Source organism: Erwinia sp. AC075, assembly GCF_979253995.1.
In genome coordinates, this window is record NZ_CEEDEU010000001.1 from 3,652,809 (window position 1) to 4,114,181 (window position 461,373).

At 55.8% G+C, this 461,373-nt stretch carries 403 protein-coding genes, 2 tRNA genes, 3 rRNA genes, 8 pseudogenes and 1 riboswitch (2 of these 417 running past the window's edge); of the genes and pseudogenes, 231 read left to right on the top strand and 185 right to left on the bottom strand.

Annotation, left to right across the window (positions count from 1 at the left end; genetic code table 11):
- A protein-coding gene (gene cpxA / locus AC0IXH_RS17175) for an envelope stress sensor histidine kinase CpxA (RefSeq protein WP_013200128.1) crosses the window boundary here: on the top strand, positions 1-164 show its final stretch. Its footprint begins 1,213 nt before the window's first position; only the last 164 of its 1,377 coding nucleotides appear in the window; its start codon lies off the left edge, out of view; its stop codon occupies positions 162-164.
- 43 nt (positions 165-207) lie between these two features.
- Positions 208-681, top strand: coding sequence for a tRNA (uridine(34)/cytosine(34)/5-carboxymethylaminomethyluridine(34)-2'-O)-methyltransferase TrmL (trmL, locus tag AC0IXH_RS17180; protein WP_013200127.1), 474 nt, complete (start codon positions 208-210; stop codon positions 679-681).
- Between the two features lie 3 nt (positions 682-684).
- On the opposite strand, the gene cysE is transcribed toward trmL, so the two are convergent.
- From cysE to AC0IXH_RS17200, 4 genes are all read right to left on the bottom strand, one after another.
- The gene (cysE, locus tag AC0IXH_RS17185; RefSeq protein ID WP_013200126.1) at positions 685-1,506 is read right to left on the bottom strand and encodes a serine O-acetyltransferase; all 822 of its coding nucleotides are present in this window, start codon (positions 1,504-1,506) and stop codon (positions 685-687) included.
- A 68-nt stretch (positions 1,507-1,574) separates the two neighbouring features.
- The gene (gpsA, locus tag AC0IXH_RS17190; RefSeq protein WP_013200125.1) at positions 1,575-2,594 is read right to left on the bottom strand and encodes an NAD(P)H-dependent glycerol-3-phosphate dehydrogenase; all 1,020 of its coding nucleotides are present in this window, start codon (positions 2,592-2,594) and stop codon (positions 1,575-1,577) included.
- On the bottom strand, positions 2,594-3,058 hold the full coding sequence (gene secB, locus AC0IXH_RS17195) for a protein-export chaperone SecB (RefSeq protein ID WP_013200124.1): 465 nt from the start codon (positions 3,056-3,058) through the stop codon (positions 2,594-2,596). Before secB ends, gpsA begins: the two co-directional genes overlap by 1 nt.
- A 140-nt stretch (positions 3,059-3,198) precedes the next feature.
- Positions 3,199-3,630 carry a rhodanese-like domain-containing protein gene (locus AC0IXH_RS17200; RefSeq protein ID WP_013200123.1) on the bottom strand — a complete coding sequence of 144 codons (432 nt, stop codon included), beginning with the start codon at positions 3,628-3,630 and terminating at the stop codon, positions 3,199-3,201.
- 327 nt (positions 3,631-3,957) lie between these two features.
- Here AC0IXH_RS17200 and envC point away from each other — a divergent pair, with 327 nt between their 5' ends.
- Genes envC through AC0IXH_RS17220 form a run of 4 tightly spaced genes read left to right on the top strand, consistent with a single transcriptional unit; the run spans position 3,958 to position 8,386 of the window.
- A complete protein-coding gene (gene envC / locus AC0IXH_RS17205; RefSeq protein WP_471720751.1) occupies positions 3,958-5,265 on the top strand; it encodes a murein hydrolase activator EnvC in 1,308 nt (435 codons plus the stop codon).
- A gap of 3 nt (positions 5,266-5,268) precedes the next feature.
- Positions 5,269-6,195 (top strand): divergent polysaccharide deacetylase family protein, encoded by a 927-nt coding sequence (locus AC0IXH_RS17210; protein WP_346596242.1) that lies wholly within the window; start codon positions 5,269-5,271, stop codon positions 6,193-6,195.
- Positions 6,196-6,249: 54 nt separating this feature from the next.
- Complete coding sequence (locus AC0IXH_RS17215) at positions 6,250-7,485, top strand: glycosyltransferase (protein ID WP_471720752.1); 1,236 nt, start codon at positions 6,250-6,252, stop codon at positions 7,483-7,485.
- A complete protein-coding gene (locus AC0IXH_RS17220) occupies positions 7,478-8,386 on the top strand; it encodes a hypothetical protein (RefSeq protein WP_134823151.1) in 909 nt (302 codons plus the stop codon). The genes AC0IXH_RS17215 and AC0IXH_RS17220 overlap by 8 nt, the downstream gene beginning before the upstream one ends.
- 42 nt (positions 8,387-8,428) lie before the next feature.
- Here AC0IXH_RS17220 and tdh read toward each other — a convergent pair whose 3' ends face one another.
- Complete coding sequence (tdh, locus tag AC0IXH_RS17225) at positions 8,429-9,454, bottom strand: L-threonine 3-dehydrogenase (protein ID WP_346568390.1); 1,026 nt, start codon at positions 9,452-9,454, stop codon at positions 8,429-8,431.
- On the bottom strand, positions 9,454-10,656 hold the full coding sequence (locus AC0IXH_RS17230) for a glycine C-acetyltransferase (RefSeq protein WP_471720753.1): 1,203 nt from the start codon (positions 10,654-10,656) through the stop codon (positions 9,454-9,456). The genes tdh and AC0IXH_RS17230 overlap by 1 nt, the downstream gene beginning before the upstream one ends.
- Positions 10,657-10,887: 231 nt before the next feature.
- On the opposite strand from AC0IXH_RS17230, the gene rfaD reads away from it, so the two are divergent.
- Genes rfaD through AC0IXH_RS17250 form a run of 4 tightly spaced genes read left to right on the top strand, consistent with a single transcriptional unit; the run spans position 10,888 to position 14,795 of the window.
- Entirely contained in the window at positions 10,888-11,820 is a 933-nt protein-coding gene (rfaD, locus tag AC0IXH_RS17235; RefSeq protein ID WP_013200116.1) for an ADP-glyceromanno-heptose 6-epimerase, read from the top strand.
- A 16-nt stretch (positions 11,821-11,836) separates the two neighbouring features.
- Positions 11,837-12,898, top strand: coding sequence for an ADP-heptose--LPS heptosyltransferase RfaF (rfaF, locus tag AC0IXH_RS17240; protein ID WP_471720754.1), 1,062 nt, complete (start codon positions 11,837-11,839; stop codon positions 12,896-12,898).
- Positions 12,886-13,875, top strand: coding sequence for a lipopolysaccharide heptosyltransferase RfaC (gene rfaC / locus AC0IXH_RS17245; RefSeq protein ID WP_471720755.1), 990 nt, complete (start codon positions 12,886-12,888; stop codon positions 13,873-13,875). Before rfaF ends, rfaC begins: the two co-directional genes overlap by 13 nt.
- On the top strand, positions 13,872-14,795 hold the full coding sequence (locus AC0IXH_RS17250; RefSeq protein WP_471720756.1) for a glycosyltransferase family 2 protein: 924 nt from the start codon (positions 13,872-13,874) through the stop codon (positions 14,793-14,795). Before rfaC ends, AC0IXH_RS17250 begins: the two co-directional genes overlap by 4 nt.
- 17 nt (positions 14,796-14,812) lie before the next feature.
- Here the strand turns inward: AC0IXH_RS17250 and AC0IXH_RS17255 are convergent, their stop codons facing one another.
- Both AC0IXH_RS17255 and AC0IXH_RS17260 read right to left on the bottom strand, forming a co-directional pair.
- Entirely contained in the window at positions 14,813-16,060 is a 1,248-nt protein-coding gene (locus AC0IXH_RS17255) for an O-antigen ligase family protein (protein WP_471720757.1), read from the bottom strand.
- A 36-nt stretch (positions 16,061-16,096) separates the two neighbouring features.
- A complete protein-coding gene (locus tag AC0IXH_RS17260) occupies positions 16,097-17,056 on the bottom strand; it encodes a polysaccharide deacetylase family protein (RefSeq protein ID WP_471720758.1) in 960 nt (319 codons plus the stop codon).
- Positions 17,057-17,368: 312 nt separating this feature from the next.
- Here AC0IXH_RS17260 and AC0IXH_RS17265 point away from each other — a divergent pair, with 312 nt between their 5' ends.
- The 8 genes from AC0IXH_RS17265 (at position 17,369) to coaD (ending at position 25,755) form a co-directional block, all read left to right on the top strand.
- On the top strand, positions 17,369-18,475 hold the full coding sequence (locus AC0IXH_RS17265) for a glycosyltransferase (RefSeq protein WP_471720759.1): 1,107 nt from the start codon (positions 17,369-17,371) through the stop codon (positions 18,473-18,475).
- 248 nt (positions 18,476-18,723) lie between these two features.
- Positions 18,724-19,827: a glycosyltransferase family 9 protein gene (locus AC0IXH_RS17270; protein ID WP_013200109.1), complete on the top strand. Its 1,104-nt coding sequence runs from the start codon at positions 18,724-18,726 to the stop codon at positions 19,825-19,827.
- A 5-nt stretch (positions 19,828-19,832) separates the two neighbouring features.
- Entirely contained in the window at positions 19,833-20,831 is a 999-nt protein-coding gene (locus tag AC0IXH_RS17275; protein ID WP_013200108.1) for a glycosyltransferase, read from the top strand.
- A 76-nt stretch (positions 20,832-20,907) separates the two neighbouring features.
- Positions 20,908-21,990, top strand: coding sequence for a putative lipopolysaccharide heptosyltransferase III (rfaQ, locus tag AC0IXH_RS17280; RefSeq protein WP_041692172.1), 1,083 nt, complete (start codon positions 20,908-20,910; stop codon positions 21,988-21,990).
- A complete protein-coding gene (locus AC0IXH_RS17285; RefSeq protein WP_013200106.1) occupies positions 21,983-23,116 on the top strand; it encodes a glycosyltransferase family 4 protein in 1,134 nt (377 codons plus the stop codon). Before rfaQ ends, AC0IXH_RS17285 begins: the two co-directional genes overlap by 8 nt.
- Positions 23,117-23,218: 102 nt before the next feature.
- A complete protein-coding gene (gene waaA, locus AC0IXH_RS17290; protein WP_041691839.1) occupies positions 23,219-24,493 on the top strand; it encodes a lipid IV(A) 3-deoxy-D-manno-octulosonic acid transferase in 1,275 nt (424 codons plus the stop codon).
- Positions 24,494-25,282, top strand: a complete 789-nt coding sequence (locus AC0IXH_RS17295; protein ID WP_013200104.1) for a glycosyltransferase family 2 protein — start codon at positions 24,494-24,496, stop codon at positions 25,280-25,282.
- Positions 25,279-25,755: a pantetheine-phosphate adenylyltransferase gene (gene coaD / locus AC0IXH_RS17300; protein ID WP_013200103.1), complete on the top strand. Its 477-nt coding sequence runs from the start codon at positions 25,279-25,281 to the stop codon at positions 25,753-25,755. Before AC0IXH_RS17295 ends, coaD begins: the two co-directional genes overlap by 4 nt.
- A 3-nt stretch (positions 25,756-25,758) precedes the next feature.
- Here the strand turns inward: coaD and mutM are convergent, their stop codons facing one another.
- From mutM to radC, 4 genes are all read right to left on the bottom strand, one after another.
- The gene (gene mutM, locus AC0IXH_RS17305) at positions 25,759-26,568 is read right to left on the bottom strand and encodes a bifunctional DNA-formamidopyrimidine glycosylase/DNA-(apurinic or apyrimidinic site) lyase (protein ID WP_013200102.1); all 810 of its coding nucleotides are present in this window, start codon (positions 26,566-26,568) and stop codon (positions 25,759-25,761) included.
- Positions 26,569-26,653: 85 nt separating this feature from the next.
- Positions 26,654-26,821: a 50S ribosomal protein L33 gene (gene rpmG / locus AC0IXH_RS17310; RefSeq protein WP_001051798.1), complete on the bottom strand. Its 168-nt coding sequence runs from the start codon at positions 26,819-26,821 to the stop codon at positions 26,654-26,656.
- Positions 26,822-26,838: 17 nt separating this feature from the next.
- The gene (gene rpmB, locus AC0IXH_RS17315; protein ID WP_013200101.1) at positions 26,839-27,075 is read right to left on the bottom strand and encodes a 50S ribosomal protein L28; all 237 of its coding nucleotides are present in this window, start codon (positions 27,073-27,075) and stop codon (positions 26,839-26,841) included.
- A 282-nt stretch (positions 27,076-27,357) separates the two neighbouring features.
- Positions 27,358-28,026 (bottom strand): RadC family protein, encoded by a 669-nt coding sequence (gene radC, locus AC0IXH_RS17320; RefSeq protein WP_471720760.1) that lies wholly within the window; start codon positions 28,024-28,026, stop codon positions 27,358-27,360.
- A gap of 198 nt (positions 28,027-28,224) precedes the next feature.
- On the opposite strand from radC, the gene coaBC reads away from it, so the two are divergent.
- From coaBC to slmA, 3 genes are all read left to right on the top strand, one after another.
- Entirely contained in the window at positions 28,225-29,439 is a 1,215-nt protein-coding gene (gene coaBC, locus AC0IXH_RS17325) for a bifunctional phosphopantothenoylcysteine decarboxylase/phosphopantothenate--cysteine ligase CoaBC (protein WP_013200099.1), read from the top strand.
- Entirely contained in the window at positions 29,417-29,875 is a 459-nt protein-coding gene (gene dut, locus AC0IXH_RS17330) for a dUTP diphosphatase (protein ID WP_041691838.1), read from the top strand. The genes coaBC and dut overlap by 23 nt, the downstream gene beginning before the upstream one ends.
- Before the next feature lie 120 nt (positions 29,876-29,995).
- Complete coding sequence (slmA, locus tag AC0IXH_RS17335; protein ID WP_471720761.1) at positions 29,996-30,592, top strand: nucleoid occlusion factor SlmA; 597 nt, start codon at positions 29,996-29,998, stop codon at positions 30,590-30,592.
- A gap of 38 nt (positions 30,593-30,630) precedes the next feature.
- Here slmA and pyrE read toward each other — a convergent pair whose 3' ends face one another.
- Together pyrE and rph are read right to left on the bottom strand one after the other, a co-directional pair.
- On the bottom strand, positions 30,631-31,272 hold the full coding sequence (gene pyrE, locus AC0IXH_RS17340) for an orotate phosphoribosyltransferase (RefSeq protein ID WP_013200096.1): 642 nt from the start codon (positions 31,270-31,272) through the stop codon (positions 30,631-30,633).
- A 54-nt stretch (positions 31,273-31,326) separates the two neighbouring features.
- Positions 31,327-32,043 (bottom strand): ribonuclease PH, encoded by a 717-nt coding sequence (gene rph / locus AC0IXH_RS17345; protein ID WP_013200095.1) that lies wholly within the window; start codon positions 32,041-32,043, stop codon positions 31,327-31,329.
- Positions 32,044-32,255: 212 nt separating this feature from the next.
- Between rph and AC0IXH_RS17350 the strand changes: the two genes are divergently transcribed.
- The gene (locus AC0IXH_RS17350; protein WP_013200094.1) at positions 32,256-33,440 is read left to right on the top strand and encodes a NupC/NupG family nucleoside CNT transporter; all 1,185 of its coding nucleotides are present in this window, start codon (positions 32,256-32,258) and stop codon (positions 33,438-33,440) included.
- 35 nt (positions 33,441-33,475) lie between these two features.
- Here AC0IXH_RS17350 and AC0IXH_RS17355 read toward each other — a convergent pair whose 3' ends face one another.
- Positions 33,476-33,901, bottom strand: a complete 426-nt coding sequence (locus AC0IXH_RS17355; protein WP_013200093.1) for a DUF3574 domain-containing protein — start codon at positions 33,899-33,901, stop codon at positions 33,476-33,478.
- Positions 33,902-34,059: 158 nt separating this feature from the next.
- On the opposite strand from AC0IXH_RS17355, the gene AC0IXH_RS17360 reads away from it, so the two are divergent.
- Complete coding sequence (locus tag AC0IXH_RS17360; protein ID WP_013200092.1) at positions 34,060-34,923, top strand: YicC/YloC family endoribonuclease; 864 nt, start codon at positions 34,060-34,062, stop codon at positions 34,921-34,923.
- Positions 34,924-34,990: 67 nt separating this feature from the next.
- On the opposite strand, the gene AC0IXH_RS17365 is transcribed toward AC0IXH_RS17360, so the two are convergent.
- Together AC0IXH_RS17365 and AC0IXH_RS17370 are read right to left on the bottom strand one after the other, a co-directional pair.
- A complete protein-coding gene (locus AC0IXH_RS17365; RefSeq protein ID WP_471720762.1) occupies positions 34,991-37,042 on the bottom strand; it encodes a glycoside hydrolase family 31 protein in 2,052 nt (683 codons plus the stop codon).
- 12 nt (positions 37,043-37,054) lie between these two features.
- Positions 37,055-38,401, bottom strand: a complete 1,347-nt coding sequence (locus tag AC0IXH_RS17370; protein WP_106382020.1) for a glycoside-pentoside-hexuronide (GPH):cation symporter — start codon at positions 38,399-38,401, stop codon at positions 37,055-37,057.
- Positions 38,402-38,684: 283 nt separating this feature from the next.
- Here AC0IXH_RS17370 and AC0IXH_RS17375 point away from each other — a divergent pair, with 283 nt between their 5' ends.
- On the top strand, positions 38,685-39,023 hold the full coding sequence (locus AC0IXH_RS17375) for a zinc ribbon domain-containing protein YjdM (RefSeq protein ID WP_013200089.1): 339 nt from the start codon (positions 38,685-38,687) through the stop codon (positions 39,021-39,023).
- A gap of 84 nt (positions 39,024-39,107) precedes the next feature.
- Here AC0IXH_RS17375 and AC0IXH_RS17380 read toward each other — a convergent pair whose 3' ends face one another.
- Positions 39,108-39,788, bottom strand: coding sequence for a DJ-1/PfpI family protein (locus tag AC0IXH_RS17380; RefSeq protein WP_134823139.1), 681 nt, complete (start codon positions 39,786-39,788; stop codon positions 39,108-39,110).
- Between the two features lie 134 nt (positions 39,789-39,922).
- Here AC0IXH_RS17380 and AC0IXH_RS17385 point away from each other — a divergent pair, with 134 nt between their 5' ends.
- The gene (locus AC0IXH_RS17385; protein ID WP_013200087.1) at positions 39,923-40,540 is read left to right on the top strand and encodes a trimeric intracellular cation channel family protein; all 618 of its coding nucleotides are present in this window, start codon (positions 39,923-39,925) and stop codon (positions 40,538-40,540) included.
- On the opposite strand, the gene ligB is transcribed toward AC0IXH_RS17385, so the two are convergent.
- Positions 40,515-42,206, bottom strand: coding sequence for an NAD-dependent DNA ligase LigB (gene ligB, locus AC0IXH_RS17390; RefSeq protein WP_471720763.1), 1,692 nt, complete (start codon positions 42,204-42,206; stop codon positions 40,515-40,517). The genes AC0IXH_RS17385 and ligB overlap by 26 nt on opposite strands.
- 250 nt (positions 42,207-42,456) lie before the next feature.
- Between ligB and gmk the strand changes: the two genes are divergently transcribed.
- Genes gmk through recG form a run of 5 tightly spaced genes read left to right on the top strand, consistent with a single transcriptional unit; the run spans position 42,457 to position 48,334 of the window.
- Entirely contained in the window at positions 42,457-43,080 is a 624-nt protein-coding gene (gmk, locus tag AC0IXH_RS17395) for a guanylate kinase (protein ID WP_013200085.1), read from the top strand.
- 53 nt (positions 43,081-43,133) lie between these two features.
- On the top strand, positions 43,134-43,409 hold the full coding sequence (rpoZ, locus tag AC0IXH_RS17400) for a DNA-directed RNA polymerase subunit omega (protein ID WP_004154766.1): 276 nt from the start codon (positions 43,134-43,136) through the stop codon (positions 43,407-43,409).
- Between the two features lie 21 nt (positions 43,410-43,430).
- Entirely contained in the window at positions 43,431-45,554 is a 2,124-nt protein-coding gene (gene spoT, locus AC0IXH_RS17405; RefSeq protein WP_013200084.1) for a bifunctional GTP diphosphokinase/guanosine-3',5'-bis pyrophosphate 3'-pyrophosphohydrolase, read from the top strand.
- 3 nt (positions 45,555-45,557) lie between these two features.
- Positions 45,558-46,256, top strand: a complete 699-nt coding sequence (gene trmH / locus AC0IXH_RS17410) for a tRNA (guanosine(18)-2'-O)-methyltransferase TrmH (RefSeq protein WP_455865018.1) — start codon at positions 45,558-45,560, stop codon at positions 46,254-46,256.
- A complete protein-coding gene (recG, locus tag AC0IXH_RS17415; RefSeq protein WP_013200082.1) occupies positions 46,253-48,334 on the top strand; it encodes an ATP-dependent DNA helicase RecG in 2,082 nt (693 codons plus the stop codon). The genes trmH and recG overlap by 4 nt, the downstream gene beginning before the upstream one ends.
- A gap of 6 nt (positions 48,335-48,340) precedes the next feature.
- Here the strand turns inward: recG and AC0IXH_RS17420 are convergent, their stop codons facing one another.
- Positions 48,341-49,003: an SDR family oxidoreductase gene (locus AC0IXH_RS17420; RefSeq protein ID WP_471720764.1), complete on the bottom strand. Its 663-nt coding sequence runs from the start codon at positions 49,001-49,003 to the stop codon at positions 48,341-48,343.
- A gap of 160 nt (positions 49,004-49,163) precedes the next feature.
- Here AC0IXH_RS17420 and AC0IXH_RS17425 point away from each other — a divergent pair, with 160 nt between their 5' ends.
- The 3 genes from AC0IXH_RS17425 to rluF all read left to right on the top strand — a co-directional run bounded on the left by AC0IXH_RS17425 (position 49,164) and on the right by rluF (position 53,280).
- Entirely contained in the window at positions 49,164-50,552 is a 1,389-nt protein-coding gene (locus tag AC0IXH_RS17425) for a nucleobase:cation symporter-2 family protein (protein WP_346568364.1), read from the top strand.
- A gap of 128 nt (positions 50,553-50,680) precedes the next feature.
- A complete protein-coding gene (locus AC0IXH_RS17430) occupies positions 50,681-52,363 on the top strand; it encodes an AsmA family protein (RefSeq protein WP_346568362.1) in 1,683 nt (560 codons plus the stop codon).
- A gap of 38 nt (positions 52,364-52,401) precedes the next feature.
- The gene (gene rluF, locus AC0IXH_RS17435) at positions 52,402-53,280 is read left to right on the top strand and encodes a 23S rRNA pseudouridine(2604) synthase RluF (RefSeq protein ID WP_013200078.1); all 879 of its coding nucleotides are present in this window, start codon (positions 52,402-52,404) and stop codon (positions 53,278-53,280) included.
- 16 nt (positions 53,281-53,296) lie between these two features.
- Here the strand turns inward: rluF and fabY are convergent, their stop codons facing one another.
- From fabY to typA, 5 genes are all read right to left on the bottom strand, one after another.
- Positions 53,297-54,235, bottom strand: coding sequence for a fatty acid biosynthesis protein FabY (fabY, locus tag AC0IXH_RS17440; RefSeq protein ID WP_041691835.1), 939 nt, complete (start codon positions 54,233-54,235; stop codon positions 53,297-53,299).
- A gap of 56 nt (positions 54,236-54,291) precedes the next feature.
- On the bottom strand, positions 54,292-54,729 hold the full coding sequence (gene dtd, locus AC0IXH_RS17445) for a D-aminoacyl-tRNA deacylase (protein ID WP_053145240.1): 438 nt from the start codon (positions 54,727-54,729) through the stop codon (positions 54,292-54,294).
- Positions 54,726-55,598 carry a virulence factor BrkB family protein gene (locus AC0IXH_RS17450; protein ID WP_013200075.1) on the bottom strand — a complete coding sequence of 291 codons (873 nt, stop codon included), beginning with the start codon at positions 55,596-55,598 and terminating at the stop codon, positions 54,726-54,728. The genes dtd and AC0IXH_RS17450 overlap by 4 nt, the downstream gene beginning before the upstream one ends.
- Positions 55,599-56,195: a glucose-1-phosphatase gene (gene yihX / locus AC0IXH_RS17455; RefSeq protein ID WP_013200074.1), complete on the bottom strand. Its 597-nt coding sequence runs from the start codon at positions 56,193-56,195 to the stop codon at positions 55,599-55,601. It lies immediately after the preceding gene.
- A gap of 134 nt (positions 56,196-56,329) precedes the next feature.
- On the bottom strand, positions 56,330-58,153 hold the full coding sequence (gene typA / locus AC0IXH_RS17460; protein WP_013200073.1) for a ribosome-dependent GTPase TypA: 1,824 nt from the start codon (positions 58,151-58,153) through the stop codon (positions 56,330-56,332).
- Positions 58,154-58,586: 433 nt separating this feature from the next.
- On the opposite strand from typA, the gene glnA reads away from it, so the two are divergent.
- The 3 genes from glnA to glnG all read left to right on the top strand — a co-directional run bounded on the left by glnA (position 58,587) and on the right by glnG (position 62,603).
- Positions 58,587-59,996 carry a glutamate--ammonia ligase gene (gene glnA, locus AC0IXH_RS17465; RefSeq protein ID WP_013200072.1) on the top strand — a complete coding sequence of 470 codons (1,410 nt, stop codon included), beginning with the start codon at positions 58,587-58,589 and terminating at the stop codon, positions 59,994-59,996.
- Positions 59,997-60,136: 140 nt separating this feature from the next.
- On the top strand, positions 60,137-61,186 hold the full coding sequence (gene glnL, locus AC0IXH_RS17470) for a nitrogen regulation protein NR(II) (RefSeq protein WP_053145234.1): 1,050 nt from the start codon (positions 60,137-60,139) through the stop codon (positions 61,184-61,186).
- A gap of 7 nt (positions 61,187-61,193) precedes the next feature.
- Positions 61,194-62,603 carry a nitrogen regulation protein NR(I) gene (gene glnG / locus AC0IXH_RS17475; RefSeq protein WP_013200070.1) on the top strand — a complete coding sequence of 470 codons (1,410 nt, stop codon included), beginning with the start codon at positions 61,194-61,196 and terminating at the stop codon, positions 62,601-62,603.
- A 72-nt stretch (positions 62,604-62,675) separates the two neighbouring features.
- Here glnG and hemN read toward each other — a convergent pair whose 3' ends face one another.
- Together hemN and yihI are read right to left on the bottom strand one after the other, a co-directional pair.
- A complete protein-coding gene (gene hemN, locus AC0IXH_RS17480; RefSeq protein ID WP_134824838.1) occupies positions 62,676-64,034 on the bottom strand; it encodes an oxygen-independent coproporphyrinogen III oxidase in 1,359 nt (452 codons plus the stop codon).
- Positions 64,035-64,298: 264 nt separating this feature from the next.
- Positions 64,299-64,832 carry a Der GTPase-activating protein YihI gene (gene yihI / locus AC0IXH_RS17485; protein ID WP_013200068.1) on the bottom strand — a complete coding sequence of 178 codons (534 nt, stop codon included), beginning with the start codon at positions 64,830-64,832 and terminating at the stop codon, positions 64,299-64,301.
- Between the two features lie 557 nt (positions 64,833-65,389).
- On the opposite strand from yihI, the gene yihA reads away from it, so the two are divergent.
- Positions 65,390-66,034: a ribosome biogenesis GTP-binding protein YihA/YsxC gene (yihA, locus tag AC0IXH_RS17490; RefSeq protein WP_471720765.1), complete on the top strand. Its 645-nt coding sequence runs from the start codon at positions 65,390-65,392 to the stop codon at positions 66,032-66,034.
- Between the two features lie 73 nt (positions 66,035-66,107).
- Here yihA and spfP read toward each other — a convergent pair whose 3' ends face one another.
- From spfP to AC0IXH_RS17515, 5 genes are all read right to left on the bottom strand, one after another.
- A complete protein-coding gene (gene spfP / locus AC0IXH_RS17495) occupies positions 66,108-66,155 on the bottom strand; it encodes a small protein SpfP (RefSeq protein ID WP_441316268.1) in 48 nt (15 codons plus the stop codon).
- A 295-nt stretch (positions 66,156-66,450) separates the two neighbouring features.
- Positions 66,451-69,237, bottom strand: coding sequence for a DNA polymerase I (gene polA, locus AC0IXH_RS17500; RefSeq protein ID WP_471720766.1), 2,787 nt, complete (start codon positions 69,235-69,237; stop codon positions 66,451-66,453).
- Positions 69,238-69,658: 421 nt separating this feature from the next.
- The gene (gene dsbA, locus AC0IXH_RS17505) at positions 69,659-70,288 is read right to left on the bottom strand and encodes a thiol:disulfide interchange protein DsbA (protein WP_013200065.1); all 630 of its coding nucleotides are present in this window, start codon (positions 70,286-70,288) and stop codon (positions 69,659-69,661) included.
- A gap of 53 nt (positions 70,289-70,341) precedes the next feature.
- Entirely contained in the window at positions 70,342-71,328 is a 987-nt protein-coding gene (locus tag AC0IXH_RS17510; protein WP_106382008.1) for a serine/threonine protein kinase, read from the bottom strand.
- 74 nt (positions 71,329-71,402) lie between these two features.
- Positions 71,403-71,672 carry a YihD family protein gene (locus AC0IXH_RS17515; RefSeq protein ID WP_013200063.1) on the bottom strand — a complete coding sequence of 90 codons (270 nt, stop codon included), beginning with the start codon at positions 71,670-71,672 and terminating at the stop codon, positions 71,403-71,405.
- Between the two features lie 90 nt (positions 71,673-71,762).
- Here AC0IXH_RS17515 and mobA point away from each other — a divergent pair, with 90 nt between their 5' ends.
- Positions 71,763-72,350 carry a molybdenum cofactor guanylyltransferase MobA gene (gene mobA, locus AC0IXH_RS17520; RefSeq protein WP_471720767.1) on the top strand — a complete coding sequence of 196 codons (588 nt, stop codon included), beginning with the start codon at positions 71,763-71,765 and terminating at the stop codon, positions 72,348-72,350.
- 192 nt (positions 72,351-72,542) lie between these two features.
- Here mobA and rrf read toward each other — a convergent pair.
- The 4 genes from rrf to AC0IXH_RS17540 all read right to left on the bottom strand — a co-directional run bounded on the left by rrf (position 72,543) and on the right by AC0IXH_RS17540 (position 77,591).
- A 5S ribosomal RNA gene (gene rrf, locus AC0IXH_RS17525) occupies positions 72,543-72,658 on the bottom strand.
- Positions 72,659-72,765: 107 nt separating this feature from the next.
- A 23S ribosomal RNA gene (locus AC0IXH_RS17530) occupies positions 72,766-75,673 on the bottom strand.
- Positions 75,674-75,901: 228 nt separating this feature from the next.
- Positions 75,902-75,977 (bottom strand) — tRNA-Glu (locus tag AC0IXH_RS17535).
- A gap of 73 nt (positions 75,978-76,050) precedes the next feature.
- Positions 76,051-77,591 (bottom strand): 16S ribosomal RNA (locus tag AC0IXH_RS17540).
- The 16S, 23S and 5S rRNA genes sit together here with 1 tRNA gene alongside, the layout of an rRNA operon.
- A gap of 547 nt (positions 77,592-78,138) precedes the next feature.
- On the opposite strand from AC0IXH_RS17540, the gene mdtD reads away from it, so the two are divergent.
- Positions 78,139-79,542, top strand: coding sequence for a multidrug transporter subunit MdtD (mdtD, locus tag AC0IXH_RS17545; protein WP_013200061.1), 1,404 nt, complete (start codon positions 78,139-78,141; stop codon positions 79,540-79,542).
- Here mdtD and rbsR read toward each other — a convergent pair.
- From rbsR to budA, 8 genes are all read right to left on the bottom strand, one after another.
- Complete coding sequence (gene rbsR / locus AC0IXH_RS17550) at positions 79,539-80,540, bottom strand: ribose operon transcriptional repressor RbsR (protein WP_013200060.1); 1,002 nt, start codon at positions 80,538-80,540, stop codon at positions 79,539-79,541. The genes mdtD and rbsR overlap by 4 nt on opposite strands.
- A gap of 3 nt (positions 80,541-80,543) precedes the next feature.
- Positions 80,544-81,473: a ribokinase gene (gene rbsK / locus AC0IXH_RS17555; protein WP_013200059.1), complete on the bottom strand. Its 930-nt coding sequence runs from the start codon at positions 81,471-81,473 to the stop codon at positions 80,544-80,546.
- 57 nt (positions 81,474-81,530) lie between these two features.
- Positions 81,531-82,409, bottom strand: a complete 879-nt coding sequence (rbsB, locus tag AC0IXH_RS17560) for a ribose ABC transporter substrate-binding protein RbsB (protein ID WP_053141027.1) — start codon at positions 82,407-82,409, stop codon at positions 81,531-81,533.
- A gap of 22 nt (positions 82,410-82,431) precedes the next feature.
- The gene (rbsC, locus tag AC0IXH_RS17565; protein ID WP_013200057.1) at positions 82,432-83,400 is read right to left on the bottom strand and encodes a ribose ABC transporter permease; all 969 of its coding nucleotides are present in this window, start codon (positions 83,398-83,400) and stop codon (positions 82,432-82,434) included.
- Complete coding sequence (gene rbsA, locus AC0IXH_RS17570; protein WP_471721158.1) at positions 83,397-84,908, bottom strand: ribose ABC transporter ATP-binding protein RbsA; 1,512 nt, start codon at positions 84,906-84,908, stop codon at positions 83,397-83,399. The genes rbsC and rbsA overlap by 4 nt, the downstream gene beginning before the upstream one ends.
- A 7-nt stretch (positions 84,909-84,915) precedes the next feature.
- Positions 84,916-85,335, bottom strand: a complete 420-nt coding sequence (gene rbsD, locus AC0IXH_RS17575; RefSeq protein WP_013200055.1) for a D-ribose pyranase — start codon at positions 85,333-85,335, stop codon at positions 84,916-84,918.
- A gap of 152 nt (positions 85,336-85,487) precedes the next feature.
- Positions 85,488-87,167, bottom strand: coding sequence for an acetolactate synthase AlsS (gene alsS, locus AC0IXH_RS17580; protein ID WP_134823128.1), 1,680 nt, complete (start codon positions 87,165-87,167; stop codon positions 85,488-85,490).
- An 18-nt stretch (positions 87,168-87,185) separates the two neighbouring features.
- Complete coding sequence (gene budA / locus AC0IXH_RS17585; RefSeq protein WP_013200053.1) at positions 87,186-87,968, bottom strand: acetolactate decarboxylase; 783 nt, start codon at positions 87,966-87,968, stop codon at positions 87,186-87,188.
- 103 nt (positions 87,969-88,071) lie between these two features.
- On the opposite strand from budA, the gene AC0IXH_RS17590 reads away from it, so the two are divergent.
- The 3 genes from AC0IXH_RS17590 (at position 88,072) to AC0IXH_RS17600 (ending at position 91,981) form a co-directional block, all read left to right on the top strand.
- Positions 88,072-88,968 (top strand): LysR family transcriptional regulator, encoded by an 897-nt coding sequence (locus AC0IXH_RS17590; RefSeq protein WP_134823127.1) that lies wholly within the window; start codon positions 88,072-88,074, stop codon positions 88,966-88,968.
- Between the two features lie 199 nt (positions 88,969-89,167).
- Positions 89,168-90,541, top strand: a complete 1,374-nt coding sequence (locus tag AC0IXH_RS17595) for a nucleobase:cation symporter-2 family protein (protein WP_471720768.1) — start codon at positions 89,168-89,170, stop codon at positions 90,539-90,541.
- Positions 90,542-90,628: 87 nt separating this feature from the next.
- Positions 90,629-91,981, top strand: a complete 1,353-nt coding sequence (locus tag AC0IXH_RS17600) for an 8-oxoguanine deaminase (RefSeq protein ID WP_013200050.1) — start codon at positions 90,629-90,631, stop codon at positions 91,979-91,981.
- A 42-nt stretch (positions 91,982-92,023) separates the two neighbouring features.
- Here the strand turns inward: AC0IXH_RS17600 and AC0IXH_RS17605 are convergent, their stop codons facing one another.
- Complete coding sequence (locus tag AC0IXH_RS17605; protein ID WP_346568258.1) at positions 92,024-92,419, bottom strand: YgiW/YdeI family stress tolerance OB fold protein; 396 nt, start codon at positions 92,417-92,419, stop codon at positions 92,024-92,026.
- A gap of 220 nt (positions 92,420-92,639) precedes the next feature.
- Between AC0IXH_RS17605 and qseB the strand changes: the two genes are divergently transcribed.
- Both qseB and qseC read left to right on the top strand, forming a co-directional pair.
- Positions 92,640-93,302, top strand: a complete 663-nt coding sequence (qseB, locus tag AC0IXH_RS17610) for a quorum sensing response regulator transcription factor QseB (protein WP_013200048.1) — start codon at positions 92,640-92,642, stop codon at positions 93,300-93,302.
- Positions 93,299-94,645 carry a quorum sensing histidine kinase QseC gene (qseC, locus tag AC0IXH_RS17615; RefSeq protein ID WP_134823124.1) on the top strand — a complete coding sequence of 449 codons (1,347 nt, stop codon included), beginning with the start codon at positions 93,299-93,301 and terminating at the stop codon, positions 94,643-94,645. Before qseB ends, qseC begins: the two co-directional genes overlap by 4 nt.
- A gap of 59 nt (positions 94,646-94,704) precedes the next feature.
- Here the strand turns inward: qseC and kup are convergent, their stop codons facing one another.
- A complete protein-coding gene (gene kup, locus AC0IXH_RS17620) occupies positions 94,705-96,573 on the bottom strand; it encodes a low affinity potassium transporter Kup (protein ID WP_013200046.1) in 1,869 nt (622 codons plus the stop codon).
- 257 nt (positions 96,574-96,830) lie between these two features.
- Here kup and ravA point away from each other — a divergent pair, with 257 nt between their 5' ends.
- The 18 genes from ravA (at position 96,831) to glmS (ending at position 117,668) form a co-directional block, all read left to right on the top strand.
- A complete protein-coding gene (ravA, locus tag AC0IXH_RS17625; protein WP_013200045.1) occupies positions 96,831-98,327 on the top strand; it encodes an ATPase RavA in 1,497 nt (498 codons plus the stop codon).
- Positions 98,324-99,784 carry an ATPase RavA stimulator ViaA gene (viaA, locus tag AC0IXH_RS17630; protein ID WP_105760549.1) on the top strand — a complete coding sequence of 487 codons (1,461 nt, stop codon included), beginning with the start codon at positions 98,324-98,326 and terminating at the stop codon, positions 99,782-99,784. The genes ravA and viaA overlap by 4 nt, the downstream gene beginning before the upstream one ends.
- A gap of 83 nt (positions 99,785-99,867) precedes the next feature.
- Complete coding sequence (gene ovoA, locus AC0IXH_RS17635; protein WP_471720769.1) at positions 99,868-102,012, top strand: 5-histidylcysteine sulfoxide synthase; 2,145 nt, start codon at positions 99,868-99,870, stop codon at positions 102,010-102,012.
- A gap of 118 nt (positions 102,013-102,130) precedes the next feature.
- Positions 102,131-102,592 (top strand): transcriptional regulator AsnC, encoded by a 462-nt coding sequence (gene asnC / locus AC0IXH_RS17640; protein WP_471720770.1) that lies wholly within the window; start codon positions 102,131-102,133, stop codon positions 102,590-102,592.
- Positions 102,593-102,804: 212 nt separating this feature from the next.
- Positions 102,805-103,248, top strand: a complete 444-nt coding sequence (mioC, locus tag AC0IXH_RS17645; protein ID WP_013200041.1) for an FMN-binding protein MioC — start codon at positions 102,805-102,807, stop codon at positions 103,246-103,248.
- Positions 103,249-103,709: 461 nt separating this feature from the next.
- Entirely contained in the window at positions 103,710-105,599 is a 1,890-nt protein-coding gene (gene mnmG, locus AC0IXH_RS17650) for a tRNA uridine-5-carboxymethylaminomethyl(34) synthesis enzyme MnmG (protein WP_134823120.1), read from the top strand.
- Positions 105,600-105,707: 108 nt separating this feature from the next.
- A complete protein-coding gene (gene rsmG / locus AC0IXH_RS17655) occupies positions 105,708-106,328 on the top strand; it encodes a 16S rRNA (guanine(527)-N(7))-methyltransferase RsmG (RefSeq protein WP_013204594.1) in 621 nt (206 codons plus the stop codon).
- Between the two features lie 842 nt (positions 106,329-107,170).
- Positions 107,171-107,551, top strand: a complete 381-nt coding sequence (gene atpI, locus AC0IXH_RS17660) for a F0F1 ATP synthase subunit I (RefSeq protein ID WP_013204593.1) — start codon at positions 107,171-107,173, stop codon at positions 107,549-107,551.
- Between the two features lie 8 nt (positions 107,552-107,559).
- Positions 107,560-108,375: a F0F1 ATP synthase subunit A gene (gene atpB, locus AC0IXH_RS17665; RefSeq protein WP_013204592.1), complete on the top strand. Its 816-nt coding sequence runs from the start codon at positions 107,560-107,562 to the stop codon at positions 108,373-108,375.
- Between the two features lie 50 nt (positions 108,376-108,425).
- Positions 108,426-108,665 (top strand): F0F1 ATP synthase subunit C, encoded by a 240-nt coding sequence (gene atpE / locus AC0IXH_RS17670; RefSeq protein WP_003849523.1) that lies wholly within the window; start codon positions 108,426-108,428, stop codon positions 108,663-108,665.
- Between the two features lie 103 nt (positions 108,666-108,768).
- Entirely contained in the window at positions 108,769-109,239 is a 471-nt protein-coding gene (gene atpF, locus AC0IXH_RS17675) for a F0F1 ATP synthase subunit B (protein ID WP_013204591.1), read from the top strand.
- Between the two features lie 14 nt (positions 109,240-109,253).
- Entirely contained in the window at positions 109,254-109,787 is a 534-nt protein-coding gene (gene atpH, locus AC0IXH_RS17680) for a F0F1 ATP synthase subunit delta (RefSeq protein WP_013204590.1), read from the top strand.
- Between the two features lie 14 nt (positions 109,788-109,801).
- Positions 109,802-111,343 carry a F0F1 ATP synthase subunit alpha gene (atpA, locus tag AC0IXH_RS17685; protein ID WP_013204589.1) on the top strand — a complete coding sequence of 514 codons (1,542 nt, stop codon included), beginning with the start codon at positions 109,802-109,804 and terminating at the stop codon, positions 111,341-111,343.
- A gap of 54 nt (positions 111,344-111,397) precedes the next feature.
- A complete protein-coding gene (gene atpG / locus AC0IXH_RS17690) occupies positions 111,398-112,267 on the top strand; it encodes a F0F1 ATP synthase subunit gamma (protein ID WP_105760544.1) in 870 nt (289 codons plus the stop codon).
- 61 nt (positions 112,268-112,328) lie between these two features.
- Positions 112,329-113,711, top strand: a complete 1,383-nt coding sequence (gene atpD, locus AC0IXH_RS17695) for a F0F1 ATP synthase subunit beta (protein WP_013204587.1) — start codon at positions 112,329-112,331, stop codon at positions 113,709-113,711.
- Between the two features lie 24 nt (positions 113,712-113,735).
- Positions 113,736-114,155, top strand: coding sequence for a F0F1 ATP synthase subunit epsilon (locus AC0IXH_RS17700; RefSeq protein ID WP_013204586.1), 420 nt, complete (start codon positions 113,736-113,738; stop codon positions 114,153-114,155).
- 124 nt (positions 114,156-114,279) lie between these two features.
- Positions 114,280-115,650 (top strand): bifunctional UDP-N-acetylglucosamine diphosphorylase/glucosamine-1-phosphate N-acetyltransferase GlmU, encoded by a 1,371-nt coding sequence (gene glmU / locus AC0IXH_RS17705; RefSeq protein WP_471720771.1) that lies wholly within the window; start codon positions 114,280-114,282, stop codon positions 115,648-115,650.
- Positions 115,651-115,835: 185 nt separating this feature from the next.
- Positions 115,836-117,668, top strand: coding sequence for a glutamine--fructose-6-phosphate transaminase (isomerizing) (glmS, locus tag AC0IXH_RS17710; protein WP_471720772.1), 1,833 nt, complete (start codon positions 115,836-115,838; stop codon positions 117,666-117,668).
- 93 nt (positions 117,669-117,761) lie between these two features.
- On the opposite strand, the gene uxaC is transcribed toward glmS, so the two are convergent.
- The gene (uxaC, locus tag AC0IXH_RS17715; RefSeq protein WP_134823118.1) at positions 117,762-119,171 is read right to left on the bottom strand and encodes a glucuronate isomerase; all 1,410 of its coding nucleotides are present in this window, start codon (positions 119,169-119,171) and stop codon (positions 117,762-117,764) included.
- A gap of 317 nt (positions 119,172-119,488) precedes the next feature.
- Here uxaC and AC0IXH_RS17720 point away from each other — a divergent pair, with 317 nt between their 5' ends.
- The 9 genes from AC0IXH_RS17720 (at position 119,489) to AC0IXH_RS17760 (ending at position 130,070) form a co-directional block, all read left to right on the top strand.
- The gene (locus AC0IXH_RS17720; RefSeq protein WP_206404592.1) at positions 119,489-120,796 is read left to right on the top strand and encodes an MFS transporter; all 1,308 of its coding nucleotides are present in this window, start codon (positions 119,489-119,491) and stop codon (positions 120,794-120,796) included.
- A 31-nt stretch (positions 120,797-120,827) separates the two neighbouring features.
- Positions 120,828-123,194: a glycoside hydrolase family 31 protein gene (locus tag AC0IXH_RS17725; RefSeq protein ID WP_471720773.1), complete on the top strand. Its 2,367-nt coding sequence runs from the start codon at positions 120,828-120,830 to the stop codon at positions 123,192-123,194.
- A 96-nt stretch (positions 123,195-123,290) separates the two neighbouring features.
- Entirely contained in the window at positions 123,291-124,034 is a 744-nt protein-coding gene (locus AC0IXH_RS17730) for an FCD domain-containing protein (protein WP_346600355.1), read from the top strand.
- Between the two features lie 141 nt (positions 124,035-124,175).
- Entirely contained in the window at positions 124,176-125,216 is a 1,041-nt protein-coding gene (gene pstS / locus AC0IXH_RS17735; RefSeq protein WP_013204579.1) for a phosphate ABC transporter substrate-binding protein PstS, read from the top strand.
- Positions 125,217-125,301: 85 nt separating this feature from the next.
- On the top strand, positions 125,302-126,264 hold the full coding sequence (gene pstC / locus AC0IXH_RS17740; RefSeq protein ID WP_346568277.1) for a phosphate ABC transporter permease PstC: 963 nt from the start codon (positions 125,302-125,304) through the stop codon (positions 126,262-126,264).
- Positions 126,261-127,148, top strand: coding sequence for a phosphate ABC transporter permease PstA (pstA, locus tag AC0IXH_RS17745; protein ID WP_013204577.1), 888 nt, complete (start codon positions 126,261-126,263; stop codon positions 127,146-127,148). The genes pstC and pstA overlap by 4 nt, the downstream gene beginning before the upstream one ends.
- 44 nt (positions 127,149-127,192) lie before the next feature.
- Positions 127,193-127,963 (top strand): phosphate ABC transporter ATP-binding protein PstB, encoded by a 771-nt coding sequence (gene pstB, locus AC0IXH_RS17750; protein WP_013204576.1) that lies wholly within the window; start codon positions 127,193-127,195, stop codon positions 127,961-127,963.
- Positions 127,964-127,980: 17 nt separating this feature from the next.
- Positions 127,981-128,718: a phosphate signaling complex protein PhoU gene (gene phoU / locus AC0IXH_RS17755; protein WP_013204575.1), complete on the top strand. Its 738-nt coding sequence runs from the start codon at positions 127,981-127,983 to the stop codon at positions 128,716-128,718.
- 116 nt (positions 128,719-128,834) lie between these two features.
- Entirely contained in the window at positions 128,835-130,070 is a 1,236-nt protein-coding gene (locus tag AC0IXH_RS17760) for an MFS transporter (protein WP_013204574.1), read from the top strand.
- Positions 130,071-130,107: 37 nt separating this feature from the next.
- Here AC0IXH_RS17760 and yieH read toward each other — a convergent pair whose 3' ends face one another.
- Positions 130,108-130,770 carry a 6-phosphogluconate phosphatase gene (gene yieH / locus AC0IXH_RS17765; RefSeq protein ID WP_013204573.1) on the bottom strand — a complete coding sequence of 221 codons (663 nt, stop codon included), beginning with the start codon at positions 130,768-130,770 and terminating at the stop codon, positions 130,108-130,110.
- A 210-nt stretch (positions 130,771-130,980) separates the two neighbouring features.
- Between yieH and AC0IXH_RS17770 the strand changes: the two genes are divergently transcribed.
- A complete protein-coding gene (locus tag AC0IXH_RS17770) occupies positions 130,981-132,294 on the top strand; it encodes an NCS2 family permease (protein ID WP_013204572.1) in 1,314 nt (437 codons plus the stop codon).
- 71 nt (positions 132,295-132,365) lie between these two features.
- Here AC0IXH_RS17770 and AC0IXH_RS17775 read toward each other — a convergent pair whose 3' ends face one another.
- From AC0IXH_RS17775 to rpmH, 6 genes are all read right to left on the bottom strand, one after another.
- Positions 132,366-133,106 carry a 4'-phosphopantetheinyl transferase family protein gene (locus tag AC0IXH_RS17775; RefSeq protein WP_346595984.1) on the bottom strand — a complete coding sequence of 247 codons (741 nt, stop codon included), beginning with the start codon at positions 133,104-133,106 and terminating at the stop codon, positions 132,366-132,368.
- A 182-nt stretch (positions 133,107-133,288) separates the two neighbouring features.
- Positions 133,289-134,653 (bottom strand): tRNA uridine-5-carboxymethylaminomethyl(34) synthesis GTPase MnmE, encoded by a 1,365-nt coding sequence (gene mnmE, locus AC0IXH_RS17780; protein WP_013204570.1) that lies wholly within the window; start codon positions 134,651-134,653, stop codon positions 133,289-133,291.
- A 132-nt stretch (positions 134,654-134,785) separates the two neighbouring features.
- A complete protein-coding gene (yidC, locus tag AC0IXH_RS17785) occupies positions 134,786-136,432 on the bottom strand; it encodes a membrane protein insertase YidC (protein ID WP_134823112.1) in 1,647 nt (548 codons plus the stop codon).
- A 2-nt stretch (positions 136,433-136,434) separates the two neighbouring features.
- Entirely contained in the window at positions 136,435-136,692 is a 258-nt protein-coding gene (gene yidD / locus AC0IXH_RS17790) for a membrane protein insertion efficiency factor YidD (protein ID WP_071822134.1), read from the bottom strand.
- The gene (gene rnpA / locus AC0IXH_RS17795) at positions 136,656-137,015 is read right to left on the bottom strand and encodes a ribonuclease P protein component (RefSeq protein WP_034889333.1); all 360 of its coding nucleotides are present in this window, start codon (positions 137,013-137,015) and stop codon (positions 136,656-136,658) included. Before rnpA ends, yidD begins: the two co-directional genes overlap by 37 nt.
- Before the next feature lie 17 nt (positions 137,016-137,032).
- Entirely contained in the window at positions 137,033-137,173 is a 141-nt protein-coding gene (gene rpmH, locus AC0IXH_RS17800; RefSeq protein ID WP_013204567.1) for a 50S ribosomal protein L34, read from the bottom strand.
- A gap of 602 nt (positions 137,174-137,775) precedes the next feature.
- Here rpmH and dnaA point away from each other — a divergent pair.
- The 4 genes from dnaA to gyrB all read left to right on the top strand — a co-directional run bounded on the left by dnaA (position 137,776) and on the right by gyrB (position 143,972).
- Entirely contained in the window at positions 137,776-139,167 is a 1,392-nt protein-coding gene (dnaA, locus tag AC0IXH_RS17805) for a chromosomal replication initiator protein DnaA (RefSeq protein WP_013204566.1), read from the top strand.
- A gap of 4 nt (positions 139,168-139,171) precedes the next feature.
- On the top strand, positions 139,172-140,272 hold the full coding sequence (dnaN, locus tag AC0IXH_RS17810) for a DNA polymerase III subunit beta (protein ID WP_013204565.1): 1,101 nt from the start codon (positions 139,172-139,174) through the stop codon (positions 140,270-140,272).
- Between the two features lie 188 nt (positions 140,273-140,460).
- Entirely contained in the window at positions 140,461-141,546 is a 1,086-nt protein-coding gene (gene recF / locus AC0IXH_RS17815; protein WP_013204564.1) for a DNA replication/repair protein RecF, read from the top strand.
- A 17-nt stretch (positions 141,547-141,563) separates the two neighbouring features.
- A complete protein-coding gene (gene gyrB / locus AC0IXH_RS17820) occupies positions 141,564-143,972 on the top strand; it encodes a DNA topoisomerase (ATP-hydrolyzing) subunit B (RefSeq protein WP_013204563.1) in 2,409 nt (802 codons plus the stop codon).
- A 69-nt stretch (positions 143,973-144,041) separates the two neighbouring features.
- Here gyrB and AC0IXH_RS17825 read toward each other — a convergent pair whose 3' ends face one another.
- On the bottom strand, positions 144,042-144,650 hold the full coding sequence (locus AC0IXH_RS17825) for a helix-turn-helix domain-containing protein (protein WP_013204562.1): 609 nt from the start codon (positions 144,648-144,650) through the stop codon (positions 144,042-144,044).
- A gap of 184 nt (positions 144,651-144,834) precedes the next feature.
- Here AC0IXH_RS17825 and yidA point away from each other — a divergent pair, with 184 nt between their 5' ends.
- The 8 genes from yidA (at position 144,835) to AC0IXH_RS17865 (ending at position 153,003) form a co-directional block, all read left to right on the top strand.
- Complete coding sequence (yidA, locus tag AC0IXH_RS17830; RefSeq protein WP_013204561.1) at positions 144,835-145,644, top strand: sugar-phosphatase; 810 nt, start codon at positions 144,835-144,837, stop codon at positions 145,642-145,644.
- Positions 145,645-145,821: 177 nt separating this feature from the next.
- Positions 145,822-146,517: a FadR/GntR family transcriptional regulator gene (locus AC0IXH_RS17835; RefSeq protein WP_053141078.1), complete on the top strand. Its 696-nt coding sequence runs from the start codon at positions 145,822-145,824 to the stop codon at positions 146,515-146,517.
- The gene (locus AC0IXH_RS17840; protein ID WP_471720774.1) at positions 146,514-147,395 is read left to right on the top strand and encodes a 2-dehydro-3-deoxygalactonokinase; all 882 of its coding nucleotides are present in this window, start codon (positions 146,514-146,516) and stop codon (positions 147,393-147,395) included. Before AC0IXH_RS17835 ends, AC0IXH_RS17840 begins: the two co-directional genes overlap by 4 nt.
- Positions 147,379-147,996: a 2-dehydro-3-deoxy-6-phosphogalactonate aldolase gene (locus AC0IXH_RS17845; protein WP_471720775.1), complete on the top strand. Its 618-nt coding sequence runs from the start codon at positions 147,379-147,381 to the stop codon at positions 147,994-147,996. Before AC0IXH_RS17840 ends, AC0IXH_RS17845 begins: the two co-directional genes overlap by 17 nt.
- Positions 147,993-149,141: a galactonate dehydratase gene (dgoD, locus tag AC0IXH_RS17850; RefSeq protein WP_471720776.1), complete on the top strand. Its 1,149-nt coding sequence runs from the start codon at positions 147,993-147,995 to the stop codon at positions 149,139-149,141. The genes AC0IXH_RS17845 and dgoD overlap by 4 nt, the downstream gene beginning before the upstream one ends.
- A gap of 294 nt (positions 149,142-149,435) precedes the next feature.
- Positions 149,436-150,749 carry an MFS transporter gene (locus tag AC0IXH_RS17855; protein WP_013204556.1) on the top strand — a complete coding sequence of 438 codons (1,314 nt, stop codon included), beginning with the start codon at positions 149,436-149,438 and terminating at the stop codon, positions 150,747-150,749.
- 1 nt (position 150,750) lies between these two features.
- Positions 150,751-151,692, top strand: a complete 942-nt coding sequence (locus AC0IXH_RS17860; RefSeq protein ID WP_471720777.1) for a 2-hydroxyacid dehydrogenase — start codon at positions 150,751-150,753, stop codon at positions 151,690-151,692.
- Between the two features lie 42 nt (positions 151,693-151,734).
- Positions 151,735-153,003 (top strand): DUF3748 domain-containing protein, encoded by a 1,269-nt coding sequence (locus AC0IXH_RS17865; protein ID WP_041692467.1) that lies wholly within the window; start codon positions 151,735-151,737, stop codon positions 153,001-153,003.
- A 14-nt stretch (positions 153,004-153,017) separates the two neighbouring features.
- Here AC0IXH_RS17865 and AC0IXH_RS17870 read toward each other — a convergent pair whose 3' ends face one another.
- Together AC0IXH_RS17870 and AC0IXH_RS17875 are read right to left on the bottom strand one after the other, a co-directional pair.
- The gene (locus tag AC0IXH_RS17870; protein ID WP_053141587.1) at positions 153,018-153,386 is read right to left on the bottom strand and encodes a YceK/YidQ family lipoprotein; all 369 of its coding nucleotides are present in this window, start codon (positions 153,384-153,386) and stop codon (positions 153,018-153,020) included.
- Positions 153,387-153,639: 253 nt separating this feature from the next.
- Positions 153,640-154,890 carry a valine--pyruvate transaminase gene (locus AC0IXH_RS17875; protein ID WP_105760536.1) on the bottom strand — a complete coding sequence of 417 codons (1,251 nt, stop codon included), beginning with the start codon at positions 154,888-154,890 and terminating at the stop codon, positions 153,640-153,642.
- Here AC0IXH_RS17875 and AC0IXH_RS17880 point away from each other — a divergent pair.
- The 4 genes from AC0IXH_RS17880 (at position 154,852) to kduD (AC0IXH_RS17895) (ending at position 157,984) form a co-directional block, all read left to right on the top strand.
- Positions 154,852-155,049 carry a hypothetical protein gene (locus AC0IXH_RS17880; protein ID WP_162096470.1) on the top strand — a complete coding sequence of 66 codons (198 nt, stop codon included), beginning with the start codon at positions 154,852-154,854 and terminating at the stop codon, positions 155,047-155,049. The two genes, AC0IXH_RS17875 and AC0IXH_RS17880, sit on opposite strands and share 39 nt — an antisense overlap.
- Before the next feature lie 281 nt (positions 155,050-155,330).
- A complete protein-coding gene (kdgT, locus tag AC0IXH_RS17885) occupies positions 155,331-156,293 on the top strand; it encodes a 2-keto-3-deoxygluconate transporter (protein WP_471720778.1) in 963 nt (320 codons plus the stop codon).
- A 9-nt stretch (positions 156,294-156,302) separates the two neighbouring features.
- A complete protein-coding gene (gene kduI, locus AC0IXH_RS17890) occupies positions 156,303-157,139 on the top strand; it encodes a 5-dehydro-4-deoxy-D-glucuronate isomerase (RefSeq protein WP_471720779.1) in 837 nt (278 codons plus the stop codon).
- 83 nt (positions 157,140-157,222) lie between these two features.
- Positions 157,223-157,984 (top strand): 2-dehydro-3-deoxy-D-gluconate 5-dehydrogenase KduD, encoded by a 762-nt coding sequence (gene kduD, locus AC0IXH_RS17895; protein WP_346600372.1) that lies wholly within the window; start codon positions 157,223-157,225, stop codon positions 157,982-157,984.
- Positions 157,985-158,048: 64 nt separating this feature from the next.
- Here the strand turns inward: kduD (AC0IXH_RS17895) and ghrB are convergent, their stop codons facing one another.
- The 7 genes from ghrB to AC0IXH_RS17930 all read right to left on the bottom strand — a co-directional run bounded on the left by ghrB (position 158,049) and on the right by AC0IXH_RS17930 (position 164,910).
- Positions 158,049-159,023, bottom strand: coding sequence for a glyoxylate/hydroxypyruvate reductase GhrB (gene ghrB / locus AC0IXH_RS17900; RefSeq protein ID WP_151036178.1), 975 nt, complete (start codon positions 159,021-159,023; stop codon positions 158,049-158,051).
- A gap of 51 nt (positions 159,024-159,074) precedes the next feature.
- A complete protein-coding gene (locus AC0IXH_RS17905; RefSeq protein WP_053141095.1) occupies positions 159,075-160,361 on the bottom strand; it encodes an MFS transporter in 1,287 nt (428 codons plus the stop codon).
- A 92-nt stretch (positions 160,362-160,453) separates the two neighbouring features.
- Positions 160,454-161,407 (bottom strand): sugar kinase, encoded by a 954-nt coding sequence (locus tag AC0IXH_RS17910; protein ID WP_013204548.1) that lies wholly within the window; start codon positions 161,405-161,407, stop codon positions 160,454-160,456.
- A gap of 3 nt (positions 161,408-161,410) precedes the next feature.
- Complete coding sequence (locus AC0IXH_RS17915) at positions 161,411-162,160, bottom strand: sugar phosphate isomerase/epimerase family protein (RefSeq protein WP_013204547.1); 750 nt, start codon at positions 162,158-162,160, stop codon at positions 161,411-161,413.
- Positions 162,161-162,308: 148 nt separating this feature from the next.
- Positions 162,309-163,343 carry a LacI family DNA-binding transcriptional regulator gene (locus AC0IXH_RS17920; protein ID WP_013204546.1) on the bottom strand — a complete coding sequence of 345 codons (1,035 nt, stop codon included), beginning with the start codon at positions 163,341-163,343 and terminating at the stop codon, positions 162,309-162,311.
- 230 nt (positions 163,344-163,573) lie between these two features.
- Positions 163,574-164,236 carry an OmpA family lipoprotein gene (locus tag AC0IXH_RS17925; protein WP_013204545.1) on the bottom strand — a complete coding sequence of 221 codons (663 nt, stop codon included), beginning with the start codon at positions 164,234-164,236 and terminating at the stop codon, positions 163,574-163,576.
- Between the two features lie 110 nt (positions 164,237-164,346).
- On the bottom strand, positions 164,347-164,910 hold the full coding sequence (locus AC0IXH_RS17930; protein ID WP_346568294.1) for a DNA-3-methyladenine glycosylase I: 564 nt from the start codon (positions 164,908-164,910) through the stop codon (positions 164,347-164,349).
- A 204-nt stretch (positions 164,911-165,114) separates the two neighbouring features.
- Between AC0IXH_RS17930 and AC0IXH_RS17935 the strand changes: the two genes are divergently transcribed.
- Positions 165,115-167,058, top strand: coding sequence for an autotransporter outer membrane beta-barrel domain-containing protein (locus tag AC0IXH_RS17935; RefSeq protein WP_471721159.1), 1,944 nt, complete (start codon positions 165,115-165,117; stop codon positions 167,056-167,058).
- 10 nt (positions 167,059-167,068) lie between these two features.
- On the opposite strand, the gene AC0IXH_RS17940 is transcribed toward AC0IXH_RS17935, so the two are convergent.
- The 8 genes from AC0IXH_RS17940 to fdnG all read right to left on the bottom strand — a co-directional run bounded on the left by AC0IXH_RS17940 (position 167,069) and on the right by fdnG (position 177,340).
- Positions 167,069-167,734, bottom strand: a complete 666-nt coding sequence (locus tag AC0IXH_RS17940; RefSeq protein WP_013204542.1) for a DUF1345 domain-containing protein — start codon at positions 167,732-167,734, stop codon at positions 167,069-167,071.
- The gene (gene selB, locus AC0IXH_RS17945; RefSeq protein WP_471720780.1) at positions 167,734-169,569 is read right to left on the bottom strand and encodes a selenocysteine-specific translation elongation factor; all 1,836 of its coding nucleotides are present in this window, start codon (positions 169,567-169,569) and stop codon (positions 167,734-167,736) included. The genes AC0IXH_RS17940 and selB overlap by 1 nt, the downstream gene beginning before the upstream one ends.
- Positions 169,566-170,945 carry an L-seryl-tRNA(Sec) selenium transferase gene (gene selA / locus AC0IXH_RS17950; RefSeq protein ID WP_471720781.1) on the bottom strand — a complete coding sequence of 460 codons (1,380 nt, stop codon included), beginning with the start codon at positions 170,943-170,945 and terminating at the stop codon, positions 169,566-169,568. Before selA ends, selB begins: the two co-directional genes overlap by 4 nt.
- A gap of 17 nt (positions 170,946-170,962) precedes the next feature.
- Entirely contained in the window at positions 170,963-171,574 is a 612-nt protein-coding gene (locus AC0IXH_RS17955) for a glutathione S-transferase (protein ID WP_013204539.1), read from the bottom strand.
- 84 nt (positions 171,575-171,658) lie between these two features.
- Entirely contained in the window at positions 171,659-172,582 is a 924-nt protein-coding gene (fdhE, locus tag AC0IXH_RS17960) for a formate dehydrogenase accessory protein FdhE (RefSeq protein WP_013204538.1), read from the bottom strand.
- Positions 172,583-172,747: 165 nt separating this feature from the next.
- Positions 172,748-173,371, bottom strand: a complete 624-nt coding sequence (gene fdoI, locus AC0IXH_RS17965; RefSeq protein ID WP_105760527.1) for a formate dehydrogenase cytochrome b556 subunit — start codon at positions 173,369-173,371, stop codon at positions 172,748-172,750.
- Positions 173,368-174,264: a formate dehydrogenase subunit beta gene (gene fdxH, locus AC0IXH_RS17970; protein WP_013204536.1), complete on the bottom strand. Its 897-nt coding sequence runs from the start codon at positions 174,262-174,264 to the stop codon at positions 173,368-173,370. The genes fdoI and fdxH overlap by 4 nt, the downstream gene beginning before the upstream one ends.
- A gap of 28 nt (positions 174,265-174,292) precedes the next feature.
- A complete protein-coding gene (gene fdnG / locus AC0IXH_RS17975; RefSeq protein WP_471720782.1) occupies positions 174,293-177,340 on the bottom strand; it encodes a formate dehydrogenase-N subunit alpha in 3,048 nt (1,015 codons plus the stop codon).
- A 151-nt stretch (positions 177,341-177,491) separates the two neighbouring features.
- Between fdnG and fdhD the strand changes: the two genes are divergently transcribed.
- Entirely contained in the window at positions 177,492-178,310 is an 819-nt protein-coding gene (fdhD, locus tag AC0IXH_RS17980) for a formate dehydrogenase accessory sulfurtransferase FdhD (protein ID WP_346596001.1), read from the top strand.
- Between the two features lie 8 nt (positions 178,311-178,318).
- Here the strand turns inward: fdhD and AC0IXH_RS17985 are convergent, their stop codons facing one another.
- Positions 178,319-179,095, bottom strand: coding sequence for a DeoR/GlpR family DNA-binding transcription regulator (locus AC0IXH_RS17985; protein ID WP_013204532.1), 777 nt, complete (start codon positions 179,093-179,095; stop codon positions 178,319-178,321).
- A gap of 174 nt (positions 179,096-179,269) precedes the next feature.
- Between AC0IXH_RS17985 and AC0IXH_RS17990 the strand changes: the two genes are divergently transcribed.
- The 6 genes from AC0IXH_RS17990 (at position 179,270) to AC0IXH_RS18015 (ending at position 187,563) form a co-directional block, all read left to right on the top strand.
- Positions 179,270-180,610, top strand: a complete 1,341-nt coding sequence (locus AC0IXH_RS17990; RefSeq protein WP_471720783.1) for an aspartate aminotransferase family protein — start codon at positions 179,270-179,272, stop codon at positions 180,608-180,610.
- Between the two features lie 196 nt (positions 180,611-180,806).
- Entirely contained in the window at positions 180,807-181,424 is a 618-nt protein-coding gene (gene sodA / locus AC0IXH_RS17995) for a superoxide dismutase [Mn] (RefSeq protein WP_041692466.1), read from the top strand.
- A 266-nt stretch (positions 181,425-181,690) separates the two neighbouring features.
- Complete coding sequence (locus AC0IXH_RS18000) at positions 181,691-183,649, top strand: methyl-accepting chemotaxis protein (RefSeq protein ID WP_346568306.1); 1,959 nt, start codon at positions 181,691-181,693, stop codon at positions 183,647-183,649.
- Between the two features lie 312 nt (positions 183,650-183,961).
- Entirely contained in the window at positions 183,962-185,467 is a 1,506-nt protein-coding gene (locus tag AC0IXH_RS18005) for a sugar ABC transporter ATP-binding protein (RefSeq protein ID WP_471720784.1), read from the top strand.
- The gene (locus AC0IXH_RS18010; protein WP_471720785.1) at positions 185,464-186,462 is read left to right on the top strand and encodes an ABC transporter permease; all 999 of its coding nucleotides are present in this window, start codon (positions 185,464-185,466) and stop codon (positions 186,460-186,462) included. The genes AC0IXH_RS18005 and AC0IXH_RS18010 overlap by 4 nt, the downstream gene beginning before the upstream one ends.
- Before the next feature lie 33 nt (positions 186,463-186,495).
- Positions 186,496-187,563: a sugar ABC transporter substrate-binding protein gene (locus AC0IXH_RS18015; protein WP_013204526.1), complete on the top strand. Its 1,068-nt coding sequence runs from the start codon at positions 186,496-186,498 to the stop codon at positions 187,561-187,563.
- A gap of 60 nt (positions 187,564-187,623) precedes the next feature.
- Here AC0IXH_RS18015 and AC0IXH_RS18020 read toward each other — a convergent pair whose 3' ends face one another.
- The 13 genes from AC0IXH_RS18020 to AC0IXH_RS18080 form a co-directional block, all read right to left on the bottom strand.
- Entirely contained in the window at positions 187,624-187,986 is a 363-nt protein-coding gene (locus AC0IXH_RS18020) for a YibL family ribosome-associated protein (protein WP_013204525.1), read from the bottom strand.
- 71 nt (positions 187,987-188,057) lie between these two features.
- Entirely contained in the window at positions 188,058-188,603 is a 546-nt protein-coding gene (mtlR, locus tag AC0IXH_RS18025; RefSeq protein ID WP_041692167.1) for a mannitol operon repressor MtlR, read from the bottom strand.
- A 65-nt stretch (positions 188,604-188,668) separates the two neighbouring features.
- A complete protein-coding gene (gene mtlD, locus AC0IXH_RS18030; protein WP_013204523.1) occupies positions 188,669-189,817 on the bottom strand; it encodes a mannitol-1-phosphate 5-dehydrogenase in 1,149 nt (382 codons plus the stop codon).
- 101 nt (positions 189,818-189,918) lie between these two features.
- Complete coding sequence (locus tag AC0IXH_RS18035; RefSeq protein WP_134823094.1) at positions 189,919-191,850, bottom strand: PTS mannitol transporter subunit IICBA; 1,932 nt, start codon at positions 191,848-191,850, stop codon at positions 189,919-189,921.
- Positions 191,851-192,282: 432 nt separating this feature from the next.
- Positions 192,283-192,708 (bottom strand): hypothetical protein, encoded by a 426-nt coding sequence (locus tag AC0IXH_RS18040; RefSeq protein ID WP_471720786.1) that lies wholly within the window; start codon positions 192,706-192,708, stop codon positions 192,283-192,285.
- 288 nt (positions 192,709-192,996) lie between these two features.
- The gene (locus tag AC0IXH_RS18045; RefSeq protein WP_053141138.1) at positions 192,997-193,713 is read right to left on the bottom strand and encodes a DUF3053 domain-containing protein; all 717 of its coding nucleotides are present in this window, start codon (positions 193,711-193,713) and stop codon (positions 192,997-192,999) included.
- A 140-nt stretch (positions 193,714-193,853) separates the two neighbouring features.
- The gene (locus AC0IXH_RS18050) at positions 193,854-195,455 is read right to left on the bottom strand and encodes a gamma-glutamyltransferase family protein (RefSeq protein ID WP_471720787.1); all 1,602 of its coding nucleotides are present in this window, start codon (positions 195,453-195,455) and stop codon (positions 193,854-193,856) included.
- Between the two features lie 16 nt (positions 195,456-195,471).
- Complete coding sequence (locus AC0IXH_RS18055) at positions 195,472-196,347, bottom strand: ABC transporter permease (protein WP_053141141.1); 876 nt, start codon at positions 196,345-196,347, stop codon at positions 195,472-195,474.
- A 2-nt stretch (positions 196,348-196,349) separates the two neighbouring features.
- Positions 196,350-197,291 (bottom strand): ABC transporter permease, encoded by a 942-nt coding sequence (locus tag AC0IXH_RS18060; RefSeq protein ID WP_013204517.1) that lies wholly within the window; start codon positions 197,289-197,291, stop codon positions 196,350-196,352.
- Positions 197,292-197,305: 14 nt separating this feature from the next.
- Positions 197,306-198,820, bottom strand: coding sequence for an ABC transporter substrate-binding protein (locus tag AC0IXH_RS18065; RefSeq protein WP_471720788.1), 1,515 nt, complete (start codon positions 198,818-198,820; stop codon positions 197,306-197,308).
- Complete coding sequence (locus AC0IXH_RS18070; RefSeq protein ID WP_471720789.1) at positions 198,817-199,905, bottom strand: ABC transporter ATP-binding protein; 1,089 nt, start codon at positions 199,903-199,905, stop codon at positions 198,817-198,819. Before AC0IXH_RS18070 ends, AC0IXH_RS18065 begins: the two co-directional genes overlap by 4 nt.
- On the bottom strand, positions 199,902-200,906 hold the full coding sequence (locus AC0IXH_RS18075) for an ABC transporter ATP-binding protein (protein WP_471720790.1): 1,005 nt from the start codon (positions 200,904-200,906) through the stop codon (positions 199,902-199,904). Before AC0IXH_RS18075 ends, AC0IXH_RS18070 begins: the two co-directional genes overlap by 4 nt.
- Positions 200,903-201,622 (bottom strand): FadR/GntR family transcriptional regulator, encoded by a 720-nt coding sequence (locus AC0IXH_RS18080; protein WP_013204513.1) that lies wholly within the window; start codon positions 201,620-201,622, stop codon positions 200,903-200,905. Before AC0IXH_RS18080 ends, AC0IXH_RS18075 begins: the two co-directional genes overlap by 4 nt.
- Positions 201,623-202,134: 512 nt before the next feature.
- Here AC0IXH_RS18080 and AC0IXH_RS18085 point away from each other — a divergent pair.
- Positions 202,135-202,428: an HTH-type transcriptional regulator gene (locus tag AC0IXH_RS18085; RefSeq protein WP_013204512.1), complete on the top strand. Its 294-nt coding sequence runs from the start codon at positions 202,135-202,137 to the stop codon at positions 202,426-202,428.
- 48 nt (positions 202,429-202,476) lie between these two features.
- On the opposite strand, the gene AC0IXH_RS18090 is transcribed toward AC0IXH_RS18085, so the two are convergent.
- Positions 202,477-202,992, bottom strand: a complete 516-nt coding sequence (locus AC0IXH_RS18090; RefSeq protein WP_346568323.1) for a hypothetical protein — start codon at positions 202,990-202,992, stop codon at positions 202,477-202,479.
- Complete coding sequence (locus AC0IXH_RS18095) at positions 202,989-203,243, bottom strand: hypothetical protein (RefSeq protein WP_041692165.1); 255 nt, start codon at positions 203,241-203,243, stop codon at positions 202,989-202,991. Before AC0IXH_RS18095 ends, AC0IXH_RS18090 begins: the two co-directional genes overlap by 4 nt.
- A gap of 232 nt (positions 203,244-203,475) precedes the next feature.
- Between AC0IXH_RS18095 and AC0IXH_RS18100 the strand changes: the two genes are divergently transcribed.
- Complete coding sequence (locus AC0IXH_RS18100) at positions 203,476-204,528, top strand: NAD(P)-dependent alcohol dehydrogenase (protein WP_053141160.1); 1,053 nt, start codon at positions 203,476-203,478, stop codon at positions 204,526-204,528.
- A 102-nt stretch (positions 204,529-204,630) separates the two neighbouring features.
- Here AC0IXH_RS18100 and glyS read toward each other — a convergent pair whose 3' ends face one another.
- Together glyS and glyQ are read right to left on the bottom strand one after the other, a co-directional pair.
- Positions 204,631-206,700, bottom strand: coding sequence for a glycine--tRNA ligase subunit beta (glyS, locus tag AC0IXH_RS18105; RefSeq protein WP_053141161.1), 2,070 nt, complete (start codon positions 206,698-206,700; stop codon positions 204,631-204,633).
- Between the two features lie 9 nt (positions 206,701-206,709).
- On the bottom strand, positions 206,710-207,624 hold the full coding sequence (glyQ, locus tag AC0IXH_RS18110) for a glycine--tRNA ligase subunit alpha (RefSeq protein WP_013204507.1): 915 nt from the start codon (positions 207,622-207,624) through the stop codon (positions 206,710-206,712).
- A gap of 393 nt (positions 207,625-208,017) precedes the next feature.
- Here glyQ and AC0IXH_RS18115 point away from each other — a divergent pair, with 393 nt between their 5' ends.
- From AC0IXH_RS18115 to AC0IXH_RS18180, 14 genes are all read left to right on the top strand, one after another.
- Positions 208,018-208,410 (top strand): Rid family detoxifying hydrolase, encoded by a 393-nt coding sequence (locus AC0IXH_RS18115; protein ID WP_471720791.1) that lies wholly within the window; start codon positions 208,018-208,020, stop codon positions 208,408-208,410.
- 16 nt (positions 208,411-208,426) lie between these two features.
- Positions 208,427-209,404, top strand: coding sequence for an NAD(P)-dependent oxidoreductase (locus tag AC0IXH_RS18120; protein WP_471720792.1), 978 nt, complete (start codon positions 208,427-208,429; stop codon positions 209,402-209,404).
- A gap of 91 nt (positions 209,405-209,495) precedes the next feature.
- Positions 209,496-210,380 (top strand): transporter substrate-binding domain-containing protein, encoded by an 885-nt coding sequence (locus AC0IXH_RS18125; protein ID WP_013204503.1) that lies wholly within the window; start codon positions 209,496-209,498, stop codon positions 210,378-210,380.
- An 87-nt stretch (positions 210,381-210,467) separates the two neighbouring features.
- Positions 210,468-211,991 carry an amino acid ABC transporter permease/ATP-binding protein gene (locus tag AC0IXH_RS18130; RefSeq protein ID WP_471720793.1) on the top strand — a complete coding sequence of 508 codons (1,524 nt, stop codon included), beginning with the start codon at positions 210,468-210,470 and terminating at the stop codon, positions 211,989-211,991.
- On the top strand, positions 211,984-213,048 hold the full coding sequence (locus AC0IXH_RS18135; protein ID WP_471720794.1) for an alpha-hydroxy acid oxidase: 1,065 nt from the start codon (positions 211,984-211,986) through the stop codon (positions 213,046-213,048). The genes AC0IXH_RS18130 and AC0IXH_RS18135 overlap by 8 nt, the downstream gene beginning before the upstream one ends.
- Positions 213,048-213,986, top strand: a complete 939-nt coding sequence (locus AC0IXH_RS18140; protein WP_471720795.1) for an ABC transporter substrate-binding protein — start codon at positions 213,048-213,050, stop codon at positions 213,984-213,986. The genes AC0IXH_RS18135 and AC0IXH_RS18140 overlap by 1 nt, the downstream gene beginning before the upstream one ends.
- 13 nt (positions 213,987-213,999) lie before the next feature.
- A complete protein-coding gene (locus AC0IXH_RS18145; RefSeq protein ID WP_346568336.1) occupies positions 214,000-215,376 on the top strand; it encodes a dihydroorotase in 1,377 nt (458 codons plus the stop codon).
- Positions 215,377-215,390: 14 nt separating this feature from the next.
- Complete coding sequence (locus tag AC0IXH_RS18150; RefSeq protein WP_206404556.1) at positions 215,391-216,164, top strand: GntR family transcriptional regulator; 774 nt, start codon at positions 215,391-215,393, stop codon at positions 216,162-216,164.
- Between the two features lie 43 nt (positions 216,165-216,207).
- Positions 216,208-217,323: a mandelate racemase/muconate lactonizing enzyme family protein gene (locus AC0IXH_RS18155; RefSeq protein ID WP_134823073.1), complete on the top strand. Its 1,116-nt coding sequence runs from the start codon at positions 216,208-216,210 to the stop codon at positions 217,321-217,323.
- Between the two features lie 409 nt (positions 217,324-217,732).
- Positions 217,733-218,578, top strand: a complete 846-nt coding sequence (locus AC0IXH_RS18160; RefSeq protein WP_471720796.1) for a DUF3289 family protein — start codon at positions 217,733-217,735, stop codon at positions 218,576-218,578.
- Positions 218,575-219,036: a DUF943 family protein gene (locus tag AC0IXH_RS18165; RefSeq protein WP_346568340.1), complete on the top strand. Its 462-nt coding sequence runs from the start codon at positions 218,575-218,577 to the stop codon at positions 219,034-219,036. Before AC0IXH_RS18160 ends, AC0IXH_RS18165 begins: the two co-directional genes overlap by 4 nt.
- A 3-nt stretch (positions 219,037-219,039) precedes the next feature.
- On the top strand, positions 219,040-219,180 hold the full coding sequence (locus AC0IXH_RS18170) for a DUF3289 family protein (protein ID WP_428980709.1): 141 nt from the start codon (positions 219,040-219,042) through the stop codon (positions 219,178-219,180).
- On the top strand, positions 219,177-219,629 hold the full coding sequence (locus AC0IXH_RS18175) for a DUF943 family protein (protein WP_471720797.1): 453 nt from the start codon (positions 219,177-219,179) through the stop codon (positions 219,627-219,629). The genes AC0IXH_RS18170 and AC0IXH_RS18175 overlap by 4 nt, the downstream gene beginning before the upstream one ends.
- Positions 219,630-219,649: 20 nt before the next feature.
- The gene (locus tag AC0IXH_RS18180) at positions 219,650-220,105 is read left to right on the top strand and encodes an Hcp family type VI secretion system effector (RefSeq protein WP_471720798.1); all 456 of its coding nucleotides are present in this window, start codon (positions 219,650-219,652) and stop codon (positions 220,103-220,105) included.
- Positions 220,106-220,316: 211 nt separating this feature from the next.
- Here AC0IXH_RS18180 and AC0IXH_RS18185 read toward each other — a convergent pair whose 3' ends face one another.
- Complete coding sequence (locus tag AC0IXH_RS18185) at positions 220,317-221,111, bottom strand: AraC family transcriptional regulator (RefSeq protein ID WP_013204492.1); 795 nt, start codon at positions 221,109-221,111, stop codon at positions 220,317-220,319.
- 87 nt (positions 221,112-221,198) lie between these two features.
- Between AC0IXH_RS18185 and AC0IXH_RS18190 the strand changes: the two genes are divergently transcribed.
- Positions 221,199-222,377: an MFS transporter gene (locus AC0IXH_RS18190; RefSeq protein ID WP_471721160.1), complete on the top strand. Its 1,179-nt coding sequence runs from the start codon at positions 221,199-221,201 to the stop codon at positions 222,375-222,377.
- 105 nt (positions 222,378-222,482) lie between these two features.
- Here AC0IXH_RS18190 and AC0IXH_RS18195 read toward each other — a convergent pair whose 3' ends face one another.
- Positions 222,483-223,400 (bottom strand): LysR family transcriptional regulator, encoded by a 918-nt coding sequence (locus tag AC0IXH_RS18195; RefSeq protein WP_471720799.1) that lies wholly within the window; start codon positions 223,398-223,400, stop codon positions 222,483-222,485.
- 130 nt (positions 223,401-223,530) lie between these two features.
- Between AC0IXH_RS18195 and AC0IXH_RS18200 the strand changes: the two genes are divergently transcribed.
- The 3 genes and pseudogenes from AC0IXH_RS18200 to AC0IXH_RS18210 all read left to right on the top strand — a co-directional run bounded on the left by AC0IXH_RS18200 (position 223,531) and on the right by AC0IXH_RS18210 (position 226,332).
- Positions 223,531-224,928: an amidohydrolase family protein gene (locus tag AC0IXH_RS18200; protein WP_471720800.1), complete on the top strand. Its 1,398-nt coding sequence runs from the start codon at positions 223,531-223,533 to the stop codon at positions 224,926-224,928.
- A gap of 20 nt (positions 224,929-224,948) precedes the next feature.
- Positions 224,949-225,416, top strand: coding sequence for a DMT family transporter (locus tag AC0IXH_RS18205; RefSeq protein ID WP_241199832.1), 468 nt, complete (start codon positions 224,949-224,951; stop codon positions 225,414-225,416).
- A gap of 57 nt (positions 225,417-225,473) precedes the next feature.
- Positions 225,474-226,332 (top strand): annotated as a pseudogene (locus AC0IXH_RS18210) (SMP-30/gluconolactonase/LRE family protein).
- A 296-nt stretch (positions 226,333-226,628) separates the two neighbouring features.
- Here the strand turns inward: AC0IXH_RS18210 and AC0IXH_RS18215 are convergent.
- The 3 genes from AC0IXH_RS18215 to AC0IXH_RS18225 are packed head-to-tail and all read right to left on the bottom strand — an operon-like array spanning position 226,629 to position 230,307.
- Positions 226,629-227,888 carry a glycerate kinase type-2 family protein gene (locus AC0IXH_RS18215; RefSeq protein WP_346596033.1) on the bottom strand — a complete coding sequence of 420 codons (1,260 nt, stop codon included), beginning with the start codon at positions 227,886-227,888 and terminating at the stop codon, positions 226,629-226,631.
- A 2-nt stretch (positions 227,889-227,890) separates the two neighbouring features.
- Positions 227,891-228,979, bottom strand: coding sequence for a tartrate dehydrogenase (locus AC0IXH_RS18220; protein ID WP_013204485.1), 1,089 nt, complete (start codon positions 228,977-228,979; stop codon positions 227,891-227,893).
- A 14-nt stretch (positions 228,980-228,993) separates the two neighbouring features.
- Positions 228,994-230,307, bottom strand: coding sequence for an MFS transporter (locus tag AC0IXH_RS18225; RefSeq protein WP_346596034.1), 1,314 nt, complete (start codon positions 230,305-230,307; stop codon positions 228,994-228,996).
- Positions 230,308-230,435: 128 nt separating this feature from the next.
- Between AC0IXH_RS18225 and AC0IXH_RS18230 the strand changes: the two genes are divergently transcribed.
- Complete coding sequence (locus AC0IXH_RS18230) at positions 230,436-231,344, top strand: LysR family transcriptional regulator (protein ID WP_206404544.1); 909 nt, start codon at positions 230,436-230,438, stop codon at positions 231,342-231,344.
- A 418-nt stretch (positions 231,345-231,762) separates the two neighbouring features.
- Positions 231,763-232,353 carry a LuxR family transcriptional regulator gene (locus AC0IXH_RS18235; RefSeq protein WP_471720801.1) on the top strand — a complete coding sequence of 197 codons (591 nt, stop codon included), beginning with the start codon at positions 231,763-231,765 and terminating at the stop codon, positions 232,351-232,353.
- A gap of 41 nt (positions 232,354-232,394) precedes the next feature.
- On the opposite strand, the gene AC0IXH_RS18240 is transcribed toward AC0IXH_RS18235, so the two are convergent.
- The 4 genes from AC0IXH_RS18240 to AC0IXH_RS18255 all read right to left on the bottom strand — a co-directional run bounded on the left by AC0IXH_RS18240 (position 232,395) and on the right by AC0IXH_RS18255 (position 237,855).
- Positions 232,395-233,552, bottom strand: a complete 1,158-nt coding sequence (locus AC0IXH_RS18240; RefSeq protein ID WP_471720802.1) for a CfaE/CblD family pilus tip adhesin — start codon at positions 233,550-233,552, stop codon at positions 232,395-232,397.
- Between the two features lie 12 nt (positions 233,553-233,564).
- Complete coding sequence (locus tag AC0IXH_RS18245; RefSeq protein ID WP_471720803.1) at positions 233,565-236,300, bottom strand: TcfC E-set like domain-containing protein; 2,736 nt, start codon at positions 236,298-236,300, stop codon at positions 233,565-233,567.
- A 76-nt stretch (positions 236,301-236,376) separates the two neighbouring features.
- On the bottom strand, positions 236,377-236,880 hold the full coding sequence (locus AC0IXH_RS18250) for a CS1 type fimbrial major subunit (protein ID WP_013204479.1): 504 nt from the start codon (positions 236,878-236,880) through the stop codon (positions 236,377-236,379).
- Between the two features lie 177 nt (positions 236,881-237,057).
- Positions 237,058-237,855, bottom strand: coding sequence for a fimbrial protein (locus AC0IXH_RS18255; protein ID WP_013204478.1), 798 nt, complete (start codon positions 237,853-237,855; stop codon positions 237,058-237,060).
- A gap of 498 nt (positions 237,856-238,353) precedes the next feature.
- Here AC0IXH_RS18255 and AC0IXH_RS18260 point away from each other — a divergent pair, with 498 nt between their 5' ends.
- Positions 238,354-239,202 (top strand): hypothetical protein, encoded by an 849-nt coding sequence (locus tag AC0IXH_RS18260; protein ID WP_471720804.1) that lies wholly within the window; start codon positions 238,354-238,356, stop codon positions 239,200-239,202.
- Between the two features lie 294 nt (positions 239,203-239,496).
- The gene (locus tag AC0IXH_RS18265) at positions 239,497-240,492 is read left to right on the top strand and encodes an acyltransferase (protein WP_053141597.1); all 996 of its coding nucleotides are present in this window, start codon (positions 239,497-239,499) and stop codon (positions 240,490-240,492) included.
- Here AC0IXH_RS18265 and malT read toward each other — a convergent pair.
- The gene (malT, locus tag AC0IXH_RS18270; RefSeq protein ID WP_471720805.1) at positions 240,489-243,212 is read right to left on the bottom strand and encodes an HTH-type transcriptional regulator MalT; all 2,724 of its coding nucleotides are present in this window, start codon (positions 243,210-243,212) and stop codon (positions 240,489-240,491) included. The genes AC0IXH_RS18265 and malT overlap by 4 nt on opposite strands.
- Before the next feature lie 363 nt (positions 243,213-243,575).
- Here malT and malP point away from each other — a divergent pair, with 363 nt between their 5' ends.
- Both malP and malQ read left to right on the top strand, forming a co-directional pair.
- A complete protein-coding gene (gene malP / locus AC0IXH_RS18275) occupies positions 243,576-245,978 on the top strand; it encodes a maltodextrin phosphorylase (RefSeq protein WP_471721161.1) in 2,403 nt (800 codons plus the stop codon).
- 9 nt (positions 245,979-245,987) lie between these two features.
- Positions 245,988-248,069, top strand: a complete 2,082-nt coding sequence (gene malQ / locus AC0IXH_RS18280; protein WP_338572584.1) for a 4-alpha-glucanotransferase — start codon at positions 245,988-245,990, stop codon at positions 248,067-248,069.
- A gap of 86 nt (positions 248,070-248,155) precedes the next feature.
- Here malQ and malG read toward each other — a convergent pair whose 3' ends face one another.
- Genes malG through malE form a run of 3 tightly spaced genes read right to left on the bottom strand, consistent with a single transcriptional unit; the run spans position 248,156 to position 251,881 of the window.
- The gene (gene malG, locus AC0IXH_RS18285) at positions 248,156-249,046 is read right to left on the bottom strand and encodes a maltose ABC transporter permease MalG (RefSeq protein ID WP_471720806.1); all 891 of its coding nucleotides are present in this window, start codon (positions 249,044-249,046) and stop codon (positions 248,156-248,158) included.
- Positions 249,047-249,055: 9 nt separating this feature from the next.
- A complete protein-coding gene (gene malF / locus AC0IXH_RS18290; protein ID WP_471720807.1) occupies positions 249,056-250,621 on the bottom strand; it encodes a maltose ABC transporter permease MalF in 1,566 nt (521 codons plus the stop codon).
- Positions 250,622-250,681: 60 nt separating this feature from the next.
- On the bottom strand, positions 250,682-251,881 hold the full coding sequence (gene malE / locus AC0IXH_RS18295) for a maltose/maltodextrin ABC transporter substrate-binding protein MalE (RefSeq protein WP_471720808.1): 1,200 nt from the start codon (positions 251,879-251,881) through the stop codon (positions 250,682-250,684).
- A 355-nt stretch (positions 251,882-252,236) separates the two neighbouring features.
- Here malE and malK point away from each other — a divergent pair, with 355 nt between their 5' ends.
- From malK to malM, 3 genes are all read left to right on the top strand, one after another.
- Positions 252,237-253,346, top strand: coding sequence for a maltose/maltodextrin ABC transporter ATP-binding protein MalK (gene malK / locus AC0IXH_RS18300; RefSeq protein ID WP_346596044.1), 1,110 nt, complete (start codon positions 252,237-252,239; stop codon positions 253,344-253,346).
- A gap of 26 nt (positions 253,347-253,372) precedes the next feature.
- Complete coding sequence (locus tag AC0IXH_RS18305; RefSeq protein WP_173363020.1) at positions 253,373-254,671, top strand: maltoporin; 1,299 nt, start codon at positions 253,373-253,375, stop codon at positions 254,669-254,671.
- Between the two features lie 303 nt (positions 254,672-254,974).
- Positions 254,975-255,874: a maltose operon protein MalM gene (gene malM / locus AC0IXH_RS18310; RefSeq protein WP_041692462.1), complete on the top strand. Its 900-nt coding sequence runs from the start codon at positions 254,975-254,977 to the stop codon at positions 255,872-255,874.
- A 77-nt stretch (positions 255,875-255,951) separates the two neighbouring features.
- Here the strand turns inward: malM and AC0IXH_RS18315 are convergent, their stop codons facing one another.
- Together AC0IXH_RS18315 and AC0IXH_RS18320 are read right to left on the bottom strand one after the other, a co-directional pair.
- On the bottom strand, positions 255,952-256,875 hold the full coding sequence (locus tag AC0IXH_RS18315) for a GlxA family transcriptional regulator (protein ID WP_471720809.1): 924 nt from the start codon (positions 256,873-256,875) through the stop codon (positions 255,952-255,954).
- A 1-nt stretch (position 256,876) separates the two neighbouring features.
- Entirely contained in the window at positions 256,877-257,419 is a 543-nt protein-coding gene (locus AC0IXH_RS18320; protein ID WP_053141212.1) for an isochorismatase family protein, read from the bottom strand.
- Positions 257,420-257,597: 178 nt separating this feature from the next.
- Here AC0IXH_RS18320 and AC0IXH_RS18325 point away from each other — a divergent pair, with 178 nt between their 5' ends.
- The 5 genes from AC0IXH_RS18325 to AC0IXH_RS18345 all read left to right on the top strand — a co-directional run bounded on the left by AC0IXH_RS18325 (position 257,598) and on the right by AC0IXH_RS18345 (position 260,476).
- Positions 257,598-257,921 (top strand): antibiotic biosynthesis monooxygenase family protein, encoded by a 324-nt coding sequence (locus tag AC0IXH_RS18325; protein WP_013204463.1) that lies wholly within the window; start codon positions 257,598-257,600, stop codon positions 257,919-257,921.
- On the top strand, positions 257,914-258,306 hold the full coding sequence (locus tag AC0IXH_RS18330) for an amino acid-binding protein (protein ID WP_471721162.1): 393 nt from the start codon (positions 257,914-257,916) through the stop codon (positions 258,304-258,306). The genes AC0IXH_RS18325 and AC0IXH_RS18330 overlap by 8 nt, the downstream gene beginning before the upstream one ends.
- Complete coding sequence (locus AC0IXH_RS18335; protein WP_471720810.1) at positions 258,285-259,016, top strand: ArsR/SmtB family transcription factor; 732 nt, start codon at positions 258,285-258,287, stop codon at positions 259,014-259,016. Before AC0IXH_RS18330 ends, AC0IXH_RS18335 begins: the two co-directional genes overlap by 22 nt.
- Before the next feature lie 111 nt (positions 259,017-259,127).
- Positions 259,128-259,222: transfer RNA gene (locus AC0IXH_RS18340), tRNA-Sec, on the top strand.
- 306 nt (positions 259,223-259,528) lie between these two features.
- A complete protein-coding gene (locus AC0IXH_RS18345) occupies positions 259,529-260,476 on the top strand; it encodes an apurinic/apyrimidinic endonuclease family protein (RefSeq protein WP_346568804.1) in 948 nt (315 codons plus the stop codon).
- 185 nt (positions 260,477-260,661) lie between these two features.
- Here the strand turns inward: AC0IXH_RS18345 and AC0IXH_RS18350 are convergent, their stop codons facing one another.
- The 3 genes from AC0IXH_RS18350 to AC0IXH_RS18360 all read right to left on the bottom strand — a co-directional run bounded on the left by AC0IXH_RS18350 (position 260,662) and on the right by AC0IXH_RS18360 (position 264,027).
- Positions 260,662-261,354 carry a DUF421 domain-containing protein gene (locus AC0IXH_RS18350; protein WP_013204447.1) on the bottom strand — a complete coding sequence of 231 codons (693 nt, stop codon included), beginning with the start codon at positions 261,352-261,354 and terminating at the stop codon, positions 260,662-260,664.
- 1,004 nt (positions 261,355-262,358) lie between these two features.
- Positions 262,359-262,883: a phenolic acid decarboxylase gene (locus AC0IXH_RS18355; protein ID WP_471720811.1), complete on the bottom strand. Its 525-nt coding sequence runs from the start codon at positions 262,881-262,883 to the stop codon at positions 262,359-262,361.
- Between the two features lie 265 nt (positions 262,884-263,148).
- Positions 263,149-264,027 (bottom strand): LysR family transcriptional regulator, encoded by an 879-nt coding sequence (locus tag AC0IXH_RS18360; RefSeq protein ID WP_471720812.1) that lies wholly within the window; start codon positions 264,025-264,027, stop codon positions 263,149-263,151.
- 107 nt (positions 264,028-264,134) lie between these two features.
- On the opposite strand from AC0IXH_RS18360, the gene AC0IXH_RS18365 reads away from it, so the two are divergent.
- The 3 genes from AC0IXH_RS18365 to AC0IXH_RS18375 all read left to right on the top strand — a co-directional run bounded on the left by AC0IXH_RS18365 (position 264,135) and on the right by AC0IXH_RS18375 (position 266,465).
- Positions 264,135-265,109, top strand: coding sequence for a quinone oxidoreductase family protein (locus AC0IXH_RS18365; RefSeq protein ID WP_471720813.1), 975 nt, complete (start codon positions 264,135-264,137; stop codon positions 265,107-265,109).
- 370 nt (positions 265,110-265,479) lie between these two features.
- Positions 265,480-265,692 carry a transcription antiterminator/RNA stability regulator CspE gene (gene cspE, locus AC0IXH_RS18370; protein WP_013204444.1) on the top strand — a complete coding sequence of 71 codons (213 nt, stop codon included), beginning with the start codon at positions 265,480-265,482 and terminating at the stop codon, positions 265,690-265,692.
- Positions 265,693-265,973: 281 nt separating this feature from the next.
- A complete protein-coding gene (locus AC0IXH_RS18375) occupies positions 265,974-266,465 on the top strand; it encodes an Hsp20 family protein (protein ID WP_265909145.1) in 492 nt (163 codons plus the stop codon).
- 189 nt (positions 266,466-266,654) lie between these two features.
- Here the strand turns inward: AC0IXH_RS18375 and AC0IXH_RS18380 are convergent, their stop codons facing one another.
- Together AC0IXH_RS18380 and AC0IXH_RS18385 are read right to left on the bottom strand one after the other, a co-directional pair.
- Positions 266,655-267,419 (bottom strand): hypothetical protein, encoded by a 765-nt coding sequence (locus AC0IXH_RS18380; RefSeq protein WP_471720814.1) that lies wholly within the window; start codon positions 267,417-267,419, stop codon positions 266,655-266,657.
- 1 nt (position 267,420) lies between these two features.
- Positions 267,421-267,618, bottom strand: coding sequence for a hypothetical protein (locus AC0IXH_RS18385; protein ID WP_471721163.1), 198 nt, complete (start codon positions 267,616-267,618; stop codon positions 267,421-267,423).
- A 602-nt stretch (positions 267,619-268,220) separates the two neighbouring features.
- On the opposite strand from AC0IXH_RS18385, the gene AC0IXH_RS18390 reads away from it, so the two are divergent.
- A complete protein-coding gene (locus AC0IXH_RS18390) occupies positions 268,221-268,682 on the top strand; it encodes an Hcp family type VI secretion system effector (RefSeq protein ID WP_471720815.1) in 462 nt (153 codons plus the stop codon).
- Positions 268,683-268,698: 16 nt separating this feature from the next.
- The gene (locus tag AC0IXH_RS18395; protein WP_471720816.1) at positions 268,699-269,550 is read left to right on the top strand and encodes a DUF4225 domain-containing protein; all 852 of its coding nucleotides are present in this window, start codon (positions 268,699-268,701) and stop codon (positions 269,548-269,550) included.
- Here AC0IXH_RS18395 and AC0IXH_RS18400 read toward each other — a convergent pair.
- The gene (locus tag AC0IXH_RS18400; protein WP_471720817.1) at positions 269,547-269,924 is read right to left on the bottom strand and encodes a hypothetical protein; all 378 of its coding nucleotides are present in this window, start codon (positions 269,922-269,924) and stop codon (positions 269,547-269,549) included. The genes AC0IXH_RS18395 and AC0IXH_RS18400 overlap by 4 nt on opposite strands.
- A gap of 220 nt (positions 269,925-270,144) precedes the next feature.
- Between AC0IXH_RS18400 and AC0IXH_RS18405 the strand changes: the two are divergent.
- From AC0IXH_RS18405 to AC0IXH_RS18430, 6 genes and pseudogenes are all read left to right on the top strand, one after another.
- Positions 270,145-270,263 (top strand): annotated as a pseudogene (locus AC0IXH_RS18405) (AsnC family transcriptional regulator); the annotation flags it as partial.
- Between the two features lie 256 nt (positions 270,264-270,519).
- Positions 270,520-271,542: a LacI family DNA-binding transcriptional regulator gene (locus AC0IXH_RS18410; RefSeq protein ID WP_346600291.1), complete on the top strand. Its 1,023-nt coding sequence runs from the start codon at positions 270,520-270,522 to the stop codon at positions 271,540-271,542.
- A gap of 363 nt (positions 271,543-271,905) precedes the next feature.
- Positions 271,906-272,634 carry a gluconate 2-dehydrogenase subunit 3 family protein gene (locus AC0IXH_RS18415; RefSeq protein ID WP_471720818.1) on the top strand — a complete coding sequence of 243 codons (729 nt, stop codon included), beginning with the start codon at positions 271,906-271,908 and terminating at the stop codon, positions 272,632-272,634.
- A 16-nt stretch (positions 272,635-272,650) separates the two neighbouring features.
- Positions 272,651-274,420 carry a GMC family oxidoreductase gene (locus AC0IXH_RS18420; protein ID WP_471720819.1) on the top strand — a complete coding sequence of 590 codons (1,770 nt, stop codon included), beginning with the start codon at positions 272,651-272,653 and terminating at the stop codon, positions 274,418-274,420.
- Positions 274,421-274,422: 2 nt separating this feature from the next.
- Positions 274,423-275,763 carry a c-type cytochrome gene (locus tag AC0IXH_RS18425; RefSeq protein WP_471720820.1) on the top strand — a complete coding sequence of 447 codons (1,341 nt, stop codon included), beginning with the start codon at positions 274,423-274,425 and terminating at the stop codon, positions 275,761-275,763.
- Between the two features lie 589 nt (positions 275,764-276,352).
- Positions 276,353-278,176: a methyl-accepting chemotaxis protein gene (locus AC0IXH_RS18430; RefSeq protein ID WP_471720821.1), complete on the top strand. Its 1,824-nt coding sequence runs from the start codon at positions 276,353-276,355 to the stop codon at positions 278,174-278,176.
- An 84-nt stretch (positions 278,177-278,260) separates the two neighbouring features.
- On the opposite strand, the gene AC0IXH_RS18435 is transcribed toward AC0IXH_RS18430, so the two are convergent.
- The 3 genes from AC0IXH_RS18435 to AC0IXH_RS18445 are packed head-to-tail and all read right to left on the bottom strand — an operon-like array spanning position 278,261 to position 282,099.
- A complete protein-coding gene (locus tag AC0IXH_RS18435; protein ID WP_346568794.1) occupies positions 278,261-279,571 on the bottom strand; it encodes a c-type cytochrome in 1,311 nt (436 codons plus the stop codon).
- Position 279,572: 1 nt separating this feature from the next.
- Complete coding sequence (locus AC0IXH_RS18440) at positions 279,573-281,345, bottom strand: GMC family oxidoreductase (protein WP_013204439.1); 1,773 nt, start codon at positions 281,343-281,345, stop codon at positions 279,573-279,575.
- 37 nt (positions 281,346-281,382) lie between these two features.
- Positions 281,383-282,099, bottom strand: coding sequence for a gluconate 2-dehydrogenase subunit 3 family protein (locus AC0IXH_RS18445; RefSeq protein WP_134823032.1), 717 nt, complete (start codon positions 282,097-282,099; stop codon positions 281,383-281,385).
- Between the two features lie 387 nt (positions 282,100-282,486).
- Between AC0IXH_RS18445 and AC0IXH_RS18450 the strand changes: the two genes are divergently transcribed.
- The 3 genes from AC0IXH_RS18450 (at position 282,487) to AC0IXH_RS18460 (ending at position 285,410) form a co-directional block, all read left to right on the top strand.
- Positions 282,487-283,506, top strand: coding sequence for a LacI family DNA-binding transcriptional regulator (locus AC0IXH_RS18450; protein WP_151036270.1), 1,020 nt, complete (start codon positions 282,487-282,489; stop codon positions 283,504-283,506).
- Between the two features lie 247 nt (positions 283,507-283,753).
- Positions 283,754-284,761: a hypothetical protein gene (locus tag AC0IXH_RS18455; protein WP_338572641.1), complete on the top strand. Its 1,008-nt coding sequence runs from the start codon at positions 283,754-283,756 to the stop codon at positions 284,759-284,761.
- Between the two features lie 274 nt (positions 284,762-285,035).
- Positions 285,036-285,410, top strand: coding sequence for a VOC family protein (locus tag AC0IXH_RS18460; protein WP_338572643.1), 375 nt, complete (start codon positions 285,036-285,038; stop codon positions 285,408-285,410).
- A 167-nt stretch (positions 285,411-285,577) separates the two neighbouring features.
- Here AC0IXH_RS18460 and AC0IXH_RS18465 read toward each other — a convergent pair whose 3' ends face one another.
- A complete protein-coding gene (locus AC0IXH_RS18465) occupies positions 285,578-285,718 on the bottom strand; it encodes a hypothetical protein (RefSeq protein ID WP_338572645.1) in 141 nt (46 codons plus the stop codon).
- 178 nt (positions 285,719-285,896) lie between these two features.
- Positions 285,897-286,493: a hypothetical protein gene (locus AC0IXH_RS18470; RefSeq protein WP_338572648.1), complete on the bottom strand. Its 597-nt coding sequence runs from the start codon at positions 286,491-286,493 to the stop codon at positions 285,897-285,899.
- Positions 286,494-287,048: 555 nt separating this feature from the next.
- Here AC0IXH_RS18470 and AC0IXH_RS18475 point away from each other — a divergent pair.
- Positions 287,049-287,525: a peptidase M14 gene (locus AC0IXH_RS18475; RefSeq protein WP_338572651.1), complete on the top strand. Its 477-nt coding sequence runs from the start codon at positions 287,049-287,051 to the stop codon at positions 287,523-287,525.
- 544 nt (positions 287,526-288,069) lie between these two features.
- Here AC0IXH_RS18475 and umuC read toward each other — a convergent pair.
- A pseudogene (gene umuC / locus AC0IXH_RS18480) lies at positions 288,070-289,113 on the bottom strand (translesion error-prone DNA polymerase V subunit UmuC); the annotation flags it as partial.
- Between the two features lie 243 nt (positions 289,114-289,356).
- Between umuC and AC0IXH_RS18485 the strand changes: the two are divergent.
- The 8 genes from AC0IXH_RS18485 to crcB all read left to right on the top strand — a co-directional run bounded on the left by AC0IXH_RS18485 (position 289,357) and on the right by crcB (position 296,226).
- On the top strand, positions 289,357-290,355 hold the full coding sequence (locus AC0IXH_RS18485; protein WP_013199815.1) for a YncE family protein: 999 nt from the start codon (positions 289,357-289,359) through the stop codon (positions 290,353-290,355).
- A 150-nt stretch (positions 290,356-290,505) separates the two neighbouring features.
- Complete coding sequence (locus AC0IXH_RS18490) at positions 290,506-291,666, top strand: TDT family transporter (protein ID WP_010260819.1); 1,161 nt, start codon at positions 290,506-290,508, stop codon at positions 291,664-291,666.
- Positions 291,663-292,262, top strand: coding sequence for a uracil-DNA glycosylase (locus tag AC0IXH_RS18495; protein WP_010260817.1), 600 nt, complete (start codon positions 291,663-291,665; stop codon positions 292,260-292,262). Before AC0IXH_RS18490 ends, AC0IXH_RS18495 begins: the two co-directional genes overlap by 4 nt.
- A gap of 49 nt (positions 292,263-292,311) precedes the next feature.
- A riboswitch (Fluoride riboswitch) is annotated at positions 292,312-292,381 on the top strand.
- Between the two features lie 78 nt (positions 292,382-292,459).
- Positions 292,460-293,368 (top strand): DHHA2 domain-containing protein, encoded by a 909-nt coding sequence (locus AC0IXH_RS18500; protein WP_010260815.1) that lies wholly within the window; start codon positions 292,460-292,462, stop codon positions 293,366-293,368.
- A complete protein-coding gene (locus tag AC0IXH_RS18505; protein WP_010260813.1) occupies positions 293,365-293,790 on the top strand; it encodes a universal stress protein in 426 nt (141 codons plus the stop codon). Before AC0IXH_RS18500 ends, AC0IXH_RS18505 begins: the two co-directional genes overlap by 4 nt.
- 15 nt (positions 293,791-293,805) lie before the next feature.
- Positions 293,806-295,095 (top strand): phosphopyruvate hydratase, encoded by a 1,290-nt coding sequence (eno, locus tag AC0IXH_RS18510; protein WP_010260810.1) that lies wholly within the window; start codon positions 293,806-293,808, stop codon positions 295,093-295,095.
- 43 nt (positions 295,096-295,138) lie between these two features.
- The gene (locus AC0IXH_RS18515) at positions 295,139-295,840 is read left to right on the top strand and encodes a 2,3-bisphosphoglycerate-dependent phosphoglycerate mutase (RefSeq protein WP_013199814.1); all 702 of its coding nucleotides are present in this window, start codon (positions 295,139-295,141) and stop codon (positions 295,838-295,840) included.
- 11 nt (positions 295,841-295,851) lie between these two features.
- Complete coding sequence (gene crcB / locus AC0IXH_RS18520) at positions 295,852-296,226, top strand: fluoride efflux transporter CrcB (RefSeq protein ID WP_010260804.1); 375 nt, start codon at positions 295,852-295,854, stop codon at positions 296,224-296,226.
- Between the two features lie 133 nt (positions 296,227-296,359).
- Here crcB and AC0IXH_RS18525 read toward each other — a convergent pair whose 3' ends face one another.
- The 5 genes and pseudogenes from AC0IXH_RS18525 to umuD (AC0IXH_RS18545) all read right to left on the bottom strand — a co-directional run bounded on the left by AC0IXH_RS18525 (position 296,360) and on the right by umuD (AC0IXH_RS18545) (position 300,748).
- A complete protein-coding gene (locus tag AC0IXH_RS18525; RefSeq protein ID WP_010260801.1) occupies positions 296,360-296,761 on the bottom strand; it encodes a VOC family protein in 402 nt (133 codons plus the stop codon).
- Positions 296,762-296,886: 125 nt separating this feature from the next.
- The gene (locus AC0IXH_RS18530; RefSeq protein WP_013199813.1) at positions 296,887-299,004 is read right to left on the bottom strand and encodes a tyrosine-type recombinase/integrase; all 2,118 of its coding nucleotides are present in this window, start codon (positions 299,002-299,004) and stop codon (positions 296,887-296,889) included.
- Between the two features lies 1 nt (position 299,005).
- Positions 299,006-299,989 carry a tyrosine-type recombinase/integrase gene (locus AC0IXH_RS18535; RefSeq protein WP_471720822.1) on the bottom strand — a complete coding sequence of 328 codons (984 nt, stop codon included), beginning with the start codon at positions 299,987-299,989 and terminating at the stop codon, positions 299,006-299,008.
- Between the two features lie 73 nt (positions 299,990-300,062).
- Positions 300,063-300,290, bottom strand: a pseudogene (locus tag AC0IXH_RS18540) (Y-family DNA polymerase); the annotation flags it as partial.
- An 8-nt stretch (positions 300,291-300,298) separates the two neighbouring features.
- On the bottom strand, positions 300,299-300,748 hold the full coding sequence (gene umuD, locus AC0IXH_RS18545; protein ID WP_471720823.1) for a translesion error-prone DNA polymerase V autoproteolytic subunit: 450 nt from the start codon (positions 300,746-300,748) through the stop codon (positions 300,299-300,301).
- A 347-nt stretch (positions 300,749-301,095) separates the two neighbouring features.
- Between umuD (AC0IXH_RS18545) and AC0IXH_RS18550 the strand changes: the two genes are divergently transcribed.
- Positions 301,096-301,431 (top strand): ArsR/SmtB family transcription factor, encoded by a 336-nt coding sequence (locus AC0IXH_RS18550; RefSeq protein ID WP_471720824.1) that lies wholly within the window; start codon positions 301,096-301,098, stop codon positions 301,429-301,431.
- On the top strand, positions 301,428-302,150 hold the full coding sequence (gene arsH / locus AC0IXH_RS18555; protein WP_471720825.1) for an arsenical resistance protein ArsH: 723 nt from the start codon (positions 301,428-301,430) through the stop codon (positions 302,148-302,150). Before AC0IXH_RS18550 ends, arsH begins: the two co-directional genes overlap by 4 nt.
- A gap of 56 nt (positions 302,151-302,206) precedes the next feature.
- Here arsH and arsC read toward each other — a convergent pair whose 3' ends face one another.
- From arsC to AC0IXH_RS18570, 3 genes are all read right to left on the bottom strand, one after another.
- Positions 302,207-302,635 carry a glutaredoxin-dependent arsenate reductase gene (gene arsC, locus AC0IXH_RS18560; RefSeq protein WP_471720826.1) on the bottom strand — a complete coding sequence of 143 codons (429 nt, stop codon included), beginning with the start codon at positions 302,633-302,635 and terminating at the stop codon, positions 302,207-302,209.
- A 49-nt stretch (positions 302,636-302,684) separates the two neighbouring features.
- Positions 302,685-303,968, bottom strand: coding sequence for an arsenic transporter (locus tag AC0IXH_RS18565; RefSeq protein WP_471720827.1), 1,284 nt, complete (start codon positions 303,966-303,968; stop codon positions 302,685-302,687).
- Between the two features lie 86 nt (positions 303,969-304,054).
- Positions 304,055-304,408 (bottom strand): metalloregulator ArsR/SmtB family transcription factor, encoded by a 354-nt coding sequence (locus tag AC0IXH_RS18570; RefSeq protein WP_313188859.1) that lies wholly within the window; start codon positions 304,406-304,408, stop codon positions 304,055-304,057.
- Positions 304,409-304,889: 481 nt separating this feature from the next.
- Here AC0IXH_RS18570 and AC0IXH_RS18575 point away from each other — a divergent pair, with 481 nt between their 5' ends.
- The 3 genes from AC0IXH_RS18575 to AC0IXH_RS18585 all read left to right on the top strand — a co-directional run bounded on the left by AC0IXH_RS18575 (position 304,890) and on the right by AC0IXH_RS18585 (position 308,626).
- Positions 304,890-306,368: a SulP family inorganic anion transporter gene (locus AC0IXH_RS18575; RefSeq protein ID WP_471721164.1), complete on the top strand. Its 1,479-nt coding sequence runs from the start codon at positions 304,890-304,892 to the stop codon at positions 306,366-306,368.
- An 18-nt stretch (positions 306,369-306,386) separates the two neighbouring features.
- Complete coding sequence (locus tag AC0IXH_RS18580; RefSeq protein WP_471721165.1) at positions 306,387-307,214, top strand: universal stress protein; 828 nt, start codon at positions 306,387-306,389, stop codon at positions 307,212-307,214.
- A 206-nt stretch (positions 307,215-307,420) separates the two neighbouring features.
- Complete coding sequence (locus AC0IXH_RS18585) at positions 307,421-308,626, top strand: MFS transporter (RefSeq protein WP_471720828.1); 1,206 nt, start codon at positions 307,421-307,423, stop codon at positions 308,624-308,626.
- 69 nt (positions 308,627-308,695) lie between these two features.
- Here AC0IXH_RS18585 and AC0IXH_RS18590 read toward each other — a convergent pair whose 3' ends face one another.
- The 10 genes and pseudogenes from AC0IXH_RS18590 to AC0IXH_RS18635 form a co-directional block, all read right to left on the bottom strand.
- Entirely contained in the window at positions 308,696-309,799 is a 1,104-nt protein-coding gene (locus AC0IXH_RS18590; protein ID WP_471720829.1) for a tyrosine-type recombinase/integrase, read from the bottom strand.
- A 315-nt stretch (positions 309,800-310,114) separates the two neighbouring features.
- The gene (locus tag AC0IXH_RS18595; RefSeq protein ID WP_471720830.1) at positions 310,115-310,783 is read right to left on the bottom strand and encodes a hypothetical protein; all 669 of its coding nucleotides are present in this window, start codon (positions 310,781-310,783) and stop codon (positions 310,115-310,117) included.
- A complete protein-coding gene (locus AC0IXH_RS18600; RefSeq protein ID WP_471721166.1) occupies positions 310,783-311,760 on the bottom strand; it encodes a tyrosine-type recombinase/integrase in 978 nt (325 codons plus the stop codon). Before AC0IXH_RS18600 ends, AC0IXH_RS18595 begins: the two co-directional genes overlap by 1 nt.
- An 85-nt stretch (positions 311,761-311,845) precedes the next feature.
- Positions 311,846-311,977 (bottom strand): annotated as a pseudogene (locus tag AC0IXH_RS18605) (DNA polymerase V subunit UmuC); the annotation flags it as partial.
- A 280-nt stretch (positions 311,978-312,257) separates the two neighbouring features.
- Positions 312,258-313,790 (bottom strand): ATP-dependent nuclease, encoded by a 1,533-nt coding sequence (locus tag AC0IXH_RS18610; protein WP_338572660.1) that lies wholly within the window; start codon positions 313,788-313,790, stop codon positions 312,258-312,260.
- A gap of 492 nt (positions 313,791-314,282) precedes the next feature.
- Positions 314,283-314,384, bottom strand: a pseudogene (locus tag AC0IXH_RS18615) (Y-family DNA polymerase); the annotation flags it as partial.
- Positions 314,385-314,392: 8 nt separating this feature from the next.
- Positions 314,393-314,841, bottom strand: a pseudogene (umuD, locus tag AC0IXH_RS18620) (translesion error-prone DNA polymerase V autoproteolytic subunit).
- 1,037 nt (positions 314,842-315,878) lie between these two features.
- Entirely contained in the window at positions 315,879-317,429 is a 1,551-nt protein-coding gene (locus AC0IXH_RS18625; RefSeq protein WP_338572666.1) for a methyl-accepting chemotaxis protein, read from the bottom strand.
- Positions 317,430-318,018: 589 nt separating this feature from the next.
- On the bottom strand, positions 318,019-318,330 hold the full coding sequence (locus tag AC0IXH_RS18630) for a hypothetical protein (RefSeq protein WP_338572668.1): 312 nt from the start codon (positions 318,328-318,330) through the stop codon (positions 318,019-318,021).
- A 13-nt stretch (positions 318,331-318,343) separates the two neighbouring features.
- Positions 318,344-318,832 carry a DinB family protein gene (locus tag AC0IXH_RS18635; protein WP_151036274.1) on the bottom strand — a complete coding sequence of 163 codons (489 nt, stop codon included), beginning with the start codon at positions 318,830-318,832 and terminating at the stop codon, positions 318,344-318,346.
- A gap of 247 nt (positions 318,833-319,079) precedes the next feature.
- Between AC0IXH_RS18635 and AC0IXH_RS18640 the strand changes: the two genes are divergently transcribed.
- Positions 319,080-319,718 carry a glutathione S-transferase family protein gene (locus AC0IXH_RS18640; protein WP_346596081.1) on the top strand — a complete coding sequence of 213 codons (639 nt, stop codon included), beginning with the start codon at positions 319,080-319,082 and terminating at the stop codon, positions 319,716-319,718.
- Between the two features lie 139 nt (positions 319,719-319,857).
- Here the strand turns inward: AC0IXH_RS18640 and AC0IXH_RS18645 are convergent, their stop codons facing one another.
- From AC0IXH_RS18645 to AC0IXH_RS18660, 4 genes are all read right to left on the bottom strand, one after another.
- Positions 319,858-320,040: a hypothetical protein gene (locus AC0IXH_RS18645; protein WP_471720831.1), complete on the bottom strand. Its 183-nt coding sequence runs from the start codon at positions 320,038-320,040 to the stop codon at positions 319,858-319,860.
- The gene (locus tag AC0IXH_RS18650) at positions 320,037-320,645 is read right to left on the bottom strand and encodes a TetR/AcrR family transcriptional regulator (protein WP_338572678.1); all 609 of its coding nucleotides are present in this window, start codon (positions 320,643-320,645) and stop codon (positions 320,037-320,039) included. Before AC0IXH_RS18650 ends, AC0IXH_RS18645 begins: the two co-directional genes overlap by 4 nt.
- Positions 320,646-320,974: 329 nt before the next feature.
- Positions 320,975-321,280, bottom strand: a complete 306-nt coding sequence (locus AC0IXH_RS18655; RefSeq protein ID WP_134823023.1) for a hypothetical protein — start codon at positions 321,278-321,280, stop codon at positions 320,975-320,977.
- Positions 321,281-321,517 carry a YgdI/YgdR family lipoprotein gene (locus tag AC0IXH_RS18660; RefSeq protein WP_338572682.1) on the bottom strand — a complete coding sequence of 79 codons (237 nt, stop codon included), beginning with the start codon at positions 321,515-321,517 and terminating at the stop codon, positions 321,281-321,283.
- Between the two features lie 435 nt (positions 321,518-321,952).
- Here AC0IXH_RS18660 and AC0IXH_RS18665 point away from each other — a divergent pair, with 435 nt between their 5' ends.
- Complete coding sequence (locus AC0IXH_RS18665; protein WP_134823022.1) at positions 321,953-322,348, top strand: VOC family protein; 396 nt, start codon at positions 321,953-321,955, stop codon at positions 322,346-322,348.
- A 103-nt stretch (positions 322,349-322,451) separates the two neighbouring features.
- Here the strand turns inward: AC0IXH_RS18665 and AC0IXH_RS18670 are convergent, their stop codons facing one another.
- Positions 322,452-323,531, bottom strand: a complete 1,080-nt coding sequence (locus AC0IXH_RS18670) for a type I restriction endonuclease (protein ID WP_134824824.1) — start codon at positions 323,529-323,531, stop codon at positions 322,452-322,454.
- A gap of 671 nt (positions 323,532-324,202) precedes the next feature.
- Here AC0IXH_RS18670 and AC0IXH_RS18675 point away from each other — a divergent pair.
- The 4 genes from AC0IXH_RS18675 (at position 324,203) to AC0IXH_RS18690 (ending at position 326,658) form a co-directional block, all read left to right on the top strand.
- Positions 324,203-325,024, top strand: coding sequence for an RNase A-like domain-containing protein (locus tag AC0IXH_RS18675; protein ID WP_471720832.1), 822 nt, complete (start codon positions 324,203-324,205; stop codon positions 325,022-325,024).
- Positions 325,025-325,032: 8 nt separating this feature from the next.
- Entirely contained in the window at positions 325,033-325,329 is a 297-nt protein-coding gene (locus AC0IXH_RS18680) for a contact-dependent growth inhibition system immunity protein (protein WP_013204426.1), read from the top strand.
- Positions 325,330-325,422: 93 nt separating this feature from the next.
- A complete protein-coding gene (locus AC0IXH_RS18685) occupies positions 325,423-325,830 on the top strand; it encodes a YdcA family protein (RefSeq protein ID WP_134823019.1) in 408 nt (135 codons plus the stop codon).
- 297 nt (positions 325,831-326,127) lie between these two features.
- A complete protein-coding gene (locus AC0IXH_RS18690; RefSeq protein ID WP_471720833.1) occupies positions 326,128-326,658 on the top strand; it encodes a hypothetical protein in 531 nt (176 codons plus the stop codon).
- Positions 326,659-326,725: 67 nt separating this feature from the next.
- Here the strand turns inward: AC0IXH_RS18690 and AC0IXH_RS18695 are convergent, their stop codons facing one another.
- On the bottom strand, positions 326,726-328,111 hold the full coding sequence (locus tag AC0IXH_RS18695; protein WP_471720834.1) for a Fic family protein: 1,386 nt from the start codon (positions 328,109-328,111) through the stop codon (positions 326,726-326,728).
- Positions 328,112-328,427: 316 nt separating this feature from the next.
- Here AC0IXH_RS18695 and AC0IXH_RS18700 point away from each other — a divergent pair, with 316 nt between their 5' ends.
- Positions 328,428-328,949, top strand: coding sequence for an RcnB family protein (locus AC0IXH_RS18700; RefSeq protein ID WP_013204422.1), 522 nt, complete (start codon positions 328,428-328,430; stop codon positions 328,947-328,949).
- Between the two features lie 93 nt (positions 328,950-329,042).
- Here AC0IXH_RS18700 and AC0IXH_RS18705 read toward each other — a convergent pair whose 3' ends face one another.
- The 3 genes from AC0IXH_RS18705 to AC0IXH_RS18715 all read right to left on the bottom strand — a co-directional run bounded on the left by AC0IXH_RS18705 (position 329,043) and on the right by AC0IXH_RS18715 (position 330,594).
- Positions 329,043-329,519: a nucleoside deaminase gene (locus AC0IXH_RS18705; protein WP_225309796.1), complete on the bottom strand. Its 477-nt coding sequence runs from the start codon at positions 329,517-329,519 to the stop codon at positions 329,043-329,045.
- 95 nt (positions 329,520-329,614) lie between these two features.
- Complete coding sequence (locus AC0IXH_RS18710) at positions 329,615-329,995, bottom strand: hypothetical protein (protein ID WP_013204420.1); 381 nt, start codon at positions 329,993-329,995, stop codon at positions 329,615-329,617.
- Positions 329,992-330,594 carry an HD domain-containing protein gene (locus tag AC0IXH_RS18715; RefSeq protein ID WP_134823016.1) on the bottom strand — a complete coding sequence of 201 codons (603 nt, stop codon included), beginning with the start codon at positions 330,592-330,594 and terminating at the stop codon, positions 329,992-329,994. Before AC0IXH_RS18715 ends, AC0IXH_RS18710 begins: the two co-directional genes overlap by 4 nt.
- A 64-nt stretch (positions 330,595-330,658) precedes the next feature.
- Here AC0IXH_RS18715 and AC0IXH_RS18720 point away from each other — a divergent pair, with 64 nt between their 5' ends.
- From AC0IXH_RS18720 to AC0IXH_RS18805, 18 genes are all read left to right on the top strand, one after another.
- Positions 330,659-331,117, top strand: coding sequence for a MarR family winged helix-turn-helix transcriptional regulator (locus tag AC0IXH_RS18720; RefSeq protein WP_013204418.1), 459 nt, complete (start codon positions 330,659-330,661; stop codon positions 331,115-331,117).
- A gap of 92 nt (positions 331,118-331,209) precedes the next feature.
- Positions 331,210-331,638: an organic hydroperoxide resistance protein gene (locus tag AC0IXH_RS18725; protein ID WP_013204417.1), complete on the top strand. Its 429-nt coding sequence runs from the start codon at positions 331,210-331,212 to the stop codon at positions 331,636-331,638.
- A 168-nt stretch (positions 331,639-331,806) separates the two neighbouring features.
- Positions 331,807-332,418: a hypothetical protein gene (locus AC0IXH_RS18730; protein WP_013204416.1), complete on the top strand. Its 612-nt coding sequence runs from the start codon at positions 331,807-331,809 to the stop codon at positions 332,416-332,418.
- Between the two features lie 12 nt (positions 332,419-332,430).
- Complete coding sequence (locus tag AC0IXH_RS18735; RefSeq protein WP_471720835.1) at positions 332,431-333,051, top strand: cytochrome b/b6 domain-containing protein; 621 nt, start codon at positions 332,431-332,433, stop codon at positions 333,049-333,051.
- Entirely contained in the window at positions 333,044-333,799 is a 756-nt protein-coding gene (locus AC0IXH_RS18740; RefSeq protein ID WP_013204414.1) for a molybdopterin-dependent oxidoreductase, read from the top strand. The genes AC0IXH_RS18735 and AC0IXH_RS18740 overlap by 8 nt, the downstream gene beginning before the upstream one ends.
- Positions 333,800-334,172: 373 nt before the next feature.
- Complete coding sequence (gene eptB / locus AC0IXH_RS18745) at positions 334,173-335,873, top strand: kdo(2)-lipid A phosphoethanolamine 7''-transferase (RefSeq protein WP_346596091.1); 1,701 nt, start codon at positions 334,173-334,175, stop codon at positions 335,871-335,873.
- A gap of 670 nt (positions 335,874-336,543) precedes the next feature.
- On the top strand, positions 336,544-338,148 hold the full coding sequence (gene dppA / locus AC0IXH_RS18750) for a dipeptide ABC transporter periplasmic-binding protein DppA (RefSeq protein ID WP_471720836.1): 1,605 nt from the start codon (positions 336,544-336,546) through the stop codon (positions 338,146-338,148).
- 276 nt (positions 338,149-338,424) lie between these two features.
- On the top strand, positions 338,425-339,444 hold the full coding sequence (gene dppB / locus AC0IXH_RS18755; RefSeq protein WP_013204410.1) for a dipeptide ABC transporter permease DppB: 1,020 nt from the start codon (positions 338,425-338,427) through the stop codon (positions 339,442-339,444).
- 12 nt (positions 339,445-339,456) lie between these two features.
- On the top strand, positions 339,457-340,359 hold the full coding sequence (dppC, locus tag AC0IXH_RS18760; protein ID WP_013204409.1) for a dipeptide ABC transporter permease DppC: 903 nt from the start codon (positions 339,457-339,459) through the stop codon (positions 340,357-340,359).
- A 9-nt stretch (positions 340,360-340,368) separates the two neighbouring features.
- A complete protein-coding gene (gene dppD / locus AC0IXH_RS18765; protein WP_013204408.1) occupies positions 340,369-341,355 on the top strand; it encodes a dipeptide ABC transporter ATP-binding protein in 987 nt (328 codons plus the stop codon).
- Positions 341,345-342,349, top strand: a complete 1,005-nt coding sequence (gene dppF, locus AC0IXH_RS18770; protein ID WP_013204407.1) for a dipeptide ABC transporter ATP-binding subunit DppF — start codon at positions 341,345-341,347, stop codon at positions 342,347-342,349. Before dppD ends, dppF begins: the two co-directional genes overlap by 11 nt.
- Before the next feature lie 520 nt (positions 342,350-342,869).
- Entirely contained in the window at positions 342,870-343,616 is a 747-nt protein-coding gene (gene bcsO, locus AC0IXH_RS18775; protein ID WP_471720837.1) for a cellulose biosynthesis protein BcsO, read from the top strand.
- Complete coding sequence (gene bcsQ / locus AC0IXH_RS18780; protein ID WP_471720838.1) at positions 343,607-344,404, top strand: cellulose biosynthesis protein BcsQ; 798 nt, start codon at positions 343,607-343,609, stop codon at positions 344,402-344,404. Before bcsO ends, bcsQ (AC0IXH_RS18780) begins: the two co-directional genes overlap by 10 nt.
- Positions 344,405-344,496: 92 nt before the next feature.
- Positions 344,497-346,596, top strand: a complete 2,100-nt coding sequence (gene bcsA / locus AC0IXH_RS18785) for a UDP-forming cellulose synthase catalytic subunit (protein WP_346568207.1) — start codon at positions 344,497-344,499, stop codon at positions 346,594-346,596.
- Positions 346,593-349,229 carry a cellulose biosynthesis cyclic di-GMP-binding regulatory protein BcsB gene (gene bcsB, locus AC0IXH_RS18790; protein WP_471720839.1) on the top strand — a complete coding sequence of 879 codons (2,637 nt, stop codon included), beginning with the start codon at positions 346,593-346,595 and terminating at the stop codon, positions 349,227-349,229. The genes bcsA (AC0IXH_RS18785) and bcsB (AC0IXH_RS18790) overlap by 4 nt, the downstream gene beginning before the upstream one ends.
- 8 nt (positions 349,230-349,237) lie before the next feature.
- Positions 349,238-353,047: a cellulose biosynthesis protein BcsC gene (locus tag AC0IXH_RS18795; RefSeq protein WP_471721167.1), complete on the top strand. Its 3,810-nt coding sequence runs from the start codon at positions 349,238-349,240 to the stop codon at positions 353,045-353,047.
- 2 nt (positions 353,048-353,049) lie between these two features.
- Complete coding sequence (gene bcsD, locus AC0IXH_RS18800) at positions 353,050-353,517, top strand: cellulose biosynthesis protein BcsD (protein WP_013204401.1); 468 nt, start codon at positions 353,050-353,052, stop codon at positions 353,515-353,517.
- A gap of 8 nt (positions 353,518-353,525) precedes the next feature.
- A complete protein-coding gene (locus tag AC0IXH_RS18805) occupies positions 353,526-354,527 on the top strand; it encodes a glycosyl hydrolase family 8 (protein ID WP_428980708.1) in 1,002 nt (333 codons plus the stop codon).
- 66 nt (positions 354,528-354,593) lie between these two features.
- Here the strand turns inward: AC0IXH_RS18805 and bcsG are convergent, their stop codons facing one another.
- Genes bcsG through bcsE form a run of 3 tightly spaced genes read right to left on the bottom strand, consistent with a single transcriptional unit; the run spans position 354,594 to position 357,960 of the window.
- The gene (bcsG, locus tag AC0IXH_RS18810) at positions 354,594-356,231 is read right to left on the bottom strand and encodes a cellulose biosynthesis protein BcsG (protein ID WP_013204399.1); all 1,638 of its coding nucleotides are present in this window, start codon (positions 356,229-356,231) and stop codon (positions 354,594-354,596) included.
- The gene (bcsF, locus tag AC0IXH_RS18815; RefSeq protein WP_013204398.1) at positions 356,228-356,416 is read right to left on the bottom strand and encodes a cellulose biosynthesis protein BcsF; all 189 of its coding nucleotides are present in this window, start codon (positions 356,414-356,416) and stop codon (positions 356,228-356,230) included. Before bcsF ends, bcsG begins: the two co-directional genes overlap by 4 nt.
- Positions 356,413-357,960, bottom strand: a complete 1,548-nt coding sequence (bcsE, locus tag AC0IXH_RS18820; protein WP_134823007.1) for a cellulose biosynthesis protein BcsE — start codon at positions 357,958-357,960, stop codon at positions 356,413-356,415. The genes bcsF and bcsE overlap by 4 nt, the downstream gene beginning before the upstream one ends.
- Positions 357,961-358,147: 187 nt before the next feature.
- Here bcsE and bcsR point away from each other — a divergent pair, with 187 nt between their 5' ends.
- The 8 genes from bcsR (at position 358,148) to AC0IXH_RS18860 (ending at position 372,761) form a co-directional block, all read left to right on the top strand.
- Entirely contained in the window at positions 358,148-358,342 is a 195-nt protein-coding gene (gene bcsR / locus AC0IXH_RS18825; RefSeq protein ID WP_105760451.1) for a cellulose biosynthesis protein BcsR, read from the top strand.
- Positions 358,342-359,073 carry a cellulose biosynthesis protein BcsQ gene (gene bcsQ / locus AC0IXH_RS18830; RefSeq protein WP_134823006.1) on the top strand — a complete coding sequence of 244 codons (732 nt, stop codon included), beginning with the start codon at positions 358,342-358,344 and terminating at the stop codon, positions 359,071-359,073. The genes bcsR and bcsQ (AC0IXH_RS18830) overlap by 1 nt, the downstream gene beginning before the upstream one ends.
- Positions 359,074-359,119: 46 nt before the next feature.
- A complete protein-coding gene (gene bcsA, locus AC0IXH_RS18835; protein ID WP_471720840.1) occupies positions 359,120-361,714 on the top strand; it encodes a UDP-forming cellulose synthase catalytic subunit in 2,595 nt (864 codons plus the stop codon).
- Between the two features lie 20 nt (positions 361,715-361,734).
- Positions 361,735-364,035, top strand: coding sequence for a cellulose biosynthesis cyclic di-GMP-binding regulatory protein BcsB (gene bcsB, locus AC0IXH_RS18840; protein ID WP_471720841.1), 2,301 nt, complete (start codon positions 361,735-361,737; stop codon positions 364,033-364,035).
- A complete protein-coding gene (gene bcsC, locus AC0IXH_RS18845; protein WP_471720842.1) occupies positions 364,032-367,340 on the top strand; it encodes a cellulose synthase complex outer membrane protein BcsC in 3,309 nt (1,102 codons plus the stop codon). Before bcsB (AC0IXH_RS18840) ends, bcsC begins: the two co-directional genes overlap by 4 nt.
- 166 nt (positions 367,341-367,506) lie before the next feature.
- The gene (gene hmsP, locus AC0IXH_RS18850; protein ID WP_041692158.1) at positions 367,507-369,510 is read left to right on the top strand and encodes a biofilm formation regulator HmsP; all 2,004 of its coding nucleotides are present in this window, start codon (positions 367,507-367,509) and stop codon (positions 369,508-369,510) included.
- 223 nt (positions 369,511-369,733) lie between these two features.
- On the top strand, positions 369,734-371,020 hold the full coding sequence (locus AC0IXH_RS18855) for a dicarboxylate/amino acid:cation symporter (protein WP_013204390.1): 1,287 nt from the start codon (positions 369,734-369,736) through the stop codon (positions 371,018-371,020).
- Positions 371,021-371,267: 247 nt separating this feature from the next.
- Entirely contained in the window at positions 371,268-372,761 is a 1,494-nt protein-coding gene (locus AC0IXH_RS18860; RefSeq protein ID WP_013204389.1) for a M16 family metallopeptidase, read from the top strand.
- 51 nt (positions 372,762-372,812) lie between these two features.
- On the opposite strand, the gene AC0IXH_RS18865 is transcribed toward AC0IXH_RS18860, so the two are convergent.
- Positions 372,813-373,688 carry an alpha/beta hydrolase gene (locus AC0IXH_RS18865; protein WP_013204388.1) on the bottom strand — a complete coding sequence of 292 codons (876 nt, stop codon included), beginning with the start codon at positions 373,686-373,688 and terminating at the stop codon, positions 372,813-372,815.
- Between the two features lie 456 nt (positions 373,689-374,144).
- Positions 374,145-375,077, bottom strand: a complete 933-nt coding sequence (gene kdgK, locus AC0IXH_RS18870) for a 2-dehydro-3-deoxygluconokinase (RefSeq protein WP_471720843.1) — start codon at positions 375,075-375,077, stop codon at positions 374,145-374,147.
- 277 nt (positions 375,078-375,354) lie between these two features.
- On the opposite strand from kdgK, the gene pdeH reads away from it, so the two are divergent.
- Positions 375,355-376,128: a cyclic-guanylate-specific phosphodiesterase gene (gene pdeH / locus AC0IXH_RS18875; RefSeq protein WP_151036302.1), complete on the top strand. Its 774-nt coding sequence runs from the start codon at positions 375,355-375,357 to the stop codon at positions 376,126-376,128.
- Positions 376,129-376,189: 61 nt separating this feature from the next.
- Positions 376,190-378,256 (top strand): AsmA family protein, encoded by a 2,067-nt coding sequence (locus AC0IXH_RS18880; RefSeq protein ID WP_471720844.1) that lies wholly within the window; start codon positions 376,190-376,192, stop codon positions 378,254-378,256.
- Positions 378,257-378,351: 95 nt separating this feature from the next.
- Here AC0IXH_RS18880 and AC0IXH_RS18885 read toward each other — a convergent pair whose 3' ends face one another.
- Together AC0IXH_RS18885 and AC0IXH_RS18890 are read right to left on the bottom strand one after the other, a co-directional pair.
- Positions 378,352-379,680 carry an MFS transporter gene (locus AC0IXH_RS18885; protein ID WP_013204384.1) on the bottom strand — a complete coding sequence of 443 codons (1,329 nt, stop codon included), beginning with the start codon at positions 379,678-379,680 and terminating at the stop codon, positions 378,352-378,354.
- Between the two features lie 337 nt (positions 379,681-380,017).
- A complete protein-coding gene (locus AC0IXH_RS18890; protein WP_471720845.1) occupies positions 380,018-381,466 on the bottom strand; it encodes an alpha/beta hydrolase in 1,449 nt (482 codons plus the stop codon).
- 683 nt (positions 381,467-382,149) lie between these two features.
- On the opposite strand from AC0IXH_RS18890, the gene mgtA reads away from it, so the two are divergent.
- Positions 382,150-384,834, top strand: coding sequence for a magnesium-translocating P-type ATPase (gene mgtA, locus AC0IXH_RS18895; RefSeq protein ID WP_471720846.1), 2,685 nt, complete (start codon positions 382,150-382,152; stop codon positions 384,832-384,834).
- A 140-nt stretch (positions 384,835-384,974) separates the two neighbouring features.
- On the opposite strand, the gene AC0IXH_RS18900 is transcribed toward mgtA, so the two are convergent.
- Positions 384,975-385,226, bottom strand: a complete 252-nt coding sequence (locus AC0IXH_RS18900; protein ID WP_013204380.1) for a DUF1158 family protein — start codon at positions 385,224-385,226, stop codon at positions 384,975-384,977.
- Between the two features lie 591 nt (positions 385,227-385,817).
- Between AC0IXH_RS18900 and mntP the strand changes: the two genes are divergently transcribed.
- From mntP to AC0IXH_RS18920, 4 genes are all read left to right on the top strand, one after another.
- Positions 385,818-386,387, top strand: coding sequence for a manganese efflux pump MntP (mntP, locus tag AC0IXH_RS18905; protein WP_013204378.1), 570 nt, complete (start codon positions 385,818-385,820; stop codon positions 386,385-386,387).
- Positions 386,388-386,572: 185 nt separating this feature from the next.
- Positions 386,573-386,650 (top strand): stress response protein AzuC, encoded by a 78-nt coding sequence (azuC, locus tag AC0IXH_RS18910; RefSeq protein WP_134824821.1) that lies wholly within the window; start codon positions 386,573-386,575, stop codon positions 386,648-386,650.
- 341 nt (positions 386,651-386,991) lie between these two features.
- Positions 386,992-387,939, top strand: coding sequence for a curved DNA-binding protein (gene cbpA / locus AC0IXH_RS18915; RefSeq protein WP_013204376.1), 948 nt, complete (start codon positions 386,992-386,994; stop codon positions 387,937-387,939).
- Positions 387,936-388,235, top strand: a complete 300-nt coding sequence (locus tag AC0IXH_RS18920) for a chaperone modulator CbpM (protein ID WP_013204375.1) — start codon at positions 387,936-387,938, stop codon at positions 388,233-388,235. The genes cbpA and AC0IXH_RS18920 overlap by 4 nt, the downstream gene beginning before the upstream one ends.
- 52 nt (positions 388,236-388,287) lie before the next feature.
- Here AC0IXH_RS18920 and AC0IXH_RS18925 read toward each other — a convergent pair whose 3' ends face one another.
- The 6 genes from AC0IXH_RS18925 to AC0IXH_RS18950 all read right to left on the bottom strand — a co-directional run bounded on the left by AC0IXH_RS18925 (position 388,288) and on the right by AC0IXH_RS18950 (position 393,983).
- Positions 388,288-388,632, bottom strand: coding sequence for a hypothetical protein (locus AC0IXH_RS18925; protein ID WP_041692155.1), 345 nt, complete (start codon positions 388,630-388,632; stop codon positions 388,288-388,290).
- Between the two features lie 364 nt (positions 388,633-388,996).
- Complete coding sequence (locus AC0IXH_RS18930) at positions 388,997-389,458, bottom strand: SgcJ/EcaC family oxidoreductase (RefSeq protein WP_471720847.1); 462 nt, start codon at positions 389,456-389,458, stop codon at positions 388,997-388,999.
- Between the two features lie 299 nt (positions 389,459-389,757).
- The gene (locus AC0IXH_RS18935; protein ID WP_013204372.1) at positions 389,758-390,399 is read right to left on the bottom strand and encodes an RpiB/LacA/LacB family sugar-phosphate isomerase; all 642 of its coding nucleotides are present in this window, start codon (positions 390,397-390,399) and stop codon (positions 389,758-389,760) included.
- 46 nt (positions 390,400-390,445) lie between these two features.
- On the bottom strand, positions 390,446-391,207 hold the full coding sequence (gene kduD / locus AC0IXH_RS18940; protein ID WP_013204371.1) for a 2-dehydro-3-deoxy-D-gluconate 5-dehydrogenase KduD: 762 nt from the start codon (positions 391,205-391,207) through the stop codon (positions 390,446-390,448).
- A 17-nt stretch (positions 391,208-391,224) separates the two neighbouring features.
- Complete coding sequence (gene bglB, locus AC0IXH_RS18945) at positions 391,225-392,364, bottom strand: beta-galactosidase BglB (RefSeq protein WP_346568187.1); 1,140 nt, start codon at positions 392,362-392,364, stop codon at positions 391,225-391,227.
- A gap of 20 nt (positions 392,365-392,384) precedes the next feature.
- Positions 392,385-393,983, bottom strand: a complete 1,599-nt coding sequence (locus AC0IXH_RS18950; protein WP_373421605.1) for an MFS transporter — start codon at positions 393,981-393,983, stop codon at positions 392,385-392,387.
- 346 nt (positions 393,984-394,329) lie between these two features.
- On the opposite strand from AC0IXH_RS18950, the gene AC0IXH_RS18955 reads away from it, so the two are divergent.
- Entirely contained in the window at positions 394,330-395,319 is a 990-nt protein-coding gene (locus tag AC0IXH_RS18955) for an alpha/beta fold hydrolase (protein WP_231853725.1), read from the top strand.
- Here the strand turns inward: AC0IXH_RS18955 and AC0IXH_RS18960 are convergent.
- Positions 395,316-395,567: a hypothetical protein gene (locus AC0IXH_RS18960; protein WP_041692455.1), complete on the bottom strand. Its 252-nt coding sequence runs from the start codon at positions 395,565-395,567 to the stop codon at positions 395,316-395,318. The two genes, AC0IXH_RS18955 and AC0IXH_RS18960, sit on opposite strands and share 4 nt — an antisense overlap.
- 215 nt (positions 395,568-395,782) lie before the next feature.
- Here AC0IXH_RS18960 and AC0IXH_RS18965 point away from each other — a divergent pair, with 215 nt between their 5' ends.
- Positions 395,783-396,406 carry a pyridoxamine 5'-phosphate oxidase family protein gene (locus tag AC0IXH_RS18965; protein WP_041692154.1) on the top strand — a complete coding sequence of 208 codons (624 nt, stop codon included), beginning with the start codon at positions 395,783-395,785 and terminating at the stop codon, positions 396,404-396,406.
- 41 nt (positions 396,407-396,447) lie between these two features.
- Here the strand turns inward: AC0IXH_RS18965 and AC0IXH_RS18970 are convergent, their stop codons facing one another.
- Positions 396,448-397,464, bottom strand: a complete 1,017-nt coding sequence (locus tag AC0IXH_RS18970; RefSeq protein ID WP_471721168.1) for an ABC transporter substrate-binding protein — start codon at positions 397,462-397,464, stop codon at positions 396,448-396,450.
- Between the two features lie 16 nt (positions 397,465-397,480).
- Positions 397,481-399,595 carry a TonB-dependent receptor gene (locus tag AC0IXH_RS18975; protein WP_471720848.1) on the bottom strand — a complete coding sequence of 705 codons (2,115 nt, stop codon included), beginning with the start codon at positions 399,593-399,595 and terminating at the stop codon, positions 397,481-397,483.
- Between the two features lie 222 nt (positions 399,596-399,817).
- On the opposite strand from AC0IXH_RS18975, the gene dgcN reads away from it, so the two are divergent.
- From dgcN to AC0IXH_RS19015, 8 genes are all read left to right on the top strand, one after another.
- Positions 399,818-400,825: an N-acetyltransferase DgcN gene (dgcN, locus tag AC0IXH_RS18980; protein ID WP_013204363.1), complete on the top strand. Its 1,008-nt coding sequence runs from the start codon at positions 399,818-399,820 to the stop codon at positions 400,823-400,825.
- A 2-nt stretch (positions 400,826-400,827) separates the two neighbouring features.
- Positions 400,828-401,793, top strand: coding sequence for an N-acetyl-D-Glu racemase DgcA (gene dgcA, locus AC0IXH_RS18985; protein ID WP_134822990.1), 966 nt, complete (start codon positions 400,828-400,830; stop codon positions 401,791-401,793).
- 22 nt (positions 401,794-401,815) lie between these two features.
- Entirely contained in the window at positions 401,816-403,687 is a 1,872-nt protein-coding gene (locus tag AC0IXH_RS18990) for an ABC transporter ATP-binding protein (protein WP_346596114.1), read from the top strand.
- A gap of 33 nt (positions 403,688-403,720) precedes the next feature.
- Positions 403,721-405,262, top strand: coding sequence for a glutathione ABC transporter substrate-binding protein (locus AC0IXH_RS18995; RefSeq protein WP_346568178.1), 1,542 nt, complete (start codon positions 403,721-403,723; stop codon positions 405,260-405,262).
- 69 nt (positions 405,263-405,331) lie between these two features.
- Positions 405,332-406,264 (top strand): ABC transporter permease, encoded by a 933-nt coding sequence (locus AC0IXH_RS19000; RefSeq protein WP_013204359.1) that lies wholly within the window; start codon positions 405,332-405,334, stop codon positions 406,262-406,264.
- Positions 406,261-407,160, top strand: coding sequence for an ABC transporter permease subunit (locus AC0IXH_RS19005; protein WP_013204358.1), 900 nt, complete (start codon positions 406,261-406,263; stop codon positions 407,158-407,160). The genes AC0IXH_RS19000 and AC0IXH_RS19005 overlap by 4 nt, the downstream gene beginning before the upstream one ends.
- Positions 407,161-407,164: 4 nt before the next feature.
- Positions 407,165-408,220: a DmpA family aminopeptidase gene (locus AC0IXH_RS19010; RefSeq protein WP_471720849.1), complete on the top strand. Its 1,056-nt coding sequence runs from the start codon at positions 407,165-407,167 to the stop codon at positions 408,218-408,220.
- Between the two features lie 67 nt (positions 408,221-408,287).
- Positions 408,288-409,109 (top strand): M55 family metallopeptidase, encoded by an 822-nt coding sequence (locus tag AC0IXH_RS19015; protein ID WP_013204356.1) that lies wholly within the window; start codon positions 408,288-408,290, stop codon positions 409,107-409,109.
- Positions 409,110-409,331: 222 nt separating this feature from the next.
- On the opposite strand, the gene AC0IXH_RS19020 is transcribed toward AC0IXH_RS19015, so the two are convergent.
- The 6 genes from AC0IXH_RS19020 to AC0IXH_RS19045 are packed head-to-tail and all read right to left on the bottom strand — an operon-like array spanning position 409,332 to position 415,903.
- Positions 409,332-410,831 (bottom strand): serine hydrolase domain-containing protein, encoded by a 1,500-nt coding sequence (locus AC0IXH_RS19020; protein WP_471720850.1) that lies wholly within the window; start codon positions 410,829-410,831, stop codon positions 409,332-409,334.
- Positions 410,828-411,568: an ABC transporter ATP-binding protein gene (locus AC0IXH_RS19025; protein WP_013204354.1), complete on the bottom strand. Its 741-nt coding sequence runs from the start codon at positions 411,566-411,568 to the stop codon at positions 410,828-410,830. Before AC0IXH_RS19025 ends, AC0IXH_RS19020 begins: the two co-directional genes overlap by 4 nt.
- A gap of 2 nt (positions 411,569-411,570) precedes the next feature.
- Positions 411,571-412,401, bottom strand: a complete 831-nt coding sequence (locus AC0IXH_RS19030; RefSeq protein WP_013204353.1) for an ABC transporter ATP-binding protein — start codon at positions 412,399-412,401, stop codon at positions 411,571-411,573.
- On the bottom strand, positions 412,402-413,301 hold the full coding sequence (locus AC0IXH_RS19035) for an ABC transporter permease (RefSeq protein ID WP_013204352.1): 900 nt from the start codon (positions 413,299-413,301) through the stop codon (positions 412,402-412,404).
- Positions 413,298-414,308 (bottom strand): ABC transporter permease, encoded by a 1,011-nt coding sequence (locus tag AC0IXH_RS19040; RefSeq protein ID WP_471720851.1) that lies wholly within the window; start codon positions 414,306-414,308, stop codon positions 413,298-413,300. Before AC0IXH_RS19040 ends, AC0IXH_RS19035 begins: the two co-directional genes overlap by 4 nt.
- Positions 414,308-415,903, bottom strand: coding sequence for an ABC transporter substrate-binding protein (locus AC0IXH_RS19045; RefSeq protein ID WP_013204350.1), 1,596 nt, complete (start codon positions 415,901-415,903; stop codon positions 414,308-414,310). The genes AC0IXH_RS19040 and AC0IXH_RS19045 overlap by 1 nt, the downstream gene beginning before the upstream one ends.
- A 197-nt stretch (positions 415,904-416,100) precedes the next feature.
- On the opposite strand from AC0IXH_RS19045, the gene AC0IXH_RS19050 reads away from it, so the two are divergent.
- The 3 genes from AC0IXH_RS19050 (at position 416,101) to AC0IXH_RS19060 (ending at position 418,667) form a co-directional block, all read left to right on the top strand.
- A complete protein-coding gene (locus AC0IXH_RS19050) occupies positions 416,101-417,192 on the top strand; it encodes a dipeptidase (RefSeq protein WP_471720852.1) in 1,092 nt (363 codons plus the stop codon).
- 2 nt (positions 417,193-417,194) lie between these two features.
- Complete coding sequence (locus AC0IXH_RS19055; protein WP_151036329.1) at positions 417,195-418,106, top strand: LysR family transcriptional regulator; 912 nt, start codon at positions 417,195-417,197, stop codon at positions 418,104-418,106.
- Positions 418,107-418,271: 165 nt separating this feature from the next.
- A complete protein-coding gene (locus AC0IXH_RS19060; protein ID WP_105760420.1) occupies positions 418,272-418,667 on the top strand; it encodes a polyketide cyclase in 396 nt (131 codons plus the stop codon).
- A gap of 49 nt (positions 418,668-418,716) precedes the next feature.
- Here AC0IXH_RS19060 and AC0IXH_RS19065 read toward each other — a convergent pair whose 3' ends face one another.
- Positions 418,717-419,739: a zinc-binding alcohol dehydrogenase family protein gene (locus tag AC0IXH_RS19065; protein WP_151036330.1), complete on the bottom strand. Its 1,023-nt coding sequence runs from the start codon at positions 419,737-419,739 to the stop codon at positions 418,717-418,719.
- Between the two features lie 136 nt (positions 419,740-419,875).
- Here AC0IXH_RS19065 and AC0IXH_RS19070 point away from each other — a divergent pair, with 136 nt between their 5' ends.
- The 9 genes and pseudogenes from AC0IXH_RS19070 to kdpD all read left to right on the top strand — a co-directional run bounded on the left by AC0IXH_RS19070 (position 419,876) and on the right by kdpD (position 430,300).
- Complete coding sequence (locus tag AC0IXH_RS19070; protein ID WP_013204345.1) at positions 419,876-420,781, top strand: GntR family transcriptional regulator; 906 nt, start codon at positions 419,876-419,878, stop codon at positions 420,779-420,781.
- 375 nt (positions 420,782-421,156) lie between these two features.
- Entirely contained in the window at positions 421,157-422,386 is a 1,230-nt protein-coding gene (locus tag AC0IXH_RS19075) for an MFS transporter (protein ID WP_225309871.1), read from the top strand.
- Positions 422,387-422,655: 269 nt separating this feature from the next.
- Positions 422,656-422,769, top strand: a pseudogene (locus AC0IXH_RS19080) (type II toxin-antitoxin system RelE/ParE family toxin); the annotation flags it as partial.
- 1 nt (position 422,770) lies between these two features.
- Positions 422,771-423,055, top strand: coding sequence for a NadS family protein (nadS, locus tag AC0IXH_RS19085; protein ID WP_013204343.1), 285 nt, complete (start codon positions 422,771-422,773; stop codon positions 423,053-423,055).
- Positions 423,056-423,177: 122 nt separating this feature from the next.
- Entirely contained in the window at positions 423,178-423,267 is a 90-nt protein-coding gene (gene kdpF, locus AC0IXH_RS19090) for a K(+)-transporting ATPase subunit F (RefSeq protein ID WP_082267203.1), read from the top strand.
- Positions 423,267-424,952 carry a potassium-transporting ATPase subunit KdpA gene (gene kdpA, locus AC0IXH_RS19095; RefSeq protein ID WP_013204342.1) on the top strand — a complete coding sequence of 562 codons (1,686 nt, stop codon included), beginning with the start codon at positions 423,267-423,269 and terminating at the stop codon, positions 424,950-424,952. Before kdpF ends, kdpA begins: the two co-directional genes overlap by 1 nt.
- An 18-nt stretch (positions 424,953-424,970) precedes the next feature.
- Positions 424,971-427,019 carry a potassium-transporting ATPase subunit KdpB gene (kdpB, locus tag AC0IXH_RS19100; protein ID WP_013204341.1) on the top strand — a complete coding sequence of 683 codons (2,049 nt, stop codon included), beginning with the start codon at positions 424,971-424,973 and terminating at the stop codon, positions 427,017-427,019.
- A gap of 12 nt (positions 427,020-427,031) precedes the next feature.
- A complete protein-coding gene (gene kdpC, locus AC0IXH_RS19105) occupies positions 427,032-427,601 on the top strand; it encodes a potassium-transporting ATPase subunit KdpC (protein WP_013204340.1) in 570 nt (189 codons plus the stop codon).
- 29 nt (positions 427,602-427,630) lie between these two features.
- Positions 427,631-430,300, top strand: coding sequence for a two-component system sensor histidine kinase KdpD (gene kdpD, locus AC0IXH_RS19110; RefSeq protein WP_134822975.1), 2,670 nt, complete (start codon positions 427,631-427,633; stop codon positions 430,298-430,300).
- Between the two features lie 61 nt (positions 430,301-430,361).
- Here kdpD and AC0IXH_RS19115 read toward each other — a convergent pair whose 3' ends face one another.
- The 8 genes from AC0IXH_RS19115 to AC0IXH_RS19150 all read right to left on the bottom strand — a co-directional run bounded on the left by AC0IXH_RS19115 (position 430,362) and on the right by AC0IXH_RS19150 (position 437,879).
- Positions 430,362-430,583: a YdgH/BhsA/McbA-like domain containing protein gene (locus tag AC0IXH_RS19115; protein WP_013204338.1), complete on the bottom strand. Its 222-nt coding sequence runs from the start codon at positions 430,581-430,583 to the stop codon at positions 430,362-430,364.
- A gap of 258 nt (positions 430,584-430,841) precedes the next feature.
- A complete protein-coding gene (locus AC0IXH_RS19120; protein WP_471720853.1) occupies positions 430,842-431,444 on the bottom strand; it encodes an alpha/beta hydrolase in 603 nt (200 codons plus the stop codon).
- A gap of 145 nt (positions 431,445-431,589) precedes the next feature.
- A complete protein-coding gene (locus tag AC0IXH_RS19125; RefSeq protein WP_471720854.1) occupies positions 431,590-432,672 on the bottom strand; it encodes an ABC transporter ATP-binding protein in 1,083 nt (360 codons plus the stop codon).
- 32 nt (positions 432,673-432,704) lie between these two features.
- The gene (locus AC0IXH_RS19130) at positions 432,705-433,544 is read right to left on the bottom strand and encodes a carbohydrate ABC transporter permease (RefSeq protein WP_471720855.1); all 840 of its coding nucleotides are present in this window, start codon (positions 433,542-433,544) and stop codon (positions 432,705-432,707) included.
- Complete coding sequence (locus AC0IXH_RS19135) at positions 433,534-434,442, bottom strand: carbohydrate ABC transporter permease (RefSeq protein WP_134822972.1); 909 nt, start codon at positions 434,440-434,442, stop codon at positions 433,534-433,536. Before AC0IXH_RS19135 ends, AC0IXH_RS19130 begins: the two co-directional genes overlap by 11 nt.
- A gap of 9 nt (positions 434,443-434,451) precedes the next feature.
- Complete coding sequence (locus AC0IXH_RS19140) at positions 434,452-435,702, bottom strand: extracellular solute-binding protein (RefSeq protein ID WP_134822971.1); 1,251 nt, start codon at positions 435,700-435,702, stop codon at positions 434,452-434,454.
- Positions 435,703-435,927: 225 nt separating this feature from the next.
- Complete coding sequence (locus AC0IXH_RS19145) at positions 435,928-436,857, bottom strand: ROK family protein (protein WP_471720856.1); 930 nt, start codon at positions 436,855-436,857, stop codon at positions 435,928-435,930.
- A complete protein-coding gene (locus AC0IXH_RS19150; RefSeq protein WP_471720857.1) occupies positions 436,854-437,879 on the bottom strand; it encodes an SIS domain-containing protein in 1,026 nt (341 codons plus the stop codon). The genes AC0IXH_RS19145 and AC0IXH_RS19150 overlap by 4 nt, the downstream gene beginning before the upstream one ends.
- Before the next feature lie 192 nt (positions 437,880-438,071).
- Between AC0IXH_RS19150 and AC0IXH_RS19155 the strand changes: the two genes are divergently transcribed.
- Both AC0IXH_RS19155 and AC0IXH_RS19160 read left to right on the top strand, forming a co-directional pair.
- Positions 438,072-438,839: a DeoR/GlpR family DNA-binding transcription regulator gene (locus AC0IXH_RS19155; protein ID WP_013204330.1), complete on the top strand. Its 768-nt coding sequence runs from the start codon at positions 438,072-438,074 to the stop codon at positions 438,837-438,839.
- 75 nt (positions 438,840-438,914) lie between these two features.
- Positions 438,915-440,747 carry an ABC transporter ATP-binding protein gene (locus AC0IXH_RS19160; protein WP_346568153.1) on the top strand — a complete coding sequence of 611 codons (1,833 nt, stop codon included), beginning with the start codon at positions 438,915-438,917 and terminating at the stop codon, positions 440,745-440,747.
- A 41-nt stretch (positions 440,748-440,788) separates the two neighbouring features.
- Here the strand turns inward: AC0IXH_RS19160 and AC0IXH_RS19165 are convergent, their stop codons facing one another.
- The 4 genes from AC0IXH_RS19165 to AC0IXH_RS19180 all read right to left on the bottom strand — a co-directional run bounded on the left by AC0IXH_RS19165 (position 440,789) and on the right by AC0IXH_RS19180 (position 446,824).
- Complete coding sequence (locus AC0IXH_RS19165) at positions 440,789-442,696, bottom strand: hypothetical protein (protein WP_346600202.1); 1,908 nt, start codon at positions 442,694-442,696, stop codon at positions 440,789-440,791.
- A gap of 353 nt (positions 442,697-443,049) precedes the next feature.
- Positions 443,050-444,183: a GNAT family N-acetyltransferase gene (locus AC0IXH_RS19170; RefSeq protein WP_471720858.1), complete on the bottom strand. Its 1,134-nt coding sequence runs from the start codon at positions 444,181-444,183 to the stop codon at positions 443,050-443,052.
- A gap of 148 nt (positions 444,184-444,331) precedes the next feature.
- A complete protein-coding gene (locus AC0IXH_RS19175) occupies positions 444,332-445,696 on the bottom strand; it encodes an MFS transporter (RefSeq protein ID WP_013204326.1) in 1,365 nt (454 codons plus the stop codon).
- Between the two features lie 228 nt (positions 445,697-445,924).
- Entirely contained in the window at positions 445,925-446,824 is a 900-nt protein-coding gene (locus AC0IXH_RS19180; protein WP_013204325.1) for a LysR family transcriptional regulator, read from the bottom strand.
- Between the two features lie 215 nt (positions 446,825-447,039).
- On the opposite strand from AC0IXH_RS19180, the gene AC0IXH_RS19185 reads away from it, so the two are divergent.
- The 5 genes from AC0IXH_RS19185 to AC0IXH_RS19205 all read left to right on the top strand — a co-directional run bounded on the left by AC0IXH_RS19185 (position 447,040) and on the right by AC0IXH_RS19205 (position 451,727).
- Entirely contained in the window at positions 447,040-447,372 is a 333-nt protein-coding gene (locus AC0IXH_RS19185) for a helix-turn-helix domain-containing protein (RefSeq protein ID WP_013204324.1), read from the top strand.
- 54 nt (positions 447,373-447,426) lie between these two features.
- Complete coding sequence (locus AC0IXH_RS19190) at positions 447,427-447,681, top strand: hypothetical protein (RefSeq protein ID WP_053141398.1); 255 nt, start codon at positions 447,427-447,429, stop codon at positions 447,679-447,681.
- Positions 447,682-447,797: 116 nt separating this feature from the next.
- A complete protein-coding gene (locus tag AC0IXH_RS19195; protein ID WP_041692152.1) occupies positions 447,798-448,304 on the top strand; it encodes a TIGR00645 family protein in 507 nt (168 codons plus the stop codon).
- A gap of 270 nt (positions 448,305-448,574) precedes the next feature.
- Complete coding sequence (locus AC0IXH_RS19200; RefSeq protein WP_013204320.1) at positions 448,575-449,471, top strand: alpha/beta hydrolase; 897 nt, start codon at positions 448,575-448,577, stop codon at positions 449,469-449,471.
- A 282-nt stretch (positions 449,472-449,753) separates the two neighbouring features.
- On the top strand, positions 449,754-451,727 hold the full coding sequence (locus tag AC0IXH_RS19205) for a methyl-accepting chemotaxis protein (protein ID WP_013204318.1): 1,974 nt from the start codon (positions 449,754-449,756) through the stop codon (positions 451,725-451,727).
- A gap of 66 nt (positions 451,728-451,793) precedes the next feature.
- Here the strand turns inward: AC0IXH_RS19205 and gorA are convergent, their stop codons facing one another.
- A complete protein-coding gene (gene gorA, locus AC0IXH_RS19210) occupies positions 451,794-453,146 on the bottom strand; it encodes a glutathione-disulfide reductase (RefSeq protein WP_013204317.1) in 1,353 nt (450 codons plus the stop codon).
- A 176-nt stretch (positions 453,147-453,322) separates the two neighbouring features.
- Between gorA and rnz the strand changes: the two genes are divergently transcribed.
- Positions 453,323-454,237: a ribonuclease Z gene (rnz, locus tag AC0IXH_RS19215; protein ID WP_471720859.1), complete on the top strand. Its 915-nt coding sequence runs from the start codon at positions 453,323-453,325 to the stop codon at positions 454,235-454,237.
- A gap of 63 nt (positions 454,238-454,300) precedes the next feature.
- On the opposite strand, the gene AC0IXH_RS19220 is transcribed toward rnz, so the two are convergent.
- Positions 454,301-455,143 carry a 23S rRNA (adenine(2030)-N(6))-methyltransferase RlmJ gene (locus AC0IXH_RS19220; protein ID WP_013204315.1) on the bottom strand — a complete coding sequence of 281 codons (843 nt, stop codon included), beginning with the start codon at positions 455,141-455,143 and terminating at the stop codon, positions 454,301-454,303.
- Between the two features lie 95 nt (positions 455,144-455,238).
- Entirely contained in the window at positions 455,239-456,063 is an 825-nt protein-coding gene (locus AC0IXH_RS19225; protein ID WP_471720860.1) for a lysostaphin resistance A-like protein, read from the bottom strand.
- 236 nt (positions 456,064-456,299) lie between these two features.
- Between AC0IXH_RS19225 and prlC the strand changes: the two genes are divergently transcribed.
- Positions 456,300-458,339 carry an oligopeptidase A gene (prlC, locus tag AC0IXH_RS19230; RefSeq protein WP_471720861.1) on the top strand — a complete coding sequence of 680 codons (2,040 nt, stop codon included), beginning with the start codon at positions 456,300-456,302 and terminating at the stop codon, positions 458,337-458,339.
- A gap of 7 nt (positions 458,340-458,346) precedes the next feature.
- Positions 458,347-459,102 carry a 16S rRNA (guanine(1516)-N(2))-methyltransferase RsmJ gene (gene rsmJ / locus AC0IXH_RS19235; RefSeq protein ID WP_013204312.1) on the top strand — a complete coding sequence of 252 codons (756 nt, stop codon included), beginning with the start codon at positions 458,347-458,349 and terminating at the stop codon, positions 459,100-459,102.
- Between the two features lie 66 nt (positions 459,103-459,168).
- On the opposite strand, the gene uspA is transcribed toward rsmJ, so the two are convergent.
- Positions 459,169-459,606: a universal stress protein UspA gene (gene uspA / locus AC0IXH_RS19240; RefSeq protein ID WP_013204311.1), complete on the bottom strand. Its 438-nt coding sequence runs from the start codon at positions 459,604-459,606 to the stop codon at positions 459,169-459,171.
- A gap of 446 nt (positions 459,607-460,052) precedes the next feature.
- Between uspA and uspB the strand changes: the two genes are divergently transcribed.
- The gene (gene uspB, locus AC0IXH_RS19245; protein WP_013204310.1) at positions 460,053-460,388 is read left to right on the top strand and encodes a universal stress protein UspB; all 336 of its coding nucleotides are present in this window, start codon (positions 460,053-460,055) and stop codon (positions 460,386-460,388) included.
- Between the two features lie 69 nt (positions 460,389-460,457).
- Here the strand turns inward: uspB and pitA are convergent, their stop codons facing one another.
- Positions 460,458-461,373, bottom strand: the 3' portion of a protein-coding gene (gene pitA / locus AC0IXH_RS19250; RefSeq protein ID WP_013204309.1) for an inorganic phosphate transporter PitA. It continues 587 nt past the right edge of the window; only the last 916 of its 1,503 coding nucleotides appear in the window; the start codon falls outside the window, past its right edge; its stop codon occupies positions 460,458-460,460.

A 461,373-nucleotide genomic window follows, 5' to 3' on the forward strand; every position in this document is an offset into this window, starting at 1 on the left:
GCACTGATGAAGCGCGCGACCGTGAATCCGGTGGAACCGGGCTGGGTCTGGCGATTGTCGATACCGCCATCCAGCAACACCGGGGTTGGGTCAAAGCGGATGACAGCCCGCTGGGCGGTCTGCGTCTGACAATCTGGTTGCCGCTCTATTCCAGCAAAGCCTGATTGTTTGCTATGCTTCGGCCCTCGCTAATGAGGGCCGTTGTCGATGCTGAATATCGTTTTATTTGAACCTGAAATCCCACCCAATACCGGGAATATCATCCGTCTTTGCGCCAATACCGGCTTTCAACTGCATCTGATTGAGCCGCTGGGCTTTGCCTGGGATGATAAGCGCCTGCGCCGTGCCGGGCTCGATTACCATGAGTTCACCGCCATCAAACACCACGCTGACTATGCCGCGTTTCTGTCTGCAGAAGCGCCACAGCGGCTGTTTGCGCTCACCACAAAAGGCACGCCCGCGCATAGCGCAGTGAGTTATCAGCCGGGTGATTACCTGTTGTTTGGACCGGAAACGCGGGGATTGCCAGCCGACATTCTCAATGCGCTGCCGGCACAGCAGAAGATCCGAATCCCGATGCAGCCGGACAGCCGCAGCATGAATTTGTCTAATGCCGTCTCAGTGGTGGTATACGAGGCGTGGCGCCAGCTAGATTACGCTGGCGCAGTGGTGAAGGCGTAAACGTCAGATCCCGTCGCCGAATTCGAAGCCCGGCACGGTTCCATTGAAGTGCTGATCCATTTCCATCGAAGGCTTGTCGCTGCTCGGCTTGCCAACGATGCGGGCAGGAACGCCAGCTGCGGTGGTATGTGGCGGAACCGGTTGCAGCACTACCGAACCGGCACCAATTTTCGCCCCGCGTCCCACTTCGATATTGCCGAGGATTTTCGCTCCTGCCCCGATCATCACCCCTTCGCGAATTTTCGGATGGCGATCGCCGCTGGTTTTGCCGGTACCGCCCAGCGTAACGGATTGCAGGATCGAGACATCGTCTTCAACCACCGCCGTTTCGCCAATGACAATGCCGGTGGCGTGATCGAGCATGATGCCGCGACCAATTTTGGCCGCCGGATGAATATCCACCGCAAACGAGACCGACACTTCGTTCTGCAGATACACCGCCAGCGCGCGTCGTCCTTCATTCCACAGCCAGTGACCAATACGATAGGCCTGTAAGGCGTGGAAGCCTTTCAGGTACAGCAAGGGCGTGGAGTATTTATCGATTGCCGGGTCACGCTGACGGACGGCCTGGATATCACAGGCTGCCGACTGGATCATCGACGGGTCCTGATTATAGGCTTCCTGCACGATTTCACGTATGGCGATGGCAGGCATGATCGGATTGGCCAGCTTGTTGGCGAGCATATAGCTCAGCGCACTGCCCAGATCGTCGTGCTTCAGCAGCGTTGCGTGGTAAAAACTGGCCAGCATCGGTTCGCAGTCAGCCAGGGCCCGGGCTTCCGCTTTGATATAATCCCAGACCAGTTCAGGTTCTACACACGGCATTGCTCTCTCCACATCAAAAAATAGCGCCCGGCGACTGCCTGCGCGCTATATCAGTTTGCATCCCTTTCTCAACTGGCGCTGTTTTCGTCTTTCCTTGTGCGCCCAAGTAAGCTCAATGCTGCCTCTCGCGCATTTTTTTCGCAATACAGAACCTGATAAATTTGCTCGGTTATTGGCATCTCTACGCCGCAGCGCGCAGCCAGAGCCTTAACCTCTTTAGTATTTCGGAAACCTTCCACTACCTGACCAATGGTCGTTTGCGCCGCTTCCACGTCAATTCCCTGCCCCAGCATCATGCCAAAGCGCCGATTGCGTGACTGATTATCGGTACAGGTCAGCACCAGGTCGCCTAATCCCGCCATGCCCATAAAGGTGGTGGGATCGGCACCGAGAGCGGTGCCCAGCCGGGTCATTTCAGCGAGGCCACGGGTAATTAATGCGGTACGTGCATTGGCACCAAAGCCAATTCCATCGGAGATGCCCGCGCCAATAGCGATCACATTTTTCACCGCGCCGCCGAGCTGGACGCCAACAAAGTCCGGATTGTTATACACACGGAAGCTTTTACCGCAATGCAGCAGCGTCTGCAGGTCATCAGCAAATTCGCTATCCGTTGCCGCCAGGGCAATCGCCGTCGGCAGACCCGCCGCCAGTTCTTTGGCAAAGGTCGGGCCCGAGATCACTGCCAGCGGAATATCCGGACCGAGGATCTCACGCGCGACATCCTGCAGCAGACGTCCGGTCTCTTTTTCCAGGCCTTTCGTGGCCCAGACAATGCGGGAGTCAGCGCGCAGATGCGGTTTGATTTGCTGTAAAACATCGCCGAACACATGGCTGGGAACCACCACCAGCAGATCGCGACTGGCAGCAATCGCACTGGCCAAATCGGTTTCAAGGCTCAACGAATCAGGGAAAGGTACATCGGGCAGGAAAGCCGCATTACAACGGTCAGCCTGAAGCTGAGCCTGATGGTGTGGGTTGTGTCCCCACAGCACCACGTTGTGCCCATTACGAGCCAGCGTGATGGCTAAAGCGGTGCCGTAAGATCCGGCACCGAGGACGCTCATTGAAGCGTTAGCGTGAGGCATTATGCATCCTGTTGAGGAGCGGCGCCTTCGTTTGACTGCTGAAGATAGTTCATGAACAGCGCGTCAAAGTTCACTGGCGCCAGGTTAAGCTGCGGGAAGGTACCGCGTGAAACCAGGCTGGTGATGCATTCGCGAGCATAAGGGAACAGGATGTTCGGCGAGTATGCACCGAGGCAATGCGCCATCTGGTTACCGTCGATACCGGAGATAGAGAAAATACCTGCCTGCTGAACTTCACACAGGAACGCAGTATCTTCGCCCACGGTTGCCGTTACGGTCACACGCAGTACGACTTCATACACGTCTTCTGCCAGCTGGCTGGAAGCCGTATCCAAATCCAGTTTCACTTCTGGTTCCCACTCTTTCTGGAAAACCTGAGGCGCGTTAGGCGCTTCAAAAGAGATATCCTTGGTGTAAATACGCTGGATCTGGAAAGCCATCTCGGTGTTGTTTTGCTCTGACATGTTACGTAATCCTATTGGTTAATAATCCGTTATTTCGCCACTCGCCCGTCTTATTTAAGTAGCGGGTCGAGGCCAGAAAAGCCATCTAGCGCGAACTGGTCTTCACAGCCAACAAAGTGCTGCGCATCACTACATCAGTCTTACTTTCCACGTACCAGCGGCAGGTTTTCACCACTCCAACCGGAGACGCCATCTTTCAGTATGGAGACGTTTTCAAAACCGGCCGCGTTCAGCTGAGCAGCGGGTTCTGCAGCGGATGTGCCGTTGGCACACACCACGATAATCGGTTGCGCTTTGTGCTTCTCTAATTCGCCAAAGCTACCTTTTTTGATGTCAGCGGCCAGCACGTTGATGGCATTGGAGATATGGCCCTTACGGTAGTCATCACGCCCACGCACGTCGACCACCACGGCTTCTTCTTTATTAATTAAACGGGTTGCTTCACCGCGGCTAATCGTTTTTATCTTGGAGAACATACCCTTAACGGTAGTCACGATCACCAAAACCAACAGGACAACCCACGCCAGACTAAGAATGGTGTGGCTGCCTGCGAACTGCATAATATCTTGCATGAGGGGTAACAACTCCCGAAAGGGTTAATAAGCTAAAACAAGGCTTCTGAGTATACCTGCCAGTATTGTCATGTACAGTCATGAAGCCGTCAGAGTTGCGTTTTCTGAGGCAGATTCCCAAAAAAAATTGCCTTAAGTGTAAATGCCCGTGTCAGTGCGAGTTCGCTGCAATCCTGAGCGGTTATTTGTTGTGCAAATCTGCCTGACACTTCCCCGCAGGATCGCCTGCCCAGCGACCGGTTTCAGGCAACGCTGTCACTGGTGGAAATGCAAAAGCCGGGACAGATGGCTGGTAAGCTGCTGTTCATCGTGGAATAATCTGGTCCTATGAGGGAAAAAGCGCCAGTTTCATCTTTACGAGCACAGGGTAACGGATCTGCCACAGGCGTTCTGTTGCGATCTCATGTGTTCAGCCTGTCTGCCAGCGTACTTTGCGCCGGTCTTTTGCTGTCGTCTTTTGCCAGCCACGCGGCCGACGATAACAAGTCGCAGCTCTCCAGCCTGCAGCAGGATATTGCAGCGAAAGAGAAGAGCGTTTTGCAGCAAAAGCAGCAACGCGGCAAGCTGTTGGCGCAGCTGACCAGCCAGGAAAAGATCATTGCTCAGGCCAGCCGCCAACTGCGTGAAACCCAAATCACCCTCACCGGGCTGAATAAGGACATTTCATCGCTGACCGCCTCGATCAGCAAGCTGGAGGCGCAACAAGCCAGTCAGGAAAAGCTGCTTGCCGAGCAGCTCGATGCGGCTTTCCGTCAGGGACAACACAGCGGCGTCCAGCTGATCCTCAGCGGCGAAGAGAGCCAGCGCAGCGAGCGCATCCTTTCCTACTTTGGCTATCTTAACGATGCCCGCCAAAAATCAATTGGTGACCTGAAAAAGACCCGCAGCGACCTCTCTGCGCAGAAAGCGTCTTTGGTGGATAAACAGGCGCAGCAGAAATCCTTACTCGACCAGCAGCAGTCGCAACAGCAGAAGCTGGAAGGTGCGCGCGTTGCCCGTAAGAAAACGCTGACCACGCTGGAGTCGTCTCTCGAAAAAGATCAGGCGCAGTTGGTCGATATGCGGGAAAACGAAAGCCGCCTGCGCGACAAAATTGCCAAAGCTGAACGGGAAGCCAAAGCCCGGGCAGAGAAAGAAGCGCGCGAGGCGGAAAAAGTCCGTCAGCGTCAGGCTCAGGCGAAGAGCAAAGGCACCACCTACAAACCGACCGAAGGTGAGCGTTCATTAATGGCGCGCACCGGCGGATTAGGCCGTCCTTCTGGCCAGGCCGTATGGCCGGCGCGCGGCACGATTGAACATCGCTTCGGCGAACAGCTGCAGGGTGAGCTACGCTGGAAAGGCCTGGTGATTGACGCACCTGAAGGCACCGAAGTGAAAGCCATTGCCGATGGCCGCGTTCTGATGGCCGACTGGCTACAGGGCTACGGTCTGGTGGTGGTGGTAGAACACGGCAAAGGGGATATGAGCCTTTACGGCTACAACCAAAGTGCGCTGGTGAGCGTGGGAACTCAGGTTAAGGCAGGACAGCCAATCGCACTGGTCGGGACCAGTGGCGGCCGGGGCACGCCTTCACTCTATTTCGAAATCCGACGCCAGGGACAGGCCGTCAATCCACTTCCGTGGTTAGGAAAATAACTTTTGTCACACCTCCGCAAAATGAGTGGCGTGCTGGCAGGCCTGTTAATGGCCTGTACGGCACACGCCGGAAAACTCTCTATCGTCATTGATGATTTTGGTTATCGTCCGAAGGAAGAGAATCAGGTTTTGCAGATGCCGAAGAACATCTCTGTCGCGGTTCTGCCTAACGCCACCCACGCCCGTGAAATGGCGACCAAAGCCCACCAGCTGGGTCACGAAGTGCTGATCCATCTGCCGATGGCGCCCCTGAGCAAACAACCGCTGGAAAAAGACACCCTGCGCCCGAACATGTCCAGTGCGGAGATCGCGCGCATTATTCGTGAAGCGGTGGCCGATGTGCCTTTTGCGGTCGGCCTGAATAACCATATGGGCAGCGCGATGACCTCCAGTCTGCCTGGGATGCAGAAGGTGATGCAGGTACTGGATCACTATAATTTCTACTTCCTCGACAGCATGACCATCGGTAACAGCCAGTCAACGCGCGCCGCCGCCGGAACCAGCGTCAACGTGCTGAAGCGCCGCGTGTTCCTCGACGATACGCAGAACGAAGCGGATATCCGCAAGCAGTTCACGCGTGCGGTGCGCCTGGCCCAGCGCGATGGCTCAGCCATTGCCATCGGCCATCCGCATCCCACCACCGTCAGGGTATTGCAGGAAATGCTGCCAACGCTTCCGGCAGACGTGACGCTGGTTCGTCCAAGCCAGTTGCTGAATGAGCCCCAATCCACCGGCCGCCAGCCGTTGCCACCGGCTGAAAAACCGCGTAATCCGTTCCACGGCGTGAAAAGCTGTCCGGTGAAGATTGCACCGGTTCCGGCAACCCGTGCACTGAGCGTGGTGGCTGAAAGTATTGGCAACAGCGCGGGCATGCGTTATATCGATACGCACTTTAGCGGGTTGAAGCTCGATATCGGGACCCAACCTTAATTTTTCTGCAGCGTCCCTGACTGAAGGGACGCAGGCCCAGAGAGTCGCGGACACATGGAAGATCAGCGTAAAAAAATTCTGTTGCTGGATACCGGAAATGAATGGGGTGGCGGCACCAACAGCATGCTTGAGCTGTTGAAGCGTATCGACCGCAGTCAGTTCGATATCCGCTGCTGCTTCTACCATAATTACCGCCGTGGTAAAGGTGACACCATTGCTGACGTGCTGGAAGCGCTCGGCATCCCGGTGATGTTTATTCCGCAACGCAAGCAACCTCGCTGGGCGAAAGTCTGCAAAGAACTGCTGCGATCGCTGGTATTTTTCAACCGTTCTTTACGGCTGAAAACGACCCGTTGGGTGGATATGCTTTGGCGCATCAAGCCCAATGCGAAACGTATTGCCGAGGCGATTTCCCGCCAGAATATTGATTTGCTCTACATGAATAATCAGCCGGGATCGAACGCTGAAGGCTATCTTGCGGCCGAAGGTTTACCGATTACCCTGGTGCAGCATTGCCGCATTGAACCGGTCCTGAACCGCGAATTGGTCGGGATGGTGAATCAGCGCGCGGATGCAATCATCGCTGTATCAAACGGCGTCCGCGAAGTGCTGATCGCCCATGGCGTCGTGGCTGAAAAATGCTTCACCGTATTCAATGCTATCGACATCTGGCAACCGCTGCCCTCCCGCGATGCGATGCGGCAACAGCTGCTGGCGCTGGATAACCGCACCTTTGTGTTTGGCAGCATCGGATCGTTAATCCCCCGCAAATCCAATCACCATATTCTGCAGGCGCTGGAAAAGTTTACCGCGTCCTTCCCCCAGGCCGACTGGCGGATGGTGATCCTCGGCGAAGGCCCGGAAGAAGCGGCGTTAAAACGTCAGGCGGTTCAGGCCGGTATTGCGGATCGGGTGATTTTTACCGGTTTCCGCCCCAATGCCCTGGAATATCTGGCCGCGCTGGACGTGTTTATTCTGGCGTCCAAAAGTGAAGGGTTGCCGCGCGTGGTGCTGGAGGCCATGTTGCTCAATACCGCGGTGATTGGCTCGAAAGTCACCGGCACCGCCGAACTTATCTCGCCGGATAAAACGGGCTTGTTGTTCGATTACGGCGATACCGATACCCTGTTTGAGCAGATGAAGACGCTGTATCTTGATGCGGAAAAACGCACGACATTATTGCAACAGGCCAACGCCAACGTGAAAGCGCACTATGCTATTGAGCATTACGTCGCAGGCGTGGAATCTATTTTGAAAAATGCGTCACATGGAAACTCTTCGCATGTTTGAATTCCTGAACCCTCAGTTCCGCCACATTCGTTCGCGCCATAACCTCTCTTATCAGCAGAAAGAGGTGCAAGGCGCAACACCGGTCACTTCCATTGTCATTCCCTGTACGGGCGCTGACTTTGTCGAAGAGGCGACCTTAAGCGCGTTATTTGCATCGCGTTTTGCGCCTGATGCAGAAGAGATTGTCATCGTCTCCGATCAGCCTGCCGCACAGTTTGGCGAGCTGCCGGCGAAAACCCGGGTGGTGACGCTGGACGTGCCGTTGCGGGAAGAGAACTACCGCTATAAACAAATTTACCGCAGTCGTTTGATTAAGCTTCAGGCGCCTTTGCAGGCAAAAACCGACGGCATTTTGATGATCGATTCCGATCTCAATCTGCTGAAAATGCCCGATATCAACATGCATGACGGGCATATCTATTCCAGCTTCCGCCAGGGCAAGATGATCGCCAAACTGGCCAATGCGCCTGAGCAAAACCGACCGGCTTATTACCGCAATAGCGTCAGACCTTATATTGTTGACCATGTGAATGGCGCTTTTCTTGCCGCGACACGGCAGACGTGGAAACGCATTTGCCCACTGTGGTTAACGCTTTTCCAGGATACCTGGGAATTAATGGATGATTCGCAGCCACCCACCGATCAGCTCCCACTGGCTGCATTGTTGGATATGCTGGATCTGAAGACGGTAAACCTGGGTGACTGGATGAACTGGCCGGTCTCGAAGAAGATTGGTGGCAGCACGGCAGCGATCCCGAAAGAGGTGGTTGGTGCGCATGGCGGCTTCCCGCTTTCGGAATGGCAAAAGTATTTGCAGTCATCCGATACGCCATTGACCTTTAAAGGTCAGGATTACACCCGTAAGGTGCGCTATCTGACGGATGCCGAAAAGCTCAAGTAACATTGTAAATTGGGTCGGCCCATTGCCGACCCAACAGATTGATTACCAGTCCAGAATCACCTTGCCTGAAAGGCCCGAGCGCATTTGATCAAACCCCGCCTGAAAATCATCAATCCCAAAGTGATGGGTAATGATCGGCGTGATATCCAGCCCGGACTGGATTAATGCCGCCATTTTGTACCAGGTCTCGAACATTTCCCGGCCATAAATCCCTTTGATAAACAGTCCCTTGAAAATCACCTGATTCCAGTCAATCGACATCTCTGAAGGGGGAATGCCGAGTAATGCAATGCGGCCACCGTTATTCATCACGCTTAACAGCGTTCTGAACGCTGCCGGTGCGCCGGACATCTCCAGTCCTACGTCAAATCCTTCGGTCATGCCCAGTTCCTGCATCACGTCCACCAGCTTTTGCTGGCTGACGTTCACCGCGCGGGTCACCCCCATCTTGCGGGCCAGATCGAGGCGATAGTCATTCACGTCGGTGATCACCACATGCCTGGCGCCGACATGACGGCAGATTGCTGCCGCCATAATGCCAATCGGGCCGGCACCTGAAATCAGCACATCTTCGCCGACCAAATCGAATGACAGCGCCGTATGCACCGCATTACCAAAAGGGTCGAAAATCGCTGCCAGCTCATCAGAAATGTTGTCGGGAATACGAAAGGCATTAAACGCGGGGATCGCCAGGTATTCCGCAAAGCAGCCCTGCCGGTTAACGCCAACGCCGACCGTATTGCGGCAAAGATGGGTTTTCCCCGCCCGGCAGTTTCGGCAGTGGCCACAGGTAATATGCCCTTCCCCGGAAACCCGATCGCCCAGCGAGAAGCCCTTCACTTCCTGACCGATCCCGACCACTTCACCAACATATTCATGCCCGGTGATCATCGGCACGGGAATGGTTTTCTGTGACCATTCATCCCAGTTATAGATATGCACATCCGTGCCGCAAATGGCGGTTTTACGAATTTTGATCAGCAGGTCATTGTGACCCGGCTCGGGGACAGGCGCATCGTGAACCATCCAGATCCCTTCTTCCGCGCGCAGCTTCGCTAATGCTTTCATCACGCCTCCTTAATCACGCCAAGCTTTTTGCCAATCCGGCTGAAAGCATCCACCGCATGGACTAGCTGCTCATGGCTGTGTCCCGCCGAGATTTGCGTGCGGATCCTTGCCTGCCCTTTCGGCACCACGGGATAGAAGAAGCCGGTAACGTAGATGCCTTCCTGCTGCAACAGCCGGGCAAATTCCTGCGCCACTTTCGCTTCGCCCAGCATCACCGGAATAATGGCGTGATCGGCGCCGGCCAGGGTAAACCCGGCTTTGGTCATTTCGGCACGGAAAAATTTTGCGTTATCCCACAGACGCTGGCGTAAACCATCTCCTTCGGTCAGCATATCCAGCACACGTATTGAGGCGGCAACAATGGCCGGCGTCAGCGAATTCGAGAACAGATAAGGACGGGATCGCTGGCGAAGCCATTCGATCACCTCTTTTTTAGCCGCCGTGTAGCCACCCGAAGCGCCACCCAGCGCTTTGCCCAGCGTACCGGTGATGATATCGACCCGGCCCATCACCTCGCAGTATTCGTGCGTGCCCCGACCGCCTGCGCCCACAAAGCCAACGGCATGAGAATCATCGACCATCACCAGCGCGCCATAGCGATCCGCCACATCACAGATGCCCTTAAGGTTGGCGATCACGCCATCCATGGAGAAAACGCCGTCGGTGGCGATCATGATATGGCGCGCGCCGGCCGCTTTGGCTTCTTCCAGCCGCGCTTCCAGTTCCGTCATATCGTTGTTGGCATAGCGGTAACGTTTGGCTTTGCATAACCGTACGCCATCAATAATCGACGCGTGATTCAGCGCGTCAGAAATAATCGCATCTTCCGGCCCAAGCAGCGTTTCGAACAAACCGCCGTTAGCATCAAAGCAGGAGGAATAGAGAATGGCATCTTCCATGCCCAAAAATTCCGCCAACTGCTTTTCCAGCTGTTTATGGCTGTCCTGCGTGCCGCAAATAAAGCGTACCGACGCCATGCCAAATCCGTGGCTGTCCATGCCTTCTTTCGCTGCCGCTATCAGGGCGGGATGATTAGCCAAACCCAGGTAATTATTTGCGCAGAAGTTAACGACTTTCCCGCCGCCTTCCAGTTCGATATTGGCCTGTTGCGCGGAGGTAATCAGGCGTTCGGACTTAAACAGCCCTTCCGCCTCGACTTCCCGTAATTGTTGCGTAAGTTGCTGATAAAATGGCGATGACATTTTCATACTCCGAAACAGGCTTAGTAGCGGAATATCTTACTGAAGGGCAAGGAATGGGACGAGGATACAGATCGTGTAGTGTGATTTTCGCAGCATAATTAACGTCAGCTCCCAACAATTACATTCCGTTACGGAGTCATCTGGCTGTCTGACGCCGCATCAGATGTTATGATAAGAGGCATTAGCGTGTGAAACCTCCCGTTTCACCCCCCTGTTTAAAGGTTAATGCTCATGATTATCGTCACCGGCGGCGCAGGACTTATCGGTAGCAACATTATTAAAGCGCTGAATGACAAAGGCCATACCGATATCCTGGTGGTCGACAACCTGAAAGACGGCACCAAATTCGTCAATCTGGTGGATTTGAATATTGCCGATTACATGGATAAAGAAGACTTTCTGATCAGCATTCTGGCCGATGAAGATTTCGGCGATGTTGAAGCGATCTTCCATGAAGGCGCCTGCTCATCCACCACCGAGTGGGACGGCAAGTACATGATGGACAACAACTATCAGTACTCCAAAGAGCTGCTGCACTACTGCCTCGAGCACGAAATCCCGTTTCTGTATGCCTCTTCCGCAGCCACTTACGGCGGCCGCAACGATAACTTTATCGAAGAGCGCCAGTATGAAGAGCCGCTGAACGTCTACGGCTATTCCAAAATGCTGTTCGATCACTATGTCCGTCAGATCCTGCCGGAAGCGGGTTCGCAGGTCTGTGGTTTCCGCTACTTCAATGTGTATGGTCCGCGTGAAGGCCATAAAGGCAGCATGGCCAGCGTGGCTTTCCACCTGAACACCCAGTTAAACAACGGCGAAAATCCCAAGCTGTTTGAAGGCAGCGACACCTTTAAGCGTGATTTTATCTACGTGGAAGATGTGGCGTCGGTGAACCTGTGGTTCTGGGAAAATAACGTTTCCGGCATCTTCAACTGCGGTACCGGTCGTGCCGAGTCGTTCCAGGAAGTGGCCGATGCGGCGCTGAATTTCCATCAGAAAGGGGAAATCGAATACATTCCTTTCCCGGAAAAACTGAAGGGACGCTACCAGGCCTACACCCAGGCGGATCAAACCAACCTGCTGGCAGCGGGCTATGATAAGCCGTTCAAAACCGTCGCTGAAGGCGTCGCTGAATATATGGCATGGCTGAACCGCAAGGCGTAACGGGACAATTCCGGCAATGAATATTCTGGTAATCGGCCCTTCATGGGTTGGCGATATGATGATGTCGCAAAGTCTCTATCGCACGTTGAAGGCGGCTGAACCCGACGCGATAATTGATGTGATGGCACCCGCGTGGTGCCGTCCACTGTTATCGCGTATGCCAGAGGTCAACGAAGCGCTGGCGATGCCGCTGGGCCATGGTGCGCTGGCATTAGGCGAGCGTCGTCGTCTGGGCAAAGCCTTGCGCAGCAAAGGTTACGATCGGGCTTACGTGTTGCCCAACTCGTTTAAGTCCGCGTTAGTTCCCTTCTTTGCCGATATCAAAACCCGCACCGGCTGGCGCGGTGAAATGCGCTACGGGCTGCTGAACGACGTGCGGGTGCTGGATAAAGCCGCGTGGCCTTTAATGGTTGAGCGCTATGTGGCGCTGGCCTACGACAAATCGCGCTACAGCCATGCGGCCCAGCTGCCGCAGCCGCTGCTGTGGCCGAAGCTGCAGGTCAATGAAGCTGAAAAGCTGACGACCGCCGCGGCGTTCGGCTTATCGGCAGATCGTCCCGCGATCGGTTTTTGCCCTGGCGCAGAATTTGGTCCGGCAAAACGCTGGCCGCATTACCACTACGCTGAGCTGGCGCAGAGCCTGATCAACCGTGGCTATCAAATCATCCTGTTTGGTTCGGCCAAAGATAAAGTGACGGGCGAACAGATCCTGCAAAGCCTGCAGGAAGATTCGCGTGCACATTGCCGCAATCTGGCAGGCGAAACCCAGCTGGAACAGGCGGTGATTTTGCTGGCGCATTGCCGTGCGGTGGTGAGCAACGATTCCGGTCTGATGCACATTGCCGCCGCGCTGGATCGTCCGCTGATCGCACTCTACGGCCCAAGCAGCCCTGACTTTACGCCGCCATTGTCCGACAAAGCGCGCGTCATCCGCCTGATCACCGGCTACCACAAGGTACGCAAAGGGGATGCGGAAGAAGGCTATCATCAGAGCCTGATCGATATTCAGCCTGAGCGGGTGATCGCCGAGCTGACGGCCTTGTTAGCGGATGACGAGGAAAAAACATGCACGTCCTGATTGTTAAAACCTCCTCCATGGGCGACGTGTTGCACACGCTTCCGGCGCTGACGGATGCCATGCAGGCTATTCCCGGCATTCGCTTTGACTGGGTGGTGGAAGAAGGCTTTGCACAGATCCCCGCCTGGCATCCTGCCGTGGATAAAGTGATCCCGGTGGCCATCCGCCGCTGGCGTAAACACTGGTTTGGCAGTGAAGTCCGCGAAGAGCGCTTCCTGTTTAAACGCGAAGTGCAGTCGCGCCAGTATGATGTGGTGATCGATGCGCAGGGACTGATCAAAAGCGCTGCGCTGGTCACGCGCATTGCAAAAGGCGTGAAGCATGGTCAGGACAGCCGCAGTGCGCGAGAACCTTTCGCCAGCTGGTGGTATGACGAGCGCCATGAAATCAGTAAAAAACAACACGCCGTGCAGCGAACCCGCGAGCTTTTCGCCAAAAGTCTTGCTTACCCGATGCCGGATAGCGAAGGGGATTACGCCATCGCGCCGCATTTCCTCAGCGAGCCGCCATCTGATGCCGGACAGTACCTGGTGTTTCTCCATGCCACCACGCGTGATGCCAAACACTGGCCAGAAAGCCATTGGCGCGAGCTGATTGGTTTACTCGCCGACAGCGGCCTGAGGATTAAATTGCCGTGGGGCGCAGACCACGAACACCAGCGCGCCATCAGGCTGGCCGAAGGGTTAAGCTATGTCGACGTACTGCCTAAGCTGACGCTTGAGCAGGTTGCCCGCACGCTGGCAGGCGCCAGAGCAGTTGTCTCCGTCGATACCGGTTTAAGCCATCTTACCGCCGCGCTGGATCGCCCGAATATCACGCTTTATGGCCCGACCGACCCGGGATTGATAGGCGGTTACGGCAAGAACCAGTGCGTGCTGCGCCCCGAACAGGGCAATAATATGGCCTCGATTACCGCTGAGAATGTCATGTCGCTGCTATTGCCCGCTATCGCCTTACCGGTGCCGTTAAGCCAATGACCAACGCCTGCCCGCTCAGCATCCTGATTGCCGCCCATAACAGTGAAGCCTATCTTGCTGCAACGCTCGACAGCATTGTGGCTTCATTGGGTGAGGCACTCGATCAAGCTGAAATCATCATCGTTAATGATGGTTCCACGGACGGCACGCAGGCCATTATCGATCGCTATGCACGGCAATTACCCCGTCTTCGCAGCGTCCTTTCGGCCCACCGAAACGTCGGTAAAGTTCGTAATCAGGCGGTGAGTCTGGCGACGGGCGATTACCTGCTGATGGTCGACAGTGACGACCAACTCCTGCCTGATGCTTTGCGGGATCGGCTGGTCACGTTGCAAGAGCACGCGCCGGACATTTTCCTGAGTAAGATTATTGAGGTGCGTGGTGAGATTGCCAATCAGCCCGTCTGGCAGGCAAAGGCACCTGAAATACTGACTCAGCATCAGTCTGTTGAACGGTTTCTGATCCATCGCGACTATCAGGCACATTTCATTGGCCAGTTTTTTGCCCGTCATCTGCTCCAGCAGCACGCTTTTCCAGACTTCATTTGTTATGAGGACAGCTGGTTATTTCCACTGTTACTGACACTGAGCCAGAAGACGCTTTATTCAGACAGCGGATTCTATCTCTATCGCAAACACGCCAACAGCCTGTCTTCGGCGATAGATGAGCGGAAAATCGACTGTCTGATTGCGGCAACGCAGCATATGGATGAGGTTTTACCCGCTAACTTTGCCTCGCTAATCACCTGCCACTGGCTGGATATCGCCAACCGCTATCCAGACGCGCTGCGGAGCAGCGGTCAGGACAGGATCGTCAACGCGCGTATTGGTCGGGTCAGCCTGAGCCGTTTCCTGTTGGATAGAAAAATCAGACTCAGCTACAAAAGAAAAATGCTGAAGGTGCGTAAACGGGGTCTGTGAAGACCCCGGTGAAGACGTTAACGGGCCAGGCTGCTCTGCTGATGCCTTCTCAATGCATTGAACATCTCGCTGACGATCAGCATCAACGCAACGCAAATCGTTAACTCACGGCTGATGAACACCACGTCACTCAGGCCGCTAATCACTACCCCAAACATCACCGCCAGCATCAACGCATTCCTGCTTCGCAGAGCGTAGGCAATCAGCACGACATAAAACAGCAGCATCACCAACGCGCCCTGAATTCCCTGTAGCGTCGCGCTATCCAGCAATTCGTTGTGCAAATGCACTTTCTCATACATCAGCGAGATGGTGTCTGTATGGCGGGTTTTCACGTAGTTTTCGAAGCACGCCGTACGATCTTCTGTTTTCATGCCCAGAGGATGCGCCATAAAACAGACTGACCCCACTCGCCACATTGCCAGACGCGTGGTTAACGACCCAAACTGATTCCCGTCCGACTGGATATAGGTATTGTACTCTTGCAGAGTCGAGTCCAGCTTCGGCTCAATCATCGGCTTATAGCTCACCCCAACCAAGATCACCAAGGCAATCATCACCGAGAATAATGACTTCAGGCCGAAGTGACGGAATTGCAGTACACCAACCAGCAGGATGATCAGGGGATAAGCAGCCATCATATTGCGGGTACCGGTTTGTACCAGGATAAAATAGGACAGGCAAAAGATCGCCAGACAGAACAGGATGTTTTCAGGGGTATGCTTTTCGGTCGCCAGCATAAACAGCACCATCGTTGAAAGCATCGCATAGCCATACGCGGATATGGTGGCGCGGTCTAATGAAAAAGCGACCCGGTGAATATCACTAAAGTATTGATATAAACCGAACAGGGTCGCGGCAAAAAACGCCACCAGTAAGCCGGTGCGGATTAACCAAAGACTTCTTTTCGGGTAGTTCTTCATCTGAGAAAACAGCCAATAACCGATAAAGCACGCCAACAGCAGGCGTTTTCCCGCATTAAAGTAGTCGTTAAACTCGCTGTAATCCGCGCTGCCCAGATACTCCCAGTAGAACCAGATGACCTTACTCAAGCCAAGCACGGCCAATAGCCCAATGAACCATAGCCGCGATTTATCATACTCTTTCAGGTTAAACAAAATCCCCGCGAGTGAAAAATAGAAGCTCCAGTAAAACAGCACCTTGGCGCCCTTAACATCAATAAAGGTCACCATAATGGTTAGCAGCGTACAAGCCAGGGCCAGCAAGTAAAAAACAGCACGGAAGTCCGTATCTTTGAAGCTCATTTTCATTTTCTCTCTCACCGAGTCCTGTTTATCACATCAACGAGCTTTAGTGGCCGCATATTCCGTTAACGTCATCCCGACGGTCCGGCTATGTAACCAGTTAAACAACTGCTCCAGATCCTCATAAAGGCGATCGATATCCGCTTCATTTTTAAAGGTCGGGCTGCCATCAGGCATAAATTCGGACGAGTGCAGCATAAACTCAACGTAATCCGACCCCGCAGCCAGCGTTTTTTCAGCCACGCCAATCATCTGCTGCACGTTACCGCCCGTCGGACGCAGCCAGTGAACCGACGGACTGCGCTGCTTGCCGCGTAAACGGTCATAGCCTTGTTTCAGGCTGTTCATCAATCCTGAATGCTTGTATTGAATGCTCATTGGCACCTCCAGCAACGGCGAGGTGCCTTCACGGGAAATGTCTTCTGCATCCAGATAATAGGCATTGCGCGGGAAATGCGTGTAGTTGGTGCCGCCGGAGCCTTGCGGCGCACCCGGAGAAAACTGCCAGTTCACGCCAGGCGTGACGGAGCAGTCCACCTTATAGCCAAACTCAACCAGCAGCCGGGCATATTGCTGATTGAACGCCCAACGCCCGGCCCGATGGCTGAGCATTTTTGTCTGAAAGGTCTCTTCCAGTAGCTCAGTCATGAAGGCGATTTTTCGGCGCATTTCATCAACTGGATATTCGATCAGATAGGGCTGAAATTTCCAGTCATCGTCAGTCAGTGAGTACGCTGGCGGACTGTTCCAGGCATGTAAATGCATCCCCACTTCACCGGTTCCGCGGGCGATCACATCACGGGCGAATGCCTGGTAAACCGGGTCGATGGCCATTTCATAGTTGGTCAGCCAGGTCGGTTTGAAACCGTATTTTTCGCAAAGTTGCTGGAAACGAGCGAGATATCCCGCGTTTTTGGTGGTAACAATACCCGAGCGATTGCGCCACAGGTTGTCACCTTCCGTATCAATAGTGATGAGAAATGCGGGTGTGGTCATGCCGTTTCCATACTCCTGGTTAGTCTGCGGGTATGTTACGCAGCGGACAATAGAGACGCAAAGAGATTCGCGAGGCAATATTGTCAGTGGATTATGCTGTGGCACTCTTCCTGTTAATTTTCTAAGATAACTACAGCTAATAAAAAAGAGTACATTGGGAAGCCCCTGATGTTCGGCTTGTTTTCCCGATTATAATCTACACAGCTCTGGCAGAAGGATCCGCCTGAATCAAAAAAAAGATGAGCGGCATTTATGCGGCAAAAGAGGCTACGGTGCCTTCTCCGCAGTATTTTTCTGGCTAAGGGTAAAAAATTGTCCAAGCGCATTTTGATGATCATTGATGGCTTACCCGGAGGGGGAGCTGAGAAAGTCGTGCTGACTCTTGCAAAAGGGATGATGGAGCGTGGACATCGGGTGTCGTTATTCTCACTGCGTTCGGTGTGTGAGTACGCCATCCCGCCCGGTCTGGATTTCCGGGTGATCAAAGATAGCTGCAAAAAACCGTGGCGCAAACTGACCGAACTGAGCCGCCGTGCTGCACAGCTGGATAAAGAAATCCATGCGGCGGAGACAAGCGACACGCCGTTCGATTTGGTGATTTCTCATCTGCATAAGACGGATCGCATCGTCCGCCGCTGCCCGCACCTTGAGCCTGAAAAGACCTGGTTCTGCCTGCATGGGGTGTTTTCTGCCTCATACCTTGCCCGCCGTAAAGGCTTCTCTCTGTGGCTTAAAAAGGCCAAAATCCGCCGCATTTATCAGGGCCGAAACATCATTGGCGTCTCGCAATACGTCGTGGACGACCTGAAGCGCTCGTTTGAAATCCAGCCCAAACGTGAGCAGGTGATATTTAATCCCTTTGAGTTTGAGGCCATTGAAGCCCTTTCGCTGAAACCCTGCTCGATGGAAGGTAAGGACTATCTGGTCCATGTAGGCCGTTTTCATCCGACCAAACGCCATGACCGGCTGTTACGCGCATACGCCAAAAGTGGCCTTGAAGCGCCGCTGGTGTTAATTGGCCAGGGAAGTAGCGAGGCTACCCGCGCGATTAAAGATTTGGCTATTGACTTAGGCATCAGCAAGCGTGTCATTTTTAAGGGATTTATCAGCAATCCCTATCCCTACATCCGTCATGCGAAGCTGTTGGTCGTTAGCTCGGACAGCGAAGGGTTTGGCAACGTATTAGTCGAAGCATTAATTTGCCATACGCCGGTGGTCAGCACCCGCTGCCCGGGTGGCCCCGTCAGCATCCTGACCGGCGAATTATCGCGGGGGTTGGCAGAAATGAATGACGATTCGCTGGCGGCGACAATGCGGGATATTTATCTTCATCCACCCATAATGCTTAAGCCTGATGTCGATGCTTACAGTATTGAGGCTGTTTGCAGACAGTACCTTGATTTAATTAATCGTAATTAACAAAGTCCTGCTGCACTGTCATTCGTTTCAGCGTTAAAATCAGCCCACAACATCAGGGCGAAGACAACCTGAAGCCACTTTTTGTTTACTCATCATTGAAGGTTTTGGCCCATGATAACGCTCATTAACAGGAACGGATATCTGAGCTCAGTGAAAAGCTTGACCTCATCAATACGGCTGACAATGGGACGTACGCTTACCCAGATCCTCTTCCGTGGAACTTTCAGCTCGCTCAGGGAGAACAGAGCGTGAATTATGTATTGTTATTTTTGCTGCTCTTACCGCTTAAGCTATGGAAAAAGCTGGGTAAGAACACAAGCAACCGTAATCTGATCATTCAGACGGCAAAGATAGGGGACTTCATCAACATCACCCCGTTGATGCAGCATCTTAAGCATAGCGACGCCCTGCTCAGCACCTCAGTCGCGCCGCTTGCCCGTAATGATGCCACTCTGGACGAGATTTTTTACGTTGAAGAGCATAAATCCAGCACGATGGCCAAACTGAAGCTGGCCATCAGGTTGATGAACCGCTATCGCAACGTCTATCTGCTGCATCCTAACAACGCCAATCTGTTCTATGCCGCCTGCTGTAATGCGGAGAATAAACAGTTTCTGTCGATGTATCGCCGTCGCTGGTATCAGGGGATTTTTTATCTCACCGCCAGCGGCACGGTGGAGCATGAGAAAAACACGCTGACGCTGGAAAACTACCTGAAACTGGCCGACCGCTCGCTGACCAAAGAGAGCTATCCCAAGCATGCGACGCTGCCGTTAGTGCAACCCGTCAATACGCCGGAAGAGCTGTTCAGGACGGACAAAATTAAAATCGGCATCAGCATCTCGGCCGGAAATCAGGCGAAAACCATTCCCCCGGTTATCTGGAAAAGCCTGTTCGATCGTCTGAGCGACCTGCCCTGCCTGTTCTATGTATTTGGTTCACCGAATGAACTTCCTCGCTTAAATGAGCTCAATAAGGTGGTTGGTGAACGCGACAACCTGGTCAACATGATTGGCAAGGTCTCGCTGGAGGGATTGCCCTATGCGATCGAGCAGATGGATATCTACGTGGCATCGGACTCCGGCAATGTTTATATTGCTGACGCGCAGAATGTGCCGGTGGTGCTGATTTATGGTCCCTGCTGCGTAGAAGAACAACGGCCATTAGGCGATGTTCTGCTGATCGGGCCGAACCATATTGCGCCGACCTCCTTTGTTTTTCAGGCGCTCTACAAATTCAATCATCCTGCCGAACAACTGTTTGAACTGGATAAGCGTAAGCTGGATGATATCCATGATTTTGTGAGTGCCCGCAAGCCTCAATTGACTCACGAAGAGAAGATTTTACCCTGAGTATGATGCCGCATTCCGATCCCGCCGCGCCTGAACTGAGCGTGGTTATCCCGATGTACAATGCCGGGAAAAGCTTTGAGGCTTTCATGGCTTCATTACTGGCTCAAACGTTGCAATCCCTTGAAGTCATTATTGTTAATGATGGTTCAACTGACGAGTCAGCCGCGATGGCGCATCAGTATGCCGCTGAGTATCCGCACGTTCAGGTTATCGATCAGCAAAATGGTGGCGTATCACGCGCCCGCAACGCCGGGATGGCAATAGCGACAGGCCGCTACGTGACCTTCCCCGATGCTGACGACACCCTTGCACCTGATATGTATGAAAAACTGATCGCCATGGCCAACGCCGACGATCTGGATATCGCCCAGTGCAATGCAGAACGCGTTTTTTGGGGCGGGGATAAAGCCAAACCGCTGATCCCTAAAGACCGTTTACAATCCACCGGCGTTCTTAGCGGCGCTGAATGGCTCGGCAAGGCCCTGGCGACCAATCGCTATCTGCATGTTGTCTGGCTGGGCGTTTACCGCCGTGCATTGATTGACCTACTTAACCTACAGTTTGAGCCCGGCCTGCATCATCAGGATATCCCGTGGACCACTGAACTGATGCTGAATGCCCGTCGGGTGCGGTATACCGACGAGGTGATGTACCGTTATTACGTACACGATCAGTCAATCAGTAATCAGAAGCGCACGGGAATGCGTAATGTGGAATATCAGCGCCACTATCTTAAAATCGCGCGGATGCTGGATGAGATTAACCAGCGCTATAAAAACACCGTAAAGCTGTCTGCGCCGTTGTATCGGCAGGTCACGAAAGAAGCCCTGACCGTGTGCCACTCTATTCGCCGCGAACCCGATGCGGCCGCCCGACAGGCGATGATAGCGGACCTGATCGCCAGTAAAACTCCGGGCAGAATGCTGCGAAATGCGCGTGGCGTGCAGCAGTGGTACCAGTTGCTGCTGTGGCTGAGCCGAATTTATCGCTGGCGGAAAGGCTAATGATGAAACCCGTCGACATTTTTACTGGCAGGCCCCTCCTTGCAGTGGGTCAACTCAACATTGAGATCTCATGAGCATGGCTACTCCGCAAATCAGCCCGTTGTTTACGCCAAAAACCATTCTGCTGATCAAACTCCGCCATCATGGCGATATGCTGCTGACCACCCCGGTGATCCACGCCCTGCGCCAGCAATATCCCGATGCCAGTATTGACGTGCTTTTGTATAAAGAGACGCGCCCGATGCTGCAGGCGCATCCGGACATTCGACAGATCCACTTTATCGATCGTAACTGGAAAAAAGAGGGTGCCTGGCAGCACATCCGGCATGAGGTGGCGTTAGTCTCCGCCGTTCGCCAGTGTCATTACGACCTGGTGGTCAACCTCGCGGACCAGTGGCGCAGCGCCATTATTACCGCCTTCTCGGGTGCGAAAGTCAGGATTGGTTTTGATTACCATAAGCGTCGCAATGCCATCTGGCGCCTGGCGCATACCCATCGGGCCACCACTGAACAGCATGCAAATCTGCATACGGTTGAACAAAACCTGATGGCGTTAACGCCGCTGAATATCCCTTTCCACGGCTTCCCGGCCGCAATGCACTACAGTGAGAGCGACTGGGAAACCACCCGCACTCAGCTGAACCAGCTTCAGCCAACCCGTAAACCTTATATTGTGATTCAGCCCACGTCCCGCTGGCTGTTCAAGTGCTGGGAAGACGATAAAATGGCTGGGCTGATTGACCGCCTTGCCTCAGACCAAATGGATATTGTGCTGACCGCCGCGCCAGATAAGAAAGAACTGGCGATGATCGACAATATTCTCTCGCTATGCCAGAACCGTCAGGCCATCTCTCTGGCCGGTAAACTGACTCTGCCGCAGTTAGCCGCGCTGATTGATCATGCCAACCTGTTTATCGGCGTCGATTCCGCCCCGATGCATATGGCTGCCGCGCTGGATACGCCCTGTATTGCGCTGTTTGGCCCAACCAAGCTGAAGCAATGGCGGCCGTGGGGCGACAACAATAAGGTGATCTGGGCAGGTGACTATGCGCCGCTGCCCTCACCGGACAGCATCGATACCAAAACGGAAACGCGTTATCTCAGCGCTATCCCACTTGAAGACGTGGTGAAAGCCGCAAGGAATTATCTGGATGAGTAAGGTCAGACTGGCCATCGTGCGCCAGAAATATCGCCCCGATGGCGGCGCCGAGCGGTTTATCTCACGTGCGCTGGAAGCGCTGGATGACGATAGCCTGGAATTAAACATCATTACCCGCAGCTGGCAGGGAGAACCCAAGCCAGAGTGGCACCTGCATATCTGCAACCCGAAAAAGTGGGGCCGGATCTCCCGCGAACGTGGCTTTGCCGTGGCCGCACGGGCCTGCTGGCAGCAGGAGAAGTTTGATATCGTGCAAAGTCACGAGCGCATCGCGGGCTGCGATATTTTCCGCGCCGGCGACGGCGTGCACCGTGTGTGGCTGGAACAGCGCGCTCGGGTCGTGTCTCCGATGCAGCGATTGCTGACGCAGGTAAGCCGTTATCACCGCTATGTGATGACCGCAGAAGAAGAGATGTTCCGCTCCCCTGCGCTTAAAAAGATCATCTGCAATTCACTGATGGTGAAAAACGACATCATGCGCTGCTTCCAGGTGCCGGAAGAGAAGTTTGCGGTGATTTATAATGCCATCGACTCCAAGCGCTTTATGCCCGCAACCGCCGAGCAACGTCAGCAGTCTCGTGAACAGCTTAACCTGCCGGATAATGCGAAAGTGTTTATCTATGTCGGTTCAGGCTTTGAACGCAAAGGTCTTAAGGCCAGTATCAGCGCGCTGGCAGCGACCGATGCGCACCTGTTGGTGGTCGGGCAGGACAAGCAGCAATCACGTTACGAAAACCTCGCGCGCAGCCTGGGATGCGAAAAACGCATTCATTTCCTGGGCGTGCAGAACAATGTCATCCCCTTCTATCACGCCGCTGACAGCTTGATTCTGCCCACGCTGTACGATCCCTTCCCTAACGTCATTCTGGAAGCGATGGCCTGCGGATTACCGGTCATCACCAGTTTTACCTGTGGCGGTGCGGAATTCATCATCGATGGTAAACAAGGGTTTGTCTGTGATGCGTTGGACGTGCCGGCGTTGACGGCGGCGGCCGTTGCCATCCCACAACGCACGCTGGACAGCCGGATGGGCGATCTTGCCAGGGAAAGGGTCCTGCCCTGCTCTCCGCAACAGCTTGCCACGCAGCTTCATGCGCTATATCAACAAGTGTTGCAGCAGCCCTGATAAGAAGTGTGAGCGGAGACGACTTATCTGCTAACATGCCGTATTATTCCTCTTTTCTGGCATACTCTGGCGCGAGTCTCTCCACTCTGAATAAACACTGTGATGACAACACTTTATACCGTTCTGCTTTACCTCATTCAGCCCCTGATTTGGCTCCGGCTCTGGCTCCGCGGCCGGAAGGCTCCCGCCTACCGCAAACGTTGGGCAGAACGCTATGGCTATTGCGCCGGCAAAGTGAAGCCAGACGGTATTTTGCTGCACTCCGTTTCTGTCGGTGAGACGCTGGCTGCGGTCCCGCTGGTGCGGGCGTTGCGCCATCGCTATCCCTCGATGCCAATCACCGTCACCACCATGACGCCAACCGGCTCTGAACGCGCAGCCTCAGCGTTTGGCAAAGATGTGCACCATGTTTATCTGCCCTACGATCTCCCCGGCTCGATGAACCGCTTCCTCGATAATGTGAACCCGCGTCTGGTGATCATTATGGAAACCGAGCTGTGGCCGAACATGATCGCGCTGCTGCATAAACGAAAGATCCCGCTGGTGATCGCTAATGCCCGCCTGTCTGAACGCTCTGCAAAGGGCTACAAAAAACTCGGCAAATTTATGCAACGGCTGCTGCAACGCATTACGCTGATTGCCGCGCAGAATCAGGAAGATGGCGAACGCTTTATCAGCCTTGGCTTAAAACGCTCGCAGCTGACGGTGACCGGCAGCCTGAAGTTTGATATCTCCGTCACGCCAGAACTGGCCGCCAGAGCGATTACCCTGCGTCGCCAGTGGGCACCTCGCCGTCCGGTGTGGATTGCCACCAGTACGCATGATGGCGAAGAGAGCATTATTCTGGATGCGCACCGTAAGCTGCTGACGCGTTTCCCCAATTTATTGTTAATTCTGGTTCCCCGTCATCCGGAGCGTTTTTCTACCGCCCGCGAACTGACGCAGAAAGCCGGACTCAGCTACACCCTTCGCAGCAGTGGCGAGATCCCGTCAGGAAGCACGCAGGTGGTGATTGGCGATACGATGGGTGAACTGATGCTGCTTTACGGCATTGCCGATGTGGCCTTTGTTGGCGGCAGCCTGGTCGATCGTGGCGGCCACAATCCGCTGGAAGCGGCCGCACATGCTATCCCGGTGTTGATGGGACCTTATACCCTTAATTTCAAAGATATCTGCGCCAAGCTGCAGCAGGCTGACGGCCTGATTACCGTCACCGATGCGGACTCGCTGGATAAAGAAATTGGTACGCTGCTGACCGACGAAGATTATCGCCTTTACTATGGCCGTCATGCCGTCGAAGTGCTGCATCAGAACCAGGGTGCGCTGCAGCGTCTGCTACAGTTACTCGAACCCCATCTGCCACAGCGGAATCACTAAATGTCTTCACGCCAGGCTCTTTCAGTCGTGCTGATCGCCAAAAACGCGGCTGACCTGCTGCCAGAATGTCTGGAGTCCGTGAGCTGGGCCGATGAGATCGTCCTGCTCGACTCAGGTAGCAGTGATGGCACACCCCAGGTTGCTGCCCGACACGGCGCAAAAGTCTTTCACTCCACGGAATGGCACGGCTATGGCCGTCAGCGTCAGCTGGCGCAGAGTTATGCCAACCATCCGATGATTTTGATGATCGACAGCGATGAGCGCGTGACGCAACAGCTGCGCGCTTCGATAGAGGCCGTGCTAACAAGCCCCGCCTCAGCTGACGCGGTGTACAGTCTGGGTCGCCGTAACCTGTTTTTAGGCCGCTTTATGCGCCACAGCGGCTGGTATCCGGACCGGGTCACCCGCCTCTATCCTTCCCGCTATCAATACAACGATCACCAGGTGCATGAGTCGCTCGACACCCAGGGCGTTGCCGTGACTGCGCTGAAAGGCGATCTTCTGCATCTGACCTGTCGTGACTTTTCTGCCTTCCAGTGGAAACAGTTCGCCTACGCGGAGGCCTGGGCAAAACAGCGCTATCATCAGGGCAAGCGCTGCGGCATTGTTTCCATCTTTACGCACACCATCGGCGCCTTCTTCAAAACGCTGGTTTTGCGTGCAGGTTTTCTGGATGGCAAACAGGGCTGGCTGCTGGCGGTCGTCAATGCGCAGTACACCTTCAATAAATACGCGGCGCTTTGGGCGCTGAATAACTCTTCTCACGCTTCCGGCAAGGGCGGTCTATGAGCACCAAAGCGATTTATCCTGGCACCTTTGATCCGATGACCAATGGCCATCTGGATATCGTGACGCGAGCCGCGTTGATGTTTGACCGTATCGTACTGGCTATCGCGGCCAGTCCCAGCAAGAAACCGATGTTCACGCTGGAAGAGCGCGTAAGCCTGGCGCAGCAGGTGGTAGCCCATTTGCCGAACGTGGAGGTGGTGGGATTCAGTGATTTGATGGCGAACTTTGCCCGCGATCAGCAAGCCAATGTGCTGGTAAGAGGCCTGAGGGCCGTCTCTGACTTTGAATATGAGATGCAGCTGGCCCACATGAACCGCCATCTGTTGCCGGAGCTGGAGAGCGTGTTTTTGATGCCTTCAGAGCAGTACTCGTTTATCTCTTCTTCGCTGGTGAAAGAAGTGGCGCGTCACAAAGGTGATGTGAGCGCCTTTCTACCGCAGCCCGTTTTTGACGCGCTGCAGGCTAAACTCTAAGCCTTATTTCTGACAGGTCGGACAATAAAAGGTACTGCGCTGGGCGTGCTTCGCGCTCTTAATCGGCGTGGCACAGACCCGACAGGGTTCGCCTGCCCGACCATACACCTGCAACTCCTGCGCGAAATAACCCGGCTTACCGTCCGTCTGCAGAAAATCACGCAGCGTTGTTCCCCCTTGCTCAATTGAACGTAGCAGTACCGCTTTGATGGTTTTCACCAGCAAAGCCGCTTCGTCCTGAGTCAGGGTCATGGCCGGACGATCGGGATGGATCCCGGCAACAAACAGGGATTCGCTGGCGTAAATATTCCCCACTCCCACCACCAGTTTGTTATCCATCAGCCAGGGTTTAACCGGCGTCCGCTTGTTTCTCGACTTATCAAACAGATACTCCGCCGAGAAGGCATCATGCAGGGGTTCCGGGCCAAGGTGGGCCAGCACATTGCTCGCGGCTAAATCCGTGCACCACAGCCAGGCACCAAAGCGGCGAGGATCGGTATAACGCAGGACCTTACCGTTGCTCATCACCAGATCGACATGGTCATGTTTGGCAGGGGGAAGCTCTTCGGGCAGAACGCGCAGGCTACCGGACATACCCAGGTGAATGATGATCCAGCCGTGCGGCAGCTCAATCAGCAGATACTTGGCACGGCGTTGCACGCTGAGCACCGGTTGATCGCTGAGGCTTTGAATTTCGAGGGAAACCGGCCAACGCAGGCGGTCATTGCGGACAATAGCATGAAGAATAGTGGCGCCCACCAGATGCGGTTCAATGCCGCGGCGGCTGGTTTCGACTTCAGGTAACTCCGGCATGTACTTGCCTCCCGTTAAGGTCCGTTATCCTCTTTTAAAAACAAAAAACCCGGCCGAAGCCGGGTTTTTCATCCACTGAAATCAATTACTTGATTTTAGCTTCTTTATAGATCACGTGCTGGCGGACAACTGGATCGAATTTCTTCAATTCCAATTTTTCCGGCTTAGTACGCTTGTTCTTCGTGGTGGTATAGAAGTGACCTGTCCCAGCAGAAGAAACCAGCTTGATCTTCTCACGAATACCTTTAGCCATGATTCAGTTCCTTTACCTTAGTACTTCTCACCGCGGGTACGCAGATCGGCCAGGACCGTCTCAATACCCTTTTTATCAATTACGCGCATGCCTTTGGCAGTGACGCGCAGTGTAACGAAGCGCTTTTCGCTCTCAACCCAAAAACGGTGAGAGTGCAGGTTCGGCAGGAAACGGCGTTTCGTCGCGTTCATTGCGTGGGAGCGGTTGTTACCCGATACCGGACGCTTGCCAGTTACTTGGCAGACTCGTGACATGTCTATTCTCCAAAAATCAAATCAGCTCGAGCTTTAAAAATAAGGTTTTGGCCGCCTCGTCAGGCTCTAAGACCCTCCAGGCGAGTTCAATGTGAACCCGCTGAGTAGGCCTATTTGCCAAACCCGAGATTCTCAAAGGTGGCGTAGTATACGCCCTGCGCCGCCGCTGCTCAAGTCCCGAACAGATAAAGATCCCTCTGGATCGTGCAAAATAGCTTCATTTGAACACTTAACCGTTCTTAACTCGGGGCAAAAAATGAGCTTTTAGCCGAACCGGGTGGGCTAGATCCACCCGCGTTCGGCAAAAGAGACCGACTCGCCATGCCCAATGACAATATGGTCCAATACGTGAATATTCATTAACTGGCAGGCCGCGACAATTCGCCGCGTGACCTGATGGTCAGCCCTACTGGGGCGGGCAATCCCGGAGGGATGATTATGCGCCAGAATCAGCGCAGCCGCATTTTTCGCCAGCGCTTCTTTGACGATTTCCCGTGGATGAACTTCGACGCTATTTAAGGTTCCGGCAAACATTTCGCACGCGTGAATCATCCGGTGCTGGTTATCAAGAAACGCCACCATAAAAATTTCTCGCTCACGGTGCGCAAGTTGACTGATAAAAAAGGTAAGCATATCGGCCGTCCCACCCGCCAGCTGGCGCTCCTGAACCGGAATACTGGAAAAGAAACGGCGGGCTAACTCGGCTATCGCATTGATCTGGGTATATTTTGCGTCGCCTATCCCTTTAACCCGATCAAATGCCGTCCGGTCTGCCGTCATCAAATGGTATAACGAGCCAAATTTCCCTATCAGCTGCTGCGCCAGCGCCATCACGTGCACACCGCCCGATCCCGTGCGTAAAAACAGCGCAAGTAATTCGGTATCGTTCAGTGCCTCAACGCCTTTCACCAGTAATTTTTCTCTCGGCGGTAACTCCGTCCACTGTTTCATCTTGCGTATCCCTTCTTCCTCAGCCCGAAAAAGCATGGCATTATATACAGTACTTTTCCACCCTTCCGGTCTGACTCTGCGAATTGTCTCGCAAAGGCTACAGAGTGCTAACAGGCAGCGCCGGATGAGTATGGTAAAATAGCGGCATTGTGGCGGCAGTGAGCCGCGCCAGTCTGACTCTACAGGGCGGATAGCAAGATGACGGGATTAACCGGTAAACACATTGTTCTGGGCGTAAGCGGCGGTATCGCGGCCTATAAAGCACCCGAACTGGTCAGGCGCCTGCGCGATCGCGGGGCTGAAGTGCGCGTGGTGATGACGGAAGCGGCAAAAGCCTTTATCACACCGCTTAGCCTGCAGGCTGTTTCTGGCTATCCGGTGTCTGATGACCTGCTCGATCCGGCAGCGGAAGCGGCGATGGGGCATATCGAGTTGGGGAAATGGGCCGATTTGGTGATCCTGGCACCCGCGACCGCGGACCTTATTGCGCGGGTGACGGCAGGGATGGCAAATGACCTCGTGACCACCATCTGCCTCGCCACACCGGCACCGATTGCCGTGGTGCCGGCAATGAATCAGCAGATGTACCGGGCACCGGCCACCGAGCATAATTTGCAGGTGCTGGCACAGCGGGGTGTGCTGATTTGGGGGCCGGACAGCGGCAGCCAGGCCTGTGGTGATGTCGGTCCAGGCCGGATGTTAGATCCGCTGGCGATTGTGGATGAAGCGGTGAACTGGTCTTCACCCGTCAACGATCTGAAACATCTCAACATTATGATCACCGCCGGTCCCACCCGTGAATCGCTGGATCCAGTTCGGTTCATTACTAACCACAGCTCAGGTAAGATGGGCTTCGCGATTGCCGCCGCGGCGGCAAAACGGGGTGCAAACGTCACCTTGATCAGTGGTCCTGTGGCATTAAACACGCCGCAATGGGTTAAACGCACCGACGTGTTGACCGCGTTAGAGATGCAACATGCGGTGATGGCAAGCGCCGCTAAACAACATATTTTTATTGGCACGGCAGCCGTTGCAGACTATCGTGCCGCTGAAGTTGCACCAGATAAAATCAAAAAACAGGGTGATGAAGTCACCCTCAAAATGGTAAAAAACCCCGACATCGTTGCAGGGGTCGCGCACATGCAGGAAGGCCGCCCTTACGTCGTAGGGTTTGCGGCAGAAACCCAGAATGTGGAAGAATACGCGCAACAAAAACGGGTCCGTAAAAACCTGGATTTAATCTGCGCCAACGATGTTTCGAAAGCCGGGCAGGGTTTCAACAGTGATACCAATGCTCTGCACCTTTTTTGGCAGGAGGGAGAAAAAGTCTTACCGCTCAGCGATAAGTCACTCCTTGGCCAACAGTTACTAGACGAGATAGTCAGCCGTTATGATGAAAAAAATCGACGTTAAGATTTTAGATGCGCGTGTGGGTAAAGACTTCCCATTACCTACCTACGCCACCTCTGGATCGGCAGGTCTTGACCTGCGCGCCTGCCTGGATGAAGCCATTTTACTGGCACCAGGCGCCACCACGCTGGTGCCTACCGGTCTGGCTATTCACATTGGCGACCCGCAACTGGCAGCAGTCATTCTTCCCCGCTCTGGCCTTGGCCATAAACATGGCGTGGTGTTGGGTAATCTGGTCGGTCTGATCGATTCGGATTACCAGGGCCAGCTGATGGTTTCCGTCTGGAACCGCAGTCAGGAAGCCTTCAACATTGAACCCGGCGAGCGTATCGCGCAGATGGTCTTCGTGCCGGTCGTTCAGGCTGAATTCAATCTGGTAGAAGACTTTGATACCAGCGATCGCGGAGAAGGTGGCTTTGGTCACTCTGGTCGCCAGTAAGCGTCTGCCTGCAGATCGTTAGCCAGTCACTTATCCTTATTTTCGCCGTGAGCGCTTTGCTCACGGACGTTGCGTGGGCTACTGCCCTATTAAAGTGATATTTCAGGGGTTTTTCAGGTCATGGCAGAGAAAAAGAGTGCGAAAAGGAATCGTCGCGAAGAAATATTGCAGGCTCTGGCACAAATGCTGGAATCAAGCGATGGCAGTCAGCGGATCACCACGGCCAAACTGGCCGCCAACGTTGGGGTTTCGGAAGCGGCGCTGTATCGCCATTTTCCCAGCAAAACCCGGATGTTTGACAGCCTGATCGAGTTTATTGAAGACAGCCTGATTACGCGCATCAATCTGATTTTGAAAGACGAAAAAGAGACGCTGCCGCGTCTGCGTCTGATTATCCAGTTAATTCTGGGTTTTGGTGAGCGTAATCCGGGTTTAACGCGCATTCTGACCGGCCATGCACTGATGTTTGAACAGGACCGTCTGCAGGGACGAATCAATCAGCTGTTCGAGCGCATTGAAGTGCAGCTGCGTCAGGTGCTTCGCGAGCAGAAATTGCGGGAAGGCGAGGGTTTAGTGACCGATGAAACGCTGCTGGCCAGTCAACTGCTGGCGTTCTGTGAAGGCTTGCTTTCACGCTTTGTCCGTTCCGGCTTCCGCTACCGTCCAACGGTAGACTTTGATACCCGCTGGCCATTGCTGGCGTCTCAGCTGGTGTAAACAGACTGCGGGTCAGAGGGATCTGACCCGCGACACTCTTAGATACCGTACTCTTTACGGTAAGCTCGAACCGCCACCAGATGGTCTGCCATCTCCGGCTTCTCTTCCAGATAAGCAATCAGCTCTTCCAGCGTAATAATCGAAATCACCTTACAGCCGTAATCCCGCTCAACTTCCTGAATGGCTGACTCCTTACCACGCCCGCGTTCCTGACGATCCAGCGAAATCAGCACGCCAGCCAGCGTGGCATGACTTGCTGAAATGATCTCCATTGATTCGCGGATGGCGGTACCGGCCGTGATCACATCGTCCACCAGCATAATGCGCCCCTGCAACGGACTGCCCACCAGCGTGCCACCCTCACCGTGCGTCTTGGCTTCTTTACGGTTGAAGCAATAAGGCACATCGCGATCGTGATGGTCGGCCAGCGCGACGGCGGTGGTGGTCGCAATTGGGATCCCTTTGTACGCCGGACCAAAAACCAGGTCGAAATCAATACCGGAATCTACCAGCGCCTGGGCATAGAAACGCCCAAGTAACGCCAGATCGCGGCCCGTATTGAACAGGCCAGCATTGAAGAAATAAGGGCTGGTGCGCCCTGATTTCAGCGTGAACTCACCAAACTTCAGCACCTGCTTGTTGATGGCGAATTCGATAAATTGGCGCTGCCAGGCTTTCATGTCTTGGTCCTCTACTTGTCATAAAAAAGGCGACTCACGGGTCGCCTCATAAAATCAGTCTTTCAGCGCTGCTTTCTGCGCCAGAATCAGGGAATCAATTCCCCCTCTTGCCAGAGCAAGCAGCTGGAGCAGCTCATCGTGGCTGAAGGGCTCGCCTTCTGCGGTGCCCTGCACTTCAATCATGCGGCCATCTTCCGTCATCACCACATTCATGTCGGTTTCAGCGGCGGAGTCTTCGACATATTCCAGGTCGCACAGCGCTTCGCCGTTAACGATACCGACGGAAATGGCGGCCACCATCCCTTTCATTGGATTGGTTTTCAGCTTGCCAATAGAGACCAGATGATTCAGGGCATCGGCCAGCGCCACGCAGGCACCGGTGATGGAGGCGGTACGGGTTCCGCCATCCGCCTGCAGCACGTCACAGTCCAGGGTGATGGTGAATTCACCCAGCGCCTTCAAATCCAGCGCCGCACGCAAAGAGCGGGCGATCAGACGTTGAATTTCCAGCGTGCGGCCACCCTGCTTACCTTTCGCGGCTTCGCGGGCATTACGGCTGTGGGTCGCGCGCGGCAGCATGCCGTACTCAGCGGTTACCCAGCCTTGTCCCTGACCTTTCAGAAAACGCGGTACGCCTTCTTCGATGGTGGCGGTACACAGCACTTTGGTATCACCGAATTCAACCAGAACTGAACCTTCAGCATGTTTGGTGTAATGACGGGTCAGTGTGACAGGGCGCACTTGTTGTGCGCTACGGCCTGCAGGACGCATGGTTTCTCTCCGGCTAGCAAATCAGTATTGGCTGCGCATTATACGGATTTCACCGCCGAATGCCTACGTTCGCCTGATGCAGACGGCGTTTCTTATGCCTGAGATGACTTTCTTACGTCTAAAATTGCAGCGCAGCGCAACGCAGAGTGAAAAGCGCGGCAAGTTGTGGCTAAATGCTGCCTTCTCTCATTAGTCTGCCGGACATCATTGAAATGCCTGACGTACTTCATTTTCTTCTGGCCCTTGTGGTCATCTTTTGCCTGGCGTTGCTGTTCAGTAACGACCGTAAAAAAATCCGCCCTCGGGTGATCCTTCAGCTGGTCGTGATTGAAGCCGCGCTGGCCTGGTTCTTCCTGCACGCGTCCAGTGGCCTGACGCTGGTCACCGCGGTGTCCGGATTCTTTGAAACCCTGCTGAAATTTGCCGGGCAAGGATCGGAGTTCGTCTTTGGTGGCATGGCAAGTCAGGGTCTGGCCTTCATCTTCCTGGGTGTGCTCTGCCCGATCATCTTTATCTCGGCACTGATCGGGATTTTGCAGCACCTGCGTATTTTGCCGCTGCTGATCCGTCTGGTCGGCACGGTTCTGTCGAAAGTGAACGGGATGGGCAAACTGGAGTCGTTTAACGCGGTCAGTACCCTGATCCTCGGCCAGTCTGAGAACTTTATCGCCTATAAAGGCATTCTGGCTGATATCTCCCCTCGCCGCCTGTATTCAATGGCGGCGGCGGCGATGTCGACGGTGTCGCTGTCGATTGTTGGCGCCTATATGTCGATGATTGAACCGCGCTACGTGGTGGCGGCCTTGCTGCTTAACATGTTCAGCACCTTTATTATCCTGTCGATCATCAATCCGACGGTACCTGGCGACGAGCCGGAAATCAAACTGGAAAAGCTGCACGAAGATCAGAGCTTCTTTGAAATGCTGGGGGAATACATTCTTGCCGGCTTTAAGGTGGCGATGATTATTATGGCGATGCTGATTGGCTTTATTGCGCTGATTGCTGCGGTCAACGCCATCTTCTCCAGCCTGTTTGGCATCAGCTTCCAGGAAATTCTCGGCTACATCTTCTGGCCATTTGCCTGGCTAATAGGCATTCCGGCCCCGGATGCGCTGCGAGCAGCCAGTATCATGGCGACCAAACTGGTGGCAAATGAGTTTGTGGCAATGATAGAGCTGAAGAAAATCGCGGCGGAGCTTTCACCTCGCGGGCTTGGCATCCTCTCCGTCTTCCTGGTTTCGTTCGCCAACTTTGCTTCCATTGGCATTGTCGCGGGCGCGATCAAAGGCCTGAACGAACAGCAGGGCAACGTGGTTTCCCGCTTTGGTCTGAAGCTGGTCTACGGGTCGACGCTGGTCAGCCTGCTGTCAGCCGCCTTTGCCGGTTTGGTGTTGTAATCTGACAACCAGCCCGGCGTGATGCCGGGCTGAACTTAAAAGCCGACACAGACCGGGCTATCCACCCGCATCACCGACTCCTGCTGGAAGCGCTGCTTGTAACGCGTGCGCAGCGCTTCAATATTCTGCTGATCCTGCTTGCCTGGCGCATGGATCAGCATCAACGCCTTACTGCCCTCTCGTGCCACCTTGCCGTCTTCTCCCAGCCACTGACCTTTGGCATCAAATACCGTCAGGCCATCTTTGAAGCGTGGCGTCACCTCGCTGTCGACAAACGATTGCCATTCAGCGTGAGTGATATCCGCGCCATGAGGCCGGCTCAGACCAAAATAAAGCGTGGTTTGCTGCATGGCATCGCCCACCTGGCAGCTGGCGGGGGTCACGGTAGTTTGCTGGCTGGAAGCCATGCAGCCGCTGAGGGTAAAGGCGACAGCCACAGCAATAACGGAAGAGGTTTTCATGAAGTTCCTGATGCAGATTACGGGTAACTGCATCATAAGCTGGCCCGGGTAAAAAACCAGTGACGATCGCTGATTTCATTGAGTTTAGCCGAATGCCTGTTAAGGCCTGGCTTGCGCCGCTATAATCCGTTTATCTTTCTCAGAAAACGGGTACGCACATGATCCGCAGTATGACCGCCTACGCGCGGCGTGAAACCAAAGGCGAATGGGGCAGCGCAGCCTGGGAACTTCGTTCCGTTAACCAGCGCTATTTAGAAACCTACATCCGCCTGCCGGAGCAGTTCCGTGGCCTGGAGCCGGTGATCCGTGAGCGCATCCGTAACCGCCTGACGCGCGGTAAAATCGAATGCAACCTGCGTTTTGACGCCGATCCAAGCGCGCAGAGCGCGTTGGTGCTGAATGAAAAGCTGGCTGTTCAGCTGGTTCAGGCCGCTAACTGGGTCAAAATGCAGAGCGATGAAGGGGAAATCAACCCGGTTGATATTCTGCGCTGGCCTGGCGTGATGTCTGCCGAAGAGCAGGATTTGGATGCTATTTCCGCCGAGCTGTTAACGTCGCTGGATACCGCGCTGGAAGACTTTATCACCTCCCGTGAGACAGAAGGCACGGCGCTGAAGGCGATGATTGAACAACGCCTTGAAGGCGTGACGACGGAAATCGGCAAGGTGCGGACGCAGATGCCAGACGTGTTGAAATGGCAGCGCGAGCGGCTGGTCAGCAAGCTGGAAGATGCGCAGGTGCAGCTGGACAGCAACCGTGTTGAGCAGGAACTGATCATGCTGGCACAGCGTGTTGACGTGGCTGAAGAGCTGGATCGTCTGGAAGCGCACGTTAAAGAGACCTACAACATCCTGAAGAAGAAGGAAGCCGTTGGCCGTCGTCTCGACTTTATGATGCAGGAGTTCAACCGCGAGTCGAACACCCTGGCCTCTAAATCGATCAATGCCGAGATCACCACCTCCGCCATCGAGCTGAAAGTGCTGATTGAGCAGATGCGCGAGCAGATCCAAAACATCGAATAACCGCGTCCATGCGTACAAAGCCCACTGTTCAGTGGGCTTTCACCTGACTTCACGATAATTCCAACACTTAACGCGTCACATACTCCCCCAGCTCTTGCTGAACCTGCGAGCCATCACGCACCAGCACGGGAATTGCGTCGAGCGGCGCGGCAACGCCTATCCATTGACCGCCTTCATGCTGCTCCCCGTTTAACTCACGCCAGGTCGTCCCCGCAGGCAGCCAGACACGGCGTTCGCGCTGTCCCTGGTGAAGAATGGGTGCCACCAGGATATCGGGCCCAAACATGTACTGATCTTCCACCTGCCAGCTTTCACTCTGTTCAGGGAATGCGTAGAACATGGCACGCATCACCGGATCGCCCTGCTCATGAGCCACATCCATCATGCGGTTGATGTAAGGACGCAGCTTTTCACGAACCAGCAGCCAGTGGCGCATGATCTGATAGTTATCCTCACCGTAGCTCCAGACCTCATTCGGCGACCCGCTATTACATTGGGCAATACCGTCTCGCCAGGCCTCAGGAGGTTGGATCTGTGGTTCCCGGTAGCCATGCAGACGGAAAACCGGGCAGAAAACGCCCCACTGGAACCACCGGATCAGCAACTCCTGGAAGGCAGGATCGTTAACGTTACCGCCCTGAAATCCGCCGATATCGGTGGTCCACCAGGGAATACCTGCCATCCCCATGTTCAGGCCGGCGGCAATCTGGTTGCGGAGTGAATGGAAAGAGGAATGGATATCGCCAGACCATGCCAGTACGCCATAGCGCTGGCTACCTGCCCAGGCACAACGAACCAGATTGACGATGTCGGTTTCTCCCTGCTCTTTCAGCCCATCATAGAAACCGGCAGCAAACTTCTGCGGATAGATATTACCGACCTCAAGCACCGGACCGAGATGATAGCGATAGTTATCAAAATCATAGGCGCGGTATTCCGGCTCGGCTTCATCCAGCCAGAACAGCTTGATACCCAGGTCATAGTAATTCTGTTTTACCTTCTCCCAGACAAACCGCCGTGCCTCAGGATGTGTTGCATCGAAGAAGGTGGTGTTGCCCATAAAATCCAGATTGACCGACACGCCGCGATCGGTATTCACCAGATAGCCTTTGGACTTCATCTCTTTATAATTTTCGGTACGGCTGTCGACGGTTGGCCACACTGATACCATCGTTTCGATGCCCAGCGATTTCAACTCGGCGACCATCGCCTTCGGATCTGGCCAGTCTTTGGGATCGAAGCACCAGGTACCCTGATTCGGCCAGTGGAAGAAGTCGATAACGATTACAGACAATGGCAGGTGACGACGATGATACTCACGCGCCACCTCCAACACTTCCTGTTGGGTTCGGTAACGTAATTTGCATTGCCAAAAACCGGTGGCGAATTCCGGCATTTTTGGCGCAGTGCCTGTTACGGCGCCATATTGACGGACGATTTCCGCAGGCGTCTCACCGGCAGTGATCCAGTAATCCATCTGCTCAGTCACTTTGGCCTGCCACTCGGTCCCATTTTTCGCGAAGGTCGCCTCACCAATAGCCGGATTATTCCACAGCAGCCCATAACCCAGGCTGGAGAGCATAAAGGGCACGCTGGCCTGGGAATTACGCTGCGCCAACTCTAACGTGCAGCCTTTCAGGTCTAACCAGGGTTGCTGATACTGGCCCATGCCATAGATTTTCTCTTCCGGCCGGGCTTCAAAGCGGACGGTCAGCTGATATTTTCCACCGGGAATAGGACGGAACTCACGGGCATCCAGCTTCAGCGCGCTGATGTACTTATCCTGATTCTTTTCGCTGGCGCCAATGCCCACCGTGGTGCGCTGGCGCCAGAACTCTTCCAGCAGTAATTCACCGTGCTGGTTATAAAAAGCCAGCTGGCCTTTGATGTTCAGCACCGCTTTTAAATTGCCGTGGGTGATGCTCAGGGTTTCCGGCCCTTCCGTGATCGACACGGGTGTCTCTTGCGGGTCTGGTAACAGTGCCCAGCATTCATCTTTGATCGGCGGTAAGCAGGTGGCGCGAACGCGCAGGCTGTTCTTCCCCCAGGGTTCAACAACCAGCGTTTGTCGATCGAAATGCCACAGAATACGGCGCTGCTCTGCGATTAACTCGCTCATAGAAACTCCTGATTAGTAACGATCGCTTTGTAACGATCTTTTCGAGGTATTAACGTCAGCCATCGTGGCATCGCTCAGCGTGTACCAACGCAGCGTCAGCGCGCTGAGAATTGAAAGCACGCCGGGAACCAGGCTGAACAACGCGATAATGGCGGACATGGCGACCGGGTTTTGCATCTCAGCATGGGGAATGTAGCCGCTCAGGCCCAGCGTCCAGCCGACGATCGCTCCGCTCACCGCCATGCCCATTTTCAAGATGGAAAGCAGCGTGGAGAAGATGGTGCCGTCCATACGTTTTCCCTGAGTGTATTCACCGTAATCGACCACATCAGACATCATCACCCACATCAGGGTGGTGGTGATTTGGTAGAAGGTGGAAACCAGTACCACCATCACCACCAGCAGACTGATGGAGGCGGGCAGGAAGAAGATCGCGATACTTAGTAGGCCTGCGGCCCAGGCAGCCAGCCTGAATACCTGCACCTTACTGCGGCCGGTGGTCAGGGGTTTACACAGCGCACTGCCCGCGCTTTTGCCGACGATGTGTGCCCCCAGCAGCCACATAAAATAGCTGGGATTGCCCAGGTGATAGGTCACGTAATACATCATGGCGCCGAGCCTGATAACGCCAAAAGCAATGTTGAAAAACACCAGACCCGCCACAACACGCCACTGGTCGTTACGCAGTAAGTCGCGCAGGTCGCTGATAAAGTTTTCGTGGCTGGCCGGTGCCTGGATACGCTCCCTGGTATTTCTGAAACAGATCAGGAACATAAAGACGGTTGCGCCAGCCATGATGGCCATCGCCCCCCGATAACCGGCCAGTTTATCTTCGCCGCCAATATACTGGGCGAGCGGCATCATCAGGAAAGTGGACATCGCGCCGCCGAGGGTCGCGAGGAAAAAACGGTAGGATTGCAGCGAAATGCGCTCTTCATTATCCGACGTGATGATCGCGCCCATCGAGCAATAAGGAATGTTGATGGCGGTGTACATCAGCATCATCGCTGCGTAAGTCACGCTGGCAAAAATCATTTTTCCGCTCAACGAGAGGGATTCCGGCACGGCGTAGATCAACAGACAACTGGCACCAAACGGCACAGCCAGCCACAGCAACCAGGGGCGAAATTTACCCCAGCGCGTTTTGGTGCGGTCCGCAATGAGGCCCATCAGGGGATCGATGATGGCATCAGCCGCGCGCGCAAGCAGGAACATCGTTCCGACGAAGACGGCGGGCAATCCCACCACATCGGTATAATAAAAGGTCAGGAAAATGATCACATTTTCGAGACCAATATGGCTGGCCATATCGCCGAGGCCGTAGCTAATTTTTTCTTTTACCGATAACGTCTCTTTCATAGATGGCACGCCTGTTGTTAAGGGTTGCAGATCGTGGCCTGGAAGCCTTAAGGGAAACTGACGTTTAGTTATAGAGTTGAGGCGAGGAAGGCTCAATTGCGGGATCTCGTTCCATTTTTATGATTTCTTATTTCTGTGATACCGGTAACTCCTTTATGTCAAAGCGGTACGGAAGGTTGCGCAATGACGACTTCCGGACCTGCATCGGCGTTTTTTGTAGGCTTACGCCAGCCGCCAGGCTAAAATGCCCCCTTATTTTCTATGGATTATTTTGAGGCTTATTATGCAAACCCTTCCTCCCTGCCCGAAGTGTCACTCTGAATATACCTGGCAGGATGGCGCGCTCTTCAATTGCCCTGAGTGCGGTCACGTCTGGTCCGAAGGGGCTGAAGCCGCGTCTGATGACGCGCTGATTGTGAAAGATGCTAACGGCAACCTGTTAGCCGATGGCGACAGCGTCACGGTGATCAAAGATTTAAAAGTGAAGGGCAGCTCAACCCCGCTAAAAATCGGCACCCGAGTTAAAAGCATTCGTCTGGTGGAAGGCGACCACAATATTGACTGCAAAATTGATGGTTTTGGCCCGATGAAGTTGAAATCAGAGTTTGTGAAGAAGAACTAATCCTGAAAGATGCCGGAATCTTAGCGTGAAAGTTGCCTGCCCGGCGCCGATGCGTCGGTCCGGACAGGGACGTCGGGGCGATCGTCAGTTGAGCTCGCGGGCCGCTTTTTCGAGGATCGGCATTTTTTCCTCCACCACTTTTTGCATCCGCGCCATCACTCTCTCCCTGACAGCGGGAGGCGCCGTTTCAGGTCGTCCGGCATTAAAAGGCGGCTGCGGTGCGTACTCCAGACCAAGCTGAATTGACTGCGCCATCTCTTCTCCGGCAATTTCGGCAATCACCACCAGCGCAAAATCAATTCCTGCGGTCACGCCACCGCCGGTAATGATGTGCCCATCCTTCACCACGCGCTCGTTATCCGGGATCGCGCCAAACAGCGCCAGCGAATCACGCCATGCCCAGTGACAGGCGGCTCTTTTCCCCTTCAGCAAGCCAGCGGCTGCGAGGATCATTGAACCCGTACAGACTGACGTCACGTAACTGGCATTCAACCCTAAGCGTCGAATGGCAGCGAGAAAGTCGGCATTCTCGATCGCGTTAGTGCAGTTGCCGCCCGGCACACAGAGCAGATCGCATTCGGTAATTTCATCCAGGGCAGCAAGGCCGGAAAAGCTGAAGCTTCCCACATCGACAGGCTCAGCGCCAAGTGATGCCACCACAACTTTTGCATCCGGCAGGTGGGAAAAAAACTGATAAGGACCGGTGAAATCTAACTGCGTAATTCCCTGATACAACGGCATAACGATGGTAAATGGCTTATTCATTGCACTCTCCCATTTATATCCTGATGACAATTCGGATTAGCTAATCTAATTTAGCTGAATTCGCCTTAAAAAAATTCAATCGTCAATCTGCTGCAGATCCTGCAGGCTTGCCGGCGATCACTCTGGAGCTGGCTATGTTACTTACTGTTCTCTACATCATCGGTATCACCGCTGAAGCCATGACCGGCGCGCTGGCAGCCGGGCGACGCAAAATGGATATGTTCGGCGTCATCATTATCGCCTCGGTCACCGCCATTGGCGGCGGGTCGGTGCGGGATATGCTGCTAGGCCATTATCCACTTGGCTGGGTGCAGCATCCGGTCTATATCATCATTGTGGCCGCAGCGGCCGTCGTCACCACCCAATTAGCCCATCTGATGCCGCACCTGCGCAAAGTGTTCCTGGTGCTGGATGCGCTTGGCCTGGTGGTGTTCTCCATCATCGGCACAAAAGTCGCGCTGGATATGGGCCATGCGCCGATCATTGCGGCAATCTGCGCGGTCATTACCGGCGTGTTTGGCGGCGTGCTGCGCGATATGTTCTGCAACCGCATCCCGCTGGTGTTCCAGAAAGAACTGTATGCCGGCATCGCTTTCGCCTCTGGCTGGATCTATATCCTGCTGTTGAAGACCCCGCTTTCCCACGAAGTGGTGATCACCGCGACCCTGCTCTTCGGCTTTATTGCCCGTCTGCTGGCACTGCGATTTAAGCTTGGCCTGCCCATTTTCAATTACCCTCATGCTGAACACTGATCGATTGCTGAAGATGTGTTGAGAGAAAAGCGATCAGCGCCTGCACATCGGGATGCTGAAGGAAGGTCACGATTTGACCCGCACGCCTTTCGCCTATCTCTGGCAGGCGCTGCCAGTCGGCAACTTTCCGCGAGAGCAGGCTCTGCCAGTTGTCATCATCCAGCGCATCTAACGCCTTGTTGGGAACCGGCACGCCTAACGCCCTGACCCAGCGTTTAAAAGGTTGCTGATGGGTCTGGTTGAACTGGTGATAGAGCTGATTCGCCCTTGCCGGGGTAATACCGGCGATCTGGCTTAACTGTTCTGCCGTTAACGTCAGCCAGGAGAAAAGGTGAGTGAGCTGGCCGGACTGCATAATCCGCTGCCAGGTGCTTTCGCTGGCACCAGATAGAGTTAAGGCGGCCCTGCCACTCAGCCAGACAAGCCGGGCCAGAAGCTGCTGACGACAAACAGGCGTCAGGCTAAAACAGCTCAGGGGATGGAATAAGGTCGCATCAGGCAGCTCAGGAAGCGTGCGATCGGCCACCCGCCAGACCACCTCATCCAGCCGTGGAATGCCTTGCCCCGCCAGGCTGACCGCAACCTGATCGCCGGCGACAATGTCCGCCTCCCGCCAGCGGTTGAACGAACCGACATTGACCCGACTGACCTGCTTATCATCCAGCTTTACCGGGACAAGATTCAGCACCGTACTTATTTTCCCGGTGCGCCCAATCGGAAAATCCACCGAACGGACTTCCGTGGTCACCGTGGCGGGAGGATATTTCCAGGCCACCGACCAGGCGTTCTCGCCTGGCTGCCAGTAAGCGCCTTTAACAGGTTGGCTATGGACCACCACGCCGTCGGTGACAAAGGGTAACGGTTGAGCAAACCAACGTTCACGCCAGCCAGCGACTTCTTCCGCAGAGCGAACCGGTTTACTCCACTCGCCCATCATTGGAAAGCCCGCTTCGCTGAGCCTTTCGATCCTTTCCCGCAAGGTTGCCGGTCCGTCGGGCCACGCCCAGATAAAAATACCCAGCCTGTTCAGCGTATCTGAGGGGGCATTGCGCCGCATGGCCCCCGCCACCGTGGCACGGGCATTCAGGCCGCCCAGTAACGTCTGTTGATGATCGGTCATCTTCAGGTAAAGCTCGCCCTGCAAAACGAGGCTGTCAGACCCCAGCGCGATCTGTTGGGGAATATCGGGGATAAAGCGGGCTTTTTCCGTCCAGTCTTCTCCCTGCAATCCATTTCCGCGACTGATCACCTGAGCCAGTTTTCCCCGTTTGTAATGCAGGGTAACGGCCACACCGTCTACCTTGGGTTGCACCCAGAGCGCGTCTTTTCCCGCCATCCACCGTGAAAGCGCCTGCTGGTCAGCCACCTTTTTCACCCCGACGTGAGCCACCGGATGCAGGACTTTGCCGTTACGGGCCAGCGCCGGCTGGCGAAGATCGCTGCCGGGAGCAAAGCAGTGCTGCCACGCCTGATACTTGAGTGCCAGCGCATCGTAACGATCGTCCGGCACTTTCTGTTCGCCCGCACGGTAATAGGCGTCATCCCACGCACTGAGCTGATTTTCCAGCGCCTTCATTTCCTGCTCTGCTCTGGCCGGCGTCCAGGCAGGACAAGCGGCCTGCGCGATGCCCGCGAACAAGGCCAGTACCAGCCATAGTTTGTTCATCCCTGTCTCCTTTTAGGGTGCTGTGGGGATTAAATGCAAAAATGGACCGGTTGGCGAGAGGCAAAGAAACGACCTGGAATGCCGCTCGAAAATTGATTTGCCTAGCATGAAAAGCTGCATCCATACCGCGACCTGCTTTCCATATTCTGAGAAAATGCACCGCCATGGCGCTGAAACGCTGCATGAAGGGCATCAGCCGTGTATACTGTGCAGGAAGTAGACTCCGCTTTATTGGCATATCAAGATAATCATGGCTCAAGGCACACTTTTTATTGTTTCTGCTCCCAGTGGGGCGGGAAAATCCAGCTTGATTCACGCGTTGCTGAAAACGCAGCCGCTGTACGATACTCAGGTTTCCATTTCCCACACGACGCGGGGAGTGCGTCCCGGTGAGAATCACGGCGAACACTACTTTTTCGTCAGTCATGACGAATTCCGCGGCATGATTAAGGAAGAAGCCTTCCTTGAGCACGCGGAAGTGTTTGGCAACTATTACGGCACCTCGCGTAAAGCGATCGAGCAGGTATTAGCGACCGGCGTGGATGTGTTCCTGGATATCGACTGGCAAGGCGCGCAGCAAATCCGCCAGAAAATGCCCCAGGCACGCAGCATTTTTGTTTTGCCGCCATCGAAAGATGAACTGGATCGTCGCCTGCGTGGCCGCGGACAGGACAGCGAAGAGGTTATCACCAAGCGCATGGCTCAGGCCGTGGCAGAGATGAGCCACTTCGCGGAGTATGATTACCTTATTGTGAACGATGATTTCGACCTGGCACTGTCCGATCTGAAAACCATCATTCGCGCTGAGCGTCTGCGTATGGGCCGTCAAAAATCCCGTCATGACGCATTAATCAGCAAACTATTGGCAGACTGAGGACAACTCAGTATGATGCCCAGTCATTTCGTCACCCGTGGAGTATCACACTTATGGCACGCGTAACCGTTCAGGACGCAGTAGAGAAAATTGGTAACCGTTTTGACCTGGTTCTGGTCGCGGCTCGTCGCGCACGTCAGATGCAGGTTGGCGGTAAAGATCCGTTGGTTCCGGAAGAAAACGACAAGTCTACCGTGATCGCGCTGCGCGAAATCGAAGAAGGTCTGATCACCAACCAGATTCTGGATGTGCGTGATCGCCAGGAACAGCATGAGCAGGAAGCCGCTGAATTGCAGGCCGTAACCGCTATCGCTGAAGGTCGTCGTTAATCACCAGCCTGCAGGTCGCCCTTGTATCTGTTCGAAAGTCTCAATCAACTGATTGAAAAATACTTGCCTGAGGATCAGATTAAACGCCTCAAGCAAGCTTACCTTGTCGCACGTGATGCTCACGAGGGACAGACGCGCTCCAGTGGTGAGCCTTATATCACCCACCCGGTAGCCGTGGCCTGCATTCTTGCTGAAATGAAGCTCGACCATGAAACGCTCATGGCCGCGCTTTTGCACGACGTTATCGAAGACACGCCCGCAACGTATCAGGATATGGAACAGCTGTTTGGTCAGACTGTTGCTGAACTGGTCGAGGGGGTTTCTAAACTCGATAAGCTAAAATTCCGCGATAAAAAAGAAGCGCAGGCGGAAAACTTCCGCAAAATGATCATGGCGATGGTGCAGGATATCCGCGTCATTTTGATCAAACTCGCTGACCGCACCCACAATATGCGTACCCTCGGGGCCCTGCGCCCGGATAAAAAACGACGCATTGCGTTAGAGACGCTGGAAATTTACAGCCCTCTGGCTCACCGTCTGGGTATTCATCACCTGAAAACTGAGCTCGAAGAGCTGGGTTTCGAAGCACTTTACCCAAACCGCTACCGCGTCATTAAAGAAGTGGTTAAAGCGGCCCGCGGCAACCGTAAAGAGATGATCCAGAAAATCCTCTCTGAAATTGACGGTCGTCTGCAGGAAGCCGGGATCCCCTGTCGCGTCAGTGGTCGGGAAAAACACCTCTATTCGATTTACTGCAAAATGCATCTGAAAGAGCAGCGCTTCCATTCCATTATGGATATCTATGCTTTCCGAGTGATTGTCAGTGATTTCGATACCTGTTACCGCGTTCTGGGGCAGATGCACAGCCTCTACAAACCGCGCCCAGGTCGGGTGAAAGACTACATCGCGATCCCCAAGGCCAACGGCTATCAGTCGCTGCATACCTCGATGATTGGTCCGCACGGCGTGCCGGTCGAAGTCCAGATCCGTACCGAAGATATGGATCAGATGGCAGAAATGGGTGTCGCCGCGCACTGGGCTTATAAAGAGCAAGGTGAAAGCAGCACCACCGCACAAATCCGCGCCCAGCGCTGGCTGCAAAGCCTGCTGGAGCTGCAGCAGAGTGCCGGTAGCTCGTTTGAATTTATCGAAAGCGTGAAATCCGATCTGTTCCCGGATGAGATTTACGTTTTTACCCCGGAAGGCCGCATTGTCGAACTTCCTGCGGGCGCAACGCCGGTCGACTTTGCTTACGCCGTGCATACCGATATCGGTCATGCCTGCGTTGGCGCACGTGTCGATCGTCAGCCGTATCCGCTTTCCCAGCCGCTGACCAGCGGGCAAACCGTCGAAATCATCACCGCACCTGGCGCGCGTCCAAACGCCGCCTGGCTGAACTTTGTGGTGAGTTCGAAAGCCCGGGCGAAAATCCGTCAGCTGCTGAAAAACCTCAAGCGCGAAGACTCCGTCAGCCTTGGCCGTCGTCTGTTGAACCATGCGTTAGGGGGCAGCCGTAAACTGGCCGAAATCCCGCCTGAAAATGTTCAGCATGAGCTGGAAAGAATGAAGTTGCCGACCATGGATGACCTGCTGGCTGAAATTGGCCTCGGCAATGCGATGAGCGTGGTGGTGGCGAAGAATCTGCAGCAGGGCGAACACGCTGCGCCTGCACCACAGCAAACAACGACCTCTTCTTCGCGCAATAAGCTGCCGATCAAAGGCGCAGATGGCGTTCTGATCACCTTCGCTAAGTGCTGCCGCCCGATTCCAGGCGATCCGATTGTGGCGCACGTCAGCCCTGGCAAAGGCCTGGTGGTGCACCATGAGTCGTGCCGTAACATTCGCGGCTGGCAGAAAGAGCCAGAGAAGTACATGGCCGTAGAATGGGATAAAGTCACCGAGCATGAGTTCGTGGCGGAGATCAAAGTGGACATGTTCAACCATCAGGGCGCGCTGGCGAATCTGACCGCGGCAATCAATACGGCTGAGTCCAATATCCAGAGTCTGAATACGGAAGAAAAAGATGGCCGGGTTTACAGCGCCTTTATCCGTCTGACGGCACGCGATCGCGTCCACCTGGCGAATATTATGCGTAAAATCCGCGTAATGCCGGACGTGATTAAAGTTCATCGCAACCGAAACTAACGCATGAATGCTCAACGCTATGCCCGCATCCTTGAGATGCTGGCCGCCCGCCAGCACGACCTGACCGTTTGTATGGAGCAGGTTCATAAGCCCCATAACGTCGCCGCGGTGATCCGTACCGCGGATGCGGTTGGCGTGCACGAAGTCCATGCGGTCTGGCCCGGTAGCCGGATGCGCACCATGGTCTCGTCTGCTGCGGGCAGCAACAGCTGGGTCCAGGTGAAAACGCACAGCAATATTGCTGATGCCGTCGGCCAGCTCAAAGGCCAGGGGATGCAAATTCTTGCCACCCATCTTTCTGATAAAGCCGTCGATTTCCGTGAGATTGATTACACCCGCCCTACCTGCATTCTGATGGGGCAGGAAAAAACCGGCATCACCCAGCAAGCCCTCGACCTTGCTGACCAGGACATCATTATCCCGATGATCGGGATGGTGCAGTCGCTGAACGTCTCTGTGGCCTCGGCCTTAATTCTCTATGAAGCCCAGCGCCAGCGGCAAAACGCCGGCATGTATCAGCGACAGGAAAGCACGCTGGAATACAGCGAGCAGCAGCGTTTACTGTTCGAAGGCGGTTACCCTGTGCTGGCGCGCGTCGCGAAGCACAAAGGTCTGCCTTACCCGGAAATTAGCGACGTCGGTGAAGTGATCGCCGATGCCGAATGGTGGGACAGCATGCAAGCTTCGGTACGCAGAAAATGACCGGCCGCCTGCTCGATGCCGTCCCGCTGAATTCGTTGTCTGGCGTTGGCGCAAGTCAGGCAGGCAAACTGGCGAAGCTGGGGCTGGTAACCGTGCAGGATTTATTGCTGCATCTGCCGCTGCGTTATGAAGACCGCACCCAGCTGTACGCGATTAACGATCTCCTTCCCAATATTTATGCCACGGTAGAAGGCGAGGTGCTGCAAAGCGACATCTCCTTCGGCCGTAAGCGCATGCTGACCTGTCAGATCAGTGACGGCAGCGGCATCCTCACCCTGCGCTTCTTCAACTTCAACGCCGGCATGAAAAACAGCCTCTCTCCAGGCAAACGCGTCACCGCGTATGGCGAAGTGAAACGTGGCCAGCGCGGCGCGGAGATTATTCATCCCGAATATCGCATCCAGGGTGACCATAGCGGGGTTGAGCTGCAGGAGACGCTGACACCGGTTTACTCCACCACCGAAGGCATCCGCCAGGCGACGCTACGCAATCTGACGGACCAGGCATTGGCTCTGCTGGATACCTGCGCCATTGCCGAACTGCTGCCGCCCGAGTTAAGCCAGGGCATGATCAGCCTGAAAGACGCACTGCGCACCCTGCACCGTCCGCCGCCGGATATGGCGCTCGCCGATCTGGAGAGCGGTAAGCATCCCGCTCAGCGGCGGCTGATTATGGAAGAACTGCTGGCGCACAATCTCAGCATGCTTGCGGTTCGCGCCGGTGCCCAGCGCTACCATGCCTTATCAATGCCTGCACGCCATGACCTGAGTAACAAATTACTGGCCGCGCTGCCCTTCAGCCCGACGGGTGCCCAGGCACGCGTGGTGCGTGAAATTGAGCAGGATCTGGTTCACGACTATCCGATGATGCGTCTGGTTCAGGGCGATGTGGGATCGGGCAAAACGCTGGTCGCCGCACTCACCGCGCTAAACGTCATCGCTTACGGTAAGCAGGTTGCCCTGATGGCGCCGACCGAACTGCTGGCTGAACAGCACGCCAACAACTTCCGTCAGTGGTTTGAACCGCTGGGGATTGAAGTGGGCTGGCTGGCAGGAAAACAAAAAGGCAAAGCCCGACTGGCGCAGCAGGAAGCCATCGCCAGCGGTCAGGTGTCGATGATCGTCGGCACCCATGCCATTTTCCAGGAACAGGTGCAGTTTAACGGGCTGGCACTGGTGATTATTGATGAGCAGCATCGCTTTGGCGTCCATCAGCGCCTCGCTTTGTGGGAGAAGGGCGAAGAGCAGGGTTTCCATCCGCATCAGCTGATCATGACCGCCACGCCCATTCCGCGAACGCTGGCGATGACTGCCTATGCTGACCTCGATACCTCAACGATTGATGAACTGCCACCGGGCAGAACGCCGGTCACCACGGTTGCCATCCCCGATACCCGCAGGCCGGACATTATCGCCAGGGTGAAAAGCGCCTGCAGCGATGAAGGACGTCAGGCGTACTGGGTATGTACCCTGATTGAAGAGTCTGAACAGCTTGAGGCTCAGGCCGCAGAAGCCACCTGGGAAGAACTGAAGCTGGCGCTGCCAGAATTGAACGTTGGACTGGTGCATGGGCGCATGAAGCCGTCGGAAAAGCAGGCGGTGATGCAGGCCTTTAAGCTGGGTGAGATCCACCTGCTGATCGCCACCACGGTGATTGAAGTGGGTGTGGATGTGCCGAACGCCAGCCTGATGATCATTGAGAATCCCGAGCGGCTGGGCCTGGCACAGCTCCACCAGCTGCGCGGCCGCGTGGGTCGTGGATCGGTCGCATCGCACTGCGTATTGCTGTACAAAGCGCCGCTGAGCAAAACGGCGCAAAAGCGCCTGCAGGTTTTACGCGACAGCAATGACGGCTTTGTGATTGCCCAGTGCGATTTGGAAATTCGTGGGCCAGGCGAAATGCTCGGCACCCGGCAGACAGGTAACGCCGAATTCAAAGTGGCGGACCTGCTGCGGGATGCCGCAATGATCCCCGAAGTTCAGCGCGTCGCCCGCCACATCCACCAGCATTATCCGACTCAGGCGCAGTCGCTGATTGAGCGTTGGCTGCCGGAAACGCAGCGCTATACCAACGCCTGAATCCCGCTATCGGCCGCTGTAAGCCGCCATTTCTGCCACGGCATCATTAACCGCCTGCTCGCCGGCCGTCAGCTCGATGATCACCCGGTTGACCTCAGGATGATCGATCAGGCTGTGCAGCACGGCGGCAACGTCCGCTCTTGGCACCGTGCCATAAGGGATCGCCAGACCCAGCCGCACTTTTCCACTGCCAGAGCCATTCACCAGCGTACCCGGACGCAGAATAACCCAATCCAGCGCGGTGGCGGCCAGCATCACATCGGCCTGCTTCTTCACCTGCATATAGTGTTCAAAGGTAGGCGAGATGGTTTTCGCCCGGCCGGCCTCCGGGAACGCGGAGACCAGCAGAAAGCGTTTGATCCCTGCCAGCCTGGCCGCTTCGGCGGCAAACTTGCACCCGCGCCCATCAATCCCGTCCGTCTGTTCGATACCGGCACCGGCAGCGCCGGCAGAGAACACCACCGCATCACAGCCTTTCATCACCTCGGCCAGCTTTTCCCCGCTGGTGTTCATCAAATCCACATTTACCGGCTTAACCCCATCGGCGACCAGGTCATCCACCTGGCTTTCGCTGCGGTAAACACCGGTCACCTGATGCCCGGCTTTGACCAGACTCTTTCTTAAACGGCTTCCGACGCCACCCGTTGCACCAATAATAAATACCTGCATGTGTTCCTCTCTCAGTGGACGTAGTTACCCTTAGTCTAGCGAACAGCGCGCCGTTTCGCTGGGTGAAGGCTGAACAACCCAACTATAACGCCCGGCAAACGTTTGCTTTTGCCCACCAGACGATTAAAATCGCCACTTTCTTCGTCAGAGAAGCCAGAGAATGTCCGCCAATATCCCCGATGCAGCAGCCAGCCGTAACCCAATACCTGCGGTGAAAAGTGAATTAATCTACCGTCTGGAAGATCGCCCTCCTCTGCCGCAAACCCTGTTTGCAGCCTGTCAGCATCTGCTGGCGATGTTTGTGGCGGTGATCACCCCCGCATTATTGATTTGCCAGGCGTTGGGCCTGCCGGCGCAGGATACGCAGCACATTATCAGCATGTCGCTGTTTGCGTCGGGCGTGGCTTCCGTACTGCAAATTAAAACCTGGGGCCCGGTTGGTTCGGGTTTGCTGTCGATTCAGGGAACCAGCTTTAACTTCGTCACGCCATTGATTATGGGCGGAATGACGCTGAAGAATGGCGGTGCCGATGTGCCCACCATGATGGCCGCGCTGTTCGGCACGCTGATGCTGGCCTCCTGCACGGAAATGATCCTTTCCCGCTTCCTGCATCTTGCCCGCCGGGTAATTACCCCGCTGGTGTCAGGCATTGTGGTAATGATTATCGGCCTGTCACTGATCCAGGTTGGCCTGACGTCGATTGGCGGTGGCTTTGCGGCGATGAACGATCACACCTTTGGTGCGCCTAAGAATCTGATGCTGGCGGGTGCGGTGCTGCTGGTGATTATTCTGCTTAACCGTCAGCGGAATCCTTATCTGCGCGTGGCGTCTCTGGTGATTGCGATGGCCGTCGGCTATCTGCTGGCCTGGGCGCTCGGCATGCTGCCTGAAAACAGCGTGCCGGTCAGCCAGCCGCTGATCGCGGTGCCGACGCCGTTCTATTACGGTCTGGGCATTGACTGGAACCTGCTGATCCCGCTGATGCTGGTATTTATGGTGACCTCGCTGGAAACCATCGGTGATATCACGGCAACGTCAGATGTCTCCGAGCAGCCGGTCAGCGGGCCGCTGTATATGAAGCGCCTGAAAGGCGGCGTGCTGGCTAACGGGCTGAACTCTTTCGTCTCGGCGCTGTTTAATACCTTCCCTAATTCCTGCTTCGGCCAGAACAACGGCGTGATCCAGCTGACCGGCGTGGCCAGCCGCTACGTTGGCTTTGTCGTGGCGTTAATGTTGATTGTGCTGGGTCTGTTCCCGGCGGTGAGTGGCTTTGTGCAGCATATTCCGGAACCGGTACTGGGCGGCGCGACGCTGGTGATGTTCGGTACGATTGCCGCTTCCGGGGTGCGCATTGTTTCCCGCGAGCCGCTAAACCGCCGGGCGATCATGATTATGGCGCTGTCACTGGCAGTTGGCCTGGGCGTTTCTCAGCAGCCGCTGATCCTGCAATTTGCTCCTGACTGGTTGAAAACGTTACTTTCTTCCGGAATTGCCGCTGGCGGCATCACTGCCATCATTCTGAATCTGCTCTTTCCGCAGGAAAAATAATCCCGTCTTGTGTCATCCTGTGGTGATTCGCAGAGGGTCCTGGTGCCCTCTGCGTCTTCTGAGAGTTGAGCTTCGATGATAAATCAGGCATAACAACCTTTTACCCGATGTTCACAGGGACAGATGCCATGAAAGTAATCGGAAAAATTCTGCTGACGATTCTGCTGATCCTGCTGCTGGCAGTGGTTGCGCTGTATGTTGTGGTGCAGACCCAGTGGGGTGCCCGCTGGATTAGCCGTACCATTAGCTCACATACCGACTATCAGCTGGCGATGAGCAAGCTGGAGCATAACTTTTCCGATCCTGACCATCTGATCCTGAACGATGTCTCCTTTGGCCACAAAACGCAGCCGGCGATGGTAACCGCTAAACGCGTCGATCTTGGCCTGAGCGTTATCCAGTTTACCCAGCCGCTGCATTTCGCCAGCATCTGGCTGGAAAAAGGCTCGCTGACGCTTTCCGGCAAGGGAAAACCGCTGCCGCTGCAGGCTGACAGGCTGCAACTGAACCAGATGGCGGTGAACAGCCCGGACAGCAGCCTGCCCGTCACGGCAACCCGAGTCGATGGCGGCGTTCTCCCCTGGAAACCGCAGGCCGGCGATTTCATCGGCAACGATGCCAGCTTCCAGATAAGTGCCGGTTCAGTGGAGATTAACGGCATTCCCGCCAGCAATGTGCTGATTCAGGGCAGCATCAAGAATAGGCAGCTGATCATCAGCAATATTGGCGCGGATGCTGCGCTGGGCTCGATCACCGCCAGCGCGCAACGTGATGCTCAGGGAAACTGGGACGTGGCGAATTTGCGCCTCAACAGCATCCGCCTGCAGTCTGATAACACCCTCAGCGGCTTCCTCGATCCGCTGTTAGCGCTGCCGTCAGTGCATTTTGACCGCATTGATATGACCGATGCCCGCCTGCAGGGAACGGACTGGGCAGTGACCGACCTGGATATGGCGCTGAAGAATATCACCCTGAAAAACGGTGACTGGGAAAGCGATGACGGTTCGCTATCGATGAACGCCAGTACTTTTGTGAATGGCAGCCTGGAACTCAACGATCCGATTGTGAACCTGGCCTTCTCGCCACAGGGCGTCGCCTTGACGCAGTTCAGTTCGCGTTGGGTTAACGGTCTGGTCCGCACCGAAGGCAACTGGAACCGCAGTGACAAGAAACTCACGCTGAATGAGCTGGCGATCGCCGGTCTGGAATACACGCTGCCGCAGAACTGGCGCGAACACTGGATGGCGCGTCTGCCGGACTGGCTGGATAGCGTTGAAGTGACCAAATTTGCCGCCAACCGCAATCTGATTATTGATATTAATCCGGCCTTCCCGTTCCAGACCACCTCGCTGGATGGCAATGGCAGCAACCTGTTGATGGCGAAGGATCATCAGTGGGGGATCTGGTCAGGCAGCCTGAGCCTGAACGCGGCTGAAGCCACCTTTAACCGGGTGGATCTGCGCCATCCGTCAATCGCACTGACCGCGGACGACAGCAAAATCAACGTTACCGAGATGAGCGCGTTCACTAAAAACGGCATGGTCGAGAGCCTGGCGACCCTTTCCCAGCAGCCGCAACGTGCCCTTTCGCTGACCCTGAACGGTCGTCAGGTGCCGGTTAATCTGTTGCACGACTGGGGCTGGCCAACGGTTCCGCTGGAAGGCGATGGCGATCTGCAGTTGAAAGCGCAGGCCAGTCTGGCGGCTGATGCGCCGTTAAAACCGACGGTAAACGGCAGCCTCTCCGCCAGCGCAGGTGACAAAAGCGTGCAGCAAACCCTGCACGCGGGTCAGGTCACTGGCGCGCAGTAACGCAGGTAAGGTATAGTCCGTTTTTTTACGGAGGAACCATGCTGACCAACTCATCCATTCGTCTTAACAAATACATCGGCGAGAGCGGTATCTGTTCTCGTCGTGATGCCGATCGCTATATCGAACAGGGAAATGTTTTTATCAACGGCAAGCGTGCAGCCGTGGGCGATCAGGTCTATGCAGGGGATGTAGTAAAGGTTAACGGTCAGCTGATTGAGCCTCGTAACGAAGACGATCTGGTGCTTATCGCGCTGAACAAGCCCGTCGGCATCATCAGTACCACCGAAGAAGGTGAGCGCGACAATATCGTTAACTTCGTTAACCACAGCAAACGCGTCTTCCCGATTGGCCGTCTGGATAAAGAGTCCCAGGGACTGATCTTCCTGACCAACCACGGCGATCTGGTGAACAAAATCCTGCGTGCCGGCAACGATCACGAGAAAGAGTACGTGGTGACGGTCAACAAACTGGTCACTGACGAGTTTATTGCCGGGCTGGGTGCCGGCGTGCCGATGCTGGGCACGGTGACCAAAAAATGCAAGGTGAAGAAAGAGGCGCCGTTCGTGTTCCGCATCACGCTGGTGCAGGGACTTAACCGCCAGATCCGCCGCATGTGTAAGCACTTTGGTTATGAAGTAACCAAGCTTGAACGCACGCGCATTATGAACGTCAGCCTGAAAGGCCTGCCAATCGGCGAATGGCGTGAATTCACGGATGATGAGCTGATTGAGTTATTTAAGCTGATCGAGCATTCCTCGTCGGAAGAAAACCCGGAGAAGAAAGCCAAGCCGAAGGCTAAACCTGCTGCGGTGAAAAAGCCGACCATCGCCGGACCGAAAACGGCAGAAAAGCCGACTGCTAACGGCGCTGCCCGTAAGCGTTTCGTTCAGCCTGGGCGCAAAAAGAAAGGGCGCTAACTCAGCGCCCCTTCCGTTACCCGCCGGAACCGCCCTGCTCAAGAGGGCCGTCAGCATCGGCGGGTAGCACGATGTAAACCCCTTCAAACACCGCCCCGCACTCTTCATTACCAAACAGCTCCACTTCCAGCTGCACGCGCGCTTTACGTCCGCGCGCCAGCCGATCCAGATCGCCACTCAGCGAGCCTAAATCGGCAACGGCACCCGGTTTCCCGGTAATCGGATGACTGTAACGGATGTGCGCATCGGCAAGAATAATCGTGCCGCCAAGCCGACGTTCGCGCAGCAGCAGCCAGATTAATCCCCAGCCGGTCAGCGTCGCCAGCGAGAACAGGCTACCCGCGAACAGGGTATGGTGCGGGTTCTGGTTGCCGGTTTCCGGCATGGTGGTAATAAACTTCTGCCCGGTGAACTGCAAGATGCGCACGCCCATCTTTTCACTCAGCGGGATGTGATCGTACCAGGCCTGCTGCAGCTGCCCACACCAGTCGGCACGGTGCAAAATATCGTCGAGCGACATCACCGGTTTGATCATCAGGAAGTGGCGCACCGGCGTGGTTTGCGGCGCGGTAATTTCGCCCTGATTGATGTAGCCCAGCTTGGCAAAGAATTCGACGGCATCTTCACGGGCGCTACAGACCACTCGCTTGGCCCCTTCCTGGCGCGCCACAGACTCCAGCGTCATCGCCACCAGCGTACCCAGCCCTTTGCCCTGCACGGAAGGATGCACCGCCAGGAAGCGGATAGCGGCCTCATTTTCTGCATTGATGTACAGGCGGCCAACCGCAACCGGTTCTCCGCGCTCGTCCACTACCATCTGATGATGCGCTAACGCATCCCAGGCATCCCGCTCTGAGCCCATCGGCTGATGGAGCGGCTTACGTAACATTTCCCAGCGGAACTGATAGTAGGTATCCAGCTCTTCTGCTGTTTCAGGAACCCGAAGGTGATACATAAAGTGGTTCTCTCTCTCTGAGCCCGCAACGCCTCCCTGCCGTTCAGCCAGCTGCCTCAAACCTGCAGCCAGAACGTCACCGGTCCGTCATTGACCAGTGCAACTTGCATATTGGCAGCAAAACGCCCCGTTTCCGTGACCATCCCCTTTTCCCGGCAGCAGCCGATAAAGGATTCATACAGCCGCTCCGCATCAGCGGGATCGGCACCGCCGGAGAAGCTGGGACGCATCCCCTTTTGCGTGTCGGCAGCCAGGGTGAACTGTGAGACCACCAGCAGGCTACCTCCCGCCTGCTGGACATTGAGGTTCATTTTGTCGTTTTCGTCGCCGAAGATCCGATACCCCAGCACCCGATCGCATAACCGTTGGGCTTTCTGCTGGTCGTCGCCTTTTTCCACGCCTAAAAGGATCAGCAATCCCGGGCCGATTTCACCGGTGGTTTCTCCTGCCACCGTCACACTGGCGCTCAACGCGCGTTGAATTAAGGCAATCATAATTCCTCATCTTCTTTTTTTTGTTCTTCTTGTTTTATCAGGCGATAGTCGCCAAGGGTGGCACTGATTTCGGCCCCCAATAAGACGATACACCAGGTCCAGTAAACCCACAGGAACAGGATGGGGATCACCGCCAGCACACCGTAAATTAACTGGTACGAAGGGAACATCGTAACATACAGCGCAAAGCCTTTTTTCCCGAGCTCAAACAGCAGCCCGGCCACCAGCGCACCAATCAACGCATCCTTTCCCGCCACCTGGCGGGTCGGCACGATGCTGTACAGCAGCCAGAATGACAGCCAGGAGAGCAGTAACGGGAAAATCCTGAGCCCATAGTCAATCAGCCAGCTGACGCCCGTCACGGACGCCCAGCGCAGCGACAGCAGATACGAGCTGATGGCCAGACTGGCACCCGCTAACAGCGGCCCCAGCGTCAGGATCATCCAGTACACCGCAAACGAGTACACAATCGGGCGTTTGCGCTTGCTGCGCCAGATGGTATTCAGCGCGGTATCGATCGAGTACATCAACAGCAATGCCGTCACCACCAGCCCGCAGGCGCCGACCGCAGTCATTTTGTTGACGTTGGCGACAAACTGCTCCAGATAGCTCTGGATCACCGTACCGGAAGACGGCACAAAGTTATTAAAAATAAATGCCTTCAGCTGAACACTGACATTGGCAAAGGACGGAAAGGCAGCAAACAGGGCGAAGACCACCGCCACCAGCGGTACCAGTGACAGCAGCGACACATACGCCAGGTTACCCGCCAGCGTCGTCATCGCATCTTCATCAATGCGTTCCCACAGTAATTTTAGCCAACCCCAAAAAGCCCGCAGCCGGTGGCGGTAATGATTAATACGGCTCATTCAGAAGCGATCGCTAAAGAACATCGGCACCACGCTGGCATCCGTGACGTGCACGCTGTGAATACCCAATGCCTGGGCAGCTTCAATGTTGGCAAGATTATCGTCGAAGAAAATCGCCTCCTGTGCGGATGCATCTTCGGCATTCAGCAGTTGCTGATAGATTTCAGGCTCAGGCTTGCGCAGCCCCATTTCCTGGGACAAATAGAGTTTATCTGCCGCGCTCTGCACTTCCGGGTATTGCGTCGGCCAGAAGGTACAATGCAGCTTGTTGGTATTAGAGAGGATAACAACGCGATCGCCCTGCTCACGCAGCTTGTGCATGATGGCAATCACTTCCGGACGCACGCCGACAAAAACCGCCTGCCAGCCCGCCGCAAACTGTTCGAAGCTTAACGCGACATCCAGCTGTTCGCACATTTTCTCTGCGAATTCTTCATCACTGATTTCACCTCGTTCGTGCTGTTCGAAAGACGCATCCATCTGGAAACGGCTTTGCAATGTAGACAGCGGTACGCGCCCCAGATCGCTCCAGACGCCAAGAACCCGGTTGAAATCAATATCAACAATGACGTTACCTAAATCAAAGATATACAGCATGGTCATCTCCTTTTGTGCCGGTGAGATATTCACTCTAGCGGTAAATCGGGAGACTGAACAGGAGAGGGGGAAAATCAGGGAGAAGAATCAAGGCCGGAGAGCTCCGGCCTTGAGAGTGCAGTGCTTAAAGAGGATTAAGACTCTTTAGGACCACGGCTTGCGCGTTTACGGTCGTTTTCCGTCAGGTGACGTTTACGAATACGTACGGACGTTGGCGTAACTTCAACCAGTTCGTCATCATCGATGAATTCCAGAGCCTGCTCCAGAGACATCTTGATTGCCGGAACCAGCGTGGTTGCTTCATCAGTACCCGAAGCACGCATGTTGGTCAGTTTCTTACCGGTCAGGCAGTTCACGGTCAGGTCGTTTGAACGTGAGTGAATACCGATAACCTGGCCTTCATACACTTCAGCACCGTGGCCGAGGAACAGCTTACCGCGATCCTGCAGGCTGAACAGGGCGAATGCTACCGCTTTACCCTGGCCGTTAGAGATCAGCACGCCGTTCTGGCGCTGGCCGATTTCACCCTGACGAACATCATCGTAGTGGCTGAAGGTGGAGTACAGCAGACCGGTACCAGACGTCATGGTCATGAATTCGGTACGGAAACCGATCAGTCCACGCGCCGGGATCAGGTAATCCAGACGAATACGGCCTTTGCCATCAGGGATCATGTCTTTAACATCACCCTTACGCTCGCCCATTGCCTGCATCACAGAACCCTGGTGCTGTTCTTCGATATCCAGCGTCACGTTCTCGAACGGCTCTTGCATGCGGCCATCGATTTTACGGTTGATAACTTTAGGACGTGAAACGGCGATTTCGAAGCCTTCACGACGCATGTTTTCAATCAGAACGGACAGGTGAAGCTCACCACGACCTGACACGCGGAAGGCGTCAGAATCTTCGGTTTCTTCAACACGCAGCGCAACGTTGTGCACCAGTTCTTTGTTCAGACGGTCAAGGATCTGACGTGAAGTCACATACTTACCTTCTTTACCGCAGAACGGAGAGGTGTTTACGTTGAAGTACATGGTTACGGTTGGTTCATCAACGCTCAGTGCTGGCAGCGCTTCAACAGCCTGTGGATCACAGATGGTGTCGGAGATGTTCAGCTCGCCCAGACCGGTGATAGCGATGATATCGCCCGCTTCAGCTTCAACCGCTTCGATGCGCTCCAGACCCATGTGGGTCAGGACTTTACCGACTTTACCGTTACGGGTTTTGCCTTCGCTATCTACGATAGTAACCTGCTGGTTTGGCTTAACTTTACCGCGTTTGATGCGGCCGATGCCGATAACACCAACGTAGTTGTTGTAGTCCAGCTGGGAAATCTGCATCTGGAATGGCGCTTCTGCCTCAACCTGCGGAGGAGAAACGTGATCCACGATAGCCTGATACAGCGGAGTCATATCCTCAGCCATATCGTTGTGATCCAGACCAGCGATACCGTTCAGCGCTGATGCATAGATTACCGGGAAGTCGAGCTGCTCGTCAGTCGCATCGAGGTTTACGAACAGGTCAAATACCTGGTCAACAACCCAATCCGGACGCGCACCAGGACGGTCAACTTTGTTGATAACAACGATCGGCTTCAGACCATTAGCAAACGCTTTTTTGGTCACGAAGCGGGTTTGCGGCATTGGGCCATCCATTGCATCCACAACCAGCAGCACCGAGTCAACCATTGACATCACACGCTCAACCTCACCGCCGAAGTCGGCGTGTCCTGGGGTATCCACGATGTTGATGCGGTAGTCATTCCAATTAATGGCGGTGTTTTTTGCGAGGATGGTAATCCCACGCTCTTTCTCCAAATCGTTGGAGTCCATTACGCGTTCGGTGGCTTCAGTACGGGCGTCAAAGGTCCCGGATTGCTGCAGCAACTTATCGACCAGGGTAGTTTTACCATGGTCAACGTGGGCAATAATGGCGATGTTACGCAAATTTTCGATCACAGCTTTGCCTCAGGCATTAGAAATAGCGCGCTATTGTACACGGATTAATCGAAGGACTGAACAGGATCACAAATTTCAATTAAAGATAACTGTCAGGATTGCTTTTTACACCTTAAACAGTGCAAGAATCGCACTCCATCGAAAAAATGCACCAGAATAGTGCTCACTCAGCACTCAATAGCACCAAAATGGTGCGCGACTTCCATCATGGTGCAGGTCCCGTATCACGAGAGGGCGCATCATAGCGCTTTTTCAGGTAAATAATAAAGTTGGCATAGATTTCGCTTTATACACTCAAGCGAAGAATGCAGTTTTTCACAACGGTTGATAGCGTGTGAGAGATCTTTATTATCGGATGACAATGCGAGATAAGCAAAGTCCACCTTGAGATCGCTAACCACGACGACAATGACAAAATCCAGGAGAGTTAAGTATGTCCGCTGAACACGTTCTGTCGATGATGAACGAGCACGAAGTCAAATTCGTTGACCTGCGTTTTACCGATACCAAAGGTAAAGAACAGCACGTCACCATTCCTGCTCATCAGGTTAACGCTGACTTCTTCGAAGAAGGCAAAATGTTTGACGGCTCCTCTATTGGTGGCTGGAAAGGCATTAACGAATCAGACATGGTTCTGATGCCAGATGCGACCACCGCTGTGCTGGATCCATTCTTCGAAGATCCTACGCTGATCATCCGTTGTGACATTCTCGAGCCAGGCACCATGCAGGGCTACGATCGTGACCCACGCTCCATCGCAAAGCGCGCTGAAGATTTCCTGCGCTCTTCTGGCATTGCAGACACCGTTCTGTTTGGACCAGAGCCAGAGTTCTTCCTGTTCGATGACATCCGTTTCGGCAGCAGCACCTCCGGTTCCCATGTTGCTATCGACGATATCGAAGCTTACTGGAACAGCGGTAAAGCTTACGAAGGCGGCAACAAAGGTCACCGTCCAGGTCTGAAAGGCGGTTACTTCCCGGTTCCACCTGTCGACTCCTCACAGGACATCCGTTCTGCGATGTGTCTGACCATGGAGCAGATGGGCCTGGTTGTTGAAGCTCACCACCACGAAGTGGCAACCGCGGGTCAGAACGAAGTGGCAACCCGCTTCAACACCATGACCAAAAAAGCTGACGAAATTCAGATCTACAAATACGTTGTTCACAACGTGGCGCACGCCTACGGCAAAACAGCGACCTTTATGCCGAAACCTATGTTCGGTGATAACGGTTCTGGTATGCACTGCCATATGTCACTGTCTAAAGACGGTAACAACCTGTTCGCCGGCGACAAATACGGCGGCCTGTCTGAAATGGCCCTGTTCTACATCGGTGGTGTTATCAAGCACGCTAAAGCGATCAACGCCCTGGCGAACCCAACCACAAACTCTTACAAGCGTCTGGTCCCAGGCTACGAAGCGCCAGTAATGCTGGCTTACTCTGCCCGTAACCGTTCTGCTTCTATCCGTATCCCAGTGGTTGCCAGCCCGAAAGCACGTCGTATCGAAGCGCGCTTCCCTGATCCAGCGGCTAACCCGTACCTGTGCTTCGCTGCACTGCTGATGGCTGGCCTGGACGGCATCATCAACAAGATCCACCCTGGCGATGCGATGGACAAAAACCTATACGACCTGCCGCCGGAAGAAGAAGCTGAGATCCCTAAAGTGGCAGGTTCACTGGACGAAGCGCTGGCAGCACTGAACGAAGACCGCGAGTTCCTGACCCGTGGTGGCGTGTTCACTGACGACGCTATCGAAGCTTACATCGAACTGCGTAAAGCCGAGATGGACCGCGTTCGTATGACGCCACACCCTGTTGAGTTCGAGCTGTACTACAGCGTTTAACAGGTAAGACAGTATTTGTTGCCGTGGAAAATTCCAGCCCATCTCCGGATGGGCTTTTTTCACCACGAATTCATCGTCCGGGAAGACGAATTTCGGGTTTAAGGACTATAATGCACTAAAATGGTGCAGGAGAAGGCTGTATGGCAACAGGCACGCTGCCCGATGCTGGGCAGATTCTCAATTCCCTTATTAACAGTATTTTGTTGGTCGACAGCGAGCTGGTGGTGCATTACGCCAATCCCGCGGCCCAACAACTGTTAGCGCAAAGCTCCCGCAAGCTATTTGGATTACCGCTGCCGGAACTGATGGGATATTTTTCGTTAAATATCGACGTCATGCTTGAGAGTCTGGATGCAGGTCAGGGTTTTACTGACAGTGAAGTGACTTTAGTGGTCGACAGCCGTGCGCATATTATGTCGCTAACCGCACAGCGTCTGCCTGAAGGCTTAATTCTGCTTGAAATGGCCCCGATGGATAATCAGCGCCGTCTCAGTCAGGAACAAATTCAACATGCTCAGCAGGTCGCCGCCCGGGATTTAGTCCGTGGTCTGGCACATGAAATTAAAAACCCGCTGGGAGGATTGCGTGGCGCAGCACAGCTGCTGGCGAAAGCCCTGCCCGATCCGTCATTAACCGAATATACCAAGGTGATCATTGAACAGGCCGACCGCCTGCGCAATCTGGTTGATCGCCTGCTGGGTCCACAGCAGCCGGGTATGCACGTCACGCAGAGTATCCATCAGGTCGCAGAACGCATCGTGAACCTGGTGTCGATGGAGCTGCCCGATAACGTCACGCTGGTGCGGGATTACGATCCCAGCCTGCCTGAACTGCCGCACGATCCGGATCAGATTGAACAAGTCCTGCTGAACGTAGTACGCAACGCGCTTCAGGCGTTGGGTGAAGAAGGCGGCACTATTACTCTTCGTACCCGCACGGCGTTTCAGTTAACGCTGCACGGCGTACGCTATCGCCTGGTGGCCCGCATCGATGTTGAAGATGATGGCCCAGGCATTCCGGCACAACTGCAGGATACGCTGTTTTATCCGATGGTGAGCGGGCGTGAAGGCGGCACAGGTTTAGGCCTGTCGATTGCCCGAAGCCTGATCGATCAGCATTCGGGAAAAATAGAATTTAGCAGTTGGCCCGGTCACACTGAATTTTCGGTATTTCTGCCTATTCGCCAGTGAGGTTTCTATGCAACGAGGGATAGTTTGGATCGTCGATGACGATAGCTCCATCCGCTGGGTGCTTGAACGCGCGCTCACTGGAGCCGGTTTGAACTGCGCCACGTTTGACAGCGCTAATGAGGTGCTGGACGCCCTTGCCAGTAAAACCCCAGACGTTTTACTTTCAGATATTCGCATGCCCGGCATGGATGGCCTGGCGCTGCTGAAACAAATTAAGCAGCGTCATCCGATGCTTCCGGTCATCATAATGACGGCCCACTCCGATCTGGATGCGGCGGTCAGCGCGTATCAGCAGGGTGCGTTTGATTATCTGCCAAAACCGTTTGATATCGATGAGGCCGTTGCGCTGGTAGAACGGGCGATCAGCCATTACCAGGAGCAGCAGCAGCCGCGTAATCAACCGGTTAGCGGCCCTACTACCGACATCATTGGCGAAGCGCCCGCGATGCAGGATGTTTTCCGCATTATTGGACGCCTTTCCCGTTCGTCGATCAGCGTATTGATCAACGGCGAGTCCGGTACCGGTAAAGAGCTGGTCGCCCATGCTCTGCACCGCCACAGCCCGCGGGCAAAAGCGCCATTTATCGCGCTAAACATGGCGGCGATCCCGAAAGACCTGATTGAGTCGGAACTGTTTGGCCATGAGAAAGGCGCATTTACCGGCGCTAATCAAATTCGTCAGGGCCGTTTTGAACAGGCCGACGGCGGCACGCTGTTCCTGGATGAAATCGGCGATATGCCGATGGATGTTCAGACCCGCTTGCTGCGTGTGTTGGCGGATGGTCAGTTCTATCGCGTTGGTGGCTATGCACCGGTGAAAGTGGATGTGCGCATTATTGCGGCAACCCACCAGAACCTGGAGCTGCGGGTACAGGAAGGCAAGTTCCGTGAGGATCTGTTCCACCGCCTGAACGTGATTCGTGTGCACCTGCCGCCATTGCGCGAACGTCGCGAAGATATTCCGCGCCTGGCACGCTATTTCCTGCAGGTTGCGGCACGTGAACTCGGTGTTGAAGCGAAGATCCTGCACCCAGAAACCGAAACGGCCCTCACCCGGCTTCACTGGTCTGGTAACGTTCGTCAGCTTGAGAACACCTGCCGCTGGCTGACCGTTATGGCGGCCGGACAGGAAGTGTTGATTCAGGATCTGCCGTCCGAGCTGTTTGAGACTTCAACGCCTGAAAATCCGGTGCAGTCACTGCCGGACAGCTGGGCAACGTTGTTGGCACAATGGGCCGATCGCGCGCTGCGTTCCGGTCATCAAAACCTGCTGTCAGAAGCGCAACCCGAAATGGAGCGCACGCTGCTGACCACCGCACTGCGTCACACGCAGGGGCACAAGCAGGAAGCCGCACGTTTGCTGGGATGGGGACGAAATACCCTGACCCGTAAGCTGAAAGAGTTGGGAATGGAGTAGCGGATACCGCGAGTCTGTCACCCAAAAAAAAGGCCGGAACAGTATTTGTCCGGCCTTTTTGTTTTCTGGCAATCAGATCACCCGTGAGAATTGCTGCATACGCGCCTTCTGACGCAGGTAGACGTCAAAGCACATACAGACATTCCTGACCAGCAAACGTCCCTTAGCCGTCACCTGAAGGCCCTTCTCGTGGCATTCCACCAGCCCGTCCCTGATGAACGGAGCTAACAGCGCCAGATCTTCGGCAAAATAGTCGCTAAAGGACCGTTCACCGCTCTCAAAGTCAGCAAAATTGAGCGCGAAATTGCACATCAGCGTTTTAATCACGTCCCGACGCAGGCAATCATCAGCCGACAGCGCCACACCCCGCCATAACGCCGTGTGATTTTCAGCCACGGCGGCATACCAGGATTTCAGCTCTTTTTCATTTTGCGCATACGTGTCACCAAGCATGCTGATGGCTGAAACGCCCATGCCCAGTAAATCACTGTCGCCCTGCGTGGTGTAGCCCTGGAAATTGCGGTGCAGCTTCCCTTCCCGCTGCGCGACGGCCAACTCATCGTCAGGGCGGGCAAAGTGGTCCATGCCAATAAACTGGTAGCCCGCGCCGGTCAGCATGGCGATTGACTGCTGCAGGATATCCATTTTTTGCTGAGCATTCGGCAAATCAGCCTCTTTGATTTTGCGCTGTGCGGCAAACAAGGCCGGCATGTGCGCGTAGTTAAACACGCTAAGCCGATCGGGGTTCAACGCGATGACTTTCTGCAGGGTGAAGGCAAAACTCTCTGGCGTCTGTGCCGGCAGGCCGTAGATCAGGTCCAGACTGACGGAAGCAAAGCCAACCTGACGGGCACGCGCGATAAGATCGACGATCACCTGTTCATCCTGAACCCGGTTCACCTTCTCCTGCACCGTTTTGTTGAAGTCCTGCACGCCCATGCTCAGGCGGTTGAAGCCTGCCGCATGCAGATGGTCCAACACATCCAGTTCGATTTCTCGCGGGTCGACCTCAATCGACAGCTCGGCGTCTTCACTGAAGGTAAAAGCCTGCCGCAGCAGGGTGATCAGGCGGGTTATCTGCTGCTTATTTAAATACGTTGGTGTGCCGCCGCCCCAGTGCATCTGGCTGACGGTGCGGCCACGAAATAATTTGGCGCGAGACTGAATTTCGCTCGCCAGCGCATCCAGATAGGCATCCGCCTTGTGCTGCTGACGCGTGACCAGCTTGTTGCAGCCGCAGAAATAACACAGCCGATGGCAGAACGGGATGTGAACATACAGGGACAGAGGACGATCGGGATAGCGTTGCGCTGCCTGCTGAAAAGCCGCTTCGTTGTACTGCTCGGTAAATTCCAGCGCGGTGGGATAGGAGGTATAACGGGGACCGGAGATATTGTAGGTCTGGATCAGGCGTTGATCCCATTCAATCATCTGCGTCACGGTATTCACTCCTGCGTTGGCGTCTGGATGCCGACCGTCGGGTGAAAGGGGTGTGCCTGGCAGACTGGCGGACGGTCGCTCGGTGCAGTTGGGTTTTCAACCGCGAAAGACGACGTAGTTTAACGAATAACCCGCCAAGGCTGCAGAGCATAATCAGCACGAAAATTGATCCAGGCCAATTCATTCGCAGAGAAACCTTTTAAAAGGGCAGCGCAATACTGCGCCACCTCAATTTTACCCAATAACGCAGAAAGGTTACTGGCCGCCTTTCAGCAAGCGGTACATATCTTCTTCCGCCTGCTCATCTTCCGCACCGTCGTCCAGCGCGATGCCAAGCTCTTCCATCAGCACGTCGATACGGTCAAGCGTCTGGTCCAGCCAGGCCTGATCTTCTGCTGACAGCGTCTCGCCTTTTTCCAGGCGATCCAGCAGGGTGTCCAGACGTTCGTCATTCTCCAGCTTCGCCAGCTCTTCTTCCGGAGACAGAAGGACTTTTTTCTCTTCTACAGGTTTAGCGACTTTAGCCACTTTCTTCGCGGGCTGAGCGTCTGCAGTCACCGGACCCAGGGCAATGGGCTTTTTGCTGCCAATGCGCGGATCTTTGCTGACGGCGCTTTCGCCGCTCTTCTTGTTAACGGTGACCGGATTAGCACGGCTGCCGGAGGCATTGCCGCGATGCTTCTTGTCGCGCTTACGATCGCGCGCTTCCGCGTTGGATTCATCACGCGTTTTACGCTGGGTTTTTGCTGCCGGTTTCTTATCCTGTGGCGCGCGTGCGGGTTGCTTCATGTTTTCTGCTCTCAGACGATTTATATTCAGTATAGAATTGCGGCGGAATCTAGCAGAAAGCAGACAAAGAAAAAAGGCGCCAGGTCACCCTGTCGCCTTTTTTCGCACCTTCCGCAGAAGGACTGACTAGGTCAGCATCCTTTTGAGCAGCCAACATCCCGGTTTTCCATTGCCTGGGAGTCCCGTCCTGGACTCGATCCTTTCCATGTTGTGTTGAAAATCCCAACACGCTCCTTCCCTGCTCCACACCGTCCTGGCGCCCATGAGCACATCATCCTGAAGAGAACCGTCCGGGTTCTGCCAATTACTTTAGACTAAATGGTCAAACTGACAAGGGAGGTGCCACAACAAAATTCTTTTCGGAAAGTCATAAGTTTATATAACAGATTGTTATTAAATGTTTTATTAGTTTTATTTAGCGTGAAAAAGAGGAAGCTTCTGGCAAATCTAATAGCCAATCTCCTACAAAATCCCGGCCGTAAAAAGGTCGGTTGGGCGCTTTCATTCTATACAGGGTATACTCTGCGCAATTGACCTTATTATCTGGAGTTTTTATTTTGTCTGGCTGGAATTATCACGTTACCCATTTTGTCACCAGTGCCCCTGACATTCGTCACCTTCCAGCCGATACCGGACTTGAAGTGGCTTTTGCCGGTCGTTCCAACGCGGGCAAATCCAGCGCACTGAATACGCTGACCAATCAAAAAAGCCTGGCACGTACCAGTAAAACCCCAGGCCGTACCCAGCTGATCAACCTTTTCCAGGTTGCTGAAGGCTATCGTCTGGTCGACTTACCGGGCTATGGTTATGCAGAAGTACCGGAAGAGATGAAGCTGAAGTGGCAGAGAGCGCTGGCAGAATATCTGCACGATCGTCAGTGTCTGAAGGGCCTGGTGGTGCTGATGGATATCCGCCATCCGCTGAAGGACCTGGATCAGCAGATGATCCTGTGGGCAGTGCAGAGCGGCATTCAGGTGCTGGTGCTGTTGACCAAGGCCGACAAACTGGCTTCTGGCGCACGCAAAGCGCAGCTGAATGCGGTGCGTGAAACAGCCAAAGGGTTCATTGGGGATGTTCGGGTAGAGATGTTCTCTTCACTGAAGAAAATTGGCGTTGATAAACTGAGCGATCAGTTAAATACGTGGTTTAGCGAACTTCCGCCAGCAGTAGAAGACGAAGAACAAGAAGCGCCTGCAGAGTAAGATTCCCGCCCTGGGGCCAGATAGCGCCCAATAAAAAACGCCCCAGTCATAACGACTGGGGCGGCTAAAATATTCAGCCAAATCCGATTACGTGAAGTAAAAGGTTTGAAAGATAGAACATCTTACCTCTGTACCCTACAACTGAAACTCTACAGGATTTTTTCGGCCCTCAAAAGGGTTTTTTGTAGTTAATTTTCAGAAAACACCGGGTGTTATCCAACTCAGGTCACAGAAACCGCCCTTGCCTGTAGCTTAATTACAAAAAAAATGCTTCCAGGATAACTGCTTAGGTGAAATTCTGAACGGTGGTTGGCCCAAAGGTTCAGGCGTACAGCGGAACTAAAGCATTTTCTTATGGATAAAAAATGAGACTGAATTTGCTATAAAATCAGTCTCATCCGTGGGCATCCGGAAAATTAGTGCGCCTGTTCCCAGTTATCGCCAACGCCGACATCCACCTGCAGAGGAACGTCGAGTTTCATGCTGTTTTCCATCAGATCGCGAATTTTCGCCGTGGCCGCCTCCACTTCAGAGGTTTTCACTTCGAAGACCAGTTCATCGTGTACCTGCATGATCATTTTCACGTCCGGTGCTGACTGCGGCGTTAACCAACCATCGACCGCAATCATCGCCTTTTTGATAATGTCAGCCGCCGTGCCCTGCATTGGCGCATTGATTGCTGCGCGTTCGGCCGCCTTACGGCGCATTGCATTACTGGCATTGATATCCGGCAAATAGAGACGTCGGCCATCCAGCGTTGAGACATAGCCTTTTTCAGCGGCCTGCTGGCGGGTGCTTTCCATATACTCCAACACGCCAGGATAGCGTTCAAAGTACAGATCCATATACTTCTTCGCTTCACCTGCACCAATATTCAGCTGACGGGAGAGGCCAAAGGCGCTCATGCCATATATCAGGCCAAAGTTGATCGCTTTCGCGCTGCGGCGCTGTTCGCCGGTGACTTTATCCAGCGCCATGCCAAAGACTTCGGCAGCCGTCGCACGGTGAATATCCTTGCCTTCAGCAAAGGCGCTCAACAAGCCCTTATCCTGTGACAGGTGAGCCATGATGCGCAGCTCAATTTGAGAATAGTCAGCGGCGACAATCTTATGGCCTTTGGAAGCAATGAAAGCCTGACGAATGCGGCGACCTTCTTCGTTCCTCACCGGAATGTTCTGCAGGTTGGGATCGGTAGAAGAGAGTCGGCCGGTGGCCGTGACCGCCTGATGATAAGAGGTATGCACGCGTCCGGTGATAGGATTAATCATCAACGGCAGCTTGTCAGTGTAGGTCGACTTCAGCTTGGCTAAGCCACGGTTCTCCAGGATCACCTTCGGCAAAGGATAATCCAGCGCCAGCTCAGCAAGGACTTCCTCACTGGTAGACGGCGCGCCGCCAGGCGTTTTCTTGGTTGGCTTGATGCCCTGCTTCTCAAAGAGAATGGTCTGCAGCTGCTTTGGCGAAGAGAGGTTAAACGGCTCACCCGCCAGTTCATGGGCTTTTTGCTCTAGCTCTGCCAGACGAATGGTCAGCTCTTTCGAATGGGCGGCCAGAATCCCCTGATCGATCAACACCCCATTACGCTCAATGCGCGAGATCACCGTCAGCAGCGGCATTTCGATGTTTTCGAACACCTCCTTCGGCCCCTGCTCTTTCTCCAGTTCTGGCCACATCTTCAGGTGGAGCTGGAGCGTTACGTCGGCATCTTCGGCAGCATAATGCGCGGCCTGTTCCAGATCGATCTGGTTAAAGGTCAGCTGCTTTTTGCCTTTGCCGGCAATCTCCTCAAAGGAGACCGTTTTATGGTTCAGCCAGCGTGATGAGAGCGTATCCATATCATGACGGCTCCCCACGCTGCTCAGCGCGTACGACTCCAGCATGGTGTCGAACTTGATGCCCTGTAATTCGATGTCGTAGTTCTTCAGCACGCCGCGATCGTATTTCAGGTTCTGTCCCACCTTCAGCAACGCCGGATCTTCCAGCAGCGGCTTGAGGCGCTCCAGCACGCTGTTGCGATCCAGCTGGGCTGGCGCATCCAGATAATCATGCGCCACGGGAAGATAGGCGGCTTTGCCTGGCTCAATGGCGAAGGAAATCCCCACGATATTGGCGCTCAGCGTATCCAGCGAGTCGGTTTCCAGATCGAACGCAAACAGTGAACTGGTCTTGAGTTGCTTCAGCCAGCTTTCGAAGGTCTCTTCATCCAGAATAGTGACATAGCCTTCGGCAGAGAGCGTACTGGTGGTTTCGACCTGTTCTTCAACCTGTTCAACCAGCGCTTTCTGCGCGGCAGGATGACTCTTTTTACCCTGTAGCCACTTTCCTTCTTCCAGGTCGGTGATCCAGCGTTTGAACTCATATTCGCGGAACAGGCCCAGTAACTCTTCCACCGCCGGCTCATTCACCGTCAGCTGTTCACTGGTCAGATCTAATTCCACATCCGTTTTAATGGTCGCCAGCTGATAAGAGAGCAGCGCCATCTCTTTATTTTGCTCCAGCTTGGCGGCCATGGTTTTTGCCCCACGGAACGTCAGTTCAGCGACCTTATCCAGGTTGGCATAGATATCTTTAATTCCGCCCAGCCCCTGCAGCAGTGCCTGAGCCGTTTTCTCGCCCACGCCCGGTACGCCGGGAATGTTATCGGATGCGTCGCCCATCAGCGCGAGGAAGTCGATGATTAATTCAGGCGGAATGCCATATTTCTCCACCACTTCGTCAGGGCCGAGGATCGCATTGTTCATGGTGTTGATAAGGGTGATATCTGGCGTTACCAGCTGCGCCATATCTTTATCGCCAGTGCTGATTAATACCGGCTTGCCTTTTTTACCGGCTTCCAGCGCCAGCGTACCGATGACGTCATCGGCTTCCACGCCACTGACGGCCAGTAGAGGCAAGCCCATCGCTCTGACCATATTATGCAAGGGCTCGATCTGCGCTCGCAGGTCGTCCGGCATCGGTGGGCGGTGGGATTTATAGGCTTCGAAAAGCTCATCGCGGAAGGTTTTGCCTTTGGCATCAAAAACCACGGCTACATGGCTGGGCTTATATTGCAGCAGCAGGCTGCGCAACATATTCAGCACACCGTACATCGCGCCGGTAGGTTTTCCTGCGCTGTTGGTCAGCGGAGGGAACGCGTGGTATGCGCGATAGAGGTAAGAAGAGCCATCTACCAGAATCAGCGGGTTTTCTGCAATTTGTGCCATAAGTCGTCACGTTCTTCGTTGGTTTTTTCAATGCGGTAAGGATGCCACAGCTGAGGACGAAAGTTGAAATAACCTGACGGATAAACTTCATTTGGCTGTTGATTTTGCGGGAGGTGACGCAGTAATAAGCTGTGGATAAGTTTGTGCGTAAAAATGATCCCGGTTTTTCATACGTAGAATAAAATGCCGGCATAAAAACAAAAAAAACCTGTTTTCAATAAGTTAAATTTATTCACCAGGAATAACTTCAGGTTTCACGGAATGAATTATATGTGGATATTAATTATTGCCTTTGCCGATCGCACAGGATCTCTGCCTTTTAATCAGGATCTTTTCAACATGTTTATTCCGTGGAGAAACCCGAGCCGGCAGTTGAAAACAACAACGCCGGCATTACGCCGGCGTTGCAGACTGACGTGAATTACTTCTGAGTCAGCAGGAACTTCACTACGTTGGCATATTGCTGAACATAGTTGTCCATTGAGCTGGTATCCAGGCCACCGTTGTTAACCATATATTTGCCGTTAACAAACATCGCCGGAACGCCCTGCAGCTGTACATCGGCTGCCGCTTTTTCCTGCTGGGCTACCAGAGATTTCACGACGAAGCTGTTCCAGGCGCCGTCATAAGCTTCTGGCGTAATACCTGCCGCTTTAACGAAGACATCTTTCAGGCTTGCTGCATCAGTGATGGTCTGCGTTTTCTGGATGCCATCAAAGATTGGCGCGGTAACTTTATCTTCCACGCCCAGAGCCATTGCAACAGCCCAGGCCTGAGTCACGGTTTTACCCATCTCGCCACCCAGGAACTCGACGTGATATTTGGTCACTTTGGTGTCAGCAGGCAGGGCTTTCTTCACTGCATCGCTAACATGCCAGACGTGTTCAAACTCATAGCAGTGAGGGCAGAAGAAAGAGAAGAACTCGAGAACCTGAGGTTCGCCAGCGACGGGTTTTTGCATCGTCACGTATTGCTGGCCATCCGTAAACTGGGCTGCTGACGCACTGAAGGCCAAAACCAGACCAACCAGCGCAAACCAAATCTTTTTCATCGTGAAACTCTCTCCTAACAGCAAATGGGGCAAACCGGAAAAGACGGTCAGCCTTAGAATGCGGGCGTCAGCTGTAGCGGGGGCTCCTGCAACAACCTTGCCTGCTCGTTAAATAGTGAAATCTGCCTGCGCCAGAAATCTTCATCCGTCATCCATGGAAAACTTGCAGGAAATGCAGGGTCTTGCCAGCGGCGAACAACCCACGCCAGATAATAAACCATCCGCATAGCGCGTAAAGGTTCAATAAGTGACAATTCGTGTGTATCGAACTCGCAGAATTCACTGTAAGCCTCTAACAGAATATCCCACTGCAGGCGTTGTTCCTGTTGATCCCCGTTAATTAACATCCATAAATCCTGCACGGCGGGGCCATTGCGGGCATCATCGAGGTCAACAAAGAACGGGCCATCACGCCAGAGGATATTGCCCGGATGGCAGTCACCATGCAGGCGTAAAGGCTGCCACTGAGTATGCCAGTATTTTTGTAAAGTTGTGCCTATCAGCCGCACGCTGGCCAATAACGGCTCCTTCAACTTACGGGGGATTAACGTACTGGCTTCAAAGACCTGAAGCGGTTCGTTGATGTATTCGTCCAGCCCCAGGGTAGGACGAACAGCAAAGGTGCTTTTGCGGCCCGTCTGATGGATACGACCAAGGAAGCGTCCTACCCATTCCAGATGGTCATAATTGTCCGTTTCATACTGACGACCACCCAGGCTTGGGAATACGGTGTAAAGGTAACCATTATGCTGATGGAGGGTTTTTCCCTGTAATTGCAGCGGCGCTGCGACCGGAACCTCATCAGCAAACAGTTCTGCAGTGAACTGATGTTCTTCCAGAATCTGCTGCTGTGACCAACGTTGTGGGCGATAAAACTTCACCACATAGCGGGTTTTGTCTTCATCTGAGAACTGATAGACCCGGTTTTCATAGCTGTTCAGGGCAGTCAGCCCTGATTCCACACGGATCCCGGTCTCCCAGAGCGCATCAAGGATGGTATCGGGATCAAGATGTTGAAAGTTAAACGCGGGTTCTTTCATCCGGGATGCTCATGGCGTGAATTAGCCGTTAAGAATACCATTAAACGCAGCAGGCTACGGGAGACTGCGGGGAATTAATCTTTAATGACTCCTCTGGCACGCAGCAGCGCGGTCTTAAAATCCTCTTCATAATCTTTTTTCAGACCTGGGATCTGCTCATCTTTATCGGTACCGCGCATTTTCAGGTGATAGATCAGAATATCGTCTGTCAGATCGCCTATTGGGCCGCTAAAACCTGACTCAGACGCCAGTTTCTGCAAAAATTGCATCAGATTAAGGTCGGGTTCTTTCTGCCATTCAGGCTGAAGAAGAGAAATCAGTTCATTAAGACGGTGGCATTTCATGACAGGGTTCCTTAAGGTCGACAGAGGACGCCAGGTTACCAGCTTTAATCCCACATGAAAAGAGGGGTATTGTGGCGCATGACTCAACCAGTGAAGTATAGAGTAGAGGATGTCAGCGGCGTGATTCTGGCCGGAGGGAGAGGTTCCAGGATGCAGGGCGAGGATAAAGGGTTGGTGATGCTGAATGGCAAGCCGCTGTATCAGCATGTGCTGGCGATCCTGCAGCCGCAGGTTGCGGAGGTCTGTATCAGTGCCAATCGTCATCATCAGCGCTATCAGGAAAGTGGTTGCGAGGTTTTTGCCGATACTTTTACCGGATTTGCGGGTCCGCTGGCAGGCATGTTGGCCGCTTTGCAGCGAATCAGCACCGATTGGGCCGTTTTTGCCTCCTGTGATACGCCCTTCCTTTCAACAAATCTGGTCAGTCAGCTTTGGCAGGGAAAAAATGCCGAGGCAAAAGCAGCCTGGGTGAGATGTGCTGAACGCGATCATCCCACACTGGCGTTAGTTCACCGGAGTCTGGCGCCTCAGCTGGAAGAATATTTGCAGCGTGGCGACCGCAAGTTGATGGTTTTCCTGAAAGAAGTGGGCGGTACAGCGGTTAATTTCGACAACCAGCAGGCGTTTATTAATCTTAATACGCCTGAAGATCTCGCTTCATTTCAGGGTAAGCGCTGAATTTAGAGGCGTCGTGCGGCAGCACGGCGTCTTTTTTTGTCTGGTTTTTGGGTGGTTTTGGGGGTTTTGGGGTAGTTTGGGATTTTAGTGGCGGGTTTTGGCCGTTATCAGGCGGGCCTGCTGTGGGTTTTTGCTTTTTACGCACACAAAAAAGCCCCATGCTTTCGCATGAGGCTTGTCTGCTTAATTGATGCCTGGCAGTTCCCTACTCTCGCATGGGGAGACCCCACACTACCATCGGCGCTACGGCGTTTCACTTCTGAGTTCGGCATGGGGTCAGGTGGGACCACCGCGCTAAAGCCGCCAGGCAAATTCTGTTATTCACGCCGCCATAGGGCCGCGCAAATTTATCCGGTTCAAGCTGAAAATATCTGTTCGTGTCTCTCAGACACCACCAGAACGCTTCTGGTGTTGTAAGGTTAAGCCTCACGGGTCATTAGTACCGGTTAGCTCAACGCATCGCTGCGCTTACACACCCGGCCTATCAACGTCGTAGTCTTCAACGTCCCTTCAGGGGCCTTAAAGGCCCAGGGAAGATTCATCTCGAGGCAAGTTTCGCGCTTAGATGCTTTCAGCGCTTATCTTTTCCGCACTTAGCTACCGGGCAATGCCATTGGCATGACAACCCGAACACCAGTGGTGCGTTCACTCCGGTCCTCTCGTACTAGGAGCAACCCCTCTCAATCTTCCAGCGCCCACGGCAGATAGGGACCGAACTGTCTCACGACGTTCTAAACCCAGCTCGCGTACCACTTTAAACGGCGAACAGCCGTACCCTTGGGACCTACTTCAGCCCCAGGATGTGATGAGCCGACATCGAGGTGCCAAACACCGCCGTCGATATGAACTCTTGGGCGGTATCAGCCTGTTATCCCCGGAGTACCTTTTATCCGTTGAGCGATGGCCCTTCCATTCAGAACCACCGGATCACTATGACCTGCTTTCGCACCTGCTCGAGCCGTCACTCTCGCAGTCAAGCTAGCTTATGCCATTGCACTAACCTCACGATGTCCGACCGTGATTAGCTAACCTTCGTGCTCCTCCGTTACTCTTTAGGAGGAGACCGCCCCAGTCAAACTACCCACCAGACACTGTCCCCACGCCGGATCACGGCGCCAGGTTAGAACATCAAACGTTAAAGGGTGGTATTTCAAGGTTGGCTCCACGCAGACTGGCGTCCACGCTTCAAAGCCTCCCACCTATCCTACACATCAAGGTTCAATATTCAGTGTCAAGCTATAGTAAAGGTTCACGGGGTCTTTCCGTCTTGCCGCGGGTACACTGCATCTTCACAGCGAGTTCAATTTCACTGAGTCTCGGGTGGAGACAGCCTGGCCATCATTACGCCATTCGTGCAGGTCGGAACTTACCCGACAAGGAATTTCGCTACCTTAGGACCGTTATAGTTACGGCCGCCGTTTACCGGGGCTTCGATCAAGAGCTTCTCCTTGCGGATAACCCCATCAATTAACCTTCCGGCACCGGGCAGGCGTCACACCGTATACGTCCACTTTCGTGTTTGCACAGTGCTGTGTTTTTAATAAACAGTTGCAGCCAGCTGGTATCTTCGACTGGCTTCAGCTCCGGGAGCAAGTCCCTTCACCTACGCGCCAGCGTGCCTTCTCCCGAAGTTACGGCACCATTTTGCCTAGTTCCTTCACCCGAGTTCTCTCAAGCGCCTTGGTATTCTCTACCTGACCACCTGTGTCGGTTTGGGGTACGATTCCGTGTTACCTGATGCTTAGAGGCTTTTCCTGGAAGCAGGGCATTTGTTACTTCAGCACCGTAGTGCCTCGTCATCACACCTCAGCGTTAAAAAGAGTCCGGATTTACCTAAACTCTCCGCCTACATGCTTAAACCGGGACAACCGTCGCCCGGCTAACATAGCCTTCTCCGTCCCCCCTTCGCAGTAACACCGAGTACAGGAATATTAACCTGTTTCCCATCGACTACGCCTTTCGGCCTCGCCTTAGGGGTCGACTCACCCTGCCCCGATTAACGTTGGACAGGAACCCTTGGTCTTCCGGCGAGCGGGCTTTTCACCCGCTTTATCGTTACTTATGTCAGCATTCGCACTTCTGATACCTCCAGCAGACCTCACAGTCCACCTTCGACGGCTTACAGAACGCTCCCCTACCCAACAACGCATAAGCGTCGCTGCCGCAGCTTCGGTGCATGGTTTAGCCCCGTTACATCTTCCGCGCAGGCCGACTCGACCAGTGAGCTATTACGCTTTCTTTAAATGATGGCTGCTTCTAAGCCAACATCCTGGCTGTCTGTGCCTTCCCACATCGTTTCCCACTTAACCATGACTTTGGGACCTTAGCTGGCGGTCTGGGTTGTTTCCCTCTTCACGACGGACGTTAGCACCCGCCGTGTGTCTCCCGTGATAACATTCTTCGGTATTCGCAGTTTGCATCGGGTTGGTAAGCCGGGATGGCCCCCTAGCCGAAACAGTGCTCTACCCCCGAAGATGAGTTCACGAGGCGCTACCTAAATAGCTTTCGGGGAGAACCAGCTATCTCCCGGTTTGATTGGCCTTTCACCCCCAGCCACAAGTCATCCGCTAATTTTTCAACATTAGTCGGTTCGGTCCTCCAGTTAGTGTTACCCAACCTTCAACCTGCCCATGGCTAGATCACCGGGTTTCGGGTCTATACCCTGCAACTTAACGCCCAGTTAAGACTCGGTTTCCCTTCGGCTCCCCTATACGGTTAACCTTGCTACAGAATATAAGTCGCTGACCCATTATACAAAAGGTACGCAGTCACACCACGAAGGTGCTCCCACTGCTTGTACGTACACGGTTTCAGGTTCTGTTTCACTCCCCTCGCCGGGGTTCTTTTCGCCTTTCCCTCACGGTACTGGTTCACTATCGGTCAGTCAGGAGTATTTAGCCTTGGAGGATGGTCCCCCCATATTCAGACAGGATGTCACGTGTCCCGCCCTACTCATCGAACTCACAGCAAGTGCATTTTTGTGTACGGGAGTATCACCCTGTACCCTGCGACTTTCCAGACGCTTCCACTAATGCACAAACTGATTCAGGTTCTGGGCTGTTCCCCGTTCGCTCGCCGCTACTGGGGGAATCTCGGTTGATTTCTTTTCCTCTGGGTACTTAGATGTTTCAGTTCCCCAGGTTCGCCTTGCAACACTATGTATTCATGTTGCAATGATGCACCAAAGTGCACCGGGTTTCCCCATTCGGGTATCGTCGGTTATTACGGTTCATATCACCTTACCGACGCTTATCGCAGATTAGCACGCCCTTCATCGCCTCTGACTGCCTAGGCATCCACCGTGTACGCTTAGTCACTTAACCTCACAACCCACAAGCGTCCCGAAAGACACGTGCTGTTGTAAGCATTTGAGAGACTCGAACATATCGTTGATTTCATTCTTATTACGGAGAATGAAAACGACATGTCGTTTCAATTTTCAGCTTGTTCCGGATTGTTAAAGAGCAAATATCTCAAACGTGACTCGTCCTTGCGGAGAGAATCAGTTTTGAGATACGGGTTGATAATGTCTTTCACTCATTATCAGGAGATGGCGTCCCCAAGGGGATTCGAACCCCTGTTACAGCCGTGAAAGGGCAGTGTCCTGGGCCTCTAGACGATGGGGACTCTGTTACTGTTGCTCATTACGTTTTCTATCAGACAATCTGTTGTGGACACTACGCGGGAGAGTATCTTCAGGTAAGGAGGTGATCCAACCGCAGGTTCCCCTACGGTTACCTTGTTACGACTTCACCCCAGTCATGAATCACAAAGTGGTAAGCGCCCTCCCGAAGGTTAAGCTACCTACTTCTTTTGCAACCCACTCCCATGGTGTGACGGGCGGTGTGTACAAGGCCCGGGAACGTATTCACCGTAGCATTCTGATCTACGATTACTAGCGATTCCGACTTCACGGAGTCGAGTTGCAGACTCCGATCCGGACTACGACGCACTTTGTGAGGTCCGCTTGCTCTCGCGAGTTCGCTTCTCTTTGTATGCGCCATTGTAGCACGTGTGTAGCCCTGGCCGTAAGGGCCATGATGACTTGACGTCATCCCCACCTTCCTCCGGTTTGTCACCGGCAGTCTCCTTTGAGTTCCCGACATTACTCGCTGGCAACAAAGGATAAGGGTTGCGCTCGTTGCGGGACTTAACCCAACATTTCACAACACGAGCTGACGACAGCCATGCAGCACCTGTCTCACGGTTCCCGAAGGCACTAAGGCATCTCTGCCGAATTCCGTGGATGTCAAGGCCAGGTAAGGTTCTTCGCGTTGCATCGAATTAAACCACATGCTCCACCGCTTGTGCGGGCCCCCGTCAATTCATTTGAGTTTTAACCTTGCGGCCGTACTCCCCAGGCGGTCGACTTAACGCGTTAGCTCCGGAAGCCACGCCTCAAGGGCACAACCTCCAAGTCGACATCGTTTACGGCGTGGACTACCAGGGTATCTAATCCTGTTTGCTCCCCACGCTTTCGCACCTGAGCGTCAGTCTTTGTCCAGGGGGCCGCCTTCGCCACCGGTATTCCTCCAGATCTCTACGCATTTCACCGCTACACCTGGAATTCTACCCCCCTCTACAAGACTCTAGCCTGCCAGTTTCAAATGCAGTTCCCAGGTTAAGCCCGGGGATTTCACATCTGACTTGACAGACCGCCTGCGTGCGCTTTACGCCCAGTAATTCCGATTAACGCTTGCACCCTCCGTATTACCGCGGCTGCTGGCACGGAGTTAGCCGGTGCTTCTTCTGCGGGTAACGTCAATCGATAAGGTTATTAACCTTATCGCCTTCCTCCCCGCTGAAAGTACTTTACAACCCGAAGGCCTTCTTCATACACGCGGCATGGCTGCATCAGGCTTGCGCCCATTGTGCAATATTCCCCACTGCTGCCTCCCGTAGGAGTCTGGACCGTGTCTCAGTTCCAGTGTGGCTGGTCATCCTCTCAGACCAGCTAGGGATCGTCGCCTAGGTGAGCCATTACCCCACCTACTAGCTAATCCCATCTGGGCACATCCGATGGTGTGAGGCCCGAAGGTCCCCCACTTTGGTCCGAAGACGTTATGCGGTATTAGCTACCGTTTCCAGTAGTTATCCCCCTCCATCAGGCAGTTTCCCAGACATTACTCACCCGTCCGCCACTCGTCACCCGAGAGCAAGCTCTCTGTGCTACCGTTCGACTTGCATGTGTTAGGCCTGCCGCCAGCGTTCAATCTGAGCCATGATCAAACTCTTCAATTAAAAGTTCGATTTGCTGAAACAAGTTCAGCGGTGCTCAAGTGTAAAACGTCATAATGAATTTCATTATGTGTTCACTCTTAAGGCTTGATATTTTTTTGCGCCTTGCGGCGCTGATATCAATCCTGCGAGTGCCCACACAGATTGTCTGATAAATTGTTAAAGAGCGTTGCGGTAAGTGCCTTAGCGCCTTACTGCGAGGTGGCGTATATTACGCTTTCCTCCTTCAGAGTCAACTTCTTTTTGGGAAGTTTTTCTCCGGCGATTCAGCTTCCTAAACCTCTGACCCGGTGACTCGTAAGCCGTTGTTCCGTGTCAGTGGAGGCGCATTATAGGGAATTCCTGGAAGGCCGCAAGTGTTTCTCAACAAAAAAGATCTGACCGCCTCTTTTTTCACCAAAAGGTGAAAAAACACCCGTCTTACGCTGTTTTTAGCAGCTAAATGGCCTTTAAAAGCCCTTTTGCCCTTCCTGTAACCAGGTCAGCTGATGCTATTCTTTATGCATTGCAGGTTTGCCCTGCCAGCATTGAACATTAAAAAGGATGCTAAATGATAAAATCCGCGCGCAGTATGGCCGGACTTCCGTGGATCGCCGCCATGGCCTTCTTTATGCAGGCGCTGGATGCCACGATACTGAACACCGCCCTTCCCGCAATCGCCCAAAGTCTCAACCGCTCTCCGCTGGCGATGCAGTCCGCCGTCATCAGCTACACCTTAACGGTTGCCCTGCTTATTCCCGTCAGCGGCTGGCTGGCCGATCGCTACGGCACCCGCAAAGTCTTTATCGTCGCTGTCTCACTGTTTACCCTCGGCTCTCTCGCCTGCGCACTCTCGGGGTCGTTAACCTCACTGGTTGCTTTCAGGGTGGTGCAGGGTGTCGGCGGCGCGATGATGATGCCGGTAGCACGCCTTGCCCTGTTAAGGGCTTACCCACGGAGCGAGCTGCTGCCGGTACTCAATTTCGTCACCATGCCCGGACTGATTGGCCCGGTACTGGGGCCGATGCTGGGTGGCGTGCTGGTGACCTATGCCACCTGGCACTGGATCTTCCTGATTAATATCCCGATGGGAATTGCCGGCATCATCTATGCCCGCAAATATATGCCGGACTTCACCACGCCACGCCGCCGCTTCGATTTCCTGGGCTTTTTGCTGTTCGGGATTGGGCTGGTGCTGCTTTCGAGCGGAATAGAGCTGTTTGGCGAGAAGATCGTTGCCACCAGCATTGCGCTGGCGGTCACGCTGGGCGGCGTTCTGTTACTTCTTCTCTATATAGTGCACGCAAGACGCCACCCTACGCCGCTCATCCCGTTGCCGATGTTTAAAACCCGCACTTTCTCGGTAGGCATACTGGGCAATATCGCCGCACGCCTCGGGACGGGGTGCATTCCTTTCCTGATGCCGTTGATGCTGCAGGTTGGCTTTGGTTACTCGGCGATCCTGGCAGGCTGCATGATGGCACCGACCGCGTTAGGTTCGATTATGGCCAAGTCGATGGTGACGCAGGTGCTGCGCTGGTTTGGCTACCGCAAAACCCTGGTATGGATTAGCGTGATCATCGGCGTGCTGGTTGCCAGCTTCGCCTTACAAACGCCGGGGATGAGCCTGCTGGTGCTCCTGCTGCCGCTGTTTGTTCTGGGGATGGGGATGTCGACACAGTTCACCGCCATGAACACCATCACACTGGCGGATCTTAATGATGCCAACGCCAGCAGCGGCAACAGTATGCTGGCCGTGACCCAACAGCTGGCGATCAGCTTCGGGGTGGCGGTCAGTGCCGCCGTGCTGCGATTCTATGAAAACTTTGATGGCACCACCGTTCAGCACTTCCATGCCACGTTCCTGACGATGGGTGTGGTCACGGTGATCTCAGGATCGGTGTTTTTGATGTTGAAACCCGGCGACGGAAGGCATCTGATCAGCAACCGGGAGAAAAAGAAGAAAGCCGCTTAACGCTCCCCGACGGATCCACGCTCGACCAGTTCCGGTGTCAGCACCAGCAGTTGCTGGCTGCCACCGGGCTCGGCCAGACGATGCAGCAGCGTATCAATGGCCAACTCGCCCAGTTCATCTTTCGGCTGATGGATGGTGGTCAGCGGCGGGGTCATATAGCGGGCCAGCTCGATATCGTCATAGCCGATCACCGCAATGTCCTGCGGCACCGACAGTCCCGCCTGATACAACGCATGATAAACCCCAACCGCCATCGCATCGTTGCTGGTAAACACCGCCTGCGGCAGCGGATTAAGCGCCAGCAGTTGGTTCATCGCATTGTAGCCGCCCTCAAACTCCAGATCGCCAGCGACGATATAGCCTGGCAGCACCGGTAGACCTGCCTGTTCCATCGCCTGATGAAATCCCTCAAGGCGTAATCGGGCCGGCGTTTTATCCTGCGGTCCGGCGATACAGGCAATACGCGTATACCCCCGGGAGATAAGATGCCGGGTGGCCATTTCGCCGCCCAGCAGCGAGTTATCCTGAATAATGTCGCTGCCACCGTCAAAAGGGGACCAGTCCATCATCACGGAAGGGATAGAAGGATAGCGCGTCAGGATCTCAACCGACGGAATATGGCTTTCGGTACACATGATTAACAGCCCGTCGACACGCTTTTGCAACAGCGTCTCCAGACTGCGGTTCATGCGGTTTTCATCGCCATCGGTATTGCACAGCACCAGACTGTAGCCGCGCTCATAACAGCTTCTTTCGACGCCACGCACCACTTCCGAATAGAACGGGTTGCTGCTGGCGGTCAGCAGCATCCCGATGGTGCGGGTCTGGTTAAGCTTCAGGCTTCGTGCCAGGGCGGATGGCGCATAGTTAAGTTGCGAAATCGCCGTGGTCACTTTTTCCCGCACCGCGTCACTGACAAAGCGGTTGTTGTTGATCACATGGGAAACGGTGGACGTTGAAACGCCCGCCAGCCGTGCGACATCTTTCATGGTGGCCAAGTGCTACCCCTGCTGCTGCAAGAAGCTGTCGGTCTCGTGACGCCAGGGCACCGAAGGCTGCGCACCGGATCGCGTGACTGAAATCGCGGCCGCGGCGTGGGCAAAGCGCACGGCCTGCGCCATCGGCTGTTCGTCCAGTAAGGCGGTAATCAACGCGCCGTTAAAGGTATCGCCTGCGGCGATGGTATCGACCGCATCCACCTTAAAGCCGGCAATGCGCTGCCCGTCGCCCTGCTCACTGAGCCACACGCCGCGACTGCCCAGCGTAATCAGCACGCTGTGGATACCTTTATCATGCAGAACCGCCGCCGCACGGGCTGCATCCTCATCGCTGTCGATATGGACGCCCGTCAGGATCTCGGCTTCGGTTTCATTGGGGGTGATCATATCCACCAGCGCCAGAAGCTCATCGGACAGCGGCGTGGCAGGCGCGGGATTGAGGATCACTTTGGTCTGATGCTGATGGGCGATTTTGGCGGCCGCCAGCACGCTATCAAGCGGAGACTCAAGCTGCATCAGTAACGCGCCAGCCTCAGCGATCGTTTTTTGGTGCTTGATGACAATGGCTGGCGTCAACGCCGCGTTGGCACCCGAATGGATGGCGATACTGTTTTCGCCTTCGGCATTGACGAAAATCAGCGCCACGCCGGTGGAGTCACCCGCAATCACTTCGACAGGAGAAACATCAATGTTGTCTTTATTCAGCTGCTCGCGAATACGCTGACCAATATCGTCTTCACCCACACAGGCGATAAACGCGATGTCAGCGCCGCTGCGTCCGGCCGCGACCGCCTGATTGGCCCCTTTGCCGCCGAAAGCGATTTGATAATGCTTGCCGATCACCGTTTCACCGGGACGAGGAAAGGTGTTCAGGTTAAGGATGTGATCTGCGTTGATACTGCCAAGGACAGCCAGCTTACCGGGTGTTTTCATCAGGGTGTCGTCCAGAAAAAGGCGCCACCTGCAGGAGGTGGCGCGTGTCGTGCTGAATTATTTAGTGACCAGTTTCAGATCAACCGGGTTGATTGCCTGAACCTTCTGGCCCTTCAGCACTTTATCAGCGGTATCCACGCCGATAACGCCGATCTGCTCTGGCTGCTGCGCCACGGTCGCGGCCAGCTTGCCACCTTCAACCGCCTTCACGCCATCGGCGGTGCCGTCAAAGCCAACCACCAGAACATCAGATTTGCCTGCGGTTTGCAATGCACGCATCGCGCCCAGCGCCATTTCATCATTCTGCGCGAAGACGGCCTGCACATCAGGATGCGCGGTCAGCAGGTTTTGCATCACGTTCAGGCCTTTAGTGCGGTCGAAATCAGCGGGCTGGCTGGCAAGGATCTGGAAGTGGTGCGCATCGGCCGCGGTTTTGAAGCCTTCCCCACGTTCACGGGCAGCCGAGGTACCGGCAATACCGGCCAGCTCGATGATTTTGGCGTTATCGCCCAGTTTTTTGGCAAGGTAGTCACCGGCCATTTTACCGCCGAAACGGTTATCCGAAGCGACGTGGCTCACCACTTTGCCCTGGGAAGCCACGCGGTCGAGGGTGATCACCGGGATATTCGCCTGGTTCGCCATCTTCACGGCATTGCCCACCGCGTCTGAATCGGTAGGGTTGATCAGCAGCAGTTTGGTGCCGCGAACGGTCAGGTCCTGCACGTTAGCCAGCTCTTTCGCCGGGTTGTTCTGTGAATCCAGCACCACCAGGTTGTAGCCCAGCTTATCCGCTTCTTTCTGTGCGCCATCTTTTAAGGAGACGAAGAACGGATTATTCAGTGTGGAAACCACCAGCGCGATGGTGTCTTTTGCCAGCGCGTTTGCGCTGACGGTTACGCCGAGCAGAACAGCAAGTGCAGTCAGTTTCATTTTCATCATAAATTCCTGTAGGGGAGAGTTATTTACTGCTTTTGTTATCTACCAGCACCGCCAGCAGTATCACCACAGCTTTGACGATCATTTGGTAGTAAGAAGAAACACCGAGCAGGTTGAGGCCGTTATTCAGGAAGCCGAGGATCAGCGCACCGATCAAGGTTCCCATAATGCGTCCTTTACCGCCTGCCAGGCTGGTACCGCCGAGCACCACGGCCGCGATAGCATCCAGCTCATAGCCGGTTCCCGCCGTTGGCTGAGCCGAAGAGAGACGCGCCACTTCAATCGTGCCTGCCAGCGCGGCCAGCATGCCGCACAGGGCATAAACGATGATTTTAACGCGGCTGACGCTGATGCCGGATAAACGGGTCGCCGCTTCGTTGCCGCCCAACGCATAGATATAACGGCCCAGACGCGTGTGATGCAGCATGTACCAGGCCGCGAAGAAGACGATGGCCATAATCCACACCGGCGTTGGGATGCCCAGCGGGCGGCCGATGCCGAACCAGCCAAACAGATCGGCATTGTCATTAAAGCCGGTGTTCACCGGGCTGCCGTTGGTATAAACCATGGTCACGCCGCGCAACAGCAACATCATCACCAGCGTGGCGATAAAGGCCTGAACCTTGCCCTTGGCGACAATCGTGCCGGTCAGCGCGCCAATCGCCGCGCCCAATGCCAGCGATCCCGCCACGGCGACCAGTGCATTCACTTCCAGGCCCACCAGCGAAGCGCCCACCGCGCCGGTCAATGCCAGCAATGAACCCACGGAAAGATCGATGCCCGAGGTCAGGATCACCAGCGTCATGCCCACCGCCATAATGGCGTTGACCGACGTCTGCTGCAGGATGTTGAACAGGTTATTGACGGTGAAGAAGTTCGGGCTGAGGCTCGACACAATGGCAATCAGCACGATCAGGGCGATCAGCGATTTTTGCTCCAGCAGCCAGCTTTTGCTGAAGATGCGGTTGGCACGAAGGGTTTGGGTACTCATAGTTTTGCTAGCTCCACGCTATGTTGCTTGCCTACCGCCGCCGCCATTAAGACTTCCTGCGTGGCTTGTTCAATGGGGAAGTCACCGCTCAGGCGGCCTTCGTGCATCACCAGCACGCGATCGCTCATACCCAGCACTTCAGGCATCTCAGAGGAGACGAGGATGATGCTCAGCCCTTCTTCTTTGAACTGATTGATTAACTGATAAATTTCTTTCTTCGCCCCGACATCGACGCCGCGCGTCGGCTCATCGAGGATCAACACTTTTGGGCGGGTCATCAGACCGCGAGCGATGGCGACTTTCTGTTGATTACCGCCAGACAGCAGCCCAATTGGCTGGTCCATTGACGGGGTTTTCACATTGAAAAGCTGAATAAAATCGCCAACGGCCATCTGCTCTTCAGCGTGCTTCAGGCGTCCGCCTTTGTGGCTGAAGTAATCCAGCGCGGTCAAAGACATGTTCTCTTTCACCGACATGCCCAGCACCAGTCCATCGCATTTACGGTCTTCAGAGATATAGACGATGCCGTTTTTCAGCCCTTCTTCAGGCGAACGCGTGGTGACGTTTTTGCCGTCGAGCTGCACGCTGCCACTGCTGCGCGGCATCGCGCCGTATAACACCTTCATTAATTCGGTACGGCCCGCGCCCATCAGCCCGGCAACACCCAGAATTTCACCTTTGCGCAGGGTGAAGCTGATATCGTCAACGCCCGGCCCGGTAAGATGTTCCACCTTGAGGCGAACCTCACCAGGCGCTTTATCCAGCCGCGGGTATTGCTCTTCCAGCTTGCGGCCAACCATCATTTCAATCAGCGAATCTTCTTCCAGGCTTTCCACGGCCCGCTCGGCAATAAACTGTCCGTCGCGGAAAATGGTCACGTCATCGCAGATTTCGAAGATTTCCTTCATGCGGTGCGAGATATAGACAATGCCGCATCCCTGCGCCTTCAGCTCGCGGATCACGCGGAACAGCGACGCGGTTTCGGTATCGGTCAGTGCATCGGTGGGTTCGTCCATCACGATCACTTTCGACTCATAACTCAGCACTTTAGCAATCTCGACCATCTGCTGGTCGCCGATCGACAGATCGCCCACCAGCCTGTGGCTGCTAAAACGCAGATTGAGTTTTTTCAGCAGCACGTCGGCTTCGGCGTGCATTTTCTTCCACTGGATGCGGCCAAACGCATTAACAAACTCACGGCCGAGGAAGATGTTTTCCGCAATGCTCAGCTGTGGGATCAGGTTCAGCTCCTGATGAATGATGCCAATGCCGGCTTCCTGCGACGCTTTTGGCCCGTTGAAGGAGACGTCATTGCCCAGCCAGGTGATGCGACCCGCATCACGCGGATAGATCCCGGTCATCACCTTCATCATGGTGGATTTACCGGCACCATTTTCGCCGACCAGCGCCATCACTCTGCCCGGATAGACCGAGAGTGCCGCGCCGGAAAGCGCCTTCACGCCGGGAAAGGATTTATCAATACCTTGCAGTTGCAGTAAAGGTTGCATCATGCCCTCAGAAGGTCACGCCAGCGGTCAGGATGATATTCGCGTAGGGGGAACATTCCCCACTGCGGATCACGGCCTGACTACGCTGGGTTTGCTGTTTTAACTGGTGATGAGTGACGTACTGGATCGAGATGGTGTTTCCCTGATGTTGTTGCAGCAAGTCGAGCAGGGCTAACAGGTCGCTGTGAAGCTTGGGATTATGAGATTTGATCTCTTCCGCGATGATGGCACTTTCTACCTGCATCTCTTCGGTCACGGTGTGAACCACCTGCAGAAAGCTGGGAATACCGTGGGTCAGCGCCAGATCGATACGCTGAGGACCGGCCGGAATTGGCAAGCCCGCATCGCCGATGGTCAGGCTGTCGGTATGCCCGAGGCGGGAAACCACGGACGAAATATCAGAATTCAGTAAGGTGCCTTTTTTCATCTTTCACTCCAGAGCGAAACGTTTCGCTGATCCGGAGTTTAAGAGAGGCAGGGGCGAAAACAACCGCCAAATCGCGAAATTGTGATCGCCATCGAAACGTTTCGCTGTTGCCTGCCTCGGGTTTGGCTTAAGGCTGGGATCGTGGCTGGAGGTTAGAGGATCTGGCTTAAATGGAGCTGGCCCATCAGCAAATGATTGTCGGCATAATCGACCGGCACCGCGACCACTGCAGGTCCCTGCACATCCATGGCTTTACGCAGCGTTGGCTCTAACGCTTCTGCGCTGTCTACCGCAAATCCGGCAGCGCCGAAGGCTTCGGCATAGGCTTTGAAATCGACCGGGCCGAATTTAACCCCCGACACCCGCTGATATTTCTTCTGTTCCTGCATCGCCACCATGTTGTATTCCTCATCCACCCAGATGATGTGCAGAATATTGGCTTTGAGCCTGACGGCAGTTTCCAGCTCCATACTGGACTGCAGGAATCCGCCATCGCCGGAGACCGACACCACTTTACGACTCGGGTCGACCAGCCAGGCGCCAATGGCCCACGGCAGCGCCACGCCCATCGTCTGTTGCCCGTTGGAGATCATAATCTGACGCGCCCGGAAGCTGTAAAGGTAGCGGGCAATCCAGATATGGAAGCTTCCCATATCCACCGTCAGGGTGACGTCACTGTTAATGATGTCCTGCATCGCCCGCACGATGCGCAGCGGATGCAAGGCAAACTGATTCAGATTCTGGCCCTGCAATGTCAACAGCTCCCGCTGTTGCTGGCGATCGTGCAGAATCGATGCGGCCTGTGAGCTGAGCTGCAAAGGCGAGGCAATGCGCGCGGCGAGTTTGTCGAGCGTTGCGGCGATATCGCCCACCAGCTCAGCATCCGGCAAATAGCAGTTATCCGCTTCCGCAGGCAACACATCGATATGCACCAGCGTGGCCGTCCCGCTGTTCCACATGGCCGGCTCATATTCCACCGGGCTGTAGCCGATGGTGATAATCAGGTCAGCCTGACGTAACAGACGATCGCCCGCCTGATTGTTAAACAAGCCTACCCGGCCAGCAAAGCGTGAAAAGTGTCCCTGACGGACGGCCCCAGCCGCCTGATAGGTGCTGGTGACGGGAATATGGCTGCGCTCCAGCAGGCGGTGTAGCGCATCGCTGTTTTCCGGCTGGCTGGCCATCAGTCCCAGCAGCAGAACCGGGTTTTTGGCCTGCGCAATCTGTGCGGCAACCGCCTCAATCGCCACATCCGGCGCGGCGCCCAGCAACACCTGACCTTTGCTGCTCAGCAGATTGCCCCGGGCCGGTTGATCGACAATATCCTGCGGCAGGCTGACAAAGGCGCCGCCGCCTCTGCCGTGTTCAGCCTGGCGGAAGGCGTTGGAGATCACTTCAGACAGGGCATTGGCATCGGTGACTTCAACGGCATATTTGGTGACCGGACGAAACATGGCAACGGTGTCCATGCTCTGATGCACCTGTTTTGCACTGTCCGCGCGCTTCACCGCGCCGCCCAGCGCCACCACCGGATCGCCTTCACTGGTGGCGGTGGCCATACCGGTGATCAGGTTCGAGCAACCGGGGCCGGAGGTGACCAGCGCCACGCCCGCGTTGCCGGTCAGCCGCCCGACTGCCGCCGCCATAAAGGCAGCATTGGCTTCATGGCGCACCGGGATGGTCTGGATAGTGGAGTCCACCAGCGAATCAAAGACCTTATCGATTTTGGCGCCCGGAATACCAAAGACCTGCTTCACGCCCTGAGCTTCCAGCTGCGCCACGACCAGATCGGCGCCATGCTGCCATAGCTGAGTATCGGTTGGGTTTTTCATCATGACTCCTTAGGGGAATTAGCTCTCAACGGAACGAATGGCCGAATCCAGATCGTCGGGATTCAGGTTGGCTTGCAGAAAGTCGTTATCTTTTGGCAGGTCGATCACCAGTTTGCTGATCGCACCGAAGGTCAGCACCCCTTCCTCCAGCCGGTAATCCAGCAGATGGCCGCCACCCTGACGGTCATCGGTAATAAAGTGCTCGTGGTAACCCGCCACGTTGATGCCCTGCATATATTGCGGCGTGCGGAAACCAATCAGCACGCCGTTGCGCTCGCTAAAGTGAAAGGTGGGTTGCTGGCCGAGCACTTCGGGCATGCTGCGATAAGGACGATGCTGGCACGGCACGGTGCGGGTCTGCGCCTCCGAGAAACGGCCGTCGATGCGCAGTGCGCAGAACTGGTTATCGGAGGTGACCTGACTGTCGATATAGTCGTGAATCTGCTGACGACCCACCGGCCGATCGAAATGATGGCGATGCTGCGGACGGAAGAAGGTCATCACCGCAAAGGGGGTTTTCTGCTGAGGAGAGGCTTCGCGCGCGCTGCCGTCAGCGCGTAACTGATAGACCTCGCGATCGAAGGCAATCAGTTCGCCGTCCAGCTGGTTGAAAGTGCCGAGGCCGAAGTCCCCTTTTTTCAGCAGGTCGGCGACGGTGATGTTGCCCTCGTAAACCCCACTCAGCAACGCGCTCATCAGAGAGGTCTGATAGATTACGCTTTCTGGCTTATGCTGCTGCAATGCGCTGACGGTAGAGGCCAACTCTTGTTCGCATAAACAGTCAGTTGCAGAATTTTTCATGGCATCCTCTTGGCTAAAAGGTTAAGAATCATTAACAGGATGTTGACTCGATTCAGTGCCGGATACCAATATAGGGAAGCCTTCACTTTGAGACGTTTTTGATATGGAACTCCGTCACCTGCGCTATTTTGTGGCCGTTGCCCAGACCCACAACTTCACCCGCGCGGCCGAACTGCTTGGGATTTCCCAACCGCCTCTGAGCCAGCAAATCCTTCGCCTTGAGCGCGAAATTGGCCTGCCGTTGTTGAAACGACTGACCCGCAGCGTTGAGCTGACCGAAGCCGGAGAGGCCTTTTATCAGGATGCCTGCCAGATCCTCGAACTCAGTGGTCATGCGCTGGAGAAAGCCAAAGGCATTGCGCGCGGCACCCGGGGACGACTTTCCCTCGGTTTCGCCAGCTCGGTGGCGTTTCATGGTTCGGTATTCAGCCTGCTCAGGGAGTTTCAGCATCGCTACCCGGATATGGAGATGATCACCGGCGAGCAGAATATGGCGACGCTGCTGCATAACCTGCAGGAAGGATTGCTGGATGCGGCCTTTGTGCGCCTGCCGTGTGAAAGCAGCAAAGCCTTTAATTTGAAGGTCATCGCCAGTGAAAAAATGCTGGCGGTGTTGCCGCCGGGCCATGCGCTGGCGGGCAAGGCATCCCTGTCGCTGCAGCAGCTGGCGGAGGATCCGCTGATCCTCTTTCCGCAGGAAGTGGCGCCCAGCCTGTATGAGATGATCATCAGCGCCTGTCTGCGGGCCGGATTTCAGCCGCGCACCGGCCAACAGGCACCGCAAATCGCCTCCGCCATCGGGCTGGTGGCCAGTGGGTTTGGCTATACCCTCGTGCCGGAATCGCTGGGCTGCATTCGCCATCCGGACGTCACCCTGCATGCCATTGATGATGCGGTGCTCAACAGCGATATCGCCCTGGCCTGGCGACGGCTGGATCGATCGCCGGCGGTGCTGCATCTGGTGGCCACCCTCAATGAAATTCAGCCGGGCACGCGCTGAGAATGTGCCATTTTGGTGCGTATTTGCCGGGTTGGATCGCACCATTTAGGTTCACGTAACAACATCGTGAAACTTTCGGATCATCTTATTCAATAAAAAAAAGGTTATCTATCAGACAATAAAAAACCACCGCATCATTTACTGCACTCTGGCGTGTTTCATGCATGAGACAAAGTCTGCCGATCCATGGAGTGTAGTTATGTCTGCTAATGAACCTTCTGATTTGATTTATGGCCTTGAGGAGAAACCCACTCCGACGGTCGCGCTGTTTACCGCGTTACAGCATGTGCTGGCGAGTCTGGTGGGCGTGATTACACCACCGTTGATTATCGGTACGGTGTTGGGCCTCAATGCCTGGCTGCCTTATCTGATCAGCATGTCGCTGTTTGTCTCCGGCCTTGGCACCTTTATTCAGGCTCGCCGGATAAGGCATATCGGTGCCGGGATGATTTGCCTGCAGGGCACCAGCTTTGCCTTTCTGGCGGTGATTCTGGCGGCCGGATTCAGCGTGAAAAATCGCGGCGGCAGCCCGGAAGATGTGATGGCGATGATTTTCGGCCTGACCACGGTTGCCGCCTTTATTCCGATGATCGTCAGCCGTTTTCTGGGCCAGATCCGCCGCCTGATCACCCCGTTAATCAGTGGCACCGTGGTGTGCCTGATTGGTATCAGCCTGATTAAGGTCAGCATCACCGACTGGGGCGGCGGTCATAACGCGGAAAACTTCGGTTCGGTGCCCAACCTGTTGCTGGGTTTGCTGACGCTGGCCACCATCGTGCTGTTCAGCCACGCGCGCAACCGCTGGCTGCGTCTCTCTGCGGTGATCCTCGGTATGGCCGTTGGCTGCGTGGCCGCTGCGCTGAGCGGCAATCTGACCCTGCATCCGTTCACCGAATCCTGGATTGCCGTGCCGCAGCCCTATCGCTTCGGCTTCCAGTTTGATTTCTCGCTGTTTCTGCCGATCGCGCTGATTTCGTTGATCAGTATTCTTGAAGCGGTCGGTGATCTGACGGCGAACTGCCTGCTGTCACGCCAGCCCGTTGAAGGGGAAAGCTACGTCAGACGTTTAAAGGGCGGCATTCTGGCGGATGGCGTCAGCTGCATGCTGGCAGCCATCTTCTCGGCGCTGCCCAGCACCACCTTTGCGCAGAATAATGGCGTGATCCAGATGACCGGCGTCGCCAGCCGCTATGTCGGCATGTGGATTGGCTGCCTGCTGGCGTTACTGGGCTTGTTCCCGGCGTTTGGCGCGGTGATCCAGCAAATCCCGGCACCGGTTTTAGGCGGCGCGACGCTGGTGATGTTTGGTAGCGTACTGGCCGCTGGCATCCGCATCATGACCCAATCGCCGTTGACCCGCCGCGACATGATGATCATTGCCGTCTCGTTTGGTATTGGCCTCGGCATCGAAGCGCAACCTGAATTCCTCAGCCATTTACCGAAGGTTTTTGCTAACCTGTTTGGCTCAGCGATTAGCGCGGGTGGCATTGTTGCCATCGTGCTGAACCTGGTGTTGCCGTCCGACACCGCGGTACGTCAGACCCGCGAAAGCAAACTGGCAACGGAAAAATAGTCTTGTAACGCGTACGCGCTCCCTGGATCAGCAGACAGGGTATAACTGAGCTGGCTTATCTTATTCTTTATAAAGGAGAAGCTGGCTATGCCCGCACACCGTATTTGGGTGAAAAACCCGCTCGCTATTTTTACCCCTGAAGACACCGATGGACGAGGTGGACTGGTCATTGAAGATCGGGTGATCACTGAAATCCTGGCTTCAGGCCAACACCCTTCCCAGCCCTGCGATGAGATCAAAGACGCCAGCCAGCACGTGGTGCTGCCGGGTTTGATCAACACGCATCATCATTTTTACCAAACCCTGACCCGAGCCTGGGCACCCGTCGTCAATCAGCCGCTGTTTCCCTGGCTGAAAACGCTCTATCCGGTGTGGGCAAAACTGAAGCCCGATGCGCTGGCGCTGGCCAGCAAAGTGGCAATGGCGGAACTGTTGCTGTCTGGCTGCACCACCGCCAGCGATCATCACTATCTTTTTCCCGACGGACTGGAAGAGGCGATTGATGTGCAGGTTGAGGTGGTGAAAGAGCTGGGCATGCGGGCGCTGTTAACCCGTGGCTCAATGAGTCTCGGCGAAGACCAGGGCGGCCTGCCGCCTCAGCACACGGTGCAGACGGGTGAAGCTATTCTCGAAGACAGCGTGCGGCTGATTAAGCGCTACCACCAGCGCGGCGCCGGCGCACAAATTCAGATTGCCCTGGCACCCTGCTCTCCGTTCTCGGTTACCGAAGAGATCATGGTTGAAAGCGCAAAGCTGGCCGGGCAGTGGGATGTCCGTCTGCACACCCATCTGGCCGAAACGCTGGATGAAGAGCAATTCTGTCTGGATCGTTTTGGCCTGCGCACCGTGGATTATCTGGAGAAGGTGGGCTGGCTGGGGCCACGCACCTGGCTGGCGCACGGAATTCATTTCAATCCTGATGAAATAACCCGCCTCGGCGCGGCCGGAACCGGCATCTGCCACTGTCCGGTGTCCAATATGCGGCTTGCTTCGGGTATCTGCCCGACGCTGGATTTGGAACAGGCTGGCGCAACCATAGGGTTAGGCGTGGACGGTTCCGCCTCTAACGATGCCTCCAACCTGATGTATGAAACCCGCCAGGCGCTTTATTTGCAGCGGCTGCGCTACGGCGCTGAACGTATCACGCCGCAAAAAGTGCTCGGCTGGGCGACACGCGGATCGGCGCGTTTATTAGGGCGTGAGGATATTGGTGAGATACGGGTCGGCATGCAGGCCGATCTGGCGCTGTTTAAAATGGATGAATTACGGTTCAGCGGCAGCCACGATCCGATTGCCGCCTTAATACTGTGTGGCGCGGAGCGAGCTGATTACGTTATGGTGGGCGGTCAGTGGCGGGTGATAGATGGCGTTATTCCGGGTCTGGATATTGCCTCGTTGATTGCTCAACATCGCACGGCTGCCAGTGCGTTGGTCAGCTAAATAACGCGCGGCGGGGTTCGTTGTCCCCGCCGCGACGTATTATCACTGAACTTTGCGGATCTGTTTTACGTCCAGTTCAACCGAGTTGAAGTCTTTATCAATCTTGCCCTGAAGCTCGACGTTATCTTTCGGCGAAATGGTCTGGCCTTCCCAGCGCTTATGATCAATCTCAACCTTCATCGTGCCGGTGGCATCGCGGAACTGATAATCCTCATCACCAATACGCTTTTCAATATTGCCGCGCATGGTTACCCAGGCATCATCCTTCATATCCTGCGCCTGTTTAACGGTGGCTACCGTGCCGTTTGGTCCGGAAAAGCCGCCTTTCTGCACCTGGGCAGTGGGGGCATTTGGGTCAACAAACCCACCGGTCTGAGCAGCAAGAACAGGCATTGAAACCAGCGCGGTAATGGCTAATAAAGCAGCGGTCTTTTTCATATTGTCACCTTTATTCCTTGGAGGTTCGGCAGTAATAAATAGTGCCTCGTTTGTCTCTTCGGGAGCTATTAAAGCAAAGGGTTCTTAACAGGTTCTTAAGAACCTCGCGGCCCGCTTAATATTTATCAAAATTGGCGAAAAAACGCGAATTCCGGCGATCTGCGCTGTACAACCGGTCTGCCTGTTACGTATAAAGCGGGTAATCACAGAGGAATTTATCATGCGCATCTTAGTCATTGAGGACGATCGGTTAATTGGCGACGGGATTAAAGCCGGGCTGATAAAAATGGGATTCAGCGTCGACTGGTTCACCGAAGGTAAAGAGGGACTGGCGGCACTCAGCGCGGCGCCTTATGACGCGGTGGTGCTGGATTTAAGCCTGCCGGGCATGGACGGGCTGGATATTTTGCGCCAGTGGCGTCAGCAGGGACAGGATGAACCGGTGCTGATCCTCACCGCGCGGGATGCGCTGGAACAGCGGGTAACCGGCCTACAGCAAGGGGCCGATGACTATCTCTGCAAACCTTTCGCCCTGAGCGAAGTCGCAGCCCGGCTGCAGGCGTTGATTCGCCGCCGCCATGGCCAGCTTCACCCGCTGCTCAGCCATGGTGCCGTGGTGATGGAGAGCGGCTCGCACCGCGTGACGCTGAACGGCGAACCGCTGGAGCTAAAATCCCGCGAGCTGGCGCTGCTCGAACTGTTTCTGATGAATACCGGCAGAGTGCTGACCCGAGCGCAGTTAGAAGAAAAGCTCTACAGCTGGGATGAAGACGTCTCCAGCAACGCCGTTGAAGTGCATATCCACCATCTGCGAAAAAAACTGGGCAGCCAGTTTATCCGCACCATTCACGGCGTCGGTTATACGCTGGGAGAACCGGTGTGAATCGCCTGAGCCTGCGCCTGCGTCTGATGCTGGGCTTTCTGCTCCTGACGCTGATTTGCTGGGGAACGGCCAGCCTCGGCTCATGGTGGCAGACGCGGCATAAAATCAACGAGCTGTTTGATACCCAGCAGATGCTGTTTGCCAAAAGGCTGGCAACGATGAACCCGGAACAGCTCAGCCACGAACCGCTGACGCTGCCTAAAACCAAAAAGCTGCTCAAGCATCATCGCGGCGATCAGGAAGACGATGCGCTGGCCTTTGCGGTGTTCACCCGCGACGGAAAAATGGTGATGAACGACGGTGAAAACGGCAAAGACTTCCGCTTTCACTACCCGCGCAACGGCTTCACCGACGGCAAGCTGAAAGGTGACGATGATTTGTGGCGCATGGTCTGGCTGAGCACACCGGATCAGCAGTATGTGGTGGTGGTCGGTCAGGAATGGGAATATCGCGATGATATGACCCGCGATATCGTGCAGACCAACCTCTGGCCGTGGCTGTTTGCGTTGCCGGTGATGTTGATCCTGCTGCTATGGCTGATCACCCACGAGCTGGCACCGCTGAAACGTATCGCCAGCCAGCTGCGGCATCGCTCTGCGGACGATCAGACGCCGTTAAGGGAAGATCGGGTTCCACAAGAAGTCCGGCCGCTGGTGGACGAGCTGAATTCGCTGTTTGCCCGTATCGCGCAGATGCTGACCCGCGAGCGACGCTTTACCTCAGATGCCGCGCATGAGCTGCGCACGCCGCTGGCGGCGCTGAAGGTGCAAACCGAAGTGGCGCAGCTGGCCCATGACGATGAAGCGATGCGTCACCATGCACTGGCCAATCTGGATGCGGGGATCGACAGAGCCACACGGATGGTCGATCAGTTGCTGACGCTCTCCCGACTGGACAGCGAGAAGGATCTGGAGACGCAGCCGGTCAATCTGCAACAGCTGCTGCAACAGGCCGTTGTCGATCATTATGGTAGCGCGCAGGCCGCCGGTATCGAGCTTAGCCTTGAGGCGCCCGGGGTTCCGGTCATCAAAAATGGACAGCCGCTGCTGCTGGCGCTGATGGTGCGTAATCTGCTGGATAACGCCATTCGTTACAGCCCGTCTGGCGGAAGCGTGCAGCTGATCCTGTCGCCACGCCGTATTGAGGTTCTGGATAACGGACCCGGTGTTACGGGAGAGGCTGTGACGCGGGTTGGCGAGCGGTTTTACCGGCCTCCGGGACAGGAAAAGTCCGGCAGCGGGCTGGGACTGTCCATCGTCAGCAATATTGCCCAACTGCATGGGATGCGGGCCAGCTTTGCTAACCGTGATGCGGGCGGTTTTGCGGCGTCCGTCAGCTGGTAGCCCGCGTCAGCGAGCACAAAAAAAGGGGCCCAAAGGCCCCTTTTCTCTGCCGGTCGGGATTAAATCTCGACCTGTGTCCCTAACTCAATCACCCGGTTAGGCGGGATCTCGAACTGGTCTGGCGCACGCAGGGCGTTCTTCTGCAGCATCAGGAACAGCTTGCCGCGCAGGCGCAGATACCACGGTCGTTTACCGATAATCAGCGACTCATGCGACATAAAGAACGAGGTCTCCATCATCCGGCAGCTAAGCCCTTCCAGCCCACAGCGGTGGAAAATCTCTTCGACGTTCGGCGTTTCACGCCAGCCGTAACTGGCCACCACGCGCCAGAAGGTTGGCGAAAGCTGTTCGATGGTCACGCGCCGGACGTTATGCACATAAGGCGCATCTTCCGTTCGCAGCGTCAGCAGCACCACGCGCTCATGTAAGACCTTGTTATGCTTTAGGTTATGCAGCATAGCGAACGGGATCACGTTCAACGCACGGGACATATACACCGCGGTGCCCGGCACGCGCACCGGCGGCGATTTCTCCAGCGAGGCAATCATCGCTTCCAGTGAGTTGCCGTGTTCATGCATACGACGCAGCAGGCGGAAACGCTCGCTTTTCCAGGTGGTCATGATGATAAACATCACCAGCGCCAGGCACAGCGGCAACCAGCCACCGGAGAACACTTTCACCAGGTTGGCAGAGAACAACGACACATCAATGCACAGCATGCCGACCAGCACCGTCAGCACCAGATAACGGTTCCAGTGCCAGTTTTTAATCGCCACCGTGGTACAGAGGATCGCGGTCAACACCATGGTGCCGGTGACGGCAATACCGTAGGCCGCCGCCAGGTTACTGGAATGCTGGAAGCCAACAATCACAATCACCACGGCGAAATAGAGCAGCCAGTTGATGACCGGGATATAAATCTGACCGGACTCCTCTTCCGAAGTGTGTACAATGCGCATCGGCGGCAGATAGCCCAGACGAACGGCCTGGCGGGTCAGCGAGAAGACGCCGGAAATCACCGCCTGCGAGGCAATAACCGTGGCCAGCGTCGCCAGGATCAGCATCGGGATCAGCGCCCAGTCAGGCGCCAGCAGGAAGAAGGGGTTTTTTATCGCTTCAGGATTCTTCAGCAGCAGCGCGCCCTGGCCGAAATAGTTCAGCACCAGCGATGGCAGTACCACAATGAACCACGCCAGACGGATAGGGAATTTACCGAAGTGGCCCATATCGGCATACAACGCTTCCACCCCGGTGATCGCCAGTACCACCGCGCCCAGCGCAAAGAACGACACCTCTTTATATTCCATAAAGAAATGCATCGCCCAGTAAGGGTTCATCGCATGCAGCACGTCCGGATTCGCAGCGATACTCATGCCGCCCAGCACCGCCAGCACAATGAACCACAGCAGCATCACCGGGGCAAACAGTTTGCCGACAATGCCGGTACCGTGCTTCTGGATAGCAAACAGCAGCGTCAGCACGGCAATCGCCATCGGCACAATATAGCGGTCGAGGTTCGGCGCGATGATCTCCAGACCTTCAATCGCCGAAAGCACTGAAACGGCCGGCGTGATCACCACTTCACCATAGAAGAAGCTGCCGCCAATCAGTCCCATGATCACCAGTACCGCCGTGGCTCTGGCCCCGGTATTGCGGCCGGCCAGCGACATCAGGGTCAGTATTCCCCCTTCTCCGGCGTTATCTGCGCGCATCACGTAGCTGATGTACTTGAGCGACACCACCAGCACTAACAGCCAGAAAATCAGGGAAAGAAAACCAAATACCGCGTCACGTTCCACGCCAAAGCCAAACTGGCCGGAAAGGCATTCACGGAGGGTATATAAAGGGCTGGTACCGATATCACCATAGACAACGCCAATGGCGGCTAAGGTCACTGCGCCAAGGGACTGCTTTTTTTCAGAACTCATAAACTAGTCTTTTGTTGGAGCCGAGTGACGCGGGATTGCGCACAGCTCATCAAGCCATCAAAACGCGCACAGTATGCATGAATCATGATGAATGCCTATCCTTATTACGTTAAGAGAAATGACTTCACTGCCCTGCGTCACTCTTTGACAAGAAAAAAGCTGACTCGTATCAACTCTTTCAAGCATCATAGCCAGTAGTGTTTGCGCTCGCCAGTCACCCTGCTGGCCAGACCGTAGAAAAGGATGAATGTTTGAATATGCCCCAGCCCCATTTACTTGCGGAAAGAATCGCCCGCCTCAGCAATGCATTAGAAAAAGGACTTTATGAGCGGCATCACGCGATTCGTCTCTGCCTGTTGGCTGCACTGAGCGGCGAAAGCGTCTTTTTGCTGGGCCCACCGGGCATTGCCAAGAGTCTGATTGCCCGCCGACTCAAGTACGCTTTTCAACATTCCCGCGCCTTTGAATACCTGATGACCCGTTTTTCCACCCCGGAAGAAGTGTTTGGCCCTCTCTCTATTCAGGCACTAAAAGACGAAGGCCGCTACCAGCGACTGACCAAAGGTTATCTGCCGGATGCCGAAATTGTCTTTCTCGATGAGATCTGGAAGGCGGGCCCGGCGATCCTCAATACCCTGCTGACCGCCATTAATGAACGTCGCTTTCGTAACGGTGACAGCGAAGAAAAAATCCCCATGCGCCTGCTGGTTACCGCGTCGAATGAGCTGCCCGAGGCCGACAGCGGGCTGGAAGCGCTGTATGACCGCATGTTAATCCGCCTGTGGCTGGATAACGTGCATGAGAAGCAAAACTTCCGCAGCATGCTTACCCACCAGCAGGATGAAACCATCAACCCGGTGGCGGACTCTCTGTGCATCACCGATGAAGAGTATAGCGAATGGCAGAAAGGCATTACTCAGGTCGCGCTGACTGACGATGTCTTTGAACTGATCTTCCTGCTGCGCCAGCAGATGGAAAACCAGCCCGAAGCGCCTTATATCTCCGATCGTCGCTGGAAAAAAGCCATCCACCTGCTGCAAGCCTGCGCGTTTTACAGCGGACGCAACAGCATTGCGCCGGTCGATCTTATCCTGCTGAAGGATTGCCTGTGGCACGACGTGGCGTCGATGAAGCTGCTGGATCGCGAAATCGACAGCCTGATCACCCAGCACGCCTGGCAGCAGCAGCCGATGCTGATTAAGCTGCAGCAAATTGAGTCGCGCCGGCTGGCCTTGCAGCAGGAAAAAAGCGTCGAACAGGCGATCCGTCTGGAAAAACATGGCGGCATGTTCAGCCGCAAACCGCATTATGAACTGCCCGCCACGCTGGCCGATGACTCGCTGACGCTGATGCTACAAAAGCCGCTGATGCTGCACGACATGCAGGTGACGCACGTGGTGATTGCGCGTGAACCGCTGCATCACTGGCTGCAAAAAAGCGGCGATATTCGTGGCAAGCTTAACGGCATTGGCTTTGCCCAGACGTTGGACCTGCATGTGGACGGTAATGACTGCCTGACGCTGCGCGACGTCAGCCTGCAATCCACCCGGCTGATGCTGCCGGGCAAACAGCAGGCCAGCGGGCTGCCGGAAGAGATTGTGCAGGCACTGGATGAGGTGGAAACCCAGCTGCGCAACCAGCGCACGCTGTTCAGCCAGCATCAGCGCTGCCTGTTTATCAGCGATGACTGGCTGGCAAAAATTGAAGAGAGTCTGCAACAGGTGGCGGATCAGCTGAAGCAGGCGCGTCGGTGATCTCGCTTGATACACTGAGCGCACTTCTGACCATCAGCGAGGGCGACCTGCTCGAAGAGTTAGTGATCGCCCTGCTCGCCAGTCCCCAGCTGGCGCTTTTTTTTGAAAAATTCCCCGGCATGAAGAAAGCGCTGCTGCGCGATCTGCCGCGCTGGAAAACGGAAGTGCTGGAACAGCTGAAGACCACCTCCGTGCCGGAGGATCTTGCCGCCGAATTTGCGCTGTTCCAGCAGTTTCAGGGCCTGGGTCATACGCCGTTCTGCCAGAAGCTGCCTGAACTGCTGGCTTACCTCAGTGAACATCATTCTCCCTTTAGTGAAAAAGCCCACCAGCTGGTCGCCAATGCCGATCCCAGCGCGCTCAGTCAGGCCCAGCAAACCCTGTTTCTCCAGCGCTGGCGGTTAAGCCTGACGCTGCAAACCCTGACCCTGAATCAGCAGCTGCTGGATCAGGAGCGAGAAAAACTGCTGGCCGAGCTTCAGCAACGCTTAGCCATGAGTGGTCAGCTGGCAAAGGTGTTATCGGACAACGATGAAGCTGCGGCGGGACGGCTGTGGGATTTAACCAAAAGCCCGCTGCAACGGGGTGATTACCAGCTGATCGTTGAGTACGGCGACTTTCTGGCCCAGCAACCGGCCTTGCTGAAGCTGGCTGAACAACTGGGCCGCAGCAAAGAAGCCAAGGCGGTGCCGACCGAAGACGCGCCGCTGGAGGAGTTTCATCATCTGGTGCGCGAGCCGGAAAGCGTGCCGGAAGAGGTCAGCGGGCTGCATCAAAGCGACGACATTCTGCGCCTGCTACCACCCGAACTGGTCACGCTGGGCATCAGCGAGCTGGAAATTGAGTTCTACCGTCGGCTGGTGGAGAAAAGGCTGCTGACCTATCGTCTGCAGGGCGATGCCTGGCACGACAAGGTGATGCTCAGGCCGGTCAGTCATCATCATCATGACCAGCAGCCACGCGGCCCCTTTATCGTCTGTGTGGATACCTCCGGTTCAATGGGCGGCTTCAACGAGCGCTGCGCCAAAGCGTTCTGCCTCGCCCTGCTGAAGGTGGCGCTGGCGGATAACCGTCGTTGCTACATTATGCTGTTCGCCCATGAAGTGGTGGCCTACGAACTGACCGCGGGCGATGGCATCTCCCAGGCGATCCGCTTTCTCAGCCAGCGTTTTCGTGGCGGCACCGATCTGGCCGCCTGCCTGGACTCGGTGCTGCTTAAACTGGCCACGCCGGCATGGAACGATGCCGATGCGGTGATCATCTCCGATTTTATTGCCCAGCGCCTGCCAGAAGAGCTGGTCAAACGCATCAAACAGCACCAGCTGAAACAGCAGCAGCGCTTTCATGCCGTTGCGCTGTCCGATCATGGAAAACCCGGCATCATGCGGATTTTCGACCACATCTGGCACTTCGATACCGGCCTGAAAAGCCGTCTGCTGCGCCGCTGGCAACGCTAGTTCTCCCTCAGACACAATCTGGAAATGCTTATTTGCTATAGTCATGTGTACGCTTTAGCCAACAGGCAGATTGGGAGCATTACGTGACAGCACAACAACAAGAGTTCGCACCAGGATTACCCGCACCGACCCGTACGTTGTTATTGAGCAGCGGCAGCGAGGCGCAAAAACGTCAGGAAATTCTGACGTACTTCAATCAGACCTGGTCTCTGTATGAGAGCCTGTTCGATTGCCTCGCCGATGAAAAGGCCTGGTTCACCAAAGCGATTTCCCTGCGCCATCCGCTGATTTTCTATTACGGCCACACCGCCACTTTCTACATCAATAAAATGATGGCGGGTGGGCTGGTGGATAACCGCGTGGATGACAACATCGAAGCGATGATGGCAATCGGCGTCGATGAGATGAGCTGGGACGATCTGGACACCCACAACTACCCGTGGCCGACCGTCGCCCAACTGCGCGACTATCGCGGCAAAGTCCGCTCGCTTATCGAAAACTTTATCAAAGAGATGCCGCTGACCTTACCGATCAACTGGGACAGTCCGGCATGGGTGATCCTGATGGGCATTGAGCACGAGCGCATCCATCTGGAAACCTCCAGCGTGCTGATCCGCCAGTTGCCCATTGAATGGGTGAAGCCGCAGGCGCACTGGCCAGCCTGCCCTTCAGCCCGACACGATCGAAGCAAAGTGCCGGCGAACGCGCTGGTCGACGTTGACGGCGCTCGGGTCACCCAGGGCAAAAGCGATGATACCTACGGCTGGGATAACGAGTACGGCACGCTGACCACCGACGTGAAGCCGTTTAAAGCCAGCAAGATGCTGACCAGCAACGCCGAATTCTTCGAATTTGTCGCCGCCGGCGGTTATCAGGACGCGCGCTGGTGGGATGAAGAAGGTCTTGGCTGGCGCGACTTTGCCAAAGCCACTCAGCCCACGTTCTGGGTCGGTTCTGCCGCCGAGCCTGATGCACTGAAACTGCGTCTGATGACCGAAGAAGTGCCGATGCCATGGGACTGGCCAGCCGAAGTGAACCAGCTGGAAGCCGCCGCGTTCTGCCGCTGGAAAGCCGATGAAACCGGCAAATCGGTACAGCTGCCTGCCGAAGCCGAATGGCTGCTGTTGCGTGAGCAGGTGACAGGCGATCAGACCGACTGGCGCGAGGCACCGGGCAATATCAATCTGGCCTGGTGGGCGTCTTCCTGTCCGGTCGATCGTTTTGCTCAGGGCGAGTTTTACGATCTGATCGGTAACGTCTGGCAGTGGACCACCACGCCAACCAACGGTCTGGAAGGATTTAAGGTTCATCCTTTATATGACGACTTCTCGACGCCGACCTTTGATGGCAAACATGCGCTGATCAAAGGCGGTAGCTGGATCTCCACCGGTAACGAAGCGCTGAAATCTGCCCGCTACGCCTTCCGCCGTCACTTCTTCCAGCACGCCGGTTTCCGCTATGTGGTCTCCAACCATCAGGAAAAACAGATGCTGAACCCGTATGAAACCGACAGCATGGTTTCGCAGTATCTCGACTTCCAGTTCGGGCCGGATTACTTCGGCACGCCGAATTACGGCAAAGCGCTGGTGGACATTGCCTGCCGGATGACGGAAAAACGCGGTCGCGCACTGGATATCGGTTGTGCCACCGGCCGCGCCAGCTTTGAGCTGGCCCGTCATTTCAGCGACGTAGTGGGAATGGATTACTCCGCGCGCTTTATCGATGTGGCCATCCAGCTGACCAGTGGCGAGGAGTTCCGTTATGTCACCCAGGAAGAAGGCGACCTGGTGGAATACCGTCAGGTGCGGCTGAAAGATTTCGATCTCGGCGCGGAACAGGCGCAACGCATTCAGTTTGTGCAGGGCGATGCCTGTAACCTCAAGCCGCAGCCCGAACGGTATGACCTGGTGCTGGCTTCCAACCTGATCGACCGCCTGCGTCAGCCTAAGCGCTTCCTGCAGGACATTACGACGATGATCGCGCCGGGCGGTGTCCTGATGCTCTCCTCGCCGTACACCTGGCTGGAAGACTTTACGCCGAAGGAGAACTGGCTGGGCGGCATCCGTGAGAACGGTGAAGCGCTGACCACCTATCAGGCGTTACAGCGGCTGCTGGCCACCGATTTCGAAGAGATCGCCGCGCCGCAGGATGTGCCTTTCGTGATACGTGAAACGGCGCGCAAGTATCAGCACACCGTTGCGCAGCTGACCGTGTGGCGTAAGCGTTAAACCCTCCAGCGGGCATGCCCTGTGCCCGCTGTTTATTCCACAATAATATTGCCTGTCTGCTCCCTTTCCTGCACATTATCCCGCTATATGTTGAATATTCCTTAACTCAGGAGCCATCATGGCGGATAACCTGCAAATTGACAGTCTCGATCGTGGCATCCTTAATGCGTTAATGGATAATGCCCGTACCGCCTATGCTGAACTGGCAAAAGTGTTCAACGTCAGCCCAGGCACTATTCACGTTCGCGTGGAGAAAATGAAGCAGGCGGGGATCATTAAAGGCACGCGGCTGGAGATTGATCCCAAGCATCTTGGCTATGACGTCTGCTGCTTTATCGGCATCATTTTGAAAAGTGCCCGTGACTACCCGGCTGCGGTGGCAAAACTTGATGCGCTGGATGAAGTGGTGGAAGCCTGGTACACCACCGGCCACTACAGCATCTTTATTAAGGTGATGTGCCGCTCGATCGATGCCCTGCAACTGGTGTTGATCAACAAGATCCAGACCATCGATGAAATCCAGTCAACCGAGACGCTGATCTCCCTGCAGAACCCGATTATGCGCACCATCAAGCCCTGATCTGTGCACAATATTATCCACACACCGATCGGGATCGTTTAAGGCCCGATCGGCAGCGTTTTCTCTTTTTCATCAGCTATCGTCGGGCTGCTGATCTCCCGCGTCTTTTTCGGTTCATCCCTCCCAGCCAATTACCCTTACTTATCCACAGGTAGATCCCCGCTTGATCACAGCGTACAATAGCCGCCTTTGAGGTACAGGGATCTTTATAAATGGCTGACATTACGTTAATCACGGGTAGCACCTTAGGCAGCGCGGAATATGTGGCCGAACTTCTGGCTGAGAAGTTGGAAGAAGCAGGCTTTTCAACCGAGTTACTTCACGGTCCTGAACTGGAAGAACTGAGCGTTGAAGGCACCTGGCTGGTGGTTTGCTCCACGCACGGTGCAGGCGATCTTCCTGACAATCTGCAACCCCTGTTTGATGAACTGGCAGAGAAAAAGCCCGATCTTTCCCAACTGCGTTACGGCGCCGTCGGTATTGGCAACCGCGAGTACGATCTGTTCTGCGGTGCAATAGAGAAGATCGACGTGCTGTTAACGTCCTGTGGCGCTCAACGGATCGGCGATCGACTGGATATCGATGTGCTGGAACATGAGATCCCTGAGGATCCGGCTGAGGTTTGGGTAGAAAGTTGGAAAAACTTACTCAAATGAGGATCGCTGGCAGCAGGATCGCCCTGATTTTGGCTGCCGGATCGAAAAAAAACGGCCAGGTTTTGTAAATAATGTCCTTTTTTGTTCATTTAAGTGGCGATCGTTTGTGTATAACTATGCTTAAAACCCGGTAATAACCGGTTGTTATCCCAAGAACAACTTGAGTACTTGCCGGAGCCTGTGGATAAGGTGCCATTTAGATCCCAGCTTATACGCCGTAGGATCACCGATCTTTCACAGCTAACGATCCTTAATAAGATGATGATCGTTATCAGGAAAAAAGGCTTATCCACAGAGATCGTCGATCCTAATAGAAGATCTAACAAAGAGATCTCTAGATAAAAAAGATCTTCTTTTTAATACACACCGGGTAGTGCGCTTTCCCCATCGCCCAAAGTTGCGTAGAATCCACGCCCTGATAACCAATCTCCCTAAATCGCACAATCGCGAGGTGCAGTTCCATGTTTTATCCAGATCCTTTTGACGTCATCGTAATCGGTGGTGGTCATGCGGGTACCGAAGCCGCAATGGCGGCTGCCCGAATGGGTCAGCAAACCCTGCTATTAACCCATAACATTGATACGCTTGGACAAATGTCCTGTAATCCGGCGATCGGTGGGATTGGAAAAGGACATCTGGTTAAAGAAGTGGACGCACTTGGCGGGCTGATGGCACATGCCATCGATCGGGCTGGCATACAGTTTAGGATACTAAACGCGAGCAAAGGTCCTGCGGTTCGGGCTACCCGTGCTCAGGCTGACCGCGTGCTTTACCGACAGGCCGTGCGTACTGCGCTAGAGAATCAGCCAAACCTGATGATCTTCCAACAGGCGGTAGACGATCTTATCGTTGAGAACGATCGTGTTGTCGGTGCAGTCACCCAGATGGGACTGAAGTTCCGTGCTAAGTCGGTCGTTCTGACGGTCGGAACCTTCCTCGACGGTAAAATTCACATCGGTCTGGATAACTACAGCGGCGGTCGTGCAGGCGATCCTCCTTCGATTCCGCTGGCACGTCGTCTGCGTGAACTGCCGTTGCGTGTCAGCCGTCTGAAAACCGGAACGCCACCGCGTATCGATGCCAGAACCATTGATTTCAGCGTGCTGGATCCGCAGCATGGCGATACGCCAATGCCGGTCTTCTCTTTCATGGGCAATGTGTCACAGCATCCACAACAGGTGCCTTGCTACATCACCTACACCAACGAGAACACCCACGATGTGATCCGCAATAACCTCGATCGCAGCCCGATGTACTCCGGCGTGATTGAAGGAATTGGTCCACGCTACTGTCCGTCGATTGAAGACAAGGTGATGCGTTTTGCCGATCGTAACGCGCACCAGATCTTCCTCGAGCCGGAAGGCCTGACCAGCAATGAAATTTACCCAAATGGCATCTCTACCAGCCTGCCGTTTGACGTTCAGATCCAGATCGTCCGGTCGATGAAGGGACTGGAAAACGCGAAGATCGTTCGACCTGGCTATGCCATCGAGTACGATTTCTTCGATCCTCGCGATCTGAAACCGACGCTGGAAAGCAAACATATCCAGGGTCTGTTCTTTGCCGGACAGATCAACGGCACTACCGGTTACGAAGAAGCGGCGGCTCAGGGACTGCTGGCTGGTCTGAACGCGGGTCGCCTGTCTGCTGACAAAGAGACCTGGGCACCCCGCCGCGATCAGGCTTACCTTGGCGTACTGGTGGACGATCTCTGCACGCTGGGTACCAAAGAGCCGTACCGCATGTTTACCTCACGTGCTGAATACCGCCTGATGCTGCGTGAAGACAATGCCGATCTGCGTCTGACCGAAGCCGGTCGTGAACTGGGTCTGGTTGACGATGCCCGCTGGGCTCGCTTCAACGAGAAACTGGAAAGCATCGAAAAAGAACGCCAGCGTCTGCGCGATATTTGGGTACACCCGAAATCAGACAGCGTGGAAGAAGTGAACGGCGTGCTGAGTGCTGCGCTGACCAAGGAAGCCAGCGGTGAAGATCTGCTTCGCCGTCCGGAAATGACCTATCAGCAGCTGATGACCCTGAGCACCTTTGCCCCGGCACTGGCCGATCCTCAGGCGGCTGAGCAGGTTGAGATTCAGGTGAAGTACGAAGGCTACATTGCGCGCCAGCAGGAAGAGATTAATCGCCAGCAGCGCAATGAGAATACCTTGCTGCCGGCAGAACTGGATTATCATCAGGTGAGCGGCCTCTCCAATGAGGTGATTGCCAAGCTGAACGATCACAAACCGGGATCGATTGGCCAGGCATCGCGTATTTCTGGGATCACCCCGGCGGCGATCTCCATTCTGTTGATCTACCTGAAAAAGCAGGGCTTGCTGCGTAAAAGCGCCTGACTTTCACTGACAGTCACAACGTAAGAGGGGCGGGAGTTTTCTCGCCCCTCTTGTATTTGTCAGGCGGGACGAATAAATTCCCCCCAAAATCCCTCACAGGACCTCATTGTGATTAATAAACTCACTTCGCTGCTTAAAGCGGCTACTATTTCTCTGTCCGATCAGCAAAAAAACCAGCTGGTGGGCTATGTTGAAATGCTGCACAAGTGGAATAAAGCCTACAATCTGACGTCAGTGCGTGACCCTGAGCAGATGCTAATCCGCCATATCATGGACAGCATTGTGGTTGAGCCACACCTGCAGGGCAGCCGCTTTATTGATGTCGGCACCGGTCCCGGCCTGCCAGGCGTACCCTTAGCGATTGTCCGGCCTGACGCGCATTTCACCCTGCTGGACAGCTTAGGCAAGCGCATACGCTTCCTGAAGCAGGTTCAGCATGAGCTGAAGCTTGTGAATATAGAGCCAGTGCAGAGTAGGGTAGAGGACTTTCCTGCGGAGCCACCGTTTGATGGCGTGATTAGCCGGGCCTTTGCTTCACTGAACGATATGCTCAACTGGTGCCACCATTTGCCAGGCGAAAAAGGCCAGTTTTATGCCCTGAAAGGCGTCGTTCCTGACGATGAACTGGCGACATTACCAGCGGGATTTGCTGTTGATCGGGTGGTGAAATTAGCGGTTCCGCAGCTGGAAGGTGAGCGTCATCTGATCGTGGTTAACGTGACGAAATAAGCAGCAGGCGCTGCTTTTTTATTCCGCACTAGCGGCGATATTTCGGCGTTTTTTACCCGGATTATCCGCCTGAAGCGGAATAGCCTTATTGTCTGTAAGTGCTTTATGTTACTGGATTTTAGTTAAGTTCGGTGACTATCCTGCCAGGTGACGACACCTGGCGTGCCAGACCGGCTAAGGTGTTGTCTGAAAATGCATCAGTTGAACGATCGCATTCACACTTTTTTCCGCTGCCAGGTTGTTTCGACAAGGTTAAAAGCACAGGCTGAAATTATCCGACACGATTGGCAACATTTAACCTTATTTTCACATTCCATTATCATTAACATCACCTTTTGCCGCCATTATCGTCGGGTCAGTCGTCACGCAGGAAAATATATCCCCTTTATAAATCGACGTAAGTAATGGCTTATGGGGCGAGAATTAGTTGCTACGAATGTCAATAAGGGCTTTTAATCGACAATAATTGCCATATTTAAATTATCATTAGGTAACTTATTGAATTGTATTGGGTATTTTAATTTAAATTTCATTCTAATGAGACTAATCCTGCACAGAACTTAAGCATTAAGTTACCGAAGTGTGATCACACGCACGCTTTATGAGCAAGGTTTGTCGGCTATTGCAGTAAATTTCACTTGGTTTGCTGTTCTTTACAATTTTGAAAAACAGGCCTGTGGAAAGAAATTTAAATAATTGTTCACCTTTTCGCTACTTATCCATTGAAATCGCAGGGGCGCACCGTATAATTTGCTCGTTTTTTGCTGCTTGACTCAAAAGAGCAAAGGCAGTTTTATACGACACGCGACATACCCCGGATGGGGCAGGAGAGTTTCAGCGTCATGTCAGTGTCCCTTTACAGAGTAAAATTTGCCCGAACCGTGCTGATGCTTCAGCTGGTGACTTTCGTCGTAATCGGCGCGCTGTTTGCCCTGAAAGATCTGGCGTGGGGCTTGTCCGCCCTCGCGGGTGGACTGGCAGCCTGGCTGCCAAACATTGTGTTTATGATTTTTGCCTGGCGTCATCAGGCAGGAGACCCAGTGAAAGGGCGCATCGCCTGGACTTTTTTACTGGGTGAGGTGCTGAAGGTCCTGGCCACCATTCTCCTGCTGGTGTTGGCGCTGGCAGTATTTGGGGCGGCGTTTACACCGCTCGGACTGGCCTGGTTATCGGTGCTGATTGTGCAAATCGTCGCACCGGCTGTAATTAACAACAAAGGGTAAGAGGCATCATGGCTGCAGGAGAAATCTCTACGCCGCAGGAATACATAGGTCATCACCTGAAGAATCTTCAGCTTGATCTGCGTACCTTCGAGCTAGTGAATCCACACGACGCACCGTCGTTCTGGGTACTAAATATCGACTCCATGTTTTTCTCTGTGGTGCTCGGACTGGTGTTTCTGGTGCTGTTTCGTTCAGTTGCGAAATCAGCCACCAGCGGCGTACCGGGTAAAATGCAGGCCGCGATCGAGTTGGTAATTGGTTTTGTCGACGACAACGTCCGCGACATGTATCACGGTAAAAGCAAATTAATCGCACCGCTGGCCCTGACGATTTTCGTCTGGGTGTTCCTGATGAACTTCATGGACCTGCTGCCTATAGACTTCCTGCCGTATATCGGTGAGCACGTCTTAGGTTTGCCAGCGTTGCGTGTGGTGCCTTCTGCAGACGTGAACATCACGCTGTCTATGGCACTTGGCGTATTTGTTTTGATTCTGTTCTACAGCATCAAGATGAAAGGCATTGGCGGCTTTACGAAAGAGCTGACACTGCAACCCTTCAATCACCCGATTTTCATTCCGATCAACCTGATTCTGGAAGGTGTGAGCCTGCTGTCCAAACCGGTATCTCTGGGTCTGCGACTGTTCGGAAACATGTATGCGGGTGAATTGATTTTTATCCTGATTGCCGGTCTGTTGCCGTGGTGGTCACAGTGGATCCTGAATGTGCCTTGGGCCATTTTCCACATCCTGATCATTTCGTTGCAGGCTTTCATTTTCATGGTCTTAACGATTGTCTATCTGTCGATGGCATCTGAAGAACATTGATTTTTTACTTAACACTACTGCGTTTTAACTGAAACAAACTGGAGACTGTCATGGAAAACCTGAATATGGATCTGCTGTACATGGCTGCCGCTGTGATGATGGGCTTAGCGGCAATCGGTGCTGCAATCGGTATCGGCATCCTCGGAGGCAAATTCCTGGAAGGCGCTGCGCGTCAACCGGATCTTATCCCTCTGCTGCGTACGCAGTTCTTTGTTGTAATGGGTCTGGTGGATGCAATCCCAATGATCGCTGTTGGTCTGGGTCTGTACGTGATGTTTGCTGTCGCGTAATAACCGATAGTTCATCGCCGGGTGTTATGTCTGGTGATGAACGGATTCTTCCGGTTGGCTTGCCAGCCGGAGAAAAAGTTAACTTAACAAGAGGCATTGTGCTGTGAACATTAACGCAACAATCCTCGGCCAGGCTATCGCGTTCATCCTGTTTGTCCTGTTCTGCATGAAGTACGTATGGCCGCCTTTAATGGCCGCTATCGAAAAGCGCCAGAAAGAAGTTGCCGAAGGCCTTGCTTCCGCTGAACGTGCCAAAAAAGATTTGGATCTCGCGCAGGCTAATGCGACCGATCAGCTGAAGAAAGCGAAAGAAGAAGCTCAGGTAATCATCGAACAAGCTAACAAGCGCCGTTCGCAGATCCTGGACGAAGTCAAAGCTGAGGCTGAGCAGGAACGTAACAAGATCGTCACCCAGGCGCAGGCTGAAATTGATGCTGAGCGTAAACGTGCACGTGAAGAGTTGCGGAAGCAAGTCGCGATGCTGGCAATTGCCGGCGCCGAGAAAATCATTGAACGTTCCGTGGATGAAGCTGCTAACAGCGACATCGTTGATAAACTGGTCGCTGAACTGTAAGGAGGAAGGGGCTGATGTCTGAATTTACTACTGTAGCTCGCCCCTACGCCAAAGCAGCTTTTGACTTTGCTGTTGAGCATCAAAGTGTCGATCGCTGGCAGCAGATGCTGGCGTTCGCTACCGAGGTAGCCAGCAATGAACAGGTAGCAGAACTTCTTTCCGGCGCTGTTGCGCCGGAAGCGTTGTCTGCACAGTTCATCGCTATCTGTGGTGATCAACTGGATGAAGCCGGTCAGAACCTTGTTAAGGTCATGGCTGAAAACAAACGTTTACCAGCGCTTCCCGATGTACTGGCTCAGTTTATCCAACTACGTGCCGCACATGATGCGACCGCGGACGTTGAGGTAATCTCATCCACTACACTGAGTGACGAACAGCTGACCAAAATCAGCGCCGCTATGGAAAAACGTCTGTCACGCAAAGTTAAGCTGAATTGCAAAATCGATAAATCTGTATTGGCAGGCGTAATCATCCGAGCGGGTGATATGGTCATTGACGGCAGCGTACGCGGCCGTCTCGAGCGTCTTACAGACGTCTTGCAGTCTTAAGGGGACTGGAGCATATGCAACTGAATTCCACCGAAATCAGCGAACTGATCAAGCAGCGCATTGCTCAGTTCAATGTAGTGAGCGAAGCTCACAATGAAGGCACTATTGTATCCGTCAGTGACGGCATCATCCGCGTAAACGGCCTGGCCGATGTTATGCAGGGTGAGATGATCGCACTGCCGGGCAACCGTTACGCAATCGCACTGAACCTGGAGCGCGACTCCGTTGGTGCAGTCGTGATGGGCCCATACGCTGACCTTGCCGAAGGCATGAAAGTTAAGTGTACTGGCCGTATTCTTGAAGTACCGGTTGGTCGTGGCCTGTTAGGCCGCGTGGTGAACACCCTGGGTGCACCAATCGACGGTAAAGGCGCAATCGACAACGATGGCTTCTCGCCAATCGAAGTGATTGCACCAGGCGTTATCGATCGTCAGTCCGTTGACCAGCCTGTGCAGACTGGCTACAAGTCAGTCGATGCGATGATCCCAATCGGCCGTGGCCAGCGTGAGCTGATCATCGGTGACCGTCAGACCGGTAAAACCGCGATGGCGATCGATGCGATCATCAACCAGCGTGATTCCGGCATCAAGTGTGTGTACGTCGCTATCGGTCAGAAAGCGTCGACTATCGCTAACGTGGTTCGCAAACTGGAAGAACACAACGCACTGGCTAACACCATCGTTGTTGTGGCTACCGCATCTGAGTCTGCTGCTCTGCAGTACCTGGCTCCGTATGCAGGTTGCGCCATGGGCGAATACTTCCGTGACCGCGGTGAAGATGCACTGATCGTGTACGATGACCTGTCTAAACAGGCTGTTGCTTACCGTCAGGTTTCCCTGCTGCTGCGCCGTCCGCCAGGTCGTGAAGCTTTCCCTGGTGACGTGTTCTATCTCCACTCCCGTCTGCTGGAGCGTGCTTCTCGCGTTAACGCTGAGTACGTTGAAGCGTTTACCAAAGGCGAAGTGAAGGGTAAAACCGGTTCACTGACTGCACTGCCAATCATCGAAACTCAGGCAGGCGACGTTTCTGCGTTCGTTCCGACCAACGTAATCTCGATTACTGATGGTCAGATCTTCCTGGAAACTAACCTGTTTAACTCCGGTATTCGTCCGGCAGTTAACCCGGGTATTTCGGTATCCCGTGTGGGTGGTGCTGCTCAGACCAAGATCATCAAGAAACTGTCCGGTGGTATTCGTACCGCGCTGGCACAGTATCGTGAACTGGCAGCGTTCTCTCAGTTCGCTTCCGATCTGGACGAAGCGACCCGTAAGCAGCTGAGCCACGGTCAGAAAGTGACCGAGCTCCTGAAGCAGAAACAGTATGCGCCGATGTCCGTAGCGCAGCAGGGTCTGGTGCTGTTTGCGGCCGAGCGTGGCTTCCTGAATGACGTCGAACTGGCGAAAATCGGTAGCTTCGAAGCGGCGCTGCTGGCTTTTGCGGATCGCGATCACGCTGAGCTGATGGCTGAAATCAACCAGTCTGGTAACTATAACGGCGAAATCGAAGAGAAGCTGAAAGGCCTCCTCGAAACGTTTAAGAAAACCCAGTCCTGGTAATGTCTGGCGGCTTGTCTCTTAGGGGGCAAGCCGCAAGGCTTTGAGGAGAAGCTTATGGCCGGCGCAAAAGAGATACGTAGTAAGATCGGAAGCGTCCAGAACACGCAGAAGATCACCAAAGCGATGGAAATGGTCGCTGCCTCTAAAATGCGTAAATCGCAAGAACGCATGGCGGCCAGCCGTCCTTATGCAGAGACCATGCGCAAAGTGATTGGTCACATTGCGTTAGGGAATCTGGAGTACAAACACCCTTACCTGGACGAGCGTGACGTTAAGCGCGTTGGTTATCTGGTCGTGTCTACCGACCGCGGGCTTTGTGGTGGTTTGAACATTAACCTGTTCAAACGCGTGCTGGCAGATATGAAAAGCTGGTCTGATAAAGGCGTTGAGAGCGATCTCGCGATTATCGGATCGAAAGGCCTTTCATTCTTCAGCTCTGTCGGTGGCAACGTTGTTGCCCAGGTGACCGGCATGGGAGATAAACCTTCCCTGTCCGATCTGATTGGCCCAGTGAAAGTGATGCTGCAAGCCTATGACGAAGGTCGTCTCGACAAGCTGTTTGTCGTCAGCAACAAATTTATCAACACCATGTCCCAGTCTCCACAAATCGTTCAGTTGCTGCCGTTACCGCCAGCAGACGAGAGCGAAGGCGTGGTGAAGAAGAGTACCTGGGATTATCTGTATGAGCCGGATCCGAAAGCGCTGCTGGACACATTACTGCGTCGCTACGTCGAGTCTCAGGTTTACCAGGGTGTTGTAGAGAACCTGGCCAGCGAGCAGGCCGCGCGTATGGTGGCGATGAAAGCTGCTACCGACAACGGCGGAAACCTGATCAAAGAGCTGCAGTTGGTATACAACAAAGCTCGTCAGGCCAGCATCACCCAGGAACTTACCGAGATTGTCGGTGGGGCCTCCGCGGTTTAACCAGGTATACCCTGCCAGCTGTTAGCGGCGGGGTATAAACGAATTAGGTAGAGGATTCAAGATGGCTACTGGAAAGATTGTCCAGGTAATCGGCGCCGTAGTGGACGTCGAGTTCCCTCAGGACGCAGTACCACAAGTGTACAGCGCCCTTGAGGTTAAAAATGGTGATGCTCGTCTGGTGCTGGAAGTCCAGCAGCAGCTGGGTGGTGGCGTCGTTCGTACCATCGCCATGGGTTCTTCCGACGGCCTGAAGCGCGGTCTGGAAACGGTTGACCTTGAGCACCCGATTGAAGTGCCAGTGGGCGTTGCCACACTGGGCCGTATCATGAACGTGCTGGGTGAGCCAATCGATATGAAAGGCGACATCGGCGAAGAAGAGCGTTGGGCGATTCACCGCGCGGCACCTTCTTACGAAGATCAGTCAAACTCGCAAGAGCTGCTGGAAACCGGTATCAAAGTTATCGACCTGATGTGTCCGTTTGCTAAAGGCGGTAAAGTCGGTCTGTTCGGTGGTGCGGGTGTGGGTAAAACAGTAAACATGATGGAGCTGATCCGTAACATTGCGGCTGAGCACTCAGGTTTCTCTGTATTTGCCGGTGTGGGCGAGCGTACCCGTGAAGGGAACGACTTCTACCACGAAATGACCGACTCAAACGTTATCGATAAAGTATCACTGGTCTATGGCCAGATGAACGAGCCACCAGGAAACCGCCTGCGCGTAGCGCTGACCGGTCTGACCATGGCTGAGAAGTTCCGTGACGAAGGTCGTGACGTACTGCTGTTCATCGATAACATCTACCGTTACACCCTGGCCGGTACTGAAGTATCAGCACTGCTGGGTCGTATGCCTTCTGCGGTAGGTTATCAGCCAACGCTGGCTGAAGAGATGGGTGTCTTGCAGGAGCGTATTACCTCCACCAAGACCGGTTCAATCACCTCCGTACAGGCCGTTTACGTTCCTGCGGATGACTTGACTGACCCATCACCAGCCACCACCTTTGCTCACTTAGATGCAACCGTGGTACTGAGCCGTCAGATCGCTTCTCTGGGTATCTACCCAGCGGTTGACCCACTGGATTCTACCAGCCGTCAGCTGGATCCACTGGTTGTTGGCCAGGAGCACTACGACACTGCACGTGGCGTTCAGTCCCTGCTGCAGCGTTATCAGGAACTGAAAGACATCATCGCCATCCTCGGTATGGACGAACTGTCTGAAGAAGACAAACTGGTGGTAGCACGCTCTCGTAAGATGCAGCGTTTCCTGTCCCAGCCATTCTTCGTGGCAGAAGTCTTCACCGGTTCTCCAGGCAAATATGTGTCTCTGAAAGATACCATCCGTGGCTTTAAAGGCATCATGGAAGGTGAATTCGACCATATGCCAGAGCAGGCTTTCTACATGGTTGGTTCCATCGAAGAAGCTGTAGAAAAGGCGAAGAAACTGTAATAACGGTTTCTGTGGAGGTTAATTATGGCTATGACTTTTCACCTGGACGTTGTCAGCGCAGAACAGCAAATGTTCTCCGGTCTGGTACAAAGCATCCAGGTATCAGGAACGGAAGGTGAGCTGGGTATTCGCCCAAATCACGCTCCTCTCCTGACCGCCATTAAACCTGGTATGGTTCACATCGTTAAACAGCAGGGCGAAGAAGAGTATATTTATCTCTCCGGCGGCGTGTTGGAAGTGCAGCCTGGCGCGGTTACCGTGCTGGCTGACACCGCGATCCGTGGTACCGACCTCGATGAGGCCCGTGCAATGGAAGCAAAACGCAAAGCCGAGGAGCACATGAACAGCTCCCACGGTGATGTGGACTTTGCAACCGCGTCGGCTGAACTGGCTAAAGCGATCGCCAAACTGCGCGTGATCGAGTTGACCAAAAGAGCGATGTAACTCAGGTTTAATCTGCAGAATGCCAGTCAGGAAACTGACTGGCATTTTTTTTGCCGAGAAAAATGTAGTATTTTCACCGTTAAACCGTTTTACTTCCGTTCAATAACTGAATATCAGGATGTCTATGTCTACCAGCGCAATGAGCGTGGTGATCCTTGCCGCCGGCAAGGGAACCCGCATGTACTCCGACTTGCCGAAAGTGCTGCACCGCCTGGCGGGAAAGCCGATGGTGCAACACGTCATTGATGCCGCTACCCAGCTTGGCGCTGACAAGGTTCACCTGGTCTATGGCCACGGTGGCGATCTGCTGCAATCCACCTTAACGGACCCGGCGCTGAACTGGGTATTGCAGGCAGAACAGAAAGGAACCGGCCACGCGATGCAGCAGGCTGCGCCTTACTTTGCCGACGATGAAGACATTCTGATGCTGTATGGCGACGTGCCGCTGATCTCGGTTGAGACGCTGCAACGTTTGCAAAGCGTGAAGCCAGAAGGCGGCATCGCGCTGCTGACGGTCATTCTGGATAATCCAACCGGTTACGGGCGCATCATTCGTGAGAACGGCTCGGTAGTCGGCATTATCGAACAGAAAGATGCCTCACCGGAGCAACTGGCGATCGCCGAAATCAATACCGGTATTCTGTTGGCTAACGGTGCCGATCTGAAACGCTGGCTGAGCAAGCTGACCAACAACAATGCTCAGGGCGAATACTATATTACCGACATCATAGCGCTCGCCCATCAGGAGGGCCGCGCGACCCAGGCGGTTCACCCGACGCGCTCGACAGAGACCGAAGGGGTGAATAATCGCCTGCAGCTGGCGACGCTTGAGCGTGTGTACCAGGCTGAACAGGCTGAGAAGCTGTTGCTGGCTGGCGTGATGTTGAAAGATCCGGCCCGTTTCGATCTGCGTGGTGAGTTGACCCACGGCCGGGACGTGGAGATCGACACCAATGTGATCATTGAAGGTCAGGTTAAGCTTGGCAATCGGGTCAAAATTGGCAGCGGCTGTATCCTGAAAAACTGCGTGATTGGTGATGACTGTGAAATCAGTCCTTACAGCGTGGTGGATGACGCCGAGCTGGCCGCTGCCTGCACCATTGGGCCGTTTGCGCGTCTGCGTCCAGGCTCGCAGCTGGCGGAAGGTGCCCATGTTGGCAACTTCGTCGAAATGAAAAAAGCCTCGTTAGGCAAAGGCTCGAAAGCCGGTCACCTGAGCTACCTTGGCGATGCGAAGATCGGCGCCAATGTGAACATCGGCGCGGGCACCATCACCTGCAACTACGACGGCGTGAACAAATCGCTGACGGTGATTGGCGATGGTGTGTTTGTCGGCTCGGATACGCAGCTGGTGGCACCGGTCAATGTTGCGGCGGGTGCCACCATCGCTGCGGGCACCACGGTGATGACAGACGTTGCCGCCGCAGGCCTGGTGTATAACCGCAAAGACCAGAATCTGAAAACAGACTGGCAGCGCCCGGCGAAGAAGAAGTAAGCACTAACAGGGTAACCCAGGTTACCCCCAAATTATTCTGAGGAGGGAACCATCCCTCCCGCAAAAGCAGTCATAAATATAATCCCCACTCTCTACAAAGGCTCGGGGAACCGGCGCAATCCGGACTCATCAGGTCAGAAGACAAAGTTAATGACCGTTACGGTCATGACCTCAGGAATAACATTATGTGTGGAATTGTTGGTGCAGTAGCCCAGCGTGATATCGCTGAAATCCTGCTTGAAGGCTTACGTCGTCTCGAATACCGCGGCTACGACTCTGCCGGTGTGGCAGTGGTTACCGCAGAAGGCCAGGTCACGCGCCTGCGCCGTGTCGGTAAAGTGGCCATGCTGGCCGAAGCGGCTGAAACCACGCCATTGCTGGGTGGAACAGGCATAGCGCATACCCGTTGGGCAACCCACGGCGAGCCTTCCGAGGCGAATGCGCATCCCCATATCTCTGAACACATCATCATCGTTCACAACGGCATCATTGAAAACCATGAGCCACTGCGCGAACTGCTGATCGAGCGTGGCTACCGCTTTGCCTCCGAGACCGATACGGAAGTGGTTGCTCACCTGGTTCACTGGGAGCAGCAGCAACAGGGCGGTTCACTGCGTGAAGTGGTACAGCGCGTGATCCCCCAGCTGCGCGGTGCCTATGGCATGGTGATCATGGACAGCCGCGATCCGTCGCTGCTGGTGGCCGCCCGTTCCGGCAGCCCGCTGGTGATTGGCCGTGGCGTGGGCGAAAACTTTATCGCTTCCGATCAGCTGGCATTGCTGCCGGTCACCCGTCGCTTCGTTTACCTTGAGGAAGGCGATATTGCGGTGATCACCCGTCGCGATGTCACCATTGTCGATCGTCAGGGCGAGCAGGTCACCCGCGCCGAAATCGAATCTAACGTGCAGTACGATGCCGGCGATAAAGGCCAGTTCCGCCACTACATGCAGAAAGAGATTTACGAGCAGCCGATGGCGATCAAAAACACCCTGAGCGGGCGTTTCAGTCACGGTGAAGTGGACCTCTCTGAGCTGGGACCGCAGGCCAACGAACTGCTGAAGCAGGTTGAGCATATCCAGATTGTCGCCTGTGGCACCTCCTACAACTCCGGCATGGTGTCGCGCTACTGGTTCGAAGCGCTGGCCAACGTGCCGTGTGACGTTGAGATTGCCTCTGAATTCCGCTACCGCAAATCCGCCGTGCGTAAAAACAGCCTGCTGATCACCCTGTCCCAGTCGGGTGAAACGGCGGACACGCTGGCTGCGCTGCGTCTGTCGAAAGAGCTCGGGTATCTGGGATCGCTGGCGGTGTGTAATGTGGCCGGTTCTTCGCTGGTGCGTGAATCCGATCTGGCGCTGATGACCAAAGCGGGCACCGAAATCGGCGTGGCGTCGACCAAAGCCTTCACCACGCAGCTGACGGTATTGCTGATGCTGGTGGCGAAAGTGGGTCGCCTGAAAGGCATGGATCCGAAGATTGAGCATGACATCGTGCATGGCCTGCAGGCGCTGCCAGCCCGCATCGAGCAGATGCTGTCGCAGGACAAGCTGATTGAGACGCTGGCGGAAGACTTCTCTGACAAGCATCATGCGCTGTTCCTTGGCCGTGGCGATCAGTATCCGATCGCCATGGAAGGGGCGCTGAAGCTGAAAGAGATCTCCTATATTCATGCGGAAGCCTATGCGGCCGGCGAACTGAAACACGGTCCTCTGGCGCTGATTGATGCCGATATGCCGGTGATTGTGGTCGCGCCGAATAACGAGCTGCTGGAAAAACTGAAGTCGAACATCGAAGAAGTGCGCGCGCGCGGCGGTTTGCTGTACGTGTTCGCCGATCAGGATGCCGGCTTCAGCAACTCCGAAGGGATGCGCATCATCCCGCTGCCGCACGTTGAAGATATCATCGCGCCAATCTTCTACACGGTGCCGTTGCAGATGCTGTCGTACCACGTTGCGCTGATTAAGGGCACTGACGTCGACCAGCCGCGTAACCTGGCGAAGTCAGTCACGGTGGAATAACCGCTTTCGTCTGATAGGCTCCGCAAAAACAAAACCCCGGTTCTGCTGTTGAAGGCACAACCGGGGTTTTTTTATGGCTCAACGCCGGGCGACTCAGGCTTTAGCAAAATAGCGCTGGGCATTGTTATAGCTGATGTTCTGCACCATTTCGCCCAACCACGCCATTTCATGCGGGATTTCGCCCTGCTCCATCAATCCACCCAGCATATTGCACAGGATGCGGCGGAAGTACTCGTGACGGGTATAGGACAGGAAGCTTCTGGAATCGGTGAGCATGCCGACGAACTGGCTCAGCAAGCCAAGCTGAGAAAGCTGTTCCAGCTGGCGCTGCATCCCGTCTTTCTGATCGTTGTACCACCAGCCGGAGCCGAACTGGATCTTGCCGGCAATGCCGCCGCCCTGGAAATTGCCGGTCAGCGCGGCGATCATCTCGTTATCGCGTGGGTTCAGGCAGTAAAGAATGGTTTTCGGCAACTGGTCGGTTTTATCCATCTCATCCAGCAGCTGCGAAAGCTCGCGGGCGTAGGTGCGGTCGCCAATGGAATCAAACCCGGTATCGGCGCCCACCAGCCTGAACATCCGGCTGTTGGTATTGCGTAATGCGCCAATATGATACTGCATCACCCAGCCGCGCTGCGCGTATTGCTGACCTAACCACACCAGCACGGCGGTGGTGAAGCCCGCGACCTCTGTCTCATCCAGCGTCTGCCCGGCAATCCGCCGTTGCAGCAGGCGGCTTAGGGTGGCTTCTGTCGGCACTGGCGCAAAGCGTACGATTTCGATGCCGTGATCGGCCGCGCGGCAGCCATGGGCCTCAAAGTGATCCAGCCGGCGCGTTAAGGCGGTCAGCAGGCTGTCCCAGTCAGTAATTTCACCGTCCGCCGCTTCACCCAACTGAGAGATATAGTCGGCGAAACCGTCCAGTTCGATTTTAAAGGCGCGGTCCGGACGCCAGCTTGGCAGGATCTCGGTGTCGAAGGTGCGGTCAGCGGCGATCTGGCGATGGTAACGCAGGTCGCTGATCGGGTCGTCGGTGGTGCCGACCATTTTCACCTTCATCTGCCGCATAATGCCGCGCGCGGAAAATTCCGGCGTCGCCAGCTGCGCGTTGCACTGATGCCAGAGGCTTTCTGCCGTTTCAGGCCGGAACAGCTGGCCGGTGATGCCAAACGGCCGCTTCAGCTCGAGGTGCGTCCAGTGATAGAGCGGATTGCCCAGCGTTTTCGGCACGGTCTGCGCCCAGGCCTGATATTTATCATAATCGCTGCCGTTGCCGGTGATCAGCGACTCTGCCACGCCCGCTGCACGCAGCGCCCGCCATTTATAGTGATCGCCTTCCAGCCAGATCTGGCTGAGATTCTCAAACTGACGGTCTTCAGCAATATCCTGCGGGTTGAGATGGCAGTGATAGTCATAGATCGGCATATCCGCCGCATAGCGGTGATACAGCTCGCGCGCGGCATCGCTGCGCAGTAAGAAATCTTCACCCATAAATACCGTCATTGCGTAGGCTCCGTTTTGCCAGACATCCCATCGCGGCAGGATATTTGGTTGACCACTTTTTACATAAATGCTCGCATTCGCTCATTAAATGGTCGAAGAGAGGCGGTTAACTGCCATAAAACACCAAAATAGCGTTTTGGTCGACCAATATTGGCTATTGTTGTGAGTGATATCACCCATCTGCACATTTCCTGTTGACCACTTTTTCACCTTGTCCGCAAGATGCGGGCAACCAGGGTGAGGGTGTGGATCAGCAATGCGTCTGGAAAGTGACGTGACTGACCGCCGCCGTTACCTCTTTCGACCGGAGATAAGCGATGAGCCTGACGGCAAACAGTGTGCAAGACGCGGTGGGCAGTAAGAGAAAAGTCAAAAAGTTACGCTGGTGGATGCTGGTGCTGTTCCTGCTGGGCGTTACCGTTAACTACCTGACCCGCAACTCGCTGGGCATTCTGGCCCCGGAATTAAAAACCAGTCTGGGGATCACCACCGAACAGTATTCCTGGATTGTCGGTGCTTTCCAGCTGGCCTATACGCTGTTCCAGCCGTTGTGTGGCTGGCTGATTGATGTGATTGGCCTCAAGCTGGGCTTTGTGATCTGCGCCAGTATCTGGGCACTGGTCAGCCTGTTACATGCCGGCGCGGGAAGCTGGATCCATCTGGCGATCCTGCGCTTCTTTATGGGTGCCGCGGAAGCCGCTGCCACGCCTGCTAACGCCAAAACCATTGGCGACTGGTTCCCGAAAAAAGAGCGCCCCATCGCCGCAGGCTGGGCCGGTGTCGGCTTCTCTGTCGGTGCCATGCTGGCGCCGCCGATCATTTACGTCACCCACAGCTACTGGGGATGGCAAGGCGCCTTCCTGTTCTCGGGCGCGCTGGCAGCTGGCTGGGTGGTGCTGTGGCTGCTGTTCTATCATTCGCCGGAAGATCACCCGCGTCTGGACAAAGACGAGCTGGCGTTGATCAAGCAGGATAACGAGCCCGATGCGGTCAGGCTGCCGTTCTTCACCGCGCTGAAAACCGTCGGCAAAAACAAACGTTTCTACGGCATCGCCATCCCGGCCTTTATGGCTGAGCCCGCCTGGGCAGTTTTAAGCTTCTGGGTACCGCTGTACCTCGCCAGCGAACGCGGCATGGATTTGAAACAGATTGCCATGTTTGCCTGGCTGCCGTTCCTCGCCGCCGATTTGGGCAGCATCGCCAGTGGCTACCTGACGCGCCTCTACACCCGTTGGTTTGGCTGCTCGCTGGTGAACTCGGTGGTTGCCAGCTCGGTGACCGGCGCATTCCTGATGCTGTCGCTGGCGCTGGTGGCAATCACCAAAGACCCTTACATCACCATTATCCTGATCTCGGTGGGTGGCTTTGGCCATCAGGTGATCTCCTGCATGTTAAGTGCGCTGGTGGTGGAGTCCTTTGATAAAGGGCAGATGGCTACGGTGAACGGAATGCGGGGTTCCTTTGCCTGGATCGCCAGCTTCCTGTTCTCCCTGTTGATAGGCGTCACGGCTGACACCATCGGATTCAATCCGCTGTTTGTGGCCATGGGCTTTTTCGATCTGATTGGTGCTGTGTTCCTGGTTGCGTTTATTGCCGAACGTCGAAGCACGTCGCGCGCGGCCTGATTTTCAGACTGACAATTTTGAAGAGTAAACGATGAAAACATTGAAAAACTGGGTGTTAGGGCAGAAAACGGCCGAATTTATTGAGCTTCGCGTCGATGAAAAACACCTGTTCCGCCTGTACGTGCTGGAACAGGGATTGTGTCGGGTGCTGATCAAGCAGAAAGGGGAGCTGGCGCTGGATCGCACCTGGAGCATCGCGCCGGAAGCGGACGTGCCGTGGGAAGGTCGCCTGAGGGAAAGCTGTGAAGGCTTCTCGCTGCCGGGTTATCACTGCGAGCATCAGGACGACAGGCTGGTGGTGACCACCGATTGCCTGCGGGTGACCGTTCATCAGCCGCTGTGGCTGGAGTGGGAATATCTTAATGAAGACGCGGAATGGCAGCCGCTTTGCGCCGATCGCCCTACCGGTGCCTATCTGCTCAATGCCCATGGTGATGGCGTGGCGCATTATCAGCGCCGTTACGCGGAAGATAACTATTACGGCCTGGGCGAGAAAGCGGGCGATCTTAACCGTACCGGAGGCCGCTATGAAATGCGCAACCTGGATGCGATGGGCTATAACGCCGCCTCGACCGATCCGCTGTATAAGCATATTCCCTTCACCCTGACGCGCCGCGATACCGTCAGCTTTGGGCTGTTTTATGACAACCTGAGCACCACTCAGCTGGATTTAGGCAACGAGCTGGATAATTACCATCTGCCGTACCGCCGTTATCAGGCCGAGGCAGGCGACCTCGATTATTACCTGTTCCTTGGGCCAAAAGTACTGGATGTCACCAAAGCCTTTGTTCGTCTGACCGGGAAAACGCTGTTTGGCCCGAAATGGAGCCTCGGCTACAGCGGTTCGACCATGCATTACACCGATGCGCCGGATGCGCAGGTTCAGCTGATGAACTTTATTTCGCTGTGTCGGGAAAATGCCATTCCGTGCGACTCGTTCCAGCTGTCGTCAGGCTACACCTCAATCAACGACAAGCGTTATGTCTTCAACTGGAACCACGACAAGGTGCCGCAGCCGGAGGTGATGAGTGCGGCGTTTCATGATGCCGGAATGAAGCTGGCTGCCAACATCAAGCCGTGCCTGTTGCAGGACCATCCGCGCTATGACGAAGTGGCGCAGAAGGGGCTGTTTATTCGCGATTCTGAATCAGACGCGCCTGAACGCTCGGTCTTCTGGGATGACGAAGGATCGCACCTCGACTTCACCAATCCGGCCACGGTGGCCTGGTGGCAGGAAAATGTCACCCACCAGCTGCTGGAAAAGGGGATTGATTCCACCTGGAATGACAACAACGAATATGAAGTCTGGGATGGCGAAGCGCGCTGTCACGGCTTCGGTCAGCCGTTGCCGATCAAGCTGATCCGTCCGGTCATGCCGCTACTGATGATGCGTGCTTCGATGGAGGCCCAGCAGCGGTTCGCGCCCGAAAAGCGTCCTTTCCTGATCTCCCGTTCAGGCTGTGCGGGGATGCAGCGCTATGTGCAGACCTGGAGTGGCGACAACCGCACTAACTGGCAGACGCTGCGCTATAACACGCGGATGGGCGTCGGGATGAGCCTCTCCGGCTTATATAACGTTGGGCATGACGTGGGCGGATTCTCAGGCGCCAAGCCCGATCCGGAGCTGTTTGTGCGTTGGGTCCAGAACGGCGTCATGCATCCGCGTTTCACCATCCATTCATGGAATGACGATCGCACGGTCAATGAACCCTGGATGTACCCGGAGGTCACCCCGGCGATCCGCGACGCGATGGCGCTGCGCTACCGTCTGATGCCTTACCTGTACACGCTGCTGTGGCAGGCCAGTCAGGACGATGAGCCGATGCTGCGCCCGACCTTCCTAGACCACGAGCACGATCCCCGCACCTTCGACGAGACCGATGATTTTATGCTGGGGCGCGATCTGCTGGTGGCCAGCGTGGTCGAGCCGGGAGCCACGCAGCGCACCATCTACCTGCCTGAAAATACCACCGGCTGGTACGATTATTACAGCGGTCAGTGGCACCAGGGCGGCCAGACGATTAGCGTGGATGCGCCCTTAGACCGACTGCCGTTGATGGTCAGAGCGGGCGCGGCGCTGCCGCAGGCCAGCCGGGTGGGCCATATCGACAATGATTTGGATGACCAGCGCACGCTGCTGCTGTTCCCGGCACAAGGGATCGCTGAAGAGACCGGCATGCTGTTTGAAGATGATGGGGAAAGCTGGGAGTGGCAGCGCGACGGTGCGTTGTGGCTCAACTGGACGCTGAGCAGCGATGCTGAGCGCATCAATATTCAGTTCACTGCCCATGGACACTATCGCCCGGCCTGGAAAACCTTACGCCTGCAGCTGCCCGCAGGAGAAACCCGCGCGCTGACCATCAACGGCGAGCGTCAGGCGGGCTGGACGCTGCGCTAAGCGGCAGAATGCGTCAACCAGAACGGCATTCTGGTTGACCACTCTTCAGCATTTTCCTACTATCTGAAGGCGTATTTCCTGACTGAGGCTGTGGCTATGAGTGTTGAAGTAAAGCGTCAATACCGCGAGGTCGGTGAATACCTGAAAGAAGAGCTGCATTCAGGCAAGTATCCGATCGGCACGCGACTGCCTCCCGAGCGGGATATCGCTGAGCGGGTGGGGGTTGGTCGCTCAGTGGTGCGCGAAGCCCTGATCATGCTGGAAATTGAAGGTTACGTTGAGGTGCGCAAAGGCTCGGGGATCTATGTGATTGCCATGCCAGGCGATCGCCAGCAACAGGACGGCGCCTCGCTGATCGGGCCGTTCGAACTGCTGCAGGCCAGGCAATTGCTGGAAAGCAACATTGCCGAATTTGCCGCACTGCAGGTCACGCCAGCGGATATCAAGAAAATGCGCGCCGCGCTGGATGCCGAGATTAAAGATATTGAAACCGGTGGCGGTGAGGATGGCGATAAGCTGTTCCATCTGGCCATTGTCGAAGCCACCCACAACAATATGCTGACAGAGATGTGGAAGCAGTGCTGGGCGCAGCGGGAGAACAACCCCATGTGGCAACAGCTGCATGAGCGCATCTCCAGCAAGGAGTACCGCCGCGAATGGTTGAAGGATCACCAGCTGATCCTGGCTGCGTTACAGAAAAAAGACGCCGCTGCCGCCAAACTGGCGATGTGGACGCATCTGGAGAACGTAAAGTTACGTCTGATGGCCCTGTCAGATGTCGATGCCCCTGAATTTGATGGTTATCTTTTCGGCTCCTGGCCTATCCGCGTCACGCCCTGACTCAAACTCACCCACTGTCACAAAACTGTCATAAAGCGTACATTTTACTGTCATCAAACTGTCCTATTTTGCCTCCAGCAGCAATGATTATTCATTATTAAAATGGCGTTAAGCCTGACTTTTAATCCCCCTGGAGGGAACATGACACTGATGCAAAAAACCCTGGCTCAATGTGTAGCGGTAACCCTTTCGTTGACCGCGGTTTCTGCTTTTGCCGCCACTAACCTGACCGGTGCCGGTGGGACTTTCCCGGCGCCTGTGTACAACAAATGGGCTGCAGACTACAACACAGCGACTGGCGCTCAGGTTAACTACCAGGGTATCGGTTCATCCGGTGGCGTGAAGCAAATCATCGCAAAAACCGTCGATTTTGGTGCGTCTGATGCGCCACTGAAAGATGAAGATCTGCAGAAAAATGGCCTGTTCCAGTTCCCAACCGTGATCGGTGGCGTGGTGCTGGCCGTCAACATTCCGGGAATCAAATCCGGTCAGCTGACGCTGGACGGTAAAACCGTCGGTGATATCTACCTGGGTACCATCAAGAAGTGGAACGATCCGGCAATCACCAAGCTGAACCCAGGCGTTAAGCTGCCAGACAGCAACATCAACGTGGTGCGCCGCGCTGACGGTTCCGGTACGTCCTACGTGTTCACCAGCTACCTGGCGAAAGTTAACAGCGACTGGAACAGCAAAATTGGTAAAGGCAACACCGTTAACTGGCCAACCGGTCTGGGCGGTAAAGGTAACGACGGCGTCGCCGCGTTCGTTCAGCGTCTGCCGGGTTCAATCGGTTACGTAGAATATGCCTACGCCAAGCAGAACAACCTGGCGTACACCAAACTGATGGATGCTGACGGTAAAGCCGTTTCTCCAAGCGAGAAGAGCTTCAGCAACGCCGCGAAAGGCGCGAACTGGACGGAATCTTTCGCCCAGGACCTGACCTTCCAGAAAGGTGACGACGCATGGCCAATCTCTTCCACCACCTTTATCCTGGTGCAGAAAGAGCAGGCCAACGCGGAGAAAGGCGCAGCGGTACTGAAATTCTTCGACTGGGCCTACAAAAACGGCGGCAAAACCACCAACAGCCTGGACTATGCTGCGCTGCCAGACTCGGTAGTTGAGCAGATCCGTGCCGCCTGGAAAACCAACGTGAAAGACAGCTCCGGTAAAGCACTGTACTAAGCTGTTGTAGGGGCCGGAGCACTCCGGCCCGTTCCCTCGGGTGGCACCGTCGTGCCGCCCCTACACTTTCAACATCGAGAACTCTATGGCTGCAACCAAGCCGACATTCAAAGCCCCCGGCAAGCAGGGTGACATCATTTTCGGTGCGCTGGTAAAACTGGCTGCGCTGATCGTGCTGCTGCTGCTCGGTGGCATTATTGTCTCTCTGATCATCTCTTCCTGGCCCAGCATTGAGAAATTTGGTTTCTCGTTCCTGTGGACCAAAACCTGGGATGCACCCAACGAACAATTTGGTGCGCTGGTACCGATTTACGGCACCGTTGTGACCTCGATTATCGCGCTGATTATTGCCGTTCCGGTCAGCTTTGGTATCGCCCTGTTCCTGACTGAACTGGCACCGAACTGGCTGCGCCGCCCGCTGGGCACGGCGATTGAGCTGCTGGCGGCGATCCCCAGCATTGTCTACGGCATGTGGGGCCTGTTTATTTTTGCGCCGCTGTTTGCCACCTACTTCCAGACCCCGTTGGGCGACCTGATGGCGAACATTCCCATCGTCGGTACGCTGTTCTCGGGTCCGGCATTTGGTATTGGTATTCTGGCTGCCGGGATTATCCTGGCGATCATGATCATCCCGTACATCGCGTCTGTGATGCGCGATGTGTTTGAACAAACGCCGGTGATGATGAAAGAGTCGGCTTACGGCATCGGTTGCACCACCTGGGAAGTGATCTGGCGCGTGGTGCTGCCGTTCACCAAAAACGGCGTGATTGGCGGCGTGATGCTCGGTTTGGGGCGTGCGCTGGGTGAAACCATGGCGGTGACCTTTATCATCGGTAACACCTACCAGCTCGACAGCCCGTCGCTGTTTATGCCGGGCAACAGTATTACCTCCGCGCTGGCGAACGAATTTGCTGAAGCGGAATCCGGCGTGCATACCGCCGCGCTGATGGAGCTGGGCCTGATCCTGTTTGTGATTACCTTTATCGTGCTGGCCTGCTCAAAACTGATGATTTTGCGCCTGGCAAAAAGTGAAGGAGCGCGCACATGACCACCATGGAAATGCAGTCTCGCGCCGAACTGGACGCATCCCGCCGCAAAATGCAGGCGTGGCGTCGAATGAAAAACCGCATCGCGCTGGCGCTGTCGATGCTGACCATGGCCTTTGGCCTGTTCTGGCTGGTGTGGATCCTGTTTGCCACCGTCACTCGTGGCGTGGATGGCATGACGCTGTCGCTGTTTACCGAGAATACGCCGCCGCCAAATACCGCCGGTGGCGGCCTGGCCAACGCCATCGCCGGTAGCGGACTGTTAATCTTATGGTCCACGGTGATCGGCACGCCGCTGGGCATTATGGCCGGGGTTTATCTCGCCGAATATGGCCGCAAATCCTGGCTGGCCGAGGTGATCCGTTTTATTAACGACATCCTGCTGTCTGCTCCTTCGATTGTGGTCGGTCTGTTTGTCTACACGCTGGTTGTGGCTAAGATGCAGCACTTCTCTGGCTGGGCAGGTGTGGTTGCACTGGCACTGCTGCAGATCCCGATTGTTATCCGCACCACGGAAAACATGCTGCGACTGGTGCCTGACAGCCTGCGTGAAGCGGCGTACGCGCTGGGCACGCCGAAGTGGAAGATGATCTCGGCGATCACCCTGAAAGCCTCCGTTTCCGGCATTCTGACCGGCGTACTGTTGGCGATTGCCCGTATTGCGGGCGAAACGGCACCGCTGCTGTTCACCTCACTCTCCAACCAGTTCTGGAGTACTGACATGATGCAGCCGCTGGCCAACCTGCCGGTGACCATCTTTAAATTCGCCATGAGCCCGTTTGCCGAATGGCAGAGTCTGGCCTGGGCGGGCGTGCTGCTGATTACCCTCTGCGTGCTGTTGCTGAACATCCTGGCGCGCGTCGTTTTTGCCAAGGGCAAACATTAATTACTTAAGCGCGGCTGCGGCGGCGTGAATAAGCGAGAAAGAGAATGGCTGACAACACCTCAAGTAAGATGATTCAGGTTCGTGATTTGAACTTCTACTACGGGAAATTTCATGCGCTGAAAAACATCAATCTGGATATCGCGAAAAACCAGGTCACGGCGTTTATCGGCCCGTCAGGCTGTGGCAAGTCCACCCTGCTGCGTACCTTTAACAAGATGTTCTCGCTCTACCCGGAACAGCGGGCAGAAGGCGAGATCATGCTGGATGGCGAAAACATTCTCACCGCCAGCCAGGATATCGCGCTGCTGCGTGCCCGGGTCGGAATGGTGTTCCAGAAGCCGACGCCGTTCCCGATGTCGATTTATGACAACATCGCCTTTGGCGTGCGCCTGTTTGAAAAATTGTCCCGCGCGGATATGGATGAGCGCGTACAGTGGGCGCTGACCAAGGCCGCGCTGTGGACAGAAACCAAAGACAAGCTGCACCAGAGTGGCTACAGCCTGTCGGGTGGTCAGCAACAGCGTCTGTGCATCGCGCGGGGCATTGCCATTCGCCCGGAGGTGCTGCTGCTGGATGAACCCTGCTCGGCGCTGGATCCGATCTCGACCGGCCGCATTGAAGAGCTGATCACCGAATTAAAGCAGGATTACACCGTGGTTATCGTGACGCACAACATGCAGCAGGCTGCACGCTGTTCCGATCACACGGCCTTTATGTATCTGGGCGAACTGATTGAATTCAGCGATACTGACACGCTGTTTACCAAGCCGCATCAGAAACAAACTGAAGACTACATTACCGGCCGTTACGGTTGAGTTGACTGGAGAGTACGATGGATAACCTGAATCTGAATAAACATATCTCCGGGCAGTTTAACGCCGAGCTGGAGCATATCCGTACCCAGGTGATGACCATGGGCGGCATGGTTGAGCAGCAACTGATGGACGCCATCAAAGCGATGCACAACCAGGATGGCGAGCTGGCGAAGCAGGTGATTGATGGTGACCAGAAGGTCAACATGATGGAAGTGTCGATTGATGAAGCCTGCGTGCGCATCATCGCCAAACGTCAGCCCACCGCCAGCGATCTGCGTCTGGTGATGGCGATCATCAAAACCATCTCCGAGCTGGAACGCATTGGTGATGTGGCCGAGAAGATCAGCCGCACCGCGCTGGAGAAGTTCGGTCAGCATCACAAGCCGCTGTTGGTCAGCCTGGAGTCACTGGGTCACCACACCATTCAGATGCTGCATGATGTGCTGGATGCCTTTGCGCGGATGGATCTGGGCGCGGCGATTGAGATCTACCGTGAAGACAAGAAGGTCGATCAGGAGTATGAGGGCATCGTGCGTCAGCTGATGACCTATATGATGGAAGATCCGCGCACCATTCCCAGCGTGCTGACCGCGTTATTCTGCGCCCGCGCCATCGAGCGTATCGGCGATCGTTGTCAGAATATCTGCGAAATCATCTTCTACTTCGTTAAAGGGCAGGATTTCCGCCACGTTGGCGGTGACGAGCTCGATAAGCTGTTAACCGGCGACGACGAAGGCAGTAATTCCCCCACCTGATGTTCTCCACTGGCCGGCTGAGTCCGGCCCGTTGATCCTGCCGGCGACTTTTCGTCTGGAATGTGACCGCCTGCCTACTTATACTTGCCGCACTTTATTTCTGGCAGGGAACACTCATGATTTCAAAGACGCCCGTAAAGGGCGCTACTCCGGGCAAGGCCATGCTGGCGGCGATCAGCGGCTATGCAATGGACGGCTTCGATCTGCTGATTCTGGGCTTTATGCTGCCCGCCATCTCAATTTCACTGGCGCTCAGCCCTTCGCAGGCGGGCTCACTGGTGACCTGGACGCTGATTGGCGCGGTACTGGGCGGCATTATCTTCGGCCACCTGAGCGATCGCTTTGGACGCATCCGCGTACTGACCTATACCATCCTGATGTTCTCAGTGTTCACCGGCCTGTGCGCGGTGGCGCAGGGTTACTGGGATCTGCTGGCCTACCGCACCTTAGCGGGCGTCGGGCTGGGCGGGGAATTCGGCATTGGCATGGCGCTGATTGCCGAAGCCTGGCCTGCCAACAAGCGTAACCGCGCGTCGGCCTGGGTCGGTATCGGCTGGCAGCTGGGCGTGTTACTGGCGGCATTTATCACCCCGTTCCTGCTGGGCTACATTGGCTGGCGCGGCATGTTCCTGGTCGGGTTACTGCCGGCTTTCGCCTCCTTTATTATCCGCCGTGGCATGGGCGAACCGGCGGGATTTACCCAACATGTGGATGTGAATCAGGGCCTTTCGTTCTCAGCAAGGCTTAAGCTGCTGGTCAAGGATCGCGCGACCGCCAAAGCCAGTCTGGGGATTTTCATCCTCTGCTCGGTGCAGAATTTTGGCTATTACGGCCTGATGATCTGGATGCCAAGCTACCTTTCCAGCAATTTCGGCTTCTCACTGACCAAGTCAGGGCTGTGGACAGCGGTGACGGTGATCGGCATGACCTTTGGCATCTGGCTGTTTGGCGTGCTGGCGGACCGCTTCGCGCGCTGGAAGATTTTCCTGCTTTACCAGTTTGGTGCGGTGATTATGGTGATCGTGTATGCGCAGCTGCGCGACCCGACCGTGATGCTGTTTACCGGTGCGGTGATGGGGATGTTTGTGAACGGGATGATTGGCGGTTACGGTGCTCTGATTTCGGACACCTACCCGGCGAAGGTGCGGGCAACGGCGCAGAACGTGTTGTTCAACCTCGGCCGTGGCGTGGGCGGCTTTGGCCCACTGGTGATTGGTCTGCTGGTGATCCACCTGTCGTTTACCGCCGCAATTACCCTGCTGGCGCTGATTTACCTGCTGGATATCTTCGCCACCCTGTTCCTGCTGCCCAAAAAGCAGGGCACGGAGGATTCGCTGGGCGCGATTGGCTGATCGGCTCAGGGGCGAAGAGATTCGCCCCTGACGCCGCTTAGCGGGTGATGTTCCAGCCTTTTGCCCGCCACAGTGCAGGCAGTTCGGCCATCTCGGTGAAAGGGGTGACCAAAGGGTGATCCAGCGGCTTATTATGCGCATCCGCGCAGAAGTAAAACACCGGAATGCCTGCCGCAATACCGGCCTTCGCTCCCGCTTCAGAGTCATCAATAAGAATGCACTGCCCGATGGGAACGTTCATCTCGCGGGCGGCGTGGTACATCAATTCCGGATCGGGTTTCCAGCTGCCAATGTCATAGCCGCTGTAAAGGCGATCGGTAAACCACGGCAGCATCTCCGTCAGCCCCAGCGAGTGCTGCATTTTTGGCACCGTCCCGTTGGATACCACGCACATCGGCACGGTGATCTGCTCAAGCAGCGCTTTTGCGCCGGCGATCGGCTTCAGTTCCAGATCGAACAGCCGCGCCACTTCTTTGCGGTACGCCGGTTCGAACTCCTCTTTGCTGACGCTGAGATGATGCCCGGCGCACACCTCGGCAATAATGTCGTACAGCTTGACGCCTTTATACTTTTCAAACATCTCCTGCAGTGAAAGGTCGCCGCCAAACTGCGCGAAGGTATTCACGTAGGCCTGGGTACAAAGCAGTTCACTGTCCACCAGCGTTCCGTCGCAATCAAAAAATACACAGCCAACAGTCATCGGTGTCTCCCTGAGTTTTTTTACGGTCGCTCCACTTTGACTTACCTGCGGCTGAATTGCGACTGAGAAATGTCAATTCCAGTTAGTGGTTGTGAACGTCTGTAAAACGCGGCGCAACCGGTTGCGAAAAAACCTGTCGGTTAGCTCCCAAAATCAGAATTTTAGGTTAGGATAGCCGTCGACAACTTTTCTCCGTTTTGGAATCACATAATGACTAATCCAGGCCTACTACAGCGGATCTTTAAACTGCAGGAACACGGCACGACCGTCCGTACCGAAGTGATTGCAGGTATCACCACTTTCCTGACGATGGTGTATATCGTTTTTGTGAACCCACAGATCCTCGGTGTGGCGGGCATGAACACCCAGGCGGTGTTTGTCACCACCTGTCTGATTGCCGCGTTCGGCAGCATCCTGATGGGCCTGGTCGCTAACCTGCCGGTGGCACTTGCGCCGGCAATGGGCCTGAATGCCTTCTTTGCTTTCGTTGTGGTCGGTGCGATGGGCATCTCCTGGCAGGTGGGTATGGGCGCCATCTTCTGGGGCGCGGTTGGCCTGCTGCTGCTGACCATTTTCCGCGTCCGCTACTGGATGATTGCCAATATTCCTGCCAGCCTGCGCGTGGGGATCACCGCCGGTATCGGTCTGTTTATTGCGATGATCGGCCTGAAAAATGCCGGCATCATCGTTTCCAACAAAGATACGCTGGTGGCGGTCGGTAACCTGACCTCACACAGCGTGCTGCTGGGTGCGCTGGGCTTCTTTATTATCGCCATTCTGGCTTCCCGCAATATTCATATCGCGGTGCTGGTGTCGATTGTGGTGACTACGCTGATTGGTCTGGCGATTGGTGATGTGAAATACGGCGGCGTCTTCTCCGCCCCAACCGGCATCACCTCGATTGTCGGTCAGGTGGACCTGGCCGGATCGCTGAACGTTGGCATGGCCGGCATCATCTTCTCCTTTATGCTGGTTAACCTGTTCGACTCCTCCGGTACGCTGATTGGCGTCACCGATAAAGCGGGTCTGACCGATGAGAAAGGCACCTTCCCACGCATGAAGCAGGCGCTGTTCGTTGACAGCATCAGCTCGGTGGCCGGTTCTTATATCGGCACTTCTTCCGTGACGGCCTATATCGAAAGCTCATCCGGTGTTTCCATCGGGGGCCGTACCGGGTTAATGGCGGTGGTGACCGGGATCCTGTTCCTGCTGGTGATGTTCCTGTCACCGCTGGCGGGCATGGTTCCAGCCTATGCGGCGGCGGGTGCGCTGATTTATGTTGGCGTGCTGATGAGCTCAAGCCTGGCGCGCGTGAAGTGGGATGACCTGACCGAAGCCGTTCCGGCCTTCGTCACGGCGGTGATGATGCCCTTCAGCTTCTCCATTACCGAAGGGATTGCGTTAGGCTTTATCTCTTACTGCGTGATGAAGTTTGGCACCGGTCGCTGGCGTGAAATCAGCCCCTGCGTGGTGGTTGTCGCGCTGCTGTTTGTGCTGAAAATCGTGTTTATCGACGCGCATTAATCGCGTTAAGCAGGCCAGCTCCGGCTGGCCTGTGGCTTTCTCAACGCCGGCGTTCGCCGCGTTTCCCGTGCCTATCCCTGAAACACTTTCTCTGCTGGCAGGCTGGTCAGACGCAGCATGCGTTGGCCCATCGCCGGTTTGTTGACCTGAATATCCTGCAGTCGCGTCCAGTTCTTCTCTTCGTCAGACTCCCAAAGATGCAAACGCTCGTTGCCGGGTGACAACGCACAGGACCAGATCAATAAGGGTTCCACGTCGGAAACCGCCTGAATATCGGGATACTCCAGCGAGCGTAAGCGGCCAGAGGCGGGATGCAGCCGCAATGACTCGCTGCTGCCTTCTTTCACCCCGGTCAGCTTCATCAGGCTTTTACGCATTGCCCACAGCTGGATAGCGGCTTCGCTGGGGTCGGTTTGCGCATTAATCCAGGCGCGTTCACCGGAAGAGAGGCCTTGCAGATACTGCTCCTGCGTTTGCCTGCTGTGCGCACGGACAATTTCAATGCCCAGCCCGGCATGACCGCCATCTTCTGCCAGCAGGACGCCAATAATGTTACCGGCATAGGCCAGGCTGAAGTCAGGAAGATCGGGGTCGGCAAACACCGGGCGGCCACATGCGCTTAGCGTCATTTCCGGCAGCTGTGAAAGGCCATAAACGCGCAGCATCAGGTCAGCCAGCAACGCGCGGGCTGCCAGATAACGCACACGGCGCTTTTCAGCCAGCGTGCTGGAGAAATCAAGCAGGGGTTGTGAGAGTCGCTGTACCGAGGGGAGACCCTGGGTAAGGGTGCGGCGTGCAAAATGACTGGCCATCTGTCGCTCCGTGAAAATGGTCGGAAAATCATCGGGGCTATTGTAAGAATTTTCTTAGCAAATATCACCTCACTTTACGTGGAAGTGCAGACTTTCAGATTAAGATCATGTTTTTGGCGCTAGCTGAGCAGCATTGGACGTTTTGCAGAGAAAAGAGGGGAAACGGGCGTTTCCCCTTTGATTTATTTACCGATGCAGAAGCTGGAGAAGATGCGGCCCAGCAAATCATCGGAGGTAAACTCGCCGGTGATTTCGCTTAACGCCTGTTGCGCCACTCTCAGCTCTTCCGCCAGCAGTTCGCCAGCACGGGCGCCCAGCAGCTGCTCTCTTCCCTGGAGTAAGTGAGTAGCTGCTAACTCAAGCGCCTGCAGGTGACGACGACGCGCCAGGAAGCCGCCTTCCATGTTGCCGGAGAAGCCCATGCTCTCTTTCAGATGGTTGCGCAGCACGTCAATGCCGTCGCCGGTGCGGGCCGATAGCCGAATAAGTGAGTGGCCATTCACTTCCGTCAGACCTTGCGCCTCGCCGGTGACGTCCGCTTTGTTACGCACCACGGTGATCGGCAAAGTCGCGGGTAAACGGGCAATAAAGTCTGGCCAGATTTCGGCAGGCTCGGTGGCGCCGGTGGTGGTGCCGTCAACCATAAACAGCACGCGATCTGCCTGTTCGATCTCGTTCCACGCACGTTCGATGCCGATGCGCTCAACTTCGTCGCTGGCTTCGCGCAGTCCGGCGGTATCAATGATATGCAGCGGCATACCGTCAATATGGATGTGCTCGCGCAGCACGTCGCGGGTGGTACCGGCGATATCGGTCACAATCGCCGCCTCACGGCCTGCCAGCGCATTCAGCAGGCTGGACTTACCGGCATTGGGGCGACCGGCGATCACCACCTTCATGCCTTCCCGCAGCAGGCTGCCCTGACGCGCTTCGGCCCGCACGCCATCCAGATCGGCAATCACCTGTTCCAGCTGCGCTTCGATTTTGCCGTCTGACAGGAAGTCGATCTCCTCATCAGGGAAGTCGATAGCCGCTTCGACGTAGATTCGCAGGTGAGTAAGTGCTTCCACAAGATGGTTAACGCGCAGCGAAAACGCCCCCTGAAGGGAGTTCAGCGCCGAGCGCGCCGCCTGTTCAGAACTGGCATCAATCAGGTCGGCAATCGCCTCAGCCTGCGCGAGGTCCAGCTTGTCATTGAGGAAGGCGCGTTCTGAGAATTCGCCGGGACGGGCGATACGCAGGCCAGGCATGGCGACAATGCGCTTAAGCAGCAGGTCGAGGATCACCGGGCCGCCATGACCCTGCAGTTCCAGCACATCTTCGCCGGTAAAGGAGTTCGGGCCTGGGAACCACAGCGCAATGCCCTGGTCCAGCGCTTTCCCGTCGGTATCACGGAAGGGCAGATAGTCGGCGTAGCGGGGTTTAGGCAGCTTGCCCAGCAGTGCCTGAGCAACCTCAGCGGCTTTGCTGCCGGAAATGCGCAGGATGCCCACACCACCGCGGCCTGGCGGCGTCGCCTGGGCGACGATAGTCTCGCTATGACTCATATTCGGCTCTCTTTTTTTGGCAAAAAAATAAGGCGGTCAGTGACCGCCTTATAGTACACCCTTCCTCTTTCTCACTGCCCGCGTATTGGCTGCAATGAGAAATCCTCCGGGTGAAGCATCTTTTAGTGAAACTTATGCTTTCTTCTTGTCACGGCTGTGTAAGCCACGTTTTTCCAGGCCGCGATAAATCAGCTGCTGCTGGATAATGGTGACCAGGTTACTGACGATGTAGTACAGCACCAGACCAGACGGGAACCACAGGAAGAACACGGTGAAGATCACCGGCATAAAGGTCATGATCTTCTGCTGCATCGGGTCGGTCACGGTGGTCGGCGACATCTTCTGAATGAAGAACATCGTTACGCCCATCAGGATCGGCAGGATGTAGTACGGGTCCTGTGCAGACAGGTCATGGATCCACAGTGCAAACGGCGCATGACGCAGTTCAATCGAGCCCATCAGCATGTAATACAGCGCCAGGAAGATTGGCATCTGGATAACCAGCGGCAGACAGCCACCCAATGGGTTCACTTTCTCTGCTTTGTACAGCGCCATCATTTCCTGGCTCATACGCTGCTTATCTTCACCGATACGCTCACGCATTGCCTGAATCTTCGGCTGCAGCATGCGCATTTTCGCCATGGAGGTGTACTGCGCTTTAGTCAGCGGGTACATGATGCCACGAACGATAAAGGTGATAACGATAATGGAGAAGCCCCAGTTACCGATAAAGCTGTGCAGGAATTTCAGCAGTTTGAACAGCGGCTGCGAGATAAACCACAACCAGCCATAATCCACGGTCAGGTCCAGATGCGGCGCGATAGCGGCCATCTTGTCCTGAATTTCCGGTCCAACCCACAGGGTGGCAGCCAGATTCTGCTGCGCGCCAGGGGCGATAGTGACCGGTGCAGATTTGTAGCCGATAGCCGCAATACCGTTACCCAGGTTACTGGTGTAAAGCGTATTGGTGCCGTTGGTGCGTGGCACCCAGGCCGTCGCGAAGTATTGCTGAAGCATCGCCACCCAACCGTTGTTGGTGGTGGTGCTCAGGTTTTCGTTATCGCTGATTTTATCAAACTTGTACTTCTCGTAGTTGGTCTCACTGCTGGAGTAAGCCGCGCCACGGAAAGTGTGCAACGCAAAATTATTACTGCCGGTATCGCGGTGTTTTGGCAGGTCGATGGTCTGCTTCAGCTGACCGAACATCGCCACTTCCAGCGGCTGCTGGGTGGTGTTGTTAACCTGATAATCCACGTTGATCGCAAACTCACCGCGCTTCAGTACGAAGGTTTTGGTGTAGGTTGCGCCGTTTTCCGCAGTGTAGGTCATCGGGATACGCAGTTCGCTCTGGCCGTCCGCCATCTCAAAGCTATCCTGAGTGGTGGTGAACAGTGGACGCGCGCCGTTAGCCGGGTTGTCCGGGCCGTTACGACCGGTCAGACCGCTCTGAGCCTGATACAGAAAACCTGGGTTGGTTTCCAGCAGCTGGAATGGCTGAGAAGAACCCAGTTTATCCGGGTAAGTCAGCAGCTGTGCCTGCTCGATATCGCCACCACGGGTGTTGATATGTAATGTCAGGACATCAGTCTTAACGGTGATCGTTTTGCCCTGTCCGCTGGCAGGTACGCCCTGGTTTGCGGCATCACCGGCTGCGCTGGTCGTGTTTTGTGTGGTCTGAGTCTGCACAGGCTGCGGAGCGTGGTCCGTCTGCCAGGCTTGCCAGATCATAAAAGACACGAACAGAAAAGCGATGAGAAAAAGATTGCGTTGCGAATCCATCGTTAATGTTCTCTGTTATCGTCGGTTTTTGGCGGCACCGGATCGTCGCCACCCGGGTTCAAGGGGTGGCATTTTAATACGCGTTTCATCGTTAACCAACTGCCTTTTATCACCCCAAACCTGCGCAATGCCTCAATACCGTATTGAGAACAGGTGGGATGGAAGCGACAGTGGGGTCCTAAAAGCGGACTAATCGCGCGTTGATACACGCGGATGACCGCTATCAGGAGCCGCGAGCCAGGCGACAGTGACGACGCCATAGTTTCTCCAACGCTTCCGTCAGCGCACGGTTATCCAGGTCAGCCACGCCTTTTTTCGCCACGATCACGAAATCCATTGCTGGAAGTTCATGTTGACGCAGGCGAAAACTCTCGCGGGTCAATCTCTTGATCCGGTTGCGTTCATGCGCGCGTTTGACGTGTTTTTTTGCGACGGTAAGACCGATGCGGGGATGCCCCAGCGAGTTCAGGCGGCCGAGAATAGTAATTTGCGGCGTGCCAGCTCTTTGTGGCTGCTGGAAGACGAAAGTGAAATGAGTGGGAGTTAACAAACGTAACTCCCTGGGAAATGCGAGCTTAACCACTGAGCGGTTAGCTTTTATTACTTAGAAACGGTCAGGCGTGAACGGCCTTTAGCACGACGACGTGCCAGAACCTGTTGACCATTTTTTGTTGCCATACGAGCACGGAAACCGTGTGAACGGTTACGCTTCAGTACGGACGGTTGAAAAGTGCGTTTCATGGCGATTTCTACCTAAACTTGGAAAATTTTCACTGGGTGACGCGTTTTGATGGTCAGAAAACCGACCGACGCCTCAGTGTGTCTTTAATAAAGAGGCGGGATTGTAATAATTGTACAGTCCGGAGTCAATTTACTTCGCGTTAAAAGCCGCGTCTGGATGTCCCGGTCGACCGCAAAACCAGCCGGTACGGGCCAGAGCGCTACGCGTCGGGGCGAGAATTATACGGCCTCTGCTATAAAGCGCAAGGATCGTTCAGGATCTTCTTGCGATCCCTTACATCAGGCTTGCGACAATAACGTGACGGGCGCTTTAAAATTCGATGAATGCAGACGATCCTGAATGCCTTTTGAGCACGAGAGCGTAAACTTATCCCCGCAGCGATGGCCTGTGGATAAATTGGATCAAAACTGTGTAGAAAGTGAAGATCTCTGCTTCGCTTTACGCTATGATCCGCCCTTCCGTTTGCGATCCTCCGGGTCGATCGATGGCGGGATAACCGCGGACAGCGGTTCGTATGTGCGTCATCTGCATGCGTCAACAATGATGAATTTATCGCTTCAGCGCCTTTTTTCTTATCGAATTTTTTCGAGTGGAGTCCGCCGTGTCACTTACGCTATGGCAACAGTGTCTTGCCCGTTTGCAGGATGAACTACCTGCCACCGAATTCAGCATGTGGATACGCCCACTGCAGGCCGAATTGAACGACAACACGTTGGCCTTGTATGCACCAAACCGGTTTGTACTCGATTGGGTTCGGGATAAATACCTCAATAATATTAATGGCCTGCTGAATGATTTCTGCGGCACGGATGTGCCGTTGCTGCGTTTTGAAGTGGGCAGCAAGCCGGTGACACGTCAGATCAGCCAGCCGGTGATGGCCAGCGCCCATGCCAGTGCACCGGTGCAGGGTTCACGCCCCGTGCATACCCGCCCAAGCTGGGACAGCATGCCGGCACCGGCGGAGCTCTCTTATCGCTCGAACGTCAACACCAAGCACAACTTTGATAACTTCGTTGAAGGTAAATCAAACCAGTTAGCCCGTGCGGCTGCGCGTCAGGTGGCGGACAATCCTGGCGGCGCTTATAACCCTTTATTCCTCTATGGCGGCACCGGTCTGGGTAAAACCCACCTGTTGCACGCGGTAGGTAACGGCATCATGGCGCGTAAACCCAATGCCAAAGTGGTTTACATGCACTCCGAGCGCTTTGTACAGGACATGGTCAAGGCGCTGCAGAACAACGCCATTGAAGAGTTCAAACGCTACTACCGTTCGGTCGATGCGTTGCTGATCGATGACATTCAGTTCTTTGCCAATAAAGAACGATCTCAGGAAGAGTTTTTCCACACCTTTAATGCGTTGCTGGAAGGCAACCAACAGATCATTCTGACCTCGGATCGCTATCCGAAAGAGATCAACGGTGTGGAAGATCGTCTGAAGTCGCGCTTTGGCTGGGGACTGACCGTGGCGATCGAGCCGCCAGAACTGGAAACGCGCGTGGCGATCCTGATGAAAAAAGCCGATGAAAACGACATCCGCCTGCCGGGTGAAGTGGCTTTCTTTATTGCCAAGCGTTTACGATCCAACGTGCGTGAGTTAGAAGGCGCGTTGAACCGCGTGATTGCCAACGCCAACTTTACCGGCCGGGCGATTACCATTGATTTTGTGCGGGAAGCTCTGCGCGATCTGCTGGCACTTCAGGAGAAGTTGGTCACCATCGACAACATCCAGAAGACAGTGGCAGAGTATTACAAAATCAAAGTGGCTGATTTGCTCTCCAAGCGGCGTTCCCGCTCGGTGGCCCGCCCACGCCAGATGGCGATGGCAATGGCGAAAGAATTGACCAACCACAGTTTACCGGAAATCGGTGATGCTTTCGGGGGTCGTGACCATACCACGGTGCTGCATGCCTGTCGTAAAATCGAGCAGCTGCGTGAAGAAAGTCACGATATTAAAGAAGATTTCTCAAATCTAATCAGAACATTATCTTCCTGACGCTATGAAATTTATTGTAGAACGCGAGCATTTACTCAAGCCATTACAGCAGGTCAGCAGCCCACTGGGCGGACGGCCGACCTTACCTATCCTCGGCAACCTGCTGTTACAGGTCAATGAAGGCAGCCTGTTGCTGACCGGCACGGATCTGGAGATGGAAATGGTGGCCCGTGTCGCGCTGACACAGGAACACGAACCTGGCGCCACGACGGTGCCAGCCCGTAAGTTTTTCGATATCTGCCGTGGCCTGCCTGAAGGCGCGGAGATTACCGTGATGCTGGACGGCGAAAGAATGCTGGTGCGCTCCGGCCGCAGCCGTTTCTCGCTTTCCACACTGCCGGCCAGCGACTTCCCGAATCTGGATGACTGGACCAGCGAAGTGGAATTTACGCTGCCGCAGGCCACGCTGAAGCGTCTGATCGAAGCGACCCAGTTCTCGATGGCGCATCAGGATGTGCGTTACTACCTGAACGGCATGCTGTTTGAAACCGAAGGTGAAGAGCTGCGTACCGTGGCCACCGATGGTCACCGTCTGGCGGTCTGTTCGATGCCGGTCGGTCAGCAACTGCCGAGCCATTCGGTGATCGTGCCGCGTAAAGGCGTGATTGAGCTGGTGCGTCTGCTGGATGGTGGCGATACGCCACTGCAGGTGCAGATCGGCAGCAACAATATTCGTGCGCATGTCGGCGACTTTATCTTCACCTCCAAGCTGGTTGATGGACGTTTCCCGGATTATCGTCGCGTATTGCCGAAGAACCCGGACAAAACGCTGGATGCCGGTTGCGACATTCTTAAGCAAGCTTTTGCCCGTGCGGCGATCCTCTCTAACGAGAAGTTCCGCGGGGTTCGTCTGTATGTCAGCGAAAATCAGCTGAAAATTACCGCGAACAACCCGGAACAGGAAGAAGCGGAAGAGATGCTGGATGTCACCTACGGCGGCACCGATATGGAAATTGGTTTTAACGTCAGCTACGTACTGGACGTGCTCAATGCGCTGAAGTGTGAAAATGTGCGCCTGCTGCTGACCGACTCCGTTTCCAGCGTACAGATTGAAGATGCAGCCAGCCAGAGCGCGGCCTACGTCGTCATGCCAATGCGGTTGTAGTAGACTATCGGGCTAACTTACTTGTCATTTTGCGCCCGGGCAGTGCTCGCCGCCCTCACCTACTTTAGTACGCTGCGGCGGCTCCGCGCTGGTCGGGTGCAAACTGACTGCGCCGTTGACGCCCTGGCCTGTCGTAAAAAAAGGGCAGGATGCGGCTTTATCATCGCCTGTTTTGGAATTCCGTCTGTATGGCTTTAACCCGCCTGCTTATCAAAGACTTTCGTAATATCGAAAATGCGGATCTGGCGCTGGCACCCGGCTTTAACTTTCTGGTGGGCGCGAACGGCAGTGGCAAAACCAGCGTGCTGGAAGCGATCTATACGCTTGGCCACGGTCGCGCGTTTCGCAGCCTGCAGGCAGGACGGGTTATCCGCCACGAACAGGATGCGTTTGTCCTGCACGGGCGTATTGAAGGCGCCGAGCGCGAAATCTCGGTCGGTCTGACCAAGAATCGCGCCGGAGACAGCAAGGTGCGCATCGACGGCAGCGACGGCCATAAAGTCGCCGAGCTGGCGCAGATGCTGCCGATGCAGCTGATCACGCCGGAAGGTTTTACGCTGCTTAACGGCGGGCCGAAATACCGTCGCGCCTACATCGACTGGGGCTGTTTTCATAATGAACCCGGCTTCTTTACCGCCTGGAGCAACCTGCGCAGGCTGATGAAACAGCGCAATGCCGCCTTGCGTCAGGTGTCACGCTATCAGCAAATCCGCGCCTGGGATCAGGAGCTGGTTCCCCTTGCTGAGCAGATCAGCCGCTGGCGAGCCGCCTACAGCGACGCCATTGCCGAAGATATCAACGCCACCTGCGCGCAGTTTTTACCTGAATTTAAGCTGACCTTCTCTTTCCAGCGCGGCTGGGACAAAGAGACGGAGTACGGCGAACTGCTCGAACGCCAGTTTGAACGCGATCGGGCACTGACTTACACCGCCAGCGGCCCGCACAAAGCGGATTTCCGAATCCGTGCCGACGGGACGCCGGTTGAAGATTTACTGTCACGCGGCCAGTTAAAGCTGCTGATGTGCGCCCTGAGACTGGCGCAGGGTGAGTTTCTCACCCGACAGAATGGGCGACGCTGCCTGTATCTGATAGATGATTTTGCCTCCGAGCTGGATGAGACGCGGCGACAGTTGTTAGCCTCCCGTCTGAAAGCCACGCATGCCCAGGTTTTTGTTAGTGCAATCAGTGCCGAACACGTGTTCGACATGACTGACGAAAAGGGCAAGATGTTCCACGTGGAACAAGGTAAAATAGCGGTTCAACCTGAAGATTAAACGAGCGAGAAACGTTGATGTCGAATTCTTATGACTCCTCAAGTATCAAAGTTCTTAAAGGGCTTGATGCAGTACGCAAGCGCCCGGGTATGTATATCGGCGATACGGATGACGGCACCGGTCTGCATCACATGGTATTCGAGGTCGTGGATAACGCTATCGACGAAGCACTCGCCGGTCACTGTAAAGATATTCTGGTGACTATTCATGCGGATAACTCCGTATCCGTTCAGGATGATGGCCGTGGTATTCCTACCGGCATCCATGAAGAAGAAGGCATTTCTGCGGCAGAAGTGATCATGACCGTGCTGCACGCAGGCGGTAAATTTGATGACAACTCCTATAAAGTTTCCGGTGGTCTGCACGGCGTCGGCGTGTCAGTGGTTAACGCCCTGTCTGAAAAGCTGGAGCTGACCATTCGCCGCGAAGGCAAGGTTCACAATCAGATTTACGTTCATGGCGTGCCACAGGCGCCACTGCACGTGACTGGTGAAACCGATCTGACCGGTACCCGCGTACGTTTCTGGCCAAGCCATCAGACCTTCACCAACGTGACCGATTTCGAATATGAAATCCTCGCCAAGCGTCTGCGTGAGCTGTCGTTCCTGAACTCCGGCGTGTCGATCAAGCTGGAAGACAAGCGTGATGCTCGTCAGGATCACTATCACTACGAAGGCGGCATCAAGGCGTTCGTTGAGTACCTGAACAAGAACAAAACCCCGATTCACCCGAATGTCTTCTATTTCTCGACGGAAAAAGACGGCATTGGCGTGGAAGTGGCGCTGCAGTGGAACGACGGTTTCCAGGAAAACATCTACTGCTTCACCAACAACATCCCACAGCGCGATGGCGGCACGCACCTCGTTGGTTTCCGTACCGCGATGACCCGTACGCTGAACGCCTACATGGATAAAGAAGGCTACAGCAAGAAAGCGAAAGTCAGCGCCACCGGTGACGATGCCCGTGAAGGCCTGATTGCGGTGGTATCGGTGAAAGTGCCGGACCCGAAATTCTCCTCACAGACCAAAGACAAGCTGGTCTCTTCTGAGGTGAAAACAGCGGTTGAGCAGCAGATGAACGAACTGCTGGCGGAATACCTGCTGGAAAACCCGACCGATGCGAAAATCGTGGTCGGTAAAATTATCGATGCGGCCCGTGCCCGTGAAGCGGCCCGTCGTGCGCGTGAAATGACCCGCCGTAAAGGCGCGCTGGATCTGGCAGGTCTGCCAGGCAAACTGGCTGACTGTCAGGAGCGTGACCCGGCGCTGTGCGAAATCTACCTAGTGGAGGGTGACTCTGCAGGCGGATCCGCCAAGCAGGGACGTAACCGTAAAAACCAGGCGATCCTGCCGTTGAAAGGTAAAATCCTCAACGTTGAGAAAGCGCGCTTCGATAAGATGCTCGCCTCGCAGGAAGTTGCCACGCTGATCACCGCGCTGGGCTGCGGCATCGGCCGTGACGAATACAACCCGGACAAACTGCGTTATCACAGCATCATCATCATGACCGATGCCGACGTGGATGGATCGCACATCCGTACGCTGCTGCTGACCTTCTTCTACCGCCAGATGCCGGAAATCATCGAGCGTGGCCATGTCTATATTGCCCAGCCACCGCTGTACAAAGTGAAGAAAGGCAAGCAGGAGCAGTACATCAAGGATGATGACGCGATGGATCAGTACCAAATCGCGATCGCGCTGGATGGCGCAACCCTGCACACCAACGCCGAAGCACCGGCACTGGGCGGCGCGCCGCTGGAAACGCTGGTGTCAGAATTCAACAGCACCCGTAAAATGATCAAACGTATGGAGCGCCGTTATCCGGTAGCCCTGCTGAACTCGCTGATCTACCACTCAACGCTGAGCGACCTGTCTGAACAGGCGACGGTACAGAGCTGGATTGACGGGCTGATTGTGATGCTGAACGAGAAAGAGCAGCACGGTAGCTCTTACAGCGGTCTGGTGCGTGAGAATCTGGAACAGCATATCTTCGAGCCGATTGTTCGCATCCGTACCCACGGCGTGGACACCGATTATCCTCTGGATAACGAATTCGTCTCCGGCGGTGAATACCGTAAGATCTGCGCGCTGGGTGAAAAACTGCGTGGCCTGATCGAAGAAGATGCCTTCATCGAACGTGGCGAGCGCCGTCAGCCGATCGAGAGCTTCGAGCAGGCGATGGACTGGCTGGTGAAAGAGTCACGTCGTGGCCTGACGGTTCAGCGCTACAAAGGTCTGGGTGAGATGAACCCGGAGCAGCTGTGGGAAACCACCATGGATCCAGACAGCCGCCGTATGCTGCGTGTGACGGTGAAAGATGCGATTGCCGCTGACCAGCTGTTTACCACGCTGATGGGCGATGCGGTTGAACCGCGTCGTGCCTTTATCGAAGAGAATGCGCTGCGTGCAGCGAACATCGATATTTAACGCGTACTGAGTCACAAGAAAGGCAGATCCCAGGATCTGCCTTTTTTTATGGCTGTATGGCTGTCGTCTCTAGGGCGGATTCCCCCCCACTAACGCATAACGGTAAAACTCACTGTTATTTTTCATGCCGAGCTTACGCATTACCGCACGTTTATGGGTGCTGATGGTTTTGACACTCAGACTGGTCAGACGCGAAATATCGGTAAGTGACAGACCCAGACGCGTATATTTGACTACCATAGCCTGTTGTTTGCTAAGGGTAATCGGATCCTGGGTGCCACAATGGCGGGGATCGTAAAAGGGTGATGAAGCCGAACCGCGGGCATTTTTATAGCTGAACAGTTCAACCAGCCGTTGCCTCGAATCACGTTGGGTCACCTGATATTTATGTTGCTGGCAGGAACGGTTCTCTGCATGGCACGCTGCGGCCAGCCAGATCGACAGGCAACGCTCCCTGGACGGATCCTCTGATTCCTGAAGCGATTTTGCCCGAGATTTTTTACCTGGTATTAACTTAAATTCATCGGTGAGGATGATATTTGCTGTGAGTAACTCTCTGTTAGCATCCGCCACCAAAAACACCGGATTTCCCTCATATTGCGGGAGCCAGGCTTCCTGGATAAGACCGATTGCACCCGAGATAAAAAAACTATCTTTACTGACGATGACAATATTCATTCTGTTTCCTCCTTGAATGTCACGCTCGGTTATCATCTCACATTTGTTCAAAAACCACACATCGAATAAATTTGCCTTTAGGTGCCGTTCCCGACGGGTTTTAGCGATATGCCGTTTGTTCGGGCTGGTCAATGCGAGCTGAATCGCGCTAGCATGAAGCAAACCGTTAGCTGACGAGGACGTTATGGCAATAAAATTGATTGCGATTGATATGGATGGCACCCTGCTAAACCCACAGCATGAAGTGACTCCTGGGGTAAAAAAGGCGATTCAGGCCGCCCGTGAGAAAGGTGTTTCTGTGGTGCTGGCCACCGGCCGGCCGTTTATCGGCGTGCAGCGTTACCTGATGGAGCTGGATTTACAGCACGAAGGGCAATACTGCATCACTAATAACGGCGCGCTGGTTCAGCAGGCGGCTACCGGTGAGTGCGTGGCGGAAGCGACGTTAACCCACGATGACTACCTCTATTTTGAAAAGCTGGCGCGTGAGCTGGGCGTTCACTTCCAGGCGCTGACCAAATCCGAGCTGTATACCGCCAATAAAGACATCAGCGCGTTCACCGTGCATGAGTCGTTCCTGACCGGCATTCCGCTGCACTATCGTGCGGTTGAAGAGATGGACAGCAGCATGACCTTCCCGAAAGTGATGATGATCGATCCGCCTGAAATCCTCGACAAGGCCATTGCCCGCCTGCCGGAGGAAGCGCGTGAGCGCGCGACGATCATGAAAAGCTCGCCTTACTACCTTGAAATCCTGAATAAAAAGGTGAATAAAGGCGCGGGCGTTAAGGCGCTTGCCGACCGTCTCGGCCTGTCCCGTGATGAAGTGATGGCCATCGGCGATCAGGAAAACGACATGGCGATGCTGGAATTTGCCGGCACCGGCGTGGCGATGGGAAATGGCATTGAATCGGTCAAAGCTATCGCCCAGTTTGTCACCAAAACCAACCTGGAAGACGGCGTGGCCTATGCCATCGAGAAGTTTGTGCTGTAATGCCTGACCCAGCGTCCCGGCCAGTCCGGGACGTTTCTCTTCCTTCGCATCCCTCCCTGATTTCTCCTGCTTCCCCCGATCTGCCTCGGGTGGATTGTCTGTTTTGTGATCTGGATTGTAGTACAACCTGAGTTATGGGTACTACAATGGCCCCTTCGCTATTCTCCATGGAACATCATGAAAGACGACCTCAGCAAAACGGACCGTATCATTCTGACCCTCGGCGAAGAGGTGGTAGCGGGCAAATATGCGCCCGGTGCCTCATTGCCGGCAGAAGCTGAGCTTTGCGAGCAGTTCAGCACCTCGCGCAATATCATTCGCGAAGTGTACCGATCGCTGATGGCCAAGCGGCTGATAGAGATGAAACGCTATCGCGGCGCCTTTGTGACCCCGCGCAGCCAGTGGAACTTCCTCGACAGCGACGTGCTGCAATGGTCGCTGAAGCACGATCAGGATCCGCGCCTGATTGCCGCGATGAGCGAAGTGCGCAACCTGGTGGAACCGCAAATTGCGCGCTGGTCTGCCGAGCGGGCCACCTCGCGGGATTTAGCCAACATCGAAGCGGCGCTGAACGATATGGTCACGCACCACCGCGACCGCGAAGCTTTTAATCAGGCCGATATTCGCTATCACGAAGCGGTGCTGGAATCGGTGCATAACCCGGTGCTTCAGCAGCTTAGCGTGGCCATCAGTTCGCTGCAGTTAGCGGTTTTTGAACGCACTTACATGCCTGATAGCGGCAATATGCCCAATACATTGCAGGAGCATAAAGCGCTGTTTGACGCCATTCGCCATCAGAAGCCGGATGAGGCTGAACAGGCGGCACTGACGATGATCGCCAGTTCAACCCGACGACTAAAGGACATCACGTGACCCGCTATATCGCTATCGACTGGGGTTCCACCAACCTGCGTGCCTGGTATTACCGTGAAGGCATCTGCCAGGAGGAACGTCGTTCTGAATCCGGCATCACCCGGCTGAACGGCCGCACGCCGGCAGAGGTCTTTGCCCGCGTGACCGAAGGCTGGCCGGTGGACGACGTGCCGGTGGTGATGGCCGGCATGGTGGGCAGTAACGCCGGCTGGTTAAGCGTGCCCTATCTGCCTTGTCCGGTCGCGCTGGCGGATATCGCGTCGCGCCTGACCAGGGTGGATGGCCTCGCCTGGATTGTGCCGGGGCTGAGCATCGACCGCCGCGATAACGTCAATGTGATGCGCGGCGAAGAAACGCAGTTGCTCGGTGCCGCGCAACGGCATCCCGCGTCACATTACGTGATGCCGGGCACGCACTCAAAATGGGTAAGGGCAGATGGCGGCAAGATTGTTGATTTTCGTACGGTGATCACCGGCGAACTGCACCATGTTCTGCTCAATCATTCGCTGGTGGGTGCCGGTTTACCTGCACAACAGCCGGATGCCGAAGCGTTCCGTCAGGGGCTGGAAACCGGCGCTAATGACCGCAGCATTCTCAGCCGACTGTTTGAGGTGCGCGCGGCCCATGTGCTGGGCACGCGTCCGCGGGAATCGGTCAGCGAGTTTCTTTCCGGCCTGTTGATTGGTCATGAAGTTGCGCTGATGAAAGAGACCTTTATGCCGGGTGAAACGGCGCCGATCACCCTTATCGCCGGCAGTTCACTGGCCGATCGCTATCAGCAGGCGATGACCTTAAGTGGACTGTCGGCCCATTTGCTGGAAGGCGACACCGCCTTCCAATACGGAATCAGGAGTATCGCCGATGAACTGGTCAACTAAGCTGCCGCTGATCGCTATTCTGCGCGGCATTCGCCCGGAAGAGGCTGAGGAGCATGTTGCCGCGCTGATTGATGCCGGTTTCGATGCCATTGAAATCCCACTGAATTCGCCAGACTGGGAAATGAGCATTGCCAACATGGTGACGACTTTTGGCCATCAGGCGCTGATTGGGGCGGGTACGGTGCTGGAGCCTGAGCAGGTCGATCGCCTGGCCGCCATTAACAGCAAGCTGGTGGTGACGCCCAATACCGATCCCGCCGTGATCCGCCGCGCCGTGGAGCGTGGCATGACGGTGGCCGCAGGCTGCGCCACGGCGTCGGAAGCCTTCGCCGCGCTGAAGGCCGGTGCGCAGGCGCTGAAAATCTTCCCTTCTTCCGCTTTTGGCCCGGATTACATCAAAGCGCTGAAAGCGGTGCTGCCTGCGGATGTGCCGGTGTTCGCCGTTGGCGGCGTCACCCCTGAAAATCTTCATGCGTTTCTGGCTGCCGGTTGCGTGGGCGCTGGGCTGGGTAGCGATCTCTATCGCGCCGGACAGCCGGTAACCCGCACCGCAGCGCAGGCACGCGCGTTCGTTGCCGCCTATAAGGAAGCCGTACAATGAAAATCACCAAATTAACCACCTATCGCCTGCCGCCGCGCTGGATGTTCCTGAAAATTGAAACCGACGAAGGCGTGGTTGGCTGGGGCGAGCCGGTGATTGAAGGGCGGGCAAAAAGCGTCGAAGCGGCGGTGCATGAGCTGTCTGAGTATCTGATTGGCCAGGATCCGGCGCGCATTAATGATTTGTGGCAGGTGATGTATCGCGGCGGTTTCTACCGTGGTGGCCCGATCCTGATGAGCGCCATCGCCGGTATCGACCAGGCATTGTGGGATATCAAAGGCAAGGTGCTGGGCGTGCCGGTCTGGCAGCTGCTCGGTGGCCTGGTACGTGACAGTATCAAAGCCTACAGCTGGGTGGGCGGCGATCGTCCGGCCGAAGTGATTGATGGCATTAAGAAACTGCGCGAAATCGGCTTTGATACCTTCAAGCTGAACGGCTGCGAAGAGATGGGCATAATCGACAGCTCGCGCAAAGTGGATGCGGCAGTCAACACCGTAGCGCAGATCCGCGAAGCCTTTGGGAATGAGATCGAGTTTGGTCTGGATTTCCACGGACGCGTCAGTGCGCCGATGGCCAAAATCCTGATCAAAGAGCTGGAGCCTTACCGTCCGCTGTTTATTGAAGAGCCGGTGCTGGCAGAGCAGGCGGAATATTACCCGCGGCTGGCGGCCCAGACCCATCTGCCGATTGCGGCGGGAGAAAGGATGTATTCCCGCTTTGAATTCAAGCGGGTGCTGGAAGCGGGTGGGCTGGCGATTCTGCAGCCGGATCTCTCCCACGCCGGTGGAATTACCGAGTGCTTTAAAATTGCCGCGATGGCGGAAACCTATGACGTCGCACTGGCACCGCACTGTCCGTTGGGACCGATTGCGCTGGCATCCTGCCTGCACGTGGATTTTGTTTCCCGCAATGCGGTATTCCAGGAGCAGAGCATGGGCATTCACTACAATAAAGGCGCGGAATTGCTGGATTATGTGGTGAATAAAGAAGACTTCAATATGAAGGGCGGCCACTTTGCACCGCTGAATAAACCGGGGCTGGGCGTGGAAATTAACGAACAGCTGGTGATTGAACGCAGTCAGCAGGTGCAGGACTGGCGGAATCCTTTGTGGCGGTTCCCGGACGGCTCCGTTGCCGAATGGTAAATCTCCTGCTCCCCTGGCTTTCTGGCGGCGTTCGCTGCGGAAACTGACCCGAATCACTGACTCTGGTCAGCTCATCGGGATCGGTTTCCTGGCTGCCTTGCCAGAAAACCAGGGGCCTGGAGATTAACATGGGAGAGAGTTAATTAAAGGCCAAGGCAAAAGAGTAAAAGCTGGGTCTTAGTTAAATAGTGTTATAGCAATAATAATAATGACATACCCTAAAAACTCCGCGTGCGCTGCGGGCGGTGTTTCTGCTGCCCGAATATGGCGATAACGCCCACCGAGGTTATTATTATGACCACCGATCTGTATACCTCTACGCTGAAACAACTGAACGCGAAAATAATTCCGTTTATCGTCATCTGCTATTTTGTGGCGAATCTGGATAAGACCAATATCTCGATTGCCGCGCTGCAAATGAATGCGGATCTGGGGTTGTCTGCCAGTATGTATGGCCTGGGTGTCGGCATGTTTTATATCTCTTATATTCTGTTTGAGATCCCCAGCAATGTGATTATGACCAAAGTCGGTGCGCGCCGCTGGATCGCCCGCATCATGATTACCTGGGGCATTGTCAGTACCGGGATGGCCTTTGTACACAGCGCCAATCAGCTGTACGTGATGCGCTTTTTACTGGGCATGGCAGAAGCCGGGTTTGCCCCAGGCATCATCTATTACATCTCCTGCTGGTTCCCGAAAAGTAACCGCGCCCGTGCGATGTCCTTCTTCTATATGGGCTCGGTTGCCGCCTCCATTATTGGGCTGCCGGTATCGGGTGCGATCCTGAATATGCACGGCATTGCGGAAATTGCCGGATGGCGCTGGCTGTTCGCGCTGGAAGGTATTCCGGCCCTGGTGTTGGGCGTATTGGTACTGTGGCGCCTGCCGGATACACCCGACCATGCGCCCTGGTTAAACCCGGAGCAGAAATCCTGGCTGAAGCAGCGTTTGCAGCAGGACAATGTCGGCGTAGAGATCGGTAAAAATCACGCCTGGTGGAGCGCCCTGAAAGACAAAACGGTGTTGCTGCTGAGCCTGGTGTGGTTCCTGCAGGCCTTTGGCTCCATCGGCATTACGCTGTTTATGCCGCTGATCATCAAAAGTATGGCCGCCGAACAGAGCAACTTCGTTATCAGCCTGCTTTCAGCCGTGCCGTTTGTGATGGCCTGCCTGTTTATGTACCTGAACGGTCGCCATTCTGACAAAACCAACGAACGCTCCTGGCATATGGGGCTGCCGCTGATCTTCTCCGGGCTGGCCCTGGCGGTGGCGATTTATTCCGGCAATCTGGTGGTGTCCTATCTGTTGCTGGTGCTGACCGTCGGCTTTAACTTTGCGCTGACCCCGATTTTCTGGGCGGTCACCACCGAAAAACTGGCCGGTGTGGCGGCGGCTGCCTCCATCGCCTTTATCAATACCGTGGCGAACTTCGTCGGCCTCGGTTTACCGCCGATCCTTGGCAAAATCAAAGACATGACCAACAGCTACCATTACGGTTTGCTGATTGTGGCCGTGGCGCTCATCCTCGGTGGGGTGATCGGCATTATCGTGTCACGCCCTTCGCGTGATGCGCTGAAATCCGTTCCTCACCCTCAGTCAGGTAATTGAAATGAAGAAGAAAGTATTGCAGCTGGCCGGCTTGCCCGCGCCCCTGATGTCCGCCCTGCAGGAAGCGTATGAGGTGGTGGAATACAGCACCCTGAGCGACCGCGATTTTTCCGGCATGGCGGGGGAGTTTGAAGTGGTGCTGACCAATGGCGAAGGGGTGGTGACCCGCGAGCAGATCGCCGCTTTACCGGCCCTCAAGCTGATTGCGGTATTTGGTGTCGGCTATGACGGCGTTGATGTGCAGGCCGCGCGTGATCATCAGGTTAAGGTGAGCCACACGCCGGATGTGCTGACGGAAGACGTCGCTGACCTCGCTATCGGTCTGATGCTGGCCACGTCCCGTCAGATCCCGGCGGCACAGACCTTTATCGAGCAGGGAAAATGGTCGCAGGGAAGCTTTCCATGGACCCGCAAGGTCTCCGGCGCGGCGTTAGGGATTGTCGGGCTGGGACGTATTGGCCAGGCGGTAGCCCAACGCGCGCAGGCGTTTGATATGTCGATCGCCTACTGCAACCGTTCGCCGCTGCAAGACGTGGCTTATCGCTATCAGCCTGATGTGGTGGCGCTGGCAAAAGAGTGCGACTTTTTGTTGGTCTGCGCACCCGGCACCGCCAGCAATCGCCATCTGATTAACCGCGACGTGCTGGATGCGCTGGGCAGCGACGGCATTCTGGTCAACGTTGGGCGCGGCAGCGTGGTGGATGAACAGGCGCTGATCGCGGCACTGGATGCCGGCACGCTGGGCGGCGCCGGGCTGGACGTGTTCAGCGACGAACCGCGGGTGCCGGCGGCATTACAACACCGGCCAAATGTGGTGCTGACGCCGCATATGGCCAGCGCCACCTGGGCCACGCGCCAGGCGATGTCTCAGCTGGTGCTGGATAACGTGGCCGCATTTTTTAACGGTTCACCGTTGGTCTCGCCAGTACCCGAAAGCCGCTGAATGCATTACCCTTAGCTGCATAGAAGGCTAGGGGTAAGCATGATGACAGAGACACAGCTGACGTTTGATCCACGCAATCACCAACTCACCAACATCAACATCTGGACGGCAGACAGCCAGTGGTTGGTGTATGACGTGCGGCCAAATGGCGCCACCTTTACCAGCCTGACCGTTGAGCGGGTTAACCTCAGCGGCCAGACGGAAGTGCTGTATCAGGCCAAAGACGGCGCGCATGTCGGCGTGGTCACTGCCAGCCCCGATTTACCGCCGCGCTATGTGTGCATCCACGGCCCGGAACACCCGGACAGCCAGTGGAAGTATGATTTTCACCATCGCCGTGGCGTCATTATTCAACACGGCCATCTGGAAAACCTGGACGCCTGCGATATCACGCCACCCTTCACCGCCGGCGCGTTGCGGGGCGGCACGCATGTGCATGTCTTCAGCCCTGACGGTTCGCGCCTCAGCTTTACCTATAACGATCATCTGATGCACGAGCTGCACAATGGCGAAGATTTACGTAACGTCGGCGTTGCCGTGCCGCTGCATGCGGTATGCCCACCGAAGCAGCATCCCCGCGAATACGATGGCAGCCATTATTGCGTACTGGTGAGCAAAACCACCTCAACACCGGTGGCCGGCAGTGACGATATCAACCGGGCATATGAAGAGGGCTGGGTCGGTGAAGAGGGCTATCTGAAACATGATGGTCACCGGCAGCGCTGGGCGCTGGCCTTTATTGGCGACACGCTGGCAGCAAACGGCGACAAGGTGCCGGAAGTGTTTCTGGTCGATCTGCCGGCGAAAATGGCCGATTACGCGCTGGAGGGCGATGCGCCGCTGGCCGGAACCCCAACCAGCCTGCCTGCGCCGCCGGAAAACGTCTTCCAGCGCCGCCTGACCTTCACCCATCAACGTGCTTATCCTGGCCTGGCAACCGCGCCGCGTCACTGGTTACGCAGTTCGCCTGACGGGCGCGCCATTGCCTTTTTGATGAAAGATGACGCGGGGGTGGTTCAGCTGTGGACGGTTGCGCCAACGGGCGGCGAGCCACGGCAGGTCACCCAGGCGAAGAGTGATATTCAGTCCGCCTTCAGCTGGCATCCGAATGGGCGCGCAGTGGCGCTGATCAACGATAACAGCGTGATGCTATGTCATGTGGCGAGCGGCAAGCTGCAGCGTCTGACGGCAAGAACGGACGACGCGCCACTGGCGGATGCGGTGGTCTGTTCGCCGGATGGATTGCATGTGGCCTACCTGCGCAACGTCAACGGCTGGCAACAGGTGTTTGTGGTCAGCGTGGGGGAATAATTTGCCTGACGCCGTTACTGAGGAGGCGTGGTGCTCGGCATTGGGGCCGCGGTGGCGAGGCTTTCGTTAGTGTGGTTTTGCCGCTCGCTTTGCAGCACGCGTTCACGCGGGGAGCTTGCCGTCTGATCTTTGCCGCTGCGATAGTAATCCCACGGCAGCAAAATCGTATCCACTACGGCTGAAAACGGCAGGTCGAGGGCAGCAAGCGGACGCATCACCCAGCCGTTATTGCTGTCTGCAACGGTCGCTGCGCCAGCACGTGTGCCGGAATAGTACCCCTGATCCGGGCCGGCATGGCTCATTATGCTGGAGCATCCCGTGGTGCTGACCACAGAAAGGCAGGCAAGCAGACCGGCACAGCGGCATTTATTTAACACTTTCATCATCATCATCCCTTCAGTCACGGCAACGCCGGCCTGATTGTTATCGTCATGTGCAGGGAGTTCCCGGCCGCTCTGTGGCGACTCATGCACTGGTGCGACGAATTCTTCCCTGAGTGTATGACATTCATCGGCAGATGGTTAAAAAATTTGCGTTTCGATGCCCTGAAAGCTCCGTCGGCGTCACAAATGCCTTTATACAGGATGCTGAAGTTTTCAGCCTGCTAAAAGCAAGGGCCGCAGCAGCGGCCCTTTTTTATCCTTCCTGATGCGCCCGCGCGATCTCTTCGGCGAGGATCGCAATTCCCCGCTCGATAGTGTCGTTGTCCGGCACATAGTTCATACGCATACATTGATGCGTATGTGGCCATTCCTGCTCCAGACCGGGGAAGAAGAAGTGGCCGGGCACCATCAACACGCCGCGCTTTTTCAGCCGCTGATACAGCACTTCAGTTGAAACGGGCAGATCTTTAAACCACAGCCAGAGGAAAATCGCCCCTTCCGGCTTATGGATCAGGCAGCGATCTTCCGACAAATAGCGGCGAATGACGGCAATCGTCTCGGTCACCCGCTGCTGATAGAACGGCTTGATCACCTCTTCCGACAAACGCAGCAAATCGCCACGCTGGATCATCTCATTGGCGATGGCCGGGCCAATACTGCCGGGCGCCAGGCTGATAATGCCGTTCATATTGCTGATGGCCGAGATCACTTTCTCATCGGCAATGATAATGCCGCAGCGCGCGCCCGGCAGGCCGAGCTTCGACAGGCTCATGCACAGAATAATATTCGGGTTCCACAGCGGTCGCGCTTCGCTAAAGATAATGCCGGGGAAAGGCACGCCATAGGCATTATCAATCAGCAGCGGGATCTGATGCTGTTGCGCCAGCACATCGAGCTTCATCAGCTCTTCGTCGGTGATCACGTTGCCGGTGGGATTGGTCGGGCGTGAGACGCAGATTAGCCCGGTGTCATCGGTGATGTTGAGATGCTCAAAATCAACGTGATATTTAAACTGGCCTTCCGGCAGCATCTCGATATTTGGACGGGTGGAGACAAACAGATCCTCATCCAGCCCGGCATCGGCATAGCCGAGGTATTCCGGTGCCAGCGGGAACAGCACCCGCTTTTTGCTGCCATCGGCGCGACGGCCGGCGTACAGGTTAAACAGATAGAAGAACGCGCTCTGGCTGCCGTTGGTGAGGGCGATATTTTTCGGGCTGATTTCCCAGCCAAGCTGTTCGCGCAGCAGAGTAGAAAGCGACTCCAGCAGCGTGGTTTTTCCGCGCGGGCCATCATAGTTGCACAACGCCTCGGCAAGCTTGCCTTCATCGTGCATCTGTTGCAGCAGCTGCTGGAAATAGTCATTCATTGCGGGGATCTGTGCGGGATTGCCGCCGCCCAGCATCACTGCTCCCGGTGTGCGTAATCCTTCACCCATATCTTCCATCAGGCGCGTAATGCCTGAATGTTGCGTAAATTTGTCACCGAAGGCGGAAAAGCTCATAACGTGTTAACTACTTTGTCTGATCGTGTGGAGGTTTACCTTAACGCCAGCCCAGGCGGGATGCAATCGCACCTCCGTGAAAACGGTAAAGCATTTGTTAAAGCAGGTTTCCTTGCGCGGCCGGGGCATCCTGTGCTGGTCGTCGCTGCCATTAAATAATACCTTAACATTACCTTGAAATAATTAACCGGTAATTAACATGCCGCATTAATAATAAATGAAACAGCGTTTTGTTTTTATGAAAATAACGTATCAATCCCCGTTAATTTCGACGTCGATCACGGTTATCGGGGTTTCTCTTTGGCTATAGTGTGCCCTCGATAAATCATCAGGGATGCTTCGCACGCGCTGTTATACCTCTCTTAATTTTATTCCAGGCTAATCCGATTATTACGGCGGGATTTATTCGCGCCAAAAAAGGAAAGGGTGAAAAATTAACGATGAAGATTAAACAAGCCATTGAACGTTTGCCCGGCGGGATGATGCTGGTGCCGTTATTTCTCGGCGCCATTGTCCACACGCTCACGCCGGATGCCGGAAAAGTATTGGGTTCATTCACCAACGGGCTGATGACCGGCACGGTGCCGGTGCTCGCCGTCTGGTTCCTCTGCATGGGCGCTTCTATTCAGCTGAAGGCCACCGGCAGCGTATTACGCAAGTCAGGCACGCTGGTGGTCACCAAGATTGCCATGACCTGGCTTGTCGCTGCGGTGGCTTCGCGCCTTATTCCTGAACATGGCGTTGAGGTCGGATTTTTTGCCGGGATGTCGACGCTGGCAGTAGTGGCGGCAATGGACATGACCAACGGCGGCCTGTATGCCTCGCTGATGCAGCAGTATGGCAGCAAGGAGGAAGCCGGGGCGTTCGTGCTGATGTCGGTCGAATCCGGCCCGCTGATGACCATGGTGATCCTTGGCACGGCGGGCATTGCCTCCTTTGAACCGCAGGTCTTTCTGGGTGCGGTGTTGCCCTTTTTAATCGGGTTTGCGCTCGGCAATCTGGATCCTGAGCTGCGTGAATTTTTCAGCAAAGCGGTCCACACCCTGATCCCCTTCTTTGGCTTTGCGCTGGGCAACACCATCAATCTTGGGGTGATCCTCGATACCGGCTTGCTTGGCTGTCTGCTCGGCGTCAGCGTGATTGTTATCACCGGCATACCGTTAATGATCGCCGATAAGTTTATCGGCGGCGGCAACGGCACGGCTGGGATTGCCGCCTCCAGCTCGGCCGGAGCCGCAGTGGCCACACCGGTGCTGATCGCCGAAATGGTGCCGCACTTCAAACCCATGGCTCCGGCAGCAACCGCACTGGTGGCAACCTCGGTGATTGTCACCTCGGTGCTGGTGCCGATCCTCACCGCCCTCTGGTCAAAGCGCCAGACCGCTTTCGTCCGCCAGATATAAGGTAACCGCATGCAAATACGCCAAAGCATTCACAGCGATCACGCCCGCCAGTTGGACACCGCTGCGCTGCGCCGTGAGTTTTTGATTGAGTCCATTTTTGACGCCGACCGCTACACCATGACCTACAGCCATATCGACCGCATCGTCATCGGCGGCCTGATGCCGGTCAACAAACGGCTGGCTTTTCCGCCGGAGGTAGGCAAGCAGTTTGGCGTCAGCCATTTCCTTGAACGCCGCGAGCTGGGGACGATCAACATTGGTGGCCCGGGCGTGGTTGACGTCGATGGCCAGGAATATCACGTCGGGCATAAAGAAGCGCTGTACGTCGGCAAGGGCGCACAGCAGATGGTGTTCAGCAGCCTGAGCGCCGCCAGACCGGCCAAATTCTATTACGCCAGCGCGCCGGCCCATACCTGCTATCCCACGGTGGTGGTGACCCGCGACCAGGTTATGCAGCAGACGCTGGGCCGCCCGGAAACCAGCAACCTGCGCACCATTAATAAATATCTGGTGCCGGATGTCCTCACGACCTGCCAGCTGACCATGGGCCTGACCGAACTGGCTGAAGGCAACCTGTGGAACACCCTGCCTTGTCACACCCACGAGCGCCGTATGGAGGTCTATTTCTACTTCAATATGGATGAGCAAACGGCGGTGTTCCATATGATGGGCGAACCGCAGCAAACCCGCCATCTGCTGGTTCACAACGAGCAGGCGGTGATCTCACCCAGCTGGTCGATTCACGCCGGCGTCGGCACCAAAAACTACGCCTTTATCTGGGCCATGGTCGGCGAGAACCAGGTTTTCGACGATATGGACCCGGTCAACATCCGCGATATCCGCTAAACCCGTCTGCCGGAGACGGGGAATAAAGCGCCCGTCTTCGCAGCGATTGCAACGCCTTCAGGGCACTGAAAAGGAAGATCACCATGAGTTTGAATACGTTTAGCTTGCAGGGCCGTGTGGCCATCGTCACCGGCTGCGATACCGGGCTGGGGCAGGGAATGGCCGTTGGGCTGGCCGAGGCGGGCTGCGATATTGTCGGCATTAATATTGTCGAGCCCACCGAAACCCACGGCATGGTGGCAGGACTGGGTCGTCGCTTTCTGAGCCTGACCGCCGATCTGGGACAGATTGAGTGCCTTGCCGGTCTGGTAGAAACCGCGGTTGCCGAATTCGGCAGGGTGGATATTCTGGTCAATAACGCCGGCATCATCCGTCGCGAAGATGCGATCAACTTCAGCGAAAAAGACTGGGACGACGTGATGAACCTGAACATTAAATCGGTGTTCTTTATGTCCCAGACGGTGGCGAAACAGTTTATTAAGCAGGGTCTCGGCGGCAAAATCGTCAATATTGCCTCAATGCTCTCTTATCAGGGCGGGATCAGGGTGCCTTCTTACACCGCGTCGAAAAGCGCGGTTATGGGCGTGACGCGTCTGTTGGCGAATGAGTGGGCGAAGCACGGCATCAACGTCAATGCGATTGCGCCGGGCTATATGGCGACCAACAATACGCAGCAGCTGCGGGCGGATGAAAAGCGCAACGGTGAAATCGTTGACCGCATTCCGGCCAGCCGCTGGGGACGTCCTGAAGATATGAAAGGGCCGGTAGTGTTTCTGGCCTCGCCCGCTTCAGACTATGTGCATGGCTACACGCTGGCGGTCGATGGCGGTTGGCTGGCACGCTAAGGGGTAAACGCCAGGCCACCGGCAGGATGGGTGGCCTGGTTCTTCCTTTTAAGCCCGTCTCGGCTTATTTGATCACCTGCGGGTTCACGCAGTTTTTCTCTACCTTGCCGGTCAACGCCGCAATCAGGTTATCCACCGCATCGCTGGCCATACCATAACGCGTTTCATGGGTCGCCGAACCGATATGCGGCAGCGCCACCACGTTTGGCAGCGTCAGCAGCGGAGAGTCTGCCGGTAACGGCTCCTGCTCAAAGACATCCAGACCTGCGGCGTGGATCGTGCCATCTTTCAGGGCCGCAATCAGTGCCTGCTCATCGACCACCGGACCGCGACCCGCATTGATCAGCACCGCGCTGGACTTCATTTTTGCCAGCTGCTCACGGCCAATCAGGTGATGGGTTTCGTCAGTCAGCGGCAGGCTGATGCACAGGAAATCAGACTCTTTCAGCAGCGTATCGAGGTCGCAATAGGTGGCATCAAAACGCTGTTCGGCTTCTTCATGATGCTTACGCGCGTTATAGAGGATCGGCATGCTGAAGCCGAGGTGCGCGCGCTGTGCCAGCGCCAGGCCGATGCGGCCCATGCCCAGAATACCCAGCTTTTTGTGGTGAACGTCGATACCGAACCAGTCCGCGCCAATATTGCTTTTCCACTCACCGGCTTTCACCCGCTCGGCGACTTCGGTCACGCGACGGGCCGATGCCAGCACCAGCGCCATCATGGTATCGGCCACGGTTTCGGTCAGCACGGTAGGCGTGTGCATCAGCACCACACCGCGATCGTTAAGGGCGGCGATATCGAAATTATCCACGCCAACCGAGACGCTGGAGGCGGCACGCAGCTTTGGTGCTTTGCTCAGGAAGTCGGCGTCAACCTTGCCTCCGGATCCCAGAATGCCTTCAGCCTGCTGAAAAGCCGCCGCGTGCTGACTCAGGTTTTCTGGGGTCAGGCCGTTAATCTCGGTGACGGTAAAATGGGCGTCGAGCTTTGCGCGCAGATCGTCCGGTAATTTTTTATACAGCACCACAGAAGGTTTCATTTCGTCTCCCTTTTAAATTGAGGAACGGGCCAGCTGGCCCGTTTTGCATTTTTAAGCGTGTTTAGCGCCGCGGGGCATCGGGGGCTGATTATTCTCCGCCGGCTTCACAATCAACGTCAGCCAGACTGAAATCAACAGCGATCCTCCCATAAAGATATACGACGCTGAAGGGCTGCCGGTGGCACCGTTCAGGTAACCGACCACCCACGAACCGAGGAATGAGCCCAGCGCACCCATCGCATTGATCAGCGCCATGGCGCCACCGGCCACGTTACGCGGCAGCATCTCCGGAATAATGGCGAAGAACGGTCCGTAAGGGGCATACATCGCGGCACCGGCAATCACCAACAGGGTGAACGACAGCCAGAAATTATTGGCTCCTACAAGATATGACCCTAAAAACGCCAGCGCGCCAATCAACAGCAACGGCCAGACAAACAATTTGCGGTTTTGTAACTTATCCGACGCCCAGGAGACCACAATCATCGCAATGGTTGCGGCGAGGTAAGGAACGGCGGACAGCCAGCCGGCTTCCACCATGCCCATCTGGTTGCCGTTACGCAGAATCGACGGTAACCACAGCACGAAGCCGTACACGCCAATGCTCCAGGTAAAGTACTGAACGCACAGGATAATCACGTTGCGGGATTTAAAGGCTTCGCTGTAATTGCGCACCGCTTTGATATTTTCCTGCTCTTTTTGCAGCTGCGCCTGCAGCGCGGCTTTTTCATCGTCGCTCAGCCATTTGGCCTGCGCAGGCTTATCCTGCACCATAAACCACCAGGCAACCGCCCAAATCACCGCCGGGATCCCTTCGAAAATAAACATCTCACGCCAGCCGAAGGCTTCAATCAGATAGCCGGATACCACCGACATCCACAGCACGGTGACCGGGTTACCGAGGATCAGGAAGGTATTGGCGCGTGAACGTTCGGATTTGGTGAACCAGTTACTGATATAAATCAGCATCGCGGGCATTACTGCAGCTTCCACCACGCCGAGCACAAAGCGAATCGCCGCCAGCATTGGAATGTTGCTCACCATGCCGGTTAATGACGCGCAGACGCCCCACAGAATCAAACAGACGAACACCAGCTTCTTCACGCTGCGGCGTTCGGCATAGATAGCGCCAGGGATCTGGAAGAAGAAGTAGCCGAGGAAGAACAGGGCGCCCAGCAGCGATGACATGCCTTTGGTGATCCCCAGATCGTCGTTTATCCCTGCAGCGGAGGCAAAGCTGAAGTTTGCCCTGTCCAGATACGCCAGGCTGTAGGTGATAAACACGATGGGCATGATGTACCACCAGCGTTTAGGCGCGATTGTTTTCTGTTTGTTCATAGGTGGATCCTCTGTTTGAGGTTTACCGCATTCTGTCCTGTAGGGAAACGATGCGGTTTCATTATGTTGCCGGCTCTGGCAGTGGCTAAGGGCTAGAAATCGCCCAGTTCAGCGCGCGTTGGTAACCCTTCGCTGTCGCCGATCACCTGAATCGCCAGTGAGCCGATTTTGTTGCCGCGACGAATCGCTGCGGGCAACGGTTTTCCTTCCAGTAACGCGCTGATCACCCCGACGGCAAAGCCATCGCCTGCGCCGACGGTGTCCACGACCTTCTCCGTTTTGATTGCCTCGACCTGGCCTTTTTCGCCCGCTGAGGTTTTATACCAGGCGCCGTCGCAGCCGGTTTTCACAATCACCGCTTTGACGCCCATATCGAGGTAAAAATCGGCAATGGCTTCCGGTTGATCGTAGCCGGTGAGTATTTTGCCTTCGCTGATACCGGGCAGCACCCAGTCGGCAAAACCGGCCAGCGTGTTCAGCTGTTTGGCCATTTCGCGCTCGCTCGGCCACAGCACCGGGCGCAGATTCGGATCGAAAGAGATGGTTTTGCCCATCTGCTTCATCTCCTGCGCGGCGTGTTTAGACAGCGCCAGCGAGGAGGCCGAAATTGCCGCCGACACGCCGCTTAAATGCAGGTGGCGCGCCGAGCCAAAATAGTCGCGGTTGAAGTCATCGACGGACAGATGGCTGGCGGCGGAGCCCTTGCGGAAATATTCCACCAGCGGATCTGAGCCGTCATCCACTTTTGATTTCAGCTGAAAACCGGTGGCGTAACGGGCATCGGTGGTCACCTGGCGATGATCCACGCCCTCTTTTTCCAGCTGTTGCAAGGTGAAGCGGCCAAACGAGTCGTCACCGACGCGGCTGACCCAGCCCACCTTCAGTCCGAGCCTGGCGAGGCCAATCGCCACGTTCAGCTCAGCACCGGCAATACGCTTCACAAAGCGTTCGGCCGCCGCCAAATCTCCGGCTTCGGTGGCCACAAACATCGCCATCGCTTCACCAATTGTCACCGCATCCAGCGTGCCGTTGTTATGCAGACTCATCGCTTAATCCTCTTTCAACAGGTCAACGTAGTGGCGGGTGACGGCAACCAGATCGTCGCCTTCCAGTGGGAATTCAATGCCGCGCGGCACCTCGCGCGGTAACAGCGCCAGCGTTTCGCGCCACAGGTTATCGGCATCATCCAACGCCACAGCCTGCCAGGCGTGACCTTTGCGCGCGGCGGCTTTAACGTGGATATACGTGACGTAAGGGCTGAGGCGCTGGGCCGCGGCGATGGGCTCATCGCCCACCCACAGCCAGTTGCCCATATCGAAGGTCAACCCGCTGTCGGCGCGTGCTTCGCCACCGTCCCGGGCATAGCCCTCAAGCGCAGCCAGCGTGCCGCAATCGGTCTGATCGTTCTCAACCACCAGCTGGACAGGCTGACCTGCCAGCTTTTCGCGCAGTGCGGAAGCGTCAAAACCACATTGATAGTGCCCCAGCGAATATTTTAGTCGCTGGGCGTTTAATTGCTCAGCTTCGACCAGGTGACGATCGAGGTGCGGATTAAGCTCACCCTGTTCGGTAAACAGCGCTTCCGGCACCGAATAAAAGGCGGTCAGGCGCGCATCGGCAATGGCTTTGCCGAGTGCCGGCAGCGATTGCAGCTCTTTATCGCTGAACAATTCACGGCGGATCTCCACGCCATCTGCACCCGCTGCGGCGACGATCGGCACGACCGCCTGCTGGCCGCCGAGTGCGGCAATTTTTTCGCGACCATAGGCCGCGGTGACGACTATCACTTCTCTTTCCATCGGGTCCTCCAGGCACGGGATGGCCTTGGCGTTATAAAAACGTTAAATGGAACCGGTTCCAAAGCAAAGGGGCAGAGTGTCGTTTTATGATCGCGCTCACGATGTGAACAGGATTTTGGCGGGAATGGTCTGAAAAAGCCTGAGGGGATCAGGCTTTGTTGTGCAGTAAGGTCGTCGATCCGCGAACAATCAGCTCGCCGGAGAACACGCAGTCATTCGGTGGCGAGGTGTCGCCATCAATGCGGCGGATCACCTGTTCCAGCGCGGAATAGCCGATCTGCCAGGTCGGCTGCTTAAAGGTGGTGATGCCGACGCCGGCCAGCTCTGACCACTCCAGCTCATCAAAGCCCAGCAGGCCAATGTGCTCACCCCAGTTGAGGCCAAGGCGCTTCAGCGAACGGGCAACCTGCAGCGTCAATGCGCCGTTAACCACCATCACCGCGCAACGTTTTTCCCCGTGCTGCTGCCAGAAGGCGTGCAGAACCCGATCCATGCCGGCGCTGTCGGTGAGGGCGACTTCCGCTTTTTCGGCAAGGCGGTCGGGGTGCTGTGCCATGGTGTGTTGAAAGGCGCGCAGGCGTTCGTGGCGGGTGTTGACCATGCCCAGCGGCTCGGTCACAAACAGAATGGCCTGATAATCCTGTCCGATCAGGTGAGTGGTGACCTCGGTCGCCGCTTCAGCGTTGTTCAGACCGACCACATCACAGGGGAAATCAGGAATTTTTCGGTCAATAAGCACCATCGGCAAAAAGGATTGCTGAAGCTGGTTCAGCGCTTCTTCGCGCATCCCCACCGCATTCACCACAATCCCCTCGACCTGATAACTGCTCAGCAGGTTGAGATAATGCTGCTCCTGATCGACCTCGTTGTTGGTGTTACACATCAGCAAGGTAAAGCCCTGCGCGCGGCAGGCAGCTTCAATGCCACACATCACATCGACCGAATAGGGATTGGTGATATCGGCAATAATCAGGCCGATTAAGCGGGTGCGGCCGCGTTTGAGCCCGCGCGCCATCTGGCTTGGGCGATAGTTGAGCTCGGCAATGGCGGTTTCAATCCGCTGCTTTAAATCCGCCGACAGGACGTTCTGCTCGCCGTTCAGATAACGCGAGACGCTGGTCTTCCCGGTCTTTGCCGCTTTAGCGACGTCGCTGATGGTGGCTCGTGCCGCCTTGCGGTTCATAGCGATCCTTAAAACTGTCACAGTGAAGAAAAACGACCTTTCAGCCAGTACTGGCCTTGTTACCCTAAGATAGCCCGGAATTGCCGAAAGCGGATCGGGCCATCATAAAGCATAAGCGCCGGCGCGCCCATCTTTGCGCTTCGGCCCGTGGAATGCGGTTGTGAAAGGGAAGTGGCTTGACGGAATAGGGGGAATTGCCGGGCTAAACGCGCCGCCCGGCACGGACAAACTTACTGCAGCGGGCTGAGGGTGATTTCCACGCGACGGTTCTGCGCTTTGCCTTCAGCGGTGCTGTTAGAGGCGACCGGATTATCCGGGCCCATTCCGCTGGTGCGCACGCGATTCGCGGCCACGCCCTGGGTGATCAGCGCGCTGCCGACGCTGTCCGCACGCTGCTGCGACAGGGTCATGTTCAGCTGACGGGAGCCGGTGCTGTCGGTGTAGCCCGCCACGTTAACCGCGGTTTTTGGATACTCTTTCAGTACCATCGCCACGCCGGTCAGGGTGTTGGCGCCCGCCGGTTTCAGCGTACTGCTGCTGCTGTCGAAGGTGACGTTATTCGGCATATTCAGCACGATATTGTCGCCCTGACGGGTAACGCTGACGCCGGTACCCTTCATTTTGTCACGCAGCTTGGCTTCCTGCACATCCATATAATAGCCCGCACCACCGCCGAGCGCCGCACCGGCCGCTGCGCCAATCAGCGCGCCTTTACCACGGTCCTTTTTCGAGGATGACAGCATGCCGACACCCGCGCCCACGGCCGCCCCAAGGCCAGCACCAATACCAGACTTACCTGCTTCGCGCTCGCCGGTGTACGGATTTGTCGTACAGGCTGACAGGGCGATCGTACCGCTCAAAACCAGAGCAAGAGTCGTAAAACGCGTCTTCATCGGGATTCCTTTTCAATTGCAACGGCGGGCAAATTTGCCCGTAAAACGCCGATTATGCCGAGGAATTTGCAAAAAATAACGGTGCTTTGGTCTTAAAGTGTAAAGAGACGCTACTTCAGGTTATCCGGGTGACAAAAACAGCCGGTAACATGATCGTTAATCAGCCCGCAGGCCTGCATAAATGAATAACAGGTGGTGGTACCAACAAATTTAAAACCTTTCTTTTTAAGGGTCTTTGAAAGCGCATCAGAGACCGGGCTAAAGGTCGGTGCGGTGCGATAATCGGCATGTCGGTGAATTTGCGGCGCGTTATCGACAAAATCCCAGATAAAGGTGTTAAAGGGTTCGCCCCGGGCTTCCATTGCCAGCAGCGCGCGGGCATTGGCAATAATTGCCGCGATTTTGCCGCGATGACGAATAATGCCGCTGTCCTGCATCAGGCGTTCAATGTCGTCCTCATTCATCAGCGCCACCGCCTGCGGATCGAACTGATGGAAGGCGTTGCGGTAATTTTCGCGCTTTTTCAACACCGTCAGCCACGACAACCCGGCCATTTGCCCTTCCAGACAGAGCATTTCGAACAGCGCCTGGCCGTCGGTGATCGGTACGCCCCACTCGGTATCGTGGTAGGCAAGATAGATCGGATCCTGTGAAACCCAGCCGCATCGCTGCATGGTTAAATTTCCTTATGAAGTTGACCGAAAAATAATCACCGCTGCCTTGACGTTATCGCGTTCCAGGCAATAGTTAGTGACAGGTTGACCAGTAAATAAATTCAATAATACGCGCACTCTTATCGATTTTAGGCTCTTTTCTGGAGTCATTTCATGTCAAAGAAACGGTATGGCACACGCTATCTGGCCTTTGGGGCAGTGTCGATGGCGTGTTATCTCTGTGCAAGCAGCCCGGCCCTCGGCTGGGATCAGATTTATGTCTTTGGCGACAGCCTGAGTGACAGCGGCAACAATGGCCGTTACACCTGGGATGGCAGCCAGCATCCGCTGTACGACGATGTGCTGGCGGCCAAAATTAATCAATCTCTGCGCCCTTCCGATCGCGGCGGGACCAACTACGCCGCCGGTGATGCGGTGGCGGTGGCGGCGCTTAATCCGGTCGATAATACCGCCGACCAGGTGCAGACTTACCTCGCTGCCAACGGGGGCCGGGCCGATGCGGATGGCCTGTATGTCCACTGGGTTGGCGGTAACGATCTGGCGGCCGCTGCCCTCAATCCCATCTCGGCGAACGGTATTGTCAGTACCAGCGCGTTCGCGGCGGCTAATCAGGTTCATGCGCTGCTGACCGCCGGCGCCAACACGGTCATTGTGCCCACCGTGCCCAATATTGGCGCCACGCCGGCGCTGCTGGCGGCGGTGATCCAGGCCGGCCTCGCACCCGTCGCTAATTCGGCGCTGACCGCCGCGTTTGCCTCGCTGAACAGCCAGACTACCCTTAATCCCGATGCCCGCAACCAGGCGATCAAGCAGGCGTTGACCGCCGCGGCCGGACAGCTCACCACGGTCAGCGTGTTGCAGGATGCGATCGCCGACCAGCTGTTTGATGCCTGGCAAGCCCTCAGCGCGCAGGCCAGTGCGTTAACCGACAGCTATAACCAACAGGAAGACGCGCAGCTGGCCCGTCAGGGTGGCAACATTGTCCGGGTTGATATCAACGGGTTGTTTAACGAAGTGCTGGCCGATCCGGCGCACTATGGCCTGAGTAACACCGCCGGCATGGCCTGTCCGCCGGGCGTGTCTGCAGCGCTGTGCAGCTCCTCAACGCCGGGCTTCTCCAGCCAGCAGGCGTTTCTGTTTGCTGACCGTCTGCATCCCAGTCCTGCCACCCATTTGCTGATTGCCGATTACATCCAGTCGGTGCTCGATGCGCCTGCGCAGGTGGTGGCGCTGAATCAGGCGACGCTGGCGATGTCCCGCGATGCGCGCGCCACCCTCGACAGCCATCTGCAACAGCAGCGCCACGGCGAGTATCCGCAGGGCGCGTTCAGCCTGTATGGCGGCTATGCTGGCCAACACAATGACTATTCCGGCAACCTCGCCGCCGGCGATGGCGATGCCACCACGCATAATCTGACGCTGGGCGTGGACTACAAGCTGACCGACACGCTGCTGGTGGGCGCGCTGGTCTCCGGCTCTAACGACTCGCAGCAACCGACGCCAGATTATGAGTATAAGATGCGCGGCTGGCTGATTTCGGCCTACAGCGAGCTGTCGTTCTTCGATAACGGCTGGGTGAATACCGACGCGCACTATGCCTCGGCCAGTTACGACAGCATCAAGCGTCGCCTGACGCTGGGGCCCGCCACGCGAACCGAAAGCGGTGAAACCAACGGCACCCAGATCGGCGCGAGAGTCACCACCGGCTGGGACTTCCCGGTCGGCACGCTGCTGACCACCGGCCCGGTAGCGCAATACGCGCTGGATTACAGTTCGGTGGACGGCTATCAGGAGCAGGGCAACAGCAGCACCGCCATGCGCTTTGATGATCAGAACTATCACTCACAGATTGGTGCGCTGGGCTGGCGGGTCGATTCCCAGCTGGGCTGGCTGAACCCGTGGGCGGAGGTCAGTTATAACCACCAGTTTGGCGATAACGTCTGGCGGGCGGGCGGCGGACTGAAATCCACCCAAACCTCGTTCACCCGTGATACGGCAGAGCAGGACAGCAACTGGGTGGATGTCACCGTCGGTGCCCATATGCCGCTGGGGGATTCGGTGGCGGCCTTTGCCTCCGTTTCCCAGACCGGCGGGCTGAGTTCCGGGGAACAGTTTATGTATAACCTCGGGGTCAGCGCACGCTTCTGAATTTAAATGGTCAGCTGAGCAAGCCTGCGGCGACGTTGATCGACAGGCCCAGGATGGCCAGATTAAACAAGAACGATAACACCGCCTGCAGGGTGGTAATGCGGCGAACCCGGGTATTGCCGGTGGAGACATCCGCCGTCTGCGCGGCCACCGCGATGGTGAAGGCGTAGTAAATAAAATCCCAGTAGCCTGGCTGCTCGGGTTTTTCGGGGAACAGCAGCGTTTTTTCGCCTTGCCCCTCTTGCTGGTAATACAGGTGGGCATAGTGCATGGCAAAGGCGGTCGGCAACAGCGACCAGGAAACCACCAGCGTGGCGGCGGTCAGGGCAATGTGGCCGGCCTGCTGCGCCTGCGGCAGATGCTTAACGGCCGTCAGCTCAAACAGAATGGTCAGCAGGCTGACCAGGCAGGTCAGGCACACCAGGGCCAGCACGGTGCCGGCGCTTTCATCCTGTTCGCGGGCGATATGGGCAATCCGATCGGTTGGCGTTCTTAACAGCAGCCACCAAAGGAACAGCAGGTACAGCCAGGCGAGCACGTTCCAGCTGACCAACAGCCTCTGCACCAGCGGCTGCTGCCCCGGTAAAAAGAAAAAGCACACCACGGCCAGCACTAAGGCCACCAACAGGCGGGGACGGGCGTGATAGTAGTGCTTCAGAACGTGCAGTGTTTTCATTAAAGGAACATCCCGGCATCCCTGAGTAAATGGTCGTTGCCCTTGCGACGGGTAAAGCCGCTGCGGTCGAAAAACTCCAAAATCTGTACGGCAAGCTTGCGACCCACGCCAAGGCTGTCGCGGAAATCCGCCGCGCTGGTGGCGTGTCCTTCTGCATCACGCTGGCGGATCATATCGGCCAGCGCCTTCATCTGTTCGCTGAGGAAATAGCGGTCTTTCACAATCGCGGTGATGTACCCGGCCTGGGCCGCCTTGCGCAGCACCTGCCGCATACGTTCTTCGTCCACGGCAAGGGTGGTCGCCAGATCCCTGACCCACCAGGCGTTATGGGCAAACAGCGGCTCGCACTGCTGCCAGAGCGCGGCTTCGTCCGGCTCAAACTGAATACTGAAGCCGTCAAGATGCAACCAGCCCCGGTTATTGCTGAGTTTACCGCTGGCCGACAGGCGATCGATTAACGCCAGGCCAACGGTGTCGGGCAAGTTGGGCAGCGCCATGCGGCGCAACCGGTCACGGCCAAGACCGGCCCGATCGCCGTTATTCTGATGGTACTCCGCCAGCGTCAGTAATACCTGCTCCTGCCACATTTCTGCCGTGTCGCTCAGCAGCAGAGTGTCACCGGCCTCAACCGGCGCAATCGTTGCCACACAGGCGGCCAGCGCCGCCGGCGTTAACTGCCGGGCCCAGCTTAGCGCTTCTCTGCGGCACGGCTGGGCTTTCAGGTACAGCGCAATCGCCTGCGGATCCTCAGCAGACTGTGCCAGCTGATGTAACCAGCGCAGATAGTCCGGCTGACGCTTGCCACGCCGCCTCGGCGTAAGCTGCACCACGCGGGCGCCCGCCAGCGTCTGTTGTGCGCTGATATCGCGCAGGATAAGCCGATCGTTATCGGCCAGCCACAGAGGTTTATCCAGCACCAGCTCCGCCAGCGCGCCTTCCAGCAGTGAAATCCGGCCGGTGATATGGCTGGCGGCATGATGCAGATGCAGCGGCTGTCCCTGGCGCAACGGCGGGTGGCTGCTCAATTCGACAATAACGCGATCGAAAGCCGCTTCAGGCGGGGATTCCAGCAGCCAGTCACCGCGTGAGATATCGCTTTTTTCCACGCCGCCGCTCAGATTAAGGGCGATGCGCTGGCCGGCATACGCCTGTTCAACCGGTTGATTCTGCGCATGCAAGCCACGAACCCGTACCGCTTTGTTCAGGCCGGTCAGCCACAGCTTATCGCCGACCTTCACCGTGCCGCTGAGCGCGGTGCCGGTCACCACGGTGCCCGCGCCCTTGACGTTAAACGCCCGGTCGGTGGCCAGACGGAAAGTTTTGCCTGCGGCTCTTTCCCTGTCGGGAAGCTGGCTGAGGTGCGCAGCCAGTGCCGGAATGCCCATCCCGGACTGGGTGCTGGTGATAAACAGATCGATCGTCCAGCCCATGTCGTGCGTCAGGGCGGTGATGTCGCCACTGAGGGTTTGCAGCCGGGCTTCGTCAACCGTATCCGCCTTGGTGAGGGCGACGGTCAGGGCCGGCACCGCGCTGAGCTGGAGGATCGCCAGGTGTTCCAGGGTTTGCGGCATGATGCCGTCGTCGGCGGCCACCACCAGCAATGCGCGATCCAGTCCGCCGATGCCGCTCAGCATATTGGCGAGGAATTTTTCATGGCCAGGAACATCGATAAAGCCGATTACCCGACCGTCCTGCTGCGGCCAGTAGGCGTAGCCCAGGTCAATGGTCATTCCCCGGCTTTTCTCTTCCGGCAGGCGATCGGCATTCACGCCGGTGATCGCTTCCAGCAGCGCCGTTTTACCGTGGTCGACGTGACCAGCAGTGGCCATAATCATAACGAAATCATCCTGATAAACAGTTCTTCATCTTCCAGGCAACGCAGATCCAGCCAGAGTTTTCCGGCGGAGAGACGTCCGGTGATCGGCACCTCGCGTTTTCGCCAGTTGGCGGCCAGCTGCTGCAGGCGGCTGCCGGAGCCGTCGTGCGGCGTCAGGGTCAGCGCAAAGCTGGGCAGGCGATCGACGGGAAGCGATCCGCTGCCGATCTGCGATAAACAGGGCGCGATCTCCACCAAAAAATGCGCGCCACAGGCCTCACGCAACACCGGCAGCAGGCGCCCGGCCTGTTCGGCAATCGAGTGTGGCGTGCGGGTTAACAGGCGCAGCGTGGGGAGCTGAACGGCCAGCGTTTCCGGCTGCAGATAGCGCTGCAGCGTGGCCTCAAGGGCAGCCAGCGTCATTTTGTCGACCCGCAGCGCCCGCTTCAGCGGATGTTGCTGAAGCCGGGCGATCAGCGCTTTCTTGCCGACGATAATGCCGGCCTGCGGGCCGCCAAGCAGCTTGTCGCCAGAAAAACTCACCAGGCTGACGCCATCGGCAATCAGCTGCTGCGGCATCGGTTCCGCCGGCAGGCCGTACTGGCTGAGGTCAATCAGCGAGCCGCTGCCGAGGTCGACGATCACCGGCACACCGCACTCTTCGCCCAGCGTCGCCAGCTCGCTTTCGGCGACCGAGCAGGTAAAGCCGGCAATCTGATAATTACTGGTGTGGACCTTCATCAGCAGCGCGGTATTTTCCGTCAGCGCCTGGCGGTAATCCTTCAGGTGCGTGCGGTTGGTGGTGCCCACTTCGGTCAGCGTGCAGCCCGCCTGCTTCATCACGTCGGGAATGCGGAACGCGCCGCCGATTTCGACCAGTTCGCCGCGGGAGACCACCACCTCTTTACCGGGTGCCAGCGCGGCCAGCATCAGCAGCACGGCGGCGGCATTGTTATTGACGATGCAGGCGTCTTCCGCCCCGGTCAGCTGGCACAGCAGCTCAGCCAGCGCGCGGTCGCGATGCCCACGCTCGCCTTCTTCCAGCGCATACTCCAGCGTCACCGCCGAGCGCATCACCTGAGTCACCGCCGCAACGGCCTCTTCACACAGCAATGCGCGTCCCAGATTGGTGTGCAGCACCGTGCCGGTGAGATTCAGCACCGGCTTGAGCGCCGTGCTCTGTTGCCGTTGCAGGCGAGCCGCGGCGGCCTGCGGCCAGTCGCTGCACCAGGCGGGAAGCTGTTGCTGCGCCAGAATCTGCTCGCGGGCTTCCTGTTGCAGGGCGCGCAGGGTGTCGGTGGTTTGCTGATGGCCATACTGAACGCGCAGAGCCTGCATGGCAGGCTCCCGAAGCAGGCTATCGATGGCGGGAAGCTGACTGAATAGTGTCTTCATTACGTCCGTATAATGGATCAGGCGGTTGGAGGAACGGTACGGGCAAAGCTGTCACGGGCGAACATCTTCTCAGCGAGTTTGATTAGCGCCGGTCGCTCAACGCACCAGCCCGGCACAATCCGGCGGAAGTTGAGGAAGCCGATCAGGCAGGCGGTGGCGATATCGGCCAGATTCAGCGTGTCGCTGTTGAGCACCGTGCCTTTTGCCGCTTCGATTTCCAGTGCATCAAGCCCGCGCTGGATCTTCTCACGCTGGCGCAGCAGCTGCGCTTCCATCTGAAACTCGGGCGGACGCATCTGTTCACGCAGCAAAATCACCGCCGCATCGCCAATGCCGTCAGCCAGCGCCTCCAGCTGAAGCACCTTTAACGCCGCCAGCTTATCGCGCGGCACCAGTGCTGGCGCAATGTCCATCTGTTCCAGATAGGCGGCAATGATATGCGAATCGTACCAGGTTTCGCCGGGGCTGGTCACCAGCGCCGGGATTTTTCCCAGCGGATTGTAGCCGGGCACGTGGCTCTCATCAGTCCAGGGATTTTCGTTAATGAATTCAAACGTGATGCCCTTTTCCAGCATGATGACGGAAATCTTACGGACAAAAGGGCTGGTATAGGTGCCAATCAATTTCATTACGCATTTCCCCTGTGGCGCCGACGGGTGTCGGCCGGAGTGGACAGATAGCATCGCTGGCGCAGGTGGCCCCAGCGGCTGCCGTTATTCTCCCGGAAAAAGGAAGGGATTCAAACTGCTACGTGAAAAACCTTCCTGCTCCATACGGGCGTCGAGGATCAGGGTGGCCAAATCGTCCGCCACCGGCTCAACGGCCGGATCTTTTTCCTGATAGAGCATTTTCACGTAAGTGCCGCAATCGCCGCAGCTTTCCGCTTTAACCGGTGCCACTTCGGAGTCCAGTGACCAGTAGTGCAGGTCACGGGTCTGTTCGCAGTTGCTGCATTTTGATCGCACCACATACCATTCGCTTTCGCACAGGTTGCAGTGCAGATAGCGCAGGCCGCCCTGGGTGCCCATATGCACCACGCTGGCCACCGGCACGCTGGCACACACCGGGCAGAACTGCCGCTGTTCGCCGTATTCTGCGTGGGCTTTGCCAGGAATAAGTGCCGCCATCTGCGCCCAGTACAGCGACAGCGCCGCCCAGATAAACGGTGATTTATCGCTGCTGACCTGGGAAAATTCGTTAGAGAACAGTGCGCTGGCCATGGTTTCCAGCTCGGTCGCCGAGGCTTTTTCCAGATTCTCCAGCGAGGCCAGCGCCTGACCGGTCATCTCGGGCTTCATTTCGGCAATCAGCGAGTGCAGCAGGCGCTGCCAGTGGTGATCGCGCGGCAGGGTGTGGATATCCAGCGGCGGCTTTCCGCTGGCTGCCGTCGCCAGCAGTCGGGCATGCAGGTCCATCTGCAAAGGATGATCGTACAGCACGATTTCCTGCGCACTGGCCACCACCGCCGCAAAGCGTAAGTAGTCACCCAGCGGATTTTTCTCTGCCAGTTCTCTCAGCCGGGCTGCGCGTCGGCTGTATAAATTTTTCAACCTGGGGAAAAGTAACGGCGGAATAAAATCCGCCGCATTTTTGTCGCTTTTCTCCAGCTGCTCCTGCGGGATTATGCGAATAGTCATCAGTCTCTTTTCCTGTGGTGAGGATATCTGCCCAGAATACGCATTTCTGTTCGGAATTATAGCGCCCGGTATCACCCCGATCCTTGTTTTGGGAAATTTTAAGCCATTTTTCTGCCCGCGTCCGGGGTGCACCGGCACCCCGGTTCTGCCAGCAACGGGCTGATTTCAGGGTTTATTCTTTCTGATTTGGCGATACCAGCGCGGGTGATGTTTTTTTGCCCAGGCCGGCGTTACCCAGCCCTCAACCATCGCGGTGATGGTGCCTTTCACCCACAGCGCCGCGTAGATATGCACCATGATGACCATAATTAACACCACCGCCGAGACGGAATGGACCACCAACGCCAGGCGGATGATGGGGATGGAGAATGCGCCGGCGAAATAAGGCCGCCAGATGACGATGCCGCTGGCTAACAACAACAGCAGGCTGACGATCGCCGCCCAGAACACGCATTTCTGGCCGAAGTTATAGCGGCCGGTATCCCCGACCTCTTCATTTTGCGCCACTTTACGGATGTTCTTTGCCCACTCCAGATCGTCGCGCTCAATCAGGTTATCCCGCCAGTAGCGCAGGAACATCAGCAAGAAGGCGGCAAACATAATCACGCCGATAAACGGGTGAAGAATGCGCGCCAGCTGCGGCGTGCCGAGAACATGCATCAGCCAGTTAAAGGACGGGAAGAAGAAGCCGAGCCCACTGAGTGCGGCAAACACAAAACAAAACGCCACGATCCAGTGGTTAATGCGTTCCGGCGCGCTGTAACGCTGAATGCGGTCGCGCTTTCTCATTGGTCTTCCTCCCTGTCGTGCAGGTTATCGTCGTCATCTTCCACCCGATTCGGCCCGATGCCGACGTAGTGGAACACGCTGGCCGCGAAGGTGGCGGCAAAACCAATCGCCGCCAGCGGTTTCCAGATCCCCTTCCAGAAGGTGACCGCCGGGCTGATCGACGGGTTTTCCGCCAGGCCGTGGTACAGCTGAGGTTTGTTGGCGTGATGCAGGACATACATCACGTGGGTGCCGCCGACGCCCTCCGGATCGTACAGCCCGGCATGGTCGTAGCCGCGGCTGTTCAGTTCGGTCACGCGCTCTGCGGCAACCTGCTTCATCTCCTCTTTGCTGCCAAAGTGGATGGCACCGGTGGGGCAGGTTTTCACGCAGGCCGGTTCCTGACCGACGGTGACACGATCGACGCACAGCGTGCATTTATAGACGCGGTTGTCCTCTTTATTCAGCCGTGGCACATCGAACGGACAGCCGGCAATGCAGTAGCCGCAGCCAATGCACTGCTCGGACTCAAAATCGACGATGCCGTTGGCGTACTGAATAATCGCGCCTTCGGACGGGCAGGCCTTCAGGCAGCCGGGATCGGCGCAGTGCATGCAGCCATCTTTGCGGATCAGCCACTCCAGCCTGCCGTTCTCCTCCACCTCGGAAAAGCGCATCACGGTCCAGGATTTGGCGGTCAAATCGGCCGGGTTGTCGTACACCCCGACGTTATGCCCGACTTCATCGCGCAGGTCGTTCCACTCCGAACAGGCAACCTGACAGGCCTTGCAGCCGATGCAGGTGGTCACGTCGATCAGTTTCGCCACTTCCAGCTGATGATCGCGCGCCTGCGGGGCAGGCGTGAAGCCGTTGGTGGCGGAACGACGAATAATATCCTGTGATTGATAAGCCATAATCGTTCCCCTTAGCCAGCTAATGTGGCTAAGCCTTTTCTACGTTAACCAGGAACGCCTTGAACTCCGGCGTTTGCGTGTTGGCATCGCCGACAACCGGCGTCAGGGTGTTGGCGAGGAAGCCTTTTTTCGCCACGCCCTCAAAGCCCCAGTGGATAGGAATGCCGATGGTATCGACCGGTTTCCCGTCCACGGTCAGCGTTCGAATACGCTTGGTGACCACCGCCTTGGCTTTGATATAGCCGCGGTTTGAACTCACCTTCACCGTGTCGCCCGCCACAATTCCCAGCCTGCCCGCCAGCCCCTCACCGATTTCGACAAACTGTTCCGGCTGCGCAATGGCGTTGAGCAGCGAATGCTTGGTCCAGAAGTGGAAATGCTCGGTCAGACGGTAGGTGGTGCCGACGTACGGGAATTTGTCCGCTTTGCCCATCGCCGCCAGATCGTCCTTAAACACGCGCGCGGCCGGATCGGACACCACCTTGGGATGCAGCGGGTTGGTGCCCAGCGGCGTTTCGAACGGCTCGTAATGTTCCGGGAACGGCCCTTCCGCCATTTTATCCAGCGCGAACAGGCGTCCCATCCCTTCCGGTTGCATGATAAACGGCCCGACATCGCTGCCCGGTGCGGCGGTGCTGTAGTCCGGGATATCCTGCCCGACCCACTTCGCGCCATCCCAGTGCAGCAGCGCCCGTTTCGGATCCCAGGGCTGGCCCTGTGGGTCCGCAGAAGCGCGGTTATACAGGATGCGGCGGTTTAGCGGCCACGCCCACGACCAGTTCAGGGTGTTGCCCAGCCCGGACGGATCGGTGTTGTCGCGCCGCGCCATCTGGTTGCCGTCTGCGGTCCAGCTGCCGGCAAAGATCCAGCAGCCGCTGGAGGTGGAACCGTCATCACGCAGCAGGGCAAAACTGCCCAGCTGCTGGCCCTTTTTCGCCAGCAGCGTGCCCTTGTCGTCCATCAGATCCGCCAGCGCCTTGCCGTTGCTTTCCATCGCCACTTCTTCTGACGCCGGATTGTCCGGCGTGAGATAGTTCCAGCTCATGTTCAACACCTGCTCCGGCAGCGCGCCGCCCTCTTTGGCATACATCTCGCGCAGGCGCTGATAAATCCCGGAGAGGATTTCACCGTCATTGCGCGATTCGCCAGGGCCATCCGCCCCTTTCCAGTGCCATTGCAGCCAGCGGGCGGAATTGACGATCGAGCCGTTCTCTTCCGCAAAACAGGTGGACGGCAGGCGGAACACTTCGGTCTGGATCTGCGACGGGTCAACGTCATTAAATTCGCCGTGGTTCTGCCAGAAGTTGGAGGTTTCGGTGTTCAGCGGATCGATGGTCACCAGGAACTTCAGCTTCGCCAGCGACTGCACCACCTTGTTTTTATTCGGGAATGACGCCAGCGGGTTGAAGCCCTGGCACAGGTAGCCGTTGACCTGGCCCTTTGACATCATCTCGAAGTACTGCAGCACGTCGTAGCCTTTGTCCCACTTCGGCAGCCAGTCGAAGCCCCAGTTATTCTCCTTCTGTGCCTTATCGCCGTAGAAGGCCTTCATCATGCTGACGAAGAACTTTGGATAGTTGCTCCAGTAGTTCACCTGGCCCGGCAGCGTTGGCTTCGGCGTATTGGCGGTCAGATAGGTTTGCAGATCGGCCTGTTTTTCTGACGGCAGCGTCATATAGCCCGGCAGGCTCTGCGACAGCAGCCCCAGATCGGTCAGCCCCTGGATATTGGAGTGGCCGCGCAGGGCATTAATCCCGCCGCCGGCCATTCCCATATTGCCCAGCAGCAGCTGAACCATCGCCATGGTGCGAATGTTCTGCGCGCCTACCGAGTGCTGCGTCCAGCCGAGGGCATAGAGGAAGGTGGCGGTGCGATCTTTGGCGCTGGTTTCCGCCAGCACCTGACAGACGTAGAGGAAATCGGCTTTCGGCGTGCCGCACAGCGATTCCACCACCTCCGGCGTGTAGCGGCTGACATGTTCTTTCAGCAGGTTCCACACGCAGCGCGGGTGGGTCAGCGTCGGGTCACGTTTGGCAAAGCCGCTCTCGTCCAGCTCGTAGTTCCAGCTGGTTTTATCGTACTTGCGGTTGGCTTCGTCGTAGCCGCTGAACAGCCCGTCGTCGAAGTGGTAATCCTCACGCACAATCAGGCTGGCGTTGGTGTAAGCCTCAACGTATTCGCGCTGGATCCTGTTGTTGCTGATCAGGTACAGCAATAAGCCTGACAGGAAAGCGATGTCAGTACCGGAGCGGATCGGGGTATAGAAATCGGCAACCGACGCGGTTCGGGTGAAGCGCGGATCGATCACAATCAGTTTGGCCTTGTTATGGATTTTGGCTTCCATCGCCCAGCGGAATCCAACCGGATGCGCTTCAGCGGCGTTGCCACCCATCACAATCACCACATTCGCATTTCGAATATCAACCCAGTGGTTGGTCATCGCACCGCGACCGAACGTTGGAGCAAGACTTGCTACCGTAGGTCCGTGTCAGACGCGTGCCTGGTTATCGACGGCAAGCATGCCGAGCGAGCGGGTTAATTTCTGCGTTAAATAGCCGGTTTCGTTGCTGGAGGCGGACGCACAGAGCATCCCGGTGCTCAGCCAGCGGTTGACCGTGGTGCCGGCGGCGTTCTTCTCGATAAAGTTGGCGTCGCGGTCGGTTTTCATCAATCTGGCGATGCGATCTAACGCCTCATCCCAGCTGATGGGTTGCCACTTATCGGAACCCGGCGCGCGGTAGGAAGGGGTTTTCAGGCGGCTTTCACTGTGGATAAAGTCCAGCAGGCCAGCGCCTTTCGGGCAGAGCGCGCCCCGGCTGACCGGGTGATCCGGGTCGCCCTCAATGTGGAAAATCGACTCTTTGGCGTTTTTTGCGCCGTCACCCAGGCTGTACATCAACAGCCCGCAGCCAACGGAACAGTAGGTGCAGGTGTTACGCGTTTCACGGGCGCGCAGCAGCTTGTACTGGCGCGTTTCCGCCAGCGCGACCTCGGGCATAAAGCCGAGCATCGCCGCCGTGGTTCCTGCCATCCCACCCGCGCAGATTTTGAAGAAGCTTCTTCTGCTGACATTCATGGTGTCATTCCTGTTTCGACAGTGCTCAATAAGTTTTGCGATAAGGCGGTCACAGGTTCAGAATCTTTAGAATCTTTTCTGAACGCTTGTGGTTAAAACATTACCACAGTAACTATGTGGTCGTAGTCCGTGGGATGGGTTTCAGGTGAATATGAGCAGTAAATGTGACGAGATTGTGAGTGAGATCGCAGGGCTGAGCCAGGTCGAGGTGCGGCAGCGTCGATCGCTGGACACTCCGGAGCCAGACTGGCTGGCGGATGAGGTGCCGGTGGCGCTGGTGTATAACGGCATCTCGCATGTGGTGATGATGGCGACGCCAAAAGACCTTGAAGCCTTCGCCATTGGCTTCTCGCTGTCGGAAGGGATTATCGCCTCGCCGGCGGATATTTACGGCATTGAGATCCAGCCGTCGTGCGGCGGCATTGAGGTGCAGGTTGAGCTCTCCAGCCGCCGGTTTATGGGGCTGAAAGAGCAACGCCGGGCGATGGCGGGACGCACAGGCTGCGGCGTGTGTGGCGTGGAGCAGCTGGCGGAAATCGGCAAACCGCTGCAACCGCTGCCGTTCAGCCAGACCTTTGAAATCGCCCGTCTGGATGAGGCCTTATCTCAGCTAAAAAGTTTCCAACCGGTGGGGCAGCTGACCGGCTGTACGCATGCTGCGGCCTGGATCATGCCCGACGGCAATCTGGCAGGCGGCTGCGAGGATGTGGGTCGCCATGTGGCGCTGGATAAGCTGCTGGGGTTGCGATGCCAGCAGCCGGGCTGGCAACAGGGCGCGGCGTTAGTATCGAGCCGGGCAAGCTATGAGATGGTGCAAAAATCCGCGATGTGCGGCATTGAGATCCTGTTTGCGGTCTCTGCGGCCACCAAACTGGCGGTTGAGGTCGCCGAACGCAGCAACCTGACGCTGGTCGGCTTCAGCAAACCGGGCCGCGCCACCGTCTACACCCACCCGCAAAGACTGATCTGACTTCCGGCTCAGGCCAGCACCACCTCGGGCAGCGCTTTTTCCAGCGCCGCAAACGCCGGAAGGCTGGCCGCGCCGCTGTCGGTAATCAGCGCAGTAATGTCCTTGATCGCCGCATAATTCATGCGGCTGGTCAGCCCCAGTTTGCTGTGATCGGCCAGCAATATCAGCTGCGTGGCCTGCTGCGCCATCGCCCGCGCAATCGCCGCTTCGTGCGGATGAAAACTGCTGGCGCCATTTTTCGCCTCGATACCCACCGGCGACATCAGCGCCACATCGGCGCGATACCGGAAGATTTCGCCGACGGTCAGCTCACCGCGCGTTTCCTGCGCGCCAGCCAGCATGCTGCCACCCAGCAAAATCACCGAATTATTCAGCGTCTCATGCTCTTCGGCCGCCGACAGCTTCAGCGCCGCATTCAGGCTGTTAGTGATGATGGTCAGGCCGGACATGGTGCGCAGCTCTTCCGCCAGCATGGTGGTGGTACTGCCTGCATCGAGAAACAGGGTTTGCCCCGGCTTCAACCGCTGCGCGGCGGCGCGGGCGATGGCACGCTTTTCCCGCGCGCGGACCTCGCTGCGGACAGTCAGCGGCGGCTCGGGCTCGGCATCCAGCGCAATCAGCCCACCGTGCACCCGCCGCGCCAGCCCGAGGGCTTCCAGCTCGATAATGTCTCTGCGGGCGGTTTCCCTGGAAATCCCCAGCTCCCGAATGATCCGCTCGGTACTGACGTGATTTAATGTGGTCAGCAGCGCGCGAATGCGATGTAAGCGGGTTTCCTGCAGCATAGTGGTGTCCTTTTCCAATGGGGATGGGCATAGCCTAACCGACATCGCCGGTCGCTGCATGTGTATTTTATTGTATTTGTGTATTTGGTTGCATTTTGGCAAAAACTTGCCATGATGAAGGTATCCGGGCGCACGGGTTGCCCGTTCATTTCTCACTTCGCAACGGGAGTTATCATGGCTACACGTTCGACCATCATGGACACCAACAGCTTTCGCGCCGAGCATGCCGACGGCCTGGACGCTGATGTACGTAAACTGACCGATAAACGCAGCAAGGTGCTGGGTGAATCTTACCGTCTGTTCTACCGTAAGCCGGTCCATCTGGTGAAAGGTGCGGGCCAGTATCTCTGGGATGCCAACGGCGATAAATACCTCGACGCCTATAACAACGTCGCCAGTATTGGTCACTGCCATCCGGCGGTGATCGACGCGGTTTACCAGCAGATGCAGCAGCTGAACACCCATACCCGCTACCTTCACGAACGTATCCTTGATTACTCCGAAGAACTGCTGGCGACCATGCCATCTGAAATCGACCGCGCGATGTACATGTGTACCGGTTCAGAAGCCAATGACCTGGCGATCCGCGTTGCCCGTGCGCACAGCGGCGGCACCGGCATTATCGTCAGCCAGGAAGCCTATCACGGCACCAGTGACTTAACGTCTGGCGTCTCGCCCGCGCTGGGCACCGGTCAGCCGCTGGCGACCACTACCCGGCTGGTGTCCCCGCCCGATCGTTATCGCGTCACCGCGCCCGATCTGGGTGACTGGTTCGCGGCTGAAATTCAGAAGCAGATTGATGATATGGCAGCCAACGGCATCAAGTTTGCCGGCTTCCTCGCCGACTCCATTTTCTCCTCTGACGGCGTGTTGCCGGGGCCACAAGGCTTCCTGAAGAAAGCGGTGGACGTGGTGCATAAAAACGGCGGGATCTTTATTGCCGATGAAGTGCAGCCAGGTTTCGCCCGTACCGGCGATGCGTTCTGGGGCTTTGCCCGCCATGGCGTGGTGCCGGATATCGTCACCACCGGCAAGCCGATGGGTAACGGCATTCCGGTGTCGGCACTGCTGGCCAAAAGCGATGTGCTGGCCTCCTTCAGCGACGATATTCCGTACTTCAACACCTTCGGCGGTAACCCGGTGGCGATGGCGGCGGCGCAGGCGGTGTTGAAAGTGATTAAGGAAGAAGGGCTGCAGGAACACAGCCGCGTGGTCGGCGAGAAGCTGCTGCGTGAACTGCTGACGCTGAAAGACAAATACGAATGCGTCGGCGATGTGCGCGGTGCCGGGCTGTTTATCGGCTTCGAGCTGGTGACCGATAAAACCAGCAAAACGCCGGACAAACAGCTGGCGCTGGATGTCACCGAGAAGCTGCGTGAAAACCGCGTGCTGACCTCGGTGGCGGGGCCGTATGGCAATGTGCTGAAACTGCGTCCGCCGTTGGCGTTCCAGGAGAGCGATATCGACTGGCTGGTTGGCGCGTTGGATAAATCGTTGGCAGCATTAGGGAAATAAAGCCTTAGACCGTTTGGTTTTATCCCAGCAGGGAAAGGGCATAAAAGCGCCGCTGCGCCTGCTGCGCAGTAAACCCTTATAAACGTCGGGGCATTGATAACCCTTTTACGGATCGTTTATTTAACTATAATGATCCGACTGCTTACGCGGTGCTAACAGAAACAGCGCCGCCCACCATTAAATGGAGATGATGAACATGAGTTATTCACTGCCATCCTTGCCTTACGCATACGACGCACTGGAACCGCATTTCGACAAGCAGACGATGGAAATCCATCACAGCAAACACCACCAGGCTTACGTCAACAACGCCAACGCGGCGCTGGAAGGGACTGAGTTTGCCGATCTGCCTGTTGATGAGCTGATCGCTAAACTGGATCAGGTTCCTGCCGATAAGAAAGCAGCACTGCGTAACAACGCAGGCGGCCACTCAAACCACAGCTTCTTCTGGAAAGGCCTGAAAACCGGCACAACCCTGAGCGGCGACCTGAAAGCGGCTATCGAAAAAGATTTCGGCAGCGTTGACGCGTTCAAAGCTGAATTCGAAAAAGCGGCAACCACCCGTTTCGGTTCTGGCTGGGCGTGGCTGGTTAAGAAAGGCGACAAGCTGGCCGTTGTTTCCACAGCAAACCAGGACAGCCCGCTGATGGGCGAAGCGATCTCTGGCGCATCCGGTACCCCAATTCTGGGTCTGGACGTGTGGGAACACGCCTACTATCTGAAGTATCAGAACAAACGTCCTGATTACATCAAGGCGTTCTGGGATGTGGCTAACTGGGATCAGGCGGCAGCGCTTTTCTCAGCAGCAAAATAAATCCCCGCCACGTTAATTCGTGACGATAAACCGACGGAGTCCGCTTCGTCGGTTTTTTATTGCCTGCTAATTAATTAGAGTTCCTGTTCATTCTGCGCATTCCCCCGGCGAACAGAAGATTCGCCTGCCGCTGGCCTGCCTGGCCGTTAAAGTCCTCGCCCTGCCGTACCGATAGGTAAAACTGTTAAGTGGATCACCATACCTGGCGAACGCGCAGTCCATCTGCTCGCCGCCATACGCTATCGGGTCACGGGAAAATAATAAAAATGATTAACAGCATTAAACGTCGCATCGAGAACCTCAACGTCGGCAGGAAGCTCGGTTCCGGTTTCGCCCTGGTTTTGCTGCTGGCTGCGCTGATTGCGGCCGTCGGCATCCAGAAATTCAACAACGTGAAAGAGCGGACCGACAAGGTCGACTTCAGCCACGCCATCAGCAGCGATATCAGCGCTGCGCTGGACAGCCAGAAGCAGTATCAGCTGTTCTTTGACGAGAAAGAGATCGCCCTCAGCCAGAAAAAAATCGCCGACGCGCTGGGGCTGTTCGACAAGATGATGAGCACCTCGGTATTTGATGCCGAAAGCCGCGCGTGGCTGAACACCTTCCCTGGGCTGGTCAAAGCCTACCAGCAGGCGCAGTCCAACTATGTCAACGCGGTGAACACCCGCGATGGCATCAAAAACAGCTGGAACCTCTCGGCCAGTGAAGCGGCCTTCCTCGACCTGAAGCAAGAGCTGGGGCCGACCGCCGATCTGCAGTTGCAGGTGCTGATGGGCAAGCTGGACTATGCCTTGCTGGACGTGCATTACGCCGTGCGCGGCCTGATTGCCGGGCCTTCCGAGCAAACGGCGGCGATATTGAGCGCCTCGGCAGATAATGCGGCGGTGACGCTGGATACTTTTGCCAGCCTGGTGACGCCCGCGCAGGAAGCCACGCTGCAGCCGCTGAAAAACCGCCTGATTAGCTATAAGGCCAGCGTGCTGTCCTACGTTCCGGCGTATCAGGAACAGAAAGCCGCGGCCGCGGTGATGATTAAGCAGGCTGCGGAGATGAATAAGCTGGTGGAAGCGCTGGTACAAAAACAGTTGAGAATGACCCGCGAGAACGTCGCCACCGCCATTACCACCATGTCTGCGGTCACCTTCGCCGCGCTGGTGCTGGGCATTATTATCGCCATGGTCATTACCCGCCAGATCACCCGTCCGCTGCGTGACACGCTGGAAACCACCGAGCGTATCGCCAACGGCGATCTGAGCGTCAGGGTGAACACCGAGCGCCGCGATGAGCTGGGGCAACTGATGAGCGCGGTGGGCATCATGAGCGATAATCTGCGTCAGATCATTGGCGAAATCCGCTCGGGCGTCAGTCAGGTGGCCCATGCGGCGGCGGAAATCAGCGCCGGCAATACCGACCTCTCTTCCCGCACCGAGCAGCAGGCTGCCGCCGTTGAGCAAACCGCCGCCAGCATGGAGCAGTTAAGCTCCACGGTAAAACAGAACGCCGATAACGCGCACCACGCCAGCAAGCTGGCGTCTGAGGCCTCAACCACCGCTCAGACCGGTGGCCGACAGGTGAAAGACGTGGTGGAAACCATGCAGCAAATTTCGCAAAGCTCGAAGCGCATCGCCGATATCACCACCACCATCAACAGCATCGCGTTCCAGACCAATATTCTGGCGCTGAATGCGGCGGTGGAAGCCGCGCGTGCCGGTGAACAGGGCCGTGGTTTTGCAGTCGTCGCCAGCGAGGTGCGCAACCTGGCCCAGCGTTCGGCACAGGCGGCAAAAGAGATTGAAGGGCTGATTAAAGAGTCGGTGGATCGCGTTAACAGCGGTGCGCAGCTGGTCGAAAATACCGGAATGACGATGCAGGATATCGTGCAGTCGGTCTCCAACGTGCGTGACATTATGGGTGAAATTGCCTCCGCCTCTGACGAGCAGAGCCGCGGTATCAGCCAGGTGTCGACGGCAGTGGTGGAGATGGACAACACCACCCAGCAAAACGCCGCGCTGGTGGAAGAATCCGCCGCCGCCGCGAATTCGCTGGAAGAGCAGGCGATGTTGTTAAGCCAGGCGGTAGCGGTGTTCCGCCTGTCCGCCGATGAAGGTGTTGCGGGCCGCAAGGTGCCTGGCCCGGCGATGCCAGCACCGCTGCGCTCAACGCTAACGGCCCCGAAAGCCATCACCCCAACCCAGCTCAGCGAAGCGAATTGGGAAACGTTCTGACAACGATGGCCGCCCCTTTGGGGGCGGTAAGTGGCCCGCAAAATAAGCCGTCAGTAATGACGGTTTTTTTATGCCCCTTGATCTTCGCGGTCGGTGGGTTCCACGCCGAGTGAAATGCTGCCTGTTGTCATTATCCCCCCGGATTATGCTGGATACCGCTGTCTCACTGGTTTTAACCGCTTATATGGCTGGATGTCTGGATGGCTAATAACGTTTTGTGTTAGCTTATGCGCTTTCGTTCGTTGCCAGCCGTAACAATCCAATAAAAAATGCGGCAACCTGTTTTGTTCACCTGCCAGAGAGTTATTGTTCATGACTGTGGTAAATCGCGTTGAAATGCGTCAAATCTCCATCGCTTTTGGCGGTTTTACAGCCCTGAATGGCGTTGATTTCAGCCTTGAAGGCCACTCGGTGCATGCGCTGACCGGGGCAAACGGGGCCGGGAAGTCGACGCTGATGGCAGTACTGTCCGGCGCTTACGATCACTACAGCGGTGACATCCTGCTCGATGGCCAGCCGGTCAGCATCCGTTCCCCGCGTGATGCCAAGCAGCTGGGTATTCATCTGGTGCAGCAGGAAGTGGATGTGGCGCTGGTGCCGACGCTCAGCGTGGCGGAAAACATCATGCTGGATCGCCTGGCCGAAGGCGGACAGGTCTACCACTGGGGCGAAGTGCGCAAACAGGCGCGCGCGTTGCTGGCGCAGCTTGACGTCTCGCTGGACGTCCGTCGCCGCATCGATCAATGCACGCTGGCCGAGAAGCAGCAAATTCTGCTGGCCCGCGCGCTTTCCCACCACTGCCGTTTTCTGATCCTCGATGAGCCCACGGCGCCGCTGGATCAAAACGAAAGCGAGCGCTTATTCGCCGTCGTACGCCGGCTGAAAAGCAACGGCATCGGCGTGGTGTTTATCTCCCACCGCATCCACGAGCTGCGCGCCATTTGCGATCAACTGACCGTGCTGCGCGATGGCCGCTTGATTGAAACCTGCCCGATGGCCCAGCTGGATGGCGAGCAGATTGTCGAGAAGATGCTCGGGCATCAGCTGGACGACATTTACCCGCCGCGCCGACCGCCGTTCAGTAATGAGATCCTGCTGAAGGTTGACGGCCTGCACGACGATGCGCTGCTGCAGGACATCTCGCTGACGCTGCGCAAAGGCGAAATCCTCGGCCTTGCCGGACTGGCCGGCGCGGGGAAAACCGAACTGTGCAAAGCGCTGTTTGGTGCCAGTAATAGCCGCGTGGAGAAGGGTGAGCTGCACGGCAAGCCGTGGAAACCCTCTTCCCCGCACGCCGCGGTCGACAACCGTATGGCGCTGATCCCGGAAGAGCGCCGCAAAGAAGGCATTTTTATTGATGAGTCGGTGGCGATGAACCTCAGCGTCACCGCAGATAACAGCTTCTCACGCTGGAGTCTGTTTGGTCACCGTCAGGCCTGGCAATGGGCCGAAGAGGTGATCAACAAGCTGGGCGTGCGCACCACCGGCCCACAACAAACGCTGCGTCGCCTGTCGGGCGGCAACCAGCAGAAAGTGGCGATCGGCAAATGGCTGCGCAACGACGCAGACGTGCTGATTTTTGATGAGCCGACCAAAGGCGTCGATATCAAAGCCAAAACCGACCTGTTCGAACTGATTGATGGTCTGGCCCGCCAGGGAAAAGGGGTGATTTATGCCTCCGGCGAATTCGCCGAACTGGTGGGCTTATGCGATCGCATTTGCGTGCTCTGGGACGGGCGTATCGTGGCAGAAATGGATGCCAGTGACGTTGATGAAGAAACGCTTTTACTTTATTCCACCGGAGGAACGCCTGCGTGAGCAGCAAAGATATTTCCCTGAAGGCTGCGCCCTCTGTGCGCCACCAACTGTTTGAATTTCTCTATAAATGGGGAATGTTGCTGACGGTGGTCGCGCTGATCGCCGCCTTTGGCCTGGCGTCAGACAGCTTCCTTGAACCCACTAACATCATCAATATCCTGCGCTCTATCGCCATCGTCACGGTGATTGCGATTGGGGTGTCGATTTCCCTGACCATCGGCGGATTCGACCTCTCGGTGGGCTCGACCGCCTCGCTGGCCAACTCCCTGGTGATCTCACTGTTCGTCTGGTACGGCTACGGCTCGACGGAAGCCATCGTCATCACCCTGCTGCTGTGCACGCTGGTTGGGCTGTTCAACGCCTTTCTCATCGTGATCCTGCGCATTCCCGACATGTTGGCGACATTAGCCAGCCTGTTTGTGGTGCAGGGGGTGGCGATGACCTACAGCTTCGGCGGCTCGATTACCGAAAATATGGTGATGCCGAGCGGCGATATGGCGGAAGGGACCATCCCGGCCAACTTCTCGCTGCTGGGGCAGGTGCCGACCATCGTGATCATCATGCTGGTGGTGACGGTCGTTGCGCAGCTGGGCCTTTCGCTGACCAAACACGGTCGCCGTATGTATGCGATTGGCGGCAATCCTGAGGCGGCGCGTCTGTCCGGGATCCGCACCAACCGCTACCGGGTGCTGGCCTACGTCATGGCTTCACTGCTGGCGGGACTGGGCGGGATTTTGCTGGCGTCCCGTATTGGTTCTTCGCAGGTCAATGCCGGTGGCGGCTATCTGATGGATGCCGTGGCGGCGGCCTGGATCGGTTTTTCTCTGGCGGGCTCCGGCAAGCCAAACGCGCTGGGAACGCTGGTGGGTGCCATCATCCTTGGCGTGTTACAGAACGGACTGGTGATGCTCTCGGTGCCGTATTACGCGATGGATATCATCAAAGGCCTGGTGCTGGCTATCGCACTGGCCATTACCTACATCCAGCGCCGCTAGGCGCTTACTTCTTCAGACAGGGTAAACATAATAATGAAAAAACTGACTACATCGTTGCTGGCGTTGAGCCTGCTGATCGCCGTACCTGCCTTTGCTGACACGGCTGCGGTGCCTGCCGCTATCGCTAATCACGACGGCCCGATCCGTATCGCGGTGATCCGTAACCTCGGTTCGGATGACAACACTACGCAGTTCGTTGCCGGTGCCATTCAGGAAGGCCGCAAGCTGGGCTTTAAGGTCAGCACCTTCCTCAGCAACGGCGACGACGCGCGTTTCCAGGACTTCGTTAATCAGGCGATCAGCCAGAAGTATGACGGCATCATCCTGTCGCACGGTAAAGACCCGTACTCCACGGCGCTGGTGAAGCGCATTACCGATGCCGGCATCAAGGTGTCAGTGTTCGATACGCCGGTGAACCAGCCGATTGCAGGCGTGACGGTCACCGCGCAGGACGATGCGTCGCTGGCGCAGCTGTCGCTGGACCAGCTGATCAAAGACACCAACGGCAAGGCCAATATCGTCAAGCTGTGGGTGGCGGGCTTCCCGGCGATGGAACGTCGTCAGGTGGTGTATGAGAAAGTGCTGAAGGCCAATCCAGGTCTGCATCAGCTGGAATCAATCGGTGCGGTTTCTTCCGACGTGCAGGGCGATACCGCCAACAAAATTGGCGCCATTCTGGCGAAATACCCGAAAGGCAAAATCGATGCGATTTGGGGTTCATGGGATGCGTTCGCGCAGGGCGCCTATAAAGCCTTGCAGGAGAATGGCCGTACCGAGATCAAACTATACAGCATCGATGTCTCCAACCAGGATCTGCAGTTGATGCACCAGAAAGACAGCCCGTGGAAGCAAACGGTGGCGGTCGACAGCAAGCTGATTGGTGCGACAAATATGCGTCTGGTGGCCAACAAAATTGGCGGCGAAACCACGCCAGCGACCTACCAGTTTAAAGCGGCGGCGATCTCTCAGGCGCAGCTGGCGGCACAGTCTGGCGCGGTCAACGTGTCGACGCTGAACAAAATCATTCCAGGCTGGGGCGAATCGACTGACTTCGTTGCGCCGTGGTTCGCCACGCTGCAGGCGAAATACGCCAAAAAATAAGCCGGATCCCCAAATGAAAAATGCCCGCATATGCGGGCATTTTTATCGGCGAAAGCGCGATTAGAAAGCGGTTTTCGCGAAGCCGGTCATCTCCTGCAGGCCCATCTCACGACCTAATGCGGTCATCGGATGCACCACAACCAGGCCACGAACGCTCTTTTTGAACGCGCCCATATTGGCCTGCTCTTTCTTGGTGATGGCACGGCTGAACGGCATATCTTTCAGCTTCTGCGCTTCCGCACTCAGCTTCTGCTCGCGAACGCCACGCAGACGCTCCAGCTCTTCGATCAGCTTGTCTTTCTCTTTCAGCAGTTCGCCGAGCTTTTCCGTGTCGCCGGACGCCAGCAGTGGCTGCTCTTTGTAGTTCAGGGCATCCAGCTTATCGCTGAGGATCCTGATTTCTGCCTGGACTTCTTCTTTCATTGTCATTAACCGTGAAGTGATTCATTGCCGCAAGGATACACAATGCGACGGCAAGAGGGAAAGGTGACGCGTTACTTTTTGAACGCTTGCTTCAGGCTGATGCGCGAAATCAGTTCGGTCAAAGAAAGCACCATCGTCGATCTGACCACCTGCTGATAGCGTTGCTGCAGCATGGCGCGCAGCTCGGCATCATCGCTGGAGAGGTCAGGGCGCGGCGGAAATGCCGTCACGCAATGCAGTTCGCCAAACGGGCCTAACAGTTCATCATCGGTAAAACGGTACTCGGTGCCATCATCGTTCAGCGCTTCACGCAGCGCCATCAGCAGTTCGGCATCTTCATACTCGCTCCGGCTGATCACGCCGAGGCCGTAAATCAGTTTCAGCCGCACAGACAGTTCGCCCAGCGGGCCATCACCCAGTAACAGCGGTTCTACCGCATACTTCACCGCGTAGTCATCCTTGCGAAACACCTGGATCACCAACAGGTTCACCGCCTCCGCCAGCAGCTCAACCGCCGCGATCAGAAAGCTTCTGACCGTTCGTCCGGTGTTCAGGCGTTCAAGCACCCGATTCTCAAAAGCCTGTGGTTTTTCCATGAGAGCCTGCATATCGTTCATCACCAGGCGAGGGCCGCCTTTAAGGGCACGCGTGTGCCCTGTCCGTTCATCCGTTGAAGTGGGCGTTACGCCATGGCATCAAAGGCCTTCACCACATCAGCAACCACGTCGCTGTTTTCCTCAAGGCCTGATACCTGTGCCAGCGTCGCCTTGACGCCTTTGCTGTTCAGCAGCCCGACCAGCTCCTGAGCCTGCGGATCCTGATCGCTGCGATAATGCATCGCGGCGGCAATGCCGGTCACCAGGTTGGCGTGCGGCAGGCCGTACTCCAGCGTGCCCAGCGTGGGTTTGATCAGGCGATCGCCCGCGCTAAGCTTACGCAGCGGCTGGCGTCCAACGCGCTCGACGTCATCTTTCAGGTACGGGTTTTCAAAGCGGCCGAGAATTTTCTGGATATAGGCAGCATGCTTTTCAGCATCGAAATCATAACGCTTGATCAGCACCGCGCCGCTCTCTTCCATCGCACCTTTCACTACGGCACGCACCTTCTCATCGAGGATCGCATCGCGAATGGTCTGGTGCCCGGCCAGCTGGCCAAGATATGCGGTAATGGCATGTCCGGTGTTCAGCGTGAACAGCTTGCGCTCCACAAAGGCCATCAGATTATCGGTCAGTTCCATGCCCGGAATGGCGGGCAGATCGCCTTTGAACTGGGTTTTATCCACAATCCATTCGCTAAAGGTCTCGACGGTCACTTCCAGCGGATCGGTGGTGCCGGCTTCAGACGGTGGCACGATGCGGTCCACGGCGGAATCGACGAAGCCCACGTGCGCGTCAACAAAGGCGTGATACTGCTCTGGCAGCGCCTTCATCACGTGGCCTTTCAGCTGGGTAGTGCCGCGCACCATGTTCTCACAGGCGATAATGTTTAACGGGCGGGTATTACCGTTATCACTGCGTTTTGCCAGACCTTTCGCAATGCCACCGGCGATGCGTTCGAGGATCTGCGGGCCAACCGCCGTGGTAACGATATCAACCTCAGCGATCAGCGGGATGATGTCATCGCTGGTGCTGTTAACCGCATTCACGCCTTTGACGATCTCGACCTGAGCCTGCTCGCCAACCACATGAACCGGGTACTCATGACGGGCATTCAGCGCATCCAGAACCACCTGGTTAACGTCGGCAAACGTCAGCTGAATCCCGGCATCAGCCAGTAATTTTCCAATAAAACCGCGACCAATATTTCCGGCGCCAAAATGTAATGCTTTCATAATTTTTCCCGTATCAATGATCAGGGGCCGGACAAACCCGACCCTAAAAAAAGAGCCGGGCATGCCCGGCCCTGGGAGGTAATGCTTGTCTGCAACCCGGTTTAAGCGGGCTGTTTACCTGACAGCAGGTCCAGCACTTCCTGCACGTCGGTGGTGTTGATCAGTCGTTGGATCACCGACTCATCATCCAGCGCGTTGGTCAGGCTGGTAATCACCTGGATATGCTCGTTGTTACGGGCCGCGATGCCGATAACCAGACGGGCAATATCGTCCTCATCTTCACCAAAGCGTACGCCTTCCGGGTACTGGCAGAACACGATGCCGGTTTGCAGCACGCGGTCTTTTGCTTCGATGGTGCCGTGTGGCACGGCGATGGACTCACCCAGGTAAGTTGGGGTCAGTTTCTCACGATCCAGCATCGCCTGAACATATTCTGGCTCAACATAACCGCCTCTCACCAGCTGCTCACCGGCAAACCGGATGGCCTGCTCTTTATTGGTGGCGTGGTTGCCGAGGAAGATATTGCGGGCGCTCAGTTTGAACAGGTGTTCCTGACTCTCGTCGTAACTGTCGCTCAGCGTGGCGGTGACTTTCTCGCGATGACCGGCGGTGCGGTTAGCATCCACCAGACGGCTGGTCAGGTCGGTATACAGGCCGCTGTCGAGGAAGTTGGTCAGCGAAATGTGCTGCGCGTGCGGCGCCTGGCGCATGGCGCGTTCGGTCAGATCGCGGTGGGTGATCACCAGATCCACATCGCCCGGCAGGTTGTTGATGGCGGTGTTGGTCACGGAGATATTGGTCAGTCCGGCATCGTTCACCTTCTTACGCAATACACCCGCACCCATCGCACTTGAACCCATCCCGGCGTCACAGGCAACAATGATTTTGCGCACGTGGGTCAGGTCGCTGTTCATGCCGTCAGCCGAGGTGGTTGCGGTGCCAGACAGGCCTTTAGACTGCGCTTTCATTTCGCTAACACGACGGGTTGCAGCTTCGATATCGTCTTCTTCTTTCACCTTGCTGGTTTTCAGCAGGATAGCGGAGACCACGAAGGAGACGGCAAAGGCGGCAACAATCGCGGCGATGTTCGCGAAGTAAGCCCCTTTTGGCGTCATGGCCAGCACCGCCAGGATGGAACCCGGAGAGGCAGGTGACACCAGACCGCCGTGCAGCAGGGTCAGAGTGAACACGCCGGTCATACCACCGAGGATAACCGCCAGAATCAGGCGCGGGTTCATCAGCACGTACGGGAAGTAAATTTCGTGGATACCGCCGAGGAAGTGGATGATTGCCGCGCCGCCCGCAGACTGCTTAGCATTGCCACGACCAAAGAACATGTACGCCATCAGCACGCCCATACCCGGACCTGGGTTAGCTTCGATCAGGAAGAAGATCGACTTACCGGCTTCGCTGGCCTGCTGGATACCCAGTGGCGAGAAGATACCGTGGTTAATGGCGTTATTCAGGAACAGGATTTTCGCCGGTTCCACAAAGATGGAGGTTAATGGCAGCAGGTTGTTCTGCACCATCAGGTTCACGCCAGCGGCGAGAATATGGGACAAACCTTCAACCAACGGGCCGATAGCCAGGAACGCGAGGATCGCCAACAGCATGCCGATGATACCGGCAGAGAAGTTGTTGACCAGCATTTCGAAGCCGCTTTTGATTTTGCCGTCGACTAACGCATCGAATTTCTTGATTGCCCAGCCGCCGAGCGGGCCAGCAATCATCGATCCGAGGAACATTGGCATGTCCGCACCGACGATCACGCCCATGGTGGTGATAGCACCCACCACGCCGCCGCGATCGCCACCGACCAGACGACCACCGGTGTAGCCGATCAGTAACGGCAGCAGATAGGTGATCATTGGGCCGACCAGCTTGGCCATGGTTTCATTTGGCAGCCAGCCGGTAGGAATAAACAGCGCGGTGATGATACCCCAGGCGATAAACGCCCCGATGTTTGGCATCACCATGTTGCTCAGAAAGCGACCAAAGTTCTGGACCTTGATCTTGATATCTGATGAGGACATAAAAAAACACCCCTTATTGGTACGCGCTGACAAATAAGAGAGCGCGTTGATTTTTGTTTATGAGATTACGGCGGGGAGCCGTCTCTATCACTGTATGCAGGCGGACTCTAACACGCGAATATGACGCTGCGTAGCAAGCAGGAAAAGTGTGATGTATATCACTATGTTGGGTGGGGTAGAGGGGGTGTTTTAGTGATGAGCATCACACTTATGCAGTGTAAAAAAAAGACGCCGAACAATAAATAAGCAACACAGGCTGAATTGTGTGATTTTTGTCACGAATATGTGATGAGCCTTTGTGCGCGATGTGTGATGCAGATCACAATAAATCTACCGCGCAAAATGCGTGCGATCACAGTTACCCCCGGCTCGAAATCAACGGCTTAGCGGGATGTAATAAAATTACGGTCGCTTAACCCCATTCATGGTCAATTAATACGGCGACGCTTGCAGATAAACCGGAACGGAATAGACCCCTGAAGAGAGTCGATAACTGGCATTACTGTGATAAGAATAAACCTTCCCATGGACAGATAGGGAGAGGTTGCCGTTATCGACATTAATCACCGTGTCTTTGTCCGAGGTGATCAGAAAGGGCTTCGTTCCTTTCTTAATGCTGGCGGCAAAATCCCCCTCGCTTTTCGCCGCATCGTACAGATAGAAGCGATAGGACCAGGCGGTTGTGGCACCGGCATCACCTTCCGTGACATAAAGCACCGCCAGATTGCTGAGAGGGATTTTTTTAATAATGCTCTCCGAAAAAGGCGTTAAGTGGGAAAACCAAAAAATGCCGCCAGCCAGCAATATAGCCATCGGCATTAACAAATAACGTTTCTTAAAACCCCGAGCGTTTTGCAAAATCAATCCCTGCCCTTATCCACACCCGTTCGGCTGCATCAGGCGCAGGACCAGGCTGAAATTCCATTTCACTTATCGAGAAAAAGACTATCCCGGTTCTAAACTCGAATCATTGACACCCATCGTAAAAATGGACTGATAGCGTTCTGAAAAATCAGTCAATCCGTACCACAAGTTTACGATTCAGGAGAATGCGCGAAGGGAAAAACCGATAGAGGTAAGCAGAAATTTTAACGGGCGGAGCACGTCCGCCCGTTAAGGAAAGCGATCGCCATTAAGCCGGGCGGCTTACTGGAAACCGCCTTGCATGGCACTTTGCGCCTGGCCGAGCACCTGAGCGTTCGCAGACAGGTTTTGCATCAGCGTGTTGTACTGCTCGGCTTGCTGCTGCGTCGGGAACTGGATAGCCGGACCGTTAAAGGTCACTTTGCTGCCCTGCTGCTGCAGGAAGTCACCGGTCTGTACCGCATCCTGGCTCAGCGTCTGCAAGGCCGGTAACAGCGGCTGCAATGCGTTGGCCGGCTGGGTCACCACTTTGTTGTAGACGTTGTCATACACCGTTTTCAGCTCTTCCGGCTGCTTCAGCGCGGCCTTGCTGCTGTCGGCCTGGGTTTTGGCCGCCTGAATTTGCTGAGTCAGCACGCCCAGAGAACCACTGGCCTGGCGCAGCGAATCACGGCGCGTCAGGTAATCCTGTGGCGTGCGAATGGCGGAAAGCTCATCCACCACCGGCTTCATGCCGGAATCCACCGCGCGGTTAACCTGCTGTGAGAAACCATAAATGATGGCGTAATCGCTGACGTAATTGCCGAATTTCTGCTTCTGATCTTCGCTCAGGCTCGGCAAATGTTCGCCGCTGCGCATCACGGTGTTCTGCAGGAAATCGATGAAGGCTTTACGCTGGTCGGCTTCTTTATCGCCGCAACCAGTCAGTTGAAAGACCAGAACCAGTGCCATAAAAGGCACTAACAGACGCGAGCAGACGCGAAAGATTCCTGTCGTCATGGGAAGTAACTCCTGTAATTGTAGGGCTGGCAAGCTATCGGGGCGGCAGGCGCCGCACCTAAGAATAGTCCGTAAGGGACGGGGAGGACAGGGAAAAAAACGCCGGAAGGGCGAATAAATGCTGACTTCCGGCAGGGGACTCAGTAAACCAGCGCCTGGCCGTCTTTGCGACTTTCGGTGGCGGCAATATAGAAACCTTGCGGGTCGCGGACGATGGCCTGCGCGCCGCCGAAGTTATAGGTCTGCAGCGGATCTTCCACCACAATCTTGTGGCCCATCGCCCGCAGGGCGGCAAGGGTATTCAGCTGCATGGCGGGCTCCACGCTGACCTCACGTCCTTCCACCACCCGCCAGCGCGGCGCGTCAATCGCCGCCTGCGGATTCTGTTTCGCCAGCATGATGCGCAATGCCATCTGCAAATGGCCCTGGGCCTGCATCGGGCCGCCCATCACGCCAAACGACATCAGCGGCTGACCTTCCGCATCCAGCGCGAAGGCTGGAATGATGGTGTGGAAGGCGCGTTTGCTGGCGGCCACCACGTTCGGGTGCGCCTCGTCCAGCACAAAGCCCGCGCCGCGGTTTTGCAGGCTGATACCGGTGCCCGGCACCACCACACCTGAGCCGAAGCCCATAAAGTTCGACTGAATAAAGGAGACCATCATGCCGCTGGCATCGGCGGTGGACAGATACACCGTTCCGCTCTGCTTCGGCGCGCCGAAGGTGAAATCGCCGGCCTGGGTTGGGTCGATCAGCGCCGCACGGGTTTTCAGGTACTCGTCGCTCAGCAGCAGGTCCGCCGGAAACTCCATATGATCCTCATCGGCGATATAGCGCTCCAGATCGACCAGCGCCAGCTTCATCGCTTCAATCGACAGATGCAGCCACTGCACCGAATCCGGCTCATAACGGCCAATATCCCACTGCTCGAGAATGCCCAGCGCCATCAGCGTGGCGATGCCCTGGCCGTTGGGCGGCAACTCCTGCACCGAGCCGCCGGCAAACGGACGGGAGAGCATCTCAACCCAGTCCGCCTTGTGGTTCTTCAGGTCATCCAGCGTCAACGCCGCGCCGTGTTCTTTGGCAAAGGCGACAATTTTCTCGGCCAGTTCACCGCGATAGAACGACTCGCCGTTGGTGGCGGCGATTTTCTCCAGCGTGTCCGCCTGGTCCGGGTTACGGAACAGCTCACCGACTTTCGGCGGACGGCCTTCCGGCGCAAAACAGGCGCTGAAACCCGGCTGATCGCGCAGTTTGTTATAGCCGCGCACCCAAAGATGACCGATCAGCGGCGACACCGGGAAACCGTTGCGCGCATACTCAATCGCCGGCTGCGCCAGCGTGGTCAGCGGCAGGGTGCCAAACTTCTCCGCCAGCTCAACCCAGGCGGACACCGCGCCCGGCACGGTAACCGCATCCCAGCCAATTTCCGGCATCGCCGCAAGATGGGCGAAGGTCTCCCGCGACCAGGCGGCGGGCGCGCGGCCCGAGGCATTCAGCGCATGCAGTTTTTTCCCGTCCCAGACAATGGCAAAGGCATCGCTGCCAATGCCGTTGCCGGTCGGCTCAACCACCGTCAGCGCCATGGCGGTGGCAATCGCCGCATCCACCGCGTTGCCACCCAGTTGCAGCATCCTGATCCCCGCCTGTGCCGCCAGCGGCTGTGAGGCGGCCACCGCATTGCGGCCCATCATCGGCGCGCGGTAGGACGGGTAGCCGACGTTAAAATCACTGATTCCACTCATAGCAGTTCCTTAATGATTAATCGTTACGCGGATCGAGCGCATCGCGCAGTCCGTCGCCAAGCAGATTGAAGCCCTGCACGATAAGAAAAATGGCAAGACCAGGGAAAATCGACATCCACGGAGCCTGCTCCAGGAAGCCTTTGGCGGTGTTCAGCATCGCGCCCCAGGACGGGTTGGGCGGCTGCTGACCGAGGCCCAGGAACGACAGGCTGGCTTCGGTAATAATGGCGGAGGCAATCGCCAGCGTCGCCTGCACCAGAATCGGCGACATCACGTTGGGCAACACATACCGCAGCACGATCCAGCGGTCCGGCAGCCCGATGGCGCGGGCGCCGTCGATATACTCTTCATTGCGGATCGCAATCACCTGGCCACGGGTCAGGCGGGCAAAAATCGGCATCGCCGACAGGCCAATCGCGATCATCGCATTGCCGAGGCTGGGGCCGAGAAATGCGCCCAGCGCGATGGCGAGGATCAGGAACGGACAGGCCAGCAGCGCTTCAATAAAGCGCGAAATCACCCCATCCCAGATCCCCTGCCAGTAACCGGCAATCAGTCCCAGCGGCACGCCAATCAGAATGGCGATCATCACCGAGATACAGCCCGCCAGCAGCGAGGTGCGCGCGCCCCAAATCAGGCGGGAGAGCAGATCGCGTCCCAGCTCGTCGGTGCCTAACCAGTGCAGGGCCGACGGGGCTTTGCGCACCGCCATAAAATCGGCTTTGATCGGGTCAAAGGGCGCCAGCCAGGGCGCAAGCAGGGCGATCAGCACAAAGAAAATCACAATCACCGCGCCAATCACCGCGCTTTTATTGCCGAGGAATTTCTTCAGCACGCGGTTGGTCGGTTTACGCAGCGCAGCGGCGCTGCCGGCAGCCAGAACTTCACTCATCGTCAGCCTCGCATTTTCGGGTTAATCAGCACGTAGAGCACGTCCGCCAACAGGTTGAGCAGCAGAAAACCAATCGCCACCACCAGCACCACGCCCTGAACCACGGCGTAATCCCGGTTGAACACCGCATCAACGATCATTTTGCCGAAGCCCGGCAGGGTGAATACCTGCTCGGTCAGCACCGCGCCGCCGAGCAGTTCGCCAAACAGCAGGGTGGTCAGGGTGATCACCGGCACCAGCGCATTGCGGAAGGCGTGCTTGAGGATCACTTTGTTGGGCAGCAGGCCTTTCGCTCGCGCAGTGCGGATATAATCCGCCTTCAGCACCGCAATCATCGAGGCGCGGGTGTGGCGCATCAGCGTCGCCGCCAGCCCGGTGCCCAGCACCAGCGCCGGCAGCAGCAGGGTTTTCAGGTTCTGCGACAGGCTCTCGCTGAGCGAGACATACCCCGAGGCGGGCAGCCACTGAAGATGCACCGAAAACAGCAAAATCAGCAGGATGCCCAGCCAGAAGTGCGGCACCGAGATGCCCGAAAGCGCGACAAAGTTGGTGGTGTGATCAACCCAGCTGTTTTTGCGCACCGCGGCAATAATCCCCATGCTGATGCCGACCACCAGCGCCACAATCATCGCCAGCAGCGACAGCTCCAGCGTCACCGGCAGCTTGCTGGCAATCAGTGCGGTGACCGGCTCCTGGGTACGCAGCGAGGTGCCGAGATCACCACGCAGCGCATTGCCCAGCCAGTAGAGGTACTGCGTGGGCAGCGGATCGTTAAGGTGATACTGCTCGCGCAGTTGGGCAATCACCGCCGGATCGCGCTCTTCGCCCGCCATCGCCAGCACCGGGTCGCCCGGCAGCAGTTTCTGCAACGAGAACACCATAATGCTCACCAGGAACAGCGTCGGGATCGCCAGCAGCAGGCGTTTACAGATCAATTCCAGCATTGTCGCTCTCCGGCTTACGGGGCCATCTTCACGCCAGCCAGGCGTACCAGCCCGTCCGGCCAGGCCTTAAAGCCCTGCAGTTTCTTGTTCATGCCAAAAATGCGCGGCTCAAAGTAGAGATAGGCAATCGGCACATCGGTTTGTAGCTGCTTCACCACCTTGTCATACAGCGCCTGGCGGGTGGCCTGATCGTTGGTCTGGCGGGCTTCGGTCAGCCAGCTGTCCACCTGCGGATTGCTGTAACGACCGTCGTTCAGGGTGCCTTTGCTGTTGATAAACGAGAAGATGCTGCCGTCCGGATCGGGACGACCCGACCAGCCAGACAGGCTGAGCTGATAGTCCCCACGCTGCTGACGATCCAGCAGGGAAGCGAACTCGCTCATTTGCAGATTGACGTTAAAGCCCGCTTCGCTAACCATCGCCTGGATCACCTGACCGACCTGCTGAGAGGTTGGGTTATTGGTAACCAGCAGCGTAACGTTAACCGGCGTTTTCACGCCTGCGGCGGCCAGCAGGGCCTTGGCTTTTTCCACATCGCGCGGGGCGATGGGCAGTTTGACGTGATACGGACTGACCGGGGAAAACGCCTGATTGGCCGGGGTATATACGCCTTCAAACGCCACCTGATTCAGCGCATCGCGATCGATAGCCAGTGAGAAGGCTTCCCGCACGCGGGCATCTTTGGCGAACGGGTTGGCCGGATCGACCTTGCCGTTGGCGATGTTAAAAGTAATGCCCTGATAGCCGAGGCCGGTGGTTTTGGCGAGGGCCAGCTTGCTGTCGGCTTCAACGGTCTTCACATCGCTGGCGGCGATGCCTTCGGTCAGATCGAGGTCGCCAGAGCGCAGGTTAGCCAGGCGCACCGAGGCGTCCGGGATCGGCAGGAATACTACCTTATCGAAGTGGTAAGCGGCTTTATTCCAGTAATTTTCAAAACGCTTCAGCACGATACGGTCCTGCTGCACGCGGCTGACAAACTGATACGGGCCGGAACAGACCGGATGGGTGGCGAAGTCCGGTTTGGCGGCGGCTTTCGGGGCCAGCATCGCGCCGGCGCGGTCGGTCAGCTGGCTGAGCAGGGCGGCATCGGCGGTTTTCAGATGGAAAATCACCTGGGACGGCGACGCCACTTCTACCGACTCAATCGAGGAGATTTCGCTCTTACGCAGCGATCCCGGCAGCGTCAGCGCGCGGTCGATATTGAATTTCACCGCGTCTGCATCAAACGTCTCGCCGTCCTGGAACGTCACGCCCTGACGCAGATTCATGGTCAGCGTTTTGCCGTCTTCGCTCCATTTCCAGTCGGTCGCCAGGCCTGGCACCACCTTCAGATTTTCATCGACGTCCACCAGACGGTCGCACATCGCCGCAAAGACAAAACGGCCGTAGTAGGTGCGGGCCAGATGCGGATCGAGCATATCCGGATCGGCACCCAGGCCAATGCGCAAGGTGCTTTCTGCCTGAGCCTGCAGGCTGCCCAGCAGCATCAGGCCGCCAAAAGCGGTTAACAACGTGTGGCGTACTTTCATCGCGTCACTTCTCCAGAGGGGATTGAATGGTGTTTAACCGCTTGTTCAAACAGCGCACGACGCCGTAAAAAGGCGGAAGAAGGTGGAGCAATCGTGATTACGCTGCGGTCGCGGTTGATCTCCTGCCAGCGATGGCAGGCGATCTGGCGGCCGCCCGGTAAAACCTGGTGAATCGGCTCAACCAGCCGACATTCGTCGCTAACGTGCGGGCAACGGGTGTGAAAACGGCAGCCGGAGGGCGGATCGGCCGGATTGGGGAGATCGCCCTGCAACATCGGGATCGGGCGACTGACGCACGGCTGAAGCTGCGGTGCGGAGGCGATCAGCGCCTGGGTATAGGGATGTAGCGGCGCATCAAAAATCTCGTCCACCGTTGCCAGCTCAACAATCTGCCCGAGGTACATCACCGCCACGCGGTCGCTCATATGGCGGATCACCGCCAGGCCGTGCGCCACGATAATCATCGTCAGGCCGAACTGCTGCTTCAGGTTCTCCAGCAGATTGACCACCTGCGCCTGCACCGACACGTCCAGCGCGGAAACCGGCTCATCGCCCAGCAGCAGTTTGGGACCGGAAGCCAGCGCGCGGGCAATGCCGATACGCTGACGCTGGCCGCCGGAGAATTCGTGTGGATAGCGGCGGGACCAGGCCGCCGGCAGGCCGACCGTTTGCAGCAGATCGGCCACTTTTTCCTGACGTTGGCTGCTGGAGAGCGATTCATGCAGCCACAGCGGCTCGCCGACAATGCTTTCGACGTTCATGCGTGGATTGAGCGAGGCAAACGGGTCCTGGAAAATAATCTGCAGCTCGCGGCGCAGCTGATTCAGGCGCGCGCCGCTGGCCTGGGTAATCTCTTCGCCCTGATAAAACACCTTGCCCTGGGTCGGTGACAGCAGGCGCAGCAGCAGCCGGCCCAGCGTGGACTTGCCAGAGCCGGACTCGCCCACCACCGCCAGCGTCTCGCCTGGCATCACCTTCAGCGAAATACGATCGACGGCGGTGACCTGCGGATTGCGCTTAAACAGGCGCGATGGACCGGCAAAGGTTTTGCTCAGGTCGCTGCATTCCAGAATTGGCGTACTCATGCAATTTCTCCCAGCGTAATGTGCTGTTCCAGCGGCGCGCGGAAGCAGGCCACCTGATGACGGGGACCGAAGGCTTTCAGGCTGGGTTTATGCTGATGGCAGCGGGTTTCGGCAAAGGGACAGCGGGTGGCAAAGCGGCAGCCGGCCGGCATCTGTTCAGGCAGCGGCACGGTGCCCGGAATGGTCGCCAGCGCGGCACTGCGCGCGCCGAGGCTGGGGATCGAGCCCATCAGCCCGATGGTGTACGGATGCTGCGGATCGTTGAAAATTTCCTCCACGTCGCCGGTTTCCACCACCTGCCCGGCGTACATCACCGCCACGCGCTGCGCCACTTCCGCCACCACGCCGAGGTCGTGGGTGATCATCAGGACCGCGGTGCCGGTGTCGGCTTTCAGCGTGTTCAGCAGCGCGAGGATTTGCGCCTGAATGGTCACATCCAGCGCGGTGGTCGGTTCGTCGGCAATCAGCAGCTTCGGGTGGTTGATCAGCGCCATGGCGATCATCACGCGCTGGCGCATGCCGCCGGAGAGCTGATGAGGCCAGGCTTTCAGCCGCATTTCCGGCGCGGGGATCTGCACCTTTTCCAGGATCTGTAACGCCACCTTCATCGCCTCACGGCGGTTGACGTTGCGGTGACGCATCACCGCTTCGCTCAGCTGATCGCCCAGGGTGAACGCCGGGTTCAGCGAGGTCATCGGCTCCTGAAAAATCATCGCCAGCTGGTTGCCGCGAATGTCGGCGTAATCTCGCGGGCTTAAGGTCAGCAGGTTCTGCTCGAGGAAGGACAGGCTGCCGTGCTTCACTTCGGCGTTGGCGGGTAACAGCCCCATTAACGCCAGCGAGGTGATGCTTTTGCCGCAGCCGGATTCGCCGACCAGCGCCAGGGTTTCACCGGCATGGACCTCAAGCGAAATATTGTCCAGCACGCTGACCGGCGAGCCGGTGAACTGCACGTTGAGCTGGGAGACGGCCAGTACCGGGGAAGGTTGTTCAGGGCTCATGGTTGCTCCTCGTCGCCGCTGCTGATGGCTTCAATCAGCGCCTGTTGCAGGGCCAGCAGGTGCTCGCGCATCGCCGCTGCCGCTTCACGCGGCTGACGGGCGGCAATGTGCTGCACCAGGCGTTGATGATGGTCGTCATAGTTGTTGAGGCGATCCTGGGTGCGGGCCAGCTCGCGCAGATGCTGCCAGCTGGGCTCGCGGCGCACCGCATCAATGGCATCAAACAGGCCGAGCATCAGCCGGTTCCCCGCCGCTTCCGCGATGGCGCGGTGAAAGGCGCTGTCCCACAGTTCATGCTGATCGCCGTCGCCGAGCGTGATGCTCTGCATTCTTTCCAGCAGGCGTTTCAGCAGCGCAATCTGTTCATGGGTCGCCCGCAGCGCCGCCATCCGCGCCAGGCCCGGCTCCAGCTGCACGCGCGCCTCCATCACCTCCAGCAGATTGGACTGCTGCGGCAGATCCTGAAGCACCAGCGGCTGCACCGGCGCGGCCGGGCCAACAAAGGTGCCTTTACCCTGTTTGCGCCAGATCCGGCCTTCTTCTTCCAGCACATCCAGCGCCCGGCGAATTTCCCGGCGGCCGACGACAAAGCGTTCTGCCAGCTCGCGTTCGGTGGGCAGCGGCAGGTCAGGTTGCGCCTCGTGCTGTTGCAGCAGCTGGCGAAGCTTTTCCAGCGCGGAGCTGGAGTTAACGGCGGTTTCTGGCGTGTCACCCATAATTGGTTCGCTTGTTTACTCATCAGAAAAAGGGCGGTTATCGGCGCTTACCATCACAATTGGTGATAGTTTGCACAGTCTCTCTTTCTTTAAAGTAGGCAAGAACCGAACCAATTTTTTATTGGTTCATTAATTTGTGAGCCACGTCGCGCTAATTGATTGAAATTGGGAGGATTTAAACATGGCGCAGATTTTTGTTCCGGCGGCGAAACGCCGGGCAGAGTCAAAGCCGTTAACATTTACCGACCACTAATGCGGCCATCTGCGCTGCGATGGTGCAGCTTTGTTCCGTTTCGGCGCAGCCAAAAGCAAGAGTGAAATATAGTCTAAAAATATGACGTAAATCCCAGGATTTGATCTAATACTTATGATCCTGGCGTTTCCCTGCGCTGTCTCTCTGAGCAACCTCTCTGAGCCACCCCAGCGGCTGTTGTAGCCAGCATTCTGAACCTGAGAATCAGGTTCTTTACCCTCTGGCCGTTCACATTTGTGATTTTTATGAGGAGAGAATTATGGAATTGAAAGACCCAATGGGAGAGTTGTTATCAAGCCTCGAACATATTGTCTTAACGCGTGAAGTTATCCAGGCCGCTCCCGCATTAAAGGGTGAAGTATCGATACCCGAACCAAAACGCATCAGGGAAATCACCGGCATGGAAATTGACGAATTTGCCCTGGCATTGGGCGTGAGCGTTTCATCGGTTAAGAGTTGGGAAGCCAAGCGGACGAAACCGTCGCGCAGCGCTCAAAAGTTGATGCAGTTGATACAATTTAATCCCTGTCTCAGCAGAGAACTGCTGGGGTAATCCGAAAAACCCGCCATCTGGCGGGTTTTGTGTTTCTGGGGGTTGGGGTTATTTTTTCCAGATATGGACAGACCAGATAGAATCCTGAGCTGCAACCGAGAGGGGTTTGACGCGCATATCACAAAACCAGTTATCCGCCGTTTCCATGAACCCTTCCATAAGATCATTTGACTGCGTTTGGTAATGAGCGTCATGGAGGAGTGCCATCACCAAAGCATCCCTGTTGCTGTTGACTGCGTAAATCAGGTAGGTGTTACTGGTTGCGGTGCGCGGGATTTTTTGAAGATTCCATTTGGCTTCAGAACCATTTTGTCCAAATAGAGTTGTAAAGATAGCTGGCCTGACATGCGCTTTTCGAATTGAGCAAGCCAGAATACCAGGGGCTGGATGATAAGGGCGGGTGAACTGGCTATTCTTGCCAAAACTCAAATGGAAACCTGGGGTTGACCAGTATATTTTGAAGTCCTTTAATGCTGTCTCTAACTCATGCTTTCCCTGGTTTCTTTCACACTCCATCAGGTACTCATAGTTGCCGCTGACATATACATCTCCCTTTAGCATCATGCCCGCTTAAATCCTCTCTTACGTTTATCTTTGTTTTCGTACAAATCGACAAACTGCTGAGAAATTTCCATCGCGCGTTCTTCAGAGATGCCATGACCCGAAGTCACGGGAACACGGACCACCACTCTGGTTGCACTAGCGTAAGCACGTTTTAGTGCACGCGCTTTCCTGTGACGGAGGACTTCGTTGGGCCTTCCCAACGTGGTGCGTTCGAGCACACTTTCCGCAGTCATAAATTTCATATCGGCCATATTTAGCCTCCTGTTACCACTTGCCTACTAATCATACAATCTTATCACAGATAAAATCCAGCGAACTTCAGGCCTGGATGACGGAGTTAACGGCAGAATAATTGTTCGGCTAATGGAAAATGACAAATCCGTTTATGAATGCGAGTCAGATATTCCAATTTACACTTCCGCCTTGCCCTCACCGCCGCATTTCACTACTCTACGCCGCTTTGCAAAACAAGGCGCATCCCCCATGCAGGTATATGGTCTGGCAGCAACGTCTGCGACAACTCCCCTCGAACCTTTTGAATTTCAACGCCGTGAGCTGCAGGCTGGCGATGTGCATATCGATATCCACTACTGTGGCGTGTGCCACTCTGACCTGCATATGGCGCGCAATGAGTGGGGCGTCAGTCAGTTCCCCTTAGTGCCGGGTCATGAAATCGTGGGCCGCGTGATCGGCACCGGCAAGGACGTCACCGCGTTTAAGGCCGGCGATCTGGTGGGTGTCGGCGTGATGGTCGATTCCTGCGGGCATTGCTCACAGTGCCATCAGGGCGAAGAGCAGTACTGCGAAGCCGGCTTCACCGCAACCTATAACGCGGACGAGAAAATCATCGGCGGCAAAACCTTCGGTGGCTACTCCGAAAGCATCGTGGTCGACGGCAAATTTGTGGTTAACGTTCCCGAAAATCTGCCGCTGAATGCGGTTGCGCCGCTGCTGTGCGCGGGCGTCACCACCTGGTCACCGCTGAAACACTGGAACGTGCAGCCGGGCCAGCGCGTTGGCGTGATTGGTCTGGGTGGCCTGGGCCATATGGCGGTGAAACTGGCGAGCGCGTTGGGCGCGGAAGTGGTGCTGTTTACCACTTCACCCGCCAAAGGTGCCGATGCGCTGCGTCTGGGTGCCAGTAAAGTGGTGGTGTCGAAAGACGCCGCGCAAATGGCCGCCGAAGCGAACAGCCTCGATATGATTCTGGACTGCGTTGCCGCGCCGCACGACCTGGATATGTATCTGCATACGCTAAAGACCAACGGTCATCTGGTGCTGGTGGGCATTCCCGACGCGCCGCACCCGTCACCAAACGTCACGCCGATTGTTTTCAAGCGCCTGAGCATTTCCGGCACCTCGATCGGCAGCATTCAGGAAACGCAGCAGATGCTGGATTTCTGTGGTGAGCACAACATCGTCTCCGATGTGGAAGTGATTACTCTGGATCAGGTTGAAATGGCGTTTGAGCGGATGCTGAAAGGGGATGTGAAGTACCGCTTCGTGATCGACATGAAAGCCTCTAAACGCGGCTAACGTCGGCGATATCGCGATTAAAGCGATCAAAAAGGGCGGGAATTATCCCGCCCTTTTTATATGTACCAGCGGATGGAAACACGCCACCCGCTGATTTCATGCTTACTGCAGCAGCGAAATGTCTGCAACCTGCAGGAACAGCTCACGCAGTTTAGCCAGCAGCGTCAGGCGGTTAATCCGCACTTCACGCTCTTCGGCATTCACCATCACTTTCTCGAAGAAGTTGTCGACAGCGGTGCGCAGCTGAGCCAGCTCAATTAACGCATCCTGATAACGGCCTTCTGCAAAGTAAGGCTGCAGTTTGCTGGTCAGCGCGGAGACGTAGGTCGCCAGCTGGATCTCTTCGTTCTCTTTCAGCAGGGACGCCGACACGCTGTCATTCAGCGGCTCGGTAGCCTTGGCGAGAATGTTGGAGACGCGCTTGTTCGCCGCCGCCAGCGTGGCAGCCTCTTCCAGCGTACGGAAGTGCGACACCGCCTTCATACGGGCGTTGAAGTCTGCCGGACGGGTTGGGCGACGCGCCAGCACGGCCTGGATGGTGTCCACGCTGTGGCCTTCTTCCTGATACCAGGTGCGGAAACGACCCAGCATAAAGTCGATCACTTCGTCGACCACCTTGCCGTTGCTCAGCTTGCTGCCGTACAGACGCACGGCTTCTTCGGTCAGCGTTTGCAGATCCAGCGGCAGGTTCTTCTCGACGATAATACGCAGCACGCCCAGCGCGGCACGGCGCAGTGCGAACGGGTCTTTATCGCCTTTCGGATGTTGGCCGATGCCGAAAATACCGGCCAGCGTATCCATCTTGTCGGCGATAGCCAGCGCGCAGGCAACCGGGTTGGACGGCAGATCGTCACCGGCAAAACGCGGCTGATACTGCTCGTTCAGCGCCACCGCCACGTCTTCTGCTTCGCCATCGTGACGCGCATAGTGCATGCCCATCACGCCCTGGGTGTCGGTGAACTCGAAGACCATGTTGGTCATCAGATCACACTTGGACAGCAGGCCAGCACGGGTCGCATGGTTAACGTCCGCACCGATCTGTCCGGCAATCCAGCCTGCCAGCGCCTGAATACGGTCGGTTTTGTCGCGCAGCGTACCCAGCTCTTTCTGGAACAGCACGGTTTCCAGACGCGGCAGGTTATCTTCCAGACGCTTTTTACGGTCTGAGTTGAAGAAGAACTCGGCATCGGCCAGACGTGGACGCACCACCTTCTCGTTTCCGGAGATAATCTGCTGCGGATCTTTCGACACGATATTGGTGACGAAGATAAAGTTTGGCAGCAGTTTGCCCGCGGTATCGTAGACCGGGAAGTACTTCTGATCGCCCTTCATGGTGTAGACCAGCGCTTCGGCCGGCACCGCGAGGAATTTCTCTTCGAACTTCGCGGTCAGCACCACCGGCCATTCGACCAGCGAGGTGACTTCTTCCAGCAGGCTATCGCTTAAATCTGCCACGCCGCCGATTTCGCGGGCGGCCGCTTCAGCATCGGCTTTAATCTGCGCTTTACGCACTTCATAGTCCGCCTGCACCTTGCCGCGCTCCAGCAGGATCTGCGGGTACTGGTCAGCATTATCGATGGTGAATTCAGGCTCGCCCATAAAGCGGTGACCACGGATGGTGCGGCCAGACGCCACGCCAAGAATGGTCGCAGGCAGACTTTCATCGCCCAGCAGCAGCGTCACGGTGTGAACCGGACGGACAAACTGTACGTCGGAATCGCCCCAGCGCATCAGTTTCGGGATCGGCAGTTTCGCCAGTGAGGTGCTGACCATCGCCGGCAGCAGCGACTGGGCGCTTTCGCCGGTCACCTGGGCGCGATACAGCAGCCATTCGCCTTTGTCGGTGCTCAGACGCTCGGCCTGGTCGACGGTGATGCCGCAACCCCGAGCCCAGCCTTCGGCGGCTTTGGTGGCCACGCCGTTAGCGTCAAACGCAGCGGCAATTGCCGGGCCGCGTTTTTCAACTTCACGATCGGGCTGTGCGGCGCTCAGGTTGGCGACTTTCAGCGCCAGGCGGCGCGGCGCGGCATACCAGCTCACTGCGCCGTGGGTCAGGCCCGCGGCGTCCAGCTCTGCGGTGAAGTGGGCAGCAAAGGATTCAGCAAGATTGCGCAGTGCCTTTGGTGGCAGCTCTTCGGTGCCGATCTCCACCAGAAAAGTTTTCTCAGTCATGGCGGCCTCTTATTTTTTCTTGTTATTGCACATCGGGAAGCCAAGCGCCTCGCGAGACGCATAGTAGGCTTCAGCCACGGCTTTGGTCAGGGTGCGAATGCGCAGAATGTAGCGCTGACGCTCGGTGACGGAAATGGCTTTACGCGCATCAAGCAGGTTGAAGGTGTGGCCCGCTTTCAGAATGCGTTCGTAGGCCGGCAGCGGCAGAGGTTTCTCCAGCGCCAGCAGGCTTTGTGCCTCTTTCTCGTACTGCTCGAAGCAGGTAAACAGGAAGTCGACGTCGGCGTATTCGAAGTTGTAGGTGGACTGCTCCACTTCGTTCTGATGGAACACGTCGCCGTACGTGGTGGTGCCCAGCGGGCCGTCGCTCCAGACCAGATCGTAAACGCTGTCCACGCCCTGGATATACATCGCCAGACGCTCCAGACCGTAGGTGATCTCACCGGTGACCGGCTTGCACTCCATGCCGCCAACCTGCTGGAAGTAGGTGAACTGCGTCACTTCCATGCCGTTCAGCCACACTTCCCAGCCCAGGCCCCATGCGCCCAGCGTTGGGTTCTCCCAGTTATCTTCCACGAAACGGATATCGTGAATGGTCGGGTCCATGCCCAACTCTTTCAGCGAGCCCAGGTACAGCTCCTGAATGTTGTCCGGTGAAGGCTTGATGATCACCTGGAACTGGTAGTAGTGCTGCAGACGGTTCGGGTTCTCGCCGTAGCGTCCATCGGTTGGACGGCGTGACGGCTGAACGTAGGCGGCCGCAATCGGCTCAGGGCCTAACGCACGCAGGCAGGTCATGGGGTGAGAGGTGCCGGCGCCGACTTCCATGTCCAGTGGTTGAACAATGGTGCAGCCCTGGCGAGCCCAGTAATCCTGTAAGGTCAGGATCAGTCCCTGAAAGGTTTTAGTATCAAACTTTTGCATGTTGGATCCGCACGCGATACGAGAGGTTATAAAAAGTGGGCGTCAGTATACCCTTTGACCGCCAGAGTGTCAGCCCGCTGTAACGGGCAATAGCCAGACAGCGCCTCAACAGCCTGGCAGATCGGCGCATTCTGCTGCTGATTACCCTGCCAGGCGCTATCATCAGAAAATCGTATACGTTCTGTCCAGCCGCTTTTTTCGCCGACGACAGAGAGCGGGCGATGATGCCTAACTAAATGATTTAGCAACCCTTTAGTTTAACGCCTCACGCACTTTATCGACCGCGATCACCATACCAGTGCGGCAAATCTGACCGGTTGGTGAAAATTCGCGCGTTGACTTTCGTCTAATCGTATACGAATTTGGCTGCATCAACCGCACGATGAGACGCATATGAAAAAGGCTATTTGCTACCCAGGTATGAATCCGGAAGACCGTCCGATGGGCCCCGCGCCGCTGTCGGCGGCGGTACTGCATGAACCGATGCTGTTCATTTCCGGCCAGGTGGCGATTGACCCCTACACCGCGACCATCGTCGGCAAAACCATTCAGGAACAGACCCATCAGGTGTTGAAAAACGTCGGTGACCTGCTGAGCCAGGCTGACATGACCTTCGACAACGTGGTTCGCGTCACCATTTTCCTCACCGATCTGTCGCTGTTCTCGCAGCTGAATGACGTCTACGCCGAATATTTCGCCTTCCCGTTCCCGGCCCGTGCCACGGTCGGCATCCAGCTCAACCACCCGGATTTACTGGTTGAGATGGAAGTGACGGCAATGCGCTGAGGCGCGGGAGAACAGCATGCATATTCACATTGAAAACGACCCGGCAGGCCCTGACGCGCTTCAACTGCCGCAGGCCGTGCTGATGCAACGTCTGGAAGCCAACCCGGCGTTGCGCGGACGCTTTACGCTGAGTGAAAACAGCGATCCGCAGCGGGTCGCCGACTTTTTACCGGCGGCCGATATCGTCTGGGCCGGCCGCAAATTCCCGCTGTATCAGCATCTGTCATCCGCCTCAACGCTCGGCTGGGTGCAGGTGATGTCGGCGGGCGTGGAGAGCTGGTTGGAGAAGTGGCCAGACGCGGTGCAGCTCACCAATGCTTCCGGCGTGCATGGCGACAAAGGCGCGGAATTTATTCTGATGTCGGCGCTGATGTTCAACTACGGCATTCCCGGCTTTCTGCAGGATCAGGCCGGTCAGCAGTGGCGTCCGACTTTCGGCGGCTGCGCGCGCGGTAAAAAAGTGCTGCTGCTTGGGCTGGGCGGCATCGGCTCAGCCGCCGCAGCGTTACTGACCCGTCAGGGCTATCAGGTAACGGGCGTGACCCGCAGCGGAGAGACCACCGCTGACGTTGCGCGCTGTATCCGCATCGCCGACGTGGATGCCGAACTGGCCGATACCGATGTGCTGGTCTCCACGCTGCCGCTGACGCCTGCCACTGACGGGCTGTTCAGCCGTCAACGCCTGGCGACATTACCGGCGCGTGCCGGGGTGATCGTCGTCGGTCGGGCCAGGGTTTTTGACTACGACGCCCTCAGCGACATGCTGACCGCCGGGCAACTGGCCGGTGCCGTACTGGATGTGTTTAACGAGGAGCCGCTGCCGCAAGGCGACGCGCTCTGGCAGTGCCCGCGGCTGATCATCACGCCGCATTGCAGTCTGGACGACCACGGCGCCTATCTCGACGGTTGCCTGACGTTGTTCGAGCAGAACCTCGAACGGTACCTGGCCAAAGAGCCGCTTATAAACCGGGTGAGTAAAGAGAACGGTTATTGATCTTACGCCAACACCAACAAACGCAGTCGAACGTGATTCATTTCTTGCAGGTCATCGCTTCCACACATACCAGCACCAGGGGAATCTTTTCATGAAATTAGCACGCATCGCTTTGTTCGTATCCGGTCTGACCGGCGCACTGGTCTCTCTCTCCGCGCAGGCTGCGGACCCGGTTACACCTTCCGCCGACGCGTTCGGTGCGATGGCGCAGTGTAAAACGCTGCAAACCAAATATCCTTCGCTGGTTGGCAAGGACGTGGTGGTGGGTCTGGGCGGCTACACCAAAGGCTTCGAAGCGCCATCTGCGGCCGATCCAACGGTGATTGAAGGTCTGGACCCGTCGCTGTTCGATCGCATCGGCGGCTGCCTGGGCTTCAAGCACACCTATCAGAACGGTTCGTTCAACGTGCTGCTGACCTCGATCTCCAGCGGCCGTGCCGATATCGGCCCGATGCTGTACGTCACCCCTGAACGTCTGAAGCAGATTGCGTTTGTGGCATCGGTACAGGTGCAGGACGGTTCGATCGTCGCCAAAGGCAACCCGAAGAACATCCTCTCTGCCGATGACCTGTGCGGCAAAACCGTCGCGGCGGCGGCCGGCACTTACGAAGCCACCAAGCTGGTGCCGGAGCAGACGGCAAAATGCAAAGCGGCCGGTAAGCCGGAAGTGGGCATGCTGATGGTGCAAAACACCGATAACAGCATTCAGGCGATCAAAAGCGGCCGTGCGGATATCTACCTGACCGAAGCGGGCTCCGCGCGTGAAATTGCCAAGGCCGACCCAGGCTTCGACACCGCCTTCACCGTCGACCTGCCAATCATGGTCGGTTTCCCAATCGCCAAAGACAACACCGTGATGCGTCATGCGGTGCTGGATGCGATGAAAGTGATCCAGGAGAGCGGCGCGCAGAAAAAACTGCTGGATTACTGGGGGCAGGGCGCCAGCGCACAGCGTATCGCCGTCGATAAAGGGTAAGCCGTAAGGTCAGTGAACGACCGGCCCTGCGGCGAACCCTGCCGCAGGGCCGGGGTAAGGTAAGCGTCCGACAGCGGGAGAAAGCGCGTGGATGATTTTCTGAAGTATTTAACCCTGCCGTATCTGTGGCAGGGTGCCGTTATCGCGCTGGAATTGCTGGTGGGTGCGCTGGCAGGTGGGGTGATTATTGGGTTCTTTCTGGCGCTGGCCAGCACCTCCCGCCACTGGATTATCCGTTTTCCTGTGCAGGTCTATATCTATATTCTGCGTGGCACGCCGGTCCTGTTACAGCTGATCCTGCTGTACAACGTGTTACCGCAGTTTGGCCTGCGCTTCAGTCCTTTCCTCAGTGCCTTGCTGGCATTGATGATCAACGAAACCGCCTTCTGCGCGGAAATTATCCGTGGCGGCATTCTTGCCACCGATCGCAATCAGCGCACCGCCGCGCAGGCTTTTGGCTATTCGCGGACCAAAGAGATGATCCATGTGGTTATCCCGCAGGCGCTGCGTGCCATTTTGCCAACCATGGGCAACGAAGCGGTGGGCCTGTTGAAATCCACCTCGCTGGCCTCGGTGGTCGGCGTGAACGAGCTGACCATGCGTGGGCAGACCATCGTTTCCCAGAACTTCCTGTTTATTCCGGTGCTGGTGGCGTCAGGCGGCATCTACATGATCCTCTCCTCGCTGCTGGCCGGCGGTCAGTGGTGGCTTGAGCGTCACTACAACCTTGAAGATCGCGCCCGCCGTGCCCGTCTGCGCCTGGAGAAATTGCCGATGCCGGTGGAGGCCGAAGGGGTCGCGCTGCCGAAACAGCGCTGGGACACCAACAAAGCCGCCACGGTGCTGGAAATCGACAATCTGTGTGTGGAGTACGGCAGCAAGCCGGTGCTGAAGGATCTGTCGCTGCATATTCGCCGTGGCGAAGTGGTGGTGCTGCTGGGCCGCTCCGGTTCCGGTAAAAGTACGCTGCTGAAGTCGATTCTGGCGCTGACGCCACGCTCCAGCGGCAAAATTGCCACCGAAGGCCACATCATGGGCTACGACGAAAGCGGCCGCGCGCTGCCGGAGCGCCTGCTGCCGATGAACCGCGCCCGTTCCGGCATCGGCATCGTCTTCCAGCATTTTGCTCTGTTTGACCATCTGACCGCGCTGGATAACGCCATGAGCATTCCGCTGCGGGTGCAGGGCGCGCAGGAAGAGCTGGCGCGCGCGAAAGGCTTACGTGCGCTGCGGGCCGTGGGTCTGGGTGACTTCGTTGCCAACCTGCCGCACGAGCTGTCCGGTGGCCAGCAGCAGCGCGTCGGCATCGCCCGCGCACTCGCCGCCGAGCCGCGTATTCTGCTGTTTGATGAGCCAACCTCGGCACTGGATCCGGAGCTGGTGCGTGAAGTTAACCAGACCATCCGTAATCTGGCGCAAACCGGCATCACCATGATTATCAGTACCCATGACGTGGCCTTCGCCGCCAGCGTGGCGGATCGCGTGGTGTTCCTGCAGGGCGGACAGCTGATTGAGCAGGGCCCGCCATCGATTCTGCAGCAGCCGGAAACCGACGCGTTTGCCACCTTCCTGAAACACGAACAGGACCATCAGGAGAGTCACCATGCCTGAGTCAGCCAACGGGCTGCCCTTCCAGCTGGAGAGCCGCCAGCGTCTGGGCGAGCCGCTGTACCGCTATATGATGGGCCAGCCGGCGGATGCGCTGCTTGACGCTTGCGACGTCAACAGTCAGGACCTGCAACGCTATCGTCTGCTGCCCCGCGTGATGCGCGCCAACACAGGCATTAACACCCAGATTGAATTTGCCGGACAGCGTTGGGCGGCACCGCTTGGCGTCGGCGCGTTTGCCGGTGACGCGATTTTTCACCCCGAAGGGCTGCTGCCAATTGCCCGCGCCTGCAAGCGTCTGCAGCTGCCGCTGGCCATCTCTGAGGAGACGGTCACGCCGCTGAAGGAGATTTGTGCGGTGTATGACGGCTGCTGGCTGCAGCTACGCGCGGCTGGCGATCTCTCCCGCATTGCAGGGTTGATCGCCCATGCCGCCGAATGCGGCGCAAAGGGCATTATTCTGACGGTGCTGGCACCGGTTCATCCGGTTGCCGGCCTGCAGCCCGGCGGATTTTCGATTGGCGAGGCGCTATTACAGCGCGGCATGAAAACCATCGGTTCCACCGGGCCTGGCGTGCAGGCGTTACCGGCTTTCCCGTGCTGGGGCTGGGACGAACTGCGCCAGGCGTGCGAAATGGCGGCGAAGCATCAGCTGCCGCTGCTGGTAAAAGGCATTCTGCATCCTGACGATGCGGTTGCGGCGCAGAACGTCGGCTGTCAGGGCATCATTGCCTCCAATATCGGCCTGCGCCAAAGTTCGCGCTGGGCCACGCCGGTGCAACAGCTGGCCGCATTGCGTCAGCAGTATCAGGGCGATCTGGTGCTGGATGGCGGCGTGCGCAGCGGCACCGATGCGGTGGTCGCCGCCTGCCTGGGCGCGTCATTATCGCTGGTGGTCCGTCCGGTGATCAGCGCGCTGGTCGCCGGGGGCGAAGAGGCGGTATTTGGCCTGTTGTCGGGCTGGGTGAATGAAATCACCGCCCTCAGCCACTGGTGCGGCGTCAGCGAAATCCGCGAGCTGAACCCGTCGTTTCTTACTTCTGCCAGAGAACCCGTCTGATGACGATGCTTTTAACGCTTAACCAGGGCGACCGCAGCGAATCCCGCATTTATTACTGCGCGCAGTATCTGGCCGACAGCCTCGGCCTGTTTGCAAAGCACGGCCTTCGCGTCAACTTCACCACCGCAGAATCCGGCGGTCACACCGTGCAGGGTGGCCAGGTGCCGGCGGTGATCGCAGGCGAGGCCGATCTGACCATTGGCGGCCCGATGGTGATGATGAAAAATTATCAGGAAAACGGCCCGGAACTGCTGTGCTTTGCTGCTGCGGTGTCTGCCAACCCGTGGTTCCTCGCGGCCGGCACTGCGGACGGCGGGTTTAGCCTGCAAAGCCTGCGCGGCAAGCGGGTGATTGATGTCGGTAACGTCGGCACGGCGACCCTGAGCTTCACCTGGCTGCTGCGTCAGCACCAGCTTGAAAACGAGGTTGAGCTGATTGCCGGCAGCGGCGACGAAGCGGCCGATATGGCTGCCGTCAGCCGTGGCGAAGCCGATTACGCCTTGCATTCGATGCACGCGCTGGCACCTTATATTGCGCGTGGCGAGCTGCACAGCATCGCCAGCCTGGCACCGCTGTGCGGCGATATTCCCTGGAGTGCCTATATTGCGCGGCGTGACGTACTGGCCGCCAAACATGCGGCGTTCCTCGCCTTTACGGCGGCGATGTACGAGGCACAGCAGTGGTTGCAGCAGCACAGCGCGCAGGCGCTGGCGGCGCAGGTTAAGCCCTGGTATGCCGATTACCCTGAAGCGGCGCTGGTCACCGGACTGGATGCCTATCTGCAGGCGAAGGTCTTTGCGGCGTCTCCGCTGATGATGCAGGACGATTTCGACCGCTTTGCGCGGCTGCTGACCGACGCCGGCTGGCTGAGCCCGGCAATCCCGGTTCCTTTTGCCGCGCTGGTGGACGTGTCTCTCGCCGCCAGCGTGAAACCTTAACAGGAGAAACGGCATGAAGACGTTGATTATTAATGGCCTGGTGGTACTGGAAAGCGGCGAAGTGCAGGCCGATCTGCTGATCGACCAGGGCAAAATCGCCGGGATCCTCGCGCGCGGCACCACGCTGCCGCAGGCCGACGAGATTATTGATGCCGCCGGGCTGGTGATCCTGCCGGGCGCGATTGATGTGCACACCCATTTCACCGGTTCGCACGACTTCCCCGAGCAGGAACTGCGGGAAGGGACGCGCGGTGCCGCTGCGCACGGCGTGACCACCATTGTCGAAATGCCGCACTCGCTGCCGCCGGCGACCAGCACCAAAAACTTCATCTCCAAGCGCGAGATGCTGGCCCGCAGCTGCTCGGTGGATTTCGCCATGTGGGCCGGGCTGGACGGCAACAACGTCAGCCAGCTGGCGGAGCTGGACGCGCTGGGTGCGGTGGCCTTTAAGGCCTTTCTGTGCAGCGGCGCGGTGAACGGTGAGGCGACCGATGAGAAAGGGCTACCGCGTCTGAACGACGACGGACTGCTGCGCGCGATGCGCGAACTGAAAACCTTTGATGGCCTGATTGGCGTCCATGCCGAGAACCACGACATTCTGATCGGCGCAGGCAGCGAACTGCGCCAGGCCGGACGCAAAGATACCCGCGCCCACGCGCTGGCCGGCCCGGAAATCGCCGAGATTGAAGCGGTTGGTCGGGTGTTGCAGATTGCCAAAGCCACCGGCGCACGGGCGCATATCGTCCACGTCAGTTCGGCCAGGGCCGCGCAACTGATTGCCGATTCCCGCCCGGCCGTCCGCGCGACCTTCGAAACCTGCCCGCACTATTTAATGCTGGATGAAGAAGATCTGGTGCGCATCGGTCCCAACGCCCGCTGCGGGCCGCCCATCCGCCCACGTCCGGTGGTGGATGCGCTGTGGCAGGTGCTGCAAAGTGGCGAAATTGACGTGCTGGCGTCCGATCACTGTCCGTATACCCCGGAACAGAAGCAGGCCGGGCTGGAAACCATCTGGGACGCAGGCATGGGCCTGACCGGCGTGGAAACGCTGGGCCCGATGTTCTTTAGTGAAGGACACCTCAAACGCGGCGTGTCGTTGCAGGACATCGCCCGCATGACCGCCACCGGCCCGGCAAAAGCTTTCCATCTTTATCCGCAGAAGGGCGCTATCGCGCTGGGCTTTGACGCTGACCTGGCCTTTTACGATCCGGCTTCCAGCTGGACGGTGGAAGGAGCGAACTTCCAGGGCCTCGGCAAGTGGAGCGCCTTTGAAGGCATGACCTGCCAGGGCAAGGTGGTCCGCACGTTAATCCGTGGCGTGACGGTCTTCAGCGAGGGCGAAATGCAGGTAGAACCCGGTTTCGGCCAGTTCCAGACCCGTACCCATTAATTCAGGACAGTGCTATGGCCGCAAAATCCGCGACCCCCGCGCGTAAAACGGGAAAACAGGTCAACGCGCCTTTGCTCGACGAAGAGAATATTGACGACAGCTGGGCACCCGCCAGGCCACGTACCTTAGTGGATCACGCGGTGGATGCCATTCTTTCGGCCGCCTCACGGGGATTATTACTGCCGGGCGACCGGGTGTCCGAGCCGGACCTTGTGACCCGTCTGGGCATGAGCCGGGTGCCGATCCGCGAGGCGCTGCGCATTCTGGAAAGCCAGGGGATTGTCTCCAGCGAGCCGTATAAAGGCATCCGCCTGATGGAGATTTCGCATCAGCGGCTGGAGCAGATTATCGACGTGCGCATTCCGCTGGAAACGCTGGCCTGCCGCCGGGCGATTGAAGCGGGGCGCAACGGCCCACGCGAGATCCGCATTCTCAATCAGAGCGTGGAAGAGCTGGTGCTGATGCAGCAGCGCGAGGATGTGTACGGCTTTGCCTCCGCCGATACCGCCTTTCACCGCACGCTGTGCAGCTTTGCGATGAACCCGGTGCTGAGCAACCTGTGGGAGTCCATCGCCCGCCAGCTGACGGTGATTTTCGGCCTGTCGACCATGGGCAAATCGATGGCAGCGATTATCGAGGAGCATCAGCGTCTGGTGGATGTGTTTGCCGAAGGCGATATCCGCAAAATGGCGGACGAAATTGAACAACATATTCGCGTGCAGTCGCTGGACGTGGATTACGAAAAAATCATCGCGGAACGCCGCAAATTGCTTTCTCAGGCAGAGTAACGCCGCCTTTGCTTCACTATTTTGCCACCAGGAAACCGACTTGATGAAAATTACCGACGTAGAAGCCTTTTACTTACGGCTGCCGAACATTGAAAAGCGCACCGACAGTTCGCAGGATGCGCTGCTGATCAAAATCTCCACTGATGCTGGTTATGTCGGCTGGGGCGAAGTGGACGGCAGCCCGTACGTGACCAAAGCGATTATTGATGCGCCGTACTCCCACACCATGGTCACCGGCCTGAAGTCGCTGCTGATTGGCGAGAACCCGCTGGACACCAGGCGCCTGTGGACCAAAATGCACAAGGCGACCATCTATTACGGCCGCAACGGTGCGGTGATCCAGGCGATGGCCGGCATTGATATCGCGCTGTGGGATATCAAAGGCAAGGCGCTGGATAAACCGATTGTCGATTTGCTGGGCGGCGCGATGCGCGACAAAATGCGCGTCTATTCTTCCAATATGTTCCAGTACAGCATTGATGACACCGTAGCCCGCGCCCGTCATGCGGTGGATACCGGCCACACCGGCGTGAAATTTGGCTGGGAACCCTTTGGTGAAAATGAAGCGCTGGATATGCGCTATCTCGACGCACTTCGCCACGCAATTGGCGACGATGTCGACCTGATGCTCGACGTCGGCCATGCTTGGGATGCCAAAACCACCCTTCGTCGTGCCGAGCGTTTCGATCCGTTCAACCTGTTCTGGATTGAGGAGCCGCTGCACCCGGATAACTTTGCCGGTTACGGCCAGGTTTCCGCCGCCTGTACGCAGCATATTGCGGCCGGCGAGCAGGAGTGTTCGGTCAGCGGCTTCCAGCGTCTGATTGATGAAGGCGGCATTGATATCGTGCAGATCGACCTGACCCGCACCGGCTTTACCCAGGCGATTGAAATCGCCAACTATGCCCACAGCCGGGGCCGCAAGGTGTGTAACCATAACTTCACCACCGACATCAACACCGCCGCCTCGCTGCACTTCCTCTGCGCCATCGAGAATGCGCTGGTGATGGAATATTGCGTTGAGCCCGGTGAAATCAGCCGCTCGCTGGCGAAGAACCCGGTGCGCATTGAAGACGGTTACGCCTGGCTGCCGTCAGAGCCTGGCCTGGGCGTCGAGCCGCGCGAAGACATTATCGAGAAGTTTTTGGTGCGTGATTAACGGCGGACTGACCTGGCCTGGTTTCATCGGACGGGTTTACTTGCAGGCAATTGGGCACGACCTTTTTTTACCTCAAGCCGCTTGATCGCGGCTTTTTTCATTTAAATAAAAACCAATCTGAGAATTTAATAATAAATACTATCCCGATGCCGGTTAATCGAATCAGTAATGGAGAGTGGTAACAGGGATGCCACGGAAAGTCGGTGTTGCTTGATGATGAAGGGAATAACTTAAAATAAGATTAGCGGATCTATTAACGCCTTCTGCCAATGCCCTCTAAATTAACTTGCTGTTTTGTGGGTTTATCACTTTTCTGCATGATTAATCTGACGTAAAGTTTCGTTATTCGCCTCTGATAAAAAGCCTGTCTGAATAAAATAGGGATTTCCCGTTACAAGGAGTAACGCAGATGACACTGGCCCGTTTCCCGCAGACTATCTTCTCCACGCAGCGCCTGTTCGACGATTACGGCACCGATGATATGCGGTGCGGCGACATCACCGAATCACGCCTGAAAGACGAGTTTGCCCTCAGCACCATTTCTAACGTCGTTGACCCTTACACGCTGACACGACTGACGGCCTTCAATAATCCGCAATCGCGCTTTGCCGGCGTGTTTGGCGATAAAAGGGCGGGGAAAGTCAGTGTCGAGGAGTGTGCGAACCTGTTGTTTGATGAACTTCAGATCACATCGCTGCCTTTTTCCGTTTATGGTCCCTATAGAAATCTGATCAATCAAATGTTCAGCCATATGCAAACGGCGAACGGCGCACCGTTCCGAGATTTGCAGCTGGACAGGGGATATCGTGAGCAGATCCTTAATGATGATTCCAGAAACAGTACCAGGCTGGAAATAAAAGCAGTTATAGAAGAGTATGTTGATTATGTTAATAAAGCTTTTCCTCAGGCAGCACGACCTTCATTTACCATGGCGATCGGGAAAAAGGTTTTACCAAAGTTTGATTCTCTTTTAGCGGATAAAATAAATGGGCTTGGTATTTCAGTCCATGATGTTTATGCTACGCAGATTGAATTACTTAATTTAGACGTTATCTCCACCGGTTGGAAAGCCAAAGTTAAATATGTTGGGCAAGATCATTTTGGGCTTGATGTGAATGATATATCTACAAACAAGTTCAGACAGTTCCAGTTCTTCAGGATTTGGTTCGTCTTACAACGTTTTAACAGATTTGGCTTTCGTCCTTTTCTTACAAACATGGAAGCGATAATAGATATTGAGGGGGGGAGGAAATGAAAAAACTACTGATTATGTTCGTTTTAGTGTCTTTCATGACTGGTGGGTCATATTTGTATCTTAACTTCCGGGACGTTAAGGTTATAGATGCACATCATGATGAATACACCGCACAAATTCTGGTTAATCATTTACCTTTATCTACTTCAGCCAGTATTGAATGGTGGGTGAAAAATCAAGCTGAAATATTATCAAAATATAAAATATTGCCAAAAGACTCCGGAGGGCCTGCCTTTTTGTCAGTTTTTTCTTTTGGTAAGGGTTATCAGGATGATGGCTACAAAGACAGGGAAGACAGGTTATGTTTCGCTGATATGGAGCCACCTAAAAACTGTATCGATAAAGATATCCTCATGCTGATTTATCGCACTCGAGATGGCGACACGCGATTCAGACGCCACGGGAATACTTATCTTATGACGCAGGATGGCAAAATCACCGAAGTCAGCAAGGAGTAGCTTTTGGACATTAGTAAGCCAAAATTTCATCAGTTTCAGTTTTTGAGGAGGGGGTTTGTCCTGCACCGTTTTAGCCCATTTAGATTTCGTCTCTTTATCACCCATATAGAAGCGACAACAGATATTGATGGAGGCGTTAAGTGAAAAAGTTAATGATCAGTGTGTTCTTGTTGGTGCTGACTGCCATAGGCGTATATATCTATCTAGATTTCCGAAGCGTAAAAGTGATCGATGCACATCAAAATACCACTCATGCAGAAATCCTTGTTGATCGTCTTCCGATTTCAACCTCAGCCAGTATTGACTGGTGGATGAAAAATAAATCCGCTATTTACTCAAAGTATAAAATACTCCCCAGCGATGCCGGGGGACCAAGATACATAACGATCTTTGGTTTTGGTGAGGGGTATCAGGAATTAGGCCGGGAAGACAGGTTATGTTTCGCTGATATGGCGCCACCTAAAAACTGTATCGATAAAGATATTTTGATGCTTATTAATCGTACCCGCAATGGCGACACGCAGTTCAGACGCCATGGGAGTAAGTATCTTATGACGCAGGATGGAAAAATTACCGAAGTCAGCAAGGATTAGCTCAGAAGAGGGTTCAGGGAATGAGTAATTTGTTTATCAAGGTCGACAACATAAATGGCGAGTCTCAGGACGCTGACCACAAGGGCTGGACCGATATCCACTCTTACAGCTGGGGCGTAAACCGGGTTCAGGCCGGTAAGGGAGGCGCCAATCATCTCAATCTGATTGCCCAAGCGTCAATGGATAAGTCCACCCCAGCGATGTTTCTGCATGCGTCGAATGGCCATAAAATTAGCAAAGTACAACTCTCGGCCTGCAAGGCGGGCGGTACCGCACTGGAATATTATCGCATCACGCTGGAGAACGTTTTTATTGCCGGAGTTTCATTCAGTGACGGCAGTGACCAAGCCCGGATGCAATATGCTTTTCAGGCCGAGACGGTAAAAGTGCAGTACTGGGAACAGAGTGCCTCCGGCGGTAAAGGCGCCGAAGCCAGGGCCGGCTGGGATATAAAAAATAACACCTCCGCTTTTTGACCAGAAGGAGAAACCTTCCAGGTAGACGTGATGGAGGCTATGGCCAGTTCTCCACTCTTCTTTCTGTTCGCAGGCGGTGGGGTGGGCAGTTGTGTTTGATGGCTACTAAGAGGGGTTTATTGATGCGCGGGGCTTTCAACTATGAAGGTCCGTTTTGAGCGAACAGCGGACGCTGGCGTTCTTTGTAAAATCCGGTTTGTGTCGGGTTGCATTAGTTTAGGGACATAAAATATTGCGTCGGTGATTTACCCAACGCTTTTCTGAACATCGTAATAAACGCGCTTACCGAATCATATCCCAGCGTTCCGGCTACGCGCTGCACGGACTGACCTTCAGCCAGATGGCTCAGGGCAATCATCAAATGCAGCTGCTGACGCCAGCGACCAAAGCTCATTCCTGTCGCCTCTTTTATCAGCCTGGCCAGCGATCGTTCGCTGGTGACCAGATGTGCAGCCCACTGCTTTAATGTTCGCCGGTCATCAGGCTCATTAAAAAGTGCCTCAGCCATATTCCGGATTTTAGGATGGTCGGATACAGGCAGGTGGAGCGCTTTAACCGGCACATCCGGTATATGTTCCAGCAGCACTGCTGCCAGCCTCGCGTTTTTACTGTCAGGCGAATAAGCATGTTCCTGCTCTGCCAGGAACAGAACGAGCTCGCGGACCAGAGAAGTAATAGCAAGGGTACAGCAGGCTTCCGGCATCGCTGCCGCGCCGGGTTCGATAAACAGAAAGCAGGTATCCGCATTCTTCGTGACCCGGCAGTTGTGTGGGGTTTCACCCGGAACCCAGACAGCATGTCCCGGTGGAACAAGCCACAGCGCATCCTGAACCTCACAACTCACTGCACCACGTAAAGAGATAATAAGTTGTCCCTTACGGTGAGCATGCGGACTCTGCCCTGCATACTCGCCTGACGATGATACATGCAGCGCGATAGCAGCCTGACTGAAAGCATCGGCATTAAACTCATCCGGTGAGGTCACCGGTTTTTTATTAACTGGCATGATTTAGTTATATGTTGTCAGGTTATCTATATTCTGTAACTCATGCGTCCTTTAAAGTCTTTCTTTTTACCAGAGAAAACAAAATTTATGTCCCACACTACCAACAAGTGGTCTTCAATCATACTTGTGACCGGCATCCTTTTTATCGCTATCAACCTGCGTGTTCCTTTTACCGCTATCGCACCCGTTTTAGAGTCTATTCGCCATGATTTTGGGCTCAGTATTACTGCCGTTGGGTTGCTTAACTCGCTGCCTTTACTGGCCTTTGCCGTCTTTTCACCGCTGAGCGCATCCATCTCACACAAGTACGGTCTTGAACGCACCCTTTTTGGTGCCCTGGCCGTGATTTCAGCGGGCATCCTGCTTCGCTCCACAGGCAGTGTCTGGGCGCTTTATGGCGGAACCATATTGATAGGTATCGGGATTGCCCTCGGCAATGTCCTGCTGCCTGGCCTTATCAAACGTGACTTTTCTGGCAACGTGGCTTCCATGACGGGGGCATATTCCATCACCATGGGCGCGGCTGGTGCTATTGGTTCAGCCATTGTCATTCCTCTGACGCAGAGCTGGGGCTGGAACATCGCGTTAGCCATGCTGGTTATTGCACCGCTGCTTGCGTTGCTTTTATGGTTGCCCCAGTTAAAGATGAAGCATCAGTTGCCGGGAGAGGGCGAGAAAAAAGCGGCGACCGTCGCGGTCTGGCGCTCGCCTCTGGCATGGCAGGTCACCTTATTTATGGGCCTGAATGCGATGCCGTTTTATGTTGCGGTGGGATGGCTGCCAGCCATTCTGACGGACAGTGGACTCTCCTCAGCTCAGGCTGGTGAGGTACACGGTATCCTTCAGCTGACCACCGCCATTCCCGGCCTGATTCTGGCGGCCACGCTGCGTCGTCTAAACGATCAGAGATTAGCCGCTGCTGGCGTAAGCCTTATAACGGCTGTGTCCTTTATGGGGATCCTGTACTTGCCGAATCTTGCGATGCTGTGGGCAGCGCTTCTAGGCTTTGGCTCGGGTGCCAGCATGATGCTGGGTCTGACCTTCATCGGGCTGCGTACTAAAAACGCCGGTGATGCTGCCGCGTTGTCAGGCATGGCGCAGAGTGTTGGTTATCTGATGGCGGCGATGGGGCCGCTGTTGCTGGGCAAAGTACAGGAGTTGTCCGGAGGCTGGACGGTGTCATTACTGATGACCGCAGCAATCGCGGTAGCAGGTGCCTGCACCGGAATGGCTGCCGGACGAAATGCGCATCTGGAACCTGTATAGCAGACGGGCTGAATTGGCTGGCACAACAGGGGAACGATCGGTTCCTCTGCTGTGGATGCTGTCCATTATCGTTCTGAAGCGTACTCTTACTCTCAAGACCATCTCTTACCGGGAAGGCCGTTTCTCACCTGCGACATCGTTGAAAAGTTCGCCGACCCAGTCAGCAAAAGCACGCACGGCGGGAGAGAGAAAACGCTGATGCGGATAGAGCATCGTCACCGGCACGGAAGGTGGCTGCCAGTCCGCCAGAACCTCGACCAGTTTGCCTTGCCGCAGATTCTCCGAGATCACATTCTCAGCAAGCTGCGCCAGCCCAAAACCCTCAAGGCATAGTCTGATATAGAGTCCCGTTTCGTTAACGGCTGCATCCCCCTCAACCGGCACAGAGAAGGCCTCAGTACCTCGTGTCAAGCGCAGTTCATTAGTGCGTCTTCCCGAACCGGAAAAGTAATGAATCGCCCGATGCAGCGACAACGCTTCCGGCGTCTCAGGCACACCGTATTGCCTGAGATAGTCCGGCGAGGCGCAGGTCACCCAGCGAAACCGGCCAAGTGGCCGCGCAACCAGCGTGGAGTCGGTTAATTCTCCGGTTCGGATCACGCAATCTATCCCTTCCTGAACAAGATCGACCTGCCGGTCGCTGACGCCAATCATCAGGTAAATATCCGGATAGAGCCGGTAAAATTCTTTCAGATTGGGCATGACGATGAAGTGGGCGATACCCCCTGGCATATCAACCCGCAGCCGTCCCTGGGGTCGTCTGACGGAATCACTCAGGCTGGATTCACTAAGTTCAATTAGCGACAGGATCTCCCGGCACTGCACCAGATACTGCAGTCCTTCAGGTGTGAGGCTGACCCGTCTTGTCGTCCGGTTAAGCAGACGTACCTGCAGGTATTTCTCCAGATTTTTAATCGTGCTGGTGACGGTGGAAGCTGGCAGTGACAGTGTCTCTGCCGCGCGCACAAAGCTTCCGGCTTCAGCAACCCTTATAAAAACCTGCATAGCCTGAATCCGATCCATCGTCCTGCTCCTGGGTAAAAGTGAGTCTGATTATTCGCGAATTATGAATTATGAAAACGCTTTAAGCATCTTATTCAGGATAATGACGTGGTGTATCGTTTCCCCATTAATCAGGAAAGAGGCAGGTTTAATGACCGAATACATCCGAAATATTGTTAACAATCAGAATAGTACTTCACAGGCTACGTTGATTCGTGGCGCCACGATACTGAGCATGGACGGGAGCGTCGGTAACATTGAGCACGGCGATATTCTCATCAACGGCTCAACTATTACCGCCGTGGGCCAAAACCTGGATGTGCCGGGTGCGCATGTCATTGATGCCACTAACATGATCGCCATGCCGGGAATGATCGATTCTCATCGTCACGCATGGGAAGGACAGTTGCGCCGCATTAACCCAAACGCCACCTGCCTGGACGACTACAGCAACGCCACGCACTTCTCCTTCGCTAAATATTACCGTCCTGCCGATATCTATGTTGGCAACCTGCTGACGGCGCTGGGCGCTATTGACGCGGGCATCACCACGATGATCGATAACTCGCACAACAGCCGCACCGCAGCGCATTCCGATGCCGCCGTCGAGGCCCTGCTTGATACCGGCATTCGTGCCATTCATGCTTCCGGCGCACCGGTAGCTGGCGAATGGGATAAAGCGCACTGGCCGGGAAACTGGCAGCGTCTGCAGGATAAGTATTTCACCGACAACCCTGAAAGCCTGGTCTCTCTCGCCGTCATGGCCCAGCTGGAGCCGGAGTTGTGGGCCGAGGCCCGCCGGCTGGGACTGTCGATTGTCACTGAGTTCTTTGGCGCTGAGATGGGGTCTGAACTTGAGTCGCTGCATCAGCAGGGGCTGCTGGGTCCGGACAATATTTTCAATCACTGCACGGCGCTGCCTGACCGGGGATGGAAAATTCTGCGGGAGGCCGGTGTCCGGGTGAACGTCTGCCCGCGCTCAGATTCGCACTATGGCATCGAAAGCGGAATGTTCGCCATAGAGGCCGCGCAGCGACATGGCATCAATCCTGGCCTGAGCGTAGACAATGAAACGTCGTACAGCACCGATATGTTTATGGAGATGCGCGTCGCCTTTTACCTGCAGCGCGTGATGGGCATGCATCAGCAGAAGTGCTGCGATTCAGAACATGCGCTGAAAACGCTTCCCGCGGCGCAACTCCTTAAAGCCGCGACTCTTGATGGCGCTGCCTGTGCAGGGCTGCAGGACAAAGTGGGCAGCCTGACGCCAGGCAAACAAGCCGACCTGGTGCTGATTAGCTCCAGTGATCTCAATCTTTACCCGTCCGGCAATGCCTTTGGCACGGTGGTTCATGCCGCCGAGCGCAGCAACATCGACACCGTCATGATCGGCGGACGCATCGTTAAACAGAACGGTAAGGTGCTGGGCGTAGATAGCGCGCGACTGCGTGCGGCGATTGATGAGTCGCGTGAGCACCTTTTTGCAGCCTCTGGCTACCAGCCTGACATTTTTGCTGACACCTTCCTGCCGCTGGTGCAGGCCGACTGACCAGGATGAAAAGCATTGGCATGATCTATTACGTAATCGCTTTTGCCGCAGGCCTGGGGATCACCTTGCAGACGACCCTGAACAGCCAGCTGGCAAAGGGACTGGGCGGCGACCCGGTCACTGCGGCGCTGTTTTCCTTTACGGCGGGCGCGTTCAGTCTGGGGGGTTACGCGCTGCTGAGGGGAGGGTTGATGACATCGCTAGCAGCGATCCCGTCGCAACCCCTCTGGAGTCTGGCGGGCGGAATGATAGGCGCATGTGCCCTGTTCAGCTATGTCGTGCTTGCGCCGAAAATCGGGTTCTCAGCTCTGCTCGGGCTGGCGATTGTCGGACAGTTACTTTCCTCGCAGATGATTGACCACTATGGGTTGCTGGGGGCTATGCGGCGACCGGTTTCGTTACTCAGGCTGGGGGGAATGGTTGTCATGCTGATCGGACTTGCCGTCATGCTTTTCGGCGATCGGCTCTCTGCACGTTTTCTGCATTAACTGCGTTATCCACTTTTGCCATCGTGCAGTACGACCTTTTATATCCGGAGGATAAACATGTTTTCAATTGCAGCTAAGGTCAGGAATAAGCTTGGAGAGTGCCCGCTGTGGTGTGAAAGAACCCGCAGGCTCTACTGGACTGACATTGAAGCCAGTGAACTTCTCGCCATAGAAGGAGGCACTGAGGCTGTGATGCGCTGGTCGCTGCCTGAACGCCTTGGCTCCTTTGCACTGACTGAAAAAAGTCACATTCTGCTGATGGGATTCGCGTCAAGGCTGGCTTTCTATGATCTCAACAGCGGTTTAATTACCCCAGTTGCCGCTTCACCGGGAGACAACGGCGCCCGCATAGGTGATGGACGATGTGACCGTGCCGGTAATTTTGTCTTCGGGACGATGGATGACGGTTATCCCGTTAAAGTCATCGGTAAGTTTCATCGAGTCAACGCGGCAACGCTGACTGTTGAGACGCTTGCACTGCCCGATGTCGCTATACCAAACAGCATTTGTTTCAGCCCCGATGGCGGCACGCTCTATTACTGTGACTCGATGCAGGGGCGGATAATGTGCTGTGATTACCCCTTGCTGCAGAAACAGCGCGTGTTCGCCGAAAGCGAAGGCAGCGGCGCGCCTGACGGCTCCTGCGTGGATGAGATGGGCTATCTATGGAATGCTGAATGGGGGGGGCCGTGTTGTCCGTTACCGCCCAGATGGGACCACAGATGCTATTCTGACGTCACCTGGAATCCAGAGCACCTGTCCGACACTCGCCGGTGAGGGTTTTACCCATCTCTATTGCACCACGGCTACAGTGGGACTCACTGCGCTGTCTGAATATGACGGTGCATTGCTCAAAGCTAAATCTGATCTCAGTCCCGGATTACCTGAAAACCGCTTTGCGGCACACACAGTTTAATGGTTTTGATACTGATAGAAATTTGGTAGTTCAGGCTCAAAGAAAACGTCCGCTTCTGACACAAAGCAGATAGGCGCTGGCCAGCGTCCACTGTGAGTGAGAAACGGACTAAATCCAGGGGATTGACTGGTTTTAATAGGGAGAAGGGATTTTCAACCGCGCAAACTGGACACGACAGGCTGTAGCTTTCCAGGATAGAGCATCAGGGGAAGCCGTTAGAACCGTGACAAACTGGCTTAGGCTGAACAACGCTAAGCATAAATATTGCTCTCCCGGGCCGCAGGAGAGCAACAGGCTCAGGCAATCAATATTGCCCGGATGTCATTTACGTTGGTTAAAGTCGGGCCGGTTATCAGCAAATCATCAAGCGCGTGAAAATAGCTGTAACTGTCATGTCCATCGAGATAATTAACCGCATTAAGGCCACTCATTCTGCCGCGTGTCAGCGTGTCCGGGAAAACCATCGCGCCCGCTGCATCTTCCGTGCCGTCAATACCATCACTGTCGCCAGCTACTGCCCAGATACCGTTTTCACCCTGCAATGCGCAAGCAAGGCTGAGCAAAAACTCGGTGTTTCGCCCGCCTTTTCCGGGCTGACCGTTGTTGACCGTCACGGTGGTTTCACCACCCGACAACAGCACAGCAGGACCGGAAACCGGATGCCCATACTGCTTCACCGACCTGGCGATACCGGCCATGACCACGGCCACTTCACGGCTTTCACCTTCAATCGCATCGCCCAGAATAAGCGGCGTGAGTCCGTGATTGCGTGCAGCGACTGCCGCCTGCTGTAATGCCAGCGCAGGTGTGGCGATCAGCCTGAATTCACCGTTCGCTACTTTTTTCACCGGGCTGGCCGGCTGGTTTAACAGGTTGCGGACAGCTTCGGGGATAGCGATGTCGTAGCGCTGTAGTACCTGGAGCGCATCATGCGGCATACTGTGGTCGGCAACGGTGGGGCCAGACGCTACGTCTGCCGGATTATCGCCCGGCACGTCACTGATAATCAGTGACACGATACGGGCCGGTTGCGCCAGCACCGCCAGCTTGCCACCTTTCACCGCGGAGAGGTGACGACGTACCAGATTCATCTCTTTGATGTTGGCGCCACTGTGTAGCAGAGACCGGGTGATTTTCTGCTTATCGGGCAGCGTTAATCCCGGCGCGGGAAGCGCCATCAGCGCAGAACCCCCACCGGAAATCAGTGCCAGCACCAGATCATCCGGTGTTAATCCGCGTAATGCCTCCACAATCAGCATTGCGGCCGTTTCACTCATCGCATCCGATACGGGATGCGCCGCCTCGATAATGCGGATGCGACCCGCGGGCACCGCGTGACCGTAACGCGTCACTACCACGCCTGACACATCCACTTCAGGCCAGGCCGCATCCACCGCTGCCGCCATAGCTGCTGAAGCTTTACCGGCACCGATCACCACGCAACGGCCGCGTGGCTTTTCCGGCAGGTTCGGAGGTATCACCGGCCCGGCGCGGGCGCTGTCGACAGCCTGCTGAAAGATATCCTGCAGGATCGCTGCGGCCTGTTCATTTTTCATGGCTATGCGTTCTCGGCAACGTCAGCTTTGGCTTCGATAAATTGCACCACGGCGCGTGTGACGTCAGCGGTACTGGCGGTGCCGCCGACATCTGGCGTCAGAATGCCTTTCTTACACACGTATTCGATGCCTTCCATGATCAACGCAGCGGCGTCGCGTTCGCCCAGATGTTCAAGCATCTGCACGGCAGTCCAGAAGGTCGCAACCGGATTAGCGATGCCTTTGCCGGTGATATCAAATGCTGAACCATGGATCGGTTCAAACATGGAAGGGAACCGGCGTTCCGGATCGATATTTGCGGTAGGCGCCACGCCCAGACTGCCTGCCAGCGCCCCGGCCAGATCAGACAGAATATCGGCATGCAGGTTGGTTGCAACGATGGTATCCAGCGTCTGCGGATGCAGCGTCATACGATGCGTCATGGCATCGACCAGCATTTTGTCCCACTGCACATCCGGAAACTCCAGCGCTACCTCAGCGGCAATTTCATCCCACATCACCATACCGTGACGCTGGGCATTGGATTTGGTCACTACGGTAAGCAGCTTGCGCGGACGTGACTGCGCCAGTCTGAAGGCATAGCGCATGATGCGCGTGACCCCAACGCGGGTGAAGATTGCCACTTCGGTACCCACCTCTTCCGGTAAGCCCCGGTGCGCACGACCGCCGTTACCGGAGTATTCGCCCTCAGAGTTTTCACGCACGATGACCCAGTCAAGATCGCCTGGACCACGGTTCCGTAATGGTGAAGTCACGCCAGGCAGGATTTTGGTTGGCCGTACATTGGCGTACTGGTCAAAGCCCTGGCAAATCGGCAGACGCAGGCCCCACAGGGTGATGTGGTCAGGCACATCGGGTGCTCCCACCGCGCCGAAGTAAATAGCGTCGAACTTCTTCAGCGTGTTCAGTCCCTCTTCCGGCATCATCACGCCATGTTTTTTGTAGTAATCCGAACCCCAGTCAAAGGTTTCTACATCAAACTTCAGCTGCGGATCGCGACGTGTCAGCGCATGCAGTACTTCAACACCTGCTGAAATGACTTCCGGACCGATACCGTCGGCAGGTATGGCTGCAATTTTGTAATTACGCATAGTTACTTCTCCAGTCAATGATGGGTATGAGGATGAGGAATCTCTGCCGTTTGCGGTTTATTTGCTTTGGCAGAAAGAATGAGGACAATCAGAGCTGATAATCCCAGCAGCCCCGCGACAAAGTAGAGGCCCCAGCTGTAGCTGCCGGTTTGCTGACGGATCACGCCAATCATCATCGGACCGACAAAACCGCCGAGATTGCCGATGGAGTTGATAGTAGCGATACCCGCTGCCGCTGCCGGTCCGCTGAGAAACACGGTTGGCATGCTCCACAGTGGGGGTTTCGATGCGCTGATCCCTACGGTGACCAGCGTTAAGGCGATAATAACGGCGAACAGCGTGCTAACGTTACCGGCGTAAATCAGTCCGGCTGCTGCCAGCAGACAGGCGCCAATTACATGCCAGCTGCGCTCTTTAGTACGGTCGGAATGACGTGCCCACAGGATCATGGCGATAACGCCTATGACAGCCGGGAAGGCGTTAAGGAAACCAATTTCAAGCGATGATGCACCGAAGCTGCGGATGATTTGCGGCGACCATATGCCAAGCGTGTACAAGCCAGCGGACGTACCGAAATAAACCAGTGCCAGTGCCAGCACGCGCTTATCCGCCAGTCCTTGCCATGCGCTACTGTGGCTCTGTTTTGCCGCACGTGCCAGCTCCTCGGCCTGCATGGTGTTTTCCAGCCAGGTACGTTCTTCGTCAGTCAGCCATTTGGCTTTGGCCGGGCGGTCAGTAAGGTAGAACAACACGATAACGCCGAGCATCAGCGCGGGGACGGCTTCCAGTAAAAACATCCACTGCCAGCCGGCGTAGCCGAGAAAACCATGCATCTCCAGCAGGGCAGCTGAAATAGGCGATCCCAGTGCTGTTGAGAGCGGGGCAGCGGCCATGAAGATAGCCGTGACCTGCGCGCGTTTTGCTGCCGGGAACCAGTAGCTGAGATAGAGGATGATACCCGGGAAGAAACCGGCCTCAGCCACGCCGAGCAGGAAGCGCAGAATATAGAAACTGGTAGTGCCCTGCACAAAAGCCATACAGCCAGAGACTAAGCCCCAGGTGATCATCACGCGGGCGATCCAGATACGGGCGCCCACTTTATGGAGGATTAAGTTTGACGGGACTTCAAAAAGGAAATATCCGAGGAAGAAAATGCCGGCACCCAGCCCAAAGACTGTCGGCGAAAAGCCCAGATCCTGGTTCATGGTCAGGGCAGCAAAACCAATGTTTACCCGGTCGAGAAACGCAATGAAATACAGCAGCATAATAAAAGGAATGATGCGCAAGGTAACCTTTCGCATAACCTTTTTGTCGAGGTCGTTATTCATTTCAGGATGCTCCACAGTCATGTAGGGTTGTTATCGTTTTGTAATAATCCCAGTATGAAGTTTTGCGCGGCTTTATCATCGGCACTGCTTTATATAAATAATTTGCATAATCAGGTTTTGGTGAAAAAATGGATATAAATCAGTTGCGTTGCTTTGCAGTGTTGGGTGATGAGCTTCACTTTGGCCGGGCAGCCCGAAAACTTGAAATGATGCCTGCGTCACTCAGCCGTTTCATAAAATTGCTGGAGGAGGAGCTGGGGATAAGGTTACTGAATCGATCGACCAGAAATGTTTCGCTGACGCCTGAAGGGGCAGCGTTTTTGAATGAGGCCAAAGCCGTGATTGCTGATTTCGATGCGCTGCGGCTGCGGTTCCGTAAAACGGCATTATTGCAGAAAAGGACGCTGCGGATAGGTGCTATTGACAGCGCTGCCAGAGGGTTACTGCCGGAATTAATTCATCTTTTCGTCAGGCGGTTTCCTGATGCGGATATCCATATTACTGAAGATAAAACGCACAGCCTTATCCCCCGACTCCTCTCCGGATGGCTGGATGTGATCTTTGTACGTCCGCCTGAACATGTTGACGTTACGCTGACAACGCGATTTATCACTAATGAAACCTGCGTGCTCGCCGTTCCTGCCCATCACCGGCTGGTGAGTCATAGTGAAGTCAGTATCGATGATTTTCGTAATGAGCCGGTAATCGTGCCCGAAAGGCGCACCCGGCCTCACAGTCACGATCTGACGATGAACGTTTTCAAAGCAGGCGGCTGCGTACCCGTTATCGCGCAGTATGCCGAAGAGAAACAGACCATCCTGAGTTTTGTAGCCGCCGGTCTGGGCATCGCTCTGGTCCCTTCATCATATAAGAATATGAATGCTGACGGCGTGAAATACCTCGCTCTCTCGCCGATGAAGAATGTGGACGGGCTTCCGCTGAGTGCGATGTGGCATCAGGGAAATAATAATATTTATGTTAACGCTCTGCTGGATATGCTTTCTGACAACATTGAAAAGCTTACTTATAACCTGTGACTGATTACAGAACGGTGGAGACTGACTATCCATTGGCCCTGTGCACGCTTGCTCAAAAAAGCGCCAGGTCGGGGTGGGATTTCATGCGGCTCTTTGATTAGCGAAAGAAGGGGAAAGCATTAAAAAGAATCAGAGCGCATAAGTTTATGAAACATTAAATACCACGAAACTCTCACCGCTCTGCCACCGGTTTATTAGCACCCCAAAATCTCAATAAAGTCCGATCATGCATTTAATGGACAAGTTCGAAGTTTCCCAGAGCCATCCTAAACTTCCGCTTTTGGCACAGAGCGGACCGAGACCGGTATCAGGTCTGTTCGACGTAGCAGACAAACTTAGCACCAAAAATGGACAGTTAACTTTTAACGTGGAACCGATATTATTCGGAGGATAAGGGGAATCTCATCGGAAATTAAAAATGGATGCTATTTATTTGGATCAGTCCTACTATCACCAGCAGGGCATGACTGCGTTAATCGGTCAATCACTGTTATGCTGTTGTAGCGATATTGGTGAAGTAAAAAACAGGCTTGATCAGAAAAGTAAACCCATTTTGTCGCCGTTGATTATTTTTGATTTACCTGCAAATTTCCGCACAGCGCTGACTTACATCGATTATCTGACACGACTAAAAACCAACCGAAACACAACGCTGATTTTCTTCTCAGATTTCGAGAGAAATATTTTTAACTATAGCGAGCACGGCATCAAAGCCGACTTTTTTATCGATAAAAAATCCTCCACAGACATAATTTCTATTAAACTTGCGGAGGTGTTGATACTTCACAAAAACGGCCTGTCATTTTCCTCATCCGTGATGAGTAATGATTTAACAAAATGCGAATTCAGTTTCCTGTGTTCTTTATTCACCCAAGGTTCGATTGAAGGTGTGGCTAAAATAACCGGTGAAAACAAAAAAACGCTCTACAGTCATCAGGCGAATGTGGTTAAAAAACTTAACCTCAAAAACAGTCTTCATCTGTATAAGCGTCTTATCTATGATTTTTAATTCAACAATTTTATTTATCAGGAAATAAGTCTTTCAGGGGATTATTGCGTGGTCGGGGTATAAATAACCCTCAGAGTACCGCGATATCGCCCCGCCGTTTTTGACGACAAAGTGAAAGAGGGCGTAATCAACTCCATCGGAGCGGGAACGCACAGCACGGAATTTCGCTGTCCCGGTAAAACGACGCGCCGTAATACGCCTTTATTGGTACCGCTCCAGATGACCTCGGTGCCGTTTTGCACTGCCTGCCGCGCTTTGGTCAGCGGATTAATCACCTCTATCGAATAATCCAGACGATCTTGTGCCAGATTTTTATTGCCGCCAATGAGATATAACGAAAACAACCCCGTGGCTCTGGAGGGCGCGGCTGAACCTTCGTCCTGAAATATCAGACTTACGCGGTTGCTGTCCGAATTATTGCCATCATAAAGGCACATATCCAGCGAACGGCTGCCGCTTACCGTGGTGGTTGCGCGTGCGCCGGGGAAGATTTTCAGCCCGAGATCCACATTCGCCGCCGCATTGCCAAACTCGGGCAGATAGATCTGCTGATTACCGTAATCCGTCACCTTAAAGGTCATGCTGGCGATCCAGTCACCCAGCTTAGTCACGTTGGTACAGCCCACGTTCACGTTCTGCGAATTCCCGGTACAGGTTACGGGCCATTGCATCAGCGACATTTTCAGCGTTCCGCTCCAGGTTCCGGCGGCGGGAAATTTACTCAGCTCCGAAGAAGGTACATACGCCGAATAATCCGTACCGTCGCCCCTTGGCGTAACTTCTCCACCAAAGGCATTCAGCGGAACCAGATTGGTTGCCACGACCACATTATTTAGCGATCTACGTTTGGTCATATAGACATTGAGCACCAGCGTCTGTTTAGTGGTGCTTTCTGTAAACAAGACCGGCACGGGATACGGCGCGGGGGAGGCTTCCAGCCAGACCGGAAACGTCAGGCAGGCACCGTACTGATTGCTGGTTCGTGACTGGCACACCAGCGTGTTCCTCCCCCATTTTGGTGCGTCGTTGGTGTCATAACCGCCGTTTTCGTTGGTCCAGATGGGCAACTGCGCCGGTACGGACATCCGGTCGAAGGACACGGCGACGCTGGTATTGCGTCCTGCCGGCGTGAGTGAAGCCGCCTGTGCGCCGGCCATCAGGCATATCAGCGCCAGACTGGCAAGAAGTCTACTTTTCATACAAAATCCCTATTATTGTTTCTGCGAAGAAAACGCTGCCCGCGCAAGAGGACCTTCATCCGTGCGGCGGGTAGCGATCAGCATTTTTGCTCGCTGCTGAACGTCCTGCGGCACCGACGCAAGTTCAACCGTTTTACATTCGCTGTCGCCGACATAACGCACGACGTCATGCGTGCTTTTCACCTTCAGTTCGCAGCGGTACATCTGCCTCCCACGCGCCATATATAAATTCTTCATGCGGTGATCGGTTTCCGCCGTGAATCCGCCCTGTCCTAATCCCGACCAGCTGGTGACATTTATCGGCGTCGCGCCTTCCAGCGGCGTTTGCGGATTGACCATCAGTCTGCCGAGATAGGTGTAGCGCGAGACGATATTCACCTTGCTGACCAGCATCCGTCCCGGCGCGATAAAAAGCGTCCGGCGACCGGCACCCTGCGTGATTTCACTGCGCATACCGGCGGTGGATTCGATGGAATCATTGATGCTGATATGACTTTGCGTATACGCCGGCACGCTGAACAACGTACGGCCGGTACCGCGCAGACTTGCGCTGCCCGCGCCGTCAACGGAGACATCCACTCGGGTATCCCGGCTTTCATCGGTGCTCGCGACGTTCAGCCCGATGGCAGCACCAGGCAGGCCGTTGCCCCATTTTCCCCAGTACAGACCGGATTTCGCCACCGCCATTGAGGAGTTATAGCTTCCGCTACTGCTTAGATGCTGGCCCGACGCACCCGAAGAGGCTGAACTGAACGCCAGACTGCCGCTGCCGTACTCGCCGCTGGTTTTTCCGTAAACCGACGCATTCAGCGTATTGTCCTGATTCCCGTTGAGATTCACGCCGATTTCCTGCTGATTCTGCGCATCGAAATACCAGTTTTGCGCGACGTTATAGCCAACCTGATCCTTACTGCTGCGGTCAGTCTGATAAGTCATGCCCACCGAGCTGTAGTTCGAGCGCGCATTGATCGTCGGCGTGCTGACCCGCGAGAGTGAAACGGACAGAAATCCGCCGTTATCGCGCTTCATGCCGGTGCTGCTGGTACGCGTAAAAAGGTTGGCGCTGGTATTGATGTTGATGCCGCCGACGCTGAAACCGCGCCCCAGCCCGGCCTGCCAGGTGGTAGTCTGCGTTTTGTTATAGCTGCTGCGGCGTGTCCACACCGGCACCACGTCGTTATCATCGAGCTGGGCCGGGATCACGTTGCGGCCTTCATTTTTACTGGCGCTGTAACCGGCGTTCACGTACCAGCTTTTCACCGGCACGCTGAACATCAGGCTGCTGCTCTGATAGCAGCCGCTGAAACCGTATTGGCCACCGTTGTTGCTGTAACAATCCTGCGCATACAGTGCGCTGCGGTAAAAGCTGAGGGAAAAACCGTCGTTATAAGTGGCCTGCTGAATGTTGCCGCGAGAGCCTTCGCTGCCCTTCAGGTAGCTGAAGCGGGTGGTGAGAATGCCGTCGAGCAGCGGGTTATCGAATCCGTGACTCCAGTCAAATGCGCTTTCGACAAAATGGTGGCGGTTGGTCGCGGCCACACCGCCTGTGAACGCGGCTTCACGGGTGAGCGGCACTTTAATCCCCGCCTGCATCACGCGGCGATCGGCACCGTTTTTTGATTCTGCACCGTTGCCCTGTACCTCGTGGTCAGGAATGGCGCCGCCCTGCACAAACCATTCGATGTTCTGGCTGGTGACATTGCCCGTACGGCTAAAAGGCACCTGCTCGGTGCGCGATAGCTGATTATCTTCGTAAACACGCAACGTCACGGTGTAGCTGCCGTTAGGGAACGCGGTGGTATCGAGGTTCTGTGTCCCCGCATTCAGGTAAAAGGTGCCGAGTAACTGCCGATCGCGATAAGCATCAATACGCGACGGGCGGGTGATAAAGACCGTCACCGGCGTGCCCTGCGCGGCCTGTGAGTTGTTTATCCAGGCGAGCGTGGAACCGACACGCACACCTTCGATGGTGCTGAGCGGCAACTGGCTGAGGGTAATATTTCCGCCTGCGTTGCTGAAAATATCCCGGGAGTCCATGCGCCCCGCCTGAACGTAGTAGCGTTTGCCAACGTCGCGGCGCAGGAAAACATTGTTAAAATGCACATCTTGATGATTTTGCTGGCGATATTTCTGCACCAGATAGTCCCAGTCAATACCGGCATAACTATTTTCCGTCAATCCGATCGCGCCTGCGCCCTGTACGGATAACGTCTGGTCATCGTTATTAGTCACGAAGTTGATATTCTGCTGATGTATAAACGCCGCTTCCGTTTCTGCCGTCTGTTCGTAGTACGGCGAGTTCCTGGTTGCGGCAAGCGGCACAAACTCAGGGCCGAGGAACAGCGCGACTTTGCCATTATTTTCATCATAGATAAGCGCAACCGAATCTGTTTCCAGATAGTCACACCCGCTCACGCCGCCGTTACTGCTGCACGCCAGATTCCCGTTACGTGCCATAGGCTTGCCGATCAGATGATCCAGCAGCGCTTGCTGCTGAGGACTCTTTTGATAATGCGCCATCACCGCCTGCGCGACGGCTTCCGGTTTGAGGAAAGTGACGGTATCGAGGTTAACGGAGGCTTCAAAAAGTCCGAGCGATTGCCCGTAGATAGACAGATTGACCCACAGCGTCTGGCCGGTGACCAGCGATTCAAAACCAGGTGGAACCTGGGTGGCGGCACGGGCTGAAAGAAAGGGGATCAGGGTAATGAAAGAGGCGATTGTAACGATCCGGAAAATGACCTTCATTACAGCGTCCTGCTGAAAAAGAATAACAAGGGGGCGAACTGCCCCCCGAAATAATCTATCAATCAACTCCGGCAAATCAGCTCGACGTCGTTGCCTGTGTAATTAACAGGCTGACCACGCCGGAATAGCTGCCGGTCGCCAGAGGCGCTACGGTTGCCGGGGCGATTTTCAATGGCAGAACGGAAGAACCGTTCTCAGTGCCCGCCGGAAACAGGGATGCGTAAGTCAGGGAGGTCGCCGTGGTGGTGATCGGTTTCAGATCTGCACCCAACGTGACTTTCAACGGAACGGCGGTACCGGTTACGGTTTCGTTTAACTGGGCAGTACTCACCAGCGCCACGTTGATATTAGCGGTAGAAGAATTCGACCAGATTTTGGTATCCAGTGAATAAGTAGATAAACCACGGCCAGGAATATATTGCATATTAATGGTTGCCGGCAGCGCAGTGCCGTCTGCCTGAGTCATATCTACCGTCGAATCAACGTTGGCATTAACAGTGATATCTTTCTGCACAGCCTGTGCATTAAATGCAGCCGTTAACGCAGCAGCGATGAAAAGTGGTTTGATTAATTTTTGCATTTTAGCTCCATGAAAATCCATGTAATGGTCATAACGCTAAATAATTCGAGCTGCAGGAAGGTGACTCAATACAATCAACGCGCCTGCGGCTTGAAGAATGACGCGCATCCATGACCGTTTTATTGACAATGAACTGCTTCATAACAAACGGATTGTTATTCTTTTAGAATAAATTGATTATTTCCCGAGAACGTATTCGTTCATACTTCTCGTTTTCTGATCAACATATTTAATTCTGATTTCCTGTGCAGCTTTTATTTCATCTGGCGTCCATGCTTTGAACCGCAATGTCTCATCCGGATATATCGTGGCGTGTTCCTGTTTCCACTGGCAGCTGCTGCTGCTATTTTTTTGCAAGCAGAAAGCGACTTCGCGGATCGCTATGCGCACCGTGCCATTGTTTTTAACCTCGCCCGACGATAATGGGATCAGTGATAATACCGCGTGTTGCGGCGGTATATGAACCAGCACGCCCCAGACTAAATTGATGCCCAGCTGGTTACTGATTTTATTCTCCTGGCCGGTGTTATCTTTCAATTCCTCCGGCGCACCGACGGCCTCGAAGTAAACACGCCAGGCGGTCTCTTTCTCCGGAGGTTGTAAAGAAATAAGACGAATGATGCGTTGCGAACCCGATGCCAGCGCGAATTTATCCGGGGTAGCAATCAGCGAGCGTGAAACCGCATCTTCAATCAATATTTCTTTTTCAAATTGTGTAGCAGGGCGATCAATTCGCTTAATGCTGACTTTAATAAACTGCGCCTCGCCGCTTTGCGACAGGGTTTGTACCTGCGCTGCTCCCTGACTATTAAGCGTAACCTCCATGGGATAAACGCTCATATTAGCCAATGCAACAGGCACGGAAAAAAAAGTCATTAATATCAGTAATAAAAACAGTAACCTGGCGAACTTCTTTTTACAAAAAAACGCAAAAGAATTGCCGTAACGCAGGGGCTGATGACGTGACTCTTCCATGATAAATCCTTATGAAATCCATTAAAAACGTGCCGGTAATTCCCCCTCCTGAGAGAAATCCTGTTAACCTGGACATCTGAACTCACGGGTTTAACTTGGCGATAAGAAAATTCTCACACAGGCTTTGCTATGTCACTGTCCATTTTTGTGGTTAATTTTTTAAGAGAAATGGGAAAGGATTCTTATTGCAGAAAAAACCATATAAATCATTGAAGTAGCTAACTAAAACATCCAAGCCAAAAGCAAGTCATTGGCTTTTGAAAATATTTTAACCGGTCAAAATAAAATCAGGTATTATGCTATACGGCCGCTTTAGTGTTAGGATTATCCTCAGAAGGGCAATAAAGACCCTTACTGATTTTAACAAGAATCGTTAAAAACTAACCGCCTCTATATAGCAAGATGGACCATTTCTCAACGGGTTATAAATAAAATCTAAAGAAAGAGTGGCGGTATTTTTTTATTTGCATTATGGAACCAGGTAAAGTAAGCAGCAATATGAAAAGAAAACAAAAACTCACCGAATTAATTTTTCTCCGTGCAGAAGTAATTAAGTCCCACAAAAACATTGAGGCAGTCATGCAGAAGCACTGCAAACTACTGTTTAGACTTTATCTGACTAAGCCACTCTATTTTAAGGTTATTTTTAAAGCAAACCGTTTTATTATCGGTTCTGCCCTCATTGCGTATTTCTACACGACAGAAAAGCCGACGCTTCGCCAGGTGAAAAATTTTTGTAAGAAAACGGGGTTAATCAGTGACAACACGATTGATTCTTTTCTGCTTTTTATCCGGGTAGGCGGTCGTATGGACGTCAAAAAGGATCCGCTGGATAAACGAAAGTTAAACTATCAGGTAACGTCAAAAGCGCTTGATGAAACCCGTGCGTTAATTAATACCATGATGATCCCCTATGGGATGCTTTATCCGGAGTTCGATGTATCCGGATGTTTAAAAATGGAAAATTTCACCGCCAGTTATTTCCAAAAATATTCCGAAATCACCCTCAATCAGGTATATCTCTTCGAGATGGTACCGGATTGTAAGGCGTTCGTTTTCAGAGATGCCGGGCACATGCTGTTGATGGATCTCTATATCGAGAGCATCAAACAGCAGACGGTGGTGATCGAGTACAACTACCTGAAAGCCTCACTCAAGTGTGGTGTGTCACGTTCGCACATCAGACGATGCCTGCAAGCCGCAGAGGTTGGCGGTTTACTGACGCTCGATACAGCGAACAACACCATCATCCTGCACCCGACCTTTATGCAAATGGCGCTGAACTACTTTGCGGTTTACATGGCGATGGTCGAGTATGGATTGAGTGGTTTGCCCCCGCGCCGGTAAAGGATCCTGCCCGATAGTTTGAGTACAGCAGGCGCGTCTGGGCATACCAGGATTTAAAGCTGAATGTAAGGAAGAAGCCGTCGGTCAAATAACTGAACGCGGTTATTCCGTCGGTGAATCATCGCATTATGATGGCGATCCCCCATCGCTCCTTCACTCAGGCTTTACCAACCCACAAGCTGGCTTTATCCGCTCGGCGTCCTCCGATTTCTCACCGCAAAGGTTGTTGAACAATCGCCGTCCGGCTACCCTCTGGTACGCACTAACGCTGGAACTGAGGACGGCATGAAGGACATGAAGGAAAAGATTGGCTGGATAGATAATTTGCGCGCGGTGGCCTGTCTGATGGTGATCATGATCCATACCACCACCTGGTATGTGACCAACAGTACGGCCATCGGCGAGCACACCTGGGATGTTTCCAACCTGCTGAATTCCGCCTCGCGCGTGTGCGTGCCGCTTTTCTTTATGATTTCGGGTTATCTGTTCTTTGGTGAACGCAGTGCGCAGGGTCGTCATTTCCTGCGCATCGTGCTCTGTCTGGCCTTTTACAGCCTGGTGGCGCTGGCGTATATCACCTGGCTGACGCCAATCAATCAGGGGATTTCCATCAAGCACCTGCTGCAAAAGCCGGTGTTCTACCATCTGTGGTTCTTCTTCGCGATCATCCCGATCTACCTGCTTTCCCCGCTGATCCAGGTGAAAGCCGTGCGCGCCGGCTATCTGGCGATTGTGACGCTGGTGCTGGCGGTGCTGGCCAACCCGAATACCCTCGATCAATCGGTCGGGCCGTTCCACTGGCTGCCGCTCAATCTGTATCTCAGCGGGGACAGTTTTTACTACGTGCTGTACGCGCTGTTTGGCCGGGCAATTGGCATGATGGACACCAACCGACGCGGTATCAGCTGGCTGGCGGGCGTGGTGTTTATTGCCAGCGTGGCGGGGATTGCGATGGGGACCAAAAAGCAGATGGCGATCAACGGTGCCTTTGCCGACACCTGGTATCTCTACTGCGGGCCGGTGGTGTTTATTGCCGCCGTCAGCCTGCTGGTGCTGTTTAAAAACTGCCTCAATCAGCGACCGCTGCCGTTTCTGGCGCTGATCTCGCGCCATTCACTGCCGATTTATGGCTTCCACGCGCTGTTTATCCACTTTATGCGTACCCATCATCTGGATCACACCGACCATCCGTTTATCGATATCCCGCTGGTGTTTTCCCTGACGCTGGCGGGCAGTTTACTGCTGGCGATGGGCCTGCGACGTATCGATAAGACCCATCTGGTGAGTTAGTGGTAGCCCATCACCGACAGCAGATGCTGGGCTTGTTGCACTGCATCCTGACGGTGCGCAATGCCCATCTTCTGATACAGATTGCGGATGTGGGTTTTGATGGTGGTGGCCGCCACCGCCAGCTCTCCGGCGATCTGCTCGTTGCTGTAGCCGGAATAAATCAGCCCCAGCACCTGCCATTCACGTTGGGTTAACGGGCTGGTGCGGATCAATTCCGGCACCTGCGGATGGGTCAGCAGCTTGTTGACGAAGCTTTCATCGAAGTGGGCGAACTTGTGGCGATGGTGCTGATTCAGCTCGCGCAGGATCTGCTGTGCACGCCGCTGTTCCAGTTCCGGCAACAGATTCAGCTGCAGCAGCTGCCTTAACTGCTGCGCCATCATCTCGCCTTCAATCACAAAGTGGCTGATAAAGCCGGTGCGGTTCGCCAGCCCCAGTGCTTCAATCAGCACCCGCTGCGCTTCACTTTTACGCCCGGTGTGCCAGTAAAGCAGATTACTTAACAGCAGGTTGCGATTCAGATCGCTGAGCAGGCGCAGCTGGCGGGCATTGCTGTTCAGCTCGTCCAGCACCACTTCGGCCTCGTTAAACTGTTCCAGCATAATCTGCACGCGGGCGATGGTGCGCCACTGGCCCTGCTGGAAATGGTTATCCGCCACGCCGGGTTTACGCGTCTGTTGCAACCACTGCCGCGCCGCCGGTTTATTGGCGGTGATCTGCCAGTAAATTACGCGGATTTTATCGGTGTTGGTCAGCCAGTCGATATGGTATTTGCCGTGTTTCAGCAGGGTTTCGCAGCGTTGCAGATAGTGGTGGGCATTATCCAGCTGGCCCCGTGCCAGCGCGCATTTCGCCAACATCGCCAGGCACTGCAACTGCTGCTGCGGCTGGAAGTTAGTCAGTACCATCAGGCCCTGACGGGCGGCGGCTTCGGCATCATCCAGCCGCGACCAGGACCACAGCACCTGGGAACGCAACCGCAGCAGGAATTCGTGCAACGGCAACTGCTCAAGGTGCTGTTCGCGCACCAGCTCAAATGCGCGGTCCTGCATCTCAAAAGCGGCCTGCAAAAAGCCCTGCGCAATCAGGATTTCACTCTGTTGCAGCTGCGCCCACAGCGCGTAATGGTAGACCTGATAACGTCGGGCAATCTGCTCGGTCTGCTGCATTAGCGGCAGCGCACGGGCCAGATCGCCTTTGCAGTGCTGGATTTCGCCGGTGACCGAGGTCGCGACAATGCGGCTGTAATAACTGTCGTGCGGTAAAAAGCGCAGGGCTTCGGTCGCCAGCTGACCGGCCTCTTCCTGACGACCATCGTTAATCGCCACCTGCGCCCGCAGCGCATCGAATTCGGCAGTTAAATCGGGCGCCATCGCGATATTGCGCAACTGCATTTCCCCTTCGGCGCGGGACAGCAGCGCGTCCACTTCCTCGTAACGGTGCAGGCTCTGGGCCAGCCAGGCCTGTAGCAGCACCAGCTTCGGATTGAGGATCATCTGGTCATACGGCAGCGCGTTCAGACACTCTTCCAGCAACGCCAGCTCGCTTTGATTGAACAGCGCCCAGGCATGTTGCAGCATGATATCGCGCAGCATGGTGGTGTCCTGCGCACCCAGCGCGTGGTGGATCGCCTCGGCCGGGAAACCCAGCGCCAGCCAGCCTTCGGCGGCGGCACGGTGAATGGCCGGGATCGCCGACGCCAGCTCCCACTGGCAGCGCTGACGCAGGAAGGTGGCGAATAGCGGATGGAAGTTAAACCACTCGCCGGTGTCATCCATGCGGTGAATAAACAGCCCCTGGCTTTCCAGCGCTTCCAGACGCTGCTGACCGTTGTCGCCGCCCATCAGACGGACGATCAGCGCATCGTTCATCGACCGCAGCAACGAGCAGCGCAGCAGAAAATCGCGGGTCGGCGCATCGACGCGATCCAGCACTTCTTCCACCAGATAGTGCGACAGGTGGCTGGCGTTAACCCCGGCCAGTTTCCGCGCGGATTGCTGCGTCGACTGCTGTGCCGGCGTGGTCGACTGGCGGGCGGACAGGGCGATCAGCTGTAACGCCGTGGCCCAACCGGCGACCTCATCACACAGGCGATTACTGTCGGCCTGCTCAATGGGTTCCTTCAGGCGGCAGTCGAAAAACTGCTGCGTTTCAGGATGGGTAAACGCCAGTTGGCTGGAGTTCAGCTCCAGCAGCTGGTCGCGCACGCGCAGGTTGGCAATGCCTAACGGTGGCAGGGTGCGCGAGAGGATCAGCAGCGAGACATTTTCCGGCTGATGGCGCAGGAAAAAGCGCATGCCTTCGTGGATCGCCGCGTTGGAAATCAAATGGTAGTCATCAATCACCAGCATCAGCGGCTGATCCCAGTCGGAAAGCTCGACAAACAGCTGCGCAAACAGCGCCGGCAGGCTGGCGTACTGATGCTTCAGGCTTAACGCTTCGCTTTTGGCGCAGTGGCCGCTCGTCGCATGTTGAATGGCGGCGATCAGGTAACTGACAAAGCGCTCAGGCTGATTATCGCTTTCATCCAGCGAGTACCAGCCGAGGGTATTTTTGCCGGACGCCCAGTGCGCCATCAGCGTGGTTTTGCCGTAACCCGCCGGGCTGGTCACCAGCGTCAGGCGGTAATTTTGTGCAGCGGAAAGTCTCGTCAACAAACGCTCGCGCACCACCGTATTTTGCAACCGCACCGGGCGGCTCAGTTTCGAAGGGATAAGCATAATGAGTATCTTTTGCCGGAGGTCAGAGGACAGTTTCCCCTTCTCTAACTGCCACAAAGCCGTGTTTGGGGGCTTCAGCGTAAGTTTTGTGGGGGGATTTAATTATTTTAGTGTGCGTAATTAATCAGTTTTCCTTAAGGTCTGCCTGGAACGTATTGATTGCAAGAACGTTACTGATTTTTGTTTCGTTTAGTCGCACTTCGTCACATTTTTAAAAATCAGATTTTCCATGCCTGGGCCCTGGGCTGACCTGCGGCTGACTACGCCCCCTTTTCTCCTCCCTCGCTAATCCCTGTCGGGAGGATGCCGCGCGATGGGTGAAGCTTCAGCATGGGAAAAATTTACCCGATGCGAGGAAAGGTGATGCAGGTTCAGTTTGATAAATCGGTGTTTCAGGCGGCGTTAACACGTCAGTGGCAGCGTTTTGGTTTACACCAGGCGCAGGAGATGACGCCGCACCAGTGGTGGCAGGCAACCAGCGCGGCGCTGTCGGAACAGCTGAATGCCAGCCCGCTGCCGCCCGCCGCGAAACAGCCGCAGCGGCACGTGAACTATATCTCGATGGAGTTTCTGATTGGCCGCCTGACCGCCAACAACCTGATTAACCTCGGCTGGATGGAGCCTGTGCAGGAAGTGCTGAAAGAACAGGGCGTTGAGCTGGCGGACGTGCTGGAGCAGGAGGTCGATCCGGCGCTGGGCAACGGCGGTTTAGGCCGGCTGGCGGCCTGTTTCCTCGACTCGATGGCCACCGTGGGCCAGCCGGCTACCGGTTATGGGCTGAACTACCAGTACGGTCTGTTCCGCCAGTCGTTCCGCGACGGCGAGCAGCAGGAAGCGCCGGATAACTGGCACCGCGAAAGCTATCCGTGGTTCTGCCACAACAGCGCGCTGTCGGTGGATGTTGGCTTTGGCGGCATGCTGCTGAAACAGGATGACGGACGCGAACACTGGATTCCGGAATTCTCCCTGCGCGGGGAAGCCTGGGACCTGCCGGTGGTGGGTTATAAGAATGGCGTCACCCAGCCGTTGCGCCTGTGGAAAGCGGGTGCGGTGCAGCCTTTTGATCTGGGCCGGTTTAACGACGGGGAATTCCTCAAGGCAGAAAAACAGGGCGTTGAGGCGGAAAAGTTGACCAAAGTGCTGTATCCCAACGATCACCATCAGGCCGGTAAACGTCTGCGCCTGATGCAGCAATATTTCCAGTGCGCCTGTTCAGTGGCCGATATTCTGCGCCGCCACCATTTCCTTGGCCGCAAAATTGAAGATTTACCGCGCTATGAGGTGATCCAGCTTAACGACACTCATCCGACCATCGCCATCCCGGAGCTGCTGCGCATTCTGCTGGACGAGCAACAGCTTGAGTGGGACGCCGCGTGGACCATTGTCAGCCAGACGTTTGCGTATACCAACCACACGCTGATGCCGGAAGCGCTGGAGTGCTGGGATGAAAAGCTGGTCCGCAGCCTGCTGCCGCGCCATTTCTCGCTGATTAAGCAGATCAATGCCCGCTTTAAAAAGGTGGTTGAGCAGCGCTGGCCTGGCGACAAACGCGTGTGGGAAAAGCTCTCTATCCACCAGAACAAGCAGGTGCGCATGGCGAATCTGTGTGTGGTCAGCGGCTTTGCGGTCAACGGCGTGGCCGCGCTGCATTCCGATTTGGTGGTCAAGGATCTGTTCCCGGAATATCACCAGCTGTGGCCGCAAAAATTCCATAACGTCACTAACGGCATCACGCCGCGCCGCTGGCTGAAGCAGTGTAATCCGGCGCTGGCCGCGCTGATCGACAGCAAGCTGAACGTCGAATGGCTGACCGATCTCGATGCGTTGAAAGGACTGGAAGCCTTTGCCGATGACCGCGCGTTCCAGCAGGCTTACCAGAACATCAAGCAGGAAAATAAACGCCGTCTGACCCACTATGTTCAGCAAACGATGGGCATCACCCTCAATCCTGAGGCGATTTTCGATGTGCAGATCAAGCGTCTGCATGAGTACAAACGTCAGCACCTTAACCTGCTGCACATTCTTTCGTTGTATCGCCAGCTGCGCGATAACCCGGAAAGGGACTGCGTGCCGCGCGTGTTCCTGTTTGGCGCCAAGGCCGCGCCGGGCTATTACCTGGCGAAAAACATCATTCACGCCATCAATAAGGTGGCGGAAAAAATCAATAACGACCCGCTGGTCGGCGATCGCCTGAAGGTGGTGTTTATCCCGGATTACAAAGTGTCGGTGGCGGAATTGATGATCCCGGCGGCGGATGTGTCGGAGCAGATTTCAACGGCGGGCAAAGAAGCCTCCGGCACCGGCAATATGAAGCTGGCGCTGAACGGCGCGCTGACCGTCGGCACCCTCGACGGAGCCAACGTGGAGATTGCTGAACAGGTCGGCGATGAGCATATCTTTATCTTCGGCAAGACGGTTGATGAGGTGAAAGCCCTGCTGAGCGCGGGTTATGATCCGCTGAAGCTGCGTAAGCAGGATAAGCACCTGAACAGCCTGCTGAAAGAGCTGGAAAACGGTTTCTTTAGCGGCGGGGATAAAACCGCGTTCAAACCGCTGTTGGATAGCCTGCTGTCGGGCGGCGACCCGTATCTGGTGCTGGCGGACTTTGCCGATTACTGCGCGGCCCAGCAACGGGTGGACGTGCTGTACCGCGACGCCACGCAGTGGACGCGCAGTGCCATTCTGAACACCGCCCGCGTCGGGATGTTCAGTTCCGACCGATCGATCCGCGATTATCAACAGCGGATCTGGCAGGCGAAGCGCTGAGGAGCCCCGATGGAAAATAATGCACTTGAGCAGGCGGCCAGAGAGGCGGGCATTGCCTCCGGCTTTATTAACGCCCACGGCAAGCCTCAGGCGATTGCGGCTGAAACCAAACGCGACCTGCTGCAGGCGATGGGCTGGAACAACGATCGGCGGCCGCCGGCCAGGCCGGTGCCCACCGTCAGGGTGTTTACCGGGGGCGAGCGGTTTGCCCTGCCGGTTAACGGCGACGGCGATTTTAGCTGGCAGTTTCGCCAGGAGAGCGGTAGCGAGCAGCAGGGCAGGGTTAACGGCCGCATGACGCTGGCGCTGCCGGAGCCGATCGCGGCGGGCTATCACCGCCTGACGCTCACCCAGGGAACGCAGAGCTGGGAATGCCGGGTGATTGTCGCGCCGAAACGCTGCTTCGAACCGGAGCCGCTGCTGGCGGGGAAAAAGCTGTGGGGCGCCTGCGTGCAGCTGTATACGCTGCGCTCGGAGAGCAACTGGGGCATCGGCGATTTTGGCGATCTCGGGACGCTGTTGAGTCAGGTCGCCTCACGCGGCGGGGCGTTTGTCGGCCTCAACCCAATCCACGCGCTCTGTCCCGGCGATCCGGAAGCGGCCAGCCCTTACAGTCCTTCGTCCCGCCGCTGGCTGAATATTATTTATATCGACGTCGCCGCCGTGCCCGATTTCCAGCACAGCGAGGCCGCGCAGCAGTGGTGGCAGGCGGCGGAAACGCAGCATGCTCTGCAGGCGGTGCGCGCCACCGACTGGGTGGATTACAGCGCGGTGATGGCACTCAAGCTGAAGGGGCTGCGTCTGGCCTACCCGCAATTTATGGCGCGCAAGGCGGATGACGCGCAGCGCCAGGCGTTTGCCCGCTTTGTGAAGCAGGGTGGCGAAAGCCTGTGGTTGCAGGCGGCCTATGACGCGCTGTATGTCCATCTGGAGAAAGAAACCGGCAGGGCACAGGGCTGGAACGCCTGGCCGGACGCTTACCGCAACGCGCGCGGTCCGGTGGTGCGGGCGTTTTGCGAGCAGCAGGCGCCGGAGGTGGAGTTTTACCTGTGGCTGCAGTGGCTGGCCGAAACGCAGATTGAACGCTGTTATCAGCTCAGCCAGCAGGCCGCGATGCCGATTGGCTTATACCGCGATCTGGCGGTGGGCGTGGTGGAAGGCGGCGCGGAAACCTGGGGTGATGGCGAGCTGTACTGCCTGAAAGCCTCGGTCGGCGCGCCGCCGGACATCCTCGGTCCGCAGGGGCAAAACTGGGATTTGCGGCCGATGGATCCCTGGGCGATGGTCAACCGGGGCTATCAGCCTTTTATCGATCTGCTGCGATCCAATATGATCCACTGCGGCGCGCTGCGGATTGATCATGTGATGGCGCTGCTGCGTCTGTGGTGGATCCCGGCGGGTGAAACCGCCGATAAGGGGGCCTACGTGCAGTACCCGGTTGACGATCTGCTGGCCATTCTGGCACTGGAAAGCCAGCGCCACCGCTGCATGGTGATTGGCGAAGACCTGGGCACGGTGCCGGTGGAGATTGTCAGCAAGCTGCGTGAAGGCGGCGTTTACTCCTACAAAGTGCTCTACTTTGAGCGGGATGCAGAGAACAGCTTCCGCGCGCCGCAGTCCTATCCGGTGCAGGCGATGGCGACGCTGACCACCCACGATTTACCGACGCTGCGCAGCTACTGGCAGGCGGACGATTTAACGCTGGGCAAAACGCTGGGACTGTACACCGATGAGGCGGTGCTGGAGACGCTGTACGCCGACCGGGCGAAGGCCCGTCAGGGCTTGCTGGATGGCCTGCATCACTATGGCTGCGTGCCGGTGAAAACCGCGCACCGGGCCGCCCAGCTGACGCCGGCGATCCGTCGTGGCCTGCAACGCTATGTGGCGGACAGCGCCAGCGCGCTGCTGGGGCTGCAACCGGAAGACTGGCTGGATATGGCCGCGCCGGTTAACGTGCCGGGCACCAGCGATCAGTATCCGAACTGGCGACGCAAGCTGTCGCAGACGCTGGAAGCGATGTTTGCCGATGCCGAAGTGAACAGCCTGATTCAGGATCTGGATAAGCGCCGCAGGAAAGTGTCGGTCCTCTGACCGGACGCAGACATAAAAAAGGGTGGCCTTGAAGGCCACCCAGGACACAGGACTAGCTGTAATAACCGTATTACAGGTAAAAAATCTTAACCCTTCACCCCTCCCGCCGTCAGCCCACCCACTAACCAACGTTGCGCGATCAGGAACACTGCAGTGATCGGGATGGCCGATAAGATGGCCGCGGCCGCGAAGTCGCCCCACAGGTAATTTTGCGGGTTCAGGTACTGTTGCATGCCCACCGCCAGCGTGTAGCTGTTGACGTCACGCAATAACAGCGACGCCACCGGCACTTCGGTAATGGCGGCAATAAACGACAGAATAAACACCACCGCCAGGATCGGCACCGACAGCGGCAGCAGCACCAGGCGGAACGCCTGCCACGGCGAGGCGCCGTCCAGCGACGCCGCTTCTTCCAGCGAGTTATCGATGGTTTCGAAGTAGCCTTTGATGGTCCAGACGTGCAGCGCGATGCCGCCCATATAGGCAAAAATCACCCCGCCGTGGGTGTTCAGCCCAAGGAAGGGCACGTACACGCCTAAGCGGTCAAACAACGCGTAAAGGGCAACCAGCGACAGCACCGCCGGGAACATCTGGAAAATCAGCATCCCTTTCAGTAGCGAGCTTTTGCCGCGAAACTTCATGCGGGCAAAGGCGTAGGCGCAGGTGGTGGACAGGGTGACGATGCCGGCGGCGGTGATCACCGCAATCTTGATCGAATTCCATAACCACAGCATCACCGGGAACGGTGGCGGCGTGACGCAGCCGTCGCTGTTGGTGACGGCGATCCCCAGCGCCAGCTTCCAGTGATCCCAGGAAACGGTCTCCGGGATCAGGCTGCCGGTGGCAAAGTTGCCGGGCCGCAGCGAGATGGCAAACACCATCAGCAGCGGAAACAGGATCAGCGCGACAAAGCTCAGTAATAACAGGTGCGTCACCAGCAGCCTGAGCCGCTGAGACTTCGGTTTAACCATGGCCATAACGCCTCCTTAATCGAATTTCATTCGTGACGCTTTCAGATTGATGACCGCCAGGCCGCCAACCAGCAGGAAAATCAGCGTGGCGATTGCCGTCGCCAGACCAAAGTCCTGACCGCCGCCGCCCTCAAAGGCGATGCGCCAGGTGTAGCTGACCAGCAGATCGGTATGGCCGGCCGGTGTGGTGGTGCCCAGCCGGTCCGGGCCGCCGTTGGTCAGCAGCTGGATCAGCACAAAGTTATTAAAGTTAAAGGCAAAGCTGGCAATCATCAGCGGCGTTAGCGGCTTAATCAGCAGCGGCAGCGTGATGCGGAAGAAGTTCTGCACCGGCGTGGCGCCATCCATTGCCGAGGCTTCATACAGGTCGTCTGGAATGGCTTTCAGCAGGCCCATACACAAAATCATCATGTAGGGATAACCGAGCCAGGTGTTGACGATAATCAGCATGGTTTTGGCGGTCAGCGGGTCGCTGAACCACGCCGGTTTGATGCCGAACAGGGTGCTGAGTACCAGGTTGATCTCGCCGAAGCTCTGGTTGAATAACCCTTTGAAAATCAGGATGGAAATAAACGCCGGTACCGCATACGGCAGGATCAGCAGCAGGCGATAGGCCGCCTTGCCTTTCAGCTCATCCCACTGCACCACGCAGGCCAGCACCATGCCGACCGCGGTGGTCAGGACAACCGTCAGCAGCGAGAACACGACCGTCCAGACAAAAATCGACAGGAACGGCTTCTGGATGCCGTCATCCTGCACTACGCGCAGGAAGTTTTTCCAGCCGATGCCGACGGTAAAACCGGGGCTCAGCACCTCGGTTTCCCAGCCGCCTTTGGCATCAATCGCCTGATAAAAACCGCTGTCCATATTGGGACGATAAACCTTGCCGCTCTGGCTGTCGGTCAGCAGGTTGCCGTCTTTACTTAGCTGATACAGCGGCTGGGTGCCGGAAAACTGGCGCAGCGAGCTCATGCGCAGCTGGGTGCCGTCAGCCAGTCTGGCCGACAGCTGGCTTAATGCCTGACGATTCTGGGTGATCACCCGCAGCCCGGCTTTCTCCGTCTCCGGCAGGGTTTGCGCCGCCATCTCCAGCGTTTGTGGCGTGGTAGCGTTAAAGGCGAACGGTTTGGAGACCATCACCGCGCCGTTTTCCGGCGAGGTCAGGGCCAGCTGCCACTTGTCGCCATCCGGATAGAGCGCGAAGTTCCAGGCGTTATCGGCGCTGAACTGGCGGTCCATCAGCACGCTCTGCGCCCGCTCGAAGGTCAGTTGGTGGACGCTGCTGTAGTTGGTAAAGGCGATGGCGATGGTGCACACCAGCGGGAACAGCACGAACAGGGCCATGCCCGCCAGGCCGGGATAAACGTAGCGCCAGGCGTACGCGCGGCGGTTGCCATAAATAAACAGGCCGAGGCTTGAGAGAAGGAGCGTCAGAATGGCGAACAGGTACTCTCCCTGCGCATACATCAGCACAATCAAATAACCGGCCAGCAGGGCAAAAAGCACGATCAACGCCCTGGCGATCGCGGTTTTCAGCGGTCGTTTGGCAGGCGTTGTCAGGCTGGTCTGAGCGAAAGGCATAGCAGCAATCCTTGTGGAATCAGGGCTGCAAGCAGCCCTTTATTTCAGCTAACGCTAAGGTTATTTCGTGACGCGGGTTTCAACATCTTTCAACGCCTGCGGCACGGTCTGACGGCCATTGACCGCGTTGATGATCGCGCTGCGTTCGGCGTACCAGAAGGCACTCATTTGCGGGATGTTCGGCATGATTTCGCCATTTTTGGAGTTGGCCATGGTGGCGGCAATACGCGGGTCGCTTTCCAGTTTCTGCTGGTACGACTTCAGCGCCACTGCACCCAGCGGCTTATCCTTGTTGACGGCAGCCAGGCCCGCATCGGTGATCAGGTAATTTTCGATAAACTCCTTCGCCAGTTCCTTATTCGGGCTGGCGGCGTTGATGCCGGCGGTCAGCACGCCGACGAACGGTTTTGACGGCTTGCCGTGGAAGCTCGGCAGCAGCGCGACGCCGTAGTTGATCTTGCTCTTATCGAGGTTTGACCAGGCCCACGGACCGTCGATGGTCAGCGCGGTTTGCCCTTTGTTAAAGGCGGCTTCGGAAATCGAGTAGTCGGTATCGGCACTGATGTGCTTGTTTTTCACCAGATCGACGATGAACTGTAATCCAGCTTTCGAGCCTTCATTGTTAACGCCGGTGTTTTTGATGTCGTATTTGCCGTCAACATACTTGAAGGCATAGCCGCCATCGGCCGCGATAATCGGCCAGGTGAAGTAGGGTTCCTGCAGGTTCCACATGATGGCGCTTTTGCCCTGCGCCTTCAGCGTCTTGTCCAGCGCCGGGATCTCTTCCCAGGTTTTCGGCGGGGTTTTCACCAGGTCTTTGTTGTAAATCAGCGACAGCGACTCCACCGCCACCGGGTAGCCGATCAGCTTGCCGTTAAAGGTGACCGCATCCCAGGTGAACGGGAACAGCTTGTCCTTAAAGGCTTTATCCGGGCTGACTTCGGCCACCAGGCCCGACTGGGCATAGCCACCAAAACGGTCATGGGCCCAGAAGATGATGTCCGGGCCGTCGCCAGTGGCGGCCACCTGCGGATACTTCTCTTCCAGCTTGTCAGGGTGTTCGACCGTGACCTTAATGCCGGTGTCCTTTTCAAACTGCTTACCGACTTCGGCGAGGCCGTTATAGCCTTTATCGCCGTTGATCCAGATCACCAGCTTGCCTTCTTCGATTTTGGCGAAGGCCGACGACGAGAGCACCAGCGTAGCCAGCGCGGAAACTGCGACAGTGTGTTTGATAACGTTCTTGATGCTGAGGGCCATAATCCAGTCCTTTCATTGCTGTGGGGCTTGGCCCCAGACGGAGAAGCGAGGGTACGATGCCAGTGTGGCGTTAACCCCCTGGGGCTTCATCATCCCCCCGCCTACGCCCCCACCTCTCAGATTGTGACGCCGCTAGCAATGCCTTCAGTAATCCCGCCTGCGCGCCGTTATTCGCCATCGTTTTTTGCAGCGCAGATCACGAAACGCGCTTTTGCCCGGCCCGTTCCGGCCCGCGCCGCGACTTCTCATCCTCCCTGCTCCTCCCCCACAAAAATCCCGCCGCCGGAGGATTACGCCCGCCGGGGATGTCGTCATGCTGCGTGGCATTCAGTCGTCCACATTCACAGGAGTCCAGATGGCGAGCGTTTCCCTCAGCGGCGTATATAAAGCCTTCGGTGAGACCGTGATTTCCAGCGACATCAATCTGGAGATAGAAGAAGGCGAGTTCGTGGTCTTCGTCGGGCCATCGGGCTGCGGAAAATCCACCCTGCTGCGGATGATCGCCGGGCTGGAGGAGATCACCGCCGGTGAGCTGAAGATTGGCAATCAGCGCATGAATGAGGTGCCGCCTGCCGGCCGCGGGATCGGCATGGTGTTTCAGTCCTATGCCCTCTATCCGCACCTGTCGGTAGCCGAAAACATGTCGTTTGGCCTCAAGCTGTCGCGCACCAAAAAAGCCGAGATTGACCGGCGGGTGAACCAGGTCTCCGAAGTGTTGCAGCTGGCGCACCTGCTCGACCGCCGCCCGAAAGCGCTGTCCGGCGGGCAACGTCAGCGCGTGGCGATTGGCCGCACGCTGGTGGCAGAGCCGACGGTGTTTTTGCTCGATGAACCGCTCTCTAACCTCGATGCGGCGCTGCGGGTGCAGATGCGCATTGAGATCTCCCGACTGCATAAGCGTCTGAAGCGCACGATGATTTACGTCACCCACGATCAGGTTGAAGCGATGACGCTGGCCGACAAAATCGTGGTGCTGAACGCCGGCAAGATCGCCCAGATTGGCAAGCCGCTGGCGCTTTACCACTATCCCGCCAACCGCTTTGTCGCCGGTTTTATTGGCTCGCCGAAAATGAACTTTCTGCCGGTAAAAGTGGTGGCCACTGAGCCTGACCGCGTGCAGGTCGAGCTGCCCGATCGCCAGTGGGTCTGGCTGTCGGTATCCGGCAGTGAGGTGATTGTCGGCAGCAACCTTTCGCTGGGCATCCGCCCTGAACACCTGCTGCCCGGCGACCGCGCGGAAATTGCGCTGTCCGGCGAAGTGCAGGTGGTCGAGCAGCTCGGCAACGAAACACAGATCCACATCCAGATTCCGGCAATTCGTCAAAACCTGGTTTACCGCCAGAACGACGTGGTGCTGGTAGAAGAAGGTGCAACATTCGCTATCGGCCTGCCGCCACACCGCTGTCATCTGTTCCGTGAAGACGGGACGGCCTGTCGCCGGTTACACCCGGAGCCGGGCGTTTAAATGCACATGTCCCCCTACAGGAGAAGATGATGATAACAATACGTAATTCCTCTCTGGCGCTGGCAGTGGCTGCAGGCGTCCTTTCCACACAGGCAATGGCGGTGGATTTCACCGGTTATGCGCGTTCCGGTATTGGCTGGTCTGGCAGCGGCGGCGAGCAGCAATGTTTCAAGGCGACCGGGGCGGAGAGTAAATACCGTCTGGGTAACGAGTGCGAAACCTATGCCGAATTACGACTGGGTCAGGAAATCTGGAAACAGGGCGATAAGAGCTTCTATTTCAACAGTAACGTGGCGTACTCCGTTTCACAGCAGAATGACTGGGAAGCAACCGATCCGGCTTTCCGTGAAGCCAACGTGTTAGGTAAGAACCTGATCGAATGGTTACCAGGCTCCACCCTCTGGGCAGGTAAGCGCTTCTACCAGCGTCATGACGTGCATATGATCGACTTCTACTACTGGGACATTTCCGGTCCCGGTGCCGGTCTGGAAGATGTGGATGTCGGCTTTGGTAAGCTTTCAATCGCCGCCACGCGTAACACCGAAAGCGGCGGCTCCTTTGGCTATATCGCCGACCAGCGTAACGAACTGCCGACCTCTAACGACGTGTTCGACGTCCGTCTGGCCGGGATTGAAACCAACCCTGGCGGCGTGCTGGAGCTGGGTGTGGACTACGGCCGCGCCAACGCGCGTGACGGCTATACGCTGGATGACAATGCCACCAAAGATGGCTGGTTACTGACCGCAGAACACACGCAGAGCATTTATAACGGCTACAACAAATTCGTCGTGCAGTACGCGGCGGACTCGATGACCGATCCGAACACCGGCTCATCCAACGGCCACTCTAACGGCGGCGCAATCAACAATAACGGCAACATGCTGCGCGTGCTGGACCACGGTGCCATCGACTTTAACGATACCTGGGGCCTGATGTACGTGGCGATGTATCAGGATACCGACCGTGACAACAACAACGGCACCACCTGGTACACCGTCGGCGTGCGTCCGATGTACAAATGGACGCCGATCATGAGCACCTTGCTGGAAGCGGGTTACGACAACGTGAAGTCCCAGCGTACCGGCGACCGCAACGGCCAGTACAAATTGACCCTGGCGCAGCAGTGGCAGGCGGGCGACAGCATCTGGTCCCGTCCGGCGATCCGCCTGTTTGCCACCTATGCCAAGTGGGATGAGAAGTGGGGCTACGACACCGATGCGGGCGTGGATAACGGCCTGGCGATGAACGACACCAGTGCGCGGACGTTCAGCAGAGGGAACGACGATGAGGTGACGTTTGGCGCCCAGATGGAAGTCTGGTGGTAAACCTCTTCGTCTTTTGAGCCGCAGATGCGTTGGCTGCCCTCGCTCACCCCGGTCACATACTTATGTATGCTCCCGGGGATGAGCTCGGTTGCCGCCTTCCTGCAACTCAAATGACTTTGAGGTTTTGTGGCAGGGGTATTAAAAAATTTACCGCCTTCTGAGTTTGCACTGACGGGCACCTGAGCAACTCAAATGACTTTGAGGTTTTGTGGCAGGGGTAGAGTAGAAAAAACATGATGTGCTGGCTGGTGGGTTATCCGTATATAACCGCCAGCCTTCAGGGTGATTTCAAAGGAAACAATGATGAAAAAGAATCTGCTGTCACTGTGTCTGTCGTTGAGCCTGCTGACTGCTGCACCTGCGGTGGTGAATGCGGCGCAGAATGATGCGAATACCGCTCCGGCGATTGCAAGCCAGACCTTACGCAACCTGTCGTGGACGCCGCTGGTGCCGCCAGTGACGCAGGATGTGACGCTCGGGATGTCCAGCGCACAGATTAATCAGGGGCAAATTCAGGGCGCGGTGGCGGCATTCGCCTTGCCTGCCGACCGGGGTTCGCTGGAGATTACCCTGACCAGTATCGCCACCGGCAAAACCGTGTATGCGCCAAATGTTCTGGTGCTGGATGAGCAGATGCGTCCGGCGGCCTTTTATCCTTCCAGCTACTTCCCTTACGAGAAGCCGGGCATTGTGTCCAGCGACCGGCTGGAAGGGACGCTGAAGCTGACCCCGGCGCTGGGGCAGAAACAAATTTACCTGCTGGTGTACACCACCCGCAACGATCTGGATGCCACCACGCAGATGGTTAACCCGGCCAAAGCCTATGCTGCTGGCGTGGGCAACGCGGTGCCGGATATCCCGGACCCTGTGGCGCGTCATACGCCAACCGGCACCTTGAGCCTGAAGGTCACCGCCGAGCAGAAAGCCGGTAACGTGATGATTGGGCAGATCTTCCCGTCATCCGCACCGGCCGAAGCAGCACCGGTGGTGGTTGGCAGCACGCAGGCACCTGCGCCAGCGCCAGCCGCACCGGCCAAACCGTCAGAGCCGATGCTGGACGATTCGGATGCCTGGTTTAACGAGTCGATTAAGAAGGCCGTCAAAGCCGGAGACGTGGATAAAGCGCTGAAACTGCTGGATGAAGCGGAGCGTCTGGGCTCGAAAACCGCCCGTAAAACCTTTATCGAGAGCGTGAAGAAGTAAATTTCAAGGCTGAGTAACAGAAGGGCGGACAGAGAAATCTGGCCGCCCTTTTTTGATGCGGGTTAACTGACAGAAGACTAAGGCGCCTCCCAGCGCTGCAATGCCCGACGCAGCTGGCGCGATGACGAGAACCCGGCAGACAACGCGGCTTTTTCGGCCCCTTCACCCTGTTGCAGACGCTGGCGGGCGATGGCGATGCGCAGCTGTTCGTGATAATCGCGCACGCTGATGCCCAGATGTTGCCTGAACAGCCGCGTTAAGTGCCGCGGGCTGATATGCACCTTGCCGGCAATCTCCTCCAGCTGCCACTCCCGTTCGGGTTGGACAACCAGCAAATCCTGGGTGCGGTGAATGGCCGGATGCATATGGTTGCGATAGCGCAGCCAGGGCGAAAGCTGCGGATCCTCACCCGAACGGCGGAAGTAGACCACCATTTCACGCGCGACGTTAAGCGCAGTCTGCGAGCCGCACAGCTGGTGGATCAGGTGCAGCGACAGATCGATGCCGGCGGTAATACCGGCGCTGGTCCAGATGCCGCGATCTTCAACAAAGATGCGGTTTTCCTTCACGATCGCCGTCGGATCGGCGTTTTTCAGGCGGGCGATCACTTCATGATGGCTGGTGCACTGCACGCCGTTCAGCAGGCCGGCTTTTGCCGCCAGGATGGTGCCGGAACAGACGCACACCAGCGAAATCTTGCGGTCATGGATATCCGGCTGCTGCCGCATCAGCCAGTTGCGCGCGGCCACGCCCTGCGGCGTATCAAACCCGCGACTGGAATCCTCCACGCCGGGCACGATAAGCAGGCTCCCGGCGGGCAGGCGATCGGGCAACGGCTCGATGCGGCTGACGGTCATCCCGGTGGAGGTCATGATGCTCTCCTCCGGGCCGATATAGCGCAGCGAGAACGCGCCCGCTGCCAGCTTCAGCGTTTCCGCCGGGCCGGTCACATCCAGCGAGACAATGCCTGGCACCATCAAAAACCACACCGGGATAGTCATCTTATGGCAACTCCTGCAGACACTCCTCCACGGTACGGATGGAGGCGAATCGGTTGATCAGCACGGCTTCAGTATGATGACGCAGGTCAGCGATACTCAGCGTGATGCGGTTATGGCTAATCGGGAAGGTCAGCGTCGCTTCGGTCACGAACGTCACCTTATACCCCAGATCGGACGCCACGCGGGCGGTGGTTTCGCAGCACTGTTCGGTGCGCAGACCACAAATAATCACATGATCGATTTTCTGCTCGCGCAGCCATGGCTCCAGCCCGGATTCGGTCAGCGCGTTATGCACCCGTTTCTGAACGGTTTTCGCCACCTTATGGTTGAGGAACGGCAGACGCTCAACCAGGCCGGAGGCCAGCGAAAACGGGCCATGATCTTCCACATGGAACACATCAACAATCGGAATGCCACGAACATGGCAGCCGCCAATCAGCGCGCTGATACTGCGTTCAAACGCCGGCATCTCGACCGTATCCTGGTAACCACGATGATAGAAGGACTGCTGCGCGTCAATCACTAAAAGGACGGTATTGGACATTTACGGACTCCACTGGAAGAGGGTATAGCCCAATGATGGCGGGAAAGGGCAGGTCAAAGAAGGCCAAAAACGGACATGATCCTGTCCGGGTGAGACGATCGACATTTCGTTGGGCAGCGAAGCATCGTGCCTGCCGCTGAATACACTGGCAGACATCAACCACCAAGGGAGTTACCTGATGATTGCTGTACTTTTTGAAGCCGATGCCGTGCCTGAACATCAGGCGCGCTATTTCCAATTAGCCACGGAGCTTAAACCGGAGCTGACCGACGTGGACGGTTTTATCTCAATCGAGCGTTTTCAGAGCCTGAGCACCCCCGACAAAATTCTTTCGCTCTCCTGGTGGCGCGATGAAGCGTCGGTGTTGAGCTGGAAGAAAAATCAGCGGCACAGGGCAGCGCAGGAAGAGGGCAAAGCCACCATTTTCGCGTATTACCGTATTCGTATTGCCAGCGTGATTAGAGACTACTCATCAGAATCAGGAAGCCATGCAGATGTATGATATCCATGTTGTTTTGACCAATATGCCGGGCTCGCTGGCCTCAATGGGCACCACGTTGGGTAACAATGGTGTCGGCCTGGAAGGCGGCGGCGCGTTCTCCGTCGGCAGTGAAAGCCATGCGCATTATCTGGTGGAGGATGGCGAGCGTGCCCGAGAGGTGTTGGTTAATGCCGGTTTCTCGGTGCATGCGGTGGTTAAACCGGTGATCCGTAAGCTCCGGCAGGAACGTCCTGGAGAACTGGGCGAAATCATGGACGTGATTGCCCGCAACGGAATAAATCTGTTGGTCCAGTACAGCGATCACCACAACCAGTTAATATTACTGACAGACAATAATGAACTGGCCGCACAGGTCACTCAACCATGGGAAATCCCTTCTGCATGAGCCTGCCGGGTTTAGCTAACACGGATGACGGTGCCGTATCGCTGGAACACGCCATGTCGGCTATCGCCAGTGCCATTTCTGACCCGTCGAGAGTCAGAATACTCTGCGCACTGATGGATGGCCGGGCATGGACAGCGACCGAACTGAGCGCCGTGGCCGATATTGCCACCTCCACTGCCAGCGGGCATTTGGCGAGGCTACTGCAAAGTGGTTTAACGGTGTGTCTCTCGCAGGGCAGGCACCGTTATTACCGCCTGGCAGGCAGCGATGTTGCCAGCCTGCTGGAAAACATTATGGGCATGTCGGTAAAACATATCCGCACGCCTGAGACGCGCGCGCCGCTCCCGTTACGGCGCGCCCGTACCTGTTATGACCATCTGGCGGGGGAAATCGCGGTCGAACTTTATGCCTGTATGAAGGCCAACCACTGGATTACAGCTGACGGCAGTACGATAACTCAGGCCGGACTGCACCATTTTCAAAGCATCGGGGCAGTGCTTAATCCCAAAACCAAGCGGAAACCGTGCTGCGATTGTCTGGACTGGAGCGAGCGGCGTTTTCACCTCGGAGGGGATGCCGGCGCGGCGTTATTCCTCGCCTTTGAGGCACAGGGCTGGCTGGTGCGCATTGAAGGTTATCGGGAAGTGAGGTTCACTGAAGCAGGGAAAAAAGCATTGCAAAGGCATTACGGGGTGGTTTTCACGCACTGACCGTGGCTGCCTTTCGTCATTGTGGGATGCGCTTAACGAAAGCCAGATTGCGACGAGGTTAGGGCTGAATTTCAGCTTTACACAATGCTATACTCTGCGCCTCTTCAAAGAGGAAGATCGTCGTCTCCGGTGAGGCGGCTGGATTTCAAATCCAGTTGGGGCCGCCAGCGGTCCCGGGCAGGTTCGACTCCTGTGATCTTCCGCCAATCAGCATCTTCCAAACTTGATCCCTGCTCATCCGATCACATTCATAAAACCTGTATTTACAGGGTTAATGCGATTGTCCTTGTCTTTTAAGGCCTGCCTGAATATGCGTTTTGAATAGGAATATATCGTTATTGCGTTCAGCGTTCTGCTGAAAGAGTCAGATGAATTTAATAAAAATTAGAAATAAAATAGTGAAAAAATATTTGAAAAAAAGTGAATGACTATTCAATTAATAAAAACATTTCTGACCGTGCAAAATTCAGGTTAGTTGATACAATTATCTGAAATTATGAAAAGGAACAGTGATGAAATTAGGGTTTGCCTGCAAGTACCTTAACGCGGATTTAAAGCAGCCATGGCCCTTTAAGTCACCAACACGAAAGCGATTTCTCAACCTTGATGAGAAAAAACAGGGGCAATTGCTGTTTGAGTGTGCCACACACAACCTTGCCCAGCTGTCGCACATTTTTGATGAGCTGGCGCAACTGCCCGAGGCATTAAGAATGATGAGAATAGGTAGCGATTTGCTCCCCTTGTTTACCGTTCCTGAAGCCGGCATCCATTATCAGCGGCTGTTACTCCAACTTAAACCGCTTTTCTCGGCGTGCGGTGAACGCGCGCGCACCAACGGCATACGTCTCTCATTTCATCCCGGGCAATACACTGTACTTGCATCCGAAACACCGGAGGTCGTTGACCGCTCGCTGGCAGACATCGAATACCATGTTTTATGCGCCAGGCTGCTCGGTTACGGGAAAAATTTTCAGGATTTTAAAATTAATATACATATGAACGGACGGGGAGGATTTGAAGGATTCAGGTCCGCTTTTCAGCGACTGAGCCCTGAAGCTAAGCTGATGCTTACCGTTGAAAACGATGAAGTTTCTTGCTCATTGGACGATGTGTTGCAGGCCAGAAAGTTGTGTCCGATTGTACTGGATATTCACCATCACTGGGTAAAAGAAAACCAGTTCATAAAACCAGATGATGAGCGTATTGCTTTAATTAAAGAATCCTGGCGGGGAGTGAGACCCGTTTTACATTACTCAGTGTCACAGGAGGGATTAATTCCTGAGCGCGGATTTCCCGATCAGGAATCGCTGCAATTGTCCAAAATGAAACTGCGGGCACATTCAAACTATTATTTTAATGAGGATCTAAACGAGTGGGCTCTGTCATTTAAGGATTTCGATATTATGTGTGAAGTAAAAATGAAAAACATTGCGCGGGAAAGCCTCTTTAAATATCAGTAGGGATGTGGAGCAGCAACCTCCCGCACCTGCATAACAGTACCGGATAAGCTGAGCCGACGGCATCGGGAAGGTTCAGATGCCTCACCTTTAATCCTGCATTCCCTGATCTGGCGGCCCGATGAGTCGGTATCCCCTCGTTCCTGGCCAGATAATAAGATTTATACACGCACCCTTGCACATTGCTTTCAGCCAGTACGCAGGGTATTCAGCGCCACAGACCATAAATCCTTGCCGCACCGGGAGCAGAGGTGAACACCCTTCACATCAAGTTCTTCAACACTGCCGCAATGATTGCAGGCATAGGTGCCGGCAGCCTGAATTTCCGGGAAACTTCGGCGATGCTCAGGTGGCAGGACCGACAGGCCGGGTCTGACAAATTCATTATCAAAACAATAGATGCTGAGCTGCCCGTCAACCTCCACAAGGGCCAGACGTATCTGGCCCAAATGCTCTATGTTTTTCAGACGCAGTTCCATCAAAAATTCGTTCGGGGAAATATTGAGCCGGTCCAGATTTTCCACCACGTAGCGCCCGTCAGACACCAGCGTGATGACCTCGCCTTCAACCAGGCGGGCTACAGCAGTGAAGCGGGACATAGACCATGTAGTGGCACGGTAAAGGATGAGAAGTACAATGAAGACCATAATCACAGGCAGCACGGGCACATCATCATAGAAGGTCACGTCACCTGAAGCCGATCCCAACGTAAGAATAATGACCACTTCAAAGAGGGAGAGCTGCTGGACGCCACGCCGGCCAGATATTTTCAGAAAGATAAAAACCACCACATAAGCAATACACACGCGTAACGCCACTTCACCCAGGAACGTCAGGGGAAGATCGTTCAGGAAAAATTTCTGCCAGTCAGTGTGATTCATTCTATTTTCTCGGGAATACCAGGATCTGAATATTATAATACTCAAATCATTATTAAGGTTCTGAGTGACAAGACCTGTGATTTCACCCCAGCGTCTGAGCATGCCGGCCTGCCATGGCACTCTTTGCCGCCGCACGGAGCCTGACGGCTGAAGAGGCATCCGGGCGTGAATACCATCGGTGGTACAGCAGACCGTCTGCGAGCTGTTTTTTGCAGTATAAGGTGTGTGTCGGTTTCCGGGGCCAGGAGCGGGGGCTGAACGAAAAACTGGCCAGGCGGGAACAGACAAAATTATTTGATCCCAGTCACTATTATATTTTTCAGCTGCTCAGATTTGTAAGGAAGCGAGCGCAAGATTAAATTAATCTCAAAATAAAAAATCGCCCACAGAAAGATAGTAGTTTTATGTGAACGAAAAAAACCTCTTCCATACCGGAAGAGGTTTTTATCATGCTGGTAAACTGTTAAAACTCACTCATTAACTATTCATACAGTCCTCACACAGGCTAAATTCTGGCACCCGCTGCTGTGCAATTCCGCTGGCCTGAAAATCTGTATAAATACTGCCAAGAAATATTCTGAATCTTGCTGCAGTAACCTGTTCACAACCTTTTTTATGTAAAACCCAAGCGTTTAAACTACTTACCAAGTAGTAATATCTGGCTGTATTCATTAAAACCTCAATCAGTAAGCGAACAATAATTACACAATAAAATTTAAGGTTTCTTGATATTTATCAATGAAAACGCAACTATTTTTACTATTAGGAATTTACGGTATTGCAACCTTATAAAAAACAAAAGTTTTTTTGAATAGATATGGCGTTAATTTCCAGGTCTGGCCGAATCTGGTTAAAAGCGGTCGATTTAAATCGAGGTGAGAAGGAACTTCGCTAATAGAGGGATGTAAAAGTCTGCATGGTGGCGAGATAAGCGCATTTTACACAGGGGGAATTGCTCCCCTGTTAATTCTCATCTCAATGTGTATTGCTATCGCCAATGAAAATTATTTTCCTTCAAAAAAGTCTGAAGGAAGTTGCCCCGGTGGCATGTTGATGACTTCATCGTTATCCGGCCCTTCATTTTTCATGTACGTCACCTTTGCAAACTCCGGTATGACGACATAGGGATAGGCCGGTCCCTCATCACGGAAACGGTGCATATCTTCAATAAATTCATTCTGATAACAAATAGTCTTCTCCGGATGCTGACCTTCGCCAGCTATCCACTGAGGGAAGAAGATGGTGCCGTGGATAACCTTTCTTTTGATGTCGAACAGCAGGCTGACGCAGGTTCCGGTAGGTTCGTGCCAGTCGACTTTATAAATGCCTGGGGCAAACTGCACCGCGTTCATCTTCTGATTTGTCACCCAGCGCCCGCCAACCAGCCCCTGATGGATCCGGTAATCACAGGTATTATCATTACGGGCGTACCATTCATACTTCCAGCCATTATCATAGGTATATACAAAGTGCGTGCCGACGAATTCTGATAAATCGTTCGCAAAATCGTTTTCCATGATGGTTTCCATAACATCACCTTTCATCTTTAAGGAGTATTAAAAATAAATTAGAAACTAAGATTCTGCCAGTTCGAGAAAGTTAACGTTTTAATATCACGGGGGAAATGTTGGTCGGCTACTTTAACTAATTATTTTGTAATGCGTTTTTCAATCAAAGCAATCATTATTAATACTCACTTTTTTTGCAACAAATCCTCGAAATTTATCTTTTTCCCAACATCACGATACGCAAGTAACCAGAATCAAGGTCTACCTGCTCCGTTAATGAAGTCACTTACAGTCCTGTTTCAGGGGCATCGTCAGGCGGACATGCCTTTCCAACAACGTCAGCCAGAAACTCCATCACCCTAACAGAGGAGGGATCGCGTCGGTACTCGGGATAGGCAACCAGCCACATACTTCTGCCTGGGGGAGGAGAATCTACAGCCAGTTTTATCAGAGAGCTGTCATTGTCCCCCATAAAACAGGGTAACGTCACCACGCCAAGCCCACTCCTGGCGGCCTGCTGCTGGGCCATCAGGTCGCTGGCCCTGAATATAATCCGCCGTCCGTTCAGCAGGGACTCCAGCCATTTCTGTTGCGTCACATAATCCAGCGACGTTTCATAACCAATGAATAACCAACTTTCGGGTGGCCTGTCCTGCCAGGAAGGTGAAGCATACAGGCCGAAACGCATCGTCCCGATCCGGCGTGTTAACAGGTCGGGATCCTCTGGTCTTGTCAGACGTACCGCGATATCCGCCTCGCCTTTGTTCAGTTGAACCTGATGGGATGCTCCTGATAAGGAGAGCGAAATATTCGGATGAGTTTGCGTAAAGTCGGCCACGGCTGGCGCAATCAGCAGCGCTGCGACAGCCGGAGATGCGCTAACCCTGATAACAGCAGCGGGCGCGGCAGAGAGCGACGTAGCCTGTATTTTTACCCGGTCTGACACCCGGTTCATTTCTTCAGCGACAGAGGCAATGACTTTGCCCTGTTCTGTCAGCGCGGTACGCCTGGGCAAACGTTCCGTCAGACGAAGTCCGAGCGACCTTTCGAGGGCGGCGATGCGGCGGCTGACGGTGGCATGATCGACGTGAAGCTCTTTTGCCGCAGCGGACATGGAACCTCTGCGGGCCAGCGCAAGAAAGTAATGTAAATCCTGCCAGTCCATTCACCTTCTCCTTGTGCGTTTTTACACATATATGGGTCTTTTATACCCGTATTTTTCCTGAGATAAACGACTTTATAATTTTCTCACTCAAACAGTGAGGACAGACTATGTCAGTAGCCATCGTAATCAGTCAGCCGGGCGGTCCCGACGTCCTGAAAGCAATTGAAATCACCCTGAGTGAACCGGGCCCCGATGACGTTCAGATCCAACATGAGGTAATAGGCGTCAACTTTGTGGATATTTACTTCCGTTCAGGGCTTTACCCTCAGTCATCTTCTCCGGCCGTGCCAGGGTTTGAAGGCGGCGGGAGGGTGATCGCCGTCGGGGAGAACGTTCGCGCATTTACCCGAGGCGACCGGGTTGCCTATACCGGCAACCCGATGGGGGCTTATACCGAGCGCAGAAATATTCCCGCAAGCCGGCTGATAAAAATACCCGAGGGAATAACTATTCGCACCGCCGGAAGCACGATGCTGAGAGGTCTCACCGCTCATATGTTGCTTCATAAGGTACGCAACGTTAAAGCAGGAGACTGGCTGCTGGTGCATTCCGCCGCGGGCGGCCTGGGGCAGATTGTCACCCGTTGGGCAACCCTGAAAGGTGCCCGGGTGATTGGTACAACGGGGTCAGTGGAAAAAATGAAAATTGCACAAGCTGCAGGTACCGCTGAAGTGCTTCTTCACACCGATGCGGCATGGGCTGAAACCGTACGCGAGATTGCGGATGGGCGCGGGGTGCATCTTGCCATTGATGGCATTGGAGGCGCTATGCTCGCTGCAACGCTCGGCGTGGTACGCCCTTTTGGCACAGTGGCAAGTCTGGGGCAGGCGGCAGGACCTGTACCACCGGTGCGTGTAGAGGAACTTGGCTTCGCCCGCTCTATCGCTCTGATGCGGCCAAGTTCAATGGCCTATGCTGACGACGCGGAACTTTACAGGCAGGGGGCCAGCGACCTGATGGCGGCTCTTCAGAATGGGCTGGAAAATCCAATCGGAGCGGATTACAGCCTGATGGAGGCGGCAAAAGCCCACGCTGACCTCGAGGCCGGACGTACAACGGGAAGCGTGATACTGACGGTTTAGCCCCCTTTTATCTACAGAGCCATAATGTAAATAAGCTATTGAATATTATGAATATAAAAGCCTGGATTGTCACTGTCTGGGCTTTTACTCCTTGTCCGGCACTGAACTGGAAAAAAATTCCCGTCAGCATGGTAACTGGAATTTTTATTTCATTACCGCTTGCGTTTAGCACCCGGTGAAGCGTAGTATGCATCTATCGGTTTGTTATACAGACCTTATGAAAGCAGTTTTAGTAAAGCAGTCCTCAGTTCAGGCGTTATCCCAAGATACCCTTCCTCGTGAGTCTCCTCCTAAATGCACCATAAGTTCATCTCTGCAAAACAGACCACGTTCGCCACTCATGTGGCCAAAAAAAATAAAGGAAGTATCTATGTCTGATTCAATGACTGGTTTAGTAAAATGGTTTAACGCTGATAAAGGTTTTGGCTTTATTTCTCCACAGGATGGCAGCAAGGATGTGTTCGTACACTTCTCCGCCATTCAGAGCAATGATTTCAAAACCCTGGATGAAGGTCAGACAGTGCAATTCTCCGTGGAGAATGGTGCCAAAGGCCCGTCAGCGGTAAATGTCATACCGATGTAATTCGGTCCGTGACCGGAGTTTAAAACAGCGATGACGGCAACAGCCTGAGCAGTTAAGCTTCAGTTAACGTAGAAAAACCCGCCTTGTGCGGGTTTTTTTATGCCCGTTTCACGCCGGTCCCGCTCGTCTTGAGGGGGAGGGAATGACGTAACGACAGAGCCCAAAAAATTTTTTTTTGAGAGTCTTGAAAATCCGACAGCAGATTATATAAATAGTCATGACCGGGGCTCGCCCCGCTTCGATGAACTTTTGGATGAACCCTTATTCAGAGGATTATCATTATGAATCTACGCAATTTTCCCGTTTCTCCTTTCTTCAGTGACGCGATACTGTCTGACCGCTTTAACCGTATGGACAGACTGTTCAGCCAGCTGACCGGCGATGCCAGCGCAGCGTCTATTCCCGCCTATGATTTGCAGCAGCTCGACGGCGAGCACTATGCCCTGACCGTCAGCGTACCGGGCTGGACGCAATCTGAACTCGAGATTGAAGTGACAGGAGGCCAGCTGACGGTCGCCGGACGCAAAGCCGGTAACAACAAGGCTGACGCTGATGCTGAAAAAGAGGCTGGCCCATCCTGGCTTCACCGGGGAATACATCAGGCTGACTTCCGTCTGAGCTTTACCGTTCCTGAGCATGTGAAGGTGACCGGGGCAAGGCTTGAGAATGGCCTGTTGCGGGTGGCACTTGAGCAGGAAGTACCGGAAAGTGCAAAACCCCGCCGTATCCCGATTGAACAGGGCGATACGCAACTTCTGTCTCATCAGGCGTAATTCCGTTACTCACGTTATCCTGGGGTGTTCTGCCCCAGGATAACAATAATGATGCCAGACCCTGTCAGCAGTACCGGTCCTCCTGCCTCATCGCGAATCAGACCTCCGTAGCGGGCTTTAAGCCGTTTTTACTGACGGTGGAAAGCTAACGCAGCAGAGTCCGGACTTAACGAAATTGCGCCGCGATCCTTAAATCCTTTTTTCGCCCTCAGGGGCCAGAGCACTGGCACTGGCGGGATCGAACAGCGAAAGGCTTTCAATCTGCTTAAGCATGATGACCTTGCGAAAAGCCATGGCGTTGCGCGGCTCTGAATCCAGCGTGATACCGTGTTCTGCATACCAGGCGCTGTAATTGTGTTCAATGCACAGGTTCAGGGTTTTGCCGTCCCGGTATCCACTGAGCATCGGGATAAGCACGATGTTGGCCGTGTTTTCCTGTTCGAACATCGCGGTGTGGATCATACCGATATAGATTCGACGAGATTTTAGCGTTACCCACGCCAGTTCTCCCTCCTCCATGCACTGATACAGCAACTGCTCCAAACCATTTGAACGCGAAAGGCGCTGATAAAGAGCTTTTCTGCCGCTACCGTCAAGACGTGCGCTACCAGCCCAGTTAGAGCGATACAGACAGAAAACCACGGCAAAAGACAGCATGATCACAACCGGAGCCTGGATACCCAGAAAACTCCATGTCATGAAGTCTATCTGCCAGCGGACATGCTCACCCGGTATAAAATACAGGGCATTTTTGATACCGGATGCAGCCAGCAGGCCCAGCCAGATAAGCCCGGTGGCGATAACCCCCTGAAGCACAAAAATACAGCCGTAAAGCGCCACCAGGAAATACACGTCCCATCCAAAGGAACGTTTGATTTTAAAACGCGTGGACAGGTCGCGGCTGGTATACCAGTAGCCGCAGACCATCAAAACCATAAAAATTGCCGTTCCCATATCAGGCTCGCTTCAGTGCATTAACGTGACGCAGAAAATCCTGACGCACCTCGTCACTTTTGAAATTAACCGACGCGTTTCCGTCCCTGTCGATGATTATCCTGTCTCCATCTTCCACTGACTCAATAATATCCTGCCGGCTCATCACCTCCAGGAGAGATTCCGGGCTTGCGAAGATAGACATAATTAACCGAAACATGCTTTTGCTTTCGTGAAAAATCCGACCGTCAGCCTGACACGTTCTGCCGCGCTCAACCATCGGCGTCCCCTTAAACTGGCAAGGGCTCCAGGGTTCACCCAGCCAGCGTGGCCCGGATTGAGCAGAAAGGGAGCGAACTAAAGCTGGGAGCCATGAAGCATCACATCGAAAAAATGGGAGGTAAGCTAAAATTGAACGTCGAGTTATCGGACGGCGGCGGATGTGTCTTTCATATTTGAATCGTATTCTGCTTATAGTTTTTTACTGGGAATGTTAAAGGGCAGATTTTTTAACCGTAGTAGTAATGGGCAATCCACGATTAATTGCTACGCGCTGTTACAGGTTCATAGAACCGCTTATATACAACCTTACAAATGGTTGAGAAATTAATAAATGGTATATTTATAGGATTGCTTTTTTTGATATCGTGGGTGCTTATTTGTTTCTTTGTTTACTGACTTTGGTTTTATAATTATACCTCTACTGAATATTCATTCCGGGTGCGCTTGAAAAAAATTAACTATTTTTTGTTGATTATGGTTGTAATACTAAGTCTGAATGCTTTATTATTAATAATTCAATTATTGTAAGGATGCAATCTAATGAATAATCTTTTCTTAAAAATTGATGGTGTTATTGGGGAATCTCAAGACAGCCAACATATCGGTTGGACCGATGTGGATTCCTACATTTGGGGAACAAAGCGAAAGGGAGATGGTGCAGGAAAAGGTAAAACTCAGTACCATAACCTCACTGTACATTGCCAGGTAGATAAAACAACGTCAGGGGCATTGTTATATGCTTCAAATGGCAATCGAATTAAAACTGTCACATTGTCAGCATGTAAAGCAGGAGGGACTCAGATTGAATATTATAGGGTGACGCTCGAAAATGTCATCGTGATGGAAGTTCTTTTCAGAGATAATGGCTCTACGACCGACGTTGAGTATGAATTCCAGGCTGACAGAGTTAAATTTCAATATTGGGAGCAGGGTGCCGTAGGTGGAAAAGGGGCGGAGAACCGCATGGGATGGGATATAAAGAATTCAACGTCCTATTTCTGAAAGAAAGGAGCATGTCATGGGCACACCAGCGATTTCTCACCTGCGCTATGATCTTGATAGGTATATTAGTGAGTTAAGAAGAGTGGCTAACCTGGCTGCGACTTTTCTTATTAAAGATGCTTTTAATCGTATTGAATACATCCGCGAAATAGAAGATAGCATTAGGAATTATGAGGATGAATTTCACTCATCATTAGAGCTGTCAGTAAAAAATAATGTTATCGAACGTCTTAAAGATGAACTATCTCTTACTGAGAGAGAATACCAAATACTCAGGATGAAAGACCATGTCACATACATTATCACTGATGTTTTTGAAGAGCATGGTATTATTAAATATGCCAAGGTTGGTGGTGGCATTGTGGCTGGCGGCATTGAAGCCTGGGGAGGGATGCAGTTAGCTAAACTTGGTAAAAGTCTACACATGAGACGATTTCAAGGTGTTGGAGTCGTTCTTGTAGCTTATGGTTTAAATAATGCCTTTGAATCGGCATCTCCGCTCATTTATGAGCATAGTCAGTCAGGGCCTTTAAGAAGCTTGTATCGCAAAGCAGCTGAGCTTGCTGGCTTATCTGATGATGCAGGCGATTTAGGTTTTAGCAGTGTCGAATTTTCATTGACTGTTTATGCTGCACTTAGAACTCCAGTATTGGCGCAAAGCCCAAAAAGGCTCATTAAAAAATATTATGGGGACCAGCCCGGAACCGGGAAACTATTCAAAAATGTCAGTAGTGACTATATATCGAAATGGTCCAGTAAAAATGGATTTATGAAGTTATATTTTGCAGCTGATTCAGCTAAAACTTTCAAAGCAAAGTTTTATGATGGTGACTATCAATATGATGACTCTTTTAGTCTTAAAGACTAAAACCTTAATTTAATGGCAAGTAACATAAGCTTGAATTCGGTGGTGATTTTTCGATTGCCACTTTTTGCTGATGAGGAGATATCAGTTATGGTTAAAATCAAGAACGCCACTGGCATAAAAAGGTAATCTGCTCTTTCAAACATGAATGCAACTAAACCTGAGACCAGCACCGCTGCCAAATAGTATTTTGTCAAAGAAATGGATTTTCTGGCTTCCTCTGCGATGACGCTTTCCAGAGTGATTTCATTGGTCAAATTTGGGTGGTATACTTTTTTTAGGTTTTTGTATTTGCGAGCAAGAACCATAAGCTCAAACGCAGTAAATCCATTTTTAATGATTTTTTCTCTTAATTTTGACATATCCCTGGCCATCATCTGCTCATCGTCCAGGCAGTTTACAATAAAATAGCCCTTTTGTGACCCCGAAATTCCCTATGAAGTTTTGTGGTTTAATAGAGTGGAGGTGGTGTAACGCGCAAAATCTTAAACACTCGCCTCACAGTGGCGTGATCCGCGGTTATTGATGGCATCTGGCCCCGGGTTTTATGGTCTAAAATTTCTCGGTCCATGTGTTCTTCACACTGCATGATTCCACCCGGATTACCTGCTGCATTTCACCACCCGCGACCTGCCCGCTTTTCAGCAGCTGTGCAACGCTTAACCTCGACCCTGGTAATGAGAACGGTGAACCAGGATCGTCCGTTGCCGCCGTAACTCCTTATCAGCTAACAAAATTAATAAATTGTCGCGTTAATTATGCGTCCATTTCTGCACCCAGGTGCAGAAAGTGTTTGCAAACGCGCTTTTGAATTAACATAATCTCAACAACGAGTTAAAGGTTTTCGCTACGTTCTGCCCCAAATTGCTTGTTTTTCCATCGAATGGCGGCGTGCGGTGCAGCAACGTATAAATTCAGTCTGCTTTGACGTTTAATGTGGCTATCTCCTGATACCCGTTACGAAGCGAAGGCATGACTACTGAGAAAAAACCGTTAAAACCTGCAAAAGCCAACGCGAGCGCGGTGGCGAAAGTGGCTGGCGTGTCGAAATGGACCGTCTCACGCGCGTTTACGCCGGGAACCTACGTGGCTCCCGAGACCAAGGCGAAGGTGCTGGCCGCGGCGGCGGAGTTAGGCTATCGCCCCAACTTACTGGCGCGCAGCCTGACCAAGAAAAATACGCATATCATTGGCGTGGCCATTGATGAGCTGAAAAACCCGCACTCCATGAAGATTCTGGATACGGTGACCAAAGAGCTCCAGTCGCGCGGCTATCTGACGCTGGTGCTGAATATTACCGCTGGAGAGAACTACCAGTCGGTGATCGAGATGGCCGATCAGCTACAGATTGACGGCATCCTGTTTTTTGCCAACGTGCTGACCCAGGAGCTGCATAACATTGCCCATAGCGTTCACTCGGTGCCGCTGATCCAGGTGTGTCGTAACAGCGAGGCGTATCGCAACGTTGAGGTGATCAACATTGATGGATTCAGGGCAGGGCGGGAAATCGGCCAGCTGCTAATCGCTCAGGGCTATCAGACCTTTGGCTATATGAAAGGCCCGGACACCGAGTCCGAGCACTTGCTGCGTAAGGATGGCTATCAGCATGAGCTGGCGCTGCACGATCGCAAGGTCGATCTGACGCTGACCACCGGCCGGTACGAACGCAAGGCAGCGTATCTGATGATGCAGGCGTATCTGCGCACAACCCCGGTGGCTGAACGGGTTGACGCGATGTTCTGCGAAAACGATACGTTGGCCATCGGTGCGCTGGAAGCGCTGTATGAATCCGGCGCGATACACAGCATTGCCGTGGTCGGATTTGACGGTATCGATGAGGCGGACTCGCCGGTCTGGGATCTGACCACCTGGAACCAGAATACGGATGTGATGATCGTCGAGGCGATCAACCGGGTGACCAAAGGCATTGCCACTGAGCAAACGGAATGGCGTCAGGATGGTCTGGTGATCAGAGGAAGCCATATTAAACGCTAGCCGTAACTCCCGTCTGCGCCGATAGGGTTGGCGGGATGCTTACAGGATGAAATTAATTACGCAACAAAACAGTAAGCGACAGAAACCAATAATAAGAAAGGCTCTTACCCCGCTAATATCGATGTCATTTAAATAACACCGGGAATATCAATGTCACAAATCAGACCGTAACCATCGGGCAGTTATAAATTCAGCGAACGCATTGCTAACTCTTGAATAATCAAGAGTCGATGGCTTTCGCCGTAAAAAAATAAAAAAACCGTTTTTAAAGGTTAATTCTCCCTGTTTTTTAACGGGGTCGGAAAGCTATTGCCTGCGTTCCGGAAGCTATGACAATCATTCGTGCTATTCAAGGAAACAGATATGAATCGTAGAGAAGCGCTCTTTTCCATCAGTTCGCTGGTTGGCGCGTTCACTATCGCGCCGAAACTCTCGGCCAAAGAGCTGAATAACGTGCCGCTGGTTACCCGGCTCAGCGCCGATGCGGTGCCGGTCCCGGCCATGCAGGGCGGATATCGCGTGCTGACCAGTGAAACCGACCGCAAAAACCTGGCGGCAGTGTGCGATCGCCTGATCCCCGCTGATGATCACGGCCCGTCCGCCAGTCAGGAAGGTGCCATTGAGTTTATCGATGACCAGCTGGCCGGCACTTACGGCTCCGGTGCCGCACTGTATCTCGACGGGCCGCTGCGTCCCGAAAATGAAGAAAAAATCATGGGCAGCGCGCAGTTCCTGACCACGCCTCGCGAACGTTACATCACTGGTTTACGGGCGCTGGAAGCCTGGGCGCAGGTGCATCATCACAGTTCGTTTTACAGCCTGACAGCGCCGCAGATCGACAGTTTTCTGACGGATATGGAAGCGGGAAAAATTAACCTCGGCAGTGACGTCAACAGCCAGGCGTTTTTTGAATTAATGCTGCAAAACGTCCGCGAAAGCTATCTTGCCGATCCGCTGTATGGCGGCAATAAAACCATGGCCGGCTGGAAAATGATTGGTTTCCCCGGCGCACGCTATGACTACCGCCAGTATATCGATCGTCGCGGTGAAAACCTGCAGTTAATTCCCGTCAGCCTTATTCCCAATGATTAATGTCCGGAGCTGAGTGATGTCACAAATTAGAGAAAAGACCGACGTCGTTATTGTCGGATTAGGCTGGGCCGGATCGGTGATGGCTGAAGAATTAACCCGTGCAGGCCTCAACGTGGTGGCGATTGAGCGCGGCGCCTGGCGCGACACCTCCACGGATTTCCCGGTCTCCGTTGACCCGGACGAGCTGCGCTACCATACGCGTCGTGAAATTTTGCAGCCGATGAGCGTTGAGACCACCACCTTCCGCAACAACAGCCAGCAGGATGCCGCACCGGTGCGTAACTGGAGCGCGTTTCAGTTTGGCTGGAACGTTGGCGGCGCGGGTACCCACTGGGCAGGCATGTCATGGCGCTTTACGCCGTGGGATTTTGAAATCGCCACCCAAACTCGCGAGCGCTACGGTGCCAGCAAGATGAAGGGTCTGCAGCTGCAGGACTGGGGCGTGACTTACGACGAGATGGAGCCGTATTACGATCGCTTCGAGCGCATCGCCGGAACCTCCGGTATCGCCGGCAATCTGCAGGGCAAGCCGCAGCCCAACGGCAACATTTTCGAAGGGCCGCGCCGCCGCGACTACCCCACGCCGCCGCTGAAAGACACCCACTGGATGCGCAAATATCGCCAGACCACCGAGCAGATGGGCTTCCATCCTTTCACCATTCCGGCGGGCAACCTTTCTTCGGCTTATGTGAACCCGCTGGGCGTCACCATGGGCCCGTGCACCTACTGCGGCTTCTGCGATTTCCACGGCTGCGGCAACTTCAGTAAATCCTCGCCTCAGGCCTGTATTCTCCCGGCCCTGATGCGTCGCCCTAACTTTACCGTGCTGACCGAAACCGAAGTGTTGCAGGTCATCAAGCATGACGATGGCAAAACGGCGAAAGGCGTGCGCTTTATCACCCACGATGGCAAAGAGGGCTTCCAGCCTGCCGACGTGGTGTGCATCACTGCCTATCAGATGGACAACGTGCGCATGATGCTGCTGTCGAAAATCGGCGAGCCGTACAACGTCGAAACCGGCAAAGGCACCGTTGGACGCAACTATAACTACCAGACCTGCGCCACCGTCACCGGCTTCTTTGACGGCGAGTTTATGAACCCGTTTATCGGCGGCGGCGCGCTGGCGGTGCAGATCGACGACTTCAACGGCGATAACTTCGATCACAGCAACCTCGACTTTATCGGCGGTGCCGGGATCATGGGCTTCTCGACCGATGGCCGCCCAATTCAGCATATGGACGACCTGCGTCCGGGCACCAAACGCTGGGGCAGCGAATGGAAAGCGGGCTACGCGCGCGACTACCAGAGCGCCGGCACCATTTTCTGCCAGGGCACCTCAATGCCGGTTCGCGAGGCCTATCTGGATCTCGATCCGCAGTATAAGGATCGCCACGGTCAGCCGTTGCTGCGCATGACCTTTGACTGGAACAAGAACGACACCAACATGTCGCGCTTCGTGCTGGATAAGGCGAAAGAGATTATGAAGCAGACCGGCGGCAAGGATATCACCTCGCAAAACCAGACCGACGGCAGCTGGAACCCATATCGGCAGAACAGTTCCCATACTATCGGCGGGGCGGTGATGGGGGCCGATCCGACCACCTCCGCGCTGAACACTTACCTGCAAAGCTGGGACGTGCATAACGTCTTTGTGGTGGGAGCGTCCGCCTTCCCGAACAATGGCGGCTACAACCCCACCATCACGGTCGGGGCGCTGGCCGTGCGTGCTGCCCGCGCGATCCATGAGACCTACATTAAAAATCCTGCCCCGCTGGTGAAGGCGTAATCATGAGCATAAAAAAGAAAGTAACTTACAGCCTGGCGGCGCTGGCCGTACTGGCCGGGATTGGCGTGTCTGGCCGGCTGTGGATGGTGATGGACAGCTCACGCTCTGACGTTGCCGACAATAAAACGGTGCTGGCGGATTTCCACAGCACCGATGCGGCGGCGATCAAGCGCGGTGAATACGTGATGCGGCTGAGCGATTGTGCCGCCTGTCACGAGCAGACCTTTGCTGGCGGCTACAAAATCAACACGCCGTTTGGCGAGCTGAAAACCTCCAATATCACCCCCGATCGCGAAACCGGTATTGGCGGTATGACCGAGCATGATTTTTACAATGCGGTGCGTCTGGGCCGTGGCTCAAAAGGCTTCCTCTATCCGGCGATGCCGTATACCGCCTATGCCAAGCTGAGCGATCGGGATATGCATGACCTGTGGGCGTGGATGTCGACCCTGAAGCCGGTGAAAAACAACATCGACGAAAATGGCGGCATGAATTTCCCTTACAACATTCGCCTGGCGATGGCGGGCTGGAACCTGCTGTTCTTTGATAACAGCGGCTTTAAGCCCGAAAGCCTGAAAACCGCCAGCGGCAGCAGCGCCGACTGGGATGAGATCAATCGCGGGAAATACCTGGTCGACGGCCCGGCGCACTGTAGCGTCTGCCATACCGCCCGCAACGCGCTTGGCGGGGAAATCAGCAGCCAATATTTGCAGGGCGGCAATCTGGGAGACTGGTACGCACCGGACATCACCCCGAATGCGCATACCGGCATTGGCGGCTGGAACAGCGAGCAGATCCAGCAGTACCTGAAAACCGGTTCTGATGGCAAAAGCGTGGCGGCAGGCCCGATGGCGGAAGCGGTTGAGCATTCGATGCAGTACTTCAACGATGCCGACCTGAAAGCCGTTGCTGCGTATCTGCAGCATCTTCCGGCATCCGACACGCCTGCACCCAAGGCATTTGTGATGGATGAAGCGCGCAGCAAAAAAGCGGCGTTGGGATATGAAGTGGATTGCTCCGCCTGTCACGGCGTGAAGGGCGAGGGGATCCACGGCATGGTGCCAGCCTTTGCCGGTAACGGCTCAATGCTGAATGACCCAACGAACATGATTAACGCGCTGCTGAACGGCGCGCGCGCGCCGCACACGGCGGATCGCCAGACCGCTGCCGGCATGCCGTCATTTGACTGGAAGATGAATGACCAGCAGATGGCCGATATGCTGAACTATGTGCGGAATTCGTGGGGCAATCAGGCCGCTGAAGTGACGCCGCAGCAGGTTGCAGCGATGCGTAAGCAGACGGATGCGAAGCAGAAGCTGGCTACGCCTGCACAACAGCAGTAACAGTGAAAACACCCTGCCGGGCAATGCGGCAGGGTGTTTTCAGTCCTGAACGGCACGGTCATTTTCTTTAACGAATGCTTTCTTCTGCAGCGATGCATTAATTTCATCGCGCAATTGTTTTACTTTTTCCAGATAAGTGCCAGAATGAATTAGAGACATAAGTAGCACGCTATTATAAAGTGCGCGATGTATCTGGATGCAAGAGTTTCTTATTTGTAATGCCAACACCGGGGAATACCCACTACCGTTTCTACGTTCATATGTTGCAAGCCAAGAGGTCAGATGTTTTGTTATAACCGCCGGGCGGGATACTGTTAAAAAATTCCCGTCCCGGCTTTGACAAACGCGCAATCAGCGGCAACACTCTTCTGCGTGACATCATCCAAAATCAGTACCAGTTAGAAGAATAAAAATCCGTCATTTCCCCCTGTCTTTCTCGCAAGCGACACCTCTCACTACCCGACACTAGTAAACTTGAGTAATTGTTAATTTTGTAACTATAAATAGTGAAATTAACACTCTTCCTGCCGATAACCCTGTGGCCTTACTGGCAATCACATGGACAACACGACAGGGGAATTCGAGTTTTATGAAAAAATTACGTGTTTTTTTGGAAAATATCAGAGTCGGCAGGAAGCTCATGTTGGGATTTGGGCTGGTGCTGATCCTCAGCATTGCTGTAGCGGCCTGTGGTATTAAAAACCTGCGGGATATTGCGGAGCGTGCGGACAAACTCAGCCAGCTGAAGAACATTAACGATCAGTTCTCACAGGCCAAAGATGCCCGCCAGCAGTACGTAAAAACCCATGATGAAAAATTTATCGCGGCGAATGAAGAGCGGTTGCGGGCGGTAGAAACCAACATTGACCAACTCAAAACCCGGCACTGGAATGCCGAACAGAGTCAGTTGATTGCGTCACTTCCGGGCGCCATGAGCGTCTACCGTGAGCATCGTGCAGAGACGGTAAGCGAAGTGCATTCCCGTCAAATTATCCTGCAGGCGCTGAGGCTTAGCGGTGAAACCGCCGACGCTGAGGAGATGGCGCAAAAATACAGCGCCTCGCCGGACGGTACGGCCGCCGCCTTGACAGACATTGCTAAACACCTTGCCGGTGTCAGCGTCCGTGTCCGGCTGATGGAGCTGGATAACAGCGCTGAGAATCGTCAGGCATTAACTGGCTTTTTAGCTGAAACGATTCAACTTATTGAGCAGGCCAGGCCGCGCCTCAGCCCTGAGGACGGCAATGCCATAGAAAAACTGGCGGTGCTGCTGGCCGCCAGACGCGACAGCGTGCAGGAATATAACACGTCGGCGCTGGCGGAAGAGGAGGCGACCCGGCAGCTTGGCGCGGCGGGGGCGCAACTGACTACCACCAGTAATCAGCTGTTCAGCCAGCAACTGAGTGCCACCCATGAAGATATCGCCAGTGCCATTCTGTGGATGTTGATGATCCTTGCCGCTGCGGTCATCGCCAGCATTGTCATTGCGGTGATTATCTCCCGGCAGATCACCCGTCCGCTCGCCGCCACGCTGCAGATCGCACGACAGATTGCGCAGGGTGATTTGAGCGTGCGTCTGGAGACCTCGCGTCGGGATGAACTGGGCGAGCTGATGAAAGCGGTTGGCGGCATCAGCAACGATCTGCGCAGCATCATTGGCGATATTCGCAGCGGTGTTATCCAGGTCAGCCAGGCGTCCGCAGAGATTGCGACAGGGAACAACGATCTTTCGGCCCGAACGGAAGAGCAGGCGGCCGCGCTCGAGCAAACGGCGGCCAGCATGGAGCAGCTGACGGCCACCGTGAAGCAGAATGTGGAGAATATTCACCACTCAAGCGAGCTGGCACGCGCCACTTCCGAGACGGCAAACAAAGGTGGCGTGTTGGTTAAAAGCGTGGTGGACACCATGAATCAGATCAGCGCCAGTTCCAGTAAAATTGCCGATATCACCACCGTGATCAACAGTATTGCCTTCCAGACCAACATCCTGGCGTTGAACGCGGCGGTGGAAGCTGCCCGCGCGGGCGAACAGGGCCGCGGCTTTGCGGTGGTCGCCAGCGAGGTGCGGAACCTTGCCCAGCGCAGTGCACAGGCGGCAAAGGAGATTGAAACCTTAATTGCTGAATCCGTCGCGCGCATTGGCAGTGGATCGCAACTGGTCGGCAAGGCAGGCGAAACGATGAATGAGATCGTGAACTCTGTCGGCAACGTCACCAGCATACTGGTCGAGATTGCTCAGGCGTCCGACGAGCAGAACCGCGGAATTTCTCAGGTTGGCGTGGCTATCGTGCAGATGGATAGCGTCACCCAGCAGAATGCGGCGCTGGTTCAGGAGTCGTCGGCGGCTGCCAGCGCGATGCGCGACCAGGCATCGATGCTGGAAGCGTCGATCTCACGGTTTGTGGTGCAGTAAGGCGGCTGCGCGGGCAGGATGCTCAGCGCATTAACGTGTCAGTAAAAAAGGCCGGCAAGCCGGCCTTCATCGCAACAAAACCCACTACTTTTCTGGCATCTGCGCGGGCATGTTTATCAACGCCCGGTTTTTCGCCACATCATCGGCCGTTACGGCCGGCGCGGCATTGCCCCAGCTGTTCCGCAGATAGGTTGCGGCAGCCGCGACCTGTTCATCAGACAGTTTCCAGGCAAACGACGGCATCGCACCGCTGGTTGGGTTGGACTGCGTCACCGCACCCCGGCCACCCTGCAGGATAGTGGTAATAATCGACGACGCATCGTCCGCCATCAGCCCCGGATTGTTCGCCAGTCCGGCCGCAAGCTGCGGGATACCCTTGCCGTCACTGTTATGACAGGCGCTGCAGTTGGCGGAATAGACGTTGGCACCCATTTTCATCTGCGCCGAATCGGCCGCCAGCGGTTGTGGTGCTTTGGTCCCCGAGTCCGGCTGCGATTTTAGGTAGACCGCAATCGCGCGTAGATCCGCATCGGTCAGATGCTGGGTCGAGTTGGTCACCGCTTCCGCCATCGGCCCGGACGCCACCGCCACATGGTTACTGCCGGTTTTCAGGTAGTCGACGAGTTGCTGGTCGCTCCAGCTGCCGACGCCGGTATAGCGGTTCGGGGTGATATCCGGCGCATGCCATTCCGCCAGGTTACTGCCCTGCAGATAGGCTCCGGTATCGCCACCCAGCAGATTTTTCGGCGTATGGCAGGCGCTACAGTGCTCCAGACCTTCCACCAGATAGGCACCGCGATTCCATTCGGTGGATTTGGATGTGTCCGGCTCGTATCCGCTGTTTTTAAAGAACAACAGGTTCCAGCCCATCATCGCCAGACGGATATTGTACGGGAAGCCGAGGTGGGTCTCCGGAGCGTGATAATTCACCGGCTTCACCGAGCGCATATACATCCACAGGTCGTGCATGTCCTTGTCGCTGGTTTTCACGTAGGCGTTATACGGCATCGCCGGATAGAGGTTTTCGCCGTCTTTGCCCTTGCCGTGACGCACCGCGCGATAGAAATCACGCTCGGTCCAGCTGCCAATCCCGGTTTCCGTATCAGGCGTAATATTGCTGGCAACGATGCCGCCAAACGGCGTGCTAATCGAATAGCCGCCGGCAAAGGCATCTTTGCTCTCCGGTGCGGTATGGCAGGCCACACAGTCGCCGGCGATGGCAATGTATTTCCCGCGCGCCACGGCAGCAGCATCCTCCGCTCCCGGCGGCTGGCTGGTGAGGAGGGTATTATCCGCAACGTCATCCGCGCGGGTAGTGCCATTTTGCCACAGCAACCCCGCGGCCACGGCGACGGCAATCAGCGCCACGCCGCCCAAAATTTTGGTCTTTTTCATGTCACACCTTCACCAGTGGGCCGGGGTTTTTCACGTATTGCTCAATAATGGCTTTTGCCGTCCACAGGCTGAGTGCGCCGATGGTGCCGGTTGGGTTGTAGCCGGCATTATTGGGGAACGATGAAGCGCCAAGGACAAACAGGTTATGCATGTCCCAGCTTTGCTGATAGCGGTTGAGCACGCTGGTCTGTGGGTCGGTCCCCATCACGGCGCCGCCGATGGTGTGGTCACTGGCAAAGTTATACGGCGAATAGTGGCCCGAGGCGGAGTTGGTGCCGTTGACGATTTTGGCGCCCATTGCCTTGCCGATTTCCACGCTTTTCTCTTCGATAAACTTCGCCGCAAGACGGTCGTTTTCGTTGTAATCGAAGGTTACGCGCAGCAGCGGATTGCCGTTGTCATCTTTGTATTCCGGGTCCAGGTCAAGGTAGTAATCCTCATGGGAATAGCTGGTGCCCTGGCCGAAGATAAAGGTGCCGTTCTGGAACGCATGGGTATAGGCTTTTTTCCACTCTTTGCCCCAGCGCGGCGTGCCTGGCGGCAGGGCGTCGGCATTGCCAATCGGACGCGCACCGCGCGCCACCACCAGAATGCCGGCTCCACCAATAAAGCCGAGGTTGGTGTGATCGAAGTTATCGCCGTTGAAGTCGTCCACCTGCTGCGAAAGCGCGCCGGCACCAATAAACTGGTTGAGGTTTTCGTCTTCGAAGAACAGGGTGGCACCGGCCACGGTCTGGAAGCTGTAGGCGCGGCCGACCACGCCTTTCTTGCTGACCGGATCGTAAGGCACGCCGATTTTGGAAAGCAGCAGCAGACGTACGTTCTGCATCTGGAATGCCGAAAGGATCACGATATCCGCAGGCTGGAACCACGCTTTTTTATTGCGATCCAGATAGGTCACGCCGGTGGCGGTCTTGCCGTCGTCGGCTTTATTGACCTTCACCACGGCGGAATCGGTCAACACCGTGAAGTTCTCACGCTGCATCAGCGCCGGGATCACGCAGGCGTTCGGGCTGGATTTAGAGAAGTTACCGCAGCCGTAATACAGGCAGTAACCGCAGTAGGTGCACGGCCCCATGCGCACGCCAAGCGGATTGACGTAGGCGCGGGACGCCTGGCCCGCCGGCACCATGAACGGGTGCTGACCCAGGGATTTTGCCGCATCGCGGAACAGATCGGTCAGACGCATGCCTTCCAGCGGCGGCAGCGGATATTCACTGCTGCGGTTGCCTTCAAACGGGTTGCCGTCCGGGATCACTTCGCCGTTCAGCTTGCCCGCTTTGCCCGACACGCCGGCGATTTTTTCGAAGCGATCGTAAAACGGTTCCAGCTCGTCATAGGTCACGCCCCAGTCCTGCAGGATCAGCCCTTTAGCAATCTGCTTTTTGCCGTAGCGCTCAACGGTCTGGGTGTACGGCTGCAAATCGAACGGGGTGAAACGCCACGCCATGCCGGCCCAGTGGGTACCGGATCCGCCGACGTTATAGCCCAGCTCATTCAGGTTCCAGTCGCGGCTGGGTAGCGCCTGTTGGGTGATGTTATTGCGGAAGGTGGTGGTTTCCACTGCGGGCGGCAGCAGCATACTGCGGCGGGTATCCCAGCGCAGTTCATCGGTATCTATCGACGGGGGAAAATCCGTGGCGGTTTCAAACCACGGACCGCGCTCAACGGCAACAACATTCAGGCCGGCACGGGTTAACTCTTCGGCAATCAAAGAGCCACACCATCCCAGGCCGACGATGACGACATCAGCTTTTGGACGCACGTTATTCATAAGACTTTGCTCTCTACATAAATATAACAGCCAGTATTTACAGGGTGTTATCAATCAGACTGGTGGGGATGATATTCAGCTTCTGCCCTTTTTTACTCAGCAGATCGCGGAAGTCATAACGTGCTCCAGGGAAGCCCAGCATTTTCCAGCTGGTCATCTCTTTATTTCCACCGTATATCGGGTCGGAGAGAAAACCTTCACGGACGTTTTGCAGCAGCAGCTCGAAAAAGACTTTGGTGTCCACGTCGGCACCTAAATCGAATTTACCGGCTTCCATCGCGTGCAGGATCTGCTCACGGCGGGCTTCGTCCAGTTCATTAAAGGGTTTGCCGTAGGCTTTGCGGGTAGCCTGATCCAGCGCGGTCAGGCCCTGGCGGTAACGCTCCGCAGGCGTCAGCAACGATTGCTGGCCCTGCTCAGGCGTGCCTTTCACAAAGCGTCCGAGGCGGTAGACGGCAACGGCCTTGCCATAATCGCCCGCCAGCTGACGGTCGATAAAGGTGGCACAGCCCGCGTCTTTGCCACTGAGGCTGGATTCATCCGCCGGGATAAAGTGCTCAGCAATGATGCCCACGGTGTCTGACTCATGTTGGGTCAGAAACTGTAAGCCGCCGGTGCGAGGCGGAGTGGGAGGGGTATTTACTTTTCCTGGTTGCCAGGGCTGGCCACCGGTGACGACTTCAGCCTGAGCGCCAGGCAATGACGTCGCCACACCCAATGCTGCCATTGAGGTAAGAAACTCTCTGCGTTTCATAGATTCCCTGCCGGTTAATTGATCACATTGCGGAATTATTATTTTAATTTTGGAATAGAAATTCGTGATATTTAGATAATTCTAAATATCAAATCAGAGATATTTACTTCACATGTAAATAAAGTGTTTAATAAAGCATTAACAAACTCGGGGGATAATAATTCGTAGCGTGATCGCGACCAAGATTTTCGTTGATGGTTTTACATCATTGCCTCGGGCCTGCTGCTTTTTTGCGCCGGACAAAAAGGTGTCCTGCCTGCAATCGCTCGAATTGTGACGCGTCGGCAAAGAATTTCATCCAACCTATCGCCCTGTTTTTCGCTGTGATGCAGAAAGTGAACGCGGCATGTTTTCGTCAGGATTTTTACCGGGTTTCCGGGAGTAAAAATGAAAAAGTTAACCCTGCAAATGCTGGCGAAAATGGCCGGTGTGGGCGTGGCCACGGTAGACCGGGTACTCAACGATCGCGGCGGCGTTTCTCCCGAGACGGTGCGAAAAGTGCTGCATGCCGCGCGACAAGCGGGGCTTAAGCGCTATCTGCCGGAAGAGCATAAGCAGCCGTGGCAGATCGAAGCGTTTCTCAGCAGCAATCCCTCGTCGTTTTTTCAGCGGCTGAATAACGATCTGAGTGCCGTCGCCAACCATTTGGGTTATCAGCGCTTAACGCTGCATCGCACTTTTATCCCGGAATCGCAGCCAGAGATTCTGGCGCAACGCATTATCGCCAGCAGTGAGAAGCGCGACGGCCTGATCGTGTTTGGTCATGACTATCCCATGATCCACGACGCGCTGGCGCACTGTCATGCCAACGGCATTCCGGTGGTCACCTTCGTGACGGATATCCCGGATGCGCAACGGCTTTGCCACGTCGGCATTAATCAGTATCAGGCAGGCCGCACCGCAGGACTGCTGATGAGCAAAACGATCGATACCACTGGCGATGTGATTATGGTCAGCGGGCGCATCGACTATCGCGCCCACCGCCAGCGCATTGAAGGGTTTCGCGATGCGATGGCTGCCCACGCGCCGCAGGTGAAACTGCGGGAAGCGCTGGCCGGACAGGATCAGCGAGACACCATCCGCTCGCTGCTGGATTCGACGCTCTCACTGTCAAATGACGTGGCCGGGGTTTACAACACCGGCGTGGGCAATACCGAAGTGCGGGATATCCTGCAAAAGCACCAGCGGCTGGGCGTATGCGCCTTTATCACCCATGAGCTGTACAGCATCACCAAAGCCATGCTGCAGGAGGATGCGGTGGATTTCACCCTCGACCAAAATGCCCATCAGCATGCGCGCCTTTCGATCGAGCTGCTGTTGAGTCATCTGGAAACCGGGTATCAACCTGCACTGTATGAGGACGGGAAGGTCGATTTGAAGATTGTGACGTGTGAGAATTTGGGTTGAAGGTGGGGCTGATCATTTCCGGGTTTTAGTAAGGGGGGCAGTCTGCAATGTGCCAAAAGCGGACGCATTGTCTTTAAGCTCAAGACTGACTTTTCTTGTGTAGTCTATTATTTGCGCATTTCGTCACCTTTAACTCGGGGGAACTTTATATAAATAAAAATCTGATAGATAAATGATTCTTGACTTTAGCTCTTTGTCACTTTAAAAGAAATGTAAGCCTATAAAATTTTATAAAGGAAGTTGTCTCATGTTGCAGCAGGATAGCCTTCGGCAAGAAATCATTGCATCTATTAAAAAATCACTCACTTTCGATATCCTATATCAAAGAATAAGACCTGACATATCAAAATTCATCAATGCCACCTCAAAGCTATCCTTAAAAGGCCTCGATGAATGGGAAAGATTAATTCGAGCAGAGATTTTCTATTCACTTCGACAGTATAGTCAGAAGCAAAGTGATAATGATTTCCAGCAAGTTGGAACACTCAGATGGATGGACATATGTAGCGCTGATGGTTTCAGACGCGAAAGAGCGCTAAGGACACTATCTGGTGGTGCACCAAATGGTTTTTTATTAGCTTTAGTTGTTCGGAGGCTAAATGACTGGGTTCCGCAGGTAAGAGCTGCAGCGCGTGATGCTTTGCCATTGGTTGCTGAAGGATCTGACCCTGAATTTATTGTTGATGTTTTATTTATAACTCTTCCCTACTGGGATTCTTGGGGGAGAATGGAAGATATCGAGAAAGAGGTCCTCATGAAAGTGGTTATGATGGAGAAAGTAATTAATGCTTTAAAAAAACGGCTTCTAACATCCTCTTCAGGGCCTGTTGCTACTATATTTTCACAGGCAGGACGCACAACAGCTCTGGATAAATTTTTAGATGAGATTTCAGAAAAATCAATTCAACCCTCCCTGCGAGCCAAAGCGTATCGTTGTCAGTTTGAAAGTAAATTTGTTTGGGCTGAAGGGCTGACATGGCACTGGATCGATAAAATATACGGCATACAGCGACGCATCCCTGCTTTAAAAGAACGAATAATACCTACAACTCGCCCCTTTATTGATACTTTGAGAATGGCAACAACCGACCGTTCGCCAATGGTTCGGCGTATAGCTGGCGAAATGCTCATAAAAGAATTGAATAACATCGGTGATGAAGCATTCAATCTGGCAAATATATTGGCTTCTGATAGGTCGCCATCAGTAGCAGAACGCGGAAGATATGCATTAGCCGACTTAGAAAAACGAAACTGACCATTCACACACATACATTGGTATGTCTGTGGCCAATTAAGCGATAATAGATATTATTTGCCATGGGTTTATCCGCCAACATCTGTGAGAACGATTGCGGACTTCCGCTCCTCGCTCATTGCAGACCGTGCAGCGCACAGGTCGCTTCGCGTCAATTGCGGACATTTTGTAAGCTCTCCTGGATAAATTGAGAATATGATCATGTGTAAACTTGAGCTGAATTTTAAGGCTCAAGTAAAAAGCTTCAGCGGAGAATATCCAATTGTTTACTCATATGCGTATTGCCAAACCCGTCTCCAATCTTGAACGATCTTTTCTGATGTACAGTCAGGGACTGGATTTACACAAAATAGCTGAATTCAATGATCATGACGGTTTCAATGGACTGATGTTAGGACGGAAGGACTTAGACTGGCACATTGAATTCACCTTTTGCCTTAGTCATCCCATTCAACCTTTGCAAACTGAGGAAGATTTACTCGTTCTTTATTATTCAGATGAAAATGCGTGGATAGATGCCTGTGCAAGGATGATAGAAGCCGGATTCAACATGACGAATTCATTTAACCCTTACTGGGATATCAACGGAAGGACATTTGTTGATCCAGATGGATACAGAGTAGTTATCCAAAATAAGGCATGGGTATAATTTCAATTATTATTGCCAGTCCACTGGCCGTCTTGCTGCAAACCTGACGGTCTGCTCCTCGCTCAAAGCTGCCAGTTAGTTAGTTTGAATTCTGAAGATGTTTAAAACGCCGTTCTGCATGTTTAGACAGAATTACCTGTGTGTCCAGGGCAGCAAAAGTGCGGGCGTCAGTGGGTGAGGGTGGCGCGGCATAACCGGAAAAGAAGATGAGCAACGATAGCCGCACCGGCGAGCGCTGCGCCCATCAGATAAGGCATGATTTCTGAACCTTCACAAAGTCCGGAAACTACATCAAATATAAAATCCATATGCTCTCCGCCAGTATCCTTTATCGGCTGCATCGATGTTAAACCATCATGCCGGGAGTCACCAGGACTGAATGCAGGGAGCACGCAACTGGACAGAATATGCAGTCTGTCCAGCGTGTCTGGAAGGGAAAAAGGTGTCGGTTTAAAGCATAATACCGGGGTTACTGATTGCCTGGCGTTAAGTCTCCTGATCGCGGTTAATGACCTTCCCTCTGGAAATGCCAACTAACAGCGATGACCAATCACCATTAAAATGCTTTAATCCATGAATCACCCAGATCTGCTCAAGTACATAGATGGCCTGACTGAAATCTTTCAGTTTTTCCAGTGTGGAAGATGCCATAAAATCTTTCTCGTCGTCATATACGCGTACATACCTGTCGTGAAATATTTCCAGACCAGTCAGATTGCGTTCTTCTTCAACATCGATATTTTTTGAATGAGTGACAGCATTCCTGAAAGCGACCATTTCAAGTATTGTTTCCTTGCACTTTTTTATCGGCTCAATATTCGGTACTTCTAATCTGTTAGACAGCCATTCAAATTTACCGGACAACGTGGCATTGGTGTAACTCTTGTACTCACTTCTTTTTGTAAATACGGCTTTACCGTAAGTCAGCAATTTTGATTCAAGCGTAAAGCAATAAAAAGCCATCGCAGGGACGATTTTTTTAAAGCAATGGCCTGCCTTTGCTTGTTTAGCTTCTTCATGCAGATTGATTGCTATGGATTCCAGAAAACGGTCGTTAACAATAACGCCTTCAATAATATTCATATTCGGCATTTCCATTTGTATGGGAGTAGAGGGGGAGCAGCCGATATCGAATCTCAAAATTAGGCACTGGCTCACCTTTATAAAATCAATGAATCAGACCATTCTACTAGGCCTGTTGTTTCAGCGCGACCAATTGAAATGGACAGAATTACCTGAACGTCCAAGTGCGGCAGCAATGGCGAAAAAAGTGAATTCTGCCACCAGTTCAGTGACCGCACCGGCGCATCGATGCCGGATTTTCCAGCGGCTGTTCAGCTGGACGCGCAGCTGCAATGAAACAGAGGCCTGCATGGCGAAAAGTACTGAATGGTAGCGGCCAAATGGTGAAATAAAAATGACCGGGCGACACGGTATTACGGCACTTTTACAGTACTGATTGCGGAAAGATGCCAGCCGATCTTCGGGTTTTCAGGCGCATCGATGCCGGGTTGTGCCAGCAGTTATTCTGACGGTCGCGCAGCTGCAGATGTCAGAACTGGACAGAATAAGCGGTGTATACCAGTTGAGGAGTATTTATACTGGTGCCTGTAAAGTACAGCAAAACAGGAATAACAGATGGCATCTGAATGGGTAGAGGTGGCAGATAATGCCGTTAAGATTGGCCTTGGTTCGGCTTTAACAATATTAGGTGGCTATCTGACACTGAAGTTAACTCAGCGTCACGAGCTAAAAAAGGAATCTGTCGCGCTGGAACTGAAAGAAACAGCCAAGAAAACGGAGCGGTATGTTGAATTTCTTTCTTTGTCACAATCACTTATGCAGACATATCTCTATACGCAATGCAGCGCTGACGGTGACGACTATGTGCGTTATTTGCGCATTCACAATGAGATCTCGGTTACCTCAAACAATGAAATCAGACACGCTGCCTTTGAAACTCAGCTGGCTGTGTCTCAATTCATAACGTTTAATAAAGGCGGGAATATTGAGCTTATTGATGCCTTTCGTGATGAAGGCAGAAATCAGGTTTCCGCTTTTCAGGCACTCGCCAATGCCGAATTGTCGCAAGATCGACAGGAAAGGTTACGTTAAGGGTGGTGTTTGTGGCTTCGTAGTCTGGCTGAACAGCCTGCAGTAAACAGTGGACCTTTCATCATTCAGCTATATCGGCCAAACCCTTTAATATCGCAGTCATGTACTCTGCTTACCCATCTCCGTCCTTCTCGAATTCTTAACGGGCTGCTTTCAGGGCTTCCGTTGCCTTCCCACGCAACTCATCGGCAGTAACTTTCTTGGTTTTTACTGCCTAAATCATACGCTTACAGAACGTCTCTGCGTTGGCCATGATTTCGTTAGAGTTTTGAAGGTTTTCGCGAGTGGCATGAGTGGGTGACAGACTGCTGCTGAAGTATGCATTTGTAGCCAGCGTGTAGCAGGGTGATTTGGCGTGAGCTACGGATGTGCTGCATGACATTAGTAACAGGAGAGCTAACCTTGCTGATGTTTTCATGGCAACCACCGGTGGATTATTTCCCGTATTATCGGCTACGTGGAAGCGACCATTAGCGTCTTATTTCCGAATTTTGACATAATCAGGGCTATACCAATCAAGATCAGCAGGGCAGATTGTTTAGCATTACAGCACACGGGCAACCGGAATATCTTCCCAACGTGTTGTCCATGCTGGGGAAAGCAGCTCCCGTTTCATTTTCCACTCGTTGTTCACTCCCTGACGCGCAAACCACAGGTTTCCCAGCCCGGACTGGTTAATACCGTCCAGCACCTTCATCAGCTGCGCACTGTTTTTTCTCGGCTGATCTTCATCGAACAGGTTCAGCTGGCTGACGCCATGCGGCGTGAAGTCATCAAGCATGATGCCTGCAGTCATATAACGGCGACCTTCCAGCCAGATGCGGTCCAGCGATCGCATGGCCACCTCTATGACGTCACGCGTATCCTGCGTCGGGCGCGGGAGCTTCTCGCCGGCGCTGTTGCCGTAGAACACCTCATCCTTCGCGTGCGGCGAGGTGCGGATAAACACGCCAACGTGCCGGCAGAACTGACGCTCTTTCCTGAGCTTCTCCGCTGCGCGCGCGGCGTACTGGCAGAGCGCCTCCTGCATGGCCACCTTGGTGGTGATGCGCTCGCCAAAAGAGCGACTGGAGACGAACTGCTGTTTCGCCGGCGGCATTTCCTCGAGGGGAATGCAGGATTCGCCGTTAAGTTCGCGCACGGTTCGCTCAAGCACAACGCCGAAATTCTTGCGGATCAGGGCAGGGTGCGCTCGCGCCAGCTGCAGGGCGTTTTCAATACCCATCAGGTTAAGGCGCTTACCGATGCGGCGCCCCACGCCCCAGATTTCCTCTACAGGCTGATTCAGGAGAAGGGTTTCGGTTCGTTTAGGATTGCCGGGCGTTAGTGCCAGCACGCCGCGGAACTGCTTCCATTCCTTGCTTGCCAATTGGGCTGATTTTGCCAGGGGTTTTGACGGGCCCATGCCCACGCCGACGATCAGGCCAGTCGTGGACAGTACGTGTGCGCGCAGCCGTCGGCCAAAATGCTCAAAGTCTTCGCAGCCATCGATGCCGGTTAAATCGAGGAACATTTCATCAATGGAGTACTGTTCTAACCGGGGCGTCATTTCTTCCAGTGCCGTCATAAGGCGCTGCGACATCGAGTGGTTTATGTGGAATGCAATTTAAACAAAAAAATAAGTTACCATTCCTCTGAAGTTTATTTTCTGAACAGGAATTATTCAGCCTTGAACCACTTCGGTATGCTTACTGGCAGGGAGGAAAGTTGACGGGTGGTAAGACATAGCCGGAAAATCGATTTCCCCGCCGGGATTTAATCTGCCACGCTTATTCTGAAGCCCTCAATCGGGCAATGCGCTTTTATCTTTCACTTTATGCAGGAAGAAATAATGATAAAAAATTACAGAATCCCGGGACTGACCGCGGTGGCATTTCTCCTCATAAGTACCATCGCAGGTGCTGCAGAAGCGCGCTGGACGTTTGACGGCGATATCCACAACAATTCCCTTGCTGTCAGTCCCGATGAAAAAACGGCGGTGGCGTCCTACAGTGAGCGCTCAGACGTGGTGGTCTATGATCTGGCTGCCGGGAAAGTCAGAAAGGTGATGAAGGGCTACGTCACCCCCCGTAATGCACTTTTCTCTCCGGACGGTAAGGCCATATTTCTTTCTGACAGCAGTCTCGGCGTAGTCAAAAAAATCAGCACCGGGACGCTTGACGTGGCGGCCACGCTGCCGCTGGGGCCCGGGGCATTCGGCACGGCCATAAGTCGTGACGGTCAGCGACTGTATGTGAATAACGAGGCCGCCAGCACGCTCTCGGTGTATGACCTTACACATGACCGGCCCATTGCAGTTGTGACGGGTTTTGCCCAGCCCCGTCAGGGCATTAAAATCAGCCCGGACGGCAAAACCGTCTACGTCACCAACTTTAAGGGCGATAAAATTACCCTGGTTGATGCCGTGACGGGCGACATTCGCGGCGAGATAACCGGCTTCAGCAAGCTGCGCGCCATTTCTGTCAGCGCAGACGGCCGCACACTGTACGCGGCTAACAGCGGCAGCAACACAATCGCCGTGGTTGACACGCAAAAGCACGTCATTACGGCAACCATTCCCGTGGGTCAGGACCCTTACGGTGCCGCGCTGACGCCGGATAACCGCTATGTTTACAGCGGCAACCTTGGCGACAACAGCCTCTCCGTTATTGATACCGCCGCCGGTAAGGTGGTGTCCACCGTCACCGGACTGGATGCGCCCCGTCAGGCGATTGTCTTCAACAAGGACGGTACCCGCGCGTGGGTGCTGAATAAAGACCTCAGCATTGCGGTGGTTGACCTGAAAAAGAACCGTGTCATGGCCACGATTAAAAGCCCGCCGCAGACCTGACGCGAAACCTCCCTTACTCCAGCGCAGTGACGATCCTTCGCAAAGTGGGGTGGTTAATCACTTTTATAGATTTATTTTAGCTAAATAACCTGTTTTAAAGATTTACTCTGACATGCCTATAATCTTTCTGTCTACTCAGGAGATTCCGGCATGAACGATAAAATATTCACCCTGCATAACGGTGCGCGTCCGCTGAGCGCGCTGAGCAGCCCGAAAGAGGCCATACGACAGTTCACGCCTAACTGGTTCGCCGCGACCATGGGGACCGGCATCCTGTCGCTGTCTCTGGCGCAGTTCCCCTGGCAGGTTCCGGGATTGCGCCTTGTCGCCGAGGGGCTCTGGATGTTTAACATCCTCCTGTTCAGCGTCTTTGCCGTGATGTATCTGGCCCGCTGGGTGATGTACTTCGGAGAGGCAAAGCGCATTTTCGGCCATTCAACCGTGTCCATGTTCTTCGGCACCATCCCGATGGGCATGGCGACCATCATCAATGGCCTGCTGGCGTTCGGTCTTCCGCGCTGGGGCGCAGACGTTATTCAGGTGGCACACGCCCTGTGGTGGCTGGACGTGGCGATGTCGCTGCTGTGCGGCGTGTGCATTCCCTACATGATGTTTACCCGGCAGCAGCACAGTATTGACCAGATGACTGCCGTCTGGTTACTGCCGGTCGTGGCAGCCGAGGTCGCGGCGGTCAGCGGCGGCCTGCTGGCGCCGCACATTGCTGCCCCACACGCGCAGCTCGGCATCATTATTACCAGCTACGTGCTGTGGGCGTACTCCGTGCCGGTGGCGCTGAGCATCCTCGCCATTCTGCTGCTGCGTATGGCGCTGCACAAGCTACCGCACGAAAGCATGGCGGCCTCAAGCTGGCTGGCGCTGGGTCCGATTGGCACCGGCTCGCTCGGCATGCTGGTCATCGGCGGAGATGCGCCCGGGGTGTTTGCCGCGGCGGGCATGCCGGAAATCGGTCACATCGCGCAGGGCGTGGGGTTCGTTGCCGGCATTCTCTTCTGGGGCTGCGGCCTGTGGTGGATGCTGCTGGCCACGCTGATAACCGTGCGATACTTCCGTGAAGGCATCCCGTTCAACCTTGGATGGTGGGGCTTTACCTTCCCGCTGGGCGTGTACACCGTGGCCACGCTCAAGCTGTCTACCCTGATTGACCTCGCATTCTTTAAAGGCTTCGGTGCGCTTCTTGTCGTCATACTGGCGGCCATGTGGCTGCTTGTCGCGGTGAAAACAGTGCGTGGGGCATGGAGCGGTAAACTGTTTGTTTCTCCCTGTCTGGCAGGCCTGGATCGGAAGCCGTGAGTGAAACCAGCACATCGATGCAGGACTCGTTTTTACGCGAGGAATGCCTCGCGGCAGTCACCGCGCCGCATGTGGCCGCGCTGAATCGCTGGGTCAGCGGCCAGCGTCAGGCCGGTGCAGAACTGCCGTGGTTTGATCCGGCTGACGGCGGGGTTAGGGCCGGACTGCTCGTCCTGCTGCAGTCGCCGGCGCGCAGCAGCCCGTCACCGCGGTTTGTGTCGCGTGATAACCCGGGGCCGGCCCAGCAGAACCTTGGGCGGTTTCTGGCGGAAGCCGGTATTTCGCGTCAGGACAGCGTGCTGTGGAATACGGTGCCCTGGGTCAGTCACGGGCTGCAGAAACGGCCGTCAGCGGCGGACATCCGCAGAGGCTGCGCCTTGCTTGAGGACGTGCTGGCGTATCTGCCCGCGCTGCGCGTGGTGGTGCTGGCCGGTGCCGTAGCGGCTCAGGCCCGCGGGACGGTCAATCATCTGTACCCCGGCGTCCCCGTGTTGACGATGCCGCACCCCAGTCCGCTTTCGCTCTGCACGAGTCCGGCGGTGACGGAAAACATTCGCCGGGTACTCTGCGAGGCACGGGCTGCGCTGGCAGGCTGAGGGCGCCAGCAGAATAATACTGACAGGTTTTGCAACCGGCTCTATACTCATATGACAAGGTGATGGCGTTCCACCTTTCCCAACCGCTCCGTTCCGGAGCTGATGACGCCTGATGCGACTCTTGATTTTCAGGAGGTGCGTCAGGCCGTCCTTACTTTCTTCCCGGCCTGCGTACTTCCCTCTTCGGGGAGAGACCTGTGATACACGTTTTTGGCCACATCAATCCTGACAGCGACGCCATCTGCACGGCCTTCGTCACCGCGCACTGGCTGACCGGGCGCGGCATGGACGCCCGCGCATGGCGTCTTGGCGAAGCTAACCGCGAAACCCATTTTATCTTTGACACCGCCGGACTCACGCTGCCGCCACGGCTTGATATTCCGCTACAGGATGAACGGGTCTGGCTGGTCGATTTCACCGAGCCGGCGCAGGGACCTGACGACCTGCTCCGGAGCAACATCGTGGGGATCACTGACCACCACCGGCTGGGCGGACTGATAACGCAACTGCCGCCGGAGGTACACATACGCCCGCTTGGCAGCAGCGCCACGCTGCTGTGGCTGCTTATGAACGCTGAAGCGCGACGCACGCTGCCCCCGACGCTTGCCATTCTTCTGCTGGGTGCACTCCTGAGCGACACCGTGAATCTTCGCTCGCCCACCACGACCGAAGACGATATCCGTTCGGCTACCGAGCTGGGCGTACTGTCCGGCGTAAACCGCAGAGCCTTCGCCCGTGACCTCCTTACGGCAAAAACTGACGTCAGCGGCCTCAGCGCACAGCTGCTGCTGGACAGGGACCTCAAGGCCTTCGTCATTGCCGGCACTGACGTGCGCATCGCCCAGATTGAGGTCAGCTCCCCGTCACAGGTTGCCACCGTGATGGACGACCTGCTCGCTGCCCTGGCGTATCTGGCAGACCAGTCGGGTGCTGGTTTGGCGGTGCTGATGCTGACCGACATCCGGGCCGGGTTTTCAACGCTTTATTTCGCCGGGCGGGAGAGCGTTAACGCGGCCTCCTGCTCCGTACCGGGTATGCTCAGCCGCAAAAAACAGCTTCTGCCGTGGCTTGAGTCCCGCCTCAACCAGAACGGGAGTTCATTATGACCTGCTACACCCATGCATTGATACTTGTGAACGATAAAGACGACGGCACCCTCCTGCTGAAGCGGGCGGTCGCGCTGGCGCAGCCGCTCGGCATGAAAATCACCCTGGCCCACATCAGCGACGACTACCGGGAAATGAACTACGTGTCCGACAGCCTGATGGACGACGTCGTGTCGGAAGAGGTGCTGAAATCCAAAGCGTTTATGAGCGAGCTGGCGGCCTCCGTGCCTGAGACGGTAGACATGCGGGAGCTGGTGACCATGCGCCGCTTTGAGGACGTGGAGAAGTGCATCGCTGAGCTGGGCGTGGACCTCGTGCTTGCCGGGCACCGAAACCGCTTTATGGGAATGCTGACGTCCCGCTCGGCGGAATACATTAACCACCTCACGGTGGATGTGCTTATCACTCACCTGAATGACTGAACCGGGAGAAACTCTATGCGCTTTACACTGGATAACGTGACCGCCCGTGAAATTCTTGACTCTCGCGGCAACCCCACCGTTGAAGTCGAAGCCCGGACCGTGGACGGAATGATGGCGCGGGCCTCGGTGCCTTCCGGGGCCAGCACCGGCTCGCGCGAGGCCGCTGAGCGCCGCGACGGCGACGTACACCGTTTTGGCGGTAAAGGCGTACTGGATGCTGTCAGGACGGTTAATACGGAAATCTGCGAAGCCTTGCGCGGCAGGGACGTGCGCGAGCAGCGTCAGCTGGATAACATCATGCTGGCGCTGGACGGTACGCAGAGCAAGAGTCGGCTGGGTGCCAATGCCATTCTGGGCGTGTCGCTGGCGGTTGCCCGGCTGGCGGCACAGGCCTCGCACGAGCCGCTCTGGCGCTACCTGGGGGGCCTGCAGGCGAACCTGCTGCCCGTACCGTGCATGAACATTATCAACGGCGGCGTGCACGCCCGCGGTCAGGGCGCGGACTTTCAGGAGTTCATGATAGCGCCACACGGGGCACCCACGCTGCGCGAGGCCGTGCGTCAGGGCAGCGAGGTCTACCAGGCGCTGCGCCAGATCCTGCTGGACAAGAACCTGTCCGCGGCAGTCGGCGACGAAGGCGGTTTTGCGCCCGCCGTATCGTCGAACCGCGACCCGCTGGCGTTTATCGTGCAGGCCATTGAGAAGGCGGGGTACAGGCCCGGAGAAGACATCAGCATCTGCATGGACCCTGCCTCAAGTGAGTTTTTCGCAGACGGAAAATATCATCTGCGCACGGAGGGCAGTGCGCTGAGCGCGGCGGAAATGACGGCGTACTACGGCGAGCTGATGGACCAGTTTCCCGTCATTCTGCTGGAAGACGGCCTGGCAGAAGATGACTGGTCGGGCTGGAAGCATCTGCACCAGCAGCTTGCGGGCAGGGCCGAGCTGGTTGGTGACGACCTGTTTGTCACCAACGTGAAGTACATCCAGCGCGGCATTGACGAAAACCTCGCCAGCGCCGCATTGATTAAACTCAATCAGATAGGCTCGCTTAGCGAAACGCTGGACGCCGTGGCGCTCTGCCAGCGGCACGGGTGGGGCGCGTTCATGTCCCACCGCAGTGGGGAAACGACGGACACATTTCTTGCCGACCTCACGGTAGCCCTGCGCGCGGGACACCTGAAAACCGGTGCGCCGTGCCGCGGCGAACGCGTGGAAAAGTACAACCAGCTGATGCGCATTGAGCAGGCGCTGGGTGAGGACGCTCACTATGCGGGGCTTCATGCGTTTGTGCGCCGCACGTAACAGATCCACCGGACGGCCAGCGGCCGGCACAGGAGCACAGTCTTTGGCACCTTCAACGCTGATTCTCCTGCGCCATGGCGAAAGCCAGTGGAACCGGGAAAACCGTTTTACCGGATGGACAGACGTGCCGCTGACGGACCGGGGGCGGCAGGAGGCTGACCGGGCCGGTGACGTGCTGCGGGACGCGGGCCTGCTGCCCGATCGGGTCTTCACCTCGGTGATGACGCGCTGTGTTCACACGGTCTGGCGGGTGCTGGACCGTCTTGGCCGCAGCTGGACGCCCGTGGACAAACACTGGCGGCTGAACGAGCGGCACTACGGTGCGCTGCAGGGGCTGAACAAGGAAGCGGCTGCCCGGATGATGGGTGCAGAGACCGTCCGGCTCTGGCGCAAAAGCTTCAGCGGCATTCCCCCCGCGGACGCAGGGGCTCCGGCGCAGCTGCGTCGGGACCCGCGCTACAGCCGCGTTGCGCTGGCCGACCTGCCTGCGACGGAAAGCCTGGAAATGACGCTGCGTCGCGTCATGCCCTACTGGCAGCACGCCGTGATGCCGCAGATACTCTGCGGAAGTACCGTTCTGGTCGTGGCGCACGGCAACACGCTGCGCGCCCTGGCCGCCTTCCTGGACGGCATGCCACACGACAGCTTGGCACAGTTGCATATCCCGACCGGCGTGCCGGCCGTATACCAGATGGATGCGGCCGCACAGGTCGTTTCCCGTTATGTTCTGAATATAAAAAAATAAAAGGAGTGAACGTGAATCAGCTTTTTGCTGTCATCACCGGCGGTGCTTTAGGGTGTGTTATCCGCTGGCAGCTGGGCGCGCGCCTGAACGCGCTTTTTCCGGACCTGCCGCCGGGGACGCTGCTGGTCAACCTGCTGGGAGGGTTTATCATCGGAGCGGCGCTGGCGTATTTTCTGCGCCATCCCGGCCTCGATCCGGCCTGGCGGCTGCTCATTACCACCGGGCTGTGTGGCGGAATGACGACCTTCTCCACGTTCTCGGCTGAGGTTTTTGCCCTGCTGCAGTCCGGCAGCTATGCCTGGGCAGCCGCCTCGGTGCTGATACACGTGCTGGGTTCGCTGGCCATGACGGCGGCCGGATTTTATATCATGACGCTGTGTGGTTAACCCGAGGGAGACCTTAGTGCAGTGACCGCTGCACTGAGGTATATTGTTCAGAAGCGCTCTCTGCAGGCCAGACCTGACAGGGTTTACGCTTGTAATGCTTCCCGTACACCTGAGGCGCTGCTGTGAAAGAATTTCAGGCCTGCCTGTTCTGGTAAAGGTCCCAGCGATTGCCGTAGATGTCCTCAAATACGACAACCATTCCGTATTCTTCCTCCCGTGGCTCCTGAAAGAAGTGGACGCCTTTTGCCTTCATAGCATTGTAGTCGCGCCAGAAGTCGTCGGTCTGCAGGAACAGAAAAACCCGTCCGCCGCACTGATTGCCGATAAAGCCTTCCTGCCGGTCGTTCGACGCGCGGGCAAGAAGAATAGCACAGTCGCTGTCAGGGGCCGGCGTCACCACGACCCAGCGCTTACCCGGCTGCGGCGTGTCTTCAATGAGGGTAAAGCCCAGCTTATCGGTGTAGTACTCAATTGCACGATCGTAGTCATCGACCACGACCGCCACGTATCCCATACATCGCTTCTGTTTTCTCATCTGCTGCTCCATCAGTTACGGCATTACGCCCGTTATAATCAGCTTTATATCAAATACGGCGTTCAGTTATCTGTACTGATTCTGCACTGATACCCTCAGACCTGACATTGTAAGCATCTGAGCAGTCAGGATTGTGGGCCCAATCTTGTAAGAGCCTGCTCAACCTTTTCAGCATCCTGCTCCAGTATGGCTCTCTCATCGGGAGTGAGCGGGACCTCTTCGAGGTAACGCCGGATGGATGCTTTACTCTCCAGTATCAGCCCGCGCGCGCTATCCTTCAGCAGGTTAAAATCGCAGCCGATGCAGGCCATCCGGTGCGGGCAACTGCTCCAGAAGGGGTTCGTACAGTATGAGTCGCCCAGATCGTAGTAGGTCGCGGGCCCGGACAGGCTGGCGGCTTCAGGATCGTGGTCAACCAGCACGCTTATCATATGAGCGACCCTGTCGGCTTTGACGAACGAGGCAGCCAGCTGAGTCGGGCGGATGCGAAGATAGTGCATTGTAGACTGGGGCGTTGAATGGCCCGTCCACTGCATCAGTTCGTACAGCGACATGCCCTGCGGTACGCTCGCCAGCGCGGTCACGGCTGAGGCCCGCCCCCGGTGGCTGGTTATCATTCCGCCACTGTCTTCACAAGGCACGCCCGCTCTTGCGCATAGCATCGGTATCACGGTGCGGTTGAGGATAGCGCTGCCGGCAGGCTTACCCCGGTACTGAAACAGAAGCCGGACTTTCTCACCGGTTCGCTCGTCAGCGAGCAAAGCCTGTTCTGCCGGACGCTCATCCAGCCATATGTCGACGTATTTTTTCACCACGGCCGCCACCGGTTTAACAAAGGCTTTTGAGGTTTTTCCGGCAGGGATATGCAGGTAACACAGGGTTCCTGCCGGGATGATACTTCCGTCGTCCTTCACGATATCGTCCGCCTGCGGCGCGATGCACCCGGTTGTCAGGCGGAGCAGTTCGTTCTTTCTTACCCCCGCATGGGTCCAGATGACGGCCATTGCCTGCAGCATGGCCAGTGGATAATGTATTTCAGTGAGCAGATCTTCCTGACGCAGATTGAGGCTGGCCCAGATGAGCTTCAGCCAGACCGGATCGTCAATAACACGGGGATTGACGCCGCGACGGAACAGCGGCGTATCCGGTGTGGAAAGATGGCGGGCAGGGCTGAAGTGCAGGCGCCCCCAGCCCCAGTTTTCGTAATCAATCATAAAACGGCGCAGAGAATAGATAAAATGCGCCCTGGAATGCGGCATCATGGGCTCGCCGGAGCGCACCGATTTGCGGGTGCCCCTTTCCGTGCCCAGCTGAAGCTCATCCACGTTCATCCGGCCTACCGCCGCAATGAAGCTGGCGCAGGTTTCCATTGTCCAGTCTGCCGGTTCCCGAACCTCCGGATGCTCCTTTTTCAGCCAGAGGCCGCAGCGCAGAATAAAGCTGTACTGGCTTTCACGGGTGCGCGGCCTGAGCACCGACGTTTCCCGCCAGCGCCGGCACCAGTGCACCCAGGCCGGATCGACGCCTTCGACCGGCTTTTCGTACCATTTTTTATAGTTTCGCATCCTCACCGGGGCGCTGATAATCCCCAGTGCGGCAAGTGCATGTGAAACGCGGCCGACGTAACGGGATATTCCCTTGTCTGTCCCGCTCTGGGCGCGCCAGAGGAGTTCAGGCGTAAACGTTTCAAGCCGGGGATCCCTGTTCATGATCATCAGTGTTGCCAGTATACCCGAGACATGATTTTTCTGGCTGGTCGGGGCATAACCCAGCGACGTCAGCGTATCAGTCAGCCGGTCCAGCTCCTGGTGATAAAAAGCCTGGCCGAAGATGGCAGAAGCATAGAGCGCGGGTTTACGTATATCAGGCAGGCTGAGCGGGTCATGCAAATCAGCCAGATGCCAGGCAAAAGCGGCCATTAACGGACGGCCCTCCCTGACTTCCCGGCACAGCGTCAGCCAGCGTTCCTGCGGCCAGCACCAGCAGGGCATGCCGTCTGCATGCATTTCGCGCAGCAATCCGGCTATCACCAGCCCCGTGATTTTGCTGCCGCATCCGCTTCCGGCGGCAATGTCCATCAGCGGCCTGATGAGGTCCGGCACCGGCTTCGTTCGCAGCATACGGGACCGGCTGTGAGCGCTGCTCAGTGCCGTCCGTTCAGCGAGGGTCAGTGACGCCTCAAGCCGGTATTCAGTCATGTCGAACGGATGCCGGCTGTTTTCAATCGGTGTGTGTGGGCTCATGTTATTTCTCTGTTCTGAAAATGAGGTTCGCCATCCTGATATCTGCCGTTTCAATCGCGCCAGCCATCCGGGCAGCCAGGTCCCTGCCAGAAAGATGAATATAAATCTGTGTTGTGGTCAGGTCGCGGTGTCCTGCATAGGTGGCAAGTTCGTGCAACTTCCAGCCCGCGCGGGCAAGGTGTGTGAGTCGCAGGTGCCGGAAGGTATGGGTTGAGATGTCCGGCATCCCAGACTCAAGCGCCCATTTCCGTACCGTTTTGCTCCAGGTCCAGAATGAAAGCGGCCCGCCCTGATTACGATCGGACTCAGAACGGAACAGGGCACCTCTTACGATTCCGGTCCGCTTCATCTGCATAAGGTGCGCGGCCAGCACTGGCACTACTGCCGGGCTGTAACAGACAATTCGTTCACGCCGGCTCTTGGTGGTTTCTGCCCGGATGCGGATGAGCCGGTGAGCAAAGTCGAAGTCGTCAATACTTAGCGAGGTAATTTCAGACCGACGCAGCGCGCCGTAATAGGTTAATGCCAGCATCAGGCGGTCACGCAGTGGGGAAGCGGCGGCATGATAAAGAAAACACTGCCACTGCGCATCGTCAGGAATGCGCGGCAGCTTTACAACGCGGGGAACCAGTCCCCGGCCGGAACTCAGCATGCCGGGCGTGCCGGATCGGGGCAGCGGATTGACCGTGCAAAGATCCAGGTACATGAGAAAGTCATACCAGAGGCGGATCGCCGACAGGCGAAGCTGGAGCGTGGCGCTGGCCGCGGAAAAAGGCATCCCGGGTAACTGAGGACTAATATAGGCAGCCAGGTCTTCAAACCGCGCCTTTTCAGGTTTAATTCCGTTCTGGCTGCAGAACGCAAAGTAATGACGGAGGGCATTGCGGTAGGCTGTTAGCTTGGCCTGCGCCCGCCCCAGATCGGATAACAGTTGCAGCCAGCGCTCTGCCAGCAACAGAACGTGTTCACTCGGTGGAATCAGCATTGCATTCTCCTCTGACAACAGCTTTGCTGTTCAAAGTTTACTCAATCAATGTTGCATTCCACGTAACTTACTAAAGCGCATAGTTTGAGCTGAACACGTGTACCTTTTCCGGATAGTCCTGCGTTTTTATCTGGAACCACGGTGCACCCATTTTTATGCCCAGTGCTTTTGCGCCAGCAGAGCGCGCAATAACGCAGCCATCGTTATTACTGAGTACGACTACCGGCCTGCTACGCAGGTCCGGGCGGAAAAGCGTCTCACAGCTGGCATAGAAAGAGTTGACGTCAGCCAGTCCGAACATGGGCATAATTATCTCCGACGTGCACGGGTACTGTTAAAGAACCAGGTGACAACGCCGAGCAGCTGGAGCTCTTCCGGATAGATGGCGGCGTAAGCAGGGTTCATCGGCAGCAGTGCCACCCGTGGGATCAGCTGCAGGCGCTTAACTGTGAACTCACCTCCAACCTCGGCGATGACGATGTCGCCGTGCGTGGGTGGCTCCGCGCGATCGACCACCATAACATCGCCGTCATAAAGCCCCAGCTCCTGCATGCTGTTGCCACTGGCCCGTACGAAGAATGTGGACGCCCGTCTGCGAATACAGAGCTCATTCAGGTCCAGCTCTTTCTCTATATAATCCTGAGCAGGGGAGGGAAAGCCAGCTGAGCAGGGATCTGCGTACAGCGGCACCTTTACCGTTGGGGTAAAAATCGGCGGCCATAACAGCGTCAGGCCCTGAGCGTAACTGACCGCTTTCATAACGCGACGTCCCGGACGTGCTGCTGTGTACGGATTAGGAAAAAAAATGTAAAGCGCATAAAAATCCTCCTTTAAATTGTACTGGTTATATGAACAGTATTATTGAGCCTGGAATTTCTGGCAAGAGGAGCGAAACGGTTATGGCTAAAGCGGTTGTCAGAGTGCTGGAATTCTACCGAAATACTGAGCTATGGCCTTTTTATATGCTCTGCCACTGCAGCCGGATCAACAGGGTATAAAAGGCTTTCTTTTTGAGCGCAGCACTTTTATGGCGGGAAGAGGCTTGACCATTCAGTCCGCTTTAAATTATATTTCCATTATTCTGGAAATATAGATTTGGTGATGGCGTGAACATACAAAATGCTGCGGCTGCTCTCAGGGAACTGGGACACGTGACGCGACTGGGAATTTACCGTGAACTGGTGAAAGCCGGGCCTGAAGGACTGCCCGTGGGTGACATCCAGAAAAGACTGGCTATTCCGGCCTCCACGCTCAGCCATCATCTTTCTGCGCTGATGTCCGCTGGCCTCATAAGCCAGGAACGGCAGAGCCGCACCCTGTTCTGCAGGCCCTGCTATGCGCAGCTTGAGCAGCTGATGGCTTTTCTCACTGAAGAGTGCTGCGCCGGTGGCAGTAGCTGCAGCCTGTCTACCGAGATTTCCCATAAAGAGACTCCATTGTGAATAACGTGAATGATGCCCTGAACAATATCGATCTGACACTTCTGGATACGCCCCTTTCGGAAGAGAAATTAAAGGCTGAAGAGGTGGCGCATCCACCCCGCATACTGATGCTCTACGGTTCGCTGCGGAAGCGCTCTTACAGCCGACTCACCACGGAAGAGGCCGCCCGGTTGCTGACGGCCATGGGTGCTGAAGTGAAGATATTCAATCCGTCCGGCTTGCCGCTGCCGGATGATGCACCTGAGACACACCCGAAGGTCGCAGAGCTGCGCGAGCTGGTGCTCTGGTCAGAAGGGATGGTCTGGTGCTCTCCTGAGCGTCACGGTGCCATGACCGGCATCATGAAGACGCAGATTGACTGGATACCGCTGACGTCCGGGGCGGTCCGGCCCTCGCAGGGGAAAACCCTTGCTGTCATGCAGGTCAGCGGAGGCTCACAGTCTTTCAACGCCGTAAACCAGATGCGTATTCTTGGGCGCTGGATGCGGATGATCACTATCCCGAACCAGTCATCCGTGGCAAAAGCCTGGGCCGAGTTTGATGAGGCCGGCCGCATGAAGCCTTCTCCGTATTATGACCGCATAGTGGACGTCATGGAGGAACTGATGAAGTTCACCCTGCTGACGCGCGGTCGTAGTAGTTATCTCACCGACCGCTACAGCGAAAGGAAGGAGAGTGCTGCGCAGCTCTCTGAGCGGGTAAACCAGCGCAGCATATAAAAAAGCCGGCATCTGCCGGCTTTTTCACATTTTCCCTGTCACAGCCAAGGGAAACATCAGTGGCTGACGCGATTCCCTTGCGCATCAATGACTGCTTCGCCGTCCTCTTTGGTAAACGCTCCCTTCTGCGGGTCCGGCAGTATGTCCAGAACCACTTCGGAGGGGCGGCAGAGCTTCGTTCCCAGCGGCGTCACCACCACCGGACGATTAATGAGGATCGGATGAGCCAGCATCGCATCGAGCAGTTCTTCATCGCTGAACCGGTCTTCAGCCAGGCCGAGCTGCTCGTAGGGATCGGTATTTTTACGCAGCAGGGCACGCACGCTGATGCCCATGTCCGCAATCAGCTTTTTCAGCTCGTCGCGCGACGGCGGAGTTTCCAGATACAGAATCACCGTGGGCTCGGTGCCGCTGTTGCGGATAAGCGCCAGAGTGTTGCGGGACGTCCCGCAGGCCGGATTGTGGTAAATGGTGATGTCAGTCATGAGCGTTACTCCATAAAGGCGCTGCACAGGCACAGCGCCGGGGTTAAGGTTAAACAGACAGGCGCAGGGCCAGCGCAGCCAGCGTCACAAACAGTACCGGCAGGGTCATCACGATGCCCACGCGGAAGTAGTAGCCCCAGCTGACGGTAATGTTTTTCTGTGCCAGGACGTGCAGCCACAGCAGGGTAGCGAGGCTGCCGATAGGGGTGATTTTCGGACCGAGGTCGCAGCCGATGATGTTGGCGTAAATCATCGCCTCCTTCACCACGCCCTGCGCGGTGCTGCCGTCAATGGAGAGCGCGCCAACCAGCACGGTAGGCATGTTGTTCATGACTGATGAAAGCGCCGCCGTCAGAAAGCCGGTGCCGAGCGTTGCGCCCCAGACGCCATGCTCTGCAAACCGGTTCAGGGCGACGGAAAGGTAATCAGTCAGTCCGGCGTTACGCAGTCCGTATACTACCAGGTACATGCCGAGCGAGAAGATAACAATCTGCCAGGGCGCACCTTTCAGTACCTTTCCGGTATCAATCACATGGCCTTTCCGGGCTACCAGCCAGAGAATAAACGCCGCCACCGCTGCCACCAGGCTGACCGGCACGCCGAGTGGCTCGAGGGCAAAGAAGCCGATCAGCAGCAGGATGAGAACAATCCAGCCGGTTTTAAAGGTGCGCGCATCGCGGATGGCCTCACGCGGCGCCTTCAGTTTCGCCAGGTCGTAAGTGGCCGGGATATCCCTGCGAAAATACAGGTGCAACATGACCAGCGTGGCGGCCACAGAGGCGATATTCACCGGCACCATCACCGAGGCATATTCGCTGAAACCCAGCTTAAAAAAGTCCGCCGTGACGATGTTGACCAGATTCGATACGATGAGCGGCAGGCTGGAAGTGTCGGCGATAAAGCCTGCCGCCATCACAAACGCCAGCGTGGCACCGGGGCTGAAGCCCAGCGCCAGCAGCATAGCGATAACGATCGGCGTCAGAATGAGCGCCGCCCCGTCATTGGCGAACAGGGCCGCCACCGCCGCACCCAGCAGAACGATATACGTGAAAAGCAGCCTGCCTTTACCTCCTCCCCAGCGGGAGACGTGCAGCGCGGCCCATTCAAAAAAGCCTGACTCATCGAGCAGCAGGCTGATGATTATGACCGCAATAAACGTTGCCGTGGCGTTCCAGACAATCTGCCAGACAACCGGGATGTCCCCGATGTGTACTACGCCGGTCAGCAGTGCCAGCGCAGCGCCGATAACGGCACTCCAGCCGATACTGAGTCCTTTTGGCTGCCAGATAACCAGTATCAGGGTCAGGACGAAAATCGCACCCGCCAGAAACATATTTTCTCCTTTTTGAATAAAACGGCCCGTTGATCCGGGCTGGTGATTACACATTCGAAAATTCGTATATGTTACGATAAAATTTTTTACATGCAGACAGGCTTGCCGTTGGTTGTCGCATTATTGCGTTCAGCCTGCTGGCTGAGTTGCATAATGTCATCCCGCAGGCAAAGGTAAGCCTGTTCAATCACTGCTGCTGCCCAGGCTGGCATGTGCGGAGACAAACGGTAGTAGATCCATTTTCCATCCCGCCGGTCGATAAGCAGTCCGCCTGCTCTGAGAAGGGCCAGATGTCGGGAGATTTTAGGCTGCGTTTGTTTCAGGGTGTCTGAGAGTTCGCAGACGCAGAGCTCACCTTTTTCGCGCAGCAGAAGCACAAGGCTAAGTCGCGTGTCATCTGAAAGGTTTTTAAAAAGCTGCAGGGGGTTTACTGACAACATGGTACTCCTGATGGTTACTGACTGAGTCTGCCGGTGAAGCTCTGTATGTTAATAATATATTCAATAAACCATATTTGTATATTCATTTCCTGATTACATGTGCCTGCAGAACAACCGGCTGTCAGAGTACAGCCGCCCCCCATTCTGCAAACGACATTTTCGTCCTCCGCGTTGACCCTGTTAACAATTCGTGTAGAGTAAAAAGCGCTTTTTGCCGTGCGTCAGTTGCACGGCTGGCATTCATGACCGCTACTGAACAGCTGCTCATACGGTCTTTCTGATTACTCGCGCTGCTCTGTCAGCCGTGAAGGAGTGATAAACACCGCCATGCGTCTTACGCCACCCTGAGTCCCATCCCCTCTCCGTCGCACTGAATAAACTTCGGCGCGCACTCAAAAACATCCCGTCTGCGGATGTGCTTTTTCGTCTGTAAATTTTTTGCCCTCACGGGCTGACCGTAATCAAAAACTGAGAAATGACTATGTTGCTGTCCTCGACACGTAAGGACTGGCTGGGTAACGTCCGTGGTGACGTCCTTGCCGGTATTGTGGTCGCGCTCGCGCTTATACCTGAAGCGATCGCCTTTTCCATCATTGCCGGTGTGGATCCGCAGGTCGGACTCTACTCTGCATTCTGTATTCCCCTGGTTATGGCCTTCCTCGGCGGTCGCCCGGCGATGATTTCATCGGCCACCGGCGCCATGGCCCTGCTGATGATCACGCTGGTTAAGGATCACGGCCTGCAGTATCTGCTGGCAGCGTCGGCGCTCACCGGCGTGCTGCAACTGGCAGCCGGTTATCTGAAGCTGGGCAGCCTGATGCGCTACGTTTCGCGCTCGGTGGTCACCGGTTTCGTTAACGCGCTGGCCATTCTGATTTTCATGGCGCAGCTGCCGGAACTCACTGATGTGACCTGGCACGTATATGCCCTGACCGCAGCGGGCCTGGCCATTATCTATCTGTTCCCGTATATCAACAAAACCATCCCCTCACCGCTGGTCTGTATTATCGTGCTGACCGCCATTTCCATGTGGCTTCACCTGGACGTGCGCACCGTCGGCGACATGGGCAAGCTGCCTGACAGCCTGCCGGTGTTTCTGATCCCCGATATTCCGCTAAACCTCGACACGCTGATGATTATCCTGCCGTACTCTGCGGGCCTGGCCGTGGTGGGACTGCTGGAATCAATGATGACCGCCACTATTGTGGATGACATGACCGACACGCCGAGCGATAAAAACCGCGAGTGCAAGGCGCAGGGCGTGGCCAACATTTGTACCTCGTTTATTGGCGGCATGGCGGGCTGCGCGATGATCGGTCAGTCGGTGATTAACGTGAAGTCGGGCGGACGCGGGCGTCTCTCCACGCTCACAGCTGGCGTGGTGCTGCTGCTGATGGTGGTATTCCTGCGCGACTGGGTCTCCCGGATACCGATGGCAGCTCTGGTGGCCGTGATGATCATGGTCTCCATCGGCACTTTCTCCTGGCGCTCCATTGCCAATCTGCGCAGCCATCCACTTTCAACCAGCGTGGTCATGCTGGCAACGGTCGTGGTAGTGGTGGCAACCGATAACCTTGCCTTTGGCGTGCTGACCGGCGTGCTGATAGCCTCGCTGAACTTTGCCACCAAGGTGGCTCGCTTTATGGTGGTTAACTCCACGCTGAGCAATGGGACCCGTACCTACATCGTCACCGGGCAGGTATTTTTCGCCTCGGCCGATCGCTTTATGAGCCACTTTGACTTTCGCGAGGCGGTTGAACGCGTAGTGATTGACGTCACGCATGCGCATTTCTGGGACATCACATCGGTAAGCGCGCTCGACAGGGTGGTGATTAAGTTCCGCCGCGAAGGCACCGAGGTGGATATCCGCGGCATGAATGAGGCAACCCGTACCCTCGTTGACCGCTTCGGTGTACACGATAAGCCCGAAGAAGTGGACAAGCTGATGGGCGGCCACTAACCGACAGGAGAACAAATGATGAAAAATACCGTTATTGCCTGCGTTGACGGCTCGCCGTCAACCCGACCCGTCTGCGAGTACGCAGCCTGGGCTGCGGGGAGCCTGGGTGCGCCGCTGGCGCTGCTTCACGTGCTTGAAAGGGACGACCATCCCGCCGTTTCAGACCTGACCGGCAGCATCGGCTTTGACAGCCGGGAGCAGCTGACCGAAGAGCTGGTTCGGATTGAAGGCGAACGCAACCGCCTGCTGATGTCCCGCGGCAAAGCCATTCTTGCCGATTGTGCCGATCTGCTGAAACAGCGTGGATGTGCGGATGTGCAGCAGCTGCAGAAGCATGGTGCCCTGGATGAAATTCTCGCGGAGCTTGGCGAAACGCGCCTGATGGTACTGGGCCGCCGTGGTGCGCACAACCCGGTGGGCAGCCATCTTGAGAGCATTATTCGCCTGCAGAAAAGGCCGGTGATGGTTGTGCCGGAGACGTTTACGCCGCCCGTCCGGGTGATGTTTGCATACGACGGCAGCGAGGAGAGCCGTAAGAACCTGACGCGCCTCACGGTCAGCCCGCTGCTGAACGGCCTTACCTGCCATATTGTGATGGTAAACGGCGAAATGTCCGTCCTGCAGGCCGCGCAGGCTATTCTGCAGAAAGCGGGCATCGAGACCGAGGCCCGCTTGCTGGACGATGAGTCCGTTACCGGCGCACTGTGTCGGTACGCAGACGCCAATGATATCAACCTCACGGTGATGGGCGCATACGGGCATTCCCGCCTGCGGCGCTTTTTTATCGGCAGCCATACCACGGAAATGCTGTCTGAAAGTCGACAGCCTCTGCTGATGCTGCGGTAAATATTACGGGTCAGCCTCCGACTGGCCCGCAGAGGTGATGAAAGGCGTTGTCACGTCTGACCGGGTAATGTCCGCTGTGCCGCCTCTTTCTGCACAGCGGGCATTTTTTTGATGTCAGCTGCGTTGCGTCAGGTTTTTTTTCAGAAAGGCAACTTCCTCGCGCTGACAGAACAGGCGTCGGGATGACGTCGTGACAGGGAGGAGAGATGCGCCAGCTGTTCCGCTTTATGTTTCAACACGGGAGCCACCTACTGTTCGGGGCGATCCTGATGGCCATGTCGAGCTTTGGGCAGACCTATTTTGTTTCGCTTTACGGCCAGCATCTTCGCCAGGCCTTTGGGCTGAGCGATGGGGGGCTGGGCGGGCTTTATGCCATTGGCACAGTAATGAGCGCGATTACCCTGACCTGGGCCGGCAGGCTGATTGATTACACCACCACCCGGCGGTTTACCCTCATCGTCACCGCATTGCTGGTGACGGCGTGCCTGCTCGTCGCAGGCGCGCAGGCGGCGTGGATGCTTTGCATCGGCTTTTATTTCCTTCGGCTTGGCGGGCAGGGGCTGATGGTCCACACGGCCCTGACCGCCACGGCGCGGCAGTTCCCGCTTGATGCGGGTAAGGCGCTCGGTGCCATTGCGCTGGGTCTGTCGCTGGCGCAGGCGGTCTTTCCGGTTATGGCAGTACAGATAAGTCACGTGACCGGATGGCGTGTGGCATGGCTCATCAACGCCGGTATTCTTGTCGCCGGTGTTGGGGTGGCGATGATGTTTCTGCCGCGTGGACGGGAGGCGCCGCTGCGTACTTTCAGAAAGCGCGGCGAGAAAAAAGTCAGGGAAGCGTCCCTGTGGAAAAACCGTAATCTGTTGCTGGCGCTACCAGTGGTGCTGGCCTCGCCATTTATCACGACAGGCTTCTTTTTTCATCAGGTCCGGCTTGCCGGGGAAAAGGGCTGGTCGCTGTCATGGATGGCGGCGTGGTTTATTGCTTATGCCGTGACTCAGGCCATCTCTCTGCTCTCTTTCGGCCCTGTAATTGACAGACTGACACCACGCCGCCTGCTGCCGTGGTTTCTGATGCCGCAGGCCGCAGCCATGCTGGCTTTGTGGCTCAGCAGCAGCCAGTGGGTAACGCCTTTTTACCTTATTATGACCGGGATATCCTCGGCAATCGCCTCCACACTGGCCACAGCGCTCTGGGTACAGCTTTTCGGCCCGGAACAACTGGCGAGGGTACGCTCGGCGGTCGAAGCCGGAACGGTCATAGCAAGCGGGGCATCGCCGGTGATCATGGGCGTGCTGATTGATCATCACGTGCCAATGCGAATGCAGGCCCTGTTTTGTCTGATATATATTCTCGGCAGTAGTCTGCTGGCGACCAGAATCAGGATTTCGTTGCCCGAAAACAGGCGCTGATGCTGACAACCTGATGCATTCACAGTGGCCGACACGCAGTGCAATGAAAGCTTTTGTACTGCCGGTCACTCATTTCATTTTTCGGAGTGCCATTTCCAGTTTTTGTGCATCTTCATCAATAATAACTTTTTCATCCGGCGTCAGCGGGACCTCTTCCAGATACCTTTTTATGGAAGCCTTGCTCTCCAGTAATAACCCTTTGTCACAGCCGATGCAGGCCATCCTGTGCGGGCAGCTGCTCCAGAAGGGATTAGTACAGAAAGAGTCGCCCAGATCATAATATGTCGCAGGTCCCATGAGGCTGGCTGCTGCCGGGTCATGATCAATCAGCACGCTTATCATATGCGCTACACGGTCAGCCTTTACAAAAGAGGCCGCCAGCTGCGTCGGGCGTATACGAATATAATGCATGGTGGACTGCGGCGAAGAGTGACCTGACCACTGCATCAGCTCGTATAACGACATGCCCTGAGGAACACTGGCCAGGGCAGTCACGGCCGATGCTCGTCCCCGATGACTGGTAATGGCACCCCGGCTGTCTTTCTGCGGCATTCCTGCCCTGGCACAGAGAACCGGAATGACGGTGCGGTTTATTATATCTCTTCCCACGGATTTACCCCGGTACTGAAACAGAAAACGGACCTTTTCACCGGTGCGTTCATCCGTCAGAGCGGCCTGCTCTTCTGGTCGTTCTGCCAGCCAGATATCGACATACTTTTTCACCACAGCAGAAACCGGCTTAACAAAGGCTTTAGAGGTTTTGCCTGCTGGCACGCTCAGGTAGCAAAGAGTTCCGGCAGGAATGGTACTGCCGTCGTCCCGGTTAATATCTTCCGTTTGTGGAATGATGCAGCCAGCGGTCAGGCGCATCAGCTCATTCTGACGCAGCCCTGCATGCGTCCAGATGACTGCCAAAGCCTGCAGCATAGACAGAGGATAATAAATTTCACTCAGCAAATCTTCCTGACGCAGGTTCAGACTGGCCCATACCAGTTTCAGCCAGACCGGATCATCAATAACGCGGGGATTGACGCCCTGACGAAACAGCGGCGTATCAGGCGTCGAGAGATGGCGCGACGGACTGAATTTCAGCCGCCCCCATCCCCAGTTCTCGTAGTCGATCATAAAGCGGCGAACGGCATACACAAAACCGGCGCGGGAGTTTGGCAGCATGGGTTCTCCTGAACGGGAAGACCGGCGCACTCCCCGCGCTGTTCCCAGAGAAAGTTCGTCGACCTTCATTCTTCCGACTGCCGCAATAAAGCTTGCGCAGGTCGCCATTGTCCAGTCGGATGGCTCGCGTATTTCCGGGTGCTCCCGGGCGAGCCAGAGGCCGCAGCGGAGGATAAAACTGTACTGGCTCTCTCTGGAGCGGGGACGAAGCACTGACGTTTCCCTCCACCGCCTGCAGCATGCTACCCAGGGCTGGGCGATATTATCTGTCGGTTTTTCGTGCCATTCCTGGTAATTGCGCATACGCACGGGGCTTTATATGATACCCATTGCGGCAAGCGCATACGAAACTCTGCCCACTGTCCTTGCGATCCCACGGTCGTGATAATTCTGCGCGCGCCAGAGGAGATCAGTCGTGAAGCTTTCGAGCTGAGGATTACCGTTCATCATCATCAGTATGCCCAGCAGGGCTGACAGATGATTTTTCTGGTTCTGATGTTTGTATCCCAGTGAAACCAGAGTATCCGTCAGCCGGTTGAGCTCCTGAGTAAAAAATTTCCGGCCATAAATGGCACAGGCGTACAGCGACGGCGCACCATGGTGCGGCAGGCTGAGCGGTGAAGTAAACGGACCCAGATGGAAGGCTAACGTCGCAATCATCGGCCTGCCTGAGCGGTGCTGCTGGCACAGCGTCAGCCACTTTTCCGATCCCCACAGCCAGCAGGGTTGCCCTGTCCGGTGTATCTCCGCCAGAACGGCAGGAAGGATAATCCTGACCAGTCTGTCACTGGTGCCGCTGCGGTCAGCAATATCCTGAAGAGGCCGCAGTAAAGATGACAGCGGCCCCTGCTGACTCAGAGCAGAGGTACGTTTGTGCCCGGTGTTTAACGCGTCGCGCTCTTCAGTGCTTAACGCATTATTCAGCTGATAATCCGAACGACTGAAAGGGACATAAATGTTATTAATTGCTGTTCCTGCGTTCATCACACTGCCCCCGTCTGAAAGATAAGCCCTGCGATCTTCCGGTCGGTTTCAGCGACGGCAGCAGCCATGCGGGCCGCCATATCCGTTCCCGACAGATGAATATAAATTTGTGTGGTGCGTGGGTCCCTGTGCCCTGCATACGTAGCCAGTTCATGCAGTTTCCATCCAGCCCGCGCCAGGTGCGTCAGCCGGAGGTGACGGAAAGTATGCGTGGTGATGTCTGACTGATCAGTCTCTGTCGCCCATTTCCGCACGGTTTTACTCCAGCTCCAGAACGAGAGAGGAGCGCCGTAATTACGGTCAGAGGCGGAACGGAACAGAGCACCACCTGACCAGCCTGCCAGCCGCAGCTGCCGAAAATGGTTTGCCAGTACCGGCGTAACGTCGGCGCTGTAGCAGACTATTCTTTCCCGTCTGTTTTTCGTCGTCTCTGCGCGGATGCGGACCAGGCGGTGAGCCAGATCAATGTCCTCAAGCCTGAGAGCCGTCAATTCCGTGCGCCGGAGCGCGCCATAATAAGCCAGAGCAAGCATCAGCCTGTCACGCAGAGACGCGGCAGAAACGTGTTTCAGGAACCTGAGCCACTGTCCGTCATCAGGAATAACGGGGAGGCGGGTGATACGGGGGACCAGGCCACGCCCGGTATAACTGGCGCCAGGCAAACCCGAGCGGGGTAACGGATTGAGACTGCATATATCCTGGTAAATCAGAAAGTCATACCAGAGTCGAAGAGCTGAAATGCGCAGCTGGAGTGTGGCACTGGCAACGGATGACGGCATATTAGGGAGCTGAGGGCGGATATATGCCGACAAGTCCTCAAAGGAAGCCCTTTCTGGAGCAATAGTGTGTATTTCACAGAAGGCCAAAAAATGCGTCAGGGCACTTCGATAGGCTTTAATAGTTGCGCTGGCTCTTCCTAAATTCGAAAGAATTTTAAGCCATTGCTCAGTCAGCAGAAGTGCAGGTGCGGAATGCATGGTGGTGTTCACGGCCTTCCCCTTTCAGCTCATAACAACTGATTAAAGTTTATACCGGAGATGTTGCATTCCACTTAACTTACTACAACGCATAATTGCTTGAAAATACGTGAACTTTTTCAGGGTATTCCTGTGCTTTAAGCTGAAACCAAGGCATACCCATTTTTATATTCAGAGCGATGGCTTCGACGGATCTCGCGATAACACAGCCATCATTATATCTGATAGTCGCTAACAGTTAGTTATGTGTAAAAGCATGATTTTAAAGCAATATTGAATTACTAAATTTTTATGTGTTAGGTTCCAGAGGGTAACTTCAGTTGGCAAGTTTTAGAGCAAATTTGGTGAGAATAATCTTCAGTTAGATGAAAGGTTAGTCCCCGCCCATGATATGCTAAAAATATTGTGCAGTATGTCAGATTCTGTGATGGTGGTAAAAAAGCCTTCTCAGCCAGAGAAGGCAGTGATCTAATATAGTCTTGTTCTGGTTCGCGCCTTCATGAGTCAATGTACTGAATCAAATCTTCTTCCATTTTACTTGAACCAATGTGAGCTATAACTAAGTCACACACATGATCAATAAATATATGCTCCTGCTCTCCCTGTGATATTACTTCCTTTATGAGGAACTCCCAAAAAACCTTGCCTTTCTTCAGCTCTTTTTCGTCCGAGTCATCACGAAGAGAAGTTTTATAATCTGTGATTACTTGCCTCATTGACTTTATTTTTAAAAATGAGTTCTCTATCCCAGATATAAGTTCTCTTTTCCTATTCTCATACACCTCTTCATATATATACTTTTCTAGGCTTTTAATTGGAAGGTAGTTAATATTCAATTTTCTAAGGTTGTTGTTATTTATATATCCTCTCGCATCGCTCATAATATCACCATCAAGAATAGTGATAACTTCCTTTGCTCCGCCAACCCTTGCGCTATCTATTTGTTTATGGAGATTTATAACCTCTCTAAAACCGCCAACGTACAAAACCTTGTAAATAACATTATTGCTAGAAAGCTTATTTCTAATAACTCTATCAATGTAATGCTTTGCCAGCTTATCTTCCACGAGAATCAATTTATCAAAAAAAACACCATCTGAAACATCTCTCATCGCATATGCAGGATAACAGTTATTAATTACCGAAAGATTGCCCTTATTATTATCAAGGAGATATATTTTTCCTTTCTTTTCTTTCATTATTATAGATGTACTATGCGTGGCTATATAAACACAAACATCCGTAATCTCTGCATAATCGCTACAAACATCATAGAAGAAATCAATTAACCGCTCTTGAGCCGACGGATGGAGGGCCATATCAGCTTCATCTAAGATTATTAATGTTTTCGGTTTGGAATGATTATCTTTACTTCTCCTTTCATACTTACTAGAAAGGAAATCGAGTCTCTCTTTAAGATAGTCAAGTAATGTAAGAATTAAGTACTCCCCGGAACTCATTTTAAATTGATTGACTTTCCCGGACGGACTGAACCATGTGTAACAAGGCCTAGAGAGATTCAATGAATTAAAGTCAAAACTATCGCCGGTTTTTTTTAGGCCTTTATAATGCTTCCTGTCCCCCTTAAGAATCATACCTAGATTGTGAATAACAAAATCATCCGCATCGATGAAATCCTTGTCTTTTATATGTATAATTCTGTTTATCTTTGATTTATGTGCATCGCTAAATCTATTGCCATATATGAAGCTCCCTTCAAAAAAACCATCAATATAAATACTTTTTTCCTTTGGTGCTGAATCCGACCATGATCCTTGTGAATTTTTAACCCAAGAGTGGCTGCGTCCATTATAATAATACGTTATTTTTGCATCTGGATGTAATTCATCGTTCTTGAAATAATTATTTAACGCTGTTGCATAAACAACCTTTGCAAAAGCTGTCATTAGCGTGCTTTTACCAACGCCATTAGAACCGCATATCAAGTTTATTCCATTTGTAATTGGAAACTCAAAGTCAAAGCTATTTATGTTTCTTAGCTTGTTAATAACTATCCTAACGCCACTCATAAAATCATCCTTTTTTAACTTGTGATATTTTTACCAACATCAACATCAACATCAACATCAACATCAACATCAACATCAACATCAACATCAACATCAACTGAAACCCAAGGCTTTTCACCCTAAACCATTTTCAGATTATTTGCTGTCGCTGACAATAACAATTAATCCGTCTGAACTTGCTCTGAAGTTTCGAATTTTACGTGCTTTCGCTATATAAACATACAGATTAAAGTTATCTTCACTAAATCACGAAGCAATCCACTTAACTGCACTTTCCTAAATCTCCATAACATCATATCCTGAATAAATATTTATGTTATATCGGCAAAAAAACTGCTTTCATTAGCATTTTTTGAGTTAAGTTAGAAGCCTGAAACTGGTTTTGGATTAGTCATTAGCGATCCATCTGCTCATGCTGATAGCAAGCCAGTCAACTTTTCAAACCTAATGATTAGAAAAGCACGAAGCTAACTAACACTTCTGATCACTCAGATCGTTATTGCTTAACACCACCACGGGTTTGCCGCGCAGGTCAGGGCGGAACAAGGTCTCGTATCGGGCATAAAACTTGTTCGCGTCGGCTAATCCAAACATAGACATGGTTACCTCCGGCGCGCGCGCGCACTGTTAAAAAACCATGTGACCACGCCAAGCAGCTGCAGCTCTTCCGGATAGATAACGGGGTAGGCCGGGTTCATGGGCAGCAGCGCAAGGCACGGCTGCAGCTGCAGGCGCTTAACCGTGAATTCGCCATCTACTTCCGCGATGACGATGTCGTGATGCGCGGCTTCTTCTGCCCGATCAACCACCATGACGTCGCCATCAAACAGGCCGAGATCCTGCATGCTGTTGCCGCTGGCGCGCACGAAAAAAGTCGACGCGCGCCGGCGAATGCAGAGCTCGTTGAGGTCGAGCTCTTTTCGACGTAATCCTGTGCAGGGGAGGGGAAGCCGGCCGCGCAGGGCTCCGCGTAGAGTGGCACGCGGACTCTGGGCGTAAAGATGGGTGGCCAGAGCAGAGTGAGTTCCGCAGAACAGACTGCCTGTTTCATAGAGCTGCCCTCTGCAGATGATCCGGCGATAAGGCAATTGCTGTCTGTACGTCACGCATAAAAATCCTCCTTAAATTGATACTGTTTTTATATACAGCATTATTGAGGCGAATTTGTCTGGCAAGTCCCCTTAGCTGAATGAGTGACGTTAAGCCGCTCATCTGCCTGAATGGCGACCAGTTTTATTTTCCTGAGACTTAGGACGTTAGTTTCTGAAGCATCAAGTCTTTAATGAGCTGAACGGAGTTAAGTGAATTCAACTATTACGGCGCCAGCTGGGTAACAGTGGTTTGGAGCGAAATCTAGCGGCTTCATAACGCATAGAGGCATCAGAAAGCAGTCTGTGGACTGCATAGATTACAGGTAAAAAAACGTCTGCTATGTGCCAAAAGCTGACAATTTCACTGGTTATTGGACCCAGAAAAATCTTTATTTTCATCCAGCTCTTCTAGAGCTGTAAGTCACATGGCACCTTGAAAAAGTTAATTCGTGGCGTTACGTCAAGACATCAGTCATCTACTTGCGCACACAGGCACGCACAGGTTCAAAAGTCGTTGAAGGGAATTCGTGACACCAGATACATAAAGATGTAAGTTCGGCTTAGGGAAAAAAAGTTCGCTTACAGGTTGAAAGGCTGTGCGCAACTAAATAAAAAAATGACAACACCAGTGAAAAACCAAAGACTCCACAGCAATTTATAAGACCGTTCACTGCCAGGCATCCTTTCGAGATGCCTTTTTCTTTCAGGCCCAACAAGTATCATGCTTATGCCCTGTGCCTGGTTACAACCCGCTTATGCGCATTCTGACTTAAGTTTGATGCCCACTTTCCGCTCATTGCAAACCTTTGGTCTTTAAGCCGACCTCATCAGTTCTAAAAGCTGTCAGCAAACTTCTGAATCCTCAAAAAAGGCTCAACATGGAGTAATGTCCGTTTTTACAGGTAGCTTAAAAGGGACGGGAAAGGTGCTTTTCAGCACCCCGGAGTCAATTATCAGGCCAGCCCCTCACATGTATGCGGACAGTGTGTGCCTATCCTCAGACAGTGAAGATCTGAACCATTTGCTTGAGACCACGGGCCTGATCGGCCAGAGCCTGAGTTGCAGCAGAGGCCTCCTCTACCAGTGACGCATTCTGCTGAGTAACGCTTTCCATCTGACTGACGGCGACGTTCACCTGCATGATGCCCTGAGTCTGTTCTCCTGAGGCCAGAGAAATCTCGCTCATCACGGAAGAAACACCGTTAATTGACAGTATTATCTCTTCAATCACTTTTCCGGCATCAGTGGCAACCGCAGAGCCTTCCCTGACAAAGCCGACCGACTCATCAATAAGCTGCTTTATCTCTTTCGCGGCAACTGAACTGCGCTGTGCAAGAGTGCGGACTTCACCCGCCACTACGGCAAACCCCCGTCCCTGCTCACCGGCGCGCGCGGCCTCGACAGCGGCATTGAGGGCAAGAATGTTAGTTTGAAACGCAATGCTTTCTATGACGCTGATAATTTCAGCGACCTTCGCAGAACTGCCAGAAATACTACCCATCGTTGCAATCATTTTGCTCATCGCACGACCACCGTGCTCGGTTTTGTCCGAGGTCTGCCTGGCGCTTTGCGTTGCCTCGGCGGCATTTTCCGTATTGAGCCTTACCGTGGATGTCAGCTGCTCCATGCTGGCAGCCGTCTCCTGAAGCGCGGCGGCCTGCTCTTCTGTCCTCGAAGATAGCTCCGTATTACCCAGTGCAATCTCCTCAGAGGCGAGAGAAATTGAATCTGCGCTCTGCTTTATTTCACTAACGATTTCCCGCAGACGCTCTTGCATGGCATTGAGTGAGTACATCAGGCTGCCGGTATCCTTACTAGATAGCCTGATATCCTGGCTTAAATCCCCCGAAGCGATGGTGGCCGTAACCGACTGTGCAAGAGCCGGTTCCCCGCCAAGCTGCCGCAGCACGCTCCGCGTTATCATAAGTGCCAGCACGCCACCGCATACGACGGACAATCCGCTGATCAAGATGATAAGGCTGAGCATTTTTGTGAAAGTTTCCTGGGCATCCATCTCCGCAAGCCCATTCAGTTTGTACTCAAAGTCGGTCAATTTATTGAGGTTATCAAGCCATTCTCTTTGCAGCGGCCTTGCCTCTTCAAGTAATACGCGAGCAGCTTCCTGCGGATTGTTAGCTTTTCCGAACTCTGCCGCTTTTTTAAGTGCCGGCATCGCAGCCAGCTCGTTTTTATCGATCAGGGCCAGTAGTTGCGTCTCGGTATCTGTGGTGGTTGGTTCACGGTTAAAATATTCATTCAGCATGGCTTTATTTTTGCTGTATATATCTGACTGCGTTAAAAACCGCTCCCATTCTTTATTAAGGTCATCCTGACGCGTGAGCAGGGCGAGGTTTCTGACAGCAATAGCCCGGTCACGTACGGTCGCCGTCATGGTGACCACAAACTGGGTTTCATCCTGGTTTACATTAACGATTTCACTGAGTTTATTATGTATTTTATTCAGGCCAAAAATGCCTGCTGAGGCTGCGGTTATCAGCAGGATAATCATAACGGTAAAGCCTGATATCAGTCGTGTGGAAAGTTTCATTGATGTTGACTCATGTTGGTTGTCCCAGACAGAGTTATCGGCAACCAGCGACAGGCATTTAGTTACCTTTATAAATTAGTTTTTTAAAAAGATTCGGCCGAGAGAGATGCGACAACTTGGGTAACCATCCGATTAGTTAATTACTTCACTGCTGGGCCATTGATGACGATGGTTAACTTCCGCTTTTCGCTCATAACTGACCTTTAACATTAAAAGAATGATGTGTACGCCCACGGCTATCAACCTTCTCACCCGTAAGTCTTTCAACAGCCTCGATAGCGTCTGGATCACCATGCCAAGCCATGCAACTTGAACAATCGCCACCACAATCAAGATTCAGTGTTTCTGATGCGGCACTCATTGGCTGGTCACAAGTCTGGCAATTGTTCACTTTCATTGGAACCACATCCTATTCTAATTTTGTTGCTGAGCTGCCTCATATACCGCTTTATGCTTAGCTTCTCGCTCCTGGCAGACATTAGGTTCATAAAGCTTACTGCTTATGCAAGAAATAACGATTTTGCATAACGCCAGCGCAAGTACTGAACTCTCCAATCCGGATGATTGATAACGTCACCCAAAATTGCACTTAAAGCGGTGAGATAGCCTCAACCTCATGCTGGAACACATAGGGATCGGAAAGCAATTCGAACGCCTCGTCATCAGGGTATGTCATTGCCACCTGATAATTTTCACCTGCGAAGGCCTTTACTGCCTCAAGGTTCTGCCAGTAGGTGGCAAGGAAAAAATGCTCCCAACCGTCCTGCGTTTCTCTTCGCACGAATGCGCCCTTATTTCCCTCGACACTCCTTGAATGCTCCACACCTGTTTTATCGAGATGCTTAGCAAAGCCCTCTGCATGTTTAAGCGGAACGCAACCGTGCCATGTCCGGACAATCATTAACTTTCTCCTTTTAGTGATTATGATCCCGAAGAAAAACGGTCATCACGTCTTTGGGGGGAATGCCTCCGCACTCGGAAATGAGCCATCCGACAGCGCCGCGATGATAGGTCCCATGGAAAAGCACGTGGTTGATCATGTCGAGTGACTTCATTTCACCTTTACCGCCATCGACAAACTGGAATCTGATAACTTCAGCCAAATCGGCATCTTGCATGGCGCTCACGCGCTCGATATACCACTCGGTACATTCGCGCATATTCACTCGCAATTCTTCAACTGATGGCGTTTCTGGCGTGTTGAGGGCAGTATATCCGTGTTGCTGGCTGGTCATGTTAGCCTGGAAAATTCTGTCTACTACGTAGATATGATTCATCAACCTCAGCATCAGATGATGCTTCTCGGGATGGATTGAATCATCGGTTTCCTGTATCGACTGGAGGGTAGCTGTATCCGCCCACAGTTTATATTTTAGTAGCGTAACTAACGTGTCCTTATCCATTACCTTGCCCTTCATTTCCTGTGAAGCGATATCATGCCTTCATTGCGTCTTGCAGTGCAACATAACTAAACCAACACGGTCCTGCCTATATATCGTAATCATTGAGTCGCTAAAACTAATGCATATGAAATTGGGCTTGTTCTGCTCTAAGCCCCAACAATACCAAAGTCCTATATTAATAATTGTTCAATAGGCTAAAGGACCCTTGTGGTAACCTGGCTTGAATGTCATGCCAAAAGGAGTCCAGATGCTAACAGTATGGGGTCGCAAGACGTCTTCGAATGTTCAGGCTTTGATGTGGTGCATTGGAGAAATGGAATTGCCGTACGTCAGGCACGACATAGGGGATAAGTATAAAGGGACTGAGACTGATTTTTACTATTCACTTAATCCAAACAGGACTGTTCCGGTTCTGCAGGATGGTACCGCTCCACCCTTATGGGAGACTGGAGCCATTCTTCGCTATCTCGCTAATCGCTATGGTGCTGAAAGCTTCTGGCCTTCGGATGACATACAAAAAGCGAATATAGATAAATGGGCTGAATGGTCAAAAATTAATGTTGCGACAGCATTTAATCTCCCTGTGTTTTGGCGTGTTGTACGTACACCGCAGGAAAACCGAGACGAACAAGCTATAGCTGAAGCGATGGTGAAGTTAGAAAACTACCTCTCAGTTGCAGAAGCGCAGTGCGAAAAACACCGCTTTCTGGCGGGAGATGCTTTTTCTCTGGCCGACATCCAGTTTGGTCACGTGCTATACCGTTATTACGATATAGATGTCGTCCGAAAGCCTTTATCCAGATTACGTGCGTATTATGAAAATATCGCCTTGAGACCTGCTTTTCAGGAGCATGTCATGGTCTCATACGAAGAGTTGCGCGCTTAACGTTACTCGTTTGATGCAGCAAGTTATGAGCTATAAACGGACTGGGTTGATACGATGGGCGATTGTTCATTTCAGGGCATTAAAAGCTGTTCGGTTTTAAAGTTGTTATAACGTCAGTTGTAGATGTAGCTCAGCGCTTTCATGTAAAAGGCCAAAAATTTGACCACGGCGCGCATACCTTTAAATGAGTCACAGGAAAGCGTCTTTTATAAAACCGGCCTTTATTGATCCAGCCGCACAGGGCGATGCCGTTCTCGTATTCAAGAACCACCATTGTGTGTCTTCGTTTATGACGCTGAACAATGGTGCCGACTTCTGTCATGTTGATACCTTGTTTGATAGCACCGACCTGACGATAAAATCGTTGCTCCTTCTGAGGTCTTCAATTGCAGGCTGAATTTTTGCGTACACACGCATCCCTTCCAGCATCATGAAAATACTTACGGCCATTACTCTTGCATCTTCATCCTGCCGAAAGACCTGCTGTGCCTGGCCTTTGGTCAATATTGTCTCTAATTGATTAATTATCTTATTAAATTTATCAGACACCTTGTTTTTGACCTCTTCATCACCCGGTAAGAGTTCACTGGCGGCGGCTATGGTAAAGCAGCCTTTATCTCCTTCAGGAGCAGATGAGAACAGGGCGACAAATTCGAGCGTTTCCCGCAATGCATCTTCTGGCGACAAGTCCGCATCACGCTTCATGCCTCTGGATGTTCCTTCATCCATATAAAGCTGTAGTGCAGCAAGATAGATAGCCCGTTTATCCGGGTAAAGTTTGTAGATGCTGGCGCTTGCCAGGCCTGATGCCTTCATAAGGTCAGACATCGAGGTTGCCCGGTATCCTTTCTGCCAGAAGCACTCCAGCGCAGTGTTAAGAAAGTCCTTTGGATCAAATTCTCTGGGCCTACCAACCGATGCTTTCATAAGGTTCTCCTGTGGGGGAACATCGATTGTAGATCGATCAATCTACAATTGGAAGCTTCTGTGAAATTCTTCATTCACGGATCCTGGCTGTTCGTTTTTCTTTAAAGGTGACTAGAGTGGCGGGGGGGCTACAACACTGACGTGGGCAGTACCGAGGTGCGGGATATCAACCCCCTTGGTATAAGGACATGAAGGTTAATTTGAAGATTGTGACTTGTGAGAATTTGGGTTGAGTATGGAAAGGGGGGCAGTACTGAGTTGCTGAAAAGGCAGCCCCCTGAGAACAATGACTGCCATTTGTTTGCAAATAAAAAACTCATTTTTAACGATTATTTTTTAATTTCAATCTGTTGCCATCCTTTCTTGAACATGCAGTCCTTAACAAGGATAGTACGCTGAGTTTCATTTACGTCACTTGTTGAATAACTGGTGTCAGTTGACTTATCTTTCTTATTTTTAGACGTATATTTATCGCTAACCACGTTATCTGGCGGTAAATCCCGTAGTGCTTGAGCCTGGCAGGCCGTTTCTGCCATCGCCTCCTGCTGCTCATTAGCATCAGCCTTAACCCATTTATATTCCACGCAGCCTGTCAGACAGAGGGGAATAAGCAGTAGCATTAGTAATCTTTTCATTTATTTTTCAATGATTTCTTTAACGTCTTTCTGGTTCATTTGGTGGGTGACCCCGTCAGCATCTTTATATGAGATAAGTCCGGTGTCGTTATCTTTAACCGGTTTACCGTGCGTAGTAATCATGTGCCCATCATCGGTAGAAATCACGTAATTGCTTGAGCATGCGGTGAGACTCAACGCAGCGGACGCAACCATACAAGCTAGGATAACTCGTTTTGAAGATGCAGATAATTTCATTGTAAGCTCTCTGTTTTGGTATTTTCGAAATAAATGATAAAGAGGTAGCTGATTATCACGCGTACTCTGTAAACAGACAGTAAATGGCCGGGTAAAGAAACGTGCGGGCGTATTTTTCCATGATCTTAATCATTTTTTTATAATGCGCTTGCATGGGAAATTTTTTTCCAATCTGGTTAAGCAGGGGAAATGGACATATGCCTGCAAAGCCCCTCACAGCGCAGTGTTAAGAAAGTCCATAGGATCAAATTGGCTGTCCGTGTTTCTTTAAGGGTGACAAGAGCAGTCTCATTGCTGGGCAGGAGAGTTTTCCTTCAGCAACCTTCATCTCTGGGACGGGTGAAGAGACTCTGAACAATCTAAACGCAGAATGAGGTTTGTTTATGATAAAAAGAACTCTCCGGGCATGTATGCCTGAAACCTGGTGGAGCAGAAATGAGAACTCAGAAGCGATGCATGGGATATGTGGCCATAGTTGTTGATGACTACGATCGGGCAATAGCGTATTACACGGAAAAACTGGGCTTTACGCTCGTTGAGGATACACCGCAGCCAGGAAAACGCTGGGTAGTCGTTACACCAAACCCGGACAGCGACTGTAATCTTCTATTGGCTCGCGCATCAAACGAGAAGCAGGAAAACTTTATCGGCAACCAGTGTGGCGGACGTGTTTTCCTTTTTCTTCAGACTGATGACTTCTGGCGCGACTACACCGCCATGAAAGCTAAGGGGGTGGAATTCTGCCAGGAACCTCGCGAAGAGGAGTACGGTACAGTTGTTGTATTTGAAGACCTGTATGGCAACCGCTGGGATCTTTACCAGAATAAGTAAAGTCAACGCTCTCTGGAGGCTACACCTTTAGAGAGTAGCCTTAAGGATTTCGCCTAACTCTGAGTTCACATGACTCATCTTATATCCGCGCCTGGCCGGATATTTATAAGTATAACTTAGCGGCTGTAATCAATTCCTCTGAGAAATTGAATATATCATCAATATTACTCAAAGGGTGTCTAATTTCTTTCTTGTTATCATCAAACAATCCAATATACATCTGGCTTCTATTTAAATGAAGCCGGCATATTGGTTTTCTGTTGTTATCATCAATGAGTATGCCGAAATAACTTTTAGTATCTCTGAACCCAATTCTCTCCGGTGAGAGAGTCGTTCTGATTATTGACTTAACGATATGGAAACCTTCAATCTCTTCTGCGGTTGTGACAATATCATTATTCTCTTCTGCAGTTGAGATATCATCATTGGTAGTTTTCTCAACATCAGTTTTTGTCTCGACAATTTTTGTACTGTTGAGGGCTGATTTCAGTCTTTCATTAACTTGGTCAGTCATCCATTGTGTCAGCGATTTTTTGGTAAGTGCTGAAAAAAGCTCCCTGACTTTCTGGGTTTGCACACCCTCATATACTCGCGATGCAATTAGCCGTACAAAATCATCATCAGGATTTATAAATTGCGATGAGATTATTTTCTTAATTTGACTGACATACTTTAGTTCACCAGCAGCGTTTACAATTGAATCAACATCAAATGCACTTTTAGTCAGCTTGAAAATCTCAGGGACGACGTTCTCATCAATATAATCTAAATCAAGCTCTAAAAATGGTTTCTCATCCATTTTGTTAGGGGAGTCTAGATCTGTGAAAAACTTATAAACCTGTCCATTGGTTAATATAGATATGCGTGCTGTAGTTACATGGAAATACCTGAAAAGTTGAGATGCATGGTTAATGTTTAATGGTTCGCCAATTTTTTTGCATTCAATAAGGATCTGTATTTCACCATTTTTTATTATTGCGAAGTCTATTTTTTCGCCTTTCTTGGTGCCAACATCACAAATGTATTCAGGTATGACTTCTGTTGGATCAAAAACATCATAACCAAGAACTTTGTTAATAAATGGCATTACGAAGGCACTTTTTGTTGCCTCTTCAGTTTTAATCAATGATGCCTGTTGTTTAATTTTTGCAGAGAGATCGTTAAGCGTGTCCAAAATTTCCATTTTTTCACCAGTTTTTGGTTTCATCGATTAAAAAGACCAGCACCATCTTCTAACACCCTGTTTTAACACTTAAAATTCTATATCTTTCTTTAAAATCTCATTGAGATGAAGGAAATCTTAAACCTTCATTAATAACGACGTCGTTATGAAGCATCAATATCCTTTAGGGATTATCTCATTGACACTAACAGTATCCGATCAAGGATTTCTAATCAATACCCCGATGAAATATTTCAACACATCCATAACTATCTGAATTAAATGGTTTTAAATGAAATGATCCATGAATTTTAGTTAACTTTTAACTAAATATCGCCTTTTTTTTAAACAACATTCATCTGCCCTATTTTTTAATAAAGTTAAGCTGGACAGAAATTTCTTACACTCTGAGTGCTGAAAAAGCTTATTTCTCATGATTTATGCCGATCGCAGGCAGTGCCAGCGATTAATCAATGTTTAACCTTCTTTTATCAGCGTTTGACGATTTTAATATTGAGTAAAATTCTTGCAGTCTTCATTCGGAATCCTGGAAAGACACTTAAGCAAGTAACCTAAAAATGCACCCTAATTTGAGTGCGTTATCATGTTTTTTAGAATTTAAACTGGATCTTATTCAGTCATCCTAGGGATACTACGCAGCAGGATGTATTTTAACCAACAGGGATGAAGTTATGGAAAATGGTGTCAAAATCGTGATGTCCCCGGTGCAGCTCGCAGCTGCACTCTCAGACAGGTCCGTTACAGAAGGTGAAACTCTCAGTAATCGTTTATTTGGCGGCCTTGGACTCGTCATGGGCACTCTGGAGCTTGTGGGGGCGACGGCTCTGTGTGTCGCTCCTGAGCCGACAGGATTAACCAAAGCCGGATGTATTGTGGTTGGAGCGCACAGCCTTGATGGTATTAATACCGCTGCAAATCAGATTATTACGGGAAATAATACTCGCTCAGCCACCTATAAAGCTGCTACTGCGATGGCAAAAGCTTTCGGTGCTGACGACGATACTGCGTTGAAGATCGGGCTTACCGTGGATATCGCCGTGCCATTAGGATTCGCATTGGCGATTGGAGCTACCCGCGTTGCAGCGGTGAGGGCTGGCCGCATCAGATTGAGAGAGCATGAGTCAGCGACTAATCTCAAGCCAGGCGGACATACCCTTTCCATGCATATCGGCAAGAGTGACAGTGACCTTTTGGCCAGATTTCAAACAAATAAACGATTGCAGTTCTCCTCTACATTTTCAGATGTGCGCATAGCTGAGGATGCCATCTCAAGAGCGATTTTTATCAATAAATCATCGATAAAGTCCGTATTGGCTGGAGGACGGCCCGAGGCCAGGCTCACCATTCGTTACCCGACAAATGAAGTCCTGGGTTATGGTTTCAGGCGTGGAAGCAGTCAAAGAATGATTTTGAAAAATGTCAGGGTCGTTATCGAGTTTCAAAAGTACAACGGTAAGCCTTATTATATTCTCACCGCCTTTCCGGATGCATAAGGAACACAATGCAAAAATTCAATTTGCTTGATCAACTGATATTCGGTTATTTCAATCAAGATTACGACCTCATCAATGACGGTGAAGAATCTATGGAAGGGATCATAAAACTCTATAAAAATAGATTTATGGACTGGATGTTGAAAGATCTTATTGATGAAGTCGATGATTTCATTACCGCTTATGGTGATGGCGTAGAGGATGAGTTCGAGAAGAGGTACGGGCATGATTTCTCACCAGAGCTGTGGGAGACAACGGCCCTTGAGTTTTTGATGACGGTACGCCGTATAGCATCAGAGAAGTAAAGCCCGATAGTTCCCGCTCAGGCTCATGTAGCACAATCATTTATGCGTACAGTGTTCTACTGGTTTGTTGATTTTTTACGTTAAGGATAATGAATGAAAAAAATACTCTCTCTCCTCGCCCTGATGATGTTGGTCACCATGCAAGCTGAAGCTGCGCGTGGGCGGCAACCTTGCTCAGGCTCAAAGGGCGGTATCTCTCACTGTACTGCTGAAGGGGGTTTCATCTGTAACGATGGCAGCTTGAGCCAGTCTAAGCGGTTCTGTTCAGGCTATGGCACTCGAAGTATCCAACAACCGATTCCAGAATCACGCATTAAACCGTCACCTCCTAAGAAAACCAGTGTGAAAAAACCGATACACAGCGAGAAAGTAGATTCCCAACCTGCTCAAAATGATGACGCTTCAAAGCTGGAACCGAGAAAGCCGACCTGTGCGCCGATTTATATGGCAGATAAGGCTGGATATACCCATCTCCCGATTTGTTCTGGAAACCAGTATTAACGGATATATTCCAATAATTTCTATTACTCCTGAGAAATTATTAACATATTAAACTGTCTTTAACTCAGGAGTATTTACAAAAACCCTGCAACACCCACTCTCAATACATTTTTTTGCTAGCCACTTCTAACCCTTCAAATTTGAGTGTTTTTCACTCAGTTTTCATTTGACTCACTATATATGCATACAGGACACTACGCCTGTTACGCATTACCCCGCGTAACAAATAGCAACGCCCCGAAAGTGCTATCACACAATCGAGGCGTCTGACCACAAACGTTAAAGGAGCTAACGAATATGGCTACGGCATACAGTAACACAAACGGCTACGATGATTTCACATCTGAATCTTCAATTTTTGATCTGAGTATTCCAGCGCTGTTGAAATTACCGGTAAATACCTCTCTGGACTTATTCCAGATACTGGATATTTGTCGTTGTTATGGCGATGCATTAATTGAGAATGACTTTGAGGAACAGCGCATGGCGCTTTGTGGCCGCCTGTTCGCCGGACTGGAAGTGCTAAAGGTGGTATTAACCTATCCTTTACCTGACTATCTGATTGAACAGCTCACGGTCGATGAGGTGCAGTCTGGCGGCTATATCAGTCCGCTGACCAGCGACTCGGAAACGCTCTGTGGCTATTGTTCTGCGCTGGCGCTGGTGTTGCTCAGCCAGCGGCAACCGCAGGAGCAGGCAGAGCAGATCACCGAATTGCTTTTCGATATGCTCTACGTTCTGACTGAAGACCTGAAAGCACCGCGCTTTATCCGCACCAGCGAGGGGTTAGCCATGATTGAAGGCGAAACGCTGCTGCCGGTTCATTAAGTCACTGTCATTCAGCCCGAGCAATCGGGCTGTTCTTGCCTGCCATCAGGTCCGCTAAGCCACTGAATTACCAGCCGGTCGTTTTAGGTAAATCAGGTTCGGCGTCGCTCCATTTCTTCGCCTGTTTGCTGTTTTTTGGTGCGATAAACACGGTTTCTTTGCCTTCCTTGTGGGCTTTGAGCAGCCCCAACTTCGCAAGCTGCTGGAAATCCGTTCTGGCCGTGTTGTAGGAAATCTTCAGATTCTCCATTGCTTCGCCGAGCGAGAATATTCTGCCTGGGTGCGCAATGGCCACGCTCATGATCTGCTGCTGGCGGGCGTTCAGGTCTTTGACCGACTCATTGCTCCACAGCCAGGCATCCAGCTCCGATCGGATGCGGATCAGTTCTTTGATGTGCGTGATATATGCGTCAACCGCCTTTGCGACCGTCTCGCACTGATGGCTCACAAAATACGTCAGGTCGAAATCATCCGTTTCGGTCTGCAGGTAGGCCTTGCCATAGGCGACCGGTGCTTCCTTCAACAAACGGCTGACTGAGATATGCCGGAAGGCCGAGTAGCCGCACTTGAGCATGTACCAGTAAAACAGCGCGCGTGCCGTCCTGCCGTTGCCATCGCAGAAGGGGTGAATGTAGCCAATCATAAAATGCAGCACGCAGGCTTTCAGCAACGGATGGATATAGGAACCCGTTACGTCTTTCTCGTGCGGTTCATTAGCCCAGTGACACAATGTCTCAATATACTCATCAAGCTGTGTATGGCTGGGCGGCTGATGGATCACGTCTTTCGACAGCGTATCTTCCACCACGATGTCATCGTGATCGCGAAAGTCGCCGGGTTTATACTGCGCGTCGTTGATATCCCGCACACCGATGGCGTGAATTTCTTTCAGCAGCCCGGCCGTCATTTTTTGTCCCGCCTGCTGAACGACAAATTGCATCATGCGGTAGTTGCCGAAAATCATCCTTTCGCTTTCATCTCTCGGCTCCCTTTTTATCTGCAGCATTTCCTGAGCCACGCGGGTGGTGGTCGCCGCACCTTCCAGCTGGCTGGAGGAGATCGACTCTTCACCAAACAGGTCTTTGATAAAGTAGCTTCTCTCTTCCAGGCCCTTTAACAGCTCATTTTCGGCGGAAGAGGAGGTCAGTCTGTCGACCTGGCTGCAGGTTTTCTGCATAAAATCGGTGACGTACAGCTGCGCCTTGCTGCCGTTTTTGTCTGTCAGCGGCAATGTCCGGCCACCGCTCCGGCGGGCATGCTTCACAAAGGTCCAGACCAGTTCAGGATCAAGCTGTTTTGGGATGCGGTGCCGCAGCGAATCCCAGTGCAGGTAGCGCCCCTTATCATCGACCGGTTTCATAAACTCAATATAGGCCGACAGGTTTTCACCATTGCCGAAGACATTGGCTAATTCATTGATATTCAGCGCGTCTGACGGTCTTTTGATTTTCATTTTTTTCAACTCAAAAATCGAAGAAATTGAGTTGATGATGGAGAGGAATTGATCGATCTGCAAGTTTTATCGCCAGGCTGCATCGTTACCCGGCTGCTGCCCGGCGTTGAATAACCCTGGCACACAGCCCTTCACCGGATTTTCTTTACAAAATTTCTGTGCCTTCCAGCCGCGAACGCTTTATCTTCTACAGCAAATTTGCGAGCGTGCGCGTTTCCACGGCCCTGACGTGCAAAAAGAGTAAAAACAGAACCGATTATTTTGTAGAATTTGATCAGTACGCCTCAGGGCTGACGGTGTTCAATCTGGAGAAATTATGAGTAAGTCGAAGATCGTGTTGTTATCCGCTGTATTGATGGGAGCCCTGCCGGTGATGTCCACTGCGTATGCAGAAGGCGAGCAGGCTCAGCAAGTTCAGACCGACCCGGCGGCTCAGGCACCGGCCACGCAGGATCCGGCCACCGCCGCTGACCCGTCAGATGCGGACACCGGCACGCCGTCCTCTCAGGATAATCAGGGCGTGACCACACCAGGTCAGACCCCGGACGTGCAAACGCCTGCGGAACACAATCAGGATGCCGTTGAGAAGCCCGATCCGGCGCACCCGTATGCGATCAAAACGTTCTTCGCGGACTTCCAGCGCTTCAACATCGGTAGCGTGATCCCCGACCGTTACCGCACCAAGAAGTATGAAGTCGTGGACTGGAAAACCCGTAACCTGCCAAAACCGGCAGACGGCACGGCCTGGACCTATATGGGCGGCAACTATGTGCTGTTCACCAAAGTCGATGGCAAAATCGTGCAGGCTGAATCCGGCGACATCTTCTACCACCAGTAATAAAAAAAACGGAAACCGCACGCGTCGGTTTCCGTTCTTGGTCGGTTCCCACCTTATCACCGCAGGATCCGTTTCTTCTGACGTCTCCACGCCTTATTCGGCAGGGCGGTTCAGCTCTTTCCAGCGCTTATACACGTCCAGTGCCTGAACGTCCGGCTGATGCTTCATTGGCAGGCGACGCTGCGCGATCGGCTTGGCAAATTCCTGATAGAAGTTCTCCAGCTCAAAGTACTGACGATCGTCGCGGTAAAACGGCACGTACTCTTCGCGGGTGGTGATGTAAATCACCTGCTTCGGACTGCAATAGTACAGCGAACCCAGGCACATCGGGCACGGGCTGGCCAGAATGTAGATCTCACAGTCGGAGAGATTTTCCGTTTGCAGCTTTTTACAGGCTTCGCGGATCGCCAGGATCTCAGCATGAGCGGTCGGATCGTGGCTCTGCGCGGCTTTATTGGCGCTTTCGGCCACGATCTCGCCATTGCGTACAATCACCGTGGCAAACGGTCTGCCACCTTCTTCAACGTTCTGCATTGCCAGCTCAATCGTTCTTTTTACAAAATCCATCATGACCTCTCTCACGCGTTAAGACAGGCGTAAGCGTAGGCTTAATATTGCTAGCAATCAAGCTAGCAAAGATGGAGTTGAGCTTATAGCACTGATAATTAACCGCTTATAGGTGTTTCATGCAGATGCCGCCAGCCGATGCCGGCAGAAGACAGGCTGAACACCACGGTTGAACGCCGCTGGGTAGGCGCTGAACCCGGCAGCGACTGGATTTCGCGGTAACTGACCACGGCACCGTCGGTCCATTCGCTGACCAGCGTCATCTCGTCGATGGCGATCGTCAGCCCTGGCTTTGCCGCCTGGCTGGCGCGGAAAAACTGGCTCAGTTTGGAGTGATCCAGCACCGCGCCGCTCAGCCCGATCATGGAAAACGCCGCCGGGAAGCGAGCCAGTAACGCCCCGACGTCGCCGCTGCCTTCACTCAGCCAGTTTTCAATGGCGACATGTGCGTCCAGCACTTCGGTAAACCAGGTATTCATGACGTTTTCTCACTGTTAACGGGATATTTTTGCTGCTGGCGGGCAAACCAGTCAGCCGGTACATGATGCGGTGCCTGCGTCAGCTGCTCAATGCCCTGTTCGATGATGATCGACGCCTGCTTCCACAGGTCGGCATTGCCGTCGGTCAGCAGCGAAATCTGCACGCGTTTTTCGACCAGATAGACGCGGGCAAAATGCGGATCGAAATGGATTATCGAGCGGGTGTTATCAATGATGTCCGCCAGCTTGATGGTCTGCGCATCCGCCGAGGCTTTGGCCGTGTGGCGGAAATGGGCGACTTTGCGCGCGGCGCGGTTTTTGGCGTCCGCCGGCGGGCAGTCGGTCAGCATCTCGACCAGCTCCGCGACTTCCGGGCCGAAGAAGTTGCTGATGTCATTTAAGGTGGAGGGCGTGTCCTCAACCGTGTCGTGCAGCCAGGCGGCCGCCAGCATCACTTCGTTGTCGGTCACGCTTCTGACCAGTTCGACCACGGCCGCCGGATGAACGATATAGGGTTCATCGGTATATTTGCGGCGCTGGCCCGCTTCCGCGTGGGCTTTGGTGGCATATCGCCGTGCCTGTTCTTCCAGTGAATCCATCCGTTTTCCCCCATAGATAGAAATTAGCTTGCAAATATATCGTGCACTATTTATATTTTTGGTCATGACGAAAGATAAAGATGACAAAAAAGCCAAAGACTCGCCACTGTTGCTTGATCAACAGCTGTGCTTTGCGCTTTATTCCGCCAATCTGGCGCTCCACAAGCTTTACCGGCAGCTGCTGACCCAGCTCGATGTCACCTATCCACAATATCTGGTGCTGCTGGTGCTGTGGGAGAAGGATGACGTCACCGTCTCCGAGATTGGCGAGCGTCTTTTCCTTGATTCCGCGACCTTAACGCCGCTGCTGAAACGACTGGAAGCCGCCGGACTGCTTAATCGCCAGCGTTCACGCAAAGATGAGCGCCAGGTGGTGGTGACCTTAACGGAGCAGGGCGCTGAATTGCGCCGTAAGGCCGAGAACATCCCTGAGTCGGTGTTCTGCGCCACGGCGTGTGACGGCGATACGCTGACCTCGCTGAAAACCGGACTGGAAACGCTGCGCGACAACCTTAACGGGTAAGCGCGGATGCACTAAAATCAGTATCGATTCTTTTTGTTATATAAATAGCGCGCGATTTAATCGCGTATAAAGCACTCAACAGGAGTTTCACCATGTCTATCGAAAAAGTAGTTTATACCGCAAAAGCTAAAGCCACCGGTGGCCGTGACGGCCGTGCGACCTCTTCCGACGGCGTGCTGGACGTTAAGCTGGGCGTGCCGAAAGAAATGGGCGGCGCAGGCGGCGAAGCGACTAACCCAGAGCAGCTGTTTGCTGCCGGTTACTCTGCATGCTTCCTTGGTGCGATGAAATTTGTGGCCGGTCGCGACAAAATCGCTATCCCGAAAGACGCCTTTATTGAAGGCGAAGTGGGCATCGGCGCGATCCCGACCGGTTTCGGTATCGAAGCCAAACTGAATATTCATCTGGAAGGCATGGACGAAGCGGAAGCCAAAAAACTGGTCGACGCTGCGCACATCGTTTGCCCGTACTCTAATGCAACCCGTGGCAACATCGACGTGACCCTGAATATCATCAACTAATTTGATGGTATAAATGCCCCCCGGCCCGCTCTGTGGCCGGGGATGCGCGGCCCGTAACGTTTTAAAATACAAAAAAACCGCAATCTCCCTGGTAGTTTCCTGTTCTCCGCTTACGCTTACTTAGCACCCTAACTAGTCGACACACAGCATCCTTCTCAGGAGAGACACATGATCAAGTCCCGTATTGCAGCCCTGCTGCTCGGCACGCTGCTGGTCAGCGGCACCTCTTTCGCTGCAGATACCACTATCAAGCCTACCCGCGGAACGATCGACTCGGTCAGCGATTCTGCGGTGCAGATCACCACCCGTCAGGGCGATAAGCTGGATGTAAAAATCACCGACCAGACCAAGGTCAATAGCGTCAGCAAAGCCAAAATGAGCGATATCAAACCGGACAGCTTTATCGGCACCGCCGCGGTTCCGATGGCCAATGGCGAGCTGAAAGCGCTGGAAGTGCACGTCTTTGCGCCAAGCCTGCGTGGCAGCGGTGAAGGCTTCAACCCGTTTGAATCGCCGGACGGCAAAATCAACACCATGACCAACGGCACCGTCGGCAAGCTGGTTAACAGCAACGGCCACACTCTGACCGTCAAAGTGCATGACATGGAAAAAACCGTGATCGTGCCTGACGACGTGCCGGTGGTGCTGATTGAGCCGGGCAATAAGAGCCTGCTGAAAGCCGGAACCAAAGTGGTGCTGTTCGGCATGAAAGATGCGCAGGGCAACATCGTGGCACGCGGCATTTCTGCCGGTAAAGACGGCCTGACGCCGCCAATGTAACCCGGAGAAACCATGCCGGCTTCTGCAAAAAAACGGGTCCATCCATGGCCCGTCCGCCTGTGTCACTGGCTGAACGTGCTGGTGATGGTTGGCATGGTGATGAGCGGCTGGGGCATTTATAACGCCTCGCCGCTGTTTTCGTTTACCTTCCCGGCGTTCCTCACCCTTGGCGGCTGGCTGGGCGGCAATATCGCCTGGCATCTGGCGGTGATGTGGCTGCTGTTCGTCAACGCGGCGATCTATGTGCTGTGGGGGCTGTTCAGCGGGCATTTTCGTCGTCGCTTCTTCCCCTTTACGCCCGCGTCGGTGCTGCGTGATATCGGCCAGGCGCTGCGCTTTAAGCTGCCGCACCAGCAGGGGCACTACAATGCGGTGCAAAAGCTGCTGTATGTGGGCGTGCTGATATTGGGCGCGCTGCTGGTGCTGTCCGGGTTATCGATCTGGAAACCGGTGCAGTTCAGCCAGCTGGTCGCCCTGTTCGGTGGCTTTGATATTGCCCGCTACGTCCATTTCTTTGCCATGAGCGGCGTGATGCTGTTTGGGGTGGTGCATGTGGTGATGGTGTTGCTGGTGCCGAAAACGCTGCCGGCGATGATCACCGGTGGCCGCAGGGAGACACCCACCGATGAGTGACAAACCCAAAATTATCCTTGAGCCGGATCAGCGCAAACAGCTGGTGAATCTGCAGCGTCGGTTGATCCTGCGATCGGGCCTGACGCTGGGTGCGGTGTCGATGCTGACCGGTTGCAACCTGCAGGACGGCGATCAGGTGGATAAAGCGCTGTGGGCGATGTCGCGCTGGAACGATCGGGTACAGGCCTGGCTGTTCAGCGGCGATAAGCTGGCGCAAACCTACAGCGAAGCGCAGATCACCCGGCCATTCCGCTTCAACGCCTTTTACCCTGAGTACAACGTGCCGGATATCGATATCAGCGACTACCGGCTTGAAGTGTCCGGCAAGGTGGAGAAGAAAGCGCCCTGGACGCTGGATCAGCTAAAGCAGCTGCCGCAGAGTGCGCAGATCACCCGGCTGATCTGTATTGAAGGCTGGAGCGCTATCGGCCAGTGGAGCGGCGTGCCGCTGAAAACCTTCTTACAGCATGTGGGGGCCGATCTGACGGCCAAATACGTCGGCTTTAAGTGTGACGATCGCTACTACTCCAGCCTGGATATGCCCACCGCGCTGCATCCGCAAACCATCCTCGCGTTAGATTTTGACAAAAAGCCGCTGCCGCCGGATTTCGGTTATCCGCTGCGTCTGCGCGCGCCGACTAAGCTCGGATTTAAGAATGCCAAGCATATTGGGGCCATTTTTGTCACCAATGAGAATCCCGGCGGGTACTGGGAGGATCAAGGATACAACTGGTTCAGCGGGATCTGAGCATACTCTGCGTCCTTGACGCTGTGGCGGCGTTAGCTGCAAGAAGCCACCCGAATCACTTACTCATGTAAGCTCATCGGGATAAGGCCTTTTGCTGCCTTGCCACAACGCCAATGACTTGAGTCTGGGCAGGTGGACCCTGCGTCATTGACGCCGATTTTTTCCGGTTTTGAGCTTTTTCTGAACGATTTTTGGGAAAACGGGCGCGTATTGTGGTTAACTACGCGGCTTGTGCGGAGGGGCTCCTTCGCTTTGACGTTCCTGGGTGATGATTTTACCTGGGGATAATCGACCTGCTTTCCGAACTCTGGCGTAACGGTACGGTCTGATTAGCGTTTAAGATCCGTTTTTGTTACACCGGGAAATAGGTTGAATGAATTTTATTAAATCTCTAACACAGCAGAAGCTCTCGCTGATGCTGGCATTTTACATCGGTATCTTTTTGAATATACCGGTGTTTTACCGTCGTTTTGATCCCTTTCTGGCCCAATTTAACGCCATGCAGTGGTTTTCTGCTGCGGTGGAAGTGGTGGCAATCGTCCTGCTGACCTTCTTCCTGATGCGTCTGTTGTCGCTCGGCGGCAAGGTGTTCTGGCGCATTACCGCCACCGCGCTGGTGCTTATTTCGGTCGCCGCCAGCTACTATATGAGCTTCTTTAACGTCGTTATTGGCTACGGCATCGTCGCCTCGGTGATGACCACCGATACCGACCTGTCGAAAGAGGTGATTGGTTACCACTTCGTCCTGTGGATGCTGTCCGTCAGCATCGTGCCGTTAGTGCTGATCTGGTGCAACGCGCTGCGCCTGACCCTGCTTGAGCAGCTGAAAACCCCGGGACACCGCATTAAACCGCTGCTGATCCTGCTGCTGGCCGTCGCGCTGGTCTGGTTGCCGATCCGCTTCCTCGATAAGCAGCAGAACATCAATGAAAAGCTGACCAACGTCGATCTGCCAAGCTATGGCGGCGTGGTGGCGCACTCCTATCTGCCGTCGAACTGGCTTTCGGCGCTGGGGCTGTTTGCCTATACCAGCTACGACGAGAAGATGGACAGCAAGGACCTGCTGGATCCGGCGAAGCAGTTTACCTACACCGCGCCAGCCGGGCTGGACGACACCTATGTGGTGTTTGTCATCGGTGAAACCACCCGCTGGGACCATATGGGCATCCTCGGCTATGACCGCGATACCACGCCGAAACTGTCGAAAGAGAAGAACCTGGTGGCATTCCGGGGCGAGTCCTGCGATACCGCCACCAAGCTGTCGCTGCGCTGTATGTTTGTGCGTGAGGGCGGAACCGATGAAGGCCCGGCCCGCACCCTGAAAGAGCAGAACGTCTTCTCGGTACTGAAAGAACTGGGCTTCAGCTCGGAGCTGTTCGCCATGCAGAGCGAAGTGTGGTTCTACAACAACACCAATGCGGATAACTTCGCCTTCCGCGAGCAGATTGGCTCGGAGAAAGAGAATCAGGGCAAATCGGTCGACGATATGCTGCTGGTGCCGGAGCTGAAAAAGTCGCTGGATCGCCATCCTGACGGCAAGCATCTGGTGGTGCTGCATACCAAAGGCTCGCACTACCTCTATTCCCAGCGCTATCCGCGTGAGTTCGCCCGCTATCAGCCTGAATGCATGGGCGTCGATGACACCTGTAGCAAGGCGATGTTGGTCAATGCCTTTGATAACTCGGTGCTGTACACCGATACGGTGCTCGACAGCGTGTTCGACCAGCTGCGTGATAAGAAAGCCATCGTCTTCTATGCGGCGGACCACGGCGAATCGATCAGCGAGAACATGCACCTGCACGGCACGCCGCGTCATATGGCGCCACCGGAGCAGTTCCGCGTGCCGATGATTGTCTGGGCGTCCGATAAGTATCTGGCCGATCCGAACAACCAGAGCGCCTTTGAACGGCTGAAAGCCCAGCAGCGCGTCGGCAAGACCCATCGCCACGTTGAGCTGTTTGATACCCTGCTCGGTTGCCTGGGTTATACCTCGCCAGACGGCGGCATCAATCAGAAAAACAACTGGTGTGCCGATCCGAAACAGGCCACGGCGACGACAGACAACAAAGCCTGATCGGCTGCAAAACCCCTGCAATTAGCCCGGATCGTTCCGGGCTTTTTTATGCCTGAAATTCCCCACCGCAAAACCGCAGCATAAAATCCTGTTGGCGAAAAATGACTGTTACAAAAATTTGTCCATTTTTAACGGAAAAAAAGTCGCTGAAACCCTTCTGCCGTCTGGTTTCATCCCCTTATTTCGCGCCGCGTTCCGCTTATGACCGATCCCGGGTTGTTGCTGATTTCTTATGCGTCAGTTGCAGCATATTTAGCTGGCTAAGTTGATATAAGCAAAGCGTATCGTTCATAAATAACCCAGTTAGCCGACTAAATTAATCGTTTTTTTTTAGAGCAAATTGCCATGATTAAAGTTGTGGGCATTATCTTTGTGCGGTGAAACGGGCTGCAATCAATCGTTTCCTCTGAAAAACCCCGCAATTGGTTTTTTTTATGTTTGCTTGCTGTTTCTCACACTCTGTGTAAATACCTGACAGTTGTATTGACGTTCCTTGCAACTGTTGACAAATTGATGCCTCAGCGAGACAGGATGCGGATTAGTCTGATGGTTTCTCCCCTGACCGATCCTTTCCTTCTCCAGCGCCGCAAGGCAACGCAAAGACCGCACTAAAAAAATACAGGGTCTTGCGCACGTGCACACAACACCACATCACAATTGGAGCAGAAGCATGCGTATTTCTAAAACAGGGATGCTGAAGGTAGGTCTGAGCCTGATTGCTCTCACCGTTGCCGCTGGCGTCCAGGCTAAAACCCTTGTTTATTGTTCAGAAGGGTCGCCTGAGGGCTTTAACCCACAGCTGTTCACCTCCGGCACCACTTACGATGCCAGCTCAGTTCCGATCTACAACCGTCTGGTTGAATTCAAAATCGGCACCACTGAAATCCAGCCTGGCCTGGCAGAGAAGTGGGAAGTGAGCGAAGACGGTAAAACCTACACCTTCCACCTGCGTAAGGGTGTGAAGTGGCAGACCACCAAAGACTTCAAGCCAACCCGCGATTTCAACGCCGATGACGTGGTGTTCTCCTTCGAGCGTCAGCTCGATAAGAACAACAAGTATCATGGCGTCTCTGGCGGCAGCTACGAATACTTCGAAGGCATGGACATGCCGAAGCTGATCAGCAAAATCGAGAAAGTGGACGACAATACCGTGCGCTTCGTGCTGACCCGTCCTGAGTCTCCGTTCCTGGCCGACCTCGGCATGGACTTCGCCTCCGTGCTGTCGGCTGAATACGCTGACAACATGCTGAAAGCCGGTACCCCGGAAAAAATCGACCTGAACCCGGTCGGTACCGGTCCGTTCCAGCTGGTGCAGTACCAGAAAGACTCCCGCATCCTGTACAAAGCCTTTGACCAGTACTGGGGCACCAAGCCAAAAATCGACCGTCTGGTGTTCTCCATCACGCCGGATGCGTCCGTGCGTTACGCCAAGCTGCAGAAAGGCGAATGCCAGGTGATGCCGTACCCGAACCCGGCTGACATCGCCCGCATGAAGGAAGATAAAAATATCAACCTGATGCAGATGCCAGGCCTGAACGTCGGTTACCTGTCGTTCAACACCGAGAAAAAACCGCTGGATAACCTGAAAGTGCGCCAGGCGCTGATCACGGCCGTTAACAAGCAGGCGATCATCGACGCGGTGTATCAGGGTGCTGGCCAGGCGGCCAAAAACCTGATCCCACCAACCATGTGGGGCTACAACGACGCGGTCAAGGATTACACCTACGACCCGGCGAAAGCGAAAGAGCTGCTGAAAGAAGCCGGTATGCCAGACGGTTTCTCCATCGACCTGTGGGCAATGCCGGTTCAGCGTCCGTACAACCCGAACGCGCGTCGTATGGCTGAAATGATCCAGTCCGACTGGGCGAAAATTGGCGTGAAAGCCAAGATCGTCACCTACGAGTGGGGCGAGTACCTGAAGCGTGCTAAAGCCGGTGAACACCAGACCGTGATGATGGGCTGGACCGGTGATAATGGGGATCCGGATAACTTCTTCGCCACCCTGTTCAGCTGTGCCGCGGCAAAAGACGGTTCCAACTACTCTCGCTGGTGTTACAAGCCGTTTGAAGACCAGATCCAGCCAGCCCGTGCTGAGCCCGATCACAACAAACGTATTGAATACTACAAACAGGCTCAGGTTGTGATGCACGACCAGGCGCCTGCGCTGATTATCGCGCACTCTACGGTGTACGAGCCGGTGAGCAAGAAGGTAAGCGGCTACGTGGTTGACCCATTGGGTAAACATCACTTCGAGAACGTGGATATTCAGGAATAAGAAACCTGATGCGCGGTTGAATAACTGCGTTGTGCGGTGCTCGCCACCTTCGCCTGGCATCAAGCCATGTTGAGGGCGGTGGGCACCGCGCGCCTTGTTCTTCAATCTGCTCCCGACGATGTTAACCATCTGAAGTCATCATTAATTGAATTCATTCAATCAATGCCAGGTACGGCGCCCTGAAAAGCGTCGCGGCGGAGAATATCCGCGGCAAGATGTGAGCAAATATAATCCTTCGGGCTACGAGCCTGCGGGAACCAAAAGAGAATCCGGAATATGCTGCAGTTCATACTCCGACGTTTGGGACTTGTCATCCCAACGTTTATTGGTATCACCCTGTTAACCTTCGCGTTTGTCCATATGATCCCGGGCGATCCGGTGCTGATTATGGCCGGCGAACGCGGAATGTCTCCTGAACGTCACGCGCAGCTTCTGGCCCAGATGGGTCTGGATAAGCCGCTGTGGCAACAATATGTCTCCTACGTCTATGGCGTGCTCCATGGCGATTTAGGCATTTCACTGAAAAGCCGCATCCCGGTCTGGCAGGAATTCGTTCCGCGCTTTAAAGCGACGCTGGAACTGGGCATCTGCGCGATGATTTTTGCCGTGGCTGTCGGCATCCCTGCCGGGGTACTGGCTGCGGTTAAACGCGGTTCCATCTTCGATCATACCGTGGTCGGCATCTCGCTGACCGGTTACTCCATGCCGATTTTCTGGTGGGGAATGATGATGATCATGCTGGTGTCGGTGCACTGGAACCTGACCCCGGTCGCGGGGCGAATAGGCGATACGGTGTTCCTCGACGACAGTCAGCCGCTAACCGGTTTTATGCTGATTGATACCCTGATCTGGGGCGAACCGGGCGACTTCAAAGATGCCGTGATGCATATGATCCTGCCGGCCATCGTGCTGGGGACCATTCCGCTGGCGGTGATCGTCCGTATGACACGTTCGGCGATGCTGGAAGTGTTAGGTGAAGACTACATCCGTACCGCGCGCGCCAAAGGGCTGACGCGGATGCGGGTGATTGTGGTCCATGCGCTGCGCAATGCGATGCTGCCGGTAGTGACCGTGATCGGGTTGCAGGTGGGCACGCTGCTGGCGGGCGCCATCCTGACCGAAACCATCTTCTCCTGGCCGGGTCTGGGCCGCTGGCTGATCGACGCACTTCAGCGTCGTGACTATCCGGTGGTGCAGGGCGGCGTGCTGATGGTGGCCATCCTGATTATCGCGGTCAACCTGCTGGTTGATGTGCTCTATGGCGTGGTTAACCCGCGCATTCGCCACAAGAAATAAGGGGACGAGGATATGTCTGCACTCGATCCAGGCAGCGTGAGCGCTGCCCCAAAGCCCATGACCCCGTTACAGGAGTTCTGGCACTACTTTAAGCGTAACAAAGGCGCGGTAATCGGCCTGGTCTACGTGGTTCTGATGTTCCTGATTGCGATCTTTGCCAACGTGCTGGCGCCGCATGCGCCGTCCGAACAGTTCCGTGATGCGTTGCTGCATCCGCCGGCCTGGCAGGATGGCGGCAGCTGGAAGTTTATTCTCGGTACCGATGACGTGGGTCGCGATGTACTGTCCCGTCTGATGTACGGTGCCCGCCTGTCGCTGCTGGTCGGTTGTCTGGTGGTGGTGCTGTCGCTGATCCTCGGGGTGATTTTCGGTCTGATCGCCGGTTACGTCGGCGGTGTCACCGACAACGTGATTATGCGTCTGGTCGATATCATGCTGGCGCTGCCAAGCCTGCTGCTGGCGTTGGTGCTGGTGGCAATCTTCGGGCCGTCGATCGTCAATGCGTCCATCGCGCTGACCTTCGTGGCCCTGCCGCACTATATCCGTCTGACCCGCGCCGCGGTGCTGGTGGAAGTTAACCGCGATTACGTCACCGCTTCCAACGTGGCCGGCGCCGGCCCGATCCGTCAGATGTTTATCAACATTTTACCAAACTGCCTGGCACCGCTGATCGTGCAGGCGTCTCTGGGCTTCTCCAACGCGATCCTCGATATGGCCGCGCTGGGCTTCCTGGGTATGGGTGCGCAGCCACCAACACCGGAGTGGGGCACCATGCTCTCCGACGTGTTGCAGTATGCGCAAAGTGCCTGGTGGGTGGTCACCTTCCCTGGTGTCGCAATCCTGCTGACCGTACTGGCATTTAACCTGATGGGCGACGGATTGCGTGACGCCCTCGACCCGAAACTCAAGCAGTAGAGGCACCAGATGGCACTATTCACTGTAGACAAACTGTCGGTGCATTTCGGCGACGAGAAGGCACCGTTTAAAGCGGTCGATCGCATCAGCTATCAGGTCGAGCAGGGCCAGGTGGTCGGCATCGTCGGCGAATCCGGCTCCGGTAAATCCGTCAGCTCGCTGGCGATCATGGGGCTGATCGATTATCCCGGCAAAGTGATGGCGGAAAAGCTGGAGTTTAACCAGCGCGACCTGAAACGCATCTCCGAGAAAGAGCGCCGCCAGCTGGTGGGCTCGGAAGTGGCGATGATTTTCCAGGATCCAATGACCAGCCTGAATCCGTGTTACACCGTGGGCTTCCAGATTATGGAAGCGATCAAGGTGCATCAGGGCGGCAACAAGAAAACCCGTCGCCAGCGTGCGATTGACCTGCTTAACCAGGTCGGCATCCCCGATCCGTCGTCGCGTCTGGATGTCTATCCGCACCAGCTTTCGGGCGGGATGAGCCAGCGCGTGATGATTGCGATGGCCATCGCCTGTCGGCCAAAACTGCTGATTGCCGATGAGCCCACCACCGCGCTGGATGTGACCATTCAGGCGCAGATCATCGAGCTGCTGCTTGAGCTGCAACAGCAGGAGAACATGGCGCTGATCCTGATCACTCACGATCTGGCGCTGGTGGCCGAAGCCGCGCACCACATCATCGTGATGTATGCCGGGCAGGTGGTGGAAACCGGTAAGGCCGTTGATATCTTCAAATCGCCACGCCATCCGTACACTCAGGCGCTGCTGCGTGCGCTGCCGGAGTTTGCCGCTGACAAGGCGCGTCTGGCGTCACTGCCGGGCGTGGTGCCGGGCAAATATGACCGTCCGCAGGGCTGTCTGCTGAACCCGCGTTGCCCGTATGCCAACGACCGCTGCCGGGTTGAAGAACCTGAATTACGTGATATTCCGGGGCGTCAGTCCAAATGTCATTACCCTCTGGATGATGCCGGGAGACCAACTTATGAAGCCTGAACATAACTCTGCGCTGCTGATGCAGGCGATCGATCTGAAAAAGCATTACCCGGTGAAGAAAGGGCTGTTTGGTCAGGAGCGTCTGGTGAAGGCGCTGGACGGCGTCTCCTTTAATCTGGAGCGCGGCAAAACGCTGGCGGTGGTAGGCGAGTCAGGCTGTGGTAAATCCACGCTGGGCCGTTTACTGACCATGATTGAAACGCCGACCGAAGGCCAGCTGTTCTATCAGGGACAGGATTTGCTGAAGCACGATCCGGCGGCCCAGAAGCTGCGCCGCCAGAAAATTCAGATCGTCTTCCAGAACCCCTACGGCTCGCTGAACCCGCGTAAAAAGGTCAGCCAGATCCTTGAAGAGCCGCTGCTGATTAACACCAGCCTGAGCAAAGCCGAGCGCCGCGAGAAAACCCTGGCGATGATGGCCAAGGTCGGCCTGAAAACCGAGCATTACGATCGCTATCCGCATATGTTCTCCGGCGGTCAGCGTCAGCGTATTGCCATCGCCCGTGGCCTGATGCTGGATCCGGACGTGCTGATTGCCGATGAACCGGTATCGGCGCTGGACGTGTCGGTGCGCGCGCAGGTGCTGAACCTGATGATGGATCTGCAACAGGAGCTGGGGCTGTCATACGTGTTTATTTCCCACGACCTGTCGGTGGTGGAGCATATCGCGGATGAAGTGATGGTGATGTATCTGGGACGCTGCGTGGAGCGGGGCAGTAAAGAAGCGATCTTTGCGAACCCACGCCATCCGTACACCCAGGCGCTGCTGTCTGCGACGCCACGTCTGAACCCGGACGAGCGTCGCGAACGCATCAAGCTGACCGGCGAGCTGCCAAGCCCGCTGAATCCGCCGCCGGGCTGCGCGTTTAACGCCCGTTGCCGCCGCCGTTTTGGTCCCTGCACCCAGCTGCAACCGCAGCTCAAGCAGTATGGCGACCAGCAGATAGCCTGCTTCGCCGTCGATCAGGATGAAGGTCAACCGGTCGGTAACTGAGGTCCGGCCATAAGCGAGAAGGGCGAATCATCGATTCGCCCTTTTTTTATCTGTGCGTAGCAGACGAATTTATAAGAGAAATAAGGCGTGAGTAGCGATTGCTCAGGCGATTGCGCTTAGGACCAATGGTCAGTTCAAAAGGCTGGGAGGAACAGGACCACCGGATAAAGTAGGGGTTCAGGGCCAGTCAAAGGTGACTTATGTCAAACTTCACCGCTTGCCAGCATAAACTTTGATTACTTCCCCTAACGTATTGCTAAACTCAAAGAAGTTGGCTATTTCCTCTTATCATTCATTGTCTTTTAATCGTCATTCTATTTAATTAACCTGACGAAATTATTTAATTAAGGCAAATAATAACAAAGTTGATTGATAGCCTGCGCAATCATTTATTTTATTTATCCTGAAGAGTTAATTAATGATTCTTCTGCACCATTACTGGCGATAAGAATAATCTGATGCATATTAACATTGTATGGTATATTGCCGCGAAATCCCCCCACTCTCCGCGATCATTCCCATGAAAAGTTATGATGACCTGCAGCGTTTTAAAGAAAAAACGCAAACAAACCATATCGAATTCAAGGACATGTCTGAACAGACGAAGAATTCAGACAGTGCCAATTGGGCGATCATCAAACAGTTAATGAATGATGGCGCAGAGTCGGCTTTAGGCAACGGTCAGCGTATCGATGTGCCTGCGCCGCAACCGATTGCCGAAGACAGCCTGGATGCCCTGCTGGGACAAGCCGCGCAGCCAGTGCAGCCGGTTCAGCTGCCAAAACCACCGCATCAGCCGCCTACGCACGCGCCGTCGCACAGCGTGGCGCCGCTCGTGGCGAAACCGGCGGCAGCGCAGATGGGTGCCTCCTTGCTGGACAGCATATCCGCGTCGCTGAAGCCCGCGCCGGTGGCGGAACCTGCACCTGAGCCTCAGGCCGTTAACCCGGTGAATGAGGCGCAGAACCCGCTGGCCTCGGCTCAGCCGGCCTTCGCCACCCCAGCCGCCGCCACCCCAGCCGCCGCCGCACCAGCTGCTCAGCCAGCCCCGGCCGCGTCACCGCTGATGGCGTCCCTGTCCTCGCTGCCCACCGCTGCGCCCGTGCAGACTGCACCGGCTCGTCAGCCCGCTGCGCCGGTGCAACCGGCCGCCGATCTGCCGCGCTTCAAGCAGCTGTTCAGCACCGCGCCGGAGCCGTCAGTGACCTCTTTATCGAAAGATACTTTGCTGCAACCTCTGCTGGAGAGAATTGCCTCATGCCGTTAGTTTGTGTTTGTTCTCCCAAAGGGGGCGTGGGTAAAACCACGCTGGCGGCCAACCTCGCCTATTCCCTCGCCCGTGGCGGCAGCAAAGTGCTGGCCATCGACTTTGATGTGCAGAACGCCCTGCGTCTGCATTTTGGCGTGCCGTTGTCCGATGGTCGCGGTTACGTGGCGAAATCGTCCGAATCGCCTGACTGGAGCCAGTCTATTTTAACCACCGGCGGCAACATCTTTGTGATGCCGTATGGTGACGTGACTGAAGAGCAGCGTATTGAATTTGAAGATAATTTATCCCGCGACCCCAACTTCCTCGCACGGGGTTTACATACCGTCCTCAACTACCCAGGTCTGGTGATCGTCGCTGATTTTCCGCCAGGACCGGGTCCAGCCCTAAAGGCAATGACCGATCTTGCCGATTTACACCTTGTGGTGATGCTGGCGGATACCGCTTCGCTGTCACTGCTGCCGCAAATCGAAAACGAAAAAATGATTGGCGGTGCGCTGAATCAGCGTTCAGGACACTTCTTTGTGCTGAACCAGAGTGACAGCCGCCGCAACATCAGTCGTGACGTAACGGCCTTTATGCAACAGCGACTGGGCGACCGGTTGTTGGGTGTGGTGAATCGCGATGAGAGCGTGGCGGAAGCCAATGCCTCGCAGCAGTCCATCTTTGATTTCAGCCCTGTTTCGGCGGCGGCCTTTGATATTGAGATCGTCAGCAAGCGTATTGCTGCGCTGCTGGATATCAAGGTCGGCGACGGTGAAATGCAGGCGCCGCTGAGATCGCGTTAATCGACGGCGGAGCCGTCGGGTATGGATGCCTGAAACACCGCAGTGCGCCCGCGCTGCGGTAAAAAATAATAGTCTCGTTTTCAGGATGACTTATGAAAAAAGTCCTGTATTACCTGTTGCTGCTGGTATTATTCCCGCTCGCCGCAGTGATTGTGATCACCCCAATGGACAGCCAGAAGCAGTATATTTTTGGCCTGATTTCTATTGCCATTCTTTTTGTTATGGGCTTCAGTAAAAGCCGCAAAATTTCTATGGTAATGGTGTTCCTGTCGGCATTAATGTCGACGCGCTATATATACTGGCGCGCGACGGAAACCCTCTCATTCAATTCCGAAGTGGAAGCGATCTTAGGCATCGGCTTATTTATTGCCGAAGTGTATGTCTGGCTGATCCTGATCCTCGGCTACCTGCAAACATCATGGCCGCTTAAGAGAACCATCGAGCCGATGCCGGAAGACGTCAGCTTATGGCCGACCGTCGACATCTACGTGCCGAGCTATAACGAAAGCCTCGATGTGGTGCGCGATACCGTGCTCGCTGCCCAGTGCATCGACTACCCACGCGACAAAATCAAAATCTACCTGCTGGATGACGGCAAGCGTAGCGAATTTGCGGTGTTTGCCGCCGATGCGGGCGTGGGCTACATCACCCGTGACGATAACCGCCACGCCAAAGCCGGTAACCTGAACCACGCGATGCGCATTACCAAAGGCGAGCTGATTACCGTCTTTGACTGCGACCACGTCGCCACCCGCGCCTTCCTGCAGGCCACCGTGGCACCGTTCCTGAAAGACCCGAAACTGGCCCTGTTACAGACGCCGCACTACTTCTATTCGCCGGACCCATTTGAGCGCAACCTGAAAGCCGCGCGCGATATCCCGAACGAAGGCGCGCTGTTCTATGGCCCGGTACAGCAGGGTAACGACAACTGGAATGCCACCTTCTTCTGCGGCTCCTGTGCGGTGATCCGCCGTTCTGCGCTGGAAGAGATCGGCGGCTTTGCCACCGAAACCGTGACCGAAGATGCGCACACCGCACTGAAAATGCAGCGTCTGGGCTGGAAGTCTGCCTTCCTGGCGCTGCCGCTGGCGGCGGGCCTGGCCACCGAACGTCTGGGTTTGCACATCATTCAGCGTACCCGCTGGGCGCGTGGCATGACGCAGATTTTCCGCGTGGATAACCCGCTGCTGGGCCGTGGCCTGAAGTGGCAGCAACGTCTGTGCTACCTGAACGCCATGCTGCACTTCCAGTTTGGTCTGCCGCGCGTAATCTTCCTGACCGCGCCGCTGGCGTATCTGCTGTTCAACCTGAACATCATTCACTCCTCAGCCAGCCTGATTTTCGCCTACGTATTGCCGCATCTGGTGATGTCGCTGTACGTCAACTCCCGCATGAACGGCCGCTTCCGCGCCACCTTCTGGGGGGAAATCTACGAAACGGTGATGGCCTTCCACCTGGTTATCCCAACCCTCCTGACGATGATTTCGCCGAAGCACGGCAAGTTCAACGTAACGGATAAGGGCGGCCTGCTGGACGTGGGCTTCTTCGACTTCAACATCGTGCGTCCACACGTAATCTGTGCCGCGCTGCTGACGATTGGCGTGGTGAGCGGCATTGTCCGTGCCGTGGCGCATGACTACTTCGGCGTGGATCCTTACGTCATCGCCCTTAACGTCGGCTGGGCGCTGTTCAGCCTGATCATCCTGATGGCGGCGATCGCGGTGGCGCGTGAAACCAAGCAGACCCGTAAAACCATCCGTATCGAGGTGAATATTCCGGTGGTGCTGCACTACGCCAGCGGCATCTCTTCACGCACCACCACGGTGGATCTGTCGATGGGTGGCGCACAGGTTAACGCGCCGGATGACCGTCATGAAAATGATGAAATCGAAGCCATCGACCTGATGTTGCAGTCCGGCACTATCTCGATTCCGGTGAGCATTATGGGCTCGGACAACGGCGTGATCCGCCTGATGTTTGATGAGATCCCGTTATCACGCCGCCGCGAACTGGTGCGCGTGGTGCTCTCGCGCGCCGACGCCTGGATCAAGCCAGAAGGCGAGAAGGACAAACCGTTCCGCTCGCTGATTACCATTATCCGTACCGTATTTGAATTGTTCTGGCTGACCTGGAAAGATCGTCGTGCGAAGCGTCATCGTCAGGCCGTGAAGGAAGAGGATGGCGTGGCATGAAGCGACTGATATTACCTGCGCTCTGTTTTACCGGGGTCCTGACCCTGAGCAGCGTCTGGGCCGCGCCGGAAAGCGTGACCCAGGACAGCAATGCGTTGTCCCAGATCCCACCGCCGGCCGATGTGGGCCAGCAGACCGGCAGCACTCCGGGCTATTCGGCACAGATGAACCAGGCAACCGGCACGGCCTCTCAGATGAGCCAGCCCGCCGCCGATCCGGCCGCGCAGCCCGATGCTGCCCAGCCGCAGGACGCGCAAACGTCGACTGATGTTACCCAGCCGGCACCGGGCACGGCGGATGGCGCAGCAACCAGCCAACCTGCGACCACGGACAGCACGGCGACCAGCCAACCGGCCAACACGGATAGCGCAGCAACCCGCCAGCCGGATCCGGCCACCGGTCTGCCGGCGGGCCTGCCGCCGCTGCCAGCGCCGGTGGTTTCCGCCCCGGCGCAGCCCGTATTGCTGAATCAGCCGCTGACCAGCACCGTGTCGGTCGGCCAGATGGGCCAGACCAACGGCATTCTGTTGACCGGCGGTCAGCTGCAGTCCGGTATCGTCTTCACGTTGCCAACGGATGAAGTGATCACCAACGCCCGTCTGAACCTGTCACTGAAGGTCTCTCAGGCGCTGGCCGCGCGTAACACCTCGCTGCAGCTGATGCTCAACGGTCAGCCGCTGGGCACGCTGCCGTTAAGCGCCTCAGACAGCGCCAGCGAAGATTATCAGCTGGATATTCCCGCCGCGATGGTGGTCTCCAGCAACAACCTGAGCTTCAAGATTAACGATGCCGATCAGCTGCTGTGTGAGCGCGACAGCGCCAGTCAGTATCAGGTCACCATCCTGCCGAAAACCACGCTGTCGCTGGAAGGCCAGCAGCTGAATATCGGTAACACGCTGCGCAACTTCCCGCGGCCGTTTATCGATCCGCTGCGCATGACCCCTTCGGTGGTGCCGATGGTGTTTGGCGATGCGGTGTCGCCGGGTGAAGTCAGCGCGGCGGCGATTGTCTCCTCGTGGATGGGTATCCAGACCGATTACCGTGGCATCAGCTTCCCGGTGCTGCGTAACGAGCTGCCAGAGAAAAACGGCATCCTGTTTGCTCATCCGGGCGAAATGGTGGCGGGCGTGGCAATCCCACGCGTGACCGGCCCGAGCCTGCAGGTGATCGATAACCCGGTCAATCCGGTTTACAAGCTGATGCTGGTGATCGGTAAGGACGATGACGCGCTGCGTCAGGCGGCCTGGCGTCTGACGCAGCCGCTGAGCGTCGACGTGCCGTCGCTGGCGGTGGCTGCGCAGAATATCCCGGTCAGCAAGCCGTACGACGCGCCGCGTTGGATCAACACCGATCGTCCGGTTCGCCTCAGCGATCTGCTGCGTAAAGATCAAAGCATGACCACCACCGGGATCTGGCATGACGCGCTGCGGGTGAACTTCCGCGCCGCGCCGGACCTGTTCCTGTGGGATGGCGACACCCTGCCGGTGAAGCTGAACTACCGTTTCCCGTCGGAAAGCTGGATTGATGAGGACAAATCGTTCTTAAACGTCGGGCTGAACGGCACCTTCCTGCGTAACCTGACCGTCAACAAGGTCGGCCTGCTGGAAAGCGTCTGGCACCGTCTGGGCGGCGATGCGCGTCAGGAAAACTACACCCTGAAGCTCGACCCGTACCTGATTTACGGTGACAACCAGCTGCAGCTGTACTTCAACATCAAGCCGAAGGCCGATGCGCCGTGCAGCGTGTTAAGCAACAACAATATCAAGAGCCGGATCGAAGACGACTCCTATATTGACCTGAGCCACACGCGTCACTTTACGCTGCTGCCGAACCTGTCGTATTTCGTCGGTGCGGCCTTCCCGTTCACCCGTTTTGCCGACTACTCGCAGACCGTGTTGATGCTGCCGTCCTCGCCTAGCAATGCTGAAATCAGCACCCTGCTGGATATGGCCGGACGCTCGGGCAATGCCACCGGCGTGGCGTTAAGCCACAACAGCGTGATGTTTGGTATTCCGGCGGGCGGAACCTCGCTGGGACGCCTGAAGAACAGCGATGTGCTGGCGGTTTCGACCCTGTCGCAGACGGCCTTCAACCAGTCGATGTTGCAGGGCACGCCGTACGATGTGAACGGCCACACCCTCGGCGTTAAAGAGCCGACGCTGCTGGATAACCTGCGCGGCTGGCTGACCGGTGACTGGTACCGCCAGGCGGTGGATGCGGATCGCTACTTCTCGTCGAACGAAGACTGGCGCGGCTTTATCAGCTACAGCTCGCCGTGGAACAGTTCACGGGTGGTGGTGATGACCGTCGCCACCGACGATGCCCAGCTTTCCCGCCTGCATCACGACCTGACGTCGCCGCGCATTAACGCCGGCATCCGGGGCGATACGGCGATCATCACCGATGAGAACGGTATCCGCAGCTTCCGCGTCGGCGCGCAGTTCCCGAGCGGCCAGATGCCGTGGTACATGATGGTGATCTGGTATGCCAACCAGCATGCGGTGGTGTTAGCCCTGCTGGCGCTGTTGTTCTCTGTGCTGGTGGGCCTGAGCACCGTTGTGCTGCTGAAGCGCCACGCCTGGAAGCGACTGAACCCGCAACATGATTCCGATTCCTCTGGCGAGAAGAAGTAACCGACATGATGAAAATAAAAACACTGACCGCCAGACTTCGTCAGCATTGGGTTCCCGGCATGACGCTGGCTGCCTCTGCGCTGGTTTTCCCGGCGCTGGCAGCGGAGAACAACCCGGCCATCCAGGCGCTGTTCGATCAGGCCAATTACTGGCACCAGAAGGCCCATGACGAGCTGGCCCGCGATGCGCTGAACAAAGTGCTGATGGTCGACAGCAGCAACACTCAGGCCATTTACCTGATGGCGCTGTGGGCACAGCAGAGCGGTGACAGCGCGACGGCCAGCAAATGGCGCACGCGTCTGAGCCAGGTCTCGCCGGATGATGCGCATCTGGTGGAGCTGGACCAGGCCCGTCAGCTGCAGTCGATCCCGGCGGCGCAGCTGTCGCTGGCCCGTCAGCAGGCCCGCAGCGGCAATATCTCGGCGTCGCTGCAAACCTGGCGCAACACCTTCAGCGGCAACGAGCCGCCGGCCAGCGTGGCGGCAGAATATTACCTGACCATGGCGGGCGACCGTTCGCTGCTGCCGCAGGCGATTGATAACCTGCGTCAGTTCTCGGCGCAAAATCCGCAGGATAACGGCGCGAAGCTGGCGCTGGGCAAGGCGCTGACCTACCAGGAATCCACCCGCCGCGAAGGTCTGCAAACGCTGGCCGGCATGGCGGATGGCAACCAGGATGCGGACCGCTCGCTGCGTCAGGGCCTGTTATGGCTCGGTCCGCAGCCGGCCGATGCCCCGCTGTACCAGAACTATCAGCAGCGTCACCCGCAGGATCGCGCGGTAATGGACTATTACCGTAAGAACGCCGGTGGCGCCGAGAAAGGCCAGGGCTTTACCGCCCTCAACAGCGGTGATGTCTCCGGCGCGCAGTCTGCCTTTAATCAGGTGCTGCAGGCCAACCCGGAAGATGCCGATGCGCTGGCCGGTCTGGGCTATGTCGCCCAGCGTAACGGCAACTATGCCGCGGCGGCGGACTATCTCGATCGTGCCGCGAAGCAGGGCGGTGAAAACAGCCAGCAGCGCATGACCCAGGCCGCCGACGCCCGTTTCTATGCCCAGCTTGCCACCGCGCAGCAGGCGATGAAGGCCGGGAACACCGCGCAGGCGCTCAGCCTCAGCGAACCCCTGACCCAGGCCGACGGCGAAAAAGGCGTGTCGGCGAAGCTGTTCCGCGCCGATGTGCAGCGCCGCAGCAACCAGTTCGACGCCGCAGAGCAGACCTACCGCTCGGTGATCCAGAGCGACCCGGACAACCGTGCGGCGAAAGAAGGGCTGTTCTACGTGCTGCGTCAGCAGAACCGTGGCGCAGAAGCCAATACGCTGCTGTCGTCTCTGCCGGAAAGCGTGCGCGAAAGCGTGACGCCGAAACCGGCGGTGACCAGCGATCCGGTGCGCCGTCAGGCGAAGCAGGCGCTGGCGGCAGGCAATACCCAGCAGGCGATTGCCATTCTGCAACAGGGCACTCAGCGCTTCCCAACCGATCCCTGGCTTCGCCTCGATCTGGCGCGCATTTACCAGCAGCAGGGCAACACCAGCCTGGCGGCGGGCATCATGCAGCCGGCGTTCCGTAACGGCGCAAGCAATAACGAAATTTACGCCGGCGCCCTGTTTGCCAGCGAAAGCGGGGCCTGGCAGCAGGTGCAGACGCTGATCGCCCGTATTCCTGCCCGCAGTCAGAGCAGCGAAATGCGCGAGCTGTCGCGCAGGGCTAACTTCAATCTGCAGATGGCGGTGGCGCAGCAGTATCTGGCGCAGGGCTCGAATGCCGCGGCGGCCAACACCCTGAAAGCGCTGGCGGTGAACCCACCGGAGAACCCGGCCGATGCGGGTAACCTGGCGAAAGGGCTGGCGGATGCCGGCGATCTGTCGACGGCGGTAACCGTGGTGCGCAACAATATGCAGCGCGGCGTGCAGGGCAATGCCGGCGATTATGCCGCGCAGGTGGCGGTGCTGAACCAGGCCGGGCTGAGCGGCGAAGCGCAGCGCTTCCTCAGCAACCCGGAACTGCAGTCGCGCAGCACGCAAACCCAGCTGGCAGGCATTCAGAACGGCTACGTGATCAACGAAGCCGACCGTCTGCGGAATCAGAAGCAGTATGCCGCGGCCTATGACAAGCTGATCGGCGCGTTGCAGCGCGATCCGCAGAACACCGATTTGATGTTTGCCATGGGCCGTCTCTATCAGTCCGGCAAAATGAACAAAGAAGCGGGCGTGGTGTATGACTACCTGATGACCCGCGACACGCCAACCCAGGATGCCCGCGTTGGCGCGATTGACGTGGCGCTGGCCAGTCACGATCTGCCAAAGGCAAAAGGCCTGGTGGCCGGACTGCGTGGCGAGCAAACCCCGGAGCGCCTGCTGCTTATGGCGCGCGTGGCGGAAGCCGATGGCGACCATCAGCAGGCGCTGGCGTATCTGCGCACCGCGCGCGGCAAGATGATCGGCCTGGAAGGCGCCTCAAGCGGCTCCAACCCGGCAATCGGCGGCCTGGCGCTGGCAGACAATCCGTTTATCAACCGCACCACGCCATCGCAGCGTCGTTCCCCTTCGGCGTATGGCGCGGTGATGCCGTGGCAGAACGCCCCGGCGGGCAGCAGCGATGCAGCGATGCAAACCGCCAGTGTGGACGTGCCGTCGCAGCAGAGCCAGACGCTGCATCAGATCGATACCATGATGGACGATTTGCAGGAGCGCACCGGCACCTGGGCACAGGGCGGCGTACAGGTCAGAGGGCGTGATGGCGAATCCGGCCTCAGTAAGCTGACCGAAGCCAAAGCGCCGTTGACCTGGTCAACGGTGCCGTATGGCGACACCCGTTTCGACTTCACCTTAACGCCGGTGACCCTCAGCGCGGGCAGTGCCAACAGTTCGGCCACGCCGCGCTTTGGTACCCAGGCGCTGGAGCAGGGCCGCAGCGCGCAGGCCAACAACGTGCTGCCGTCGGAAGTGAAGCTGGATTCACCGGGATCGCAGAACGCCTCCGGGGTTGAAGTGAACCTCGGCCTGACCAACGACAACTTCAAAATTGACCTCGGCTCGACGCCATTGGGCCAGGATCTCAGCACGCTGGTGGGCGGCATTCAGTGGTCACCGAAGCTGACCGATTACCTGACGCTGATCCTGACCGGTGAACGCCGTTCGGTCACCGACAGCCTGCTCTCTTATGTCGGCGTTGAAGACAAGCTGAGTGGCAAGCGCTGGGGCCGCGTGACCAAAAACGGCGGCGATGCGCTGTTAAGCTACGACAACGGCGACGCCGGTTTCTACTTCGGCGCGGGCGGTTACAGCTATCTCGGTGAGAACGTTGAAAGCAACCAGAGCATCATGGGCCAGGCGGGCGCCTACGTGCGTCCGTTCCATGACGACAGCAGCGAGCTGAAAACCGGTATCAGCATGAGCTGGATGGATTTCTCGAAAAACCTCAGCTACTACACCTACGGCCAGGGCGGTTACTTCAGCCCGCAGAACTTTGTTGCGGTGTCGTTCCCGGTTGACTGGAGCAAGAACTACGACGATCTGAAGGTGAAGGTCGGCGGCTCGGTGGGTTATCAGTCCTACTCGCAGGATCGCAGCGCCTACTTCCCAACGGATCCGGATAAACAGGCGCAGCTGGAAAGCTATTACAATGCGGGCTACGCCACCGAGGCCTATTACGAAGGCGGCAGCAAAAACGGCATTGGCTATAATCTGCACGCCGGTGCGGATTACAAGGTGAATAAAGACGTCACCATTGGCGGCCAGCTGGGCTACGACACCTTCGGTGATTACAACGAAAGCAGCGCGAAACTCTATTTCCGCTATATGCTCGGGGACAAATAAGAATGACTGACCTTCAGGACCGTACGCTGCACTACTATCGTCAGCAGCAGTATCAGCCAGGCTGGTTCGACTTACTGAGCGTGATGATCAACGGCATGCTACGCAATGCCGGAGAGCGTGAGAGTCACGCCTTCCTGCAGCAAATGGGTGACACGCTGGCAGCGCGCTATCCGCTGGGCGCGGCAAATACCGTGGCGGATCTGGAAAGCCAGATCAATGCGGTGCTGGCGCAGTTTAACTGGGGCTTTGTTGATGTGCAGCCGCGCGAGAATTCGATGGTGATCTCGCATATGGCGCTGCCGCCGGGCGACGGGCAGATTGAAGCCCGTCAGTGGCGTCAGGCGCTGGGCGCGGTGCTGCTGGGCTTATACGCCCGCTGGCTACGCGATCAGGGCGGCAACCAGGCCGTTCCGCTGGTGTGCGAAGAAACCGACAGCGAAGCCACGCTGAATTTCCGTTATCAGAGGTGAGGAAGATAATGATGTCTCTGCTCAGGGCGAGCCTGATGATCATTGCGATGATGGTGGGCTGCGCGCAGGCCACCGCGTCAGACGGCTGGAGCACCTTTAAAGGGCGCTTTATGACCGAAGACGGCCGCATTCAGGATACCGGCAACAACAACGTCAGCCATACCGAAGGGCAGGGCTACGCGATGTTGATGGCGGTCTGGTACAACGATCGCGGCAGCTTCGACAGCCTGTGGCGCTGGACCCAGCAGCACCTGAAAAACCCGCAAAATGGCCTGTTCTACTGGAAATACAATCCAGCCGCCGCCGATCCGGTGATGGACAAGAACAATGCCTCCGACGGCGATGTGCTGATCGCCTGGGCGCTGCTGAAGGCCGGACAGAAGTGGCAGGATCAGGCGTATTTGCAGGCGTCCGACCGCATTCAGAAGGCGATTGTTGATCGCGAAGTGATCACCTTTGGTGGCCATACCGTGATGCTGCCTGGCGTGCAGGGCTTTAATAAAACCAGCTACGTGGTGCTGAACCCGTCCTATTTCCTGTTCCCGGCGTGGCGTGATTTTGCCGCGCGCAGTCATCTGAAGGTCTGGACCAACCTGATCGACAGCGGGATGGATCTGCTGGGCAAGATGCGCTTTGGCGATGCCGGCCTGCCGGTTGACTGGGTGGCGCTGAACGCCGACGGTACGGTGGCTCCGGCTACCGCCTGGCCGCCGCGCTTTAGCTATGACGCGATCCGCGTGCCGCTGTATGTCTACTGGTATGACGCGCAAAGTCTGCAGCTGGTGCCTTTTCAGCGTTACTGGATGAGCTTCTCCCGGCTGCAAACCCCGGCATGGATTGACGTGATGAGCAATAACAAAGCGCCTTACAATATGGCCGGTGGTCTGCTGGCGGTGCGCGATTTAACGCTGAATCAGAGCGGTTATCTCACCGACCAGCTGGATGCCAAAGAGGATTACTTCTCCTCCAGCCTGCATCTGCTGGCCTGGCTGGCGCTGAAAGACCACTAGTCTGCTCCGCAGGCAATAAAAAACCCGCCTGCTCAAACGGTTGAGCAGGCGGGTTTTTTTTAACAATCAGTTCGGGTACGCCACCCAATCCCCGCCGTTCAGCCGGATCCACGGCTTGCCCTGATAGATCATCACCACCGCGTTATCGTTCTCCGACACCACCGGCGTCTGCGGCAGGTTGGCGGTAAGCGTCGCCAGATTCAGCTGAGGGTTGCTGAACACCTGACCATCCACCGCACGGGAAACCAGTTCGGAAATGGCCTGCAGGCTGGTTGGCGTAGAGACGTCCACGGCCTGGGCCGGATGAGGCGCTTTCATGCCGACAAACTTAATGCCGACCGGCACATGAGTAATCGACGGGCTGGGAATATCCCGCAGGCCGGACATCTGCATTTTATCGCCTTCCAGCGCCGCGCCGTGCTCCGGCACCACGATCACCATCACCCGACGGCCGGATTTATCCAGATTGGTCAGGAAAGTATCCAGCTGATCGAAGAGCATTTTCGCGCGCGGCTGCCAGGCAGCGGTTTTGCTGCTGCCCAGTTCGCGAGTGCCGTCATGCAATGGGATCAGATTATAGAAGGTGGCGCTGCGCGGATCGGCACTTTTCTGCCGCTCATCCAGCCAGCGCTGCATCACCTCGCCATCGTTTAATACCGGCGAGCTGTCGAAGGAGCTGAGCTCCGGTCTGATCCCGGCCTGCGACATCAGCGGTGCCTTCAGATTGCCCTCTTCACGCAGTTCCTGCAGATAGTTACCGAACACGCCGGTATGGTCCATCATCAGCTGCTGCTTAAAGCCGAGGCTGGCCAGATTGTCGAACAGATAGCAGCGTCCATCGGTCGGTTTATACAGATCGCTGTGCGAGCTCTGGCCGCAGCTGGCGCGCAACAGGCGGATGCCCGCCGGACCGCTGTAACCGGTCGCCGAATTGTAGTTGCTCAGCATAATATCGAAGTGCTTCCACAGCGGGTGATCGCGCAGCTGCGCCGCATCCAGATCGGACCACGCCAGCGAACAGATATTAATCACCAGAATATCGAACGGCGCCGCTTCCGCCGGTAAGGTGGCGGGGAACGCGGTCACTTTCTGCTTTTCGCTGTCGTAAAACTTATTGAGGTACGCGGTCAGATTGGCGCTGGTGGGCGGCGCAGACTGATCCAACCCGTCGGCGGCGACCTTCGCGGCTGGCGCAGACGTAGACGCCGCGACCGGCGTGCTGCTGCCGGGAAGCAGGTTCACCGACGGACCGGCAATCGTCACCACGTTCAGCCACAGCAGCGCCAGCGAAACCAGCACGGTAATCCGCACCCACTGCGAAATAAACAGGTACAGCACCAGCATCACAAAGGCGGTACCCACCATCTCCCAGTTGATAAAGCGGTTGGCCAGCTCCAGCAGATACGACGCGGAAAAGCCGGTCAGCTGGCTGCCCTGACTGGCAATGCTTTCCGGGCCGGGCAGCCAGGTATCGTGCCAGAACAAACCGATGCCGACCGGGATGGCGATCCAGTTACGCAGGCGGTGCAGCCGATCGGAGCGGATCGGCAGCAACAAGCCGGCCAGCAACACCAGGTTGCTCAACGGATGAAAATTGAGGTAACCAAACCACAGCAGCGCGAATTTGATCAGGAAGTAGAAGTTCCAGCCACCCAGACCGCGCCATACAAAGCGCGTCGCGGGCATAACAGGTCGTTGAGTCATTTCTTATCCGGTGGTGTTGCCGCATTACGTCGCCAGGTGCCTTCGTACTTCAGGGCGCGCGGCGGGGTCAGGCGTAGCATCAGCCGGTGCCATTTTTTTGGCAGCCAGCGGGCATAAACAGGTTTCAGTAATAACAGCAGCAGCACCACAAGGATCAGGATCTGCACAATGTCCGACAGATTCATTCTGACGCTTCCGGCGGCTGTTTGCCGAGGGTGATGTCCTGCGGCTGGCGGCGCGGCGCTTCCGTGGCCGGCGTCGACGCCTTCGGATCGGCAGCGGGCTGCACCGGCGCGGCGCGCCAGGCGGTTTTCACCTTGCCGGGGATCTGGCGGATCTCCGATAAAATCTGCAGATCTTCCTGCCACACCAGCCGGTTAGTGAAAATCTCATCGTGCGGCAGGCGGAAGATATACTTCACCGCCGTATCCAGATCGTTGAAGCGGCAGGAGGAGAGGAACAGATAAATCCGGTCATCGACCAGCGTCACCAGATCGCCAAAGCGCCGGGGTTTGCACAGCGTCAGCACCTGTTCCGGTTTCAGCTCCGGCACCGGCCGCAGCGCCACCAACAGCCCTTTGCCATTCTCGGGCAGCAGGGCGTTGTTCACCAGCAGCGTCACCGACTGGCAGAACGCCTCCAGCGGCAGATAGCCTCTTTCCTGCAGCGGCTGCATCGATTTCAGCAACGCATCAAGATCGGCGGGCACGTGGCGATTGTAGGATTGCCCCTGAATGCCTTCCAGCAGGGTCAGGAAGCGCGACATCGGCGCATTAAACGGCACGATGGCGTTGACGCCGCAGGCCAGCAGCAGGCGTTCATCGCTGTAGCGCAGGGCGGTTTCCATCTCGCGCACCACAATTTTCAGCCCGCTGCCGCGCGTGCGGCGCAGGCTGTGGATGCGGCCCGCCAGATGCGGAATACGATCGCTGTTTTTCAGGGTGAAAATCACCGTGGCGGCATTGGCCTGCAACGCGCGGTCATAGACCTCTTCATTGGTGGCGAACAGCGTCCACTGCGTTGACAGCGGCGGCGCGCCTTCCAGCACCGTTTGTTCCGCGAGATACCGCTGCTCATCGTTGAGGGTCAGCGGCGTATTTTGCTCATCCTGATCCAACAACGCGAAGCCCGTTTCCGAGGCGCTGAGTCGCATGGCGCGGTCGGCCAGCATGCCGCCGCCATTCGCCCACCAGTTAATGCGGTAATTCCAGCTGTCCTGCTGCCAGTCGAGATGGGAAAGCCCTTCAAGGTGGCGATAACAGGTTTGCAAATGATTGCGCAGGTTATTAATTCCGCTACCCGCCGTAATAATCAGAAGCGTAATCTTTTTACCGCTCAACCACTGCTGTAATTGCTTAAGCCAAATATTCACCTCGTCCGCCGCTATTTTTTCCCATAACAACGAAGCGGTAAACAATATAACCAGACGCGGTTTTTCCGACAGCACCCGGTCCAGATCGTCGGTCAGGTTGAGCAATGCTTTACGCGTCTCCGGCAGGGAGAACATCGGGATCGCATCAGGGCCGCCGGGCGGTGCCGGGGTCAGCAACGCCTGCGGCTGACTGCCGGAGGTTATCAAGGCCACCGAGCGCTGCGCGCTGATGCACTGACGTGCCAGAACGCGGGCATCTTCTTGCCGATTTGCGGTCACCCAATAACAGCCGGACGGCTGCATCAGGATTAATTCATCCCTGACCTGTTCGAAACCTAAAGAAAATGATGTGGCCATAAGTTTTATCGCAACACGTCCTATTAAAAACAGTGAGTGGTGAGCAGATGAAAATAGATTGCCTGACTTATCTTGCTGTAAATATACATTACAAGTTCTGCCAAACCCATTTAAACTGTCCCTAAGTTAATTCTTAGAACACCCCGCCACTTTTGGCACCTTCCGCTGCGTAAAAAAGGGTTTGATAATGAGTGAGCCGCGACATCCGCTGTTATCAGTAAGCAATGAATCACAGGATGACATTCGCGCGTTAGCCGACGCCTTCTCTTTACAAAACTGGCGCTATATTGATATCGCCCGCGAAGAGCGACTGGCGGCGATCGTTGCCCGCTGGCCGTTACTGGCGGAACGGGCCACGGACGTCCGTAAGCAGGTGGCGTAATGCCGGTGATTGCCTTTCAGGGGCTTCGCGGCGGCGCGGGCACCACTTCGCTGGTGGCCGGGTTAAGTTGGGCGCTGCATACGCTGGGCGAGTCGGTTATCGCCATCGATATGTCGCCCGATAACCAGCTGCGGATGCACTTCAATACCGCGTCGGATCATCCCCGTGGCTGGCTGCGCACCGCGCTCGATCGCCAACCCTGGCAGCAAAGTGCGCTGCGCTATGCGCCCGAGCTGGATTTTATCCCCTTCGGCCAGCTGAATGACGACGAGCTGATGGCCTTTGTCAGCCAGCCGCAGGCCGGTCTGGATGGCTGGACCGCGCAGCTTGCCACACTCAGGCAAACCTACCGCTGGATCCTGCTGGATGTTCCTGCCGGCACCACGCCGTGGACGCGGGCGTTGCTGGCGCTGGCTGACCGCACCATCAGCGTGATGGTGCCCGATGCCAACTGCCATATCCGCCTGCATCAGCAGCGTTTTACCGCCAACAACCTGTTCCTGCTAAATCAGTTCTTCCCGGTCAGCCGTTCGCAGCAGGATCTGCATCAGCTGTGGCTGGCGACGTTGCAGAACCTGATCCCGCTGACACTCCATCGCGATGAGGCGGTGGCGGAAGCGCTGCTGAGCAAGCAGCCGTTTAGCGAATATCGCCCGCAGAGCCTGGCGGCAGAAGAGATGATGACCTTTGCCAGTTGGGCGCTGATCCATCTGGCTGAGCAGGCGTCATGAAGCCGTTTATCGCCCCGGCGTCAATTGCCCGCCCTGGGTCGACGTTGTGACGCCGTTACGCTGGCTGCTGAATCCGCCGGTCTGGCAGGCGCTGCATCAACGATACAGCGGCTTCCGCCATCACGGTGCGTCATCCCTCACCTCCGCCTTGCACTGCCTGTGGCTGGTGTTGGGCTGGTCGCTGCTGCGTTTTGAGTCGCCGGCCTGGCAAAAGGTGCAGGCCGATCGCCGTCGCCTGTACCCGCATATCTCGCCGGAAAAACCGCGTCCGGCAGACCTGCTGCGTTATCTTTTTCAGAGCCTGTGGCTGATGCTGGTCTTGCCGGTCGGTGCTGTTAGCCGTAGTGAGCGCTCACGTATTATTCCGCTGCAACGCTGGCGGCAGCGCGCCTTAATCTGGCTGGGCAGACTGCCGCAGCGCGCGGAAGACCGACAGCTGGCGCGCAAGGCCGACCGCTGCATAAAGCAGATGCCTGCTGCGCTACGCAAAGGGCTGTTTGGTTTGGCGATCCTGCTGGCGACCGCGCTGGCGCTGCTGTGTATCTCTCAGCCGTTCGACTTCTTTACCCAGGCGGTGTTTGTGGTGCTGCTGTGGAGCGTGGCGATGGTGGTGCGGCGCATTCCGGGGCGCTTACCGACCATGATGCTGATCGTACTGTCGCTGACCATCTCCTGCCGCTATCTCTGGTGGCGCTACACCTCCACGCTGAACTGGGATGACCCGGTCAGCCTGACCTTTGGCGTGCTGCTGATCGCGGCGGAAACCTATTCGTGGGTGGTGCTGGTGCTGGGCTATTTCCAGACCCTGTGGCCACTGCAGCGTCAGCCGGTGCCGATGCCCGCAGACACCGCCAGCTGGCCTTCAATAGATTTGTTAGTACCCACTTACAATGAAGCGCTGAGCGTGGTGAAACCGACGTTGTATGCGGCACTTGGCATCGACTGGCCGAAGGACAAACTGACCATTTACCTGCTGGATGATGGCAACCGCGAAGAGTTCCGCCAGTTCGCCGCCGAGATCGGCATAAAGTACATTGCCCGGTCCGGGAATGCCCATGCCAAGGCCGGCAACATCAACCATGCGCTGAAGTCCGAATGCCGCAGCGAATACGTGGCGATTTTTGACTGTGACCACGTGCCAACCCGCTCTTTCCTGCAGGTGTCGCTGGGCTGGTTCCTGAAAGATCCGAAGCTGGCGATGCTGCAGACGCCGCACCACTTCTTCTCGCCCGATCCGTTCGAACGTAACCTGGGCCGCTTCCGCCGCACGCCGAATGAAGGCACCCTGTTTTACGGCCTGGTGCAGGATGGCAACGATGTCTGGGATGCGGCGTTCTTCTGCGGCTCCTGTGCGGTGATCCGCCGCAGCGCGCTGGATGAAATTGGCGGCATCGCGGTGGAGACCGTCACCGAAGATGCGCACACCTCGCTGCGGCTGCACCGCAAAGGCTACACCTCGGCCTATATCCGTATTCCCCAGGCGGCGGGCCTGGCGACCGAAAGCCTGTCCGCCCATATCGGCCAGCGTATTCGCTGGGCGCGCGGCATGGTGCAGATCTTCCGTCTGGATAACCCGTTGATGGGCAAGGGGCTGAAGCTGGTGCAGCGGCTCTGTTATGCCAACGCCATGCTGCACTTCCTCGCCGGTATTCCCCGGCTGATCTTCCTGCTGGCGCCGCTGGCCTTCCTGCTGTTCCACGCCTTTATCATTTTTGCTCCGGCGCTGGTGATCGCCATCTTTGTGCTGCCGCATATGGTGCACACCAGCATGACCAACTCGCGTATTCAGGGCCGCTGGCGTCACTCGTTCTGGAGCGAAGTCTATGAAACCGTGCTGGCCTGGTATATTGCCCGTCCGACCACGGTGGCGCTGTTTAATCCGCACAAAGGCAAGTTCAACGTTACCGCCAAAGGCGGGCTGGTGGAAGAGCAGCATCTCGACTGGGTGATCACCAAGCCGTATATGTGCCTGGTGCTGGTCAACCTGGCGGGCGTGTTCGCCGCCTTCTGGCGACTGCATTATGGCCCGCCGCACGAGGTATTGACGGTGATCGTCAGCCTGGTGTGGGTGCTCTACAACATGATTATTCTTGGCGGCGCGGTGGCGGTGTCGGTGGAAGCCCGGCAGATCCGTGAAGCGCACCGGGTGGAAATTGCCATGCCGGCGGCGCTGGCGCGGGCCGATGGCCATATGCTGCCCTGCACGCTGCGCGACTACTCCGACGGCGGCGTTGGACTGGAGCTGCGCGAAGACAATCTGCTCAGCGAAGGCGAACAGGTCTGGCTGCTGCTGCGCCGGGGCCAGCAGGAATTCAGCTTCCCGTGCCAGGTGCAGCGCACCTTTGGCCGCCGCGCCGGCATCCGCCTGCATCAGCTGACCACCGAGCAGCACGTCGAATTTATTCAATGCACCTTTGCCCGCGCCGATACCTGGGCCTTGTGGCAGGACAGTTTCCCGGAAGATAAACCGGTGCAAAGCCTGGCCGATATTGTGGTACTGGGCTTTAAAGGCTATTTGCGGCTGGCAGAGTATGGCCCCGCACCGCTGCGCCGGCTGTTTGCGCTGCTGACGCAGCTGGCAGGCTGGCTGGCCTCCTTCTTCCCCCGCAGCGTGAGCAGAACAGGCTCCGCGGTTTCCTGATTGACCTTGATGAAGACACCATGACGAAAAAATTAGCTTGGTTCACCGCATTATGGCTTGGCGTGCTGCCAGGGGTTCAGGCAGCAGCAGACGGCTACACCCGGCCGGTAAACACGACGGCAGACAGCCTGGCGCCTCCGGCCATCGATCCCGCCGCGCCGGTGCGTGATTATCTGCGGCCGTTTACCCAGATCGCCCCGCCGCCAGGCAACTTTAACCTGACCGGCACCCGCACCCAGGGGCAAATTGAGTTTGGCGTGCGCAGCGATGAAGTGGTGACTAAAGCGTTGCTCAACCTGAGCTTCCGCCCATCGCCGTCGCTGATCCCCGGCATGTCGCATCTGAAGGTCTATCTGAACGACGAGCTGGTCGGTCTGGTGCCGGTTGTTGCCGATCAGGCCGGTAAAAATAACCAGGTGCAGGTGCCGATCGATCCGCGCTTTATTGGCGACTTCAACCGCATCCGTTTTGAGCTGGTGGGACATTACGCCAACATCTGCGAAAACCCTGCCAGCAGCGCCATCTGGCTGGACATCGGCAAGGACAGTACGCTGGATCTGTCGCTGCAAAAGCTGCCGCTGAAGGACGATTTATCGCACTTCCCGGAGCCGTTTTTCGACGCGCGTGACAACCGCCCGTTAACCCTGCCGATGATTTTTGCCCGCTCGCCGGATCTCGGCCAACAGCGCGCCGCCGCAGTGCTGGCATCCTGGTTCGGTACCCAGGCGGACTGGCGCGGACAGACTTTCCCGGTGCTGTATAACCAGTTGCCCGATCGTCAGCACGCCGTCGTTTTTGCCACCAACGACCAGCGCCCGGACTTCCTGAAGGATTTGCCGCCGGTAGATAAACCGACGGTGGAAATCATCGATCAGCCGGACAATAAGTACCAAAAATTACTGTTGGTATTGGGGCGCAACGACGAGGACCTGCTGAAAGCGGTGCAGGGAATTGCGCAGGGCGAACTGCTGCTGCGTGGACAATCCTCGACCATCGACAGCGTGAAGGAGCTGGCGGCACGCCAGCCTTACGATGCGCCTAACTGGGTGCGGACCGACCGCGCCACCACCTTCGCCGAGCTGCAACAGTTCCAGGGCCAGCTTCAGGCCGACGGTATGCAGCCTGCGCCAATTTCGTTGACCCTGAAATTACCGCCGGATCTGTTCCTGGTGCGCGCACGCGGTATCGATATGGATATCAAGTACCGCTATACCTCCCCGGTGCAGGATGACGGATCGCGGCTGGCGGTGAACCTCAACAACCAGTTTGTGCAGGATTACCCGCTGGTCAACAAGCGCGAGGAAGGCAAGCAGCTGCTGCATATTCCGCTGGTGCAGGGGCTGCTGGATGGCGGCACGCAGCTGACCATTCCGGCGCTGCAGCTGGGCGTGGTCAATCAGCTGCGCTTCGATTTTGATTATGCCAGCACCTTTATTGGCGGCTCGTTTAATAACGGCACCAACGAAGGGCGCTGCGAAACCATCACCCCGGTATCCAACCATGTGGTGATCGACGGCAATTCGACGGTCGATTTCTCCGGCTATCGCCACTATATGGAAATGCCGTCGCTGGGCGCGTTTGCCAACGCCGGCTTCCCGTTCAGCCGTAATGCTGACCTGGCGCAAACGCTGGTGCTGGTCAACAACCGTCCGCAGCCGGGCGAAGTCAGCGCGCTGCTGAACGCATTGGGCAATATCTCGGCGCAGACCGGCTATCCGGCGCTGAAAATGCAGATCGCCGATGACTGGAGCAAGGCGAAAACCAGCGATGCCGATCTGCTGATGATCGGCCGGTTGCCTGAACAGATGAAGGATGACGACAAGGTCAATCTGCTGCTGGACGCGGCGAAAAGCTGGATCAACAAGCCTAACCGGCAGACGGCGTTCTCCAGCGGCTCCTCAGCCCCGGACGATCTGCGCGCCGAAAGCCAGACCACCATCAGCTCCGCTGGGCCGATGGCGGCAGTGATTGGCTTCCAGTCGCCGTTTGATGCGCAACGCAGCGTGGTCGCGCTGCTGGCAGACAGCCCGCGCGCCTGGGAACTGCTGAATGGCGCGCTGATCGACAGCGGTAAACGCGCGGCGATTTTTGGCTCGGCATCGGTGATCCGTGAATCCGGCGTGCGCAGCCTGCGCGTAGGCGACACCTACTGGGTGGGCCATTTGCCGTGGTGGGAGCGGGTATGGAATGCGCTGGCCACCCATCCGATGATGCTGGCGGCGTTTGCCACGCTGGTGGTGATCCTGTTTGCGCTGCTGGTGTGGCGACTGATGCGCCGCGTCAGCCGTCATCGCCTCGGTGACGAGGACGACGAGGAGTGAAACGTTCGCGACTCAGCCTGTTGTTGCCGCTGCTGCTGTGGCCGTTAAGCCGCGCCGTGCCGGCGGCACCCGATCACGTTGAGCCGGTCGACTGGCTGCTGCAACAGGTCAGGATTGGCGAAGCGACCCAGAAATACGATCTGGTCAGCCAGTCGCTGTACCGGCTGGAAAAAATTGCGCCGGATAATCCGCAGGTGCTGGCGGCACAGATCCGCCTGGCGCTGCACCAGGGCGAACAGGACAAAGCGCGTCAGCTGATGGTGACGCTGAAGCAGGTTTCGCCCGATTCGCTGGCGACGCGGCAGGCTGAAGTTAGTATTCGCTTACTATCTGACGAGGGCAGGAAACAGCTGCAGCTGGCGCGGCTTCTCGCCACCTCTGGCCGGCTGGAAGAGGCCAAAGCGGCTTACGATAAACAGTTCAACGGCGTCTTTCCCTCGCCGGATATCGCGCTGGAATACTGGCGGTTAGTGTCGCGGCTGCCGGGACAGGAAAACCGCGCGCTGGCCGAACTCTCCGCGCTGGATCGCGATGCGCCGGGCAGCATCAACGTGCGCATGGCGATTGCGCAAATGGAGCTGAGCCGCAATAACCCGACCGCCGCCGTTAAACAACTGCAAGTGGTGGCAATGGATCCGGCGGGCCGGGTGCAGGCCGCCGAACTGTGGCTGAGCCATATCAAATCGCAGCCGGTCACGCCGCAAAGCGTCGCCCAGCTGAAAACCTATCTCGCCACCTTTACCAGTGACAAGCCGCAGTCCGACGGCCTGACCGAGCTGGCGCGGCAGCAAAAAATGCTGGCCGATCCGGCTTACCAGCAGCGGCTGCGCGGCCTGGCGATGATCGATGGCGGTCAAAGCAGCGCTGCCATTCCCGCCCTGCGTGCTGCGCTAAAGGCGACGCCAGACGATGCCGATTTACTGGGTGCCATGGGCCAGGCGCTGGCGCGGGCCAACCAGCGCGCCGAGGCAAACGGCTATTTTCAGCGGGCGATTGTCGCCGATGCGCAGGGCACCGATATCGGCAAATGGCGCAGCCTGCTGACTTCCAACCAGTACTGGCTGGCGATTGCCGAGGGTGACAAAGAACTGGCGGCGGGCAACCTTCCCCAGGCCGCCAGTCAGTATCAGCGGGCGCGCTCGCTGGATAACCGCGACAGCTATGCGCTGATTGGGCTGGGCGACGTGGCGCTGGCACAGAAAAATCCGGCCACGGCGGAAGTGCAGTACAGCCGCGCGTTACGGCTGGATGCAGGCAATACCACCGCCGCCCGACGGCTGGCCGCACTCTATCAACAGCAGTCACCGCAAAAGGCGATGGCGTTTATCAACGGGCTACCGGCCTCACAGAAAAAGGCGCTGGGTGATACCCTCGCCAGCCTGCGCAGCAGTGCGCTCAGCGCCGAGGCGGACAGGCTGGCGGCTGGCGGAAACGTGCGGCAGGCGGCAGACGTATACCGTCAGGCACTCCAGCTGTCGCCGGACGACGTCTGGCTGAACACCCGACTGGCGGGCGCACTGCGTCAGAGTGGGCAGACGCAGGCCGCCGATCGGCAGATGCAGGCGATGGCGCGCCAGCAGCCCGGCGTGCCGGCACAGGTCTATGCCAACGCGCTCTATTTGTCAGGCAGCGACCGGCCACAGGCCGCGCTGGCGCAGATCCACACGCTGCCGCAGGCAAAGTGGGATCACAATATCACCGACCTCAATACCCGGCTGGAAACCGGCCTGCTAATCGCCCGCGCGGAAGCCAGCCTGGATAACATTGAGGCCCTGATCGCCCGCCATCAGCTGGCCGCCGCGCGTAAGCAGCTGAACGCGCTGCCGCCCGAGGCGTCCACGGCGAACGTCTACAGCGGACGGCGGGTGGCCAATGCCTGGCTGGCGGTGGGCGAGCCGCAGAAAGCCACCTCGCTGTATGCCGGGCTGAAAACCCAGGCCGCAAAAGACGGGCCGTCGCAAAGCAGCGCGCTGATCTATCGCGATGCCGCCCGTCTGGAAGCGCAGCAGGGTCAGCCTCACTTCGCGCAGGAGGATTACCGCCAGGCGATGGTCGCCAGCGGCATCAGCCTGGTGGTGCCGCCGGATAACCCAACCTTTACCCGGCTGACCCGCAACGACCGGCGGGATGACTGGCTGAAGCGCGGTATCCGCAGCGATGCCGCCGATCTTTATCGTCAGCAGGACAGCACGCTGACGCTGGAAGAGGACTATTCGCGCAATAAGGGCACCGGCGGCGTGTCCGACTTCACTGCGCACACCACCATGATGGAAGCCGAAACGCCATTTGCCGACGGCAAAAGCTTCCTGCGGCTGGATAATGTCGATGTGTCGGCCGGCACCTTCTCGCGCAACGTCGATGGAAATATTGATGAGACGTTCGGCACCTGTACCAATGACGATGCCACCTGCAACCGCGATTTCCGCCAGCATCAGAACGGCACCAGCCTTGGCGTCGGCTACCGTAGCGATAAATGGCGCGCGGATATTGGCACCACGCCGCTGGGCTTTGCGGTCACCAACTGGGTGGGTGGCGTCACCTGGAACACCGATTGGCAGGATATCGGCGTGTCGCTGACCGCGTCGCGGCGGCCGATTTCCAGCTCGCTGCTCGCCTATGCCGGCGCGCAGGATCCCAACACCGCCAGCGGCAAAACCTGGGGCGGCGTGGTGGCAACCGGCGGCGCGATTGGCCTGAGCTATGACCAGGGCAACGCCAACGGCGTCTGGGCCGATCTCAGCGCGCACCAGATCACCGGCGAAAACGTGGCGGATAACAGCCGCGAACGCCTGATGGCGGGCTATTACTACAAGCTGATCAACGAAAACAACCGGCGGGCCACCATCGGCCTGAACGGCATGCTGTGGCACTACGCGAAGGATCTGAGTGATTACTCACTTGGACAGGGCGGCTATTACAGCCCGCAGCGTTACAGCTCGCTCTCGGTGCCGGTCAGCTGGCGGCAGCGCACGGAAAACTGGTCTTACGATCTCGGCGGTTCGGTTTCCTGGTCCCATTCGGAAACCGACGGCCAGTCACGCTACCCGCTCGATTTCGGCGCGCTGACCACGGATAACCCGCAAAGCAGCGACAGCAGCAGCAACGGATTCGGCTATACCCTGCGCGCGGTGTTGGAACGCCGGTTAAGCGCGCACTGGACGATGGGCGTCGGCGTCGATATTCAGCAGGCAAAAGACTATACGCCGAGCCACGGGCTGATCTATGCGCGCTATTCGATGGCCGGCTGGCAGGGCGATCTGGATCTGCCGCCAGAGCCGTTAACGCCATACGCGGACTTTAAATAGGGTTATCAGGCTGCATTTAGTGAGAAAATTAAGATAATCGCCTTCAGAAAACACCTAATCAACCCCTGGCCCGGACAGAGTGCTTAACAAGCGGCCGCCTTAAGATATACTCAGGGCAGTTTTTTGCTGCCCCCGGTGGTGGCATTCAGTAATTCGGAGAGTGGGTTTGCGCGTCAGTCGTTCATTAACAATAAAACAGATGGCGACGGTATCCTGCGTGGCCGCCGTGACCATCTGTATTTTTATTGTCATTCAGCTTTTCCATTTTGTGCAGCAGCGCAGGATTGACTACGCCCAGCAGATGGAAAACGTCGCCCATACCGTGCGCCAGCCGCTGTCCCAGGCGGTGCTGAAAGCCGATATTCCCCAGGCCGAACTGATCCTCAACTCCCTGAAACCGGCCGGGATCCTGGCCAGGGCCGAAGTGGTGTTGCCGAACGGCCTGCAGGCGCTGCATACCGATTTCGAGCCCGAAAAACCGGTGCCGGAATTTATCGCCACGCTGTTTGAGCTGCCGGTGAAGATCACCGTGCCGCTCTACTCGGTGGAGCCAGCCAATCCCAAGCCGCTGGCGCTGCTGGTGTTGCAGGCCGATTCCTGGCGGGTCTATCAGTTTATTCTCAGCGCCCTGTCGACGATGGTGACCACTTACCTGCTGCTGGCATTGATCCTGTCGATCGCCATCAGCTGGTGCATCAACAAGCTGATCGTTCGCCCGCTGCGGCGGATCGCCATGGAGCTGCAGGATCTGCCGCCGCAGGAGGCGATTTCCCATCAGCTGACGCTGCCTGAGCGCCACCGTGACGATGAGCTGGGCATGTTAATCCGCAGCTACAACCGCAATCAGCAGGTGGGCGAAGCGGTGCATGATGAGATGAGCAGGCTGACCACCCGTTTTGCCCTGACCAATCTGCCGAACAAAACCCTGTTTCTGGCGCTGCTGGAGCAGCATCTTAATTCCGTCTCTGACGACGACAATTTCACCCTGATGGTGCTGCGCATCGAGACCTTGCAGGACGCCAACGGCGTGGTCAAGGACGAACAGCGTGATGCGCTGTTGCTGACGCTGCTGGAAAAAATTCGCAACAGTATCGACAGCCATACGCTGGTGGGCCAGCTGTCAGGCAGCGATTTTGTGCTGCTGGTGAAGCGCGCCAATAAACCTTTCCGCGCCATGCGCCTGGCGCGCCTGCTGCTGCTGCGGCTGAATCAGCCGGTCACTTTGCAGGACATGCAGCTGCGGCCCAACCTGAGCATCGGCCTGGCGCAGCGTGAAGCGCGCGATCTCACCGCGCAGGACTTTTTAAGCCGTGCGGCGTCGGCGATGATGTCGGCCCGTCATCAGGGCAAAAATCAGATCCTGTTTTATGACCCGATGATGATGGAACGGGCGCACAAGCGGCTGACCCAGGAACACGACATTTTGCAGGGGCTGGAAGAAGAGCAGTTCTCATTGTTCCTGCAGCCGCAGATTGATATGCGTAACGGCAAGCTGGTCGGCGCGGAAGCCCTGCTGAGAATGCGCCAGCCGGACGGCAGCTGGGCCTTGCCGGAAGATCTGATTGTGAACGCCGAAGAGATTGGCGTGATCAGCGCGCTGGGCCGCTGGGTGTTCGAAGAGTCCTGCCGGGTGCTGGCGGGCTGGCAGAAGCAGGGCATTAATCTGCCGCTCAGCGTCAATCTCTCCGCCGTGCAGCTGCGTGAAGCGGATATGGTCACCCACTTACAGGACCTGATCCATCGCCACCAAATCAGTCCGGGCAGCCTGATGCTGGAGATCACCGAGACCGCCCAGGTGGGCGAGCCGGAACAGGCACTGCAGCTGTTAAGCGAGCTGCAGAAAGTCGGCATCTCGGTGGCGCTGGATGATTTTGGTATGGGCTACGCCAACCTGAACTGGCTGAGCCAGTTTAAGTCGTTACCCATCAGTAAGCTGAAGATGGACCGCAGTTTTGTCTGTGTGCTGCCGAATGATGACACCATGGTGCGAATCGTTGCGGCGATTGCCGAAATCATCAAGCTGGACGTGATTGCCGAAGGCGTCGAAACCAGCCAGCAGCGCGACTGGCTACTGGCGCGCGGCATTAATATCGGGCAGGGCTACCTCTATTCTGAGGCGCTACCGCTGGCGGTCTTTAACCGCAAATATCTGGAATTAATCACGCCTTAATACGGTCCCGTAAGGGATAATTTCCACGTGTATCAATCCTTAACGCAAACCACAACGCGTCATTACCGGTGCTGAAGTGATTCAGCTCATAAAACGGCGCGTTGCCCGGCGGCTGAGTGTTTCAAGTTATATCAATCCCGTTAACGTAGTGTTACTTTCGCGCTGAAGACTGACGATAACCTCAGCGAAAGCGCCTGCCATCCAAGCCGTTAATGGACATTCTATGAAAACTTCCCTGTTTAAAAGCCTCTATTTCCAGGTGATTACCGCCATCGTCATCGGCGTGCTGTTAGGGCATTTCTACCCCGAGTTGGGTGCCCAGATGAAGCCGCTCGGTGATGCCTTTGTGAAGCTGATCAAGATGATCATCGCACCGGTTATTTTCTGTACCGTGGTCACCGGGATCGCCGGGATGGAAAGCATGAAAGCGGTCGGCCGTACCGGTGCCGTCGCGCTGCTCTATTTTGAAGTGGTCAGCACCATCGCCCTGATTATTGGCCTGGTGGTGGTCAACGTGTTGCAGCCTGGCGTTGGTATGAATATCGACCCGGCCACGCTGGATGCCAAAGCGGTGGCGATGTATGCCCAGCAGGCCGAGCAGCAGGGCGTGGTGGCGTTCCTGTTAGATATCATTCCTAACAGCGTGATTGGCGCCTTTGCCAGCGGCAACATTCTGCAGGTACTGCTTTTCGCCATCATGTTCGGTTTTGCCCTGCACCGCATGGGCGACAAAGGCACGCTGGTATTCAACTTTATCGAAAGTTTCTCCCGCGTGATTTTCGGCATCATCAATATGATCATGCGTCTGGCACCGATTGGCGCGTTCGGGGCGATGGCCTTTACCATTGGTAAATACGGCGTCGGTTCGCTGGTGCAGTTAGGTCAGTTGATTATCTGCTTTTATATTACCTGCCTGCTGTTTGTGGTGGTGGTGCTGGGTACCATTGCCCGCGTGGTCGGCTTCAACATCTTCAAATTTATCGCCTACATCAAAGAAGAGCTGCTGATCGTGCTGGGGACCTCGTCCTCAGAATCCGCGCTGCCGCGCATGCTCGATAAGATGGAAAAGCTGGGCTGTAAGAAGTCGGTGGTCGGGCTGGTGATCCCAACTGGCTACTCGTTTAACCTCGACGGCACCTCGATTTACCTGACCATGGCAGCGGTGTTTATCGCTCAGGCCACCAATGCGCATATGGATATCTGGCATCAAATCACGCTGCTGGTGGTGCTGCTGCTCTCCTCGAAAGGGGCGGCGGGCGTTACCGGCAGCGGATTTATCGTGCTGGCGGCCACGCTCTCGGCGGTCGGCCATTTGCCGGTGGCCGGTCTGGCGCTGATCCTCGGTATCGACCGCTTTATGTCTGAAGCCCGTGCATTGACTAACCTGGTCGGCAACGGCGTGGCGACCGTGGTGGTGGCAAAATGGGTCGATCAGCTGGACGAGCAACAGTTGAAAGACACGCTGGACGGCAAAAATAAGGCGAAAAAACTGCCCGAAAACGCCGCATAAGCCGTTAATTCGTTAAATATCCCCTCAAATGCCCGTCGCGACTTGCCCTCGCGGCGGGCATTTGCATAATAACCCCCAGAGATTTTTATCATTTTTCACTCCGTGGTGGGACATCCCCGCCAATGCGTGGTCTAAGAAGCTGTTCTGAGAAAAAACAGCGGCTTCCCTGAGTTATCCCTCCCGTAGATAGCAGCAGGCCGTAGATCGCCAGTGATTTTTTTTGGTTTGTGATTGAGTAGGGGTTCACATGCAGGGCACCAGAATTCGTCTTTTGGTTGGTGGAATATTGCTGGCCGCGGTCAGCAGCACTGTGCAGGCTGAAACACTCCAACCCGATCCCGCCTGGCAGCAGGGAAAACTCGATAACGGGTTCACCTGGCAGGTTTTAACGACTCCGCAGCGTCCCAGCGACCGCGTTGAAGTCCGCTTACTGGTTAATACCGGCTCTCTGGTGGAGAATACCCAGCAGGCCGGTTACAGCCACCTCTTACCGCGCCTGGCCTTAGTGCATAACGCGAAGCTCGACCCTGCGCAGCAGCGCTCGCTGTGGCAGCAAAGTATCGATCCCGATCGCCCGCAACCGCCTGCGATCACCTCTTATGACTTCACGCTCTACACCCTCAGTCTGCCCAACAACCGGCCGGAAGTGGTGAAAGAAGCGATGAACTGGCTGGCGGCGACCGTCGGTGATATGACCATCAATGAACAGACGGTGAACACCGCGCTGGCTGCTGACGATCCGATCGCCACCTGGCCTGCCAATCCGCAGGATGTCTGGTGGCGTTACCGGCTGAAGGGCTCCACGTTGCTGGGCCACGATCCGGGCACGCCCGCCAATGCGCCGATCGACCCGGTTAAGCTGAACGACTTCTACAAGCAGTGGTACACGCCGGACGCGATGACGCTGATGGTGGTGGGCAACGTCGACAGCCGCAGCCTGGCCGAGCAGATCAACAAAACCTTCTCGCCGCTGAAGGGCAAGCGTGATACGCCATCGCCAATGCCAACGCTGTCGCCACTGCCGCCGCAGCCGATTAACCTGGTTAACAATAATCTGACCCAGGATCGTCTGTCGCTGGTGTGGGATTCGCCGTGGCAGCCGATCAGGGATTCGCAGAATTTGCAGCATTACTGGCAGAGCGATCTGGCCCGTGAAGCGTTGTTCTGGCACGTGCAGCATGTGCTGAGCGACAGTAAGGCGCAGAAGGTGCAGGTGGGCTTTGACTGCCGCGTGCTGTACCAGCGCGCGCAGTGCGCCATCAATCTGGATGCGGATAACGCCACCCTGCAAAGCAACCTGAATCTGGTTGCGCGGGAGATGGTAAACATCCGCGATAACGGCCTGCCGCAGGAAGAGTTTGACGCGTTGATGGCGCAGAAAACCGCCGAGCTGAACAAGCTGTTTGCCACCTACGCCCGCACTGATACCGATGTGCTGATGAGCCAGCGTTTGCGCTCGCAGCAGAATGCGGTAGTGGATATCGCGCCGGAACAGTATCAGAAACTGCGCCAGAGCTTCCTGTCGGGCCTGACCTTGCAGATGATGAACCAGGAGCTGCGCCAGCAGCTGTCACAGGATCTGACCATGATGCTGATGCAGCCGCAGGGCGAGCCGGAAACCAACGTTCAGCAGCTGGAAGAGAGCTGGAAGAAAATCATGGCACCGGCCCCGGAAGCGGCGGCCGCAGCGGTGGATGAAACCAAGCCGGAAGTCTCTGATATCCCGTCTTCGCAGAACTAATCTGTTCTGACCACAACCCGGTCGCCTAACGCGGCCGGTTTTTTTTGCGTGCTACCAGATCCGTGCGCGCAGCCATTCATTAACCAGCATCGGCCAGCTGGCCAGCGGCAGATCGGCGACGTTGCGAATGCCAAAGCCGTGCCCGCCTTTCTCGTAGAAGTGCAGCTCGCTGGAGACCTTGTGTTCCCGCAGCGCGCTGAACATCACCATGCTGTTATTGATTGGCACCGACTCATCATTCACCGCATGGATCAGCAAGGTTTGTGGCGTTTGCTCAGTCACGCGCGTTTCCATCGAGTACGCGTCAATTTCCCGCTGCGTCGGATGCTCACCCAGCAGATGCTGGCGACAGCCCTGATGCGCCAGCCCTTCACGCATACTGATCACCGGGTACATCAGCACCAGCGCATCCGGACGGGCGGTCAGCGAGTCGGCAATATCCTGCACCGGATAGAGTTTCTCAGTGAAGCGCGTACCGACGCTGGCGGCCACATAGCCACCGGCCGAGAAGCCCATCATCACAATACGCTTGCCGTTCAGCCCACGGGCGGCACGGTGCCGCAGCACGCGCACCGCACGCTGCGCATCCGATAAGGGCGCGTCAGCCGCTTCATGGTGACCATCCTGCGGGAAACGGTAGGTCATCACCGCCAGCGTATAGCCCATCGCGGTAAAGAACATCGCCAGCGCGCTGCCTTCTTTATCGATCATGATTTTTTCGAAGCCGCCACCGGGTGCGACCAGCAGGGTCACGCCGTTGGATTCTTCCGGATACCAGAAGGCCAGCTCAGGATTGCGCACGCCGCTGGCGGCACGGTCGTAAGGTTCGTACTCTTTCGCTAAATCGACAATTTGTGGGCTGACCCTGGAATCGCTGGCACCGGGAGCCTCGCCGTGAGGCCAGATATTAATAATTTCGGTTTTCATAGGCGCTCCTGAATTTCATTATTTAAGTATAGGCGAGCCCGGCGCGAGAATAGGGGGGATCGGCTGTAATAAAACAATCATTGCCCATTTATTTATACAGCGTCCAGCCTTGCTCACGCTTTTAGCGCAGTTTCAGACTATGCCCAGAAGCGCCGGTCTGGGGTTATTTATCTGCTGCTATCTGATTGTTTTAAAACGAGTCGGTTTGCATCACGGATCGCCATTAAGCGGGTTTAAGGTAATTATCATAATATTCAGTTTATTATCCGTTTGCCGATCTGCGGCTGGACCTGAATTAGGAATTGACTCATTCAGACTGCTTACGGATAAGCCGCGTAATTAATTTGACTTAAATTGCGGATGTTAATTAAAGGGCGGTTCGGCGGGCGTGGAATAATAAAAAGCCCCGCGAGTGCGGGGCTGTTTGCTGCCAGGGCTGAAAACCGGCGAACGCGCTTAAGCCGGCATTGCCGAACGGGGAATGATCGCCCCGCGATGTTGGATCACCGTGCTGGCGGTCAGATGGCCGCGTTTCGCCGCCTCTTCCGCACTGCCACCGCTTAGGCGTACCGCAAGATAGCCGGCGCTGAAGGAGTCTCCTGCCGCCGTGGTATCGACCACGCTGCTGGCCGGCAGCTTCACCGCCGGCACCTCCAGCAGTGGCCGATCGGCCAGCGACACCAGGCAGGATTCGGCACCGCGCTTGATCACAATCTCGCTGACGCCGGCGGCACGGGTGCGGGCAATCACCTCGTCAACCGGCGCTTCGCCCCACAGCAGGGTTTCATCGTCCAGCGTCAGGAAGGCGATGTCGGTACAGGCCAGCATCACCTGATAAGCCGCCTGGGTGACCTCTGCCGACGGCCACAGGCGTGGTCGATAGTTGTTATCAAAGATGATTTTCCCACCGTTGCGGCGACAGGCGGTCAGCAACGCCATCAGCTTTTCCCGGCTCTGCGGGCTGAGGATCGCCAGGCTGATGCCGCTCAGGTAAAGGTAATCGAACCGGGCCAGCTGCTGGCAGATGTCCTCTGCGCGCTCGCCTTCCAGCCAGAAGCGCGCGGCGGCATCGTTGCGCCAGTAGTAAAAGGTTCGCTCGCCCTGCGCATCGGTTTCAATCACGTACAGGCCCGGCAACTTGTTGTCCATCTGCTGGATGAGGCCGGTCTGCACCTGCTCCTGCTGCCAGGCGGCGAGCATCTCACCGCTGAAGCTGTCGGTGCCCAGCGCGGTCACGTAATCCACGCTGAGCTGCTGTGGGTCAACCTGACGGGCGATATACACCGCGGTGTTCAGCGTATCGCCGCCAAAACCGCGGCTCAGGTCGGTGGCTTTCTGTGAAAGCTCAATCATGCACTCGCCGATAACGGCAATTTTTTTCTGCGTCATGGTGGTCAGCTCATCCCTCAAATTTGCACCAGTGTCGCTGCGCAGACGCGCGTAGTCAATATTTTAAAACGGCGTTTTACTTTTTCCCTCATGCAGTGAATCGCTGAGAAAACAGCAGCAACAGCCTGCATTTTCGGCCAGCGGCGGCCAGCAATAATGGGCAATTACCGGGCGTTTTTAGCGCCAGGCGCGATAAAGTTCTGCGATCCGGTGCCGATATCTCTCTTGCGGGAGATCCGTTCCCCGAACGGTCTCATCATTATCAAGGATCAATTACATGGTGCTGAACGACCTCAGTCACCGGCTTCCTCTCTCAAATGTTGTGACAAAGCAACAAGATGAGCGTCTGTACTGGCAGGAGTGCCAGCGCATCTATACGTTTCAGCCTATCTACCGGGTGACCGGCAGTCTGATGGCAATTGAGTTGCTCACGGCGGTATTCCATCCCGCCGAACCGGGCAAGAGGGTATCACCGGAGTCCTATTTTGCAGCGCTTGAGATCCCTCAGCGCCTGCACATTGTTACCGAGCAGCTCGCGCTGCTGGCGGAATGGGAAACGATGTTCACCTCCAGTGGCACCGTTGCCTCGGTCAATATTGATGGCCCAACCCTGTTGGAACTGCAGCATCATGCTGCCATCCGTCAGCTGGTTGCCCGCTGCCCGTGGGTGCGCTTTGAGCTGGTGGAACACCATATGTTGCCGCAGGAAGAGATTGTCGCGCAGATGCCGGAACTCGGCCCGCTGTGGCTGGATGATTTCGGCTGCGGCATGGCCAACTTTTCCGCGCTGACCGAGCTGAAGTATGACTACATCAAAATGGCCCGCGAGCTGTTTATCATGCTGAGAAAGTCAGAAGAGGGCCGCAATCTCTTTAATATGTTGCTGGCCCTGATCAATCGCTACTGCAAAGGGGTGATTGTCGAAGGCGTTGAAACCCTTGATGAATGGATGCAGGTGAAAAATTCACCGGCTTATGCTGCTCAGGGCTACTTTTTTGCCCGTCCGATGCCTTTTGACCAGCTGGGATCGCTGCCGCACCAGCTGATCTGATCCCGTTTCCTGCGCTCTCGACTATCTTTACAGAAGGCCGAAGCGAGCAAGGAGACCGGGTATGTCGCGTACGGGAAAAATAATTAGCTGGATTGTCGGGATTTTTTTGTTGCTGGTGATAGTGGTGGTGATCATCATTGCGACCTTTGACTGGAACCGACTCAAACCGACCATCAATCAAAAAGTGTCGACTGAATTGAATCGTCCGTTCGCCATTCGCGGTGACCTGGGCGTGGCGTGGGAACGCAACCGGGATGAACCTGGCTGGCGCAGTTGGGTGCCATGGCCGCGCGTTCATGCCGACGATATTCTGCTGGGCAATCCGCCCGAAATTCCTGATGTCACCATGGTGCATCTGCAACGCGTGGATGCCACGCTGGCCCCGCTGGCGCTGTTGGGCAAAGAAGTTTATATCCCGTGGATAAAGCTGACGCAGCCGGATGCCAGGCTGATCCAGACCGCGGATAAAAAGAATAACTGGACCTTCAATCTGGCCGGCAGTGACAACCCGGACCCGAATCAGCCGCCGTCTGCGTGGACCTTCCGCCTCGACAACATCATGTTTGACCGCGGACAGATCGCCTACCGGGATGCCATCAACAAAGCCGATGTGCAGGTCACCGTTGATCCGCTCGGCAAGCCGGTCCCTTACGTTCAGGTGGCGGGCAGCAAGGATGATAAGAGCCAGAAGGGCGCGTCTGATTACGTGTTTGGCTGGAAGGCTTCCGGTACTTACAACAACGAGAAGCTGACCGGCGACGGTAAAATCGGCGGCATGCTGTCGCTGCGCAGTAAAACCAATCCTTTCCCACTGCAGGCCGACGTGCGCAACGGCACCACGCGCGTGCAGGTGGCCGGGACGCTGCAGGATCCGCTTAACCTTGGCGGGCTGGATATCCGGCTGCGCTTCGCCGGTGACACGCTGGCCAATCTCTACGGCCTGACCGGCATTCTGCTGCCGGATACGCCGCCATATGAAACCGATGGACATCTGATCGCCCGCTTCCAGCAGAAGGGTGGCCCGGTATTCCGTTATGAAAATTTCAACGGCCATATTGGCGACAGCGATATTCACGGCTCCATGACCTACACCCAGGGCAAACCGCGTCCAAAACTGGAAGGTTCGCTGGAATCGAAACAGCTGAGAATGGCCGATTTAGGGCCGCTGATTGGCGTGAATTCGGGTAAAGGCAGTGAGAAAACCGAGCAGGCGAAAGCCAAACGGGGCGATGCCACCACGCAGCCGGCGGATCGCGTGTTGCCACACGATAAGTTCGATACCAAAAGCTGGGGCGCGATGGACGCTGACGTGAAGTTCAGCGGCAAGAAAATTGAGCACAGTAACTCGCTGCCGCTCAGCGATCTGTACACCCATCTGGTGCTGAAAAACGGCGATATCCTGCTGGATCCGCTGCGCTTTGGCATGGCCGGCGGCAATCTCAACTCCACCATTCATCTTGAAGGTGACCGCACGCCGATGCGCGCGCGGGCCGATCTGCATGCGCGTAACCTGAAGCTGAAGCAGCTGTTCCCGAACGTCTCCGCCATGCAAAGCAGCATGGGGCAGATGAACGGCGACGCCACGTTAAGCGGAAACGGTAACTCGGTGGCCGATATTCTGGCGACCAGCAACGGCGAGCTGAAGATGCTGATGAATGACGGGGTGATCAGCCGCAGCCTGATGGAGATTGTCGGTCTGAACGTCGGTAACTACGTGGTCGGCAAGCTGTTTGGCGATGATGAAGTGCGGATCAACTGTGCCGCAGCCGACCTCAACGTCACTAACGGCTTAGCCTCAACCCGGCTGTTCGTCTTCGATACCGAGAACGCGGTGATTAACATCTCCGGCACCACCAACTTCGCCAACGAGCGGATGGATTTGTCGATCGATCCTGAGAGCAAGGGTATCCGTATCATCACCCTACGCTCGCCGCTGTATGTGAAGGGCACCTTCAAGAATCCGAATGCAGGTGTGAAAGCCGGTCCGCTGATTGCGCGGGGTGCGGCAGCGGTGGCTCTCGGTGCGGTCGTGGCGCCCGCCGCCGCGCTGCTGGCACTGATTTCACCCAGCGACAACGAGCAGAATCAGTGTACCAACGTGCTGCAACAGATGAAGAGCAAGAAGTAATCCCCGGCGGGGATGGGCGCAGGGCCCGTTCCCGCAGCGGATCTCAGCACGAAAAAAAACCGGCCATGGCCGGTTTTTTATTGCCTGAACAAGGCTTAGTCGTACAGCGATTCGTGGCGGGTTTCTTTGCTGGCCAACAGCGCAATCAGCGTCAGGCAGGCCATCGAGGCCAGATAGATGCCGACGTAGAACAGACCGTAGGTGTGCGCTAACCAGGTGGCGATGTAGGGTGCGACAGACGCCCCAAGGATCGACGACAGGTTATAGGAGAACGAGGCACCGGTATAACGCACTTCCGTCGGGAACAGCTCCGGCAGCAGGGCACCCATCGGGCCGAAGGTCAGCCCCATGATGCTCAGGCCGCACAGCAGGAAAGCCATCACCATTAGCTGATTCCCTGACCCTAACATGCTCGGGAAAATCAGTGAGAAGGCGATAATCATCAGGGTAATGACGATCATGGTTTTGCGGCGACCGAAGCGGTCTGCCAGCAGGCCGGCAATCGGCACCATCACACCAAAACCAATGACCGCCAGCATCAGCATCCACAGCATGGTATTGCGTGGGAAGCCAAGGCCGCCCGGTGCCGGCGTGGTGCCGTAGGTCATTGAGTACACGGTCATGATATAGAACAGCGTGTAGGTCGCCAGCATGATAAAGGTGCCGATAATCGTCGCCTTCAGGTGCTTAGACAGCAGCGTGCCAATGGGGATTTTGACCTGCTTCTTCTCTTTCTTCACCTTGGCAAAGACCGGCGATTCGTGCAGCGACAGGCGCACGTACAGGCCAACCAGCACCAGCACCGCAGAGAGCACAAACGGCACGCGCCAGCCCCACTGCATAAACTGATCGTCGGTCAGCAGCCAGGAGAGCAGCAGGAAGGTGCCGTTGGCAAAGAAGAAGCCAATCGGCGCGCCGAGCTGCGGGAAGGAGCCGTACAGGGCACGCTTCTTCGCCGGGGCATTTTCCGTTGCCAGCAGCGCCGCGCCACCCCATTCCCCACCGAGTCCCAGACCCTGACCGAAGCGCGCCAGCGCCAGCAGCAGTGGCGCAAAGACGCCGATGGTTTCATAGCCCGGCAGCAGGCCGATCACCACGGTTGAAATCCCCATGGTCAGCAGCGATGCGACCAGCGTGGCTTTACGGCCCACGCGGTCACCGAAGTGGCCAAACACCGCCGAGCCAATCGGGCGCGCGACAAAGGCGATGGCGAAGGTAGCCAGCGACTGTAGCGTGGCGACCGTGGCATCACCCTGTGGGAAGAAGATATGCGGGAAAACGATGACCGCAGCGGTAGCATAAATATAGAAATCGAAAAATTCGATAGCGGTGCCGACCAGCGAAGCGACCATCACTTTACCGCGGGAATTTACGGGCGTGGTGTCGTTTTCGGCGTCGAGCGTTGGGGCGATGGAGGCTTGCATAGCAGTTTCTTATTTGTAAAACATGTTAAAGAATCTTACGCACAGCGGAGACGGCATTCAATGGCGAAAACCGCGCCACGACGGGCTTGCGGCGTGGAAAAGAGGATTATGCGTGACAGAGGATAATTGCCGGGCGATGGCAACGCCAAACGCCGGTTTGCTGGCAATAAACACCAGTAAACGGCCAATAAAAAGTGGCGGGTCAGCGTTAAATGCTGGCTTTTGGCTAACTTTTGCCCAGCAAACCAGATTTATGACTGGCTATTGCCCCAGCGACGGACGACGTTAACCCCGACACAGCGTGTTACAACGCGTGTCGGAGCGGATGGGGAAGGGTTTATTTTATCGTCGCGTTAACCTGCTCAAGCATCCACGGATAAAACGGATTCGACGACTGGCGCATCAGCGAATCCAGGCTGACGATTAACACCGAGCGTTCCCCGCGCGGCGTCATCGAGCCGAAACTGACGCCGAACGCATTGGGCGGCGTCGGCGTGCGCCCGTACAGGGAATCGGTTAACGGGAAGGGCAGCGCCACATGGGACAGCGAATAGACGTCTGCCGGGTAACGCAATCCCAGCGGCGTGACCAGGGTCGCGGTGCTGTCGGCTGGGGTGGTTTTTGCCACTTCCGTATCGCTTCCGGCAGAAGCGTTGGTGACCAGGGTCGCGGTGTAGGCCCGTGGCGCGGGAGGTAACAGATGTTCTGCCGCATGGCGGGCGCTGCTGCGCATCAGCGGGGAGAGCGGCACCGACTGATTGATATCAAACAGCACCAGCTCGCTGCCGTTGGCCGGCAGCAGATTGTATAAGGCTCTGACCACCGCAGGCGTGCTGACCGTGGCATCCGCCACCGACTGGAAGGTCAGCACCGGCGGCAGTTTAGCCAACCGCTGGCTGGCCTGTTCACGATGCAGCTGGCTCTGCAGGGCGCTGGTAAGCAGCCAGGACTGGCGCGCCGCTTTTACCGGGAAGGAGTTGTATTTGAACGGGTTAAACTCCGGCAGGATGCTCAGCCACGCCGATCGGGCAAAGGCCGGGAAGATCGACGGGATCCCCGCCAGCCCGGCATAGCGGGCGTAGCTGCTGACGCCAATCATCGGCGAGATCAGGATCAGCCGGTCGGGTGCCGGCAGGGTCGGATCGTCCAGCGCATCCAGCGCATATTTCATTGCCAGCGCGCCGCCGTTGGAGAAGCCGACGATATGCAGCGGCGCACCGGGGGGAATGCGTTTTTTCGCTTCCCGCACGGCCAGCCGGGTTGCCGCCATCCAGTCCTGCCACACCACGCTGGTCAGCGCCGCCGGCACCGTGCCGTGGCCGGGTAAACGGATCCCCAGCGCGATATAGCCATGCTGCTGATAGTCCTGAGCGATATGGCGCAGGCTGTAGGGTGAGTCGGTCAGGCCATGCAGCAACACCACCGCGCCACGCGGCGTGCCGGTCGGCATCATGATGTAGGAGCGGTTCCAGTCGGTGGAAAAGTGTTCCGGATTGACCGGGCTGCGCTCCGCATAGCGGTTATAGGTTTCCGGATTGTCGTCCTGCAGCCTGTCGCTGACGTTAATTTTGATGCCGTCGAACAGGTTCTGCTCATTCTTCAGATAGCCCGCCCAGTCGCTGTTATCCATCTGACTGTCGCTCAGCTCCTGCGGTACCCAGGTGTGCCATAGCTGCAAATCTGGCCCGCGTTCCGTTAGCGCCACGCGCAGCCCCAGCAGCACGATCGATACAATGACCACCAGTGTCGCCACGCGTTTAAACCAGATTTTAGTCCGTTGAAGCATTGTCATCCTGTCCTTCTGCCCGAGTCTCCGCTGCAAGTATAGAGCGGATCGGCCTGGGAATGAGACTGTGTTTAAGCAATGTCTTAATGGGAATTTCGCCGCTGTTGATTAATGGTTTAAGAAAAAAACAGCGATTAATCACCGTAAGTTACCATTTATCTTTATGATTATGTTGGGTATTTTTATTTTTACATCGCAATGTGGTGCTAAATTTTGCGGTTTACTTCGGTCCTGACCCGGCCTATAGTGACGGCGATTCACACAACGGAGCCCAAAATTGGACAGTCACCCCTTAAGTAACATCTTAATCTGGTAAGCCAACTCCTTTGTTTGCTTGCCGAAAAACGGCGGGCAATGTTTCACCTCCTTTCAAGGTCGTCGCATCCCCCCTGACTTATCGTAATCAGGTCCAGTGAATACTGGGCGCGGAAGGCTATGCGTTTGATCCCCGATCTTTTGCAGTGCCGCTAAACACACTTTTTCTGATAAAGGATTTTCTGATGAAAGAACCTCCGACCAGCGATGGGCGAAGGCGGCTGCACGGCAGAAGGGGGATAAACACGCACTGATCGTCCCTTCTTCACGCTGTCCTGCCCTCGTCCCGATCCGTACACATTCTGATTAATCCTCATGCGCAGGAGAGATTCCCCGCGCCTGAACAAAAAAAAGAAAGGATCTGGCAGATGAAAATGAACAATGCCAACTTAAACCTTGCCCGCGATCTGGCCATCGCCAGCGCCGCAAAACAGAGCCTGGACAGCACGCTGGCCAGAATGCATACCCAGCGTCAGGGCCTGACCCAGGAAGAGGCCGCCGAGCGCCTCGCCCATTACGGCAAAAACCAGGTGGCGAACGAGAAGGCACCCCATGCCCTTCGCCAGCTCTTTCAGGCGTTTAACAATCCCTTTATCTGGGTGCTGATGGTGCTGGCCGGCATCAGCTTTGTCACCGATTACATTTTGCCGCAGCGCAAAGGTGAAGAAACCGATCTGACCGGCGTGCTGATCATGCTGATGATGGTGATGCTGAGCGGGCTGCTGCGTTTCTGGCAGGAATATCGCACCAATAAAGCCGCCGAAGCGTTGAAGTCAATGGTGCGTACCACCGCGACGGTGATCCGCCGCAGCAGCGCCTCGTCGCAGCCGGTCAGAAGTGAAATTGCCCTGCATGATGTGGTGCCAGGCGACATTATCTTCCTGTCGGCGGGCGACATGATCCCGGCTGACGTGCGGCTGCTCTCCTCCCGCGACCTGTTTGTCAGCCAGGCGGCGCTCAGCGGGGAGGCCATTCCGATTGAGAAATATGACGCGATGGCCAACATCGCCGAGAAAACCGCGACAGGCAGTAGCGACGACGCCGACCTGCTGTCGATGCCCGGCATCTGCCTGATGGGCACCAACGTCGCCAGCGGCACCGCAACCGCCGTGGTGGTGGCGACCGGTGGCGAAACCTGGTTTGGCTCGCTGGCAAAATCAGTGGTGGGTAGCCGTCCGCAAACGGCGTTCGACCGTGGCGTCAACAGCGTTAGCTGGCTGCTGATCCGCTTTATGCTGGTGATGGTGCCGATTGTGTTGTTTATCAACGGCTTTACCAAAGGTGACTGGTCCGATGCGCTGATGTTCGCGCTGGCGGTGGCGGTCGGTCTGACCCCGGAAATGCTGCCGATGATCGTCAGCTCCAACCTGGCGAAAGGGGCGATTGCCATGTCCCGTCGCAAAGTGGTGGTGAAACGGCTGAATGCCATCCAAAACTTCGGTGCAATGGACGTGCTGTGCACCGACAAAACCGGCACGCTGACGCAAGATCGCATCATTCTGGAACAGCATCTGGATGCCCATGGCCGCAATAACGACAAGGTGCTGCAGCTGGCCTGGCTGAACAGCCGCCATCAAAGCGGCATCAAGAACCTGATGGATAAAGCCATCCTCAGCTTCAGCCAGGGAAACCAGGCGGTCGCCGGACTGTGGCGCTACCGTAAAATTGACGAGCTGCCGTTCGACTTTGAGCGTCGCCGCCTGTCGGTGGTGGTCGCCAATGAACACAATCAGCAGCAGCTGATCTGCAAAGGCGCGGTGGATGAGATGCTGGCGGTGGCCAGCTGGTGGCTCGATGGCGGCGAAAAGCGTCCGCTGGATGAAGCCGCACGGCAACAGTGGCGTCAGCAGGCAGAAGAGTGGAATCAGCAGGGCTTCCGCGTGTTGATGCTGGGCGAACGTGAGCTGGGAGACAATCCGCTGACGCTGCCGTTGAGCAAAGCGGACGAGCGTGAGCTGACCATTTGCGGGCTGCTGACCTTCCTCGATCCGCCGAAAGAGAGTGCCGGCGAAGCGATTGCTGCGCTACAGGAAAGCGGCGTGGCGGTGAAGGTGTTGACCGGCGATAACGCGATTATTACCAGCAAAATTTGCCGTGAAGTCGGCCTGAACCCAGGCGTGCCGCTGTGTGGGACCGAGATTGCTCGCCTCAGCGACGATGAGCTTTACCCGCTGGTGGAAGCGCGGACGGTGTTTTGCCGCCTGACACCGCAGCAGAAATCACGCGTGCTGCAGGCGTTGCAGTACAACGGCCACACCGTCGGCTTCCTCGGCGATGGCATCAACGATGCGCCGGCGCTGCGGGATGCGGACATCGGCATTTCGGTGGATACCGCCACGGATATCGCCAAAGAGTCCGCCGATATTATTCTGCTGGAAAAAAATCTGATGGTGCTGGAGCAGGGCGTGATTAAAGGCCGGGAAACCTTCGGCAATATCATTAAGTACCTGAACATGACCGCCAGCTCCAACTTTGGCAACGTGTTTTCAGTGTTGATCGCCAGTGCCTTTATTCCGTTTTTACCGATGCTGGCTATTCATCTGCTGATCCAGAACCTGATGTATGACCTGTCTCAGCTGGCGCTGCCGTGGGACAAAATGGACAAGGAGTTTTTACGCAAACCGCGCAAATGGGACGCGAAAAACATTGGTCGTTTTATGCTGTGGATGGGGCCAACCTCGTCGCTGTTTGATATCACCACCTTTGTGATTATGTGGCACGTGTTCGCCGCTAACAGCGTCGAGCATCAGGCCCTGTTCCAGTCGGGTTGGTTTATTGAAGGGCTGCTGTCGCAAACGCTGGTGGTGCATATGCTGCGCACCCAGAAAATCCCGTTTATTCAGAGCCGTGCGGCGCTGCCGGTGATGATAGCGACCGGGCTGGTGATGGCGTTGGGGATCTATATTCCGTTCTCACCGCTGGGGCACGCGGTCGGTCTGGTGCCGTTGCCATGGTCGTACTTCCCATGGCTGGTCGCCACGCTGTTCGGTTACTGCGTGGTCGCGCAGGCGATGAAACGTGTCTATATCCGCCGCTTCGGCCAGTGGTTCTGAGGAGAAACGCATGAAATACGCTAACGTGGTCACCACCATCGTGCTGTTCTTCGTCGGGCTGCTGATTTTCTCCAGCGGACTGCTGATGATCCTCAGCATGTAATGCAGTCAGGGCGGATCGCCGATCCGCCCTGAATTTTTTAATCCCGTGAGACCTTCACAAACCGCAGGTAAATAAAGCGGATCACAAAATACTCAATCGCCCCCAGCAGCAAAAACCACAGGCAAAACACCAGCGTATACAGCTGGCCGATATCACTGAGATGGAACATCGCCATCAGGCGGTACGTCAGGCTCAGACCAAACCACGGCGCGGGCAACAGCAGGGCGGAGAGCATGCCCAGCATCAGGGTGCTCATCGGCATCAAAAAGGTCAGAAACGGGTTATTCATGGGGCTTCCAGTCGGGTCATCAGCGGCCATTTTCCAGCAAACTCGCTTCAGGTTCAATGCTTACACCGCCAGCGCGCGTTTCACCTCTTCCCGCATCCACTGAATAAAGCTGCTGCGCTTCTGCGAAGGGTGCAGATCCTGCCGCCAGAGCAGGTGAATCGGGCGGCGTCCATTTTGACCCGCTGAGCGAGATGACCATCACCCAGTTTGAAACCGGCAAGGTTTACCGGGTCTGGTAACGCTCAGGGGGCGGATTTGCCGATCTCCGCCCCTTTTCTAAACAAAAGATTCCTCCATTTCCTGCCCGCCTTATCCCTCATTTCTGCTGGCTATTCCCCCAACGGCTTCAGGGATGTGACCGTTAACACAGTAATTCTTTTAGCCTTTTTGATTAAAAATTTACCGCGAAATTAGCATTCGTTAAAAAGTATAGCCAAGGCTATACTCAAATCCCTGATTTTGTTGTCTTTTTTTTTGCGAAACCCCGTGATAGGATGCGCTTCTTGTTGCGCACCCGCGCTTATTTTTTCGCCGGGACCTCTGTTTTTGATGCCTGAAGGCGTCCAGGGCCCTCAAACCGGTATAACTACAATGAACATGTACGCAACAATGATTTTGGCCTTTGGCATGTCGATGGACGCGTTTGCGGCGGCCATCGGTAAAGGTGCCAGCCTGCATCGTCCCTCACTGAAAGAGGCGCTGCGCACCGGCCTGATTTTTGGCGTTATTGAAGCGCTGACCCCGCTGATTGGCTGGGCAGTCGGCATTGCGGCCAGCCGTTACGTTATGCAGTGGGATCACTGGGTGGCCTTCACGCTGCTGTTTGTGCTCGGTGCCCGTATGATTTGGGAAGGGTTCCGCAAAAAAGAATCGGTCGAAGACGCGCCCCAGAGCCACAGCTTCATGTTGCTGGCCACCACTGCGGTGGCAACCAGCCTCGATGCTATGGCTGTGGGCGTTGGCCTGGCCTTCCTGCAGGTGAACATTGTCACCACCGCGCTGGCTATCGGCGCTTCCACCATGGTGATGGCATCAGCAGGTATTTTGCTGGGGCGTTTCCTGGGCCCGGTGATGGGCAAATGGGCAGAGATATTTGGTGGTGTCGTGCTGATCGGTATCGGCAGCAGCATTCTGGTTGAACATTTAGGCCTTTTTGCCTGATTTCCCTCCTCTTTCCCCCTTTGCTCTCGGCGGGCTGCGGCCCGCTTGTTTAACCTTCGTTTAAGTTCACCTTTGCATACTACCCGCCAATTTTGTGATCTGGTTCAAATTTATTTGCCTGAAAAACGCGCTTCTTGTATACTTTTTTTGCGTTTTACTAACAAAAGTTTAATCAGGTAGCCGAAATGAAAAAATTCTTTAAACGCGTGTTGCACAGCTATGTTGAAGCGTTCAAACACGTGCCGCCAGGCGCCATGTCTTAATGGTTTCGGCCAGACACCCTCGATAGCCTCGGTCAGGGACCGACCGGTGGTTATCACTTTCTTCTGTTCTTCACTGCCTTCTACTCTCCCTAAAAAATCTTCTTACGCCTTCTGAACCCGTTCAGCCATCGGGCGATTTGCTGTGCCTGTCGATCGCCGCATTAAACTCTCCACACCCTGTAACGGGATGGTCTGATTTATTTCCCCCATCGCGCATTTACGCCTTACACTCATTAAGTACCGCGTTAAGGGTCACCGTGGGGCCTTATGGCCTCACTTGTTTTCGACGGATTGAACCCGACTTGTCTCAAAATAGTTGTGTGAAAAGAAGGTGTTAATAGATGGAATTTAAAGATTATTACGCCCTGCTGGAGGTTGAACCGACGGCAGATTTGAAAACCATTAAAACGTCGTACCGTCGGCTGGCGCGAAAATACCATCCCGATGTCAGCACCGAAGCCAATGCCGAAACGAAATTTAAAGAGATGGCCGAAGCTTACGAGGTTCTGAAGGACAGCGACAAGCGCGCTGAATACGACAATCTGCGCTTACACCGCGACGATCCCCGCTTCTCACAATCCGCACCGGACTTCGGTGGCGGATTTGGTCAACATTCTCAGGGTAATACCGGTGACTATTCTGACTTCTTCGAATCCATCTTTGGCCGTCAGGGCGGGGGATTCCAGGGGCAGACGCGACGTCATCCACCAAGACGAGGTCAGGATTTGGAAATGGAAGTGCCGATGTTCCTTGAAGAGACGTTGACCGGCGACAGCCGCAACGTCTCCTTCACCCTGCCAGTGCTGGATGAGTTTGGTCGCCAGACGGATGAAATAGCAAAAACCCTGAAGGTGAAAATCCCCGCCGGCGTGGTCGATGGCGAGCGTATTCGCCTGAAAGGCCAGGGCGTGGCGGGCAGCCACGGTGCGGCGAACGGCGATTTGTATCTGGTGATCCGCGTGGCGCCGCATCCGCTGTTTGAAGTCGATGGGCAGAATTTGCAGATTGTGGTGCCGCTGGCTCCGTGGGAAGCCGCGCTGGGCGCGACGATTCAGGTACCAACCTTGACCGGAAAAATTGCGCTGACCATCCCGGCGGGCAGTCAGAACGGCCAGCGGATGCGGGTCAAAGGCAAAGGCCTGGTCAGTAAAAAAGGCAGCGGCGATCTGTTTGCCATTCTGAAAGTGGTGATGCCGGGCAAAGCCGATGAGCAAACGGCAGCCCTGTGGCGTGAGTTAGCGGAGAAGGCCGCCTTCGAGCCGCGCTCAGCATGGGAGAACGCATCATGAGTGAACATGTCCGCTATACCGTGATTGAGATTTGCCGTTCGGTGGATATTTCCCCCGAAGAGCTGACGGAAGTGGTGGGGCTTGGGGTGATCACCCCGCTGGAAGTGACGCCCGGCTGGATTTTCGATTATCACGCGCTGCGTAGCCTGCGCAAAGCACGACAACTGCAGGTTGAGCTTGAGCTGGAGTGGGCGGGTATTGCGATGGCGCTGACGCTGATGGAGAAGGTGGAGCATCTGGAGAAAGAGAACGCCCATCTGAAGCGCCAACTTGAGCGGCTGCTGCACACCCACTAATTTGCCGGCGTAGCGAAGTGTTCAGGGTCGGTTCGTCCGACCCTGATGCGCTTTAATCCTGGCTCTGATACTCGTCCAGCGTGGCGTTCTGACAAGCTTCGGGGCTCTGACGCGCTTCTTTTTTCTGGTTTTCATTCAGGTTCATCCAGGCGGCAATCACCGTTCTGGCTTCATCTTCATCAAACTCAGGCTTTTCCTGCGCGGAAGGCGACTGACCGCGTGCATCCAGCGCCTTCAACTTAGCAATGTAGCTGTCCACGGACCCACTGGTTTTTTCCTGGGTCACTAACGTACACAGATTGGCGATATAGCCCTGAGCCGGATCTTCAGAGTCATCTGCGGCCTGCGCCGCGCCGGTTGCTGCCAGAATGGCGAGCAGCATTAGTGCTTTTTTCATACCTGCTCCTGGTAAAAGGGGTGAAGTTAACGCATCTTCCATCAGGCAGCCTTTAAATTGCAACTGTTTCAGCCTGCTCGCCAGTGTTGATCGGATTGATGACAGAATTTCATTCAGGCTCTTTTAAAGATTCAGGAGCGCACGATGGTGGGTTTTGCCGCTTTGGTGCTGTGCTTCAGCATTGGCCTGGCCCGGGCCACGGTGGGTATCGGTGCAGCATAAAGCCTGAAGCACGCGACGAAACGCTGGAGCGGATTCATTGCTTTCGCCCAGCGTGCGCCTTATTTTCCCCGCGCACCGATTGCCATTGTCGATATATATACATTGGCCTTTATGGCTGGACGGGAATAATCAGATAAAGGGGTTATTTAACCTGTTCTGGCATGGCAGAAGAGTGGTGAGTTGAAATCAACCATTTCTCGCCATTCCAGGCATAGGTAAAGGTATAACGGGCTGCCGCTTTACTGCCGTCTTTAAAGGTAAAGGTATAGGTTCCGGTATCAATCGCTTTATTACAGCCCAGACGAATATTGCGGCTATCAATATGGCCAACCGGTTTTTTCGCTAAAAACTCTTCAAAATAATGAATGCGCTCTTCGTCGCTTAAACGGACCTGATTAGAGAGCGTTAGCAGCAATACCGCGTCCGACAGGTAATTTTCTGAAACGGTTTTCGCATCGCCGGTCTGCAGCGAGGCGTTCCAGCGATCGAACATTGACGCCACTTGTTTCTCGGTCGTTTTAACACAGGCGTTATTTTCCTGGGCAAAGGCCGCAGAAGACGTCAGTACGGCAGCAATAATAAGGACGGTTATTCCAGATTTCATTTGTTTTTTCCCATGATGTTTAACTGAATGCGATTTTTAAAAATGAAAGGTAGCAACCGTTAATTAAACGAGGCATAAACCTGTGGGCGCGGGGAAAGAGGGGAAGCTTGACCTCTGATGTAGATCAATTTTAGGGGTGTTATTTAATCTAACTGGCAGGGAATAATACTTTCCGCAGTAATTATACGCAACATTATTAAAACCATGATGGTGAAATGGCAGTTTACATAATCGTGTTTTTACAGGGTAAAAAAATACCGGCAGCCACCGGATAGTGGCTGCCGGTAATGATGAAATGATTATTGCTGAATCAATTTTCTGACCCAGGCAATAATCTCGGCATCTTTACCGTGTTCAAACAGGCAATGCTGGAAGCGTTTGCCGCCCACGGCGGTTTTCACCAGTTCCGGGTCGATGGCCCGCAGCGTATCGAGGTAGTTCTCCTTGATGACCGCGCTTTTCACCTGGTTCAGAATGCCTGCGTTACGGACCTGAGGCTCTTTACGGTCAAGCGGATAGCCTTCGCCTTTGCGACCGGTGAAGGCTTTCTCAAAGATATAGCGGACGTTCAACTCCGCGCCCCAGCCGAAGCCTTTAGCAAAAGGTAACGACAAGGCGTTGCCGTTATTGATCTGCGCAAACAGGAAGGCGTCCGCCGGATCGATACAGTAGCCGCACACCACGCCTGGATGGATGTTCAGCGACATCAGCGCGCCCTGGCCGGTGCCGCAGCCGGTGACGACAAAATCCACCGCTTTAGCATTCAACAGAATGCTGGCCATGATACCTAAGTGAATATAGGTCAGATGGTGGTCCTGATCGTCCTGCATACCGACGTTAAACACCGCATCTTTGTTTTCTTTAGCGACAGCTTCCAGTTGGGTTAATACCAGCGCATTTTTTCCCGCCTGGCTGTTTTCCATCATCAGTGCAATATTCATATTTACTCCCGTTTAAGGCTTATTCGTTCAAAAAGGGCAGAAAGGGCTAGCGTGCAAGCCAGCCGCCATCCACCGCAAGGGTGTATCCGTTAACGTAGTCAGACGCGTTGGAGGCGAGGAATACCACCGGGCCCATCAGGTCCTCCGGGGCTCCCCAGCGTCCGGCCGGAATGCGATTAAGAATGTCTTTGTTGCGCGTTGGGTCGTCGCGTAACTGCTCGGTGTTATTGGTCGTGATATAGCCGGGTGCCAGCGCGTTGACGTTGATGCCATGCTTCGCCCATTCGTTGGCCAGCTCGCGGGTCAGGCCCATCACCGCGCTCTTCGAGGCGGTATACGACGGCACGCGAACCCCGCCCTGAAAAGAGAGCAGGGACGCGATGTTGATAATTTTTCCGCCGTGGCCCTGTTTAACGAACTGACGGGCGACCAGCTGGGACAAAAAGAACAGCGTCTTGATGTTCACATTCATCACGTCGTCCCAGTCCTGCTCGCTAAAGTCCAGTGCCTCATCGCGGCGGATGATCCCGGCGTTGTTGACCAGAATATCGATCTGCCCCATTTCGCCGACCGCGCGTTCAAGCAGCGACGCCAGTTGATCCTGTTTGCCCAAATCGGCCTTCAGACTCAAAAAACGTCGACCTGCTGCCGTGACTTCCTTAGCGGTTTCTGTGGGTTCACTGCGGTTTATGGCCACGATGTCGCACCCGGCTTGCGCCAGGCCGACGGCCATACTCTTCCCCAGCCCGGTATTACATCCGGTGACCACGGCGACCTTGCCGTGGAGAGAAAAATCGTTAAGGATCATGCGGTTTTCCTTTTTTTTTATAGATAGACATGCAGGTATTCCACCAGGCATAAAATCGCCATCGCCTGGCCATACGGCATCGACGTCAGCGGGACCTGGCGGTAGTAATCGAGGTTTTTGCCCATCGCGGTGCCGAAGGAAACCTGAGTCAGTTCACCCTCGGCATTGATATTCTTAATCAGTCCTTTCAGCGCCTTTTCAGCTACAGCGATGTAGCGGTCGTCGGCATAGTGGCAGCGGGCGGCTTTCAGCATGCCGAAGGCAAAGCCTGCGGTGGCCGAGGCTTCCAGATAGGAGGTCGGATCGTCCAGCAGCGTGTGCCACAGGCCGCTCTCATGCTGGCAGTTCTCTAACGCCGCCAGCTGGCTGGCAAGCACCTGCTGAAGATAACGCCGGGTGGCGTCTTTCTCCGGCAGATCCAGCAGCTCAAGGAATTCCGGGATAACAATCGTCAGCCAGCTGTTGCCGCGGGCCCAACGGGCATTGGCAAAGTTGTGGTGGCCTTCAAACGTCCAGCCGTGGAACCACAAGCCGCTCTGGCGATCCATCAGATGCTGGGTATGCAGCAGGAACTGATATTTCGCCTCTTCAATGTAGTCCGGGCGGTTCAGCAACTTGCCAATCTTCGCCAGCGGCAGCACGGTCATCATCAGCGTGTCGTCCCACAGCTGCTGATGGTTTTCCTCTGCCAGCGTGATGTGTTGCAGACCGCCGCAATCTGTACGCGGCATCTTGTGCACTATCCAGTCGGCCCAGCTTTCCAGATAGGGCAACCAGCGCGGGTCTTTACTCTCTTCATAGCGGTAAGCCAGCGTCAGGAACGGGCAGACGGTGTTGACGTTGCGGGTGGTGGAACCCTCCGCAAAGCGGTCGCGAAACCAGTCATCAACGATGGCCCGCAGGCGATCGTCACCGGTCTGGCGGTAGTACTGATGAATACCGTACAGCCCGATGCCGTGCGTCCACTCCCAGCCTGCCCAACCTTTGGTATCAATTACCCGTCCGTCATCCAGTCTTAACAGGAACTCGCCGGACTCATCGGTAATGTTCACCAGGTTATCCACCAACTTATTGATCAGCTGATGTAATTCTTTACTGGAGATAAAGCGGTCCGGCTGGCGGAGCAGTTCGCTGTGTTTTACGGGATAGACCAACATATTTTTTTGTCCTCGAATATTCAGGGATGACGGGTTAACTGACTGGCGACAGGTTCAACCAGCGGCGTGACGGGCAATGGCGTCACAGCAGGCTTGTTGCGGTTGAGGTAGCCAATATTGTTGTTGCCCCACAGTGCTTCGTACGGCAGTCCGGCCAGCATCTCGACGGTTGCCCGGGCCTGAGGGGTGATATTGCCGGGCACCACATTGCCGGCTGCTCGCATTTTTTCGGTCTCTTCACGCAGCGTCTGATGCGTTGCCAGATTCAGCTTGAAGCGCAGTGAGATAAAGAAGCCGATGCACAGCATCACCAGCGTGCCGCCACACAGGATGCCGAGAATCGCGTGGCTGACCGTCGGGGATTGCACGCTGCTGCCGGCCACAAAACCGGAGAGCTGCATCAGGATGCCGACCAGCATCACCGCGCCCGCCTGGGAGGCTTTACGGGTCAGGGTCATGATCCCGGCAAAAATCCCTTCACGGCGCTGTCCGGTGATCACCTCGTCAACGTCAGAAATGTAGGTGTAGATATTCCACGGCACATAGTTGATACCGCCGCGACCCAGTCCGGCAAGGCCCGATACCAGCAGCAGCAGCGAGAACACATCGCTCAGGCCGGTGTAATACAGCACGCCGTAAGAGAGGGTGCTCAGACCGAACAGCACCACCACGATGCGGTAAGAAGGCGCAGGCCCGAAGCGGATGCACAGCGGGATCATGCCCATCACGGCGATAAACTGCATGATTGCCATGGTGCCCATCAGATTAGATGCCAGGCTGGCGCTTTGCATCAGCACGAACACCACGTAATAGGTGAACACCGCATTGAACACGTCCTGGGCGATATAGCCGCCAAGATACATGCCGAGATGCTGGCGGAAGATGCGCACGCGCAGCGTGGACGTCAGCTCAATCTTCAGTCGGGAAAGGCTTTGCCCGAGCGTCAGTTTCTGCTGCTCGGCTTCCAGTGCGGCAGCGGATTTTTTCTCGGCCGGCCGTTCCCAGGTGTTAAACCACACCAGCGTCAGCACGATGGCGCAAATCACCGAGAACACCAGGCTGGAATAGAAGAAGGAGATCGCATTATCTTTGCCGAAGTAGCTGAGCAGCACGCCCGGCAGGAAAGCCGCCAGAATGGCTGAAAGCTGCGCCAGCGCGATGCGTGCGCCAGAGAACTTGGTTTTCTCTTTGAAATCATCGGTCATTTCCGGCACCAGCGTTTCGTATGGCACCAGAATTGAGGTGTAGACCACTTCGAACACCAGATAGGTCAGCAGGTAATAGACGTAAGTCATATCGCCGACCCACATCAGGCTGTAAGTGAAGACCAGCGGGATACCGGTCAGAATGAAGAATTTGCGGCGACCAAAGCGCTTGCCCAGCCAGGTCGAACCGAAGTGGTCGGTAAGATAGCCCATCAGCGGGCTGACCACGGCGTCCAGCACGCGGGCCATGGCAAAGATGGACGTGGCTTCAATCGGGCTGAGCCCGCAGAAGGTAGTGTAAAAATAGAGAAGCCACGCAGAGGTTAGCGCCATGGTGCCAGCGCCGAGAAAATCACCTGATCCGTAGGCTAAATAAGTTAGCGTTCCTGGTTTACGTATCATCATAGTGCCCATCCTGGTTAGACAACTGTCAGACCCGGCCTTATGTCGGGGATGAGCTAAGTTAGAACCAGCACGAACAGAAAACCTTTGCGATTTTGCCAGGTTTAGGGGGTAGGTGACATTAAAAAGAAGAAACCGGACACCGATCTCACCAATTTAATAAAATGCCGTTTCATTTTTATTGAAGTGCCGTCTTGATTGCCAATTTTAGTACGGTTTTTCTTCTTTGCGCTTCTTTACCTGTCACATCCGCTGACAGACTTTTTTATCCACTATGGTTAAGCCTTGTTTATGCTGATTTTTCCTCTCCCTTTCCTCATTTGATAAGGATAAACCTGTGTCGAACATCCTTCGTGGCCTGGTCTTTGCCAGCCTGGTAACCGGTTTCTCTGTAACGGCGGCGGAAACCACGCCGACCTACGGGCCGGAACTGCAAGGTTTTGATTTCCCTTACCCAATTCAGAAATTCGATTTTACCTCGCAGGGCCAGCCGCTCAGCATGGGCTATATCGATGTGCAGCCGAAAGGCCAGGCCAACGGCCGCACGGCGGTGCTGATGCACGGCAAAAACTTTTGCGGCGTGACCTGGCAGGACTCGATCGATGCGTTGAGCCACGCCGGTTACCGGGTGATCGCCCCGGATCAGATCGGTTTTTGTACCTCCAGCAAACCCGCTCATTACCAGTACAGCTTCCAGCAACTGGCGTTGAATACGCAGAACCTGCTGAACAAACTGCATATCGACAAGGTCACGCTGGTGGGCCATTCAACCGGCGGCATGCTGGCAACGCGCTTTGCGCTGATGTATCCGCAGGAAGTACAGAAGCTGGTGTTGGTGAATCCGATTGGTCTGGAAGACTGGAAAGCGAAGGGCGTGCCGTGGCGCAGCGTCGATGACTGGTATCAGCGCGAGCTGAAAACCTCGGCGGCCAGCATCAAAAAGTATGAGCTGAACACCTATTATGTTGGTCGCTGGAAGCCAGAATATGACCGTTGGGTCACCATGCTGGCCGGATTGAATAACGGACCGGGCCACCAGATTGTCGCCTGGAATTCGGCGCTGCTGTACGACATGATTTTCACTCAGCCGGTGTACTACGAGTTTAAGGATCTGAAAATGCCAACCACGCTGATGATTGGCACCTCAGACACCACGGCGATCGGCAGCGATATTGCTCCGCCGGAGGTGAAGGCAAAAATCGGCCATTACAACCAACTGGGCAAGCAGGTTGCCGCGTTAATTCCGCATTCCACGCTGATTGAATTCCCGGGAATGGGGCACGCGCCGCAGATGGAAGAGCCGGCGAAGTTTAATCAGGCGCTGATTAAAAATCTGGATCAACCTTAACGGCACTGAGAGGTGCAGGCCTGCAGGCAGGACTGCATCTTGGCACCACAGCCACTGTCATTGTTGCGCTGACACTGGCTGTTTTGCACATAGCAATTTTGCTGGCACAGGCTGACATCACACTTTGCCGCCACCGGCGTGGCGATAATATCCTGCTTTGGCGGCACCAACGGCAGTTGAGACATTTGCGAACAGGCGGTACCTGAGAACGCCAGCGCCAGCAGGGCCAGAATGCCAGTCATCTTCATCGTTATTTCCCCAGAAAAAAGCATGCAAAAGCGATACTGACAGCATAGATAGCCTGGTCAAAAACGCGAAGATTACCGGGCTGATATGCGACGAAGGCCGGATGAAACCGTTGCCGGTAACCCATCTGCCATCCTGGCGCTGTACTATGATTATCGGCAAGGTGCTTTGTCGGCGTCGAGCAAAGCACAATTTCGATCAAATTTGCGGGGATAACATGTCAGACGAGCAGGATTGCATTACAACGCTGGCCGCGCTTGAACAGCTGTATGGCGAGGTTGCAACGCCGTCGTTGATGAAAGTAACCGACCATATTCACCCGGCCTACCGCCCGTTTATTGACTCTTCTCCCTTTGTGGCACTGGCGACATCAGGCCCGTCAGGTCTGGACGTTTCGCCCAGAGGCGACCCGGCCGGATTCCTGCATATCGAAAATGAGAAAACCCTGCTGCTGCCGGATCGGCGAGGCAATAACCGCATCGACAGTTTGAGAAATATCGTCAGCGATCCTCGTGTGGCGCTGCTGTTTTTGATCCCCGGCATTGGTGAAACGCTGCGGGTAAATGGCGTTGCTGAGATCAGCATCAATCCCGAGCTGCTGGAACGCTTTGCGGTCGAGGGAAACAGGCCGAGATCGGTGTTACGTATTACGGTAAATAGCGTGTTCTTCCAATGTAGCCGGGCGATAATCCGCGCCCGACTGTGGGATCCCGCCACCCAGCTTGAACGCGCTCAACTGCCCAGCACCGGCAGCATCCTGAAAGCCCTTTCCCAGTCAGCTATCGACGGCGAGGCTTACGATCGGGCTTTGCCGGGGCGGATTAAGGACACGCTTTACTGAGTGGCTTATCAGCGTGGCTTGAGTGCTCACACTTTACAGCCTCATTCCGGCCCCAACGCCCGCAAGATCCTACCGGCCTGATCCGCCGTTAGCGGGTAATCAAAGAAGCGCTGATAGAAATCCTGGGTGGTTTTCACCATATCGAGATCCGGGAATAACGCCGGATGCAGCAGTTTTGCTGCCCACTGGATTTGCAGCGCGGCTTCGGTACCGTAGCGATCCCAGGGGAAAACCCCGGCCGGGTTTTGCCACACCTGATGGTTTTTCACCGCATTCAGGCTGCTAAATAGTGTCGCGTAATCGGAGTCAGCAATAGAACCTGCACCGGCACCAATAATGATGATATCCGGCTGCCAGAACAGCACGTTCTCCGGCGAGGTTTCCTTCATATTGCCGCTCACTTCCGCCGCCGCATTGCGCCCGCCGGCCAGTTTGATCCAGGTATCAATCAGCGTATGGCTACCATCCACTTTTAACGGATGCAGTGACTCAATATGCAGCACGCGCGGGCGCTGGTCAGCCGGCAGCGCCGCCGTTTTGGCCTGAATCGCGGCAATATGCTGGTCCAGATAGGCATTGTATGCCTGCGCCCGTTGACGTGCTTTCTCCGTCCCGACCACCTCCGCCGTGGTCAGCAGGGAGCGCTTCATGGACGGGAAGTCGTCAAAGCCCATCACCAGCGTTGGCAGGCCAGCCTGGCGATAGGCGGCGGCATCGCCATCTTCCTCCGCGACAAACACGGCATCCACTTTTCGCGTCAGCAGCGCTTCGCTCTCGAAACTGCGGCCATGCACCGACAGCGCCTGATTTAACGACGGCTGGATTTTAAACATCCACGGCCGGTCTTTGGCGTGATTTACCGTCGCCACGATCCGGTCGCCCGCACCCAGCGTCATCAGCAGCGAATGGTGCGCATACCAGCCATCGGCAATGCGCGTTGCCTGAACGGGAACGGTGACGCGATTCCCCGCGTCATCAGTTACCGTGCGGGCGAATAGCGACTGGCTAAACGTGGTCAGGCTCAGTGCCGCCAGCAGCGGCAGCAGGATCGGGCGCATGTTCATCAGGACCTCATCAGAAATTAAGCTGCATGGAAAGCTGCACCATTCGCGGTTCGCCAATCTGGGCGCTGGCATAACCGGCACCGCTGTAGCCGTTCAGGCCGCCGGGCACGATGTTGGTCCAGTAATGGCGATTGGTCATGTTGGTCATATCCAGCCGGAACGTAGTGTCAGTATTGAAAAGCCGCGTTTTGTAGCGGGTTCCGGCATCGAAGGTGGCGTAGCTGCCCACCCAACTGTCGTTGGCGTTATCGGTGCTGCGGCGGCCAACGTAATGCATACCGCCGTGAATATCAGTGCCGCTAAAGAACGGCAGATCGTAAGCAGCAAACAGGCTGGCGGTATAGCGTGCCAGGCCGACAATCTGCTTATCGTCGGTGGTTGCGCTGGCGGTATCGCGCAGACGCGGATCGAGCCAGGTCATGCCGCCATACAGATGCAGATTTTCGCTGAGGTCGCCGTCGGCCATCAGCTCCAGGCCCCGGTTGCGCTGGTTACCGTCAACGGCGTATTCACCGCTGGTGGTGGTATAGGCAAACGGGCGATCGATCTGGAACAGCGCGGCAGTGAGCAGGACTTTGCCTACCGCCAGCTTGCTGCCCACTTCTACCTGCTTGCTGCGGTACGGCGCCAGAATATTGCCGGCGTTGGCGGCTCCGGTCGGTGCGGTATCGCCCTGTTGCAGGCTGTCGGCATAGGTGACGTAAAGCGTCAGCGGATCGACCGGCTTAAACATCAGGCTGGCTGAACCACTGAACCCGCTGTTATTTGACTCGCTGGTGCGGCTACCGGTTTTGGCGTAGTTCGCCGAACTCAGGAAGCTTTCGCTGCCGGCCAGCAGCAGGCTCCACTGCGGCGAAAACGTCAGCGTATCGCTGAGTAAGAAGGCCTGCTGGGTGGCGGTCGCCGAATGGTAACGATGCGTAAAGTCAGGATAGTCCGGCTCGGCAAACGCCTGCGGATTGTCCAGCGAGGCGCTGCCGAGCGTTGAGGTTGCGCCGTTGAGCGGGTTTTCATTCTTCCAGACAAAGCCGCGCATGCCGGTCGAAATCTGGTGATGCAGCCAGCCGGTGTCCACTTCGCCGTTGAGGTTCGCCATATAGCTGTTTATGGTAAAGCGGCTGGCGGTGGCGGATGAGGTGGTGGTTTTGTAATGGCCGGCGTTGTCGGTAAAGGTGTTGGTCACCGCGGTCGATTCGCGGTCGGCAATCTGGCGCAGTACGCCCACTTCGCCCTGCCAGTTGCCATCAAAATCATGCTTCAGATGCAGGCTGGCGGTCAGCGTATGGTTATCGTCACCGGCATAGGACTGGCCGAGGTGAGCGGTTTTCGGGTTGGGTGCTGACGGGAACGACAGGCCGCTGCCCAGCGTGAATTTGCCCGGCAGGCCTTTATCATAGAAGTGGTAGTAGCTGAAGTTGGTTTCCAGCACGGTTTTATCGGTCAGGTTGGCGTCCAGCGCCAGGCTGAATAACTGACGACGTTTTTTACTGCCGCTGACGTAGCCGTTGCCTTCATCATCAAGGACGTTCGCGCGATATCGCAGACGATCGTTATCATCCAGCGGACCGCTAAAATCACCCGACACCAGATGGCTCAGCCCGGTTCCACCACCGAAGGTCAGGCTGTGCTGCGCGATATCGGTCGGGCGTTTGGCGACAAAATTAAACAGGCCTGCCGGATTCGCCGGGCCGTACAGCGATCCTGCCAGCCCGTTCAGCACCTCCAGATGATCAAACTGTTCCGCCGCGTAGTCGGTGGTGGACACCACATTCAGCCCATCAATCATCGAGTTCTGCACCACGCTTCCCTGCATACCGCGGGTCTGCGGCCGCGCGCCATCGCCCTGCACGGACGGCATATAGCGATAGATATCGCTGAGGCTTTTCAACTGCTGGCGCTTCATCAGTGAAGGGGAGATGACCTGAACAGCATAGGGCGTGTTGCGGACCTCCTGCTTACCGAGATTACCGAGCGTGGCCTGTTTATCCACTGCGGGAACGTCGCTGTCCGGCGCTGCGGCGGTGACCGTCAGCGTCTTATCTGCCGTTGCTGCCTGCGCGTGCAGCGCAAAAAGAATCAATATGCTAAGCGCACTTGCCTTAAAAGAGGGGTTTACCACTGCCATTGTTTTAATTTGCCTTACGATGCTGAGCGGTTCGGGCGGCCACCTGTGCGGGGATGTTGTAAAAAGAGCGCAGAGGTTAGCATATCGCTATATCAATTAGTATATAGCGACTCGCCATAACCCCAGGCTATACCCTGCCGATAAACAAGCATTATCCCGGCTGTCATAACAGTGAAATAGTCTTCTCAGGCAAACCCTGCAACCTGATAAGAGAAAACCCTGATGCTGATCCCTCAACCCTATTTGTTATTCCTTGGCGACGTTACCGATCCGCTGGCGGCGAAAACGGCACGCGGCATCCACGTCTGGCGTCCTGAGCAGTGCGTTGGGCAGATCCGTCTGCCGGGCTGCACCGTCTCTCTGGGCCTCGACGATCTGACCATTGAAGCCGCCGTCGCGGCCGGGGCGAAAACGCTGGTGCTCGGCACCGCCAATGCCGGTGGCTATCTGCCGGAACACTGGCTGGACACCGTGCGTGGCGCGATCAATGCCGGACTGAACGTGGCCAGCGGCCTGCATTATCGCCTGGTGGATAACGAAGAGCTGGTGGCGTTGGCGAAAGCGCAGGGCGTTGCGCTGTTCGACATCCGCCATATGCGGCCAAAACTGGACGTGGGCAGCGGTAAGAAACGCAGCGGCAAACGCGTGCTGACGGTCGGCACCGACTGCTCGGTCGGCAAAATGTACACCTCGCTGGCGCTGGAATCCGCCATGCGTGAGATTGGCCTGAAGGCTGATTTCCGCGCGACCGGGCAGACCGGCATTCTGGTGGCGGGTGAGGGGATCGCCATCGATGCGGTGATTGCGGACTTTATCGCTGGCGCAGCAGAAGCGCTGTCTCCGGCCAACGAGGCCGATCACTGGGATATCGTGGAAGGCCAGGGTTCGCTGTTCCATCCCTCTTATGCCGGCGTCAGCATGGGCCTGATCCATGGCGCGCAGCCGCACTGGCTGGTGATGTGCCACGAGATGCACCGTCCGCATATGCGTCACCTGCCGCATCAGCCGATGGTCAGCCTGGCAGACTGCGTGGAAGCCAACGTGCGTGCCGCCCATGTCACCAGCGACAGCGTTCAGCTGGCCGGTTTCGCCATCAATACCTCTAACTACAGCGAGCAGGAAGCCCGTGATTACTGCCAGCAAATCAGTGAGGAATTTGGCGTGCCGGCCACCGATCCGGTGCGTTTTGGCATCGCGGAGATTGCTGCGCTGCTGAAAGAGCGGGGCTGATTATGCGCCGGATGCAGGTTGAAGTTGTCGAGCTGCCGTTGGCGCGTCCGTTCGCCATCGCGCGCGGTACCCGCACGGCGGTGACGGTGGTGCGGGTCACGCTGGAAGAACAGGGCTTTATCGGGCGTGGCGAATGCACGCCCACCGCCCATTACCACGAAAGTGCCGAAAGCGTTACCGCGCAGCTGGCGGCGGTGCAGGAAGAGGTGGAAAACGGTCTGACGTTAAGCGAGCTGCAAAACCGTCTGCTGCCGGGATCGGCCCGCAACGCGCTGGACTGCGCGCTATGGCGGCTGGATGCCGCGCTCAACCGACAAACGCTGTGGCAGCGTCTGAATGCGCGGCCACCTGCCAGCGTGATCACCGCCGAAACGCTGAGCCTCGACAGCGTGGAGATGATGGCGGCCGCGGCGGCGGATGCCGTTTCGCGCGGGGCGATCCTGCTGAAAATCAAACTCAACCGCGACCTGATACTGGAAAAAGTGGCGGCGATCCGCGCCGCCGCGCCGGACGCCACGCTGATTATTGATGCCAACGAAGCCTGGAGCGGGCTGGATCTCAGCAGCCTGTTCTCGGCGCTGACCCACTACAACATCGCGATGATCGAGCAGCCGTTGCCTGCGGGTAACGACGCCGATCTGCAACGCTTCGATCACCCGATCCCGGTCTGTGCGGATGAAAGCTGCCATCACGTTGGCGACATCGCCGGGCTGCGCAACCGCTACGAGATGATCAACATCAAGCTCGATAAATGTGGCGGCCTGACCGAAGCGCTGGCGATGGTGGACGCCGCACGGATCCACAAATTACGGCTGATGGTGGGCTGCATGCTCGGCTCCTCACTGGCGATGGAAGCCGCGCTGCCGGTGGCCGTCTCGGCGGAACATGTTGATCTCGACGGGCCGATCTGGCTCGCGGCGGACAGCGCCCCTTATCTTTCCTACAACCAGGGTCGTATCTGGCTTTAATCCAGCGACCACCGGAGTCACGATGACGGAACGTATTCACTCAGAACCCACCGCCACCGGATCCGGCAACGCCTCGCCTGTACTGCAGGTTGAGGATTTGAGCGTCAGCTTTAGCGGGCGCTCCGGGAAAAACCTTGCGCTGAAAGGCGTCTCCTTCACCATCAATAAAGGCGAAATTGTTGCCGTGGTTGGCGAAAGTGGCTCGGGTAAATCGGTCACCTCGCTGGCGGTAATGGGCCTGCTGGCATCGTCTGCCACCATTGAGCGCGGGGCGATCCACTTCAGCCCGCGCAGCGGCGTGAAGCACCCGTTGCTGACCATGAGCACCGAGGAGCGGCGCAAGCTGCGCGGTCGCGATATGGCAATGATTTTTCAGGAGCCGATGACCTCGCTAAACCCGGTCCTGCGGGTTGGCGATCAGCTGACGGAAGCCCTGCGCGATCACCAACTGTGCGACAGCAAAACTGCCAACGCCAAAGCCCGCGAGCTGCTGCGCAAAGTGCGTATTGCGGATATCGATCGGGTGATGAAAAGCCATCCGCATTCCCTGTCCGGCGGCATGCGCCAGCGGGTGATGATTGCCCAGGCGCTGGCCTGCGATCCGCAGCTGCTGATCGCCGATGAACCGACCACCGCGCTGGACGTCACCGTTCAGGCCCGCATCCTGCAAATCCTCCGCGACCTGCAACAGCAAAGCGATATGGCGGTGCTGTTTATCACCCACGATATGGGCGTGGTGGCGGAAATTGCCGATCGGGTGGTGGTGATGTATCGCGGCGAAGTGGTGGAACAGGGCCGCGTGGAGCAGATTTTTGCCGCACCCGAACACCCTTATACCAGGGCGTTGCTGGCCGCCGTTCCGCGTCTGGGCGATATGAAAGCTAGCCGCTGGCCACAACGTTTTCCGCTGCTGGGTGAAGAGCAGGATGAGGAGGCCGGCGTGCAGATCACCGCGCGTTATGAGCAGAAACCGCTGCTGGATGTGCGGGGGCTGAAGGTGTATTACCCCATCCGCAGCGGGATGTTTTCCGCGCTAACCCATCGCGTCCACGCCGTTGAGCAGATCGATTTTTGCGTCTGGCCCGGGGAAACGCTGGCGATTGTCGGCGAAAGCGGCTGCGGCAAATCCACCACCGGACGCGCGCTGCTGCGGCTGGTTTCCAGCGAGTCGGAGAGCATTCACTTTCGCGGCGAAGAGATCAGCATGCTGAAAGAGCCGGCGTTTCATGCGCTGCGTCGGGAAATTCAGATGGTGTTCCAGGATCCCTATGCCTCGTTAAATCCGCGTCTGACGGTGGGCTTCACCATTGCCGAACCGCTGCTGCTGCATGGGCTGGTGAAATCCCTGGAAGAGGCGACGCCGCAGGTCCAGTCATTACTGAAAAGCGTCGGATTATTGCCGGAACATGCCCGCCGCTATCCGCATGAGTTTTCCGGCGGCCAGCGTCAGCGTATCGCCATCGCCCGCGCCATGGCACTGCAGCCGCAGGTGATTATCGCGGATGAAGCGGTGTCGGCGCTGGATGTTTCCATTCAGGCGCAGGTGGTTAACCTGATGATGGACCTGCAAAAAGAGACCGGCGTGGCGTGGATCTTTATTTCGCACGATATGGCCGTCGTCGAGCGTATCGCCAACCGCGTAGCGGTGATGTACCTCGGCCAGATTGTGGAAATCGGCCCGCGCCATGCGGTATTCAGCAATCCTCAGCATCCTTATACCCGTCGTCTGTTGGCCTCCGTTCCGGTGGCCGATCCTGGCCGCCGTACCGTGCGTGAACTGGACGACGGCGAAATCCCCTCGCCGCTGCGTAAAGCCGGGGAAGAAGTGGAAAAACTTCGTTACCGCCAGGTCGACCTGCATCACTGGGTTGCCGAAGGGGACATGCACCGTTAGCGCTTATTTCATTTACCATTCTGGAGAGACACCATGAAGCCGTTTTTACGTCGTTCTGCCGTCGCCCTTGGGCTGTCACTGTGTCTGGCGGGCATCGCCCAGGCGCAGGACCTGCGGATTTCCGCCTATGTCGATATCACCGGTCTTGATCCGCACGATACCTCCGACAACGCCAGCTATTCGGTACAGGCGGGGATCTTTGAACGCCTGTTCCAGTTCGACAGCAAAATGAAGCTGGTGCCGTGGCTGGCGACCGATTACACCAGCAACGCGGACGCCACCGAATTCACGCTGAATCTGCGTAAAGACGTCATCTTCCAGGACGGCACGCCGTTTGATGCCGCGGCGGTAAAAGCCAACCTCGACAGGCTGGCCGACCAGACCAAAGGTCTGAAGCGTAACAGCCTGTATAAGATGATTAAAACCGTCACCGTCGTTTCGCCAACCCAGGTCAAAATCGAACTGAACCAGTCGTTTGGCGCCTTTATCAACACCCTCGCACACCCGTCGGCGGTGATGTGGAGCCCGACCGTGCTGAAGCAGTACCCGGACGAAGCGCAGCTGCGCCTGCATCCCACCGGCACCGGCCCGTTCAAATTTGTCAGCTGGCAGCCGGGAAAAGAGGTCAAGCTGAGCAAGTTTGACGGTTACTGGCAGAAAGGCTGGCCGAAGGTCGATAACGTCTTCATTACGCCAAGTCCGGAAGACTCCACCCGCGTCGCGGCGCTGAAGTCCGGCCAGGTGGATGCGATCTATCCGCTGCCTTCCGACCTGATCAACACCGTGCAGAGCGACAGCAAGCTGGCGGTTCAGCGCGATGAAAGTATCTACCTTTACTACATGGCGATGAACACCCAGCATAAATCGCTGGCCGATGTGCGGGTGCGTCAGGCCATCAACTACGCCATCAACCGCGATATCTGGCTGAAAGTGGCCTATGCGGGCATGGGCAAACCGGCCACCTCGGCGATCCCGCCGGCGGTGCAGTTCTACGCCAAACAGAGCGATCCGGATTACCGCTACAACCCGGAAAAAGCCAAAGCCTTGCTGAAAGAGGCCGGCTTCGCCAACGGTCTGGACCTCAAGCTGTGGGTGACCAACGCCACCGCCAGCGTGCGTGCTGCGCAGTTCCTTAAGCAGCAGCTGGGCGCGGTCGGCATTCGCGTCTCGGTGACGCCAATGGATTCCGGCGCGCGTAATGCCAAACTGTGGGGCGTGAAGGATCCGAAGCAGGCCGAATTCGACCTCTATTACGGCGGCTGGTCGACCTCCACCGGTGATGCGGACTGGGCCTTACGTCCGCTGTTCGCCACCGAATCCTGGGTACCGGTGTCGTATAACGTCTCTTACTACAGCAACCCGGAAGCGGACAAAGCCATTGCGGCAGCGCTGCAAACGGCCGATCCGGCGAAGCGTGCGGCGGCTTATGCCCAGGCACAGACCATCATCTGGAAAGATGCGCCGATCGCCTTCCTCGGCTCGCCAGATAACCTGGTTGGCAAGAAAAAGAACCTGACCGGCGTGTCGATGCTGGCCGACGGCTCATTCCTGTTCGATCAGGCGGAGTTCCATTAATCCTGAGTCTGTGGCGGGAGCGATCCCGCCTTTGCTGCTGGTACACCCGAATTAACCAGGAAATCGCCTATGTTTGCCTATCTTGTCCGACGTTTACTGGAAATGATCCCGGTGTTGCTGGTGGTCTCCCTGTTGGTATTTGCTTTTATTAAACTGCTGCCGGGCGATCCGGCACGAATTTATGCCGGTCCCGATGCGCCAATTGAGGCGGTCGAGGCGGCACGACAGCATTTAGGCCTCAACGACCCGCTGCCACAGCAGTATCTGCACTGGCTGGGCGGGCTGGTGAAAGGTGACCTTGGCGTCACCTACCGCACGCAACAGCCGGTCACCGAGGTGATTGCCCAGGGCTTTATGCCGACGATGTGGCTGGCGCTGGCCGGATTTGCCTGGTCGGTATTGTTGGGGCTGATTATCGGCGTGATCTCGGCGCTGAAACGCGGGAAATGGCAGGACTGGACGCTGATGAGTCTGGCGGTGGGCGGCATATCGATGCCGCCGTTCTGGCTGGGGCTGCTGCTGATCCAGTTTGTGGCGATGCCGTTTGGCCTGTTTTCCGTCAGCGGCTTCAACCAACCCAGCGACATAATCCTGCCGGCCATTACGCTGGGATCCTCGGTGGCGGCGGTGATGGCGCGCTTCACCCGATCGGCCTTTCTGGAAGTGGCGCAGGAAGATTACGTCCGTACCGCCAGGGCGAAAGGGCTGCGTAACCGGCTGGTGACCTGGAAACATATCATGCGCAATGCGCTGATCCCGGTGATCACCATGCTCGGCTTACAGTTTGGTTTTCTGCTCGGCGGATCGATCGTGGTGGAAAGCGTCTTCAGCTGGCCGGGTCTGGGCTGGTTGCTGATCGAGTCGATCAAAACCCAGGATCAGCCGGTGATTCAGGCGCTGGTGATGCTGTTTGTCTTTGAATTTATTGTCATCAACCTGCTGGTGGACCTGCTTTACGCAGTGGTGAATCCGGCCATCCGTCTGCGTCAGGAGCCTGCATGAAGCCAACAACCGAAGCGGCCATCGCGCAAACCGTGCTCGAGAACAGTACGCTGCGCTCGCCGTGGCACGATTTTATTCAGAACCTGATACGCAACCCGCTGGCGCTGGTGTCCGGTGGCTTTATCCTGCTGCTGGTGATTGTGGCGGTGTTTGCGCCGTGGATTGCGCCCTGGGATCCGATGGCTCCCGACTGGATGGCGCTGTCGGCACCGCCTTCTGCCGCGCACTGGATGGGCACCGACGATCTGGGTCGCGATGTGCTTAGCCGCATTATCTACGGCGCGCGCATCTCGCTGTATGTCGGCGTGCTGTCGGTCACCCTTGGGATGATGGTCGGCATCGTGCTGGGACTGCTGGCGGGCTATTACGGCCGCTGGGTGGATATGCTGATTATGCGCGGCTCTGACGTGCTGTTTGCCTTCCCAGGCATGCTGCTGGCGATTGCGGTGGTGGCGATTTTAGGTCCAGGCTTAAATAACGTCATTATCGCCGTCGCGGTGTTCAGCGTGCCGGTATTCGCCCGCATCGTGCGTGCCTCGACGCTGTCGTTAAAGCAGGCGGCCTACGTTGAAGCGGTGCGCTGTGCCGGTGCGCCGGATCGGGTGATTTTGATCCGCCATATTCTGCCGGGCACGCTGTCGAACGTGATTGTCTATTTCACCATGCGTATCGGCACCAGTATTCTGACCGCAGCCGGCCTGAGCTTTATCGGTCTTGGCCCGGAGCCGGATGTGCCGGAGTGGGGCAATATTCTGGCGATGAGCCGCAATATGATGATGGCCGGAGAGTGGCACGTCAGCGTGTTCCCCGGGCTGGCGATTTTTATTACCGTGCTGGCGTTTAACCTGTTGGGTGATGCGCTGCGCGACACCTTAGATCCGAAATTGAAAGGGTAAGCAGATGGACTATCGTCAGGCCGTGCTCGACCTGTTATTGCAGCGCTGGCGAGAGACGCGCCGGTTAGGCAATCCTCGCGGCATCTGTGGTGCCACCAACAGCCTGAGCGATGTGCCGGGCGTTCGGGTCGGGCACGCCACGCTGGACGAGGGCGAACGCCAGACCGGGGTGACGGCGATTGTGCCGCCGGGCGACAACCTGTTTACCCAGCCGTTACCCTGCGGTGCGGCGGTGTTAAACGGCTTCGCCAAGCCGGTCGGGCTGGTGCAGATTGAAGAGTTGGGCGTGCTGCAAACGCCGATCCTGCTGAGCAACACGCTGGCAGTGGGCACGCTGTTTACCACCCTGGTGCGCGAGGCGATTAGCCATAATCCGGAGCTGGGCCGCTCGCTGCCGACGGTGAATCCGCTGGCGCTGGAGTGCAACGATGGCTGGCTGAATGACATTCAGGCGCTGGCGGTGACCGAGCAGATGGCGCAGCAGGCGCTGCAGTCTGCCTCCGCTGCGTTTTCCCGTGGCAGCGTCGGTGCCGGGCGCGGCATGAGCTGCTTTAGCATGAAAGGGGGAATTGGCACCGCCTCACGCAGCCTCCCGACACTGAATGCCACGCTGGGCGTGCTGGTGCTGGCCAACTTTGGCGCCTTAACCGCGCTGACGCTGGACGGGGTCAGAGTGGGTGAAGCGATAGAACCGCTGCTGCCCGAGCTGACGCCGCAGCGCGATGCGGGTTCGATTATCATCATTATGGCCACCGATGCGCCGCTGGATGCCCGGCAGTTAAAGCGGATTGCGAAGCGCGCCGGTGCCGGTCTGGGCAGGCTTGGCAGCTACTGGGGCCACGGATCTGGCGATATCGCGGTGGCCTTCTCCACCCACCCGGTGCCGCAGCCGCCGGAGGAGTCGGCGCTGGAACCGCTGTTATCTGCCGCGGCCGATGCCACGGAGCATGCGGTGCTGGATGCGCTGCTGAGCGCCGAAGCGGTCACCGGATTCCGTGGGCATCATCGCCCGGCATTAAGTGAATTATTAGATCGACTGGCGGCAGGCCCTGACGCCTGACTTATCCCTGGCGCGGCGCAAGCTGCCCGCGCTGCAACTCGCTGGTTTCTGCTGAAGGTCTTCCCCGATGAAAATTTTTATCTCCGCCGATATTGAAGGCATCGCAGGCGTAATGCGCCCGGAACAGTGCAGTCCGGGTCACGCCGAGTATCAGCTGGCACGTGGTCTGATGGAGCAGGAAGTGAATGCCGCCATCGACGGCGCCTTTGCCGGTGGCGCAACGGAAGTGGTGGTCGCCGACAGTCATGCGCAGATGACCAATCTGCGGGCGGAAAATATCGACCCGCGCGCGCGTCTGGTGCAGGGTAAACCGCGCGGGTTATCGATGGTGGAAGGGCTGGAGCATCAGCCTTACGACGGCATGATGTTCGTCGGCTTTCACAGCGCCGCAGGCGAGTTTGGCGTGCTGGCGCATACCATCAACGGTCGGGCGTTTTACCGGGTCAAAATCAACGGCGAAGTGATGGGCGAAAGCGATATCTATGCCGCCGCCGGCGCGGAGCAGAATGCGCCATTGTGGCTGGTGACCGGAGACGACAGGCTGCAACAGTGGATGGCGGATTACTATCCGTCGGCCGATTACGTCTGCGTAAAACGGGCGATTTCACAAACCTGCGCCGAATCACTCAGCCCGGACGCCGCCCGCACCGCCATTCGTCAGGCCGCTGAAAAAGCAGTGAGGCGCGGCAGAAAAGTCAGCACCACCCGCGTTACCGCGCCTTACCAGCTGGAACTGATGGTCACTAAACCGGTGCTCGGCGATCTGTTCTGCCTGGTCCCCGGCGTCACGCGTCTGGATGCCGTCACCGTCGGATACAGCGCCCAAAATATGGCGACCCTCGTCAGCCTGCTGAGCGCGTTCTCCTATCTGGCCTCGACGCAGAACTGAACCTGACTTGTGCAAACGTGTTTCCAGCAGCGCATTGTCGATGCGGTTAATTATTGATCGACCAAAATTGTGCGAGTAGTCAGGTCAAACAGGTCAAACAGGTCAACTTTGTGGCTTGTGCTGACCTGTTTGCGGGGGATCTATGCGCAAGATGAATCTGATCACCAATGATGGCAACATCATCAAACACTGCGCCCGTTATATCGCTATCACCGCCTGTGGTTAACGCCGGTACTTCACCATCCGGCTGCGATTAAGCACCAGCGTCAGGCTGTCGCCATCGACCTGCACGGCAAAGCGCTTCTGCCACAGACCATCCTGCGCGGTGGCCAGCAGGCGGCCTTTGCCGAGCGGCACCAGCGTGGCGTGAATGGCCGCCGGGCCGATGCCCATCACCATCTTGTCACCGTTGATGACCAGTTCACTGCGCACGGCCGGGATGTGCCAGCGTCCCTGCACCGCCAACAGGGTGCTGCTGTCTGCTTCCACCGGCACAAACTGACGCGCGGCAAGGCCAATCTCACCGCTGATGGTGCTGCCCTGCTGGCGCAAACGGACCGGGAAGGTGCTGGACAGCGACACTGCTTCACCCGGCACGTCGCTGTGATAGAGATTCTCGGCATTGCCCAGCCAGTTGATGCTGTCGGCATTTACTTCCAGCCAGTCACTGCCTTCCTCCGCCACATACAAGCCGGGCGTCAGGCTGTGACCCCGTTGTGGCAGTGATTCCCCTTGCAGCGCTGCCATGATCGCCAGCGCCGAATCGAAGCTGGCGACATCTTCGCGGTTGGCGACCAATGCCAGACCCACTTTTTGCTGCGGGTCGAGCAGGAAATAGCTTTTATAACCGGCATGCGAACCGCCATGACCGACAAGTTTAACCTTGCCTGCCGACGAGTGGGCGATCCCCAGACCGTAGCCGGTCACCCGGCCATCAGCCAGCTGACGCGGGGCAGCCAGCCTGTTCAGCGTCTGCTCCTCACGCAACAGGTGCTGAAGCCAGCGGCTGAGGTCGGTCACGCTGCCGGTAATACAGCCGGACGCCGAAAGGTGCAGTCCGGCGCTGGCGAGCAGCCACTGCTTGTTGTGCTGCCAGTAGCCCGGCACCAGGCCCGGCACGACATCGAACCAGGTTTCCGGTGCGCTAAACTGGATGCCCAGCGGCCGGTTAATCTGCCCGGCGATAAGCTCAGAGAACAGCACGCCTTTGGCCTTCAGCGCTTCCTCAACCAGGCGATAACCGGTATTGGAATAGGACACTTCGCTGCCCGGCGGATAACTCAGGTCACCCATCTCGGCCAGCAAAGCCAGTAAGGCCGCGGCGCTGGTGGCGTTGTAAACCGACAGGCCCAGCAGCGAGAGGGTTTCGCGCACGTCCGGCAGGCCGGAAGTCATATCCAGCGCGCGACCGACGGTCACCTGGCCATTTTCCCCGGTCAGCTGCGGCAGATGCTGCACCAGTTGGTCGTCCAGACCCAGATGCTGGCTGGCGGCGCCGGTCACTAACGACGCGAAAATATGCTTGGTCACCGAGGCATAGCGCACCACGGTATCGCCATCAAACGCGCGGCCCTGCGCCAGATCCGCCAGGCCACCGGCGCTGATGCTGTGCATTTTTTCACGGTCGAACAGCGCGATAGCCCCGCCCGGTGCGCCGGGTTGTCCCCAGCCGGCGGTAATCTCATCCGCAACCTGTTTCGCCTGCTGCCAGTTAAGGGTCATGCCGGTTCCTCGAGCGTCATACTTAAATCAAACAGTTGCAGGGTGTGCGGGTGCTGAATGCGTCGTGCGCGCAGGTCGTCGGCGCTTAACATCTCAACCATTTCACCCTGTTGCATCACCCCAATATGCGCACACAGGTGGGTCACCACCGCCAGATTGTGCGTCACCATAATGTAGGTGAGTTTGCGTTCTTCCCGCAAATCACTGAGCAGATTCAGAATTTCCGCCTGCACCGAGACGTCCAGTGCCGAAGTCGGTTCATCCAGCAGCAGCACTTCCGGTTCGGCTATCAGGGCACGGGCAATCGCCACGCGCTGGCGTTGACCACCAGACAGCTGATGCGGAAAACGGAAGCGCACGCTGGCTGGCAGGCCAACGTCTGACAATACCTGAGCGATACGTTGCTCCGCGCGATCGATCCGGTGGATCAGCAGCGGCTCATGCAGAATGCGATCGATTGTCTGGCGCGGATGCAGCGATCCGTACGGATCCTGAAATACCATCTGCACCTGGCGGAAAAAGTTGCGTCCACGGTTGGCAGACAGCGCCATGCCGCCGAAGGTCATTTCGCCGCGCCAGTCATTGTTCAGCCCGGCCAACGCACGCAGGATGGTCGATTTGCCTGAGCCGCTTTCGCCGACGATACCGAAGCTGGCACCGTTGGCGACGTCGAATGACACGCCCTTTACGACCTCAAGCGAACCAAACGCAATGCGTAAGTCTTTAATTTTAATCATGGTTACTCCTCCCGCCACGCGGCTTCACGCTGCATCACGGGCAGACGGGCGCGCGGATGGCGCAGCGAAGGCAGGCACGCCAGCAGACCCTTGGTGTAGGGATGCTGAGCCTGCTGCAGATCGCCCGCCGCCAGCATCTCGACAATGCGTCCGCTGTACATCACCGCCACGCGATCGCAAAAATGCGAAACCAGCGGCAGATCGTGACTGATCAGGATCAATCCCATGCCGCGCTGCGAAACCAGATCGTCAATCAGCCGTAAGATCTCCGCCTGCACGGTGGCATCCAGCGCGCTGGTCGGTTCATCGGCGATCAGCAGTTCAGGATCCGGTGCCAGCATCATCGCAATCATCACCCGCTGGCCCATGCCGCCCGAAACCTCATGCGGATAGCGTTTCGCCACTAATTCCGGGTCGCGGATTTTCACCTGAGAAAGCAGATCGACGGCGGCCTTCAGCGCGTCGCGTTTGCTGCCGCCTTTATGCTCACGCCAGGCCTCGGCAATCTGCTGACCAATGGTCATCACCGGATTCAGCGAGTATTTCGGGTCCTGCAAAATAAAGCCCACGCGTTTGCCGCGCACCTGACGCATGACTTTTTCACTGGCGCCCCGCAGATCGATGCCGTCAAAGCTCAGCTTATCCGCCGTGACCTTCGCGTTGCCGGGCAGCAGCTGCATCAGGCAGCGCGCGGTCAGCGACTTGCCTGAGCCACTCTCACCGACGATGGCAAACTTCTCTTTGCCGACGCTGAATGAGACGCCGCGCACCGCTTCAAAGGTCTCCGTGCCGCTGGTGAAGCCAATCCGTAAGTTTTCAATTTCAACCAGCATTTACTGCTCCTTAGGATCCAGCACATCACGCAGGCCATCGCCGAGGAAGTTGAAGGCCAGCGAGGTTAAAAAGATGGCTATGCAGGGCATCAGCGGCACCCACCATTCGCTGAACAGGAAGCGGCGCGCGGTGGCGATCATCGTTCCCCACTCAGGCGACGGCGGCTGCGCGCCCATGCCGAGGAAGCCAAGGCTGGCCGCGGTGATAATGATCGAGCTCATATCCAGCGTCACCCGCACAATCAGGCTGGGCACGCATAGCGGCATGATATGGCGCAACACGATGCGCAGCGGCGACGCGCCGCTAATCCGGCTGGCAGCGATAAAATCACTGTGGCGGAACTGCAGCGTTTCAGCGCGGGCAAGGCGTGCGTAAGGCGGCCAGGCGGTGAGGGCAATCGCCAGAATGGCGCTCTCGACGCCGGGGGTTAAGGCAGCGACAAACGCCAGCGCCAGAATCAGCCGGGGAAAGGCCAGAAAGATATCGGTGATGCGCATCAGCGTTTTATCCAGCAGGCCACCGGCATAACCGGCGATACAGCCGATAAACAGGCCGATGGGCGCGGTGATCAACACCACCGCAATCACCATGCCTAAGGTGGTTCTGCCGCCAAACAGGATGCGGGTGAAAATGTCGCGTCCCAGCTCATCGGTACCCAGCCAGTGCAGCGTGGAAGGGCGGGCCAGGCGGTTGGCCAGATCCTGAAAACCGGGATCGTACGGCGTCAGCAGCGGTGCGGCGAGTGACAGCAGCAGCATCAGCAGCACCACCAGCAGGCCGCTCATCGCCAGCGGATGGCGCTTCAGTCCCAGCCACAGGCGATAACGTCTGCCCCACACCGCCTGACTGCGGGTGGTTGGCGTCTCGTTAAGCAGCCAGGCTCTTGATAAGTTTGTCATTTTACGCGTGGGTCCATAAGTCGGTAGAGAATATCAGCGCACAGATTCAGCAGCACATAGGCGGTGCCCACCAGCAGCGTCGCGCCGACGACCGGGTTCATATCGGCATTCATCAGCGAGGTGGTGAGGTATTGCCCCAGCCCCGGCCAGGAGAAGACGTTTTCGGTGACTACCGCGCCTTCCAGCAGCCCGGCATAGGTCAATGCCAGCACGGTCACCAGCTGAACCGCCACGGTCGGAAAGGCGTGACGCCAGATGACCCGACGTGAAGAGAGCCCTTTGGCGCGGGCGGTGATAACAAACTCGCCGCTCAGCGCGTTCAGCATAAAGGTGCGGGTCATACGGGTGATGTACGCCATGCTGAAATAGGCGAGGATCAGCACCGGCTGGGCCATATGCGCCAGCGCATCCCAGAAGGCGTCATAATCTTTCGCCAGCAGGGAATCCACCGTCAGCAGGCCGGTAACCTGCGGCACCATATCCTGATAAATGATGTCCTGACGGCCAGGGCCAGGCGCAATGCCCAACACCGCGTAGAACACCAGCAGGCTGAGGAGCGCGAGGACAAATACCGGCAGGGAGTGACCGGCCAGGCACACCACGCGGATCACCTGATCGATCCATTTCCCCTGACGCACGGCGGCCCAGACGCCCAACGGGATGCCGATAAACGCCGCGACAATAATCGCCGCCGTTGCCAGCTCCAGCGTGGCCGGGAAAAAGCGGGCGATGTCCTGGCTGACCGGGTTAGAGGTCAGAATGGAGCGACCAAAGTCGCCATGAAGGATTTGGGTCAGATAGTGCCAGAACTGAATGTACAGGGGCTGATCCAGCCCCATTTCCTGTCGAACGCGCTCGATGACGGCCTGCGGAGCGTTATCGCCTACCGCGGCCAGCACCGGATCGGTCGGCATGACCCGACCGATAAAGAACGTTAAAACCGACAGACCAAACAGCGTCAGCAGCAGGCTTCCCAGCGTGCTGGCAATACGGGTTAACCACGACATCAGGCTTTTTTCACCAACTCGTAAGGGTTGTCATTCAGCACGGTGATGTGCATGCCGGTGACGCCTTTGGTGCTGGCGTAGGTGTTCAGTTTCTGGAACATGAAAATGAACGGGCTCTTCTCGCGGTGCATGGTCTGGATCTGTTCATAGAGGGCGATACGTTTCGCCGGGTCTTTTTCGTGCAGGGCCGCTGCGGTCATTTTGTTGAAGTCTTCGTCGGACCAGCTGCAACGCCACGCCAGTGAACGCACGCGGGCGGTGTCGCTGTTATCGGTATTGACGCTGAAGGCTTCGGTGTTGGAGTTCGGATCAAAATAGTCAGCGCCCCAGGCGGTGATCGCCAGCTGATGCTGACGGGCGCGCATCTTGGTCAGCACCTGGCGGTTTTCGGCGGAAATCAGCTGAACTTTGATGCCAATAGCGCCCAGCTGCGTCTGGATAGCCTGAGCAATGTCCGGGAAAGGCTGGGCGGAGTAGTGATCCAGCGTCAGTTCAAACCCGTCCGGGTAACCCGCTTCGGCCAGCAACGCCTTCGCTTTTGCCACATCCACCTTAAACGGCTGGTCGTTTAACGCCGCCGGGAAACCAGCTGGCAGCAGGCTCTGATGGACTTTGTAAGTCAGCGGAATAATATTTTTCTGGATGCTGTCGTAATCAATCGCCCACTTCAGCGCCTGCCAGACCTGCGGCTTCTGCAAATGTTCGTTTTTGGTATTGCAGGACATCAGCATCAGGGTGCCGACCATCTGCTGCACCACGTGGAAATTCGTGTCGCCCATCAGCGGCTTAAGCTGCTCGGTGGTCAGGTCGCGGGCGATATCCACATCGCCTTTTTGCAGCATCAGCAGCTGGGCGGACGGATCGATAATATGTTTGGCGATCACCCGTTTAATGGTGCTTGTTGACGGATGGTTATCGTTTTTCTCCAGAATAATGCTCTCGCTGGCTTTCCACGCGCGCAGGGTGAACGGGCCGCTGCCGGCGCTGTGCTGCTTGATCCAGGCATTGCCCTGATCGTCGCCGGCCTGATTTGCCAGCGCGGTTTTCTTCTGCACGATGCTGCCCACCGGCGCGGACAGGCAGTACAGCAGGAAGGTTTCGGCGGCAGGTTCCGCCAGGTTCAGCACCAGCGTGTGGGCATCTTTCGCCACAATCATCTGGTCAACGTTGTCTTTGGTAAAGCCGAACTGGTTGATGATGAAGGCCGGGCTCTTATCCAGCTTCACCACGCGTTGCAGCGAGAAGGCGGCATCATCGGCGGTCATCGGGCTGCCGTCGGCGAATTTAACCGCCGGGTCGAGATGGAAGGTGAAGGTCTTGCTGTCGCTGCTAACGTCCCAGCTTTTCGCCAGTTCGCCCATCACTTCATTCGGCTTAGCCGGATTTGGCATCACCAGGCGTTGATAGAGGTTACCGCAGACTTCAGAGCCGATGGCTTCAAAGCTTTCGGCCGGATCCAGGCTGGTCATGTTGTCGAGCTGCATCGCCATCACCAGCATCGAAGGTGGGGTGGCGGCAAAGGCGCTGTTCAGAGAGAGGTAAGAGAGAAAAGGAACCGCACTGCATCCTGCAAGAAAACGTCTTCTGGTAACCATGGTATCTCCAACATATTGAAATTAAAGAAAAATAATGAATTTTATTGTGCTTTCTGTCTTGACAGCTACCGACGATCTCGGGTAGTACTGAAAGGAGAAGCCTTTTTTTGCTGCGCGAAGCAGCCTGCGCTTTGCTGGTGCAACCTGCTTCAGCATGGCGCACCGTTAATCCCCTAACCTGAGAGCGGAATTCCCCCATGCAACAACTGCGTTCTGATGCCGTGACCGTGCCCGTCTTTGACGGCCATAACGATCTCCTGATGCGCCTGTGGCTGTCCCATCAGGACGATCCCGCTTCCGCTTTTCTCAACGGTCCGGCTGCGGGCCAGATGGACCTGCCACGCATGAAGCAGGGCGGTTTTGCAGGCGGTTTATTCGCGGCGTATGTGCCTTCGGCTGGATCCAGTGCAAGAAGCGCGCCAGCTGTCAGAAAAAACCGATCGGTGCCGGAATACAATGAGATAGAACCGACGCCATCGCGGGAAGAGGCGCTGGAAATCACCCTGTCGATGATTGCCACCTTATTGCGCATTGAGCAGCAGTCGGGCGGCGCGGCACGCATCTGCCGCACGGCGAAAGATATTCGTCAATGCATGCAGGACAGTGCAATCGCCATGGTGATGCACATCGAGGGAGCAGAAGCGCTGGATGAAGACCTGGCGTTGCTGGAGGTGCTGTATGCCGCCGGTTTGCGCACGCTGGGCCCGCTGTGGAGCCGGCCAAATATTTTTGGTGACGGCGTGCCGTTCCGTTTCCCTTCATCGCCGGATATCGGCAACGGCCTGACGGACGCGGGATTAAGGCTGGTTCGCGCCTGTAATCAGAAGCGCATCATGGTGGATTTGTCGCACATGGATGAGAAGGGCTTCTGGCAAACGGCGAAAATCAGCGACGCGCCGCTGGTGGCCAGCCATTCCAACGCCCATGCGTTGTGCCCACAGTCGCGTAATCTGACCGATCGCCAGCTGGCGGCCATCCGCGAAACCAACGGCTTTGTCGGGGTGAATTTTGGCACCAGCTTCCTGCGCGGCGACGGTAAAAAAGCCGACGATGCCACGGTGCTGGAAATCGTCCGCCACGTGGATTATCTGGTTGAAAAGGTAGGTGAAGATAACGTCGGTTTTGGATCGGATTTTGACGGCACCACGCTGCCACCGGACATGAAAGACGTGGCGGGATTGCCGTTGCTGGTCAGGGCGTTAAGCGAGCACGGCTACGACCGGCCATTGCTGGAAAAAATTTGCTACGGCAACTGGATCCGCGTGCTGGAAGCCACCTGGGGTGAATAACCATGCGCCTGCGCCATATTGAGGTTTTCCAGGCGATTGTGGAGGCCGGCAGCATCAGTGCGGCGGCGCGGCAGCTTAACGTCTCACAGCCGAACGTCAGTCGGGTGCTGAACCATGCCGAGCAACAGCTCGGCTTTACCCTGTTTGAACGGCACAGCCAGGGAATGATCCCGACGCTGGAGGCGCAACGGTTGATCCCGGAGATCCGCGAGCTGTATGGCCGTCTGCAGGCGATCGGCGTGTTAACGGAGCAGCTGCGACGCGGTGAAGGCCAGACGGTGCGGGTGGGCGCGGCCCATGCTTTTGGCCAGATGATCCTCGCCCCGGCGATGGTGGAATATCGCCGACAAAACGGCTTCGTCAACGTCGACCTGGTGACCGAGCATTTCAGTACACTGTGCCAGAACTTGCTGGAGGATCGGCTTGATTTTGCGCTGGTGTTTGGTCAGCAGGTGCCGGGAGAACTGGTATCAGAGCCGCTGTTTCACTCGTCAATGGTGGCCCTGTTGCCGGCGGATTCAGAGCAGACCTCGGCGGTCACGCTCGAATGGCTATGCCAGAACAATTTGCTGATGATGCAGCAGGAAGATCCGCTGGGCCATGTGCTGCACCGTGCGCTGCGGGATAAGGCGCTGCAACCGGCCAATTCGCTGTATATCAAGACCTATTCGGTGATCGCCGATATGGTGCTGGCCGGCGGTGGCGTGGGGATTGTCGACCTGTTTACCGGCCGCCGCTATGCCGATCAGCTGCGGGTGTTGCCGATCGCCCAGCCGTTACCGTTTGAGGTGATGCTGATCAGCCGCCGCGACCGGCCACAATCGCAGTCGACGCTGCAACTTAAGCAGGTGATCCGCACCAGGCTGTGGGAGCTGGCGCGCCAGTGTGAGGCGCAAATTCACGCCGAACACTGAGCCGGCATCTGACCGAACTGCGCCGCGCTGCGCAAACGATTGGCGGTTTTTGCCGCAGCCGTCAACGAATGTCCGATGGAGTTAACAGATCGGCGCTCTGCCGCTTTCTCTCTCCCGCTGCGGGTGCTTAAATCTGCTGTCGCTTAAAAAGATGCAGGAGGAGCTGTGCTGCCATCGCAAACCGTCAATGTGACCATCCCCCGTAACTGGGTAGACCTGTACGAAACCATCTGGAAACCCGAATTCTTCCCGAAGTGGGCCTCCGGCCTTAGCCAGTCATCGCTGGTCAGGGAAAGCACGCACTGGAAAGCCAACGGCCCGAACGGCGTGGTGAAACTGCGTTTTACCGAGCACAACCCCTGGGGCGTGATGGATCATTACGTCGATAGCGGTTTTGGCAAGGAAGTGTATGTGCCGATGCGCGTGGTGGGGAATGAAGCCGGGGCAACGGTGTTTATCACCGTGTTCCGACAGTCACTGATGTCTGAAGAGAAGTTTGCGCAGGATATTGAGTGGGTAAAGCGGGATTTGCAGGCGCTGCATACGCTGTTAACCACCTGACCGGCAACGCGGGGGAACCGCCGTTCTCCCCGCGCTGTCAGCAATGCTCTCAGAAATGAATCACACCTTTGATTAATTCCCGATTGTTAATCACGTCCGCTTCAAACACCTCCGCCAGATCGGCAAACGCAAAGCGTTTATTCAACATCATCTCTGCACTGATTTTGCCTGCGGCCATTAACTGCGCGACCTTCTCAAAATCTTCCTGAGTGGCATTGCGGCTGCCCATCAGCGTGGTCTCTTTCTTATGGAAATCGGTATCCGGGATCTGGATGTCGCCTTTGTGCAGACCGACAAACACGATGCTGCCGCCGTGGGCAATCAGCGAGACGCAGTTGTTCATGGCGTGCGGGTTGCCGGTGGCATCAATCACCTTGCCCGGCAGGCGGCCGGAGAACTGTGCCCGCAGCTGCTGTTCGAAATCGCCTGCGGCGGCATCCAGCGCCGGCAGCGCCAGATTTTTTTCGACATGGGAGCGGCGGAACGGGCTGGTATCGGCCACCACCACCCGCGCGCCGGCGGCATTGGCGATGGCGGCCACGCCCAGCCCGATCGGACCGGCACCGACCACCAGCACGCTTTCGTCGGGCTGAATCGCCGCACGGCGAACGGCATGAGCACTGATGGCAAAGGGTTCGATTAATGCCGCAGCTTCCGCATCGACGCCGGTGACATCCAGCAGATTACTTTCCGGCACGCTGAGGTAGTCACAAAAACCGCCGTCCTGATGGACACCAATCACCGAAATTTTCTCGCAGCAGTTGGTTTTGCCGCTTTCGCAGGCGCCACAGCTGCCGCAGGAGAGGTAAGGGATCACCGAGACTTTCTGACCGACGCGGAAGCGGTGTGCGCCGGCACCCAGCGCCACAACCTCACCGCACAGCTCGTGGCCGAGTACGCGGGGATAACTGAAGAAGGGCTGATTACCTGCCCAGGCATGGATATCGGTGCCGCAGATGCCGGCAGTCACAATCTTCAGCAGGGCTTCACCCGGCGCGGCATGGGGTTTCGCGCGCTGCTGGTAGGACATCTCTTTCGGCTGCTGGATCACCAGCGTGGTCATCATGGTCATGGGTTTTTCTCCGTTGTCTGGCCTGAGTTATGGAATAAAACCGGGCCGCCGCGCAGGGTGCACAACCGGATTTGTGACTGAACGCGCCTTTATCGGGCCTGAATTGGTTTTTAATGGATAAAAATCAGGAGAAGCCATGAGCCGCACGCAAAACCTTCGCCACAACGTGGTCAATCAGATGCTGGAAGGCATCGCCAGCCAGCATATCCGCTCGCCGTTGCCACCGCAGGCAGCATTGGCGGAGATGTTTAACGTCAGCCGCACCACGGTTCGCCATACGCTGGCGCATCTGCATGAACGTGGCGTGCTGGATAAGGTGGAAGACCAGTATCTGATCGTGCGTCAGCCCAGCCAGGACGACGGCTTTGATGCGGTCAGCACCTCGCTGGATGAACAGGCCCGCCAGTTCGAGCAGGCGTTTTTCCAGATGATCAACCAGAAGACCTTGTCAGCCGGCGAAAGCTTTACCGAACTGCAGCTGGCGCAGCAGGTGGGGGTCAGTCCGGTAGTGGTAAGGGAGTTTTTGCTGCGCTTCAGCCGCTATAACCTGATTGAAAGCACCCGTCGCGGCCACTGGCTGATGAAGAAGTTCGACCGGCGCTATGCGGAAAAACTGTTTGAGCTGCGGGAAATGCTGGAGACGCACGCCCTGAACCGTTTTCTCAATCTTCCTGCCGATGATGAACGCTGGATAAAAGCGCGTGACCTGCTCAGCCGCCACCGCGAGATGCGCGACACCATCGCCAGCAGTTACCGGATGTTTGCCCAGCTGGATCGCGAAATGCATCAGCTGATCCTCTCCGCGGCGGATAACCCGTTTATTGACCAGTCGCTGGAGATCATTTCGGTGATTTTCCATTCGCATTATCAGTGGGATGAAAGCGATTTAAAGCAGCGCAATATCGTCGCGCTGGAGGAGCATATGGCGATCCTCACCGCGATCATCAGCCGCAATGACGTTGAGGCGAGCTGTGAATTACACCGCCATCTGACCACCGCGAAACAGTCGATGATCCGCTCGATCAAGCAGTACAGCGACTGACGAAGCCGGGTGTGTTGATGCCTGTACGGCGTTATGCACACCTCCGTGCGGGCGGATAAAGTGACTGGGATCTCGCTTTGCGCCGGGGCTTAGGTATAAAAAACCAATAAAAAACGGCAAAGCCCAATCTGTAGCACGGAACCGCAACATGATTACCCCAGGTAATTAACAGGGCATTTACTCTGAGCAGGACATCTTCACCGCCGAGCGCGGATTACAAGAACACCTGACACTGGGGAATGCTTTATGGAAAACAGCCCGATTGTGACTGGCAGCGGCCATCAACTTGGCTCTGACAAAGAGACGGTAGAAATCGTCCCGGCGCACGGCAAACTGGTACGTTCAGCACGCATCAAACGCGTGCAAACCACCGCGATGATCCTGCTGTTCCTCGCCGCCGTGATCAACTACCTCGACCGCAGCTCGCTTTCGGTGGCTAACATGACCATCCGTGGCGATATGGGGCTGAGCGCCACCGAAATCGGCATGCTGTTGTCGGCCTTCTCACTGGCGTATGGTATCGCCCAGCTGCCTTGCGGCACGCTGCTGGACCGTAAAGGCCCGCGCATTATGCTGGGGATCGGCATGTTCGTCTGGTCCTGCTTCCAGGCCCTGTCCGGGCTGGTGCAGAGCTTCACCCAGTTTATTCTGGTGCGTATTGGCCTGGGGATTGGCGAAGCGCCGATGAACCCGTGCGGCGTCAAGGTGATCAACGACTGGTTCAATATCAAAGAGCGCGGGATGCCGATGGGCTTCTTTAACGCCGCCTCGATGATTGGCCTGGCGATCAGCCCACCGATTCTGGCGGCGATGATGCTGACCATGGGCTGGCGCGGCATGTTCGTTACGATCGGACTGCTGGGCATCTTCCTCTCTGCCGGCTGGTACATGCTGTACCGCAACCGCGATAACAAAACGCTGACCAAAGAAGAAGTGAACTATCTGGAAGCCGGCAGCGTCGTCGCACGCAAAGAGCCGATGAGCATGAAAGAGTGGCGCGGCCTGTTCAAGAACCGCACCATGTGGGGCATGATGATTGGCTTCAGCGGCATCAACTACACCGCGTGGCTGTATCTGGCCTGGCTGCCGGGCTACCTGCAAACCACCTATCATCTGGATTTGAAAGCGACCGGCTGGCTGACGGCGATCCCGTTCCTGTTCGGTGCGGCAGGGATGTTACTGAATGGCTATGTGGTTGATGCGCTGGTGCGCCGCGGCATGCAGCCGGTCAAAACCCGTAAAATCTGTATCGTTGCCGGTATGCTGTTCTCCGCGGCCTTTACCGCCGTGGTGGTGCAGGCAACCACCACTTACGCGGCGGTGGTGCTGATCGGTATGGCACTGTTCTGCATCCACTTTGCCGGCACCTCCTGCTGGGGCCTGATCCACGTGAACGTCACCTCGCGTATGACGGCGTCAGTCGGCAGCATCCAGAACTTCGCGAGCTTTATCTTCGCCTCGTTCGCCCCGGTTTTAACCGGCTTTATCCTCGATAAAACCGGCTCGTTTAATATGGCGTTAATGGTCTGTGCCTGCGTCACCGTACTCGGCGCGCTCTCTTATCTGTTTATCGTCCGCGACCCGATTGTCGATGCCGTGGACTAACGACTGAGTCAGTAAATAAAGGCAGCGCTTTAAAGGCGCTGCCTTTTTTATTTCCAGGCAGGATGATTATTTGTGGGGAAATGCAGATAGTTGCTACCTGATTTCAAGCCGCTTGCACAAAATTTAGATCCAGTTTTAAGTTTAAATAAGTGCTACGCAAGGAAGGTGATATTGTGCGCTACACTGCGCGCGGGCGTATATCCTGACAGGGTAAAAGCCGCTTTTTACCTGCGGCTTTGGTGGCATAAAGGTGTACGTAGTCAACCAAAAAAAGGGTTATTTATCTTGTCATGGCCTATCCGAAAAACGTTAAGGTTAGCCTGACTGATGCGGAAAAAGTCCAGCTGAAAAAGTTAACTAAATTATTGAAAAGTGAGGTGTGATATGAACATTTTTGACGATCTTAAAGCGTCTTTAGAAGAGGCTGTGGATATCAGGAATGGCGATAAAGCGCCTGGCAATGTTACCCGCTTTGAGATTGCCGATGTCAGGGCGATCCGGGAGCAGCTTAACGTTTCGCAAAGTGAAATGGCCAGGGCTCTGGGTACCAGCGTTGATACAATTAAAAGCTGGGAAAGTAAAAGGCGTAATCCCACCGGTCTGGCGGCTAAAGTGTTGGCCGCTATTCATGCCAATCCCGCATTTTTTCGGGAACTGGCCTCGCAGTAATTAATATAGGCACCCCAGCCTTTTTTTATACTTTTTTTACACCCCGCCCCTGCATTTTTACATCAACTTTGCACCCCGCTCGCAACAATAGAGGCCTTCGAAAGCGCCTCTGGAGGTGTGTTGTGAGCATGGCCTTAATTACCGGCATTGTGCTGGTGTTCCTGTTGTTGGGCTATCTGGTATATGCCCTGATTAATGCGGAGGCGTTCTGATGGCCGCCAGCGCATTTTTACTGATCGCCAGCTATCTGCTGCTGTTGATGATCCTCGCCCGTCCGCTGGGTAGCGGTCTTGCTCGCCTGATTGACGATCGTCCGCTTGCCGGCGTTGCCGGCTTCGAACGTCTGCTCTGGCGTGCCAGCGGCGTGGCGGCTGAATCCATGAGCTGGCGCAGCTACTTGCTCGCTATTCTGCTGTTTAACCTCGGCGGCCTGATCCTGCTGACAGTGATGCTGATGACCCAGGCCAGCCTGCCGCTTAACCCGCAGCACCTGCCGAATCTCAGCTGGCATCTGGCGCTGAATACCGCCGTCAGCTTTGTCACCAACACCAACTGGCAGGCCTATGCCGGCGAAAGCACGCTCAGCTACTTTAGCCAGATGGTGGGCCTGACCGTGCAGAACTTCCTTTCGGCAGCGACCGGGATTGCGGTGGCCTTCGCGCTGATCCGCGGCTTTGCTAACCGCTCACTGGGCACGCTGGGCAACGCCTGGCGGGATATGACCCGCATCACGCTGTATGTGTTGCTGCCGCTTTCCCTGCTGATTGCGCTGTTCTTTGTCAGCCAGGGCACGCTGCAAAACGTTAACGGCTATCTGGATCTCACCACGCTGGAAGGGGTGAAACAGACGCTGCCGATGGGTCCGGTGGCCTCGCAGGAAGCGATCAAAATGCTTGGCACCAACGGCGGCGGTTTCTTTAACGCTAACTCGGCGCATCCGTTTGAAAACCCGACAGCATTAAGCAACGTCGTGCAGATGCTGGCGATATTCCTGATCCCGGCCGCTTTATGCTTCGCCTTTGGCGATGTGGTGAAAGACCGCCGTCAGGGCCATGCGCTGCTGTGGGCGATGTCGCTGATGTTTATCGGCGCGGTGGTGGTGGTGATGTGGGCCGAACTGAAAGGCAATCCGCACTTCCTCAGCCTGGGTGCCGACAGCGCCATCAATATGGAAGGCAAAGAGACCCGCTTTGGCATTCTCAACTCCAGCCTGTTCGCGGTGATCACTACCGCCGCCTCGTGCGGCGCGGTCAACGCGATGCATGACTCCTTCACCGCGCTCGGCGGCATGGTGCCGATGTGGCTGATGCAGATTGGCGAAGTGGTGTTTGGCGGCGTCGGTGCCGGGCTGTACGGCATGCTGCTGTTTGTCCTGCTGGCGGTGTTTATCGCCGGCCTGATGATCGGTCGCACCCCGGAGTACCTCGGCAAAAAAATCGACGTCTGGGAAATGAAAATGACCGCGCTGGCGATCCTGATCACGCCGACGCTGGTTCTGCTCGGCACCGCACTGGCGATGATGACCGACGCCGGACGCAGCGGCATGGCCAACCCCGGCATCCACGGCTTCAGCGAAGTGCTGTATGCGGTGTCGTCGGCCGCGAACAACAACGGCAGTGCCTTTGCCGGCCTGAGCGCCAATACCCCGTTCTGGAACCTGCTGCTGGCGTTCTGCATGCTGGTCGGCCGCTTTGGCATCATCATTCCGGTGATGGCGATTGCCGGATCGCTGGCGATGAAAAAAGTGCAGCCGGTGGGCAACGGCACGCTGCCGACCCACGGGGTGCTGTTTATCGCTCTGCTGATTGGCACGGTGCTGCTGGTAGGCGCACTGACGTTTATCCCTGCTCTGGCTCTGGGGCCAGTGGCGGAACACCTGATCATGTTTGCACATTAATCGCCGGAGAGAAGGATCATGAGTCGTAATCAACAGGCGCTGTTTGACGGTGCGCTGATAAGGGTTGCCCTGGGCGATGCCCTGAAAAAAATGAGCCCGCGCGTGCAGTTCCGCAACCCGGTGATGTTTGTTGTCTGGCTGGGCAGCGTGCTCACCACGCTGCTGGCGCTGGCCATGCTGGCAGGCAAAACGCCGGGCAGCGCCGGCTTTACCGGGGCGATTTCGCTGTGGCTGTGGTTCACCGTGCTGTTCGCAAACTTTGCCGAAGCGCTGGCCGAAGGGCGCAGTAAAGCGCAGGCCAACAGCCTGAAAGGCATCCAGAAGACCAGCTATGCCAAAAAAATGGCGGCGGCAAAATACGGGTCGGCACATCAGCAGGTCGCGGCAGATTCGCTGCGCAAAGGCGATGTGGTGCTGGTGGAAGCCGGTGACATCATTCCCTGCGATGGCGAAGTGCTGGAAGGCGGCGCATCCGTCGATGAGAGCGCGATCACCGGCGAATCTGCACCGGTGATCCGCGAATCGGGCGGCGACTTTGCGTCGGTCACCGGCGGGACGCGCATCCTCTCGGACTGGCTGGTGATCCAGTGCAGCGTTAACCCTGGCGAAACCTTCCTCGACCGGATGATCGCCATGGTGGAAGGCGCAACAAGGCGCAAAACCCCGAACGAAATCGCGCTGACCATCCTGCTGGTAGCGCTGACCATCGTCTTCCTGCTGGCGACGGCCACGCTCTATCCGTTTACGGTCTGGGGCGGGAATCCGGTCAGTATTACCGTGCTGGTGGCGCTCCTGGTCTGCCTGATACCGACCACCATAGGCGGCCTGCTGTCCGCGATTGGCGTGGCGGGGATGAGCCGGATGCTGGCCGCTAACGTCATCGCCACCAGCGGGCGTGCGGTGGAAGCTGCGGGCGATGTCGATGTGCTGATGCTGGATAAAACCGGCACCATCACCCTTGGCAACCGCCAGGCCACCCAGTTTATGCCTGCGCCGGGCGTCAGCGAAGAGCAGCTGGCCGACGCAGCACAGCTGGCGTCGCTGGCCGATGAGACGCCGGAGGGGCGCAGCATCGTGGTGCTGGCCAAGCAGAAATTTAACCTGCGCGAGCGCGATCTCAACAGCATGGGCGCGACCTTTATTCCGTTCTCGGCCCAGACGCGAATGAGCGGCGTTAACGTCCAGGATCGCATGGTGCGGAAAGGGGCAGTCGACGCCGTTCGCCGCCATATCGACAGCAATGGCGGCACCTTCCCGGCAGAAGTGAACAAGCTGGTGGAGGACGTGGCTCGCAGCGGCGGCACGCCGTTAGTGGTCTGTGATGGCGCCAAAGTGATGGGCGTGGTGGCGCTGAAAGACATTGTGAAAGGCGGCATCAAAGAGCGTTTTGCCGAGCTGCGCAAAATGGGCATCAAAACCATCATGATCACCGGCGATAACCCGCTGACGGCGGCGGCGATTGCCGCTGAAGCAGGCGTGGACGATTTTCTGTCAGAAGCGACACCGGAAGCCAAGCTGGCGCTGATCCGTCAGTATCAGGCGGAAGGACGACTGGTGGCGATGACCGGCGATGGTACCAACGATGCTCCGGCGCTGGCGCAGGCGGACGTGGCGGTGGCGATGAACTCGGGCACCCAGGCGGCGAAAGAAGCGGGCAATATGGTGGATCTGGATTCCAACCCGACCAAATTGCTGGAAGTGGTGCACATCGGTAAGCAGATGCTGATGACGCGGGGATCGCTCACCACCTTCAGTATCGCCAATGACGTGGCCAAGTATTTCGCCATCATTCCGGCCGCGTTTGCGGTGACCTACCCGCAGCTGAATGCGCTGAACGTGATGCGCCTGCACTCGCCGGACTCCGCCATTCTGTCGGCGGTGATCTTTAACGCGCTGGTGATTGTGTTCCTGATCCCGCTGGCGTTGCGCGGGGTCAGCTACCGTCCGCTGAGTGCCGCCGCGCTGCTGCGTCGTAATCTGTGGATTTATGGTTTTGGTGGCCTGCTGGTGCCGTTTGCCGGCATCAAGCTGATCGATATGTTACTGACCCTGACCGGTTGGTTGTAAGGAGTGAACATCATGAGTCAATTACGTCCTGCGGTGATTTTGCTGCTGTTACTAACGTTAATCACCGGGCTGATTTATCCTTTACTCACCACCACGCTGGCCCAGTGGTGGTTCCCGTCGCAGGCCAACGGTTCACTGTTGATAACTGACGGGAAAACGCAAGGATCGGCGTTGATTGGGCAGAACTTCACGCAGCCGAACTATTTTTGGGGCCGTCCTTCCGCCACCGGCGATTCACCTTATAATCCGCTGGCGTCGTCGGGCAGCAACCTGGCGGGCAGCAACCCGGCGCTCGATGACGCGGTAAAACAGCGGGTGGCGGCATTGCGTAAAGCCAATCCGCAGGCCAGCGCGGCGGTGCCGGTCGATTTGGTGACCGCATCGGGCAGTGGCCTGGATCCGCAGATTTCACCGGAAGCGGCCTTCTGGCAGGCACCGCGCGTGGCGGCGGCGCGTCAGCTGCCGCTGGAAGAGGTGAAAAGGCTGATTGAGGATAATACCCATACGCCATTCCCCGGCTTTATTGGCGAACCTGGCGTCAACGTGGTGACGCTGAACCTGGCGTTGGATGCACTGCAATAACTGACTTTTGATTTTAACAGGGAGCGTCCATGAACGATGAACTGCACCGACCGGACCCGGATTCCCTGCTGCTGCAGGCGACGGAAAGCGGGCGCGGCAAGCTGAAAATCTACTTCGGTGCCTGTGCCGGGGTGGGGAAAACCTGGGCGATGCTGCAGGAAGCGCGTCGCCTGCGGGCGCAAGGGCTGGAGGTGCTGGTCGGCGTGGTGGAAACCCATGGGCGTGAGGAGACGGCGGCGCTGCTGGACGGCCTGACGGTTCTGCCGCGTAAGGCGACTGGACAAAACCGCCATCCGGAATTCGATCTGGATGCGGCACTGGCGCGTCATCCGGCGGTGATCCTGATGGACGAACTGGCGCACACCAATGCGCCAGGCTCCCGGCATCCTAAACGCTGGCAGGATATTGAAGAGCTGCTGGACGCCGGGATGGACGTGATGACCACCGTCAACGTTCAGCATCTGGAAAGCCTGAATGATGTGGTCGGCGGCGTGACCGGGATCCGCGTGCGGGAAACCGTGCCGGATCCCTTTTTCGATGCGGCCGACGAAGTGGTGCTGGTGGATTTGCCGGCCGACGATTTACGTCAACGGCTGAAAGAGGGCAAGGTCTATATTGGCGACCGGGCCGAACGCGCCATTGAGAACTTCTTTCGTAAGGGCAACCTGTTTGCCCTGCGTGAACTGGCGCTGCGCCGCACCGCCGATCGGGTTGACGATCAGATGCGGGCCTGGCGGGACAGCCAGGGTCGGGAGAAAGTCTGGCATACGCGCGATGCAATCCTGCTGTGCATTGGCGATAACACCGGCAGCGAAAAACTGGTGCGTACCGCAGCCCGGCTGGCGGCGCGGCTGGATAGCGTCTGGCACGCGGTCTACGTTGAAACGCCCCGGCTGCACCGGCTTTCTGAAGCCCGACGCCGGGGCATTCTGCGCACCTTACAGCTGGCGCAGGATTTAGGGGCGGAAACCGCCACGCTCTCCGATCCTGACGATGCCAACGCGGTGCTGCGTTACGCACGTGAACATAACCTCGGCAAAATTATCCTCGGTCGCCGGCCTGCCCGCCGCTGGCGGCGCGACAGCTTTGCTGAACGGCTGGGCAAACTCGGCCCGGATCTGGATATGGTGATTGTCGCGCTGGATGAGCCGGTTTCGGCACCGGCCAGCGCGCTGGCCGATAACCGTCCCGGCGGCGACAAATGGCGAAATCCGTTGCGCGGTTGCCTGGCCAGCCTGATTTTATGTTCGCTGGTAACGCTGGCCGGGCGCTGGCTGCTGCCGGGCGTCGACTCCGTGAACCTGGTGATGGTCTATCTGCTGGCGGTGGTGGTGGTGGCGCTGCGCTATGGTCGCTGGCCGTCTGTCGTTGCTACCGTGCTGAATATTGTCGCCTTTGACCTGGTGTTTGTGATGCCGACCGGTACCATCGCGGTGTCGGATGTGCAGTATCTGGTCACCTTCGGCGTGATGCTGGCGGTGGGGGTGATTGTCGGCAACCTGACGGCGGGCGTGCGCTATCAGGCCCGCGTTGCCCGTTACCGTGAACAGCGTGCGCGGCATCTGTATGAGATGGCGAAGACCCTGAGCCGCGCGCTCAGCCAGCAGGACATTGCGCAGGCGTTACCGCGAAGTCTGGACACCACGTTGCAGGCCCGCAGCGAACTGCTGTTGCCGGACGAGCAGGGCGAACTGGTGGCGGTTGGCGAGTCGCGGCTGAATAACGTGCCGGATAACGCCATCGCGCGCTGGAGCTTCGATAAAGGCCAGCCCGCCGGTGCCGGCACCGACACCTTGCCGGGCGTGCCCTGGCAGATCCTGCCGCTGAAAAGCGGGAATGAGACCCTGGGCCTGCTGGTGCTGGAGCCGCTGAATCTGCGTCAGCTGATGATCCCGGAACAGCAGCGGCTGGTGGAAACCTTTACGGTGCTGATTGCCAACGCGCTGGAGCGTATTGCCCTGAGCCAGCGCGAAGCGGTTTCCCGTCTGGCTGCGGAGCGCGAGCAGCTACGCAATGCGCTGCTGTCGGCGTTGTCGCACGATTTGCGCACGCCGCTGACGGTGTTGTTTGGCCAGGCGGAGATCCTGACGCTGGATCTGGCGACGGAAGGCTCAAAACACGCCATCCAGGCCAGCGAGATGCGCGAGCAAACGCTGAATACTATCCGGCTGGTCAACAATCTGCTGGATATGGCTCGCCTGCAGTCCGGCGGATTTAGCCTGCGTGCTGAGTGGATGGCGCTGGAAGAGTTGATCGGCAGCACGCTGAAGATGATGGCTCCATCGCTGGGCAACAGGAAAGTGGCGCTGACGTTACCGGAGGAGATGCTGTTGATCCACGTTGACGGGCCGCTAATGGAGCGGGTGCTGACTAACCTGCTGGAGAACGCGCTGAAATATGCCGGTGACGATGCGCAGATAGGCATTCGCGCCGGTGTGCAGGCGCAGCGACTGGAAATTGAGGTATGGGATAGCGGGCCGGGCATTCCTGGCGGCCAGGAAACGCAGATTTTTGAGAAGTTTTCGCGTGGCAACAAAGAGTCGGCGGTGCCGGGCGTCGGGCTGGGCCTGGCCATCTGTCAGGCCATCGTCAGCATTCACGAGGGCAAAATTCGCGCCGAGAACCGGGCGGAAGGCGGTGCGCGCTTTATTATCACCCTGCCGGTCAAAGAGCCGCCGGTGATTGAAGAGTACCAGTGAGCAGGCACAAAAAAAGCCGCCCGGAGGCAGCTTCTTCTGGCACGTCCTTATGCACCATTCCTTATTTGTACAGTTCAGCGGTCATATACACGCCGTTATCTGCACGGGCACTGGTGATTTTGTAAGAATCAGCGCCGGATGCTTTCGCCTGAGCTTCGATTTTGGCCTGTGCGCCGTCAAGGGTTGCACCGTGTGCGGAGATGCTCTGGGCAGCGAAGCTACCGAAAGATACCAGTGACAGGGCGGCAATAGCGGCGACAGACAGCGTTTTGATGGTTTTCATGGTTAAAATCCTTCTTTATGGTTTGCATGTTTTGCAGGTGAAGACTGTGTGCCTTCGATGGGTGTAATAATAACCCTGGTAATTATTAGTCGATTAACAATAAGTGCGATCTTAATCACACTTTCTTTGCAGGGTTAGGTGGCGCGGGCGGAAGGGATGTATTAAGTGAATGAATATAAAGGCAATAAAAAAGCTCCCGCAGGAGCTTTTCTGTTGAGACTGCGCTGTGCCAGCGCAAATTCCAACCGTTTTGCAGGCTTAAGCCAGGCAGCGGGCGATAAATTCGGCCGCTGAACGTGCGCCCTGGCCGGAAATGGTGTGGCCAATGGAAGCATCAAATTGGGTGCTGACGGTAACGCCGGCTTCGCGCAGCGCGGCGGCGGCGGTTTCCGTTTCGCCATAAGGGATCACGCTGTCTGCCATGCCATGGATCATCAGCACTGGCGTATTCACCGCCGGATGATACGGCATTGGTGAGGCGAGTCGACCGGAGAAAGAGACCAGTCCGGCGACGGGCCAGCGGCCAGAAACAATCGCGTCCAGCCCCATAATCGAGCCCTGCGAAAAGCCCACCAGCACCACTTTATCCAGCTGATTTTCCATCTGATGTTCGGCCAGGATTGCGCTGAGCTGCCGGTCGAAGGCGTCGCGCGCGGCTTCCACGCGTGCCGGGCGATTATCCGGGGTGATGCCGTTCAGGCTGAACCACTGATAGCCAGGCCCATGGTCAAAACGGAAAGGGGCATTGGGGCTGGCAAAGCTCACGCCCGGCAAATCGCCAGACCAGTGGGCGCCAAGACCGGCCAAATCCTCTCCGTTGCTGCCAACGCCGTGCAGTAAAATTACCAGTCCTGTTGCCATCTTAGCCTCGTTATCTCTGTTGTCGTCGGATGTTGATGTTGCTTTGACCACAAGGCTACACCGGTTTTAGCGGGATTATTATCCCGGAAAAATCGTAAAAACTCTTTCCAGTTTGGAAACAATCCAGTGAACGCTCATTATCGGTTTAACTGAGGCGGTTGCCGCTCTCCGCATCGAACAGGTGCATTTTTTCACTGTTGATGGCCAGCGCAATGGCCTGTTCCGGCTGGGCATCGACCCGTCCCGCGAACTGCACATGTAAGGAAAAGCCCTGCCAGTCAATGTGCAGCAGGCTTGATTCGCCGGTCACTTCGATCAGTTTGACGATGGCGGTTGGCTGCGCCGACGCGGGATCGAGGATGAAATCCTGCGCGCGCACACCCACCAGCACCGGTTTGTTTCCCTGACGGCTGGCGGCGTCATGCCAGCGCGCAGGCAGGGTAAACCTCAAGCCATTGCACAGCACGCCCGGTTGACCTTGCTTGATGTCCAGCTGGCCCTCAAGCAGGTTCATCGGCGGCGAGCCGATAAAGCGGGCCACAAAGGTGTTCACCGGAAAGTCATATATCTCCAGCGGTTTGCCCTGCTGGACGATAACGCCATCCCGCATCACCACTATCTGGTCTGCCAGCGTCATCGCCTCAACCTGATCGTGCGTGACATACACCATGGTGGTTTTGAATCGCTGATGCAGCGCTTTGATTTCCGCCCGCAGCTCCATGCGCAGCTGGGCATCGAGGTTGGACAGCGGCTCATCAAACAGGAAAACCTGCGGGTTGCGCACCATCGCCCGACCCATTGCCACGCGCTGGCGCTGGCCGCCAGACAGCGCACGGGGAAAGCGGTTTAACAGTTTGCTGATGCCGAGGATCTCCGCCACGCGGGCAATTTTGCTCTCCTGCTCTTCGCGTTTGACCCGCTTGACCTTCATATGGAAGCCGAGGTTTTCCGCCACCGTCAGGTGGGGATAGAGCGCGTAGCTTTGAAAAACCATCGCAATATCGCGATCCGCCGGATCCAGATCGTTGATCTGTTTGGCATCCAGCAGGATCGCCCCTTCTGACAGCGTATCCAGCCCGGCCAGCAGCCTGAGCAGCGTGGATTTGCCACAGCCTGACGGGCCGACCAGCACGGTAAAGCTGCCGTCCGGAATGGTTAAATCCAGCGGGCTGAGCACCGTTTGTTTACCGTAGCGCTTGGCCACTTTCACCAGTTCAACACGAGCCATAATTCAGCGTTCTCTCCATAAAAGGGCGACGGCTAGCCTTTACTGCCGCCACTGGCCAACCCGTTAACCAGGCTTTTTTGCAGCCAGATGGCAATAAACAACGGCGGAACCGAGGCCAGAATGCCGACGGCGGCAATCAGCCCGTCATCGGTGGCGCGGCCTGCGGTAAAGCCCGCAATGGTCACGGGCAGCGTCTGGGCACTGATATTGCTGGTAAACAGCAAGGCGTAAAAGAATTCATCCCAGGCCAGCAGCCAGCCAAACAGCGCCGAGGCGCCCAGCACCGGTTTCGCCAGCGGCAGCGTGATGCGCAGCAGTACCTGCCAGAAGCGCAGCCCATCCAGACGCGCCGCCTGTTCGATGTCCCTTGGCAGGGCATCAAACTGGTTTTTTAGCATCCAGGTGAGAAACGGCAGGATCAGCGAGCAGTAAACCAGCACCAGGCCAAAGTGGGTGTTCAGCAGATTGAGCTGTTGCAGCACGAAATAGAGCGGCAGCACGAAGGCCACCGGCGGCACCATATAAATCGCCAGGCTGCCAAACAACCAGCCGTCACGGCCCGGATAGCGGGAAAAGCTGAATGCCGCCGGGATCGCCAACAGCAGCGAAATCAGCGTGGCGCTGGTGGCCACCAGAATACTGTTGCCCAGCGCGTGCAGGAATAACGCCCCCGGCTGACCGGGCTCAAGTGACACCAACGCCGCGTAGCGACTGAAATCCCATTTGCGCGGTAACCACTCCAGCGGAATGCGCGCCAGATCGTTATTCGAGCTGACGCTCATCAGGAACAGCCACAGCATCGGGCCAAGGATGCTGACCGCAACCAGCAGCGCGGCCAGATAACGCAGAACCAGCCGGAGTTTACGCTTCATTGACTACGCTCCTGCGGCGTTGGCGATAGAGCATCGCCATATAAAGGGCAATCAGGATGCTGCACATCAGCGTCATCAGAATGGCGTAGGCTGCACCGCTGCCGGCACGGAGATAGCTGAACGACTCCTGATAGACGAAGAAGCTGAGGGTTTTGGTGCTGTCGACCGGCCCACCGCGCGTCATCACATAGATGATGTCGAAGATTTTAAAGGCATCGATGGTGCGCAGGATTAGCGCCACGCTGAGCGGCCCGACGATGGCCGGGAAGGTAATGGCGCGGAAGCGGCGAAAGGCCGACGCGCCATCCAGCCGGGCGGCTTCAAACAGATCGTCCGGAATCGACTGCATTGCGGCCAGCGTCATCAGGGTGACCAGCGGGTAGTTTTTCCAGACGTCCGCCAGCATCACCGCATTCAGCGCGGAATCCGGTGAACCCAGCCAGCTGCGGTAGCCGTCAATAATGCCCAGCTGGGTCAGCAGGGCGTTAATGCTGCCGTAGTCAGGATTGAAATTCAGTCGCCACATCATGGCGTTAACGATGGTCGGCAGCGCCCACGGCAAAATCACCAGCACGCGCAGCACGCTTCGGCCATAAAACTTTTGATTGAGCAGCAAGGCGACCAGCACGCCAATAATCCCTTCCAGCGCCACCGACACCACGGTGAAATAGAGCGTACGCAGGATAGAGGCAAGGAAGTCGGGATCGGTGAGGGCATAGAGATAGTTCTCGATACCCACGTAATTGATTTCGCCACCGGTGCCGATCAGCGCGGCGTCGGTAAAGCTGAGCCAGATGGTTCGCAGCAGGGGCCAGGCGGTCAACAGCCCCATAACGATCAGCATGGGTGCCAGAAGCACCCATGCCTGACGCTGCTCACGTTGTGACAAACTGAGCATCGCGACTCCTTAATGCAGACGCTGAGCGCTTTTCGTCACGGCTGCCATACCCGCTTCCGGCGTGACCTGTCCCTGCAATACCTGTTGCAGCTGTTGCTGCAGGGTGTTGGAGAGGCGGGAATAATCGGCGGTAATTGGGCGCATCAGCATCACGTCCAGCGCCGGTTTGGCGGCAGTAATTAACGGCTCCTGGCCTTTCTGCACCGCCGGATCGTCATAAGAGGATTTCCAGATTGGCAGGCTCAGACGGGCATATTTATCCTGCACCGGCTGAGACGTCAGGTAGCGAATGTAATCCCAGGACTGATCCGGGTGGCTGCTGGTCTGGGTCACGCCCAGGCCCATCGAGCCATTCATCGCCGCCACCGCACCCGCTTTTTCAGACGGTGCAGGCACAATCCCAACGTCACCGGCCACTTTGCTCTGCTTCGGATCGTTGGCCATGTTGTACATATAGGTCCAGTTCAGGGCAAACGCCGCATCGCCGTTAGAGAACACCTTACGCACATCCTCTTCCAGATATTCGCGGGAGTTCGGGTTAGTGACCCCTTTATCCAGCGAGGTTTTCATATAATCGACGGCTTTAACCGATCCGGCATCGCTGAAGGTCAGCTTGCCATCTTTATAGAATTGACCACCGAAAGCGGAAACCAGCGTGGTGTAATCACAGACCAGCGCTTCGGCCTGCGACCAGCTCCACACCAGCGGATATTTCACGATGCCTTTCTCTTTCAGGATCTGCGACTGCTCCATCACCTGTGCCCAGGTTTTTGGCGGCTCTTTAATTCCGGCTTTCGCCAGCATCGCTTTATTGTAATAAAGGTATTTGGTATCGAGGATCCACGGCATTCCCCACTGTTTGTTATTCCAGCTGACGGTACTCCAGGCGCCATCAAAGACTTTTGCCTTTTCATCCGGGGTAATTTTACTGGTGATATCTTTCAGCATATTGAATTTGCTGAATTCAGCGGGCCACATATCGTCAAATAACACCACGTCATAACCATTGCTGCCCGCACCGCGTGCGGCGACGATTTTATCGTGCAGCGCTTCATAAGGGACAAATTCAAGATTAACGCTGACGTCGGGATGGGCTTTTTCAAAATCAGTGGTCATGGCACGCACGTCGCTTTCGCTGTAGGCGGCCTGAGACATAAATAAGGCATTAATTTGGGTTTTTGCAGAGGCCATCCCGGAGGCGCTGAGTGCCAGCAGGGTGAGGACATAACCGGTCAAACGGGGGGTGAATCGACGCGTCATACAAACTCTCCAGTTACAGTAAATGAAAAGCGATTGGTCAATCTTTTTTAACAACGGTAAAACGCCTGGCGCCCTTGTAAACTAAAGGGGCCAGGCGATAATTACGAGCACTTTCTTATTTTATTTCTTACAGTTGGCGGGATTCCCATGGTGCTGGCTGACTCGCCGTTCCTGACGCGCCCGCCGCGCATCGAGAGATGAATAGGTGATTTAATTAAAGGACTGTTAACGAGTGGCCCTGAGCGTCGGCAATATTGCTGCGCCCAACGCCCCGGCCGCATCGCCAAGGGCAGAATGCGTAATATGGTTATTTACCGCATATCCGTCTGCGCGGACCAATGCAGAGTCGAGACCTGATTGATAAAGCGGAAGCAGGGCCGCCGCGCTACCGCTTAATACGGTAATATCCGGGCCATACAGCGTCAGCAGCGTATTTAATCCGCGCCCAACGGTATGACCATATTTATACAGAATGTCGGCGACTTTCGGCCTGGCGGCTTTCATTTCGGTTAATACCGCCGGGGTGCTGCCATTCCAGACCAAATCCGGCAGCTCGTTTTCCAGCGCCTGCTGCAAGGCACCGCGCGAAGCGAGCATCTCCCAACAGCCCTGCAAACCGCAATAACACATCACCGGTTCGGAAGAGACCGGAATATGCCCGGCTTCCGGATGCTTGCCGTCAAAACTGCGCAACGGTTCGCCGTTATCCAGCAGCGCGACGCCAATGCCGGTGCCTAATGTCACCATCATCATGCGCTGGCTGCCGCGGCCTGCGCCTAAATGGTATTCGCCCAGCGCGGCCACCACCGCATCGTTATCAATGGCCACCGGTATCGCCAGCATTTCGCGTAATTGCGCCACCAGCGGGTAAAAGGAAAAGCAGGCCAGCGTGTCGTTATTCTCAATGATTTCAGTGGCGTTATTGACCGGGCCACTGGCGCCGATGCCTAAACTTGCCAGCGAAGAGCCGTTCGGCAACAGGCGGCAAATCTTGTCGACCAGCGCCTTGGCCCGCAGCGTTTGCGGCAGGGTGGTAAACCAGGCCGTCGCCACCGTTTCTGACACCACTTCCCGTTCACCGTCCAGCAACACAATGCGTGTCCCGGTGCCACCCATATCGATACCTGCGCGGAGAGGAAGTGTGTAAGTTGTCATATTTTGTCCGTTATTTTTTTGCCGTAGAGGAATTCACCTGGCACCATACCATTGCCGCGGGCAAGCGTAACGGTAAGATGCTGAACCCAGAGCATAGCGCAGAGTAAACGGGTTAACGGCGAGTTTCCTGGCGTGTCCCAGCGCGGACTGTGGGCGTAGGCCACCGGCCCAACGGTGACCACTTCGGTGCCGTTGCTCAGCAAATCCGTGGCCAGCGTGTGCAGCGTCACATCGCTGCCATCGCCAAAGAGCACGGCCAGCATGCCCTCACCCGAGGTTTCCATCGGGCCATGTCGGAACTCGCCGCCGATAAAGCCTTCTGCACTCACTTTTGATGCTTCTTTGATAATCAATGCCCCGGTTAAGGCCGTTGCAGCATCGGCTCCCATACCGACCATCGCCACGCGCGGTTTAGCATGGCGGAATAAACGGTCGGTTAGCTGCTGTACCGGATCGCGTTGTTCGATGATCCCCGCTACCTGCGGCAGTACGGCGCGGACCTCTGCCAACAGCGGCTTCTCGTCCTGACCGGTCAGGGCGTACAGCGTCCGGTAGCTGGCGACTAAGGTATTCAGATAGCTTTTGGCACTGACGGTGGCTTCATCACCACTTTTCAGTTCAACCAGGATATCCGCCTTTTTTGCCAGCAGGCTGGTGATATCGTTGGTGACGCCAATCAGCGTTTTCGGCGTGGCGACGGCATCCAGCACCGCCACCACTTCGCCACTCATCCCGGATTGTGACGTTATCCATAATAAGGTCCCTGGTGTGACCATTTTTGGCATATCAAGTAAGCGACCTGCATCAATCCGCCACACCGGTAAGCCCTGGGCGATCAGCGCCCGTTCGATCGGGATCAACGCATAATCAGACGATCCCATTCCGGCCAGCACAATGCGATCGTACTGGTTGAGATCCAGTGAATTCAGTGTGCCCGGCAGGGCATAGTCGAGCTGGTCGCCAAGGGCGCTGACCTGCTGCGCTAACTCTTTTTCGTAGTCACTGAAGCACAATGCCGTCATGGGTCTTATTCTCTTAAAGGTAAACATTCCTGATGTGTTTAAACATATATGCACGAATTCGTGCAGTCAAGGCCAAAATTCGTGCAGTCTGATTGTTTTTACCGCGAATAAAGCCCTCTCAAGGTGACAAATTGCACGTTGTGAGTCAGTATATGCATGATAACGTGCAATTACACACCAAGGGAGTGAGGGATGACAGCGGCACAGCGCAGAGCGCAAATAGTAGAAATGATTGCTGAACGGGGCTATCTGAATGCCGCAGAGCTTTCGGAGATCTTCGGCGTGGACAGTTCAACGATCCGCCGCGATCTCTCCTTGCTGGCGAAAACCGGCAAGGTGATGCGCACCCACGGCGGCCTGTTGCCGGTTGAAGCCGAAAGCAATAATGATACGCCGTTTACTGAGCGACTGACGATGAACGCCGCGGCCAAAACCGCGATTGCGCAGTACGCCGCCAGCCTGGTGAAAGATGGCCAGTCGTTGATTCTGGATAACGGTTCAACGGTGTATGCGCTGGCGCTGGCATTGAAGGATAAAAAGAATCTGACGGTGGTCACCAACGACATTTTTACCGCGATGGCGCTGGGCAATTTTCCGGGCATCACCGTGCACGTGGCCGGTGGGCTGATGCTGGATCAGGTTTATACCCTGGTCGGGCAGGAAACCGTCGACAAGATCAACAGCATCCACGTTGACTGGGCGTTTCTGGGATCGGAAGGGGTGCATTTCGACAGCGGCATCACCAATATCAACACCGTCGAAATCCCGGTCAAGCAGGCGATGATCAAGTCTGCCGAGCAAACGGTGGTACTGGTCGACAGCTCCAAAATCGGCTATCGCGCGCTGGCACATGTCTGTCCGTTGAGCGATATCAGCCAGATAGTCACCGAAAATTCCCCAACGCTGAAACAGCGCGCGAAGTACGGTTCGCGCTTGGTTGTGGTCGAGCCGCAGGCATAAAAACGCACGTAGTGACGCAGAAGGGGATGAAATTGCACTAAAATCAGTTCTTTTAGCCGTAAAAGTGAGCCTTTAATGTTGTATCGCCGCTTTGAGAAACTGATCGACATCTTCCAGGATGCACCTGGCGCAACGCCACCCAACAGCGTTTGGGCCTTCTACGTTTACTACCTTCGCCAGGTCTGGCAAAGCTTCGCAATGCTGCTGGTGGTCGGCCTGATTGGCTCGCTGATTGAGGTGGCGCTGTTCCGCTATCTCAGCACCATTATCGATATGGTCAACAGCACGCCGGCGGCCACCTTCTTCAGCGATCACGCGTCGGCACTGATCTGGATGCTGGTGGTGGCGCTGGTGCTGAGGCCGATCTTTATTGGCCTGCACGACCTGCTGGTGCACCAGACCATTAACCCCGGCATGACCAGTATGATCCGCTGGCAGAATCATAACTACGTGCTGCGCCAGAGCCTGAATTTCTTCCAGAATGACTTCGCTGGACGTATCGCGCAGCGCATTATGCAGACCGGCAACGCGCTGCGGGACTCCGCGGTGCAGGCGGTTGATGCCTTGTGGCACGTGCTGATTTACGCCATCACCGCACTGGTGCTGTTTGCCGAAGCCGACTGGCGACTGATGGTGCCGTTGCTGCTGTGGATTGTCGGCTATGTTGTCTGCCTTGCCTACTTTGTGCCGCGGGTGAAATCCCGTTCGGTGGCCTCTTCCGACGCGCGTTCCAAATTAATGGGCACCATCGTGGATGGCTACACCAATATCACCACGCTAAAACTGTTCGCCCACAGCGACCTTGAACGGCAGTATGCCCGCGAGGCGATCGGCGATCAGACCGCTAAAACCCGCGAACAGGGCCGGATGGTGACCAATATGGATGTGGTGGTCACCACGCTGAACGGCCTGTTGATCGTCGGCACCACCGGTCTGGCGCTGTGGCTGTGGACCCAGTCGTTGATTAGCGTCGGGGCGATTGCGCTGGCCACCGGTCTGGTGATCCGCATTGTGAATATGTCCGGCTGGATCATGTGGGTGGTCAACGGCATTTTCGAGAATATCGGCATGGTGCAGGACGGCCTGCAAACCATCGCCCAGCCGCTCAGCGTGATGGATAAACCGAAAGCCCCGACGCTGAAGGTCCATCGCGGCGAAATTCGCTATGACGAGGTGAACTTCAATTACGGCGGGAGTCGTCGGGTGATCGATAACCTGCAGCTGACCATTCGTCCGGGCGAAAAAATCGGGCTGATTGGGCCTTCCGGCGCCGGTAAATCGACGCTGGTGAACCTGCTGCTGCGCCTGTACGATCTGGACGGTGGCCGCATTGTGATTGATGGTCAGGATATCGCCCAGGTCAGCCAGGAAAGTCTGCGGGCGCAAATCGGCATGATCACTCAGGATACCTCGCTGCTGCACCGATCCATCCGCGACAACCTGCTGTACGGTCGCCCGAATGCCACCGAAGCCGAGCTGGAAAAGGCCATTCACCAGGCGAAAGCAGATGAATTTATCCCAATGCTGTCCGATCCGCAGGGCCGTTACGGGCTGGATGCGCACGTCGGTGAACGCGGCGTGAAGCTCTCTGGCGGCCAGCGACAGCGTATTGCCATCGCCCGCGTGTTGCTGAAAGACGCGCCGATTCTGATCATGGATGAGGCCACCTCCGCGCTGGATTCGGAAGTGGAAGCGGCGATTCAGGAGAGCCTGGAAACGTTGATGGGCGGAAAAACGGTGATTGCCATCGCGCACCGCCTGTCGACCATTGCCAAAATGGACCGGCTGGTGGTGCTGGAGAAAGGGCGAATTGCCGAAATGGGGACGCATCAGGAACTGCTGGCGCACGGCGGACTGTATGCGCGACTCTGGGCCCATCAAACCGGCGGCTTTGTCGGCGAGGATTAAGCGTAAACGGCCCTGTGTTCACAGGGCCGCACACCTCCGGCCTAGCTGGCGGGCTTCAGTTTTTTCAGCTCCAGCGCATAGGCTGTGCCATCCACCATCACCTTCAGATACTTCACATCGGTCCCCACGTCTGCCGTCGCCACATTGGCACTTTTCAGCAGCAGGGCATTGTCATTATTAAAGCCAATCCCCACGGCGGCTTTGCCGTGCCAGTGCTGATGGAAGCAGTTGTCGGTCGCCCCGTTTAAGGTGGCCAGCATCGTGGCATCGGTCACCGCGGTGTAGGACTTTTCGAACATAAAACGGATGCCCTTACTGAACCGGCTAAAATCATTGGTTTCAATGATGGCGGTGGTATAGCCGGTATATTTGCCGAGCTTGACGTAAATTTTAATCTTGCCGTTCGAGGAACCGGGCTGGGTCAACACGCGGGTAGCCGGAGAGGAACCCTGACCGACCCAGCTGCTGGTAAAAGAGTTGTCGCCGGTTTTCAGAATAAAGATATCCGCACTGCCTTCCGGCGAGCGTTCAGAATAGCCGGTTTGCGTTTCGCCCTGGCTGCTGTAACCGCAGCTGGCTAACAGGCGAATTCGGGTTTGCACGGTGTTCTGCGACGGGGCCAGTTCACCCAGGTAAAACCAGGTTTCGGCATCCTTGCGGTTATCCATCTTATTAGGCGAGGAGAGATAGTCGTAGCTGAGCGAACCGTTGATCTCAATACCGTGACTTTCGGTATGCACGTTGCCTTTTTCATACGCTGAAATAGACGACCAGGTATCGCCGGTTTCCGAGGTATCCATGCTGGAACCGGCCTGCAGATTGAATTGGGTATTAATAAAGCGGGTGTAATGACATTCAAAAGGATGGGTGCAGGTTTCAAGGTTGAACCCGATGAAAGACCAGTCACCGTTAGAAAGGTTGCCGGGATATTCGCTATGTTCAATCCAGCCATTCCAGATAAAGGATTGCGTGGCACGTTGCAGATCGATGGCCGGTTTTAGCGTACTGCGTTGAATATTAAAGTTGGAGAGTTCGATGGCGGTAATATGGTCCCATTTACCACTCGGATTATTTGACCAGGTGGCATAAATCACCGTGTCGGAACAGTCACGGGCGTACCACTGGTCAATTTTACAATCGAGGGTATCGAGCATACTTAACCCTTTACCGCCCAGATTATAAAACATCATATTGCTGACGCGAATAAACTGACCAGCCTGAATAATGTTTTTATAAAAGCCTTTGGTATTGGGTGTGGCGGCCTTACTTTCACCATCAACGATGATGCTGGTGATTTCCGTGTAGCGGGCATTAACGTTAAACATCACCTCGCCGTTCTTTTTATCAGAAATCAGGGTGGTGGCAGGTGAATAACCAAAGGTGACCAGGTCGCCTGCCAGACGAAATCGGTTCACTTCCTTGCTGGCGATATCAAACTTTGAGATCAGATAACGCCCGGCCGGGAACTGAATACCAATGCTGGGACTGTGCTTCTGTGACCAGTTCCACATCCGCGTGACTGCTTCGGCACTGTCAAGGGTTCCACCGGGGACCGCACCAAAAAATACCACGTTGACGTCACGATAGTTGGCCAGATTACGCTTCCAACGTGCGCCTTTGGGGGTAACAACATTGATGCCGTAATCTTCTGGCGTGGATTTGTCGGAAATATCATAAATGAATACGCCGCCACCGGTTTTGGTGCCGGCGGTATATTCCATCATTACCGCTATTTGCCCAGCGGTGGTGGGTTCAAGCGCACGTAGCGCGTCGATTGTGCCGACCGTGGTAACCGATGTGTTTCCTCCGCTGACGGTGGCGAGCTCCATCACTATTTTGCCAAACTCAATGGCTTTTCCGTCTTTACCCAGTACCGTTAATGTATTGCCATTCGCCTGGTCGTAAATTCCATTCTCTGAAGAGGTGTTAGTGGAGCTGTTAGACGGCATATGATGAACCTCTTGTAATTAACGTTAATGACGGGATTCGCTAAGAATTATATCTGAGGCAGGAAGAAAGAGATTATCAGGGCCAGTAATAAATAATTTTATTGGCGTGGCGTACTGCGGATTTTTGCGGGCAATTAAGTAATGGAGTTTGTTTGAATTGACTATTTATTTATTTGAGTTAAGTGAATTTGCAGACTTTCCTTAGCGTTATTTTATTTCCTTCAGGCTCTACAACATGTAACCAGAGTAACATTGCGACCCATAAGTTTGGCTAAATTATAAATCGCTATTTATGGAAAATAGCCGCCATTGCTGGCAGTTATTTTATTAATGATATTAATTTAATTTATGCGTTACACCTCATCACCCTGGCGCCGGTAAGGTAATGCTTCCCGCGCTTCTTCTGCCCACTGCGCCACGCCAGCGCGCTCCTGTTGCAGGAAATCGGCCACGGCGTCGCGCAGACCTTCATGCCGCAGATAGTGCCAGGATTCGGTGATAACCGGTTCAAATCCCCGGATCAGCTTGTGTTCACCCTGAGCGCCGGCATCAAAGCGCTGCAAGCCGTGGGCAATGGCATAATCCATTCCCTGATAGAAGCAGGTTTCGAAATGCAGGCGATTAAACTCTTCCAGGCAGCCCCAGTAACGGCCGTACAGCGTATTGCCATCCATCAGGCTGAAGGCCATGGCGGCGGCAAGGCCGTTTTGCGTCGCCAGCACCACGCGGATCGCCTGCGGCATTTTTTCCGCCAGCAGGCTGAAAAAGGCGCGGGTGAGGTAGGGACGCTGGCCGCGCACCGCATAGGTGTTGGCATAGCAGGCGTAAACAAAGTCCCAGTGCGATTCGCTCAGCTGGTTACCGCTCAGCCACTCAAATTCGAATCCCTGGCTGGCAACCAGCTGCCGCTCTTTACGGATTTGCTTACGCTTGCGCGACATCAGCGTATCGAGGAAGTCCTGGAAATCGCGGTAGCCCGGATTATGCCAGTGATACTGCAGGCCGAGGCGTGGCAGCCAGTTGGGTTCCTCCGCCAGCCGATCGTGGGTAAAGGCATTGCCGAAATTGATGTGGGCGCTATGCATCTGCCGCTGTTGCAGGAAATCCGGAATGCCCTGCAGCAGTTTGCTGGCCGCGTCGGCCTCGCCCAGCAGGCGTGCGCCGGTGACCGGACTGAACGGCACGGCGGCCAGCCACTTGGGATAGTAGGGCAGGCCCGCCCGCTGGCAGGCATCGGCCCAGGCATGGTCAAACACGTACTCACCCCGGGAATGGGTTTTACGGTAGCCCGGCAGCGCCGCCTGCACCTCGCCATTTTCAACCCACAGCAGATGCTCCGGCTGCCAGCCGCTGCCTTTGCCCAGACAGCCGCTCTCTTCCAGCGTGCTCAGAAAGGCATGGCTGATAAAAGGCTGGTCGTCGGGCGTTAACGCATCCCACTGACTGGCGGGAAGGTCGGCCAACTGCGTCAGAAGGGTAAGAGACATAGCGGTACTCCGTCATTGCGGCGAGTACGGGAACCCGTACCGGATAGATCGTGAAAGGCTAAGGTGAAGGTTTTTACCGCGAAGATCAACGACTGATACCGTCACCGCACGGGCCGCTAAAGCCGGGGCGGTGACGGAAGCGGGCAGGTTAGCGAACGCCGTGGGTCAGCGTGTAATCGACATCCTCAGGCTCTTCGCCGCCGACGCGCACCACTGGCCCCATGATAAACAGGAAGCAGAACGCCGCCACCAGGCAATGTGCGCCAACAAACACCAGTCCCAGGCTGTAGCTGCCGGTGATGGCCACCAGGTAGCCAAAAATAATCGGGGTGACGATACCGGCAATATTGCCCACGCAGTTAAAGATCGCCCCAGCCAGACCCACCGCTTCTTTAGGCGCGGTATCGCTGATAATCGCCCAGGTTCCTGCCCCGGCCGCCACCCCTTTGCCATAGAAGGCGAAGGACATAATGGCGATAACCCAGAAGTTACTGTTGGCAACCGCCGCCGCAATCAGCGTGGCGGCCATCAGCATGCCGACAATATACGGCGTCTTGCGCGCCCAGGAGACTGACCAGCCGGTGCGGATCAGGTAATCGGAAATGATGCCGCCAGAAATACCGCCGGCAAAGCCGAACAGCGCCGGTGCGATGGTGGCAAACCCGGCGTGCAGAATATCCATTCCGCGTGCCTGCACCAGATAAATGGGGAACCAGGTGATAAAGAAGTAGCTGAGGGCAATGGTGCAGTACTGGCCGATGTAGGCGCACCACAGCATGCGGTTGGTCAGCAGTTTGCGGAAGGTGGCACGCGACAGGCGATTTTTATCTTTCCTGACGGCAGTGGAGTCAATATCGATCAGCCCGCCGCCGTCGATAATATAGTCCAACTCCTGGCGGGAAACGTGCGGATGCTGACGCGGTTCCTTCATATACCACAGCCAGGCAAAGAAGGCGCAAATGCCAATCAAGCCCAGCACAAAGAACGGCCACGGCCAGCCAAATTCTGATACCAGCCAGCCGGACAGCGGGGAGAAGATCGCCACCGCAAAATACTGTGAGGAGGCAAACAGCGAAGAGGCCCGGCCGCGTTCCGATTTTGGAAACCACATAATGGCCACGCGGGCGTTGGCGGGAAAGCTGGGGGCTTCAATTAATCCCAGCGCAAAACGCAGGCTGAACATAATAATGAGCGCGCTGGTAACGCCCTGAGAAAACTCGCCAATAAAGCCCATCGCCAGCGTCGATATTGACCACAGCACCAGGGTAATGCCATAGACTTTTTTGGTGCCAAAGCGGTCGAGAAATAAACCGCCGGGAATTTGCCCAATCACATAGGCCCAACTGAACGCGGACAGCACAAATCCCAGCTGAATCGGCGACAGGCCAAATTCATCCTTAATTGCGCCGCCGGCGATCGACAGAATAGATCGGTCAGCGTAGGCAATTACCGACAGAAATAAGATCAACATTAATATCCAGATGCGGACATGCGAGCCGTTTTTTGCGGTCATAACAGATTACCTTGTGGGCCTTTCTTTCAAATATAGGAGCGCCGTCAGGTAACGGTCATTGGGCTTTTGTTGCAATAACGCGGGAATAAAACGGGGAAATTCAGCAAGAGTCACAAGGGCACTTGAAGCGCTTCACATTCCCGCCACTGAATGCCGCTCGGCCAAAAAGGCTTTGCAGGAATGTGCTCTCTGTCGAGGAATTGAGCGGCAGAAGCTTCTACGGCCGCGTCAGTGATCCATTAAGCCGGGCGCGATATCTTTCAGGAAATTATAGAACCAGGTCTTGGCGGAGATATCGCCGATTTCGGTATGGGCATAGACAAAGACTTCCTGATCCGCCACCTGGAACGGCAGCTCCAGCAGGCGGCCATTGCCCCTGCGCTGATAAATTTTGGCGGCAGCGGACGGCAGGGTGACCAGCAGTTCGCTGGAGGAAATCAGTTCGCCCAGCGCGGAGAAGCGCGGCACTTCCAGCGCAATGTCGCGCTCCAGCCCAAACTCTTTGAGCCGGTCTTCCACGATATGGTGCCCGCTGCTGGCGGCCACAATCACATGCTGTTCCCGCATATATTCATCAAACGACAGCGTGCTGCCAATGCGGGGATGCTGTTCGTTCAGCAGGCAAACATAGCGTTCATACAGCAGCAGTTCGCGCTGTGCGGAAGAGATGGTTTCATTGCGGTTGCAGATGGCGGCATCCACCTTGCCGGTCAACAGCCAGTCATTCAGCCTGAGGGATTCTATCGCCACCACTTCCAGCTGAATGTGCGGCGCCTCCACCCGCAATGAGGCCACCAGTCCGGGAAGCAGCAACAGTTCGCCGAGGTCAGACAGGGCGAGGCGGAATTTTTGCCGCGAGGTGGCGGGCACAAAGTTTCGCGTATCCGCGACCGCCTTTTCAATGCCGGTCAGGGACTTTTTGAACACCTTATACAGCTGCAAAGCGATCGGGGTGGGCTCCATGCCGGCCCGGCTGCGTTTAAACAGCTCGTCGTTGGTTTCATTTCTCAGACGCGATAACGCATAACTGGCAGAGGGTTGGGTAATGAACAGCCGGTCCGCCGCACCGCTGACGCTGCGTGTTTCGTAAATGGCGATAAACACACGGACAAGATTGAGATCCATCATAATGCGGCCTTATAGATACTATCTATAAATGAAGATTCAAATTATCTATTTGAACTATTTTAAACTTCTTTATAACATCCACACCACCAATATTTGATATGTTGCATTATATTTTGCATATCGCCTAAAAGTATAACAAAAACATAAACATATAATAATTCCATCGCGCAAATGGCGGCGGCCTTGTGCAGGCTGTGCGTCCCGGGAGAGAGCAAGTGAAAGGCGAAATCGTAGAAATTATCATCGACTGGATTGAAGAGCATCTGGATGATGGTCTGAATATTGAAGCCGTAGCCGCCCGTTCGGGCTATTCAAAATGGCACCTGCAACGTGCATTTAAAGAGCAACAGGGCATGACTTTAGGCACCTTTATCCGCTGCCGTCGACTGGACGAAGCGGCCAAAAGCCTGATCAGTTCCCATAAGACCATTATGACCATCTCGATGGATCTGGGATTTTCTTCCCAGCAGTGTTTCCAGCGGGTGTTCAAAAAGCATTTTAATATCACGCCAAGAGACTATCGCAACCAGCACCGTGAAATGCACTGAGTCAGCGTAGCCAGGCAACACCTTTAACCCTACACCTCCTAAAAGCTAAACAAGATGAAAAAGACCCTGTTGTTGCTTATCGCCCTGGCGATGAGTGGTCCTGCTTTTGCCCTGACCCTGGGCCCGCAAGCGCCGGTCAGTGTTATCACTGTTCACTGCGATCCGGGCAGCTGCTTTAGCGGAAGTGCTGCTACCCAGGATCTCACTCAGGGACTGGTGGGTTATGCCCGTCAGGTGCAACGTGTGCTGCGGCCGGTTGAGACCGTGGGCGCGGTGGGCGACATCAGCTTTTCCAGCCAGCCAAAGTAAAACGCCCTCTGTTCGCGTAAAATCCGTTAAATATCGCTGCGATAAGCCGGCGCTATGCAAAATTTAACATTTCCTCGGGTATACTGACCCCCGTGTTAATTTGCTTACGGGATGCTATGGAACGTTTCGCTGAAAACCTCATTTATGCCTCACGCTGGCTGCTGGCGCCGATTTATATCGGGCTGTCGCTGGGTCTGCTGGCACTTGCGATAAAATTTTTCCAGGAGGTTTTTCACCTGTTGCCGAATGTATTGGCGATGGCAGAAAACGACCTGGTGTTAGTGCTGCTGTCGATGATCGACCTGACGCTGGTCGGCGGTCTGCTGGTGATGGTGATGCTCTCCGGTTACGAAAACTTCGTCTCAAAACTGGATATCGCCGACCACAAAGAGAAGCTCAGCTGGTTGGGTAAAATGGATTCCGGCTCGCTGAAAAACAAAGTGGCCGCGTCGATTGTCGCCATCTCTTCCATTCACCTGCTGCGGGTGTTTATGGATGCCAAAAATATTCCGGACAATAAACTGCTGTGGTATGTGGTGATCCACCTGACCTTCGTCCTCTCGGCGTTTGTGATGGGCTATCTGGACAGCCTGTCGCGGAAAGAGAAGCTCAGTAGCCACTAAGCCTCATCTGCCCGGCGTTCCGGGCAGTTTTCCCGCTTTTTTCACCTTATCGCGCTGTTTTGCTTGCATCCACAGGGGCAAATCGCATAAAAAGCGGTGAAGAGCCCGGATACCCTGCCGATATAAAAACATCACGGTCGCCGACATTCCCTGATATCGCACTGAAATGCGGTTATTCTGCGAATAACTTCTGGCATTTGCATTGCATGATATCAGGTATCTTCCCATGGCCTGGGATCGCCTGTTGATAACTGAGGACGGAAATGCCAGATGATTAGTCGTCGTCGGTTGATATTAGGAACCGGCGCCACGTTGCTTGCGATGACCACCGGAAAACTGTTTGCCAGAGAAGATATTATTCCTCTGTGGCAGGACGAACCGCCCGGCGGCGGCGGACCCAGCGGAAACCTGCATGTTTCTGCCAACGGCTCGTGGTCGAATATCGTCAGCCCGGCGATCCAACGCTTCCAGCCAGAAAACCCGAACGGATCGGCCGTATTGATTGCCGCGGGTGGCGGCTATCGCTGGATCGGCATGGGTGGTGAAGCCTGGCCCGTGGCACGCTGGCTGAATGCGCGTGGCTATACCGCCTATGTCCTCAGCTATCGCCTGCCGCGTGAGAAGTGGCACGCAGGCAGCCTCGCCCCGTTGCAGGACGCCCAGCGCGCCATTCGTCTGGTGCGCTCGATGGAACGTAAGGTGCATCTGCTCGGCTTCTCGGCCGGTGGCCACCTGTTTGGTATGGCGGCCGCCCGTCCTGATTTCGTCACCTACGAGCCGCAGGATGCGCTGGATAATGTGGTCCCGGTAGTGGACAGCGTCGGGCTGATTTATCCGGTGATCACTCTTGAGCCGCCGTATACCCACACCACCACGCACAAGCAGCTGGTCGGTAACAATGCCTCCGCGAATGAAGAGGCGAACTGGTCGGTGGAAAATTACGTCACCCGCAACTACCCGCCGACCTTCCTGGCGCAGGCGGAAGACGATCCGATCTCTAATCCGCACAACACGGTGATCATGCACAACGTCTGCCGCCGCATGGGCGTGCCGGTTGAGCAGATTAATATCACCCGTGGCGGACACGGTTTTGGCCTCGGTAAAGCCGGTTCCCCGGCGGCGATTTGGGATGAAGCCTACGCCATCTGGCTGGACGCCCGTAAGTAAACTGCACCGTGACGGTGCAATGTTCTGCCGCACTCACGCTTCATCACCCCACGCCGCGTCATCTGCCGGTAAAAAACCCCGTCGTAACCCGCCACCGCTAAAGTTTTCCCACAATCGGGCGATAACGTTTATGACGTGAGAGGCAGTAAACACAAGCCGCGTTTTCTCTCACTTCTGAGTTCTTCTCGCGTATGGAACATGCCTTTAGCCCTCCTTTGGTCGTCAGACTTTCTGCTTCACCACCCATAATTAATCAAGCATTTGAAAAGTATAGGTAAAACCATGTTTCCATTAATGGCGATTAAACAGCGCCTGTCGTCTTTGCTGTTTCGTAATAAACACCAGCCCGCAAACGGGACCTTTGACTGCCGCAGCCTGCCTGCTTCGCTTTCGCAGGCCGGACTCAGTGAAAAAAGTGCCGGCATTCTCATGACCTTTGTGCCGCCGTATGCCGACTTTCAGCCGGTGAGCCAGAGCTGGCAGCGCTTTAGCTCCGCCGATTTGACGGTGATTACCCTCTCGTCCAATGGCGCACTGAGCAGCAGCGGCAAAGAGACCACCTATTGCGAAGGCGCCGGTCAGCAGGGAAGCTGGCTGTTGCTGCCGGACAGCCTGATTGCGCGTCATGAAACCCATATCGTTGATTTACATGTCAATGACACCCACACCGCCGCCGACCGTATCAACGCCATCCAGCAGGAGCTCAGCAGGCTGGCGGTGCGGATGCCACTCTCATCCGACCGCACCTTCGCGATGATTTACTGCGATGGCCTGTCCGCCTCGGAAGGCTTCCTGATGCAGGCCTGGTACAACTGCGGCCGCTTTCCGTGCCTGGCGATCGGCGGCTCGGCTGGCGGTAAGATTGAGTTTGATGGCACCTGGATCGGCGTAGGAGGCAAAATTTTGCAGGGCAAAGCGGTCATCATTTTCTGCCAGATGGCCGCCGGCAAATCCTTTGCGCCGTTCAAAAGTCAGAACTTTGTCCCAAAAGACAAAAGCTGGCTGATCGCCGAGGCCGATCCGATTGCCCGCACGGTCAGTTCGGTATTCGATCAGCAGGGCCAGCAGGTGAGGTTTACTGACGCGCTGGCCAGCTGGCTGGGCTGCAACGTGCCGCAGCTGACCGAAAAGCTGAAAGGGCTGACCTTTGGCGTGAAGGTCGGTGAGGAGTATTTCATTCGCTCCATCGCCAAAATTGAGGCCGACAGCATTCAGTTTTTCTGCGACCTGGAATTTGGCGATCGCCTGTATCTGCTGGAAGAGAAAGATTTTAAACAGACCACGCGTCAGGACTGGCAAACCTTTATCGCCAACCGCGGCAGGCCGGCGGCCATTCTGATGAATGACTGCATCCTGCGCCGGGTCGGCAATGAAGGGCAGCTGCATAACGCCCATTTCTTTAAGGGGCTGCCGGCCGCCGGCTTCTCCAGCTTTGGCGAAATCCTCGGCGTGCCGATTAACCAGACGCTCTCTGCGCTGGTGTTTTTCAACAAGGACGTGAAGGCGATGAGCCAGTTCCCGGTGCAGTACGCCGGGTATGCCGGGCACTATGCACAACGCGCGCTGCGTCGTTGGGAAGCGTTGAACAGCATTCAGTCGCGGGTGCTGAAGCGGGTGATCGCCTATCAGCAGGAGCTGGCACCGCTGATGGAAGCCTTGCCGATGCTTGAAGCCGCCACGCAAACGCAGAATGAGACGCTGGGGATGGCAGAAAACAGTATCCGCTCGATTGGCGATATCGCGCAGAAAAGCCAGCAGGCTCAGCTGCGTTTGGGCCAGGGGCTGGATGATCTGGAGAAAATCTCTAACGGCATCAATGAGATCACCAGCGGCATCAGCAATATCGCCTTCCAGACCAATTTGCTGTCGCTGAATGCGGCGGTTGAAGCGGCGCGTGCCGGGGAGGCCGGACGGGGATTTGCGGTGGTGGCCGGAGAAGTTCGTCGGCTGGCACACTCGTCGAAAGAGCAGGCCGATTCGACGGCCGGCAATATTGGTCAGGCGGTGGATACCATCTTCCGCATCCGTACCGTTGCCAGCGAAACGGTGGAAACCTCCAGCGAGATGGCGGCCCGCAGCATCGCCGCGGCGGATTCGATTGCCGCCATGAGCCATCAAACCGCGCACCAGCGTGAAAGCATCGCCCAGCACCTCGGTAGCCTGCGCAGCCTGACCGCCGGTATGGATGCGATGCAGGACGCTGTCGCGCAGCTGTCCGTATTGCAGAGCCTCTCCGGGGCGAATGAGAAAGGGTAACTCCGCCGACCCTCCGCCCATAAAAAAAGCCAGCATATGCTGGCTTTTTTGATCCTGAAGCAGGACTTAACGCATGGTGACAAACTCTTCCGAACCGGTCGGGTGGATTGCCACGGTGTTGTCGAAGTCTTTCTTGGTGGCGCCCATTTTCAGCGCGACCGCGAAGCCTTGCAGCATCTCATCCATACCGTAGCCGATACCGTGGATGCCGACGATCTTCTCGTCTTTACCCACGCAAACCAGCTTCATGCGGCACGGCTGGCGGTGCTGCGTCACGGCGGTGTACATGGCGGTGAACGCCGACTTATACACTTTCACTTCATCGTCGCCGTACTTCTCACGCGCTTCCGGCTCGCTCAGGCCCACGGTGCCGATTGGCGGGTGGCTGAATACCACGGTTGGTACGTTGCTGTAATCCAGGTGCTCTTCAGGCTTGTTGTTAAACAGGCGTTCGGACAGACGACGACCGGCGGCAACCGCCACGGGCGTCAGTTCAACCGCACCGGTGTTATCACCGACCGCATAAATGCCAGACACGCTGGTGTTCTGGTACTTATCGACGCTGATGTACCCTTTTTCGTTCAGCTTCACGCCGGTGACGTCCAGGTTCAGGTTGTCGGTCATTGGCTCACGACCGATGGCCCATACCAGACAATCAACGGTCTGCTCCTGACCATTTTCCAACTGCAGCGTCAGGCTGCCGTCGGCATTTTTGATCACCGCTTTCGGCACGGATTCGGTGTGCAGCGCCGGGCCTTCAGCATTCATCACTTCAACCAGCGTGTCGACGATCAACGGATCGAAGCTGCGCAGCGGCGCGTGTTTACGCACAAACAGGTGGGTTTCGGAACCCAGCGCGTTCACCACTCCGGCGATTTCGACCGCGATGTAGCCGGCACCGACCACGGCAGTGCGTTTTGGCAGGGCATCCAGCTCGAAGAAGCCGTCAGAGTCGATACCGTATTCCGCACCCGGAATCGACGGATGGGTTGGACGGCCGCCGGTGGCGATCAGGATGTTGTCGGCAGTAATTTTTTCGCCGTTCACTTCCACGGTGTGCGCATCGATAAAGCGCGCGTAGCCTTTGATCACGTCGACGTTGTTTTTACCCAGCACGTTGTCGTACGAGGTGTGAATACGGTCGATATAGGCGCTGCGGTTTTTGACCAGCGTCGCCCAGTTAAAGCTGTTAACGGTGGTATCGAAGCCGTAATCCGGGCCATACAAATGGATCGCTTCGGCAATCTGCGCCGCGTGCCACATCACTTTCTTCGGGACACACCCGACGTTTACGCAGGTACCGCCGAGTTCTTTCGCTTCGATCAGCGCGCATTTCTGTCCGTACATCGCGGCACGGTTAATAGAGGCGATACCGCCGCTGCCGCCGCCAATAGCAAGGTAGTCATAATGTCTGGTCATCGGTGATTCCATAAGTCAGTGAAATGAATTGGCAGTAGTGTAACGCCACTCGGTTAAATGCCGCAAAGTTTGCGTCTATGATTGTGATAGGGCAGCGGGGCGGAAATCAGCGATAATCGACATTTACTGCGAGATAGCTCACTGTTTTCGCATACTAACAGGCAGAGAGAGGCCGGATGGAACTGCTATTTTTAGGGACCGGCGCGGGCACGCCCAGCCGCCAGCGGAATGTCACCAGTATCGCCTTGAATTTGCAGGGGACGCGCAGCGGTTGCTGGCTGTTTGACTGCGGCGAAGGCACCCAGCATCAGATGATGCGCTCCCAGGTGAAGACCGGGAAAATCGAGAAAATTTTTATCACCCATCTGCACGGCGACCATATCTTTGGTCTGCCGGGGCTGCTGACCAGCCGTTCGATGAATGGCATCAGCGACACCCTGACCCTTTACGGCCCAAAAGGCATCAAGGCCTTTATCGACACTACCCTCAGCCTTAGCGGCTCCTGGCTGACCTTCCCGCTGGAGATTGTCGAGATCGCCGCCGGCGAGCTGTTTAGCGACGAGCATTTCCGCGTCACCGCCTGGCCGTTGACCCATCCGGTTGAGTGTTACGGCTTCCGTATTGAAGAGCATGACAAGCCGGGCGCGCTGGATGCGCAACGGCTGCTGGCAGACGGCATCAAGCCCGGCGTGCTGTTCCAGCAGCTCAAATTGGGCAAAACCGTGACCATGGACGACGGTCGGGTGGTCAGGGGCAAAGACTATCTTGGTCCGGCAAACAAAGGCCTGACGCTGGCGATTTTCGGCGATACCAGCCCGACGCCCGCAGCCGCCGAACTGGCGGCGAATGCCGATGTGATGGTGCATGAAGCCACGCTGGAAGTGGCGCTGGAAGAAAAAGCCAACAGTCGGGGACACTCTTCAACGGTGCAGGCGGCCACGGCGGCAAAAAACGCGGGCGCGAAAAAGCTGATCGTCACCCACCTTAGTTCGCGTTATCTGCGAGAGGATGCGGAAAGGTTACTGGCGGAGTGTCGGGCGATATTTCCAAATACCGAGATGGCGCATGATTTCTCGCTATTCCGGCTCTGAGCGGCGGTTCGAAAGGCAGGGCTGATGCGGTGGGACGCGCGGCGGCGTCCCACGGGTGGTCACTTATTCCGGCACGATCCAGCTGACTTTGGTGTGGCCGGTGCCAGAAGGCACCAGGTGCTTCAGCAGCCACGGCAGCACGTTGTTCATCTGCTGCTCCAGCTTCCACGGTGGGTTGATCACAATCATCCCGGACGCGGTCATGCCAAAGCGGTCGCTGTCCGGGCGCACGCCCAGCTCGATCTGCAGAATGCGGCGAATGCCGGACGCTTCCAGCTCTTTGGTGATACGTTTGATCTGCTGACGCAGCACCACCGGATACCACAGCGCGAACACGCCGGTACCAAAACGCTTATACCCTTCCACCAGACCCTGAACCACCGCCTGATAATCGGTTTTCATTTCGTAAGGCGGATCGATCAGCACCAGACCACGGCGTGACAGCGGCGGAAGCTTGGATTTCAGCTGCTGGAAACCGTCTGCACGTTCGGTGCGGGCACGGTCATCTTTCTGGAATTCGTTGCGCAGCATCGGGTAATCGCTTGGGTGCAGCTCGGTCATGTTCAGCTTGTCGAAAGGACGCAGCAGATGACGGGCGATCAGCGGGGAACCCGGATAAAAGCGCAGCTTGCCGTTCTTGTTCAGTGCCTGCACGCAGGAGATATAGCTCTCCAGCTCTTCCGGCAGATCGTCCTGTTGCCAGATGCGGGCGATGCCTTCCAGATATTCACCCGTGCGCTCGGCGTGCTCGCCGCTCAGCTGATAGCGCCCGGCACCGGCGTGGGTGTCCAGATAGAGGTAGGGTTTATCCTTCTCATTAAGCGCAGTGATAATCAGGCTCTGAACGGTGTGTTTGAGAACGTCGGCGTGATTGCCGGCATGAAAACTGTGGCGATAACTCAGCATGTCGTGGGATCTGTCCGGTGGGGAATGAGGAGCGTGCCGCCGCTGGGCGGCACATATTGGCGTCAGTATAACTGTCCTGCGCTTAAAATGCTCTGTTATCCTGGCAGGCGTTGCCACAGCGGATAGGTAAAGAACAGCAGATGCAGCAGATTAAAGCTGAAGTGCACCAGCGTGGCGACCCACACTCTGCCGCTCCACAGCCACGCCAGGCCGTAGACTATCCCCGCCAGGCTGGCGAAAATTACCAGCAGCGGGCCGCCGGCGATATGCGCCAGGCCAAACACCGCGGCGGCAATCAGTAATCCCCAGACGTTGCCCAGCTTCTGGCTCAGCCGTTGTTGCAGGTAGCCACGAAACAGCGCTTCCTCCGCAAACGAGACAAAGAACAGGTTCGCCAGCATAAAGGCACCCAGCCACTCGGGCAGGTGCCGCTCGACGCGCAGGCCGCCGGCCAGAGTGGCAATCAGCAGCAGCAGCGGCAATGACAGCATCAGCACCAGCCACCACAGCGTGTTCTTCGGTCCTGCCGCCGGACGCTTAAGCAGCGTGGGCAGACAGGCGAGCAACAGGAAGGGGATCAACGCCTTATCGAAGTTGTAATAGAAGCTGAAAGGCGCGCTTTCTGGTCCGGCTTTCACCTCGCTGACAATCTGCGGGTTAGAGAATCCGGGGATCAGATGCAGCATCAGCGCCACCGCGCCCAGCACCAGTACCGCTTCAGTCACCACCGTAACGGCGGCAGGTTTTTTGATTTGCCGATGGCCGATCGCCACCGCGCCGAGCACCACTAAGGCGGCGATCGCCGGCCAGTGAAGCGTGCCATCCACGGCCGCCATTATCAGCGCGAGCGCCAGCAGCCCGTACGAGGCGCGGCGGTAAAAAGGCAGAAAAAGTAACGAGGCCGCAAAGACGTACCACATAACAACACTCCGTGTAGAAATCGTGTTAACCGGAAAACGGCGAAAGTATGCGGCTGGCCGTCGGGGCAGGCAACTGGAATCGTGGTGAAAAGGTCAGGATTTACGGGTGAAAATGACCAGGATCAACAGCCGGGTTTTCTCAATCAGGCCATTGAATTTCGCTACACTTAGCCTCATGTTAACCTAATCGCGCGCTTAAACGCGCCTCAAACATGTTTGACTATAAGGACTGCGCAATGACCAATCCGTTACTCTCCTCTTTTACGCTTCCTCCTTTCTCCGCCATCAAACCCGAACACGTGGTCCCTGCTGTTACTCAGGCACTGGCCGAGAGCCGTGCGGCGGTGGAGAAAGCGGTTGCCCAGGGCGCGCCTTACACCTGGGATAACCTGGTTCAGCCACTGGCTGAAGTTGATGACCATTTAAGCCGTCTGTTTTCGCCGGTCAGCCACCTGAATTCGGTGAAAAACAGCCCGGAACTGCGCGAAGCCTATGAGCAAACGCTGCCGCTGCTGTCCGAATACAGCACCTGGGTGGGCCAGCACGAAGGCCTGTATCAGGCTTACCGCAATCTGAAAGAGACCAGTTACGCCGGATTAACCGCCCCGCAGAAAAAAGCCGTGGATAACGCGCTGCGTGATTTTGAGCTGTCCGGTATTGGCCTGTCGAAAGAGAAGCAGAAGCGTTATGGCGAAATCGCCGCGCGCCTGTCCGAGCTGGGCTCGAAATACAGCAACAACGTGCTTGATGCCACCATGGGCTGGAGCAAGCTTGTCACCGATGAAAGCGAGCTTGCCGGTCTGCCGGAAAGCGCACTGGGCGCGGCCAAAGCGCAGGCTGAAGCCAAAGAGCAGGAAGGCTGGCTGTTAACGCTGGATATCCCGAGCTATCTGCCGGTGATGACCTACTGCGACAATCAGGCGCTGCGCGAAGAGATGTACCGCGCCTTCTCCACCCGTGCCTCCGACCAGGGCCCGAATGCCGGCAAATGGGACAACAGCGAGGTGATGGCTGAAGAGCTGGCGCTGCGCCACGAACTGGCCCAGTTGCTGGGCTTTGACTCCTACGCCGACAAATCGCTGGCCACCAAAATGGCCGAAAACCCGGCGCAGGTCACCGACTTCCTGACCGGTCTGGCAAAACGTGCCCGTCCGCAGGCCGAGCGTGAAATCGAACAGCTGCGCGCCTTCGCGCTGAAAGAGCACGGCGTTTCTGACCTGAACCCGTGGGATCTGACCTACTTCGGTGAGAAGCAGAAGCAACACCTGTTTTCTATCAGCGACGAACAGCTGCGTCCTTACTTCCCGGAAGAGCGTGCGGTTAACGGCCTGTTCGAAGTGGTGAAACGCATTTACGGCATCACTGCCAAAGAGCGCAAAGACGTCGATGTTTATCATCCTGACGTGCGCTTCTTCGACCTGTTCGACGAAACCGGCGAGCTGCGCGGCAGCTTCTATCTGGATCTCTATGCGCGTGAACATAAACGCGGCGGGGCGTGGATGGATGACTGCGTCGGCCAGATGCGCCTTGCCGACGGCTCGCTGCAAAAACCGGTCGCCTACCTGACCTGTAACTTCAACCGTCCGCTGAAGGGTAAGCCTGCCCTGTTTACCCATGATGAGGTGACCACGCTGTTCCATGAGTTTGGTCATGGCCTGCACCATATGCTGACCCGTATCGAAACGCCGGGCGTGTCTGGCATCAGCGGTGTGCCATGGGATGCCGTCGAGCTGCCAAGCCAGTTTATGGAAAACTGGTGCTGGGAGCCGGAAGCGCTGGCCTTTATCTCCGGTCATTATGAAACCGGCGAACCACTGCCGCAGGCGCTTCTGGAGAAAATGCTGGCGGCGAAAAACTACCAGGCGGCGCTGTTTATCCTGCGTCAGCTGGAGTTCGGCCTGTTCGACTTCCGCCTGCATGCCGAGTTCGACCCGGCCAAAGGCGCGCAGATCCTGGAGATGCTGAAAGAGATTAAACAGCTGGTGGCGGTGATCCCAAGCCCAGCCTGGGGCCGCTTCCCGCATGCCTTCAGCCATATCTTTGCCGGTGGCTATGCGGCGGGTTACTACAGCTATCTGTGGGCCGACGTGCTGGCAGCCGATGCCTACTCACGCTTTGAAGAAGAAGGTATTTTCAATCGTGAAACCGGCCAGTCATTCCTGGATAACATTCTGACCCGTGGCGGGTCTGAAGAGCCAATGGAGCTGTTCAAACGCTTCCGTGGGCGTGAGCCGCAGCTGGATGCGATGCTGGCTCATTACGGTATTCAGGAATAGCGTTAACGTGAAGATTTGTTTAGTGGATGAATCGGGCGCCGGAGACGGCGCCTTATCTGTTTTAGCCGATCGCTGGCAGCTGGAGCACGATGCGTCAGCGCCGATGGCGCTGGTAATGACCGCTACGCACCTCGAACTGCGCAAGCTCGATGAGCCTAAGCTTGGCGGGATTTTTGTCGACTTCGTAGAAGGCGCGATGGCGCACCGTCGGCGTTTTGGCGGTGGTCGCGGCGAAGCGGTGGCCAGAGCGGTCGGCATCAAAAGCGGTTATCTGCCTGCGGTGGTCGATGCCACTGCCGGCCTGGGACGCGATGCCTTTGTGCTGGCTTCGATTGGCTGCCGTGTGCAGATGCTGGAGCGCCATCCGGTGGTGGCCGCGCTGTTGGATGACGGTTTACGGCGGGGCTATGAAAGTGCCGAAATCGGCGGCTGGCTGCGCGAACGGCTGACCTTGATCCACGCGTCGAGCCTGCAAGCACTCGCTGAGATCGTTGAACAGCCGGATGTGGTTTATCTCGATCCGATGTTCCCCCACAAGCAGAAAAGCGCGCTGGTCAAAAAAGAGATGCGGGTTTTCCAGACGCTGGTGGGTGCCGATGACGATGCCGATGGCCTGCTGGAACCGGCCCGGCGCCTGGCGAAGAAGCGCGTGGTGGTGAAGCGACCTGACTACGCACCGCCCCTGGCGGGCGTGGTAACACAGGCGGCGGTGGTGACCAAAAGCCACCGGTTTGATATCTATCCGCCGCTAATCAGCGAATAAACGCCGGTTGGCGAAAACAAAAAGGGCGGAATATCTTCCGCCCTTTCTTTTGTCTTATGCCTCAGACTATTCGTCTTCTTCGTCGCGCAGCGGCACGATCAGCATATCGATATGGACGGTGTTGATCAGCTGGCGCGCCGAGGACATCAGCTTGCTCCAGAAGTCCTGATGGTGACCACAGACCACCAAATCCACATCGTATTTTTTGATGGCATCAACCAATACCTGGCCCAGATCGCCGCTGCCGCTCAGGGTTTCGGAAATCGGGTAGCCTGCGCTGTTAGAGAGGTCAGTCAGGGCGGTATGGGTCTCTTCAGAGATACGTTTTTGCATATCGCCAAGGTTCACATCGATCAACCCGGTGTACAGGTCGGAATAGTTAACATCGACGTGGATCAGTGACACTTTGGCATCGTAAGGACGCGCCATGGACACCGCTTTGGCGACCAGCAGCTTACTTTCAGGGGAAAGGTCGACTGCAATCAGAATGTGTTTGTAAGACATAACGATACTCCTTTCATTCGTTGCGGAGAGTTATCCGCCGACAAAGTTGTCTTTTTGCATCATAACACATTGAAATCCGTTGCTAATGTTTAATGCATGATGGTTTAGTACCGCGCCTGAGATGAGCAAACATCCCGGCACCTTTATAGTTTTCGCATTTATTATAGCCCGAATTGTTAACAGACGGGCGTGCAGGCCGCGCCCTTTGCGAGCGGGATCAAAATGAATTTTTCTCTCTTTCTGCTGCTCAGGCAAAACATCGCTGGAATTATTTTAATCAAATCTCCTACACTGATATTAACGACCCGTTATGCGCTAATGACGGTCGCTCAGCGGTTACAACTTCAATTCTGTCTGGTTCAATGAGGTGATTGGCGAATCATTGTGGGGCTTGTCCGGCATTCCCCGCGGATAACGTCCTTTAGATGCCTTGCCGGGAGGGGATCATGATCAGCACCATCGCGCTTTTCTGGGCTCTTTGTGTGGTTTGTGTGGTGAATATGGCGCGCTACTTTTCCTCTTTGCGCGCGCTTTTAGTGGTGCTACGTGGGTGTGACCCTTTACTGTATCAATATGTGGATGGCGCGGGATTTTTTACCTCACACGGGCAGCCGAGCAAGCAGGTTCGACTGGTGCGTTATATCTGGTCACAGCGTTATCGCGACCATCATGATGATGAGTTTATTCGCCGCTGCGAGCGGGTTCGGGGCCAGTTTATCCTGACCAGCGCCTTATGCGGATTGATTGTAATTAGTCTGGTCGGGCTGGCGATTTGGCACTAACGCCGCGCCGACATCAGAAACGAAAAAGGGCGGAGATAATCTCCGCCCTTTTGTTTTTTCTGCTGCTGATTACGCCACGAACCTCAACGCAATCCAGTACAATCCACCGGACAACACTATCGACACTGGCAGGGTTAACACCCATGCCAACAGGATATTTTTGATGGTGCGGCTCTGTACGCCTCCGCCATCAACCAGCATGGTACCGGCGACGGAAGAAGAGAGCACATGGGTGGTCGACACCGGCATCCCGGTGTAGCTCGCCACGCCGATGGAGACCGCGGCAGTCATCTGCGCGGACATGCCCTGCGCATAGGTCATGCCTTTTTTACCGATCTTCTCACCGATAGTGGTCGCCACACGGCGCCAGCCAACCATGGTACCCAGCGACAGCGCCAGCGCGACCGCCACGATAATCCAGATCGGTGCGTACTCAACGGTGTTCAACAGGTCGCTTTTCAGCTTGCCGAGGAAGCGCTGATCGTCATTGCTGACGCCAGGCAGCTTGGCGGCTTTCTCTGCGGTATCGGAGATACACATCAGCAGACGGCGAAGCTGCGCGCGCTGGTCGACGGTCAGGTTGTCGTAGCTCTGCAGGTTATTCAACAGGCTCTGGGCATGGTCGATAGCCGGCAGCGCACGGGCCGCATCACAGTGGAACTCATGCGGGCCGCTTGGCACTTCTTCCGGCGTAGGAACGGCCGGTGGCGCCATCTGAATAATATGGGTCAGCGAATCAGCATGCTGCTGATAGTACTGCTCCAGATGGTTCACCGCATCGCGGGTACGGGTGATGTCATAGCCAGAGGAGTTCATATTGACCACGAACCCGGCCGGGGCGACGCCAATCAACACCAGCATAATCAGGCCAATGCCTTTCTGACCATCGTTTGCACCGTGTGAATAGCTTACGCCGATAGCGGAAACAATCAGGGCGATCCGGGTCCAGAATGGCGGTTTCTTTTTACCGTCAATCTTTTCACGA

What these genes read in the sequence shown, in the direction of transcription:
- trmL (WP_013200127.1), top strand. Translation starts at nt 208, where the DNA reads ATGCTGAATATCGTTTTATTTGAACCTGAAATCCCACCCAATACCGGG.
- AC0IXH_RS18670 (WP_134824824.1), bottom strand. Translation starts at nt 323,531, where the DNA reads ATGGAAATTTTGGACACGCTTAACGATCTCTCTGCAAAAATTAAACAA.
- mgtA (WP_471720846.1), top strand. Translation starts at nt 382,150, where the DNA reads ATGAAAATGAACAATGCCAACTTAAACCTTGCCCGCGATCTGGCCATC.
- AC0IXH_RS18485 (WP_013199815.1), top strand. Translation starts at nt 289,357, where the DNA reads ATGATAAAAAATTACAGAATCCCGGGACTGACCGCGGTGGCATTTCTC.
- yidC (WP_134823112.1), bottom strand. Translation starts at nt 136,432, where the DNA reads ATGGATTCGCAACGCAATCTTTTTCTCATCGCTTTTCTGTTCGTGTCT.
- bcsG (WP_013204399.1), bottom strand. Translation starts at nt 356,231, where the DNA reads ATGACTCAACGACCTGTTATGCCCGCGACGCGCTTTGTATGGCGCGGT.
- AC0IXH_RS18095 (WP_041692165.1), bottom strand. Translation starts at nt 203,243, where the DNA reads ATGGCCGATATGAAATTTATGACTGCGGAAAGTGTGCTCGAACGCACC.
- AC0IXH_RS18020 (WP_013204525.1), bottom strand. Translation starts at nt 187,986, where the DNA reads ATGAAAGAAGAAGTCCAGGCAGAAATCAGGATCCTCAGCGATAAGCTG.
- AC0IXH_RS18035 (WP_134823094.1), bottom strand. Translation starts at nt 191,850, where the DNA reads ATGTCCTCATCAGATATCAAGATCAAGGTCCAGAACTTTGGTCGCTTT.
- AC0IXH_RS19125 (WP_471720854.1), bottom strand. Translation starts at nt 432,672, where the DNA reads ATGGCTCGTGTTGAACTGGTGAAAGTGGCCAAGCGCTACGGTAAACAA.
- AC0IXH_RS18440 (WP_013204439.1), bottom strand. Translation starts at nt 281,345, where the DNA reads ATGAATAACGTGCGTCCAAAAGCTGATGTCGTCATCGTCGGCCTGGGA.
- arsC (WP_471720826.1), bottom strand. Translation starts at nt 302,635, where the DNA reads ATGACTGACATCACCATTTACCACAATCCGGCCTGCGGGACGTCCCGC.
- AC0IXH_RS18650 (WP_338572678.1), bottom strand. Translation starts at nt 320,645, where the DNA reads ATGAAAGCATCGGTTGGTAGGCCCAGAGAATTTGATCCAAAGGACTTT.
- atpE (WP_003849523.1), top strand. Translation starts at nt 108,426, where the DNA reads ATGGAAAACCTGAATATGGATCTGCTGTACATGGCTGCCGCTGTGATG.
- AC0IXH_RS17910 (WP_013204548.1), bottom strand. Translation starts at nt 161,407, where the DNA reads ATGAGTCTGCATAACAACGGCACGCTGGATGCGGTGACAATTGGTGAA.
- AC0IXH_RS17370 (WP_106382020.1), bottom strand. Translation starts at nt 38,401, where the DNA reads ATGAAAGAGACGTTATCGGTAAAAGAAAAAATTAGCTACGGCCTCGGC.
- AC0IXH_RS18690 (WP_471720833.1), top strand. Translation starts at nt 326,128, where the DNA reads ATGGCTACGGCATACAGTAACACAAACGGCTACGATGATTTCACATCT.
- AC0IXH_RS18665 (WP_134823022.1), top strand. Translation starts at nt 321,953, where the DNA reads ATGAGAACTCAGAAGCGATGCATGGGATATGTGGCCATAGTTGTTGAT.
- AC0IXH_RS18900 (WP_013204380.1), bottom strand. Translation starts at nt 385,226, where the DNA reads ATGAATAACCCGTTTCTGACCTTTTTGATGCCGATGAGCACCCTGATG.
- AC0IXH_RS18475 (WP_338572651.1), top strand. Translation starts at nt 287,049, where the DNA reads ATGGCATCTGAATGGGTAGAGGTGGCAGATAATGCCGTTAAGATTGGC.
- AC0IXH_RS17420 (WP_471720764.1), bottom strand. Translation starts at nt 49,003, where the DNA reads ATGCAGGTATTTATTATTGGTGCAACGGGTGGCGTCGGAAGCCGTTTA.
- AC0IXH_RS18950 (WP_373421605.1), bottom strand. Translation starts at nt 393,983, where the DNA reads ATGGGCACTATGATGATACGTAAACCAGGAACGCTAACTTATTTAGCC.
- AC0IXH_RS18000 (WP_346568306.1), top strand. Translation starts at nt 181,691, where the DNA reads ATGATTAACAGCATTAAACGTCGCATCGAGAACCTCAACGTCGGCAGG.
- AC0IXH_RS17515 (WP_013200063.1), bottom strand. Translation starts at nt 71,672, where the DNA reads ATGAAATGCCACCGTCTTAATGAACTGATTTCTCTTCTTCAGCCTGAA.
- AC0IXH_RS18410 (WP_346600291.1), top strand. Translation starts at nt 270,520, where the DNA reads ATGACTACTGAGAAAAAACCGTTAAAACCTGCAAAAGCCAACGCGAGC.
- yidA (WP_013204561.1), top strand. Translation starts at nt 144,835, where the DNA reads ATGGCAATAAAATTGATTGCGATTGATATGGATGGCACCCTGCTAAAC.
- AC0IXH_RS17985 (WP_013204532.1), bottom strand. Translation starts at nt 179,095, where the DNA reads ATGCTGCAGGAAACCCGCTTACATCGCATTCGCGCGCTGCTGACCACA.
- AC0IXH_RS18125 (WP_013204503.1), top strand. Translation starts at nt 209,496, where the DNA reads ATGAAATTAGCACGCATCGCTTTGTTCGTATCCGGTCTGACCGGCGCA.
- kduI (WP_471720779.1), top strand. Translation starts at nt 156,303, where the DNA reads ATGCAAATACGCCAAAGCATTCACAGCGATCACGCCCGCCAGTTGGAC.
- AC0IXH_RS18145 (WP_346568336.1), top strand. Translation starts at nt 214,000, where the DNA reads ATGAAGACGTTGATTATTAATGGCCTGGTGGTACTGGAAAGCGGCGAA.
- kup (WP_013200046.1), bottom strand. Translation starts at nt 96,573, where the DNA reads ATGAGTTCTGAAAAAAAGCAGTCCCTTGGCGCAGTGACCTTAGCCGCC.
- AC0IXH_RS18975 (WP_471720848.1), bottom strand. Translation starts at nt 399,595, where the DNA reads ATGGCAGTGGTAAACCCCTCTTTTAAGGCAAGTGCGCTTAGCATATTG.
- uspA (WP_013204311.1), bottom strand. Translation starts at nt 459,606, where the DNA reads ATGTCTTACAAACACATTCTGATTGCAGTCGACCTTTCCCCTGAAAGT.
- kdpC (WP_013204340.1), top strand. Translation starts at nt 427,032, where the DNA reads ATGAGTCAATTACGTCCTGCGGTGATTTTGCTGCTGTTACTAACGTTA.
- AC0IXH_RS17275 (WP_013200108.1), top strand. Translation starts at nt 19,833, where the DNA reads ATGCCGCATTCCGATCCCGCCGCGCCTGAACTGAGCGTGGTTATCCCG.
- fabY (WP_041691835.1), bottom strand. Translation starts at nt 54,235, where the DNA reads ATGTATCACCTTCGGGTTCCTGAAACAGCAGAAGAGCTGGATACCTAC.
- AC0IXH_RS19120 (WP_471720853.1), bottom strand. Translation starts at nt 431,444, where the DNA reads ATGGCAACAGGACTGGTAATTTTACTGCACGGCGTTGGCAGCAACGGA.
- AC0IXH_RS18375 (WP_265909145.1), top strand. Translation starts at nt 265,974, where the DNA reads ATGAATCTACGCAATTTTCCCGTTTCTCCTTTCTTCAGTGACGCGATA.
- eno (WP_010260810.1), top strand. Translation starts at nt 293,806, where the DNA reads ATGCGCTTTACACTGGATAACGTGACCGCCCGTGAAATTCTTGACTCT.
- AC0IXH_RS18625 (WP_338572666.1), bottom strand. Translation starts at nt 317,429, where the DNA reads ATGAAACTTTCCACACGACTGATATCAGGCTTTACCGTTATGATTATC.
- AC0IXH_RS18225 (WP_346596034.1), bottom strand. Translation starts at nt 230,307, where the DNA reads ATGAATAACGACCTCGACAAAAAGGTTATGCGAAAGGTTACCTTGCGC.
- AC0IXH_RS18965 (WP_041692154.1), top strand. Translation starts at nt 395,783, where the DNA reads ATGTCAGACGAGCAGGATTGCATTACAACGCTGGCCGCGCTTGAACAG.
- AC0IXH_RS19180 (WP_013204325.1), bottom strand. Translation starts at nt 446,824, where the DNA reads ATGATGGATCTCAATCTTGTCCGTGTGTTTATCGCCATTTACGAAACA.
- AC0IXH_RS18925 (WP_041692155.1), bottom strand. Translation starts at nt 388,632, where the DNA reads ATGAAAAAAGCACTAATGCTGCTCGCCATTCTGGCAGCAACCGGCGCG.
- AC0IXH_RS19055 (WP_151036329.1), top strand. Translation starts at nt 417,195, where the DNA reads ATGCGCCTGCGCCATATTGAGGTTTTCCAGGCGATTGTGGAGGCCGGC.
- rpmH (WP_013204567.1), bottom strand. Translation starts at nt 137,173, where the DNA reads ATGAAACGCACTTTTCAACCGTCCGTACTGAAGCGTAACCGTTCACAC.
- atpG (WP_105760544.1), top strand. Translation starts at nt 111,398, where the DNA reads ATGGCCGGCGCAAAAGAGATACGTAGTAAGATCGGAAGCGTCCAGAAC.
- AC0IXH_RS17285 (WP_013200106.1), top strand. Translation starts at nt 21,983, where the DNA reads ATGAGTAAGGTCAGACTGGCCATCGTGCGCCAGAAATATCGCCCCGAT.
- AC0IXH_RS18315 (WP_471720809.1), bottom strand. Translation starts at nt 256,875, where the DNA reads ATGACTATCCCGGTGTGGTTTTTGATGGTGCCAGGCATTGTCTCGCTG.
- mtlD (WP_013204523.1), bottom strand. Translation starts at nt 189,817, where the DNA reads ATGAAAGCATTACATTTTGGCGCCGGAAATATTGGTCGCGGTTTTATT.
- glnG (WP_013200070.1), top strand. Translation starts at nt 61,194, where the DNA reads ATGCAACGAGGGATAGTTTGGATCGTCGATGACGATAGCTCCATCCGC.
- AC0IXH_RS17295 (WP_013200104.1), top strand. Translation starts at nt 24,494, where the DNA reads ATGTCTTCACGCCAGGCTCTTTCAGTCGTGCTGATCGCCAAAAACGCG.
- AC0IXH_RS18350 (WP_013204447.1), bottom strand. Translation starts at nt 261,354, where the DNA reads ATGAATCACACTGACTGGCAGAAATTTTTCCTGAACGATCTTCCCCTG.
- AC0IXH_RS18885 (WP_013204384.1), bottom strand. Translation starts at nt 379,680, where the DNA reads ATGCAAGCCTCCATCGCCCCAACGCTCGACGCCGAAAACGACACCACG.
- AC0IXH_RS18245 (WP_471720803.1), bottom strand. Translation starts at nt 236,300, where the DNA reads ATGAAGGTCATTTTCCGGATCGTTACAATCGCCTCTTTCATTACCCTG.
- pstS (WP_013204579.1), top strand. Translation starts at nt 124,176, where the DNA reads ATGACACTGATGCAAAAAACCCTGGCTCAATGTGTAGCGGTAACCCTT.
- rluF (WP_013200078.1), top strand. Translation starts at nt 52,402, where the DNA reads ATGCTGACCAACTCATCCATTCGTCTTAACAAATACATCGGCGAGAGC.
- AC0IXH_RS18200 (WP_471720800.1), top strand. Translation starts at nt 223,531, where the DNA reads ATGACCGAATACATCCGAAATATTGTTAACAATCAGAATAGTACTTCA.
- dppF (WP_013204407.1), top strand. Translation starts at nt 341,345, where the DNA reads ATGAAGCCTGAACATAACTCTGCGCTGCTGATGCAGGCGATCGATCTG.
- AC0IXH_RS19050 (WP_471720852.1), top strand. Translation starts at nt 416,101, where the DNA reads ATGCAACAACTGCGTTCTGATGCCGTGACCGTGCCCGTCTTTGACGGC.
- AC0IXH_RS18890 (WP_471720845.1), bottom strand. Translation starts at nt 381,466, where the DNA reads ATGCTTCAACGGACTAAAATCTGGTTTAAACGCGTGGCGACACTGGTG.
- recG (WP_013200082.1), top strand. Translation starts at nt 46,253, where the DNA reads ATGACCGGCCGCCTGCTCGATGCCGTCCCGCTGAATTCGTTGTCTGGC.
- AC0IXH_RS18240 (WP_471720802.1), bottom strand. Translation starts at nt 233,552, where the DNA reads ATGAAAAGTAGACTTCTTGCCAGTCTGGCGCTGATATGCCTGATGGCC.
- envC (WP_471720751.1), top strand. Translation starts at nt 3,958, where the DNA reads ATGAGGGAAAAAGCGCCAGTTTCATCTTTACGAGCACAGGGTAACGGA.
- AC0IXH_RS17200 (WP_013200123.1), bottom strand. Translation starts at nt 3,630, where the DNA reads ATGCAAGATATTATGCAGTTCGCAGGCAGCCACACCATTCTTAGTCTG.
- AC0IXH_RS18735 (WP_471720835.1), top strand. Translation starts at nt 332,431, where the DNA reads ATGCCGGCTTCTGCAAAAAAACGGGTCCATCCATGGCCCGTCCGCCTG.
- AC0IXH_RS18195 (WP_471720799.1), bottom strand. Translation starts at nt 223,400, where the DNA reads ATGGATCGGATTCAGGCTATGCAGGTTTTTATAAGGGTTGCTGAAGCC.
- cspE (WP_013204444.1), top strand. Translation starts at nt 265,480, where the DNA reads ATGTCTGATTCAATGACTGGTTTAGTAAAATGGTTTAACGCTGATAAA.
- rfaF (WP_471720754.1), top strand. Translation starts at nt 11,837, where the DNA reads ATGAATATTCTGGTAATCGGCCCTTCATGGGTTGGCGATATGATGATG.
- AC0IXH_RS18805 (WP_428980708.1), top strand. Translation starts at nt 353,526, where the DNA reads ATGATGTCTCTGCTCAGGGCGAGCCTGATGATCATTGCGATGATGGTG.
- AC0IXH_RS18590 (WP_471720829.1), bottom strand. Translation starts at nt 309,799, where the DNA reads ATGCTGCCAAACTCCCGCGCCGGTTTTGTGTATGCCGTTCGCCGCTTT.
- trmH (WP_455865018.1), top strand. Translation starts at nt 45,558, where the DNA reads ATGAATGCTCAACGCTATGCCCGCATCCTTGAGATGCTGGCCGCCCGC.
- bcsD (WP_013204401.1), top strand. Translation starts at nt 353,050, where the DNA reads ATGACTGACCTTCAGGACCGTACGCTGCACTACTATCGTCAGCAGCAG.
- coaD (WP_013200103.1), top strand. Translation starts at nt 25,279, where the DNA reads ATGAGCACCAAAGCGATTTATCCTGGCACCTTTGATCCGATGACCAAT.
- AC0IXH_RS17930 (WP_346568294.1), bottom strand. Translation starts at nt 164,910, where the DNA reads ATGCAGCGATGCGGCTGGGTTTCACAGGATCCGATCTATCTTGCCTAC.
- AC0IXH_RS18995 (WP_346568178.1), top strand. Translation starts at nt 403,721, where the DNA reads ATGAAGCCGTTTTTACGTCGTTCTGCCGTCGCCCTTGGGCTGTCACTG.
- AC0IXH_RS18205 (WP_241199832.1), top strand. Translation starts at nt 224,949, where the DNA reads ATGATCTATTACGTAATCGCTTTTGCCGCAGGCCTGGGGATCACCTTG.
- glmS (WP_471720772.1), top strand. Translation starts at nt 115,836, where the DNA reads ATGTGTGGAATTGTTGGTGCAGTAGCCCAGCGTGATATCGCTGAAATC.
- bcsR (WP_105760451.1), top strand. Translation starts at nt 358,148, where the DNA reads ATGAGTGAGCCGCGACATCCGCTGTTATCAGTAAGCAATGAATCACAG.
- kdpA (WP_013204342.1), top strand. Translation starts at nt 423,267, where the DNA reads ATGGCCGCCAGCGCATTTTTACTGATCGCCAGCTATCTGCTGCTGTTG.
- AC0IXH_RS18380 (WP_471720814.1), bottom strand. Translation starts at nt 267,419, where the DNA reads ATGGGAACGGCAATTTTTATGGTTTTGATGGTCTGCGGCTACTGGTAT.
- pstB (WP_013204576.1), top strand. Translation starts at nt 127,193, where the DNA reads ATGGCTGACAACACCTCAAGTAAGATGATTCAGGTTCGTGATTTGAAC.
- sodA (WP_041692466.1), top strand. Translation starts at nt 180,807, where the DNA reads ATGAGTTATTCACTGCCATCCTTGCCTTACGCATACGACGCACTGGAA.
- AC0IXH_RS19175 (WP_013204326.1), bottom strand. Translation starts at nt 445,696, where the DNA reads ATGACCGCAAAAAACGGCTCGCATGTCCGCATCTGGATATTAATGTTG.
- AC0IXH_RS18320 (WP_053141212.1), bottom strand. Translation starts at nt 257,419, where the DNA reads ATGTCCAATACCGTCCTTTTAGTGATTGACGCGCAGCAGTCCTTCTAT.
- AC0IXH_RS18460 (WP_338572643.1), top strand. Translation starts at nt 285,036, where the DNA reads ATGCGTATTGCCAAACCCGTCTCCAATCTTGAACGATCTTTTCTGATG.
- coaBC (WP_013200099.1), top strand. Translation starts at nt 28,225, where the DNA reads ATGACGGGATTAACCGGTAAACACATTGTTCTGGGCGTAAGCGGCGGT.
- yihX (WP_013200074.1), bottom strand. Translation starts at nt 56,195, where the DNA reads ATGCTGTATATCTTTGATTTAGGTAACGTCATTGTTGATATTGATTTC.
- fdoI (WP_105760527.1), bottom strand. Translation starts at nt 173,371, where the DNA reads ATGAGAAAGCGCGACCGCATTCAGCGTTACAGCGCGCCGGAACGCATT.
- AC0IXH_RS17825 (WP_013204562.1), bottom strand. Translation starts at nt 144,650, where the DNA reads ATGAATATTGTCATCGTCAGTAAAGATAGTTTTTTTATCTCGGGTGCA.
- AC0IXH_RS18065 (WP_471720788.1), bottom strand. Translation starts at nt 198,820, where the DNA reads ATGAAAGTACGCCACACGTTGTTAACCGCTTTTGGCGGCCTGATGCTG.
- AC0IXH_RS18710 (WP_013204420.1), bottom strand. Translation starts at nt 329,995, where the DNA reads ATGAATACCTGGTTTACCGAAGTGCTGGACGCACATGTCGCCATTGAA.
- rpmB (WP_013200101.1), bottom strand. Translation starts at nt 27,075, where the DNA reads ATGTCACGAGTCTGCCAAGTAACTGGCAAGCGTCCGGTATCGGGTAAC.
- AC0IXH_RS18185 (WP_013204492.1), bottom strand. Translation starts at nt 221,111, where the DNA reads ATGCCAGTTAATAAAAAACCGGTGACCTCACCGGATGAGTTTAATGCC.
- AC0IXH_RS17260 (WP_471720758.1), bottom strand. Translation starts at nt 17,056, where the DNA reads ATGACCACACCCGCATTTCTCATCACTATTGATACGGAAGGTGACAAC.
- malF (WP_471720807.1), bottom strand. Translation starts at nt 250,621, where the DNA reads ATGCCTTTCGCTCAGACCAGCCTGACAACGCCTGCCAAACGACCGCTG.
- AC0IXH_RS17510 (WP_106382008.1), bottom strand. Translation starts at nt 71,328, where the DNA reads ATGAAAGAACCCGCGTTTAACTTTCAACATCTTGATCCCGATACCATC.
- AC0IXH_RS18335 (WP_471720810.1), top strand. Translation starts at nt 258,285, where the DNA reads ATGGGAAATCCCTTCTGCATGAGCCTGCCGGGTTTAGCTAACACGGAT.
- AC0IXH_RS19220 (WP_013204315.1), bottom strand. Translation starts at nt 455,143, where the DNA reads ATGCTGAGTTATCGCCACAGTTTTCATGCCGGCAATCACGCCGACGTT.
- AC0IXH_RS18595 (WP_471720830.1), bottom strand. Translation starts at nt 310,783, where the DNA reads ATGAACGCAGGAACAGCAATTAATAACATTTATGTCCCTTTCAGTCGT.
- rbsD (WP_013200055.1), bottom strand. Translation starts at nt 85,335, where the DNA reads ATGAAAAAAGGCACCTTACTGAATTCTGATATTTCGTCCGTGGTTTCC.
- budA (WP_013200053.1), bottom strand. Translation starts at nt 87,968, where the DNA reads ATGAAAAATTCTGCAACTGACTGTTTATGCGAACAAGAGTTGGCCTCT.
- glmU (WP_471720771.1), top strand. Translation starts at nt 114,280, where the DNA reads ATGTCTACCAGCGCAATGAGCGTGGTGATCCTTGCCGCCGGCAAGGGA.
- ghrB (WP_151036178.1), bottom strand. Translation starts at nt 159,023, where the DNA reads ATGAAACCTTCTGTGGTGCTGTATAAAAAATTACCGGACGATCTGCGC.
- AC0IXH_RS19010 (WP_471720849.1), top strand. Translation starts at nt 407,165, where the DNA reads ATGGACTATCGTCAGGCCGTGCTCGACCTGTTATTGCAGCGCTGGCGA.
- pstC (WP_346568277.1), top strand. Translation starts at nt 125,302, where the DNA reads ATGGCTGCAACCAAGCCGACATTCAAAGCCCCCGGCAAGCAGGGTGAC.
- dppA (WP_471720836.1), top strand. Translation starts at nt 336,544, where the DNA reads ATGCGTATTTCTAAAACAGGGATGCTGAAGGTAGGTCTGAGCCTGATT.
- bcsO (WP_471720837.1), top strand. Translation starts at nt 342,870, where the DNA reads ATGAAAAGTTATGATGACCTGCAGCGTTTTAAAGAAAAAACGCAAACA.
- AC0IXH_RS17880 (WP_162096470.1), top strand. Translation starts at nt 154,852, where the DNA reads ATGTTGCGTAAATTTGTCACCGAAGGCGGAAAAGCTCATAACGTGTTA.
- AC0IXH_RS18070 (WP_471720789.1), bottom strand. Translation starts at nt 199,905, where the DNA reads ATGAGTACGCCAATTCTGGAATGCAGCGACCTGAGCAAAACCTTTGCC.
- mntP (WP_013204378.1), top strand. Translation starts at nt 385,818, where the DNA reads ATGAACATGTACGCAACAATGATTTTGGCCTTTGGCATGTCGATGGAC.
- AC0IXH_RS18920 (WP_013204375.1), top strand. Translation starts at nt 387,936, where the DNA reads ATGAGTGAACATGTCCGCTATACCGTGATTGAGATTTGCCGTTCGGTG.
- AC0IXH_RS19115 (WP_013204338.1), bottom strand. Translation starts at nt 430,583, where the DNA reads ATGAAAACCATCAAAACGCTGTCTGTCGCCGCTATTGCCGCCCTGTCA.
- AC0IXH_RS18725 (WP_013204417.1), top strand. Translation starts at nt 331,210, where the DNA reads ATGTCTATCGAAAAAGTAGTTTATACCGCAAAAGCTAAAGCCACCGGT.
- AC0IXH_RS18235 (WP_471720801.1), top strand. Translation starts at nt 231,763, where the DNA reads ATGGATGCTATTTATTTGGATCAGTCCTACTATCACCAGCAGGGCATG.
- AC0IXH_RS19030 (WP_013204353.1), bottom strand. Translation starts at nt 412,401, where the DNA reads ATGCTGGTTGAAATTGAAAACTTACGGATTGGCTTCACCAGCGGCACG.
- AC0IXH_RS18700 (WP_013204422.1), top strand. Translation starts at nt 328,428, where the DNA reads ATGAGTAAGTCGAAGATCGTGTTGTTATCCGCTGTATTGATGGGAGCC.
- AC0IXH_RS18305 (WP_173363020.1), top strand. Translation starts at nt 253,373, where the DNA reads ATGATGATAACAATACGTAATTCCTCTCTGGCGCTGGCAGTGGCTGCA.
- AC0IXH_RS19020 (WP_471720850.1), bottom strand. Translation starts at nt 410,831, where the DNA reads ATGACCCTTAACTGGCAGCAGGCGAAACAGGTTGCGGATGAGATTACC.
- AC0IXH_RS19200 (WP_013204320.1), top strand. Translation starts at nt 448,575, where the DNA reads ATGATTAGTCGTCGTCGGTTGATATTAGGAACCGGCGCCACGTTGCTT.
- AC0IXH_RS17355 (WP_013200093.1), bottom strand. Translation starts at nt 33,901, where the DNA reads ATGAAAACCTCTTCCGTTATTGCTGTGGCTGTCGCCTTTACCCTCAGC.
- AC0IXH_RS18090 (WP_346568323.1), bottom strand. Translation starts at nt 202,992, where the DNA reads ATGATGCTAAAGGGAGATGTATATGTCAGCGGCAACTATGAGTACCTG.
- glyQ (WP_013204507.1), bottom strand. Translation starts at nt 207,624, where the DNA reads ATGCAAAAGTTTGATACTAAAACCTTTCAGGGACTGATCCTGACCTTA.
- dtd (WP_053145240.1), bottom strand. Translation starts at nt 54,729, where the DNA reads ATGATTGCCTTAATTCAACGCGCGTTGAGCGCCAGTGTGACGGTGGCA.
- cbpA (WP_013204376.1), top strand. Translation starts at nt 386,992, where the DNA reads ATGGAATTTAAAGATTATTACGCCCTGCTGGAGGTTGAACCGACGGCA.
- AC0IXH_RS17220 (WP_134823151.1), top strand. Translation starts at nt 7,478, where the DNA reads ATGTTTGAATTCCTGAACCCTCAGTTCCGCCACATTCGTTCGCGCCAT.
- AC0IXH_RS17590 (WP_134823127.1), top strand. Translation starts at nt 88,072, where the DNA reads ATGGAACTCCGTCACCTGCGCTATTTTGTGGCCGTTGCCCAGACCCAC.
- AC0IXH_RS18465 (WP_338572645.1), bottom strand. Translation starts at nt 285,718, where the DNA reads ATGGATTTTATATTTGATGTAGTTTCCGGACTTTGTGAAGGTTCAGAA.
- AC0IXH_RS18075 (WP_471720790.1), bottom strand. Translation starts at nt 200,906, where the DNA reads ATGAGCCCTGAACAACCTTCCCCGGTACTGGCCGTCTCCCAGCTCAAC.
- dut (WP_041691838.1), top strand. Translation starts at nt 29,417, where the DNA reads ATGATGAAAAAAATCGACGTTAAGATTTTAGATGCGCGTGTGGGTAAA.
- AC0IXH_RS18490 (WP_010260819.1), top strand. Translation starts at nt 290,506, where the DNA reads ATGAACGATAAAATATTCACCCTGCATAACGGTGCGCGTCCGCTGAGC.
- AC0IXH_RS18365 (WP_471720813.1), top strand. Translation starts at nt 264,135, where the DNA reads ATGTCAGTAGCCATCGTAATCAGTCAGCCGGGCGGTCCCGACGTCCTG.
- AC0IXH_RS17940 (WP_013204542.1), bottom strand. Translation starts at nt 167,734, where the DNA reads ATGAAAACACTGCACGTTCTGAAGCACTACTATCACGCCCGTCCCCGC.
- dppC (WP_013204409.1), top strand. Translation starts at nt 339,457, where the DNA reads ATGTCTGCACTCGATCCAGGCAGCGTGAGCGCTGCCCCAAAGCCCATG.
- AC0IXH_RS17385 (WP_013200087.1), top strand. Translation starts at nt 39,923, where the DNA reads ATGTTACTTACTGTTCTCTACATCATCGGTATCACCGCTGAAGCCATG.
- AC0IXH_RS17700 (WP_013204586.1), top strand. Translation starts at nt 113,736, where the DNA reads ATGGCTATGACTTTTCACCTGGACGTTGTCAGCGCAGAACAGCAAATG.
- AC0IXH_RS18255 (WP_013204478.1), bottom strand. Translation starts at nt 237,855, where the DNA reads ATGGAAGAGTCACGTCATCAGCCCCTGCGTTACGGCAATTCTTTTGCG.
- dgcA (WP_134822990.1), top strand. Translation starts at nt 400,828, where the DNA reads ATGCGCCGGATGCAGGTTGAAGTTGTCGAGCTGCCGTTGGCGCGTCCG.
- AC0IXH_RS19045 (WP_013204350.1), bottom strand. Translation starts at nt 415,903, where the DNA reads ATGGTTACCAGAAGACGTTTTCTTGCAGGATGCAGTGCGGTTCCTTTT.
- AC0IXH_RS18990 (WP_346596114.1), top strand. Translation starts at nt 401,816, where the DNA reads ATGACGGAACGTATTCACTCAGAACCCACCGCCACCGGATCCGGCAAC.
- kduD (WP_013204371.1), bottom strand. Translation starts at nt 391,207, where the DNA reads ATGATCCTTAACGATTTTTCTCTCCACGGCAAGGTCGCCGTGGTCACC.
- AC0IXH_RS17720 (WP_206404592.1), top strand. Translation starts at nt 119,489, where the DNA reads ATGAGCCTGACGGCAAACAGTGTGCAAGACGCGGTGGGCAGTAAGAGA.
- AC0IXH_RS18415 (WP_471720818.1), top strand. Translation starts at nt 271,906, where the DNA reads ATGAATCGTAGAGAAGCGCTCTTTTCCATCAGTTCGCTGGTTGGCGCG.
- AC0IXH_RS18330 (WP_471721162.1), top strand. Translation starts at nt 257,914, where the DNA reads ATGTATGATATCCATGTTGTTTTGACCAATATGCCGGGCTCGCTGGCC.
- AC0IXH_RS19190 (WP_053141398.1), top strand. Translation starts at nt 447,427, where the DNA reads ATGAAAAAGACCCTGTTGTTGCTTATCGCCCTGGCGATGAGTGGTCCT.
- AC0IXH_RS17770 (WP_013204572.1), top strand. Translation starts at nt 130,981, where the DNA reads ATGACTAATCCAGGCCTACTACAGCGGATCTTTAAACTGCAGGAACAC.
- mioC (WP_013200041.1), top strand. Translation starts at nt 102,805, where the DNA reads ATGGCTGACATTACGTTAATCACGGGTAGCACCTTAGGCAGCGCGGAA.
- AC0IXH_RS18685 (WP_134823019.1), top strand. Translation starts at nt 325,423, where the DNA reads ATGAAAAAAATACTCTCTCTCCTCGCCCTGATGATGTTGGTCACCATG.
- AC0IXH_RS18600 (WP_471721166.1), bottom strand. Translation starts at nt 311,760, where the DNA reads ATGCATTCCGCACCTGCACTTCTGCTGACTGAGCAATGGCTTAAAATT.
- recF (WP_013204564.1), top strand. Translation starts at nt 140,461, where the DNA reads ATGGCTTTAACCCGCCTGCTTATCAAAGACTTTCGTAATATCGAAAAT.
- AC0IXH_RS18740 (WP_013204414.1), top strand. Translation starts at nt 333,044, where the DNA reads ATGAGTGACAAACCCAAAATTATCCTTGAGCCGGATCAGCGCAAACAG.
- yieH (WP_013204573.1), bottom strand. Translation starts at nt 130,770, where the DNA reads ATGACTGTTGGCTGTGTATTTTTTGATTGCGACGGAACGCTGGTGGAC.
- AC0IXH_RS17375 (WP_013200089.1), top strand. Translation starts at nt 38,685, where the DNA reads ATGCAAACCCTTCCTCCCTGCCCGAAGTGTCACTCTGAATATACCTGG.
- AC0IXH_RS18855 (WP_013204390.1), top strand. Translation starts at nt 369,734, where the DNA reads ATGAAAACTTCCCTGTTTAAAAGCCTCTATTTCCAGGTGATTACCGCC.
- AC0IXH_RS19015 (WP_013204356.1), top strand. Translation starts at nt 408,288, where the DNA reads ATGAAAATTTTTATCTCCGCCGATATTGAAGGCATCGCAGGCGTAATG.
- bcsF (WP_013204398.1), bottom strand. Translation starts at nt 356,416, where the DNA reads ATGAATCTGTCGGACATTGTGCAGATCCTGATCCTTGTGGTGCTGCTG.
- dppB (WP_013204410.1), top strand. Translation starts at nt 338,425, where the DNA reads ATGCTGCAGTTCATACTCCGACGTTTGGGACTTGTCATCCCAACGTTT.
- bcsA (WP_346568207.1), top strand. Translation starts at nt 344,497, where the DNA reads ATGAAAAAAGTCCTGTATTACCTGTTGCTGCTGGTATTATTCCCGCTC.
- AC0IXH_RS18865 (WP_013204388.1), bottom strand. Translation starts at nt 373,688, where the DNA reads ATGAAAACCGAAATTATTAATATCTGGCCTCACGGCGAGGCTCCCGGT.
- AC0IXH_RS18880 (WP_471720844.1), top strand. Translation starts at nt 376,190, where the DNA reads ATGTCGCGTACGGGAAAAATAATTAGCTGGATTGTCGGGATTTTTTTG.
- AC0IXH_RS17450 (WP_013200075.1), bottom strand. Translation starts at nt 55,598, where the DNA reads ATGAGCCGTATTAATCATTACCGCCACCGGCTGCGGGCTTTTTGGGGT.
- kdpB (WP_013204341.1), top strand. Translation starts at nt 424,971, where the DNA reads ATGAGTCGTAATCAACAGGCGCTGTTTGACGGTGCGCTGATAAGGGTT.
- AC0IXH_RS18060 (WP_013204517.1), bottom strand. Translation starts at nt 197,291, where the DNA reads ATGCTGGAATTGATCTGTAAACGCCTGCTGCTGGCGATCCCGACGCTG.
- AC0IXH_RS18265 (WP_053141597.1), top strand. Translation starts at nt 239,497, where the DNA reads ATGAAGGAAAAGATTGGCTGGATAGATAATTTGCGCGCGGTGGCCTGT.
- rpoZ (WP_004154766.1), top strand. Translation starts at nt 43,134, where the DNA reads ATGGCACGCGTAACCGTTCAGGACGCAGTAGAGAAAATTGGTAACCGT.
- rnz (WP_471720859.1), top strand. Translation starts at nt 453,323, where the DNA reads ATGGAACTGCTATTTTTAGGGACCGGCGCGGGCACGCCCAGCCGCCAG.
- AC0IXH_RS18695 (WP_471720834.1), bottom strand. Translation starts at nt 328,111, where the DNA reads ATGAAAATCAAAAGACCGTCAGACGCGCTGAATATCAATGAATTAGCC.
- radC (WP_471720760.1), bottom strand. Translation starts at nt 28,026, where the DNA reads ATGAAACAGTGGACGGAGTTACCGCCGAGAGAAAAATTACTGGTGAAA.
- AC0IXH_RS17605 (WP_346568258.1), bottom strand. Translation starts at nt 92,419, where the DNA reads ATGAAAAAGACCGCTGCTTTATTAGCCATTACCGCGCTGGTTTCAATG.
- bcsB (WP_471720839.1), top strand. Translation starts at nt 346,593, where the DNA reads ATGAAGCGACTGATATTACCTGCGCTCTGTTTTACCGGGGTCCTGACC.
- AC0IXH_RS18970 (WP_471721168.1), bottom strand. Translation starts at nt 397,464, where the DNA reads ATGCGCCCGATCCTGCTGCCGCTGCTGGCGGCACTGAGCCTGACCACG.
- AC0IXH_RS17360 (WP_013200092.1), top strand. Translation starts at nt 34,060, where the DNA reads ATGATCCGCAGTATGACCGCCTACGCGCGGCGTGAAACCAAAGGCGAA.
- fdhD (WP_346596001.1), top strand. Translation starts at nt 177,492, where the DNA reads ATGAGCAGTAAATGTGACGAGATTGTGAGTGAGATCGCAGGGCTGAGC.
- AC0IXH_RS18675 (WP_471720832.1), top strand. Translation starts at nt 324,203, where the DNA reads ATGGAAAATGGTGTCAAAATCGTGATGTCCCCGGTGCAGCTCGCAGCT.
- AC0IXH_RS17350 (WP_013200094.1), top strand. Translation starts at nt 32,256, where the DNA reads ATGCCTGACGTACTTCATTTTCTTCTGGCCCTTGTGGTCATCTTTTGC.
- gyrB (WP_013204563.1), top strand. Translation starts at nt 141,564, where the DNA reads ATGTCGAATTCTTATGACTCCTCAAGTATCAAAGTTCTTAAAGGGCTT.
- AC0IXH_RS17865 (WP_041692467.1), top strand. Translation starts at nt 151,735, where the DNA reads ATGACAGAGACACAGCTGACGTTTGATCCACGCAATCACCAACTCACC.
- AC0IXH_RS17875 (WP_105760536.1), bottom strand. Translation starts at nt 154,890, where the DNA reads ATGAGCTTTTCCGCCTTCGGTGACAAATTTACGCAACATTCAGGCATT.
- AC0IXH_RS17595 (WP_471720768.1), top strand. Translation starts at nt 89,168, where the DNA reads ATGTCTGCTAATGAACCTTCTGATTTGATTTATGGCCTTGAGGAGAAA.
- AC0IXH_RS18720 (WP_013204418.1), top strand. Translation starts at nt 330,659, where the DNA reads ATGACGAAAGATAAAGATGACAAAAAAGCCAAAGACTCGCCACTGTTG.
- gorA (WP_013204317.1), bottom strand. Translation starts at nt 453,146, where the DNA reads ATGACCAGACATTATGACTACCTTGCTATTGGCGGCGGCAGCGGCGGT.
- AC0IXH_RS17870 (WP_053141587.1), bottom strand. Translation starts at nt 153,386, where the DNA reads ATGAAAGTGTTAAATAAATGCCGCTGTGCCGGTCTGCTTGCCTGCCTT.
- kdgT (WP_471720778.1), top strand. Translation starts at nt 155,331, where the DNA reads ATGAAGATTAAACAAGCCATTGAACGTTTGCCCGGCGGGATGATGCTG.
- malM (WP_041692462.1), top strand. Translation starts at nt 254,975, where the DNA reads ATGAAAAAGAATCTGCTGTCACTGTGTCTGTCGTTGAGCCTGCTGACT.
- AC0IXH_RS18505 (WP_010260813.1), top strand. Translation starts at nt 293,365, where the DNA reads ATGACCTGCTACACCCATGCATTGATACTTGTGAACGATAAAGACGAC.
- AC0IXH_RS18635 (WP_151036274.1), bottom strand. Translation starts at nt 318,832, where the DNA reads ATGGATAAGGACACGTTAGTTACGCTACTAAAATATAAACTGTGGGCG.
- rfaC (WP_471720755.1), top strand. Translation starts at nt 12,886, where the DNA reads ATGCACGTCCTGATTGTTAAAACCTCCTCCATGGGCGACGTGTTGCAC.
- AC0IXH_RS19005 (WP_013204358.1), top strand. Translation starts at nt 406,261, where the DNA reads ATGAAGCCAACAACCGAAGCGGCCATCGCGCAAACCGTGCTCGAGAAC.
- tdh (WP_346568390.1), bottom strand. Translation starts at nt 9,454, where the DNA reads ATGAAAGCATTAGCGAAGCTGCGCGCGGAAGAAGGGATCTGGATGGTT.
- dgcN (WP_013204363.1), top strand. Translation starts at nt 399,818, where the DNA reads ATGCTGATCCCTCAACCCTATTTGTTATTCCTTGGCGACGTTACCGAT.
- AC0IXH_RS17990 (WP_471720783.1), top strand. Translation starts at nt 179,270, where the DNA reads ATGGCTACACGTTCGACCATCATGGACACCAACAGCTTTCGCGCCGAG.
- ligB (WP_471720763.1), bottom strand. Translation starts at nt 42,206, where the DNA reads ATGAACAAACTATGGCTGGTACTGGCCTTGTTCGCGGGCATCGCGCAG.
- AC0IXH_RS19035 (WP_013204352.1), bottom strand. Translation starts at nt 413,301, where the DNA reads ATGACAAACTTATCAAGAGCCTGGCTGCTTAACGAGACGCCAACCACC.
- AC0IXH_RS19070 (WP_013204345.1), top strand. Translation starts at nt 419,876, where the DNA reads ATGAGCCGCACGCAAAACCTTCGCCACAACGTGGTCAATCAGATGCTG.
- AC0IXH_RS18660 (WP_338572682.1), bottom strand. Translation starts at nt 321,517, where the DNA reads ATGAAATTATCTGCATCTTCAAAACGAGTTATCCTAGCTTGTATGGTT.
- yidD (WP_071822134.1), bottom strand. Translation starts at nt 136,692, where the DNA reads ATGGCGTCGTCACTGTCGCCTGGCTCGCGGCTCCTGATAGCGGTCATC.
- AC0IXH_RS18610 (WP_338572660.1), bottom strand. Translation starts at nt 313,790, where the DNA reads ATGAGTGGCGTTAGGATAGTTATTAACAAGCTAAGAAACATAAATAGC.
- bcsE (WP_134823007.1), bottom strand. Translation starts at nt 357,960, where the DNA reads ATGGCCACATCATTTTCTTTAGGTTTCGAACAGGTCAGGGATGAATTA.
- AC0IXH_RS17250 (WP_471720756.1), top strand. Translation starts at nt 13,872, where the DNA reads ATGACCAACGCCTGCCCGCTCAGCATCCTGATTGCCGCCCATAACAGT.
- AC0IXH_RS18385 (WP_471721163.1), bottom strand. Translation starts at nt 267,618, where the DNA reads ATGTTTCGGTTAATTATGTCTATCTTCGCAAGCCCGGAATCTCTCCTG.
- eptB (WP_346596091.1), top strand. Translation starts at nt 334,173, where the DNA reads ATGAATTTTATTAAATCTCTAACACAGCAGAAGCTCTCGCTGATGCTG.
- hemN (WP_134824838.1), bottom strand. Translation starts at nt 64,034, where the DNA reads ATGATTGAATGGGATCAACGCCTGATCCAGACCTACAATATCTCCGGT.
- rbsB (WP_053141027.1), bottom strand. Translation starts at nt 82,409, where the DNA reads ATGAAAATGAAACTGACTGCACTTGCTGTTCTGCTCGGCGTAACCGTC.
- AC0IXH_RS18570 (WP_313188859.1), bottom strand. Translation starts at nt 304,408, where the DNA reads ATGTTGTCAGTAAACCCCCTGCAGCTTTTTAAAAACCTTTCAGATGAC.
- malK (WP_346596044.1), top strand. Translation starts at nt 252,237, where the DNA reads ATGGCGAGCGTTTCCCTCAGCGGCGTATATAAAGCCTTCGGTGAGACC.
- bglB (WP_346568187.1), bottom strand. Translation starts at nt 392,364, where the DNA reads ATGTTGGTCTATCCCGTAAAACACAGCGAACTGCTCCGCCAGCCGGAC.
- AC0IXH_RS18860 (WP_013204389.1), top strand. Translation starts at nt 371,268, where the DNA reads ATGCAGGGCACCAGAATTCGTCTTTTGGTTGGTGGAATATTGCTGGCC.
- AC0IXH_RS18140 (WP_471720795.1), top strand. Translation starts at nt 213,048, where the DNA reads ATGACGATGCTTTTAACGCTTAACCAGGGCGACCGCAGCGAATCCCGC.
- AC0IXH_RS19140 (WP_134822971.1), bottom strand. Translation starts at nt 435,702, where the DNA reads ATGACGCGTCGATTCACCCCCCGTTTGACCGGTTATGTCCTCACCCTG.
- gpsA (WP_013200125.1), bottom strand. Translation starts at nt 2,594, where the DNA reads ATGCCTCACGCTAACGCTTCAATGAGCGTCCTCGGTGCCGGATCTTAC.
- AC0IXH_RS18180 (WP_471720798.1), top strand. Translation starts at nt 219,650, where the DNA reads ATGAGTAATTTGTTTATCAAGGTCGACAACATAAATGGCGAGTCTCAG.
- bcsQ (WP_471720838.1), top strand. Translation starts at nt 343,607, where the DNA reads ATGCCGTTAGTTTGTGTTTGTTCTCCCAAAGGGGGCGTGGGTAAAACC.
- AC0IXH_RS18450 (WP_151036270.1), top strand. Translation starts at nt 282,487, where the DNA reads ATGAAAAAGTTAACCCTGCAAATGCTGGCGAAAATGGCCGGTGTGGGC.
- AC0IXH_RS18115 (WP_471720791.1), top strand. Translation starts at nt 208,018, where the DNA reads ATGAAAAAGGCTATTTGCTACCCAGGTATGAATCCGGAAGACCGTCCG.
- AC0IXH_RS18680 (WP_013204426.1), top strand. Translation starts at nt 325,033, where the DNA reads ATGCAAAAATTCAATTTGCTTGATCAACTGATATTCGGTTATTTCAAT.
- AC0IXH_RS19145 (WP_471720856.1), bottom strand. Translation starts at nt 436,857, where the DNA reads ATGACAACTTACACACTTCCTCTCCGCGCAGGTATCGATATGGGTGGC.
- AC0IXH_RS18645 (WP_471720831.1), bottom strand. Translation starts at nt 320,040, where the DNA reads ATGACAGAAGTCGGCACCATTGTTCAGCGTCATAAACGAAGACACACA.
- AC0IXH_RS18420 (WP_471720819.1), top strand. Translation starts at nt 272,651, where the DNA reads ATGTCACAAATTAGAGAAAAGACCGACGTCGTTATTGTCGGATTAGGC.
- AC0IXH_RS19040 (WP_471720851.1), bottom strand. Translation starts at nt 414,308, where the DNA reads ATGTCGTGGTTAACCCGTATTGCCAGCACGCTGGGAAGCCTGCTGCTG.
- atpI (WP_013204593.1), top strand. Translation starts at nt 107,171, where the DNA reads ATGTCAGTGTCCCTTTACAGAGTAAAATTTGCCCGAACCGTGCTGATG.
- slmA (WP_471720761.1), top strand. Translation starts at nt 29,996, where the DNA reads ATGGCAGAGAAAAAGAGTGCGAAAAGGAATCGTCGCGAAGAAATATTG.
- AC0IXH_RS19025 (WP_013204354.1), bottom strand. Translation starts at nt 411,568, where the DNA reads ATGATTAAAATTAAAGACTTACGCATTGCGTTTGGTTCGCTTGAGGTC.
- malG (WP_471720806.1), bottom strand. Translation starts at nt 249,046, where the DNA reads ATGGCCATGGTTAAACCGAAGTCTCAGCGGCTCAGGCTGCTGGTGACG.
- secB (WP_013200124.1), bottom strand. Translation starts at nt 3,058, where the DNA reads ATGTCAGAGCAAAACAACACCGAGATGGCTTTCCAGATCCAGCGTATT.
- AC0IXH_RS18045 (WP_053141138.1), bottom strand. Translation starts at nt 193,713, where the DNA reads ATGACGACAGGAATCTTTCGCGTCTGCTCGCGTCTGTTAGTGCCTTTT.
- polA (WP_471720766.1), bottom strand. Translation starts at nt 69,237, where the DNA reads ATGGCACAAATTGCAGAAAACCCGCTGATTCTGGTAGATGGCTCTTCT.
- AC0IXH_RS18160 (WP_471720796.1), top strand. Translation starts at nt 217,733, where the DNA reads ATGACACTGGCCCGTTTCCCGCAGACTATCTTCTCCACGCAGCGCCTG.
- AC0IXH_RS17365 (WP_471720762.1), bottom strand. Translation starts at nt 37,042, where the DNA reads ATGAGCGAGTTAATCGCAGAGCAGCGCCGTATTCTGTGGCATTTCGAT.
- selA (WP_471720781.1), bottom strand. Translation starts at nt 170,945, where the DNA reads ATGAAGACACTATTCAGTCAGCTTCCCGCCATCGATAGCCTGCTTCGG.
- AC0IXH_RS18150 (WP_206404556.1), top strand. Translation starts at nt 215,391, where the DNA reads ATGGCCGCAAAATCCGCGACCCCCGCGCGTAAAACGGGAAAACAGGTC.
- mtlR (WP_041692167.1), bottom strand. Translation starts at nt 188,603, where the DNA reads ATGAACGATATGCAGGCTCTCATGGAAAAACCACAGGCTTTTGAGAAT.
- AC0IXH_RS17845 (WP_471720775.1), top strand. Translation starts at nt 147,379, where the DNA reads ATGAACTGGTCAACTAAGCTGCCGCTGATCGCTATTCTGCGCGGCATT.
- AC0IXH_RS17215 (WP_471720752.1), top strand. Translation starts at nt 6,250, where the DNA reads ATGGAAGATCAGCGTAAAAAAATTCTGTTGCTGGATACCGGAAATGAA.
- AC0IXH_RS18325 (WP_013204463.1), top strand. Translation starts at nt 257,598, where the DNA reads ATGATTGCTGTACTTTTTGAAGCCGATGCCGTGCCTGAACATCAGGCG.
- AC0IXH_RS19000 (WP_013204359.1), top strand. Translation starts at nt 405,332, where the DNA reads ATGTTTGCCTATCTTGTCCGACGTTTACTGGAAATGATCCCGGTGTTG.
- AC0IXH_RS19160 (WP_346568153.1), top strand. Translation starts at nt 438,915, where the DNA reads ATGTTGTATCGCCGCTTTGAGAAACTGATCGACATCTTCCAGGATGCA.
- malP (WP_471721161.1), top strand. Translation starts at nt 243,576, where the DNA reads ATGCAGGTTCAGTTTGATAAATCGGTGTTTCAGGCGGCGTTAACACGT.
- AC0IXH_RS18530 (WP_013199813.1), bottom strand. Translation starts at nt 299,004, where the DNA reads ATGAGCCCACACACACCGATTGAAAACAGCCGGCATCCGTTCGACATG.
- AC0IXH_RS18085 (WP_013204512.1), top strand. Translation starts at nt 202,135, where the DNA reads ATGGAATTGAAAGACCCAATGGGAGAGTTGTTATCAAGCCTCGAACAT.
- dnaN (WP_013204565.1), top strand. Translation starts at nt 139,172, where the DNA reads ATGAAATTTATTGTAGAACGCGAGCATTTACTCAAGCCATTACAGCAG.
- pdeH (WP_151036302.1), top strand. Translation starts at nt 375,355, where the DNA reads ATGGTGCTGAACGACCTCAGTCACCGGCTTCCTCTCTCAAATGTTGTG.
- AC0IXH_RS17760 (WP_013204574.1), top strand. Translation starts at nt 128,835, where the DNA reads ATGATTTCAAAGACGCCCGTAAAGGGCGCTACTCCGGGCAAGGCCATG.
- AC0IXH_RS18055 (WP_053141141.1), bottom strand. Translation starts at nt 196,347, where the DNA reads ATGAGTGAAGTTCTGGCTGCCGGCAGCGCCGCTGCGCTGCGTAAACCG.
- nadS (WP_013204343.1), top strand. Translation starts at nt 422,771, where the DNA reads ATGAACATTTTTGACGATCTTAAAGCGTCTTTAGAAGAGGCTGTGGAT.
- AC0IXH_RS18655 (WP_134823023.1), bottom strand. Translation starts at nt 321,280, where the DNA reads ATGAAAAGATTACTAATGCTACTGCTTATTCCCCTCTGTCTGACAGGC.
- AC0IXH_RS17955 (WP_013204539.1), bottom strand. Translation starts at nt 171,574, where the DNA reads ATGAAATTGATTGGCACCTATACCAGCCCTTTTGTCCGTAAGATTTCC.
- uspB (WP_013204310.1), top strand. Translation starts at nt 460,053, where the DNA reads ATGATCAGCACCATCGCGCTTTTCTGGGCTCTTTGTGTGGTTTGTGTG.
- bcsQ (WP_134823006.1), top strand. Translation starts at nt 358,342, where the DNA reads ATGCCGGTGATTGCCTTTCAGGGGCTTCGCGGCGGCGCGGGCACCACT.
- AC0IXH_RS18640 (WP_346596081.1), top strand. Translation starts at nt 319,080, where the DNA reads ATGCTAACAGTATGGGGTCGCAAGACGTCTTCGAATGTTCAGGCTTTG.
- AC0IXH_RS19205 (WP_013204318.1), top strand. Translation starts at nt 449,754, where the DNA reads ATGTTTCCATTAATGGCGATTAAACAGCGCCTGTCGTCTTTGCTGTTT.
- mdtD (WP_013200061.1), top strand. Translation starts at nt 78,139, where the DNA reads ATGATAAAATCCGCGCGCAGTATGGCCGGACTTCCGTGGATCGCCGCC.
- AC0IXH_RS18155 (WP_134823073.1), top strand. Translation starts at nt 216,208, where the DNA reads ATGAAAATTACCGACGTAGAAGCCTTTTACTTACGGCTGCCGAACATT.
- gmk (WP_013200085.1), top strand. Translation starts at nt 42,457, where the DNA reads ATGGCTCAAGGCACACTTTTTATTGTTTCTGCTCCCAGTGGGGCGGGA.
- AC0IXH_RS18360 (WP_471720812.1), bottom strand. Translation starts at nt 264,027, where the DNA reads ATGGACTGGCAGGATTTACATTACTTTCTTGCGCTGGCCCGCAGAGGT.
- kdpD (WP_134822975.1), top strand. Translation starts at nt 427,631, where the DNA reads ATGAACGATGAACTGCACCGACCGGACCCGGATTCCCTGCTGCTGCAG.
- AC0IXH_RS18260 (WP_471720804.1), top strand. Translation starts at nt 238,354, where the DNA reads ATGAAAAGAAAACAAAAACTCACCGAATTAATTTTTCTCCGTGCAGAA.
- malT (WP_471720805.1), bottom strand. Translation starts at nt 243,212, where the DNA reads ATGCTTATCCCTTCGAAACTGAGCCGCCCGGTGCGGTTGCAAAATACG.
- AC0IXH_RS18935 (WP_013204372.1), bottom strand. Translation starts at nt 390,399, where the DNA reads ATGAATATTGCACTGATGATGGAAAACAGCCAGGCGGGAAAAAATGCG.
- AC0IXH_RS18960 (WP_041692455.1), bottom strand. Translation starts at nt 395,567, where the DNA reads ATGAAGATGACTGGCATTCTGGCCCTGCTGGCGCTGGCGTTCTCAGGT.
- umuD (WP_471720823.1), bottom strand. Translation starts at nt 300,748, where the DNA reads ATGAAAGCGGTCAGTTACGCTCAGGGCCTGACGCTGTTATGGCCGCCG.
- uxaC (WP_134823118.1), bottom strand. Translation starts at nt 119,171, where the DNA reads ATGACGGTATTTATGGGTGAAGATTTCTTACTGCGCAGCGATGCCGCG.
- AC0IXH_RS18575 (WP_471721164.1), top strand. Translation starts at nt 304,890, where the DNA reads ATGTTGCTGTCCTCGACACGTAAGGACTGGCTGGGTAACGTCCGTGGT.
- AC0IXH_RS18250 (WP_013204479.1), bottom strand. Translation starts at nt 236,880, where the DNA reads ATGCAAAAATTAATCAAACCACTTTTCATCGCTGCTGCGTTAACGGCT.
- asnC (WP_471720770.1), top strand. Translation starts at nt 102,131, where the DNA reads ATGGCGGATAACCTGCAAATTGACAGTCTCGATCGTGGCATCCTTAAT.
- AC0IXH_RS19135 (WP_134822972.1), bottom strand. Translation starts at nt 434,442, where the DNA reads ATGCTCAGTTTGTCACAACGTGAGCAGCGTCAGGCATGGGTGCTTCTG.
- AC0IXH_RS17920 (WP_013204546.1), bottom strand. Translation starts at nt 163,343, where the DNA reads ATGAACCGCAAGGCGGCACGAGCCACCATCAGCGACGTCGCTAAAGCG.
- AC0IXH_RS18430 (WP_471720821.1), top strand. Translation starts at nt 276,353, where the DNA reads ATGAAAAAATTACGTGTTTTTTTGGAAAATATCAGAGTCGGCAGGAAG.
- rbsC (WP_013200057.1), bottom strand. Translation starts at nt 83,400, where the DNA reads ATGAGTACCCAAACCCTTCGTGCCAACCGCATCTTCAGCAAAAGCTGG.
- AC0IXH_RS18005 (WP_471720784.1), top strand. Translation starts at nt 183,962, where the DNA reads ATGACTGTGGTAAATCGCGTTGAAATGCGTCAAATCTCCATCGCTTTT.
- waaA (WP_041691839.1), top strand. Translation starts at nt 23,219, where the DNA reads ATGACAACACTTTATACCGTTCTGCTTTACCTCATTCAGCCCCTGATT.
- AC0IXH_RS18730 (WP_013204416.1), top strand. Translation starts at nt 331,807, where the DNA reads ATGATCAAGTCCCGTATTGCAGCCCTGCTGCTCGGCACGCTGCTGGTC.
- atpH (WP_013204590.1), top strand. Translation starts at nt 109,254, where the DNA reads ATGTCTGAATTTACTACTGTAGCTCGCCCCTACGCCAAAGCAGCTTTT.
- AC0IXH_RS18220 (WP_013204485.1), bottom strand. Translation starts at nt 228,979, where the DNA reads ATGCGTAATTACAAAATTGCAGCCATACCTGCCGACGGTATCGGTCCG.
- AC0IXH_RS17725 (WP_471720773.1), top strand. Translation starts at nt 120,828, where the DNA reads ATGAAAACATTGAAAAACTGGGTGTTAGGGCAGAAAACGGCCGAATTT.
- AC0IXH_RS17905 (WP_053141095.1), bottom strand. Translation starts at nt 160,361, where the DNA reads ATGAACAAACAGAAAACAATCGCGCCTAAACGCTGGTGGTACATCATG.
- azuC (WP_134824821.1), top strand. Translation starts at nt 386,573, where the DNA reads ATGAAAAAATTCTTTAAACGCGTGTTGCACAGCTATGTTGAAGCGTTC.
- atpD (WP_013204587.1), top strand. Translation starts at nt 112,329, where the DNA reads ATGGCTACTGGAAAGATTGTCCAGGTAATCGGCGCCGTAGTGGACGTC.
- AC0IXH_RS19075 (WP_225309871.1), top strand. Translation starts at nt 421,157, where the DNA reads ATGATCCTGCTGTTCCTCGCCGCCGTGATCAACTACCTCGACCGCAGC.
- AC0IXH_RS19155 (WP_013204330.1), top strand. Translation starts at nt 438,072, where the DNA reads ATGACAGCGGCACAGCGCAGAGCGCAAATAGTAGAAATGATTGCTGAA.
- AC0IXH_RS18715 (WP_134823016.1), bottom strand. Translation starts at nt 330,594, where the DNA reads ATGGATTCACTGGAAGAACAGGCACGGCGATATGCCACCAAAGCCCAC.
- AC0IXH_RS18445 (WP_134823032.1), bottom strand. Translation starts at nt 282,099, where the DNA reads ATGAAACGCAGAGAGTTTCTTACCTCAATGGCAGCATTGGGTGTGGCG.
- malE (WP_471720808.1), bottom strand. Translation starts at nt 251,881, where the DNA reads ATGGCCCTCAGCATCAAGAACGTTATCAAACACACTGTCGCAGTTTCC.
- AC0IXH_RS18190 (WP_471721160.1), top strand. Translation starts at nt 221,199, where the DNA reads ATGTCCCACACTACCAACAAGTGGTCTTCAATCATACTTGTGACCGGC.
- glyS (WP_053141161.1), bottom strand. Translation starts at nt 206,700, where the DNA reads ATGACTGAGAAAACTTTTCTGGTGGAGATCGGCACCGAAGAGCTGCCA.
- fdxH (WP_013204536.1), bottom strand. Translation starts at nt 174,264, where the DNA reads ATGGCTTATCAATCACAGGATATTATTCGTCGTTCCGCCACCAACGGC.
- AC0IXH_RS18345 (WP_346568804.1), top strand. Translation starts at nt 259,529, where the DNA reads ATGAAATTAGGGTTTGCCTGCAAGTACCTTAACGCGGATTTAAAGCAG.
- AC0IXH_RS18355 (WP_471720811.1), bottom strand. Translation starts at nt 262,883, where the DNA reads ATGGAAACCATCATGGAAAACGATTTTGCGAACGATTTATCAGAATTC.
- prlC (WP_471720861.1), top strand. Translation starts at nt 456,300, where the DNA reads ATGACCAATCCGTTACTCTCCTCTTTTACGCTTCCTCCTTTCTCCGCC.
- AC0IXH_RS18400 (WP_471720817.1), bottom strand. Translation starts at nt 269,924, where the DNA reads ATGATGGCCAGGGATATGTCAAAATTAAGAGAAAAAATCATTAAAAAT.
- glnL (WP_053145234.1), top strand. Translation starts at nt 60,137, where the DNA reads ATGGCAACAGGCACGCTGCCCGATGCTGGGCAGATTCTCAATTCCCTT.
- malQ (WP_338572584.1), top strand. Translation starts at nt 245,988, where the DNA reads ATGGAAAATAATGCACTTGAGCAGGCGGCCAGAGAGGCGGGCATTGCC.
- mnmE (WP_013204570.1), bottom strand. Translation starts at nt 134,653, where the DNA reads ATGAGTCATAGCGAGACTATCGTCGCCCAGGCGACGCCGCCAGGCCGC.
- mnmG (WP_134823120.1), top strand. Translation starts at nt 103,710, where the DNA reads ATGTTTTATCCAGATCCTTTTGACGTCATCGTAATCGGTGGTGGTCAT.
- AC0IXH_RS17775 (WP_346595984.1), bottom strand. Translation starts at nt 133,106, where the DNA reads ATGGCCAGTCATTTTGCACGCCGCACCCTTACCCAGGGTCTCCCCTCG.
- fdhE (WP_013204538.1), bottom strand. Translation starts at nt 172,582, where the DNA reads ATGACTATTCGCATAATCCCGCAGGAGCAGCTGGAGAAAAGCGACAAA.
- dgoD (WP_471720776.1), top strand. Translation starts at nt 147,993, where the DNA reads ATGAAAATCACCAAATTAACCACCTATCGCCTGCCGCCGCGCTGGATG.
- atpA (WP_013204589.1), top strand. Translation starts at nt 109,802, where the DNA reads ATGCAACTGAATTCCACCGAAATCAGCGAACTGATCAAGCAGCGCATT.
- AC0IXH_RS18050 (WP_471720787.1), bottom strand. Translation starts at nt 195,455, where the DNA reads ATGAGTGGAATCAGTGATTTTAACGTCGGCTACCCGTCCTACCGCGCG.
- phoU (WP_013204575.1), top strand. Translation starts at nt 127,981, where the DNA reads ATGGATAACCTGAATCTGAATAAACATATCTCCGGGCAGTTTAACGCC.
- rfaD (WP_013200116.1), top strand. Translation starts at nt 10,888, where the DNA reads ATGATTATCGTCACCGGCGGCGCAGGACTTATCGGTAGCAACATTATT.
- AC0IXH_RS18390 (WP_471720815.1), top strand. Translation starts at nt 268,221, where the DNA reads ATGAATAATCTTTTCTTAAAAATTGATGGTGTTATTGGGGAATCTCAA.
- AC0IXH_RS18455 (WP_338572641.1), top strand. Translation starts at nt 283,754, where the DNA reads ATGTTGCAGCAGGATAGCCTTCGGCAAGAAATCATTGCATCTATTAAA.
- AC0IXH_RS19165 (WP_346600202.1), bottom strand. Translation starts at nt 442,696, where the DNA reads ATGCCGTCTAACAGCTCCACTAACACCTCTTCAGAGAATGGAATTTAC.
- AC0IXH_RS17430 (WP_346568362.1), top strand. Translation starts at nt 50,681, where the DNA reads ATGAAAGTAATCGGAAAAATTCTGCTGACGATTCTGCTGATCCTGCTG.
- AC0IXH_RS18585 (WP_471720828.1), top strand. Translation starts at nt 307,421, where the DNA reads ATGCGCCAGCTGTTCCGCTTTATGTTTCAACACGGGAGCCACCTACTG.
- AC0IXH_RS17230 (WP_471720753.1), bottom strand. Translation starts at nt 10,656, where the DNA reads ATGTCATCGCCATTTTATCAGCAACTTACGCAACAATTACGGGAAGTC.
- AC0IXH_RS18930 (WP_471720847.1), bottom strand. Translation starts at nt 389,458, where the DNA reads ATGAAATCTGGAATAACCGTCCTTATTATTGCTGCCGTACTGACGTCT.
- yihI (WP_013200068.1), bottom strand. Translation starts at nt 64,832, where the DNA reads ATGAAGCAACCCGCACGCGCGCCACAGGATAAGAAACCGGCAGCAAAA.
- AC0IXH_RS18395 (WP_471720816.1), top strand. Translation starts at nt 268,699, where the DNA reads ATGGGCACACCAGCGATTTCTCACCTGCGCTATGATCTTGATAGGTAT.
- alsS (WP_134823128.1), bottom strand. Translation starts at nt 87,167, where the DNA reads ATGAAAAACCCAACCGATACTCAGCTATGGCAGCATGGCGCCGATCTG.
- atpB (WP_013204592.1), top strand. Translation starts at nt 107,560, where the DNA reads ATGGCTGCAGGAGAAATCTCTACGCCGCAGGAATACATAGGTCATCAC.
- rfaQ (WP_041692172.1), top strand. Translation starts at nt 20,908, where the DNA reads ATGGCTACTCCGCAAATCAGCCCGTTGTTTACGCCAAAAACCATTCTG.
- rph (WP_013200095.1), bottom strand. Translation starts at nt 32,043, where the DNA reads ATGCGTCCTGCAGGCCGTAGCGCACAACAAGTGCGCCCTGTCACACTG.
- AC0IXH_RS18215 (WP_346596033.1), bottom strand. Translation starts at nt 227,888, where the DNA reads ATGAAAAATGAACAGGCCGCAGCGATCCTGCAGGATATCTTTCAGCAG.
- AC0IXH_RS17855 (WP_013204556.1), top strand. Translation starts at nt 149,436, where the DNA reads ATGACCACCGATCTGTATACCTCTACGCTGAAACAACTGAACGCGAAA.
- AC0IXH_RS19225 (WP_471720860.1), bottom strand. Translation starts at nt 456,063, where the DNA reads ATGTGGTACGTCTTTGCGGCCTCGTTACTTTTTCTGCCTTTTTACCGC.
- AC0IXH_RS18230 (WP_206404544.1), top strand. Translation starts at nt 230,436, where the DNA reads ATGGATATAAATCAGTTGCGTTGCTTTGCAGTGTTGGGTGATGAGCTT.
- AC0IXH_RS17425 (WP_346568364.1), top strand. Translation starts at nt 49,164, where the DNA reads ATGTCCGCCAATATCCCCGATGCAGCAGCCAGCCGTAACCCAATACCT.
- kduD (WP_346600372.1), top strand. Translation starts at nt 157,223, where the DNA reads ATGAGTTTGAATACGTTTAGCTTGCAGGGCCGTGTGGCCATCGTCACC.
- AC0IXH_RS17935 (WP_471721159.1), top strand. Translation starts at nt 165,115, where the DNA reads ATGGCGTGTTATCTCTGTGCAAGCAGCCCGGCCCTCGGCTGGGATCAG.
- pstA (WP_013204577.1), top strand. Translation starts at nt 126,261, where the DNA reads ATGACCACCATGGAAATGCAGTCTCGCGCCGAACTGGACGCATCCCGC.
- AC0IXH_RS18795 (WP_471721167.1), top strand. Translation starts at nt 349,238, where the DNA reads ATGAAAATAAAAACACTGACCGCCAGACTTCGTCAGCATTGGGTTCCC.
- AC0IXH_RS18135 (WP_471720794.1), top strand. Translation starts at nt 211,984, where the DNA reads ATGCCTGAGTCAGCCAACGGGCTGCCCTTCCAGCTGGAGAGCCGCCAG.
- AC0IXH_RS18565 (WP_471720827.1), bottom strand. Translation starts at nt 303,968, where the DNA reads ATGTTTCTGGCGGGTGCGATTTTCGTCCTGACCCTGATACTGGTTATC.
- AC0IXH_RS18080 (WP_013204513.1), bottom strand. Translation starts at nt 201,622, where the DNA reads ATGGGTGACACGCCAGAAACCGCCGTTAACTCCAGCTCCGCGCTGGAA.
- AC0IXH_RS17255 (WP_471720757.1), bottom strand. Translation starts at nt 16,060, where the DNA reads ATGAGCTTCAAAGATACGGACTTCCGTGCTGTTTTTTACTTGCTGGCC.
- pyrE (WP_013200096.1), bottom strand. Translation starts at nt 31,272, where the DNA reads ATGAAAGCCTGGCAGCGCCAATTTATCGAATTCGCCATCAACAAGCAG.
- AC0IXH_RS17380 (WP_134823139.1), bottom strand. Translation starts at nt 39,788, where the DNA reads ATGAATAAGCCATTTACCATCGTTATGCCGTTGTATCAGGGAATTACG.
- AC0IXH_RS17600 (WP_013200050.1), top strand. Translation starts at nt 90,629, where the DNA reads ATGCCCGCACACCGTATTTGGGTGAAAAACCCGCTCGCTATTTTTACC.
- selB (WP_471720780.1), bottom strand. Translation starts at nt 169,569, where the DNA reads ATGATTATGGCCACTGCTGGTCACGTCGACCACGGTAAAACGGCGCTG.
- dppD (WP_013204408.1), top strand. Translation starts at nt 340,369, where the DNA reads ATGGCACTATTCACTGTAGACAAACTGTCGGTGCATTTCGGCGACGAG.
- AC0IXH_RS18100 (WP_053141160.1), top strand. Translation starts at nt 203,476, where the DNA reads ATGCAGGTATATGGTCTGGCAGCAACGTCTGCGACAACTCCCCTCGAA.
- AC0IXH_RS19065 (WP_151036330.1), bottom strand. Translation starts at nt 419,739, where the DNA reads ATGACCATGATGACCACGCTGGTGATCCAGCAGCCGAAAGAGATGTCC.
- AC0IXH_RS18435 (WP_346568794.1), bottom strand. Translation starts at nt 279,571, where the DNA reads ATGAAAAAGACCAAAATTTTGGGCGGCGTGGCGCTGATTGCCGTCGCC.
- AC0IXH_RS18165 (WP_346568340.1), top strand. Translation starts at nt 218,575, where the DNA reads ATGAAAAAACTACTGATTATGTTCGTTTTAGTGTCTTTCATGACTGGT.
- AC0IXH_RS18580 (WP_471721165.1), top strand. Translation starts at nt 306,387, where the DNA reads ATGAAAAATACCGTTATTGCCTGCGTTGACGGCTCGCCGTCAACCCGA.
- AC0IXH_RS17860 (WP_471720777.1), top strand. Translation starts at nt 150,751, where the DNA reads ATGAAGAAGAAAGTATTGCAGCTGGCCGGCTTGCCCGCGCCCCTGATG.
- AC0IXH_RS18120 (WP_471720792.1), top strand. Translation starts at nt 208,427, where the DNA reads ATGCATATTCACATTGAAAACGACCCGGCAGGCCCTGACGCGCTTCAA.
- rbsK (WP_013200059.1), bottom strand. Translation starts at nt 81,473, where the DNA reads ATGAAAACACCCGGTAAGCTGGCTGTCCTTGGCAGTATCAACGCAGAT.
- cysE (WP_013200126.1), bottom strand. Translation starts at nt 1,506, where the DNA reads ATGCCGTGTGTAGAACCTGAACTGGTCTGGGATTATATCAAAGCGGAA.
- kdgK (WP_471720843.1), bottom strand. Translation starts at nt 375,077, where the DNA reads ATGACGCAGAAAAAAATTGCCGTTATCGGCGAGTGCATGATTGAGCTT.
- glnA (WP_013200072.1), top strand. Translation starts at nt 58,587, where the DNA reads ATGTCCGCTGAACACGTTCTGTCGATGATGAACGAGCACGAAGTCAAA.
- ravA (WP_013200045.1), top strand. Translation starts at nt 96,831, where the DNA reads ATGCCCCAGCCCCATTTACTTGCGGAAAGAATCGCCCGCCTCAGCAAT.
- AC0IXH_RS18630 (WP_338572668.1), bottom strand. Translation starts at nt 318,330, where the DNA reads ATGATTGTCCGGACATGGCACGGTTGCGTTCCGCTTAAACATGCAGAG.
- rbsA (WP_471721158.1), bottom strand. Translation starts at nt 84,908, where the DNA reads ATGCAACCTTTACTGCAACTGCAAGGTATTGATAAATCCTTTCCCGGC.
- bcsB (WP_471720841.1), top strand. Translation starts at nt 361,735, where the DNA reads ATGACGAAAAAATTAGCTTGGTTCACCGCATTATGGCTTGGCGTGCTG.
- AC0IXH_RS19170 (WP_471720858.1), bottom strand. Translation starts at nt 444,183, where the DNA reads ATGTCTCTTACCCTTCTGACGCAGTTGGCCGACCTTCCCGCCAGTCAG.
- AC0IXH_RS18535 (WP_471720822.1), bottom strand. Translation starts at nt 299,989, where the DNA reads ATGCTGATTCCACCGAGTGAACACGTTCTGTTGCTGGCAGAGCGCTGG.
- AC0IXH_RS18470 (WP_338572648.1), bottom strand. Translation starts at nt 286,493, where the DNA reads ATGAATATTATTGAAGGCGTTATTGTTAACGACCGTTTTCTGGAATCC.
- AC0IXH_RS19130 (WP_471720855.1), bottom strand. Translation starts at nt 433,544, where the DNA reads ATGAAGCGTAAACTCCGGCTGGTTCTGCGTTATCTGGCCGCGCTGCTG.
- AC0IXH_RS19150 (WP_471720857.1), bottom strand. Translation starts at nt 437,879, where the DNA reads ATGACGGCATTGTGCTTCAGTGACTACGAAAAAGAGTTAGCGCAGCAG.
- AC0IXH_RS17835 (WP_053141078.1), top strand. Translation starts at nt 145,822, where the DNA reads ATGAAAGACGACCTCAGCAAAACGGACCGTATCATTCTGACCCTCGGC.
- AC0IXH_RS17915 (WP_013204547.1), bottom strand. Translation starts at nt 162,160, where the DNA reads ATGGAAAGAGAAGTGATAGTCGTCACCGCGGCCTATGGTCGCGAAAAA.
- AC0IXH_RS18015 (WP_013204526.1), top strand. Translation starts at nt 186,496, where the DNA reads ATGAAAAAACTGACTACATCGTTGCTGGCGTTGAGCCTGCTGATCGCC.
- qseB (WP_013200048.1), top strand. Translation starts at nt 92,640, where the DNA reads ATGCGCATCTTAGTCATTGAGGACGATCGGTTAATTGGCGACGGGATT.
- AC0IXH_RS17730 (WP_346600355.1), top strand. Translation starts at nt 123,291, where the DNA reads ATGAGTGTTGAAGTAAAGCGTCAATACCGCGAGGTCGGTGAATACCTG.
- AC0IXH_RS18705 (WP_225309796.1), bottom strand. Translation starts at nt 329,519, where the DNA reads ATGATGGATTTTGTAAAAAGAACGATTGAGCTGGCAATGCAGAACGTT.
- dsbA (WP_013200065.1), bottom strand. Translation starts at nt 70,288, where the DNA reads ATGAAAAAGATTTGGTTTGCGCTGGTTGGTCTGGTTTTGGCCTTCAGT.
- AC0IXH_RS18525 (WP_010260801.1), bottom strand. Translation starts at nt 296,761, where the DNA reads ATGAGAAAACAGAAGCGATGTATGGGATACGTGGCGGTCGTGGTCGAT.
- AC0IXH_RS19195 (WP_041692152.1), top strand. Translation starts at nt 447,798, where the DNA reads ATGGAACGTTTCGCTGAAAACCTCATTTATGCCTCACGCTGGCTGCTG.
- mutM (WP_013200102.1), bottom strand. Translation starts at nt 26,568, where the DNA reads ATGCCGGAGTTACCTGAAGTCGAAACCAGCCGCCGCGGCATTGAACCG.
- rpmG (WP_001051798.1), bottom strand. Translation starts at nt 26,821, where the DNA reads ATGGCTAAAGGTATTCGTGAGAAGATCAAGCTGGTTTCTTCTGCTGGG.
- AC0IXH_RS18425 (WP_471720820.1), top strand. Translation starts at nt 274,423, where the DNA reads ATGAGCATAAAAAAGAAAGTAACTTACAGCCTGGCGGCGCTGGCCGTA.
- AC0IXH_RS17925 (WP_013204545.1), bottom strand. Translation starts at nt 164,236, where the DNA reads ATGAAGACGCGTTTTACGACTCTTGCTCTGGTTTTGAGCGGTACGATC.